This window comes from Paenibacillus polysaccharolyticus (assembly GCF_900102085.1).
GTDB classification, from domain to species: domain Bacteria; phylum Bacillota; class Bacilli; order Paenibacillales; family Paenibacillaceae; genus Paenibacillus; species Paenibacillus polysaccharolyticus.
The window spans coordinates 1-461,373 of sequence record NZ_FMVM01000001.1 but is presented as its reverse complement, the minus strand read 5'-3'; the positions used below and the strand labels follow the sequence as shown (position 1 = coordinate 461,373).

Here is a 461,373-nt window from a genome sequence, read left to right as displayed (position 1 = left end):
CCTGTGGACGCGCCAATGACGAGCACATTGCGGGGGCCTTGAATCTCTGGCTTGGATTTTACATAATTAATCTGCTCCTGCACTTGTGCCGCACAGCCGACAGGATGAGAAGTTGTACAAATAAAACCACGTGTTCTTGGTTTAATAATCATTGTTGTGGCACCCTTTCGTGTTCAATTCATGTGTAACATTGGATCGATTCATTATGCTTTTTTCGTACATTGTACGTTTACATCCTCCCTATTGTAAAACAATTACGTTCGAAACGGAAACCGTTTTGTCAATTTTACTGGAAGGATAGCACGGGGGTGGCAATTCGGCTTTCATTTTGGGATGATGAGATGATAGACTCGCTATAGAGAAAGAGTAGACTGTCATAATGAAAGGATAGACCTGTTATGCTGAAAGAACGGATCGAGTTTTTGAGCAAACGAAAACAAATCTCACGTAAGGACCTCGTAGAAGGTCTGGTTACGCAGGCGCATTTTGCAAACATCCTGGCAGAGCGTTATCCACTGCCCGAAGATTTGGCCGAGAGTATTGCTGAGCGCTTGGGTGTAAGCTCCTCCTATCTTTTGCGAACAGCAGTGCAGGATGAACAGACACTTGCGAGAGCAGAAGCGATCTTTGTACAGATGTCGGTTCCAGCCTCGGCGATCCCGGAGGAAACGGTACATGCTCTGGATGATCGGGATGATTCGCTTACGGTGGAACTGACGACTGCTCTAATGAAGGCAGTGTATTACCAGCAGTTAAATGACGCCGCTGCGCATGAATATATACATATATCGTATCTGAATTTTTATTTGGAGAAGTATGGCCGCCCGGATGACATACAGCTACCTAGGCCGCTTACGAAGGCTTTGTTATTTTACAAAATCCAATATTACCGATCCAAGCAGGCGTATGTGGACGTGCTCACTCATGTGACAAGACTGAGCGCCCTGACGGAGCCAGGAAGCGAGCTATGGCTGTCGATCCAAAATATCCAGATAGAGGCATACATTCATACCCGGCAGTATGAGGATGCGAAGCGCACATTTGAGCAGACGATGAAACATGTGTATGACCAGCGGTTGTTTCATCGTTTGTCTGGTCTGTATGTGGCATACAGCGGGTATTGCTTTACGATGGGACTGTTGCAGGAAGCTTTGTCCGCATTGTCGATGGCTGAGGCGAATCTGGTTTACGCCGGAAATCAGGGAGACTTGGTAACGGCCATTGCGAACAATCGAATTGTCATGTTGACGATGTCAGGGGAATTAGATCAGGCACAGGCTGAGATTGAGCGTTTTGAAAGCTTGCTTCAGGGAGAAACGAATGAGACGCAGCAGGCGATGAAGCCGTTGCTTTTGGTGTATCGCTGTGAGGTTGCCTCCGCTAGGAAAAGCTGGGGCATGCTGGCGCAAAGTGTGGATCAACTGTTAAGTTGTGCTGTCACAGAGGATCAGCGAATGAACGCGATTTTTTATCAAAGTCAGCTGGCGCTCGCACACGGAGAACAGGACACCTTTATAACTCAAGCCCTGGCTTGTCTGTCGTATTTTGAGTCTGTGCAGCAACCGCTACGCCTAGAATCCCTATATGAAGGATTGGCTGTGGTGAGTGAGGATCAGCGGCGGTACAAAGAGGCGGCAGGTTATTATCGCAAGCTGGTGTATTTGCTTCGGAGAACGAAGTAAAGGTTAAGTTTTAAGGCCGGTTGGGGCAGGTAAGGTAAGGTAAGGTAAGGTAAGGTAAATCGATTGAAGTTTGGAAGAAGGGAAAGCAGTGCAGGCATAAGGTGATCGGTTAAGGGAAATTAGGAAGTAGAAGGATAAGATAGAACAGATAGAGTAGGTCTGGAACGTATTGTGTATCGTAAGGATCGGACCGCTTGGCTAGATGCAGTAATGTAAAGGGATATAGATTGTAGCAGGGTAAGGTAAGGCAATGAGACAGGACAAGCAAAAGGTGAATTAAGAGTAGAGTAGATTAAGACAAGCCAGGATAGGACAATACAAGGAGGTTTATTTTCTAACGATCACCAGCGACGCTATTTCTGCGAATTTCAGGCGTTTGGTATCCTAACGATCACAGTGGAGCTTATTTTAGGAAAATCAGTGCCAAATTGGACTTTTTCTTTGTTTTTCAGTGAAATAAGCTCTCTGGTGATCGTTACAATTTCAGAAAGGCCTATTTTGCTCAAATAAGCTTATCTGAGATCGTTAGAATAAATAATTGGGTTGCAAAGCTTCAACTTCTCAGTAGAATATTTTAAATCTTGAAGATATAAGTGTGTGAATTTTGTGCGGTAGATGGTAGATGTATGCTGTAATTTTGTCTTTATTGCTGAATGTTTGCTATAAGCGTGTCTTAAATGGAGTTGTACGCTGTAAGTGCATCATGAGTGTGCATTGTTTGCTAGATAAGCATCTTTAATAGAGCTAAGGTGCCGAGTGTGCATTCGTCTAAAAATAGGAATTTGACTACTCTGAGTAACTGTAATCAGAGCCAAGTAACGGACAAATTCACAAAAATAAATGGCTTACTCCTCATTGAGTCGGTTAGAACAACGTTTTTATTGGGAAAAAGCAAGCATAGCTACAAATAAATTGATGGAAAGCCGTCTCTAGCAGGACATTTCTTCGGTTCTTTTGTATGTGTCCAGATCGGTATTCATACGGGCTATGTTGTGTTTATAATTAATCATACCCAATAAAAAACAAATGAGGTGTTCGATATGATGGGATGGTTTACACGTAAAAACAAACAGGAAGATGCGGTTGCCAAAGCGGATCGCGTAATGAACAAAGGGCTTACGGGCATGATGATGAAAGGGTTTGTACCAAAGGAACATCGGGATGCCATCAACCAGAGTTTGGACTCGGCTAAGCAGGCACAACTCGCTGCAAGCGGATCGTTGCCTCTGACAGCAACTGGAACCGTGATCAGTGTAACGGATACGGGAAAATTAATTAATTTTGATCCCATTGTGGTGCTTGTACTTGAAGTTACTGAAACGGGTGGTCACACGTATCAACGCACAATGGAAACACTTGTATCCAAGCTGCAGATTCCGCGTGTGGGTGATCGTGTCGGTTTGGGACAGCATCCGGCGAATCCTTCTGAACTGATCTATATGGGACTTCTTTCGGTTTAGGTGGATTCATAGCGATAGATATTCATGCGACTATTCCGAATATAGGAAAAAAATTGAATTATTAGTTTGCGTGTTACAGATAACAACGCAAAGGAAACATACGCACCGAAGATATAACAAAAGATATAACAAAAGATATAACAAAAGATATCAAATAGTAAAAAGTAAAAAGATTTATACAGCATAAATTAGATAGATAGGGTGATAGAGATGAGTCGTTTTTTTAGAGTAATTGGCTTACTGATGGTATTTGGGACAGGATTTTCCCCGTTCATAGCTCAGTGGCTGTGGGATGATCCGTTTATGGTCATGCAGGCGTGGTGGTTTAAACCGATACTTTTTGGAGGAATTGGCTTACTGGTCATTTCGTCTATATTCGGTACAAGTTTGGGTCAGCGCAAGATCAAATCAGGATTGCCGGCAGTGGGTGTGATCCAAAGCATTCAGCAGACGGGTACCTATATTAATGAGCAGCCGGAAGTGAAAATGATGCTGAAGGTGTCTCGTCAAGGCCGGGAAACATATGATACAGAATTAAGAACCATTGTTCCTCTGACTTCGCTGTCTCAGTTTCAGCCGGGAGCTATCATTCCGATTGTCGTTTCCGAGAAAGATGAGCGCAAAGTCGGGCTGGATCAGCATGGAACCGTGTCGCAAGAGCATATGCAGCAACTGTTGAATGAAAAGATGATGCAACAAGGTATAGCACCGGAAATGGTAGATATCGCACGTACAGGAGAGAAGGGATTGGCTAAAATTCTGGACGTTACCCCTATGGGAAGTGGACAGAATGGCAACATCAAGTTACAGCTTAAACTTAGTATTACGAAGCCAAATGGTGAAACCTTTGAGGTGATTACGCAAAAAGAAATCCTGCCCTCTGCTATGTCACAGGTTCAGCAGGGACATATCATTAACGTATTTTATTCGCCGCAGGACCCTTCCAAAGTGGCCCTTGCTCTTCAAGTGCAGGAACAACAGTTGAATCATCTTTTCTCGTCTTAATATTCTCATCTTGATCTGCTTATCCTTAGCATCACTTTAAAAAAGCTGTACAAAATGGAACTGTAGCATTCTCGCGGTTCATTTCAGGAAATTAAAGTTATAATATTCGAGCGCCCTCCCCAAGTCAAAGCGGACGATGAACGGGAACGGCGCTCTTTATTTATATCCCTACAATTAAATTAAGAACGAGTGCTTGAAGAAGAGCGCATCAGCATTTCCCGGAAAGAGTGAAAAAGAGGCTGTGCGTAGTGTTCAAGCTGCTCCCGGCTGGGCTGTCCCTCTTCTGTTAATATATCGTGATCGAACCACACGACAGCATAATCATTGTCATCATTTGGTTTACTCGAATCCCAACAGACAGGCCCCGCATGATCTTCATAGGAGGCAAATGGAATATATCCCGCCTTAACCAGTAATTCCGATGATGACCAGAGGTTTCGTAATTCCCGCAGGGGGTAGTCAGAAGGTAGATTCGGTAATTCGATCGTAAATCCTTCATAGCGAAGATACACATTCAGAACATATCGGCTACTTAGATAGGCCGTATAGAGCGGCGGCAGAGAGAAAGAAGAGCTATGCGTATCCGAACCAGACTTAACATAACTAGCAACTAATTCGTTGATCTGATCTACCGTAACCTTCGAGTCTAGCATTTTCCAGCGAACCCATTCTTCTTCATCAACCTCACCATCCTGCATATCCGAAGGCACGCCATAGTCCTCTTCTTCCATTTTGGCCGGATGAGACATTAGAATATCGCGGTGAGGAGAATCGAAATATGCGTCCAGCCAGCTTTTGATGAAAAGTCGATCTTGTTCCAGCACCTCTTTGTTAATCAAAGTGGTCACAACCCTTCAAGATTCATAATCTTATATTTTTATATTCTTATTCTTATATCCTCGTATGCTTTTATTTTAAACGATACCGATTCGCATGCGATAGGAGAACAGCACTTCTTTTGATTTTCCGTCAAAAACAAGCTCTGCCCGGCGTCTGAAATCGTCCGCCATGTCATTCAATTCTGTGGCGCCCAGCTTCAAAGCTGTCTGGAGTCCGCCTTGGCTAAGAGCCAGGTTGGCATAACGCTCAGCTGTGAATGGCTCCTGATGATGGAACATAATTTCCCGGCTGTAACGGAACAGCCCGGATTGCTGGATCTGCTGTAAATGGCCTTCTTTGCTCCATTTATATGCTTGTTGCTCTGTACTCGATAGACGTGAGGCGAGTTCATCCGCTGTACTCACCAGTTGCCGGTATGCTACTTCAAGTTGCCAGTCTAATACAGGCGGCCAGTCACAGTCGTAGGCAGCAAAAATACCGCCTGGACGCAGTACCCGTGCGAACTCGCGTAAGGTGGATTCCGGCTCCATCCAGTGAAACGACTGGGAGCAGGTCAAAATATCTACACTATCATCAGGAAGGCCGAGGTCATGAGACATTCCCGCCGCAAAGCGAAGTTGATCCGGTTTGCCTGCAGCTTCCCATTTCGCAATGCCAACGGAGCGCATATCCTCGCTAGGTTCCACGCCGATTACTCGCTCGGCATAATCCAGCCAGATCCAGGTGGATAAACCTGTACCACAACCGACATCAGCCACGAAGCGTGGCCTTTTGCCCAGATAATGAGTCAAAATATCGACGACTTCGCGGGGAGCAGCGGGTCTGTTTTGATCATACAGTGTGCCAAATCCTTTAAAGCGTTCTACGTTATTGTATCTGATCTGCTGATTCATGTATGTCCTCCCAACATCGCTAAATTCCTGTCGATCCTAATTTAAAATGAAATGGTATAGATGCATACTATATTGTACCATCATCCTCGGTTTTGTGCCCATCATCTTCCAGTAAAAGCGCGACGGCCTCTTGATGTCTGCGAAGTAACTCTTTGCGCACCGTCAAAGGTGAGATCACCTTTATTTTTGAGCCAAAGGAGAGTAAGAATGAATAAAGCTGTTCACCCTCATCAATTGGAATAGAAACCCTTAGTTTCCCATCCGCTTCTTGCTGAATAATGGCGGGATCCAGCAGATCGTAAACACGATAAGCGATCGTTTGTTCAAACAGAAGTTCGATCAGAGTCTGTTTCTCAGACGGCTGGTTAGACTGTATCTTGATGTCTTGGTTTTCTCCGTTATAAGGTTCTTCTTTGACTCTATCTCCCTCCCCTGTCGATGGCCGAGTATGCTCATATGCGCCGGGCACAAAGCGAAGTTTCGTGATCCGTTTGATTTTGTACGTGACGAAGGTGTCGGGCGAATCGGATGTCACAGGGGGGGCTTGTTTTAAACCCTTGAAGTACCATGTATTGTTTTTAAAAATAAGCTTCACCGGCAACGCCGTCTCCTCACTCGCTTCTCCATTGGAATCGATATAGTGAAATGCGAGCAACTGACTTGCGAATATCGCCTGTTTCACCTGATTAAACAGGTGCATCTCTTGCTCGGGAATACTGCCCCACGGAGAATACTCAAATTCAATCCAGTCCAGTTTATGATCAAATAGGGTCGTTAACCTGCCCAGCATCCGGGCGCTGTTCAGATGAGGAATGGCGCTGACGCTGTACAAGCCCAGCAAAATTTCATTCTGTTCATCCTCGCTCAGCAGCGACTTGTCCATGACATAGTGATCCATCAGATGAATGCCGCCGTGCTTGCCCGTTGTTGTATAGACGGGGATGCCTGCCGCACTCAGACGGTCAATGTCCCGGTAAACGGTGCGAACCGAGATTTCGAACAGGCGCGCAAGCTCCGGGGCGGTTGTTTTCTTTTTTTCCAGCAACAGCAACAACATTCGGAATAATCGGTTATGTTCCATAACCAAATTATATCATGACAACCCTTGTCAGGGTATGGGTGCTACACTTGGACTATAACGTTATAGTTCTCAGCGTATTTCAGTGGATTGAAGATCACAGACGTGCTCTAGTAGCCGTCAACATTTAGAGGAGGAAACGCATCATGAAAATGAAAGACGGATTCTTTTGGGGCGGCGCAACGGCTGCCAATCAATTTGAAGGCGGATGGAATAAGGACGGCAAAGGGCCAAGCACATCGGATATGATGACAGGCGGAACGCATACCACGCCGCGCCGAATTACACCTGTTCTTGAAGAGGGCACGTATTATCCGAGCCATGAAGCGGTTGATTTTTATGGACATTATAAAGAAGACATTGCGATGATGGCCGAGATGGGTTTCAAAATGTTCCGCATGTCGATCAACTGGTCTCGCATCTACCCGAACGGTGACGATCTGGAGCCAAACGAAGAGGGTTTGAAGTTCTATGATAACGTCTTTGCCGAGTTGAAAAAACACAATATCGAGCCATTGGTGACGATCTCCCACTACGAGACACCGTTTGGCCTGACACAAAAATATAACGGCTGGGCTTCTCGTGAAGTGATCGAGTTTTACATCCGTTATTGTACAACCCTCTTCAATCGTTATAAGAACCAGGTGAAATACTGGCTAACCTTTAACGAAATTAACTGTCTGACAATGCCGCTTGGTGCATATATGGCAGGTGGATTGTTGTTTGAAGGTAAAGAAACATTGACGGACGGCGTAGATCAGCCACAGACTCGGTTCCAAGCGCTGCATCATCAATTCGTGGCCAGTGCCAAAGCGGTGAAGCTGGGACACCAGATCAACCCGGATTTCAAAATCGGCTGTATGGTTGCTTTCATGACAACGTATCCGAACACGTGTAATCCTGACGATATTTTGCTTGCGCAGAAGAAAGATCAACTGTCCAACATGATCTGTGGCGATGTACAGGTTCGGGGAGCATACCCAGGATTCGCAAAACGTTTCTTCGCAGAAGAAGGCATTGAAATTCAAATGCAACCGGAAGATGAGCAGACGCTGCGCGAAGGCTGTGTAGATTTCTATTCCTTCAGTTATTACATGTCTCTCGTGGAAAGTGCGGATGCATCGCTGGATCGAGCGGAAGGAAATCTACTGGGTGGTATCAAAAACCCATATCTTGAGGCCTCCGATTGGGGCTGGCAGATCGATCCGAAAGGACTACGCTATACGCTGAACCACCTCTATGATCGTTATCAGGTGCCATTAATGGTTGTGGAAAATGGTCTGGGTGCGGTTGATGTAATTGAAGAAGACGGCTCCATTCAGGATGACTACCGGATTGATTATCTGAAAGGTCACATTGAGCAGATGAAAGAAGCAGTTGCAGACGGCGTTGATCTCATTGCCTATACGATGTGGGGCTGTATTGACCTTGTAAGTGCATCGACTGGTGAGATGAAGAAACGTTATGGTTTCATTCATGTCAACAAAGATAATGATGGCAACGGTGACTTGAGCCGTACACCGAAGAAAAGCTTCTACTGGTACAAAGATGTAATTGCTTCTAATGGAGAGAAGTTGTAATTCAACAGCTGTAATCAAAAGATAACAAACCCCCAACGATCTTTCGGTCGTTGGGGTTTTTAGCGATGAAGCATGTAACATGCGACTAGGCGAAGCTTCTGGCTTGTAATTCAGACAGCCGCTGCAAATGACGTCTGTAGAACCAGATACAGGTGAATAACCAGCACCCGCTCAGAAAGTAACCGCCAACGACGTCACTAGGATAATGTACGCCCAGATAAATCCGGCTAATGCCGATCATCAGGATAAAGGCAGCACTGGCTGCAATCATACATACACGCCCGGTAAAGGTCGGGATATGCTTCCAGATCAGAAAGGCAAGTCCACCATAAAGGCTGAACGCCGCCATGGAATGTCCGCTGGGGAAGCTGTACCCGCTTACTTCGATAATGCGGTTAATAGTTGGGCGAGCTCGTTGAAACAGCAGCTTGATCACGGCATTCAATAGCGTAGAGCCTGCAAGCACGATGGCAAGAAAGAGCAGTTCGCGTTTGTGGCGTAGGAAAACATAGAGGATCAGCATGACAATGACCGTAATGACAACGACCTGAAGTTCGCTGCCGATCCAGGTGAAAAATTGCATAAATTGAGTCATGCCAGGCGACTCCATGCCTTGGATCAAGTCGATGAGTACAGCATCAAAGCGATGAATCTGGTTATCGCTAATGGACAGCGCAATGCTGATAAAAGCGGACAGGCATAACGCTGCAACGAGCAGCGGAATGGAGATTTTTTTCGTCAAATTGGGCTTCAAATGTTAAGTTCCTCCGTCATCCATGATGTTTTTGATTATAGTTATCGTTGTTGAACGAAAGTATTGTTCGCTCGAAACATAGTGTTAACATTCTACAATAAAACAAACAAAAACGAAAATGGAGACGTTAGTAAGATAAGAGGGGCTTCAAGATAATTCAAAGGGGGAGAATGTAAGGATGAGGAGAGTGGGGGCGGCCGTTTTAGTTCTGTTGTTTTTTGTAGCAAATGTGATGGTTTGGCCAGGGGAGCGGGCATACGCGTGCAGTTGTGTCGAATCCAGTGTTAAGGAGAAGTTGGAAACGTATAGCGCTGTATTTACGGGGAAAGTAGTCGAGATCGGAGGCGACTCCATAATCAGTAGTAGGGAATATAAGAAATATACGCTGGATGTAGACACGACCTGGAAAGGCGTAGATACAAAAAAGACAACCATATTGATTAATAATATGGGCGAAGGTGCCTGTGGAATAACATTGGCAAAAGATCAGTCTTATCTTATTTTTGCTAATCAGGATGATAAGGATGGCAAATTATACAGCAGCCTATGTAGCGGTAATCTTCAGATTGAACAGGCTGGAGAAGCAATTAATATGTTGGGCAAAGGCACTCCTGTAAGCTCTGATGATTTCACGGACAGCAGCAGTGGATATAGCAATCCGTGGATGATTTCGCTATATGCTGGGGGTGCAGTTGTCATACTTGCGCTGGTAGGTGGCTCGCTGTGGAGAAAGAAACAGCGGAGAGCATAATATGAGAGCGGCCATATGAAGGACAAGAGCTGCAGTGAACGCAGCGTGCAGTGGAATTTACCTGACCAAACATCCCCTTATGGACCTATATACACTCCGTAAGGGGATGTTGATTTTTCAGCTGTGTTTTTGATTCCGGTGGGTGATGAGCATACGGTCCGAGTGCTGTAACTCTATATTAACGCTGGAGCTGTACCATATAATCATGCGCGGTCACACCGAATACTCGCTTGAAATGTCTGTTCAGATGGGTCAGATCGACAAAGCCGCAGTCAGCCACGGCGGTATAGATGTCTCTATGTTTCTCAAGCGATTGACGGGCATGTTCGACCTTGCAGTTCAGGAAAAATTGATAGGGTGAAAAGCCAGTATGGGCTTTGAATTCACGGATAAACTGAAACTTCGACAGGCCGAATTCAGCTGATAGATCTTCCAGTTTCAGCACGTCTGCGGTGCTGCAAAACATAATCTCTTTTGCTTTGCGAACAAGACTGTCCTGAGGTTTCCAGAGCCTTGCAGGCTGTTCCTCCTGAGCGAGCATATGCACGAGTTCAAACAACCGGGTGCTACACTCGGCTTCGTCCTGTCTGTGCTGCACGGCATCGTTCAGCATGAGAATGCTTCGGGCAAGCTTTGGATCATAGACGATGGGAGTGGAGAAGCGAAGTTCCTTTCTACCCATAATTTCTTCAACTAATTCAGCCTTCAGGTAAAGCATCACATAATCAATACCCTCTTTATCATAGGAACTTCCATCATGTAATTGCTCGCGGTTAAACAGCATGACGCCGTTCGGATGTGAGGCCTGATAGTGACCTTCCAGATGATATTGCTGAATGCCGCGCAGCGTTACACCTACGGCATATTCCTCATGGCAATGCTTTTTATAGGTGAAATCGGTGAAGCTGGCGGATAGAGCCAGCACGTCTTCTGATCTTTTGTAGCTAAACTGTTCCATACCGCACACCTCCTCAGATGAAATAAGTCGTTAGATCACACCTGATACAATAATGGCTGAGTATATCAAAAAAAGAGCCATCAGCATACTACATGTTCGCTGGTAACGATTCAGCAAGGATCGAAAGATCGTGCCGAACACCACCCAGCTGGAGTAAGCCAGAAAACCAATACACGTAATCAGCATAACATAGAAGAACGCAGACCATGATTCTGCAGCGACGTAAGGAAGTACATAAGCTGGAATGACGGTGAAGGTAAACAGCACAACCTTGGGATTCACGAATTGCATCATTACACCGTTCCAAAAGCCTAATATAGCCTGGGGAGCGGCTTCAGTAGAGCCCATTCGATAGACCTGATAAGCGAGGTATAGCATGTAAATGCCGCCGATGATCTGCATGACTTGCAAGATGCCTGGCAAGATGTCAGCGAGAAGCTGATTTAACAAAGCAGACGCGGTCAGCAACAGACCGAAAGCTAAGGTAGCTCCCCAGACATAAGGCATGGTGCGGCGTGCGCCTACTTTTTGCGTGGAGGAGAGAATGACAATATTGCTGGGGCCGGGTGTGAAAGTGACAACGATACAGTAGATTAAAAAGGTTAGTATATTCATGTTAAGCTCCTTCTTCGATGATAGATTCAAATTTCACGTTCATTGTTGTAATCATACGGCGGAGCAGACCAGAGCTATAGTACATTATTGCGTAGCGGAGCTTGAGATCATTAGGCGTGGTTCCCCTAATCATTACGCTCTCTATAAAAGTTGTGCGTATTTTATTTACACGTTAACGGAGTGCACTGTGTAAATCTTTAGTCAACTTATATAGAGAGGTTCCCTTTTTGAATGATTGCGTTTACAATCGATAACGGAGTGAGGATGTACAGACTGACATAGACCACTTGAGGAAGTGAACAAAAATGAAAAAAATGCTGCTGATCTATATTGTGCTGATTGCGGCGTTTGCATTGTATGTATTGAGATTTGAATATACCAGTCAGGTAAACAGCTCGTGGGAAAACCGCGGACTTCGCGGTGATCTGGGTGAGACGTACATGATGATTACGTTTCAGTCCGGACTGGAATATTGGAAGAGTCCGCTGAAAGGTTTTGAGGATGCCGCGGATGCGCTGGGCGTGACCGTCGAATATCGCGGGGCTACACGGTATGATGCCAAAGAGCAGATCACGGTGATTGAACAGGCCATTGCGCGCAAACCTGCAGGCATTGCTATATCCGCAATTGATCCAAAATCGTTAATTCCAGCGATCAATAAAGCTGTAGAAGCGGATATTCCTGTAATCCTGTTCGATGCCGATGCACCGGGGAGTCAGGCGTATTCTTTTTTGGGGACGGATAATTACAAGGCAGGCGTAACGGCAGCGGATAAAATGGCCGAGCTACTCGGTCGTGAAGGAGAAGTCGCTGTATTAACGTTGCCGGGACAGCAGAATCATGAGGAACGCACCAACGGATTCCGCGAAACGATTCAGCAGCGATACCCCAATATGCAGGTCGTCGAAATTGCGGATGGACATGGAGATACGTTGAAATCCCGGGATGAAACGATCCGGATGATGAAGGCACATCCGAAGCTGGCGGGTATATTTGTCACCGAGGCAACGGGAGGCGCCGGAGCTGGAGAAGCAGTGCAAAATACAGATCCGGGCAATGGCCAGAAGCTACGCATCATCTCGTTTGACACAAATAAAGCGACACTTGATCTGATCCAAAATGGTACGATATCGGCTACGATTGCACAAGGGACCTGGAACATGGGGTACTGGTCACTCCAATATCTGTTCCATCTGCACCATCACTTGACCGTGCCTGCGCCTTCGCCTTCAGGGGAAAATGCACCGCTGCCTGTAACGGTAGATACGGGGATCTCGGTCGTGACACGTTCAAATGTGGATGATTATTATGCCAAATAAACAGAGAACATGGCGCTCTGAGCTTGTGAACGGTGTACGCCGCCTGCGTCTGCGTAACATGCCATTACGATACCAATTGATGCTGTTATTTCTGCTTTTTGCCATCGTGCCGTCCGTCGGTTTGGGTCTGCTCGTGAATTGGACGGTAGAACGAGTCGTGGAGCGACAGGTAGAGGGACATACGATGCAGCTGATTGGCAAGGTCAATGAAGCGTTGAATACCAAGATGGAGAATTTGCAAAATATGACCTACCTGATTGCATTCGAACCAGACGTCAATGCTTTCATGGACGAGAAGATCGGTGGAGACGGGAACACACGTGAACATGAACGCGTCGAAAGACAAGCCAGCCAAGCGTATACGGAATCTGAACAGAACCGTTTGTATGGCATCAAACAGACTTTGCAAGGATTCACCACATTGTACCCGGAAATTGCGGGCATCGTGCTTGTGAACGGCAACGGTGACTATATAAGCAATGAGATGTATCCTCGAACGGAGCAACGTCTGACCGAGGAAGAGTGGTATCGGAAGGCTGCAATGCAACCAGGGATTTTCACGGTACTGGGTCAGCCGCGAGAGCGCAACATGACCACCCATGTCCGGTATAAGGATGATGAGATTGTATCGGTCGCCCGCTCTGTCACGGATGAAACGACCGGGCTCGTGAAGGGGGCTGTACTAATTGACCTCAAGCTGAGGTCCGTTTCACAGGCGGCTCGTAATGTAACCCTTGGCAAATCCGGTTATGTCATGGTCACGGATGCCGAAGGACAAAGTGTATACAGACCCGAACATCCGCTCATTGAACATATTCCGGCGAGCTGGTTTGCTTCGGGAGAGGGCGGAACGTTTACGAAAGATGTGGATGGCGAAGCGTTATTATTCATGTATCAGTCATCTACCTTTACGGGCTGGAGAACGGTGGGGGTGTTTCCAACCAAAGAGTCGATCTCCGAGGTGCGACAGATTCAGTTTTATGTGGTTAGTTTTGTCTTTGTCGTGTGTTTGTTTGGTCTGAGTGCATCTTTGTGGTTTTCCCGCTCCATTGCGCAGCCGATCTTCCGGTTGATGTCTTATATGCGCAGAGCCGAAACGGGCAATCTCAACGCAGGCCGGTGGAGTGATCGTGCCGATGAGATCGGTATGCTGGGAAATAGTTTTAACCGAATGCTGAGCCAGATTCGTCAGCTGATTACGCTGAATGAACTGAGGGAACGGCAGAAACGGGATGCAGAGATGCGCAGTTTACAAGAGCATATCAAGCCTCATTTTTTATATAATACGCTGGATACGATTCACTGGATGGCTCGAAAAGAAGGCGCTGACGGTGTGTCTAATATGGTTGGGGCACTGTCCCGTTTGTTTCGAATCGGACTCAGCAAGGGACAGGATTATATTCCCCTACACTCTGAGCTGGAACATATCAGCAGTTATCTGCAGATTCAGCAGACCAGATATCGGGATCGTCTTGGGTACACCATCCATGTCCCGGAAGAATTGCACAACTTGTATGTGCTGAAGCTGTTACTCCAGCCTTTGGTAGAAAATGCGATATACCATGGGATCAAGGGCAGACGAGGCCCAGGCCACATTGTCATAGAAGGGAATGTGGAGCAGGGGCGGCTACATCTGACAATTAAGGACGACGGAGCCGGAATGAGCGAAGAACGACTGGCGGAGATGCTGCAGCTGCTGGATATGCCGATGGAGAGTCTGGAATCGACTTCACCGGAGTGGACGGGTAAAAGTTACGGGATGCTGAATGTACAGGCACGATTAAGATTATCATTTGGCAGTGACTATGGGATTTGGCTGGACAGCAGGCAGGGTGAGGGAACCCGCGTTACGATTGTTCATCCACTGATGCGGGAAATGCCTGTAACAATACCTTCCCGGGTTGAGCCCCGAGATAATCAAGATCGACGAGAGAAGGAGTGAAGAGGGTCGTGGACTATACAGTGCAACCTGTCAATGTCAATGCAACGGATAACCTGTATCGAGTGCTGATTGCCGACGATGAACCGATTATTCGAGAAGGAATCCGCGAGGCTATGGATTGGGCTACACTTGGCATGGAGGTTGTCGGTGAAGCCGAGGACGGTGAAGAAGCGCTCGAACGGGCAGTTGAGTTGAATGTACATGTCGTGCTGGTCGATATGAATATGCCGTTCCTGAATGGGATTGAACTGATTCGTGCTTTACAGGAACAGTGCCCCGGGGTTCGGTATCTGATCATATCGGGGCACGATGAATTCGCTTATGCGCAAGAAGCGGTTCGTCTCGGGGTGGAGGATTACATCCTGAAGCCTGTACAAGCAGACCAATTGAGAGCTGCACTGGAGCGGTTACGTCAGCGTCTGGATGAGGAGCATCAGCGGACAGCCTATGTCAGACAGGCGGCAGAGCAGATTGAACGCAATATTCCGCTCCTTCGTCAGCGATTTTGTCAGGAGTGGATGAAAGGACAGGTAGATGGTAATAGTCTGATGGAGCAACTTGCTTTTCTACATCTGCCGTCTGTATCGCCTGTACAAGTTGGAGTGGTGCGTTGGCCTGCTGCCGAGGCGCGTCAGACCATACTGAGGGAGAATGATCGTCAGCTGTTTCTGTATGCCATGGAAAATATCATAGCAGAACTGCTCGGAGATCATCCGCACGTGCTCTTTCGTGATGCTAGTAGTGTTATCGGGATCTGCCTGTGGCAGGAGACCCCTGAGGAGATTGCACTCCTGCTGGAGCAGCAGATTAGTGCTTGCCTGAACATCGCTGTTCATGCCCATGTTGAACCTCATAGGGGGACGCTGGAAGAGGTGCCGGGTACGTATCGGCATTGCCGTGAACAGGTATACGAAGAAGTGAAGCTCTCTCCGCTCGTTCGCAGAGCAAGGCAGCTGATTCAGGAGGAGTACGCAGAACGGGAGTTGACGCTGGAATCACTGGCATCCCGTTTGCAGGTGTCGGCAGTATATCTCAGTCGTGTGTTGAAAAAAGAGTTAAACGACTCGTTCGTTACTCTTGTCACTCATGCCCGTATTCGTAAAGCCGCACAGCTACTGGACTCCACGTCACTCCCGATCCATACCATCGCTGAACGCGTAGGGTATGATACACAGCACTATTTCAGCACAGCGTTCAAAAAAACGATGGGTATCTCGCCTGCCCAATATCGTAAAAATGGCGGAACAGACAGTTCCAGCGCAGGTTCTGTGTAGATTTCGAAGCTTCATCGGAAGTATGGATATCAATAGGCTACAAACAAACCCACCTTTAAAGGTTAACCACCTGTGGTGGGTTTTTCGTTTGCCCTTTTCCATCAAAAGTTAAATTTTTATAAAAAAGGTTCAAAACCTGCAAAGACCTTGCTCGCTGCGAAATGCTACCATGGGATGCAGAGAGGAACAATAAGCAACTGCAAGATACTCCGTGTGTTGTAAGCGTTATCTTACGAATCATACCGAACGCGATGACGTGAGGAAAGGGGAACTTCATATGAAAAAAGGAGTAATACTCATCTGGCTTCTGGTAATGTCCGTCATGCTCTCAGCCTGTAATCTGGCTGAAAGTGATGTGGGAAGCAAGGAGAAAGGATATGTCGGCATATCCATGCCTACCAAATCATCGGAACGCTGGGTGGGCGACGGAGAGAATATGGTTCGTCTGTTTCAGGAGCAAGGTTACAAAACAGATCTTCAGTACGCCGAAGACGTGGTTGAGAATCAAATCTCCCAGATTGAGAACATGATTACCAAAGGTGTTGATGTCATGGTCATTGCATCTGTAGACGGAAATACGCTGACCGATGTCATCAAGAAGGCACATGACGAAGGCATTCAGGTCATCTCGTATGACCGACTTATTCGTAACACGCCATATCTGACTTACTATGCTACATTTGACAACTTTAAAGTCGGGGTGCTACAAGCCTCCTATATTGAACAGAAGCTGGGGCTTAAGGATGGCAAGGGGCCGTTTAACATTGAGTTGTTTGGTGGATCACCGGATGATAACAATGCATACTTTTTCTTCGACGGTGCGATGTCGGTGCTCAAACCGTATATTGACTCTGGCAAACTGGTCGTCCGAAGCAAACAGATGACGATGGCGCAAATTGCCACACTGCGCTGGGACGGGGCTTTGGCCCAATCAAGGATGGATAACCTGCTGAGTGCTTACTATTCAGGCGATAATCTGGATGCGGTATTATCTCCGTATGACGGAATCAGTATCGGGATTATCTCATCTCTGAAGGGCATTGGCTACGGCAAGCCGAACAAACCGCTTCCGGTTATTACGGGGCAGGATGCGGAACTGGCATCCATCAAGTCCATTGTGGCTGGAGAACAGACGCAGACGGTCTTCAAGGACACACGTAAGCTCGCCGAGAAAACAGTGGAGATGGCTAACAGCATTTTGCAAGGAAAACAAGCAGAGGTGAATGACACAAAGTCATATAACAACGGATTAATGGTTGTTCCTGCGTATCTGCTCGACCCGATCTCTGTAGATCGTACCAATGTGGAAAAAGATATTGTAGGCAGCAAGTATTACACCAAAGAAGAAATAGGCCTACCGTAAAGTGTGATGAAATAGGTAGGGCGCTCATAAATACGTTGCAAAAGATCGGTGTGCCATAATGCATCATCCAAGGAAAGGAGCACATGCCATGACGGACATTATTCTTGAAATGAAGAACATTACCAAAACGTTTCCGGGCGTCAAAGCGCTGGAGAACGTCAACCTGAAAATTCGGGAAGGCGAGATTCATTCCATCTGCGGCGAGAATGGCGCAGGCAAGTCTACGCTGATGAAGGTGCTTAGCGGAGTATACCCGCATGGAAGCTATGAAGGGGACATTTTGTTCCGCGGTAAGACGTGTGAGTTCAAAGATATCAAACAGAGCGAGGATCTGGGCATTGTCATTATTCATCAGGAGCTCGCGCTGATCCCGTATCTCTCCATTGCGGAAAATATATATCTGGGCAATGAGCGTGCAAGCAGAGGCATCGTGAATTGGAAGGAAACCTTTATCGGGACACGTGAACTACTTGGCAAAGTAGGTCTGAATGAAAACCCGAACACGCTGGTATCCAGCATCGGGGTAGGTAAGCAGCAACTGGTTGAAATTGCGAAAGCGCTCTCCAAAAAAGTACGTCTGCTTATTCTGGATGAGCCTACGGCAGCGTTGAATGAAGACGACAGTGAAAATCTGCTGCAACTGATGCTGGAATTCAAAAAGCAGGGCATCGCCTGTATCCTCATCTCTCACAAGCTGAACGAGGTGTCCAAGGTCTCGGATGCGGTGACGATCCTGAGGGATGGCAAGACGATTGAAACGCTCGATATGAAAAAGGATAACGTCACCGAGGATCGCATCATCAGCGGCATGGTTGGACGGGACCTGACGAGCCGCTACCCTGAACGTCATGCCACCATTGGTGACGTGGTGCTGGAAGTGAAAGACTGGACGGTGTACCACGAGCATCAGGCCGAGCGCAAGGTGCTGGATCAGATCAACATGAACATCAGACGCGGCGAGATCGTAGGGATCGCGGGACTGATGGGCGCAGGACGTACAGAGCTTGCAATGAGTATTTTCGGCAAATCATATGGCCGTAACATCTCGGGGCAGCTGATCAAGGATGGCAAGCCGATTCAGAATAACAGTGTGACCGAGGCGATTCAGAATGGTTTTGCTTATGTGACGGAGGATCGCAAGGAATATGGCCTTATTTTGATGGATGATATCAAACGCAATATTTCCCTCACCGGACTTGGTAAACTGACCCGTAATGCCGTTGTGAACGAGCAGGAGGAAGTGCTGGTTGCGGAAGAGATGAAGAAAAGCATGAACATCAAGGCTCCTAATATCCTGCAGAAAACCGGGAATCTGAGCGGAGGTAACCAGCAGAAGGTGGTACTGAGCAAATGGATTTTTGCCGGGCCGGATATTCTCATTCTGGATGAGCCGACACGCGGGATCGACGTGGGTGCCAAGTTTGAAATTTATACGATTATCCACCGGCTTGCTGCCGAAGGTAAGGGTGTGCTGGTGATTTCATCGGAGCTGCCGGAAGTGCTGGGTTTGTGTGACCGGATCTATGTGATGAATGCCGGACGAATTACGGGTGAAGTCAGCAGGGAGCAGGCATCGCAGGAAACACTGATGAGATATATGACCAAGTCTGGAGGCGGTAAGCATGGAAACGGTAACTAAACTGTTCAAAAATAATATACGTCAATATGGCATGATCATTGCCCTTGTTGTCATTATGCTTCTATTTGAGGTGTTAACTAGTGGGCTGTTGCTCAAACCAATTAATATTACAAACCTGATTTTGCAAAATAGCTACATTCTAGTCCTGGCCATTGGTATGGTGCTGGTCATTATCACAGGGCATATCGACTTGTCCGTCGGTTCCATTGCGGCCTTTGTCGGTGCTGTAGCCGCCATTATGATGGTGGATTGGCAGTTGCCAGCTTGGCTCGCAGTCATTGCTTCCCTGCTGGTCGGTGCACTCATTGGTGCATGGCAGGGCTTCTGGATTGCGTATGTGCGGATTCCCGCCTTCATTGTTACGCTTGCCGGCATGTTGCTCTTCCGTGGTCTGACGATGATTGTACTGGAAGGGCAGTCGATATCCCCTTTCCCTGCCGGATTTCAAAAGATCAGCTCCGGTTTCCTGCCGGATGTACAATTCTCAGGCATGGGTCTGGTGTCCATTATTGTGGGGATTGCGCTCACGATTTGGTACATTGTGAATGAACTGCGGGAACGTGCTTCCCAGCGCAAGTATGGCTTTGAGGTGGTATCGCAAGGGCTGTTCCTGCTTAAGCTGATTGTAGTGGCAGCGGTAACGAACCTCTTCACGTTTGTACTGGCAAGTTATGCGGGTATTCCGAACATTCTGGTGCTTCTGTTTGTTCTGATCGTGGTGTATTCCTTTGTCATGAATCGTACCGTGATGGGACGTCATGTGTACGCACTCGGCGGCAATGAGAAGGCTGCAGGACTGTCTGGCGTTAAAACGAAAAAAGTAACGTTCTGGGTGTTCGTAAACATGGGTACACTTGCGGCTGTATCGGGTCTGATCTTCGCCGCACGTCTGAATGCGGCTACGCCAAGAGCGGGTACGAACTTTGAGCTGGATGCCATTGCAGCCTGCTTCATCGGCGGAGCGTCAGCTTCGGGCGGAATCGGTACCGTATTCGGTGCAATCATCGGTGGTCTGGTTATGGGTGTGCTGAACAACGGGATGTCCCTGATCGGCCTGGGTATTGACTGGCAGCAAGGAATCAAAGGATTGGTGTTGCTGCTGGCAGTGGCATTTGATATCTATAACAAAAATAAACGAGCTGCTTAAGAGTAGTGAGAGCTAAAGAAAGGACCCTGATCTAATGATCAGGGTCCTTTTGGTGCATAAGAACCATAAGTCGTCCACCATATGCCGTCCGTTATACTGCACAAGAAGCTACATCAGTGCTCCTATGAAACGTGTAGCAATCCCAAAGTAGATAAACAGGGATAGAATATCATTTAGCGTTGTAATTAACGGGCCGGATGCCACTGCGGGATCAACCTTGAAACGGCTGAGCAGGAGCGGGATGCATGTGCCTGTCAGTGTACCGATGATTAGCGTGAGAAACAGGGATACACCGATAATCATCCCGAGCAACCAGTCTCCTTGCCAGAAATAAGCAATGACCGTAATGAGCAGACCGCAGACAAGACCGATCATCGTACCGACTTTAATCTCTCGTCCAATCAGAGCGAGTACCGTTGACTTGTCCAGCTTGCGTCCAATAAGTCCGCGTACGACGACAGCAAGGGATTGCGTCCCTGTATTTCCCGTCATACCCGCAATCATAGGCATGAAAAACGCAAGAGCCACAACCTGATTCAGTGTATCTTCAAAAAAATCCACAATGCTTCCCGAGATCAAGCCAATCAATAACAGCAAAATAAGCCAAGGTAACCTGCGTTTGACCGCAACGAGCGGTTTGGTATCAAAATCAATATCTTTACCACCACCGCCCATTTTGGCGAGGTCTTCGCTGGCCTCATCCATAATGATGTCAATGACGTCATCCATCTGGATGATCCCGCACAGCCTATTATTCTCATCGACGACCGGAACGGCGATGAATTCGTAACGCTGGAGCAACTGGGCAGCCTCTTCCTGATCCATATCTACGGTGGCGTGAATGACACGTCTGGTCATCAGTTGTTCCACTTTGGTTTTGTCATCGGCCAGAGCAAGCGAGCGGTAACTAACGACACCAGCCAGCTTGCCTTCATCGTCAATGACATAAAGGTAACTGGACGGGGAGAGGTGCAGCGTACCTTGTGATTGCTTCAGTGCTTCCTTCGCTGTGTCGTGGGTGGACAACGTACGATAGCGGTCGGTCATGATCCGTCCGGCAGTTTCTGGTGGATAGCTGAGTACAGAGCGAATGATGGCGGAGTGATCCAGATTCATGCTGGATAACAATTCTTCCCTGCGTTTTGCGGGCAGGTCGTGCATGAAGCGAATGAGATCACTTTTGTCCATCTGCTGCATGACTTCCAGCGTACGCTCTGGTCCGAGTCGTTCAAACAGTTCAGCCTGCTCGTGCAGCTTTAAGTTTTCGGCCAGATCGGCAAGTGTATCCGGTTTAAATAGAAGAAGAAAACGATTCTTTTCGTCTTCAGGGAATTTTTTATAGATGAGTGAAAGATCATAGGGACGCAGTTCCTTCACCAGTTTATAGAATTCCGGCAGATTCTGGGATTGTACATGCTGTGTCAGTTGCTGGGTGATCTCCTCAACGGAGAGCTCTTTATTGGTTTGAGAACCGTTCATAATGACACTCCTTTCCTGAATGGTGCGCTTCATATTTTTAAACGGAATGCATTCGTTGTTAAACAATATTGAAATCTTGCTCAAACATTCGAGATGGGCTTACAAAAGAAAGCACTCAGGATATACTTGTTTTACAGTAATCAACGAGGAGGTCCAGTGCCCTTGGAAACCGATATTCGAACACAACTGCTCAGCGTGGCTGAGCCAGAATACCAGAAATTCGCTGCTTCCCTTATACCGAATATTTCAAACGTGATGGGTGTGCGCTTGCCGACGATCCGCAAAATAGCCAAACAGATTGCCGTTGCAGACTGGCGTACGTACCTGGATACGGCGCAGGATGAATATTTTGAAGAAGTAATGTTGCAAGCAATGGTCATTGGTCACGTCCAAGCAGATCTGGACGAATTGTTAAAACGTATTGCGGCTTTTGTACCCAAAATGGATAACTGGTCGGTATGTGACAGCTTCTGTGCCGGACTGAAATATACGAAAGTGCATATGGATGCGATGTGGGACTTCATTCAGCCTTATATCAAGTCGGATCAGGAATATGAAATCCGGTTTGGCGTGGTCATGCTGTTGAACTTTTATCTGGAGCCGCCTTATATTCATCAGGTGTTGCCGTTACTTGATCAGATTAAACATGAGGCCTATTATGTGAAAATGGCAGTGGCCTGGGCGATCTCGATCGCGTATGTGAAGCAACCTGAGGTGACCATGCCGTATTTGCAAAACAATACGCTTGATGATTTTACGTACAACAAAGCACTCCAGAAGATTACGGAATCGTACCGCGTGACACCGGAGGACAAACAAGTGATCCGCAGCATGAAACGCAAGGTGAACAAACAGACAAGTGCCCCCAAACAGACAAGCTCCTGACTCAGATATATATAAAGAAAGGTCGAATATGAAATGAGACAAAAGATGATGTATGCCACGATGTTGCTGGACAGTCGTCCCTGGAGTCTGCTTGCGACCGAAAAGGGACTGTGCCGGATCGTTATGCCGAACGAAACGCTGGAAGACTGGCACGGCTGGATTAGTAAAATTGCCCCGGGTGTTAAACTTGAAGAGAATGAGCAGGCATTAAGACAGACGGGCATGATGGACTGGCTGGAGTCCTATTTTGCAGGGGAAAAGACAGCTTACACAGAGGACATCCCGCTGGACCTGATCGGTACCGAATTTCAGCAACAGGTATGGAAAGCGCTCGGGCGTGTGCCATACGGTGAGACACGTACCTATGGCGATATCGCTGCCGTGATCGGACGACCTTCGGCTGTGCGGGCTGTAGGTGCGGCGAACGGGGCGAACCCCATTCCAGTGTTACTGCCATGCCACCGGATTATTGGTGCCAATCGCAAGCTGACGGGTTTTCGTGGTGGTCTCGAGATGAAGCGCAGATTACTCGATATTGAACAAATTGAGGGCGTGACAGATGGCGGACATGCACGGTTTAATTTTTAATTAAAGAGAAAAGAGAAGAGAGAAATGAGGGAAAGACAATGCAACAGCAACAGGTATTCTGGCTGACCAATGTAAGATTGGAACAAGGATATATTCATGAAGGAGCAGAGGTGACGGGCACACAAACGGGTCTTGCTCATCTGCGGATTGAGAACGGAGTTATTGCTGCCATTGTGGACGCAAAGGCGCAATGGACAGAAGAATTGCCGCGAGTGGATGGCAAAGGTTTGTTATTGTTGCCTTCGTTTGAAGAAGCACATATTCATCTGGACAAAACCTATTATGACGGGCCATGGAAAGCGGTCAGACGCAGCTCCAGCATCTTTGATCGTATTGAAGAGGAGAAGGTATTACTACCCAAATTGTTACCCGATGCAAAACGGCAGGCGGAAAGCATCCTTGCACTAATACAGGGTTACGGCTCTACACACGTTCGCGCGCACTGCAATATTGAGCCAGTCAGTGGATTAAAACGTTTGGAAGCAACCAAGCAAGCCCTGGAAAATTACACGGGTAAAATATCTTCAGAGATTGTCGCGTTCCCTCAGCATGGGCTGTTGCGATCCAGCTCGGTCGAACTCATGGGACAAGCCATGACAGAGGGGGCAACACATGTAGGCGGACTTGATCCGTATACCGTAGATGAGAACATCGAAAAATCGCTGCATACCATGGTGGAACTGGCAGTCAAACATCAGGCAGGGATCGATATGCATCTGCATGATGGTGGCGAAGCTGGCAAGCAAACGTTACTGGAACTTGTAAGGCTGACTGAAGAAGCAGGGCTACAGGGTCAGGTGACGGTTAGCCACGCGTTCTGGTTTGCAGGAGCGGAGAAACAGGAAGCCGAGGAGATGGCGAGCCGCATGGCATCGCTGGGAATGAGTGTGGCTTCAACCGTGCCGATTGGCAGAACGATGATGCCGCTTCCGATGTTGCAACGTGTGGGTGTAAACGTGAAACTGGCGACAGACAGTCTGACGGATCACTGGTCTCCTTTTGGTAGTGGAGATATGCTTGAAAAGGCTGGACGCTTCGCCGAGCTGTATGGATATAGCGACGAGTTATCGTTGTCCCAGTCAATAGCTACGATTACGGGCGGAGTGACTTCGCTGAATGCAGCAGGAGAGAGCGTATGGCCAAAGGCAGGCGATGTAGCAAGCTTTGTTCTGGTGCAGGCGAGTTGTGCAGCCGAAGCGGTGGCAAGGCGATCTGGAAGGCTGGCTGTGTGGTATCAAGGACACTTGGTAAGTGGATCGCTAGCGTAACAGGCATCCCCTTAAGATGTAATGAACAGAATAAAGGTTAAAGATTAAGCTACGGATACCGTGGCTTTTTTTGCATGAATAGGCATGAACCGTGTGGAACTATTTTAGTTCAACATATATAGCCCATATAGAGGAAGAATTTATACGCATAACCCACATTCTGGGTTATGATAGATTATGATTTTACTATTGAAGCAGTCATAGTTGAAGGAGAATGAGATATGCGTGATAACATGATGGAGAAACAAGTCACTTTGCAACCGATTACACAGGAAAATAAAAGTGAGTGCATCCTTCTGCAACCGAAGGAAGATCAGCTCACACTGGTAGCGAGCAATGCGGATTCCTTAATCCATGCGACCAAGGAAGTAACTTCAAGACCTTACGGGATCTATGCAGGGAATGAGATGGTCGGGTTTATTTTATTTGATAACGAGATCTATACAGATGGGCATTATTGGATTCTTCGTTTTATGATTGATGGGAAACATCAGGGTCAAGGTTATGGGAAACGTGCCATCCAGGAAGTTATTCACATGTTGCAGGAGCGAAGGGATTGTCGGCAAATCAGGGTATCTCATATCCCGCATAATGTTGCGGCTAATGCACTGTACAAGCGTTGTGGGTTCCAGGAAACGGGTGAGTTGGAGGATAACGGCGATATTATTTTAGGTTATCAAGTTAGAGAGTAGAGGTGGCAAAAAATGATCAGAGAAGCCGAAGCCAGGGATGCAGCAACTATTGACAAATTGTACAGGGAGCTGTTGCCCAACCACGCGCATACTGAGGTGCTGGCTGAACGAATTGAAGAGATCAGGCTTCATGAACACAGCTTCCTTTTTGTGTACGAAGTCCGGGAGCAGGTGGTAGGTACGGCACATTTACATATCTGCCTAGATGCTCTGGCAGGAAATCGGCCATTTGGTTTGGTTGAAAGGGTCGTTATGTCTAGCGAGGTGCAAGGCAACGGATACGGAACAGAATTAATGGAACATGTGGAACAGGTATGTTTGCAGATGAATGCATCCAAGATCCTCCTCGCTAGCGGAGCTTCCAGGCAAGGGGCCCATCAATTTTATCAAAAGCTAGGATACGATGGCGAGTCCAGCAAAGCCTTTAAAAAATATCTATAAATTTATTTCCAGAAGAAGGACTAATCCAACAAGATGATAGATAAACATGATCGAATTTTGAACAAAAGATTTATTGCCTTAGCATTCACATTGCTGCTTATGACGTTATGCTGTCTTGGCATTGCGGTGTATCTGCGTGCAAAGTCAGGCTCGAGTATGTATGCCTTCCTAGACTGGGATATGTTTCTGGCATGGGTTCCGTTTCTCATTTCAACGATGATTGCTCTTATCTTTCGACGTAAGGCTGTGAGACCCGGATGGCTGGGCATGACGTTGACAGGTTTGCTCGGTCTGATCTGGCTGTTCTTTCTGCCTAACGCGGCCTATCTGTTTACAGAAATGTTGCATGCATTCCGGTATTTTAGTGCTCAGCCGGAGAGTGCTTTTTGGTTCGAGATGGATTTCTGGTACAGTCTGACCCTTACGTTTGGTATAGCTATTTTAGGGTTGATGCTCTCCACATGTTCTATAAGGCAAATAGAACATGTGCTGCAATTGTTCGTACACAGGTTCGTTTGCTGGATTATTGTCGGATTCATTTTATTTCTAAGTGGTCTGGGCGTATATATCGGGAGATTTAATCGCTGGAATTCATGGGATATCGTGTCCAGACCTGGGCAGGTTGTTATGGATTTGATGAATGATTTTATTTCAGAAAGCGGTCTTCCGGTGGCGTTTGTTACGCTGATGTTTGTGATCCAGGCATTTGCATATGTCATTATTTCATTGATAAGTTCAAGAAAGGATATGCCGAGATAGAGTTTATTTCCTAATAGCAAGGAGTAGCCTCAATGAGAGTGATCATAAACCGCTTTCGTTTAATGGAACAGTTAACCAAAATCGTCCGTTTTGTTTCGTCTAATGAGCATGTTAAAGTGCTTGAGTGTGTATATATGGAGGCGGTTACAGATCGGATCAATCTAATTGGTGGTAATGGCACCACTTTTTTGATGACGAAGATCCTTGATGAACATATCCAAATTCAGCAAGTGGGTAAAGTTGCAGTTCACGCGAAACTTCTGGCTGACATTGTGCGCAAGATGGACGAGGATGAGATCATGTTATCCGCCGAGACTATGGGGAGTAATCGCTTAAGGGTCACCACCCTTTCGAACAGATCAACCTTTATTCTCAAGCTGTTGCAGACCGATGAATATCCATTTCCAGAACAGATGCAGGATCATACGTTGTTTACTATCCATGGAACAAATTTCAGAGATGCCATTCGTCAAACCTTGTTTGCGGTTCAGAAAAAAGAACATATGCCTACACTTACAGGAGTGAAGATGGAGGTCAAGGATCATACATTAATCATGATTGGCTGTGACCGATATCGGTTGGGCAAGGTAGAGCAAACGTTAGCCTCCGAGGTGACCGCCACAAGTGAAGTAGTTATCGTTCCCGGTCGAACCCTTAATGAACTTGAGAAACTTATCGGGGATGACCTTATTCATGTGAGATGGTGCAGAACAAAAATCAAGTTTATCGGTAACGATTTTGAGCTTATTACTCATTCCATCACAGGAAACTATCCAAACGTTGATATAAGTGAGGATTCGGCTTATGTCGCTCGTTTCGTCGTGCATACATCTGCTCTTGTTTCAGCATTGAATCGGGTTGCGATCATTGCATCTCAGGAGAAAACCAATCTGATACAAATGAACGTGCAAGCGGAACAAGTTGTATTCGATGCCTCAAGTCAAGTGAATCAAGCCTTGGAGTCTCTGGATATTCAGAATTATCTAGGGACGGAATGTAAAGTATCGCTGAATGTGGGTTATGCATTGGAAGCTTTGAAGGCTCTGGGTGCAGAGCGGGTACAGATACAGATTAATCAAGGGATGCAGATGATTCTTTTCACGTCAGAAGAAAAAAGCGGAGTATTGCAGTTAATTATGGCGGCTCGAACAGCTGGCTGATTTTGTTAAGTCTGCTCTTAAATAGAACTAGAGAGTTAGGAATCGGAAATATCCATACTACCATTGAGGAGGTACAACATGAAAGATGCTTCTGATTTTATCCATCAATTGCCCAGCATTTCTGAATGTCAGCGAATCTTCAAGGCAGTAGCAATGCTGGATGCGATTCTAATGCCAGAATGGGAGTACAGGTATTATTCGTACAATGCACAGTGGGATGCGAATGAACAGATGGCTTCGATGCGAGACGGGGAAGGAGATCACTATTTCGCGTTATTTGATTCGAGCAATAGTTTAATCATCAAAGGTTACGACAAAGCTTATGCTTCCCTACATCAAGATCAACTTGGTGATGTATTGGAGGGTGTGCCGGCAGATTTCAAAAAGACGTTTCTGGACGAGCCTGCTTTTATGATGAATCAGACCAGCTTCTGCATCTGGAATGAAAAGGGAAATAATGAATGGATTTCGAGTCAACAGCTCGCGGATGAACCCTATGCTCTACTTCAAGTTCTTGTGGGCGGTGCGGAGCACTACCATGCATGGGCCCAGAATTACTACGAGATTGAACTTGATCTAGAGCTGATCCGGCATGTTTTTGACATGAAACCGTTAAACGAACAACTGTTGCAGGCATTAAACCCGGAGATCGAGTTAGATGAGTTGGAAGAGGACATTGCAGAAATCGGATACCCGGCTTAGGAGGAAGGACATATGCATTTAACAGAATGGTCTGCAGATACACTTCAATATGATCTGTCGGATGAATACTCGATTCGCCTTGCGGATGTTACGGAGTGGAGATTATTTTGTACCATCTATTATGATATGGGTTATGTCGGATTTTTCAGGGAAGAAGAGTTCAGTTCCACAAGGTGCAGCGCGTACTGGATCTATCGGGGGGAAAGTAAAATAGGTGGTGTACGAATGGAGCCTAACAAGATGTATCATTTGTTTCTCATTCCGCCATTCCAGCAAGGCTTTGAGATCGTCAAGCTGCTGAAACAGAAATTAATGCAGTGGTCGGATCGGAGTAAACGAATTCTGACATTTGAGATTCTACCAGGTCAAGTGGACTGGTTTGCGAGAGCGGGATTTTGGCCGGCCGAATTCAGATGCCGCTGGATGCAGCGTCCTACGGATCATTTCGAGGTGGATTGGGACAGCAGGGTGACTGTTAAGAGCCCAGAGATTATTGGAAAAGAATCAGGTGGCTTCAAATATGTAAACGAAGAGGAAATCGCCCAGTGTGATCTGGAGAGTTTTGTTGGAAGTTTGGAAGCAACGCGTAGAAAAAAATTCTCTCTTGAAGATTTTGCACCTGACGAAGATCCTAACTATACAAATGAAATCCTGACTCAGGCATCTACATTGGTACACGATCAAGCAACGGGTCAATTGGTCGCCAACTGCCGCTTATGTCTACAGGACAATCAGGCTGCGGTATACAGTATAGGCGTAATCCCCTCGTACAGAGGCAGAGGAATTGCTACCCAAATGTTACAAAGAGCATTAACGATGCTCAAGGGGCACTATCCATTTTTGCGACTGTATGTGATGGAAGGCAATGATGCCGAGTCTGTATATCTGAATTTAGGTTTTGTGCAAGGTGTGCAGGAGATTCAGACGATGTATATTCCTGAGGAGAAAGCGGAATGAAGGTTGCCATTTTAACCGATATTCACGGAAATGCTCCCAGGAGTTCCTTATGACAACAGGTAGCATCTTCAAGCGTATCGAAAAAGAAAATTATTAACGACAGGGGCGATCTGGTGAGATCGCCTTATCTTTGTTGAAGAGGTGAGGGTATGATTCATGATTTAAAAGGGGAGGAAAATATGCCTTCTGTCACGGGGATGCTTTTCGCCGCGGTTAAAGAGAACAGTGATCGTCTGAAATCCATCACGGATTCCATGTCACAGGATGAGGTCGATTACAGAGGACCTGGCAACCTATATAACAGTACAGCTCAGTTACTGAGACATATCACGTTCGTTGACCTGAACTGGGTGTATCGCATCAAAGGAAAAACGTTACCTTACGATATGTTGGAGCAATACGGTCCCATGATTGATGAAAATAACAAACTTCCTTTCATAGCGGGGATATCCAGAGACACACTTATTTCTCAACATCAGTTGATCATGAACATGCTACAGGAAACATGCACAATTCTTACGGATGCGGATATGGATATCGTAGTTACTTTCGGGCATACGAATGAAAAGCAAGCTTCTGTTCGCTGGGGACTTTGGCACATGGCTGACCACAATCGTTATCATCAGGCGCATATAAATCAGTTGCGGAAATGGTTCCACACTCATACATCTGATCGATGAAGGGAGGGCGCAAATGAATAAATGATAAAATAGGTTGTAACTAAAGTTCAATTCAGGTTGTTTTTATTATAAGAATAGTGGGAGCCCGTGGAAACGTGGAACAGAAGATTATTGAAAATCATAATTCGGTGTTGAGCATGTTTGCTCATGTGGTGGACATGGCACACATTACGAGGTGATGAAGAATGAATAACACACGAAATATCAAACGATTTTGGTTGGTTATGGGCACTGTGGTAGCAGCGCTAGCCCTGTACTTCGTGTATATGAACAACCGGTTTGTGGATATTGAAACCCCTTTATCTAGCGCGGAGATTGTCCGTGCAGATACGAGCAAAGCGATATATACCAAGGGTGGCAGCGGAGTACAGATCCGTTTTGATGCAGCTGTTTTAAATGAAGCAGAAACAAGCAGAGTTGTTGATTGGTTGAATGAAGCTCCAGCGTCAGCGAAGACGGCTGTAGATCGCATTGAGGGCAGCATTCATATGGGCATCGCTCTGAGATTGAAACATAACAATCAGGTCATGATACAATACAACGGCAAACAGATTTATGTTACGAAGATTGGCCGTTTCAGCAAAATTTCGAGGTACGCACTGCACCATCAGGCGTTGGAGAGTTACCTGGATCAAGAGCTGGAGGGAACCTATTACGGAGGAAATCTGGCTAAGGAGGAACAGGGGGAGACATAATGAAGATACATAAAAAAATATTCAATTTGTCGGCTTGGCTCGCTGTATTGGCTGTCTTTTTTATTCCGGGAACGCTGAATAATGATAACGAACCTTTACGAACCGAGTATGGATTCCCGCTTCGTTTTTTGACGGACTATCATGTCTCGAATTCAAACGGATCAATCTGGTTTATATCCAATATGCATATTAATTTACTGGTTTATTTCGTGAATGTTCTATTTATTTATGCTGGAATACATGTGATTGTCTATATCAAAAAAAGATTAACTAACAAATCAGTGGAATGAATAATAATTTATTGAATTGATCAAGAAGCTATAATGACCTAAGTACAGCAACATAGGAGGCTACGGTATGGAAACCTTTTTTCGATACAACTGGATCGTACGTGAACAGTGGTATGCATGGTGTGCAGACCTGCCGCCAGAAGAATTACTTCGACCGCGTATAGGTGGTGTGGGAAGTATCCTGAAGACTTTTTTTCATATCATTGATGTCGAGTGGAGCTGGCTTCAACTGCTACAAGGAAAACCGGATACTGCGGAGGATTTTGCAAACTACCAGACGCTCGAAGCTGTTCGTGAGCTGGACCGCAAGCTACATCAAGATGTAGAAGCATTTGTTTTATTGTGGGAGCCGAGCATGGAAAAGAGAACTTACATCGACCGTCGAACCGACGGACACGTGCATATCGATGCTTGGGGCGAAGTTATGCGTCATGTAATTGCACATGAAATTCATCATATAGGGCAGTTATCTGTATGGGCAAGAGAACTTGGCCGAGAGCCCGTATCTGCTAATGTTATAGGCAAAGGATTGATTGAACCTAACCATGGTAAAGGGCCGTGAGGTGAGTACAAGTGATACAACTTAGCAGTATTCGCTGGGTTCAACTGGATGAAGCGATTCGGCAAGGAATAGGTCAGGAGCATCGGATGATCCCGCTTAAGCCTGGATTGGAAGCGGATGTTATGCGTGTTGAACTTCATGATCAGCTGTATGTACTGAAAATCTGGAATAAGGACTCACGCCCGGATATTAGAAAACAATATCAGTTGTTGCACGAGCTGAGTCAAAGCGGGATTCAGGTTTCCAAGCCATATGGCTGGGGAACAGATGAACATCAGAATCAAGTGCTACTAACAAGTTACGATGGTGTGCCGGTTACCCGACTAGATCATGGAATATTAAGACGGCTTGCTCAGACTTTAAATGATATCCACCAGCATACAGTCCGTGTTAAAGAGCCACAAAGGAAAGAAGCAAAACAAGATTACATTCCTCATTACAATTTTATTGACTATTTTTTTCCTCAGGTTGCTAAGCACCAAGATATCCATCACATTGTTCATGACTTGATGAAACGTATAAAGGTCAGACAGGATCACTTCATTCATGGTGACTATAACCTAGGAAATATTCTAGAGATGAATGGAAAATACACCGTTATAGACTGGACCAACGGACAGTACGGAGATCCGAGATATGATGCGGCATGGTCTGTTTTTCTAATTACCATCTATAACGAAAGAGAGTTGGGAATGTTTTATCAGACCGAATTACGAGCTCTTGCCGGCGATACTCTGGATGAGGAGGAGGGGTTTGAAGCATTGGCTTGGTTACGCTGGGTGCTGCTTTCTCGTGAAGGTCATGTTCCTAGAAATTCAGAAGTCATGCGACGTGTGTTGAATATAGCTGTTCGTAACCCTTACCTCCAAGCAGACTTGTTGTAAATGAAACATCCCCTCTATAGAGCATTTCCTTTAAGTTCCAAAAATACGATTTGGTATTCGAAATATCTTTTTAAGGTGGCCTACAAGCCTGTCCTAAACTCGCATTTTCTGCATACCTATGGTAGTAGAGGAGCGTGATGAGTAATGGAACAGAAGGTACAGACTTACTTTGAACTGAAACAGCAGCAGAAAGAGATCGAACAACAGTTATCTGTATTGAGAGATGAGATTGTGGCATACTGTGCGCAGCAAGGCGTATATGAGACCGAAGTAGGCGGATATAAGGTGAAAACGGTGCTCCAGCACCGCAAGGAATATGACGATCAGAAGCTGTACGCATCGTTGCCTGACCCAGAGATCTGGAGGCTGCTGTCCAAGGTGGACAGCCATAAGCTGAAAAGCCTGATCAAGCTTAATGTACTCTCTGAAGAACAAGTCAGCCCGGCATGTACAGTGAAGCAAGTGACTTTGCTACAGATAGACAAGTTATAACGTATATTGCCTGCATTTCTTCTTTTTGTGCTGAAATTGGTAGAATTTCAGGGGGGAGAAGGTTTATTTTGTTCAGGGAAAGCGCATTCATTATCCGTTATGATGAAGAAATAAATCTGCGAGGAGGAACCAGGATGTCTACCGAAATTCCGTCCCTACATACTGCTTATGCCGATGCGTTCAAGATAGGTGCAGCAGTACATACGAGAATGCTACAATCCGAAGGGGAATTTATTGCGAAGCACTATAATAGTGTTACTGCGGAGAATCAGATGAAGTTTGAAGAAGTTCATCCGCGAGAACATGAATATACGTTTGAGGCAGCAGATGAGATCGTTGATTTTGCAGTGGGCCGTGCGATAGGTGTACGTGGTCACACGTTGGTATGGCACAACCAGACGCCGGCATGGGTGTTTGAGGATGCTTCCGGCGGACCGGCTTCGAGGGAACTGATGTTGTCCCGCTTGAAGCAGCATATCGATACCGTTGTTGGCCGTTACAAAGGACAGATCTACGCATGGGATGTGGTAAACGAGGCGATCGAAGACAAGACTGACGTGATCATGCGAGATACAAAATGGTTGCGATTGCTGGGAGAAGATTACCTGGCACAGGCATTCCATATGGCTCATGAAGCTGATCCTGATGCATTGCTGTTTTACAACGATTACAACGAGACTAATCCGGTCAAACGGGAGAAAATATACAATCTAGTAAAATCACTGCTGGATCAAGGGGTTCCGGTTCATGGTATTGGAATGCAGGGTCACTGGAATATTCATGGACCGTCCATAGAAGAGATCCGTGAAGCCATTGAACGTTATGCTTCACTGGATGTACAGCTTCACGTCACTGAATTGGATGTATCTGTGTTTCAACATGATGATACGCGAACTGATCTGACAGAGCCAACGTCTGAGATGATGGAGCTTCAGGAGAAACGGTATGAGGAGATTTTCAAGCTGTTCCGGGAGTATCAATCCAATATTACTTCTGTAACATTCTGGGGTGCGGCTGATCATTATACGTGGTTGGATCATTTCCCGGTACGTGGCCGCAAAAACTGGCCATTTGTGTTCGATACCAAGCAGCAACCGAAGGATTCATTTTGGCGCATTCTCGGGCAAAAGTAAGAAGAAAACTAAGGCAAAATTTCAGGCTCAATTTAGATATACCTTTAAGCTAAGCATACAGCGCTCTGCTGAGTGTTTCGGAATTACAGCCTTACATGCGGACCCCATAAAAAGGGGTAAGCCTGTAAGGCTTTTTTGAAGTATCTTATATATAGAGCAGATTTATTCGAATAATAGCATTGTCACATGGACGGTACGATGCCATACTGGAGAAAAAAAGGGGAAATGGCAGGTGAATCCAATGTACAAGGTCATTGTAGCAGATGATGAGCCGTTTATGCTGGAAGGCTGGAAAACGATGATCGATTGGCAAGGCTGCGGATATGAGTTGTGTGGAACTGCGACCGATGGAGAAGAAGCACTGGAACTGATCAATCATGTAAATCCGGATTTGGTGGTAACCGATATCCAGATGCCTGTGCTTGATGGGCTGGGGTTGATCCGAACCATGCGTGAAGAGTTAAAATATGATTCCCAGATCGTGATCGTAACAGGGTATTCCGAGTTTGGTTATGCACAGCAGGCGATACGATATCGGGTGAATGAATATGTGCTCAAACCTTTGGTGCCAGAAGAAATTCACGAGTTATTACGGAATCTGATCGTACCGCTGGATACCCAGCGGCAGGAAATAGAGATCAAGCTTGCGGAAGAGCAATATCACGCCATGGAGATGCTGGACTCAACTACGGATGACGACGGCATGTTGGATGAGGCGGATCTGGAGAAAATGGCATCGCGGGCACGGCAGTTTATCGCGTTAATCGAGGCAGGAGATGTAACAGGCGTTGCTCGCATTGTTGATGATATGCTACAGGAGATACAAGAATCTCGGGCCGCGATGATCTGGGCTCAAAGCGCAGTCAGATACATCCATGGAGAACTACTACGCAGATATAGCATGATCGGAGCAGATCAGACTCTTCTCCAAGTGCGAACCTGGCATCATACAGAGAGTTGGTTCATGGGGGACTTGAAGAAATTGTTTATTCGGATTACGGAAACGTTTGCTTCAATGGCTCAGGCTGATCCAGGTTCCAGTGGTCTGGTGGCAGAGGCTGTCCAGTATCTGAAGGAGCATTATCGTACCAAAATCAAGCTGCAGCAGCTCGCTAATCACATTCATGTCAACTCGGCTTATCTAGGTCAGCAGTTCAAGCGTGAGATGGGAGTCAGCTTCAGTGAATATGTTCATCGTCTTCGTATTGAAGAGGCACGCAGGATGCTCCGCCGAACCAATATGAAAATCTCAGATATTGCATTTGAATTGGGCTATCATGATGCGGAGTATTTTACAGAAAAATTTAAAGCGCTTACAGGTGAGCTTCCATCTCTATATAAAAACAACAACCAAGGGTGATTATGTGCATAAGAAGAAGAGGACTTTTCATACGGTAAACGACATCCCCCTTCGATATAAATTTCTGCTGATCTATGTGGTCAGTATTCTGCTACCGATTATTGCGATTAATCTGTTTTTCTATCAACGAACATCTGCAGATATCAAAGTACGGGAACAGGAAAATCTGCGCAAATCGATTGATAGAGCCGCAGGAGAATTGGTTGGTATGATTGATGAGAGCGTGGCGCTAAGCCGTATGATTGCCGCCGATGATTCCTTATATGAAGCTCTGGATCGTACCTACGCGTCACCTGTGGATTATTACAACGAATATCATGTTTTCCTGCGTGACAAATTGACACGGTATATGTCGGCCAATATTTTGGAAGTCCGAATTTATACGGATAACGATACCATTCAGACCGGTAGTCACTACATCGTCATGAAGGACAAAACGACGTCGTTGCCGGGCATGGAGCAGTTAAATCAAGCAAACGGCGATATTTTAGTTATTGATTACGAAGAACAGTCTGGATTTAGCCGCGGGAAGCGAATTAGTGTCATTGGAAAAATGAAGACATTTACTTCATATGCTACCTACGCGAAGTATTCCAAAATTGATCTCGAAGTGAATCGAATTTACAGCATCCTTAATCGGGAGACAAACAGCCTGCAGCTCAGACTTGTGGACGGAAATAGCCGTCCGGTCGTTTCCAGTGCACGCTTCCCGGCAGAGGGATGGTCTTCCGATGCGAAGTCCGAATATATCATGGAGAAGTCACTTGGTAATCTGGCTTATCTGGACGGCTGGAAGCTGATCGGTGTTGCGGATACGCGGCATGTGGATCAGTTGTTGGACGAAGCGCGTAATTCCATTTTGTGGCTGGCGATTATCAGTGTCATCGTACCATCGGTGCTCATTTACTTTATTTTGCGTTCGTACCACTACCGTATCCGTAAATTGTCAAGGCATATGGAGAAAGTGCGGAATGAACGTTTTGACCTGATCGAGATCCAGGAAGGTCGGGACGAGATTGGCGGGTTAATTCGCACGTTTAATATGATGATCAGCAAAATCCATTCCCTGATTAACGACGTATACAAACTGGAGATCAGGCACAAGGATCTGGAACTGGATCAAGTCCGAACGGAGTTATCTATGCTCCAGAGCCAGATGAATCCACATTTTCTGTTTAATACACTGAACGCATTACTCGTCGTAAGCACTAAAAACGGCTATACCGAAGTATCTGAGATTATTAAAAGCTTATCTTTACTCATGAGACAGTTGCTCAGCAGATCAGACAACTTGATCCCACTCGAAGAGGAGTTACAATTCACAACACTTTATCTTCAAATTGAGAAGTTCAGATTCGGAGAGTTGTTTGATTATACTCTGGATATTGATCCAAAGGCTGCGGGCAAACGTATTCCGCGTATGAGTATTCAGCCGCTGGTGGAGAATGCGTGCAAACATGGATTGCAAGCACGCAAAAATGGGCGATTAATTCATATTACCGCAAAGCTAGGTGAATCCGGACTGGTTATTCGGGTTATCGATAACGGGATCGGGATGGAGCAGGATAAACTGCGGCAATTAATACAGGACGTACGCTCGGATCAGGCGAAGGACGGTTCACATGTGGGCATTCGTAATGTCTATCGCCGCCTGGAATTATTTTATGAAGGGGATGCAACGTTCACGATTCGCAGTGAGAAGGGCAGCGGTACGGAAGCCGGATTTCATATTCCGACAGATAGACTGTGACTGATGAACAAAGGGGGACAGCAAGATGTATAAAGTTCTATTGGTGGATGATGAGCCGTTTGCGATTGAAGGCCTGCAGTTGTTAATTGATTGGCGAAAATTCGGTTTTGAAATTAACGGTGTGTGTACGAATGGAGAAGAGGCAGTCGAAGCGATCCGTACGAGTAAACCTGATCTGGTTGTCACGGATATTCATATGCCAGCGATGAACGGACTGGAATTGATTGAAGAGGCACGCCGTCTGGGGCACGATTCCACAATGTTTGTCATTACAAGTGGCTACAGCGATTTTAATTACGCGAGGCAGGCTATTCGTCTTGGCGTCAGCAATTACTTAACCAAACCTGTGGATACGATGGAAGCGGACGATATGCTGGAGCGACTGGCGCAGGAGTTGAAGGAGAAGCAAGAGCGTGAAGTTGTTCGTGAACAGGCCAAAGTACAGGAAACACGGCATGTTTTGGCTACACTGGTTACCGGACAGGAAGTTGAGGATGCAGAACAGATGGCTCACGATATCGCTCATTTGTATGAGCAAGCTCAGAAGTGGACGTATGTGAAAGTGAGATTTCAGCGTGCTGATTCTGGTCAGATTCGCTCGGTGATTCATGAGACCGTAAGCCGTGAACCGTGCTGTTATGTGGTGGAAAATGAACAGGATGCCTGCGGTATTGTCTGGGGTGAAGTGTCTTTAGAGTTAGAAACATGGCAAGGAAAAGATCATCGGGATTTTGCGGAAAGGTTGTTGTCTGACTTAAATGAAGTTGTTCCAGACGGAGTTCAGTTTGCCGTAGGTTTGCCTGTGCAGCAACCGGAAGCCTTATCTCTTTCCAGAAGTATGGCTGTCGAGACGGAGCGTTTTTTGTTTCTGCACCAAGGGAATCTGCTATTCGCCGAAGATCTTCAGGAACAACGTCTAAGATTTAATCCCGAATCTCTCCGTGAAGTGGATTTCATTATGGAGCATCTGGAGAACGGTTCGCCAGAACAATTAAGTCTGTCGATTAGAGAAGCATTCCATCAATTTGTAATGAACAAGACTGCACCTGAATTTGTGCACATATTCATGACCCAGATTTTATTCCGCGGTTTTTCTCTATGCAAGGAGCTTGGAGGAGAAACGAAGGATCTTTTGCTGGATACAGCCTTTCATTCCGATGACCGGTATCACTGGAACATCGAAAAATCAGCGAGTATGATGGAAAAGTTTTGCTTGAAGTGTCAAGCTGTGGCATCATCTCTACGTCAAAAACAGCTTGGTGGAACACAGGCGATGGTAGCTGAATACTTGCAAGCGCATTTTAGAGAGACCTTTACCATTAAGGAGCTTGCCGAGAGATTCTTCATGCATCCTGTGCATCTGGGCCAATCTTTTATGCGCAAATATGGCAAGGGTGTTCTGGACATGGTACATGATCTTAGGATAGAGGAAGCGATGAGACTGCTCAGAGATTCAGACGATGCTTCATGTGCGATTGCAGAGCAGGTTGGTTATAAGAGTTACCAGCATTTCCTGAAACAGTTCGAGCGCAGAACAGGGCTGAAGCCGGCTGAGTATCGCCTTAAGCATGCTAAGTAGAGCACATATAAGGAGGGTTGATCCGGTTCAAGACCTCCTGCAATTAAGGGGGGGAGATGCTTAAATCTGTTTATTTTGAAACCGCATACATTTCCTCATAATGAAATCAGTAAGGCAAACCACTTCCAAGGAGGCGCAATACATGGGGGGATTGAAGAAAAAGAAACTTTGGGGTTCCGTTTCTCTTGTTCTGGCACTAACTCTGGCACTGGCAGGATGCAGTGGAGAAGAGGCCAAAACGACGACACCCGATGGTAAGGAAGTATTAAACATCTCGGCATTTATTGGTACACCAAATCAGGCACCTGCAGCGGATAACCGCATCTACAAAAAGATTGAGGATGAGCTGGGTGTCAAACTAAACATGGAGTTTCTGGTCGGTGACTTGCAACAGAAGCTAGGTGTTATGGTTGCGGGTGGAGAATACCCGGATCTGATTACAGCAGATACCAAACTGGTTGCGGCTGGTGCGGTTATTCCACTGGAGGATCTGATTGAGAAGCATGCACCGAACCTCAAAAAGCATTATGCAAAAGATTGGGAACGAATGAAAGATTCCAGTGATGGACATATCTACTGGTTGCCAAACTATGGCGTATACACAGGTGAGTTCATCAGTAACTACTATTCCGGTCCTGCGTTCTGGATTCAAAAACAGGTACTGAAAGAAGCCGGATATCCAACACCGAAAACACTTGATGAGTATATGAAACTGATTCGGGATTATACTGCGAAACATCCAACAACAGCGGATGGACAGCCAACGATTGGTTTCACAACTTTGGCTTCCGACTGGAGAACCTTCCCACTGCTCAATCCGCCAGAGCATTTGACAGGTCATCCAAATGATGGCGGGGTTGTTGTTGATGATAAGGGCGTTGCAAGCGTATTCGCGGATAAAGATATTTCGAAAAGATATTATAAAGAGCTGAACAGTCTCTATAATGAAGGACTGCTTGATAAAGAAGCTTTCGTTCAGAACTATGACCAGTATCTGGCTAAAATCTCATCTGGACGCGTTGTCGGTATGTTTGACCAACACTGGAACTTTCAGCAAGGTGAAGATCCGCTCGTAGCTCAGAACAAAATTGGTGAAACGTATGTTGGTTTCCCACTTGTATATGACACAAGCATTAAGGATCACTACCTGGATCGTCCGGTTATCAACTTGAACAACGGTTTTGGTATCAGTAAAGATGCTAAAGATCCTGTTGCAATCCTGGAATTCCTGGATAAGTTGATGGATGAGAAGTATCAAAAGTTGCTGTCTTGGGGTGAAGAGGGCGTAGACTACATGGTTAACGATAAAGGCAGATTCTATCGTACACCTGAACAACGTCTTCAGCAGGAAGACCCGGCATGGAAACTGGCTAACAAAGCAGAAGGTTTCTACGGTGCAGCACCGAAAATGGAAGGTACTTTCTCGGATGGCAACGCGATTGGTGCTACCAATCAGCCTGAAGAATTCTATGATGGCTTGAAGAAAGAGGATAAAGAATTGTTGGATGCATACGGTTTCAAAACATGGAGTGATTTCTTCTCTCCTGCACCTGAAAACCCAGTGTATTATCCAGCATGGCAAGTGGACTTGAAAGAAGGTTCAGATGCTTCGGTAGCCAACAAACAAATGACCGATACATCGCTGAAGTACTTGCCTAGAGCGATCATGTCCAATTCAGATCAATTTGATTCGATCTGGAGCGAGTATGTGGACGCTTACAAGAAAATCAACGTGAAAGCGTATGAAGACCGAATCAATGAGCAATTACAATGGCGGATTCAGAACTGGACCGTGAAATAAATAAAAGCGGCTGTTGGATTAGCTCGGAAGGTGTCAGGTGCATGGATGTAAATCATGCCTTGTGCCTTCCGAGCAATTCATCCCTAAAATCCGCTGTACGTTGATAGGAGGAGTGAAAGATGGCGAATACGCCGGGAGCCATACAGGAAAAATCTGCTCCAACCGTTGTGACCAAGACGCCTCTGATGAAGCGCCTGCGCAGTCAAAAACAACTGATGTTTATGTCTCTGCCCATCGTCGCTTATATTTTGGTTTTCTCGTATTATCCGATCTGGGGCTGGGTTATGGCGTTCCAGAATTACAGTCCAGCGAAGAAATTCTCGCAACAGGAGTGGGTCGGACTTAAGCACTTCAAGTTTCTGCTTACGGACGACGCGTTTCTGAACGTGCTTCGCAATACGATCGCGATGAGTTTAATTAACATGATTCTTGGCTTTGTAACAGCCATTGTTTTTGCGATTTTGCTGAATGAAATCAAACACAAGCTGTACAAGCGCACGATTCAAACGATCTCATATCTGCCTCACTTCCTGTCATGGATCATCGTTACGGGCATTGTAGCCAGTTCGTTATCGGTTGATGGCGGGATTGTGAACGTGGTGCTGATGAAGCTGGGATTCATTAAAGAACCGATTATGTGGCTCAGCGTTCCAGAGTATTTCTGGGGTATTGTCGGTGCATCACACGTGTGGAAAGAAGTCGGCTGGAATGCAATCATCTATCTGGCTGCGATCACTTCCATTGACCCTTCACTCTATGAAGCGGCTGAGATTGATGGAGCTAACCGGTATAAAAAAATGTTGTATGTTACGTTGCCTGGCATCAAGTCCATCGTCATTATCTTGTTGATTATGAACATGGGATGGATTCTGGAAGCCGGATTCGAAGTCCAGTACTTGCTTGGAAATGGTGTCGTTGTTGACTGGTCTCAGACCATTGACATCTTTGTCTTGAAATACGGGCTACAGATCGGTAACTATTCACTAGCTACCGCAGCCGGTATATTCAAAACGGTCGTCAGTATCACTCTGATATTTGCGGCTAACTCAATATCCAAACGATTCGGCGAAGACCGATTAATATGAGGAGGACACATCGATGGGAATAAACAAATCTCGAGTTGAGCCGATTGTCTTCCACACATTTAACGGCTTGCTGATGATCTTTATTGCAGTAGTGACCTTATATCCATTTTTGAACACACTGGCTATTTCTTTTAATGCGGGTAATGATACGATTCGGGGCGGAATCTATCTGTTGCCGAGGGAATGGACTACCCAAAACTACAAAGCTGTATTTGCGGGTGGCACCATATTCGCGGCTTTTGGGGTCTCGGTTGCCAGAACTGTACTAGGTACTGTTCTCAGCTTGTTCCTCACTTCCATGCTGGCATATACACTGAGCCGCAAAGACTATATTCTGCGCAAACCGATCACGATTATCGTTGTATTGACCATGTATTTTAGTGCAGGTCTCATTCCAACATACTTCCTGATCAAAGATTTGCATTTGCTTAACAACTTCTTGGTATACATCATTCCGGGTCTGATCAGTGCGTTTAATATGATCGTTATTCGGACGTATATTCAGACGTTGCCTGAAGGACTGATTGAGTCAGCCAAGATTGATGGTGCGGGCGATTTCAGAACGTTTATGTCGATCATTTTACCGTTGTGTCAGCCTGTGCTCGCAACTGTCGCGTTGTTCATTGCGGTAGGGCAATGGAACTCTTGGTTTGATACGTTCCTGTACGCTTCATCCAAGCAAAACCTGAGTACGTTGCAGTACGAGTTGATGAAACTGCTATCCTCTTCTATGAACACCAACAGCAGTGCTGCGGTATCCAGCGGGGCAGATATGGGGCAAGCGCGTAACATGGTTACGCCGATATCAATCCGGGCAGCGATCACTATTGTTGCAGCATTGCCAATCCTGGTCGTGTATCCGTTCTTGCAGAAGTACTTTGTACACGGATTGCAACTGGGTAGTGTGAAGGAATAGTAAGAAGCAGCAATGATGAGTTATCATCGTTAGGAAACGAATTATAGTAGGATCTAAAGAAGTCGGCCGAGTGAGGCCGGCTTTTTTTGGTATACGCATGTATAAGCAAAATGAAAAGAAAATGACATCTAATTATTTGTTGTATATGTTATAATTTTCAATAATATAGAGTAGTCTTGTGAGTCAGCGGTTCAATGGAATGAAGATCGAGCCGAAACGATATATCTTGAAGAGTTATAAATCGAATTCAAGATGGAGTTGAATAAGATGGAAAGTATCCGTAATAATGCGTTAACGTTTATCGGGAATTTCGCAATGGCCTATTTTATTTTCGGAGAGGGAAGGATCGGTAAACCTCTAATATTTGCGTTCTGGATGTTTATCTTGATGATGGGGATAGACTGGTATAAACGTAGAGGGAGTCATACGCTGAATTAGTATATGGTACCATGGAGCCGGTCCCGGCAGAGGATTGGCTATTTGGTGTACAATTTTGGAGAGGAGGTGCTGGATTGCTGTCACGACCGTTTTCGCTGGATTCATTCCGATGCTGGATGCAACGTAAACAGGAACAACTGCAGGTGCTCCAGATCTCTACGGAAGAGAGAAAAGGAAATCCTGAAAATGAGAAGGAGTGTACTCCCGATCCTTTCATTGGATATGTTCATGAATCGGAGAGAGCTATAGGGCAGGTTACGATATGGGCCTCTCGGCAGATGGAGTTTGAGGTAATAAACATCGACACAGAAGAACGTTTATTGTGGACGTATGTTGAGCAGATTGAAGAACAAGACGCAAATTTCGAAACGATGTTGAAGCCTTACTTTGGCGCGTTGCAGTCTGGAGTTACAGCCTAACAAAGCTTGTCGGAATTGTGTATTGAAGACAGAATGAGGACACCCATTTACATCCGAGCCGTTGTTCATTACACTTGATAAGTAACGCTTATAAATAGGGTAGATGTAATATCAATTCAGATTATCAGGAGGACGTTATTATGCATCAATCAGCACACATTCAGGAAGCACGCGATTACATATTAAACCGGATCAACTCCAAGCCAGTGGTAGGTATGATTCTGGGTTCAGGACTGGGAGCACTTGCGGACGAGATTGAGAATGCAACAGTGATTCCTTATACAGAGATTCCATATTTTGCTCAATCCGAAGCCATTGGACACGCCAATGAATTGGTGATTGGAGAATTAATGGGGAAGACCGTTGTAGCCATGAAAGGCCGCCTTCACTACTATGAAGGTTTTACCTTAGATGAAGTAACATTCCCGGTTCGCATTATGAAGGCACTTGGCGTTGAACAACTGATCGTCACCAACGCTTGTGGTGCGGTCAACACCGGTTTCGAACCAGGCCAGCTCATGCTGATTACGGATCATATTAATCTGGTTGGCAACAATCCCCTGATTGGACCAAACAATGCTGATCTGGGCGTGCGCTTCCCGGATGTGTCTCAAGTATACAACCGTGAATTGCGTAGTGTCGCTCTACAGGTTGCTGAAGAGCAAAATGTAAGCCTGCAACAAGGGGTATATGCGTGGTGGAGTGGTCCAGCTTATGAAACACCTGCTGAGATTCGCATGATTCGCACGATGGGTGCGGACGCTGTAGGGATGTCTACTGTACCAGAAGCGATTGTTGCCATTCATGGCGGCATGAAGGTATTAGGAATCTCCTGTCTGACAAACATGGCATGTGGTATTCTGGATCAACCGCTCAGCCATGATGAAGTTATTGAGGTAGCCGCGAAAGTGAAAACAACGTTCATTGGCTTGGTTAAAGGTATTTTGCAAAAAATGTAATACAGCATCGCGCTATACTAGTAGAATCCATTCGCAGGCATTGTCTCATCAGAAACTTCTGGTGGGGCAATGTTTTTTTGCAGAGAAGAGGCTGATGCAAGAATATATTCCTGCATCAGCTTGTGTGACTTATAACTTATAAGTTTTTAAAATGCCTGAAATGCGGTCCAGATGGCAAGGAGCATGCACAGGATGCCTCCTATTTTGCACATAACATAATAAAAATCACTAGGCTCCGGATTATTCACCCATACCCATTGGAAAGAAATCCAGAAGAGAGCCCGCTGAAATGATTCGTAATAAAACGTGCACCATCCGTAGATGAATACCGCAATGGCGAGGAATAGAAAAGCAGGCATACCTGGTTTCTCGTGGTACTCTGGGAAGGCGGCCGTTACGAGCATAACCGGTGTATATTGTTCCTCGCCCTCTGCAATGATGCGTTCCCCGTTTAGAACGTCACTTTGCGGGGGAGCCATATGACCTTTTTCATCATAACTCAATAAAGTGCCGTGTTGTTGCTCGACTTCATATTTGTTTCCTTGAGGATAAAATACATTATACGTTGCAATAGGCTTGGAAGCGGTTTGGGTAACCGTATACTTCTGCTCGTCAATCGTAACGATACGTTTGTGCTGTTCGACTTGTACCTGAATGGGGACTGCATCTTGGCTTCGATAGGTGATTGTTGTGCCGTCCTCATGGTCTGAACCATATTTATGTTGATCGATATAGAATACAGGTTGTGTAAAATAAGATTTCGAACTGATCCCGACAATGATGGATAAAACAGCAAGACAAGCTAGCATAATGAGGGTAGGCCCATGTTTTTTAAATAGAGAATTCACAGATGAATATCCAATCCTTTCCTGTAAACGAATGTTCTTTTTAATACGCAATGTTTGGTGAAGGGTTGCGTTTGTTCTGTTGGGGAGTAGGCATTTCGTATACAATGGAATAAGTATCTAAAAGGACTGACAGGAGGCGAAGGGATGATTAAGGGATTGACCAAGGCAGGACTTGGCAAGCTGGAATCCGATGAACAATATATCACGTATGCTGCCAGGTATGGTTTTGGGGCAGTTGATTTGAATCCGCTCTCATTCTTACAGACGTATGGCATAGGACAAGCCCAGCATCTGCTGGAAAGCAATCAGGTTATCATTGGCTCAGCGGATTTTCCAGTAGAATGGCGCTCAGACGATGAACAATTCCGAGAGGGGCTGCCGAATCTCGTCGCGATGGCCGAAGCATCTGCCACACTGAACGTAGACAAATGCTGTACCTACATTCTCCCCTCTACCGATCAGCCTGCAGCGACATTTATGGCTGCAGCGACCAAACGACTAAGACTTTGTGCTGATATTCTGGATGCTTATGGAATCCGGCTCGGACTAGAGTTTGTGGGGTGTCATCACCTGCGCACACAATGGAAGAATCCGTTTCTTTGGCGTGTAGAGGATACATTGGACTGGATCGATACGATACATGCACCCAATGTGGGTCTGCTCGTCGATTCGTATCACTGGCACACGGATGGGATGGAGATGAATGAGCTACTGAAGCTAAAGCAGGAGCAGGTGGTTCATGTGCACATCAATGATGCTTATGACCTGCCTATTGAGGAATTGAAGGACGGAGAACGGCTTTATCCGGGAGAAGGTATCATTAATCTAACAGGTTTTCTGAAAAATCTGCAGGCCATCGGTTATACCGATGTTGTGGCTCAGGAAGTGCTGGCACCTGCATCCGAACTGGGTGTGGAGACACGGTTTGCCAAGTCAAAGGCAGGCTTTGATCGGGTGTTTGCTTCCCTTTAAAAAAATACGATAACCTTTGACCCATGCAATTCGTATGGGTTATTTGTTGTTGCAATCACGGGGCGAGCCGAATTGTAATGAAAATTTTACAATATGAATGTGTTTATATGAAAACATTGACAATACGTTAACAATTCCAAGATTTCCCGTTTACAAATCCCTCCTATAATTACAAACGTGATAGGTCATTTTTACTATGAACGTGGATAGTTTGGGGGGATGAGGCGAACTAGCTCTCATATAGACGATACATGCAAACATACCAAGCAGGGCACAGCAATATCAGGCAAGATTATATGGAGAAAAGAAGGGTGACAAAAGCCAATGTCAATGAAGAAGACGTTAGTAGTGTCCATGGTAGCCACAGTATTAACAACCTCTGTGGCTCACGCAGTATCGGCTGCTCCTGCAACAAAACCTGTAGCTAGTGCGAGTGCAGCTCAGGTGAAAAACTCCACGTTTACCATAAACGGTAACAGTGTCATTGTACGTTCCATTGTGAAAAATGGAGAAACGTTGGTCGCCGTTCGTGATGTAATCCAAGCGATCGGTGCACAAGCTGAAATTGCAAACGGAGCGACGGTGATTCATTTGAATGGTCACACGGTTAGCTTGCAGAACAAGTCCAAGCAGCTTGTCGTGGACGGGGCTAAGGTGAATCTGAATCAGCCGGTTACGATCATTGGAGGAGTAAGCTACGTTGCACTTCGTCCGCTCGTGGCAGGCGTAGGCGGTACCGTTGGATTGAAGAATGGTCAGCTTGAAGTCAGCACGATTGCTCTGATTGAAGGTACAGAGAACCCGCGTTTTGCCGGAGCAAATGAGCTAATTGTCTCCAAAAATGACGATGAGGGCAGAAGTGATTATCTCATCAATACGGCTACTGGAAAATATGAACTGTTGTTAACGACTGAAGGTGGTTCAGATCTCGTTGTATCCCCAAGCGGTAATCAAGCAGCCTATACGAATGCAGAAGGAGCCGTATACGTTATTGACTTGAAAACGAAGGCTTCCAAGCTCATTACGAATGATACAAGCATCAAGCCGGAACTGGTCTGGTCTGCGGACGAGAGTTCGATCTATTTCCTGCAAGGAGATAAAGGATCGGTGATCGCGAACTTGAATCTGGCGGACGGTACCATCAAGAAACTGGTGGAAGATAAAGTCGATTACAAAGAAAACTTGAATGTGTCACTGAGCGGCAAACGATTCGTCTATACGGTAACTACTCTGGGTAAAGTAACCGCAGATTCGACGAATGTAGATGCAGACAATGTGGACATTGATTTCTCGGCGAATCAACAGCAATTATTTTCGTATAACAACGGTGCTGACAAACCATCGGCAGTGAAGTTAACCACTTCAACGGATGATAAAGTATTTATTTATTCTGTAGATGGTCAGAAAGCTTACTACGTAAGTGTACCTTCTGAGGATGGTAATGCTTCACTGATGTCTGTAGATGCATCCCAGAAACCAGTCACCGTGTACAACGAGCATGATGTAGAACAAGCAGTTTTGTCAGGCGGTACCTTATACGTACTTGCTGCGCAGGATGACAAGAACAGCGTGATTCTTTCCATCGATACGGTAACCGGACAACAATCCAAGTTGTACACCGTGTCCTCTGATGTATCTTCTATCGTTGTGAAGGGTTCACAGATTGCTGTCGTTGAGAAGGGACGAGTGCTGGTGCAAGCAGATGGCAGCTGGAAAGCTGTAACGAAGTAAAACTAAAATGTACTGAAAATTAAAATTTAACGCAAAATTCGAGAGGAGCTTTTTACAATGAAAAAATGGATTAAACCTTTCACAGCCATGCTGATGGCTGTATCCCTGGTTGGTGGACTTGGTGGTGCAATGACAGCATCGGCTGCCAAAAGCACGGAGAAAGGCAAAATTGTTATCAATGGATCTTCTGCACTCCTTCCATTGACGCTTCAAGCTGCAAGTGAATTCAAGAAAGACAATCCAAAAGTTAAAATCTCGGCATCTGCTGCGGGTTCCGTGACAGGGCCACAATCCGTTCGTAAAGGCATTGCAGATATCGGCGCGGTAGACTGGGATGCATCCAAAGATGTTCCTGGCTTCAAAAAATTCGACGGACAGGTTGCTCATCCGGTAGCTGTAACTGTGTTTACTGCGGTAGTAAATACAAACGTAGGTGTAACGAGTCTGACTACAAAACAATTGCAAGACATCTTCTCCGGTAAAGTAACCAACTGGAAAGAAGTTGGCGGTTCCGACGGTAAAATCGTTGTGGTTAACCGTAAGTTCGGATCAGGTACACGTGTTAACTTCCAACAAAAAGCACTCGATGGTAAAGACTTCATGAGCAAAGGTGACAACTACAAAGAAGTAGGTTCAAGCGGTGACATGAAAACGACGATCGAAACGACACCTAACGCGATTGGTTATATCGATCTGCCGTACGTAACAAGCAAAATGAAAGCTGTATCCATCAATGGCGTAGCTCCAACAGAGAAAAACGTGCTGAACAAAACATACAAAGTATGGGGTATTGGATACTACATGACGAAAGGTCAACCAACGGGTGCAACGAAGGCATTCATCGAATACATCCAAAGCAACAAATTCCAGAACGGTTCCCTGAAAAAGCTGAAATTCATTCCGCTCGCAGCCGTTAAGTAAAACGTTCAGTCTGATCTGAATCAGACTTCAACATCCTGCACCTGCATTTCATAAGAAAGGGATAGCCAGCTTCCGCGCGTGGTCGCCAAGCTGGCTTCTCTATGTGAAAGGAAGAGTCCTCTATGATGGAAATGAATCCACCGGCGAACACCCCGGCTCCGAATGAGCTGGGTTCAAGCCTTGGCAAAGCGCCCGAGAAGAGACGACGTTTTGACCGTAAAGCCCGGCTCCGGTGGTCTAACCGCATGTTTCGCATCCTCTGCATTAGCAGTGCGGCCTTTGTCTGCCTCGTTCTGTTCTGTATTCTGGTGCTTATGCTTCGTACAGGTGTCCTCACTTTTGCAGACGTCTCGCTGAAGGAGTTCTTTTTCTCCACGAACTGGGACCCGGAAAATGAGCACTATGGTGCGTTGACCTTTATTCTGGGTACGTTTGCTCTCACTGGACTTACGATGCTGATGGCGATTCCTCTATCCGTAATCATTGCTGTATTTCTGGCGGAAATGACACCAAAATGGCTTCGTCGCCTGCTGCGTCCGGTGCTGGATCTGCTGGTGGGTATCCCGTCCGTCGTGTACGGTTATCTTGGTTTGACGGTTCTAATTCCATGGCTTCGGGACTTGAGCGGACGTGATCTGGCAGATGGTCTGCTAGCAGCATCTATTGTACTGACCATCATGGTACTGCCGACGATTAGCCGGATTAGTGATGATGCGATCTCCGCCGTGCCGAACAAATACCGGGATGCGGCGTATGCACTCGGTACGAATCGGTTTCAAACGATTACCCGGGTCGTGCTTCCGGCGGCAAGAGGCGGTATTATGTATGCGGTCATTCTGGGTATGACACGTGCCATTGGTGAGACGATGGCAGTGGTTATGGTTATTGGTAACACGGCGCAGCTGCCGACCAGTCTGTTTACGCCAACTGCCGTGCTGACCAGTAACATTGTGATGCAAATCTCCAGTGTAGAATTCGATTCGATCTGGAATCATGGCTTGTATATGATGGGCTTTATTTTGCTGGCGATTTCCATCCTGATGATCGTTGCCGTGAGAATGCTGCAGAAGAGAGGGGGACGCCACCTGTGAGTGTGAAAAGAGAGGTTAATCCGGCTACTGCGTATTCCTTCGGCAAACGGCGATCGTCCTCGGCATGGATGGATCGGCTGTTTACGGGGACAGTGTGGGGCGTAGGTATCATCGTTATTTTATTTATTGTGGGATTGTTGTTTCTGTTGTTGCAAAAAGGGTTGCCGATGCTCAGCTGGGATTTCCTGTACGGTGTACCGAGTGAGATTGAAGAAGGCGGAGGCATTGGCCCTGCGCTGTTCAACTCTTTCTATGTGCTGATTCTGTCTCTTCTCATCTCGATTCCGATCGGGCTTGCAGCAGGTATTTATCTTGCTGAATTTGCACCAAACAACAAGCTGATCGAGGTTGTGCGTATATGCGTGGAAGGGCTGTCGTCCGTGCCATCGATTATATTTGGTTTGTTTGGGATTGCACTATTTGTCGAGTATTTCGAGATCGGTCTGACAATTCTTGGAGCTGCGGTCAGCCTTGCCTTCCTGAACTTGCCTGTGTTGACCCGGGTGACAGAGGAAGCGGTTCGTGCTGTCCCGACCGAACTTCGTAACGGTTCGTTTGCACTGGGTGCAACGCATCTGCAGACGATTCGGCAAGTGGTTCTTCCTGTTGCGCTGAACGGAATCATGACAGGTATCTGTCTGACCGCAGGCCGTGCTTTTGGCGAAAGTGCCGTTATTATTCTGACCGCGGGTGTATCCACGTCCGGCGAGATGTGGGATTTCAATCTGTTGTCGCCAGGCGGTACGCTGGCGGTGCATCTGTGGTATATCCAGTCCGAAGCCATTGTGCCGGATGCGGAGCAGATTGCCCAGAAATCCACAGCCGTACTGATTTTTGTCGTGCTGCTTATCAATATTTTATTCCGTGTGCCGCTGTGGTTTAATTCTCGTAAAAATCAAATGTAACGTAGAGCCAAAGTCTATGCGGGCAAACCTGTTATGTCTGTTATAAAAATAGTATATTCCAATTCATCGCCAGGAGGGCACATGGTGCAATCGATTATTGAAACGAATAAGCTGAACTTATTTTACGGTACCTTTCAGGCGCTGAAAGAAGTATCCATTGAAATTCCAGAGCGCGCCATTACGGCATTTATCGGTCCATCCGGCTGTGGCAAATCTACCTTGCTACGCACCCTGAATCGTATGAATGACCGGATACCTGGCACACGAATTGAGGGAACGGTGGCTGTTGGTGGAACGGATATTTACAGTGGTGACGTGCATGTGGAGACACTGCGCAAGAAGATCGGTATGGTCTTCCAGTCACCGAATCCTTTTCCGAAATCCATCTATGACAACATTGCATTCGGACCAAGACAGCACGGGATTCATGGCAAAAAAAAGCTCGATGAGATCGTCGAACGCAGTCTGCGTTCCGCCGCTCTCTGGGACGAAGTCAAAGACAACCTGAAGCGCTCAGCGCTTAGTTTGTCAGGTGGACAACAGCAACGTCTGTGCATCGCTCGTGCTCTGGCCGTGGAACCGGATATTCTACTCATGGATGAAGCGACAGCCTCTCTTGATCCGGTCTCCACCTTCAAGATTGAGGAATTGACACATGAGCTGAAGGAACGTTACACCATCGTGATGGTCACCCACAACATGCAGCAAGCCGCGCGTGTCTCCCAGCAGACCGTGTTTTTCCTGAACGGCGAAGTTGTAGAGTATTCGCCTACGAAGAGCATGTTCTCCGAACCTGTCGATGTGCGCACACAGGATTATATCAGCGGCCGATTTGGTTGAGATGGTGCTGCTTAAGCAGTAGACGAGAGCCTTTCAGATGTGGTCTGAAAGGCTCTTTTGTCGTTTACATTTTCCAGGGGAGACGAGGGTACTTGTAACGAAAAACGGTATTATTCTCATATTTAACATAAATCCATGGAGGTGGGACGGGGGTGCCGAACGCTTTGTATAAAGTTGTTCCGTCATCACTTGTTGAATATGGTTCTAGGTTGTCCAGAAAGTCTTCCCCGTGCATCTTTCCTTGATAAGACAGAGTCTGCCCCTGCGTGCTAATATGAGGTGCGCCTGAGATGAATCGGTAGGATGTATTGATCAAGCCAACCTTTTGGGAGGATAACATCATGAATTCGCTCAGGAGTAGTATGCTGATGAAAAGTATGAAAATTGCACTCTTGATCCAGCGTTTTTTCTTCATTTTGCAAACCTCCAGTATCATTTTCGAATTTAAAAATTTGTTTGAGCTAAATACTTGTTGAACACTTAGCTCGTAGATAAAACCAACCGATATATAAACAAGAATCATAATACTTCCGTTGGGGGTTGAAGATCATTAAAATTTGGATGGTTGTGCCTTCACATAAGGCGATGAGAATCGGGCTTGAATCTTATGATCGGGATAGTGACAGGATGGAGGCTTATATCAAGGGAAAGAACGAGCATTGGGAATCGCCAGTCTTTGTAACGCAGCGAAAGGGTAACAAAAGTGATTGCATTAAATACTCGATTACCTTTCTAGTTTTCTCAAGAAAAGCAAAAGATGTTCTCACACCGTTAATCGGAAAGGATGTCGAATTTCTCCCATTAATCCACTCTGAACAAGAGATGTTCGCTGTTAAGGTGAACCGGATACAAGATTTTATTGATATGAGTAATCCTGTTGAGCGAAAGACGGGATACGGTTTTTTCTCAGAATACGTACATATTCTGCCGGAGCGTATTGAAACAGATGCACACTTGTTTTGTTTACCGCAGCATCATCACCTTCAATTTTATGCCACAGATACATTTAAACAAGTGGTGGAAGAGAATAAACTAAAGACTTTTGAATTTATTGAGCTATGGGATACAGAAAACACAGAAGAGATGCGGAAAGAACGTCTAAAGGTTTATGATACATATTATGCAGACATTGCTGCAAGACAGCAGGTGACTTATGAAACGGCGAGAAGCATAGTTGAATCAGGAAATATTTGTCGTCATGATGATCACATTTTAATACAAAAGAGCGGGATGTTTCTGAATGGTAAGATATTGGATAATGAATCGATTCAGTGGATAAGTCCAAAGTATATCCCGCCGATTTATTTAGTGTGGCAATGGTACGTGTACGAGGCTCATGAGCTGGAGAGAGCGAAGCAGGAGTATTTTGCAGAAGTTTCTTACAAGATTAACGGGCCTAGAGGTAACAAGGTCTTGTTTAAGGACGAACACCTGGAACAAGCTATTCGGTCGAAGCTTCAAGTGTTTAAAGAAGATTTGACGGATATTAATCTGCTGGAATTGAAAGATATCATCAGTTATTACTTTAAAGGACCGGTGTATCATCTGGATGGCATTCAGTATGCCAAAAATCTGCGAAGTTACAGCGTGGAAGAAAATCCGGATTTTGATCTTGCAGAGCTCTGTTATCTGCCTGAAAGTATCGAAACATTATGTATCGACAATATGAAATTAAACAGTATATCGGAATTGACGAGGCTGACCCATCTCTCGAATTTGGAAAGTATTCACATCGAAAATAACAAGCTGGTCGATGTATCTCCATTGTTGATGTTTCCTCATCTACACTGGATCAGAGCCGATTATAACCAAATAGAGGATATCACGCCACTTAATCAGCTCAAGAAATTACGTAATCTGATATTGAGTCATAATCCAATCAAGAATATTCATTTGTTAGCTTTACCGGAGCTTCTCAACTTGCGCATTGAGGGAGTGCTTACGGAGGACTGGGGATTTTTGCTGACACAGTTTCCAAAACTGGAGTACTTGGAAATCTCGGAGAGTGGCATGTCAGAGGCTTCGCGTAAAAGTATGAGAGCGGTCATCAAAAGTAAGAAGTTTGAGGTTGAATGGGGATTGGCTGGTGGGGGGAGCCGGAGTTATAACAGGAAGAGATAGAAGTGAAAATTTTGCTGATTACTCAAGTAGCCTTTTTTTTCTTCTAGAGATGTACATAAGGAGTGTATAAGATGAAGTTTTTATTTGAATTGATGTTATCTATGCTCATGTTAACGAATGGTTCTACTGGTGAGCCGATAACCCGAGAGGATATCCAAGCCTATCTTACATTGCATCATTTGAAATATGCAGATGTTAAAATTGTGAATGATCGTTCAGCACTTTTGGTTAGTGTAAAAGGAGAACATGCCAGGGCTTCTATACTTACTAAATCATCAAAGAATAAATTTGTGATGCAACCTAATGAGTATGTGTGGAAAGAAGATGAGGATGGCATCTCTGTGGAGCAACTGGGAGAATACCTATGCATCGTTATCCATGATAAAGCACTTAGCCACGACATGGATTTTGTTAATATTATCTATACGGACGATAACATGGTTGAGAGGAAAGACCGCTATTATTTTAATGGAAAGCAGGCACTCATTATGCCAATTCCCAAACAAAAGGAACACCTTGTTGTAGCCATTTACGGCAATGATGGTTTCATCCATGATATGATTAAACATGTACCGCAAGCATGGAAGTAAACCGTAGGGGACTGTATAGACATGAATAAAACGGAGCGACAGCTCGCCATTACGCTTGAATTACAACGAACAAAACTGATAAGGGCGGAGGATCTGGCCGCTCAGTTTGAGACCAGTGTTCGTACAATATATCGCGATATCCAAGCTTTAAGCGAGGCTGGCGTGCCCATTGCAGGTGCTCCGGGTCATGGGTATTCTCTGATGGAAGGGTACTTCCTGCCCCCGGTTAGTTTTACTGCGGAGGAAGCCGTGTCGCTACTCATGGGAGCGAAGTTTATCGAACAGAGATGGGATACCGCCTATGGTATTCAAGCAAAATCTGCACAGCGCAAGATTGAAGCCATTTTACCAGAAGCCATTCGTAAACAGTCCTCGCGTGTACAAGAAACGATGCGTGTGCTTCATCCGATGGGACCTGATACAACTGGCATGGTGAGAAGCTATCTTAACGATATACGTAACGCGATTCTGGAGCAACGTAAAATCAGCTTGATGTATCTGAAAAAAATGCCGGGATCGGACGGGGAACGCTCGAATCAGCGTGTCGTGTCACCCTACGGACTTACCCTGGTGAGGGAAAACTGGGTGTTGATCGGTAGGTGTGATCTGCGACAAGATATTCGTCATTTTCGTTTGTCCCGCATGTCGGAGCTTTCTGTTCTGGAAGAGAAATTTGGTCTGCCGCCAGATTTTGATCTGAATCGGTATCAGCCACCTGATGATCGAAGCGAGCATGTGCTTGTCCGAGCAAAATCAGAAGTTGCTGACAAAATGATGGAGACCCTTCATTTTTATATCGATCATGTCGAGGAGCACGAGGACGGCATTCATTTCCACTTTCGTGTCCGCTATCCTGAGGAAATCCTGCCTCATCTACTTGGCCTAGGTGGAGATATCGAAGTGATGGAGCCGGAATCACTGCGTGCTGGTATGCGGGAGATGGCGACAAATATCTTGAAGCACTACTGACATACCCTTGTCAGTAGTGCTTTTTTTGTGAAAAGAAAACCATACGCTATGCGTATGGTTCAGGGGAGCTTTCAGCGATGTATCAAAAAAAATTCCTCCTAATGTTACAATAAATTTGGTTCGCCAACCGAATTTATCGACAATAGGAGGAATACAGATGTCATCTGATGTGAACAGTTTAGCACATACAAAATGGAATTGTAAGTATCATATCGTGTTTGCTCCAAAGTACAGAAGACAAGTGATTTACGGAAAATTGAAACAAGACATCGGAAAGATATTGAGACAATTATGTGAGCGAAAAAATGTAGAGATTATTGAAGCGGAAGCGTGTAAAGACCATATTCACATGTTGGTGAGTATCCCACCAAAACTTAGTGTGTCAGCATTTATAGGATATTTAAAGGGAAAGAGCAGCCTAATGATCTTTGACAGACATGCTAGTCTAAAGTATCGATATGGAAATCGGAAGTTCTGGTGTAAAGGATTTTATGTAGATACGGTCGGAAGGAACAAGAAAGTGATACAGGAATATATCCAAAATCAATTGCAGGAAGACATCGTCGCAGAACAAATAACCATGGCGGAGTACATCGATCCATTTACAGGCGAAGAAACAAAGGAGCAACGAAAGAAGAAGAAATAGAGAGAACCCTTTTAAGGGTGGCCGAAAAAGTAGTGCGGTTGGCGAATCCTTCAATGCCCTTTTAGGGCTGGCCAGTAACAAAGGCTTTCAGCCGCAGAGCAAACCACCCGTTATACGGGTGGTTTTGATTATACTGGAATTATTCAAGATGACGAGGAGTTGTTTGCAGGATGAAAAGCACAAAAGAAATATTAAATTCTCTCGAGACTACAGTAGAGAGGTATGTAGCAGAATTAAATCTTTTGAATATGGATGAGTTACTACAAAAAGAGGATGAAGAAGAATGGTCGATCGGGCAAATGTACATGCATTTGATTCAATCGGCACTGTTTATGCAATTGCGTAATATAGAACATTGTTTAGCCAAAAATGAACACACGGTAGATTTTGATAAGAAAAAAACAGAACTGGGCAGTCAGGTATTTAATGCTGAACAATTCCCTCCTGTTCGGGTTAAAGTACCAGCTTCTCCGCAATATACACCATTGCAACCCGAAAGTAAGGAACGAATTGCCCAGGGACTGCGGCAGGTCGTGGATCGGATGCGAAGTACAGCAACTGTTCTTGCGCTAGAAGAATCGGCCACAGGCTCGAAAGTGCCTCACCCTCGTCTTGGAGCGTTAAACGCACAAGAGTGGTTCCACTTGATCGAAATGCACTACAAACATCATTTTTTACAGCTGGATCGCTTGAAAATGATTCTGGGAAAGTAATTAACGTACCTGACGCTTACACATCTACAAATGAGATATATGCCACACAACACGTAAAAGTCTTCTGAACGAGAAGAAGAGTTAATTAAAAGTTCAATAAACAAACTATCGCATTATAGAATCTATAGACCGTTTATAGGTTCTTCTTTTCGTATGAAACAATAAAAGGTCTCACTAGTTATAACCTATTATTGGGGAGAACCGTCCAGGTTAACCCTCTAGGTTTAAATTGAAGGCGAGAAGCTAATACATGTTGGATAAGTGGCTCTATAGTGGTGCTTTATAAACTCTTGAAAAACCGCACAAACAAACCGATAAATAAAGGTAAAATAAGATAAAAGGTAGTCCGCACAAGATGAGATAAATTAGATTGGGTTGAATAAAACATAACTAAATTGGTTGAGAGGAAGATTCCTATGACTACGCACAATACCAATCCCAAAGTAGATGCATATCTAAGCAAAATCAAAACGTGGAAGGAAGAATCGGTAAAGCTGAGAGAGATCATCCTAGACTGTGATCTGACCGAAGATTACAAATGGATGCATCCGTGCTACACGGTAAACGGGAAAAACGTCGTACTGATTCATGGCTTCAAGGAGTACTGTGCGATCATGTTTCTCAAAGGCTCTCTGCTTAAAGACCCGCATGGTATCCTGATTCAGCAAACGAATAATGTGCAAGGAGGTCGCCAGATTCGTTTCACTAACCTGGAGCAGATTATCGAACAGGAAGAGATTCTAAAAGCTTACATTATTGAGTCGATCGAAGTGGAACAAGCGGGTCTAAAAATAGAAAAAAAGGAAATAGAGCAATTCGCGGTTCCCGAGGAACTGCAACAACAATTCGATGCCGATCCCGCATTCCAGGCAGCATTTGAAGCACTAACTCCTGGCCGCCAGCGGGCGTATCTGTATCACTTTTCACAGCCAAAACAATCCAAGACCAAGACAGCTCGCATTGAAAAATGTATACAGCCTATTATGGAGGGAAAAGGGTTGAATGACTGATGCTCCAAGCGCTAACGATCTCCACGGAAGGTTTCAAATCCTGAAAAAGGCCGAATCTCGTCAAAATAACGTCCGTACGGATCGTTAGATTTTAAAACTGCCCGAAACGGGGCAAATAGGCTCTTCTGTGATCGTTAGAATTTTTGAAACACCAAAAGGCTATCTCCTGTCGTCTGCATGACGTGTAGGAATAGCCTTTTGGTGTTTTGTGGATACTTTTGATAGAAACACATGATTATTTTACAGGTTCTACAAACTACACCTTGTTAAGGATAATCATATCCCCCGCCTGTGATATTACATCTCCGAAGACGCCGAATACCCAGTGAAAGGCCCTTGACCGCTCCATACTTTTCAATGGCTTGAATCATATACATCGAACAGCTGGGTTCATAACGACATTTGTCCCGCAACTCTAAAGGAGCAAATCGTTGATAGATGCGGATAATCCAGACTAGAATGGCTCTAGCTCGAATCAGAACGATGAAGAACATACTTGCTGCGAAAACCAATGGGACACTCATTGAAGCATACGCCGGAATGAACGGTTTGGAGCTATAGAAAAAGATTAACGATACCAGTAAAGAAATACATAATGATAGGATAAACTTGCCAATAACATTTAACCAATTCACTTCCGGGATTACATGAGTTCTAACATAAAAATGGCTTCGAGGATCATCTTTCTCATGATGGGTATGTAAGAGGTTTATTAGTTCTTCTTCGGATGGCATGGTATTGTAAATAGGTTCTTCAGATTCTGGGCTTTTCATGAATCTTGCACGCTTATTATACTTCTCTGTAGAATATTAGCATGTAATGGTGTGTGGTTACGGGCTGCTGGAGACAACCTGGTTTTTCGGTAACCGCAAGGGACTCCATGGATTGATAGATCCATCCTGACTCCGCTTTGTGATTAATGATATCCGCAAATAAATTGACAGCGGCTTGGGTATCCCCTCGATTCACTTGAACATTTTTGGGGCCTGGAACGACAGTGTACTCTCTCATCTGAATTCATCCTTTTCTAATATGAAATGTAACAATGGACATTCCATTATTTTACTATGAACACCGGTGAGCTGTCGATTGGAACTTATTCATCCTGTCATAGTAGTCTGTTGATAAAAGGAGATATTCTCTTATGATTCGAACTTACAATTATTACGCCATTTTTAACTTTGCCGACGACGGAATTAACGTCTCGTTCCCTGATCTGCCAGGTTGCCTTACCTACGGCCATACCCTTGAAGAGGCATTAATTATGGCGAGAGATGCACTAGCATTATATTTGGACGGAGAACCCGTGGAAGAACTCCCGCCTCCTCAGACCATGCCTCAGTTATCAAACCCAAATGATAAAGCATATTTAATTAAAGTAAATATTCATTATTAAGGATGTAGACTTTACAGGACGCAGGGGAATAGCTTGATTTTTACCGATTCTACTCTGATTCTGACTTAATTCTTCTTACTAAGTAACGCTGACCTCACCACACGGTATTTGGCTGATTAAATAATAACTTAGCAACTCTAGTAGTTGTGTTTTAATTAATTTTTGTTAGTATCATCAGAAAGGTTTTTTTTGTTCTCATTTAAAGTTCTTTTTAGATCCAAAACCTCATTTTGTAAATGATCAATTTTTGATTTTAAACCTGAATTATTAAGAACAGAGCTAACAACAAGATAGATGATTAGATAGTTGGCGGCCATTATCATTAGAAAAATAATGAGCTCAGGTACTCCTCGTACAACTAGTGGCATATCATTTTCCTTTCTTCAAAATATTATTTTAAATTCCCTCTTTATATGGATAATTGTAACATAATACAATTTTTTATATATAAGTCTTCGATATCATTGAACCGGTGCAAAACTAAACTTCAGTAATATATTAAGAAGCAATTCATCGTTAGAAGATTTATGTTATTGCTAGTTTAGTGAGAGTATATGTTTTGCAGTTAAAGAAGAAAATCTACTCCATTGTTGGCTCACCACACGGCATTAAGAACATCATCTACCTCTTGGATGCGATTAACGGATGGATTCTGGATCAGATTACCTTTGACCATAACCATCGACATGTTGGATAAGGCTTCGATCTGCTCTAGCGGATTGTGATCCACTACAATCAAGTCGGCCTGTTTGCCGATATCCAGAGTACCCGTCACGTCGTCAATCCCTAGGATTTTAGCATTGTTGCGAGTGACCATGTCGATGACCTCTTTATTGGTCAGTTTGGTCTGTCTCATGTAATGATCTATCTCTCTCCACATATCATAGTGGGTGACGTAGGACATGGCTGCATCGTTTCCTATTCCAATAGTGATGCCGTTGTCGATGGCCTGTTTCACCCCTTTGAGCATGGAGTCGTAGACCAGTCTAGCATTTTCTCTGACCGTCGCACTTAACTTGGTCACACTTGGATCGAGCGAAGCGGATGGATAAGCAGCTTGCAGGGTAGGGATCAATGCGGTGTAACCATGAAGGGCCTTGGGGTTCTTTTTATACAAATGAATAATCTCGTCATCCATCTCGGCCCCATGCTCAATCGTATCCACGCCCCCTTGCAGCGCAACGCGCACACCTTCCGTGCTCTCCACATGAGCGGCAACCTTCAATCCAATCTTATGGGCTTCATCGCAGACCGCCGCGACCTCTTCCACCGTCATTTGCAGACGCCCAGCTTCGCCAACCATTTTGGCATCCGTTACACCGCCTGTCACACAGATTTTGATCCAGTCCACACCGTTCTTCACATTAATCCGTGTATTTTTGCGCATTTCCCAAGGCGAGTCACCCTCCAGTGCCAAGTAGGGAGCCCCGTGTCCACCTGTCACACTCAGGAAGAATCCCGAAACAAGCAGATTCGGACCCACCCATTCTCCCCGGTTAATCTCATCTCGCAGCTGCACATCGGTATAAAAGAATTCGCCCACACTGCGCATGGTTGTCACACCCGAATGGAGTGCGGTAAGTGCGTTACGTTTCATGCGTTTCTTCAAAATATGTCGACCGAATCGGGTATTCAAAATCCGATGATAAGCAAAATCCAGCAATCCTTCACTGACGGAGAGGGTGAGCGGTTTACCATCGGCAAAAAGATGCACATGTGCGTTAATCAGCCCTGGCATCACGTATTTTCCGGTAAGGTCGATTGTTGTGTAGTGACTGGAGATATTTAGCTCCTGATCTGGATCGATGTTTTCAATGCGTCCCTGTTCGTTGACGAGAATCGTCATGTTGGGCTGCAGATGGCGGCTTGCGTCGCCGTGGATCAGGTTGACATTTTTCAAAGCGTAAGCGTTGTTCATGGTGTGTTCCTCCTTGGGTGTGGGTGGTGTTACATGATGTTACATGCTGCATCAGTTGAGTGATATGGTTCTGTGCTATTTAGTTTCTCTGTATAAGCTTGTTCTTTCGATTTAAAAATGAATTTATAATTCATTTTTGGGTTAAAAAAATAGAGCGGCTTGCCTATGCTTATTTTTTGGCGTGCAAATCAGAGGAAAGTACAACTGATCTGCACGCTGTGCGACGCGTAGTGATCTATGATAGAAAGTGGGGTTTGGATTGGCTGGCGACCAAGCACTATTCCTTATTCGTTCAAGCTTTTCATACCGTACAGTCGGTATACATACAATGCTTCAAAGATTTGCTTGCGGCTGTCCTCGCTCATGTCCCGTTTCAATAAGTCCAGATTCATGTCAATGACGTTATGTGCCAGAATGTTCAGCAGAATCAGGTTCTCCTCTGAGCCGATCTCATAGTGTTTGTATTGATTTTTGAGATAGGCCTTCTTCGTTTCGATCATCAGCTCAACCAGCTCGTTCTTGGCGTTGGTGTAGATGGTGCCTTTATTCTTTTCAAAAATAATAACGATCTGATTCCGATACTTCCGCAGCACATCCACCTGCTCCTGCATAAGGACGGAGCGCTGCTCGCTGTTCGTTTCCTCAAACGCGGTCTGGTTATCAAAATGAATCGTCTCCACCAGCACCTTTTTCAGATAATCCACCAAATCCGGCGGCACAACGGCGTAGAAAAGCTCCTTTTTATTCTTGAAATAGGTATAGATATTGCCGACCGATATATTGATCTCGTTCGCAATATCGTTCATCTTGGCATCCGCATAATCCTTCTCAAAAAAAACCTTAAGCGCCGCGTATTCAATCTCTTTCCTGACTTCGTCTTTCTTGGCCTGCACCATTGGGAACGACTCCTTAATAGTGAATGAGTGATTCGTTATTAGGATAGACCTTTTTGGAGGGGGTGTCAAATGTGTATTATTATATTATTTAGTATAAAGAAAAGTACTAGAGGATTTCTTGATATCATATATTAGGCAGTATTGATTTTTTAATTGTATTGAAAATTTTTTGTTGATAATAAAGCAAAGAAGGAAAATTATTCATTGTTGTCGAAAGTAGTAATTTTGAAAATATAGTTCTTTAGTCTTTGTTGAATTTGTAAGTTTTGAGTTCTATGATTATTTATTTGAAAGGTATTTGGAGGAACATAAAATGGCCAGACTGTTAGTACTTTCTTTAGCTGAAACAACCAGTGATCCTACAAAGGGTTATGCTGTAATTGCCAGGAACATAGATAATAATAGCTGGGTTATTATACCTACGTTACCTAAAGAATTACTGAGAATAGAAGAAGAGTATGCTTGGGATATTTTTGCTGTAACTGAGGTTGAAATAAGAAGAGTATTAAATTTAAGAAGTGATATTTATGAAGTGGAAGTAGAAAATTATTTACCTAAGATGATAGCCCCGCCAATTAAATCTGTTTTAGAGAGAATAAAAGTATTAAATGAGTTATCTTCTGATACAATTACTGAGCTTTCAGAAAGTACATCATGGGTGGGTATTCTCAAAAATCCAAGAATATCTAATTTAACTTTCTCTCCTAGAAAAGAAAATGAGTTGGGATATGATCGAGAATTAACTTTCTACTGGGAATGTAGGTTAGATTTCAGTGATATCATAGGAAGTAAATGGAAGTATAAAGTTGCCCCTGGAGTTGCTGTAAAAGATATGAGATTTAAAGCATACTGGAGGGATATATTATTAACAAGACAAGAACAGTTTCGGGAGAGCATTTATAAATGGATAGAATATATGATTCTTAATAATACATATTTATTAATTGAATTCTATCCTAATGATTATTATGGGCAAATTGCAGTGATTTCTGGAGTCTTCTCATTAAAGATTGATTAGAAGGAGTAATTCAACATGCTAAAAACAGTATATATAGACGAAGTTAAAGATAGGTTGTTACTTTTTGATACTAATGAATATAAAATGCTATGGACAACTGAAGAAAGTCACAAAACAGATATTCCATCACTTTTAGAGATCAAACAACTCCAACAATTATACGATCAAAAAGGGACTTCTTTTAAGATAGACGTTCCAAATGATATAAGAATACTCAAGGTTGCTCCTAACGCTAAATTAAGCAAAAAGAATGTTAGCACTAAATTGTCACATATTTATTTGGGAGCAAAACAAATAGGGCGTATTTCCACAGATTTATCTAACAAAGATGTAGATTCATTAAATAAAAATGGCGGTGTCCTTGTAATTTATATGGAAGATGTTGAGAGTATAGTTTTCTTCACTCCGTATTTAAAGACATTTGAGAAGAATAATATGTCGAACTCTATGGGTAAGTCAATTGTCCACGATCAACAAAAAATTATAAATACTCTTATTTCTAAGAGTACTAATTATGAAAAGCAAGATGAATATATTAATGCGATTATTAAGATTCCTAAAGAGATATCCTCTTCTAGTAAAGAGCAGTATCAGAGACTACAGGATAGTGTAGATGTTAATCTAAAAATGGTTCAGAACCTTGATTATGAAATAAAGTACAAAATGAATCATATATCACAGCAATTGCACCAACTGCTATCAGAAAAGAAGAATAATGAAAATATAGAAGAAAAATTGAAAATCCTAGAATTAGAGTTAGATAAAAGCTATAAAACAATAAATAATTTGCACAATGATAAGAATCTTCTCGCTGAAGAGAAGGATCATGCTGAACAAATTGCTTTAAATAAATTAAAGTCAAAACTAAATTTATCTAAAGTTGCTATACAAAGACAAGTTGATTTAAATGATGGTGTAAATGCAAGGTTGCTAATAACTGAACTTGTTACAAAAGTTTTATTAAAGTGCAATAAAGATAATAATGAAATAAATATAATTTTAGACGACAAAGATATTTCTTCAGAGTTAACAGAGTTGAGTGATAATTTCGCAACAAAAATCCAATCTTTACTCGACATTAAATCTAATTTAGAGGAATTAAATATTATCGATAAAAAGGTTGGTGAGTAGATGTACTATGGTATAGATTTAGGAACAACAAATTCTGTTATTTCTTTCGGATATGAAATTCCAACTAAGGGTATTTTTGAAGTAAGACCTATTAATAATCAAGATTCAAAACATACGTCTCCTTCAGTTGTATATTTTGAAAAAAAAGGGGAACCGCCAATCGTAGGTGAGAGTGCTCTTAATGCATTTAATTCAGATCCTAGAAATACTGTACGATGGGTTAAAAGAAAGATGGGATTAAATAAGGAGTATGACGTGTTAGATAAATCTTATACTCCCCAAGAGATATCTGCGTTTATTTTAAAAGAGCTAAAAGAATATGCTTCAAAAACTAATTTGAAGGATGAAATTAATAGTGTAGTAATTACAGTTCCAGCAGATTTTGATACTGCTGCTAAGCAAGCTACTAAAGATGCTGGTAGAATAGCAGGTTTCGAGAATGTACATCTAATACCTGAACCGAATGCTGCAATTCTTAACTATATATATAAAAATTATGAATTAAATAAATTAGATGAGTCTTTTTCAAGTACACCTCAGTATCTTTTAGTTTTTGATTTAGGAGGTGGGACTTTTGACGTCTCCTTATCCTCAATACATTTAGACGCTCAAAACAAACCACAAACAAGTGTTATATCTTCTTCAGGGAACAAATACTTAGGTGGATATAATTTTGATAAGGATTTAATGATCTATAGTCTAAAAAAAGCTATAAAAATATACCCAACTGATGTGGAGGCTTTGGAAGAATTACTGGAGCATGCAAAGAACTATCCTGATCTATCAAATAATGTTGAAATTGAAGTGCAAGACGTTCTAGCAAGAATTATAAGTGAGAGTGAAGTTTGTAAAAAAGATTTAAGTAAAAATAATAGAAGAGTATTTAGTTTTTACTCTCACAAAGGTAAATATCATAGAATTGAGATTGACAAAGAAGAGTTTCAAATGATCTTGGAACCCTATTTCGAAATAATAAAAAGTAACATAGATAATGTTTTGAAAGATGCTAGTGAAAAGACCGACAATCAATTTGATGATTGGAATAAACTGTTTGGTGTATTACTTGTTGGTGGTTCGACAGTGATACCTGCCGTTAGGACACTATGTAAAGATATTTTTGGAATTGACCCAATTGAAGATATCGATACATATACTGCGGTTGCTAATGGAGCAGCTATATATGCTTCAATTATAGATGGTGAATCCACAATATTATCCGATTACAACACGGTAGTTCCTCATAATTATGGAATTAAAAGTAATCAAAATTTTATACCTGTTCTAAACAAAGGAGATAGGGATAAAAATTCTAATTTTGAATATGAAATTCCTTTTGCTTTGGATACAAAAGCACCAATTGAGATTGTACAACAATATTATGATGAAAATGGAAATGAAATTTATATATTATTGGAAACCATTAATTATTCCCATCCTTTTATGTTTACTGGTGATCAAATAGGAGTTTCATTTCAGTTGGATGATGATTTAATTTTGTCAGTTTCATTAACTGAAAAGTGTATAGAAGATAAGGTGGAAGCAACCTATCATAACAAAATAAAAATGAGTGATGAAAATATTGATATTAGTAAACAAAAAATTTTAGCGTGAGGTAGAAATTGTGACTGAAAAAGTGATCGAGATATCAATACAAAACAAAATGTCGGATAGAGAGAAGTGTATAGAAAAATATTTTAAGAATGCTACTGAGAAGAAATTTACTATAACATATTTATTTATTGTAGATGAAGCTACAACCCCTACAATGCTTGATAAAATTTTTACAAGAAGTCAAGAAGCACTCTCTGAAATAAGTGCTATTCATCCTCCCTCTAATGATTCTAAAAATGAGTTTGTTATTAGTAATGAAATGGGGAGTTTATTAATTAAAGTAGGTTCAAAAATAATAAAAAAAGAAAGTGTATGGGAGGTATACGTTGAAGGAGAGTTTGAGTTGTTAGAGATATATAGAACCGAATTTTTACTTAAAATAAAAGATAACTGTTTAAAAAGTTATTTAATTGTAGATGAAATATCAGATGAAATAAGTGTTGCAGCGTATCCAATTATCAGGAATATGGAAAATACAATGAGAGAATATCTTATAAGGTTTTTCTCGAAAAAGTTTGGTTCAAGATGGTGGGAGAATAATACAACTCAAACTTTGAAGTCAAAAGCCGCTGAAAGAAAAAAAGAGGGTTTCTCAAAGCTATTAAATATGGAACTATACAATATTGATTTTGATGATTTAATTATTTTATTAAATGGTCAGTTTGGTCAAAAAGATAGCAAAGCTATTCTAGATGCTCTTGATGTGATAGTTGAACATAGAGAAAAAGATACATTTACCGACAAGATATTACTTCTAAAAGAGAGATTTTTGGGTAATTGGGAAAAATTCTTTGTACAGGAGATAAGGATTGATAATTTTTTGCTTGATTGGAAAGCTGCTTATGATGTTAGATGTGAAGTTGCCCATAATTCTTTGTTATCATTAACAAGATTTATTAAATTAGTAGATCTGCATTCGAAACTAGAAAAAAATATCGAAATATTAATCAATGAACAGCGCATTATAAAAACTTCCGAATATGTCATTTTGGATAAGATTAACAGTTTGGATTTGAAATTAACTAAGTATGATGTAGAGAGTTTGATAAAAGAATCTTTTCTCTTCATTTCGTCTATTAATTTTGGAAAAGAAGTAATGACCTCAGAAGAATTCCAGATACAAATTGATCTATTAAGAGAGAGCATGAAACTGTTTGGAGAGGTGAAAATTTCATCAATTCAAATGTCAGATGTAAATGAAGGCGATTCAAATTCAGTGGGTAGGCCGTCAGTTAATGCAAAGTTCTTAGATATTCCGACTGATGTGTTAGGAGCACTTGAACTTGGGTTGAATAATAACATGTTTAATAATAAATTAATTGCACAATGATTGATCAATAATATTACGCTTATCCGTACCACATTCCATTAACATATATGTTAACCTCTCCTTAAAAGGAGTGGTGACATGACAAGTACCCACGGCGAAGATCTGGCTTCGCAGTACGCACAACTCGTAAAGCAAGAAGACGATTACGTTGATCAACTGGTCACGTGTAACAAACTCATCCTGGATGCCATGGACATTATCGCGAAGCGGGCAGGGGTGTTGCATATGGACACGGTGAAACAGGCGGCGTATCATCTTCACGCGATGGAACAGGATTTGAACCGCAAGTTATTTGAAGTCAGGCTGGAGAAAAGCATCTTGGCCCATCACATGAGCCAGTCTACATAACTGTATGAATGAACGAAAAGGACAGTACAGGATCATTCTAGGAATGATCTTGACTGTCCTTTTAATCTTTATAAGCGATCCAAAATCATTCCCCCATATAAGCATCTCAATGGACGTAGGCATGGAGAATTCTATCGCAAACCTGATTATTAACTAATCATTTTTCTTTATTGTATTCATTTTATTTTCCAAGTTAGAAATTCTTTTTGAGAGCCCCGACACCTTACGAAACACATAGTAGATTCCGAATAAGACTACGATAAGACATATAGTTAAAATGATAAATTCCGGCCAATAGAACCAACTCATATAAATCCACCTTCTTGACACTTATGTTAATATTATCATTTAGTAACAATTATGTGAAATATCATACAACGCACTAGCTAATTCTTCTTTCTTACTAGTTAAATCTTGTTAGTAATAAGCATTGACTTTCCACACCAATCCCCCTAAACTTCAATTATTAAAATACTTTTAAAAACTCTTCTCCAATACTTTCTCGAATACGCGATTACCCTTCAATATACAAACGAAAGGAGGCACACAACAAACGATGTTACCCACATCCCACAACACCCAACAGGTCAAACGCATTAACGTTGAAATAGTAAAAAGTACACTCCGGTCGATGGGTGTAGGCACGAAGGCTTCCATTGCAAATCTGACCAAACTCAGTGTGGCGACTTGCGGAACGATACTAAACGAACTGCTCCAGACAGGGGAGATCATTGATCTGGGCCCGGATGAGTCGAGCGGAGGCAGACCGGCGAGTCGATATCAGTTTAATGCGGACTATGCGAGTGTGCTGTGTCTGATTATTCGTACGGAAGGTGGCATTCATTCGATCACACATACATATGCCAACCTGAACGGAGAGATGGCGGACGAACAGACGCTTATTTTAGAAGAGATTAATGTCACGGTGGTGGAGAAACTCATTGCTGGGCTGATCGAGCAGCATCACAATGTGCAGTCCATCGGAATCGGGATACCAGGGGTGGCGCACAATGGTGTGATCGGTATCTGTGACGTACCAGAGTTGGCTAATCAGCCGCTCGGTTTAAGGCTCAAAGAGCAATACGAAGACATCGAAGTGGTCATTGGCAACGATATGAATCTGACGGTGTACGGACTGTACAATGAACAGCAATTTGAGGAAGAGAAGAACTTTGCGGTGGTGACGTTCCCTGAAAATCATTTTCCGGGAGCAGGTTTTATTATCGATGGTCGGCCACTCACCGGGAATACGCAATTTGGGGGAGAGGTGTCCTTTTTGCCGTTTGGCGTGTCAAGGGAAGAGCAGCTGCGCATGTTGCAAACGGCAGACGGATTGCAGGAGCTTGTTGTACAGACACTCGTCTCCATCATAGCTATTATCAACCCGGCGGTCATTGTGGTGACGGGCGACACGATGGACCCGGCCATGCGGGATGGCCTGATCCAAGGCTGCCGGGATCACCATATTCCACAGGAGCATATGCCTGAACTCACGATTCGCCGCGACACCCGGCGTGAGTATGTTACCGGGCTGGTAGCCGTAACACTCGAGAGCCTAACCTACCGCATTCAGGTAGTTGAGAAGCAGTGGTAAAGGATCGGAACGTTGATCAGAAGGATGATCTTTCTTCAGATCAAAGAATTGTAATAACTCTTTTATATAAAATGAACGATTTCATTAAGCAAGTAACGGAGAGGACAGAAAAAACCTGAAGAAGCGAATGCGGTCGCCTTTATCACCGGATTTTCCCTTTAGAAAAGGGAATTCAAAAAAATCTGGGGATAACAGCGATTGGAAGGTTATTCTGTCATCGGAGTGGTCAGGTTAATGACCCTGGTTTCAACTTATATGGACACAATGGAGGAACTTATTTTGAATCAGCAAGCAAGTACACAAGGCAGCAAACGAAAGTTTAACAAGCTGTACGCCATGCAGCTGGCAACGATCTTTCTTGGATTTATCGTATTTGGCATATCGGAAAATATTAAAGGCCCGGCTATTCCACGTATTCAGTTTGACTTCAATCTGGATGAGAAACAGCTCGGGACGTTGTTGTCCCTGAACGCTCTGGGATATCTGATCGCCTGCTCCTTCACGGCTATACTGGTTCGCAAATGGGGCATCAAGGCGGTCAGCATTATTTCATTTGGCTCGATGATTCTGTCGGGTGTGTTCATCTATGTATCGCATACGTATCCGCTCTTTGCGTCATCGTACTTCTTCATGTACATCGGCAACGGGATGCTGGAGATTGCGCTGGCGATTCTCGGGGCGCGGATTTTCGTGAAAAATACAGGCACGATGATGAACCTGTCCCATTTCTTCTACGGACTCAGTTCAACGGTGGCGCCGTTGCTGGCGACAGGCGTGATGTCGTTGACGGTATTTGGGCACCTGCTGGACTGGCGCGGCATGTATCTGGTGATGTTGTCTCTCTGTCTGTTGCCAATCATTGCGGCACTGCGTAGTAAATTTCCAGGGGATGATCTTGCCCATGAAGATCGCACCTCGCTTAAGACGTTAACACGTGATCCGGCCCTGTGGCTGATGGTGCTTATTCTTTCTTTTGGCGTGGTATCGGAACTGGCGGTTGGGGGTTGGCTTGTTAACTTCCTGGAGAAAGCCTACACATGGGACACGGTCAAAGCCTCCGGTCTATTGTCTGCATTCTTCCTTACGTTTTCGCTTGGACGTTTGCTGCTTGGGCCGTTGACGGATCGCATCGGATTTGTACTCTCGTTGATCTTGTTCTCGGCTTTCTCGGCGGTATGTACGTTTGTCGCGCTTGCAGGGGGAGAGAGTCTGGCGATCTTCTTTGCGATATCGGGCGCAGGCATTGCGATGATCTATCCAACGGTGATGGCCTTTATCGCCCGCAGATATCCGAACGGCAGTGATACGGCGATTACGTTCACGGTTACGCTCATGGGGGTGGGCAGTGTCATCGGGAACTATGTGATTGGCTGGGTGATTGAAGGTGTGAAGAACATGTATGGTGCTACCACGGAGCTCGGTCTGCTGCGCGGACTTCAGGCGGGATATGGATTTATTGGCTTATGTGCGGTTATCTGTGCGGCATCTGGCGTGGTGTTGTATGTGTATTTGAAAAGAAGAAGGGAACTGATTTGAAAAAATCGTTATAATGTGCTAAATAATGCAAAGAAAGCTCATGGTAGATTCTATTGTGTGAATATGATGTAGGAACCTTCATATTACACAAATCAAGCCATGAGCTATTTTTATTTATTTAATGATGTATGTCTACTGTGAGAAACATTAATAAGTAACACGATTTAATAAATTTAGTAGAACAGTTTTCAAGAATTAGAGACTGAATTGGACTTAAAACAGCGAAATACACTATTTTTTTATAAGCATGTCATCATATCTTTCTTGAATATTTAAGCATTTCATTTTCTCTAAAAACCGAGGTATGATCGACATTTCTTTAGTAATGATAGAGTTTAATAAATCAATTAATTTATCATTAATTATTAAACTGTCATTGTAATACTTTTTAATACATAACATTCGAATGAGACTAGAGTATTTTTCCAATTCTTCATATTCTGTTGCAAATTTATGTAACTCTAATTCGGGGAGAAGACTGGAAATATAATTGATCCGATTTACCATTATTTTTTTGTGCTCCCAGAGAATGTGTATAGGTACAAAAGAGAAATCATTTTGAATAATATCTTCCTTCAAAGATTCAATACAATTTATGCCAAAAATAAGGTTTTTATCATTTTCGATCATATTAAACTTCTTAGAAGTATTTTTACTGTGGAGATAATCTTCGAAAAGTTCAAAGATCAACTCAAAATTAAATTGATAGTCAAATTTATTTTCTTTGACGATATATACGTAGCCTTCCCAACCGTCAACAACCTCTGTTTTCATATATGCCTCATAAAGTACATGATATGGGATATCATTTACACCAAATTTCCCATTTTTATCAAAACCAAGAACTTTAAATATATTCTCGTCATCATTAAATCCAAAAATTAATACATCTCTGACAATATGGAATTGTTGATGATGTTGAAGAGGTAAGTAGAATTCATCAATATTCAGATAGAAATATTTCCCATCTTTTAAAGTGTCTTTTATTAAGTTGATAAAATTTATATTTAATAAACTGATCGTATCACGTGTTAGCTGCTCGATATGGAAAAACGGATAACGATGCTCCCACATGAAGTATCTAAAAAAGTTTAATTCGGAACTCCCAGATTTCTCGCGATTGCAAGAAATCTGAATGTAATTGTTATAGAACCAAGCGATGTAGCTGTCATTTTTAGACATAATACTTTGAGGTAAAGAATGATGTAACCTTCCAGTTATGAAGGGTTGATAGATCGGAAGAGAATACTGCATAAAACACCGCCTTTACCATAGTTAATAATAAGTGAGGTAACTAACCCAACTTTCATATATAAAGAATGACGCGAGTTGAATTACAATACAATTGTATATTTGGCCTTTTAAATCTAGGCAATGATTTTCAAAGTCATATAAATAAATATGTGTTCAATCTTTCGGGTTAGATAAAAATGTATCGCGCCTGTTGTTATCGATATTTTATAACATAAGTTTTTTTTAGAATAACACTGAATATTCCATTTTTACAAGGGGATTTATGGGAAATTGTTGTAACCTTTAAATAAAAGTAAAGCGCTTAATTTTTTCAGTAATGTGTATTTACAAATTATTAAAGTTGATATAGAATTCACTTAGTTATTATTTTCCAAGGGTAATTTTGAAATTTATTTACTATATTATCCATTTAGTAGGAGGAGAAAAGAATGAGTGTAGCACATGCTGGATTAGAAGAGAAGATTAAAAAGTTAATTGTTAGTCAGTTAGGACTAGATATTTCACACGATAGTATTGATGAGGAAGCTCCTCTTTTTGATATTGATGATAATGGTTCAGGACTAGATTTAGATTCAGTAGATGCTTTGGAACTGGCTGTAGGTATAAAAAGAGATTTTCAAATCGTAATTCAAAACACGGATCTTGCCTCTTGCTACAATGTCAAATCTATTGCCCAATTAATTCGATCGTATTCTGGTGAAGAAAAATGAGTAATGCTGTTGTAACAGGCATAGGTATAATTGCTTCAAATGGAGCTAATAAGGAACATTTTTTTGAAACAATCATCAACGGTCAAACCGGACTTAAAAAAAGTGGAATATTTGATGAGTTACATATTAAAAGCACTTCTATTGCTGGTGAAGTTGATGAAGCCTATCTTACGTACCAGGATCAAATTGGTATAGAAGAAAAATCAATATTGATGGCCTATCAAGCTATCGATGAAGCACTTCATGACAGTAAGATTAATAAAAGTGAAATAGAAAACTTGGGAATGAAATGTGGGTTATCTGTTTCAACTTCAATTTCCGGAAATCTAAATACAATGAAGCATATAAAGAGTAAGCACAATAATACAAATACAAATCCTGAGTGGCTGGTTAATGTTCCCAACTATACAAGGAAAGTGGCAAGATTTTGTAAAGTCAGTGGGGCTACTTATACGACTGTATCTGCTTGTGCGGCAGGCACAGCAGGAGTTGGTATAGCCATAGACCAGATAAGGAACGGTAATTTGGATGTTGTCCTCGTGGTAGGGATGGATATGTTAGCAGATATTTCTGTTGCCGGTTTCCATAGTTTGGAGTCGATGAGCGTTAATGGATGTAGCCCCTTTGATAAAAATAGAGACGGTACGTCTTTGGGAGAGGGTGCGGCAGCATTCATTGTAGAAAGTAAAGAACATGCAATGATGAGAAATGCACATATATATGGAGAACTATTAGGTTATGGTTTAAGTAATGACGCTTATCACATAACTAGTCCTGATCCAGAAGGATCAGGTGCAATAAGAGCTATGAATATGGCACTTAAAGAAGCACAGTTGACCCCTCAAGATATTGATTACATTAATGTTCACGGAACAGCAACTGAATTAAATGATGTTATGGAGGCCAAGGCCATTACTGATTTAATGGAAGTTGCAAGCCCGGATGTGTTGATTTCTTCTACAAAAGCGGTAACGGGCCATTGTTTAGGTGCAGCTGGTAGCGTTGAGATGGCTGTTATTCTGATGGCATTAGACAGAAATATTGTCCCCTTAACTGCAAAATTAGTAAATGTAGCAAATGAATTTGGAGAATTAAAGTTAGTTCACGGAAAAAGTATTGAAAAGGAAATTAAATATGCAATGTCTAACTCATTTGCATTTTCTGGGAACGCAGCCAGTGTTATCGTGGGGAAATTTAATTGAATAGGCGAGGAGAGTTAGATGTAAGTGGTTGAAATAAAATCAATACTGCCACATGAGTATCCTTTTGTTTTGGTTGATAAAATACTAGAGATTGATTATATGAAGAGCTCAAAAGGCTATAAGAATATTTCGCACAATGAACCATGGGTTGCAGGACATTTTCCAGATAATGCGATATACCCAGGCGTTCTGATGATTGAAACCATGGCTCAAATCGGTGGTTTTATCTTTGTAGAACCGGAAGTTAAAACGATAAATTATAGAATGCTTTTGTGTGGTGTGAACAATCTAAAGTTAATACGTCCAGTTGTTCCGGGAGATCAGTTAATTGTGGAGGCCTCCTTAGAGCAAAGTATAGGACATATATTTCAAATAAAGTGTGTTGCTTATGTGAATAACGTAATTGTATCAAAAGGTTTAATTTCTTTGGCACAGACTGAAGTGTAGAATAGAGGGGACTATGGAGAGAGTTTTCATATCATCAATGGGAGTAATTACTTGTGTAGGAGCTAGTTTGGAAGAGTTCTGGGCGGGCATTAATACTAAGAAAGTGGATTATAATTCAATTGAGTTACCTATTATTCTTCCTCAGAATATAAATCCAAAAGTATCGAGACGGATGGATAGATTTTCTAGGATGAGTCTTAGTGTCTCTAAACTAGTATTAGAAAAGCTTCCTCTTTTAAATGCTGATCAAATTGGAACCGTTTTCAATACTGGATTTGGACCCTTGCAATCGAATATTAATTTTCGAGATCAAATCGAAACTTATGGTGTAGATGGCGTAAGTCCAACCTTGTTTACCAATACAGTTTTTAATGCTGGCTTAGGTCATACATGCTTACACTTAGGACTTAAAGGACCGAGCACGATGTTAATGGGAAGCAATGCAGTTGCATATTCATATGAATTGATTAAAAGTAATAAATCCGATCAAATTTTATGTTGTGGTGTGGAAGAATATATCGAAGAGTTAGATCATAGTTTTCAGTTAATTAGCTCTACAACCAAGAATCTTGACTCAATCTGTAAGCCACTTGATGCGAATCGAGATGGAACAAGGGTTACTGAAGGAGCAGGAGGATTGTTTATTGAGAGTGAGAGCTCATTGAGATCTAGATCAGGTAAAGCATTATGTGAAATTCTTGGCTATTCAAATGCCATAACTGATGAATTTCGTGCAATGGATGGTCCGAATTCGGACAGTAATGTGTTTGCACAGGTCATGGAAATGGCATTGGAGAATGCTGGAGTCCGTAAAGATTATATTGACGGGATTTTTATGGCATCTGGCGGGGGTGTTTATGCAGATCGTGCTGAGGCAAAAGCAATACATCAGGTTTTTGGGGAACTAGGTAGTGAAATCCCTGTTACGGCAATAAAGGGGGCAATTGGAGAAAGCATAGGCGCATCATTAATTTTGAATGTTGTAGGTGGGGTTCTTTGCTTGGAAAATCAAACGTTACCATTAACTTCTGGGTGTGAAATTCCGGAAGAGAATCTACATTTAAATGTTATCTATGATCATGCGAAGGCCGGAAGGTACAAATATTTATTAATAAATGGATATGATATTAGTGGATGTTTGTTTAGCATTGTTATAGGCGAGGGAGACTGAAAATGGATTTTCAAAACAAGATAGTTCTGATCACTGGGGGATCGCGTGGTATAGGTAACGAAATTACTAGACAGTTTGCTTTTAAAGGAGCAGTTGTCATTTTTACTTACAGTAGAAGTAAAGATGAAGCGACAAAATTAGAAGCAGAATTGTGTGAGAAGGGTTGCGTTTGTGAGAGTATTTTATTAGATGTGACCAATCATAACAAATGTATGGAAGCAATTGAATATATAACAAAGAAATATAAAAAAATTGATGTATTGATCAATAATGCTGGAGTAACGGATGATAGTTTCTTAATGTTCATGGATGAAATGTCGTGGGATAGTGTTATTAATACAAACTTAAAGGGAACTTATAATTGTAGCAAGGCTGTTATTCCATCCATGTTAAGTGAAAAAGAAGGAGTAATAATAAATATTTCATCAGTATCAGGACAAGTAGGGGGCTCTGGCCAGACTAATTATAGTGCATCGAAGGCTGGGGTAATAGGTTTTACTAAGGCATTGTCCAGAGAACTAGCCAGGAAGAAAATTCGTGTTAATTCGGTAGCTCCAGGATACATAGCTACCGACATGCTTAATAAAGTCCCCGAGAAAATAAAGCATGGTTTCAAAGATAAAATCTCTGTTGGAAGATTTGGGGAAGCTGCAGAAGTAGCAAAAGTAGTATTATTTTTGGCATCCGATGATGCAAGTTATATACATGGACAAGTTATTAATGTCGATGGAGGAATAGTATAACATGATACAGTGGGGATTCGATGGTCTATGTTTTTTTATGTAAATACAATCAGTCCAGGGATTATATCAATGAGTACAATTTAATTCGCTTTCTCTCTAAAGAAAAGCAAGACAAGTTTACAAAAAATATAAATAAGAAAAGCGTTGTACAATCTGTAATCGGTGAACTAGTAACTCGTATTATATTTTGCAAACTATTAAAACTTGATAATAAAAGTTTGGTTTTTAAGAAAGATGACTATAATAAGCCATTTTTAGTTTCAACACAAGGGTGGGAATTTAATATCTCCCATTCAGGTGAATGGATTGTATGTGTTTTTTCAAGACATTGTGTCGGGGTTGATCTCGAACAAGTCAAACAACGTCAATTAGGTATTGCTGAGCAATACTTTAGCGAGGAAGAATATACTTCCATAATTAATCAAGACACTTCTAATCAATTAGTTCATTTTTATCGAATTCTAACTTTGAAAGAAAGTTATATAAAAGCAATAGGAAAGGGCTTGAAAATTCCTTTAAATTCCTTCTGTATCAAAGGGGACAATTATAGATTTTATATGCAAGCTAAAAATAGTCTCCCAAAGGCTTATTTCCAGCATTTCAACGTTGGTAAACATTATGTAATGTCAATCTGTGCCTTTGAAGAGTTTGCCTCACATGTTACTTTTCTTGAAATAAAAGAATTAGTTGATTTGTCAGTCTTATTAAATTTTCCTGAGGAATTAAGCTTGAAAATGGAAAGTCTTAATAAGTCAGTTAGTATATTCTCTGGTGAAGGCAGGTTTTCTATGTGTTGCTAGAAGGAAAACAAATACTTATAACAGGAGTAGCGAATGAGAAAAGCATCGCCTGGGGAATTGCTAAGTCGCTAAACAAACAAGGTGCTAGATTGCTTTTTACATATCGAAAAGAAAAATCTCGTCGTAAACTTCAAAAAATGCTAACGGATGCTGAAATTGAACCTGTATGCATAGTTGCTTGTGATGCGTTAAACGACGATAGCATTTCAGAAGCGTTCAATTTTATAAAACAGCATGTCGGTAGAATAGATGGAGTAGTACATTCTCTAGCCTATGCAAGTATTGAAGCACTCCATGGAGATTGTATTGATATTAGCAGGGAGGATTTTTTAGAGGCATTAAGTGCTAGTACGTATTCATTGATATCTTTTTGTAAACATGTCAGAGAGGTCATGCCAGAGGGAGGAAGCGTTGTAACTCAAACTTATCTTGGCTCGGAAAGAGCTATAGATAATTATAGTGTTATGGGGATCGCAAAAGCAGCATTGGAGGCAGCTGTTCGTTATTTATCTGTGGATTTAGGAAAATTAGGGATTAGAGTTAATGCTGTCTCATCTGGTGTTATTAAAACTTCAGCTTCTTCTGTAATACTAGGTTTAGATGAAAAACTATTAAATGTTGCTGAAAGAGCTCCACTCAAAAAAAATGTAACTTTAGAAGAGATCGGTGATACGAGCATGTTTTTAATGAGTTCCCTTTCGAAGGGAATAACAGGAGAAATTATTTATGTGGATTCAGGCTTTCATGTCCTAGGTTAAGCGCTTAACCCTATGAAAGGAGGTGAAGAAAAATGAAAAAATTAGTTAAACCTAAAAAAGTGAATAACAATGTAGTCCTGTATGGAGAAAGTAATTACAAATGCTCTTAATTTGAATTTTAGTCGTCAAAAACTTGAAAGACTGGGTTGTCGGAATTGGAATCATCTGGCAACCCTTGCTATTAAATAAGATATATGGAGCGATTTCAATGGAGATAGAAAATAAACTAAAATCAATATTTCATAATATGGGAATCTATATAGATCAAGAAGATTATACAGAGGAGCTTGAATTAGAATCTCTACAATTTGTTGCCTTAATTATTGCAATTGAAAAAGAATTTATGGTCAGAATTAATGACGATATTCTTGAAGTAAAGGAACTAGCTAATTTCAAGGATTACGTAAATTTAGTGGAGAAGTTGTATGAATAAAAAGTTATGGGGGATTTAGAATGAACTGGCACAATCTGAAGGGCGATGGAATTAAAATTGCGATTGTTGATAGCGGAACCAATACCAACAGAAGAGAATTCAATGAGATACATGTTGAGAATATTGATTTAATTTCAGATTATGACCTGGATAATGAGCAAATCGACAACATTGGTCATGGAACAGCTACTTCTTATATATTGCATAATCATCTACCTGAGGCCAGGATTTACTCAATAAAAATTTTCGATAAAAATAATGAAACTAATATTGAAGATTTGATACGTGCATTGAAATACATCATTACAACACTCGAGGTTGATATTATTCATCTAAGTAATGGAGTTACATTTTGCGATAAAATAGATGATTTAGAAGAAATATGTAGTTTTATTGAAAATAAAGGAATTATTACTGTTGCAGCTTTTGATAACTTAGGTGCGATATCGTACCCTGCAGCTTTTGACTCTGTTTTAGGTGTTGATTATCATACATTTTGTACAGAGGCTCAAAAGTATTATTATGTTGAGAATAGTATCGTGAATATTATGGGCATAGGTGCCCTGCAGCGATTACCGTGGGATAAAGGATATAAACGTGTGGCTGGTTCAAGTTTTGCAGCTCCTCATATTACAGCTATTGTTGCTAAAATTATGCAATCGGGCATCAGAGACAAAAAAAAGATTTTAATTGAAATGAAAAATAATGCCATTAAGGTAGTTAATTATAATAAAAGAAATATTGAAAAACCTGATTGGATTAATAATATTAATAAGGCCATTATATTCCCTTTTAATAAAGAGATGCATTCTCTATTAAGGTTCCGTGATGAATTAACATTTTCGATTAAAGGTGTTTATGAACCAAGAAAGCATAATAGATGGAGAGATGCAGAAAAATTAAAGGGTATCATGGATCTGAAGATTGAGAGTATCGATGAAATTGACTGGGAATCTGATTTTGATACTGTAATACTAGGTCATACTAGCATGTTAAACTCGGTTTATAATCGAGATTTTTATGAGTATTTCATTCAATCGTGTATAGAACATTCTAAAAATCTCTACTCTTTTGATGATCTTTCAACCTATCAAGTAGACATTGATAGGTTAAAGAAAAAAAACAAAATTTATTATCCAATTATTTCTGAAGAAGATGTTCCAAAAAGTAACATGGATAAATTACATAGAATTCCACAACCGGTTTTGGGGGTTTTTGGAACTAGTCCACGTCAGGGTAAATTTACTTTACAGATGACTTTGAGAAAACTATTGTGTGAGAAAGGTTATCAAGTGGGCCAACTTGGTACAGAAGCTTCGTCTTTATTGTTTGGCATGAATGAAGTTTACCCAATGGGGTACAACTCTTCAGTTAATGTCTCCGGAGGCAATGCTATAAGTACAGTAAATGAATTGATGTATAACATCTCCAGGAATAATCCGGATATCATACTAGTTGGATCTCAATCTCAAACCGTCCCGTATTCAGCAGGTAACATTGGTTTTTATCCCCATCATCAGCATGATTTCTTACTTGGAAGTGAGCCAGACGCTATTATATTATGTGTCAATCCAAATGATGACTTGACTTATATAAACAGAACTATAAATTATTTAGAGAATTATATTGAAACGAAAGTAATAGCAATAAGTATCTTCCCGGTGGAGAAAGATTACAATTTAATATCTCTTATAGGTGATGTGGCCGTTTTGAACGAAAAGCAAATTGAAGAAAAAAAAGAATTCATGAAAGAATATTTCGAAAAACCAACTTTTCTTATAGGTTCAGATAGTGATAATGAGAGGTTGGTAGTAATGATTGAGAATTTTTTTGGTGGATAGAGGATAAGAAAATAGGGGTGTTTGAATGCTTTTAAATAATTCTAATTACACTACTTATCCAGGAAGTTATTGCTTATCAAATTGTATTTTCAACTATCTTCGATTGGTTGTTCCAAACATTAAAGAGTTAGATATCTTAATGTATTGTGACCTAAATATCGTTTTTAAATCTATGAATATCACCAGATCTAGAATATTTATGGCATTTGAACAAGGGATAGCGCATTTTCTAGAAGAAAATCAAATAGTACTCTCTGGTATTAATGAGAACGATAACAAAGAACATTGGGTAAGGAACAAGATCAACTGCAACAGCTTTATTATAGGTCATATAGGCACCAAATTTTTGGAGTACAACAATTTATTTGTTAATAATCAAAATGTTAATACCAAACATTATATTAATTTAATAGGGTGGGATGAAATTAAGGGTTTGTATGTCAGTGACGGGTATATTCCGACATACCCTATAAGAACTTACGATGGTTGGTTGAAATTGGATTATGATGACCCGTTAAATCACTTTATAGAAGTTATATGTGAGGAGACAAGCATCATCGGAAATAATATAAACGATGTAGAAAAATATAAAATTAAACTTGCAGATACGGTGCGTTTTTTCTTGAAGGGGGGAAATGAAGGAGAGAATTTTTATGGGTTTTCAGCTTATGAAGAATTGCACAAGTACTTTGAATATCTTCGAAACAGTGGAGAATATATTGAACAAAAAAAATATTATAATCTCGTTTTTGATATAGCATCAGAAGGAATTATTACTTCCAAGCGTTTATTGAAACAGTTGACAAGTGAAGTTTTCGGTGAAACCTATACGCGTGAGTTTGAGAAATTAGTTAAGAAATTCGAACTTTTTAAGTTGCTTATACTTAAATGTAGTATAGATCCAACAAAGGATAATTTGGAAGATATTGAAAATTCACTAATTGAAATTATGAGTTTTGAAGTAAAGTTGTACAAAAATATATTAATGGCTTTGTAGTATGAAAAAATTGGAAATAAGGAGAGATCATATGAAAAGCTCAATGTATAATGTTTTTTTAGAAAATGAGGGCCGGCATTTCATTTTCAACACGCTCTCATCCAAGCTGATTGAAGTAGATCAAAAGTCTTTTCAATCATTAAAAAACAATGAAGAAGAAATCAATACCTTAGATTTTAGTGAAGAGCTCGAAAAGTATGGTCTAGTAACTTCTGAAAGTATCGATGAAATTAGGCTATTCAAGCATATCGTAGACAAAAGCATCTATGATAATAATTTAAGGATGACAATAGTCATGACGAACAATTGTAATTTTCGTTGTCAATATTGTTATCAGGAAAAAAATAACAAATCTATGTCTGACGAAGTTGAGAAAAGTATCGTTAAATTTCTCTATAAAAATATAAAAAAATATAAGTCGGTATATATTGAATGGTTTGGAGGCGAGCCATTAATTGAAAAAGACAGAATTATAAGAATGGCTAAAAAGATCAAAGAAATTTGTACTGAAAATAGAGTGCCTTTCATTTCTTCAATCACAACTAATGGATATTATTTGGATATGGATACATTTACTCAACTTATAGATAATAACTGTATTTTTTTTCAGATTACTATTGATGGTACGAAAAGTTTACACGATACATTAAGGCCACATGTTAGTGGCAAAGGTACTTTTGATAAGATAACGGAAAATCTCTTAAATATAAAAAATTCGGATATAAATAAAAGATATACAATTGCCATAAGGAATAACATACTCAAAAGTAAAATTAAGGAGTATGAAGAGTTTTTTGACTATTTCAATGAAAATTTTGCCGATGATAATTGTTTTAAGCTTATTCAAAAGCCCATTAAAGATTGGGGGGGCGAGAGTGTAAAAAAACTTACCAATGAGCTAGTAGATAGTGATTATGAATTGATGGATTTTATTAAGAAGAACGAAAAGAAGCTAAACAATAATTACACTGACCTATATGAAAGTATTAATAGTAAAATGTGCTATTCATTTAAAGAGAATGGATTTGCGATTAATTGGGACGGCTCAGTATATAAATGTAATAGAAATATTGAAAATCATAAAATTGTTGATAAAAACTTGATTGGAGAAATTCGAGAAAACGGCACGATTGATGAGAATGATATGATTAATTCGATATGGACGGATAAACCATTGGAGCAAAAATGTAATACTTGCGAACTTTTGCCTGTTTGTTTCACATCAGGTTGTCCAGCAAGTTGGATCATGAAAAAAAGTATGATTTGCATGAAAGAGAATAAGGAAGAACAAAGATTTCTTTATAATATTGAAAGAGAAATAAAAGAAGGCAATGCTATTAAACTGACATAGAGGAAATGGAATATGAACTGTTTATACCTTGCTTCAGAGGAATTATCCCAAACTATATTGCTGCATATAAATAATAATGAATTATTCATTTCTTGCCCAAGCGAAGGTATCTTTAACCGCAAGTGCTTGAAGTTTAATATTACGGAAAATGATTTTTTCTTTTATTTTTTGAATAAAAAATATAATCTTACGAAAACGTCAAAGTCCAGAAAATTTGTTTTTGAGAGAACGGATACTATTCATAAAACAGAATGCCTAGTCTCTTTCATAGCAGTGGAAAAAAAGGAATTTCAAAATCTTAATGTTGAGCGTGTCTCTCTGGAAAATGAGATATATAAACAAGAGGGTGACTATGTAAAATTCAAGTACAGTTTTGAAAATATTACTAATATAAAAGAGTATGTAAAAATGGAAGAATGGTTGGATGATTCTCAAGACGATTTTAATAAAATGTATTCATGCTTAAAATGGGTTAACCAAAGGATCAAGCATAAAAGCTATATAGTATTACCTCCAAAAAGAGACTTGCTATCCTTACTAAACTTTGCCAATGAGCATGGAAATAGATTGAATTGTAGGGGCTTAGCTATTGTTCTTTCAGAACTCTGTCTGGCTGCAGGTCTGTATGCTAGATATATTACTTGCAGCCCAAGAGAAAGAGAAACGGATGATAGCCATGTTGTGGTTATTGTTTATTCCAAGGAATTAAATAAATGGATAATGTTAGATCCTAGTTATTGTTTGTTTTTTCTCAATAATCAAAATGAACCATTGTCGTTACATGAATTTAGAAATTTAATAATGAACGAAAAAAACGAAATACACATTAATGAGAGTGCAAATTATTTTGGAAAAAGATTAAATATTAATACCTATTTGCATAGTATAAAACATAAGCTTTATAGATTCAGCGGTTCACTTGAGATGTCTATTGGTGTGGACTCTTGTTATGAAGACAACGTAGTACACCTAGTACCCCAAATCCAAGACTATGATTTTACAAGGGCGATCAGTAACCCAGATATCTTTTGGCAACTTCCATTTCAGAAAGGAACTATTCATGAATAACATGAAAAAAACAGTAGATTTGGTGATACCAGAAAAATGTTACAGCATGGTAGATTGTTGGGAAGCAATAATGACTATGATTCTTATTCATTTTGAGAAAGAACCTAGCGTAATATATTCTGGTTTAGATTTTTATTACGATGTATCTAAGGAAGAACAAGAATCAATATCTTTAGAAAATATATTTTATAATACTTTTTCATTGACTAATCTAACCATTGTTGAGGAAACTTTGAAATTTTATGAATTGTATTTTTCTCTTGCAATCCAAGTGGAAAAAAGCGAGACAGTAGATGAAATGTACAATTCTATTTTACAAGAGTTACAGGACAACAAACCAGTTGTTGTTTTTGTAGATACTATTCTCTGCAAGTTTAATCGAATGTATCAAAAATTCAGTTACTCCCATGCAATTATAATTTCAGGCGTTGATAATGGAGAGTGTCTAGTCTTAGATCCAACTCAAAACTTAGAACCTTTGAAAATAGGGATTGAAGAAGTGTTTGCTTGTTCAACAGCTTTATTAACATTTAATAACAAGGATAAATATACAGTAGATGGTAAAGAACTTTTGAAGCAAAATTTTGAAAGAAATAATACGAGATCTGCAACACGAAAAACTACCCGAATAGAAAATATAAAAAATTTATTCGATGCTATTTCGAATAATGTAGAGATTGTATCACAAAGTTTTGATAATCAAGAAGAATCATTAAATACGATGTTTGCATGGCTATTCAAAAATACATCTATAAATATAAAAAATTATACATTATTTGTACAAAAAAACTATAGTAATGCTGCGGATACAGTAAGTGTACTCCTTCAGGAATGTCAAGAAAAGTGGATGATACTAGGGAAAACTTTTATGAGAATGTACTATTCTTCAAAAAAAGTTAGGGATGAACAATTTAAGAAAATTAGTCTTCTTTTTGATGATATTTATAGTTTGGAACAGAAAATTACGAAAGAACTCATGATCTTGTTTAACCTAAATTCCAATGAAAGTGGAGAGATTATTTAATGAAAAATTTATATGAATTCTTAGTTCGTTCCGCTACTGATTTTGGGAATAAAGATGCGATAATCTTTGAAAATGAAAGAATAAACTATAATGATTTTCTATTACGTGTTGATGATCTCGCGGAGTCTCTATCCAATAGTGGATTGAGTAACAAAACTATACTTCTTGCTGTACCAAGAAGTATAGAATTGCTTATTTCGATTTTTGCAATCTTGAAAAATAAAAGTACTTATATTCCAATTGATCTATCGTATCCTAAGGATAGAATTAATTATATAATTGCTGATAGTTCGTGTGACTATGTGTTAACAACGGTGGAAAATGCAGGAATGTTTTCAGATAGCAACGTATTTTTTATTGATAACGAACCATCGCATGCTATTAATTCACTGAAACAAGCACTGACTGAGAATCCCGTAAGTTTGAATCCAGCCTATATCATTTATACATCAGGATCTACGGGGAACCCTAAAGGAGTCATGATAGGAGAAGATTCATTAGTTAACTTTGTTGATGTAATGAGTGAGGCTTGTGGTCTAGATGATGGTAAAAAGATCATATGTTTAACAACAGTTTCATTTGATATATTTTTTCTTGAGAGTGTGATGGCTCTTTGTAAAGGGATGACAGTTATACTTGCCAATACCAGAGAGAGCACAAATCCTAAAGCAATTTATGAATTAATTAGTAAATATGAGATTGATGTAGTTCAGATGACACCTTCCAGAGCTAGAATGTTATTGAATTTTAATGAGAAAGCACTTGAAAATGTTCAAGATATTATTATTGGTGGAGAAAGTTTCCCTATAAATTTACTTGAAGATATAAGGGGAAATACAAAAGCCACTATATATAATGTCTATGGCCCAACAGAGGCAACCGTTTGGGCAACAGTATCAAATGTCACGCACGAGAACGAGATAACGATTGGTAAACCATTACGTAATTATGAGATTTTTATATTGGATGATAGTTTACAAAAGGTAGAACCAGGCGAAGTAGGGGAAATCTGCATAGCGGGAGTAGCATTATCTCTTGGATATTATAATAAAGAACAATTAACTTCTGAGAGATTTGTGGTGGTAAACGATCTTCAGAATAGAAAAATATACCGGACAGGTGATTACGGAAAGTACATATCTAACGGTAACATTAAGTATATTGGGCGAATGGATAATCAGGTGAAAATCAGAGGTTACAGGGTAGAAGTCGAAGAAATAGAAAAAGTAATATATGATTCGCAACTTGTGAGTCAAGCCATTGTTATAGTGCATACTGTAAACAGTATCAACAGTTTATGGGTATACTACTGCTCTGATAGCATGCAGAATGCCGATGAGTTGAAACGGTTTCTCAAGGAAAAATTACCGGACTACATGATTCCAAACAAATTCATAGAGATCCAAAGCATGCCTCAAACACCAAATGGAAAAATCGATCGAAATGCGTTGAAGAACATGGAGATTGATATTCTTTCTGAAGATAAAGTAAAAGAAGCTGATTTGGAAAAAGACCTATCGGAAACTAATACCGAAATTATATCTATTATAAAAAAAGTCACAGTATCTGATGATATAACTTTGGAGACCTCTATTGATTTCATTGATTCCATATCCTTTGTAAAAATTTTAGTTGAAATTGAGAACCATTTTGATATTCTTTTGGCCGATGAAACTTTAACTAATTCTTTCTTTAATAACATTGAAGAGTTAATGCAATATGTTGAATCCAATATCGAAAGTAGTAAAGAGGTGTAGGTTTAATGATGAATCCACGGTCACTTCTTCTTGAAAACTTTCTAATCAACAATAAAGGTGTTTTTTATGGATTAGGTATTGAGATGAGTTTTTTTAAAATGTTTTTTTTCTTTTTGTCGTGTTTGATCATTTTAATTTTGTTTTATACTGGCAAGATACTTAAAGAAACAAAACAGAAAAAAAGAGCATTCAAGAAAACAAAAAAAGAAACTATAAAAGAAGTATTACTGATAAGTGCAGTAGTTGGTTATTTCGGAATATGTATATTTTCAAGTACAAATTATTTATTTGGTATTTCAAAATGGGAATTGATTAATGCTACCTATGGAAACTGGATTTTTTTATCTTTTATTGCGTTAATAAGTACTTTATTTGTATATCTATTATTTATACATGCATTGTTCTCATCCGAAAAGGAAGGAGAAAAAAATTATGCAGCTATCATTTCTTTAAGTATTATTAACGGATTAATGAATACAATGATCATATTAACGATCAACGAAACTTTTAATACTGAACTGAAGTATTCAAGTTACTTACTTATGTTCTTTATATTCTTTGTAATATTTTTCGTATTCACTCAAAAAGTTTTACAAGAAAAGTTGATAAAGAATGCTAGTTTACTTATAAATGAAAAAAGAAAGTTAATTGTTGATGGAATAACCGATTCATCATATGAGAAAGTTGAAAAGATAGGTAGTTCTAAAATATACACAGTATTAAATAGTGACACAGAGGCCATATCTAAATCACCAGAATTAGTAGTAACAGGTTTTTCAAGTCTACTGACTATTATCTTTTGTATGGGTTATTTAGGTTACCAGAACTTCTATGGGTTTGTTGGTTCCCTGTCGATTATAGTACTTAATCTAAGTTTTAGTATATTTGTTAATAAAAAAGCTTCTAAATATTGGACGAAAAATAGAGAAATGAAAGATAGATATTTCTCTTATACTACTCACATGTTACACGGTTTCAGAGAACTAATCCTAAACAAACATAAAAAATCAGAGTATGTAGCAGAAATGAAAAATTGTGCTAATGAAACTACAAATTATAATGTAAAAGCGTCTATTAAAATATTAAATTACAATTTGTATAACATTACGATGTACAACATCATCTTTGCAGTTGTAGTATTTATTTTTCCAATACTACTAACAGGTATAAATGTAGCAAACTTACGTGAAACATTATTTATTGTATTTTATATGCTGGGTCCATTCCAAATTTTAATCAATTCAATTTCTCAGTTGGAATCATTGAAAGTAAATATGAAACAAATCAATGATTTGATTTTATTGCTCCAAAAAAGTGAAGATTCAAAAAGTGATATAGATATACAGGAAAATAAACCACGAAGATCCCCAAGCAAAATTGAGTTGGATCTGGAAAATATTGAGTACAGTTATTTTGTAAGTGATAAAAATAACAATAAAACCGAGTTTAAATTAGGTCCTATCAATATGTCAATTAGGTCAGGCGAAATTTTGATGATAATTGGTGGAAATGGGAGTGGAAAATCGACATTATCAAAAATTATGACAGGTTTATACAACCCTCAGGGAGGAGTTGTTAAACTAAATGGTGAAAAAGCATCGATGGAAGAGTTGAATGAATGTTTCTCGGCTATTTTTAGTGACCTTCATCTATTTAATAAATTGTATGGTATAGATATTAATACAAATAAAGGAACTATCAACGATCTGCTTAAATTAATGAAAATGGAGTCTAAAGTGTTTATTGATAGTAACGGAAATATAAATTCTAACGAATTATCTACGGGACAGAAGAAACGATTAGCCTATATTATCTCATGTTTAGAAAATAAACCTTTAATTTTATTGGATGAATGGGCGGCTGAGCAAGATCCAGAATTTAAAGCGTTCTTTTATGAAGAGTTACTTTCAATTCTTAAATCCCAAGGCAAGGGAATTATCGTAGTCACTCACGATGATCAGTACTTCAGTGTAGCTGATCGAGTGATAAAACTAGAGAGTGGCCAAATCAAGCATAATCACTACATGATGGTCTAAAGACTATACTAAATTTGTTAAAAGAAAGGAAGATAGCAGAGTGGGTGTACTATTCTCAGTTATATGTATAACAAGTCTTTCTTTCTCATATGTAGTTGTCAAAAAAATGTTAATTATGTTATATTCTATTTTCAAAATTCACAAATTTTCGGAATCTAATGTGGTTTACATTTGGGGAACTTTAGTGATAATAATTTATTTGTTTTACAACAATAATATCTCCTTGTATTCACCAATTAATTTGAAATCAACACTGTTACTTATTGTTGTTATTTTTGTTGTTAATCTGCTTATCTCAAGGTATTCAGGTTATAATCCAACGGGGAGAAAGGATATAATAAATTTTGTAATTGTGTTTCCGATTGTTGAAGAAATTTTATTTCGAGGTCTACTCATTCCGATTATTAGTGAGAATTTTAATTACGAAACAGCATTTGAAATTGCAGGTCTCCCTTTGACAACCTCCGTTATATTATCTGCTTTATTATTTTCTTTATCGCATTTACAATACTATCAATTCAACAAAAATACTATGAAATATATGCTTTTTGCGTTAGCCGGGGGTTTAGGGTTTGGACTTATTGCATACTACACTAATTCTATTTTAGTAACTATATTATTACACGTTGAGTTTAATTTTTTAGCTTTTTTATCTGCTAAAAAAAGTTCTAAACCCTAGACAGATAGCTAAGACTTATCTCCTAATTATAAGATTTTTTAACTTTCTTCTGTTCATATCCTTGTCCATTAGACTGATTAAAAAGGCGAAACAGGTAGCGTGTGCCGACACTCAATCGGCACACGTTTATTACGTTTTACAATATTGATCGTTAGAGAGCTTACTACAGCAATAATTAAAAGTCTCATGTTTGAAGTAGAATATAAATCTCCTCCAATGGAATATTCAGTGGATGATGGTAAGACATGGACCACATACAACGAAGAGAACCCGCAACAATGTCCTGGGGAGCGAAGAATGATGGGGAATCTCCATTGCTCATCGACCAAACTGATTCGTTCCAAACGGGTGAGGCCGTTCGGGCTACTTCAACAAGCCATTCACTTGTCTAAGTCGGTCTTTTTTTCCAACGTTTCAACAGCATGTATAGTCCAAATCCAATCAGGAAGATCATGCCTGCCGGGATGACATACGGTTTAACAACTTCGCCGACTTCTTCCCATTGTGCTCCCAATTTGTAACCGAGGTAAACGTAGATGGATGTGATCGGAAGCATGGCTAGGAAGGTAAATATACTGAATTTGAATACGTTCATTTTTGCCATACCGCAAGGGATGGAGATAACCGTTCGAATGCCGGGTACGAAGCGTCCATAGAAAGCGACCCCGCTGCCGTATTTTTCGAAAAACTTATCGGAAGCCTCAACATGGTGGGGGCGGATGAGGAAGTATTTGCCGTACTTCTCGACCATCGGTCTGCCACCGTAGCGTCCGAGTGCATATAACGTTAATGGGCCAAATGTGCCGCCAACTGTTCCTGCCAGAATAGCCAACCACAGCTTCATATCCCCGAGATATACCCAATATCCCGCCATGGGCAGAACAAGTTCAGCAGGGACAAATTCAAAGGACAAGGCAATAACCAGTCCTGCGTATGACAAATCCTTAAAAAAAAGTATGAATTGCGTGATCCACTCCGTCATGCTTTCCCTCCATGAATCTATCTATTTTTGATATAAGTAGACACTGCTCTCTTCAGAGTACCAAGGGCGAACAGCGCTTGTCAAAACTCACAGTTAAGGCAATTTATCCTTATCACCACCGTATATGTTAGCCTATACATAAGCTTGAGACAGCCCCTAGTTAGATACGAACAATCGCGGTCTAAGGTTTCTTATTTACTTATAATCGTTCTAGAGCCAATATGAATCTATGAGACGAAGACACTCTGAAAATGTTTCCAAATATAGTATGATAAGACTATCGCTAGATTTGCCACACAGGTCCTGGGTTAGTTTAGTAGCGATCAGACTAAGGCCGGTTAGTGTTCACGAAGACCATCCTATACATATAGAGAAGGAGAACCGAACATGAGTGTACAATCACAAATGATCATCGATCAGATTCGTATTGTTGAATACAACGCTTCTTATGCGGCTAGTTTGGCAGATATGTGGAACCAAAGTAATGAGAGCTGGGGAGGCGGCACAAGGCAGCGGACAGAGGAAACGATTCGTCAGGAGATGGAGAACTCCTCCAATCTGCATGTTTTTCTGGCGGTTCATGATGTAGAGGTCGTCGGTTTTTGCAGCTTTGCCCATTACCGTTTTGACGAGAATGCACTATATGTACCGCTGCTTAACGTACGCCCGGACTACCATGGTTACAAGATTGGTCGCAATCTGATCTTAAAGGCAGTGGAGAAAACGGTCGAGGCCGGATGGCCGCGTCTGGATCTGTTCACATGGCCGGGCAATACGAAGGCGGTGCCGATGTACAAGAAATGTGGTTTCTTTTGGGAGAAAAAAGACGATAGCGTACATCTCATGAACTTTATCCCGACCGTATTGCAGACCGAGGCGCTAACACCTTACTTTGAAACATTGGATTGGTACGCTGACAGCACCCGTGAACTGGTGATCGAGCCGGATGGAAGGCAGGAGCGAGGCTTCGATTTCTTGGATTATACGTGGCAAAAAGGGGATCTTTCCCTGCGGGCATCTTTTGAAAAAACAGGCCGCGGTCTGGCCGCGCTCGAAACGACGGATTACAGCATCCACACCGAAGTAGACCATCATGATCTGGTGTTTGGTTCGAGTTATCCCGTGCGTTATCATATCCAAAATAAATCCAACCTCGATCTTGAGTTCGAGATCAAAGGACAGGACGACAAAAATATCCGTTTTGCTATGGATGTTGTGCGAACGTTGCAACCAGGCGAAACCATCACGGTAGAGGGGGAGTTTTACCTCGATCCGGTGACCGAAGAACAAAACAAGAATAAAACACATCCGGTCATTAGCAGTACTTGGCTTATTGGCGGCAGGAAAGCTCAGTTCCGTCTTGGCCTTCAACCTAAATTCCCTGCGAAGATTACACCGGTTCTCCCCGTGAAGGAACTATATCCGGGTATTCCGGCAGAGTTAATCCTGAACGTGGAAAACAATGTGGATGCGGAAACAGAATTTGTTATGGAACTGCCAGAAGAAGCATTTCTAGACTGGACAGAGCGCACACTGCGATTCACAGTACCTGCGAAGGGCAAACGCTCCGTGTCCGTTCCGTTTACACTGCGTTCATATGGCATCTATGCACAGGATGTGGAGATTACCGCTGTTCCGGCGGGGGGATTGGAGATTTCTTTTAGAAGAAAACTCTCAGTGCTGATGAAGGGCATTGAAGGAAGATATGGCGGTGAGGCGAACGGCCAGTGGATTGCGGTGAACGGGGCCTACTCCCTTCATATGAACAAACATGATAACGTCATGTGGATCGAATACCCTGGGTCGCGTCACTCCTTCTGGTGGAATTATCCGAAGCTGGGGAAACCGTACTCGGAGGAGTTGTCCCTAAAAGAAGCCAAAGAAGTACAGATCGTGGCTGAAGGGAATCATCAGGTTATGGAAGCAGCCTATGAATTGGAAAACTTCCCGGGATTACTGCTGAAGACAGTTGCCAAATTGTCCGCTAACGGAATCGCTACGTTCTCCCATGAGGTTGTGAATACACGTGATACGGCATGGGAAGAAGAACTGTTCCTGATGGATCACTTTGGTTTCTTCGGCAATCGGCTTATTCTGCCCTATCAGGGTCGTTTTGTAGATATGGGGGATGATTATGCCGGGGATCCAAACCATTGGGATACGGGACAGATTACGGAGAACTGGCTATTTTGCAAGGAAGAGTACGGAGCGTGCGGAATCTACTGGGACCCTTCACTGAAGCTGATCAAGCCCGAATATACGCTGGCATTACAGCATGAGCTGGGACGTTTGGAGGCCGGAGCTTCGGTAGCCACGAAGGAAACAGTATTTGCGCTTAACACATTTGCCAAGTGGACGGATTTCCGCGCATTCGCCCGTAAACAACCTAATGGAGTTATTCCGATGCTGGACAGTCATCTGGATGTGACGTTGAATGATGGTAATCCATTTGCTGCGGACGTACTACAGGCTGAATTGGTTGAGCGTAAGCTTGTTCCACTTTCAGGTACATTGGAGCTACACGTACAGCAGGGTAAGGAACCCGAGATTAAAGCTCGTACGATTGAGTTCGATGCGACGGAGCAGTTGAACTCGGATAAGCTGGAGTTTTCGCCTGAGGAAACGGTAGTGGGAGCGCCGAAGGTAACGACAGCGGACCGCCTTGACCCGCAAGGGTCTGACACCCCCGACAGTACCAACCCATATGAGCAACTGAATATATGGAAAGTACGGGGCGTGTATCGTGGAGAAGATCGGATTCAGGAACGAATCTCTCTTTGGTTCCCGCAGACACGGTCTGAAGTGCTACAACGGATTGAAAAGGGAGTAGACGGTTCAGAGACGTTATATACCGTCAACAATGGTGTGTTATCTATTACGGCTGATCCGGCATTCGGGGGGATTGTACACTCTCTGCAAGTTCAAGGCGAGGAATGGCTAGACAGTTCATATCCTGAACCTGCCGCTCGTTCGTGGTGGAATCCGTGGTATGGCGGGATGGCTGTTGATATTCCAGGCATGAACGGCTTTAGCCGTCAATTGGAGCAAACGAGTCTATCGTGGTCGGAGCAGAAGGATCAATTCGGTAACGTGTGGAAAGGCTTGAAGGTGACCACTCGTATCGAGAAACATGAAGCGAACCGGGGAATGACTGTTCATCAGCATTATCTGATGCTGCCTGGCGTTCCCGTACTTTGCACCTTACTTGCGGTGACCAACAAGTCTGGTCTGACACGGGCGAATTATGCTCTTACAGAAGGTCGTTTCTTCAAACCTTCGGAAGTATATACAGAAGGCTGGATCGAGCAACCGGGTCAAGATCGTTTTCCGCTCGGCAAAGTAGACATTGGGCTGCCTTTGAAGCACATATTCCGAATAGGCTCCCTTTCACGTCAAAACATGCTACACGCGGTGAATCGTTACCCGAACCAGAATGCCTGGGCGTTTGCGAACAACCTGGTAACAGGACATAACGTAGCACATGAGCTTACGATACAAGATGGCGAAACCGTCTGGACAGAGCCGACCTATCTTGTTCTGGGGCCGATCTCGCTCAATACGGCAGATGTGCATGATTTGTTAAAACTGAACTTTGTAACATCAACAAGCGAAGAGGAGGCCACCGATGCCCATCATTGATATTCACATTCATCTATCCGATATCGACAGCTTTCACCGTACTGCGATTGATCTGTCCAAAGTAGACTACAGCGCGGCGGGTCTCAAGGCAGAATTTGATCGCAATGATGTTATTCTTGGCATTGGCATGGGGGTGAGCGAGCAAACGAAGGGGGCTTTCCCGGATTCTAGTTCCCCTAACCCGATGGGGCTGGATCTGGAAGAACAGGTTCCATCGTTTCTGATGGAATGTGTAGGCATTAACCCTAACCGACTGGACGGCAAACAAGCTCAAGACGAGCTGGACCGAATCGAAGCCAGATTGCAATCGCCCGAAGTTGCGGGAATCAAGCTGTATGCCGGATACTATCACCACTATGTGTATGACAAAATCTATACCCCGGTCTATGAGCTGGCTGCAAAATACAATCTGCCTGTGGTCATCCATACTGGAGACACCTACTCTATGAACGGGCTGCTCAAATATTCGCATCCGTTAACGGTGGACGAGCTTGCCTTGCAACAGCGCAGCGTAAACTTCATGATCTGCCATCTCGGTGATCCCTGGGTGATGGATGCAGCTGAGGTGGTGGCGAAAAACCCTAACGTGTACGCGGATTTATCTGGGCTTGTAGTCGGGGATCGTCCTCACTTCGAACGCTTTATGAACGAACCGCTGTTTATGGATCATTTCCGCAGGGCTTTGGTCTACTCGGATCATTATGAGAAAATGCTGTTCGGCACCGACTGGCCGCTTGCGCCTATTGATTTGTATGCTGAATTTGTTCGCAGACTTGTGCCAGAGCAGCATCATGAGAAGGTGTTTTACGAAAATGCATTTAGCCTGTTTCCACGTATCGGTCAGCGTATTGCGAAGTTATAGCCCCCCAAAAACAAGCTCTTGCCATTCCACTGGCGTGAGCTTGTTTTCTTATTCAATAAGAGAGATCGCTATTCATTGAGTCGCCACCCTTCATTCCAATTAGTAATAAATTTAGATCATTAAAATTTTTTTTGTGCAAATGCTCCATACACTGTCAGATTATTGGGTCCATGCCGATATTAAAATATCAAATATTATATGGGTTCATACAAAAAGAGGATGGATGGTGGAAGTATTTATGTTTTTTGCAAAAGCAGGACAGCGACTAAGGAATATGTCTTTTCGGGTCAAATTACCATTAATGATCAGTCTTCTCGTGTGTATCGTACTGACCGTAACGGCTGTGCTGTGTTATAAGGTAGCTGAAGGAATTACACAGGATAAAAGTAAGGATGAGATTCATGCCAATTCGGATCGAATTGGAGCAGGGCTGTTCACCTCCCTGCAGTTATCCAAGCAAGCCGCATTTCTAATGACCAAACATAAGGCTTTTGAACAATTGCTGGCGATTCGGAGTGCGAATCAAGGGCAGGAAGCCAGTACCTTTTTCGAGGAAAATCAAAGCTTAATTAGTGAATCCAATGATATATTAGCTCAAAGTTTAGAAGGTATTGAGGGCGCTGTTGTGCTCATGCTGATTGATAAGAATGGCACGGTAGTCGCAGCGAACGACCCTAAGGCCGTGGGCGGAGATCGGGCAGATCGGGCTTATTTTAAGGAAGCAATTCAAGACCGTCAGGTAATCAGTGAAGGCATCATTTCCAAAACGCTGGGTACGCTTGGCACGGTCTTTGCCTCCCCGATGTATGATGAGAATCAGCAAGTCAACGGGGTTCTTATTGCTACGATATCCACCTCATTTTTTGTGAACCAATTGCAGAACGTCAAGATTAACGACGAAGGTAAAGTGATTGTTCTGGATCGGGTGGGTAAGGTGATGTATCACTCGGCAGATGCAGATATGGCAGGGAAACCGCTGGAAACCGGGGAATACAAGTCTCTTGTGGATTTGGCTCCAAGTAATGAATTACAACAGGGCGAGGTAAGCACGGACGAAAAAGTGGTGTTTTATTCCAAAATTCCACAATCCGATTGGACGATAATTGTTGAGGATTCTTATATAGATGTCAATCAACCATTAACAAGCATGGCGAATAAGATGTACATCGTGCTATTCAGCTCCATTGCCTTCTCTATCATTGTTGGTATTCTCCTCTCGCGGGTGATGACAAAGCCGGTTACATCCATTACCGCACTGTTTAAACAGCTTGCTGGTGGAGACTTGACGGTACAGGCGAAGGAGAAATACAGTGGGGAGTTCGGCGAACTCGCGGATAGCTTTAACACGATGGCTGAAGGAAACAGACAACTGATTGCCAGTATGAACGCTTCTATTGGTGTTTTGAATAAAAGTACGGCGGAACTGGATCAGTCTGCACAGCAGACATCTACATCGATTACCGATACCACAGCCACTGCACTTGAAATATCCCGTGCAATGGAGTCGCAGGCTAACGATACAGAGGCGATCGTGGATCAATTTATGAACGTGGGTAGCAAAATTGTAAATGTAAACGAGATGTCCCAGTCTGTCATGGCTCAGGCGGATGAAATTACCGATGCTTTCCGAGATAATCATGACGTGATCGATGCCCTCATCGCCGTTAATGATCGGAACGAAGCAGAGGTGCATAACATCTCCAAGATAACCGTTCAACTCGCAGAGAGTTCATCCGGTATTCAGCAGATCACAAGCACCATTGCCGAGATTGCAAATCAGACCAAACTGCTTGCGCTGAATGCGTCCATTGAAGCGGCACGGGCAGGAGAGCAGGGCCGTGGATTTGCCGTGGTGGCCTCCGAAATACGCAAGCTGGCAGAACAGACAACCGCGCAATCCGAAGATATTCATCGCATCGTTATGCAGACAATTGAACATGTGGAGCAGAATAACCAGAGTGTACAGGCCATTGAGGCCATCGCCGAGCAGCATAAGAGCAGCGTGATGCAAACCAAGGAAACCTTCAATTTTGCGACGCGAAATATGCAAAATATGATGAATCAGGTGCAGGCGATTGCCTCCGAGATCGAGTCGATTGAACGGGATAAGGACGAAGTCCTTGGCGCTGCACAGAACTTGTCTGCTTCGGGCGAGGAAGTGTCCGCATCCATTGAAGAAGTCACCGCCACCATGGAAGAGCAGTCTGGAATGACCGAGCATTTGGCAGAACTCGTGAAGACCATCGATGCTTTGACTAAACAGCTGGCGGAGGAATCGGCAAGATTTAAAACGAGTTCGTAAGGATTGAATGAAGTATACCCAATGATACAACTTCAAAGATTTCATTAAATACATTAAACCTCCTATCCCAAATAGTGGATGGGGAGGTTTTTTATGTGTTGATGCTCGCACGGTAAAAATATTTATTATTGTTAAAGGGAGTATCTTTATTTTTTGCCTGGCTCTGATACCAGCGTGAAGTTATTAATGAACCCTTCTTTTTGCAGAAAAACAGTCTCTATCTCATCCGTTTTCATATCATAATAGTAAATACCTCTCTCGGTATCGCCATTTCCTTTTTCCCCAAGAAAATAAAATCCGTTACCGTCTTTGTCCAGAAATAATTCACTACTGGCCTTGATTGGAAGATGAAGTTCCTTCCTTTGTCCTGTCTTCAGATCCACAAGACTATATCCGATGGGCATTTTATTAATGTGTTTTGCCGTTGCGATGAGAAGCTGGTTTCCTCTTGCGGATAAAGTGAGAATCTGTTCATCTTTGAGTTTGATGATTGCACGAGTTTGATTCGTTACGGGATCAATTTCGATAATGGTATGACTTGGTGGAACCATCGGTTTTTGGGTCTGATTTGATTTCTCCATCTGCTCATATTGTTCTTCCTCAGAGTATTGGATGGCGTATGCTTTTTCTGTTTCTGGATCATATGCGATGTCCCATGTGGTCGTATCTGAATCTTGCTCATTTAATATCGAGATTTTTTGTGTTGCTTTATCCAGAAACATGACCTTTACAGGGCGTTCTCCTTTTTGCACAGCAGCCATCATTAGTGTATTCTCAGTGACATCCGGGATTATTGCATTTATCGCAAATAAATTAGAACTTAATTGCTGCACTTGCTGTGTTCTCATATCATAAGCGAATAGCTCATCCCCTTTATTTTTGCCCTCACCCGAATAATACGTGGTGTCTTCTGCCAACGAAACTACGGTCAAGGGATATTGTGAGTTATATGGCAAGTCAGTCATTTTATTGAGAGCTTTGGACTCTAAGTCGTATGTATACACATTCATTTTCATTCCATCCGTGGAATCTGTCCCATTGACGTATTCGGTGTTCGTAATGGAAAGGTATTCGCGAGTCTGTGCGTCCGTTTTTTTTATGCCGACAGAAGGTTCTCCAACCTTTGTTGCATCGCTACTGCATCCTGAAATTATAATGAGTAAAACAAAAAGGAATAGAAAGAAATTATTTTTGACGAAGAATTCTTGCATAAATGATCACCCTTTTTAGAAATTCGATAAGGAGGCGAAAAATTCCGCCTCCTTTATTTAAAGCAATAAGATCTAGAATGAGTAGAAGTATCTACCTTTGAACGAAAGAGAAGAAGACCATTTTAAATCAAATAGTTCTACACCTGTTTTCCAAATATCTAATGTGGCATCAGGGAGTGCTCCGTTATCTCTTTTGGTGACATTCGCGAATACGTTATTATCCAAATTTCGTGCATCCAGTACTTGTTCATATTTAGGATTATCTATATCTCCTCTCGTTGCAGCATCGCCTTTTTTGAGAGTGTTGCTGTTCTCTCCAGTTGTATCTGTAAAATTAGTAAACCGACCTTCCCCAAGAACAGTACTTGATGTAATTGTAATTTTATTATTATTACTACCGTAAGTATAAGTACCTGCTGCTTTTCTGGTACCTCGAGGTAGGGCTTTATATGCTGCCAAAGCAAAAGTGGAATTCTGAGGGTATATAAATTCCTTTATGTAACCTTCAGCGTCGTATAAAACTCTCAACCCTGGTTGTGGAAGAGGATTTTCTATTGTGTATTCAGGTAGATTTTTAGCTTCTTCTTTAATGCTTTTAACAAATTCTTCCTCTGACTTTAGTTGTTCGGTATCAATATTGGAGGGCTTGAATTGTGTTATTGTGCTTTGATAAACAGAAGGAAGGGTTACAAGTCTACCTTGGTCTATAATAATCATTTGGTTGGAATCGTCATATTCTACTATAGATCCTGGATTCATTTTAGTAGGAATTGTATTTGGAGAATCTAAAGGATCTGCAAAAGATGGAACACTACCTAAAAATAAGGAAGTTGTAAGCAATATAGTTGTAATTACTTTTTTCATTGTTATCTTCCCTTCGAATTTTTAATATATTTGAAAGCTGGCCAGCTATTCAAAACGTTGTTTCACAGAAGTAATAGAAGTTTCATATGTTAAATAATATATTTCAATTCCATTATAAGTCAATATGTGCATATATTATAATTTTTATATGTAAATAATACCCCACTCTTCGATTTTTAGAATGGGGCATTATTCATACTGATTATTCCCTGATTTAAGGAGCAAAGTGATTATTTAATAGACCATTCCGTAGATTCAGACGTTACATTAGCTACATCCCGCAGATCATGCACCTTTACGTTACTTCCGTAAATCATCGAATCACTGCTGAGACGGAAGGAAGGGAAGTTATTTTCGGATTGCAGATGTAAACAGGCTTCAAAGTGAATTTTTTGCTCTTTATTAATCACAAACGGAAGTGAACCAGCCTCAATAGGCACGTCATCACTGTCTCGTTCATTTAAGATCAGAAGTACCGCAATTCCATCAGAACTGCAACCATCGGTATCATAGAACAGCTTGAAAAAACCGGGCCGATCCCCCAATTGCTCCATAAGTCGTGCTTCTGCTTGCGGACTCACTTGAATGATCATGGCGTCGTCACACTCCTTTGTTTCCCAATGAATTCGCTTACAGTTTAATATATGGACCATAATTGCCGATTAGAATGTAAAATAATATATAAGGAAAGGGGAGAGGTAAGTTGAAAATACAGCAACTGAATCATGATCCCATTGAACATTATGCGTATTTGAATGCGATTCCTGGCGGCGAGGTCATTCAGGCTCAGCTTCCGATCTATCATGGTACATTAGATGGCTTGCCTAAAGGTATCGATGCACTGATTGTCACTTCAGATTTGCAGGGAGTTGAACCTGTGATGGAGAAGGAATCGGATGCCGCTTCTGACACGGGAGCTACGGATAAGCTTTTGGGTGAGATGTTGCCTGCCTATATTCGTCTGCTGATGGAGGTGGAGTGGCCTGAGCTCGATCCGCAGAAGACGGGTGTGCTGTTATGTGGAGATATGTATGCCCTGCGCGGGAAAAGGGGAGCGACTGGCAATCCGGTTCCCGTCTGGCTTGCCTTCAGGGCAGCCTTCGGCTGGGTTGCCGGCGTCCACGGCAACCACGATCTAACCGATGATGCAGACGCTCATCGGTTACACCACAGCGAGGGCATCCATTGCATGGATGGCCCAGCTGCGATTATTAGCGCTGGCCACCCACCGGATGGCCTTGCGCCCCACGCCGCCAAGGCGCGTCAGCTACGCATCGCGGGCCTTGGCGGCATCATCGGCAGGCCGGACAAGCCGAACCGGCTGCCGGCAGAGCCGTACCTGCAATCCGTGCGCAAGCTGCTGAAGCAGCAGCCGGATTGCTTGCTTTTGCACCAAAGCCCGGGCATCGCCGAGCTTGGGCTTAGGGGTGAACCGCTCATCCGGCAGGCCTTGGAGGCCGGGCCGGAGACGCTGGTGTTCAGCGGGCATACCCATTGGGATATGCCTTTGGTTCAACTGAGCAACGGCACACAGGTAGTGAATGCCGACAGCAAGCTGTTTATTTTCACACGCTAGGCATCTTGTAGAATGAAATGCATTTCATTCGTGATATCTTATCTGGTATGATAAGCAGGTAAATAGAGAAAAAAGGAAGGTTTCCCCCCTATGACATCGATCACCATATATGATATTGCGAAAGAAGCAAACGTATCTGTATCGACCGTCTCCCGGGTGTTGAATGATACGGCTCCGGTTCGTGCCAGCACGCGAGAGAAGATAATGTCGATTATCGAGAAACATCAGTTTCAACCGAACGCTCAGGCACGCAGCCTGATCAAGAAAGAGACGGGCACCATCGCCATCATTTTGCCGGATATCACCAACCCCTTTTTCCCTGAAGTGTTCTGGGGGGCAGAGAATGAAGCACGTGGACTCGGGTATACGTTCTTCTTATGTAACACAGCAGGGGACTCTAATCGTGAGTCTGAATATCTCTCCATTTTGCGGGAGAAACGGGTGGATGGCATTATCTTTCTCGGCGGACGCATCAACTTACAGGTCTGCCCTGATAACATGGCACAGGAATTGATGGATATGAGCAGGCATATGCCCATTGTGCTTGTCAATGGTAATATTGCCAAGAGCGGACTTCACCGGGTATACACTGACGAGGGAGCCGGTGCGGCTATGGCTGCAGAGCATCTACTTGAGCTGGGGCATCGGGAGATTGCTTTTGTCGGGGGAATGAAGGAGCTATCTACCACGATGGTCAAGGTGAAAGCGGTACAGAAGAAACTACGTGAACATGGGATTGAAATACCAAAAGAACGCCAGCTGTTAGGTGGTTTCTCGATTGACGACGGCAAGCGGGAGATGTCCAAACTTCTGCAGCAGGACAATCCGCCAACGGCAGTGATTTGTGTCAACGACAATAATGCGATTGGTGCAATTAAATCGACCATTGAGTATGGTTTGTCGATCCCGAAAGATATTTCGATCATCGGTTTTGATGATACACCGCTAGCGAGTGCCGTGATCCCTGAACTGACAACGATTTCCCAGAATACGTATCAATTGGGCAAACAGGCCGTGGATATGTTACATGATCTGATCAACCAAGGCAAACCGAAGAAACAGAATGTATTGGAACCTAGGCTGATTATCCGCCAAAGTACAGGACCTGCCGCCCGGTAGTAGGTCTGCTTCTCAATAAAAGAAAGCGTTGACATTTCTTTGAAGCGTGAAATATAATGAGGGCGTAAATGAGACCCTTTTCATCCTGTGGAACGGGTTTTAATTTTCAACTTAATGAAACCGATTTCATGAAATGGGTTTCAAAATGTACACAACACGAGCAACTTCACAAAATGAACTACATCAACTTAGAAGATCTATGGATCACGAAAGAAGGAGTCACGATGGCACATCATGAACAGCGTTTCAGGGGCAGACGAGGTTTGGTATTCGCAGGTACAGCTTTGCTGGCCTTGGTAGCGGTAGGAGGAATGGCTATCAATCATTATATGAATTCAACTCCCAAGGCACTTGTATTCCAGGAAGATCCGGTGCATCTCAAGCTGGAGCAGTCGTATGATCATTTTGAAGGCTGGGGTACGTCGCTGGCTTGGTGGGCGAATGATCTCGGTGGCTGGAAGGATCAGGCGAAGGTGGATGAGGTTATGGATCTGATATTTGATCCGGCCAAAGGCTTGGGACTTAACATCGTTCGTTACAATATAGGCGGTGAAGAAAACCCGGAAATGAACGCGCTTCGTCCAGGTGGTGACGTTCCAGGTTTTCAGCCTGAGCCGGGCAAGTGGGATTGGGAAGCGGATGCGGGTCAGCGTTCCGTAATGCAGGGTGCGATCAAACGTGGAGTCAACATCACGGAGGCCTTCTCCAACTCACCACCGTATTGGATGACGATTAGTGGCTCGGTCACTGGTGCCGAGGATGGCGGTAATAATCTGCGTGAAGATCAGTATGATGCGTTCGCCGACTATTTGACGGAAGTGGTGAAGCATTATCGGGATACGTGGGGCATTACATTTCGCACCCTTGATCCGCTGAATGAACCTTCGGCTAACTGGTGGAAAAAGGGGAATCAGCAGGAGGGCAGTCATTTCAGTACTGAGAAACAGGCCGAGATTATTAAGAAAACGGCCGCTTCTCTCCAAAGCAAAGGACTGGATGGCACGGTAATCAGTGCTGCCGACGATAATAGCATCGATGAGACCGTATTTAATTTCAGCCTGTATGACCAGGATACGATCGATGCGGTGAAGCAGATGAATACCCATTCGTATAACGGTAGCAAAATGGAAGAACTGCGTGCTCTGGCTGATAAACTCGGCAAAAAGCTGTGGATGTCTGAATATGGCACCGGCGGTACCGAGCCGCATAACCATGAGGACATGACCTCGGTACAGGAGCTGGCAGACCGTATCATGTTTGATCTCAAAATCATGCAGCCTTCCGCCTGGGTATACTGGCAGGCTGTTGAAGACGAAGGAGCGAAAAACAACTGGGGATTCATTCATGCGAATTTTAACGGAGATGAACAATATGAGATGACCAAACAATATTATGGTATGGCTCAATTCACGAAGTTCATTCGCCCAGGCGCAGTTATTATTCCGACGGATGAAGGCAGAACACTTGCAGCTTATGATGCCAAGGCACAGCGGCTTGTACTGGTGATTCGGAATGAGTTGTCAGCGGAAAACAAAGCATTTGACCTGACTGGCTGGGATGTTGCCAAAACAGGCTCCGCCCAGGTGTACCAGACATCACCGGAGCTCAATATGCAGAAGCTGGAGGATATCCCGGTGTACACCAACGGCATTGAAGTGCCAACCGCAGATAACTCCATCACTACTGTCGTGCTTGAAGGTGTTCTGCCATCTGCAGAGTAATTGCGGAGAACAGCACCGATCTGTAAGTTATTCTGTGTCATTGAAGTGCGGCGTGTGAACTTGAACGATCTGGTTTGAATGAATGATTTACACATTAACGGAGAGGGCAGAAATAACTGGAGGAAGCGGAGCGTTCGCATTTATCACCGGATTTTTCCCTTGAATAAGGGAATCAAAAAAATCTGGGGATAACAGCGATCTGCAAGTTATTCTGGCATCGGAGTGTTCCGTGTAAATAGGTACTTCAATTGAGAGCGTTCTTTATCTATAAAAAAGAGAAGGAGGGGATCGCGTTGACAGAACCAACATCACTTTTGTTTCAAGAACAAGAGAATAACAAGCTCAGCAGCAAGAATGATGTTCATACGGAGCTGACATATGATGCGCGCAGCTTTTATCTAAACGGTGAACGTATCTTCCTGAACAGTGCGACCATTCATTATTTCCGTATGCCGAAGGAAGAATGGCGTGATGTCTTAATGAAGGCCAAGCTGGCAGGCATGAACTGCATTGATACCTATTTTGCATGGAATGTACACGAACCGGAAGAGGGACAATGGTCCTTCGAAGGCGATAACGACTGCGGTGCATTTCTTGATCTGTGTGCAGAGCTAGGTATGTGGGTTATTGCACGACCGGGTCCGTTTATCTGTGCGGAATGGGATTTCGGTGGATTTCCGTACTGGTTGGGAACGAAAGAGAATGTAAAATTCCGTGAAAATAATGAAACGTACCTTCATTATGTGCAGCTCTACTTTGATCAGATCATCCCTATTATTCGAAAGCGTCAATTGTCTGCCGGAGGTACGGTAATCCTCGTCCAGGTCGAAAATGAGTACGGTTATCTGATGGATGATGAGGCGGCAAGCACACATATGACCACGCTAAGGGATGGGATACTGGAACGAGGGATAGACGTCCCGCTGATTACATGTGTTGGCGGAGCGGAAGGAACGATTGAGGGAGCGAACTTCTGGTCTGGTGCGGATGGACATTATGCGAATTTACGTTCGAAACAGCCAGATACACCAAAGATTGTTACTGAATTCTGGACCGGCTGGTTTGAAAATTGGGGAGGACCTTCGGCAATCCAGAAGACGCCTTCTCTGCTGGACCGAAGAATCATGGAAATTCTGAGAGCCGGATATACCGGAATCAGTTATTACATGTTCTATGGGGGGACTAATTTCGGTGGATATGGTGGAAGAACGCTGGGTGACAGTGATATTTTCATGATCACATCGTATGATTACGATGCTCCGCTAAGTGAATATGGACGCGTGACGCCGAAATATGCCGTGACGAAAAACCTCTCTTATTTTGTGCGTGCGTTTGGATCACTGCTGATGGAATCTGAGGAAATCGCTGCTGAACAGATTCAGGTGCGGCATCCGGGCGGCATATCCGTGCGCGGTAGACAGACGGGGCAAGAAAAAATCTGGTTCGTGGAGAGTCACAAGGATGAGCGTGAGACGGTGAACGTTACGCTTGAGGAAGGCCGTACGTTGCCGATATCGATTCATCCGGGACAGATTGTTCCATTACTGGATCGCGTGCAAATTGCTGAACAGGTGTACCTTACCGCAGGAGCTTTAATGACCGGTAATGAGATGATTAACGGAGAACTGACGTTGTTCATCACAGCTGACAGAGGACAACGCTCGGTAGTTGAGCTGGAACTGGGAACAAGAAGGGAATCGGTCGCAGGAAATATCATTCTGAAAGAAAGCACGATGCAAGTACTGATTGAACAGGATGCGGGGAGAAATGCATATCGTTTTGACCTATTCCATTTTCAGGAGCCGGGAATAATGCGTTTTGAAGCGAGTGGCATCGCCATTCGGTTCATCATTCTGGATCGTGACGCGATGAATCGCACATGGCGAATGGAAACTGCTGATGGCCAAAGCTTGCGTTATGCCATCGGTTTTGACGATGTGGATGTCACGGGGGCCGGGCAAGTGAAAGGCATGATCTCTGATCCCGAACGTACAACGATGTTGCTGGGCGACTGGCTAGATGGTGAACAGACACGGACAGGACGTGAGTTTTTTACTCAAGAAGTGGAGACACAGCCTGAATCGGCATCTATTGCAGTTGAAGATCAGCCTGCTTGGGTGATTCCTCCTGCGCCGCCGGCTCCGGTGTTGCGCAAATCTCCTGAGATCTCCCGTGTTACATTAACGGCAAAGCAACGCTCTGCGAGCGGGCATCCTATCGATTTTTCCGAGTACGGTCAGGACTTTGGCTATCTGTTGTATGAATGCGATTTTGATAGTACGGTGGATGGAATGATGAATCTCGTGCTGCCTAACATACAAGATACCGCGAGAATTATCGTAAACGGTGCTGAGCAAGCGCTAGTGCGCCAGGTTGGTGCGGCGGCTGTTCCCATTCAGGTAACTCAGGGGGAGAATATGTTGCAATTGCTTGTACAGCATATGGGCCGACTGAATTTTTCTCCTTATCTTGGGGAACACAAGGGTGTGACAGGAGCGGTGTACCTTGGTGGGCAAGTACAGGATATTCGCCGCGATTGGCAGATGGAGTCAGAGACAGATACGAGTACAGGAACAGAAATAGGAACTATACATTTGGATGAAGTGAACTCCATTCGGGGAGGAACGGTGCTTCGTCGAAGTTTTACGCTGGATGGTATGGATCGGGCTGTACTTGTGGGTGCTCCGAGCAAAGGTTTGCGTATTAACGGCATTGAAATTCCGATGCCTGCTTATCAGGACTGGTTTGCGTTCCAGACACTGGATATATCCGGCTACGTGAAGCCTGGCGTTGTAAATACGCTTGAGATGCCATATAGTCGGTCACCACTCAATCGACTTGAGCTGATTACTTATCTTCATGAGGGTGAGCTTCAGGATTGGCGAATGGCTGGTACGGATGCGTTACTTCCTGCGTCATGGGAGTCATGTAATCTCTCAGAGGATACACCAGGAGTGATTACACCGGGCGCTTCATACAGTCAGCCGGTATGGTATCGCTGGCGTTTTGCCAAACCTGTCACAGCCGGGCATCACAAAGTAAACTTGATGCTTCGCTTGACGGGCATGAGCAAAGGAACGATTCATGTCAACGGACACCATTTGGGCCGATACTGGCAGATTGGGCCGCAGGAGGACTACAAAATTCCTGTTGCGTGGCTGAGGGAAGAGAATGAACTGCTCATTTTTGACGAGGAAGGCAGAACACCCGAACGGGTAAGATTGCTGCTGGATGAGATGTCACGATATCCGTGGGTCATGGCGGGGAAATAGTAAATAGCAACTAAAGTAGCATGTAAATATAGAAGGGAAATACAGAATTTAAAATAGAAGTAAGAATATAAGTAAGAATAGAACTAGAAATTAGAAATCTTTTAAGAGCCATGCATCTAAGATGTATGCAATAGAGCAAGTATAAATAACATTAGATAGCGATAGTCTTATTAGCTAGCAATAGCTTCAGGCCGCAGACATTTCCCTCATTCTTATATATAAATCTAAATCATAGGAGAGTTTGGTATAGATAGCGACTCTTGGTTCAAACTGATTTATATGAGAGTGAGGGGATTTAAGCGAATTCATAAAGAAAGAAAAGTAGCAGTGCTTCATCTCTATGTTCAAGAGAGGGAGACAAAGATTACATTTTGTAAGCGTATACATAAAGCGTGTATTCCTGTAAAGGGGGTGATGTTTCATGTAAATGGGACGGGAGCAGATACCGTAAGGTACTTCTTGGCAAAAGGAAGTATGTTCAAGCACACGCTTCGTTCAGTCAGAAGGTATTCCAATATGATTCTTATGCAGGATAAGGAGCTGGGTTCATGTTAACCAAAAGGAAACGCAGGGCACAGCGATGGGGCAAACATAGAGCTGTACTCCTACTCACGTTAGGATTGTTGATGATATTCACGATCACATTCCCGATTACGGTGAAAGCAACAACCAGTGTGTATACGATGACGGCTTTTACGAACACAAGCGAGTCCAACATGTATATCTATGAGTCATATAACGCGAAGCACTACGGTTTGCTGAAAGGTCCAGCATATACCCCACCTGCGGCGGACTTAATTCGCGATCCCAGCATCATGAAACACACCGATGGTTTGTATTATGTGGTGTACACCACCAACTGGTCAGGCAATACGGTTGGCATCGCGTCCAGCCCGGACAAGATGAATTGGACGTTTGTCCGCAATATTACGTTGTCTACTACAACCCCGATTGCCCATACCTGGGCACCGGAATGGTTCAAAGACACGAATGGTAGTGTGAACATCATCGTCTCTCTCTCTCCTGGCAACTATGAGGACTTCAAGCCACATGTCATCACCGCATCAGGAAACAATCTGGCATCCACAACGTGGTCTGCACCTGCGGTGCTTACAGGTCTTGCTTCCAACTATATTGACACTTTTGTAGTAAAGACAGGTTCAACCTATCACGCGTTTACGAAGAACGAAACGACTAAATACATTGAATATGCCACGTCCAACTCGCTGAAAGGGCCATACACGTTTAAAGGCACAGGTAATTGGGCGGGCTGGGGTTCCTGGGTAGAAGGACCGGCGTTGATCCAACTCGATAATGGTTCTTGGCGAATTTATTTTGATGGGTATGCAGATCACAAATATTATTACAGCGACTCGGCGGACAACTTTCAGAGTTGGAGTGGCAAACAGGAAATCGCGGGTCTGTCCGGCATGGTACGCCATATGACCGTACTGAAAGAATCCGGTCAGCCGGGTGATATTCGCAAGCTTGAATCGTTTAACGTACCAGGCAGTTTCATTCGTCACTATAACTATCAAGCTCGGATTGATGCCAGCGTGAGTCCAGCAGAGGATGCTCAGTTTCGGATCGTTCCTGGTTTGGCGAATGCGATGGGCATCTCGTTTGAAGCGATGAATTATCCTGGTTATTTCCTGCGCAATAATAATGGCAATGTTGTGCTGGTGAAAAATGACGGAACTGCTGCGTTCCGCAATGATGCGACGTTCAAACGGGTTAACGGGCTGGCGAATGCAAACTGGTCTTCGTATAGCTTATTTAACAATCCGAATCTGTATCTGAGACATTACGATCAAGTGTTACGTTTGCAACCTGTTGTCACGGCTCTGGATAAATCCGATGCAACTTTCCGGGAGATCACTCCATAGCTATTGGTAAGTGTCAAGAATTAGCAGACGATTTCGATTTTAATAGTCAGGATGGTACCCGAATGTTTTTACCCAATGACTTATCTAAAAATGTATAAAATGTATAAGGAGTGAAGTGGATGAAGTGGTTGAAACGAATGAGTGCGGTGCTATTAAGCGGAACACTGCTGGTTGGAAGCTTGGGTTCAGGGTCCGAAGTATCGGCTGCTGGAGCGTATACGGCTGTGGCTGATCCATCGAAACAATACCAAACGGTGGAAGGTTGGGGCACATCATTGGCTTGGTGGGGTAAGGTCGTTGGTGAATATTCAAATCGGGATGAATATGTGGAGAAAATGTTTAATCCTGCGACAGGAATTGGCATGAACATTCTGAGATATAACATCGGAGGCGGGGATGACCCTTCATCCAATGTCCTTGAATACCGTAAAGCGGTTCCTGGTTTTCAACCTTCTCCAGGTGTGTACGATTGGACTGCCGACGCTAATCAGCGCTACATGTTGCAAGCTGCCAAGGCACAGGGAGTCAACATCATTGAAGCTTTTGCTAACTCGGCACCTTACTGGATGACGATCAGTGGCGGTGTCTCGGGAGCGCCGAATGGAGGTAATAACCTCAAGCCGGATTATTATGATGATTTTGCCGATTATTTGACGGAGGTTATGAAGCATTTCCGGGATCATTGGGGCATTACATTTGATACGGTGACCCCACTGAATGAACCAATCTCGAATTGGTGGAAGCAAGGGAATGATCAGGAGGGCATGCACTTCGGCCTTGCTGAGCAGAATGCGATTCTAAGTCAGGTTCAGGCATCTTTGATTGCCAAAGGACTAACCACCAAGCTAAGTGCACCGGAAGAAAACAATCTGGATGATACCAACACTTCCTATAAAAGCTACAGCACTGCCGTTAAATCAGCGATCAGCCAGATTAACACACATACGTATAATGGTAGCAACCGGACAGCAATGCGTAATACGGCAGCATCTGCGGGCAAACATTTATGGACATCCGAATACGGAGATGGAGATGCAAGTGGTCTTACCATGTCACGTATCATTCTGAAGGATATGCGTAACATGGGAGCTACGGCTTGGGTGTACTGGCAGGCCGTAGATAGTGCGGAAGGCTGGGGATTTTTCAAAAACGTGCTGAACAATACAAAAACGACCAGTTATACGGTTAATCAGAAATACTACGTTATGGGGAATTACAGCAAATTTATTCGTCCAGGTTACAAAATCATTGGCATGAGTGATGCGAATACCCTTGCGGCGTATGATGCGGCATCCGGCAAATTGGTACTCGTTACAACAAACTCGGAATCTACCGATACTTCGGTAACCTATGATTTGAGTCGCTTCTCAAGTTTAGGTTCGTCCGTACAAGTGTACCGAACTTCGGCAACGGAGAAATTACAACAGCTTACGAACATACCGGTCCAAAACAAAAAGTTTACAACGACGTCTAAAGCGAATTCGGTAACTACTTATGTGATCTCTGGCGCAGCCTACAGTGGCAGCACAGGGTATGAAGCAGGGGCTATTTACAAGCTTGTTAACCGTAACAGCGGCCTTGTACTGGATGTGAATGGTGCTTCATCAGCCGGAGGCGCGACCATTATTCAATGGAATGATAACGGAGCAGCTAATCAGCAATGGAAGCTGGAGCCGGCAGGCAACGGATATTACAACATCCGGAACGTTGGCAGCGGATTGTTGCTTGATGTCAATTCCGGTTCCACACAGGGCGGAGCATCGCTAATTCAGTGGCAGGCTAACGGAGGTTATAACCAGCAGTGGCTGCCGATTGATGTAGGCGGATATGTCGTTTTGGCGAATCGTAACAGCGGCCTTACTGTCGATATTAATCAAGGATCGATGAGTGCGGGTGCTTCTACGATTCAATGGGAGGATAACGGCGGAGCGAATCAACAATGGAGTCTGGTTAAGGTGAACTAGAGTACAATCTCCGCGGTAGTGGCATGATGCACGAGGAACAGCTTGCTTATAGCAGGCTGTTTTTCATTTGAGAGGATCTACTGGCTTAGCATTTCGGGATTGCAACAAAATGAATCTCCCTTACGTTACAAAGGATATACCATTTTTACTGGGGGTGGGTACAAATGAAGCATAAATTCATATTAAGTAAGATGCCAGTTATGTTAGTAACAACTATGTTAGTAACGACCCTTATTCTCATCGGATGCGAGACTGAAGGTGATCGTGGAGTCATGGCTACCGGTGATGCAGAGATTTCAAATGAATCTGTCCAACAAAAAGTACATGAGGAACCCAATTTCGAAGCTATAGTTCTGCATAAAAATGAATCAACGATAACCGTATCACCTACTAAAAGTACGGAACAACAATACATATTGGGAACGACAGGAGTAGATTATAGTGCTCAGATTGGTGACGTAGTGCGGGTTTGGACAACAGGTCAGTATGAGGATAGTTACCCTAGTCGAGGGGTAGCTACCCAAATAGATCAGGTGAAATGAAGTTATAGTTATAGTGGATACATTTGCCTTTTGATGTCTACTTAACCGGGCTATGACCACGTGCAAGCTGCTCTTTTTTTCTATAATGTGACCCTAATCCCCATACTGTACAGCCATGGCTTGTAACTTGGAGCGAATTTGATCACGGACCTGTGGGGGATGCGTCACATGGGCATCTGTTCCCAAGCCAAGAAAGAAACCGACCACCCAAGGGGTGTAGCTTGTGCCTATATGAGCATGAATTGTACCTGAGCCGTCCTCGTTGACCTTCAAAAATTGTGATAACCACACATCGGATTGACATCTTCGCACGCCTTCTGGCGACAGTGAGACTTTAAGTTCCAGTGGTGTTTCCAGATCCTCACGTATGATCCATTCTTGAATATTTTCTTCGTTCAGGTCGACTTTTTGGCTTTGATCCACTTCACATTGCAGCCCACTAACCCGGTCAACCCGAAATACACGATGATCCATTGCACGAAAACAATAGGCCCTACAATACCATAAACCATTCATCGTATACAGTCCAAGAGGTTGAATCAATCGTTCCTGGACTGAGCTTGCTTCATAGCGAATTTGTACGATTCTCTGTTCCAATGCCGCCTCCAATAGTTCCTTCAAGTAAGGAACATCGAGTTCATGCGGTGGTACCCAGAATATGAGTCTTTGCTGCATCCGTTCAATTTTATGTTTGAGGTCACTGGATAAATAATGGAAAAACTTGCGTAACGCACTTTGTACTTCATTGTTAAAAGGTAGAGATTTATAGTTCTGTAACGATTGAGCGGCAAAAAACAAAGCCATAGCTTCATGCTCGGAAAAACTGATGGGTGGGAGCACCTTTTCTCGTAAAACACGATAACCACCATGAGGACCAACTTCGGAATAAAGGGGGATGCCCAGTTCGCTTAATTCCGCCAAATCTCGAATCATAGTTCGACGTGATACTCCGCATTCATCGGCCAGTTCTTGTACGGTAAACGTTCTGCGTTCATTCACTAACATAATTAACTGAACAAGCCTTTGTGCTTTGTGCATATATACTCCCTAAAATTAATTTATAATCATGCCAGTACTTGTCACTATTATCTATTATGCTTAATTTCGAAGTCAAGACGAGTTGCCTTCGATTCGTGATATAGAAACTTTGGGAGGAATAATAATGAATGAAGTAACGGTTATTGGTTTAGGAGCGATGGGGGGAGCTATAGCTCAAACATTACTGGAAAAGGGATATCAGGTGACCGTATGGAATCGCACAGCTACAAAGGCAGATTCCATCGTTGAAAAAGGAGCAGTACTCACATCTACGGCAGCTGAGGCAATCCGTGCTAGTCAGATATCGATTATCTGTGTGTCTGATTACAAGACTTCATATGAAGTACTGGATGTAGAAGACGTACATGCGGCCTTGTCGGGGCGAGTGCTCATCCAACTTACTACAGGAAGTCCTGAACAGGCTCAAAAGCAGGAAATCTGGGCAAACACCCATGGTGCTGCATATATAGATGGAGCAATAGCGGCTGCCCCAACCCAGATCGGTGGCTCTCATGCAACCATCTTCACTTCTGGATCGATGGAAGCTTTTGATCAAGTAAAGCCGGTTCTCGGTGTACTAGCAGGTCATGTTCCTTATTACGGAGAACAGGTTAGTGCGGCTGCTTCAATTGACCTGGCATTCCTCTCTTATCTGTTTGGATCATATCTTGGATTCTTCCACGCATCACGAATTCTGGAGTCTGATGGTTTGCGTATTGATGATTTTGGTTCTATGATTGCTGGAGTCTCGCCTATGATTGGCTCCATTCTTCAATACGAAGGTGAGGTCATTCAACATTCCAAATACGAAAATCCACAAAGTTCTCTTCAGATGTCCATGGTAACGGTTGGTCTGCTCATGGAACAGGCAAGTGAGAAGAGTATGAATAACGAGTTTCCGTTGTTCTTGCAAAACATGTTTCATAAAGCTATAGAAGCTGGTTATGGTGAGCAAGATATAGCATCACTTGTGAAAACGATGCGTTAACAATTCAATAGAGGGCATTTATCTTGAAGAATGAATGCGCTGATCTATTCAATCGAATATCTAAAATTAGTTATAAATTACTCGCGACCATTCCCGATTAGCCAGGGGGTGGTCTTTTTCACTCCCCTTAACTCATTGTGATCATTCTATTATATGACTTGGTTAGATCTAGTTGACGTAGTAAAATAACACAGGGACTATAACATACATAAATGGAAGAGATTTTGCATGTAAAGGAGATTACGTATGAATACATTATTTACATTTGACACGTTTCCGCAAATAGAAACAGAGCGATTTGTGCTCCGTGCAGCAACAGACAGTGACAGTGGGGATCTGCTGGCACTGTACTCAGATGAGACTGTCGTCGAATATATGCCCTTCACACCCTTCGAATCCGAACAGGATGCATTGGATGAGATGAGCTGGTATAAGAAGATTTTCAATCAACAGACGGGTTTACGCTGGATGATCGAAGATAAGCAGTCTCATCAAGTCATTGGAACGTGCGGATATCTGGGGTATGAAGAGGAACATCATCGCGCAGAGATTGGTTATGATCTGCTTTCATCGTGCTGGGGCAAAGGGGTGATGACTGAGGTTGCTCGAGCTGTGCTGGAATTTGGATTCAACCAGATGCAATTGAACAAAATTGAAGCGAAGGTGGACCCGGGAAATGAGGCGTCCATTCGTCTACTGCATAAGCTGGGGTTCCAGCAGGAAGGTCTGCTGCGGCAGCATGAGTTTGAGAAGGGCAGATACGTTGATCTCGCTGTTTTCTCGAAGCTACAGAGTGACAACTAGCCCCTGTCTTCCATTTCCATGTCCATCACATACTCAACTCCCATCTCAGTCCTTGTCACCATAATGTGATGTCTTGTCCCGTGAATCAGGCTCATGTTATATTGGAGAGATGTGAGGGGATGAGAATATGAAGCTGGTGTCCTGGAATGTGAATGGACTTCGAGCGTGTGTGAATAAAGGATTTATGGATTATTATCAACAAAGCGAGGCCGATATTTTCTGCCTTCAGGAGACGAAATTACAGGCTGGACAGATCGAGATGGATCTGGGCGAAGACGTCTATCAGTACTGGAATTATGCGATCAAAAAAGGATACTCCGGCACGGCTGTATTCAGCCGCATCAAGCCCTTGTCTGTGTATTACGGTATGGAAGAGGACTGCGAGCCGGAAGGCCGGATGATTACGCTGGAGTATGATGCCTTTTATCTGATTAATGTCTATACTCCCAATGCCAAACGTGATCTGACCCGGCTGCCTTACCGTCTGGAGTGGGAAGACCGCTTCCGGTCCTATGTCCTGCAACTGGAGCAGACGAAACCTGTAATCATCTGTGGGGATCTGAACGTGGCTCATCAAGAGATTGACTTGAAGAACCCGAAGCCAAACATGGGCAACTCTGGATTTACGGATGAGGAGCGCGGCAAGATGACTGACCTGCTTGCATCAGGATATGTGGACAGTTTCCGTCATCTGCATCCAGATCAAACCGATGTGTACAGCTGGTGGTCGTATATGCCTAAGGTCAGAGAGCGGAACGTGGGCTGGCGCATTGATTATTTTCTTGTGTCCAATCAGCTTGCACCAAGTGTAGCCGAAGCCTATATCGACTGTCATGTCATGGGCAGTGATCATTGCCCGGTAGGCGTTAAGCTGAAACTGTGAGAACACACACTTAGCAAACAGAACCTGACAACCGTTTGTATCCCGATAAAGGGATGCAGACGGTTTTTTACGTTATCCTGCGCCTCAGAGGTAGGGGAGAGGAACTGGACTTTGGTTGGGGAAAGGACTGGACTCCGGATTGTTTCAATCCCGCCATTTCTTGGGTACGATTGAATCATACATATATTATAAATTGAATTGTTCAATGATACAGAAGGAGGAGGGGTGGTTGAAAAAGTTCAAAGTCATCACCCGATTCCTATCGATCCTTGCAATAAGCTGTCTGATATCTTTGACGGTGTTATCGTTGTCAGTCATCTGGATTGACATACCGTAGATGCGTACACGTTATTCAGCAGACAATGGAGTTCGACTAAACGAAGGGGGGATTTTCAAGCTGCATATAGAAGCGTACTTCTGAGGAACGAATGTGATTTGGAAGAATAAAACAACTAGAAGGAGTGATTTTAATGGCGAAAAAGAAAAAAGTTTTGCTGGCCTGCGCTGCGCTGGCTATGATGGTGGCTTTAAGTGCGTGCAGCAGTGCTGCTGACGAGCCCAAAGGTGAATCTGAGAAGGTAAATAGTGAAGCAACATCTGGAACCGCTGAGCCAGCTGTCACAGAAAACACAAGCGAAGCAGCGACAGGTACAGATATAGGAGCCGCATCCACGCCGGCCACTTCGGAATCCTCCGCAAGTAAAGATGAAAGTAGTGCGGCGGAAGGCATGCCGGAATACTTGCCTAAAGATTTCCCGTTACCGGACGATGCCAAGATTACGACAGCGACTTCCGGAGAGACTGAAGGGAAGAAATCGGCAATGATGATTTTTACTACGGAACAGGACATGAAGACGGTATCGAAGCTGTACAAGGATTATTTTACAGAGAAGAAACTGACAGACTCCGGACAGCTGATTGATGAGAAAAATATTGTTATTCAAGGGACTGACCCGGATACGAAGCAGGAATGGTCTATGATCGGTGGAGCACTGGCGAGTCAGGAAGGTGTCGTTGAACTCACGTTAACCTGGTCTGAGTCGTAAAATCAAAATAGAATCTTTATTCATGAACTTGTTTATTTACCCACACCTTGTGGTGGTACAGCGTTAAAGCTGTCCCTCTGCAAGGTATTTTTGATTTACATCTGGAAACCTGACAAGTTACATGTTATGTTATATCCTTAGATAGACTTATAGACAAAAGATTCAGACAGGGAGAGGATTAAACATGATTAAAGTTGGTATCGTAGGTTACGGTAACTTGGGTAAAGGTGTCGAAAAAGCAATTACCCAGAATGATGATCTAGAGCTGGTTGCTGTATTTACACGTCGTAATCCAGAGCAAATGGTGGCTGAAGGTACAGAAGTTCGCTTTGAGCATATCTCTGCGGCTGAGCAGTACATAGGCAAAATCGATGTCATGATCTTGTGCGGTGGTTCTGCGACGGATTTGCCGGAGCAGACACCTGTAATCGCTAAGCTGTTTAATACGGTAGATAGCTTTGATACTCACGCAAAGATTCCTGAGTTCTTTGAAGCTGTAAATGCGGCGGCTGAGCAAGGTGGACATGTAAGCGTGATCTCAACAGGCTGGGACCCAGGCTTGTTCTCGATGAATCGTCTTCTCGCGCAATCTATTCTGCCGGAAGGGAAAGAGTATACATTCTGGGGCAAAGGGGTTAGTCAGGGTCACTCCGATGCTATTCGTCGTGTACCTGGCGTGAAAGCGGGCGTGCAGTATACGGTTCCTGTAGAAGAAGTGATTGACCGCATTCGTTCAGGTGAAACACCAGAATTGTCCACACGTGAGAAACATCTGCGTCAGTGTTATGTGGTAGCAGAAGAGGGTGCGAACCAGGATGAGATTCGTGAAACAATTGTGAATATGCCTAACTATTTCTCGGACTACGATACGACAGTTACCTTCATCAGTGAAGAAGAATTGAAATCCGAGCATGCAGGTATGCCACATGGTGGCTTCGTTATTCGCAGTGGAATTACAGGTAACGGACAAAAACAAATTATCGAATTTGGTCTGAAGCTCGACAGCAATCCAGAGTTCACCGCAAGTGTACTTGTGGCATATGCACGTGCGGCGCAGCGTTTGAGCAAAGAAGGACACAAAGGCGCGAAGACGGTATTTGATATCCCGCTGGGTCACCTTTCTCCAAAATCCGCTGCGGATCTCCGTCGTGATCTGCTGTAATCTTAGTTAGTTCGGTAAAATAGTCTTAGAAAAATAGCTAGTCCTTCGGTGGAAGGACTAGCTATTTTTCATTGTGCGCGTTTTTTAGCGCCAATGGGAGGGTTTACTCAAATGGTCAGGTAGCAAGGTATCCGCACTTCCCATAGCAGCGTTCAGCTGAGACTGTGTCAGGAAAATTCCGCCGCGTAGATCGGCTCCCCCAAGATCTGTATCCCGCAAGTCTGCACCAATCCAATCGGCGTTTCGTACATCGGCGTTACGCAGGTTCGCCGCAATCATAAGCGCGCCCCGGAAGCTTGTACCTCTTAGGTCTACTCCTTGCAAGTTAGCCCCCAGAAAATCCATTCCACTGCGTTTCTTGCCTTTGGGTTTTCCTTTTGCTTTTGTTGTTGCTGGAGCACTGCTACGTACGATCTCACTAGCCTGAATCAGCAGGGTATTCACATTTGCTCGATGGCTCGTGATGTCCAACTGTAGCAGAGCTGCCGGTTCGAGATCACTCAGACGCGCTACATCAGGATAGGCCTTTTCCAGTGAGGCATGCAGCGAAGACGTATCGGGCCGCATCATAACCTCTCTCATATAACTGATCAGCTCATGAATTTGACGTAGTACAGGCAGGCAATCATACATTTCACGTGCCGTTTCGGGATGGGTACGCCAGCTTCTGTCCTCATACGTCACTTGTGATAGCTTCTGACCTGCACCAAAACAGTCATACACGGTGCAACCTTTGAAGCCCTTCTGTCGGAGCTGGGTGTGGATACCACATCGGTAGTCCTCCCGCAGATTGGGACAAGGTGTACCGCTGGACTTGTCAAAAGCAAAGTCAGAGGATTTGCCATAAGGCAAGGCCACGCAACATAATCCGTAACACTGCTCGCAGTCTGCTTGCAGATGAGGATGTTCAATGTGGTTTAAAGAATGGTTAGACAACATACACACTTCCTTATCATAATAAGAACCTGCTGATCTCAATTGTAACGATAAAATCATGTCATTTTCACTTTACCATTGTAAGGAAGTCACTTCAATGAAATGCATTATGTTAAAATATGAAAAGAGTATTATGAGTAAGAGAACATGGGATTGACCACGAATGGAGGTAGCAGAACATGGATGAATTCAAGATACGTCAAGCTACCCAGGAAGATCAGGAGCAGCTGGCTAATTTACGGGCCTTGGTGCTGTATGATGATTTGACGCGTTTAGGGCGCTATGATGAGATTCGGGTGAGGGAGCGTTTCCGCAATACGTTCCAGCCGGAACATACACAAGTGTTGGAACTGGAAGATACGTTAATTGGATGTGTGTCATTAAAACCGGGAGATGGAGAGTTTTTGCTAGAGCACTTCTACATTGATCCAGACTATCAGGGCAGGAAACTAGGCACAAAGGTGCTTAACATGTTGCTCGAACAGGAATCAGTCAAGGGCAGACGTGTGACGTTAAACGTGTTGCAAGGAAGTCCAGCGAAGCGTTTATACGAACGATTTGGGTTTACAGTGGATGATGAAGATGAAGTAGATGTGTTCATGTCTAGAGATTATCAAGGGATCGGGATCTCCAATAGTTAAGTATATTGCACGATAAAAAAAGAAGCCTCTTCTCTACAAGGCCGCTAGGCGACCGTGCATGAGAAGGTAAGGCTTCTTTTTGTATGAATCATTTAAAAATGCGGTGAAAAAAATTACACGACGCCTTGGGCAATCATCGAATCGGCTACTTTGAGGAAACCAGCAATGTTTGCTCCAGCAAGCAAGTTGCCTTCGCAGCCGTATTCTTCAGCTGCTTCTACGCAGCTTTTATAAATATTTTTCATAATGTCATGCAGTTTGGCATCGACTTCTTCAAATGTCCAGGACAACCGCATGCTGTTCTGTGACATTTCAAGAGCGGACACGGCTACACCGCCGGCGTTCGCAGCTTTTGCAGGGCCAAACAGCACGTTAGCACCAAGGAATACATCAATGGCAGCCAGAGTGGACGGCATATTCGCTCCTTCACCAATGGCTTTGACACCGCCTTGAACCAGAAGGTTTGCCGCTTGCTCGTCGATTTCGTTCTGTGTTGCACACGGCAGCGCGATATCACACGGAATAGACCAGATACCCTCAAAACCTTCGGTGTACGTTGCATGCGGGTGTTCTTTGACGTATTCGCTGATCCGCAGACGCTCAACCTCTTTCAGACGTTTTACCGTATCCAGGTTAATGCCTTGCGGATCATGTATGTAACCGCCGGAGTCGCTGCATGCTACAACGCGAGCACCAAGCTCCTGCGCCTTCTCGATAGCATAGATGGATACATTGCCGGAACCGGAGACAACAACGGTGCTGTCCTTGAAGCTAAGTCCTTTGGATGCAAGCATTTCATTAACGAAGTATACGCAGCCATATCCCGTTGCTTCTTTACGTGCGAGACTTCCACCATACAACAGACCTTTGCCAGTCAGTACACCTGCTTCATGTCCGCCACGAATTCGTTTGTACTGACCAAACATGTAACCGATCTCCCGAGCGCCTACACCAATATCACCCGCAGGTACGTCAGCGTCCGGACCGATGTATTTGTACAGCTCTGTCATGAAACTTTGCGTGAAACGCATGATTTCCTGATCCGATTTTCCTTTTGGATCAAAGTCAGAACCGCCTTTACCGCCGCCGATTGGCAGGCCAGTCAGTGCATTTTTGAAAATTTGCTCAAAGCCCAAAAATTTGATGATGCCCGAGTATACCGATGGGTGGAAACGAAGTCCGCCTTTGTAGGGGCCAATCGCGCTGTTGAATTGTACACGGAAACCGCGATTCACCTGAACTTTACCTTGATCATCGACCCAAGGCACACGGAACGTGATAACCCGTTCCGGCTCAACAAGTTGCTCTAGCAGACTGTGGTTTCTGTATTTGGGATGTGCTTCGATGACGGGGATCAGTGAATCCAGGATTTCCTTAACAGCCTGATGGAATTCATTCTCGTTCGGGTTTCTTGCGATAACTGATTCATAGACGGAATGAACATATGCTGCGGCAGTAGTAACTTGAGATGACGTTGAACTTTCTTTAGTAATCGTGGACACTTTTTCAATGCACTCCTTTATCGTGTTAAAGTCTGTAGATACCTATTTGTACAATTTGCATAAAAGTTTGTAGTTAAATATACAGGAAAGGAAATAAAAATACGAGACAAAAATCCATAAAATGTTTTTTATGAGGCAATTAAAATGTTCTATAGATCTATCATTAAATGTAAAGAATATCGTGAAATGTTGGATAATATACCCAAAGTATAGAATTAAAACCCAAGTTAGCGGAATTGATTGGATTAATAATTTCATTTTGGTAAGATGGTAAAAAGGGCTCGTAATTCGGGCTCTTTTATTATAAGAAGGAGGACAACAGGATGATGATGGGTAACAACAAGCGAATCAACGTGGAGAACAAGGCATGTATAGGAGGTGAGATCTACTATGAACCGTAGGACTCCACTTGACAATTGCAGAGAAATGCTGGTGAGTCAGCTGTTGACCCTGGGCGAAGAGAAAAGAACTTTTCTTGACGCTTATTTTGACGTGCGTAATCCCGAGCGTATACTGCTGGATAAACAATTAACAGCCTATACAGACCGAGTAGAGCGATTACTTGCTGGTCCGGATGAGCTGTTAAGTTCCGTTGTGCTGATTGGTAGTCAGATCGAACTGGAATATGTCGATTTTCATACATCGGATAAGTTAACGATTGTTATGCCAGAGGAAGCAGACCCGGACGAAGGACAGATTTCATTCCTTTCTCCTGTGGGACGTCAACTGCTTCTGGGGAACAAAGGCGAAATGAGAGCCATCTCTACCCCTTCGGGTGACATGAAAATACGTATAGCAGACATTCAATGGGCTTTTGAACAAAGCTCAGAGCTGGTGCAGGAGCTTGAGCAGGCTGATGAGGCGAAACCAAATCCGCTGCAAGGCTTGACTCAGGGAGGTGCAAATCATGCACTTTAAAGAAACGGATCTGCCAGGCATTGGACGTAAATACTGGCTGCATACTCGCAGCGGGGAGCATCTTGTCATCGTGGTTCATAATGATGAGCGGCGTGATTTATTCCATATGGAATCTGGAGATCAAGCGGAAGATCTTGGAGATATGGTCTCTCTTGTAACCCTTGACGATGATGAGGCAAGAGCCGTAGCTGCTATAGTCGGTGGCATGACGTATAAACCTCAGTTCCAGAACGAACGGGAAGTTATGCTGGAAGGGTTGCTGATTGAGTGGCTACGCATCGAACCCCATGCGGCGTGCATCGGGAAGACGATTGGAGAGATGAACATCCGTCAGGTTACCGGTGTGGCGATCCTGGCGGCTGTTGACAAAGAGAAACAGAAACAATTCAACCCCGGGCCAGAGTATGTGTTCACCAGTGGGGCGACAATTGTTGTTGCTGGTGAACGTGACCAGCTTAAGCAGCTCAAACAATGGTTGACCGATGGGCGGATGTAGCGTATGGATATGCTCATATTTGAAGTGGGGGTTGCCATTGCGCTGATTACACTTACGGGATTAATATCTGCACGACTACGATTTTCGGTTATTCCATTTTACATTCTGGTCGGTATGGCCGTTGGACCGCATGCACCACAGTTTGGCATTGTGGATTTACGATTTATCGAAAGCTCGTCTTTTATTGAATTTATGGGCAGGCTGGGTATTTTATTTTTATTGTTTTATCTGGGATTGGAATTTTCGGTCTCCCGGTTATTAAAATCGGGGAAAGCCATCCTCACCGGTGGCATATTCTATGTGGCTCTCAATTTTGTCTCAGGTTTGCTGCTGGGCTGGTTCATGAATCTGCCACTACAGGAAACGATGGTCGTATGCGGGATCATGACCAGTTCGTCGACGGCTATCGTTGCCAAAGTGCTCGTGGATTTGAAACGTACCGCGAATCCAGAGACAGAAATTATTATGGGCATGATTATGTTTGATGACTTGTTTATTGCCATTCATATTTCGATTTTGACTGGACTTGTGCTTAGCGGAGCAACTTCATTTGGAAGTGTCCTGCTGGTATCTCTCTCGGCTTTGCTGTTTATTGTACTGTTCCTGATTATTGGCAGGAAGAGTATTAAATATATTGATAAAGCATTGAACATTAAGTCCTCGGAGTTATTCCTGCTTACGATTATGACATTGCTCTTCCTCGTAGCAGGATTCTCGGAAACCTTACATGTGGCAGAGGCTATCGGTGCGTTGATGATCGGCCTTGTGCTTGGGGAATCCAGACATGTTGGCCGAATTGAGCAGCAGATTATGCCGTTCAAAGACTTTTTTGGTGCCCTGTTTTTCTTCAGCTTTGGCCTGACCATTGAGCCATCCTCCCTCGGTGGAGCTGTAGGGATGACACTGATTGCCGTCGTGCTGACGATTCTGAGTAACTTCGGTGCAGGCATGATTGCAGGAAAAATGGCTGGAGTATCGAACAAGGCCTCGTTAAATGTGGGCTTTACCCTGGTATCTCGGGGCGAGTTCTCGATCATCATGGCGAACATCGGCAAGGCTGGAGGTCTGATGGCATCCATTCAATCCTTCGCTGTGTTATACGTGTTGATTCTGGCTGTCCTTGGGCCTATTCTGACGAAAGAATCTCCTCGCCTCTATGCGAGGTATGAACGATTCCGAAATCGGGAGAAACGCAAGGAAACTGGATAAGGGTTAGAGAAGCGCGTCGCACGTTGCTGGAGAATGAATGTTCTCCCAAGTGCGGCGCTTTTTTATGCGATATAAAGCAGGACTTTAGATGTGATTTTTCGAAAATATATTTAAATATTTTAAAAATTATGTAAAATAATGTTATTCGTTGTCTGTGACAAGGAAGAGCTATATTTTAGAATCACAGCCAAAATGATAGGGAGGGAATAACACAATGAGCAAGAAAAGTAGATTCCAGCGTTTCAGAAGGTCTGCCACAGGTATACTGCTCGGTCTTATTTTGTTCGCTTTACCTGCATCTGCTGCTTGGAATGATACATATCAAGGGTATGCAACATACACGGGCTCGGGATACTCGGGCGGTGCTGTATTGCTGGATCCGATTCCAGCAGACATGAAGATTACCGCGCTCAATCCATACCAGCTTAATTATAATGGTGTCAAAGCTGCTTTAGCCGGAGCCTATCTGGAAGTACAGGGGCCCAAAGGGAAAACCGTGGTATATGTAACCGATTTATATCCGGAAGGAGCTAGTGGAGCTCTAGATCTCTCACCGAATGCGTTCAACCAGATTGGAGATCCCAAAGCAGGGAAGATCAATATCAGCTGGAAAGTGGTCAAAGCTCCGATCAAAGGGAACGTATCTTATCGGATCAAGGAAGGTAGCAGTCAGTGGTGGGCAGCCATTCAAGTCCGTCATCATAAATATCCGGTGCTGAAGTTTGAAGTGAAGCAGAAGAACGGCTCATGGCTTAATCTCGAAAAACAGGATTATAACCATTTCCTTGGCACGGGATTAGGTAAGGAACAATTAAGTATTCGGATCACCGATATCCGTGGTAAAGTGGTGTATGATTCCATTCCGGCTCTGCCAAACGATGGATCAGGCGGTGCATATATCGTACCGGGTAACGTGCAGTTCCCGGATTAAATGAAGTGTGGCATCAAAATAAGTATGATCGTGGATGAGTCTTAAAGTCGTACATCGTACGGCTTTTTTGATGTAGAAAAAGGAGCGTACATATGCGAAAAAGCTTGCCTTCTTATAGAACAACACATTTATATTGGAAGCAATATCAGTCATTTTTTCCCGAAGGAGTCAGGTTGGATGTAAACAACTGCCCGGAGGAGGAGTGGTGGGAAAGCCATGGAATCCATCTTCACATTGACCGTTTACTCGTGCCAGAATCACCTATCAAAATAATGTTTATTCATGGTGCCGGGGGGAATGGCAGGTTACTCGCTCCCTATGCACGAATGCTACAGCAACATGGATACGAGGTGATATCACCTGATCTGCCGCCGTACGGTCTAAGCTACGCACTGCACGGCACGCGGATGAACTATGAGTTATGGATTACGCTGTTAGATGCCCTTATGGAGAGGGAGTATGAAAAAGATGGCAAACCTTTCGTTGTATTGGGGAGTAGCATTGGAGGCATGTTGGCCTATCATGTCAGTGCAAGGAACAAACAAGTGAAGGGATTAATTGCAACAACCTTTGTAGATACGAGTGATCCACATATGCGTGATCAGATTGCTCCGAATCAGTTCGTCAGTCGTGCAGGTAAACGTATGATGGATCTTTTCCCTGGTGTATTAGATGCTGTACGAATCTCGGTTAAACGGGTTTCTCGAATGGATCTGATTACGAACAACAAGGACCTGACCCGTCTCATTATGAATGATCCACAGGCGGCGGCCACGTCTGTTCCTCTGGAATTATTAAGAACTTTCCTGAATAAAACGCCAGAAGTGAGCCCTGATCAATTCAGTCAGTGCCCGGTTTTGCTAGTTCATCCTGAGATAGACCCGATGACTCCCTTACACTTCAGTCAACCCTTTTTTGATCGTCTGACCGTGGAGAAGGAGTGTGTAATTTTGGAGGGAGCAGGTCATTTTCCGATAGAGCAACCGGGTTTGAGGCAATTGGAAGAAGCGGTTTTAAGATTTTTGCGAAAAATTCATTAGCTTTCATAACGTGCCCTGATTTATGGAATGAAGGATATGATATTGCATGAAATACATAGTTCACTATGCTTATTACGGATAACACCTCCCTTTAAGGGAGGTGAATGATAATGTTTTTGATATGAATTGCGCTACCGCCAACCTGAATCTGAGTAATTTTATTGAAGCTGTCCAAAGTTAATCTGGCTCGGATCTCGGAGGGACAGTTCATAGTGTACCCCTGTCTAATTGTGTACGTGTGATGAAGAGGAGCTGTGAGCTGGTTGTAAAGATACAAATAACAGAGCATGGCGCCATTGGATGTGCCCGTTGCGCTCTCTTCCGGTATATCATACAGTGGTGCAAAATTACGACATTCTGTCAAAACGTCCATAACATTTGATTCGAGTGTAAATACGTGATAACCGATGGCATGATGAGCCCTGCTTATTTCTGTGATACGCTGGAAGTCAGGATCAATTTTGGTTAGAACATCAATATCTTTAACGGCTATCATGATATCTGGTAGTCCGGTGGACACAATCTGTACAGGCAGTTCAGAATGCAATTCTTCTGTAGAAATACGTAACGAATCGGCAATCTGCTGTCGATCGACAATCTCCCCAAACTCCGGCAACGTCTGAGACAGATAGACTTCTCCATTGACTTCAATAACGACTTTAAGAATTCCGGCTAGTGTCTCCAGTGTATATGTACCAACATCAACGAGATGCTGTGTCTTCATTAGATAAAATAAAGCAATCGTGGCATGCCCGCAGAGATCAACTTCGTCACTTGGAGTGAAGAAACGCACTTTGAAATCAGCCTGATCCGATGGCATAACAAACGCAGTCTCGGAAAATCCGACTTGTCTGGCAACCTCCTGCATCTGGGATTCAGACAAATGCGCTGCTTGTAAAACAACCCCTGCGGGATTTCCACCAAGAGCTTTGTCCGAAAATGCATGTAATGTATTCACTTCAACCTCCATATGGTTACCTCGCTTCTTCAATTTTTGGATTAAGTAATGGACTAAGGTTTAACATAATCGATAATCGACATTATATCACGATTGTTGAACTGTATAGGAATCCCGGATTGTTATGAATTTTGAATGAATAGGTCAAGTGACCAATGGGAAGGGGTAATGAATGGAGAGATAGCATAATGATAATCTAATGGAAAGGCTGGGATCTTTAATGAAAGCTATTGTCATTGAAGCATTTGGCGGACCCGAACAATTGAAGGAACAAGAAGTAGCCAAGCCATCATGTGGAGTCAATCAGGTGCTTATCCGAACACATGCCACATCAGTCAATCCGGTGGATTTCAAAATCAGACAAGGTCACTTGAAAGAAGCTGCGGATCAGTTGCCGATGATTCTGGGCGGCGATGTTGCAGGAACTGTGGCTGAAGTAGGTTCGAATGTCACGCGGTTCAGAGAAGGTGATCGGGTATTCGCCCGCCCACGTCAATTCGGAACCTACGCGGAATATGTTGCTGTAGATGCAGATATCGTTGCTCGCATTCCCGAGCAACTCAGCTTTGAGGAAGCAGCAGCGATTCCACTCGCCGCGATGACAGCTTGGCAGGCGCTGGTCGATCATGGTCGTTTGGGCAAAGGGCAAAAGGTGCTCATACATGCCGGTGCTGGTGGAGTAGGCACATATGCCATTCAAATTGCCAAATCGTTGGGCGCTGAAGTGGCTTCCACGGCGAGTGCAGCAAACGAAGAACTGCTCCGCTCGTTGGGTGTGGATCATTTCATTAATTATAAAGAACAGGATTTCTCACAGATCCTCTCAGACTACGATGTTGTCCTGGATACGATGGGTGGTGACATCCAGCGAGACAGCTTCAAGGTGTTAAAATCTGGAGGACGTCTCGTATCTCTTGTACAACAGCCGGATGAACAACTGGCGAAGGAAGCTGGCGTGACGGGTAACGTGTTCATGATGGAGCCGAAGGGAGATCAACTGGAACAGTTGGCCGAACTTGCGGCTGCGGGAAAACTGAAATCAATCATTGATGAGACGTATCCGCTCACGGAGCAAGGTTTGCGCGATGCTCATGAAAAAAGTGAATCCCACCATACACGGGGCAAACTGATCATTATTGCGGATTAGTCTGGAAAGGGTGATTGTAACTTGAGAGGTCGAGGATGTGGGCCCGATTGATTGAACAAATCAATCGATTTAATGAATGACTTTTGTTGACCTACCCTAAAATTCAATCAGAAAATTAAACGCCGTTCTCCAAAAAGGAGAGCGGCTTTTTTGTCTTTCTTGTTTGGTTATATGCAGTTTGCGGAGTTTGACAAAGATCAATGTAATATGGTGGGTAAATATTCTTCAGCGAAGATGGACACTCGGACTGTGAATAAGAGTATTTCTGAAAAAACAGGCTGTATTAATCATGCCAAATGAATTGTTTGATAAAATTGGTTAGGTAACAATGGTATTTGCACACGGCATGTGGTCACAAAAATGAGATCGAGACCAGAGCTGCTCGTAGAACTGAGAGTTACATTGAGCTAATATGACGACATCTATGAGGATTGGGACGAGAGGGCGAATGATTGTCTTAAGCCAGAGCGGCTCAACCCCTTAATATTGTTCTGAGATGTGATTAAAAGGCGATGCCATTAGGAGACGGAAATTGAACCCTTTCTTCTTAATAATGGTACTGAGCTTGAGGCTTGAAGTTTTTTTGTTAATCCTCTTTGTAAGATATGGTTTTCTAACTTTAGATCATGAATCCAAGGGATATCATCTTTAATAAAGTGCTATATTTTAGTCGTAAATAGATAATTAGTAGGGGTGAGAGGGATGTCACCCACAATTAGATCTTATGCAGCAATTTTTCTATATTGCTTATCAACGAAGCTATGTAATAAGATTAATGATGTGTTTAAATCTCAAATTTGAAGGAGATAGGAATCATGTTAGTTATTGTCATTCTATTATTTCTTTTTTTTGCACCAACTCTAGGTATATTTATCGCCTATGGTTTTGGTTCTTTACTCCTATTGAGTATTCCTATTATGCTTCTTTTATGCGGTGTAGCTGGCCTTATACTATGGCCAATCAATAAGTATTTTGATAATCCTAACAATGAGCGTAAATATCGAGCGTGGGTTGATTCTTTATTCGCGAAAAGCGATGCGAAGAGAAGACGAGAAACAGGTGATGTTACAACTGAAGAAACTAATGCTGTCATTCAATACTTTGATGAACACCGCTCATTTAAAGCCTGCCCTACATATTTGTCACTCTCACCTCCGCAGAAGCAGACCATGCTTAAGCATATGTATTCGTATAATTCTTATAGTGTCATGGTTATAGCTAAAGATTCAGAGCGAGTATCTCAGCCTAGATAAAGGTTTGAGACGATCATGGTTCAGATTCAACCGTTTTATAATGAAGTGATCCCGTAAAGTTAGACAGATTACATTTTTAAGCAACTTGTTGGGCATGAATCCCGTACCGTACCGGACTCATGCCTTTTAGTTTTGCCTTAATGCGTTTGTTGTTGTAATAATCGATTTATTTGGATAGTTCTTGTTTAAAATGCGAGATATTTTCAAATGGCTTTAAATACAAAAACTCGGATTTCATGATGCCAAAGAAGTTCTCCATGACGGCGTTATCGCAGCAGTTCCCTTTACGAGATATACTTAGCGTAATGCCACGTTTTTCAAGGGCATGACGATAAGGTCTCATCTGGTAGTGCCAGCCTTGATCTGAATGGATAAGGAGTTTATCTTCTTTTGTTAAACTGCAAAATGCTTGATCTAACATCGTGGAAATAAGCGAGTAGACCGGTCTTGAACCCATCGTATATGTAATAATTTCTCCGTTATACAGATCAAGTATGGGAGATAAATATAGTTTTCCTCCGAACAATTTAAACTCTGTAATGTCCGTAACCCACTTCTCGTTTGGCCTCTCAGCGTAGAAATTGCGTTCTAATAGGTTCTGGGCAATCTTGCCAATTGTCCCTTTATACGAACGATATTTCTTCACACGTACCAAACATTTTAATCCCAATACTTTCATCAAACGCTGTACCTTTTTATGATTCACACGGTGTCCACGATTGGTTAACTCATCGCGAATACGACGATAACCATAGCGCCCCTAATGCTCCTTATAAATCGCTTGTATCATGTCTTTTAGCTCTAAATCCTTGTCTACCGTACCAAACGCTTTTATGACGTAATAATACGTGCTACGAGGGATATCTGCTAGCTGTAGAAATGCTTTCACTGAAAATTCATTCCTTAGTTCATAGACTACTTGAGCTTTGTCTTGTTTGGTGAACTTGTGCAGGAGAAATTGTCTTGAATAATCGCTGCAAAGATGTAATCAATATTGTACCGTTGATCTTGCGACAATTGTACCTTCTAACAAATTAAATCAGCTTCTTCACCAATGTGCAGCGTTGAGATATAATAGTGGGAAATTGTTTCCATTCTGTATATGAGGTGAAACGGATGAACAATGAACTTATGCAAGCCATTCAGCTGTTGAAAGAAAAGAAATGGGTAGATCTGACTCATACCTTCGGTCCGGCATCGCCGCATTTCTCTGCCTTTGATGCTGCGGAGTTTGATACCCTGTTTAACCACGATCAAGGTTTCTTCGCTCAAAGCTTCAAGTTCCCGGGCCAGTACGGCACCCATCTGGATGCACCGATTCATTTTGTTCGTGATACACGTTACTTGGATGAACTAGGACTTAAAGAACTAGTGTTACCGCTCGTTGTAATCGATCAGTCTGTTGAAGTGAAGAACAATCCCGATTTTACCTTGGAAGTGGAGCATATCCTCGAATTCGAGCGGGAGCATGGCAAGATTGAAGCAGGCAGCTTCGTAGCTCTGCGAACCGATTGGAGTAAACGCTGGCCGAATCATGAAGACTTTGACAATAAGGATGCCGATGAGAACAGCCATGCACCCGGATGGTCTGTTGCGGCCCTGACGTTCCTGTTCGAAGAACGCAATATTCAAGCGATCGGTCACGAAACGTTTGATACAGATGCCGCGGTAGATTATCAGAAGAACGGTGCCTTGTTAGCGGAGTATTATGTGCTCGCACAGGACACATATCAGGTAGAATTGTTAACAAATCTGGATCAGGTTCCCGCTAAAGGAGCCGTCATCTTCAATATCGTTCCGAAAGCGGAGAAAGCATCAGGATTCCCGGTGCGCTCGTTTGCTATTCTGCCTTAAAGTTCTACAGACCAAAACGTAAGTGCAAGCGGCTATAACATTGAAAAATATGTAGTGAATCAAAGGAGGCTTAACAAGCCTCCTTCTTTGGTTGAATTCTATCTATTTATGACTTGAAGAGGTATCAGAGCTAAATCGCTCAGAGATGTTTTTTTTCGTCTTTCGCCGCCGCATCCATCGCTTTAGCAAACCTTCCTCTTTGCGTTCCTGTAATGTTTCCTTCATGCCCTGAATCATGAACTCGGAGCGGCGTCTGTCGTCGCGGCTGATCTTACGTAATTCCTTGATAAATTTGTCGTCCATCGTATTATGCCTCGCTCATTCAGTGTATAAAACCATTATACCGAACATACGTTCTTTTATCAAGTTTTACCATATAATGAATTGCATTAACCCTACCCGTGAAAATAAGCACAGGTTTATTCGTCTATTTGTGAGAAGATGGCACAGTAAGTCCATTTATTTCAGTGGCCTGTGCAAATTGAGAATACGAAGGGAGCGGTTCGCAATGACAGATCGATCAGAAAACTCAGGAAATTCAGGAAACTCAAACAACTCAGATAAATCATATCTTCTTGCAGCGATGCATGGCTTGCTGGGGCTTGGAGCAGTGATTGGGGGGTTCATGCTGATCTTAGATCCGTCGGGGAAAATGTTGAATATGCCTGTTTCTCTACTGGAACGCTCTCCTTTTTCCGATTTTTTAATTCCTGGAATGATCTTGTTACTGGTCCTTGGTTTATTCCCTATCGTTATTTGCATTGCTCTCCTGAGAAGAATTCATTGGACATTAGTGGAAAAGTTAAATCTTTACCCTAAACGCTACTGGGCGTGGACGTTTTCCTTGTATACGAGTTATGCTCTGCTCATCTGGATCATCGTGCAACTGTACATTATTCAAACTGTTTCCCTCATTCATTTGTTCTATTTTGCCTGGGGACTGGGTATTCAGATGGTTACTTTACTGCCTGACATACAACGAAGATACAGCATATAATCAGAGGATAAGGCGGTGCTTTGTCTAAATGATGAGGTTTATTTTTCATATTGACAAGGAGATGTGATGTCTGCATACTTACAATATACACTTTATAAAGTATATTTATTAAGTTATGAAAAGTATTCGCATCTTGAGAGGAGGAATGCCGTTGGCAACCTGGTTTTTATTGATCATCTATTTGGCATTTATCAGTTTGGGACTCCCGGATTCTTTGCTCGGTTCTGCATGGCCGGTCATATGGCCAGAGATTGGCTCCTCGGTTGGAGCAGCAGGTCTTGTATCCATGATTGTTGCAGCTGGAACGATCGTCTCCAGTCTCGCAAGCGGTTGGATGATCCGCAAGCTGGGTACAGGAAACATTACATTACTTAGTTGTTTGCTCACTGCCGTTTCTCTGCTTGGATTTTCCATGGCTCCCTCCCTGGTCTGGTTTATTATGCTGGCTATTCCGCTGGGACTGGGTGCGGGTGCGGTAGATGCGGCGTTGAATCATTATGTGGCAGAACATTACGGGGCTCACCATATGAACTGGCTGCATTGCTTCTGGGGTGTAGGTGCAACAACGGGACCGTTCATCATGGCTGCTTCTATTGCAGGTCAGCACTCCTGGAGAGGTGGGTACGCAGCCGTTGCCGTTATTCAATTTAGTCTGGTCATTGTGCTCCTACTTACTTTGCCATTGTGGAAACGAGTGGCGGCGACCCGCCAGACTCCGAATCTGCTGGACAGCAGAGCGGTGGATGAAGCGGACGAGACCTTAACGACAAAGCTCCTGAATATAAAAGGGGTTAAACCTACACTTTTGGCTTTTCTGTTCTATTGTGGGGTTGAAATGACTGTTGGACTCTGGGGGGCTAGTTATCTTGTCGGTACAAGAAATGTTTCGGCAGAAGTGGCTGCAGGATGGGTTTCGCTCTATTATGCGGGGATCACATTCGGAAGGCTCATTACAGGCTTTATTACCTTAAAGGTATCTAACCTGCTGCTCATCCGCTACGGTCAATGGACCACCATTATCGGTGGAATTGTCCTATTGCTGCCCTTGTCTTCCGGGTTTGCTGCTGGCGGTTTGGTACTGATCGGCCTCGGATTGGCTCCAATCTATCCTGGACTTTTGCATGAAACCCCCACCCGTTTCGGTAAAGGAAGTGCAGCTAGACTGATGGGTTATCAGATGGCAGTTGCTTATACAGGCACCACATTGCTTCCGCCGCTTTTTGGATTGCTGGCATCGAAAGCAGGAACGGCTTCTTTTCCGATTGTTGTGCTTGTACTACTTGTTCTTATGCTGGTTTGTGCAGAAATTGTCAATCGATTAGTCGTGAGACCACAACAATTACACAAGAATTAAGGAGGAGAGAAAGATGGCTTATTTAATTATGGCTGTTGTCATCTGGGCAGGTGTTTACGCGAACATGGCTTTGTCCAAACAGTCGATGGACGTACAACCTGTACGATCTATAGATGACCTGTTTGAATGAGCATTATGTGCAAAGCAATGTATAATGTTATGATATGGAGTACGATAACATGAATACGATTGCTTTGGTCTTTTGAACCAGAGTGGAAACGAGAGGGTTATGAAAAAGGCAAACGCTACAATGATGAAACACATCAATATGAATAATGTGCGTGAAGTCATGCAGCAACAGGAAACCGCAACGAAACCGCAGCTTGCTTCATTAACGAATCTTAGTGTAGTTACCATTAACGCTCTAATTCAGGAGTTATGTGATGGCGGAGAGCTGATTCAAGATCAAATCGTTCCCTCGAACGGTGGTCGCCCTGCTCAAGCATACCGATACAATTACAATTATAGACTTGCGTTGGTTTTATCCATGAAAGAAATGAAAGGTCAGGGGTTAATCTCGGCCACGGTAATCAATCTCGAGAATGAGATTGTGCTGAAGGAAGAGAACATGCTACCTGTTTTTGATAAACAGCATGTGCTGCAACTTATAGCACGTTTCATTGCGGCACATCCTTCCATCCATATGATCGGAATAGGTATCCCGGGTCAGGCTGTCGACGGGGATATCACGGTAAGTAGCCATGACGAGCTTATTCATTCCCATCTGATTCGGGAGATTGAGCGTGAATTCCAGTTACCTGTAATTGTCGAGAATGATGTCAATGCAGCGGTTAGCGGCTACTACACACAACATATGCATACAAAGGGGCAGGATGTAGCGGGCATTTATTTTCCAAATCGTTACCCGCCTGGTATGGGCATGGTGCTGAACGGACAAATCATCCGTGGTAAAAACGGGATGTTCGGTGAGATCAAGTATCTTCCATACTCACCCGACTGGAAACAGGAGATGAGCAACGAAGACTATACGGGTCATGTGTGCCGGATTCTACAAACGGTTAATGCGGTTGTTGCCCCTCATCAGATTGTCATCTATCAGGAGCGAGTGGAGACAGAGGTGCTCGACTCGGCGTGGAGACAATATGTAAAGGAGCATATGATGCCGACACTGCCTGAGATTGTATACCAGAACTCGTTCCAGGATGACTTTGATGCAGGGTTGAGAGGTGTGGTTCTTCAAGCTTTGAAATACTCCATATTATCTGAAGTCTTATGATCCGCAGGACGAGTTCTGTGGATTTTTTTGCTGACATGAGTACACGACTTTCTTCGGAAATTTCTTCTTGACATGGAACCAGTTACACGGGATACGATTCTATTATGGCAAAGAGAACTTTCTGCACACTTTATAAATATTGTTTATAAACATCTCTTATCAATCAACTGGAGGGACACATCATGATTAAACTGGTTGTAACCGATTTGGACGGAACTTTTCTAAACAGTAAAGGATCATTTGATATGGAGTTATTCAACGAAGTTCATGAGGGGATGAAACGTAAAGGCATTACTTTTGTAGCTTGTACCGGGAAGCAGTGCGAACGCGTGGAGAAATTATTCGGCCAACATGGCAGAGGTGTTTGGATTCTTGGAGACAGTGCGGCCAGAATCAAGAAGGATGGGCAGGTGGTTCGGGAGTTTAGCATGGAGCCTGCACTAGCATTGCAAGCTATTCAGGAAATTCAGTTATTTGATTCCCAAATGACCATCATCGTTTGTGCAAGTGATGCCGCTTATGTGCATTCTTCCATATCGGATGAGATGTATGACGTTGTGAAAGGCTCGTATGAGCAGGTCATCAAAACGGACTCTTTTGCAGGTATCAGCACTTCTTTTATTAAAATTACGGTATTCGATACCCAAGGTCGTTGCACAGCATTACGAAAACATGTGGAGCACACGATGGAAGGACAAATCTATATTGTTGATTCTGAGCCAAGGTGGCTTGATATTACGGCACTGCACACACACAAAGGTGAAACGGTCAAAACATTGCAGGAGATGCTGGGCGTAACTTCACGTGAAACGATGTCCTTCGGTGATGGAGAAAATGATGTGGAACTGATGGCTGTAGCGAATTACAGTTTTGCCGTGAGTAATGCATGCGAGAATACCAAACGTGCCGCGCAATTCATAACGAAATCCAATGATGAAAATGGTGTATTGCGAACGATACAGGCGATCATGGATTTGCAGGAATAATCTATAGATGAGGGGGAATCGCGATGCGTGAAGAAGAGAGAATTATGAAGGGCATGTTATTCAGTCCGGCTGATCCGGAACTGAAGGACATAAAAAGAAAAGCTCATCATCTCAGTCAGCGTTATAGCCAAACCTTTGAAGAACAAACGGAGGAAAGACAGCAAATCGTACAACAGTTACTGGGGGAAATAGGGGAAGGCGGATTTATGCAGGGCCCGATTTTCTTTCACTATGGGGTGCATACCCGGATCGGCCATCACTTTTTTGCGAATTACAATCTGACCATACAGGATGATACACAAGTGACGATTGGAGACTACACCAGCTTTGGTCCCAATGTTACGATCGTTACGCCTGTTCACCCTTTGATTGCGAGTGAACGGAGGCAGATGCTGAATCAACATGGTGAGCTGAAATCACTCTGTTATGCCAAACCGGTTACCATCGGTAATGATGTGTGGTTGTCCGCGAATGTGACAGTATGCGGCGGCGTCACGATTGGAGACGGATGTGTCATTGGGGCAGGGAGCGTGGTTACACGTGACATTCCACCGCATTCGCTTGCAGCTGGTGTACCGTGTAGAGTGATCCGCAGCATTACAGAAGCGGATAGCATGAGGCATTATCCAGACATTTTGGCCGATTGCCAAGTGCCGGAATGATAAGGAAAAAGGCTGTCACCGATGGATCTGCATGATCCTGGTGACAGCCTTTTGTGTTCAGGTGGTTTATTTTGACGCGTTATACTTGCTCAGGAAATCTTTCACTTTGGCTGGATCAGCCTTAAGTTCATTCCCGGTTTGTACAAGTGGGCTTACGGTGGAGTAAGCTTTCAGTTTGTTGTTTTTGTAGAATTGCAGAATCTCATCCTGATTGATGGAGTACAGCACTGCTTTTCTCAGATCACTGCTCTTGGCCACTTCACGATTGGCTGTGTTAAACAGCAGATAGGATACGGCATTACTTGGAATGCTTTGCAAGTGCAATTTGCTGTCATTCTGGATAATGTCGTATTTCGTCTCAGGTACACCGTAATACAGGTGGATTTCACTGCTGCGAAGCGCAGAGAGAGCACTGTCAGCATCGGCAATGAAGCGTACGTTTACCTGATCAATCTTGCCTGCGAAGTCGGAACCTTTGCGGTATCCCGGGTTTTTCAGGAAGACGCCTTCGTAGTCATTTTTATAAGAGAGGATATAAGGGCCGCTTGTATAAAGTGTGTTGTTATAGTTGGCACCCTCGGTCACGGTGTTCTGATCGCCATAAGGGATATCCTTGTTCACATCGAAGGATGCGACATCATACGTATTGATGCTTTCGACTTGTTTCTTGGATACGATCCCGGCCGATTGGTGTGCTAGATAGTTCAGCACTTGCGGGAACGGTTCAGTTGTCGTTACTTTAACCACTTGGTATTTGCCTGCACCGTTATTAGCCTGTTTTTTGTCGCTAACCAGTTCCTTGATATCGCTGTCGAGTCCTTGATTCAGAGCTTCCAGCACGGTTCCGCTACCCCCGGATTGTTTCACTGACTCCAGTGCGCTCAGGTCTGTAACGAGCTCCGCTTGTTTGATATGTTCATGCAGACTGTACGTGCGGTGATCCGGAACGGAATCTTTATTTTTGGCACGGTCGAGGGAGAAGATGACATCATCTGCACCTACACGCTCTCCGGTATCGACAGCCTTTTTGTTTTCGATTTTAGCAAAGTTGATATCATCACGAAGGACAAAATAATACTCGGAATTGCCATCTGCAATCGTGAAATTACGTGAAAGCGATCCATCCGCTGTCAGCTGATCGTCATCCGTCAGATTCACCAAACGCACATACATATTGGTATTGAGTTGGTTGATGGAACCGTCGTTTCCTTTGATCGGATCAAGGGAAGTCAGTACAGATGCTGTTTGTGTCAGAATCAACGGATCTTTACTGTTTTTGGAGCTGTCCTTGAACTCAATCGGTTCCCACGCCATGGCACGGGATTTGGACAGACGAACGGTATCGACATTCAGAATGTCCTTGTTCACCGCCTGACTTTTCAGAGAAATATACAGCGGAGCGATGTACGCCTGATCTGTAACCAAACGGTCTTCCAACTTTTTATACGTTTCTTTGTACTCATCAGGTGTCTGCGTAGCGGCCTGATCGATTAATTTATCGATCTCTTGATCCGCCAGAATGCTGTAATCCCCGCCTGTTTTGAAAAGAGAGCGAACCGCATAGTCCGGATTGCCCGTTACCGTTGTCCAGCTGGACAATGCGATATCATAGTTGCCAGCGTCCTGCTGGGACTTAAAGCTTCCGTAATCCGGTTGCAGATTCAGCTTTACATTGAAGCCGTTTTTGGTCAGCTGATCACGGATGATGTTGACATCATTCTCGGAAGAACTCATGGCAAGCAATTCAATGTCAACCGCTTTTGATGTGGTCTCTGTTGTATCGGAAGGTTGGTTCTGCTCCTGCGATTCGGTTTTGGTTTTCACATTGCAGCCGGAGATCACCAGCACGAGAATCAGCAGCAAGGCGACAAGTGTACGTTTTTTCATGAGAATACCTCCATTTTGTTAATAGATGTGATGTATCGATTTTTTTTTTTTTTGAACTATTTCATTTACACAAAAACGGAGAGGACAGAAAAAACCTGGAAAAACGGAGTGCTCGCCTAAAAGCTTTCTGTAAGAAAGCTACTTCGGAAGCATACGCTTATCACCGGATTTTTCCCTTTAAAAAAGGGAATCAAAAAATCTGGGGATAACAGCGATTGGAAGGTTATTCTGTCATCGGAGTGCTCCGTGTAAACCTTTAGTTCAACTTAATAAATCCATCGTCACGCCTTCTCAAGCTTGGGATCAAGCGCATCCCGCAGTCCGTCACCGAGAAAGTTAAACGAAAGAACAAGCAAAATAATCGCCAGCCCCGGATAAATCGCTAGATACGAATGAGTCTCCAGATAGGTGCTTCCCAGCTTCAGAATGTTGCCCCATTCCGGAATATGTGGTTCTACACCCAGCCCGAGATAACTCAAACTGCTGGTTGCAATGACAGCTCCACCAATCGTCAGCGTGGATTTGATAATCATCGGTGCGAGCGAGTTGGGAATGATGTGTTTGAAAATAATCGTACGATTGGTGTATCCCAAGGCACGCGCCGCCTCGACAAACTCAAAGGTAGATACATAAAGTACACTGGCCCGCATCGTTCGGGCATACGTTGGAATGGAGCCCAGGCTTAATGCGATGATCAAATTCACGGTGTTGGCACCAAAAGCTGCAATGATCGCGATGGCGAGCAAGATTCCCGGAATGGCGTACAGAATATCCAGCAGTCGCATGATGATGTTATCCGTATGTCTTCCGTAGAAACCCGAGAAGGCACCCAGCACACCGCCAATCACAACCGGAATCAGAGTTGACATAAAACCGACGATCAAGGAAATCCGTGCACCAAACACGATTCGGGAAAATAGACATCGACCGAAATCATCCGTTCCTAGCGGATAGGCCAGAGAAGGTGACTTAAGCAGGGCCGAATAATTATTTTCCACCGCCATGCTGTAGTCGAAGGTGAAGAAACTGCAGATGGAGATCGAGAACAGGAAGATGATGAAAAAGAGTCCGGACATCGCGGTCATATTGGGAGCAAGGCGCTCCCACAGATCATTCCAGAAATTCGTTCCATGTTTCCCTTGTCTGCTGAGCCGGCGAAGGATCGAGATCCCCAGCAGCAACGCGAAAACGTTGCCCGTAATTACGCTAACGATCATCACTGCACCTACAACCATCATCCAGCGAGGCAGAGGAGAAGTTGCATCATACCTTGATACAATGATCAATACGATCAAATCAATGACGAGAATACATAACAACGCCGCCATCGAAGGCAAAAAGGTATCCGCAACATAAGGCTTGAACACATTCAGAGCCGATACACCGATCACAAATAACTGGATTAACAGTGCGTATACAGCAAATGTATATTCAATACTTTTTCGTTTTCGAATCAGGTGGAAGGCAGCCGTTACAATGAAAATATTACCTGTCAAAGCAGCCAGCAACTGTACCCATGCGAGTCTACGTGTCAGAACACGTATAACCCCGCGCTGTATTAAATCCTGTCTGATCCGAATAAGAAGCAGACTCTGAATGAGGGTGAAGAATAGATAAATGCCGGCCACTCCAGCTATAAATGGCTTGAACGCCTGCCCGCTCCAGTCATAACTGTTCAACAACAATAACAGAGTCAGCAGAACCGAAGTGATCCATGCGAAGCTGGCTTGACTGTATTCTTGCGAAGACTTGAGCCGAAAACGCATTTCCTGTGTAAGGGAGCTTGATTTTGTCATAGTACACCTGCTTTAATATTGTTTCATTTTGGAGCGAACCCTTGGATCGATAAATGCGTAAAACAGATCAACCACAACATTCACAATGGAAATCGTGATCGCTGTGTAGATTACTCCGCCCATAATACTCGGAATATCGGGTATGAATTGCTTATCCACGATGTAACTTCCCAGTCCGCTGATATTAAATACCTTCTCTGTTACAGCGGCCCCGCCAAGCATAGCTCCGAATTGAAGACCCACGACAGTAATGATAGGAATCAGCGCGTTACGCACCGCGTGCTTCAGCATCACTTGTCGCTCACTTAGCCCCTTGGCCCGGGCAGTCATGACATAATCCTCGTGAATGACCTCCAGTGTGGATGAACGGGTCATCCGTGCAACCGCAGCCGTAAGTCCTGTCCCCAGCACGATGACCGGCATAATCATGGACAGCCAGTTCTGAGGATTAAAGGTAGCTGGAAGCCACTGCATTTTAATCGAGAAATTCAGAATGAAGATCAGACCTTGCCAGAAGTTCGGAATAGACAGTCCAATGAGAGCGATGAACATAAATGTGTAGTCAAACCAGGAGTTAGGCTTGAGCGCCGAGATAATGCCAATAGGTAAAGCAATGACAATAGCTAACAGCAGGGAAATCACGGCAAGGGTTAGCGTAATGGGAAACTTTCGAGCGATTGTATCCGTCACGATCTCGTTTCCTGCAAACGACTTGCCAAGATCAAACAAGGCAACACCCTTGATATTGTTCCAAAGCTGTGTCAGATAAGGCTGATCCAGGCCGTACACATGATTAAAGGCTGCAATCTGTTCTTGTGTTGCGGTTACGCCGAGAATGTTGGCCGCCGGGTTGAACGGAGACAAGTACAGAATCGTAAATACTAGCGTTGCTACACCCAGAATGACAAAGATGGTCATGAGTAGTCTTTCAAATATGTACTTTAGATAAGCATTACCATATACCAGAAGAGTCAGATACATTAGACAGCCCGGGATGATCGATAAGGCTAGAAACCAAGGTTTCGCTAGTAAGATACCGAATGTATCCTGAATTCCGAGACGATGTTTTCCCTTTTGTTCTAACTTGTGGGACGTTCGTTCCAGCAGTTCCTTCTGAAAAGTTTCCTCAAGCCAGCTCTCAGCCTCTTGTCTGAATGCTGCCTCGCTGACCTCTTGCTTGAAGAAGCGATGCTTGCGCCTCAGTTGTTCTTCCAGTTCCAATCGTTTGGTGTCACGGTAGGATGAGGTATGCATCTCCTGTTCAGCCTGTTGTTTTACAGCTGACCAGTCATCTTGTTTACGCTTGGAAAGCCAGACCATATAAACGATCAGGTTGATCGGTAATCCGAGAACGATCAATACATAGCGATAGACGGGATGAAGCAGCATTTTACCATAAATAAAACGTAGATGATTCACCAGACGGGAGGTGTGATGATTTTCCGCTTCAGCTGTCAAACGGTAACTCTCCTTTCACTGAAGTATAAATTGCATTATTCCGATCAATATAGTATATATTATGTAGGGTATGTTTAATTGTCAAGGTATGGAATTGATTACATATGAGAAGATAGAGCAGATATGAAAGGAATGGTGCACGTCGTGGAACCTTTGCTGAGAGTAAATGATTTGTCCGTCTCTTTTTACACGGGTGATAGTGAGTTTCAGGCGGTCAAGCAGGTCAGCTTTGAACTGCGGAAAGGGGAAACGCTGGGCATTGTTGGAGAATCAGGCAGTGGTAAAAGCGTAACCGCACGCTCTATTATGAGGCTGCTTGCCTCTCCCCCTTCACAGATGAAATCGGGTGAAATTCTATTTAAAGGTGTAGATCTTGCTGGGAAATCACAAAAAGAGATGGAGCATATTCGTGGCCGGGACATCGGTATGATTTTCCAAGACCCCATGAGTTCGCTTAATCCAACGATCAAGATTGGTCAGCAAATCTCGGAAAGTTTGATCAAACACCAGAAGTTATCGAGAAGGGAAGCGAAAAAACAAGCCATCGCCATGATGGAACGAATAGGCATCAAACAAAGCGCTATCCGTTATAATCAGTATCCGCATGAATTTTCCGGTGGCATGCGTCAGCGGGTGATGATTGGTATCGCCCTTGCTTGTCGTCCTGAACTATTAATCGCCGATGAGCCGACTACGGCTCTGGATGTAACGATTCAGGCACAGATTTTGAACCTGATGAAGGATATGCAAGAGCAGATGGGTACGTCGATTATTCTGATTACACATGATTTGGGTGTGGTTGCCGGCATGTGTGACCGGGTGGTTGTAATGAAAGAGGGAGAGATCGTGGAGACGGGCACCACGGCGGAGATTTTTGCGAGTCCTAAACATCCGTATACCATCCGTCTGTTGAACGCACTGCCTAGGTTGGATGAGAAGAAGAAGCCGAAGCTAGTCTCGCAGGTATCCAAAGATATGGAGGACGATCAGCCGTTGCTGGAGGTCAAATCTCTCAAACAGTATTTTAACCTCGGCAAGGGCAATACGTTAAAAGCCGTGAACGATATCAGCTTTCATATCCGTCAAGGGGAAACACTTGGCGTTGTAGGAGAGTCAGGTAGCGGAAAATCTACCACGGGACGAGCGATTCTGCGTCTGCATGAGCCAACGGGGGGTGATGTGCTGTTCAAAGGCATTCCGTTGCAGCGACTCTCGACTGGTGAGATGAAAACGATGCGACGACATATGCAGATCATTTTCCAAGATCCGTATGCTTCTCTAAATCCCAAAATGAGAATTATGGACATCATTGGCGAGGCACTGGATATTCATCAGCTTGCAGGTAATGCCGCTCAGCGACAGAAGCGAGTGGAAGAACTGCTGGAGATGGTGGGACTTGAACCGTCACATGCACAGCGATATCCCCATGAGTTCTCAGGAGGACAACGTCAGCGAATAGGCATTGCAAGAGCGCTGGCGGTAGAGCCGGAGTTTATCGTTTGTGATGAGCCGTTGTCGGCACTCGATGTCTCTATTCAGGCGCAGATTGTGCAGTTGCTTGAAGAGCTGCAACAGCGCTTGGGTCTAACGTATTTGTTCATCGCGCATGATCTGTCGATGGTCAAACATATCAGTGATCGGGTAGCTGTCATGTATAACGGCAAAATTGTGGAGCTGGCTGAAAGTGAAGAACTGTATGCCAATCCGCAGCACCCGTATACGAAGGCGTTACTATCGGCCATTCCGGTTCCTGATCCGGTGGTGGAGAGGAATAAGCCACGTATCGCTTTGGTAGATCAGGAGAAGGAAACCAGTGGCACGGGAGACCGATATAATCTGGAGCATTCGCGCTGGGTCGAAGTGAAAGAAGGACATTGGGTTGCCCTGTCTGGTTAAAAAAAGAACAAAGAACCCCGGCATGATCTGTTCAGATCGCAACCGGGGTTTTGGTTTTTATTTGAATTGAACCGACTTCTTAATGTTGTCGATCTCGGCTTTGCTGTCTGCATCGAGATATGTGAAGATGAAGTTGAACGCATAACCTTCAATAATCGTGCTGTAGTATTCCTGAGTGATTTTGCTTCCGTCCCCTGCATCCGTCGTGATCTGCATTAGGTCCATTTCTTTGCCACCGATGGTTTCTTTTGTGAAGTCCTTGTATTCATAAGGGAAGTTGCTGTCTTCCATGAACTTCTTGGTAGCTTTCAGATAGTCCTCTCCTGTACGAATGCCTTGCAGCAAGCTAACCTTCTCGGCGATGGCCATTGCAGAAGGGCCGATCTGGCCGCCATCGAGCGGATATTGGGATGCCATAAGCAGGTTCAATGTCTTGGTTTGAGATAGTTCCATCTGTTTTTTCTTCTTTTCATCGTCACCGGCAATGGCCTCAGAGGAAGCACTCGTCAGTTGGTTCATGCCCTCGGCATCCTGATATTCCCATGCTTCAGGGAATTTCAGGGATACGCCAAAATAGTCATTAGTGTAAGAACCCTTTTGCGTTGTCCCCAGTTCTACTTTGGATGAGTTGTCAGATTCTTTGTTATCTTCGCTGGACGCTCCTGATTTGTCGGTATCGTCGGTTTTGGCTGTGCCGGCATCTGCGCCTGTAGTTGTTTTGGTTGCGGCAGGATCGTTTGATTTCGCATTGTTATCTGCTTTGTCTCCGCAAGCAGCGACTACGATCATCATCATGATGAGCATAGCGAATAAAGATGTTTTTTTCGTAATAGACATAATACCCTCCTGAGATGTGTGAGTTATTCTCTCTTTGTTGTGCTTACTAAAATTGTAGCACATGCGTTCTCTATTTCCACCTATAGGAAACTATAGGGGTCTCCTATAAATAAGACAATTGACTCGCCATTGAAACAGCTTCTGTGCTGGATTGAACGCCTAACTTGTTAAAAATGACTTTTTTATGATAATTGACCGTACATTCCTTGATCTTAAGTTGCAATGCAATCGCCTTCACAGTCCATCCGCGGGATATCATCTCTAGAATCGTTAGTTGCCGCTCTGTGAATTCGACTTGGAGCTGTTTCTCCTGGTGTGCCATGCTTTGGCTCTGGTAACGGTTCTGCATATTTGCCGGGATCAACTTGGCTATGGCCATGAGTTCACGCTGCATATCCGCGTTAATTGTAGACACATCGAGATAACCGAAATGCTGTGACCCCATGTATAGAGGAACGGCATAACAGTGCCAGCTTTGAAAAAATGGACTTTCATGCTGCTCTGGTAGCAAAAATACGGGCGCATTATCCTCCATCGTTCTGGAGATGGCATTAACGCCACAGCTCTGGGCTGAAAAACTCAGTCCCGGTCGAATAGGAGATTGCTTTACGTGCGGTTCCAAATTAGAGCTGTAATCCATGGACAGCAGCACGCCGTTAACATCTGTTAGCAGGAACAGATAAGTACCTGTCAAATTCTCTTTGATATCCAAAATACTGCGGCGGAACGCTTGAATTAGAAAATGATTGATTTTGCATAGTCGGTCTATTCCGCTTTGAGCTAAATAGTGAAAGGAAGCAGGAGTTCCAGTATGAACTCCCGTACCGTATTCCAATGGCCTTGAGACCGATGTATGAGCAGACATGTCATTCCTCCTTGATGCAATTGCGTTGATTAGCCGATCGTTTTGATCACATTCCCTTCCTGATCTTTAATCTGCGTGGGCACAATCTCAATAAGGAGCTTGTCCAGTGAAGGGATCTGAAAGGAGCTGGCTTGTGGACGAAGTTGCTCTACAATTTCGTTCAGTGCTTGCTGATTCACAGTCAATCTGACCTCTCGCTCCGTTTCCATCAGAGAGGGAAGATCCCCAGCTTCAAAGACAATATTGATATCCGGCCCGATTAGGGACAACGTTGCTTTTTTGGCGATTCGGCTCCCCAGGATGCTACCCAGAAGAGTTGCCTGTTGGGCACCTAGCTGAAGCTTGGCAGGGATGTTTTTCTGTAACAGTTTTTTGCGTGGTGACTCCCAGCTCAATTGTTGGATGAACAAAAAGGCGGTGCTTGATCCGTCTTCCTCAATGCCACGCTCCGTAGCTTGGATAACCGAAGGGATATCTGCGTAGGAATTCCTCATCAGATCCGTTACATATTTAGGCATATAGCTTTCACAGGCAGCCAGGAAACCGCGGGTATTCCAGCTCTGAATCATCTCCAGTTCACGGCAGGTCATACCGACCATTTGGATAAATTGAACAGAACCATTCGGTGTATTCAGTTCAGGTAAATCTGGATCTTCTATGAATGCAAGTGCAGTCAAGAGTGTATCGGAGTTCAGGCAGATCGGGCCGTTGGCATCCAGATAATCTCCGGGCTGAAACAGGTTACCGCTGTTGAAGACATATCGCCCCATATTTTGGAGTAGATTGAGTGCCCAGGCCGGCGGTTCTGATTCATTTTCACAGCGTGTAAGGCGAAAAGTAAGTTCGAAACCATATCCACTTCTCGATGCATCATCGCCCTCTTTGCCGTAGAGCTCCGAGAAACCATAAGTTACAAAATGCCAATGAGGCATCGGTGTATCTACCGCATAGGCACTTATTCCGTCCAGTGGGTCGGGTCCGCCAAGCATATATGGAATGGCTGTGCCATAATGTTTAGGTTCCTGTTCTCCGTACAATTGCTGTATAGCGTGGTCGATGGCGTCCCAGCCAGATGTGTTTTCTTCTTCGGTCATGATGTGTTCCTCCTTGATTGTTCTCTCCCTGAAAATCATTTAAAATTAAGTCTACTAGTTATAACAGCGACTACAAGCGGCTTAAGGATGAATTCTCTGAGATAGGACCAGGGGGTTACATATCTTAATGAGAAGGAGAAATGTTACATGAGTATGCAAGATATGTATTTGTCCGCATTTAAACAGGAGCATTGGGATACCTTCGTTGAACTATTTGATGAATGGTACGCTACATTACCCACTGAATGGAAAGAAGAGGCACGATTAAGAGGTATTCCAGAAGATATAGGCCGGGTACTTTTATGTGAAATGAAAGATTCCGCATTGAAATGGATAGAGAAAAAGGTTCCAGCTCTGGGGGACCAAAGTCCTGCAAGTTATCTGGAAACGGAGGAAGGAACCAATGCCCTACGGGCAGCAATTTTGCGAATGCCACGTTAGAAATAGTTTTAGAAATGATGTTAGAAATAAGATAATAATTATTATAAATACGTTGTTAGGTGATCTTATTGTGGCCGAAGGTCGCATAGTTTTGGTGAATTTGATTTTACAAAATAAATATGTTACGCTTACATCACAAGAGCAAAACAACAGAATACGTTATAACATCTTTTGATGGATTGTAACTGTGCAGACAGGCAAAACCTAAACTGATGGTGAAATGAAAGCCCCTTTTTTTGGTGCTATTTTACCCTGAGTTTAGGTTTTTCTTGTTTTCTGCTCTGTTTTGGAGTTGCTCTTACGTATGGAAAACCAAAAATTATTTCGAAAAGAGGTTGTTATGATGACCACGGCAAAAAAAGGATTCCCTGAAAACTTCCTGTGGGGCGGCGCTACAGCTGCGAACCAACTGGAAGGCGCATTCGATAAGGACGGAAAAGGTCTCTCCACAGCGGACATGATCGCTCATGTGCCAAAAGAAAAGCGCACGGGTGGACATGCCATGGAAATTTCCTCTTCCCGAATCGAAGAGATTCTTGCTGGCAAAATTGAAGAACGTTTCCCGAAACGTTTCGGTATTGATTTCTACCACCGTTTTAGAGAAGATATCGCACTATTCGCAGAAATGGGCTTCAAAGTATTCCGTTTGTCCATTCACTGGGCACGTATTTTCCCGAACGGTTATGACCAAGAGCCAAATGAAGCAGGTTTGAAATTCTATGATGAAGTATTTGATGAATTGCATAAATACGGCATTGAACCGCTCGTAACACTGTCTCACTATGAGACTCCGCTTGGTTTGACGCAAAAATACAATGGCTGGGCAAGCCGTGAAGTGATCGGACATTATGTTCGTTACGCTGAAACGGTATTCAACCGTTATAAAAACAAAGTGAAATACTGGCTGACATTTAACGAGATTAATGTGATGGTGTTCAGTCCGTACACTGGCGGCGGTATTCTAATTGATAAAGTGGACAATAAGCTGCAAACAACGTATCAAGCATTGCATCATCAATTTGTAGCAAGTGCTATGGTGACGAAGCTTGCACATGAGATCATTCCTGGCTCCCAAGTGGGCTGTATGCTTGCACGTATGGAAACTTATCCAGCGACTTGTAATCCGGTAGATGTTCAACTGGCTCAGCATGAGAATCAGCTTAACCTCTTCTTCACGGACATGCACGCTCGAGGTAAATACCCGAATTACATGGCGCGTTATTTTGATGAGAATAACATTGTAATTCAAAAAGAAGCAGGCGATGATGAGATTTTGCTGAACAACACGGTAGATTTCATCTCCTTCAGTTATTACATGTCTGTGACCAAGTCGGCTTCTGCGGATGCGGCTGAGACAGCAGGTAACCTGACAGGCGGCGTGAAAAACCCTTATCTGGAAGCATCCGACTGGGGCTGGGAGATCGACCCGATCGGTCTGCGCGTAACGTTGAACAACTTCTGGGATCGTTATCAAAAACCACTCTTTATTGTAGAGAATGGTCTGGGTGCGTATGACAAAGTGGAAGAGGATGGATCTATCCATGACTCGTACCGCGTCGATTACCTCAAAAAGCACATCGAACAGATGAAAGAGGCCATCAAAGATGGGGTTGAGCTGATTGGTTTTACTGCATGGGGCCCGATTGACCTCGTGAGTATGTCGACATCCGAGATGTCCAAACGTTATGGCTTTATCTACGTGGATCTCGATGATGAAGGTAACGGAACACTTGCACGCTCCAAAAAAGATTCATTTGATTGGTACAAAAATGTGATTGCCAGCAATGGTGAGCAACTGTAAACACCTGAAACAAAGATCTGATATTCAGCGATGACATTCTTAGGATTGTTACCGCACAGGGGCGGGCAAAACCTGACTTAAAAGTGTGATATGAGCTTTCGCTTCATACAACCCTTTTGGTTGGTGCTTGTCCGCTTTTTACTTTGCAATCAAACATCACATGAGCTGGAGGGGTTCTTTTGAAGAAGTGGAACAAAGGCATCAAACACGTTTCCTGTATGTTAGCACTAACGCTGAGTCTAAGTGTGATCTGGCCTGGGACAACAGGTGCAGCAAGCGCACAAGTGACGCAAATTCAGGCGAATACGTTTGTTGGTGATCCGGGTGAGATGGTCGAATCTTTTGACATTACGGTTTCAGACGTGGAAAAATACAAAAATCTGAAGGCATCTGACTTTGATATTACAGGGAATTATGACGGTTATCCGTTAAATGCTGCTGGAGAAATTGTGCAAGACAACTATGAAGATGATGGCATCACGTTATCCATGAAGGATCATACGATCCACATGACCGTGAAGCCTTTCAAATATCCTGGAGGCCTGAAATCCGAGTTTGCGGTAACCAGCAAAACGTATCCAGAACTTTCTTTTGATAAAAAAAGTGTTACTCAGGTGAAAACACGTACCGTGGATGAGTTTGAAAAAGCACAATTCACAGCTAGCAATGGTGTAACGCTATCTTATAACCTGAAACGCAGTCCTTCCAAGGAAGCGAAGCCGCTTATGGTATGGCTTCACGGCGGTGGTGAAGTTGGAACGGACGGACGCAATCATTTAACCGCTAATCGCGGTGCAGTAGTCTGGACGGAATCAGGGTATGATACTTCTGTACTGGCGGTGCAATATCCTGAGAATTACAGCTTCAAAATTTACAACAATGCAGAGCAACTACCAATAATGAAGGCATATTTTGAAGCTCAGGTTGAGTTGATTCAAAAGCTTGTTGCCGAAGGTGAAGTAGACCCTGACCGGATTTATCTGTCTGGTGTATCCAGTGGTGGTGGTGGTGCATTTCGCTTCCTGATGCAGTATCCTGACTTGTTTGCTGGAGCAATTATCGTTGCTGCCAAAGATACCATTGCGGACTATACGGGTTCCGTTGATGCATTCAAGCAAGAACTGAAAGGCATTGTGGATGTGCCGATGTGGATTATGCACGCTCAAAATGATCCAACAACAGATAGTCGTACTAGTTCACTTGCTTATCAGGCATTGACGGAAATGGGTGCTAAACAAGTGCATTTAACTTTATACGATGATGCATACATGGATAGTCACAGATTCTATGGAGGTTTGAAACATTGGTCATGGGTACCTGCTTTTAACAATAAAGAGGTTATCTCGAGTCTGTTCAAACTTGATAAAGGTACAGCTGGAGAGCAGACAGGTTCCTCATCAGAGCATGCTGTACAACCCTCTGAACCTGTAACACGCGCGCAGATTGCAATGGTTCTGGCTGATGCTCTTCAACTTTCGGAAGGAACTGAGGAATATCCTTATGTGGACAGCGCTCCCGACTGGACTGCTCAAGCCATTACGAAGGTGACTAAGGCGGGACTGATGAAAGGTATCGGCAATCAAATGTTTGCTCCAGAGAGCGAAGTAACACGAGCGCAGATGGCAGTTATTGTAGACCAGATCCTGACTAATAAGGATTGGAAGCCTGCTACAGATTCAGTGGAGCTGATGTTTGGCGATGTCGACAGTAAGCATTGGGCATATGCGGCGATTCAGAATAGTGCTCGTGCTGGTGTAATGACGGGTGTGAGCAAAGGCAAGTTTGATATGAAGCAAATCGTAACAGGTGCACAGCTTGAGCAAATCATGCAGCGACTTGAGCAAGTGGGCACAAAATAAAGTTTGGAACGGATATAAAATAAATTTTATATAAGTTGAACTATTTATTTACACTTGAACGGAGAGGACAGAAAAAACCTGGAAAAGCGGAGCGGTCGCCTTTATCACCGGATTTTCCCCTTTGGAAAAGGGAATCGAAAAAATCTGGGGGTAACAGCGATTAGAAGGTTATTCTGTCATCGGAGTGGAATGTGTAAAATCTTTAGTTCAATTTATATAGACATTCAATGTTGAGAGGATGAAGCCAAATGACTACACCATTTCCGAAGGATTTTCTGTGGGGCGGCGCGGTAGCGGCCAACCAGCTTGAGGGAGCTTATAATGCGGATGGCAAAGGTCTGTCTGTACAGGACGTTATGCCACATGGCATTACAACACCAAGAACAGAAGGCCCTACTGAAGATAACTTGAAATTGATCGGGATTGATTTCTACAACCGCTACAAAGAGGATGTCAAACTGTTTGCTGAGATGGGCTTTAAGGTGTTCCGTACATCCATTGCGTGGTCTCGCATTTTTCCAAAAGGGGACGAACTGGAGCCGAACGAGAAAGGTCTGCAATTCTATGATGACCTGTTCGATGAGTGTCACAAATATGGCATTGAACCGCTCGTAACGATCTCTCACTACGAGACGCCGCTACATTTGTCTAAAACCTATGATGGATGGGTTAACCGTAAAATGATCGAGTTTTACGAACGTTATGTCACTGTGCTGTTTAACCGTTTCAAAGGCAAAGTGAAATACTGGTTGACGTTTAATGAGATCAACTCCATTCTGGAAGAACCATTCATGAGTGGTGGTATCTATACACCGAAATCCGAATTGTCCAAGCAGGATCTGTACCAAGCGATCCATCATGAATTGGTAGCCAGTGCGCTTGCTGTCAAACTGGGCCATGAGATTATGCCGGAAGCGAAAATCGGGTGCATGGTGCTGAGCATGCCGACATATCCGCTCACACCGAATCCAGACGACGTTGTTGCAGCGATGCACGCAGAGCAACGTAATGATATTTTCGCCGATATCCATGCACGTGGTTATTATCCGAAATACATTAATCGTTATTTCAAAGCGAATAACATCAACATTAAGTTCGAAGACGGGGATGCGGAAATTCTTAAGCACACCGTAGATTTCATCTCCTTCAGCTATTATGTAAGTATCTGTGAGACCGGTGATCCGGAGAAACGTAAAGAGGGCAAAGGAAACCTGTTTGCAGGAGTTCAGAACCCTTACTTGAAAGCAAGCGAATGGGGATGGCAGATTGATCCTCAGGGCTTGCGTGTAACCCTCAATAAATACTGGGACCGTTATCAGAAACCATTGTTTATTGTCGAAAATGGTTTGGGTGCCGTCGATGAATTGATTACGGATGAGAACGGCAATAAAACAGTCCATGATGACTACCGCATTCAATACTTGAATGATCATCTGGTGCAAGTTGGAGAAGCGCTTGAAGATGGTGTCGAAGTCATGGGATACACGTCATGGGGCTGCATTGACTTGGTAAGTGCATCTACAGCAGAGATGAAGAAACGTTATGGTTTCATTTATGTAGACCGTAATAATGATGGTTCTGGTACACTGGACCGTTATAAGAAAAAATCGTTCCACTGGTACAAAGAAGTTATTAGTACAAATGGCGCAAGTCTTGTTGATAATAATGCAAAAGCATAATTCCAAAGTCATTGTTGTATGAGTGCCTTTTATGTCGCATTAACGCACATTAACCGCTTTCAGAAAAACGTTGTCACATGCGATTTAATATGGTAAGATAGGCCCAAGGCTAAAGAATACTGGATTGTTACTGTTCAATCAGGCAAAACCAGAGGCAGGCATACTTCATGACCTGTTTTGGTTTTGCCTTTTACTACTTTGACGGTGCAAGGTGATGTGAAGAAATGAAAATTGAGAAGGTGCTCAACAACAATGTAGTCACTGTAATTGATCCGGGAGGTAACGAACTGGTCGTTATGGGGCGTGGAATTGCCTTCAAAAAGCATACTGGTGAATTCATCGACGAGAGTCTCGTCGAAAAAATATTTTCGCTCGAAAGTAAAGAAGTATCTCAGAAATTGAAGACGCTTCTGTCTGATATTCCGGTGGAATATGTGGAATGCTCGGATGAGATTATTCGTTACGCTGAGACGGTACTGGGTGAGAAGCTTCATGAAAGCATCTACATTTCACTGACGGATCATATTCATTTTGCTATTGACCGACATCGTCAAGGATTGCAGATCCGCAATGCATTATTTTGGGAAATCAAGCGTATGTACCGGAAGGAATATGCGATCGGTCTCAAGGCATTGCAGATTATTGAAGAAACGCTAGGTGTTCTTCTTCCCGAGGACGAATGTGCATTCATCGCGATGCATCTGGTTAACGCCCAGATGAATGGTGAGATGAGAGAAACGATCAGCATTACGAATATCGTGAAGGATATTCTCAACATCGTTCGGCGCAGTTTCGTGATCGAGCTCGACGAAGATTCACTAAGTTATTACCGATTCCTGACCCATTTGAAGTTCTTCGCTCAACGGGTACTGCAAGGTACAGCGATTGAAGACAAGGAAGAGGATAATCCGCTTCATGATCTGGTGAGTAAACAATATCCGGAAGCACATGCTTGTGCAGTCAAGATTAACGATTATACACGTAAAATCTATAATCGGGTCTTGTCGAAGGAAGAAGTGTTGTATCTCACGATCCACATCGAACGTATTGTCCGAAATGAACAAACAATCGAATAATTTGGGATTGTTACTGCAAAAAAGGCAAAACCTAAACGTTGAAACATGATAAGCTGTTATGCTTTGTCATGGATCGGTGTTTAGGTTTTTTTTAAACCTTCAATACACATAAAAGGAGCAAAACACAATGGATAAACAACAATTGTCCAAAGATATTCTGAAGCTTGTTGGTGGCGAAGAAAACGTGGATCAAGTGACCCACTGTATGACAAGACTCAGATTTAACTTGAATGACAACAAAAAAGCTGACAAAGAAACATTAAAAAACACACCTGGAGTTATGGGTGTTATGGAGAATGGCGGACAGTTCCAGGTCATCATCGGTAACGATGTACCGAAGGTATACAACGCGCTGGTAGGCAACATGTCCAAAGGTGCAAATGCCGGATCTTCTACGGCTTCTACAGGCCCGAAACAAAAGAGAAATCCAATAAGTGCCCTGTTTGACTTCATCTCAGGCGTATTTACTCCAATCCTCCCGGCGATTACCGGCGCAGGTATGATCAAAGGGATCGTGGCGATCCTTGTAGCGTTTGGCTGGCTGTCCGATAAGAGTTCAACTTATGTTATCTTATCTGCGATTGGTGACGGTGCTTTCTACTTCTTGCCAATCATTCTTGCCATCAGTGCTGCTAAGAAATTGGGAAGTAATATGTATATCGGTGCAGCGCTTGCAGCCGGAATTATGCATCCAACCATAACAGCTTTGCTGGCAGAAGGAAACTCATCGTTCGCGGGGATTAAAGTCGTCGCAGCAACCTATTCTTCAACGGTTATTCCGATTGTTATTGCGATCTGGATTGCTTCTTACGTGGAAAAAGCGGTTGACCGCATTACCCATTCATCAGTAAAACTCATCGTCGTACCAACGGTTACCTTGCTGATCATGGTTCCACTTACATTGATTGCGATTGGACCACTGGGTTCCATTATCGGTAATGGTATGTCTGGCGGTATTGCTTGGTTGTTCGATAATGCGTCTATCCTCGCAAGTATTCTGATTGGTGGTACAATGTCACTGCTAATTATTACAGGAATGCACTATGCGTTGCTACCGATCGTTGTTGGTTCCATGACAACATTAGGTTATGACTTTATTATTCCTTTGATGCTTGCAGCGAACTGGGCTCAAGCGGGTGGAGCGATTGGTGTAGGACTCCGTTCCAAAAATGGACAAACGAAATCTATGGCTTATTCCACAGGTCTGACAGCATTTATGGGGATTACTGAACCAGCGATGTATGGTGTTAATATGAGATACAAAAAACCGTTTATTGCTGCGCTCATCGGTGGGGCAATTGGCGGTGGCTTTATGGGTATTGTCAAGGTAAAAGCATTTGTACTAACAGGTCTTGTAGGTTTGCCAGGACTTGCAGCATTTATCAGTCCGTCCATCAGTACATTGATTTATGGTATACTGGGCGGTGTCATTGCGATTGTCTCTGCAGCATTGATTACGTACATCTTGGGATTCCAGGAAAATAATGCTCCGCAAGCAGCTGCAACTTCAGCTTCTACAGAAACTGTAACGTCAGCAACAACGACTGCTCCAGCAGTAACGGAAGAAACACAAGCACAAGATGAGCAAGTATTTAGCCCGATCACGGGTGAAGTGAAACCGCTTAGTGAAGTTCCTGACCCTGCGTTTTCTGAAGAAATTATGGGTAAAGGTTTTGCAATTCAACCGACAGAAGGCCGCGTTGTTTCTCCAATCAACGGAACGGTATTCTCATTATCGAAGAGCGGACATGCCATTGGTCTCGTAAGTGATACAGGTGCGGAAATGCTGATTCACATCGGGATTGATACGGTGAAGTTGAAAGGCCAGTTCTTCTCTCCTAAAGTTCAGGCAGGCACCAAGGTTTCTGTGGGTGATGTCTTGATGGAATTCGACCGGGAAGAGATTGAAAAAGCGGGTTATACAACGATTACACCGGTAATCATAACCAATATGCATCAATATGCTTCTATTGAGTCTGCTGGTCGTATAACCGTTAAGGAACAAGAACTGTTGTTCACGGCAAAAGCATAATTCAATATAACAAAAGCAGTTGCTTCCTGGAATATATCCAGAGAAGCAACTGCTTTTTTCATTTTAATTATGCAGATTTCTCTATGTACATTGTAGAGAGGCCTGTGCAATCTGAATCAGTTTTATTTTAAAGGAAACATAGTTAGATGGTTATTTGACGATAATTTTACCTTGTCCTGCGAGCATGCGCATTTCCCGGGACAGGCGATCCTGATCTTCAACTGCGATTTCAAGTTGCACACCGTAACGCCATACCATGTTATATTCCATCCCCCAGCGAAGTGTGCCCTCAATATATAATAAGTCTTCAAACAGCTTCAAGTTGATGCCGATGCGAATATCGTTATCTTCTACAGGGAGGGACAGTGGAAAAGCAAGCTGACAGCCCGAACGACTGATATCACGTAATTCGGCCTGAATAGGCTTGGAAGGACCGTCCATGCCATTAATGCTCAGGATATAGATTTCGAAGTGCATAGGTTCTTTCAGAGTATAACGAAAAGGTTCTTTCCTATTATTAATTGGCATAGATTCCTCCATCAAGTTCAAAAAAATTCCGTTATGGATATATCGTCAGTTGTTAACCAGAAATGAAGAGTAACGTTACAGAGATGGTTCGGGAGTTCGATTTTATGTGTGGGGCTGGCTTGTTATAATAAAAAAATGAAGGAGAGGATGAACATGCAAGGAACATTTCAGATGGATACGGATACAGCCACATTATGTTGTTATGATCTGGCGTCATTAGAGCATCGTCTCCAGGATACACCTGACTGGTGGTCGATCCCGGATGATGAACTGGAGGAGGTCAACGCAGGTCATTGTCTGTTCCTGAATCTGGGTGAGGACGGAACGTATGAAGTGCACTGGAATGTGCAAGAAACGGTTTTGGAAACCGGGAGTGAAGCGGAGCCGAGACAGAGATATTATTTTCAGGTTCCTTCGGGCACAGTTTACTTAGGGGCAGCAGATGATGTCAGTGGCGGTGAACTGGAACCGGATGAATTATCCCAAGGGGTTTTCTTACAGCTAAACTCTGGAAATTATGCGTGTACTGTGTTTAAAAAGGAAAATCAGATATCGGTTACGATCCAACCTAGTGACTAAGGGAAGAACAAGCTACAGGATTTGATCCGACTATAGCATGGTCTTGCATGGATTAATTTAATTACACTACATACTTATATAGTCATTTTTAGGAGAGATGGATATGCATCATTGGAGCGGGACACCGATCATGAATGCTTCTATTTTGCACCAGCGGATAAGAGCGCTTGCGGCACTTGATATCATTCTGTCAGAGGAGGAATGGCTCCGCGTACATCGTTATCACCATAACATTCTTCAGCCAGATACAGCATGGGGAAGTGTAGATAACGGGGCAGGGGACCATCTGCATGCTATGTTTACGAATACGGGCACGTTACTCAAAGGGTTTGATCATGAATGTCCGCTTAGTCCGCATAACCGTGAGGATGGTGAAATCTATCCGGGAATGTACGATGAGGTACCGGAGGAGTTCATACGTCTGTTAGATCAATACGAGGAAACGCTGGCTCGAGAGGATGTGACCTTCTGTATTTGGCAGGAAGTGCACAGTCCTGAGTGGAAAACAGGCAGTTGGATTGGACTTGCTATGGCTCAGGAGGGCGAATCGGATGCTGAGGGTGGGGTAGCATTTCTGCTCGGTTATATCGAGGAAACACCGGAATCATACATCGATTGGGCAAAAGATTACTACGATATACAGGATATGTCTTTGACTGCTGTGACTGAAATATATACGATGCACCGATTAGTGCTGACCTGATCCGAGAATTGAATCCAAAGCGTGATGTGTTCGTTGCAATGGATGAACTACAGCAATCTGGATACGCAGTGCAGCGAAGTGAAGCCCGGTAAACGATGTTTGAGGGAGGAATCACGTTATGGGTTGGGAGTATGGGATCAGAACGAAGGAGCAGGAGCACGGCAGGTTGACTGAGATCTTGACGCGACTGGCGGCTTCGCTGACACATAACAGGATGTACAGCGTAGAACAACATATGGATGGTTTTGTTCTTTTGCGTGACGATGCATCCTGGCCCAAAGCTTTGGAAGTATGGCTAGAGGAAGCGAACAATTTGGATGAAGTAGCGGAGGGTGAAAAATACATCTACTGCCTGTTCCATATCTGGGGGGAGGAAGGACGAACCTGGAAGGAGCAGATGGAGGGTGTGACGAATCAGTATCCAGAAGTATTTGAATGGTTCGAATTGTGAGTGCCTGAAGTGGTGTTCCGGGAAAGGAGTGAATGTTGTGCAAAGACAAGCCAAAAGTAAAATTCCGGTGCTCCTTTATCAGTATGAAGGCCCGGAGAGGAACATCGGGTTTACCTTATCTCCCTTATACCTGAACGAAGAGATGCATGAGATCAGACAGGAGGATAGGCTGTTCATCTATGATGAGGATTTCAAGCATATTCGTCCGGCAATCCATCGTGTGTTCCCTTTAACGGACCCGCAAAGTGGAGAAGAGCTGCAGGTGTTTGATCCCTGTTGGGATAATCCGATGGTGAAAGAGGTATGGCCGGGCATTTTAGCTGAGTTGGAGCAGGTGGAAGTTGTTGAACCGGAACTGCGGGTGTTCCTGGATTCGTTGACAACCTGGATTCGGAACGTGCTGGCTTCAGCTGACGGGATTGAAGTTACAGGTAATCTGTAAGTAGATGTAATTCGATTACGAGTGCAGGAATAGCAGCTCCTATCTATGGATGGGGAGCTTTTTTTCGTATGGAAAATAATGAAAACGGTTTGGTCGGTTCGTCCGTCTTATACCACAGAGAGAGAGAAGGAGGGGAACAGGATGGATAGCGAGACAGGGATGAAGCAGATAAACTGGATACATGTGCACGATGAATCAGCGTTTATTAATTCCGTTACGGAGCATCAGGATACGTTATTATCCATTGCCTATAGCTATTTAAGGAATCGGCAGGATTCACTGGAAGCTATACAAGAGATGACCTGCAGAGCCTGGATTAAACGTCGTACGCTAAAAAACGAGAAGGCATTTAAATCATGGATCATTCGAATTTTAATTTATGTCTGTATTGATGAGCAGCGTCGCCGCAAGCGAACTATACCTCAGCCGGATGAGAGCATGGAGAATAATATCCCGGCTTCGTGGATGATTAGTGCCCAAGATAATCGTATAGCCATGCAGTCTCTTTTGCTGAAATTACAACCGAAGTATCGGCATGTAATATTGCTCAAGTACTACAACGATATGACACTTACAGATATTGCTTCAATTCTTGGCAAACCGGAAGGCACGATTAAGACATGGCAGCATAAGGGTCTTGAACAATTACGGAAGCTGATGAAGAATAGGAGGGATTGGCATGACCACTAGCCCGGAGGAAAAAGCATTGCTGGCAGATGCATATGAGGTTAACAAAGAGCGTAGAGAATTAGATTCGGCGAATACGGCTGCTGCCATACAACGCGGCTTGGCGGAAGCCAGAACGAGTAGATCGAGTAAAAGAAGACGAGGACAATGGATCGCAGTGTTATGCGCTGTATCACTTGCTGTGGCGGGTATTATGTTCGCATCACTTGGAGACCTCGGTCAACAACGGTTGACCTCTTCCGAACCTGAAGTTCATTGGGGGGGATTGGAGCCTTTTCGTGGATTGCTGCGCACAGATCAGGAGAGTGCTACCCTTACCTCAGCTCTTAACCATAATTATGTTCAACGTGTTGATCAGACGGTGACGATGGGAAAATACACGTTTACGCTGGATGCGTTGATGGCGGATGAGAATCGAGTTATCCTCTTATACTCAGCAAGGACGGATACTCCGAGTGGTGTATATTCCATGGCGAACACAAAATTGACGGATGCCTCGACAGGACATGTGATTGATAACGGCAGCATTAGCAGCATTCATTTCTCAGATCAGAATAATGTCCTCCGAGGTCGTACAACATTTGACCGAAGTCGCAGCACGGCGCTTCCGGAAAAATTAAATTTTGAATTTCAGCTTTCCTCTGTCGTTCCTGATCGCCTTGATGATGACAAGGGCGAGGGAAATGGAATAGAACGGGAGAAGCAGAGGGAGAATTCGCAGGAACGTAAGTACGAATTTTCTAAAAAAATGAACGTTATGATTGCATTAGACCCGAAATTTTCAATCCCAAAAACGGAAACGATCCCTGTGAATCAAACGTTCAAGTTCGGGGAGTACGACGTGCTGATCTCGGACGTGGAAATTTCGCCACTGGTTACACAGGTAAGAGTTGATTATGATCCCAAACAAAAGCTTGACTATGAGAAGGAGTCGTTCATTAGCGATATCGTTCAGCCGTTTGAGATTGTTACGATCTCCAAAAAAGGGGAGAAAACAACCTTATCTAGGAATGGAGGCAGAGGAACGGGGAATGGCATGGTTTATACGTTCAATAGCAATTCTCTTGATGAACCCCGATCGATTATATTGAAGATGCAAGGAAAGCCTGGAAAGGTCTATGAAAATATACAAGATGTTGCGAAAGATCAATTCGAAATCAAAATTAAATAGATGCTTCAGGATAGATGGGATGTGTTCATGAGTCAGGCGTGACATGGTCTCATCTTTCTGTTTTTTCACGATATCTGACCTGCTGTTGCAAAAAAGATAAAATAATTGTCTTTTTGCAATGATGGTATTGTCACAATGCAGGTTACAAGCTATAATCGAGTTGTTTAAGGGACAAATTACAAAGGATGGTGATATTTTGAAGAAGTTTTCATTGCTTTTACTCGCAGTCACTTTATTGTTGTTAACGGTTTCAACAGCCCCTGCTACATATGGTGCGGCTAACTTTCCCAACACGGGCACAAATGGTTTGACTGGTTTTGCAGGTAATGCGAAGAATGAGAACGGTGTATCCAAGGCGGCGACGACAGGAGGCAGGAACGGTCAGGTCGTGTATGTCAGTAATCTGAATGATCTGAGAACACACATGGCAGGCTCTACAGCTAAGATTGTCGTTGTGGAACAGAATATTTCTTCATCCAGCTTGCAAAAAGTTGAATTTGGTTCCAACAAAACATTGGTAGGTTCTTTTGACAGACATACATTAACGAACATTCACTTCAGATCCACTTCGGGATCAAGCAATGTGATCTTTCAAAATCTGACGTTTAATCACTCTGCGAACATCAATGCCAACGATGATATCCAAATGTATATTACTTCCGGCTCCAACTATTGGATCGACCATGTTACCTTCTCGGGCCACAACTACAGTTCTGGCGGCAGTGACCTGGATAAGCTTTTGTATATCGGCGACCGCGCAGACTATATCACGATTAGTAACTCCAAATTTGCGAATCACAAATACGGCATTATTCTAGGACACCCGAACGACGGTAATAGCAGTTATAATGGTGTGCCACATGTGACCATGTCCAATAACTATTTCGAAAACTTGTATGTACGTGGCCCTGGACTTATGCGTTATGGTTTCTTCCACATCAAAAACAATTACGCCAATAACTTCAATCAAGCGATCACCATCGGAGAAAAAGCCCGTATTTATTCCGAAAACAACTACTTTGGTGCAGGAGCTGAAAAAGGCGGCATTCTGGACGACAAAGGTAAAGGAGAATTCACGGATAAAGGTAGCACACCTGCTCTGAACAGCCCGGTTTCTCCAAAAACCAACTGGAGACCAAGCAATAACTACAGCTATCAGGTTGAAAGCGCAGCCTATGCACGTGAGTTTGTTACGAAATATGCCGGATCATCGAATACAACACTGGTATTTGGCAAGTAACAGCCGAAAGGCATATGAGATCACTATAAAAGATAAAGATGGAGTAAAGAGTCTGCTTTTATGCGTACCTACGCATGAGCAGGCTCTTTTCTTTTGGTGCACATTCAGGGAATTTTATTTTGTTAACATATATTTATTAAGACATATTAATTTTAGACATAAATTGCCGATATACATAAAGTGGCGCTGACTGCACGTTTATGAAGTTAATATGTACTATGCTAAAGGCGCAGGAGTTACGGAACTACGTATAAGCAGGACTATGGACTGAGAATAAACTTACAGTGGCCTACATGTGTTAATTTTTTTAACTTACATAAAGGACGGGGTAAGCATGAATCGTATTGATGAGATCACTTGGCAGAGAAACAAACTAGTAAGTTACATGATGTGGGCCATAACGGCCATCAGCGCGGGGATTACGATTATTGTTCCCGATCTATGGCTGTCCACGCTACTCTCCGTTGTAGTTACTCTAGCAGTTACTGTATGCAATTTCATGAAAAAAGGTATACATATCATTCCATGGTTTGTGACCGTAGCGGTGATCGCCAGTGGAATTTACGTAAGTCGTGACGCGATGAATGCCGTGCAAGGCATTCTAATTGTTTCACCGCTCCTGCTGTATCCGAATAGCAAGCACTATAACACTGCTTTTTCGGTGATGCTTGCCTTTTTCACGGTTCAGTTGGTTCTAGTGTCATCTGCAAGTATCGAGCAACTCTTTGCCGATTTGATTAATTTCAGTATGTATATCGTAACCGGAATTATTATGATCACCGTGTCAAGGGTAAACAAACGATTGTTCATGGACAGTGAAGCACGGGGAGCGCAGGTGGAAGAGTCACGCACCCGCGTGGAAATCATGTTGCAACGGGTGAAAGAAGCTGTTGCAGGGTTGTCCCGCTATACGGAGCAATTGAAACAAAAAGTGGATGAGACCGGTGCCATCACCAACGAAGTTACGGTCGGATTCAGCGAAGTTGCAAGAGGTGTCGAGTTTCAGGCGACCAGTATTGCCGAAATCTCCGAATCGTTATCTCAGTCTGACCGTCATATTAAGGACGTAGCGTCATATTCTGAGCAGATGAAAGAGCTGTCCGCAAGTATGGCCTCAAGTACACAGACGGGTAGTGCTCAGATGGGTCACCTGAACGAACAGATGCATGAATTGTACGAGACAATAAACACGACAGCTGATGATATGAAGAAATTCAATGATCAGAGTGAATCGATGACGTTAATGCTGAACAGTATCTCGGATATCGCCACTCAAACTAATCTGCTTGCGCTGAATGCAGCTATTGAAGCAGCACGGGCAGGTGAGCATGGACGCGGATTTGCCGTCGTTTCGGAGGAAGTTCGCAAGCTGGCTGAAAGCTCAGGGCAGTCGGCGAGTGAGATTACCTCGATCCTCACCAGTCTGAGAACACAGACACAAGCATTGACAAGCCGGTTTGAAGGGGTTCGTCAGTTGTTGCAAGTTGGAGCAGAAAGTGTTCTGACAACGGAGCGGGTATTCCAGTCCATTAACAACAATTCACAGAATGTATTGACTCAGGCCACAGAAATTGAAACAAGTTCAGCAACGATGAAGGAATCCTCGACTCGGGTGGTTAATGAAGTATCCGAAATTTCCAGTGTAACGCAACAATCCAGTGCTGCAACGGAAGAGATTCTGGCGAGTATGGAAGAGCAACGTAATCTGACACAAAATATGGTGGCAAGCTTTACCGAACTGGAGAAGCTTATTGTTAATCTAGGTGATCTCGTGTCCGATCATCAAGCTTCGAGACCAGATAACAAATCCGAGATAGATTCATCCCTTGCGGCAAAGGTTGTTCCAATCCCTACGATATCAGCCTAAGTCTGACTTTTGTCTTGCAAGAGATGGTTAACTGATCATATTAGGTTTATGCCAATAGGCCCGTCCATGCGTAATTACTCGCTTTGCGGGCTTTTTTGGCGTTCAAAGGTCTCTTGTAGCGATCTATATTTTTAGATAGAGTAGGTGTAGAAATAGAAAAGTAGTGAAGGAGAGATCATTTTGAATTGGACAGATATTAGTAAAATCAAAGATATAGAGCATCTTTGTGAAGTTATAGCTTCATCCTCATTGGATGTCAATGAACGGGATGAACGCGGACGAACACCCCTTATGCTCTTCTTGACTAATCGTGCGCCTCTTGAGGGCATTCGCTGTCTGCTGCAAGCCAATCCTGAGCTGGAATTGGAGGACAAACTCGGAGATACCGCTCTGAAAAAAGCTGTAAGGTTCAACCAGCCTGAAGCGATTCGTTTATTGCTTGAACATGGGGCGAGACTGGATTCTCCCAACGGCATTCTAGCTACAGCCTGGAACCTGGCAAGAGGGCGCAATCCAAACATGGCAGAGATGCTGTTAGATACACCTGGAGCCATACGTTTGATTTTGACGGCTGAAGAACAACAGATTGTGGATGACATTGTTTACGAGGAGTCTTCCGATGCAGCTTGTGAGAAAATTCGGATGCTGGACTCAGAAGTATTGATACATGCCGTGGTGAATGGCTTTAATTGGGATGATAGTCCCGGACCGATGGTTGTAGCAGCTGAGCATCCAAAATGTGCCGAGATCACAAAGCTTGATATGGCTGAATTGATGGAGGCAGATTACTGGCTGGAGATGGATCTGGAAGAAGTGAACAGAAGAGTAGATGGGCCTACATATCGACACCTCGCGGCATTTTTGACTAGAAAGGGTTGATTCAAAAATGGGGCATGACTCTTTCCATGAGCAGAACAAAAAGCTAGAGCAGTTGCAACAGGAACTGAAGGAAGGTAACATCGAGCATTTTTACATTACAGAGCCTATGCAGCATCAGAGCCAGCAGTTGGTGCTGGCAGGCAGTTTTGACTTTTCGTATTATCACAATGTGGAGATCACCTTTCATGAGGTAGAGTTCATTCTGTGTCCGGCGACGATATTTATCGTGGAAAGGTTTCGACTGGCCATGGAAGAAGAGATCGTTCAGTTAAATTCGGTGATGCATGGTTTTGAAAGGAATGGTACAGTCTTCTGCCTGGAAAATGAATTTGAAGAACAACGATTTTATATCGTGGCGAAGCAGATGACCTATCAGTTCGGCATGGTTTATTACTATGATCGGCCGAATCTGGAACCGGGAGAACGGATTGCTACATTTGTGACCAAATCGGAGAACGTTCATGAGTAAAGCTAATGAGGAGACTCGCGTTCGATTATACGATCGGCATTCGCTTCATACCATGGATTGGCCCGATACGGAGGATGCGAGGTACGCAAGGGCGTATTTAGAACCGATGATGATGCAAGGAACTACAGAATACATGACTAACGTAAACACCACGTTGCTCCTTGCCCGGATAGATAATCTTGTGCTGCCGGTGACCGTGAATGATGAGGAATATGATAATGCTTATGTCTGTTCCCCGTATACTCACTATGTGCGGTACGCCAAACAGGAACTAATCATGTTACAGAAACCGATGCTGGAAAAAGGACTCTCCATGCTACTCAGTTTAATAGGCTGGGGCATGAAGAAATCCCGGATCAACAAGGTTGTACATGTGAACAACTGGCTGTTATCTACTAATCTGTATCCTGCAATGACAGCTGAGCAGGCCACGTATTTGCTTGAGACGGTAAAGGAGCGCTATCCGGGTCATACGGTGATCTTTCGTTCTTTGAGTTCCGAACTGCACGCGAACCTGATAAAAGGGCTTCAGGAAGCGGGATGCCGCTGTATACCGAGCAGGCAGATTTATCTGTATCAGGCATATGATCCGAATTTCGGCAATGCCAAGTCGCGCTGGTTGCTGAAACGGGATCAGGCATTGCTGAACAAACATGGCTATGAATTGGTTTCTGGTGCAGATATGACGGAATCAGATATCCCGCGAATTGTGGAGCTGTACCGGATGCTTTATTTGGAAAAGTACTCCTATGACAACCCACAATTCAGCGAGCGTTTTATTGCTGGAGCTATGGCGAACGGAACATTGAGTCTACACGGCTTGCGTAAGGAAGGGCGCTTGGATGCAGTGATGGGTTATTTTTCCCGCAACGGTGTGATGACCACGCCACTGTTCGGCTATGATACCACCATTCCCCAATCTGTCGGTTTGTACCGCATGTTGTCCGCTTGTCTCATTGGACAAGCCCAAAACAACAGAGTGTTACTACATGAGAGTGCTGGTGCAGCGCAGTTTAAACGTAATCGCGGCGCGATAGCGGATTTTGAATATTCCGCAGTATACGACCGGCATCTCTCATTCCGCAGACGGTGGTGCTGGGCATTACTAGATCGATTGTTGAACAGCATAGGTGTGCCGTTGATGCGCCGCATGAAGCTATAAGCAAGCTGTGCTACTCCAGTCATTTGAGTGAGCTCATATGTATGCCCTATTTCAGGTGCTCGGCCAGCTGTACCTCGAACCCATCCGGGTCTGCAATGTAGATAAAACGTAGACGTGGGTTCGGCTCTACAGGTCCGCGCAGGATGGGGATGTGCATGTTTTCAAGATGCTTCATGGTTTCATCCAGTGACGTTACTTCGTAACCGATTGAGATGCCAGCGTCCGGCTTCAATACCTGTTCACTACCTTCAATTAACTCTAGTGAAGTTTCACTCGTCTCACCCAGACCAAGCATGGCAATTTGCCGCCCACGGCTTTCAAATCTGCGCTGAACGGTAAGTCCTAGTAAATTGTGATAGAAGTGAATCGATGCTTCCAGATTACGCACACGTAGTGTAATCCAGTTGAGTTTGATTAACATGTTGGTTCTCTCCTTCGGAGTTGCGTAGTGTCGGTTCTTGTTTATTATACAAGAAGAAAGGCAGTTCATCTGAATTTATTGAAAAAATTTACAAAAATATATATGTAAGCGTTATTTTAAAGTGTATAATACAAGTTAATATTGAGAGGAGGAATGAAATGAAGACGAAGGTGTTTAAAAAAATGAGTTCAACCCTGCTGGCAACGATGCTGGTGATGACGACGCTTCCTTTTCAGCAGGCTGCTTTTGCGCAAGAACAACAGATTGAACAGGGAGCAAGTTCTGGGGCTGCGGCGGTTTCTGGGCAGAACCTCAAGGTGCTTCAAACCGATTTTGAGGATGGGACACTTCAAGGCTGGCTTCAGCGTGTTGGCAGCGAAAGTTTGACCGTTTCAGAGCAGGCAGCGCATCGAGGTACTCGGAGTATGCTTGTCTCGAACCGTCAGCGCTCCTTTCATGGGCCGATGCTGAAAATGAAAGGTCTGTTGAAGCCGAATTCTACTTATAACATTTCATTCTATGTCAGGCTTACGGAGAAACCAGCTTCAGATCAGACGATTCAGCTAACGGCGTACAAGAAGAATGGGGCAGAGAGCTGGAACATGCTGGACAAGGTCACGATTCCCAAAGACGACTGGCAGCAATGGCATAAGGTTACGGCCACGTACCAATACAGCGATAATCCCGAGGAGTTGAATTTCTTTATTGAAACACCTTATGTTTCCGACGACACGGTAGATACATTGTCATTTTATGTGGATGATTTCACAATTGAGGAAGCCGCACCACTCGCTATTGAGACCGATATTCCTTCCTTGCAAGATCTGTACCAGACTGAATTTCCGATTGGAGCCGCGGTATATCGCTGGCAGCTTGAAGGAGCTTACGGTCAATTGTTAACCAAACACTTTAACAGTTTAACCGCAACGTATGAGATGAAACCGAAGTTTGTGTCCCCTTCCAAAGGCGTGTATGACTTCCAAGCCTCGGATGAATATGTGGACTTTGCAGAGAAAAATCAAATGGGTTTACGTGGACATGCCTTGCTCTGGCATATTGATGCCGCAGAGTGGATGTTCAAGGATGACCAGGGCAACCCTGCGAGCAGGGAGCTGCTACTCAGTCGGGTTCAGAACTACGTAGATACGGTCATGAAACGATATAAAGGCAAAATTTACGCCTGGGACGTTGTGAATGAAGCGATTGCAGATAGTAACGGGGATGCAAACGGAATGCGCAAAAGCCCGTTCTACGAGCTGATTGGTCCGGATTATGTTGAGAAAACGTTTGAGTTTGCACGTGCCGCCGACCCGGATGCGAAATTATACTACAACGAGTATTTCACCGAAATTCCTGAAAAAAGAGAGCATATGTATCAACTGGTGAAAAAGTTGAAAGAAAAAGGGCTGATTGATGGCGTGGGTCTGCAATCCCACTATAATCTTGAATCTCCGCCGATTGACGAGATTGAGAAAACAATCAATCTGTTTGCTGGTCTTGGACTGGATATCCAAATCACAGAACTGGATGTCGATAGCGGAATTCCTTATGGTGAGACATTACCTCAGGACGTTGCTGTGAAACAGGCATATCGTTATAAAGAGCTGTTTGACCTGTATGAAAAACATAGCGATGTCATCTCATCGGTGACCTTATGGGGATTACAGGATGAGAAATCGTATAACAATCAAGCCTTTTTATTCGATAGTGCTCTGCAATCCAAACCGGCCTATTGGGGGTTGGCAGATGAATCAAGCCTGCCTATTTTGACGAACAGGGCTGTTACGTTGTCTGGTACACCAAATACGAAGGCAGCCAAACAAGATCCACTCTGGAACAAGGCTGTTTCCACAGCTTTGAAAGGCAATTCGGGTTCAGCGGCGTTCCGTACGTTGTGGGATAAAAATAATTTGTATGTTCTGGTTGACGTAAAGGATACGACCAAACATGCCAAAGATAAAGTGGAGCTGTTCGTTGATCTGAACAATGGCAAAACTCCTGTGTATGAGGCAGATGATCGACATATCACCATAAGCCGTGAAGGCAAAGTGACAGGAGCTAAGCCAAATACGTATCGCGTTCGTGAAGCGGCGGACGGTTATCAGGTTGAATTATCCATCCCATTGACTAATGCACAAGGGGCACTTGCACGTGAAGTTGGCCTGGATGTACGGGTGACCGATGGTGGAAACAACAGTTCAGGAGGACAGCAGGTTCTGTACTGGAATGACCGCACACTATCCCAGGATCAAGACACCAGCAAATATGGCGTTATTCAGTTTGCGAGTATGCCTAAGTCTGCGAAAGCCTTGCAAGGAACAGTAACGATAGATGGTGAGAAGGATGCAAAATGGAATAAGGTTACGCCATTCCATATTACACCACTGAATCAGAGCGGAGGAGCATCCGCTGAGGCCCGTGCGATGTGGTCTGGTCAGGATTTATATCTGTTTATCGATGTCACTGATCCACAAATTATAACCAACGCTCCTGATCCATGGGATCAGGATTCGGTTGAGATTTTCCTGGATGAAAATCATCAGCGTACACCGTTCTATCAATACGATGATGCCCAGTTCCGGATCAGTGCAGATAATGTAGGTACGTTTGCTGGCAGTGCCTCTCCAGGACGGCTCCAAAGTGCTGTGAAGAAAACGTCCAGGGGATATCAGGTGGAGGCTAGGATCAGATTACAGTCCCTCCTGCCGAAGGAAGGCCAAGTCATGGGATTTGAACTTCAAATTAATGATAACCAAGGAAACAATAACAAAAGTACGGCAAAATGGAATGATCTCACCAATGACAGCTGGAAGAACACTTCCCAGTATGGCATTCTGACGTTTTCAAAATAAACCAATGAATGATGATAAATAAGTAGGCAAGAAGATTGGCTTATTCATTCAATCATGTATTAATCATCTAATTATCAGAAAAACACCCAAACACGGCGAGGCGTCTCGCTAAGTTTGGGTGTTCTGTTTATTCGGTAATGTCGTTATTATTGGATCAGATCTACAGCGCCCTGCGGTACAAAAGCTTCTACACCGTTATACACGATCACACCTTCAAGAGCTGTCTTTTTGCCATTCACGAGTGCAATGTTTTTGTAGATTTGCAACTCCAGTTTGGTGTTGTCTTTTGTTACGAGAATCTTCGGATTTTTGACATCCGTCAGATCCAGTTTGTATGTGGCCCCTTTGGCTGTAAACGCCTGTTTGGCAGGTACGAACAGTTGCTTGCTTACACTGTCCAGATCCAGATTGAGGACACGTGCCATGTATTTGGCTACACCTGTATTATCAATGACACCAAATGGACGATCATTATTTGGAGCATACGTGTACAGTACAACGTCTCCGCCCGTGTGTCCGCCAGTTGTCCAGCCGATACCGGCACGTTTGCTGATCATTGGGCCTACGACATAGTTCAGGCTACCTGGCTCGGCGGCTTTAATGGCAGCAACCTCTTCGGAAGTCAGATCGGAGATGCCGTAGTATTGTTTCATGACTGCTTTGATGTTGGTGCGTTTCGCATCCAGTTTCGCTTCTACACCTTCACCTGTCAATTTAGCCTTTTTCAAAGGTCCGATAAAAGTGGACAACGGCTCTTTGTCATACGTGCCTGTTGTAGATGCATTACCAATCGTAAGTCCACCGTTCTGATGGTCAGATACGGCTACAACAGCAGTTTGCCCATCGGCTTTGGCGAAGTTCATCGCTACTTTTACAGCATCATCAAAAGCGAGCACGTCACTGATAATCCCAATCGGATCATTGGCATGAGCAGCCCAGTCTACTTTACTGCCTTCGACCATCAGGAAGAAACCGTCCTCGTTTTTGGAGAGAACTTCAATTGCTTTGGATGTCATCTGCGCCAGACTTGGTTGCTTGGCTGGATCACGATCCATGTTGTATGACATGCCTGCAGGAGAGAACATACCCCACAGTTTGTTGGAAGTTGATGCTTTCATCGCCGCAGGTGTAGTTACATAATCGTAGCCGAGTGCTTTAATGGAGGCAACGAGATTGTTACCGTCTTTGCGTCCAGCTGGTTCCAGATACTTACTGCCGCCGCCCAGTACAACATCGATGCCATTGAAGACTTGTTGTTTGCTGAGTGCATCGTAGTTTTTACGATCAGGATAATGGGCAGAGAAGTCTGCCGGTGTTGCATGCATAATTTCGGAGGTAGCTACAATACCCGTTGATTTACCCGCAAGTTTGGAAGCTTCTAATACGGAAGCAACAGGTTTCCTTTCGTCGCCTTTTGCAATCGGTTTTTGTCCAGGCATGGTAGCCTTGTCCGGCAAAACACCGACAAAACCGGTATGAGATTTATGTCCTGTCGCAAAGGCTGTTCCTGCAGGAGCCGAGTCCGCAATCGGCGCATCCGCGGAGTGTGTACGAACCATGCCGCTTGCCATGGAATCAATGGTCAGGGATGAACCTTTATACCAACGAGCCAGTGCAGTAGCATCATTAGCCATACCGTCAGGAATAAGAATGATTACATTTTTGATAGGTGATGCAGAAGTTGTTGCAGTACCGTCTTCCGCAGCCCAAGCTGCACTACTGCCTCCCAGCGTAGCTGTAACAATGGTGGTGACCGCGAGCATCATTTTGGCTGCACGGGTATTGAAGCGATTTAACATGAACATCCTCCTAATAAATATGTATAGTTAGTCCCAGAACCCAGTGTATAGGGCAATTGCTAAACGAGCGTTAGCTTTAGGTTAATTAATTGTAAAAATTACGATTATAAGTCAAAGCTTACATAATAGACAAACTGGACAAAACGTTGAGCACTCTAGTATGGTAAGGATGAAATCGGACATGCAGGAACCAAAGTCCAATGATCATTTTGAGGTGGTTCAACATGAAAGAATGGTCAGAAGCCATTCGGTGGTGGAATAACAATCAAGTGAAACTGATCGATATCCGCCATAACGTATTGCATTCAGAACAAGAGTTATCGACAACCATTTTACCGGCTCCAGCTTTTTTGATCCTAAGTAAAGGCGAAGCAGACATTCAATTCGGGATAAACCGATTTACATCGGATCAGACACTCATTCTGCATGGTGAAAAAGGTACGTCATTGCGGATTTGTTGTATGAAGCAACCGTTAGATTATTATTTACTGCTATATAAACCGCAATCAGCCCCGTTACCTCTTGAATCATCGGAAGATGGAAGTATACGAGGCGTGAATGCGTTTCAGGGAGGAGAACCCTATTATTTTGCAGCATCATACCCATTAACGCTTCTTACGATTGTGGAAAAAATGGCGGAGTCTTGGACTTCTAGTGATGAACTGGATCGGTTACAGGTGACAGGATTGTTCTATCAATTGGTGTATGAGCACTTTCGCCAGTGGAAGATGGCGCGTCAGCGGCAGGTCGAATCGCTGGAGCTGGCGGAGCAGATCGAAGCCTACATTCAGGAGCACTACGCTCATTCTATCTCCATGGAAAATATGGCTACGCATTTTCATTACAGCACGCATTATCTGGCCAGGGTATTCAAACGCAAGTACGGATGCAGTCCCATGGACTATGTCATTCAGACTCGAATCAAGCGAGCGAAACGTTTGCTGACCGAGACGGAAGCACAGATCCGGGAGGTGGCTGAAAGTGTTGGTTACAAGGATTTGTACTACTTTAGCCGTATTTTCAAACGTATAACAGGTGAGACGCCAGCACAGTATAAAATGCACAGTCATCGAATCAAAGGTTCAAATCGTACGAATAAGAAGTCTGAATCGTTCATTGATGACAGGATCATCGATAGTTATATTGGTAATAACGATAATCATTATCAATACAACACATGGAGCGTGGACGAGTTGAACCTTCGTTTTAAGCCAACATTGGCGGTTAGTTTATTATTTAGTTTATCGCTGCTGCTCGCAGCATGCGGGGCGGGAACTGAACAGTCACAGCCTGCAACGAGTTCAGAACCGGTACAGGAATCTACTCGAACGTATACAGATGCTACAGGAAGAAAGGTTGAGATTCCGGCGCAGCCTTCCAAACCTGTGGTCATTACATATGGTGGATATTTATTACCTTTGGGTGTGAAACCGGCTGGAGTCAATACGGAGACACTTGAACTGTATCCAGAAGAAATGGCTGGTGTACCGGATATCGGATCAGGCAACGGCAACGTTGAAATGATCTCAGGTCTGGAACCGGATGTGATCATTGTACCGGACTACACAAGCAAGGAAATTGTAGATACGTATGCCAAAATTGCACCAACCATTACGGTGGCCTGGGGCGGCGATCCTGATGTCATTAATACGCTGAGAACGATGGGCGATATTATGGATCGTAAGGATGAAGCCGAGCAATGGATTGCGAAGTTTGAAGCGAAACTGAAGAGCATTCGCAGTGAACTGAACATTAATATTAAACCGGGCACAACAGCCATGTCGTTTGTGATCTACAATAAAGAGGTATTGCTTGGCGGCGAGGGCGGTACGTTGGGCAAGCTGATCTATGAGGATTTTGGTTTCTCCATGCCTGAGCAGTATAAAATCTATTCGGATGGCGGCACAGTGCTGTCCTTGGAAAAACTGGCAGACAAGCCTGCCGACTACTTCTTCACTCAGATGGAAGATGAAGAGATGGATCAGATGATGGAACTGTTCGAGGAACCGGTATATCAGAGCATTCCCGCGATCAAACATAATCGAATTATCAACGTGTCCAGAAACTACTGGAACTATGGGCCGTATCTGGCGGATAAGGGTCTGGACAGTTTGATTGAACAAGTGAAAAAGCTCCAATAGCTGTAATTGCTGTACTAGCAATAACTGAGAGGTTAGCTAATACTGCCTGATCGTAACAGAATACCATGCACGTAACACCATGAATGTATCCATCCGGATTTGTTCATGGTTTTTTTATAGCATGAGCCGAGAACTGTAAGCAGTGATACTTTTTTAAAAAGATATTGCTAGCGCTTTCATTCTGTGCTAATATCACGGTAATAACAGGATTGTAACCGATCTCAGGGCAAGACCTGTTCCAGTTCATTCGTTGGATGGTTGATCGGACGATTGATTGCGTTTTTACTATAGTAAACTAATTCAATAACACACCTCATTATTCTCAGGGTTGTTACGTATTGCAGGCAAAACCTGAATTGAGGGCAATAGACGATGTGATCCAACGTCTGTGTGCCTTTGATTCAGGTTTTTTTATATATGATCCGCCTGAATGTCATAACCGAAGGGTTGCAACAGTTCATGTCAGCAGAAAGGAGGGCCGCTCTTCCGTTCATCCAAGATCAAGAAATAGAATGATCTAGACCTTGGAATACTGTACCGAGCGGTGCAATATTTCGAAACTATTTTTCCATCATACACGACTAGACAGCGAGGAGAATAACCAATGAAAAAAATGAAACGTTCTATTGCAGTAGCAGCGATTCTGAGCATGTGTGTATCGGGTCTACCCGCTTATGCAGCAGGGAATACAGCTCCATCCTTGTCCCCGGCTATGGACAAACTGGTAAAAGCCGAGCTTATTCGCGGGAATGGGCAAGGCGTGAACGCGGCTTACCTGAGTAAACATGCCACACGTATTCAAGCCGCGGTGCTTTACTTGCGTTTATCAGGTCTGGAAAAAGAGGCTCTGGCCTATCAAGGAACCGAAACGTATACGGATGCCGCTCAGGCAGGCAAGGTGTTGCAACCCGTCGTTGGATACTTGAAGCAGCATCCTTATTTAGCTGGTGTGGTCACGGATACGGAACATTTTGCGCCTAATGCTCCACTGACAGCAGAGGAATATGCAGATTTGCTACTCAAGGCTCTTGGTTATGAAGCAGGCACGGATTACACTTCAGGAGAAGCTTCCGCATTCGCGGCAAGCCATGGTATCCAATCCCTTCAAGGAAAAGGAACGACACAACTGACCAACCGTTTAATGGCTGAAGCCACGGCACAGGCTTTGCAGGCTCAGCTCAAAAATGGTACAGGTACGCTCGAACAAATCTGGTCCAAACATAAACAGGCGGGAGCGTTTAAACCTCAAACGCTGCAACAAACAAAATACGGTGCCATTGATGGTAAAGCCTATGATCAATACGGCACGCTTGGCTGGCTTGGCGTTCCATATGCGGCGCCTCCGGTAGGCGAACTACGCTGGAAAGCACCACAAGAACCGAAGGCTTGGACAGGCACAAGAGAAGCCAAAGAGTTCGCGGCAAACAGCTTGCAAATTTCCGGTAAAACTACAGTGGGTAGTGAGGATTCCTTATATTTGAACATCTGGCGTCCGAATACAACCAGCACCAAACTGCCGGTTATGGTATTCCTGCACGGCGGCGGTAATATGACTGGATCAGGAAAGGACTTCCAGGGAGAACAGCTTGCACGCAATACAAACAGTATCGTTATATCGGTGAACTACCGTTTGGGAGCACTAGGTTTCTTCCAGAATGCTGCGCTGAAAACAGGCAATGCTCTGGATGATTCCGGCAACTATGGCTTGTTGGATGCGTTCCGTGCATTAGCTTGGGTGCAGGATAATATTGCAGGTTTTGGCGGCGATACAGGAAACGTGACACTTGCGGGTCAATCTGCTGGGGCGCGTGATGTTCTAGCGACGCTTATCTCACCGCTTAGCAAGGGATTGTATCAAAAAGCGATCGCGTTCAGCGGTGGTTTGACGACGGCTTCACCTGAAGAAGGACAGCAGAAATCCGAGGATGCGATCGTGAAGTTGCTTGTGCAAGAAGGCAAAGCTGCAAATGAAGGCGAAGCCAAAGCTTGGATCAGCAAGCAAACACCTGCGCAACTGGAAACATACCTACGTGCATTGCCTGCGGATAAACTGGTGACGGTATTTGGCGCAACGGCCATCCGTATGCAGCCATTCCCGCATTTATTCCGTGATGGTACGGTCATTCCAAAAGAAGGTTTTGATGCGATCAACAGTGGCAAATATACGAAAGTGCCTGTATTGCTCGGTAGCTTGGAAACGGAATTCTCTGCTTTTGCCTTCGGTGATCCGAACTTTGCTCCATCGATCAATGATGGTACATTGTTTACGGATCAAACGAAAGCAGATCAATATGCGGCTGCAATCAAATATGGCAGCGAGGCATACGCAGGCTTTAATGCGGAGCGAGTTGCTGAAAAGTTAACCAGTGCGGCGAGTCAGCCGCCAGTATATGCATATCGTTTTGCATGGGGAACCCAGCCTGGCGTCATCTCTGAACGTTTGCGTACCTTGTTAGGGGCTCCGCATGGTGCCGATATGGACTTCTATACAGGAAAAGCAGCAGGTATTGCGGCTTACTTCCCTGAAGGTTATTTCAGTGATGCCAACAAGCCTGGACGTGAGCAACTGTCTGCTGCGATGGCAGCTTACCTGAAGCAGTTCCTGTATACGGGCAAGCCAGGTACGGGCGGAACGTCTGAACTTGCTAAATGGACGCCATGGACGAAAAACGCCAAAGCACCGATCATGCGCCTGGATGCGAATAACACAACTGCCGAGATCGGCATGTCCTCCCAGTACAATCAAGGCAAAGAAGCTGTGAACGCGAAGATGAAGCAAGAGCTGCCTGAAGAGACGTACAAACTGTTGAACGAAAAAGTGCTTGCTGGCCGTTTCTTCTGGGAGTAATGAAAAATGACAGCAATTAACTTAAAATGAGAAGGAAGGACAGGGGAACATTGCTCCTGTCCTTTTTCTGCTGCCTTTAGAATCGATTACATAACTCTGACTTTTTGTTCTACCATACTACCCTTGACTTTCCCCTGCACGGGAGACTGTATACTCACGTTAAGCTAATGGATTGGAGATGATATATTGTTCAAAATCAGTACGTTTGCCAAGCTCAGCAAGCTTTCTTTAAAAACGCTGCGCTATTACGACCAGATCGGTATCCTCAAGCCGCGTAAAGTAGATGAGGACACAGGCTACCGATACTATTCTGCAGACCAGTTGCTCGAACTTAACCGGATTCTGATCTACAAGGAATTGGGCTTTACACTGCCGCAGATCACGCAGCTACTCAAGGAAGACATTTCGCATGAGCAGATTCAGGGCATGTTGAGACTGAAGCGAAGCGAGATTCAACAAATGATTGATATGGAACAAGCCAGGCTTGTCCGCATTGAGGAACGTATCCAGCTTATGGAGAGCGAAGGACAATGGGAGACAGGCCAGGAGATCCGAATTAAAGCCGAGGTTGCTCAGACCTTTATGTTCTTTACTGCAAACGGGGGTGAAGAGCGTATCCCAGAGCTGCTTCGTCATCTGGATTCACTGCTAACCAAAGACCTGCGCCAATGGATTCAGGGCCCACAGGTGGTGTTGTGGCGAGAGGTGGATGGAAAAGAGGATGAATTCGAGTATGAAGTCGGTTACTTCTTGACGGGTGAGCCTCCTGCCGTTTCTGAGCCGTTTCAGCTCCGGAATCTGCCGCCGGAACCGATGGTCGCCTCTATGGCGTTTCATTCGCATTCTACATTTGATGGGGCAGCCTGTGTGCATTTAGCACGATGGATCGAGAAAAACAACTACCAGATCAAAGAGAATGAGCCGGGCAGAGAATACTATTTGCCTCTATCCCCTGAACAGGATGCACAGTACATCGAGATTCAGATTCCTATCACGTGCAGGTAACTAGAAGGCTTAAGTGAAAATGAACATATAGAAGATGGAGTGAGAAGGGTTGAAAAATAAAGGCACGATTTATATTCTGGCACTGGCTGTGTTTCTAATCGGCACCATTGAATACATTATCACCGGAATTATTGAGATGATGGCCGCCGATCTTGGCGTATCTACGGCGGAAGCGGGCATGCTTGTCACGGTATTTGCTCTTGCAGCAGCTATCGTTGCACCTATTCTGATCGCCGTAACCATCAATGCTGACCGAAGGAAACTATTGCTCCTAACCTTTGGGGTATTTATTGCCAGCAATGGCATCATGATGTTGAATCTCTCGTATGAGGCGATGATCTGGATACGTATCATTCAGGGAGCAAGCGGTGGCATGACAACGGTCGTTGCGATGGCGGCAGCAACAAGGCTTGTGGAGAATGAAAAGCGAGGTAATGCGATTGGAATTATTCTGATGGGATTAAGCAGCTCACTTGTGCTTGGTGTGCCGATCGGTACATTTTTCAGTGAAATGTTTGGCTGGAGGATGTTATTTATTGTCATAGGTCTGCTCAGTGTTATTCCATTTCTGATTATCTATCAAAAGGTTCCTTCCATCCGCGAGCAAGAGAAGGTAACCGTGAACATGCAGCTCTCGTTGCTGAAAAATAAATCGATTATAATCGCATTGATGATGTCACTGTTATATGTGGGCGGTTACGCAACTTTGTTCACGTATATCACGCCGTTTTTGCAAACGACTTCGTCACTTACCATGACCGAAATTAGCCTGATCTTGTTTTTGGCAGGGATCTGTAGTTTTATGGGTTCCAAATTGGGCGGACAACTGGCGGATGCCAGAGGATCGAAGTTCACCATTTTTCTTGGGTTAGTGTTGCAAGGTCTGACGCTTCTGTTATTTGCTGTGACGGGTGCACATCTGATCTTGCTGATTCTGGTTCTGATGATATTTATGTTGGCTACATGGAGCATCTCTCCTGCCCAGCAATTATATCTGGTGACGTTAGCCCCTCGTAGTCCGGACATTGCGCTAAGTTTGAATACATCATTTATCCAATTCGGCTTTGCACTGGGTTCCGGGTTGGGCGGGTTTGTGATCAGCCGTTCATCGGTTCTGGCATTGAATTGGGCAGGCTTTGTTGCGGTAGGTTTAGCCGTTTTATTAGCAGTATTACAGTTTGGGGGAGCGAGCAAGAGGAAAAGATTAGCGACTTCTGGACAGGAGATCAATACGCAGTGAGTTGCGGTGAAGTATCAAAAATTGGTCAGACAAAGTCAGAAGGTCAGATTTGGTCAAAATAAATGATACAACGATCTATGTTAATGTATTTAACCAAAATCGCAGATTATTGCCTTAAATCGCATTTTATCAGCTTTGAACCATCGTAGCATCATGAATACAATAATAGATGTAAGCAACAACATACCCAACCACATTTAAGGAGATGATGTTCATGTTTGATCTGATTCCATTTCGCAGAAGAAATGATGACCCGTTCGGACAGATGCTGAAATCCTTCCATGACATGGTTGACACTTCATTCCTCTCTTCGTTTGGAAGCAGTATGCAACCATTCCGTACCGACATTCGCGAGGAAGATGGCAAATATTTGGTCGAAGCCGAATTGCCTGGCTTTGCCAAAGAAGACATCGATATTCAGGTGCAAGACAATGAACTCGTCATTCGCGCCAAACGTAATGAACTGGTTGAGCAAAAGGACGACGATAATCGAATGATTCGTCAAGAACGTCGTGCCGGGGAATTTGTCCGCCGTTTCTATGTGGATCATATTGATGAAGAGAATATCAAGGCACGGCTGGAAAATGGAGTGCTGAAGCTGGACATTCCGAAACGTCCAGATGATGAACAGACACGCAGACGTATTCAGATTGACTGATGAAGGCATAAGCATAGTCAGTCATAGGATTGCAAGGTAGGATTTAAGACGTAAAATGAAATGCAAAAGGTATGCAAAAGGACTTAACATCAGAGAACTGATGTTAAGTCCTTATTTTGTGTAATACTTGTTCCGCAGGCAGGAACGAATTCCCTGAGAGGATTGGTGGAGCCACTACATGGAAGGAGTCCGTTCCTGAACAGGAATGCTGGTTTTATTTTTCAGCAGCGGCTTGCATAAGTGCATAAATTTTACGCGTCGTATTAACGTTTCTAACAGTCATGTACGAATAGATCTTCGAGCTTGCAAGTTTATTCATGCCGCTCCGTGTTGCTTCCTCTCGACTAACCGAATACAGGAGCGCACCAGGCACATAAATAAGCTCGCCTACACCGGGTTTCAGGGGTAGCTTCTCCAGAATATCGACATCATTAATTTCGTCCCACAGAAAGAGAACATCACTTTTGGCCTGATCATCATTGGTCCAATCGGAAGGCAGTGCTTGTATGACAGATGTGATCTCATCCATGTCCCGCACGAGCACTTTAATCTGTAAGTCAAAATCCGTAGCAATGGCCTGTTCCAAAATGGCAGATAATTCGGCATGGGCATTGCTTCGTGCCCGATCGTCGGCAAAGATGATATTGCCAGAATTGATGTACGTTACCACCTTGTGCATCCCTGCTTGCTCAAAGGTTTCTTTAAGCTGCTTCATGCCGATTTTGTTATTGCCGCCCACATTAATACCCCGTAGCAAAGCAACGTAGATCATGCATACATCCTCCTCACCGCTTGAAAAATTTTTAAAAATGAAAAACGCTACTGACATACTGTTGGCAAGAGAGGGTCTTTATAATCAAGATACACATCAAGAAAGCGAGGTTATTTATAAGATTTTAGTCATCTTTGATTAACCCAATATAAAGGAGGACTTTATTAATATGTCAGTCGTTGGACCCGATTTCATTTCACTTCAGGTGAGCAATCTTGCCAGCTCTGCACAATTTTATCAAAATCATCTTGGTCTGGGCCGTTCACAAGCTGGACCGCCTCATGCAGTCGTTTTTGAAACAAAGCCCATCGCATTTGCTCTTCGTGATCTTATGCCAGGAGTAAAACTCGGTCAAGATACTCAGCCTGGGCTTGGTGTCGCTCTGTGGCTGCATGCCCCTGATGCACAAGCCATCCACGACAAGCTTCTCGCAGCAGGTGTAGAGATTACATCTGCACCAATCGATGGACCCTTCGGGCGCACCTTTACATTTGCTGACCCCGATGGTTATTTAATCACTCTTCACAGTAAAGCCTGATATACGACTCTCCAAGTGGTACACAGCTAAAATGTAAATGCTGTTACTGTGAGGGGAGTTTTTTAGTCCCTTATTGTTTATTCAAACCTCCCAAATTACCTTCCTCATTCTCATATATTTCATAAAGATAGATACTCGATAAGATGTTTTGTGTGTGCTTCTCCAAGCAGTTCCTCTAATTTAGGCTGAACCTGGACAAGGTATTCGGGTTTGGTTTCGTAAGTTTCTTCGTCCTTCACTTCTCCTGAAAATGAACACGCGCTTTCAATCAGGATGGCAAGCGCGGTAAAAAAGTCGGCTAGGGAATCCGCAACTCGTTGTGGTTCTCCACCCTCAAATGCAGCATAGACAGGAGAAGCGGGAGCTTGTGCGTCAACGATGATCGGATCATCATTCACATTGGCGATGACAACATGATTGGGTGACCAAGAGGTGGATTCTTCGTAAGGTTCCTGCATACCGACCCAGCGAAATCCCAGCTGTTGACGATGCAGATGCTCGGGAGCGACGAAAAAGAGCAGAGCGGCATCGCCGATTTCTACAGCTGCGTTTTTCATTTTCAGTGTTCCTTCGGCTTGAGCGTCTACCATCTCATAGTGACTATAGAAGTATTGGAGTTCCGGCGAAAGGGAAATACGCTTGTCCACTTCCAGCTGAACCGGAAGCACCCGAGGCCGAAGATCGTGATGTTGAAAAAGTCCGTAGGCTTCATTATATAAGTCTTGTTGTTCAACGAGACGAGTTAAAGCTAGCTTCAGTTGTTGCATAGTTTCGTTCCTCCCGGGCAAGTTATAACTATTATTTTATATCAAATGTGCAATGGCTTACACCCTAAAAATGCCCAGATGGATATCATTGAAGGATATAGTGAGACATCAAGAAAGAGAAGTTGTTTTCGGAATGAATACGTTTACAAAACGGATGTAAGTTGATATTATGTTATTTAATACGGATTGTTACTGTTGCGAACAGGCAAAACCTGAGTATCGATATGTTAAGACCCAGTCGGGTCTGAGTCATATGGATATTTGGGTTTTTTTTCGTTGTACAGAAGACTAATATCCAGGGAAGAAGTGCAACGTACAATACGTGTACATGAACAGCATGTTGTCCAATAGGAAGGGGATGTCGTATGTATGAGTAAACGAAAATGGTCGATCAGATTTGCCACAGGGTGCCTTTGTCTGATGCTTGTCCTTAGCGGTTGTACAGCACAAACACCTCAAACTGCCATAGAGAAGCCGAAACAGGAAACAGAGCAGAACACAGAAGAAAAGTCGGGAGACGACAATAGTCAGATAAGCAAAGGCAGAACCGTTATAACTACAGATGGTGAAGTAGATGATATGAATTCTGTGATTCGTTTCTTGTTGTACGCCAATGAGATGGATTTGGCTGGAATTGTACTCACCAGTTCGGTCTATCATTATGCAGGAGACCAGGAAGCAGGAATCCAACCGTTCCGCTGGACGGGTACGCAATGGATTTATGACATGATTGATGCCTACGGAGAGATCTATCCCAACTTGTCCAAACATGCGGAGGGCTATCCGGAACCGGAACAGCTGCGAACCATGACCAAAATCGGAAATATTACCGACAAGGGTGAGATGGAGAAGGAAACCGAAGGTTCCGTATTTCTCGAAACCCTTTTTCTCGACAACGATCCGAGGGATCTGATCGTTCAGACATGGGGCGGTACCAACACGACGGCCAGAGCGCTGAAGTCTATTGAAGAGAAGTACAAAGGTACGGCCAATTGGGAGACGATTCGTAAAAAGGTAAATGACAAGCTGGTCCTCTATATCATTCTGGATCAGGATGATAGCTACACCAACTATATTGCCAAGAATTGGCCGGAGATTCGGATTCTGAATGACCAGTCTAACTTCTGGCATTTTGCATATGCCTGGAAGTTCCATGCGGAAGAAGTGAACAGTAAGTTACACGGCGATTGGATGGTCAAACATATTTTGAATGGACATGGCAAGTTGCTGGATATGTATGCCACGATGGGGGATGGCAAAATGATTGAGGGAGAACTGGCTGAAGAACAGCGTGGCAGTGCCGAGTACCTCAAAAATAATCCGCAATACGACAAGTATGATTTCATCTCAGAGGGAGATTCTCCATCCTTCTTTTACCTGATTGATAACGGGCTACGCAGTATGGAAGATCCATCGTATGGTGGATGGGGAGGACGCTTCGGTGTTGTCAACGACAAGCTGTTCCGAAACAACGTCCTTGATTATGATCCTTACACTAAAAGGTACGAAGCCGAATATTCCTTGATGCGATGGTTCGATGACATCCAGAATGATTTTGCAGCACGGGCGGACTGGGCGGTCGCAGATACCTTCGAAGGTGCCAATCACAATCCAAGGTTAACGATTAAGGAGGGACTGGATCTGAGTGTCGGGCCGGGTGAACAAGTAACGCTTCACGCTGAAGGTAAAGACCCGGACGGTGATCAGCTGACGTATAACTGGTGGAGATATTTTGAAGCAGACACGTATGGGGATTCCAACGTAAAACAGGAAAAAGTCCAGTCTGAAATGGCAGGTGATCTTCAACTTGGCTTGCATCGTGAACTGGCTAAAGGAGAGAAGATCGATACAATCCCGTTAAAAGGAAGTCAAACCGATACCGTAACATTCATGGTGCCAGAGGACGCCAAATCGGGGGATACGATTCATATCGTTGCTGAAGTTCAGGACGATGGAGAACATCAATTGAAGCATTATCAGCGTGTAATTCTGACTGTAAAATAATACATCAAGGTATGCTAGGGGCATCGCTTGTCATGTAATCGTTGACGAGGGATGCCCTTTCGTGATCATGCGCTCCTAACGAGGGATCAATGAACAGAGAGAATAGTTAGCAGGCTATGAAAACAAATAGGTTAATATTACTTATTTAAATCCCAACATTTTCCGTTATAATAATTGAATAGATGACATGTGAAAATTTTTTAGCAGAGGTGAGTGAGATGACGGTTGATGTCCTTGTACGCAACAATGTAAATGTACTTGGTACAGGCAGTCAGACGATTATGTTTGCGCACGGCTTTGGGTGTGATCAGGATATGTGGCGACATATTGTGCCTGCTTTTTTTGAACAGTACCGGGTTGTTCTCTTTGATTATGTAGGTTCCGGGAAGTCCCAAATTAACTATTATGATGCGCTTAAATATAATGATCTTCATGGCTATGCCCAGGATGTACTTGAGATTATGGAAGTGCTGGAACTTCGGGATGTCATCTTTGTCGGGCATTCCGTCAGCAGTATGATTGGTATGCTTGCCTCCATTCAGGCACCGCATCTTTTCAAAAATATCGTTATGCTGGGGCCTTCTCCGCGTTATTTGAATGATCTGCCCCATTATTATGGTGGATTTGAGCGGCGGGATATAGATGAACTGCTGGAGATGATGCAATTAAACTTTATCGGCTGGGCAAGTTATCTGGCCCCTATTGTGATGCAGAACCCGGAACGCAAGCATTTAACGGAAGAGTTGGAAAAGAGCTTTTGCTCCCGTGATCCGCACATCGCCCGGCAATTTGCCGAAGTTACATTCCTGTCTGATTGCCGGATCGAACTGGATCTGGTGTCGGTGCCTACCTTGATTCTGCAGTGCTCAGATGATAGTATCGCTCCTGTAGAAGTGGGAGATTATTTGCATTCCCATCTGAAGAACAGCAGGCTCACTCAGATGAATGCCAGAGGACATTACCCTCATCTGAGTGAACCCGGCGAGACGATTCGATTAATTAAAGATTATCTGGCTAGTGCATAACGTATAGAGGAAAGGCTGTTTTTATGGACATTCAATTAGATACTGCACCTTGTGGATATTTTTCAATATCGGATTCGGGCGTCATTATGTCGGTAAATCAAACGTTGCTGGACATGATTGGGCGTGAACGGGATGAATTGATGGGCAAACATATTGAATCCGTGATGTCCGTCACCAATAAAGTGTTTTTTCATACGTATTTCTATCCGTATATTCAGTTGTATGGTCATGTGGACGAGATGTACTTTTCCTTTCGCAATCGCGAGCAGGAAGACGTCCCGGTGTTGCTCAACGGGGTGCGTCAGATGCGGGACGGGCAACATATAGTGGACTGCGTAGTCGTCATTATGCGTAAACGCATTGAGCATGAAAAGGACATTTTAAATACCAAGACCAAGCTGCAGGAGTTATATCAGGCAACACAAGAGGCGAACCAAGAGCTGGAGCGTCTGCATGAAGAATACAAAATCAAAGAGCAGGCGCTGATTAAAGTCAATGAACAATTGGAATTGATGGCGTCTACGGACTTGCTGACAGGTCTCAAAAACCGTCGGTTTTTCCAGGAAAAAATGGCTCATCATCTATCTCTTTATCATGAGGAACAGCGTGAATTCTCCCTGCTTGTGATGGATATTGACCACTTCAAAAGCATTAACGACACCTACGGACATCCCATCGGTGATCTGGTACTGGGTAACTTGGCTACGCTATTACTATCCATTTCGCGTGAGGTCGATGTGGTGGCACGTTACGGTGGTGAGGAGTTTGTGATCATTCTGGCAAATTGCGGAGAGGAACAAGCCATCAGCATCGCAGAACGATACCGGTCACAAGTAGCTTCTGCGGATTGGGGGGAATATCACGTTACGGTGAGCATTGGCGCGGCAACGATCTCGGCAGCAGATACGGAGCTGTCTGTGTTTCAAAAGGCAGATGATGCACTCTATGCATCCAAGACGGGCGGGCGAAATAGGGTAACCCATGCCGCTAGTTTGGTCCGGCGTTAAGCCGGGCTAAGCATCATAAAAACGGATCAGCAGGCAGAGAATCTTTGCTTACTTGATCCGTTTGTTTATTAGTATAGACGATGGTCAGAAAAGTAAGACAACGTCTATCTCGGGGCCAGATAGCCGTAAGCTTTGGCTGGAGAGCCTGTTCGCAGGCGATAATCTCCTTTTGAGCTGTTCACAAACGCTGGATTGACGTAGCGTGAGTGTGTGTCATTGCCTGTTCCTTGTTGGTACGCTGTAAAACCGGAATAGCCTTTATTTTTCCAAACCCAAAGGGCATCCTGCGCCTCGCCGTTAACGTAATAAAGGTTGTGGTCGAACACATTGCCTGTATTGCTTGTGTACTCGTTGTAGATCAACACGTCTGAGCTGCCAGCGGCAACAATATTACGGGTGAAGGTGTTATTTTGGGTATGTGACTTGACTGGATCAGGAGCTGTCCGTTGCCTGCGTTTAACGTATCATTGTGTGCGAGTGTATTGTACATGATCTGGCTGTTTTCCGTTGCGCCCCGCTCTTCGTCATAACCTCCTATAGCAATACCGGTTAGTCGATTGGCATAGATCAGGTTATCACGAACGGTGATGTTGCTGGTGGAACGACCGGCGTGCTCCGAAGCTATCTCGATTCCGATATCATTCCGGTATACTTTGTTGCGATCGATGATGTGATGGGTGCCGCCGTCTACATAGATCGCTCCGGCCGAATTACTTTTATTCGGAAGTGGAAGCCCGTAAGATGGATTGCGGGTTGATGTGATGTTGTAGATGGTGTTGCCGCGAACGATGCCGTTTCTCGCCCGATCATACGTGTCATCCTCTGAAATGCCCTCATATCCAATCAGATCAATACCGATGTTGTCCGTATCATGGATGGTATTGTTTATAATGGCGAAGGTGTCAACATTGCCGTTAACCGCAAGTGATTCGCTGGAACCTAACACGAGGTCATATAATTTGTTATCTTTAATGATGATATCGCGTAAGGCCTGTGGATGCTCCGTGCCATAGATGGCGATTCCGTGTGCATCTCTGCCTTGCAGTTCATCGCCTTTTGGCGTTGCTCGGCTAGCTATGGCATGAATTTGGTTGCCGAGAAGCTGCACGTTTTCCCCTGCTCCATGTACATAAATGCCGACAGAGACTTGTCCCGTCTGAGTGGTGGAGAAGCCACGAATCTCCAGATTGGAGATCGTAACATGGCTGACATTGTCCAGTTCGACCATGCCTTCGACGCCGCGTACAGATAATTTCTTACCATCGAGAATCGCTTTCTCTCCAGGATAACTTGAGATTAGCGTAGGTTTGCTTGAAGAAAGCCCGCTACGGGTTATTTTGACTTTCTGGGGGTAGACGCCTTGGCGCAGATAGATCGTACTACCGGGAGAAGCATGATCCGCTGCATACTGAATCGTCTTCCACGGAGAATGGATGGTTCCAGGATTCTTATCGTTTCCCTGTGGTGAAATATAATAGATGGTCTGATCATTCGTTTCGGTTTGGACATCTGGTTGTTGAGGAATAGAGAAGGCTCGATCCTGGCAGCCCGAAGATGTGAACAACGTGAGGATTAGAGCAGGGAGCAGGATGAAACGAAACAAGGATATTCCTCCTTTAATTACAATCTGAAAGCTAATTATATCAGATTTGAATGGTAGAATAAGCCATGATATGCTTGGAAAAGTCATGAAATGGAGAGGAGTTGTGGAATGATGAATAATCTGTCTGCTGATGAATTAATTGATCAGGAAAATCATGCCTGGCCGGAGCTTAAAGCGCTTATGGATCAGGGGGGAAATACATATACCTATGTTCCGGCAAAGCCGGAGACGGGAAAGAATGCGTTGCACCAGCTCCAAGTGAGTACGCGTTCCTATCTGGGAGCTGTCGCCTATGAGACGGAGGGCATGGTGGTGGATCATGGATGGATTACGTTGCTGGGTGCAGGCGGTGAGAGTGTATATGGCAGTCTGGCCAGCTGGAATGGCTTGAGTGCTGAACCTGCTGTAGAGGCATTGCCGGGTATGATGGTCGTGGCCTATGATGTGGCTGGAGGCTTTTTTGCTCTGGATACCGGGAAGTTCGATGGCTCGGGACAGATTTATTATTTTGCACCGGATGCCTTGGAGTGGGAATCAACAGAGCTCTCGTTCTCCGAGTTTATGACTTGGCTGGCTGAGGGTGATCTGCAATTATTTTACGAAACGTTTCGCTGGAAAGGCTGGCAGGAAGATATGGCGCAACTGGACAAAGGCCAAGTGTTTGCTTATTTTCCTCCGCTCTGGACGAAGGAAGGTAGCGGAAAGAAAAGCAGCAAAGCGCCAGTTGATATTGCTGAAGCTTGGAAAGCGGCACTTGAAGCGAAAAACTGATCAAGCTTAGAGAGGGCGAATAGGGATGAATGACCAGAATGATCGTGCAAGTGTGACGCGTATTCAGTCTCATTATGGTATTGTTTTTCCACAGGACTATCTGGACTTTATTCAGCTACACGGCGATGCTTCCTTTGATCTGATCCAGGGCACAGAGACGGAAGATTGGGACATTCGTTTTCATGTACTGGATGATCAGTTTATCGTCAATAATGCTGCGTTGGTGGATGAAGTCAATCCTGATCCGCGGCGTATTATTCCGATTGCGTGGAGTGTCAGCAGCGGCAACAACTACTTGCTCGATTATCGGGAGAACAAAGTGTTCCCTTCTGTATTGGTGATGGAGCATGAACTGGCGATGGTGCGTGAAGATGCGGAGAGTGAAGCCGAGACGATGGAAGAGGCACAGCAGTTGATGGAGGAAAATGTGAAGCTGCTTGCTGCTCATTTCCAGTCATTTGCGGCCCTTCTCCAGGTACGGTCATCACAAGCGTAGGGTTTGTATTGGAGAAAGCAAAAGAAGCAAAAGGCTCGCAAACAGGTGCGAGCCTTTTTTACATAAGTTGAACTTGTAATTTTAGCGGTACACTCCGCCGACAGGAGCACGCTTCATTAGCGACCCGAGGGTACATAGGTTAAATCACGGTTCGAAACTGAAGTAGCTTTACTATGCCATAACGTCAGTCCAAGCGAAATGAGACATACGACCAGCAGGCAGCCGTATACTACATGATAAGCTTCTTGTAGCGTTACTCCGGGTATGGCGTGCAGAAGCAAACCACACACGGCTACAGACACTGAACCACCAAAGAACTGGATCAGCTGCAGCAAGCCCATGCCAGAACCAATCTGGTTTCTAGGCAGTACACGTGAAGCTTCGTTATTCAGGGAGGCCATGGAGGCTGATAGTGCTGGCGAGAAGAACACGTAACCGCCTGTAATGATCAGGGCAGACTGGTCAAGTCCAAGCATAAACAACACCAGAACTGCCGCCAGCATACACTGCCCGATCAGCATAAACCGCATATTGCCATACCGATCTATCCAGCGACCGACATAACGGGTACAAAATGCCGAGATAATCGCTCCGGGGGCAATGAGCAAACCGATGGCAAGGGCAGAGCGATGGTACAGATCCGCAAGCACTAACGGCATAAGGAACAGATTTCCGAGATTAACCACGAGTACGCAGAACCCAATGATAATAAGCCTGGTGAAACCCGGTGTCCGAAATACCTGTGGGTTCACAAAAGGCAACCTTGCTTTGCGAATATACAGAATATGAGTAGCCAGAGAGACTATGCCGATGACAAGCCATATCCATGACCGCTGTGTGATGGCTACCAGCAAGGTGGTTGCATTAACAATGGTGAGTAGTGCGCCTGTAAGGTCAAATGGCTGTTCTTTGTTCACGGTCTCCCGTGGTAAAAAATAGAGCAATACCGGCAGGGCCAGTAGCACCAGCACCGTAATCGCAAACAATCCGTTCCAGCCCATGTACTCGCTGATCAGTCCGCCAACAATGGGACCAAGACCAAAGGCCATTGCGCTACCTGATGAGATGAGAGCCAGAGCTGCACCGCGTCGTTCCACCGGAATGTATCGGCTTGCAATGACCAGACCGAGTCCAGCCATAACTCCGGCCCCTGCAGATTGCAGAATACGCGTCGTCAGCAACAAGGCAAAGTTATGTGCGAACAAACCAAGCACGGACGAGCAACCGAGAATCAAGAGCCCAACGGTGACCAGCTTACGTACCGGAATTCGGTCAGACAAGCGGCTGTAAATTACGGTAGACAAGGCATATCCAATAGAATAACTGGAGATAACCCAGGAGCCCAGGTCAGAAGTGATCTGAAGATCACGGATAATGACAGGCAACGAAACATTAAACATGGTTGTGTTCATGACCACGATGAACAGACAACATGTCCAGAGTGGCATTACAATTTTTTCTTTCACGTAACCATTCCTGTCTTGTATGAAGTTATTGTATGATATGAACAGACTTTGACATTAGTATTACATACGATGGAGACAAAACAATATTCTATTTTACACCTCCAATGTTAATATGGCAATAGTGTCATAGTTATTCGAGTGACTACATAACAGGCGTAATCAGGTTTAAGAACAATTAGGATGAAGGAGATTAGTATTATGAAGCCAGAATTATTAGAGTCTCACAGTGTGTTCCCAACCCTTGATATGAGGAGAACGGCTGCATTTTATGAAGAAAAATTAAAATTTCGTGTCGTTGAATACTTGGATGTTGCAGAGCCGCATGTCTGTCTGTACCGTGATTCTACCGAGATTATTTTAACCCAAAGTAATGGACAAAAGGTGATTCCGAATAGAGAACTGTATGGCTACGGATACGATGCCTATTTCATTACGAAACAGCAGGAAGAGCTCGAACAAGAGTTGATCGATGCGGGTGTAACGATTGTTCGTTCCTGCCATCATTCTGATTATAATAACAAAGAATTTGTGATCGAGGATATCGATGGACGATGGATTGCCTTTGGCATCAAGCAGGGTTAGTAGAAGGTACTGGAATAGAAGCAAAAAGCACTAAACAATCTATCTATGGTATGAAAAAATAACCCGGATAAACAAACAGGCGCCCTTCCAAAAAGGGGCGCTGTTTGTTTATCCAATCTATAAAAGCTTACAACGATGTACATCGGTACATCGTGTATCAACTAAGCCGCCGCGGTTTGTTTGCCGCGATTGCGAATCCATTTGATGATATCCATCAGGATAACCGCGCCGAGCGCAAGCCCACCTGCGATCAGGAGCTCATCCCAGCCGAAGGTGTCAGGAATGGCAAAGATGCTGCGAACACCCGGAATCAGTGTAATGCCATAGAGGCAGAGACAGACCACAATCGAACCAAGCACGAGCTTGTTGGTCAGGAAGCCAACCTGGAAGATGGTCTGGGTGTTGGAACGTGCCGCGAAGGTTTGCAGACTGCGCGCCAGAATCAGTGTAGTAAACGCCATCGCAACACTCATCTCTTCCGAGATACCGAGACCGATATATTGCGACACAATTACGGCAACGCCGATGAGCAACCCGCGGGTGATAACAGCCTGCAACGTTCCGCCTGCAAAAATGCCCTCGTTAATGTCACGCGGCTTGCGTCGCATCACATCCGGTTCGGCTTTCTCCGTGCCGAGCGCAATAGCCGGCAAGGAGTCGTTGACCAGGTTGATAAACAGCAGCTGTAGCGCTGTGAATGGATTGACCCAGCCGACAACCAGTGCGAAGAGGATGGCGATAATGGCGCCGAGATTACCGGCGAACAGATAGGCGATAGCCTTTTTAATATTATCAAATACCATCCGTCCAACGCTGACCGCATTCACAATGGATACAAAATTATCGTCAGTCAGGATCATCGCCGCCGCATCTTTGGCGACATCCGTTCCACTTCCCATGGCTACGCCGATATCGGCCTGTTTCAGTGCAGGAGCATCGTTGACGCCATCTCCGGTCATGGCTGCAACTTTACCTTTGCGCTGCCATGCACGCACGATCCGAATTTTATTTTCGGGGGACACCCGTGCATAGACGGAGATATGCTCCAGCTGCCCATCCAGTTCTTCATCCGTCATCTTATCCAGCTCGGCACCGGTGATCGCGAGATCATCTTTGTTTGCCAGTCCGATATCAATACCGATAGCCTGCGCTGTAGTTTTGTGGTCACCCGTGATCATAATGGTGCGAATGCCTGCTTTTTTTGACTCCTCAATCGAGCCATAAACCGCTTCACGCGGTGGATCAATCATGGCTGTCAGGCCGACTAATGTAAGATCGGATTCGTCTTCGGGAGTGACCTCTTTTTTGTCATCGAAACGTTTGTAAGCGTAGGCTAGCACCCGGAAAGCACGTTTGGAGAACGCTTCGTTCTTCTCTTCGAATTGAGCACGAATCTCAGGAGTCAACGGTTGTACTTCACCATGTATAAATACATGACTGCAGCGGCTGAACAACACATCCGGGCCGCCTTTGGTCAGCAAAGCAGTCTGTCCCTCAAAGGTATGCACCGTGCTCATCAGCTTGCGATCCGAGTCAAACGGAAGCTCGGCTTCCCGTGGAAACTGATCCCGGATTTCGTTGTAATCCTTGTTCACGCTGTTGCTAAACGCAATGAGTGCAACTTCGGTGGGGTCACCAAGTTCCTTGCCCTCCTGGTTGATGTTCGAATCATTGCAGAGTACGGCAATATGTAACAACCGACGTTCTTCTTCCGACCATTCGGCAGGATCATCGGGGAACTCGTCTTTTGTACCATGGGGAATGTAATAATCCACAACAGTCATTTTATTCTGAGTGAGTGTACCGGTTTTATCCGTGCAAATAATGCTGGCTGATCCCAACGCTTCCACCGCGGGCAATCTGCGAATAATTGCATGTTGCTTGGCCATCTTGCTGGTACCGAGAGAGAGTACGATGGTGACGATGGACGAGAGAGCTTCAGGTATGGCGGCCACAGCGACGGCTACAGCAAACATCAGCGCGTTGATCAGAGATGGTCCGATATTTTCGGTGCCTTCTGTCAGCCACACCCGTCCTGCTTCAATGGCAAAAATAAGAATCGACAGACCCAGGATGAAAAAGCCCAGCTTTTTGCTGAATGATTCCAGTTTGCGTTGCAGCGGTGTTTCCTTCGCCTCCGCATTTTCAATCAATTCAGCGATTTTACCGATTTCGGTTTTTAGTGCCGTACCTGTAATGACAATCGTGCCGCGACCATATACAACTAGCGATCCACTGAATGCCATATTGCGCCGATCCCCAATTCCAGCCTCTTCCGGAATCACCTCCGCATGTTTTTCTGCAGCTTCGGATTCACCAGTCAGCATGCCTTCGTTGATTTTGAGACTGCCGGATTCCAGAATACGCCCGTCTGCCGGTACGTAATCCCCTGCATCAAGCAATATGATGTCGCCGGGAACGAGCTCCCGCGCAGGAAGCGTCTGCTTCTGACCATCTCGAATGACCTTGGCCTCGGGGGCTGACATCTGGCGAAGGGCATCTAGTGAGCTTTCCGCTTTCTTGGTCTGCACCACGCTAATGATAGCGTTAAGCAGAATGACGAGAAAGATGATCAAGGATTCGATCAGATGCCCAAGCACAACTTGTACAGCAGCTGCGATGAGTAGCACGATGACCATCGGATCTTTAAAATTTTCAAGGAACAGTTTCCAGATCGGTGTTGCATCTTTTCCTTTTAACTCGTTATATCCTACGGATTCTAATCTCTTCGTTGCTTCGGATGTGGAAAGACCTCTCTCGGAACTTTGTAACTCCTGCAATACTTCGTCTGCACTGCGCCTGTAATGTTGCAATCGACCAGCTCCTCGGCATGTGATTTATATGTGTATTACCCGATTGGACAAAAACTAGAATCGCCAATGGATGTAGTTTTTTTCAGCATTGGATATGTAGGATGACGATAGGATTCGGCAGCATCCGTTATCTATGTCATTATTCATAATTCCAGTGATACTTATGCGTAGAGACAGCATCACTGGAATGAAAGTTTTCATTTTACAGCAGGAGCATCAGTACTCTTTAAATCAAACGATAGCCCGGAGGCAGTTGGCCTGTACGCTGAATTCTTCGAACATGGGCTGCCGTTAACCGCTGGTTAGATGCGATCAAGGATTCAACATCCCCTCTTCTAAGAAAATCATCCAGTTCACGGATACTGCGATTTCCCCGCAGAATTACAAAATTGTCACGGAAACGATTGAATAGGAGTAATGGATTGGATAATCGTCTGTTAAAAGTTCGAAAAGGGAGAATATGGGTGTTAGTTTGAAAAACTGTGTGTAATATCACAATTGTCTGCCTCCAGCTCTGTTACGCTATTTCATAACAAGGAGTTAAATTGGTTTGGAGGGAATTAATATGTTTTGTTATCAATGTGAACAGACACCGAGTGGTGGATGTAAAGTAATTGGGGTATGTGGTAAAAATGAAACGATTGCCAGCTTGCAGGATACGATGATCTTTGCACTGAAAGGGATTGCGGCTTACGCAACACACGCACGGCAGCTTGGTTATACCGATCCTGAGGTGGATCGGATCACACACGAAGCTTTATATATGACACTTACGAACTCAAACTTTAATCAGCAGGAACATTTAGAGATGGCGATGAAAGTCGGTAATGCTGCTATTCGAATCATGGATGTATTGGATCGTGCGCATACCGATCGATTTGGTATTCCACAGCCAATCACGGTGAGTCAGAATCAGATTGAAGGTCATTGTATCGTCGTGACGGGTCACAATCTGTACGCCCTCGAAGAATTACTGCGTCAGACAGAAGGCAAAGGCATCAACATCTACACGCATTCCGAAATGCTGCCTGCGCATGGTTATCCGGCATTAAAGAAATATGCTCATCTTAAAGGGAATATCGGTAAAGCCTGGTACGATCAGCGCAGACTGTTTGAGGAATTTCCGGGTGCGATTCTGGCGACAACCAACTGCGTTATGCCGATCAAAGGCACATATGCCGATCGATTCTTCTCTTATGAAGTCGCTGGTCTCGAAGGAGTAACGAAGATCGAAGGCGAGAATTTCTCACCTCTTATTGAGCGAGCATTGTCACTGCCAGTAGCGAACATCCAATCCGAGCAAGTATTAACGACAGGTTATCACCATGAGACCGTGATCGGGCTCGCACCTGAGATTATTCAGGCCGTCAAAGACGGACATATCCGTCGCTTCTTTGTCATTGCAGGCTGTGACGCACCGGGTAAGGGCGGTAACTATTACCGTGAACTCGCTACGTCGCTACCGAATGATACGGTTATTCTCACCACCTCTTGCGGTAAGTTCCGCTTCAATGATGTGGATTACGGTACGGTGGGAGACACGGGCATTCCGCGGTATATCGACTTGGGTCAATGCAACAACTCCGGTTCAACTGTGAAAATCGCAATGGCTTTGGCCGATGCTTTTGGCTGCACGGTGAACGAGCTTCCTGTAAGCATCGTGCTGTCATGGTTTGAGCAAAAAGCGGTAGCAATTCTGCTTGGCCTGTTCAGTCTTGGCATTCAGGATATCCGGATCGGGCCTAAACCGCCTGAATTTATTTCAGAAGGTGTACTGGATGTGCTCGTAGACATGTTTGGTCTGAAACTGATCACGACAGCAGAAGAAGATATGAACGCAATGCTGGCTTTGTCTTAAGCAAGTGTAGTTATATGAGTAGATTAGATAAAAGAGTCGTGCTTCCTGCACGGCTTTTTTTGACGTTGTGAACCAATTCCGGCATAGGATTGCACAGCGATTGCGATTCAGGTAGGATGAGTTCAAACGTTGGATGTGTGTATGGGGAGCATGACGAATAGAATAGTTGGATCAGGAATGGGCCTGCATGCGTGTAGGCTTTTTTCAGGAGTATGATCGTGAAAGGATAAGAATATGCCTCAGAATATGGAATGGATTGCTCAGTGGAGGTCAACCAAGGCATTAAACAATACATGGATATCCACCGGGGAGCGGCATTACTTTGCCAGTCACAGCCTGATATTTATTCTGGATGGCAAAGCGACATGGAGTATTAATGGCCAACGTGTTCACGCCTCCTTTGGAGAATTAATTGCGCTTGAAGAGAAATCGGTTCTGGAGGTCATTGACGGAGGCGATATGGATCTGGCAGGATGGCATGTTCAGTTCGATACTTACGCTGTATTTGAGGAAGGAAGAGAAGTAGAGAAGTACGATTGGCATGTACCTTCGGGGGAAGCCTATAAGAAAGTGCAACTTCCAGGGGGAAGTCTGGCTAGCATTATTCAGCATATGAGTGAAGCAAACACGGGTGAGGGGAGGGCGCTATGGATTGGAAATCAGCACTTGTTATATGAGCTGTTGAATAATCTCTATCAGCAAAAGCGGGATAACGAACTGAGACCGGAAGATGGTATACTCCGTTCCATCGATTATATGCGGGAGCATTATGATCAGGTGATTACGAGGGGACAGTTGGCGCAGATCGCAGGCATTACGCCGTGGCACTATTCCCGAAAATTCAATGAACAATATGGTAAGCCGCCTTTAGATTATCTGGCTCATTATCGCATCTATCGTGCTCAGGAAGAACTATTATTAACTTCAGCCACCTCACAGGATATTGCTAAAAAGTCCGGGTTTGAGGATGCTCATTATTTCAGTCGTCGCTTCAAGCAACTGACAGGGGAATCACCGAAACAATATAGACAACATTTGAAGCATCGTAGAATAGTAGTGCTTTCCCCAATCTGTGCAGAGATGATGATTCATCTGGGTGTTATTCCATATGCCGTTATGGTCACTGAGATCCTGTTGTCTCCACATCAACGTGAGCAATTTATCGTGCATGGGGTGAGACTGCTTGAGGTTACGCAATATGGTATGGATCTGGAACTTGTAAGGCAAGTCCAACCAGAGATTATTGTGGGCAATAGTATGACAGAAGAGATTAAAAGAAAACTGCGCACAATTGCACCACTTTTGACAGGACTTCATCAGAACATAGAGCCTTTGCTCTATCAATTGGCAGCCTGGTTTCATAAGGAAGAAGCAGCCCAAGGAATCCAGTTACAATTGAAACAACAAGTTAGCGTAGCACAACAGAAGTTGCAACCCATCATTCAATCCGCCTCGACAGTTATGCTGCTAAGGGTAGAAGCTTTTGGTTACCGTTATTTGGGTGGGCACTCATACGGAATATCACAGTTGATATATGATCAGCTTGGATTAGCAATTCCGCAAGCACTGGAACAAGGTACAGCCTGGTTCAATCCTTGCTCACTTGACTTGTTGGTACAGGCCAATCCGGATTATCTGTTTGTTGAGAAACGAATGATGCAACATTTCAGTGCCGACGAGAATATGAGAAAACTGGTGCAGAGTTCTCAATGGAATGAACTGAAAGCGGTAAAAAACAAGCGGGTATTCTACATCGATACTCATCTATGGGTCGACGGTCATGGCATCACTGGCCAAAATTTGATTCTAAATCAGATGATCAGCAATCTGGTAGATACCGCATCAGAATAAGCACAATAATCCATCTGAATAAGCACGATAAGCTATGGATGCAACACTTCTTATTTGATAATATTTGATAATAATTATCATTATCAATACATATAAGGGGCGAAGCATATCATGTTACGAAGTTTTAGAGGATTGGGTATCATGCTGGTGGTGATCTGCATTTTGCTGGCGGCATGTTCCAGCGGAACCAAAGAGGAGACAACAGCGGGTATATCAGGAACTCAGAGTGAGGAAGCAACAAGTACAACAAAAGTTGAACCGAATAACAGTGAAACCAAAGTGGTGAAGGATCAGTTTGGAGAGGTGACCATCCCTGCCCATCCTCAAAATCTGGTTGTGTTTGATTCGATCTATGCCGAGTATTTAATTGAGATGGGAGTTACACCACAGATCGTATTGTACACGCCAGAAGTCGAAGCGGAATATCGACCCGCCTATTTTAAAGAACACGGTGTTCAGACGATAGAAGTAGAACAATATCAATACAATTATGAGCAGTTGCTTGCATTATCTCCGGATATGATTCTTACAGCCGGCGAGGGTATGGAACAGGGCGTATACGACGAATTATCCAAAATCGCTCCGACTGTGGCACTGGATGCCAATAGTGAAATGGAGCGGGCGATGCCCAAATTAGCGGCCATCTTCGACAAGACTGAGGAATCTGCTAAGGTACTGGCCGAATTTGAAGAGAAGGCTGCACAGGCCAAAGATAAGATTGCAACTGCTCTGGGGGACAAGACGGTATTAGTCCTGCGTGTGGAGCACAATCGTTACCGTTTCATGGGTCCCAAAGGGGGAAGCAGCAGTGTCTTTTTCTATGAAACCCTCGGTTTAAACAGTCCGGAGGCCATTAAAGACTCTACAGATTGGTTCAGTCAGTTCTCTTTGGAATTTTTGCCTGAGTTGAATCCGGATTATATCTTCTTGGAAGACAGAACCCTCGTAGGTTATGACACGAAGAAATCCATGGAAGATCTGAAATCAAGCCAGGTGTGGGCGAATCTGAAGGCAGTAAAGAATGATCATGTTTTCCCACTGAAAACCAGTGAATTTGTATCCGGTGTGGGTCCGATAGGTTCAGTTAAATTAATGGACTATGTTGTTGGAAAGTTGGTGCCTTAATGAATACTGAGAAGCAACTGGACATTTATGATATTACGATCGTAGGCGGTGGGCCTGCTGGAATGTACTCTGCATTCTACAGCGGAATGAGAGCCATGCGTACTAAAATCATTGAAGCAAAACAGGAACTCGGCGGATTTATGCGTACCTATCCAGAGAAGTTAATCTGGGATGTGGGGGGAATCGAGCCTGTACGTTGTGAGAAATTGATTGAATCTTTGGAGGTACAAGCGAGAACATTCGACCCCACTATTGTATTCGGCCAACAGATTGATCAGATGCATCGGCGTGAAGATGGTGTATTCGTGCTGACAACCAAGACGGGAGAGCAACATTACACACGCACCATCCTGTTATGTGCAGGTCGGGGAATGACACAGGTTCAAAAGCTGGACATTGAGGGTGCGAACCGTTATGAACTAACCAATCTGCATTACACGGTTACAGACGTTTCCCGTTTTATCGGCAAACGGGTTCTGATCTCGGGAGGTGGCGATTCTGCCATTGATTGGGCCAATGAAATAGCCAAAATTGCGAATGAAGTGATTGTGGTACACCGGCGGCATGAGTTCACTGCGCATGAAACGCCAGTCGCCCAGATGAAAGCTCATGCTCAGGTCTTTACGCCCTATGGGATATCTCATTTATACGGTGCGGGTGACCGGATAAACCGTGTTGAACTCAAACATATGGAGACTGGGGAATTGAAACAGCTGGGCATGGATGAAGTTATCGTGAGTCATGGGTATGATCGCGACTTCGGCAATCTGGTACAGTGGGGACTCGAACGTGAAGATTATGGGGTGAGCGTTGATGCGCGCATGCGTACCAGCATTCCAGGTGTGTTTGGAGCCGGTGACTTTATCACTTATGGAAGCAAAGTGCGACTGATCGCAGGAGCCTTTAACGATGCAGTGCTTGCAGTTAACAGTGCAAAGATGTATCTGGAACCTGCAGCATCCGATATGGCGGGTGTGTCTTCTCATAATGCCCGGTTCTTTGAGAAAAACAAAGCTATTACCAACAGATAGACAAGCCAATGTATCTGTCAGGAATAGGAAAGAGTGCGAGATTCATAGGATGAAAGTCAATATCCTTGCCAGCCACCCGAGAAGTTCTTGGTGTGGTTGGCAAGGTTTTTTTTGTTGTGTTTCAAGTTATATTGGCAAGTTAAATGCGGGATTGCAAGATTAGGCGAATCGCCTGTTTTATTGATTGGAATCAAGGAAAGGGAAATATTTTTCTGTCATTATGGAATTATAAATCATCCATGGGAGGTCGCAACGATGTTGGAATATACATTTGAGGATATGAGAAAGATGAATCGTGATAAGTTGGGAAATATGGTGCCGCTGGAACTGTTTCGCACGATTCGGTTAATTGGATTAAATCAGGGTTTGCCGATGGGCGGCAAAGGCACCACACTTACCATTGGACGTAAAATTGGAGAGAATCTGCCTGTACATACGGTCGAGGAATTATTGCAAATGTTTGAAGAACTGCGGATTGGTATTCCCCGGGTAATAGAAAGAAATGAGCATAAGATCATTGTTGCTGTGGATGACTGTTTCTGTAAAGGACTGCCTACACTTGAAGATGAGAAAATGGTATGTGATCTGGAGGGGGCAATTCTCGAAGGGGCACTGACTAAGATGATGAAACGAAGAGTGACAGTAAAAGAAACCAAGTGTAACGTAAGCGGTCATGAACATTGCGAATATGAGATCAAGCTGTAATTACATGATATAATTATTATAAGATGGCTCAATCAAAGAACCAAAAATGTGAATATATGGTGAAATGATCTATTGAATTCGTCCGGGATATCTCCTTTTCTTATATAATTAAAGCAATAAGAAAGGGGTTGCCAAATGAAAAAATCGTTATGGATTATTGCCAGTGTGGCACTTGTAATCGTACTCGGAACATACTTGATCGCCAATACGGCAGGCCAAAAGAAGACCGAACAGGCGGATGCACCGGATATCCGAAAGCTGGTTGAAGATATCAGTACAGGCCGAGAAACACCGCAGTCTGCTTCAATCAGTGCGACAACGTTAACCGTGACAGATTCAGGAAACCAGGAAACGTCCTACGATTTGCCCGAAGATGAGTTTTTTCTCTCCATTGCTCCTTATGTAGAACAGACACATCCCTGTGAGATTCATAGTTTAACGGGTTGCCAAGGAGAGATGGCGAATGAACCATTCCGTGTGACGATACATGATTCCAAAGGCAACACCTTGATGAAAGATGAAGTGTTGAAGTCCGGTGCCAATGGATTTATGGATTTGTGGGTACCACGTGATAGAACGTATTCAGTCCGTATTGTTCACGGCGGAAAGGTGGCTGAAACACAATTATCTACATACAAAACGGATCAGACCTGCATTACGACAATGCAGTTAATCTAAGCTGAGGTTCAACCCGAACAAGTATCAAGCCAAGAATAGGCAGATCAACATACGAACTAATGTTATAAAGATACGATAAAGACAAGGAAAGGCTGGCCTACAGGGCATGTCTTTCCTTTTTCTGATGTCATTAAAGAATGTGAAAATTATGAGGCAACGTTGACAAAAAAGAATAGCATGGGTGATAATGATAATTGTTATCATATAAATACATACAAACATAGAGGAGATTAGAGATATGAAAAAAGGGTTACATGCACTACTCATCATGATGGCATTTGTTTTAGTTCTGGCGGGATGTGGTAAAAATGCCACAACAACAGAACCAACTAAAAATACGGTTTCGGGCGGTGCTCCTGCTGAGGAGTCTGCTGGACCGGTTACTGTCCAAGATAATCGTGGGGAATTTACATTGGACAAGCCGGCTAAACGTGTCGTGACATTGGAATGGACATATACGGAGGATGTTGTTGCTCTAGGAGTTCAGCCTGTCGGTAATGCAGATAATGCCAACTATAAAGTGTACGTAACGGACCAAGCTGCTCTGGATGACAGTGTTACGGATATCGGAACACGTAGCGAGCCGAATATGGAGGCTATTGCAGCACTCAAGCCGGATCTCATCATCGCCAACGCAGACAACAATTCGAATGTGTATGAACAGTTGAAAGCTATTGCTCCAACACTGGAGTTTGATCCATATAACGGTGATGGTTATAACTATGACAAGATGACGACCATTTTTAATACGATTGCAACTGCTTTGGGCAAAGAAGATAAAGCAAAAGAAGTGCTCAGCAACTTGGATCAGCATTATGCAGAAGCCAAAGAAAAGCTGGCTGCAGCAGGTAAAGAAAACTTTCATTTTGCACTAACACAGGCATTTACGTATCAAAATGCAGCTTCCCTGCGCATGTTCAGTGACAACTCGGTTGTAGTGGGTACGTTGAACAAAATTGGCATGGTGAATGACTGGCAGCCGGATAAACTTGAAAACTACGGTTTCTCTACAGTCGGGATTGAATCTTTATCGACAGTGCAAGATAGCAATTTTATCTATATTACACAGCCAGACGATGATGTATTTGGTACAGCGATGAAAGATAATTCCGTTTGGAAAGGTCTGAACTTTGTGAAGGAAAAGCGCATCTATCAACTGGGAAGTACGACATGGACATTTGGCGGCCCGATCTCTTCCAAGGTATTGGTAGACGGCGTGGTTGAGGCGATTACCAAATGAGTCTGACTCAACAAGGAACGAAGCCAGCCACGAACTGGCGAATGATAAGCATCTATGGGGGCGGTCTAACCGCCCTTATCGTGCTTTTTTTTGTAAGTCTGTGTTATGGTGAGGCAGCAATTTCGTTGCATGACGTTTGGGGCGCGCTTACAAACAGACAAGACACACTCGAACATAACATGGTATGGGATCTGCGTATGCCGCGCACCGTAATTGGTATTCTTGCAGGAGGTGCACTGGCAGTTGCCGGTGCATTGCTACAGACGATCACTCGTAACCCGCTTGCGGCTTCGGATACACTCGGGATTAATGCCGGAGCGTATTTTGTTGTAGTGCTTGGGGTTATTCTATTTCCAAATATACTCAGCCAGTCCCCGTTTCTTTTTGCCGCCATGGGAGGTCTGCTTGCAGCATTCGCAGCTTATTTTATGGGCGGTGTACGTACGTCAACGCCGGTACGACTAGCGTTATCGGGTATGATCGTGTCCATGGTGCTAGGTTCATTTACAAGTGCCTTGCATATTTTTTTCTCAATGGAAACTCAGGGCTTATTTCTATGGGGTTCAGGGACCCTAGTCCAGAATGATTGGACAGGTGTGAACTATGTCTGGCCTTGGGTTACGGGAGTAACTCTGCTTGCGCTTATTCTGTCCAAACAGTGGGATATGTTGGAGTTGGATGAATCAACCGCCTCTTCTTTGGGTCAGAGAGTTGGACTTGCTCGAACAGGTGGGCTGATCATTGCCGTTATTCTGGCTGCCGTAATCGTCAGTGTAATTGGGCCTATCGGCTTTGTAGGTCTGGTTGCTCCACATTTGGTTCGTCTGAGTGGAGTTCGCTCCAATCGGCTTTTAATTCCGGGTGTGTTCATCTGGGGGGCAGCATTGCTGGTGGGCGCAGATGTCCTTGCCAAGATGATACATAACTCCAGTATGGAATTGCCAACCGGTGCTGTGATGGCGATTATTGGTGCACCATGGCTGATCTGGCTCGTGCTAACTCGCATGAAAGCAGGAAATGGTGCTGGCATGACGACATCGATGAGTACGGGTGGGCGAGTACGGCGTTTTGCCTTTACACCTATCGCTATTCTGTTTTCTGCCATTACGATTATATTGCTGCTGCTCAGTACGATGTTCGGTGGAATGCGTATTCCACTAGCCGACCTGCTACCGAGTTTATTTCAGTCGGATGGGTTATTCTCTGGAATTGTACAGCTTCGAATCCCTCGTACCTTGGTGGCTGCAGGAGCAGGGGCGGCTCTCGCCATCAGCGGGGTGTTGATCCAGATGGCTGTACGTAATCCACTTGCTGATGCATCGATTGTAGGTGTATCTTCCGGCGCGGGACTTGGTGCCATGATGGTGTTCATTCTATGGCCTGGACTGCCAATGTACGTGTTGCCTCTTGCAGCCATTGCAGGTGCCGCTATTGCCGCTGCGGTTGTATTCTCGCTTTCTTGGAAAAAAGGATTGAATCCTTCCGCCGTTGTATTGCTGGGCATTGCCATGTCGGCTATTGCTGGCGCAGGTATACAGATTCTAATTGTACGCGGTGCCGTGTACGGTAGCAGTGGTTATATCTGGCTGACAGGCAGCACATATGCCCGTACATGGGACCAGGTCAAAGTAATCGGTATATTCCTGCTCATTTTGGTGCCAGTGGCCTGGTGGCTTGCTCGCAAGTTTGAACTGCTGGTCTTTGACGACAATAGTGCTTCCGGGCTTGGGATGAATGTACGTCGTACTCGCTTACTGGCAATGACTGTAGGAGTACTGCTCGCGGCTGGTGCGGTTGCTTGTGTTGGAACGGTTGGATTTATCGGTCTGATTGCACCACATATGGTTCGGCTACTGACAGGACATAAACTGAGACAGTCGATGTTTCTGTCCGCGCTGGCTGGAGCCGTGATGTTGGTGCTCGCAGATACGATTGGCAGAACGGTGATGGCGCCAACGGAAATACCGTCAGGCATTCTCATTGCGATCATCGGTACACCTTACTTCCTGTATCTGATGTACCGATCGAACTGGCGCAAAGCAGTGAAGTGAAGGTAGAAGTAAAAAAGCACCAAACCCGAATCAGAAGGGTTTGGTGCTTTTACTTTTGTTTCAAAAAAATCGGTATCACATGCCGCACTACATCCTAAAAACTACAATCTACCTGCTTAACTTTTCAGGAATGAGCATACCGCTCGCTTCAACATAGTGAAGGGCTTGTTGCAGTTGCTCTAAATCCTGTACCAGCGCAAACCGGACGTATCCTTCACCTGAAGGCCCGAAGGCACTACCTGGTGTAACAATAACTCCTGCCCGTTTAACGAGATCTGTAGCGAATTGCTCTGATGAGTCATAATGCGCGGGAATCCGTGTCCAGATGAACATCGTAGCTTCCGGTTTGCTGATTGGCCAGCCCAGTTTGGCGAAGCCTTCGCACAGCATGTCCCGCCGTTCCTCATAGATGGATCTTACTCGCGCTACATCACTTTGGTCACCCGAAATGGCCGCTATTGCTGCCTTCTGAATCGGGATAAACATGCCGTAATCCATATTGGATTTCAGCTTTTTAAGCATGGAAACAACTGCCGAATTCCCCATACAAAAACCGATTCGTGCTCCAGCTAGCCCATACGTTTTGGACAGGGAGTTGAATTCAATGCCTACATCCATGGCACCGGGAAAGGCCAGAAAACTACCACATGTTTGTTGGTCAAACACAAGCTCGCTATACGCGTTATCATGCAATACGATAATATCGTATTTCTTGGCAAAAGCGATCAAATCCTCATAAAAAGAATCTGGAGCCATCGCTGTTGTTGGATTGTTCGGATACGATACAAGCATGAACTTAGCCCGTTCGGCTATTGCCTCAGGGATGTCTTGCAATTGGATAACATAGTTGTGTTCCTCTTTTTGCGGCATATAATATAACTCAGCCCCAGCCAGAAGGGGGCCATCTGCAAACACCGGATAACAAGGATCAGGTACAAGAACCAGATCACCTTCATCGACAATCGAGAGAGAGATGTGCGCAAGTCCTTCCTGCGAGCCGAGTAGCGAGCAGATTTCTGTCTCCGGGTTCAACTCGACTTGATATCGCTGCCTGTACCAGTCACTTGCCGCCTGAAGAAGTTCCTTCTGGTCGTTTACAGCATAGATGTAATTGGCCGGATCAGCGGCGGCTTCACCGAGTGCTTTCATAATGTGCGGAGCCGGCGGGATATTGGGTGTTCCGACGCTAAGATCGATGACAGGTTGCCCGTTGTCCAGCCGGCGGCGCTTTATGTCCAGCAATTTGGTGAAGATGCCTTCACTAAAGTGATCCATTCGTTTTGCAAATCTCATGATAAGTCCATCAGCCTCCAGTGCTCTTCGTACGCATGTATTTAATAATAAATGGATCGCGTACAAAAGAGAAGAGCAGGAGGGGAGTACAGCTTATTCCACTTTAAAATGACTCAATTCTTCCTGCAGTTTAGCAGATAGTTGATTCAACTGATTGGACAGATCCGCCACTTGTTGAATACTTTCCAGTTGTTCCTGTGTGCTCGCGCTGACTTCTTCCGTTGAGGCAGAGTTCTCTTCAGTAGTGGAAGAGATGATCTCCAGCGCCTGAAAAATCTCATCTTTGTGCTGATGCACACTAGAGGTGCTGTTCGTGATCTGTGCCATACGCAGCTTCAGTTCTTCCAAATCTTTATTGATGTTGTAGAACACCTGCTTGGTGTCTTCTACAGACTTGGTATTCTCTTCGGCAATTTTCATTCCTCGCATCGTGTGTTCTACAGACAAGGATGTTTTCTCTTCAATGACACTTACTTTTTTGTTAATCTCCTCTGTAGCTTGAGCCGTTTGTTCTGCCAGTTTGCGAACTTCTTCTGCAACGACAGCGAATCCTCGGCCATGTTCCCCGGCGCGTGCAGCTTCAATAGAAGCATTAAGCGCAAGCAAATTGGTCTGAGAAGCAATTTGTTTTACCGTATCTACAAAACTGGAAATCTCATTCCGGCTCTGATCGATCTCTTGAATAATGGAAGAGATGGATTGAGTGGAACTGTGGTTCTCCGCAGACCATTTGGACAGTTGCTCCACAACCGCAAGTCCTTGGCCGCTTTGATCAACAGAGGTTTGCACCATAGACCCCATCGCTTGTGCATCAGCGGCAATTTCATCAATTTGGCTTGATAATGAGCCTGTTTTACGTAAGATGTTCTCCGTTTCAATCGACTGATAATTGGTTGCATTCGCGATCTCATTGATCGCCGTAGATGTATCGTTCATGGTTGCAGCAGTTCTGGAGGATATCGACTGCAAGTCATTGGATGAATGATTCAGCACTTGAGCAGAATTGCCAACAATCTTCAACATGTCTTGAATCTTCTTCACCATGGAGTTCAGGCCAGTCGCAATTTGCCCAATCTCATTATTGGATTTGATATCCAGTGTAACTGTCAAATCACCTTGTTCAATCTGCTTGATTTTACCCAATAGCTGCGGGATGGTGCGCAACAGACGACGCAGAGTAATGTAGCTGATAATAACCAGAAGAATTGCAGCTGCAGCAAACCCGCCAAGGGTAAGCCATGTGAATGTCCTAAGTTCTGATAAAACTTCTTTCTCCGAAATGGTGAGACCTACGGACCAGCCTGTATCCTTGCTTGTAGCATATCCGATGTAACGACGTTCCCCATTGTCGTTCATCAGCTGAATACCGGATTCACCAGCAATCATTTTCTTGCCGACTTCTCCCATATCACCTGTAGCGTTTTTGATATTTTCCTTTAACACTTTGTTCTTGTCCGGATGGTACAGGATTTCACCGCTCTTGGATAACAAAATGGAATACCCAGTGCTGCCTAGAGAGTAACTCTCCATTATGCTCGGAATATCTTCAAAGGCAATATCCGCTGCAGCAAACCCGATCATGTTGTTGTTATCATCCTTGATTGGATAAAAAATACCCATGAGTACTTTGCCTGCAGATACATCAATGTACGGATCAGAATAGTAAAGTCCGTCAGCATCTTTCACTGGCTGGTAGTAAGGACGTGCCTGAATATCAAAATCCGGTGCAGAAACGACACCATCGTTTTGTAGCCAGAAGCCTTTTCCATCCATACCCGCAATCCATGCATCAGCGAATGAAGGTTCTGCTTCCACAATTTTAGCAAGTGTATCTCTTGTTTCAGCAGCATAAGTAGAAGTGGCTGCTTCTGAAGATGATTTCGTTGTTTCTATGTATTGCCTGAATAATTTGTTAGTGGACATTTGTTTGACCAGTGAGCCTTTTTCTTTAAACAGTGCATCGAACTCACTGACAATCGCTTGTGTTTTGGTCTGGAGCATGGATTCCTGCTGTTTAACCAGAATGTTTCTTGTGCTTGTGAACATGAATGTTCCCAGTACAGCGAATACGACAACAATGATAATGAGCAGTACAGCAGCCAGAGTGTTGGCCATACTGGATGTACGAGTTCCTGTTTTCCCCCGCCTTTTTAAAGTCTTTAACATATTCCATCTCCCCAGATTCTTAATAAGAAGTTCCCAACTCCTGAGTTATATGTCGGCATATAATATAGATTTATGTATATTTTTGTCGAATGAAAAAAAATTTAATGAAAAGCCAGAACATCGTTGGGTGGTTCGTTTAGGGAAGGTTGTTTATAATGGAATGAAAAAAAATGAACCAGGCGGTGCAGCATTTGCGCCGTAGGGCAACGGTTCATTATCGTGTTGGCGTGGATACGTATGAGGATTTGACCGAATTGGATATGAACGTTTTTGCAGCCAGGCCTGATCTGATTCTTCATATTTCGAATGCGGATCCTAAAGCGGAGTATCCATCGAGCTTTCTTGGGCGATTAGCGCAGTTGAAACATGTATCCGCTTTACAGCTGGACTGTGCACAGGTGCAGGATCTGACAATTCTCGGAGCGTTGAAGCAACTGGTATTTCTGAGAGTGAATTCACCCGCCAAAGCGATCGATCTGAGTTTTATCGAGCACTATCAACAGTTAACGTATCTTGAACTGCACGGTAAATGTAAAGGCATGACCGCGATAAGAAAATGTCAAAGTCTAGAGACCGTCATCCTGAACTGCCCGGTGGACTGTCTCGAGATTTTAACAGAATTGCGGAAACTACAGTATGTGTCCCTTGATCATTGTGAGTTAAAGAGTGAGCTTGATGTACTGGCACAGTCCACCATTCGGATGCTCAAGCTTAGCTCGGTGCGGAAACTGATGAGTATCCAGGGACTAGAGCAGATGCACGGACTTGAGTATTTGCATGTATCCTTGCCGAAGCTGGAACAATGTTGTGATTTCTCGCAGATGCTCCGGCTCAGACAGCTTGAACTGGTTTACATGAAATCGCTTCAAGATGTCGAGTGTTTATGGACAGCCCGTGCACTGGAAGTCTTGGAGCTGAAAGAGATCAATACAGCCATCAAAGCCGCTTCATTTGTTAGACTGGCAGAGCTTGAGCGGCTTCGGCAGGTGGATTTCCGCTTTATTGACTTTAATAAAGGGCGCATTGCAGCCATACGGGAACAGCTGATCCAACAGGGGAAGTCACATATTATCTATGAACATATTCCTGAACAACAAAGAGTACAATCGATGGCGATCGAACATTTATCTCAATATTTAATGTGAAGAAACGCGAATATAATACAATAGATCAATCCTGTTTACTACGTATTGATATCCGTAAGGGCAGGAACGTTAATCTCTTTCACACAGGCTGCATTGGACAGGCTGACGATACACCGGACGATCGAAACCATGTCTTGAAGCGGAATGCGCGTTCCGCCATACTCGGATAGTGCGCGTTCCATTCCTTCTTCATAGGGGATCTCTGCTGCCAGTTCTCCCGGATTAATGCAGGTTACGGCGATGTGATCCCGCCGGGTATGTTCTCTCAATGCTTCTGTAATTCCACGGATCGCAAATTTGGAGGCAACAAAAGAAACCTGAGTATTCCCCGCATTGCTTAGGCCTGCTGTAGAGCCGATGAGAATGATCTTGCCTGCGGCAGACTTGCGAAGCTGAGGCAGTAGAGCTTGGATGCATACAATGGTGGACGTTATATTCACATGGATCAGCTCTTGAATATCAGAAGGCTCATCCTGATCAAAGGTGTAGTGTTCCTCAAATCCTTCCTTTTCCCAAATACCTACGTTATAAATAAGCACATCCAACGTTTCGTTGCGTAGCTGCTCTGCAATCTGTTTGGCAGCCTGAAGCTCCGAGAGATCGGCCTGAATCCATACGCGCTGTACACCGTCCTCCAGTTGCAGACTTTCTGGTTTACTGCGGGATACAACCCACACTTTATCTCCTGCCTGCGGCACTCCGCGGACAAATGCGTCTCCCAATCCTTTACTGGCGCCAAATACAATATATTTTTTCATACGTAAAAACCTCCTGATGGCACAGATGGGATTCATTACTCCAGCGTCCTGTTTGCTATGGCAAAGGCGTTACTTCAAATGAGTGTGGTATAAGAGGAATCCAACCTACATCAAAATTAATAATTATAATGATATTTTACTATATAAGAGGGATATGGGAGATGAAGGTTACATGAGAGATGCTTCATTCGTAGAGCTCCGTTTGTTCATCAGATAACAAAACAATGTCTTCTCCTCGTTGCTGCCTGAGCGCAATATTATCTCTTCCCCAGGTACACATCACATCCACAATCGTATTTGCTGTCACACCATATTCCGTAAGACTGTACTCCACCTTGGGCGGCATTTGCTGATAAACATGTCTTGTGACAAGACTATCGCGTTCTAGTTCGCGTAATTGTTGAATCAGTACTTTTTGAGAAATGCCGGGCATGCTGCGCTCTAATTCTCCTGTTCTTTTGACACCGGACATTAATAAACAGATGATGATGGCTTTCCATTTGCCGCCAATGATTTCGAGTGTGGCTTCAATGCCCAAACGATATTCCTTCATTCATATCACCTCGTTGTATTTATACGTATTTACAGGGATAACTATTTATTTTCTCACAGTTACAAAACAGAAGTCCATACACACCTTGAGGTAAGTATCTTACTTCATTGTGTGTATTTTCTTTTGGGGTGACGGGGTGGATAATGATCCGTAATCAAGGAAAGAAATCAAATTGTTTTGGAGAGAGGAAGGCATGCAATGAAAACACTGGTTATTCTGGCACATCCGAATATGACAACTTCAAGAGTGAATCGCCGCTGGAAAAAAGAGCTGGAGCAGCACCCAGATGAGGTGAATATCCACGAATTATATAAAGCTTATCCTGACTGGAACATCGACATTGCTCACGAACAGGAGCTACTGGAGGCACATGATCATATTATCTTGCAGTTTCCGTTCTATTGGTACAGTTACCCGCCGCTACTCAAAAAATGGCTGGATGAAGTATTCACGCATGGATGGGCTTATGGATCAAAGGGCAACCGATTGCATGGAAAGCGGATGGGGCTGGCAATAACAATCGGGGATCAGCGGGAGAATTACGGAAAAGGACAGCCGGTAGGTTTTAGTGTAGAAGAACTGATTGCACCGTTCAAGGCAAGCATGAATCATGTGGGCGTTACTGCACTGCCGCATTATGCTGTCTTTGGAGCGTCATTCCAGGCAAGTGATGAAGAGATTAACCACAGTGCTGAAGCGTATATCCAATATATTAAAGCGTTCAAGTGAGATGTTTCCGTAAAAATAATGAAAATGACCTGGCTCCGCATATAGCGGAATTCCAGGTCACAGTTGTACTTCAAGTGTACTTCAATTTGCAGTACTGATCCTAAAGATCAGCAGTACGTTCATCACGCTTACTCCACACGGAAGAAGTCAAAATCAGCGTAGCCTCCGGTAGATTTGGTTGCGTAGTTAAACAATGCAAAGCGATAACCCATAAAGTGTGGCAACGTATAGGACATCTGTAGCGTATTGCCAATGGTTGTCCAGTTCGTTCCATTCAGACTATAAGCAAAATAGGCTTTATCTGTCTGATTGGTGAAGTCACAGATGACCCGCAGATAAATTTTATTCTGGTTCAGGGGCACACTTGCCACCTCTGTCATCGTGCCGGAACTGGCATTTGTCATTACGATTGACTTGGTATTGCCTGTCATCTTGACGCCTACAAAGCCATATTTGGCCTGAAAAGCGGCTAGGCCGGCATAATCGCCATCCTTCATACCTGCCGTTTCCAAGGCGGTAATGCCTGTACTTTTCGGCCCAAACGTGCGTTGTGTCAACGTATTGCGAGCCTCCAATATATTTTTGCTGAGCTTGCCTGTGGTCAGCCGCATGAAACCTGGACGCTGGCTCAAGGACCATTTTGACGGGTCAGGATTATGATTCCACTGCCAGAACTTTGGTAGAGTAGATGTGCCCGAAGGCGCATTAAACTCATCTGAACCGAAGATTTTAGCGGCTGGCTGTCCTTCCACAGGCATGTTCATCGTTAATGGAACTTTGCCATTCACCCCGAATACAGGCCAGTTATCCGACCAGGTTACCGGTACCAGATATGGAATGCGTCCAACGGCTCCACGATCGCGAAACAGGAAACCATACCATGCACCAGAGGCGGTATCCACGATACCTCCTTGCGCGATGCCCGAATCTCTGAGCACCACTTTGCCCGTATAGGGCCCTGTTAATGAGTTTGCGCAATAGGCGAGCTGAATTCGTCCATCACCGGAAGGCCAAGCAATCAGGAAGACGTAATACATGCCATTAATCTTCTGAATGTGTGCGCCTTCTGCTTTTACGATCATATTGGAGCCAGCGATATTACTGGCGTTCGGGATCAACACCTGATTCAGACCGCCGGATTTCACAGCTTTGGCATCAGGTGTTAACTCAACGATGCTGATGTTATCACTGCCGTGGACAAGAAACGTACGGTTTCCGTCAAAGAGCAGGGAGGGATCATGGTAATAACTGTTCAACGTGTAAGGCGTCCATGGTCCAGTTTCGATGTTACTAGTCTGATAGATGTACGTTCTTCCTGTGGAAAGCGAACCGAATGCGACGTAATAGGTGCCATTGTTGTAACGAAGGCTACTGGCCCAAGATCCGCGCCCATATTCGTTCTGACCGTTGTTCAGGTTCTGTACATCACCGTTGCCAAGTGTGTCATATACATAGTTCACAATGCTCCAGTTCACCAGATCGGTTGACTTCATGACAGGAACGCCCGGGTTCATGTGCATGGTGGTGCTGGTCATATAAAAGGTGTTGCCTACGCGGATGACATCGCTGTCCGGCACATCTGCATAAATGACCGGATTGTTAAACGTTGCCGCAGAGGCAGACTGCGGGGTCAAAGGCAACGATGTTAACAGCAGAGGAAGTGTGAGCAGGAGCAACCCGATTTTTTTCCACATAACTAAACCTCCTGGAATGTCAAAATCGACAGATCATTATGAATGATTACGAAATTTCAAGATAATCGATGTAAGCATCCCAGGTACCATTATCCGTGGTCACAACCAGTTTGATTTCCTGATTCCCTGTGGCATGTGTGATGTTCGGCAAAGTTTGTACCGTTGGCTGTGTTCCGGTAAAAAAGAACGAACCAGCGGTTACCCCGCCAATAATGAGATCAACACGGGCTGTACTATTGTTGTTAGAAGCCCCGCGAAGAGAGAACTGATGTGTAGGGTTAGCAAAGAATTGATTGTAAGACGCAGAATCATTGTTAGCATAGAGCGCCACACCGTTAAAAGGAGAATTAATCAACCCGGCATATTGACCGGCAAGGGTCATGTTTTCCGTTTCAACGCGAGTCACGTTTGGATTGGGATTTGGATTCGGATTTGGGTTAGGGTTACCACCGGAACCGGAAGTAAACTGCCAGTAATCCAGATTGAACAGATTTCCGTTACCTGAGCCTGTAAATACCAGATACAGATGATGACGTCCTGTTGTGTTGGTGATATTGGTTTCGAGCTCACGCCAGTTCTGCATGCCACCTGTTGAAGTAACGTTAAGCGTGCCGATCAGAGTACCTGTCGGGCTGCCAAGGCGGAGTTCAATGTTACCATTTCCGGTAGAAGCTACGTTGGCCTTGAATTTCGATGCACCTGTTGAACCAAAATCCACATTACTAACAGCGACCCAGTCCCCATTATTGATATTCGTCACATTTTGGTTGGCGGTTGGTCCACCGCTTGCTTGAGTCGGCTGTGTATTGATGCCAGCTTGCCAAGCAATGGTCTCGGCTTCCACTCTGTTATACGGATTAAGGTTAGCTGTCTGAGGCACACCGGTCATGTTCCCCTGCACTTCCTGAATCGATCCGTCTGCGTTATGTGTCAGTCTGTTGATGTGGGTAGAACGGTATCCTTTGCCATCACCGAGGAAGGCTTTACTCACGGTTTGTGCATGATATGCGACATACCATTGGTTATTAAACTGGAACACGGCATGGTGGTTGTTACCGCCTACACCGAAGAATGCCCCCGGATTTTTGAGGAAATGTCCTTTGTATGTGAAAGGCCCCATCGGGCTGTCACTTACCATATATCCGATTTCACCTTTTGGGTAGGCTGCCGGATGGTTTCCAGCAAAGTTGATGCAATATGAATAGTAATATTTGCCGTTGTACTTATGAATACCTGAATCTTCGAACAGATAAGGTGCATCAATGGTCGTGGCACTACCAACTACACTGGTCATATCGGCGCCAAGACGAATGACACGCGCTGTTTTTGGATTTGCAATAGAAGCTGCATTATTTTCGTTCGGAATACCGCCGCCTGCATACAGATAAGCGGAGCCGTCGTCATCAACAAGTACAGCCGGGTCAAAGAGCCAAGTTACACCCGACATGCCAGGCGTTCCATGTGTGACAAGTGCACGTCCGAGTGGATCAGACCAAGGGCCGATTGGAGAATCAGCAGTCAGAACACCGATACCTGCACCCGAGTTGGCGAAATACAGGAAAAACTTATCTTTGCCCGCGATGGTTTTCTTGGCCATCGCTGGTGCCCAAGACTGGCTTGCCCATCTGGCAATGCCTTGTCCATTGTTGGCATTGTTTGCACCGGCTACCGGAATGTAGCCGTGGTCGGTCCAGTTCACCATGTCAGCCGAGGAGATCACGCTGATTCTGCCGATGGTGCCGTAGTTGTTTTCGCGAACAGATCCGTCGTTGTTGTAGAGGTAGGTATCCCCTGTCATATATACGTAGACCCGATTGTTGTGAACGAGTACGTAAGGATCAGCTCCCAATTTGTGATCGACGAGCGGATTGGCATTCACAGGCGTTTTGGCAACAGCATTATTTGCTGCATAGCTTGACTCGGCAGGTAGAGTGGAAAAAATCAAAATTAGTGACATCAGCAGAGCTAATGGTTTACGGATCTTCATACGTTCGCCTCCATTGAATTAGTATGGAATAGTGTTATTGAGTGTTACGCTGAATGGTTGAACAGAGCTGTTTGATGAGGGAGCTACAGTGAGAAGAAAAAGAAGAATGATGAGTAAATGTTCTTTATCACACCTCCTTTCAAAGAAGAGATCGATTGAATCGTACATGTTTGTGATCTATGGCTTAAGCCATACAACCTGTACAGAGAATAGCTATCTACTGTAGCAAGTTGACAGCGGTAACCCAGGAATAGGGTGGGAGAAGTACGAACTTGTGTGTGAAAAAGTATATAATTTGTCCTGTTGTTTAATGTAATCGCTTTCAATAGAATAGTTTTAAAAAGAAAAAACAGAGTTGCGACTCGTTTTATGTAATTATTTTTCATTTTTGTTTAAAAATGTTTTTTTGTATTTGACGATATCATATCACATTTCTGCCACAATACAATCATTTTCTATCAAAATTTGTAAGAAAAAGTTGGGTGGAGGTTTATTCATTTGTAAGAGTGACATCAATAAGATGTATCCAATGGTGGCCGTAGCTCCTTCATTTCATGAGGAACGGTCATTTTTGGGTTGAAATAAACACGGATTATACATATTTGCAAGCTCTGTATGGATGAAGTTTTAGGTGTTAATGGCACTTATGGCTTGATAATGGTGAACTGTCCCCTGTCTATGGTCCACACCGCTTATCTAGTGAATGAATATGACTAATATGTGATCCATGATGTCAAGTAATGCTAGAGTAAGAGGTTCACAAAAGGTGGGATGGGAAAATGGCTATATTATCAACTGGACCGATCGAAAATAATGCCGTTTCCGGGGTCAGACCGACACAACAGGTAACGATCAGATTGGTGAGTCGGGCTGCTGTAGATGCGGTAAGTGTATCCGTTCAGGGTTATGTGCTGAGTACAACAAGAACGCTGTATGTAAGTGAAGTGATCAGTATTGCACCTAATGAAGCAGTGACCCGAAATTATTTTGCAAATCTAGATGCTTTTGAATTTGTGTTTGGATTAAGCGATGAACGAGTGGGAGACGTCGGAATTTCAGTGTGGGGCAAAGATGGGTCAGGTCAATTGGTGGATGCACACCGGGTAGTGGAGCACGAACAAACAGTTAAAGATCTGTAGAAAATACTTTTTTCGAAAGAAGGGAATGTAGCGATGAGCTTTTTATCGACAGGGCCGATCGAAAATAACGCTGTTAGTGGTGTTAGACCAACTCAATCCGTAACGGTTAGAATTGATAACCGCAGTGAAGTTACATCCTCAACTGTACAGATACAAGGGTATTATATGAGTGGCGGATTGAGAGTTTTGTATGTCAGTGAATCTTTGGACATCGCACCAAATCAAGTGATAACGAACAACTATTTTGCCAATCTGGATGCCTTTGAATTCACGTTTACTACTACAGCGACGGTTAATGATCCTCTTCAAGTCTCCGTATGGGGAAAAAGCAGCACAGGCTCTTTGGTAACAGCACATCGTTTAGTTTCTTCTGAGTTGCTGGGGGAAACTCCGAGTATGACAGGAGTCACAGGCGCAACCGGTGCTACGGGAGCGACGGGTGTGACTGGAGCTCAGGGAGTAACCGGGGCGACAGGTCCGACTGGTGCAACGGGGGTAACCGGGGCGACGGGGCCAGCAGGAGCAACCGGGGGAGCTACGGGAGCAACAGGAACAACGGGTGCAACAGGAGCGACAGGTCTGGCAGGAGTAACGGGCGCGACCGGAGCAACAGGTCTGGCAGGAGTGACGGGTGAGACCGGAGCAACAGGTCTGGCAGGAGTGACGGGTGCGACCGGAGCAACGGGGCTGGCAGGAGTGACTGGCGCAACCGGAGCAACGGGTCTGGCGGGAGTGACGGGTGCGACCGGAGCAACAGGTCTGGCGGGAGTGACGGGCGCGACCGGAGCAACAGGTCTGGCAGGAGTGACGGGCGCGACCGGAGCAACAGGCCTAGCGGGAGTAACGGGTGCGACTGGAGCAACAGGTCTGGCAGGAGTGACAGGTGCGACCGGAGCGACAGGTCTGGCAGGAGTAACGGGTGCGACTGGAGCAACAGGTCTGGCAGGAGTGACGGGTGAGACCGGAGCGACAGGTCTGGCAGGAGTGACGGGTGCGACTGGAGCAACAGGTCTAGCAGGTGTAACGGGCGCGACCGGAGCGACAGGTCTGGCAGGAGTGACTGGCGCAACCGGAGCAACAGGTCTGGCAGGAGTGACGGGTGCGACCGGAGCGACAGGTTCTGGAGCGATTATCCCTTATGCATCTGGGTTACCAGCTTCGTTGACTACGGTGCTGGGCGGACTTTTGAATACCTCCAGCTTGGTTGGCTTTGGTAATAATGCGTCTGGAGTGACGATTAATGGAGGAATCATTGATCTCACAGGAGCTGCCGGAACCTTGCTGAACTTTGCTTTCTCTGCTCCGCGTGCAGGGACGATAACTTCATTGGCTGCTTATTTCAGTACGACAGCTGGACTTAGCTTGGTTGGATCTACAATAACGATAACTGCACAATTATTCCGTTCAACTACACCGAACAATACGTTTACGGCTGTACCGGGAGCCCTTGTAACTTTGGCACCAGCACTGACAGGCGTGTTGTCATTAGGCACGATCGCCAACGGTTTGACTACAGGATTGAGTATCCCGGTAGCCGCCGGTGACCGTCTGCTTATGGTCTTCTCTGCATCAGTAACCGCCGGAGTTGATGTGGCTTCAACGATTGCGGGATATGCAAGCGGTGGCCTCACCATCACTTAATGAAATCTTTTTCAGTACAATTTAACAATTCCAGAACACACAAAAAGAACCCTTCGCCATATGGCGAGAGGTTCTTTCATCTGAGTTTACTTATAATTATGCTCACTTCATTTACATGCCGGTCTGTAGTTATTTCATAACGGAGAGGATGCCAGAATGTAGAGTAAAAGGATTGTTCTATTTTTAAATTCAACTTACAATAGCTAATGTAGAAAAATACATAATTTAGGGAGAAAAGAATGAGAAGAAAATGGCTGATAGCGTTATTAAGTGTAATCATGTTGTTAGGTGTAGTACCTGTATATGGGGCTGAGGATTCCGCTAAAACTTTAGTATGGGAAGGTTATGAAGATGACGGAGATTTGATGGGCATCAACGTTACAACATTCACAGGTAATAGAAGCAAAACAGAGTCTATATTCCCTAAGCGAGTTTCAGATGTAAAATGGGTTGGAGAGTGGATCTATTTTCTGATTGAAAATGAGCAAGACCCTTGGAATCGTCAGATGGCTAAAATTAAGAAAGATGGATCGGCATTAACCTCACTTAACAAAGAGGATAATTTTGCAAGATTTACTGCTGTAGGAGATACGATTTATTTTGTTAAAGATGAAAGGACTGCGGAAACGCCAGATGCGTTGTCTTTCGGCTCAATGAAAACAGATGGTTCAAACGAACAAACGATATTGTCTAAATCTCCTTTTTATAATTTTAAAATAAACAACGGACATATCTATTATACAAACAGGGATAATGACAAGTTTTATCGTATGAATTTAGATGGTACAGGGTTGAAGAGCTTATCTTCTAAAGGTGTGGAGTTATACGAATTTTATGGGAATGTTATGTTTTTTTTGGAGATCGTAGATGGAGGTTATAGCTACAAAGGTCATTTTTCCGATTTAAATGCAAATATAAAAAAAACATTTGCCTCTAAAGAGTATATTGATCCCGTAGCATATATAAATAATAAGTTTTATTATCGAAGTTTTTCAGTAGACAAGAATGGCAAAAATAAGAGTGACTTGTATATTTATAATCGTTATACAGGCAAGAAGAGCAAGCTACGTTCTTTAGACGCAAATGATCGATTTATAGGTACAGTAGGCGATGGTCTTGCATTCCTTTCTTTTGAGAAAGGCACGATTTATAAGCTTGGATATGATGGTAAAATCAAAAAGTAATTAATTGCAGAAAAAGGGATCTCTCGCTAAAAAGGCTTGAGATCCCTATTTATGTGTCCGTAAAATTGAGCCATTATTTTATGATTCGATCAGAAGGTTAAAATCGGCAATAGAGCTTCCTGGGTTTCACTTCGAATTTGTTAAGCTGTCTACGACAAATTGAAGCTGGGCTTCCAGTGAAATGGGATCACTGAATACGAATCCTCGGCTATTTTCACGATAAACACGATTGTTCTTGACAGCAGGAAGGTTCTCCCACACCTTGCCTTCAAATATCGGAGCAACATTTTCTTCACCAGTCCAGCCACTAATAAAAATGTAATCCCCTGCGTATTGAGGTAACAATTCCAGAGAGAGCTTGGCCCAGCCTTTTCCACTGTCAATAGCCTCTTTTTGAATTATAGGGGGTGCTTTCAGATCAAACTCTCCATAGATAATATCTCCACCTCGGCCAAAGCTGCCATAGGCATAAAACTCTTTGGCACTTCCTGAATCAAAGATTGATACAGAACGATCACCAACAGCTTGTCTCACCAGCGGTTTGTATTTAGCAATTTTGGTATCCCAGTCTGCAATCCACGCTTGTGCCTGTTCTTCTCTGCCTGTCATTTTGCCAAATTCAATCAATTGCTTGCGCAAAGGAACTCCGTATTCCACGGCAACGGTCGGTGCAATTTTGGACAATTTTTCAATCGTTTCTGCATCATTCCAGACCACGATTAAATCCGGCTGCAGCTCCATTATTTTCTCGTAAGGTACGTCATTTCCAATATTTACGACATCATCAAGCTTTCCTTCAGTATAACTGTTGAAAGATTCGTCCCCAGCTCCAACGGGTTTAAGCCCAAGGGCTAACAAGTGCCCTGTGAATGCCCCAGCCACCATAACTACACGTTGAGGATTTTTGGGAATCTGCACGTCGCCGTTAATTGCAGTGTAAGTTACTAACTCCGAATTGTTACTTTTTGCCTTGCTAGATGTCGTATTTGTGCCAACCGCCGGACTTGATTTGTTGCCACTCGTTGAAGCTGTGCTTGCTGGTTTGGCGCATGCGGTAACTAAAAGAGTCAGGCACAACAGCAAAGTAATGCCGACGGGTAATTTTCGTTTATACATCCGTAAATCTCCTTTTTCGTCTTTTTGATAATGATTATCATTACTGTTATCAATATAACGACGAAGTTTACGGGGAGCAATGGATGATCCAAGCTTTATAATAGGATGATTGGCGTTTTTTGCCGGGGAAAATCCCTCGCTTTTAAATTGTTTTGGCGTAATACCGATTTGTTTTTTGAACATTCGAATAAAGTAGGATACATCTGGATATCCGACGGTTGCCGCAATTTCATGTAGAGACAAGTTTGTTCTGAGCAGAAGTTCTTCTGCTTTCATAATCCGAACACGTATCAAATAGTCAATAATACTTGTGCCGGTTTCACGCTTGAAGCATTTTGAAAGGTAGGGCCCGCTATAGTGAAAGGTTTTTGCGAGTGTTTCCCTGGTCAAGGGTTCAGCATAGTATTCCTGGATGTAATGTATGAGCTGAGATGTCAAGTTGGGGGATGTTGTTGTAACTTGCTGCTGATCCAGTTGTTTGAGCAAATCATATACGAATTGATAAAACAGTGCTTTGACATGAAGATGCTCTAAACGCTTTGAAGTATGCCATTCGCTCAGCATTTGTTCGGCCAGTTTGTAAAGGATGGCGGGGTGAAGAGGAACAAAGCCGTATTGAAGACGGAATGGCACCTGTTGCTCCATCTGTCGGAGGACATGCCGTTCAGCAGATTTTGGCAAGAAAGCTTTATACAGAATCAGATAATAACGAAAGGTGTCATCGGTGAGGGTAATATCCAAACGTGCGCCTTTGCCTCCATGTAATATATAAAAAGGTTTTGAGACATGCTCAGTTCCGTCTAAAGCTACAGTTGCACTACCGTGTGTTACGTACAGAAAAGCGCTCGCTGGAAAGAAATAAGGAGCAACACGATCACCGGCTTCAATAGTAATATACCGCACATCCATAAGGTTTAACGCCGCCCAATTCCAGACTAAAAGCTGTTCTTGCATATCTATGCTTACTTTCAATGGAGAGAGTCTCCCTTCCTTAAACTAACTATAAATTCTGTTATGACAGAATTATCGTAATGTATCTAAACTATTTTCAACGGTTACGCATGATTTGAACAGGATATTTTCTCCACCTAATAAAAAGAACGGGGGAGCTTACACTCACGAAAGGAGTCTTCTGCTAGATTTAGAAGCGGGTTAATATCAAAAAACCACCTCTGTCCCGCAAAATGAAGGGAGAGAGGTGGTGACATGGAACGATATTTATATCTCTAAATTACTTTCATTGGTCAAGCGAATCAGTGGTACAGCTTTAATTCAGCAATAGACCACCACCACTTAGCATTGTCCGTAGTCAAAGCAATTTTAACATATCGTGCCTTCTGGTTCGTGAACATCACAGAGATCAAAGGATCTGTTCCCGCAGCTTCTGAAACCGAATCCCATTGCTCGCCATTTGTTGAAGTGACGATTGTAAAATTGCGGGCATAGTCATTGGTGCTGCTACCTGAGTCCATAGTTAACCGGCTGAAATTCTGGATGCTTCCCAGATCAATCTGAATCCATTGGTCTGGTTGTTGTGCAGCTGCAGAGGTCCAGCGTGAGTTCAGATCATCATCCAGCAGTGCGCTAACGTCTTCGGACGTGGAAGCAGTAACTGTCCAAGACGTCCGATCCAGTTCAGTAGGCAACAAATGATCCTGTTCCCCGGGTGTCCATGGCGTCTGATCAGCGGTATAAACTGCGATTTCAGCTACAGACCACCAGTGGGAATCCGTTCCGGTCTGAACTATTTTGATATAGCGAGCCTCACGGGGAGCAAAAGCAATAGAGAGCACAGCATTTTGCCCTTCACCCGCTACCACAGCTTTACCCCAATCCGTGCCATCCAGAGAGGTGTATACTTCGTAACCACGAGCATAATCGTCACTGCTGTGAGCACTATCCAGTACAATCCGGTTCACAATCTGTGAGTCACCCAGATCCAGCTGAATCCACTCGCCGCCTGTTTGTGTCTGGCCCGAAGTCCAGCGTGTTTGGTCCGAGCCATCCAGTAACGCCGTTGCAGCCTCCTCATTGGAAGACGCTGTAACGGACCATGCATCTGGCAGGAGACGTTTTTGTTTTCCTGTTCCATAGTGCTGAACGAACAACTCAGAGATCGACCACCATTGGTCGGATTCACCCGTCTGCATGATCTTCACATAACGAGCCTGTTGCTCAGGGAAGGAGATAGAAAGACGTCCTGACGCTCCTTCGCCTCCAGCAATGGATGTTCCCCAGTTTTGCCCGTCATCGGAAACGAAAATGCGATATTGCCGTGGATAGTCATCCTTGGCGTTCCCAGAGTCCAACTCGACTGCATCAAAAGCACTTGTTTGTCCAAGATCAATCGTGATCCATTGTCCCTCCGCTTGCTTTCGCCCGTTCGTCCATAATGTCTCTTTTTTTCCATCCAGCATATGAGCCGTGATATCGGTTCCTTTTGTGGAGGAAGCGGTCACGATCCAAGTTGACCGATCGGGCAACGGAGATGGAGATGGATTTGGATGCTCAGGTGTTTGGGCCAATTTCCCAAATCGGGCGAGCTTAAGTTCCGAGATGGACCACCAACTGTCTGCTGGAGCAGTTAATACAATTTTGATATAACGCACAGTCTGCATCCCCAAATCAACGGACAAGCTCGGCGATGTTCCTGTTCCCTGTGCAATTGGCTTACTCCAGTTCTCATCGTCTTTCGAAACGTAAACCTCGTACCCGCGGGCATAATCACCCCAGTTATTGCCGGAGTTCATAAAGAGAGTATCCATCATCTGCTCGCTGCCCAGATCAATATGGAGCCAGTCTCCAGGCTGTTGCGTTTGTCCAGATGACCAGCGAGTAGCCAAATCTCCATCAATCATGCGTTCCACTGCTTCCGAACTGGAAGAGGCGGTAATTGTCCATGAGCTGCGATCCAGATAAGTGACGCCTTGTGAAGCATCCGGCTGTTTGACTACCGTATTTTCTAATGGATTGACCTTTACTTGAGCCTTGGCATAGACGGTAGCTGAACCCAAAGCTCCGCTGGCATTATAAAATTGAACCGTTTTGGCGGCATCGGACGGATTCCAGATTTGCGCTGTGTAGACGCCGTCCTTTTCGTAGACGGTTACTGCCGGAGAATCAGCCCAAATATCCATTGTACGTGTTCCCGTGGATGCCATACTGTGAATGAACCAGTATGCGTTAAAGACTTCGTTTTGCTGCATGTCTTTCGTATTCCACTTTGCAAGAGCGGCCTCCGGGTCCCCGATGGATTGGAAAGGCCAGATGATGTGCTGCCATGTGCGCTCCTGCTGACCACCCAGATCCTTGATCAGACCGTTGTATAGTGCGGAGGTATTCTTCGGATCACGGCCATAATAGGTCATCCACTCCGCCGGCGGCAGCCAGTGAATGCCGTAAATATGCTCTGCGTCGTTGGAGAAGTACGTGCCATACAGGTAAGCACTGCCGTATACATGCCCTACGGTAGCGTGTTTGTATCCTTCCAGCCAGTTATCTCCATCGTAGTTGAACCAATATTGCTCGGCCGCTTTTTCTTCGGTGACAAAGCCCCAGATGCCTGTATCGCGATAGGCTTTATTGCCTGTGACCTCGCCCCACATATATTGCCCAACCCAACTGAACAGGGCTTCGCCCGCAGCTTCCTGATTGTTTCCGCTGCGATTGTCGGCATAACCGCCCGCCCAGGAATGGCCTGAATAGGGATCAAAATTACGCATCCATGGGAATTGATCATCTGTACGCGAAGGGTTGGCATAATCCCGGATCAACAGTTCAACCATATCTCCATAATCTTCTACAAATGTTGGATCATACATAGCCAGCACCGCAGATGCAAAGACGTAATAGCCATACGTAAAATGATGATCCGTCAGCCCGGTGTTGACGCCGAACCCGCTTCCGTAAGGGAAGATCGTTCCCCATTGCTCCGAGTAATAAAAATAATAGGAGTGCAGACGTTCATCCGGTGAGTAAGTGTACCAGTCTGTCAAAATGTTTCTTAACAGGGACAGGTAGTGGTCCCGACGTTCGTGATCCCCAAGCTGGTCGCTAATGAGCACACCCAGTGCAAGCGGATGAAGCTTTTTCCCCTGCCAGTAGGGATCTTCGCTCATTAAATTGCCTGACGTATCTGCATCAAGCTGATCCAGATAGCTGATTAATTGCGCGCGTGAGTATGTCGGATCATCCGGCTCCACGAATTGCGGAATAATGCCGTAGAAACGATCCTGTGTCGTAAAGCTGTTGCCTTCGCTTACTTTCATCATCCCGCGAATGGAAGGATAAGTGAGCTCCGTAAGTGGAGTTGTTGCAATTTTCCACTGGTGCGGGAACAAAGCCATTAATGTGCTGGTGGAAAAGTTGGCACGCTTCGTTTGTGTAACGGAGCTGAAGGTCGTTGTAACTTGGGAAGTGCTCTCGTTGTAGTTGTAATCAACCTTCGTATCCGTCACAAAAGCATAGGCATGCTGATAATAGTATGCTAATTCTGATGCAGACGGCAGGGTAGCCAACGACAAATAATTTTCGTTTGATCCCAGCTTGATCTTAAGTGTATTGCCAAGCTTTATAAGTGTGGTACCCTCTGGTGCATAAAGGCCGTAGTTTCTTTTAAAGGTTTGGGGCGAAGGAGCCCTGTCTTGATTGGTGACTTCTATACCGATATGATCTCCAGTCCATGATTCCCCGTCCTTGAGCATAATCTCACGGTTTTGATCATCAAAAAGACGTGTGATGTTCGGTGAACGGAGCAGGATCGTGTCCGGGTTCTCGAACGTGTTGTACAGGAAAGGGGAGCCTTTGACAAAGGTTGTATTGACCTTCGCCGTATCATCATCACTCATGATGATGTTTGCGGAGTAATCTCCGTATCCGGCTACCTTGGTATTCACCTTGGCCGGATTCATAGTGCTTGTAGTCAGGATAAGGTCTGCTTCACCATCTGCATCCATCGAATTGCCGTCAGCAGAGAGGTATCCTGCACCAGGATTCAAAATATGAAGTCCCTGCTTGGTGTATCGATTTTTGAACGGAAGTGTAACGAGACTATTTCCATCGCCTAAATCCGAAACAAGAATTGACTGCCACCAGTCATTAGATGGAATCGGAGCGGTAATGTCGGCTGTGCGATTTTTCGGGTTTTTCGGTTGTAGCATCGTGATGTCATTAATGGCATAACTGCCGGCCCCAACCTGTACTGAGCTCATTTCCGGGATAGCCGGAATGGTGTAGACCGGTTGTTCATCACCTTGAATATACTCATATACATCAAAGGCATAGAGCGAATATCCGTTGGTTGTACCTCGGCCAAGTCCTGCGAACTTTACATATCTGGCTTCTGCATATACAGGAATGTCATCTCGTCCACCATTACTGTGTAACTCCCGAAACAACGTAGTCCATTGCTTTGCGTCGTTGGATACCTGAATGTCATAAGCGCGTCCAAACGCATTTTCCCATTGTAGTGAAATTCCTCCGATTTCATGACGCTCGCCAAGGTCCACCACAATCCATTCCTGATCCTTGTAGATGGAAGACCAGCGTGTACCCGGGTCACCATCTGTCACATTGCGCGCTTCGTAATTGCGCTTTTCCATCTTGGCCTTATCTTCGGCGGAGCGGCTAGGTTCGTCAATCTCTTCCGATGACGCCATGACCGTTTTACCAAGGGCAAGGTTGGTAGCAACCGGTTTCGGAGGTGGATTTGCTCCGCCCGTTCCATACACATTGAACGCGTACAGAGATACACCGTAGGCTTGCTGTGCTCGTTCATGACTGAACAAACGTACGTATCGTGCATTGGCGGAAACCTCAACTTCCGTCATACCGCCTTGACCCTTCGTTGTGGAGTATACTTGCGTCCAGTTCACCTCGTCATCCGACACTTCAAGGTCGAAGGCGGAAGCATAAGCATTTTCCCACTCAATCGAGATGTTCGAGATGGAAGCCACTGCACCCAAGTCAACATAAATCCACTGAGGGTCTTGTTGCCAGACACTTTCCCACCGGGTATTTTTGTTGCCATCCACGGCATGATCGGCTGTATTACCGCCGAGCGATGAGGAACTATACACCGGTCTGTTCAGGGATAAAAGATATGACCCTTCTGCTGCAGCGTTTGCTGCCTTGCTTGGCCATAGCGGCACACTGCTGATCAACAATAGCATAGATAACAGCAGGTTCACGCAGATACTGCGTTTGTTTCGTTTGTGACTCGTTCGTCCCTTCACATCTTCGTCTCCTTTGTTAGCTCTTGTCTTTCCATTAGACAGAACTTTCTCTTTTTCCTAACAACCTGTTATATGTATGATTCTGTTCTCCCGTGCCGCATTCCTGAGATCGATTTCAGGTTGCAATCATGGGATATGCGGGTGTTCATTTGTTGTATATCGATCATTTGGAGTGGATTATAAAGTTTTTTTAATCGTTTTCGTAGAAAAAGAGACATATGTCCTACAGGAGGCAAGCGTGGTGTGTAACTATGAAATGCCGAATTAGGATTACGGTCGGATAGCAATATAATGTTTTCTTTTTACTTTTATCTAAGCGAGATACTATCCTTCCTCAGGCACCTCTGATCGAGGTAAGTTGTTACAGGCAAGTCAAAAAGCTCGCTATTCGCGAGCTTCATGAATTTCTATAGGGAAGATTGAAACCCCGATACATAAGTTATTGCTCTAGCATAGAGATGATTGCTTGTTGCACAAGCTCAGGTTTTTCAAGGTATACATAGTGTCCTGAGTTTGGCGCAGTGACATGAGTAGCCTGATTAGACAAGGATGCTAAATCTTGTTGCATTTCAGCCCATTTGATTTCTATTTCTGGACCCATGCCGTGTTCTGTTGCGGAGATTACAGTTTTCGTAACGATGTGGCTTACTAGTGCATGTGAACAGTCTGATCGTAGCAAGGGCAAAGGGGGACATGGAGATTCTGCTTCTCTGATAGGGAGGGGCACGACCAACAATCCAAGTTTATCTACTTTGGATACGGAGAAGACTTATGAACTCTGTGCAGAGGTTTTATCTGGATATTACAAAGCCATATGGAACGGTCTGGAATTTGACGTTAGTAGATATATTGATAACCCGAACCTCAAACTATATACGGAAAAGAAGATCAGATCACAATATAATCTGTTTCGCAAGAACAATTTAACGTATAACCAAGTGAGAGAGGTCAAGATGGAAGCTGAAAAAGTGGATTATATTGAAGGAGAGCAAAGTTTTTATTATCTAAAAATGAATGCACGTATTATAAAGGATGTAGGTGAATATGCGGAGTCTACTGAATTCTTGGTACAAGATCTGAAAGGAAAGGTAGTTATTGTGGACTGGTATACATCTGGAAAGGATAGTTACGATTCTATTATGCGTGGGGAGAGTCAGGTAATTAATAATCCTGCCATCTGGGAGAATAGTGAACGGGTGGATAAATTGAAATAGTGGATCAGGTATTGTAGAGCCGTGATACTTGTTACTTAGTACACTCTGGCTTCAAAGCCCGAAGTCTGTGTTAATGCCCTTCAGGCTGTTGGTAGAGTATCGACAAGTGTTAGTGTCTCCGAATGCAGGCTCTATTGTTTCATCTGCTTGGCCCTGCAGCATGTTGCACAGTCAGTGATTCGGCGTCAATGGTCACCGTAAGATCGAAAAAGCGGTCACTGTATCCCTCTCTCCAGTCCTCCGGTACATCTTCGGAATAAAACCAGAAGCGAAGCAGTCGCCGCTCAGGGTTTTGCAGGAGTTCAACAGCGCAGTCAATTGAGCATATGGACAGATCAAGGATAAGCGGCGGTGACCATCGCTGCACTGCTTCAGTCCATTCTGATACTAGTTGCTTAGCAGCTTCTACAGCAAGGAGTAAATGAAGTGCATACTCCGAACCAGTCAGTTTTTCCGCAATGGTCTCCTGGTGCTTGACGTTCGTAGCTTCCAGAAGTGCTGGAACATCCTTGCGGTCGATATTAAAGATGCTACTTGGAAATTGCAAATTCGAATGTATTCCATGATATGACTCCGTCATCGTTGTTCACCTCTTCTTGATGGATTGAGGAGGTACCCCTCAATAAGTTTAGCAGGTCTAAATCCTATTTTAGCACGTTTAATAGATAACAAAATTAGGAGCGATTTTTATTATTAAAATGAAGTCTATGAATAAATACGGGCACCCACCGCATTCCCCTCATAACTGATATCTGAAGAATGTTCATCAAGTTTAGGAAACATATTTAAGTTTTACACGCCTTTCATATGTTAGATATATTAACATTTGTTTATGATTTAATAAGTTTTTCTCGGGTTATAGCCCTTTTTTGTTACTTTTGTTAACAAGAAAATATTGTTTTAAATAGATTTATATGTTATCGTTTATACGTGTCATATAATATTACATAATGTTGCATAACCTAGGGGGGCGTGATGTTTATTAACCGAACGATTAGGAAAATTGGTGTTTCAGTAGGGATTGTGGGCATGTTTACATTTGCTCTACCTTCAGTGGGATTTAGTATGCCGTTGCAACCAACAACATTTGATAAGGTAGAAGGTGATTATTATGTAACGTCTGCGATTGAAAACGTTCGCTGGGGATCACTGCCTAATCGAGATAGCTCTCCGATTCTCACAGTACCATCAGGAAGTGCTGTAACATTTGATACGGTATCGCATGAGGGACTGATTGAAGATCAGGGGAGAAATCCAGTGGAGTACTTCGGCAAATTCGGTATCTCCCCCGATGGCGTGTTGGATGATGCCAAGGCAATTGCGGCTTCTCCAATTAAGCATGATTATGTAAAAGACGGACCTCATATTATCACTGGGCCAGTAGCCGTTGAGGGAGCAATGCCAGGAGATGTTCTTAAAGTAGAAGTCCTTTCGTTGCAAACTCGAGTTCCCTATGGTGTCATTTCTAACCGTCATGGTAAAGGTGCTCTTCCTGACGAGTTTCCAGAAAATACAGGCCCACAAGAGGGGGCTAGCGCAACAAAACCTGAACTATATAATAATGTATCTATATTTACACCTATTGAAGAGATCAACGGTAATTGGTATGGTTTGTTACCAACAAAAGCTGGGAGAAATGTACGTTTCCCCATTAACCCGTTTCTAGGTGTTATGGGGGTTGCACCGAATACCAGTGAAGTAGTGAGTTCGATCCCGCCTATTGAAACGGGAGGGAATATGGATATTAATGAGCTGGGTGTTGGTGCAACTATTTATTATCCGATTCAAGTTAAAGGCGGGCTATTCTATACAGGAGATCCACACTTTGCTCAAGGAGATGGAGAAGTAGCGTTAACTGCATTGGAAGCTTCCTTAAGGGGGACTGTTCGGTTAACGGTGTTAAAGAAAGGTGATCCATCGATCCCGCATCGTGGAGAATTCACACAACCCTTTGCTGAAACAGAGGATTATTGGATTCCCATTGGACTTGATCCTGATTTGGATGAAGCAATGAAAGAGTCAGTACGTGAATCGATTCAATTCTTATCCGATAAGCTTGATATGGATAGAAGTGTAGCTTATGCGTACCTATCGGCGGCAACGGATTATGAAGTATCCCAGGTCGTAGACCGAACGAAAGGGGTTCATGGGCTCATCCGAAAGACCGATTTCCTTGAATATGTTGACGTTGCAATGAATGTAGGGGGTACGACCATCAAACCGGTTGTTCATAACGATGAATTTTACGTACCGATTCGAACCATTTCGGAGCTATTGGGCGGTACAGTCGTGTGGGATAATAAGTCGCGTACAACGCAAATCAAATTACGCACGAAAAATATAAGTGCTCAGATTGGTTCAGATGTGTATTCAATTAACGATAAACTAGTGTTCAATAGTAAAGTGCCAAAGCTTTTAAATGGCGAAACTGTAGTTCCGGTTTCTGTTATTAATGAAATACTAGGTGCTTATGTAAACTGGACGACGATCGACAAGACGTTAACAGCAAACGTATCGTTAAGTAAAAAGCAATAATTGATTTCAGTATTTAATCGTGGTGGACGAATGTCCATCGCGTTTTTTTTCTATTATCGTGAATGAAGAAAAGGACTAACGGGGAGTGTGTTAACTCTCAGATTAGTCCAGAAAGCCTCTTCTTGGAATATCATCAAAATATTTATTTTTCTCATAACTCGCTTGCGATTGCAATCGAAGATATGCCTACATCAGTTTAGGCATTTCCACCTAGACCACTGAATCTTATACACTAAGTCCACCGTCCGCAGGCAAAACGACTCCAGTAACAAAAGATGAATAATCACTAAGCAACCAAGCGGCTGCATTAGCAATCTCAATAGGCTCAGCAGGACGCCTCAGAGGTGTCTTCGCACGAATCTGTTCAATGATATCGGGGTTGATAGAAACCCACTGCTGAATCATATCCGTCATTGTGGTCCCTGGAGCAATTGCATTGACACGGATACCCACTGGACCATATTCGACTGCAGCTGTTTGAGTCAGACTGTTTACCGCTCGTTTAGATGCCCCGTAAGCTCCCAAGCCCGGATTTCCCTTCAGACTACCCACGCTGCTGGTGTTAACAATAGAACCTGACCCTGAAGTCTCCATCATAACTTTAATCTGGGCTTTCATGCACATCCAGACTGCTTTATAATTTACGGACTGGATCAGGTCGAAGTCTTCTTCTCTTTCATCCACCAGCGATGATACCGTGACTCCAATACCTGCGTTATTAAAAGCGGCATCAAGACGGCCATATCGTTCCACTGTAGCTTTAACAGCTTGTTCAACATTGCGTGAATCGGACAGATCGGCTGTGAAATATGCAGCATCTCCACCCGAAGTCACAATTTCATCCCTGACTTTACGCAACTCAGACTCTGTCCTCGCGACGAGCATCACAGAAGCCCCTTGCTGTACAAACAGTCTTGCTGCCTCAGCTCCAATGCCTCGCCCCGCACCTGTAATCATTACTACCTTGTTTGCCAACATTTGTCCTGCAATGGTTGTCATATTCATTCTCCTTGCCTGGAATTGTTGATCTCATCAACTGCCTTCAGTATAATTTGACTACTAAATGGTCACGAGAACCTGCTTAATGGTAGGTTTGTGAGTGATAGGATAAGGGGGAGGTTTTAGTTGAATGACAGTGAGCGCCGGTTAGCGCTAGGTAATTTCTTAAGAGATTTACGCTCCTCCGTTTCTCCTGGTGAAGTTGGTCTTTTGCCTGGAAATCGCCGTCGAACACGAGGTTTGCGGCGAGAGGAAGTTGCCGGGATCGCTAATATAGGACTCTCATGGTACACGCGCCTTGAACAAGGACGTGATATTCGTCCGTCGGTAGGTGTACTGGAAAGTTTGGCTTCAGCACTCAAGCTGACACCCAATGAGCGAAGACATCTCTTTTTGCTTGCTGGAGAATCACTGCCTCCTCAATCAACGATCATTGAAGAGAAACTGAGCCCATCCATTCAGCACATGCTGAATGAATTGCATCCTAATCCGGCCTATGTCATCGGGAAAAAGTGGGATTTTTTAGCTTGGAATGAAGCGGCAGCTGCTGTATTTATGATTCATAGGGTGTCACCCCCGCATGATTATAATTTGATGTGGCGCCAATTTACGGATTCTATTTGGAAAGAAGGATCGGAGGATTGGGAGAGTGTCTCACGAAGAATGATTGCTGAGTTCAGAACGGCAAGAGCACGGTATCTGAATGATGATTCATTCGACAAGTTAATTGAAGATCTGAAGAGGACAAGCGATGATTTTACAAGAATGTGGCAGTATCATGAGGTGCCAGGCTCCCTTGACGGCTACAAGAAGCTTTTGCACCCCACGTTTGGAGTTATTGAATTCGAGCATGTCACGCTTCAATTTCCCAATGAACCCGATCAGCGAATGATGATTTATATGCCTCATCCGGCAACCAAATCTCGTTTAGAGCATTACTTCACCGGCGCGAGTGGGCCATCGTAAAAGTTGAAAATCACTAGCCATCCCGTGCAACGATGCTTTTACCACTCCTGTATTCCCGGCTCGCGCTCAGGAACGGAAAATACACCGCCCCAGGCATCGGCCTGCAAGGCGGTGTATTTGTCATTGAGAAACTGTAGACTTGTGCTCCGATCTTACTCTTCCCCTGTCGCCACCGCGTTCTCCTCATAACTGATCCAGTCGCTCCAGCTCCCGGAATACAGCTTCACATTCGTATATCCCGCTTCTTCCAGCGCAATGACGTTCGGACAGGCGGATATGCCTGAGCCGTAGTATACAATAATTGCATCATTTTTCCCCAGCTTCACGAAGCGCTTCTCCAATGCATCAACACTAGACCAGCGACCATCCGCATTAAGCACGTCTTTCCAAAAATAATTCACTGCCCCCGGAATATGTCCGGCCTTCGCATCGATCGGTTCCTCCAGCCCCGCATAACGGCGGACATCACGGGAGTCGATGAGCACGGCGCTGCCGCTTGCCGAAGCTTGTTGCACATCCTCTACACTTGCCAGCATCTGCGGCTGCAACTTCACGTCAAATGAAGACGGAATCTGTACCGGCACGTCCGTTGTCACCGGGAACTTGGCATTCTGCCAAGCCGAGAAACCTTCGTCCATGACATAGACTTGCTTATGTCCCAAGTAGCGAAGCAACCACCATAAACGTGATGCGTTCATGCCGCCTTGATCATCATAGGCAATAATGCGACTATTGGAGCCGATGCCAGCTTTGGCAAGGCGGCTTGCGAGTGCAGCCGGATCAGGGAGTGGATGGCGTCCGCCGTGCTCAGTGACCGGAGCGGAAAGATCCTTTTCCAAATCAAGATAGACAGCCCCCGGAATATGTCCGGCTTCATAAGCTTCACGTCCGGCATCGGGTTGACCGAGCAGGAAACGGCAATCTACGATAGCAACATCGGATTCGTACATTCTGGCGAGCAGCCAGCGCATGGATACTATATTTTTCATAACAACACACCGCCTTCATATGTAATGAGTTCAGGTTATACAACCGGGTATGAGACTAACAAAAAAATCAATAATATGAGATTATATAACTTTAATTATATATTTCGACATTAGATTCATAATAATGAAATTAATTATAGTAAATAACTACTATTCCTTTTATTAATATTAAATGGTATAAATATCTAAGGGAAAATTTCCCTTAATTATTTACATATAAAGAGGTGAGGAGACTATGAAAATCAACGTGAAGAAAGTAGAAGTATTGGTACCACTAATCAACCACCACAACTAATTTAATTAGCAGCAAAGAGTGGGAGGTGAATGACTATGAAAATCAACGTGAAGAAAGTAGAAGTATTGGTACCACTGATCAACCACCACAACTAATAAGCAATGTATTACTAATAACAGGGCCGCTGCATTGCAGCGGCCCTGTTGATAAAGGAGAAATAATTTTATGCGTCCAAAATTCAAAAATGTAATGAATCCAATAGTAAGATCAGGCGATAATATTAGATTAGGATTTGAGAGAGAAGTATTTGAAATTGAAGATAAGGATGGAGTTATTCTCCAATTTATAATGATGTTAAATGGAGAAAATACTCTAGAAGATCTGATATCAAAATGTGGTCTTACAACAAGAGAGATAATGGATGGGCTTGAGGCACTTGATAGTATCGGAGTTATTGAGGATTTTGATGCCAATGTAGAAGGACTAACATTATCTGAATTAGACAGATACAGAGCTAATTTAACCTTTTTTTCTAACTTCAGTGATTTAAAACAAGGGAAATATAGTTACCAATCTAGGTTAAAACATTCAAAAGTAGTAGTTTTAGGGTTAGGGGGTGCAAGTCTCACCGCTGCTTCATTAGTCGGTTTAGGTGTTGGCCAAGTAATAGGGGTAGATTATGATACAGTGGAACTAAGTAATTTAAACCGGCAATTTCTTTACACGGAGGACAGTGTAGGAAGTTTCAAATCCCATGAAACAGAGAAGAGACTTAAACAAATAAATAAAGATATTATAGTAAATGTTCACAACTTAAAAGTAACCTCTCCAGATGATATATTAGATATTATTAGTGGAAGTGATTTGGTTATAAACGGAATAGATTCACCGGGGATTGTTGCAAGTAGGTGGGTAAATGCAGCGTGTGTTTATCATAAAGTCCCGATTGTTCAAGGAGGAATAAGTAATACAAAAATTATTTGGGAAACTATACTACCCGATTGTGGGTGCTACGATTGTTTTCTAATAAGAAGTTTGAGGGTAGACAAGCACTTTGAACATCAATTGAGGGCTCTGTACGAAACTAGATATGAAGACACTAACTCTGCAGTAGCACCTCATGTTGCATTACTATCGGGTTTTTTGTCGGCTGAAGTATTGAAATTGCTAACAAATTATACACAAAGTATGCTTCCGTCGACAACTCATGTGTACGATACAGCTATAATGGATATCCTGAAATCCGAAAGTTGGTCAAAACTTGATGAATGTCCAACCTGTGGTATTGATGGAAACTGTAATGAGCCGATTAGTCTTGAAAGATTGATTGATATTGCAAATAATGAGGTACATATATGATTTCTGTCAATTTAACATCGAAGGTCTTTGCTAATCACTTGACGGTACAAAAAGATGGAGAGGAGTATACAATTGGTGACCCTGAACAAAGTATTTATATTCGAATTCCCATCGAAGGTGTTCTAGCTATAGAACTAATGGATGGGATAAATACACTGGATGAAATATCGAATTTATTGAAAAAGAATCACGATGTTGAGGTAGATATTATTGATTTTGTGGAAACTTTATTAGAGTTAAACCTGATTCATAAATTTAATGATGAAGTCTTGGTTGTTCATAGGGCAAGTAATAATGAAGGCGGGATTAGAGAAAAGGTTGGTAGATTCTTCTTTAACAAATTTGCAGTTCTCATTTATTTAACTTCTTTTATTGCATCTGTAATTATTTTTACGTACAACCCTGAATTTCTTCCGTCTTATCAAGATTATTTTATTTTTAATGAGTCGGTTGGTTTAAGTTTGCTTATTCTATTTTTAATATCATGGAGTTTAACGATTTTGCATGAATCTGCCCATTATTTTGCTGCAGTATCACTCGGGGTACCAGTCAATTTTAAAATAAGTATAAGATGGTTTTGGATGGTTATTGAAGCCAACATGAACTCTTTGTGGTCGATTGAAAGGAAAAAAAGATATTTGCCATTTCTAGCGGGTATGGCATGGGACTCAGTGATTCTTTTGCTTGCACTCGTGCTCCAGTACATCTATCAACAGGATTCAATAATTGTAGGATACATGAGACTGATAGTCCTCATACAAATATATAAGTTTTTATGGCATCTTCTCATTTTCTTCAGAACCGATCTTTATTATGTTTTAATCACTATTACAAATTCTTCAAATCTGTTGGGAGAAGCAGTTCTTTATTTGAAAAAAATCTATAGTAAAAGTGCTCGTATAGAATGGAGTAAATTAAAACAGAATGAACAAGCTATCTCAAGAGTATTTTCATTTATTTATTTAGTAGGGATATTTTCGGCAGTATTGCTATTTTCATTCTTTTCTATTCCAGGTTTTTTGACAGCGGTATCTAAAGCTATTACTAATCTAGCAAATAATTCTTGGCAGTCCTTATACTTTTGGGATGGGACAATTGTGATAGTTTTGGCCATCTTCAATCTGGCTCTATGGATTGTGGGTGCTTACAACCGTTCCAAAGAGTTAAAAAAAGCAACTTGAACTAAAAATAAATGAAAGCAGGTGTAAACATTAATACTCATGTCTTAATCTACGACGGCTTTGTAAATTTTGAAATAATGCTGGCAACTTATTTAATGAAAACTCAGGGGGAAATTATAACAGTGGGTTTAAATTCCGAAATGGTCAATTCTTATGAGGGCTTTATTGTTAAACCCCATAAAGATATAAAAGAAATTGATTGTGACGAAGTAGAAATACTGCTTATTCCGGGAGGAGATATTGGCCCAATAGAAGGGAATCATCAGCTAACATCACTTATCAAGAGGCTAGACATTAACGGGAAATATATTGGTGCCATTTGCTCAGGAGTTGATCTTGTTAAACAAGCAGGGGTTTTAGAAGGAAAAGGATTTACTGGTAATGGAATAAACAATGACGAGACATATACAGTTAGTCAGAACATAATAACTGCAAAAGCTAACGGATATGTAGATTTTGCGATTGAGCTAGGCAAAATGTTAAATATTTATTCCGACGAAGATGATTATAATGAAACAATCAGATTTTTTAAATATTTTGAGAATAATTAGTTATAATGAGTTCAAACGTTTTTATCTATGTAATGACCACCCTGAACTCTCAACTCACTTATCAATGGAGTTTCACCATATACAATTAATTGGTGTGGGTCTGCAACAAAAACAAAAAGTAAATCTACTTCATCACTCTCATCAAGTTGCGAACAAAGGTGTAGCAGACTGATCACTTCAAAGTCGCACAAATTTGGATTCAGCCCGTTGTTTAACATCAATAAAAGTGTATGTACATCTCCAAGAGCCACACATTCAAAGATGAATGGTGGCTCTTGGAGAATTTCGTTTTTATAGCTACTAATGAGCATAGCACATTTTAACATATCATTGTTTTGGCAAGCTTCAAGAAAACTTTGTTGTATTGACAACTCAATCAGTCCTTTTATTTTCATTGAAAATCGGACGAGATATCGGTGTCAATTATTTAACTGTGCTAAGAGAAATATTGTACTTTCTGATCAAGTCCTATATCCTTTGGGGCTTGTTAATTCATTGCCATGAATAACGATAATTTGCTTGCAAGAACCACAGCGGATGCTTGTAGTTGTTCTTTTAATATGGAATTCCACAAAACGGGCATAAACCTTAGAATTTACCGAACAACATAGTATGGAAAAAACCATTAGTAAGTATACTCGTCAAGATCATCCCTTTGTGTGTGATTTCAAGGCTACTTACAATAAATAATAATACAATATAAAACACAGCTGTTTTTGCTGCGTGTGCCCAGTCCTTGCGATACATGTACTTATCTTTTCCGCCTTTGATTTCATTTAAAATAAATCTCCAGTGCCTATTATTCAATGGATCAATGCGAAGTTTCCTAAGGATAATAAAGAAGATCAAGTACAACACGACACCGAATAAAATATCCGATTCTTTTTGTTGTATATCTGAAAAAAATAAAGAAATTAATGACAATAAAATAAATAAAGGAAGAAAAATGAGTGTGTACTTAAAGTTGATTTTAGACAAGTACGTATCTCTACGTAAAAAACAAATTAAGGCTTGTATAGCGGAAGCCAAACCTCCAAAAAGACTAAAATATAAAAGTACATACAAAAGAATCTGTCCATAATTCCTTTCTATATTTGTTGAATATAACAGAATGTAGTTGCTAAAGATTAGGTGAGGCCTGAAAGTTAGAGATTTCAGGCCCTAAAAAGTTATTTCGATAAGAGTGGATTCACTATGGAAGGGTATGAGTATCCGGAGATGTTAATGAACTCTATCTCTAATTTTAGGATGCCATTTACAGGAACTGATGCCGACTGGATGGGAACACCTTGTACAGCTGTGCTGCTCCAAATCTCTTTGCCATCGCCATATGAAACGCTTTGATCAATGCTTGTAACACTACTAAAAGTGCATGTATCTTTTTCATGTCTGGTTGACACCCTTTCAGTTGCTGTATCACCGGTACCCCTACATACAAACATATCATTTATTTTTTATATATGTAAAATTTATGTGGTTAAATCCTCTTAGTCGCTGAAAGGCTACAATATGGGGTGCGACAAGCGTAATGACACCTTGCAAATAGGCAGAATCATATGTGACAAAAGCATACGAGAAGAGTTCCTGAGATCACTATGTGACCTCTTGCCAGATACAAGGGGGTGTATCAGTTGTGCTGGTTCATCTTATATTCTGGAATGTAATTGTCAAAAATGACTTCTTCATGTTTTAATAAAAATACAGAAAGACCCCGTGCATCAACACGGAGTCAAGTATTTAATCTTCTATATAGAATTACTATTTATTTTGTTGTTCTTTAACAAATACTTTTGCGTATCAGGCAAATTACTTTGTTCAACGTACTCAACATGTTCAAAATAAAAGTTGTATATCTCCGATAGTAAATTAACAGGAACTTCATTAATTGTTTTTGTTGTTTGTGGTAATAATTTATTACCATCAAACTGCATTGACAAAAAACGATTAGGATTGAAACCGTTACTCAAAAGTAGGTCGAATAATACTTCACCACGGTAGTTCTCCTTGGCTAATTCACTCGAAATAAACAAGACACTACTCAGAGGGCTGGCGTAAGAGGTGGATAAAACTAACTTACGCTGATCACTCTGAAAAGCAATTAGTTCATAATTCTTCACTCGCCAGCACCTCCAAGTTAAAAATATTTTATGCAGTAGATCCTAATTGCAACACTAAAGATTCCTCAATTAATTTACATGAACCAGAGATAATAGCATATGCTTCCTCAGGTGTGGAAACGAGCTTGGTACCTTCTACAATTTGAGTTGTATGGAACATCTCATGGCGATTAGCCTTTAAGTATTGATAACATCTTACTAAAATATCAATGGTATCACTGTCGAAATTACTTTGCAAGTTCGTATTTATAAAGGTGTTTCTGTGATTGGAATTAAAAACATAATCAGTCTCGTTGCTTACACCTGGATTAACATAATATTTGAATCCTTGTTTATCAGATAAGTATACATTATTATCTAAGCACAATTGTTTTATACGATGTTCAAGAACCCTTATTGTCGGCATTGCCCAAGCTGCATAGTCTCGTAGAGGAGGAGACGCTACTACTAAAGTGAAACTATCAGTTATAAAATTGGCCATCAAAGGATCTAAAAGACTAAATCCTCTTGGAAGATTTTCATTAGTATGTTTTGTGACCTTGTCATCGGATGATTCATTACCAGAATCTGATATTTTTGTGGATATTACATTACCTGTATACGTAGCTAGAAAGGTTTTGATAACAACATATAAATTCATTAGCAAACCTTGATAAAACAACTTTTGAGTAGAATTATAATAAGTTAAAGTAACTGAGTCCCCGAAATCAGTGCTATATTTTAGTATAAGTCCATTCTGTCCTTTATCTTCTTTAGTGTATTTTAAGCCCGGTAAACTCTCCATATAATCAGTTAATTCTGTAAACTTATCGGAAGGCAGTAAGGTGGAAAAAGTACCACTTACAACGTTCTTATATTCCACACCGTCTCTAATTAAACCATGTAATTCTGTAGCAAGCTCAGGTGAATTTCCTTTAGGTAACGGTGTAACAGTAATTGTATTATCTATTATGAAAAATACATCTATGTAGAATTCACTCCCGTTTTTCTCCAAAGAATATCTAGTTTGTTGGTTGGTGGGATTCAAGCATTCTGAACTCTTAATAGCACAGAAATTATTTATTATTACTTCTAGACCAACTCTATTAAGATAATAACCTTTTTTCTTAGCCATTTAGTTCCATGTCCCCTTTATCTAATTCAATCAATTCCCATTCTTGTTTGTTATTTAAAATTTTTAATATAACAATTTGTTTTTCGGTATCGAAGGCTGCTTTAATTTCTAAGTATTCATTTAGTTTTCTATTTTGATTTCTCCACTTTGTCTTAAATACTTCAAATAAATGTTCAGAAGAAAATATTTTATTTCCCATTATTAAACCTAAACTAATATTTTTTTGGTTGATTTTATAATTCGAATTCAGTCTCATAGTCTGAGTATTTTGCAGAATGGTCTAAAAGTTTAGTATAAGTATTCTCTGTGTCTAGCTCATCAATTTCTTCTATTTTATTATTTAGATTCTGTAAAGCTGCTTTGGCCAGCAAGTCAACCTCATCGTTGTACTTATCACCGGAGTGGGACTTCACTTTTGAAAAAAAATATCTTTATTTGTGGACTTACTTTTTTTGTGAAAGCTACATAATTTTGCGTGAAGGGATTTTTAGCTTTCAACTCATTTTTAGCCCATTTTTCTATTCCGGCGTAGTCATAGAAAATTTCAATTGATTTAGCCTTATTATCCAATGCATACTCGATCACTTGAATAGCTGCCTTAATTTCACCAGCCACATTTCTTTGGTCTAGAATTTCTTTGTCGTTTTCTGCCCCTGCAAACTTTAGTTTTTGGTTTTTGTGGAAGATTATACTAGCATAGCTGTAATATTTTTGTTTATCGTTATAGCTACCATCAATATAAGCAATAATTTCTGCTTTAGGTTCTGAAGGAGTCTTTAATTTTTTTGGACTATCTACATTGTTAAATGCAAAGGATTTAGCTTCTTCGTAACTTGTAAATGATTTGTATGTAGCTCCAGGAAACCCATTAACTTGTTTCTTACATTCGGCCCATGTCCTAAATACACCTACCTTTCCTACCCTTTTTTGCAGCATAAAATTTTTCCATGGAGTCACCTTCGCTTTCGTATTTTCGTGAAATAAATATATGCTATTTTTGATGGATTATTTCTCTATTAAGAAGATTACATTATAAGCTAAAGAAAAAAAGCTACGAAGAGAGAATGTTGTTGATATAGTAATAAAGCTAACACAAATAAAAAATGGATTTATGAAACATCATTTAAATCATATATTACAATAAATTCCAAAATAATACAAGATAAAATAGAGAACGTTTGTTCGTTATAATTTTCGAATTTGTTTTAAGTTATATTGATATCAGCATTTTGTGTGGTATCAATTTTGTTGACTGTCCGTTGAACCAGCTAAATGGCTTTGTTGATCTTGAAAACTAGAGTGAAATGAACGGAACTCTAGCTTCTTTCTGAATAGAGCTTAGGGTAATTTTAGAGTCCATTCTCCCATTGAAAACACGAGTCCTGCTGTGACAGCAAAATACTTTCTGTGAATCAATGTTGATTTCTTGTTGACTTTGATAAACAAAAATACACCGCTTCAGACACCAGTCTGCATGGCGGTGTATTTGTTTTTGAGATATTGTAAAGTTGCTACGTACCTATTCTTCCTCCGTCGCCACGGCATTCCCCTCATAACTAATCCAGTCACTCCAGCTCCCGGAATACAACTTCACATTCGAGAATCCCGCTTCTTCCAGTGCAATCACGTTCGGGCAGGCGGAGACACCGGAACCACAATACACGATAATCGCATCATCTTTCCCCAGTTTCACGAACCGCTCCTCCAATGCTTCAACACCAGACCAGCGCCCATCTGCACCAAGCACGTCTTTCCAAAAATAGTTCACTGCCCCCGGAATATGTCCGGCCTTCGCATCAATCGGTTCCTCCAGCCCCGCATAACGGCGGGCATCACGGGAGTCAATCAGCATGGCGCTGCCGCTGGCTGAAGCGTGCTGCGCCTCCTCTACACTTGCCAGCATCTGTGGCTGTAGGTTCCACTCAAACGAAGATGGAATCTGTACCGGCACATCCGTTGCCATCGGGAACTTGGCATTCTTCCAAGCCGAGAAACCTTCGTCCATGACATAGACTTGCTCATGTCCCAAGTAGCGAAGCAGCCACCATAAACGTGATGCGTTCATGCCGCCTTGATCATCATAGGCAATGATGCGACTATTGGAGCCGATGCCTGCTTTAGCGAGGCGGCTTGCGAGTGTAGTCGGATCAGGGAGTGGATGGCGTCCGCCGTGCTCAGTGACCGGAGCGGAAAGGTCCTTTTCCAGATCAAGATAGACAGCCCCCGGAATATGTCCGGCTTCATAAGCTTCACGTCCGGCATCGGGTTGACCGAGCAGGAAACGGCAATCTACGATGGCAACATCGGATTCGTACATTCTGGCGAGCAGCCAGCGCATGGATACTATATTTTTCATAACAACACACCGCCTTCATATGTAATGAATTTTTTTACACCGTCTTCGGTTCAACAGGAACTGGAGCGGCGATGGGCGCATCAGCTGGAATGGGCTGGGGTTTGGTTTTGCCATACCGAATGAAGATCCACACCCCGAACAGGATCACGACACCTGCCGACATTTGAAGTGTACTTAGTGCTTCACCCAGCAGTACCCAGGCCAGCAAGGATGAGAACACAGGCTCTCCGAGAACGCCCATAGATACCGTGGTCGCGTTCATATATTGCAACAACCAGTTGAAGAGGTAATGTCCAAAGATAGTAGGCACGATGGCAAGCAGCAGGAAGATTCCCCACTCCGAAGCCGCGTAACCGCCGAACGGATGCCCCATGAACAGATTGTACACCGCGAACGTACAGGCAGCGACAAGAAACACCCAGAAATTATACGAGAATGCACTGAGACCTGTTCGCAAAAACTGACCCAGCAACATATGCACAGCTACTGCCATCGTGCCAAGTAATGATAAAATATCTCCCTGTAGCGCGGTGCCTGCCACCTGAAAATCTCCTGCACCGATAATGATCGACCCGAACAGCGCGATACCCATGCCAATGAGCATCATACGGTTGATTTTGGCTTTGAACAGCCACACCGATCCGGCCAGAATCAGAATCGGCTCGAGAGCAAGGATGACGGTGGAACTGGCGACACTGGTTAATCTCAGTGATCCCATCCAGAGCAGGAAGTGTAGCGCAAGCATCACACCGGAAGCAAGTAACAAAACCCACTGACGAACATTCAGACGAAGCATCTCATGCCTGTGTGGCCAAACGAAAGGCAGCATGAGCACATTAGTTAAAAACAGGCGATACATGGCAATGACCGCAACATCTGCGTCAGACCAGCGTACAAAAATAGAAGAGAAAGAAATGGCAATAATACCGACAAAAAATAACAAATAGATGGATCTGCCGGCACGGTTCATGCTTGTCATAGGTGTAGCTCCTTCTTGTAAATAGATAACCTAAATCACCTCATTATACAGGAGAAGGTCAGTGCAGGGAAGACATCAGCAGGTAAAGATACTTCACCACGCAGCAGATGTCTTGATATATATATATGTTGTATGGACGCTGAAAAAATTGGAAGCAGCATCTCGGCCATGATACACGTTTTACTTTTAACAACGAATAAATTCAGTTGCACATCTGTGGATAGAGAAACATGGAAAAGAGATAAGTAGATTGTAACCGAGCTTGTAACTATTCTGTCATTCACAGGGACGGTTTTTCTATTAATCTTCTATATAGAGACGTGAATCGATATAATATTCCATTCATCGGGAAAAAAAGACAGTTGGGAAGTGGCTAGGTCGTGAGAGTACAACAAGAAACAACGCGAGACTATGGAAATGCGATTCGCAGTGTCAGTCGAAAACAAACTCATAAAAAAAGGAAAATCCGCTACGGCAGATTGAGCGTGGCGATCATGCTCTTGCTTGTGTTTGTTGCGGGCTTGACATATGTGTTTATCGGTATGACCCATTGGATGAAAACGGTAATGGCACCACCGCCAATTGCTGTTATTGAGCAACCCGCCAAGCTGGGGATGATTCAGGTTACACCGGAGTCGAAAGAGGAGCCGGCACGATTTATGGGTCAGGTTCGAAAAGTGGTGTACATAACATTTGACGATGGACCAAGTCAATATACAGATCAATTGCTGGATATTTTAAAGCAACATGAAGCGAAAGCGACGTTTTTCATGATTGGACGGCAGTTGAATGAGCATCCGGATGCGGTGAAACGTTTGCTGAAGGAAGGTAGTTATCCTGGGTTACACAGCATGACACATAACTATAAGAAACTCTATAAGAGCGGAAGTTCGGCGAACTTTGTGAATGAGTTCAAAAAGGAACAGAAAATGGTCGAGAAACTGATTGGATACACACCACATCTCATCCGTGCTCCTTACGGTAGCAGTCCGCAGATTGGTGAAGCATTCAGGGGAGACATTGCAGCGGCAGGTTTCAAAATGTGGGACTGGACGACAGATTCCTTGGATTGGAATCTTCCCGGTCAGCCGGATAAAATCGTAGCCCGAGTGAGCAATAGTGTGCACAGGGATAAGGAAGTTATTTTGATGCATGAACGGGAACAGACTGTGCAGGCTTTGCCGCGCATTATGAAACTGCTGGAAGATCGGGGCTACGAATTCGAAGTGTATGATCCGAGCGCGCACTGGGTTGCCAATTTTAGCGGGGATACTCGTCTGTAGACGTTATGGCAAGAGAGGGAGAACACATGTTATTTACGAGCAAAAAAATTACGCTAGCAGCATGCAGTTTATTGCTGATGCTTTTACTTAGCGGGTGTGGAGAGCCGCAGGAGCCTGCGGCCAATCAGGTGAATCGTTTGGTGCAGAGCGGTCAGGAGATCGACAAAAGTCTGAAGGATCTGACACGGTATGAAGCAGAGGATATGGAACTATACAAGAGTATTTTGAGCAATGGAAAGAAAAAGAACAGCAATATCGAAGCGCTGCTGGATCAAGCAGAGGCTGATATTCAGCAACGTCGAGCGTTGCTTGAACAGACGGGGAAGGTTATGCAGGAGACAGGAGAGAAGATTGAAGCACTACGCGGTTCTCTCAAGGAGCTTACCATTGAGAAGGAAGAGACGCTTGCTCACGCAGGTAAAGTGCTGGATCAATATGAGGCAAGAGCCAAAACCTATGAGCTATTTGTAGTTTCATATGAACATAGCCTGAATGCTGAAGAACAACTGTACGGGCTTATGCGAGCAAGTGCTAAGCCGAATCTTGTTAAAATTAAACGTGCCATCCGCACACGTAATGAAGAATACGCCAAGCTTGCGGAAGTACGTAAACAATTCAACTTGCAGACGCAAGCTTTCAACGCGGCGCATGCGCAATTGGTCAAGCTTGATCAGGCGGGCTAGGCTGGAGAGTTGGCCTTTGAATACCGTTTATGCGTGATTGAGCTGTCTGATTCCCGTGTAAGTAAATATTATACGAAGCTATATAAATAGAACAAACAGTCTTTGCACAAAAAGCGATTGCAAGGTTCCGCCGCTACCCGGAGTGATCGTGTGAAGCATCGTTGGTTCAATGGATGTAGCAACATGGACAAGCAGCATTGCGTTTAAGCTAACGGAGGTGTTCATATGCGAAAAAGGAATAGGGCAAAGGTCAGCACTACATTAGTGGTTCTACTTATGGGATTCTCACTCGTGGCTTGTGGGAGCAGTGCACCTGCACTTCAACCATCTGTGAACAATACAAAGGAAACGTCACCAGCGCCGGAACAGAAGCCGGAGGAAAGAGATGTCATTGAAGCAGAGGGCATTCTGACGGGTTGGGCTGACCCACATACGGTTGAGATTCGTGTAAAGGATAAAGCGATGTCTTTCCAGGTGGGGGAGGATATGCAGAAATTACTGGACGATATCGATGATGAGGATTCGGTTCGTTTCAAATATGTAGAAAAAGCAGTGGATGCATCAACCAAACAACTGGTACTCACCGGGATTACCAAAATTGCATCTGAGGATGGCGATAAAACGGGTACTGGGGCAGGAAATATCGTTACATCTGATCGCGCCAAAACGTCAGAACTGGAAGTGACAGTGGAAGGGATCACGGAGAAGCGGCCAGTAACTCTGGCGCAGGCCAAAGGGTATTCGCTATATATCTTTGAGCCGATGGCTTTTGATGCAAAAGACCATGAGTTAACGATGAAGATTGATCCTAGGTACAAGGTAGAGATCGAAAAGTTGCCTTCGGACTTTAATCTGGATTATTTGAAGATGGACGCGAAGGAAGAGTTGTCCGAGGTGGGGGAAGTCAAAGAATTAACTCCTGAACAGCTTAGTAATGGGCCGATGAAAGATGCAAGACTGTTTATGATGTCTCAGAATGGGAAGAAAACGCAATATTTCATCGTCAAGGAACTGGACGGGAATGGATTCATTTTCCACATTGATGCGCCGGTTGGTGAACCTTCCGAAGGTTTCCTTCCTATGGTGTATGCATCAGTGAACTCGATTATGAATGAATAAAGCGATAACCGTGGGCAGCGTGTCTCCTGAAAAGAGGGGATACGCTGTTTTGTTGAGCCGGAAGGAACAAGAGCAAGCACACGTTCCTCCCGGCTGTTTGCCTTGTTCATGATGTTGCTGTTGGTCAACGGACATGGTTGATCTACAGGCTGAACTCAAGTTCAGGTAAGTACCTTCGGTACCTTATGCTCTTGAAGCTCTTCATAACAGGTGATAATGTGCTGGTGAAGGACATGTTCTTCGGGAATGCCCATGCGTTCGCGGATAAAAGGAGAGAGTCCATCTTCATGAATAAAATGTTGCAGCTTCATGGCTTCCTCATCGCGTTTGTCATCAAACAGCATTGCGGCCGCCATCGCAGAGGTTAAGTGAGGAATCTCGATTCCGAATTCACTGGCCTGCATCGCTGGGCGAACAAGCCGATCATGAGGTGAAAGCTTGCGAAGTGGAGAACGTGCAACCCGAGTCACTTGGTCGGTGAGATTGGGATTAGCGAATCGTCCCAATATAGTATCGATATATTTTTGGTGTGTTTCCGCGTTGAAACCGTGTTTACGGATCAGCATGGCTCCCGTCTCTTCCATGACATGACGCACCTTGGCGCGAAGAGCCGTATTGCTCATGACCTGCCGGATGGTCTTCAAGCCTGCGAGATAACCGAAGTATGCGGCGACACAATGACCCGTGTTGACCGTAAACATTTTGCGCTCAATATAAGGTTCCAGTGAATCAACATAGTGAACGCCTTCGATTTCTTTAAACCCATCCAGCAGTGCCGGGCGGTGAACAACCCATTCATAAAATGGTTCAACCGTGACCTGCAGCGGGTCTTCGTGGTTCTGAGCCGGAACAATCCGGTCCACAGCTGCATTGGGGAATGAAATATAACGTTCGGCTTTGGCCCGGGTGGGCTCATCCAGAAAAGGATAGATACGCTTTTTCAGCCGGGTGCTACCGCCGATCGCATTTTCACAAGCGATAATGTGCAGAGGATTGTAATTATTAGCTTTCATGCGCAGATAGATGCCTTTTGCAATCGGTTCGGCGATATCCCCGAGGGCAGATACACCTACCGCTGTCGTAATGAGATCAGCGGATGCAATCTCTTCCGCGACACGATGTTGCTCGTTTACGTTAATCGCGGTTACGTTATTCACAATGGTTGTGTCCTGTTCGTTATTGGCAAGGGTGATCGGATACTCTTGCCTCTTCTGAAGCAATGATATTTTCTTTGGGTTACGTGCGACAAAGCAGACGTCATAGTCGGAAGCGGACAACATATGACCAATAAACCCACGGCCTATATTGCCCGCACCAAAATGTACAGCTTTCATGTGTGAACTCCCCCTTTAAGATTGGATGACGAAATTCGTGCAGACCTTAGGCGGTGGTGACGAGTGGCTTCGAGATCAAATCGTTAAATGGCAGCTCGGTCAGGCAGGATAGTCGCTGGTGAGGCATATCGAATGCCAACGTTCCGGTGATGGTATTTGAGATGACAACGCAATGCATACCAGCAGCGGCTGCTGCACGCGCGCCGTTAGGTGAATCCTCAATGGCTACGGCCTCGTCTGCAGTTACTCCAAGGGCTTCGAGTGCTTGATTGTACAGTTCCGGATCAGGCTTTACATTGGCAACATCATCTGCCGTGCGGATCACTTCGAAATAGTCTTTTAATTTCAGTTGCTCCAGGTGCTGCTCTACCCATTCACGTTTGGAACTGGAAGCTACAGCGAGCTTTATGCCGGATTTGCTTGCTTGTTCCAAATATTCCTGTATACCTGGGCGAACCTTTTCTTTGTTCATCAATGCAGCATGCTGCAATTGGACCGATTCCCTGAACGCATCCCGATCAATCGGAAGGTTCAAATCTGTGATGAGGTACTCATACGGATTGAAGGTTTTGAGACTGGTACCAATGCACTTGGAATACATCTCCAGTGTTAGATCAACACCATGTTCTTTGTACGCATCCCGAAATGCGATATACCACGCTGTCTCTGTGTCAATAATCGTTCCGTCGAAGTCAAAAATCAGTGCCTTAATCATCAATTTGTTCCTCCTGTTTTCAGAATTTGTTTTTGGGTTGGAGAATAAAACATTAACTTTCGTAAATTTTCTGCAAATTAATTCCCGTACATTCATTAACCGGCGGAATGTTAGTTGACGCGAAAAGCGGGATATGGATATTAATTTGGGAAAAAATATGCGTTGAATCTAATAAAACCGTACCACAGGACAAAGAATAGGGTCAAGTATGTCATGAATGTTTACATTGAAAATTTTCACATGCGTGACTTATTTTCAGAAAATGAGAAACCTTGCAAACCGTTAAGCCCTTTGCATGTAAGCGGTGTAATGGATGAACGGTTTTTTCAACACGAAAAAAATAAAAAAAATTGTTGAAAATGAATCGTATTGGACCATTCAACAGCTTTCGACACGTTTATAATAGAAGAAATGAATTGGCAACTTTAGTTTAATTTGCTTTACGTCAGATCAGCGCATGTGGGACAATAAGGCCACGAGTTGCCTGTTGGATAAGTGATGTGAAGGAGGAAGAGAACATGCTGCAAAGAGATCGTTTTGAGGGCAGTTTGATTGGGCTCGCAGTAGGAGATGCGCTAGGAACAACTGTTGAATTCAGTAGTCCAGGTACTTTCGAACCTGTCACAGATATGATAGGCGGCGGAGTGTTTGGATTAAAAGCCGGAGAATGGACTGACGATACCTCTATGGCTCTGTGTCTGGCGGAAAGTCTGGTGCGTCAGGGAAATTTTGATCCCGCTGATCAGATGCGCCGCTATACAAATTGGTATAAGATCGGTTATATGAGCAGTACCGGAGATTGTTTTGATATTGGTGGAGCTACGCGAAGCGCGCTGGAACGATTTGCTCGAACCGGTGAAGCCTACAGTGGATCAACTGACCCCATGACTGCCGGGAATGGCTCCATCATGAGGCTTGCTCCAGTTGCCATGGCTTATGCGCTTCAACCGTCGGAGGCGGTTCGTTACGCAGTGCTGAGTTCGCGGACAACACATGCAGCGACGGAAAGTGTAGAGGCCTGCGAAGTGCTGGCAGCCATTCTTGTGGCGGGATTCCATGGAGCAGACAAGGCCGCAATGTTATCTCCAGAGACGATGAAGCGCTGGCGGACGGAGAAAGGGAGTTCTTTTTCACCTGCCATCGAAGAAGTGGTTATGGGGTCATACGAGCGTAAAGAACCGCCCGAAATCCAAGGCAGTGGGTATGTGGTTCGTTCTCTGGAAGCAGCGCTTTGGGCGTTCAACAAGTCATCCAGTTTTTCGGATGGGGTGTTGCTTGCCGTTAATCTGGGAGATGATGCAGATACAACCGGCGCTGTCTATGGACAGATTGCGGGTGCGTATTACGGGCGAAGCGGGATTCCATCCCATTGGCAGGACAAGCTGGCAATGAGAGATACGTTTGCTCAATTAAATGAGGCATTATGGTTAAAAGCATCGGGCAATGCCGCGCAGGATAAGTAAGAAGTTCAGACTTACGGATCGTATGTTAGGGATAACAAGAGATGAGATGAAATGAAGAGAAGCTCATAGAACATGGGGAGAAAGAGTTTAGCGTAAAACGATAGATATATGAAGGACAGGAGAAGAGAAAACATCATGAGTAATACAGAACATTCATTAGACGATTCCACAGGTGAACGGGGTGAATCGGCAGCATCCACGAGTACGTCGCAGACTTCAAAGTCCGGCAAACGAAAACCGTTTCCCTTGTCGCTGTTATGCTTGACGATTGGGGCATTCGCCATTGGCATGACTGAATTTATCATTATGGGTTTGCTACCTAATGTGGCAACGGATCTGAACGTTAGCATTCCACAGGCGGGACAACTAATTACGGGATATGCACTCGGCGTAGCCGTAGGCGCTCCCATTCTAACCGTTTTCACGCACAAGATTCCGCAGAAAAAACTATTGGTGCTGCTGATGTGCATTTTCATAATAGGTAACGCCTTGTCTGTCATTGCGCCTACGTATGGGCTGCTCATCTCGGCACGTATCCTGACGGCATTTGCTCACGGCACGTTCCTTGGTGTAGGTTCAATCATGGCTACCAAGCTTGTAACGCCAGATCGGAGAGCTGGTGCGGTGTCGGTAGTGCTTGCGGGACTGACCATTGCTAATATTATCGGTGTTCCGTTTGGTACATTTATCGGTCAACAGCTTGGCTGGCGTTCCTCTTTTGGGGCGATTACCATTCTTGGCATTGTTTCACTGCTTGGTATTATTCGTTTTATCCCGGTTATTCCGCAAGGTGCACCAGCTAACCTGGGACAGCAGTTCCGTAACCTGATCCGCCCACAGGTATTGCTTGTGTTGCTTATCGGAGCAATGGGTTGCGGAAGTTTGTTTGCAGTTTTCACCTACATTACGCCGATGCTGGTTGATATTAGCGGCTTTGCAGAGAAGAGTGTAACCTGGATTCTGGTGCTCTTTGGCTTCGGTGTCACACTGGGGAATATGGTTGGTGGTCGTCTGGCGGACTGGAAGCTTATGCCTTCACTGATTGTGAACTTCGGTATTCTTGCTGTACTACTCGCTGCATTAACGCTGACACTACACAATCCGGTGTTGGCGGTAATCACGATCTTCTTCTGGGGTGTCGCAGCTTTTGGCATTATGCCGGGGCTTCAGCTTCGCATTATGAATATGACGCGTGAAGCTCCGCTGTTGGCGACGACATCCAGCCACTCTGCATTTAATCTGGGGAATGCGGCGGGGGCTTATCTCGGCGGATTTGCCATTACACACACAGGACTGATATCAGTGCCAATCTACGCCGCAGTCATTGCAGCACTTGGCTTGCTTGGATTGTTACTCAGTTTGTTTAAGCAGGATAAGGAATCTTCGCCTGAAGGTGCAGATGGTATTCATCCCGTATCGGTGCATTAAATTACAAATTATAGACTAATGATAATGAAGAAAACCTCAGCCTCTTGTTATAAACAAGAAAACTGAGGTTTTTTCTGCTGTATTTTAATAGATTTCAAGCTCGTTAATTCGAACATAGGTTGGCTGATGTGAAGGCCCTCTGCTAGCAACGACACGTACCTTGGAGGTGTTTACTGCTGCAAAAGTATGTGATCGTGTCGTCTCCTGGTTGCCTGTGACTTGAACCAGGTTTATCCAGCTTGAACCATTCCAGTATTGCAGGTCGTAGTTGGCAAGGACATAACCCTTGGTTGTATATAGATCGATCCGCTGAATGGAACTGGATGCAGGCAGATCAAGAGTGACATATTGCGGTAATGAGGAATTACGATTATTTGCCCAGCTATAACTTTCCCCAAGTGCCGTGTTACGGTCGCCGTCATTGATTCGGACTGTTGAGTACCCCGGATAGGTGGAGGATGCGGTTATGGTGGCATTTCTCGCCAGGTTCTGCCCAGTTCCCGGATTGGTAGGATTTTTCACCAATCTTACGAGATTCCAGCGTAGCTCAAAGAGTTTGAAGGATTTATTAAATACAGCACCTTCCCCCTTCACGAGCGCATCAATGGTAAGGGACATGGTGCTTGGCACACTGTTGCTACTTGTCCACTTCCCTGTGGCCTCAATGCCTGCGAACACACTGACCTCTAATATTTTCTTGCCTGCAATTTTCAAACTCACTTCAGCTTTGGCTCCTGCCCAAGCCGTAACTTGTCCTTCAATTTTATGTGTGACGGTAAGATAACGGCTCACATTGCTGTAAGGCTTGATTTGTACAGGAATATAGGCCCGTGTTTTACCTTTTACACCTAGAGTGACGGTATACCCCTGATCCACTTGGAATTCAAATGTGACATTGCCATCAATACCGATGACAAGGAATACCCCAACGGATACGGAGCCCAGGCTACCTGCACCAATATTGAAGCCCATAATCGGCACTTTAACTTCTTTTTTGAATTTGGCGTCGCCTTTAATGTAGACGTTCGCTTTCTCACCTGCTGTGAATTTAAGATCGTATTTTCCCCAGAAACCGTATTTTCCCGTTACCTTGGGTGCGATCAATGTAAGTTTGCCGCCCGCTTCAACGTAAACTTTGTTGCCGTTTGCATTTTGTTGATTCACAAGCACTTTTTTGAAGTCACAGACAAACTCGTTGCCCGATTTTTTACAAGTAGCAAAATCCCCTGCCCCGGCAGTGCGAATTAGCTCATTCATATCTATGGCGTTTGCCTCAGTGATGTCTGCGGAGTTTGCCTGATTCAAATCAACGGAAGCATCTTCACTCTGATGGATCGTAGTTTCGTCACCCTGTTGAATCAAGGTTTCGTTACTGAGACCCATAGGATCGATAGATGTGAAGGCTTGCTCGTCAGGATGATCTGGATTTGAGATATTAGCGTCTTGCTGGAGCGTGTTGTCGATGTTGAAATGTTTTATTTCTTGATCCGCATTGATCTGCTCATCGGATACAGACAAAGCGCCAAGCCGTTCATTGCTTTCCAGCACCATGTCCAGATCAGGCATGACGATATTTCGCTCTTCCAAAGAAACTTCCTGCTCAGGAATATCATAGTAATCAAACAGTTCATCTACACCAGGTGTGGTGTAATCCACCAGTAATCCATCTTTACTTTTGCTGGTGCTAGCAACTTTTATTGCCCTGGCGGAAGACTCATCCAGAAAAATCTGACCAGGGGAAAGCAGGTTTCCAATCTGAGCAGCTTCTCGGGAATTCAGTTCGATTGAACCTTTATCTTCCACCGTTTCGAAGACGGAATTAACGACGGGTAGTTTTTGCACGATGGAAGATGGCATAGGTTGTGTCGGTTTTAATTGATAATCCACCTGCTCAAACTGGCCGGAGGATGTAATCGGATTACTGACCCCCAGGCCGTCTTCCGAAATGGTAAACGTAATGCGGAAATAAGCTTCCGCAATTGGGGCATCCACATTTGTTTTCCCTGCCCAGATCCAACGTGCACTCGTCTCTTCCGGCATGCCTTGGATTTGTTTCCATGGATCACTGCCGTAACGTCCAAAATCTGAAGCGCGCGCCCAGGATGTATCATCGAATCTTGGTTGTTCCCAACCCTCAACGTATCGTTCAGATACTTTCCAGTTGAAGTCAGTAACCAGATTTTCATCTTCATAACTGAGATCTGCCAGCAGTCCGGCATACGAACCCCAGTCCTTGGCTTGAACCGCAATAACATTGGTGCCAGGTTGAATGGGGACAGGGAACGTATAGGCTTTGGTCCAGTCATCCCCTTTACCTGCTTGTTTACCGTTAACAAAAAGCGAGAATTCATTGTCGGCTGTTATGTATAGTTTTCCCTCGTTGTTAGAAGCAGAGTAGGCATTGGTAGGCCAAAGACCGACAAGTAAAGGCAGCAATAACGTGAAAACCAAAAATGAGGCCCATGTCTTTTGAATAGATGAGCGAAGTTTGTTCACAATCATTTCCCTCCCAAGAAATAGTTGATTTGCAGAACAATCAATCATGCCGCCTGACTTGGTGAATTAAATGCCTGTAGACAAGAAAAAACGAGAAAATATTGTAATTTGGTATAGACACCTCCTTGTTTGAGATTATAATAAGGTAAAATATTCAATTTAACAACAGTATTTTACATTTTTTATAGTGGGATTTCATAGTAAAGTGAAATGTGAATTCTTTGTTTTTATATAAAAGTAGAATGATTGTAGATAAGAAGTGTCGAATATAGTTGCAAAAAATGGATAAATAAGTTTAAATATACTATATAAGTAATTTAGAGAGAGGATTCAAGTCAAATCTACAAATTTCAACGTATTCTATCCTCAGTGCGTGTGACGGAAGGGAGGTGGTGGATTTATTTGTAAGGGCTTTCATGACAGAAGTGTTGCTTGTGATTAACCCAATTGAGAGGAGAAAAGTGAATGAAGAAACGTGTTTCTATCCTTTTAAGTCTTTCTATGGTTGTTGCTATGCTTGCTCCAACGATGGCGTCTGCCACGGAATCTAGCGAAATTTCTGCTCAGAACACTGCATATGAATCCACCAATGCTTCCACCAATGAGATTAACAATACTCTAAATTCTACGCCGGTTGTACCGGCACCAGCAGGGTATGATGGCTATCGCAATAACATTCCACATGGGAATATGAACCTCATTACCTATAATTCTACGACAGTTGGCAATGCACGGAAAGCGATGGTGTACACGCCGCCTGGATATTCACCTAATAAAAAGTATAGCGTGCTGTACCTGCTGCATGGGATTGGCGGGGATGAGCACGAGTGGGCTAACGCGATGAAACCGAAGAACATTCTGGACAACCTGTATTCGGAAGGAAAACTGTCCCAGATGATCGTGGTTATGCCGAATGGTCGTGCGATGAAGGATGACCGCCCGGTAGGTGATATTTACGCACCGGATAAGGTTGCCGCCTTTGAACGGTTCGAGCAAGATCTGCTCAAGGATCTCATTCCGCATATTGAGAGAACTTATCCCGTGTATAAGGATAAAAACAATCGTGCACTTGCTGGCCTGTCCATGGGTGGCGGACAATCTCTCAACTTTGGATTGAAGAATCTGGATACGTTCGCTTATGTAGGTGCCTTCTCGGCAGCTCCGAATACGAAGCCTGTGAACCAGTTGATCACGAATCCTGGACAGGCGGCCAGCAAACTGAAATTGCTCTGGATTTCCTGTGGAGGAAGTGATGGCCTGTTGTGGGTGAGCCAGAACTTTAAAAATGGTCTCAGCAGTATGAACGTTCCACACATTTGGTATCAGGATGTAGGTGGCCATGAACCAAAAGTTTGGAATAGTGGCCTGTATCAGTTCTCGCAACGCATTTTTAAATAGTACACCAGCTTCCATCCAAAAGTAATCATCTGAACGTTCCATCCACACTATTCTCTAAGAAGAGGGTAGCGTTAAGAGGGAGTATTGGGATGAGCATCAGCCTCAGGCTTGTATTATACAGCGCCTGAGGCTTTATGTATTTTCTCGGTGAAGCAGATTCAAATCAGAAGGGTAAATAGTATAGTATAAGATGAGGCGTACATAGGTATTTTCGTGAAAGTGAGGGACTGGATGACGATGTTTTATTATAAAGGGGCATTTCGGGAAACGGATAACGTTATCTATTTTAAAAGCGAAGTTCCGCTGGTACAGCATGATGTGATTTTGTTTGGGGAGAGAACATACTTTATTGAAAGTGTGGAGAAAGAGTTTTTGTTGCTGGAGAGAGTGGGTTCCATTGTTACGGTGAGTGTGTAACGTGTTTATTTTGATGCGGATTTATTGGTACGTGCACTTCTAGGCCTCTGCCCACATACAATAGATCGACCCTGTTCCCTTATGTGCTCAGGCCAGATCGTTGTAAAACTGCAGGAGGTGTCATCTGTGCCCGGATTGTTTACCGCAATAGCTCTGTTCATCAAAGAATTAACGTTACTCGTTTCATATGTCAAAAACAATGCGTTTCCTCAGCCGCTTGCTGAGGATGACGAAGCCAAACACCTGCGCCTCATGGCTGAAGGCAATGCCCACTCGCGCAATCTGCTCATTGAACACAATCTGCGTCTTGTGGCGCATATCGTCAAGAAGTTTGACAATACCGGCGAAGATCAGGAAGACCTGATTTCCATTGGAACGATTGGATTGATCAAAGCGATCGAAAGCTTCCAGCAAGGCAAAGGCACAAAGCTGGCGACATTTGCAGCGAGATGTATTGAAAACGAAATCTTAATGCATCTCAGATCCCTGAAAAAAACACGTAAAGACGTATCCCTGCATGACCCCATTGGTACGGATAAAGAAGGAAATGAAATTACACTTATTGATATCCTCGGCACCGAAGCCGATGATGTGGTAGATCGTGTGCAGCTTAAAATTGAAAAAAGCAAAATTTATCGCAATCTCGACATTTTGGATGATCGGGAGAAAGAAGTGGTCATTGGCCGCTTTGGCCTGGAAGCCGGGGGAGAAGAGCGCACGCAGCGCGAGATTGCCAAGGAGCTTGGCATTTCACGCAGTTATGTTTCGCGAATTGAGAAGCGGGCGTTGATGAAGCTTTACCATGAGTTCTATAAGCAAAAATAGATGTGAACTAAACATGTATGTGTTTATGTTTCAGGAGGGCTGCCTTTCGTTGTGAGGGGCGGCCCTTTTATGGTGGATGTACAATTCTTCTGAGCACGAGATGTATTGAAAATGAAATTTTGATGCATCTACGTGCTCTAACGTATTTCTACATAGTGAACTATATACGGATAAAGAAGGAAATGAGATTACATGAATTGATATTTCATATTCAATTACAATGAAACCCCGTGGAGGGAGGATCTATTTCCCATATCCAATAATGAAAAGTAATGATAGGTATTCAGCGAAGATTATTATATATTAGATGGTATATTATTTTTTGCATCACAGAGAGCATGAGCAGAAAGAGAGTGGTGGTGTACCATGCAGGAAGAAACGTTGACAAGAGGACTCAAGAACAGGCATGTGCAGTTGATGGCGATTGGAGGGGCGATCGGAACAGGATTGTTTCTCGGAGCGGGCAAAACGATTCAACTCACCGGCCCATCGATCCTATTCGCATATATCATTACAGGTATCGTATTATTCCTCATTATGAGAGCACTTGGAGAGTTGTTACTGAGCAATCTACAGTATCACTCCTTTGTGGATTTCGTGCGTGATTACCTGGGAAATATGGCGGCGTTTATTACGGGCTGGACCTATTGGTTCTGCTGGATATCTATCGCGATGGCGGATATTACCGCTGTTGGTTTATACACGCAGTTTTGGTTTCCGAACGTACCTCAATGGATGCCGGGACTGATTGCCTTGGTCATTTTGCTGGGCATGAATCTGGCTACGGTCAAGCTATTTGGAGAGATGGAGTTTTGGTTTGCCTTGATTAAAGTTATCGCTATTTTGGCACTTATCGTGGTCGGTTTGTATATGATCTTTACAGGTTTTACAACAGATCAGGGTGCTGCAAGCTTCACGAACCTCTGGAGCCATGGGGGCTGGTTTCCGAATGGGATGCATGGTTTCATCATATCATTTCAGATGGTCGTGTTTGCGTTTGTAGGCATGGAACTGGTGGGGCTGACCGCAGGAGAAACGGAAAATCCGGAGAAAGTCATTCCGAGAGCTATTAACCAGATTCCCATTCGAGTGTTGCTTTTCTACGTGGGAGCCTTGCTGATTATTATGAGTATCTATCCGTGGAGTGCGATTGTGCCAACCGAAAGTCCGTTTGTACAGGTATTTGCGGCGGTAGGGATTGCGGCGGCAGCCGGAGTGGTTAATTTTGTCGTGCTGACGTCTGCCGCATCGGCATGTAATAGCGCTATTTTCAGTACAAGCCGTATGGTATATTCTATGGCCAAAGACCAAAATGCCCCTGATTCATTTGCACGTGTAAACAAAAGAAAGGTTCCAGCCAATGCGCTTTTTTTCTCCACCATTGTGATCTTTATTGCGATTGTGCTGAACTACATCATGCCCGAAGGAGTTTTCACACTGATTACCAGTGTGTCAACGGTGTGTTTTATATTTGTCTGGGGAATCATGGTGATTTGCCATCTGCGATATAAGCGTACTCAACCCGAACTGGCACGTCAAAGTCGGTTCAGACTGCCGCTATATCCATTTTCCAATGTGTTAATTCTGGCGTTCTTGGCTTTTGTGATCGTTGTGTTGGCGCTCGCAGAGGATACAAGGGTGGCGTTGTTTGTAACACCCGTATGGTTCCTGATCGTTTCAGTTATTTATATGATCAAGAAAAGAGCGAAGCAGTAAGGGGAAATGTTCATTCTAATTGAAGCAGAACACCCGTTGGGGAGTAAGGAACTAAGGAACTAAGGAACTAAGGAACTAAGTAAATAAGTATTAAGAAGTAAGGGAATAAGGAAAGAGAATAGAGAATAGAGAATAGAGAAGAGCAATCTCCAAGGAGGTTGCTCTTCTCTTTCAGCCCGTTTTTTTACCCGAATAATTGGAATCAAGCCACTCCAGAATCACATCTACAGCTTCCTTATATCGCTGACCCACAAGTAGACCTGTATGTGTTGTACCCCAAAGCCCAACATAACTGGCTCCTAGTTGCTTCGCGGTTAATCGGCCTCTTTGTTCCTCGTCCTCAGACAACACAGCTTTGATCACCAGACCGGGACAAGTAATCAGGCTTCCATCAATGGATATCCCTTTTGCCCCGCAGAGTGCGGAGAAGGTTCGAAATGCTTTTGCCGATTCCATTTGCAGATAGTGTCGTTGAAAAGCGATATCCTCTGCGGTTTCATCGATCGTTTCGTTCTCCTCGCGCAGAGGTGCTGGCATAATTATTCCTGGTTCTATTCGATCCGCCAGGGGGTAAGGGAGAGCATCATGGACTTCTCTGCTGATACTGGTGTCAATGATTATTAAACCTGCCAAGTCAGCGGTTTCCGCAACCTTTTGGCTAAGTATGCCGCCCATGCTGAAGCCCACCAATATAGGTGGTTCATTAAACAGAGATAGTACCTCACGAATGTCCTCCAAATAATCCTCCACCGTAATTCGAGTCATGTCCATCACCCGGCTTCTATAATGGCTTCTGAGATTCATTGCATAACAAGTCCATCCATGCTCTACAAAGTGGGGGATATACTTACTCCACATCCAGCTACCTGTGTATGCCCCGTGAACCAATAACAGCGGAGGAGGCGTGCTTATCGATGTTGTGCCTGATCCTTGATTTCGATTTCCCCTGTAAACTTCAACGTGAAGTTCATGTTTACCCATTCGCTCTACCTCATGTACAGGTAAAAATTGTGTGTAATCAATCATAATAAATCCTCCCTGATAATTAGTTTTATATCAAACTATTAATTCAAAAAAAATTAAAAGTTATCGTGTATTTTGATCAAAATGCGAAGCAGTTCATTTTTCTCAACGTCTGTAACGTCCGTATAGAAGGTATCCAGCAATCGCTGTGAAATATCCTCAAAGATCGGTTGTAATGCTTCGCCCTTGGCAGTTAACGCCACATGAACAATACGGGAATCGCCTGTATCTCGTTCTTTGGCAACGTATCCGGTTCTCACCAATTTGTCCACAAGTGCGGTTACTGTCGATTTATCTTTGCGAATTTTCTTGGCAATCTCCGCCATGGTCATGCGCCGATGGTTGTAAAGTGCGTAGATGATATCTCCATGAGAGGTAGCCAGATCGTGAATACCCTGTGCTGTCATTTCGGTCAAAATAAAACGACTTGTTTTCTCTTTAATTTTGGATATAAGTGAAACAGCATCTCTTGTTTTCATACTTGTAATATAATTTGATATCAAACTAATGTCAAGTGACTCATATAAGTGGAAAAAACTCTTGTTTGAGTAATAGAAAAACGGGTTACCAAGGTGGACGATGAAAAGCGCTAATGTTTATAGTAAAAAGTGTATCTATTGAAGTTTGGGACTAACAGGGTGAGTGTGATCTCCTTTGATGACCTCTTCGAAAATGTCCGTTGAACTCGTAATCGTCTCTGTGGGCCTTTGTTTACTGAAATTGTGTTGTAGATCCGTATCAGGTTTAGTTGTAATGGTGTAATTACGCAAAATATCTTCCAGATCGCCAACGGTCACTGGGCGAGCGTGTCGTTTCAGGACATACCCGAGTTGCCCGTTGGGTTCGACCGTCGCAGTCTGCAAATCCTCTACACTTTTAATTCCTGCCTGTCTTAAATGCATCTCTAGCTGATCCATCGTATAACGCATTCGTTTCAGATTCGGAATGATGACTTTACCATCTTCCACAACAACCTTGGAGCGTCCGCTCATGATACGTTCAAAAAAATTATATTTCATCTGTAGCTGCTCTACGATGAGCAAGGTTGCAATAAACACGGCTGCTGAGCCAATGGCTTTCCCTAATTCGTGGTTGGCAATCGGCTGCACAATCGTGGTTCCAATGGAGATCATAATAACGGTTGTTGCAACACTCATCTGTGAGATCGATTTGCGACCTGCGATTCGCAGCAGGATCATGCCAATGAGAACAAGTAAGACGGATTTCCAGATCCAATCCATGCACAGCATCCTTTCTCTTCCGGTGTGTGTACTCTGTTTATTAGAATGTTCTGGAATGAGAGGGAGTATACTTAATTCATCCGTTCTGGTTATACCTCTGTTCTGGCGCTGAGGCGAATAACGAACTTTCATTTCAACCACCTCTTCGTTTACAATAGGGTATTGATGCAGTAAACAAAGGAGCGGTTACGCATGGCAAAACAGAAATATTACGTGGTATGGGAAGGGAAGCAACCCGGCGTATATGATACTTGGGCGGCGTGCAAAGCACAGACAGATCAATATGCCGGAGCCAAATATAAATCATATGAATCCAAGGCAGCTGCCGAAGCAGCATATCGTGCTGGCTGGAAAGGGAACTGGGGTTCAAGTGCAGGTGGCGCTTCCAAGTCCAAGTCAGGCAGCAGCGGCAGAAGTGCCGGGATGGAGACGTCCGAGGAAGTGGACTATGATAGCATCTCTGTTGACGTAGGCACACGAGGCAACCCAGGACCAGTAGAATATAAAGGTGTGGATACCCGCACAGGTGAGGTGCTTTTTTCCGTCGGCCCGATCTCGAAAGGCACCAACAATTTGGGAGAGTTTCTGGCGATTGTGCATGCGCTGGCTTATCTCAAAAAAGAAGGTAGTAATAAAACGGTCTACACCGATTCGGTGAATGCGATGAAATGGCTGAAACAAAAAAAAGTTGCGACAACACTGCCACGTGACAACTCAACGGAAGAAATCTGGTTGATGATTGACCGGGCAGAGCAGTGGCTTCGCACGAATACGTACACGAATAAAGTGCTCAAATGGCAGACGAAACAGTGGGGCGAGATCAAGGCGGATTATGGCCGAAAGTGACACTTCTGCTCGAGTTAAAAAAAGATAAGCATGTCTATTAGAAACGATATTTACAATTTCCAATTTCCATTCTATAATCATCAGCATATGATAAGTCGCACATATGGAGGAGCCTGTCATTTTAACAGGCCCTCTTTATCTTTTTGGGCCGGGATTCCGGCTATTGATCACTGGAACAGGTGAGATGAGTACACATTGCAGGAGGCAGACATGAGTTCCATTTATAGAAGTGAAGAAGGCAAGAGCAGTATTCTGGAAGAATACGAAATTTATTTGAGTGAGCTGGGTGAAGGATTTACAAGAGAGTATGTGGAGACGCGTTTTGGGAAAACACATGTGTTGCTGACTGGGCCGGAAGATGGCAAGCCGTTATTTATTCTTCAGGGTGGCAATTGTGTGAATCCAATGACTCTGTCCTGGTTCTCTTCATTATTTCAATCCTATCGGATTATTGCGCCGGATACGATCGGCCATCCCGGGTACAGCGAGGAAACGAGTATTTCGGCTCGTTTTGACAGCTTGGCGATGTGGGTATCCGATCTGCTGGATCATTACAATATTGAACAAAGTGCGTTCATTGGTCCTTCATTTGGCGGCGGCATCATTCTGAGATTGGCTACTTATATTCCGGAGCGTATTGCATGCTCGGTGCTGGTAGCTCCCGCGGGTCTTGCGGTCAACTCCAGAATGAAAACTGCCCATGATATTACACTTCCACTCGTTAAGTATCGTATGACTTCTTCGCCAGCTTCTTTGCAAAAGATTACGGATAACCTGTCATGTCATTGTATGAAGGAAGCAGATAAAAACTTGATCGGCAAAATATTCAAATATGTCAGTCTGGAGCAGGATTTACCCAAACTCGCAGAGAGAGAAGAACTTGAAAATTATACCTCGCCTACACTACTTCTGGTCGGTGAGAAGGATGTCTTTTTCCCAGGAGATAAGTGCATTGACCGTGCTCAGAAAATTATTCCGAATGTACAGGCGATTAAATATGATACAGGCCACTTCCCTTCTCAGGATGTACTAAGAGAGATGAATGAGGAGATTCAGCAATTTTTAAATAAGCATTATTAAAGGCGATTAACATAGGAACATGGGGCAGTTCGCATTTTTACGAACAGATTAACGAAACTGCCCCTTTTGTCGATACTATGTATAGAAGAGTGCTTGCATCTTCGATATAGAAAACGGAAGCTTGAACGAAAATGCACTTTCCGCGAGAAAAATGTTTCAAACGGTGGTGTATGGTTTATAAAGATGGTTAGCGATGATTTGACTGTCTGGTTGGAGTTATTTCCGATGAGTTCAAGGATCAAATTCGTCGTTATGCGGCAAGTCTTCCGATCGACAAGCTTGAAAAGAGGTTTGGGATGAGAAAAAATAACTGGAATATGGCTTTGCAACGCAATGTCATTTTGAATGATACATATCAGGTAAGACAGGTATTGACTAGTAGTGAATTAGCGATTGTGTATGTTGGGCGGAATCGGCATACAGGTGCCAAAGTCGCTATAAAGGAATTTTTCCCCCATCGGATTGCTGCGCGTCAGACAGACAAGCGCAATGTATTTTGTGCATCCCGAGGATACGGCGGACAATTCCATGAACTGTTATCTGTATTTCTTCAGGAGGGTGAGTTGTTGTCATCTCTTAATCATCCTCACATCATTACATATGTGGATCATTTTGAGGCCAATGATACGGGATATCTGGTCACAGAATATTGCGCCGGCATGATCTTGACCGATTATTTACAGGAGCGTAACCATGCGCTGCAACCCGAGTTTATTACAGATACGCTACTGCCGCTCGTGGATACGCTGGATTACATTCATAAACAAGGCATTCTCCACCGGGATGTCAAACCTTCCAATGTCATGGTGATGGAGGATGGCACGCCCAAATTGCTGGACTTTGGTGCGGCTGTGCGCTGGCCGATGCAGACCGGAGCAAAACAGGCGATTTTTACCTCTAAAGGGTATTCGCCGCTTGAATTTTATTCCGAGAAAGCAGTTCAGGGACCCATGTCAGATATCTATAGTTTGTCTGCCTTGCTTCATTACTGGACTTGTGGTCAGCCGCCTATGGATGTGAAGCAACGTTTGTTCCAAGATGAATTGCCTTCCGTCCGCAAGCACAATGAATATGTCAATCCGTGGCTTGCCCGGGTCATTCATTGGGGACTTATGGTGCGTTCGGAGAAGCGTTGTACCTCTCTGTTTTGGGTGAGAAGATCACTTCGCATTCAGGCCTTGGTGTGGAAGGTTCGCAAACCAGGTATGGTGGAGTGGATGCATGAGGAAAATGAGCATACTCAAGTCTATGAGCCGGAGCCGAAGAACCAACATGAGACGGCCTGACCGTGGTGAGTTTCAATGAAAGTAGAGTATGACTTTGTTGCGTATGTAGCTGTGGTGTTTAAAGTAGACCAAATCGACTCTATCTGCAGAGAAGATTTGGTTTTTTTACTATTTTGGGTTTTACTATAATAAAGGTAGAGTTAATCTAGTATAAGCACGTTGGAGGAAAGAAGGTTGTGAACGAATGGAGTTTGAATTTCATGTTACCCTAAGTGACCTGAGCCAGCAAGAAAAGCAAACTTTTATCCGTATCTGTGAAGAAGAGAACGTAAAACCGGTCCTGATCGAACTCGATCAGGGAGAGCACATCCATCAACCCATGATTACGGGCATTGTCCATAGCGAGGATTTTCAGGATGTACAGCGTATCATTGAAGAGATTTCAATAACATTTAGGAATAACGGGTTCACTGTGGTACGTACAAAAGTAGAGATACCGGCTAAGGAGGAACGGTTTTTCAAGCAACCGATAGTGCCTCATTCCAGACCTTATTTTGAGTGGCATGGTAAGGTTCAAGTCGAAGATGTGAATAGGCTGAAGCATATATGTGCGGGGACAGAGGGGCATATCTCCCGTAATTCGCTCCATAAGAATGGCAGTATAAGGTTTGTAACTGTGCGTGAGTATGAGCATGCAGATCATTTTTATCGTAGCGTCGAGGAAATTCATAACATTTTGCAAAGCAATCAAATTGAACTAATTAAGCAACAATATGAGCTGTGTATATATGATACTCGGGAAGAGTTGGATCGGGGCTGGATCTGATTGAACCAGCTTGATGTGTTTAAGATAAGATTGGAGGAACAGTTGTGACGAGAAACGGGAATGAAATACCCATACATCGCTTCAATGAAGACGAGAGATTAATTATTGTTTTGGAAGCGTTATTGAAACGGGCTACGCTAGTCCATTCATCCTTTATTTTGAAAGGTAGCCTGTTAACGAGACAGTACTTGGAGAATCCGAGTCTGCGCTATGCTGAGGATATCGACTTTTTGTATAAAGGTACGATTGAACATGCGGATCAGGCCAAGCAGATTTTTACGGATTGGATGATTCAGGTGACCGAACTTGATCTGAATGATGGAGTCCATTTTCGCAGCTTTCGGGAGAATGCATTCTGGCGTGAAATTGATTACGCAATGGATGATGACTTTCCAACGGTGAATACCGATATCGCCTATGCGATCCAGAGTGAGTCCAGTGAAGGGAATCGGTACGAAGATGAGCTTTTTCTTGATATTTCATTTAATCTGAAGCTGGATGCAGAGCCTGTGGAGTTAAACTACCAACCGTTAAGAGGTGAGCCTTTTGTAGTTCCCTACACGGTTCCGCTGTCCACTCAAGTCGCTTGGAAGTTGCATCAGACGATTGTGAGACCGAGGTTCAAGGATCTATATGATCTGCAGTATCTCGTATCTCACCCGTCCTATGACAAGCAGGCTGCAGAAGATACGCTGCAGACACTCGTCAATGAATGTAGCATGACGGCCAGGATTACGAATGAAGATATGAAGCAAATATTAGTCGAAGATTTGCATCCACTGTATCAAGGTCTGGAAAACGATTATCTATTGAAGCAGCTTGCAGGGGATCGGGTACCTGAAGTTTATTTCATGGAAGTTGCTACTCGCTTGCGAAAAGCGCTGAATCGTGCGGGTATCCATCAAGAGGCTTTCAAACATCTGCCGTCCCCGATATGGAATAAAGGATAGAACGGAGAATATGGATATGAATGATTTTATGAACAAGGATGATCAGAATGATGTTATTTTGGCAGCAGCAGCCCATGAACTGGAGCAGATGGTGGATCAGGTCTGTGAGTTAATCGGCACACCACTCGCAGAAACGACAGAACTGCAACGTCAAGTGCTCGCCGCTTTTGGTTTTGGTGCGGTGTACAGCATTACTCATCGTGATCGGCTGGCCGAACCCCAGGCTCATGCGCTGAGCATTCGGATGTTGATCAAACCGTTTAATTACAGTGAACAACAGGCAGTTGATTTTGCAGACGATCTGATTCGTGTTGCATCCAATGATGAGGTTCATCCAGTGATGAATACGATTATTCATCGCGGTATTAACGGACATGTTCAATTTGCGCAGGAGGATCACGAGGCGCTGGCAAGTAATATTCAAGAGATTTTGGCGGCAGTACAGCAACAAGGATAGATGTGGGAAGGTGAGAGACATGGACTACATGAAACTGAGCAAAGAGCTTTCCTATGCATTGAGACATGCGCCATGGGAATACGAGCTTGAGCTGGATGAAGAGGGATGGGTCGAGATTTCACAATTGCTCGTCGCTTTGCACGAAAGCCCGGGGTGGCGTAATGTAACAGAAGATGATCTGCAACATATGATTGCGGTCTCCAATAAAAAGCGGCACGAGATCAATGCTGGACGAATTCGTGCACTTTATGGTCATTCTACTCCGCAAAAAATATCCAAAATAGCTACACAGCCTCCCGAATTGTTGTATCACGGTACACCCGTACGTGCTGTGTCCTCCATCATGGAGCACGGTTTGCAGCCACGGCAACGGCAGTATGTGCATCTATCGGCTGATATGGATACGGCACGTCAAGTTGGACAAAGGCGAGATGATCAGCCTGTTATTCTACGCGTTAAGGCAGGGCAGGCCGCACGTGAGGGTGTTCTTTTTTACCATGGCAACGAGAGTATTTGGCTGGCTGATGTGATTCCATCGCGTTATATTGAGCAAGGTTAATCGATTAGTTAGGTTAAAGAATGTGTAAGTTTTGTTCGAAGAGCTCCATAATAATGTATACGAAAAGGGTTGTCCCCCGTCATCATGTGACGTATGGAACAACCCTTTTTCTATATCCTGTATGTTACCGTGAGGGCAACATGACGAATTTAATTACCCAAAATAGCTTTAAAACCTTCGCTTAACGGTTGAGCTGGACGCCCAAGCAATGTCTCCAATGTATCGCTCTCTACAGCCAGTGCGCCTTGGCGAATAGCGCTTTGCATTTCAACCAGCATGGATACAACAAAATCAGGCAAACCTGCACCTTTCATGATGTCCGCATAAGCCGCATCGTCGACATTTTGCACGTTGATCTCCTGCCCCAACACTTCACCAGCAATGGCAGCAAGCTCAGCTTGTGTGCGCAGTTTACCAGACAATTCATAGACCTTGTTCTCATGTCCTTCGCCTGCAAGTACAGCAGCTGCTGCTTCAGCATAATCACGTCGAGTAGCCCAGCCAACCTGGCTGTCATTCGTGGCATGTACCCAAGGAGCACCATGTGTTACGGCTTGTACACTGCCAGCTTCATTTTCAAGGTACCAATTGTTACGCAGGAACGTATAAGGGATGTCAGACTCACGAATCGTTTGTTCTGTCTTGCGGTGTACCTCAGCAAGAGAGAGTGGGTTATGCTTGGCGTTGACCACACTTGTATAAGCGATATGACCGACACCTGCTTTTTTGGCAGCTTGAACAGCAGTCTGGTGCTGACGGATACGTGTCTCGTTATCACCGTCTGTGGAGATCAGTAGCAGGCGGTCTACACCGGCAAAAGCTTTCTCCAACGTTTCCGGTTGATCGAAATCCCCATGACGAACGTCTACACCCTGCGAGCGCAATGCTTCTGCTTTTTCTGGTGAACGAACACTAACAGCTAAGTCTGTTGCAGCGTTTGTCTTCAACAATGCGTCAACAACCAGTGAACCAAGTTTACCTGTAGCGCCTGTAACTAACAATTTCATTTTGTTTCCTCCTAAAATGTGGTTTGCAACATTTGCATCGTTAGCAGCTTCATTGTCATTGTTGAACAATCGTGTATGTACAGCGCACCTATGGAGTATTAAGGCAATACCACCTCCAAGGAATGGCTGTGGATGTGTGAAACGAAAGTGTTTATCTATGTAACTATAATAGTTACATAATAAAGTGTTGTCAAATTTTAATATCTATAAAGACGACTAAAGTAGTCTGAATATATGGGTAAAAGGAATCAACCAATGGTTATTAAATTTTTTCGACTATGGAATAAATGAGAGGTGGTTCTTTTGGAGTGTTAAAAAAGAAACATATATTGGTTGAATATATGTAAAAATGGTATATAAGACCCAAAAATTTCAAGTTATATAGAACTAAGTACGATAGATTCATTGCATATAAGAGAAGGGAAATGGTAAAACCTTCGACAAAATAGAAAATTATGTACGAATTGACAAATGTAAAAGCGATTATATAATGTGGGTATCTACAAATTAATCCATTTAGTTACAAATGATTCCAAAATAACAAATTGGCAGGAGTGAAACAGCGATGTGGTTTTTGGTTTTATGGTTATTTGGGCTTATTTCAGGAACGATCCATCTTTGGATGCTCGGTTTCCCTGGCGAAATGAGCGAGATTAGCAGAGTGTTATTGCTTCATCAGTTTGTGGTTACATTTGGACTTGTAGGTGTTATTGGTTACGTGGTTAACATTGCTAGAGCAGAACAGACAGCCAAAATGCTAGGTTGGCCAGGAGGACCGTTTCAGGTCAAATATGGATTCTCGCAAGTCGGACTTGGCGTTATGGGTATTATGGCGATCTGGTTTCAAGGGAACTTCTGGGTGGGTGTATTGGTTACGATGTACATATATGGTTTGAGTGGTCTGTGGTCACATACTTATGTCATGATCAAGAATCGCAAGGCAGATGGGGACAGTATCGGCAATTTGATAATGGATGTTGTCTATCAAACGTTTATCACCGTTCTTTCCATATGGGCTGGCGGCATCTGGGTAATGAGCTAGACAGAGACTGGATTTATGACAACACAGCTTGAATCTCAATTAATGAATGAGGTGTGGTCGTGATGGTACGTAAAACCGTGGAACTCTCCGAAACACAAAAGGGAATCTATTTCGATTGCCAAGTGAATGATCCATCTTCTTATAACATCTCCGCTTCGATACAAATCGAAAGGCTTCAACTTGAAGCCTTTCGACGTTCCATCGAGTTGCTCATGCATGAACAAGTCGTGCTCCGCACGCATATTGAGATACAGCAGGACAGACCAGTTCTGGCGATCCACGATGATATGGAGTACTCACTGATTTTGCGGGATCTGAGTCAAGCTCATCAGGATGGCAAGGAACAGCAACTGGAGGGATACATTGAAGAATGTATTCAGGCTCCCTTCATATTGGAGCAAGGCCCTTTATTTCGCATCATGCTTGTACATATGGACGAGAACACGCATGTTCTTACTTTATGTATCCACCATTTAATCTGTGACGGTATGTCTCTGGAAATTTTTAAAAATAAACTTCTCCATGCGTACACCTGCATCCTGCAGGATCTACCTTTGGAAATAAAGCAGGATCAGGGCTTTATCTCTTATATCGAATCAGAGAATACGAAAATACAAGAGAACAAGTATAACCGTGAGCGTGAGTTCTGGTTATCCAAAATGAACGGTGCAGAGCCCCTGGCACTGCAGCATGACTATCCGGCTGGCGGTTCACAGACCGGTGTGGGACATGAGCTACGTTTTGATATTCCAGAGGTGTTGATGGCGGATATTACAGAGATGTCAAAGGAACATGAGGTTACGGTATTTATGTTTTTCATGGGGGCATTCAGTATTCTCTTGAATAAATATGCAGGCAAAGAGGATATCACGTTTGCTTCTCCGTATTCCCATCGTCCGGATATCGAATTGGAAGAAACGATTGGCTGTTTTGTACATATGTTGCCGATGCGGTTCCGGATTGACCTTGAATCTAAATTTGGTTCTCTCCTTGAGCAAGTTACTGCAGCCTGGATCGATACGTATAAACACATTGGATATCCTAATAATCTAATTGTCAGAGACAGTATGTTGCAGGTGCAACCAGGCTCACCATCGGTATTTGATATCTCCTTTGTGTATGACTCATATGAGGAGGATGTGCCAGGAAGCCAGCTTGTGGAACAGGATAAGGTTACTTTCCCAGGTGATCTGATGGTTGTATTGAACGGCACACCTCAAGGTACACAGCTGAAGCTGCAATATAAACCGAATGTGTTTCGAGCAGACTCCATTGAACGAATGGGTCAGCGCTTCTTATTCCTCATGCAACAGCTGGTAACTGCACCAGAGAAGAGCATTGGTGAATACAGCCTGCTGATGCAGGAAGAGCAGGAGCAATTGCTGCATCAATTTAACCAAACTTCATATTTTCCCTACACTCCGCAGCATATCATCGATGTTTTTCATACAAAAGTAACAAAGCACCCAGAACGAGTCGCTCTGCTCGAAGGAAAAGAAAAACAAACCTACGCACAAGTTAATGCAAAGGCCAATCAATTGGCAAAACAGATCATCGCACGGAAAAAGACCGAAAACGAGGCAGTCGGCGTACAAATGCTACGTTCTTCCGATCTGGTCATCGCCTTGCTGGCTGTTCTGAAGGCTGGATGTGCTTTTGTTCCCCTAGACCCTTCCTATCCGGTATCCAGAAAAGCCTACATTTTATCCGATGCGAATATATCCACCGTTATTGCCATCCGGCCAGAAGCAGAGGATGACTCGCTTCCGGCTCACTATATCTACACAGAAGATGGGATGGTATACACGGGAGACAGCTCCAATCTCGAAGAGCCTCTAGATCCTTACAGTCTCGCCTACATTATGTACACGTCAGGATCAACGGGCAAACCTAAAGGGGTCATGATTGAAAATCATAGTGTGGTCAATACATTGCTTGATTTGGAACGTCGTTTTCCAGTACAAGCGAGTGATGTGTATATGTTAAAAACGGCGTATACCTTTGATGTATCCTGTACAGAATTGTTTGGTTGGTTTATGGGTGAGGGAGCATTAAGTATTCTGCCGCCAGGCGAGGAGAAGAACCCGGACCAGATATTGACTACAGTAGCTGAACATCAGGTGACTCATATCAACTTTGTGCCGACGCTATTCCGTCTTTTTCTCGAGACGATGGAACTTCGTTCTGATCTCTCAGGACTGGACACGCTGAAATGGGTATTTGTAGGCGGAGAGGCCGTCACACCCGATATCATTAAAAAATTCAACCACCTGAATATCCGGGCAAGCCTGGATAATGTATACGGTCCTACGGAATGTACGATATGGGTCTCCCATTATCCATTGAGTGCCTATGAAGGGCATGGAAACATACCCATTGGTTCCCCATTGAACGAGTCCAGATGGTATGTCGTTGGAAGCCGGGATGAATTACAGCCTTTGGGCATTCCGGGGGAACTATGTCTGAGCGGTGTAGGTCTTGCACGCGGATATTTGAACCTGGAAGAAATGACAAGGGAAAAATTCGTTCCTAACCCTTTCTTTGACGAAGAGAAGGACCCTGAGTATTTCAGAATGATGTACCGCACTGGGGATATGGTTCGCTCCCTGCCAAGCGGAACGATTGAATACCTGGGGCGCATTGATTTTCAGGTCAAAATTCAGGGTGCAAGGTTAGAGACAGGTGAGATCGAAAATACTCTTTCATCCTACTCGGGAGTCATTCAAACCGTCGTTGTGATGAAATCCTCCGATACAGGGTCCGGTTTACTGTATGCCTATTATTTGTCGGAGCAGGAATTGCCTGTGGCTGAGCTGAGAGACCATTTGTCCAAATCTCTGCCAGCCTATATGATTCCATCTGTTTTTGTACATAAATCGGAGTTCCCACTCAATAGTAGCGGGAAAATTGATCGCAATGCGCTAATTGCAGATACCACGCATATTCACACTTCAAGCACGGCTTACGTTGCTCCAGCCACGGAATTAGAGCGGCAGATTGCATCGGTATGGGCAGAAGTGCTCGGTGTCGAGAAAGTCGGGAGAGATGATCATTTCTTTGAACTTGGTGGCAATTCATTTTCCGTTATTCAGGCTCATAACCGATTAAAGCATCGTACTGATGTGGATTTCCCAGTGCCCCGCTTTTTTGAGCGTCCTACACTGCGGCAGTTTGCAGCATTGGGACAGAAACAGGAGACAGCACGGATACCGATGTTGCGAGAAGAACGTTTTGGACGGAAAGCGGGTATTCTACGTGATGATATTGCCATTGTAGGGATGTCCGTGAATGTACCCGGAGCAGAGGATATTCATGAATTCTGGCGTAATCTGATGGCACAAGAGGAGAGCATTCATTTTTACAGTGATGAGGAACTGAGGACACTCGGTGTAGACGAGGCATTGCTGCGTTCTCCTCGTTATGTTAAAGCCAAAGGGCGAGTCAACGGGATTGAGGAGTTTGATGCTGGCTTTTTCGACTATACACCTGGCGAAGTTAAAATGATGTCCCCTCAGTTCAGACTCATGTATCAGGGAATATGGGAAGCATTTGAGGATGCTGGGTGCAGACCTGATGAAGCAGGCAAAGTCGGCGTTTTCCTCGGTGGATCGGATGACTTTGAGTGGTATCGACAAGTGCTGTTCGGGGATGCGGGATACAGCAGCAAATATGAAGCATTTACTCTCAGCACCAATCATTTTTTGGCTACACGCATGGCCTATAAGTTGAACCTTAGAGGTCCTGCTTATACAGCTCTTACGGGATGTTCAACGTCTTTGGTTACTCCACATCTGGCATGCCAGTCTTTAATCGTTGGAGAATGTGATGTCGCTGTGGCTGGTGGAATTACAGTAGAGCTGCCGAATGAAGGTGGCTACGTGTACGAGGATGGCATGATGTTTGCCTCGGATGGCCATTGCCGTCCATTTGATGCAGCTGCAAGCGGCACGGTGTTCTCCAATGGGATGGGGATCGTGGTGTTGAAGCGGTTAAGTGATGCATTGCGAGATACAGATCATATTTATGGTGTCATTAAAGGTTCAGCCATTAATAATGACGGTCAGGAGAAGCTTAGCTTCCTTGCACCAAGTGTAAGCGGTCAGGCAGAGGTCATTCAGGATGCGTATCAGGCAGCCGGAGTTGATCCCGAAACGGTTAGTTACATTGAGGCGCACGGCACAGGCACACTTTTGGGTGATCCGATTGAAGTTGAATCGTTGACACGTGCTTTTGCTTCCGAGAAGAAGCAGTTTTGTTATCTTGGCTCAGTAAAAGGCAACGTGGGACATATGGATACAGCGGCTGGCGTTGTTGGTTTGATTAAGGTTGCACTTAGTCTTGATCAAGGATATATCCCGGGTACCGCCAATTATGAACAACCGAATCCGAAGATTGATTTTGCAAGCACGCCCTTCAAGGTCAACTCGCAGGGGGTGGACTGGAAACCAGGTGAAGCTGGTGTTCTGCGTGCAGGGATTAATTCATTTGGTGTGGGAGGCACGAATGCTCACATGGTATTGGAGGAGGCTCCAAAGATGGACAAGTGCAGTCCGGATGATGATGTCAATGTAATGATTTTTTCAGCCAAAACAGAGTACTCGCTGAGCCGCACCGCTGAACAAATTATGGAGCATCTCGCGCAGCATCCAGAGCTATCCATTTCGGATGCAGCGTGGACATTGCAGACCGGTCGAACGGATTTTGCTTATCGTAAGGCACTGGTCCTGGATAAAAGCTGGAAAGATGATCCCGAGCAATGCATGCGTCAGCTGGAGAAGGCAAAAATGGTTCATTCGCCGCAAGATCGGCGCCCGGTTTATTTTATGTTCCCTGGGCAGGGCAGTCAGTATCAGGGCATGGGTGCAGCATTGTACAAATCGACAGAACAGTCAGGCATTGCGCCGCTGTTCAAGAAGCATGTACAGCAGATTGTGGATCTGCTTCCTGAAGAAGAGCGAGAAGAGATTCTGTCTGTTGTATACGGTGATCAGCATCCAGAGCGAATGAACCAGACGGAGTACAGCCAATTTGCGCTATTCATGACCAGTTATGCCATGGCTCAATCCTTGATTGATCTGGGTATCAGGCCAGATGGCATGATCGGACATAGCATCGGAGAACTGACAGCAGCTGTGGTTGCAGGTGTATTTGATCTTGCAGATGCTGTACAGATCGTAAGGCTACGGGGACGTTTGATGCAGCAACAACAGCCAGGTGTCATGCTCGCCATCATGGAGGACTCTCCGTTGGTAAAATCTCAATTGGAAGAAGGTACGTGGCTGGCTCTGGTCAACACAACAGGTTCCAGTGTCATTGGCGGGACGGCAGAGGCGATTGACCGAATGGAAGAAAAGGCCGGAAGACTCGGCTGGAAATGCGTTCGTGTAAAAACCTCTCATGCCTTCCATACGCCAATGATGAAGGATGCTGCGATGGAGTTCAAACACAGTCTGTCGACTTATTCGCTACACAGCCCGCGGATTCCATTGCTTTCGAATACGAGCGGAACATGGGCATTGCCGGATGAGATCGTAAGTCCAGACTACTGGGCAAGGCATATTTTAGAGCCGGTATTGTTTGAAGCAAATTTGGCTGAAATGTTAAAGGAAGAACAAGCTGTATTCATTGAGGTTGGGGCAGGACGTACATTAAGCTCGTTTGTGAGACAGCACATTCAGTCCAAGGAAACACAAACCGTATTGAATATGTTGCGTCACGTTAGAGAAACAGAACCGGACGTGCTGTATACAAACCGCAGAATCGCCGAGTTATGGTGCGCGGGCCTTCAGCCGGAGTGGAAAGTACTCAAGGGACAGAACGTGCGCCGCAAATGCTCTTTGCCAACCTATCATTTTGATAAGCAGCATTATCCAATTGGCCAGTCGCTTATGGGTGGTTCGACGTTGGAAGGAACAAGCGGTAGTCGACATACATCTCAGTCGAGTGAACAATATAGCAACACGTCTCTTTCCGTTGCGGGAGGTTATGCAGGCAGTCTGGAGGCCATGAAACGGGTTGTTCTGGAGGCGTATGAAACGATTTTTGGCATAAACGACCTAGAAGAGCATGTTAATTTCTTCGCCGTTGGTGGAGACTCGCTCAAAGCAGTCAGTTTGTCCGCATCGATTCGGTCTTCCATCGGGATTCAGGCAGAGGTTGCGGATGTGTTTAACCATGCTACACCAGCCCAACTGGCGGAACATCTCTTTGCAATGGTTGAGCCGCAAGTACAGAAGCAGAACATGATTGAGGCTGCGCCGATAATGGATGCCTATCCGATCTCATCTGCGCAGATGCGTATGTTCACTCAATCCATGCTGGATCCAAATAGCACGGCGTATAATTTGCCTTCGGCTACTCTGATCGAAGGAGATTTGGATCATGCCAGAGTAGAGGCTGCACTGGAAAAGCTGGTGCAATGTCATGAAGCGCTTCGAACGACGTTTGCAATACGCGGAGATCAGGTGGTGCAGATGGTTCATGCATCCGTTCCTTTAGATTTCAGCTTTACCGAGCAGTATTTAGCCGATGAACAAGAGACTGCTGCTTTGATTCAGACGCTGATTCGTCCTTTTGAGCTTCATCAAGCTCCACTCATGCGAGTGAACCTGATTAGAACAGGAGCGCGCAAGCATCTGTTGTTCTTTGATATCCATCATATTATTGCGGACGGTACTTCCGTTGAGTTGATTACACGTGACTTCAATGCACTGTATTTTGGGGAGGAACGCACTGTCCGGTTACATTACAAAGATTATGCGGTCTGGCAACAGCAGCGTCTTACCTCTCAGGCATATCAGCCGCATCAAACATACTGGCTGGAACGGTTGGGTCCAACACCGCCTGTACTGCAGCTTCCGCTTGATCATGATCGTCCAGTACAGCGAGAGATGAAAGGTGAACGAGTTCATTTCACGTTGAGCCACTCGTTAACGGAGCGATTGCACAAGCTGGCTTCATCCACGGAAGTTTCCATGTATATGGTGATGCTCAGTGTATGGAATCTTCTGCTAGCGAGTCGAACAGGTCAGCAGGACATCATAGTCGGGACCCCCGTAGCGGGTAGGTTACAGGAAGAATGGAAAGAAACCGTCGGGATGTTTGTGAATATGATTGCCATGCGGAATTATCCAGCATCAGATCGGACCTATACCGCTTTTTTACAAGAGCTGAAACAGCATACACTCGATGCTTTTGCACATCAGGAGTATCCATTCAATGAGCTTGTAACGCAGCTTGGACTTAAGCGGGAACTGAACCGTAATGCCATCTTTGATGTGTGTTTTGATTATCAGAACATGGAACTGCATGATCTTGAACTTCATGGACTTCAATTCAGTTCTATTCCTGTGGAGACCGGAGTCTCAACCTATGACCTGTTGCTGACATGTCAGGAGAACAGGGAACATCAAGTCATCGAAGGATACATTGAATATGCGTTAGACCTGTTCCGAGGAGAAACTGTTGAGCGTATGATTCAGGACTTCATTGAACTATGTGAGCAGGTTGTAAAGCAGCCGGATGCACCTTTAGGCAAACTGTATGAACGAGTCCAGCATGCTTCGGGAGCTGAGGTTCATCGGTTAGCGGGACCCATTTTGCATTATGATCATACCCTGAGCTTGCATCGTTTGTTTGAACTACAGGCAGAACGTACACCAGACAAAACTGCACTTATTGTATCTTCAGGCAAGGAACTTACCTACCTTGAGCTTAATGAGCGAGCGAATGCGTTGGCTTGGAAGCTAATTGATCGAGGGGTACGTAGAGATGAACCTGTAGGCATATTAACTGGCCGGGATGAAACTCTCATTATTATGTTGATCGCAGTACTCAAAGCGGGTGCAGCTTACCTGCCTATAGATCCAGCATTTCCACCGCAACGTATTCTGGACATGATGCAAGATAGCAAGATGAAGTTGCTACTGTGCACTGCTAATGAGGCCAATGTCGTGGCTTTTGAAGGCGAACGCATCGTTTATGAGCCTGATTTTGCTGACGAACGTTCAACTATTAATCCGAATGTGGACGTTCTATCTTCTGACTTGTCTTGTGTCATCTTCACCTCTGGATCCACCGGAAGGCCTAAAGGGGTAATGATTGCTCACGATGCGATGGTCAATTTTGTGGAAGACATCAGGCAACGAAACATTTTTGAATATGAAACAGATCGAATGATTAGTGTAACAACGGTATCTTTTGATATTTTCGGATTTGAAGTGTGGGCACCATTGTGTACAGGGCATTCTCTATATTTGGCAGACGAGCAGGAACAGCTTGATCCCGTTCTTGCCGCGCGCCAGATAAGGCAGCATGGCGTAACGCATATTCTCAGCACGGTATCCCGGATTAAAGCGTTTGTTGAAAATTCGGAATTTGCGAAGGTACTTTCTCATCTTCGGTGTGTTCTTACCGGAGGAGAAAGTGTTCCGGCAGGACTTCTGATGGATATTAAAAAATATTCGTCTGCCCGTGTCTTTAATATGTATGGCCCTACCGAAACGACGATTTGGTCAACGACCAAAGAGTTGCAACAATCTGGACTCATCACGATTGGCAAACCTATTGCTAATACGGAGCTTTATATCGTGGATGAAGAGGGTGAATTATTGCCTCCCGGAAATTATGGGGAACTCTGCATTGCAGGCCGTGGGGTGTCCAGAGGTTACCTGAATAATCTGACCGAAACGACTGCCAAGTTCATTGACAATGCAAAGGTTCTGGGTGGACGTATGTACCGGACAGGTGACTTGGCTCGTGTGTTGCAGGACGGGGAGGTCGAACTAGCAGGACGTTTGGATCAGCAAGTGAAGATCAGAGGATACAGGATCGAATTAAACGAGATCGAGCAAATGGCTATGAGCTATGAACGTTTGAGAGAAGCCGTCGTGAAGGTCGAAGGAAACCAGCCTGAGCAGTTGCAACTGGTGCTCTACTACAGCTTGAAGCCGGACATAAGTGTATCGAATATGGAAGAGCAGGACACTTTGCTCAGGTCTTGGCTGAAACAGAGGTTGCCACAGTATATGATGCCTTCACGCATCATTCGTCTAGACAAGCTGCCAGTTCTGCCGAATGGCAAATTGAATCGGAATGCCCTTCAATGGACTGACTTTGGAGCGATTGAGGCGATCGAAGCTAATGAGAAGCCAGCTCCATCTTTAATGGCTGGTTCTTCTTCTCCAGTGGGAAGAGAACAGGCTCGCAAAGAGCTGGAACAGATGCTGGTTGAAACATGGAAAGAGATGTTGAACCGGGATCATGTCGGAGTACAAGAGCACTTTTTTGATATTGGCGGTAACTCGCTAGGTCTGATCTTGATTAATAACCGGTTAAACGCTTATCTTGGGAAAAATATTCCGCTTGTGCAGTTGTTTGAACACTCTTCCATTACTTCTCTCGTTGATCATCTGATGTCTGAACAGATGTTAACTTCGGTGGATGTCCCTGTTCAGAATAAACATGAGCAAGAACATGTATCCGGGGAATCCATCGCGAGTACGAGCACTGCGGTCAAACCTGATCCTTCAATGATGCAAGAAAGAGTGATAAACATCAAAACAGATGCCGATGTGACCAGCAGGAACAGAAGCACTTCCCCATCGGATATCGCTGTTATAGGTATGGCCGGTCGTTTTCCAGGATCAAAAAATATCGAGGAGTTCTGGGATAATCTGATGGCAGGTAAGGACGGCATTACCCGACTGACTGAAGAAGAATTGGCAGCAGCAGGGGTGCGGCCTGAAGAGTATAAACATCCTGAATATGTTCGAGCCAAAGGCGTTTTGCAAGATACCGAGTTTTTTGATTCCGGATTTTTCGAATACCCGTATCAGGAGTCCGATATGATGGACCCGCAGATTAGACTGCTTCATCAGTGTTCCTGGGAAGCGCTTGAACATGCGGGCTGTGATCCATACCGGTACTCAGGTTCCATCGGTTTATTTGCCGGAAGCGGATTGAGTTTACCATGGATGGTTCAATTCCTGGGTCGTTCAGGTGATCTGCTGCAAGCTTTTGAAGCGATGACGCTGAATGAGAAGGATTATATTACGACACGTATATCTCACAAGCTGAATCTAAGAGGGCCAAGTATGGCTGTGCAGACGGCATGCTCGACCTCGCTCGTCGCGATTCATCAGGCAGCAGAATCACTGATCCGGGGAGAATGTGACGTGGCTCTCGCAGGGGGAGTGTCTATCTCTTATCCGCTCAAAGAGGGGTATCACTGGCATGAAGGCATGATCTATTCCAAGGACGGGCATTGCAGAGCGTTCGACGAACAGGCCTCAGGTACGGTTTCGGGGAATGGGTGCGGCATGGTTGTGCTGAAGCCGCTTCATGATGCTTTGCGCGATGGGGATCAGGTCTTTGCGGTGATCAAAGGCTCAGCGATTAACAATGATGGATTGGATAAAATCGGATATACTGCGCCAAGTGTTACCGGACAGGTGAAGGTCATTCAAACCGCACTTGACCGCTCGGGGGTGTCTCCACAGGAAATCAATTATGTGGAGGCACATGGGACAGGCACCAAGCTCGGTGATCCCATCGAGATCGAAGCACTTAGACAGTCCTGGGGAACGGATAAACGTAATTATTGCGCCCTCGGTTCGGTCAAAGCAAACATCGGTCATCTGGACGCTGCAGCTGGTGTTGCCGGATTTATCAAAACCGTTCTAACGTTACATCACCGAACAGTTCCGCCGCAGATTTATATGGAAAGAAGCAATCCTATGCTGGAACTGGAACGCAGTCCTTTCTACATTAATCAGGAGCCGCGACACTTCAAAGATCAGCAGGTTCTGCGCGCAGCGGTAAGTTCCTTCGGGATTGGCGGCACGAATGCTCACGTGATTTTGGAGCAACCGCCCGTACGAGAGAGTCAAAGGGTGTATCAGCCTGTACACTTACTCCCGTTCTCGGCCAAGAGCGAATCCGCTCTGGATCGAACGTATCATTCGGTTTTACAAGCACTCGAAAAAATGCCGGAACAGATGCCGAGCGCTGCTTGGACATTGCAAGAGGGAAGAAGCCGATTTAACTATCGTAAAGCTCTTGTCGTTGTGGATGGCTACGTCCCTTCGCAAGATCAGGTGGAGGAACATGAAGCACAAGCGAGTGTGAACCAGGGGGATAAGCCTAAAGTAATGTTCTACATCCTCGGGGATGTTTTATGGAAACCACATGTGATTCGGGAACTTTATGCTTCCAGGTATCGCAGTCTAGTGTCTGAACGATTCAAGCAGCACTTTGAAGAAGTACTGAGCTTTTTTGAAGCCAAGGAACAGTATGCACTTCGTCAAAGTATAGGCAGGCCAATTCGGGATTCAGACCTGAAATTTATGTATTGCTTTGTGGTGCAGTACGCTCTGTTTGCAACGTTGATTGAGTCAGGGGTTAAACCGGATGGAATGTGTGGAGAAGGTGTCGGTGAACTGGTCGGACAGGTCATTAGCAATACGCTTGAGTTGGCTCATGCAGTGCGTCTCTTATATAGCCGTGAAGATTGGCAGACACAAGAAGGTGCCTTGTCTGAGGCAATGAGTACGATCGACACATCAAAGAATTCTTTACTATCTGCGGAAAAGATACTTTGGGTTACAGCCTGTCCGCTACAGAACGGAGAGCTTGTAGACAACGATATATTGAAGGATGCGCAGGTTATCTCTCTTACTGGAGATCGTTCCAGCTCGCTTGAAGCCGATGTCTATTTCATGAAAACAATGGGATATTGCTGGTGCAGAGGCATCGAACTGAATTGGGCACATATTAACGGACAGAGCTCTGGGCATAAGATATCTCTCCCGACTTATTCGTTCGATCCAATCGTTCATAAGCATGATGTTCCGCTGTACCTGCTTACGGGTGTGCCTCAAACTGCGGCTTCTCTGACTTCATCACCAGAACAGGCGAACACAGGTAAGAGTAGAGTCCGTTTGAATGTGGATGAAGTATATGACACCACTGCTCAGCTCTGGCAAGAGTTGCTTGGTTGTGAATCAGTGAACTCCGAGGATGATTTCTTCCAGCTTGGTGGACATTCCCTCAAAGCTATTACTCTGGCATCCCGAGTCAAGGAAACATTCGGAGTTGCTATGGGACTAGAGGATGTGTTCGATCATTCTGTCCTTGCCCGTATGGTGGCATGGATTGATCAGCAACAAGACAATGGGGTGGATTATTCGGGATCAGGAGACAGCATTTTCCCAGCAGCATACAAAGATCGATACAAGACGACTTCTGCGCAACGAAGAATGTTCGTGGTACATGAATGGATGCAAGGCGAGAGCACAGCCTACAATCTTGCAAGTTCGTACCGGTTGAAGGGAGCGCTCGATACGGCACAATTTACAGCGGTGATGGATTCTCTCGTACAGCGGCATGAGGCGTTTCGTACGCGCTTTGAAATGCTTGAAGGTGAACTATACCAGGTCATTGAGGATCAGGTTTCAAGTGTAGTGGAGTTGCTGGAACTTGAAAAAGAAGAGCCGGAGCAGCAATTGATGCAATGGCTGCAACCATTTGATCTGACCCAGGCACCACTGGTTCGTGTAAAACTTGCCCGCCTGTCCGATGACGAACATATTCTGTTCATAGATATGCATCATATTATCTCTGATCAGAGTTCCATCGCGATTCTTATGAAAGAATTTGCCCGGTTATATAGTGGGGAATCTTTAGAACCATTATCGATTCAGTACAAGGACTATGCTGAATGGATTGATCAATCTACATCAGACGGGCATGTTGCCGAAGATGAGGCGTTTTGGCTTGAAGAATTCAAGGATGTGCCTGCGTCTGTCGAATTGCTTACAGATTACCCGAGACGTGGAGAACTTTCTAACCAGGGTGGCCGAATTAGCAGTGAGTTTGGAGAACAGTTAAGTGAACAGATTAATGATTTTTGTGCAAAACAGGGATTGACTCCCTACATGTTATTCATGGCGGCTTTAAATGTGTTGATCTCCAAATACACGGGACAGCATGATCTGGTCGTTGGCACAGCTGTAGCCGGAAGAGAGAAGCCAGAACTGAATAACGTCATGGGTATGTTTGTAAACATGCTCGCCATTCGTACTATGTTAGACAAGGATCAGCCTGTTGAGCTTTATCTGAACGAAGTTCGTAGCAAGCTGTTATCCTGTTATGAACATCAGCAATATCCATATGAAGCGTTGGTTGAGAAGCTTGATCTGATGGGTGATGGGAGCCGTAATCCACTTTTCGATATTGTTCTTAATTACATTAATATGGGTACGGATGAGCTTGAAGCAGGGACATTACAAGTTGAGTCCTGGATGGATGGAAAGGTGGATGCCAAGTTTGATCAGACCTGGACGGTCGTTGAACACCACCAACAGTATACGCTTGAACTGGAATATCGTTCTGAATTGTTCCATGCACGATCCATGGAAATGATGATGGACAAGTTCCGGTATATCTTAACTCAAATGGTCACAGGAGAGGTAGAGCGGGTTCGTCAGATCAAGCTTACTGTGCCTGAAGAGGATGAATGGCTGTTGTTCGGTGTCAACGACAACCACATGGACTATCCGCGGGAAGCAACAATTCCCGAACTATTTGAGGAACAAGTTCAATTACATCCACAGAAGACAGCCTTGGTGTGGGGGAACGAGGAGTGGAGTTATGCTGATGTGTATGCACAGGTTCAGAAGCTTGCATCTCGCATACTCGGACAAGACGTGGCATCAGGCTCAAGTATTGCTTTGATCCTGGACCGCGGACCGATCCAGATGATCAGTATCCTTGCTACACTAACCATAGGTTGTCAATATGTACCAATTGATCCGGCATCACCGCCGGCTCGCATTGAGTTTATTTTACAAGATTGCAATGCGTCTATACTTTTGAGCGAAGAATCGTATGTCTCGGCATGGAAATCAGCGGTTCCACGTGTCATGATTCCGTCCACAGAACTCGAATCGTTTGTTTCAGGAGAGTATGTAGAGCCTATAGTCCAGCAGATAAAGACTGTTGCAGTCGATCCGGCATATATCATCTATACGTCAGGCTCGACCGGAACGCCAAAAGGCACGGTCATGAGTCACCGCAATGTCATTAAAGTGATGAAGCAAAGCAATTTTGTGACAGTAGTGCCTGAGGATCGGGTATTACAAGTTTCCAATTATGCGTTTGACGGTTCGATCTTTGATATTTTTGCTTCCTTAATTAATGGGGCTACCCTGGTACTTATTCCAAAAGAGATCATTCTCGATATGGCACGTCTGGCGGCAGTGATTCGTCAGCAGCAAATATCAGTATTTTTCATTACAACCTCGTTGTTTAATATGCTGGTGGATTGGGATGCAGCATGCCTGAAGCATGTTCGCAGAGTGATGTTTGGGGGCGAAGCGGCATCCGTGAGCCACGCAAATAAAGCAATGGCATGTGTCGGACCAGGCGTACTGTTAAATGGATACGGACCGACGGAAGCGACTTTCTTTGCCTCCTATTATTTACTGGAGCAAACAGAGCCGTATACCGACTCTCTGCCTATAGGTTATCCATTGTCCAATACAGCTCTATATGTTCTGGACGAGGATATGAATCCTGTTCCTGCCAATGTGCCAGGCGAGTTATATATTAGCGGGGATGCGGTAGGTATTGGATATTTGAACCGGGAAGAGCTGACTTTAAAACATTTTATAGCTGATCCTTTCCGCAAAGGCGAACGGATGTACCGGACAGGAGATATCGTCAAGCGTCTACATGATGGCCGTTTGATCTTTATTGAACGATCTGATTTTCAAGTGAAAATCAGGGGGTTCCGAATTGAGTTATCGGAGATCCACAATTGCTTGGAGCAACTTCCGGGAATAAGGGATGCTTTTGTGATGACAGCGACAGATGCATCTGGAAGTTTATATGTCACTGCATTTTATACATGTGAATCCAACATCTCACGAACGGTTGATAATGTTCGAGCAGAGTTGCACAAGCGGCTGCCTGAATACATGGTACCTGCACAGATCTGGCGAATGGATCATCTGCCTATTAATGCTAACGGCAAGGTGGATCGGAAGGCTTTAGCCGATCTGGTAGAAGCGCAGTCCGTTCCTACAGCGACAGATTCTGTCCTGACGGAGATAGAGCAAAAAATCCTTGCAGCCATGAGAAAGGTACTGAGTAATCCGAACTTTGGCGTAACCGATCATTTCTTCCAAAATGGTGGACATTCGCTTAAAGGTATCGCACTCACGCAAATTTTGTCAAAAGAAGGAATTGCCATCAGTGTGAGCGAATTATTCCAATATCCTACAGTTAGAGCGTTAGCGAATTCGCTGGAAATGCTGAATTCTCCATCCAGTTTATTCGAAGAAAGCCTGCAAATTCAGTCCCCTATCGCTGTTCCCCAAGACATATCACTTCATGAGAAACAATTGGACAGCCTGGTATCACATGTCTTGAATAATTGTAATCAGGTTTCAAGTTTCATGGCGGGAACGCCTGTCATTGGTTGCTTCCCACTATCTCCAATTCAACGAGCACATGCTTCTACAACTGCACGAGCAAGCGGTTTTACAACCATATTGGAGGGTAATTTAAATGAATTTACTGTGAAAAGACTGATTCTCGGGGTGATTGCCCGTCATCAGTTGCTACACAGCATTATATATGAGGAAGACACGTTACAGTGGCATCAGTGTGATTTGTCCGAAGCAGCAGATATGTTGCAACAACTCATTCCATATCTTGATGTTCGTCACTACGCCCTTGCTACGCTGGAAAAAATGGAGCACAAACTAATTCAGTCGCTATTACACAAGTCGCATACACTCGATGGATTGCCATGGCGTCTGTGTATTCTGCGAACAGGAGCTAGTAAACACAAACTGATTTGGAGTTTCGATCACCTTGCCTTTGATGGCATGAGCGCTGAGATCATTAAGCAGCAACTTGAGTCGGCAATTGCCCGTAATCAGCGATCTGGAATGATCGCTGCAGAAGGTTCATTGGAGATACGCAAATATGAGGATTATGTAAACATGCTGTCTCGAGGGCCTGTTAACATCACTGAGCATGAACTCGAGGAGCGGTATTCCATTCAGGCTTGGCAACATTGCAATAGTAGCGTTATGAATCAACTGTTAATCACCACAGGCGAGTCAGCGCCTTCAGCGATGACGGTTGAAATACCGCGTACAGATATTACAGACCAAGATCTTAATGAGTCCTGGTGGAACTATTTTAAATCCTTTGCTGGCATTATCGCTTCTTATCTGAATGCGAAAGAGTTGCCTGTTGCGCTTGTGCATTATGGCCGAGAGTATGGACAAGAAACGTATTATGATCACGTAGGTGAATTCCTCGATCTGATTCCGATTCTTGTGCATGCTGATTTTGCTCAGGAAGATTTGGTGGAACGCTTGGACTTCACGAAACGACACAGCATTAACTTTATGGCGCTGACAGATGAATCGGTCATGACGTCTCCGTATTCCAAAATTCAAAGACAATTGGCTACAGCCTACAGACAGACGGGTCAGGAGCCAAGGAAACTTATTTTGTTCAACTTCCAGGGCTTTATCTCCAGCGAGGAGACCATCCCAGAGTTCGAACAGATCGATGACTCCGGGTCTAATCCGAGCCTCGCATACATGGAATGGGTCATTCGATACGATGAAAATTCTGTGTACGTGCACCTGGGGTGTCATACAGGTCTGGATACGGAGCGCTTGAAACAGCAGATTGAGGAGCAACTCGGCAGTTACGTGAATGTAAAAGTGAAAGTTCATAATGAGGCAGCGGAGGTGCAACATGTCCAGTAAATCCATACAACGAGGGCCGGAGTTGATTGTGCCGGAGCATTATGCAACAGTTGCTGAACTTCTTATGTATATCGCTGACAAACATCCGGATAAGGGAATCACTTATATCAGTTCATCCGGGGAAGAACAGTTTGAATCGTATCCTGAGCTGCTGAAGCAAGGACGTCTGTATCTTCAAGGCCTGCTTGAGAGCGGGTTAACTAAGGGACAAGTCGTTATATTGGAGATTGATCATTCACAGCAGTTTTATCGTACATTTTGGGCTTGTATTCTGGGCGGCATTATTGTCGCCCCGGTCAGTCCTCCTGCCTCCTGGGAGCCGGGTTCAGCTGGTCTGGAGAAATTCACGAAAATATGGGGAATCCTCGGGAAACCTGTGGTAGTCGTAGAAGAAGCATTTTTGCCAAAATACGAACAGCTTACTGAGAGTCCAATTTTTGAGGGATTGAACTGCATTAGCGTTAGCAAGCTTCAGACAAGTTATACAGTTGCCGAAATAAGTCTGACTGCTCCTGAAGAGGTCGTATTTCTACAGTTTTCGTCAGGAAGTACAGGTATCCCTAAGGGAGTACAGTTAACGAATCGTAATATTATTGCGAACAGTATTGCATGCAAGACCTTCCTTGGTGCTGAAGAAGGAGATAACGTGTTTACTTGGCTGCCTCATACGCATGACATGGGAATGTTCGGGCAACACCTAACGACTGTACTAAGCGCTGCTAATTTAATGGTTATGTCTCCGTATACCTTTGTACGATCCCCTTACTTGTTCCTACGCAAAATTACGGAACATCAAGGGAAGTGGTTTTGCTGCACAAACTTTGGTTTTGAATGGATGGTTCAAAAGATCCCGGATTCCAAACTGGCTTCGCTTGATTTGTCTTCGCTGCGCATGGCCCTAAACGGTGCCGAGCCCATATCGACCAAAGTTATTGAACGATTTGCTCAAAAATTCAGTTCCTGTGGTTACCGCACGGATATGATGTTTCCTGCTTACGGCATGGCTGAGGCAACTGTGGGTGTGTGTACCTGGAGGTTGAAAGAGGAGCCGCGCATCGAACAAATATCACGTAAATCGCTTGTGCAACAAGGAAAAGCGATTCCGGTGGATGCCGCTGTTCATGACCCGGCAGATCTGATTGAGTTTGTGCATGAAGGTTATCCCATGACGGGAATCCAGATTCGAATAGCCGATGAGTACGGCGAAGTTGTCGATGAGCGCACGGTGGGTGAAATCCAGATTCGCGGGGAATCCGTAACCTCCGGATATTACAATCTGCCAGAAGTCAATCGAGAGCTATTCGTGGACGGATGGCTGAAGACGGGGGATCTCGGTTTTATGGCGGAAGGTTCCCTTGTTGTAAGTGGACGAATCAAGGATATCGTTTTCATCCGTGGTCAAAATCATTACGCACATGATTTGGAAGAAATTTTATATCAAAATGGCAGTATTCCAAGAGGCAATCTGACGGTTGTGGGACATTTCAATAACATTTCCCAAACGGAAGAACTGCTTGTATTTGTAAAATATAAATCGAACACTCCGCAGTTTCTGGAAATAAGGCAGGACTTAATAGATCGGATGAGGGCTGGTCTAGGAATAGAGATTACTCATGTTCTTCCAATTAAGGTTATTCCGAAAACGACTAGCGGCAAAGTTCAGCGTTTTATGCTGAGAAACGAGTATGAGGGCGGTGCATTTAACAAGGATATCGAGGCCATTGAAGCCATGCTTCTTCAAAACCAATCACAGTCCATTGGGGAGAGCGTTCATCCGTTAACCTTGGAGCAGACTGTGCGTGGGGCTTGGGCTGAGGTTCTACAGTTACCTGTGGGGAAAGTAGCGACGGATATTTCGTTTCTGGCACTAGGGGGAAATTCCATTCTTGCCTACCAATTGCTTGACAAGCTGTCTGCACACATGGGACGTGAACTGGGACAGGAAGTACTCGTCTTTGGCAGAACGGTACAGGAAATGGTCGAGTATCTTCAGGAACTTCCCGAAGAGAACAGGTCACTCGAAAATGAAATACGCCCGGATAATCAGTTGAACGTACACCGAGCGATTGCAATAACAGGGTTGTCCCTTCGGCTTCCTGATGCAGATACACAAGAGGAGTTCTGGAGCAATCTCGTTCAAGGATTGGACAGTGTGGATCAGGTGAGTCCGGAACGAGCTGTACGCTCCAAACGGCCGGATTGGACAGATTGGATTGGAGAATTAAAGAACCCGGATACTTTTGACCACGAATTTTTTGAAATGCCGACGGAACAAGCTGCATTTATGGATCCGCAGCACCGCAAATTGCTGGAGGTTGCCTATGAGGCGCTCGAGGATGCAGGCATGATCGTGGATCAGGAGGAAAAACGTGATGTCGGTGTATATGTTGGTATTAACCCCAGCTCCTACTTTGATCTCGTTGTAGATTACATGAATCGTAGCAAGGGATTCGAGGTGCACTCTCATGCGATGGTTGGCAATATGTCCAATATCGCAGCGGCATCGATCTCACACTTATACAATTTCACGGGCCCGGCGCTGGCCATTGATACCGCTTGTTCTTCCTTTCTCGTAGCCTTGACGCAAGCAGTGGCAGCGATTCAGGACAAACGTATCTCTGGCGCAGTTGTAGGCGGAGCAAGCATTTTGGCAACACCTCATGTGCACCAGTTATCACGTAATGCGGGAATATGCTCTTCTACACAACATACCAAGGTGTTTGATCAGGGAGCTGATGGTTCGGTTATTGGTGAGGGTGCAGTAGTTGTATACCTGGAGCCGCTAACAGAGGCAGTTCGCGCGAATAAACATATCTATGGCGTGATCCGTGGTACAGCGGTGAATAACGATGGGTACTCTTTAGGTATTATGGCACCTAATCCTCAGGGGCAATATGAAGTGTTACGAGCTGCATATAACGATGCCAATCTGAATCCAAAAGAAATCTCGTATATCGAGGCGCATGGATCAGGAACAAGAATTGGAGATCCCATTGAAGTGAATGCGTTACTCCGTCTGTTTCAGGAGAAAGGATACGGCGAAGGCACCTCTATCGGTCTAGGCTCGGTCAAAACCAATATAGGACATTTATTCGCAGCATCCAGTGGAGCTAGTCTGGCCAAAGTTTTGCTTAGTATGCAGCACAAGGAACTTCCTCCAAGTCTGCATATGAATAACCCTAATCCAGCTCTTCGCCTGGATCAGTCTCCTTTTTATATCGTTAATGAGCATAAAGATTGGACGGTAACCGGAGGGAAAACGCGTAAAGCTGGTATTAGTTCATTTGGTCTTGGCGGCACGAATGCCCATATTGTGCTGGAGGAGTGGAATGCACCGGCAGTTTGGAGACAGGACACGGAACGGGATCAATTGTTAACCTTCTCTGCCAAGTCAGAGCAGGCGTTGCAGAAGCTGATTCATAGTACGAAAAAGTATCTGGAAGAACATCCGAATCTCCGACTAACGGACGTGTGCTTCACACGGAACAGGTATCGAAAGCATTACCGTTATCGTGCCGCTGTCGCAGTAAAAGAGACCGGGGAGTGGAGTCAGGAAAGCTTGCAATTTGGCTTCAAAAAGAGAAGCCGAGCCGCCCGTGTCAACATCGTTGTTGGAGGAAATAAGTTGGAACTGGCTGATCAGGAGTATTGGGCGAACCTGCTCGAATCCCTCATGCGTGTCGTACCTTCCATCCAGGAGGTTCGTGGCATTGACGGTGGAGAACAAATGCTATCCCAGCTCAAGCTGAACGATAAGGCGGATTCCACCCAGGCTCCAGATAAGCCGACAATCACGCTGAATCGCAGCAAAATAACATCCGGAAGTATTCAGGATAAAAACTGCCCGATGGCGAGTGCAGATATTGTTGTAATGCTGGCTACTTGTGATGGGGTCGAACCTGCGGGAGGTACAGGCAAAGAGAGTTATATCCATTTGTCTGGAGCGACAACGCTTACTATGGAAACACAATTAGCCTTGTTGCTGGGACAGCTCTACGTGCGTGGTGCTTCACTGGATTGGGAACAGTTGCATCCCGATGGAACGGGCCAGATCGTGCATTTACCAGCGCATCCATTCGAGCCACATGTACATTGGGTAGGGGCGAATCAGGGAACGGAGGTCTTGATATGACAAGAGAAGAGATTGAAGGGTTTATTAAAGGGGAAATCGCTGCCGCACTGAAACAGGAACCTGATGAGATTGATGAAGAAACGAATTTCTTGAAAATAGGAGTTTCTTCCGTTCAGGCACTCAAAATTATAAATCGTACACGTAAACATCTGCAGGTGGATATTAGTCCTGTTGCGTTGTTTGAATACAAGACGATTGCAGAATTCGCTTCATATCTTCATGAATCGCTTCTTCAAGGGGAGGCAGTCGAATGATTGAACTGGATTCGAAACAGGAGCAAGAGATTCTCCATGAAGCCGAGTTATTTGCTACCCGTGAGATTCGTCCTTATGCCCGGCAAATTCAGGAGCAGCAGTCTATCCCCCGCTCGTTAATTCGTGCTATGGCCGAAAGAGGGTATTTAGCTGCATCTATTCCACATGAGTATGGGGGAATGGGTCTTGGTCCCAAAGCATACGGACTGTTAACGGAAGTATTTGGTAAAGCACTTCCGGCGGTTCGAAGCTTATTGACGGTACATACTTCACTGGTGAGCGAAACTTTGGTGCGTTTCGGATCGCCAGATCAAAAGTCGTCCTGGCTGCCCAAGTTGGTCCGTGGGGAATGGATCGGAGCGTTTGGACTGACAGAGCCCGAGGTCGGGTCGGATGCCAAAAACGTAAAGACAACTTGGCGGGAAGAAGAGGACTGTTACGTACTTAATGGAAAGAAAAAGTGGATTACCTTTGGAGACGTAGCGGATGTGTTCATTATTGTTGCCTCCCAAGAAGGGAGGAGTACAGCATTCTGGGTTGAACGTCAGTTTGACGGTGTGCAGACGCAAGCCATCGAGGGTGTAATGGTTGGTGGCGAGACAGGAATCGCTGAAATTGATCTTCATGAAGTTCGTGTGCCCAAAAGCCATCTGATTGGGCGGATGCACGAAGGCTTTGAGTACATCGTAAGCGGTGCGCTTGATCAGGGCAGATATAGCATCGCTTGGGCAGGACTCGCTATAGCGCAGGAGGCTTTGGACTCCATGGTGACCTATTCACGCAAGCGAAAGCAATTTGACCAGAAACTCAGTCATTTCCAGCTCATCCGCGGCATGATTGGTGATGCAGTAACGAAAGTCCATGCAGCAAGAGCGCTATGTTTGCGGGCAGCCGAGCTTAGAGAAGCCAAGGACCCGCAGGCTGTCATGGAAACAACGATTGCTAAATATTTCACATCCAAAATTGCAGTAGAAGTGGCAAATGATGCGCTCCAGGTTCATGGAGCCAATGGAATTAGCAGTGAGTATCCGGTATCCAGACTGTACAAGGAGGCTAAAATCCTGGAGATTATTGAAGGCTCCTCCCAGATGCAGCAGGAGATGATCTCACACTATGGGCTGAAAACCTATTACAAGCGTGGCGGTGGGCTATGACGATCTGCGCATTATTTCCAGGGCAAGGTAGCCAATATATCGGGATGTGCAGTGATCTCTTAGAGAGAGAAACGGAAGTCCGGTTGATTTTTGCCGAAGCGAGTGAGGTTATCGGGTTTGATCTCAGAGATTTGATTCTGGCCGGCTCACTGGAGCAACTGACACAATCCGAATATGCTCAGCCCGCTGTACTTACAGCAAGTTATGCGTTGTTTGATTCCTTCGTTCGCCGGACTGGAATTAATCCAGATTATGCGATTGGTCACAGCCTGGGTGAGATCTCTGCTTTGGTGGCTGCTGGTGCATTAAACTTTGCAGATGCAGTCCGCTTTTCGGCTTCACGGGGGGCATTGATGCATCGTGCAATACAGGAACAGAAGGGCAGAGCAGGAATTGTCGTTGATATGAGTCAAGCAGAACTCGAAAACATCGTTGCCAATATTCGAGAGGTTCATTACGTGACTATCTCGGGGTATAACTCACCTAACCAATTCGTTGTTGCAGGTGAGGTGGGAGGTTTGCGTTTGCTGGATGATCTCGTGGATCAAGCTGGAGGGGAATTCATTCCCTTCCGCATGATGCCTATGAAAGCAGATGCGCCATATCATAGCGAACTGATGCAATTTATCCAGCCTGAGATGGACGAAATGGTATCTAAGCTTTCCTTTACCGAGCCTGCATTTGCGATATGTTCCACAGTGAATGGAGAGTTCATCCAAGCAGCAGAGGATATCCCAAGGTTACTGACAGCTCAGCTGTTGCAGCCGATTCACTGGATTCAGGCTTTAGCGCAAATTCGGCGGGTGGGTGCGAGCATTTGGATGGATGTCGGCCCAGGCCAGAGTGTGAGAAATATGATTGCCGAGTACGACACTTCAATCACTGCCTATTCGTTGGATGATTCGCAGGATCAGTCGAAGCTCCTGGCAATGTATGCGGCAGGGATTCAAACATACCGGGGAGGCGAAGCGCGATGATTACTACAAATATGATGGCGTATAACCAGCGAGTGAAACAACACCTTCCTGGCGGTGTGCACTATAATTTCCATCTTCCCTGGGAGGAGACACCGCTACACTTTGCCCATGCATCCCGAAGCAGGGTAACCGATATGAACGGCCGTGAGTATCTGGATCTCTATGCCCGCTTTGGTGCACTTATTGTAGGGCACGGTAACGAGGAATATAACGAATGCCTTAAGGATACGATTGATCGTGTTCTGTCGGTAAGCCATTGTGATCTGGACGCTGAGGCATTGGAGTTAATCCACCAATATGTACCTTCGGCTGAGATGATCCGGTTTGGGTTATCGGGTACAGAAATTGTGCAAAATGCACTGCGCCTTGCCCGCGCCTGGACAGGCAAAAATCGCTTTGTTCGTTTTGAAGGTCATTATCATGGCAATTCAGATAACATTATGGGCGGTAAAACGCCCAGAACAGGTTTGCCCGTACCTTCGGACTATCCTGGTGACATGAAGGGAACACAGGGAAGGGCAAGGGATGTCATGGAATCCCAATCCTATCTGCTACCTTGGAACGATGCTGCCCGTTTGGAAGAATTATTTGTTGAACATGGTGATGACATTGCAGCAGTAATCATGGAGCCGGTTTGTGTTAACGGAGGCGGAGTCATGCCAGCTCCAGGTTATCTGCAAAGAGTGAGACAACTATGTGATCATCATCAGGTTGTACTTATTTTTGATGAGATCATTACAGGGTTTCGTATGGGACTTGGCGGGGCTCAGGAGATGTTTGGTGTTACGCCCGACCTGACTACGCTGGGAAAAGCGATTGCTGGCGGCGGTGTTCCCGTGTCTGCTCTAGTTGGCCGAGCCGATATCATGAAGCTGCTGGTGGACAAAAAAGTAATTCATGCGGGAACGTTTAACGGTTATCCGTTAGGTACAGCCGCGGTGAAAGCAACGCTCGAAATGCTGGGCCGCAATGGAGGAGAAGCCATGAATCGTATGAATCATCACGCCGAGATGATTCATGACATTCTCACAAGGGAAGCGGCGAAGGTGGGTCTCCCCCTTGTTGTTCAAGGCCCAGCGGGATGCGCTTCCTATCATTGTTGCACCGAAGAACTTAGCAGTACAGCCGATTATACATTTGAATTGATGTCCTTTGATATTTTGTTGAATGGCAAGCTCGCGGAGCACGGCATTCTTGTATCGACACTCTCTCGCATGTATCCGAACATTATGCTGGACATGAAAGATGTGGCCTGGTTCAGCGAGCGTGTCCCTGCGGCGATTGCGGAGATGAAAGAGCTCTACGATGAACTTGTCTAATGCCGCCAGATCAACAGGAAGAGAGGTTAGGTATGCATAATCAGCTCATTGCAATCATTGGCGCAGGCGTTATGGGATGTGCTACAGCACTGGATGTTGCCAGAGCGGGGTATCGGGTCATTTTGCAGGATCATTCAGAGTCCGTGATCCTTCAGGCACCTGATGTCATACGTCGCGAATACCGTTCAGCCTGTTTCTTGAAACAAGGATACGGTGAGGTCCCGCTCGATATCATCATGGATCGAATTTCGTTCCAAATACAGGACGAAGGTGTGGAAGAGGCTAACGTCATTATTGAAAATGTGACCGAAAATATAGAGTCCAAAAAGGAAGTTTATGCGCGTTTGAGTCAAAAGGCCCGTCCAGATGCTCTTTACGCGTTGAACACAAGCTGTATTTCAGTAACCAAGCTGGCCTCTTTTTTACCTGATCCAAGACGCGCCATAGGTGTACATCTGATGAATCCGGTTCCGGTTAAATCGATGGTGGAGGTGATCAAAGGGCATCATACAACACCTGAGACAGAGCAAGAGATGGTAGCGTTTCTGGAGTCTCTCGGCAAAAATCCGGTCGTCATCGAGGATCTGCCGGGTTTTGTATCGAACCGACTCTCGCATTTGTTAATGAATGAAGCAGCCTTTATTGTGCAGGATGGTATCGCTACAGCTGAGCAGGTCGATGCCATTATGAAAAAGGGGTTTAGTTATCAGATGGGCCCGCTGGAAACAGCAGATCTGATCGGTCTCGATACCGTTGTGCATTCGCTTAAAGTGCTGTACGACAGTTATCAGGACCCCAAATTCCGCTGTTGTCCGCTATTGCAGAAAATGGTGGATGCTGGACACTGGGGACGCAAGACGGGGCAAGGGTTCTATGCCTATTAACGAAAGGGAGGCATGACCATGGAGAGGTTGAAGGATATCAAATGTGTCGTATGGGATCTGGATCACACGATCTGGGATGGAGTCTTACTTGAATCCGGAGATGTGAAGCTAAGGGCGCGCATAAAGGAGGTGATTGAACAATTAGACCGCCGCGGAATACTGCACTCCATTGCCAGTAAAAATGACGCAGAGCTGGCTTGGGCCAAACTTACCGAATTGGGCATTGCCGAGTATTTTTTATACCCCGAGATTCATTGGGATGCGAAGTCCATATCCATTCAGCGTATTCAGCAGAACATCAATATCGGAATGGATGCCATCTTGTTTGTGGACGACCAGCCTTTTGAACTGGAGGAAGTGAAAAGTGTACATGCGGATGTTCAGGTTCTTCATGCAGATCACTATGAGACGATGCTGAATGATCCGAGACTGATGCCTCGTTTTATTACAGCAGACTCTTCCCGCAGAAGACAGATGTATCAGGCAGATACACTTCGAAAGCAGGCGGAAGAACAGTATGAAGGTCCTTCGGAGAAGTTTCTGGCTTCACTTGGTATGAAGTTTACGATCTATGAAGCGACAGAGGATGATCTTCAGCGAGCGGAAGAGCTCACGGTTCGTACCAATCAGTTGAATGCTACAGGGATCACTTACAGTTATGAGGAACTACATCAGTTGATGACTTCACAGGATTACTTGCTATTGGTGTGTGAACTTGAAGACAAGTACGGAACATATGGAAAGATCGGGCTCGCGCTTATTCATAAGCAGCCGGATATATGGAGACTGAACATGTTGCTGATGTCATGCCGCGTCATGTCAAGGGGGGCAGGAAGTGTATTGCTCACTTATATTATGTGTGAAGCGAGGCAACAGGGTAAGCAGATGCTTGCTGATTTCAGAGAAACCGGGAGAAACCGGATGATGAATATCAGCTATCGTTTTGCTGGTTTTACACAGCTGTCTGCAGATCCTGACGGAAAGATCGTCTTTTCGCATGATCTGAAGCAGGTTGTGGAGTTTCCGGACTATATTGAAGTTTGTGTGCCTGAAAGACAACATCAATAACAAGGGGGAAGAGCAGTGGATTATCGTCAGGAAATTCGAGAGTTTATTGGAAACAATCTTACCATGGAACATGAGGACGCTCAAATTAGCGACAACGACAACTATTTTGAAATGAGATTTGTCAACTCACTCTTTGCGATGCGTTTAGTGGATTTTGTAGAGCGCAGATTCCAGATTGAGATCGGAAATGATGATCTGGACTTGGCCAATTTCAGTACCATTAACCGTTTGCATGATCTCATTGAGAGAAAGCTTGCTGCCAAGGAGGTGGCACGATGATAACAGCCAATCAGTCATCTGTTCGTCCAGTGTCTAGCCCGGCAGCCAGTCCTTCCAATAAGTATATGTACCTGTTTCTGGCGATGTCCTTCGGTACTTGTTATGGTATTGCCAGCTTGTTCATGTTCTTTCCTGATTTTATTGTACCAATCACTGGTGAACTGCATCTGATGCATCCGTTAGCTATCGTTGCTCTGTACTCTCCTTCCATTGCTGGATTGATTACATGTTATTTAATGGGTGGCAAGGACGCGCTGAAAGGCATGTTCTTGAAGCTGGTTCCGCGAAAAAAAGATTTGTTCTGGATTCCTGTAATTATCGGTATTTCCATCGTATTTGCTTCATCGATGCATTTTGGCTCCCTGCTATTCGGCATACCGGTCCCCGATCTGACATATAGTGTACCGGAAATGATCTGGCTTGGCATTTTGAACTTGTTCAAGGAGACGGGGCTCATCGGCGGTTTATTTGGCTGGATTGGATTCTTACTTCCCTTCTTGCAAGGCAAGTTGAAAAACAATGTAACAAGTGGTCTGATTACAGGATTCCTGTTTGGACTATGGGTGCTTCCGGGTTATCTGATTTCATCTTTTGGCACCTCAACCACATACATATACTACGTGGTGCAGCTTATGGCGTTTATCGTATTTCAGAGCTACATCTTCAATGCTACCAGAGGTACGCTGTTATTTTACCTTTTGGCTTTCTGGCTTGTTGCTACAGGAAGTCAGATCGATCTGTATTACTTCAATCCGCAAGTACAGATCATGCAATTTTTCTTTTTCGTAACCTCGGCAATTATCATTCATATCGTCTTTAAACGCAAAAAAGTTGACACAACGCTCCAGACATTTCCTGCATATGTTCTAGACGCGAAATAAGCAATTAACGGTGGTGATGGAGTGATGGCAGAGACTTATCTTGAACGACTGCAGAAGGGCAGGGGGAACAGGCAGGTGATCTGTTTTCCTTATCTGGGTGGACACTCTCGGAGTTTTTATCCTTTAGTATCTCACCTTCCGGATACGGAAATATGGGCATTTACACCTCCCGGTCACGGGATGAATTCGGAAGAGCCTCTGGAACATATGCAACAACTTGTAGAGCTCTATACGAACGAACTGTTGCCTATAATTCAACCTGGTGCAACGTTGTTTGGGCACAGCTTGGGCGGAATTACAGCTTATTATGTTGCTCAGCGGTTACAACAGGAGCTTCCAGATGTAGCTGAGACATTGCGTCTTGTGTTATCCGCCTGCAATACGCCTGCTGAATGTGGATTGAACCGTTATGATCAGATGTCTGATGAGCATCTGATTGATCACCTTTTTTCCTATGACGGTCTACCTAAAGAGCTCATCCACGAAAAAGAACTTTTGCAGTATTTCATGCCTGTAATTCGGGCAGATTTTCGCATGCTGGAATCCGCAGCGACACTTGAATGTCAGCCTCTTTCATTGCCAGTGCTGTTTCTGTGGGGAGAACGGGACAATGCCGTTCCCCTTCAGTCAGCGCTCAAATGGGAACGATATTTTGATGTACCGATGAAGCTTCAGACCATTCGAGAGGGGACACATATGTTCATCATGCACCACCCTTCAACAGTGGCGCATTATCTGACAAGCTTTATGACTCCAGAAGTAGAACGACTGAACATAGTAGATAGATGAGAGGAGCCATGTTAGTTTATGCTGCTGAGAATGCTGAGAAACGACTTAATGAGGAAAAAAGGAATTACGGCTGCGCTGTTTATTTTTGTCCTGCTCGCTGCTTTGCTGGTATCTTCCGGTTCTCGAATGATCATGGAACTGACGAGTTCCATTCAGTATTTGTTCTCTGAATCGAAGACACCTCATTTTGTGCAAATGCACTCTGGAGATCTGGATCAGGCCAAAGTGAACACATGGGCTGAAGGAAATGCAATGGTTGAGCAACATCAGATTGTCGAGATGGTTAACATCAATGGAGCCAACCTTTATCTTGGTACAGAGTCCGAGAAAAATACCGTCATGGATATTGACTTTGTTACACAAAATCAGCAATTCGACTATTTACTGAATCTGAATAGTGAGATTATCCAAGTTCGTGATGGCGAGATTGCTGTGCCCGTGTATTATTTACAGCAAAATAAATTAAATATCGGTGACCAGGTTCGGATCAATAATGGGGCTTTTGAGCGTTCATACACCATTGTTGATTTTGTGCGTGATGCACAGATGAATCCATCTGTTGTGCACTCCAAGCGTTTTATCGTAAGCCCGGATGATCTGGGGCAATTGAAGCAGGGAGTCGGAGAGATGGAATATCTCATTGAGTTCCGACTGCATGATCCTTCCAAAACAAGCGAGTTCACCCAAGCCTATCAAAATGCAGGGCTTCCTAACGCTGGCCCGGTGGTGACCTATGGTTTGTTCCAGATTCTCAATGGGATGACAGACGGAATTATTGCAGCCGTTATTATTTTGGTCAGCCTGGTACTGATTCTGATTGCGATGCTGTGTATTCGTTTTACCATGCTTGCCACTATTGAGGAAGATTACCGCGAGATCAGCGTCATGAAAGCCATTGGTATCTCAGAGAAAGATATCAAGCGGCTCTATTTGGTCAAATATGTGTTTATGGCAGGTTTGGCTTCCATCTTGGGTTACATCGCTTCCCTCGGAGTGAACCAGCTTTTTGTATCTAATATTATGCTGTATATGGGGAAAGCACCGGCTACATTACTGCATTTCGCCGTGCCTCTGCTCGCAGCAGGTTTGATATTCACCATGGTTGTGCTGTTCTGCCGTGCAGTGCTTCGCCGTTTTCGTTCGATCTCTGCTGTGGAAGCCCTTCGCACTGGAAGTTTGGGGGATACACAGATCGTTCGCAACCGTTTAAACCTGTCACGTAATCGCTGGTCTTCCGTGCCTGTTTTCCTTGGGTTAAAAGACGTGATGCAACGTGTCAAAATGTTCCGTTTGTTATTATTCGTATTCATCGTCAGCTCATTTATTATGATCGTACCGCTTAACTTTTTGAACACACTTCAGGCTCCAAGCTTCATATCTTATATGGGTGTAGGGCAAAGTGATATTCGAATCGATCTTAAGCATACGAATGATGTAGAGCAGCGTTATGCTCGTCTGGTGGATCAAATTGAAAACGATGCGGATGTTCAAAAATATTCACCTCTCGTAACAAGCCAGTTCAAGATTCGTAATGCAGAAGGCAGCTACGACAATCTGAGCGTGGAGAGCGGAGATTTCAGTATATTTCCTTTGTCTTATCTAAGTGGAAATGCCCCAGCAACAGATCGTGAGATTGCTCTCTCGGATGCAAACAGCAATGATCTCAAACTTAAAACGGGGGATCAGCTGACCTTGCAAGTGGGCGGTCGAGACCAAGTGATGACGGTCAGCGGCATTTATCAGGATGTGACGAATGGCGGAAAAACAGCAAAGGCGCTTTTGCCATACAACAAAGATAGTGTGCTCTGGTATGTAGTCAGCTTGGATCTGAAAGACCGCGGTGTGATGGCTGCCAAAATTGCAACATACGAGAAAGATTTCTCGCCAGCGCGTGTAACGGATCTTCAAGGATACTTGAATCAAACGCTTGGTGGTACGATTCAGCAATTAAAGCTGGTGACAACACTTGCACTGGCCATCGGAGTGTTCATTTCTATTTTGATTACCTCACTGTTCCTGCAGATGATGGTTGCCAAAGATAACAACGATATTGCTGTATTGCGAAGCATCGGTTTTGCGTTATCCAAGATCAAATTAAAGTATGTTGTGATGTCATTGGTCATCCTCATTGTAGGTGTAGCCGCAGGCACAATCTTATCCAATACACTGGGTCCAATGCTGGTGAGTGGCATTATGTCCTCTTTTGGTGCTTCAAAGATTGTATTTGTAATTGATCCGGTGCAGGCGTATGTACTCTGTCCATTGCTGCTGGCAGGAACGATCATTATTACAGCCTGGATCAGCATTCAGTCGATTCGGGAAACTAGCATTTCGAAAATGATAGTGGAATAGGGAGGCATAACGAAGATGACAACAATACTAGAAGCTAGAGATGTGAATAAATCCGTAGCGATTGGCGAGAATGAAGAACAGCGCATTCTGAAAGATATTAATCTGCAACTCAAAAAAGGAGAGTTTGTCTCCATTATGGGCCCGTCCGGTTCGGGTAAATCGACCCTGCTCTATAACATCAGTGGCATGGATCAAATCAGTGCAGGCAGTGTGTTTTTCAACGGTAAACAAATATCGGCTTTCCCGGAGAAAGATCTGGCGAGTCTACGCTTGACCAAAATGGGTTTTATTTTTCAGAACATTCATCTGCTCAAAAATTTAAATCTGCTCGACAACATCATCCTTTCTGCTTATCTGGCCAAAAACAGCAACCGGGACACGATTAACAACCGTGCAATGTCGCTAATGAAAAAAATGGGAATCGACGAACTGGCTGAGCATAACATTACCCAAGCTTCAGGGGGACAACTTCAACGGATCGCAATATGCCGGGCTTTGATCAACAATCCGGATATTTTGTTCGGGGATGAACCTACTGGAGCGCTGAATTCAAAATCAACACATGAGATCATGGATATTCTTGGTGATATTAATGCCACAGGAACGACGATTTTGCTCGTGACCCATGATGTTAAAGTTGCAGCCCGCTCGGAACGAGTACTGTTTATGATGGACGGCAATCTGGTTGCAGACAAAAACATCGGAAAGTATGACCGGGACAAACAGGATTTGAAGGCGAGAGAAAGTCGGTTAGGACAATGGTTGACGGAAATGGGGTTCTAAACTTAGAGCTTCATGACTAGAATAGACCGACAGTCGGTCGAGAGGTAATGGAGGACAGAACATGAGATTGATGAAAAATCCGGAGGAACGCAGAAATGAAATTTTGGATGCGGCCGAAATTCTGTTCGTGACCAAAGGGTACACCAAAGCAACGATTATGGATATCCTCCAGGCTTGTGATATTGCCAAAGGCACATTCTATTACTACTTCCAGTCCAAAGAGGAGGTTATGCATGCCATCGTTATGCGTTTTATTATGAGCGGCGAAGCGGCGGCGAGGCGTGTCGTGGCAGATCCCGAGCTCAGCGCGCATGATAAAATTTTCCGAATCATTATGACCCAGAATCAGCCTGATGATCGCAAGCTTGGCGTGATCGAGCAATTGCACAGCGTGCAAAATGTAGAAATGCATCAAAAAAGTCTGGTTGAAACGGTTCTTCGTCTCAGCCCCATTCTGGCAGAAGTCGTAGAACAGGGCATTCAGGAGGGGGTATTTCATACCCCTGCTCCTCAGGAGAGCATTGAGTTTTTACTCGTTTCCTCGCAGTTTTTGCTGGATCAGGGCATTTTTCATTGGCAGGAAGAAGAGTTTCAGAAGAAGGTTAGAGCATTCAGTCAGATTATGGAACGGGTTCTGGGTGCTGAACATGGAAGTTTTGCCTATGTCACGGGACTATATTTCCCACATCAAGCTTAACAAGTAAAGGAGTCGTAACCATGGAACAAACTGCTCACAAATCATTTGGTAAATTTCTGATTGTCTGGTTTGGTCAATTGATCTCGATGATTGGTATCGGACTGACAGCGTTCTCTCTGGGGGTATATGCCTTCGAAAAAACAAATACCGCAACCAGCGTTGCGCTGATTACGCTATTTACGTTTTTGCCCAACATCTTGCTTCGCCCGATCGGAGGGGTGATGGCTGACCGATTTGACCGCCGTACGATGATGATTATTGGTGACCTTGGCTCTGCGGCTGGTCTGGTCTTTATTCTGTCGATCATGCTCACGGGCGATATCCAGTTATGGCATATCTATGTGGGTGTGGCGTTCAGCTCGGTGTTCTCGGCGCTGCAAAGCCCGGCATATAAAGCGTCAGCAACTGACTTGCTGGATAAGGATCAGTTCTCCAAGGGCAGTGGCCTAGTGCAACTTGCTGAATCTTCCAAGTTTTTGTTTTCACCGATTATCGCAGGTATTCTGCTTAGCGTGACAACGATTGAAGTTATTATGATCATTAACATTGCGACATTCCTGATTGCCATTCTGGCCGTACTCGTTATTCGCAAGAGCATGAAGGTGGAGCGAGAGGAAAAGGACGATCGCAACTGGATGACCGATATTCAGGAAGGTTGGAGAGAGGTTGTCACCAACAAAGGCGTGTTGCTACTCGTTATTATCATTTCTCTGGTTACCTTCTATCTCGGGTTCCTGGAAACACTCATTGGCCCAATGTTGCTCTCATTCACCGATGCCAAAACACTCGGAACGTTTCAGTCCGTTAGTGCGATCGGTATGCTGATCAGCAGCTTGTGCATCGGTATTTTCACCATGACGAAGAAATATGCGAGTGTGCTGGTTGCAGGTTTGGTCATGTGTGGTCTGGCGTTCTCCTTACTGGGTGTATCGACGAACATTTACTTTATTATCTTTGCGGGTTTTCTGTTCCTGTCCTCCCTGCCATTTGTTAATATGAGTGCAGATGTGTTGGTGCGGAACAATATTGCCAATGAAAAGCAGGGCAGAGTGTGGGGGATTATCGGTATCCTGTCCCAGCTTGGCTTCATTATCGCGTACAGTTTGGCTGGATTTCTGGCGGACCATGTGTTTAACCCACTACTGGTGGAGGGGGGAGCGCTGGCATCCTCCGTGGGTCAGATCATTGGAACCGGACCTGGCAGAGGCATAGCGTTGCTGTTTATCATTGCGGGCCTGTTTGTTATTCTGATTGCGATTATCACGTCACGTTTGAAAATGATCAAATCACTGGAGCAGAGCAGTGATATCGCTTCACCTCCCGATGTGGGCGGTCTTGCGCATGATTAATACATTTATAGTGTTGTAGGAAGCGAGATAGCCCTCCGTCTGATCCGTGTATACCGTTCTTAACCTTAAACGGCGTACAGTTGGTTCAGACGAGGGCTTTTTTTGTATAAAAGCTACAATCCGGTCTAACCTTTCACTGCACCGGAAGTGAGACCTCCTACAATATACTTTTGCCCGATGAGGAATACGATCAGAACTGGCAGCGAGGTGAGTACGATATCGGCGCTGACTAGATTCCATTTGGCGCTGAATTGTCCGAAAAAATTGTAAACCGCCAGCGTCATCGGCCACATCTCTACGGTGTTCAGCATATAGAGCGGCGCCGTGAACTCATTCCAGACACTCAGAAAATTCAGAACAAATACGGTAACCAGCACCGAGGTTAACAAAGGTACAATGATTCGAAGAAACAGCTTGATTCCATTGCAACCATCCATAATTGCAGCTTCATCCAGCTCTTTCGGAATGTTGCCCACAAACGCATACGTGATGAACAGGGAGATGGGAATGCCCATCGCGGTATAGAGCAGAATCATGCCTGCGTGGGAGTTGATCATCCCCAGTGATTTCATCACTTCCATGAGCGGAATATAGTTTAGTGGCAGTGTGATGCCCAGAATCAGAAAAAAGTACAAAAACTTGCTCAGTTTCGAATGATTGCGGGATAACGTGAACGCAGAGAACGCCACGACAAACACCAGCAGCAGAGATGACACGCCCGAGTGCAGCAGACTGTTAAAAAAGGAACCTCCCAAGTGTCCTTGCTCATAGACGATTTTATAATTTTCAAACATAAATTTCTCGGGAAGTGTAAGCCTCAGTACCTTGGCTTCGGCGTCTGACTTGAATGAATTCAACAAGATAACAGCAAATGGAATCAGGACAACCAGACTTAATAGCCAGGCGAGTACATTTAACGTCAGAGAGATAATCTTTTTTCGAAACCGCATATCAGTATTCCACCTTTCGATTCATCAAACGAATGATGAAGAAAGAGATGATTGCCATGATGACAAAGAGGATGGTGGATAGCGCGCTCCCGAGCCCCCAGTACCCTTTGGCAAAAGATGAATAAACGGCCGTATTGATCACATCCGTAGCATTGCCCGGGCCGCCGTTGGTCAGCACATATACCGCATCAAAGACACGCAGACCATACGTAATATTGAGCACGGTGGCAATGGTGATGGTAGGCAACAGCATAGGTATGGTAATACGGAACAGCTTTTGAATAAAACCCGCACCATCGATGGATGCAGCTTCATAATAATCCCGTGGAATGGCGAGCAGCCCCGCGATAAAAAGCACCATGATATACCCCATGCCTTTCCACGTATCGACAGCCATAATCGATGGCATCGCCCAAGTGAGAGAGCCCAGCCAGTTCTGGGCGAGTGCATCCAAACCGATGGAACGCAGTGTAACATTAACGAACCCGTTGTTCGGATCAAGCAGGCTTTTGAACACCAGACCTACAATCAGGAAGGAGAGGACTTGAGGCGAAAAGATAATCATCCGATGCCAATTGGCAGCTTTTACACCGCTGACCAGCAGCAGGGCAAGGAACAAGCCCAGAACGGTTTTGGCGATGGAGGTAACCACCGTAAACAGCACTGTATTTTTAATGAAAAGCAGATAGGTCGGATCACCTGCCAGAATCGTGCGGAAATGCTCCAGACCAACAAAGTTTTTCTCCGAACTGTAGCTGTTCCAATCGGTGAAAGAATAATAGATACCCAGCAGGGCAGGAGCAACAATGAACAACAGATATAGTAAAATCGCTCCGGATGAGAAATACCAAGGGTAGATTTTGTTCGTATTCATAACCCGTAACACCAATCCTTCCTGCCAAACGGGAAGAAGCACCCCAGCGTTTGACCGATGGAGTAACTCCATTCCAGTTATGCATTTGTTTCCGAAATAACCTCCGGCTGTTACTGCCACTTCTCATCCTTCAGCACTTTGGCTTGTTCGGCGCGGCGTTTATCAATATTTTGCAGAATCTGATCAGGGGTCATCGCTCCCGCAAACATACCTGACAAGTCTTTACCGATATCCATCCATTGTGGATCGATATATTTTACGGCAGCCTGCATGACGGTGCCCTTCTCATGATTTTTCTCATAATCAATGTAGTCCTGTGTCAGCTTCGGTTCGATCTCGGGCCAGCAGATCGTCAGATTTCCTTCACCTCCATCAAACACCTGTTGCAGATGATCATGCTCGGTAATCCAGCGGAAAAACTTCAACACTTCTTCGGGATGTTTGCTGTTTTTGTTGCCAAACATGGCCGCTGAACCGCCGGGGTTCACACCAATCGTCTGATTGTCTCCCCAAGGCATCACGAAGAATCCCATATTATCTTTCATCGCCGGATAGGCTTCAGAGACTTCCTTTTCCGTGCCTGGAACACGCAGTAGCATTGCAGCTTTTTCCTGTCCAAATGCTTCAATGCCCGCTTCTACTGTATTGGATAAGAAGTCTTTGCCGAAATAGCCAAGATCAGCAAATTCTTTCAATTGCTCGATAACGGTCTTCAATTGGGTCAAGTCTGCGACCTTCATCTCATTATTGTTCAGCTTTTCATAGGTTCCTGCGGCCTTCTGCTCATAGTTCGGCCCGGTCTCGAACAACGGTAGCACCTGATACCAGCCACTTGCTGGAGCTTGATAGAATGGAATAATATCTTTATCCTTAATTTTCTGGCTAATCGCTTTGAATTCGGCATAGGTCGTAGGAGGCTCAATACCTAGGTCAGCAAAGATACGTTTGTTATAGTACACATACCAGATTTTCGTAGGGGCAAAAGAAACCCCATATACCTTGTCATTATGACTGACGGTAGGCAAGATCTCTTCTGACATCCGTCCCGTAAATTCCTCATTGGTCAGATCAATTGCATTTTCTTCTGGTCTGACATTGGCTGGCATGCTCAGCGGGTCTACATCTACATTGAAAATATCAGGAGCCTCACCGGAAGCCAGTTTTACCTTGATCAGATCACGCCACTGCGCGTCAGGAACCACCTGAAAATCAATTTTGACCCCGGTTTCCTGCTCGTATTCCTTCGCCATCGTCTGCATAATCCCCGTTCGTGGAATACCGGATTGGCTTGTGCCGAAGGTCAGTGTGACCTTGCCTGTGCCTTCCGCGTTTTTGTTCGAGTTGCAGCCAGCAAGCAGCAGGACAGAGAGAAGCAACATACTTGTCATTGAAAAAAGAAATCGTTTTCTCATTTTGAACCTCCCTAAAATTCAATCATTTATGCACTTGCCGAAACGCTTTATGTAAGCGTATTCTTATGTGGATAACTTTACTTTGAATAACGAGTAGGCTCAATAGACAAAAGCGTTCTTCGAGGTGGACATTTTCGAAGTCATCGAAGATACGCAGATGTTGATAATGAAGACGGGGGTATGGAATTGCGGTATCGATTCAGAACATTACAACAGAGTTTGTTTGCGTATTATTCAGCGGTATTTATTACGTTTTCCCTTATTGTGGCTGGCCTGTTATATGTGTATCTCACCAGTGATATTCGTCATCGAAGTGAAGAGCAGCAAAAACAATTGGGGTTGTCCATTGTTAGTCATCTGGATCAGGAAGTTGTGAAAATGAACAATTTCTCCATGAACATCGTATATTCCAATCTGGTCAAGGAGCATTTTAGTCATTACTTGGCTCCGGCAGAGGGGGTTGAACGAACGATGACAAGTGACCCCTCGCTGTATAAGGACACGACTACACTCATTGATGTCATTATGGCGATTATTAGCAGCTCCAATACGGCCAAACAGGCTAACATTTACGATGTGAATGGAAAGATGCTGGGGGCGGGAGTATTCAACGGACAGCTTCCGGTAGATCTGAAGCAGCGCCCCTGGTATAAGGAAACCTGGGAACGGAGTGGCTGGCGTGTCATTCGTCTGTTACAAGGTGGTGCATTGCCCATGCCCACCGGGGAAGGGAGAACGGATCAACCTTATATCTCGCTTACACGGGTTTACAAGGATGGCAATTACGTCAGTCAGGGTGTCGTTGAAATTTTGCAGCTTGCCGAAGACCTATTCCAGTATTTGCACGAACTGCAAGCAGGTAATAAGGAACTTCGAGTTTATGTGCTGGATGAGCAGGATACCTTGTTGTACCCGCTTCCTTCAGCCACGTTAGATGCTGATTACTCTTCAGCTTCAGCTGGCTATTCGGAAGATATGAAACTGATTCAACATCGTACATCTCCGCCTGAAACGATGCAGGAAGTCACCCATTCGCCTACGGGGTCAAGGCAGATGATGACGTATATGACATCGCAGGAAACCGGATGGACTGTTGTTGTCATGCAGTCCAAGCAGTCCCTTTTCGCCAATCTGAACCGGATGGCATTGTTCTTTGCAGGTGCTACGCTAGCTACCCTGTTGATTATTTTGATGTTTTCGTATCTGATCTCGAAAAGGGTTACTTTGCCGCTTCATCGGTTGCAGCGCATTATCCAGAAAACAGGTGAAAACGACCTGATGTCAGGTCAGGAGGCTGGTCAGTTGTTATTCAAGCTGGACCATCCTGCGTCCATCCGGGAATTGGCAGAGCTGAATGATACCTTCATCCGGTTGAATCAGCAGCTTGTGCAGTCTTTTCAGGACCAGATGGCCATCAAATCCCGGGAAACAGAGGCGAGGTTGCTGGCATTGCAGTCGCAGATGAACCCGCATTTTCTATACAACAACATTACCAATATAAGCATCATGGCGGAGGAGGGCATGAATAAACAGATCGTGGTGTTCTGCGATCATATCGCTTCTATGCTTCGTTATATCTCTACTTCTGGCAAAAACGGCGTCCCGTTATCTCACGAACTTGAGTATTGTGAACGGTATCTTGAATGTATGAAAATTCGCTTTGAGGATGATTTGCACTACGAGTTCTCGATCCCTGATGAGATGAAAGATATCCGGGTTCCGATGCTGATCATCCAGCCTTTGCTCGAGAATACGATGAAATACGGTTTGAGTGATACACTGCCATGGAAACTGCATATCACAGGTGAATTGCATATCGATCAGGAGACCTGGCAGATTCACGTTGAAGATAATGGCCCCGGCATGGAGCCTGGAACGCTCGCACAACTTGTGCATTATATCGATGAATCTCAAGAATGGGATCAAATGCCTCAGCTTGAGATTAACGGGATGGGACTCAAAAATATCTGGGCTCGCTTGAAGTTATGGTATGGTCCGGCAGCCAGGATGTGTATCGAAAACAAATCTACCGGCGGTGTCAGCATTCATATAAGAGGTTCCATTCGAAAGGAGTAGGGTCGAACGTATGAATATGACGATGAAATACAGAACCATAATTGTAGAGGATGAGGCTTTAATTCGTCGTAATGTGTCACGAAAGTTCAAAGAGCTGAATACACGGTTTGAAGTTATCGGGGAGGCGAGAAATGGTCAGGAGGCGTTGCAACTTATCGAACAGAGTGTACCTGATCTGGTCATTACCGACATTCAGATGCCCGTGATGAACGGGCTTGAACTAGCGAAATATCTTTATTTTGCTTACCCGCATGTTAAAATTGTTATCCTTAGCGGGTATCATGAGTTCGAATATGCTCGGCAGGCGATCCATTATAAAGTCGAAGATTATTTACTTAAACCGTTGTCGGAAGAACAGCTTCGTGCGCTGCTGGATGCGATGGAGCTGAAGCTGGGAAGCGCTGTGGATTCACTGTCACATGTAAGTGTCGTGCTGGAGGATCAGGTGAAAACGGAAGATATTGCAGCGTCGGTCAAGCTCTATCTCAAACAAAACTACATGCATGAGATTACATTGCAGGATATGGCAGCACAGATGCATTTCAGCGTAGACTATCTGGGGAAATGTTTTAAAAAGGTAACAGGGGAGACACCATTGAAATACCTGACGGGTCTGAGACTAAACGAGGCAAAACGTCTTCTTGCAGCGTATGAGCATATGGATATCAAGACCATTGGCGGAGCAGTAGGGTACGCGGATTCACATTATTTTAGCAGGATTTTCAAAAACAAAACGGGCTTGTATCCGAGCGAGTATCGGCAACAGTGGCAGGAACAAAAAAAAGCTCTGTCCATGGATCAAGACAATCTCGATGGGCTGAGCTGATTATTGGGATAATGCTTCTTCCGTAATTTTGCGGATATCAAACGGGGAACGGTTACCTTCTTCAATGATGTCAGGCAGAATGTGATTGAGGAAATAACGAACACAGTGGAGGTCAATATTTTTGATCTTGATCAATGCGTAGCGGTACATGACAATGAATTCTTTTTCCGTATTGCCGCGTTGTAGCTCCGCAAATGCTTCATACACTTGATCCATTTTATCAGCTACTTCAAGGATAAGCCCTTCAACGGAGTTGTCTTTACCTTCGCGCAGTTGTCTGCGGAAAATATCTTGAAACTCAGGTGGGATATTCTCATTAATAAAATGGGATACCATGCCTTCTTCCACCTGTTGCAACATGGAACGAAGCTCCAGCGAGTAGTGTTTGACCGGTGTTTTGATATCACCAATGAAAATTTCGCCATAATCATGGCTACTGGTGATCTCGTATAGCTTCTTCCAATCGATACTTACACCTTGCTGTTCTTCGATATCGGCGAGTGTTTTGGCGTATTGTACGACTTTCCAGGAGTGAGCGGATACACAATGTTCTTCGAATTTGAATTTGCCAGGGGTACGAATGATACGTTCAAGATCGTTCAGTGATCGGAAGTACGTATGGATTCCCATAAATGTGATCATCCTTTGCTAGTTTGGGTGTTCGATACACCGACTATACTGTGGTTATGTTAACCGAAGATTAACGATCTATACACGCTATGTAAATTTATAAAAGGAAGATCAAAAAGCCATGGGGGATGCTGAATCAGATTCAGTATCTCACATGGCTTTGAGTAAATGTGAAAGTAAGAATATCTTGTATTCATGAAACTATTGATAGTAGTAGTATCAGGAACATAGTCTGCGCGAAGTGTATTATCCTTTTTTGCGTACCGGTGAAGTGTACCAGTAAGCCATACCAACAAACAGGGCGCCACCGATGATGTTACCAAGTGTGACCGGAATCATATTGTGGAACCAACCAGCCAGCGAGATCGTATCCGGGTGGTTAGGCAACAGCCACGCCAGGGACAGGAGGGTCATGTTGGCTACACTGTGCTCATAACCGCTTGCGATAAAGGCATACAGACACCACCAGATGAGAACCAGTTTGGCGATATCTTCTTTGGAGCGGGCAGACATCCAGATGGCCAGACATACGAGCCAATTACAGAGAATGCCGCGGAAGAAAAGCTCAGTTACTGGAGCACTCATTTTTTTGGCAGAAACAACGAACAGAAGATGCTCCGGGGTGGCTGCTTTGAACAGACCGCTCCCTACAATCAGCAGGCTGAGCAGGACGGCACCGATCAAGTTGCCGAGAAAAACAAGTCCCCAGTTTTTTAGCGTATCATTCACTGTGGTTCGTCCGGCGAGTGTGCTCATCGTAAAAAACATGTTGTTCCCTGTGAACAGTTCTGACCCGGCAAAGATTACCAGAGTCAGGGCGAGTCCGAAGGACATGCCCATCAGCATCGTTTGCAGTGGTGAGTGTGCGGCAAGCAGCGGAGCCCCGATACTAAAAATCAGGATAATGCCGAGCCCCACATATGCGCCTGCCATTAAGGCAGCGACCATGTAACGTGGCAAGCTTGCATTCATCTGGTCTCTCTTTTTGACGGCAGCTTCAATAATTCCTTCAACACTTGGTGTATACATCACGGTTTCCCCCATTAGTCAACATCAATCGCAATCCCCTTTGTTACGGTAGAGCAGAGGTTATACAGCTATCCAGACCTGGTCATTCTCTACCCTGACCGGATACATCTGCACTTGACCGTTGTCTGGTGCTTGCACCTGACCTGTTGTCAAATCAATTTTCCAGTCGTACAGCGGATCATAGAGATAGTGTCCAGAGACAATGCCTTCCGCCAGCGGCCCACCCTTAGGGTGGGGGTTATGGTTGTCAGCAGCAAAGATGGTGCCATCCGAAGCACGGAATACCGCAATCTGAAGATCTTCGATCTCGACAACTCTGCCAATGCGTGGCAGGAATTCATCTATAGCTCCAGCCGGGAAATACGTGCCTGTTTGTTTGGTTGTCATCGTAAACCACTCCTTTTGTATCAATTTGTTTCTCTACTTGAATCTCATATAATCTACTTTGGTTTACGGGCGAGCCGTAACTTCAATGCTATGGAACATTTTGCTTTGGCCTTCTTCATCACGAATCGCTTTTTGCCATGGTTCTTCCACCTGTGCAAGGGCAAACTCGATCCGTTCCATCAACGCTTTACGTTCCTCAACGTTATCCACAACAACCGAGCGGATGTGCTCCAGACCCATACGTTCTACCCATTCGGAAGTACGCTCCAAATAGTTACCTGTCTCGCGGTAGTACTGCATGATAGCTCCGCACAATTCGATCAGTTCATCATCGGTTTTGACTTTGCACAGCGAGTCAGCGAGCCTTGCTTTGATTCCGCCGTTACCACCGATGAAGATTTCCCAGCCGCCGTCATTGCCGACGATCCCGATATCCTTCGTACATGCTTCTGCACAGTTCCGAGGACAGCCGTTCACGGCATATTTGAATTTGGCTGGCAGATCGAGACGTTCAAATTTACGTTCGATTCTCGCACCCATGGCCATCGAATCCTGTGTACCGAAGCGGCAGAATTGGGAGCCAACACATGTTTTAACCGTACGAAGCGATTTCGCGTAAGCGTAACCCGAAGGCATATCCAGCTCAGCCCACACTTTAGTCAAATCTTCTTTTTTGACGCCGATGAGATCAAGACGCTGACCGCCTGTCACTTTAACCGCTTTGATATCATATTTAACCGAAACGTCAGCGATCTTTTTCAGATCGGCTGGTGTCGTTACCCCGCCGTACATCCGAGGTACAACGGTGTATGTTCCGTCTTTTTGAATGTTGGCGTTCATACGTTCGTTAACAAACCGGGATTCTTTTTCATCTTCGTGTGTGTCCGGATAGATCATGCCCAGATAGTAGTTGATGGCCGGACGACATTTCGAGCAGCCCTCAGGCTGGCTCCAACCAAGTACATTCATGACTTCCTTGCTCGTTTGCAAGCCTTTTTCCCGGATTTCAGCTACAATCTCATCCCGTCCGAGAGTTGTACAGCTGCAGATTCCCTGTTTGCCACCAGCAGTGAAATTATCTCCAAGCACGTATTGTAAAATCTGTTCAACCACTGGTTTGCATCCTCCGCAAGAGCGGGTTGCACCTGTGCAGGCTTTAATCTCGTCAACTGTAGTTAGACCCTGGTTAGTAATGACATCCACGATGGCGCCTTTGGTTACGCCGTTACATCCACATACGATTTCATCCACCGGCATCGTTTCAACAGACGTCGTTTTTTTATGACCGCCGCAACCTGTACCCATAAGGGAACTGTACAATTCATCTGTCATTTCAGTCTGATTTTTGATCAGTTTCTGCAGTTCAGCGGAATCTGTAATGTCACCAAAGAGTACAGCACCCACCATTTTGTTGTCACGAAGCAGGATTTTTTTGTACGTTCGTTTCCAGTCGTCTTTTTGCGAAATTACGTTATGTTCCGGGCTATCAATGAATTCGCCAGTAGAGAAGACGTCTACACCCGAAATTTTCAATTTGGTGGATACAACCGAGCCTTCATACGGAGCGGTTTCGACTCCGCAAATATGTTTCGCAAGAATCATTCCTTGTTCAAACAGTGGCGCCACAAGTCCGTAACACACACCGCGATGTTCATTACATTCTCCGACAGAGTAAACGTCTTTCAGTGAAGTTTGCATGTAGTCATCCACGATGATACCTCGGTTGACTTCGATCCCACTCTCCCGAGCTACCGCTATATTCGGTTTAATACCAACCGCCATGACCACAAAATCAACATTTAGCACAGATTCGTCGGCAAAACGTATACCTTCAACCCGTTCACCACCCAGTAGTTCGGAAGTTTGAGCGCCCATTTTGAACTTGATTCCCTGACGTTCCAGTTCAGCTTTCAACATGGCAGAAGCCTGAGGATCGAGCTGGCGTTCCATCAGATCATCCATAAGATGCACAACAGTAACGTCCATACCGAGTTGCACAAGTCCTTTGGCAGCTTCCAGGCCTAGCAGTCCGCCCCCGATGACAGCTGCTTTTTTGTATGCTTTTGCAGCTTCCAGCATGATATTGCAATCGGCGATATCGCGGAAACCAACGACACCCTGCTTGTCATGTCCGGGTACAGGGAGGATGAAAGAATTTGACCCTGTTGCAATGATAATTTTGTCATACGGAGCACGGTGCCCATCTTCGGTTACTACTTCACGAGTCTCGGCATCAATGCGGGCAACCGTGGTTCCTGTGTGAAGCGTAATGCCGTAGTCCTCGTACCAGTGGAGATCATTAAGGACAATGTCATCCAGCGTTTTACTACCTTCAAGTACGTAGGACAACATAATACGATTGTAGTTAGGATAAGGTTCTGTACCAAAAACCGTAATATCAAAGCGTGAAGTTAATTTTAGAATTTGTTCCACCGTGCTGATTCCGGCCATACCATTACCGATGACGACTAATTTTTCTTTATTTCCGTTCATGTGTGTAGCCCTCCCTTGGATAAACCTGTACATTTACCAACATTTTTAATGGCTTATATTTAAATTATACATCGACTAACTAAATCATAATGTGATTTATTTCACTAATTACGATAGATCATTCATATTAAAATAAGTGTGATGACCGTCACGAAAACAAAAATATTTTTTAGAAATGAGAAATACGAACTATTGTTCTTATTTTTGGTTCGAGGTATGATCATAGTGGGGTCGGTTACGTTCCCTATTTTCTCGAAAGGACGTTTTTGCATCATGATGGGAAGATCCCACCTGATTATCGGTACAGGCGTTTCACTTTCAGTGTTGCAACTCCTTGGAATGCAGGTTACTGCTCCGGCTGTAACCGTTGCACTAATAGGCTCGTTGTTGCCAGATATTGATGAGCCTAATTCATTGCTGGTATCGAAAGCATTGCCGAGCAGTTTGATTCGACTGTTGCAGACGATTCTTTTGCCTGCGGCTGTGTTTGTGTATTTTTACGTTCCGGCCAAACCGTGGAATCTGCTACTTGCTGTATTCATTGGACTTGTGTCGTTCCTGCCTTCGCGATCACTGCGTAAAGTATTGATGTTTGCCATTGGACTGGGTTTGGTCTTTTATGGTCATGCTTTTGCTCCGTGGAATCTGATTGCAGGCAGCCTGCTTATGTTGTGCACGACACTTACACACAGGGGCTTAACCCATACCTTGTATGGAACAGCTGTTTGGACGGGGTTACTGTACAGTACAACGCAGCAGCAAGGCCCAGAAATTTGGGTCGCTGGAGGTTCCGCTTATGCTCTTCATCTGCTTGCCGATTCCTTGACGAATCGGGGGATTCGTCCATTGCCGCCATTAAAACTGCGTATTCGGGCAAATCTGATGAGTACGGGAACCAAACATGGAGCAGCTGTAGAAAATGTCTGTGTAATCCTGACACTGATTTTGGCATGGTTTGCATTCTCGCCTTTATTCCTGTAGTGGTTGTACAGTTTCTAGTTTACAAATAAACGCCAGTCCAAGTCATTGGAACTGGCGTTTATCATCATGTGATTGCTGTGTATGTTTCTGGTTTTTATCATTCAAGAATAAAGCCTTACCCTTGTGAAGGTGCATCCGTCAACGAGTCAATATCAGACGAACCAAATACAAATAAAACGACCAGGATGACTACAATTAACAGTTCAGCAAATCCGTTTCCGTCGAAGTCAGACATCGCTTGAACCTCATTTCTTTAGCGTTAGGAATTTATTCTTTGCTGGAAAGCTCGTATGACGTCATTCAGTGTCATATCGCCGCCAATCTCATCCAGAAACTGCACCAGTTTGTCTTGATTAGAAGGTGTGACTTTTTGCAATGTTTTATACTGTCCAACAAGTTCCACAACAAGAGTAGCCTCGCGAAATAAAGTCACCGCATCCACTCTCAATTTTCCGCTAACCAGAAGAGCTGCAACAATCAGCTCAAGATTTCTTCCTTTTAAATTGCCATTCAGAAGGGTGTTTGCGGCATTTGTTTTTTTGGAACCTTTATTTGATTTTCCGTTCCTGCCCATAGCCATACAAAGTCCCCCGCTGGTTGATATGTTTAATATCTTATGTAGATAATGCTCGACATGTTCGAACCATTAATCTATATATGAGAACATTAGAAAAAGAGATACCTCCTCGAAGAATATTCGATAGGGTATCTCTGAAAATGGTACTCCGAAACTTGGAGTTTTATTTATATCAAGCGTTATTAATAATGGTTTCCATCGTTGAACGATCGAGACCTTTCACGAGCTTCACAATTAATTCTTTAGCCGCATCGTAATCATCCGTATGAATAATGGAAGAAGAGGTGTGAATATATCGGCCGCAGATGCCAATTACGGTGGAAGGTACACCAATACCGCTCAAGTGAACCTGACCCGCGTCCGTACCGCCCGGCGAGATGAAGTATTGTGTCTTAATCTTATTGGAAGCAGCAGTGTCCTTAACATACTCCACCATTCCACGATGCGTGAACATTCCTGGGTCGAAGATACGGAGCAATGCGCCCTGACCGATATGACCAAAGGACTGTTTGTCACCCGTCATGTCGTTCGCCGCACTACAGTCCAGAGCAAAGAAAATGTCCGGCTGAATGAGATTGGCAGCTGTACGTGCTCCGCGAAGTCCCAATTCTTCCTGAACCGTTGCACCGGAATAGAGGATATTCGGTAGCTTCTCTTTATGTAGTTCTTCCATCAGTTCAAGCGCTAGACCAACACCATAACGGTTATCCCAAGCTTTGGCCATTATTTTCTTAGGGTTTGCCATCGGTGTGAATTCACAGATCGGTACGATCTGCATTCCCGGATGAATCCCCCACGATTCTGCCTCCGCACGATCATCTGCGCCAATATCCAGATACATTGAATTCAAGTCTACCGGCTTGCTGCGCTGGGATTCATCCAGCAAGTGGGTAGGTGTAGAGCCCACAACGCCTGTAATCCTGCGCTCAGGAGTAATAATCTGAAGACGCTGTGAAAGCACAGCTTGACTCCACCATCCACCGAGCGGACGGAATTTGATCATACCTGTTTCCGTTATACCTGTTGTCATAAAGCCGACTTCATCAAAATGTCCGGCCACCATGACTTTAGGGCCAGATTCATCTCCGCGTAGAACACCAAAGAGACTTCCCAGGCGATCTTGTACAAATTCATCGGTATATGCGGACAATTGCTCTTTCATCCAGCCGCGCAGTTCACGTTCGAAGCCGGAGGCGGAAGGGAACTCCGTTAATGTGCGAAACATGTCCAACGTTTTTTCATTCATGTGTTAACAACTCCTCTGTTGATATGTATATCAGGTCACAGTAAAACGGTTGCTGGCCTGGTGTCCTTTTTTTCGTACAAAGGACTCGTTATTAACCACTGGTCACATTATAGTATGAACCTTGCACAAGTGAATGTCCATGTTTATGTTACGTTTTTAAGGCATGATTTTGCGTGTTTAGTCTGGATTTTCCGTTTTTCTGTCCGCTGTTGTCTCAATCTTAGAGTTGCCTTCATGCATATGATTATAAAAGGGAGCCATATTCTTTGTAATCAGGCTGTCCTGTTAAACGACGTTTTAAGCGTAGGAAGGAGCCGGGATACAAGATGAAGCCTCCTGAAGAAGGAAATGAGAAGGTGCTGTTCATTGTACTCTTTATTTTACTCGTCATCATTCTTCTTTATTTATAGACCAAACAGGTTGTGAACTACAATTAAGCGGCGTGATCTATATAACTTCCCCATCTCCTTCATTTTGGAAACATCTGCTGTTTCTCGCCGGATACATAACCTTCCCGATAATAACAAACAATGTATAGAAGTGCTCCACAATCGCCATTCAGCTATAACTGCAAACCATTCACATAAAGGAGGTCCTGTGCTTGCCAGAACAATCTGCAACTGGAAAGAAGAAAACTTCATCGCTGTCGATGGATGAGAAGGAATATAAAAAAGTCGCCAAAAAACATGAACCTTCACGCCCAATTTTCAAAAATTGTATCAAAGCTTTTCTGGTGGGGGGAACCGTCTGTTTGATTGGACAAGCGATCCAGGAAGCGTTTATGGCTGGGTTGGACATGACATCTAAGGAGGCTTCCAGTCCTACTGTCGCGGTCATGATCCTGATCTCCGTGATTCTGACTTGTCTTGGTGTGTACGACAAAATTGCGCAGTGGGCGGGAGCGGGTACGGGTGTCCCAGTCACAGGATTTGCCAATTCCATGTGCTCGGCTGCCTTGGAGCATCGTGCGGAGGGCCTGGTGCTCGGTGTTGGAGCAAATATGTTCAAGCTTGCCGGTTCCGTCATTGTTTTTGGGGTCGTTGCAGCTTTTATTATTGGCATCGTGTATGCCTTTTTGGGCTTCGGAGGTGGACATCTATGAAAAGGCTGGGCCGCCAGACTTGGGAGTATGAACATCAGCCGCGAATTATAGGCAGAGCTACCGTTGTAGGCCCAGATGAAGGTAAGGGGCCGTTATCTTCTGATTTTGATTACGTATATGACAACTTGGAGATCGGTGAAAAAACATGGGAAAAAGCAGAGCGTAAACTGCTGGAACAAGCCTCTCAGCTCGCATTGGTGAACGCCAATATTACGAAGGAAGAACTGCATTATTTTGTCGGCGGGGATCTGATGAACCAGATTATCAGCAGTTCATTTTCGGCAAGGCAATTGGGTGCACCCTATCTTGGTGTATTTGGAGCCTGCTCAACCTCAATGGAGACGTTAGCCCTTGCGTCCATGATTGTCGATTCCGGTGCCGGCGATTACGTACTCGCTGGAACGGTGAGTCATAACTGTACGGTGGAAAAACAGTTTCGATATCCGACGGAGTATGGTTCCCAGAAACCGCCGTATGCACAGTACACCGTCACGGGTTCTGGCTGTGGTGTCGTTTCCCGCACAGGACAAGGCCCATATGTAGCAAAAGCCACGATTGGCCGGATTATGGATCTCGGTATCAAAGATCCTTTTAATATGGGTGCAGCGATGGCACCGGCAGCCGCCGATACGATTATTTCTCATTTTAGAGATACCGGGCTGGAGCCAGGATACTATGATCTCATCGTTACAGGTGATCTGGCTTCCGTCGGTTTGCCTATAACGAAGGAACTTTTGCATAAAGAAGGGATTCCGATGGAGCAGACTGTTTTTAACGATTGCGGACTCATGATCTATGATCGGGAAAATCAGCCTCAAGTCGTTGCCGGAGGAAGCGGCTGCGGGTGTTCTGCTACAGTTACTTATGGTCACATCCTGAACCGGTTGCATAAAGGGGATCTGAAGCGTGTGCTTGTAGTTGCAACAGGAGCGCTCCTGTCTCCACTCTCATACCAGCAGGGTGAAAGTATTCCTTGTATAGCACATGCTGTCGCAATTGAACAGGAGGGGTAAGAGATATGCAATTTCTATGGGCTTTTATCGTAGGTGGTCTGATCTGTGTAATTGGACAGCTGTTGATGGATGGTGCGAAGCTGACACCCGCACATACGATGAGTACGCTAGTGGTGGCTGGAGCGGTAGCTGATGCCTTTGGTTTATATGACCCTCTGGTGAAATTTGCTGGTGCAGGGGCATCGGTTCCCATTACAAGCTTTGGAAATTCTTTGGTGCACGGAGCTTTAACTGAACTGGAAAAAGAGGGATGGATTGGCGTGATTACCGGTATTTTTGACCTCACCGCGGCAGGGATATCGTCGGCGATTATCTTTTCTTTTCTCGCGGCACTGGTTGTTCGTCCAAAAGGTTAAATTTAAAATATATACTGTGATAAGCAAAGGCTTCGGATCTATATGATCCGTGGCTTTTTTTGTCGTACCGATGCGGTAAATGCGGTGAAGCTGACGACTGGAAACAAATTGTGAGTTCCTTCGAGTGTACTCGTGACGTTGGATCATGTACAATAAAAGGAAATCTGTATGCTTTTTTAGGAGGTTAGACCACATGCCTGTGCGCAAAGAGTCGATCCAAATCATCTCTGCAGTTCGTTCAAATCTGGAGTCCTGCATTATGGGGAAGTCCTTTGAAATTCAACTTTTACTTACAGCTTTGCTAGCAGGTGGACACGTTCTGATTGAAGACGTACCGGGAACGGGCAAAACACAGCTGATCAAAGCACTATCGAAATCCATGCGCGGGGAATACCGGCGTATTCAATGTAATCCTGATATCCTGCCAAGTGATATTACAGGAGTTTCTGTTTTCCATCCGAAGGATGAGCGTTTTTATTTCCGACCGGGTCCGGTTATGACCAATATTTTGCTCGCAGACGAGATAAACCGTGCAACGACGAAAACGCAATCTGCATTGCTGGAGGTCATGGAAGAGCGCAGTGTGACCGTAGACGGTGACACGTATGATCTCCCGCATCCTTTTATGCTCTGTGCTACACAGAATCCGATTGACTTTGAGGGGACGTATACGTTACCCGAAGCACAACTCGACCGCTTTATGTTAAAAATCAGTCTCGGTTATCCCGACAAGGATATTGAAAAGACGTTGCTGAAGCAACATCAGTCGGGCCAACCGGTAGATCGGCTTGAATCCGTGACTCACATGGATCAGATCTCGGCTATCCAGCAAGAGATTAAAGAAGTGTTCATCGGAGATCCTGTGATGGACTATCTGCTGGATGTTGTTCGCCACACGCGCACACACCCTTCTGTTTTATTAGGAGCTAGCCCAAGGGCTGCGATTTCATTCATGATGGCCGTAAAAGCTTTTGCCTTCTTGCAAGAAAGAGACTACGTGCTACCGGATGATGTGAAAACGATGGCTCCGTATGTCATCTCTCATCGTATTGTACTTCGTCCCGAATCCAGATTGGACAGCATGAGCTCAGAGGCCGTTCTGAACGCTGTATTACAGCAGGTTCGTGTGCCTGTATCGATGGGGCAATAGTTGATGAGACCGCTTTTGACTACAGTCAATCGAGGCTTACGCCACCCTCGCGTATGGGGCATCGCCGTGGTGTGGATGTGCTGCCTTGCGTACGTTTTATTTCAAGGAGGAAAGACCTCACTTATGCTTTTGTCCATGGTGACGCTACTTTGCCTGTATCTTGCGATTGCTGGATTCAGCGGTGTGAAACGGGCTCAGGGCGTACGGAGGCTCTCTTCCGGACAGGATCATGAAGAACTGCTTCATGCCGGTGATCAGGTCCGCGTGAAGCTGAACTTGACCATTCCGGGATTTCTTCCGCTTCCTTATGTGGTCGTGCGTGAGATGTTACATCGACATAATGGAGAATCATGGTCATTTAAGGAAAGCCTGATCCCGAGTATGCGGGGAACGGGTGAACTTTCCTTTCAAACTCCGCCGCTTGAGCGGGGGAAATATGTTTTTTCGGAAACGGAATGTGCTAGCGAGGATATTTTTGGATTGATCGAACATCGTGGAACATTCAAGGCCAGCGGTGAATTTCGTGTTTTACCTCGTACGGTATTTATTCCTTATTGGCAGCTTTATGATCGCAAGTCACGCTTGTCTGGACCACAAACAGCCTTGACACGTTCACGCAGGGAAACAACCCAGATCAACGGTGTGCGTGACTACGTTTATGGGGACCGTCTTTCTCGCATTCACTGGAATGCCACAGCCAAAACAGGCAACTGGAAATCTAAAGAATTTGAACATGAGTCTGTGCCTAAAACCATCCTTGTACTCGATGCGCTCGCCGGAAGTTATCCGCACGGTGAAGCATTCGAACTGGCCGTTTCTACTACAGCTTCTCTGCTAGACTATGGCAGTAGGGAGCGCATGGGTATGGGGTTGTTAACCTTGGCTGATAAGTCATCCTTCATGCCTCCAAGTGAAAGTTTGATTGAACGGCAGAAGATGATGCATCATCTCGTGGATATCCAGGATAACGGCAAAGATGCTACCTTGTTGCCTGGAGTTGAGAAAATAGCGCGTCAGTTCCCACAAGGAGCTTATTTTGTTGTCGTTTCTCCACAAAAAGATGAGAAGATAATTGAGTTACTTCGTTGGGCAGATACACGTGGCATGACTCCATGTCACATTTTGATTGATTCCAATGAATCCCGCCAAAGTAAGGAATGGAACGCCATGTTGCGTGGCAGGGGCACGAGATCATTCACCGTTGCTCATCTGCAGGAGCTTCCAACGGTTATGGGGGGAGGTTCGGTATGAATGCCATAAGAAATGAAAGTTTGGGATTAAAAAGATCCTGGTATCATGCGGCATCTTTGCTCTGGATATTTCTCATTGCACTGCAATGGATATCGTTCACCCAGGAGTCATGGTATACCGAGACGACTTCGCTGGTTCTGTGGACTCTGGCGGCTGTAAGTATTTTGGAGGTCATTCTTCCCTTTAGAATGCTGTATCGAACGATAATCAAGGCTGTTGTTCTCTTATATATTTTGCATAAAACGTTGATTGATTACATGGTTTACATCCCTTATGGAACGCTGACAGAGCGTGTGGAGCAATTTATCTTGCACATGCCTCCGTATGTCTGGTTTTCTTTGTGTGCATGGGTGATGTTGGAGGCTGCACTTCGCCTTGTAAACTCAACCCGCCGTATCCTGGTGTTCCTGGGAGTTAATATCATATCTCTAGGCATCCTGGATTCATTTACTCAAATTCCGCTCTGGGTTGAGATCGCTTGGGTAATGTTCGCAGGTATGGGGTGGCTCGTATGTCAGCACTTCCGTAATTATCAGCTGCAGTACCCGCAGGGCTGGAAACGAATGATTCGGTATCCTTATAAAATACTGGCGAATATTGCTATCATTTTCTCATTAATTATTGTTGCCAGTGTGAACATGCCGGAAATTCCGCCAACCTTGACCGATCCGTACACCGCTTGGCGGAATTACACGGGAACATCCGCAAATCAATCCGGGAATGGAGTACTGGATATTCCTACAGCGACGGAGTCAGGATACAGCCGCGAGGACAGTCAGCTTGGCGGAGGATTTAACTTTGATTACACCCCAGTCATGTCAATCACGACCAGTGACCGAAGCTACTGGCGAGGGGAAACGCGTTCTGAATATACAGGTACGGGCTGGGATGAGCCAGGACGTGCTTCTATGGAGAATGTGTCAGCCAGTCAAACGCTGGAAAATGAAGAGGCTGGTAAAGTAAAAACGAAAAAAGTCACGCAGAAAGTAACGATGTTGAATGACACGGTATATCCCATTTTGTTTGGTGCGTATTCCATATCAAAAGTAAGCTTGGTGAATGGTGAAGAAAGAGCGGATCGTATGCTTTGGAATACAGAGCGGGCGGAGTTGCACGTGGTCACATCGCGTCAGCAACCGCAATATCCCAAAAACTATACGGTTGTATCCGAAGTGCCGATTATCGTGGAAGACGAGCTTCGTACCAAATCAGCAGATGCTCTGTATACCAGCAATCCGGCAGAGGACAAGTATTTACAATTACCTTCCCGATTCCCCGAAAGGGTAAAGGATCTCGCAGCCGAGGTTACTGCGTCTGCAAAAACACCGTATGAAAAAGTAGCATTACTGCAAGACTATTTACAACAAAACTTCAACTACACCAACAATCCGGATCTGTCCCGGAAAGTGAGCAATGATTTTGTTGAAGGTTTCTTGTTTGATATTCGTGAAGGGTATTGTGATTACTTTTCCACCGCGCTTGTGATGATGGCAAGGGCCGAAGGTATCCCAGCCAGATGGGTAAAAGGTTATGCACCTGGACAGATGTCCCTGAACTCGGACATGCAGGCTCCACGTCAGCCGGGTGCGCCCATTGAAACGACCTACACGGTTACGAATGCGGATGCTCATTCGTGGGCAGAGGTATATTTTGGCGAATACGGATGGATTCCGGTTGAAGCAACCCCGGGATTTGATATGCCATTGCTGACCGAATCACCTGAAGTCCAGCCGGCTGATCAGCCAGAAGACCAACCAGAGGAAGAACCGGTTCAAGAAGAAAAACAAGCACCAACGCCTGAGCAGACTACAAACATGATTCCAACCTTTGTGATCTGGATTGCCGCTGCTATTATCGTACTGTGGGTAGCCTATATGTTCTGGCGCAACCGCCTTTCGTTGCGATTCTTGTTACTTCGCCTGCGGACCGGCAGACCGCTGACACCTGAACAGAAGGTGCTGGCTGAAACAGAACGCTGGATTCGTTATGCGAGAAGACGAGGTCTAACGCGCAGTGGTGACGAAACGCTTCGTGAGTCAGTAACTCGCTGGAGTCAGCTTAGACCATCTGCCCAAATGACTTTTGAAGAGTTATTAATGAAGTTTGAACAGACCCGCTACAGTCCGGCAACGGTAACCGCCGATGATTGGAAGGTTGTCTATCAGGCAGCTCTGAAGCTGCGGAAGGAACTGAAAGCGGAACGGGCATAGAACATGCCCGTCCCGTTTTTCCTTTTTTTAACGTGATAAAGGGTGTTTTCATTTTCAGGAAAGACAGATTTGTGATATAGTGTGTCGTATGAAACTGAGGTGACTTCTTTGTTTAAAATGTTAATGCCCAAGCTGCGTGTAGACACAGTTTTTGATATTGATTTGGATGAACTGTACGCTCAAGGGTATCGTGGAATCATAACTGACCTGGATAATACGCTTGTTGGAGCCAAAGCACCTGATGCTACACCAGAATTGATCGAATGGTTCGCGCGTGTAAAAGAGGTGGGATTCAAGCTGATGATTGTGTCCAATAACAATCTGAATCGGGTGTCCCTGTTTGCCACTCCGCTGGATATCCAGTTTGTGCATAGTGCACGCAAACCATCGAATGTACCGTTTCGTAAAGCAATGAAGATGATGGAGCTTGCTCCCGAAAAAACGATTGTTGTAGGGGATCAGATGCTTACCGACGTTTATGGAGGCAACAGACTTGGACTCTATACGGTTCTGGTGCTGCCCATTTCCATCGGAGATGAGGGCTTTATGACTCGCTTTAATCGGAGAGTAGAACGGATTGCCCTGTCGAATTTGCGTAAGAAAGGCTTATGGCTTGAGGAGGAAAAGAAGAAATGACAGAACCGCATAACGGCAATGTTGCCGTAAGATGCAGTGGATGCGGCGTGAATTTACAAACGGAAAATCCGGATTTGCCCGGATATCTTCCAGAAAAAGCACTTGATCGTGAACCGGTCATCTGCCAGCGCTGTTTCCGTATCAAAAATTATAATGAGTCATCATCTGTAACGGTGGATCAGGACGAGTTCCTGGCTCTGCTCAGCAAAATCGGGGATAAGGATGCACTCGTCATTCATATCGTTGATTTGTTTGATTTTGACGGCAGTATTATCTCTGGCTTGCAACGCTTTGTTGGAAACAATCCGGTACTGCTTGCCGTGAACAAAACGGACTTGTTGCCTAAAGTTACCAACTGGAACAAAGTTCGGAACTGGGTGCAAAAGCAAGCCAAAGAACAAGGCCTGCGGACAGTAGATGTTGTGCTCTGCAGTGCGAAGCAAAACCAAGGCTTTGACCGTCTGCTTGAGCTTGTTGGCACGTATCGTGGAGATCGGGATGTGTACGTTGTCGGTGGAACCAATGTCGGTAAATCGACACTGATTAACCGTTTGATCCGAGACTACAGCGATCTGGAACAGGAACTGACGACCTCGCGTTATCCGGGAACGACACTGGATATGGTGAACATTCCGCTAGACGATGGAAAATATATTATTGATACGCCGGGAATTGTGTATCCTTGGCGCTTCAGTGAAATTGTATCCCGTAAGGATCTGGCTGCAATTATGCCTGAGAAACCGCTTAAACCTGCGGTATATCAATTGAATTCCGGTCAGACACTGTTCTTCGGTGGGATGGCCCGGTTTGATTTTATTGAAGGGGATCGCCAATCGTTCACTTGTTTTATCAGCACTGCGCTGGATATTCATCGGACAAAATTGGAACGGGCAGATGATCTGTACCGTGATCACCTCGGAGAATTGCTTTCTCCGCCAACCCGTGAGAATGCCGCTGAGATGCCGGAATGGACGAGACATGAATTCCGGATTAAACGTGGCAGTCAGTCGGACATATTCATCTCTGGTCTGGGCTGGATCAAGGTTAACGGAGATAAGGGTGCTTTAGTGGCTGTCCATGTTCCAAAAGGCATTCGGGTGCAGATTCGTCCTTCCCTGATCTAGTTTGGATGGCGGGACCTAATTCCAACAACGGATCAGATCGGAGGCGTATCGATGTCAGCAGAAAATAAGTTCAATTCTTCACTTCCCGTACTGCTGGGTGTAATGGGTGACCCGATTGCTCATTCCAAATCTCCGGCCATGCATAATGCTGCATTGCAAGCAGCAGGTGTGCACGGAATGTACATGCCGCTGCATGTGCAGCCTGATCAACTCGAAGCTGCTATTCGTGGCATTGTTGCCTTGGGTTATCGTGGTGTTAATGTCACGATTCCGCATAAGGAGCAGGTGATGCAATACCTCGATGTGATCGATGACAGTGCTCGCTTAATTGGAGCAGTCAATACGATCGTGAACGAAAATGGCAAGCTGACAGGGTACAATACCGACGGAATCGGATATGTGCGCTCGTTGAAAGAAGAGGCTGTTCCTCAGCTTGAAGGGAAACGAATTGCTGTTCTTGGCGCAGGCGGCGCGGCAAGAGGTGTTATCTATGCGCTTGCTCTGGAAAAGCCTGAACAGATCAGCATCCTGAACCGCACAGCTGACAGAGCACTTACTCTTGCTTCGGATCTGCGAAGCCATGGTCTGGGAGACATCTCCGGTAACGGGATGCAGGATGCTCAAGCTGTACTTGCCACGGCAGATATCGTTATTAATACAACAGCAGCGGGCATGCATCCACATGTGGATGATGTTCCAGTTGATCCTGCATGGATTCGCGAAGGGGCAGCTGTTAGCGATCTGATATACAACCCGCTCGAAACCCGTCTGCTCCGTGAGTCCCGTTTGCGTGGATGCACCGTGCATGGCGGACTCGGAATGTTTGTTTATCAAGGGGCCGTTGCATTTGAACACTGGCTTGGCATTCCCGCCCCTGTTGACACGATGAGACGAGCAGTAATGGATAGTTTTGAAAAATAATAATTGAACGGCCAGGCTCTGAATCAGTCTAGGGCTACATGCAGGGCCTGCTCAACATAAGGAGTATGAAGTATTCATGTTAACTGGTAAACAAAAGCGCTTTTTGCGGTCACAAGCACATCATCTGACCCCTGTGTTTCAGATTGGTAAAGGGGGCACGAATGAGCATTTGTTCCGTCACATCGAAGAGGCCATTGAGAAGCGCGAACTGATGAAAGTTCAAGTGCTCAACAATAACCTTGATGATAAAAATGAAATTGCTGCAGAGGTAGCTCGTGAAACAGGCAGTGAGCTCGTACAAGTGATTGGGAGCACCATTATCCTCTACAAAGAATCACGTGACAATAAACAAATCGAACTTCCAAGATAAGGAGCGTGGCGCGGGTGAAGATCGGCATCATGGGCGGTACGTTTGATCCGATCCACATGGGGCATCTGCTGGCAGCAGAAGCGGCAAGGGATTCGCATGCTCTGGATGAAATCTGGTTTATGCCGTCTCATGTCCCGCCTCACAAACCCAGTGCAGGTGCGACGGGGCAACAGCGCCTGGAAATGACTGAGTTGGCTGTGAAGCAAGCTACTCAGTATGAGGTACTAGGTATCGAAATGGAGCTTGGCGGCGTATCTTATACGATTGACACCATGCGTGAATTGTGGCGCCGTTTCCCTGAGCATGAGTTTTATTTTATCATTGGGGCGGATATGGTGAATTACCTTCCCAAATGGGAAGAGATTGAAGAATTGGCGTCCAAAATGACCTTCATCGGTGTTGGACGTCCGGGCTTCCAGCTACATCTGGATGATTTACCGGATGCATTGCAGGGACGGGTTCTGCTGGCCGAGATGCCTCTTGTTGATATTTCATCTACGGCGATACGCAGACGACTGGCGAAGGGGCATTCGGTGCGGTTTATGATCCCCGATGCAGTTCATCAATACATTGTAAGGAGCGGTTTATATGGCACTAAGCCGTGAGGGGTTAATCGAGGCTGTCTCTGCACAGATGCCGGCCAAGCGCTGGAAACATACGCAGGGTGTCATGGAATCAGCCGTTGTCTTGGCTGAAAAGTATGGTGCTGATCCGGTAAAAGCGGATATAGCGGCGATTTTACATGACGTGGCCAAATATTGGCCAGTAGCCGAGATGGAAGCCGTTATTCGTGATAACGGATTAAATATTGAACTTTTACATCATGATAAGCAGCTTTGGCATTCGGAAGTGGGTGCCTTTGTAGCTGAACGGGATTATGGTGTGTCCGATTCAGAGATTATTAACGCCATTCGGTGGCATACTTCTGGTAGGGTAGGGATGAGCCTGCTGGACAAAGTGGTATGCCTTGCCGATTATATTGAGCCGGGACGTGATTTCCCGGGTGTAGAGTACATTCGTGAGCAGGCTCAACGCAGTCTGGAGGAAGGTTTGATTGCCGGTTTTGATTCGACGATCAGCCTATTGCTCTCCCAGCGCCGTGTTATCTACCCGCTTACGGTGCTCTCACGTAATGACTTGATTGTACAATTATAGATTATGGAGGTTGGTTCATGACAGTATCATCGAAAGAACTTATGAACATGGTGGTTACCGCCGCTGACGATAAAAAGGCATCAAACATTGTAGCACTTGACCTGAACAATATTTCACTGGTTGCCGATTATTTTGTGATCTGCCACGGTAACTCCGATACACAGGTACAGGCGATTGCTACAGAGATTCGTAAACAGGCTCACGCAGCTGGTGCGACAATTAAAGGCATTGAAGGCATGGACTCTGCACGCTGGGTGCTGATGGATCTTGGCGATGTCGTGGTTCACGTATTCCACCGCGATGAGCGTGAATATTACAATATCGAGCGTCTCTGGTCTGATGCCAAAGTGGTGGAAACGGTATGAGTTTGATTGCAGGAACAGTCGTCTCGCTACCGGTTTCACGTGAAGTGTCTCCATTTGGCTATTTTTTGACGACAGGATCGGAAGATGTATTGCTTCACTACACCGAGCTGACTCGGGATATCAAGATTGGTGAAACGCTGGAGGTTTTTGTATTCTTTGATACAGAAGACCGCCTTGCTGTTACGATGAAAAAACCTTACCTCACGCTGGGTGAGATGGCTAAACTGGTCGTAGCTGATGTGCATCCGCGCCTTGGCTGCTTCCTGGAAATGGGTCTTGGTCGCCAGTTGTTGCTTCCCATCCGTGAGTTGCCTGAACTTGAAGAACTGCGTCCCCAAGTTGGGGATGAGGTGTTCGTGATCATGGAGCATGACAAGCAAGGACGTCTGCGTGCCAAATTGGCCGGAGAACGTGAACTTGCTCCGCTTGCCTTCCACGCGCCAACTACATGGTTGAATGAGTGGGTGGAAGCTCTGGTGTACAAGCCGCTTCAGATGGGTACATTTGTACTTGTTGATGGTGGTGTGCTTGGTTTTGGAGCGATTGGCATGATCCATTCTTCGGAGCGCAGTCATATGCTTCGTTTGGGTGAAAAGGTGAAATGTCGGGTTACGCTGGTGCGTGAAGACGGTCGTGTAAATTTGGCGATGACACAACGCAAAGAAGTTGGGCGTAACGAAGACGCAGACAAGCTGCTTGCTTTTATGAAAGAGCGCCCTATGGGCGGCATGCCGTATTCCGATGCGACACCGCCAGATATTATCAAGCAACGTTTTGGGATTAGTAAATCCGCGTTCAAACGTGCTCTCGGTAAGCTGATGAAAGATGGATTGGTGGTACAAAAGGAAAACTGGACGTACTTGTCTGATTCTGCGCCAAAATCACAGCAGGAAGAGAAGTAGACACAGGCCAGGCATAGCCGAATACAGCATGGATGTTTCGAGTTAGAGCATTCATTTTGGTTGAAATGTTGCATGTATCATGGAGCCGATGCTTTATGCATCGGTTTAAGTAAAGCAGGGCCAGACTGGGTAAACACCGGAAGCCCTGCTTTTTAGTTTGAATTTTTGATCCAATCCGATGAGGAAAATGAAATTGAAAGTGCGGTGCCGACATGTCTTACCGGAAATTTGCCTACGTTTACGATGAATTAATGGAAGATATGCCTTATCCGGACTGGATAAGGTTTGCAAGAACAGCTTGGGAACAACATGGCATGCCCAAAAGTGTGGCTGAGCTTGGCTGCGGAACGGGATCCATTACGATCCCACTGGTGAACTCTGGCTTTGAAGTGACGGGTATTGATCTCTCCGCAGATATGTTATCTGTTGCGCGTAGCAAAATGGAAGCGACACCTCAGGGACACCGTCTTTACAGGGAAGGCAGTGTACGCTGGGTACAGCAGGATATGCGGGAATGGAGGGTGCCTGAACCTGTAGACTCGGTCATTTCGTTCTGCGATTGCGTGAATTATTTGCTGGAATCCGAAGATGTCATTCGAACATTCGAGCGGACGTATGAAATGCTGAAGCCGGGAGGTACATTCTTGTTTGATGTACACCATCCAAATACCTTGATTCGGTATGATGAGGAACAGCCGTTTGTGTTAGACGAACGCTCGGTCTCATATATCTGGACGTGTGATTTTGATCAGGAGCGGTGTGAGATTGAGCATCATCTGAGCATTTTTTCTAGATTGGATGAGGGCAATAGGGATACGTATCAGCGATTTGAAGAAATTCACATGCAACGGGCTTATGATCCGGATTGGATGAAGCTTGAATTAAGCAAAGCGGGCTTCCGGGATGTGAAGGTGTATGCAGACTTTGAGTGGAAAGAAGCTGGAGATCACGCACAGCGTCTGTTCTACGTGGCTGTAAAATGATTGTTTAAAGAGAAAATTATATTGAGCGACGCTAAACTAATTTATATGAATATGAAACTGTCCTTGTGCAACGTGTAAGTATGTTGCTCGAGGCAGTTTTTTTGAACATATATGATAAAAAGTATTGCCGCTTGAAGCAAAGAGAGACATAATGAATGAAAACAGAAAGCGTTTTCTTAACGTGCAAACTATATTCCAATCACAGGGGGAGTCGTAGAGATGGAAAGTACATATAAAACGAGATTGTCCAAAGAACAGCTGGATCAGATCATTAAGCATCACCTTGCTGTAACGATTCAAGATTACGAGGAAATGATCGATGGCTGGGCAAACCATGCTTATAAAATTTTGCTTGACGATGGACGAAAAGTTGTTCTTAAAATCGCACCTGCGGCTACGACCAATCTGATGCGTTGTGAACAGGACCTGATGACGGCTGAAGTGGAAGCACTCCAGCTTGTTGCGGAGCTTAAAAATGTTCCTGTGCCTCTGGTACTCGCATATGATGCTTCACTACTCATGGCTCCCGCGCAGTATTTCATTATGGAGTTTATGCCCGGGGTTCCATACAACCAGGTGAAAGCACAGTTAACTGCCGAAGATCAGGAAGCGGTTGAACAGCAGTTAGGCTGGTACAACCAGCGAATTAACGAGATTAAGGGAGAGCGGTTTGGTTATTTTTCCGGAAAGGACAGACAACGTGCGACGTGGAGAGAAGCTTTCTTGATGCTCATGCATGATATGCTTGCAGATGGTGAAGATTCAGGAGTTGATATCGGCATCGATTACAATGAGCTGAGACGGTTGATTGATGAGAAATCAGATGCACTGGATGAAGTGACAGAACCTTCCCTGATTAGCTGGGATCTGTGGGATGGCAATGTGCTGGTCCAGGATAAGCAAATTACGACCATTATTGATTTTGAACGCTCATTATGGGGCGATCCGCTCATGGAGCATTATTTCAGTCATTTTAACTATACTCCGGGTTTTCTCAAAGGATATGGACGTGAGGTTGAGACAGAGAACGAGCGGAAGCGCAGAAGTTTATATGATTTGTATTTTGATCTTGCGCTCCGAATTGAATGTGATTACCGTAAGTATGATAACAAGGAGCATATTGAATCTACGATCCGTAATATGCAGGAAGGCATTGAACGGTTTAGAAAAATGTGAGAATGCCAGTTGACATGTGAAGGGCAATAAAGTCTGACTTGTGAGAAAGAGATTGTGACATGTCATATTGACTTTGAGCTTGCATTTTTATATAATGCTTCCTATATTGTATACATATTTCGATGATAAGGATCAGTAGTGGGTGCTGTACATGACAGAGAGTCGGCGGTTGGTGCAAGCCGATTGACAGTATTTTGCGAACTCGCCTTGGAGAAATGCGGTGATTACAAAGTTCTATGCCTTGGGTGCAGGACTGGAAATCCGCATCGGTTAACCGCCGTTACAGGTCTAAAGGGAGTGGATGACGAAGCACGTTCGTCCGCTAACTAGGGTGGTACCACGGGAATTCAACCTCTCGTCCCTAGCGCTGCAAACGCTACGGGATGCTGAGGTTTTTTTTGTTGTTATAAAGCGCGTATAACCTGAAGGAGGAATTATAGATGAGTGAGAATCATCAGCCGAAGCACGGCTATCAGCCGCAAGTGATGGAGAAAAGTTGGCAGCAATATTGGGATGACAACAAAACGTTTAAAACAGGTGAGGACCCGTCCAAACCGAAGTTTTATGCACTGGATATGTTCCCATATCCGTCCGGTTCAGGACTGCACGTAGGTCACCCGGAAGGATATACTGCAACGGATATCGTATCCCGTTACAAACGGATGCGTGGATACAATGTGTTGCACCCAATGGGCTGGGACGCTTTTGGTCTGCCAGCAGAGCAGCACGCACTGGATACGGGGGAGCACCCGCGTCATATCACATTCCGCAACATTGACAATTTCCGTCGTCAGATCAAATCTCTCGGGTTCTCATATGACTGGGATCGTGAGATCAGTACAACAGACCCTGAGTATTACAAATGGACACAGTGGATCTTTATTCAGCTGTACAATAAAGGGTTGGCCTATGTCGATGAAGTGCCGGTGAACTGGTGTGAAGCATTGGGCACGGTTCTGGCGAACGAAGAGGTTATTGACGGTAAGAGTGAACGTGGCGGACACCCGGTTGTACGTAAACCGATGCGTCAATGGGTACTGAAAATTACGGAATACGCAGAGCGTTTGCTGGAAGATCTGGAAGAGCTGGACTGGTCGGAAAGCATCAAGGATATGCAGCGTAACTGGATCGGCAAATCGACCGGGGCTGAAGTGGTTTTTGCCATCGAAGGCCGTGAAGAAGTAATCAAAGTATTCACAACCCGTGCAGATACATTGTTCGGTGCAAGCTTTGCCGTTCTGGCTCCAGAGCACGAATTGGTTGACGCGATTACATCCGAAGAACAGCGTGAGGCAGTGAAAGCTTATCAGGAGCAAGCTGCGCGTAAGAGTGATCTGGAACGTACGGACTTGGCAAAAGACAAAACAGGTGTGTTCACTGGTGCATACGCGATTAATCCGGTTAACGGAGCGAAGCTGCCGATCTGGATTGCTGACTATGTACTTGCTGGCTATGGTACAGGAGCTGTTATGGCTGTTCCAGGCCACGATGCACGTGACTGGGAATTCGCGAAGCAGTTTGACCTGAATATCATTGAAGTCATTGCCGGCGGAGATGTTACAAAAGAGGCGTATACAGGTGACGGCGCACATGTGAACTCCGATTTCCTGAACGGTTTGAACAATGAAGAAGCTGCGGCGAAAATGATCGCTTGGCTCGAAGAGAACGGCAAAGGTCAAGGAAAAACAACGTACCGTCTGCGCGACTGGCTGTTCAGCCGTCAACGTTATTGGGGAGAGCCGATTCCGATTCTGCATCTGGAGGACGGGACGATGAAGACTGTGCCAGAAGATCAATTGCCACTGTTGCTGCCTGACATTGACCAGATCAAACCTTCAGGTACAGGGGAATCCCCGCTGGCAAACGTGACCGATTGGGTAAATACGGTTGATCCGGAAACGGGTATGAAAGCTCGCCGTGAAACTAACACGATGCCACAATGGGCGGGAAGCTGCTGGTATTACCTGCGGTTTATCGATCCGCACAATGACAAGGAACTGATCTCACAGGAGAAACAACAGCAATGGTTGCCAGTTGACCTGTACATCGGTGGGGCAGAACATGCTGTACTACACTTGTTGTATGCTCGTTTCTGGCACAAAGTGCTGTATGATCTGGGTGTCGTACACACGAAAGAGCCGTTCCATAAGCTGGTTAACCAAGGTATGATTCTGGGAACCAACAATGAGAAAATGAGTAAATCTCGCGGTAATGTCATTAACCCGGATGAGATTGTTAACGAATTCGGTGCAGATACACTGCGTCTCTATGAGATGTTTATGGGTCCTCTGGAAGCGACTAAACCGTGGAACGCAAACGGGGTAGAGGGAATGTATCGTTTCCTGTCACGCGTATGGCGTCTGTTCATAAACGAAGATACTGGTGCGATTAATGAGAAAATTACAGCTGACGGTGGAACCGACGAGTTCAAACGCACAGCACACAAAACGATTAAAAAAGTGACGGAAGATCTGGAACATCTGCGCTTCAACACGGCGATCAGCCAATTGATGATCTTCATCAACGACGCGTACAAAGCAGAGACGCTGCCTCGCGAAGCGATGGAGAACTTCGTTCAATTGCTGTCACCTCTGGCGCCGCATATGGCAGAGGAACTGTGGAATCGTCTTGGACACGAGGGTGGAATCTCTTACGTGGCTTGGCCTGCATACGATGAGTCTATGACTGTGGATGCAGAAGTGGAAATCGTAGTTCAAGTGAACGGCAAAATTGTAACTCGTGCGACGATCGCGAAGGATCTGGATGCACAGGGAATGCAGGACTACACGATGGAACTTGCACCTGTGAAACAGGCGCTGGAAGGCAAGACTATTCGCAAAGTCATTGCCGTTCCAGGCAAACTGGTTAATATTGTTGCCGGTTAATCTCGCTGGCACGGAATACCTCATCCAGTTTGACTAAATCTTCATCGTATTTTTCATGTGTTGTATGGATCAGACTATCAAAAACACCATCGAGGTTGTTTCTCAGCAGCGCAAGTGCCTGAGCGGTTATTCCGCCAGGTACGGCGACACGGGCTTGAAGTTCTTGTGGGGTATAACCTCCCTCGGTGAGCAGTTTGCCTGTACCTAGAAGCATCTCACCGGCAAGGGCGCAGGCATCGGCACGTTTGATACCTGTCAAGCGCACAGCACTTTCAATCCATTGCTCCAAAAAGAAGGATATGAATGCAGGGCCACAGCTGGAGAAGTCAGATGTGATTCGAGTGCAGGCTTCATCCACTTGATAAGGTTTGCCGATATGACTCATTAGGCCTTCGAGCAGTGAGCGATCTTCTGCCGTCATACGTTCACCATGGATGAATAGGCTTGCTCCGCTGCCGACCTGATGTGTAACACTGGGGATAACCTTGGAGACTTTGCAAGGAAGCGAAGATTCCAGATGGCGCAGCTGCACGGGGCTGGTGATCGAGACAATTATGTGATTGGAATTCACAACAGGCAGGATATCATCAATGACATGTCTGAATTCCAGCGGTTTCACGCACAGGAAGATGATGTTGCTGCGAATGACTGTTTCCCGATTGCTCTGTGATTCATGCAGCCCTGGATAACGGAGGGAAAGCTGACTTACTTTGGATGGAGTTCGATTGCTTGCTGCAATCTGACGGGGTTCGAGTGCACCGGATTGGATCAGGGCATAGATCAACAGACTGCCCATGCTGCCGGTTCCGATAAATCCAACCTTCATTGGTTTAGGCCTCCTTTCATGCTTTACGGTAATGGCGCAGTTTCTTCCCTCTATTGTATGCATCAGGGTCTGGTCCACATGACATGAAAATATGTATTTTAGATAAGTGAAAGTATGAAACGGTTCGGAAGCACCGCCCGTGTTCGAAATGATCTCTATTTTGAATATGAGGGAGTGTGCGGAAGATGAGATGGAACAAAGCGTTGTCCATTGCTGCAGCAGTGGTTGGATGTGTACTAATATTATGGTCGGGCAAAAGTGAACAGCCACCTAGCGGCTGGGAACCGATGCAGCTCGGCTCCAATCAGCCGACAAGTGAGCAGAATTCTTCTGCGATACAGTCGGCTGCTTTGGTTCCCGAGAATGTAGCTGATGCTGCGCCTAAAGATGGGGTGAGCGGTAGGCAATTGGACGACGCAGCTCCAGCACAGGAGTCGAAGGTTCGGGAGCCTAATGTTGCTCCTGCTGTGTCAGGCAATTCACCAGCTCAACCACAGGCCCAGGTGAATGAAAGCCGTTCATCTGTATCTGAAGCAGAAGCAACATCTCAACCAGCTGACGAAACAACCAGTGAGACGGCAGATCACGGCAAGATCGATGTGAATACGGCACCTATCAACAAACTCACGGAGCTTCCGGGGATTGGACAGAAGAAAGCTCAGGCCATTGTAGAATATCGCAATGCGCATGGTCCTTTTGCCAAAGTTAGCGATCTTACCAAGGTGAAGGGCATAGGCATGAAGATGCTGGAGAAGATGGCTCCCTATGTACAGATTCGTTAAAAGTTCAGCATAATAGTAATAGGTTCAAGGCGAGAGGAGAAAACGGCATGAGTGCAACAGAGCTTCGCAAGGACTGGGATACGTATTTTATGGACATTGCTTATATGGTATCGACACGTTCCCGTTGTCCGCGCCGGCACGTAGGAGCTGTGCTGGTTCAAGGGAAAAAGTTGCTGGGTACTGCCTATAACGGAGCACCGATGGGAGTGGCGGATTGCTCTGAGGCAGGCTGCATGATATCGGAAGAATATGAACTTGTAGTCACGGACGGGCAGGAAGAAATGGTTAAAAAGCAACGCTGTATTCGTACCATCCATGCGGAGCAGAATTTGCTTTTATTCACGGATCGGATTGACCGCGAAGGTTCCTCTGTATATGTAACCGATGAGCCTTGCTGGACATGTGCCAACATGCTGGCGAACAGTGGTGTTACGGAGATTGTATTTCATCGCTCATATCCCAAAGATACGAGTAAAGTGAAAAATATGATGCATCAGAAAGGCATTTCGTTCCGTAGACTGGAGAATTATCAGCCTCCACGGGAGACGATGATGACCGTAAGCAATTAGCAAGAACTTATATAGAACAGGTTAAATGATTCAGATCATGTCAGAACAGATGACACCTGGGATATCTTTTATTTTCAATATTAATTAGTTTCATCCGTATGGGGAAGAACCTCCGGCTAGCCTGAATGGGCTTCGGGGGTTTTTTGTGTATTTATTGCCTTGGAGATGAGCAGAAGGGAGAGGGACAGAATGAAAGGCAGACCATTGCTTCGCTTTACGATCTTTTGGTTGTGCGGTAGTGGCATGGCGTGTTTATTAACGGGGGGATGGACTTTATTTTGGGGAGTAGTCGGGGCGATGGCATGTCTTCCACTCTTACTTCGTTTCATGAATATTCGTGGGTGGTCGATTCTTCTTTTAGTTATTGCTTTTGCAGGTGGTTTAATACAGTGGGAGTGGAATGATTTTCGTAATTATAGTACATTGCCAGCATATTTACATCGATCTACTGACGTAATTGATGGGTTAGATGTTCAAGTTGAAGGGGAACTTGTATCGGGTGTGCAGGTTGATGGGGATCGGGCAGGTTTTGAGATGCAGATTTCTTCTCTTAGGCTGTATGAAGAGACAGATAAGGAAGTCAAGAATCAAGATTCTTCGCCAGATCCTTCCTTGCAATCACTAAAGTCACAAGCGACTTCGGACAAAATGAATGAAAGAGTCATTGTACAAGTCCGATTAATGGAAGAGCAGGAACAGCATACAGCAGCATCTTGGAAGCGAGGGGATAAGCTGAAACTGTCAGGCTCGATAGTTCTTCCTGGTGAAGCCAGAAATTTTGGAGGATTTGACTATCGTAGCTATCTAAGGACGCAGTATATCCATTGGATGGTCAAAGTGAAGGGGGCCAGTTCGGTTCATGCTTCGTCTCCTGAAGGGCTGGGGAAAATAAACATCTTACGGTGGACAGATTCGGCAAGACTACTGCTCGGTTCGGCGGTAGATCGGTTGTTTCCTGAACCGCATGCCGGTTACATGAAAGGTCTGATCATCGGAATGGCGAAGGATATTGATCCAGGTACGTACGGTCAATTCTCACAGCTCGGATTAACTCATATCCTCGCCATCTCGGGTACACATGTTGCAGTGTATGTGGCTTCATTGCTCATGCTGTTATCATGGCTGAGATTAACAAGAGAGACAGCTCTAACGATTGTGCTGGTTCTCGTCCCAGCATATGTACTGCTCTCGGGCGGTTCTCCATCGGTCATTCGGGCAGGTATGATGTCTATGTGTAGGTCACCACACGAAATGATAATAGCTCCACAGTAAATGATAAAATAAACATCGCAAAGCCTTGTAAATCAAGGGCGATTCCCACATGACATGATAAAACGTTTATTCGCGAACTAGTGTTCCTGTTTCTGAGAAGTCATTATCACCATTCATTTTGATAAACGCCGAATTTTGGCGTTTTTGCTACTTATCATTACCATGATAATGATAATGGTCATGGTGTCATGAAGATTCTCACATGTAATGATAAAATTTGCAGAGGAAATGATAATGAGCACTAGGATAAAGCTTGATACATCAGGTTTTTTCTTTACTCAATGATAAACAACGATCTGAAATTCCTTATTTGTTGATAAGTAAACATTACTTTTTAACTGATATATCTTATGTGCGAAGCTAATTATGATTGATATGGGCAGATTACGGGAACGCATTATTCTGATATAATTGACTTGATAGATAATGACGAATGAAATCACCTTTGGGAGAGATTAATAGTGGATAATGTATCTTTGCTCAAACTAGGGTTAACTCAAAACGAGAAAAACTTATATGATAAGAACAAAGTTGAATATAACAAAAGAGTGGGGAACATGCTCAAGGCTAGTAGAGCTAATGCCAAGAACTCTCAGTGTCTTATCTGTGGAAAAGATTGTAGCAGCTTCTGTAATTCACATTCGGTTCCCCAGTTCTGTCTTCAAAACATAGCTGAAGAAGGTAAGTTTTACCATTCTGGTAATTTAGTCGATATGCCTATGGTAGATAAAGAAAAAGGAATAGGTGAGGCTGGTACTTTTAAAATAATTTGTAGAGAGTGTGATAGTTCAGCTTTTAGTGATTATGAAAATCCTGAGGCTTATTATCAAGAACCGACGGACAAGATGCTTTCTCAAATAGCAATGAAAAATTACCTGAAAAGTATTAGTAAAAGACAATTGGAAATTCAAATATACAGAAATATGACAAAAGAATTCGGCGAATTGCAAATGTTAAGTCAAATGGAAGGAGTGGGATCATTAGATTTAGAGGAATACGTTGACGAGTTTAGTTATGCTAAAAAAGCATGTCAATCAAAATGGGATAATAATTATTATTTGTCTTATTTTCACTCCGTTCCTTATGTTGTTCCGATTGCATTTCAGAATAATATTGCCCTAGTTTCTGATCTTGAAGGTGGTACTATTAATGACATCTACAATCCTTTAAGCGAATATGTAATAAAAAATATCCAGATATGCGTCTTTCCGCTTAAAACCCATAGCATAATAATGATGTTTTGTAGAAATGGTGAAAATAGATACTCAAAGTTTTTTAAACAATTTAGAAAACTTTCGACTGAAGAAAAACTAAAGGTCATTAACTACATTATTTTCCTTTACTCCGAGGATTATTATTTCTATAAAGGAATCAATCAAGAAATTATTGGCAATGAAAACCTGAAAGATGTAGCAAAAACGATCCCTGTTTCTATTGCTGATAGTCCGTTCGCAGATTCATTAACAGCGGCAAAGGAATACTATGATTTGAATAAAAGAGATTCCATTCCGAATTTTTTAAGTGAAGCATTTAAGGTAATATGAATTGAAGATTCACCATAAGCGTTCCCAGCCAGTCCGGTGTTGGGAATGCTTGTTTGTTTTGGGATATTAACGTGTTTCCAGTGTATTTTTCTTGAATCATAAGAAATGAGACGGGAAAGACTATTTAACAAAGGGGGCTAAAAATGGGCTGGGTAGAGATCGTCACGGCAATTATGGATGCTTATAAGGAACGTGAAAAGTCGCAAAATGACAAAGAGGCTATTAATTCAATTATCAGAGCGATTTACGATGCAGCTCAGCAAGTGACGAATGACATAACGGCAAAACTAGAACAAATGCGCTTACAAAGAATTGAAGGGATTTATCTGGGTTTGTTTCTTAACTTAAAGGACTATAAACCTGACTCTGAGCACAAGAATTTACTTGAGAAAATTATTTATGACGCTAATATGGCAATAGGAGAAATTCGAGTCGTATTCGAGAGTGCTACAGAATTTCCGATTTTACGCGATGCACTTGATTTACTCACTATTTTGACGTTTCTAAGAGCAACTGCTATGTCTGAAGCGAAATTTACTTTTAATGATAACCATGATGATATGGTGAGAGAAATGTTTACGTATGTACTGGATGGTACTAATCGCGTATTGAGTATACAAGAAGAGAAGTGTAGGAAAAGTTTTGAGAATTGGGACTACTGTGAAAAAAACGCGATAATTGTCCCTGGTGGACCTCTTTGTTTTCCGTTTCCTGATCCACCAGAGTTGCCCCAATATCCACTTCCTGGTTGTAGCCCCTGCGGTGAACAGCGTATAGAAATGAAACGTGACAGAGTTGTACGCGATCAGATAATCAATCAAAAGAAACACGTCGAAGAGGGGTTAGCGAAGGTTCCAATTTCAAACATGAAAAAGGTGTAGTGAAATATTCTGCTACACTTTTTTCATGTTTAAAATCTATTACATAATAAAATAATGGATACATTATAGACATTGAAGTCCGTCACAACATATTATTCGCGTTTGCCATCGTTTATGTTTACAATCGTATTTTATTTTGTAACAATTGAATGAGAGAACTTAGCTTATTCAACTACAAATAATTGGAGGAGCATATGATTGATAAAAAATATCAAGTATTTATTAGTTCTACATACTCTGACCTAGTTAATGCGAGAAAAACCACTTTTGATACCATACTGAGCTTGTATCACTTTCCTGTGGGAATGGAAATGTTCGGTTCAGATGACGATGAGCAATGGAAGTTTATTGAGAAGACGATTAGAGACAGTGATTATTATCTGCTCATCGTAGGACACCGTTATGGTTCATTGAGTCATGAAGGGATAAGCTACACAGAAAAAGAATTCGATTTTGCAAAGGAACAAGGTATTCCTATTATTGCATTTGTAAGAGACCGTGATATGCCAACGTCACCAAAGGAAAGAGATCGTGATATATCTTTGGTTGAAAAATTGGATAAGTTTATTGATAAAGTTCAAACAGGTAGGCTCGTTTCTTACTGGGATACCGAGGATAAGCTGGCGGCTGAAATCGCAAAATCTCTTCCTAAAACTATGGTGAATCACCCGAGAACTGGGTGGGTTCGGGCTGATAAAGTCTTAAGTTCGGAAAGTGTTCAGGAACTTTTCAATCTTAGCACCGAGAATCGAAAATTGAGAGAGGAGTTAGAGGGGTTAAGAAAACTTAACTCTAATTTGCCTGAGATTAAATTACTACTTAACAATTTTAATTCTTTGAATTTTACTCTTAAGAATCCTATTCTCAACAATGAAGTGAAAATCATTAATATGCAAGAAATAGAAAACAGGTTGAAGCCTTACGTAATTGAGAGTGAGATAATTGAATACAATACATTTATTGGTTTAAATACAGAGACAGTTGATCGATATAATAAAGAACTTAGAAGAAGCAAACATATTGAACTAAATAAACAGAATTTAAATTTTACGGTTCATAACGTCGGGAAAAGTCTCGCTAATAACATATACGTTGATATAGAGTTTCCAAATGAAATTCTTATTTTAGAAATTGACTACGAGCATCGAGAGCCTAGAAGTATAGCCGGACTACCTGAAAACCCTCTGATTTCTATGGAGCAGAAGGCTAATAACGCACTTTATGGTAATGATGCACTTTCATTAATGAAAAGATATAATGTAACATCGTTATTGGAATTTAATAATAATAAGAATTACAATGTTCTATTGAAACCAGCTCGTTTCAATACTGAAACATGGTCAAAATTATCGAATCAAAAACTTACATTAAGGCTTAATTCTTTGACTCATACGCGTAGAACTTCATTTGACGATGAATATGTTATTATCCCACTTAAGAAGGGAACTTTTGAAATAATAGCTACAATTATCTGTAATGAATATGCTGAACCTACAACAATAGTGATTCCTGTTAATGTGAATTAAACAAAAGATTCCTCTCGAGTAATAGGGAGGAACCTTTTAAGTTTTCTACATCAACATAGTAAATATTTAATTGAATGACTTTATATCAACTGACATATAATATAGTGGTACCTATAATCATTAGGGGAACGTCACTTTACTATATTGGAGAGATAGAGAATAGACTAATATTAGTCATCTTTAATAAATAAGTATATTTCCAGTTGACGATAGCCTAAATAAGATGGGCTGATGACTACACTTCCTTATCTTTTAAAAGTGTAAACAACCTAAGAATACGGAGGCTTGAACATGAAAGTAGTTTCACCTGAAAACACGTATGCTGTGATTATTGCAGTTGAAGAATATCAATTTGGTATTAAAAAGGTAGAGTATGCAACAAATGATGCAAAGGCATTTAAGTTCTGGCTTAATGAGTATTTGGGTGTGCCAGATGATAATATAAAATTATGGATTAACACTGACGTTACAAAAACAAGGTTGGAACATGAATTAAAATATGAAATACAAATGCTTCAAGAAGATGATCGTTTTATTTTTTATTATGCAGGGCACGGATTTTTTGATAATGGTCAAAATAAGTTTACGGCATGGGATACTCATCCTGAGAATTTAAAGGAAACATCTGTATCGCTGAATAAAGTGTTGATGGAGCCTCTTCGAAATTCGCCCTGTAACAAGAGCTTACTCTTTGTAGATTCATGCTCCTCTTTTATAGAGGGACTAGATTTAGGACGTGATTTTATTGCAGGAATGCGACATGATGAATTCATTGAATTTATCCGATCGAGTAACTACCGTGCGGCTTTTTTCTCGTGTTCTCGTGGTGAAAAATCATATGGTAGCTTAAATCTAAAACATGGGATATGGACCTATCATCTGCTTCAGGCTTTAAAAGGAGAGGTCGATGAGGCAATTGACCGACAGTTTATTACAAGTTCTTCACTCCAGAATTATTTGAGTACGGCGGTACCTAGGTATATTCGCGAACGAACAGAAATAAGAGGGAATCAAAATCCATGGGCAGAAATTTCGAGTAGTAATACCTTCGCTATTTATGAGATACCCGCTGATGATAACAAAGGATTTTCAGTTCCGTTTGCCGGTCTTGGACTAGCACAAGAGGATATGTTTTTTCGTAAGGTAGAGATGCGATTAATTTCAAAACTTCCTGGATATTCCAAGTCGGTCCATTTTGTACCTAATAGATTATCCAGAGAGACAGATCAATTTATTTCTAATAGAATGGATCAAATAATACTGGATGAAATAGAACATATTTATAATAAATGCAAAAGTGTATTAGGACTTCGACGGAAAGATATAACTAGATCGGATAGAAATATTGATACTCGTTATTTTAGGTTTTCAATTGATACACGTCAAAATCCAAATGAACCTTCTGAAGCTCTTATTATACGGAAGTTATATTTAAACAACCAAGTTAACGAAACTCCACCTGAAGGAATAGAGAATGTATTTCCTATTATGCCAAATGAAATTGTTTTTCCAGTGTATGGTGAAATGGACTACAATGAAATTGTTGATAAATTTGAAGATGTTGAGGAACAGATTGGTGGCACTTTAGAAGAAGATGAAAATTCCGGACTTATTGAATACTCAACATCTGATGGAGTGAAATTTATTCTCTCAACAAATGATCAGGAGCTTATAATGAAGCCGAAAGTTTCTCAAAATTTGACAATTATGCTAGCAACGGTTGGGCAAAGTTTTCACAGATTAGCAGATGCTGATCAGAAATTAATTGAATAAATTATTTGTTTGTAGTTTATTTGGCATTAATATTACGATAGTGCCTGGTAGAAAGTGTCCGATGATATTTAAAAATTGTCCAAGAAAAGAATTTAGCACCTTTAAAAAGTCACTGATTCAGTGACTTTTTTTCGTTTGTTTTCATGGGTATTATATACGCCGGAATAAGTTCATAAGTTTTTACAACGCTATATAATTGATTAACAGTAGGTTCGCTTAAATTTTTTTGTTATCCTCTTAATGCTGAGACTTCATACAGTCACATTTGATTGAGACATCCGCATGGGTTGTAATGTTCTTATATGAGGTGACAATACAAGTGAATCTGATAAAATAGTGATGAAGATTTTCCAACACTTAAAGAATAAAGGTGAGGTAAAAATGTCTTGGAGAGAATCATGTAGTAAGTACACGGCTATCGGAAAGGGTTCTTATGGAATGGTCTATGAGTTGTTTAACAATGGGGTCTCGACAGGACAGGTAGTTAAAGAGTTTAACGACGGAGAATTTCGAGATAAACGAAGGTTTCTAAGAGAAATAGATATTTTATTAAAACTCCATTTTCATCCAAACATCATAAATATAATTGAATATTCTAAGTCTGACGATTCTCCATGGTTTAGGATGCCAAAAGCACCATATACACTTCATCATTATGTTAAAAATTCTGTTGAATCGTTAACTGAAGAAGAAGCAATTTATTTAATAGAGCAGATTTTAGAAGCGCTAGAACACGCTCACCAACATGATATTTTACATCGTGATCTGGCTCCATCTAATATTTTATTATTTCCTGATGTAATCTCAGGTCAAGTAACATTGAAAGTTGCTGATTTCAGTTTGGGAAGAGATTTCACTTCTGAGTCAGCGCCTCTTACCAAAACTATAGATATGGGATTAGGTCAGGATGGCTTCGTTGCACCAGAGCAGCATGAACAAACAAGCCAAACAACCGTTCAATCTGATATTTATTCAGTGGGTGCGTTGTTGGCTTTTATGTTGACAAAAAAAGACCCAAGGCTATACAAGCCAACTGGAAGAATTAGAAGTATTATTGATAAATGCATGGATACTGAGTTAACACGAAGACCAAAGGATATCAAAGCTTTAAAAGAAATGGTGATTTACTACAAGAAAATAACAAGTAACAAAGTTAGGCGTAATATAGAAGATATTATAAGTGAGTACAATCGGTATAAGCTTCTCAATTTTGATTATATGAACGATTTGAGTAAACACTTGCTTAACTATGAAGAACATTCACAAGGAGGATGGACCTATAACTTGTATTTTAAGCCTTTGATTAATATTCGTTATGATTTGATTACATATTGGTGTCAGAAAGCAGATATGTACTCAGTACACAAATTTGTTCAGAATTATTGTAAGCAGTTACTAAGAATTAACAAACAAACAGGCTGGGGTTTCAAGGCAATGGAGAAGCTAGGGGGTTTTATTATGGGAGTGTTCAATAATGTTTCTTACATCGACACTAAATTACTCATATTTAGAACGATAATAGAATGTAGATGTGGATTTCCAGAATTGAGCGGGCATTTAAAGGAGCTTATGTCGAAGGAATATGATGTAGATAATTTAACCCATTACTCGATGCTTATTTTAGAAAAAAAAGAAACATTGCTGGAATATCGTGATGACTATGAAAATTCAATAAGACATTACAGTTTCATTGAAGCTCTAGAAATACTGTGATGGCGTATCATCAATGATCCACACGTGAGGAACGTAGATTGAAGTAGCTGCTACGAGAGCAAAGAATAATTTTTATGTATTTTCTCTAAACAATCCAAGTGAGCAGTCTGTTTTTATAAAATAATTAAAAATGCCATTAAAAATTGGGTGAATAAGTTATGGAAATGACATTTGGTAAATATAAAGGTAGATCTGTTGAAGAAGTACATCGCCTCAATCCTAGTTATTTTAAGTGGATGAAAGAGAAGGGACTGACTGAGAAAGATGAATATATTTATTACATAGAAGTAATGCCTCAAGAAGACCCTGAATCCTTTGAATGGGATGTAGAGGTGCGCACAGGGTACAAATGTTGGTCCTGCAAGGGAGAAATGGATATTTTACTATTATTTAATCCTGAAGTTATGAATGAACTAAGAGAGGGCTACCCATTAATCAGTGATTTGGCATATAGTAAACCGAGGACAATGATTGAATTAGCAAATCGTTTTGGTGTGAAGCTACAAGAGCGTTTTAGTAAAATGACTGGAGATAAATATGTCATGCATATTTGTCCACATTGTAACTCACACCAGGGGGATTATCATGTGGTGGAGGATAACCATCAGAATACAACAGTAAGTAAGACTATAAAAATAAATTTTGATGTTTCTAAAAAAATCTGGAGAGAAACATAAGTGTAAGAGGATATTTATTGTATTATTACCCCCAAAAGGGGTACCTAACATGAGGATGGTAATTGAACAAATAACAGATGAGCAGTTATATAAATGTATACTCTCTGCTGAAGTGGATTTTGAATTCAGTTTTTATAGTGGGGGAGAATTTATATTAATGAGTTGGACTAATGTAGATAAGTGCTTAAGAGCAGTGCCGTGGCTGTACGTGTATCTAATTTACATAGTGGAAGAAGATACAGTTACGAGATTTTTAATATCTATTGTTTGTTCATTTTTGTTTACTATATATGTAATTGTTAATAATAAATCCAATGTAAACAGTTCTGTGTGGAGAAAGTATAAATTTGCTCCATTTTGTGTTGTGATATTTTCGTTGGCAATATTAAATTTATATAGTTCTTTTTACTTCCTAATCGGTTTAATTACAATAACTTTCTTCAGTTATAAAATATTTGAGTTTCTTGGTGATAAATTTGAGTCATTTCTACATGAAAAATGTGGGATGCCATTAAATTTAACAATGTTATTAAAATTAGTAGTATGGTTTGTTGGTTTCTTTATGTTTATCATGTTTTTTTTCTTGTTTGTTTTTTGGTATGTGAGTCTTTACCCAAATGACGCATTATCTTTAATGATATTAGATTTGCAGTTGGATTTAGAGTCCAGTTTAATGATTTATATTAGTATTACCGCTTTTTCGATAATAATTGCAATATTTATAATAGATTATCTTATTAAAATGATTTTCTATGACTCTAAAATTACTGATGTGAAAGATATGGGGAGACTTGGAATTCAAAAGCTATTTTTTAAAATTTTTATCACTATCGTATTTGCTGATTTGTGCTATTCGCTAGTATATATAACCTTTTCAAGTATGAAGCCAGCTCAGTTTGACACCACATCAGATATGTGGTTACTATACCGCAATTATGTGAAGGCATTTTATTATGCATTTTGTCTTCATTTTGCAATTCCTATGCCTACAGACTCTTTCTATATCAACATGGACACTTTTGTTAGAAAGACACCTTCGATGCACATCATCCAATTTTTTCATTTTTGTATCAACAAAATTATTGATATAACTATGCTGTCCTACATGGCTGGTATTGTACTATCTTCTCTAAATATCAAAAAAAATAAATAGTATTTGATGTGAAATTAAAGAGCTCGAATTTTATATTAAGTGGGACTAAAGCCTGTATTCCAAGTGAAATGGAACACAGGCTTTTTTTATTATGATTCAGTATAACGTGAAGTGCGACTTATCCTACGTGATAAACAGAAATTTGCCTATATAGACGCTATCTTTAGGATTGATTTCTTGTGCAACTAAGAATTGCCATCATTTATGTTTACAACTATGCTTTATTCTGTAAAAATCAAAAATGAGTACCAAGTCTGTTCGTTGACAATCGCAGAAGTAGAGTAGAAGCAATGTAAATTCAATACACTAAGTTATAGGAGAAATGATATGCCTCTTCAAAAATTACTTAATAAACTTACGGGTAGAGACAAATTAGTGTCGGAGATAGAGACGTTATCTTTAAAAAACCAAAGAATGCACGAAGAAAATTCAGTTTTGCAAAACAAATTAGCAGCTAAAGCCACTAAAATAAAGCAATTACTTAATGACAATAAAAAGTTGCAAGCTTACATTCTAAAGAATGAAAGGGAAATGCAGGAGTTAAGGCTGCTAATCGGAAGAGTGGTTGAAAGTAATGAAATATATAAAAACCAGTACGGAGAAGTAACAAGCTCCACCAATGAGAAGCTAATTGGTGAATGGGATGTAGATAAAAATTTCTTCGACCATATAGAACAGATCAAAGGAAATCCCTTCAATCAACATCAAGTAGAAGCAATTCGATATCCAATGGAGAGAAGTTTAAGAATTATAGCCGGAGCTGGAAGTGGGAAAACCGAAACGATATGTGCAAAAACAGCATATTTGACGACGATGGAAAATGTTGAAGCATCAAAGATATGCATGGTTACGTTCACAAGAAAAGCAGCGGATGAAATGAATGATCGTGTAAATTTATTTTTGGGAACTGATAATTCAAAGGTGATGATTGGAACTTTTCATGGTGTCTTCAGATCATTGTTTGAACAACTTCTCAGGATTATACCAGCGCTTGCATCAGTTGGAGTCACCGGTCAGAAGGAAGATGATAGTGATGAAAAGGCAAGTAAATTATTTCAACAACTTATAGAAAAGTATAATCTTTTCGTTTTTGATAAACAAGAAAATAAAAATATACGCCAAAGGATCGATTATTGGACCAACCTTGGGTACAGTCCTGAAGAAATGATGACTTTTGTTGCTAAACATTACGATAGTTTAGAATCCGAATCAGAATATCCGATTCACAAACGATTTTACGACTTATACATGGAATTTATCCAAATACGGACTGAACAGCAGATTGTTATATTTGATGATTTTCTTCTTAATCTATATCGGGCTTTACAACAATATGAGTCCGCTCGCAAGTTCATTCAAAATAAGTTTGAGTACATATTCGTCGATGAATTTCAAGATATCAACCCACTTCAGATGGACATTTTAAAACTGATTTCACCACCAGATGGCAGTGGGGCTAAACTAATCATTGTAGGAGACGATGACCAAAGCATATATGCATTTCGAGGGTCGGACCCTAAATTCATTAAACAATTCCATGAGTTATATAACACATATACCATTGAATTAATGATGAACTATCGCTCAAAACAGAACATTGTTCAGGCTGGGAATCGAGTGATTATCTCAAACGCTCACGATAGAATTAAAAAATCTATGACACCTTTTCATAATGCTGAGGGCGATGCCTATATTTGGGCAGCGAACAATCCAGTCGATGAGGCAAACTGGATTATTTCAAAAGCTCAGAAGTTAGGTGAAGAGAAACAATTTAAATTTAAAGATAAAGTAGAGATTGTGAACTACACTCTTTCTACCATCCTATATCGTTCCGTTGGTCAATTACAAAGTGTTTATCAGGTACTTGATCATCGAAGTATACCGTATGTCATTGAAAATAATGCTGATGTAATGGGGATATTCAATATCTCTGAATTGAAAAAAGCTTTTGGTATTTGGTCAAATTTAATGAAAGCAAATGCGTTAATTCAATCGAATTGGAGACCTTTGTTAATTAACATAGCCAATGCTTACTACATCAAGAGCCAGGAAGTGGATCATTTTCTGGTACAAAATGATTTTTCGAACGTTCAACATATGCTTCGGAAATTTGTAGAATACGTTAAGAAATACAATAAAGGAAATGATATTGTTTTGCTTGAAAATTATTTGAATGGTATTTTCAAGCTTATTAAAAGGAATCAAGTTGACATTATGGAGTTCATTGAGCCGCTCCTTCTTTTTCCAACAAATAAGAAAAATTTATCGAAAGAAGAGACCGATTGGATAAAAAAAGAGTGTACAATTTACAAGTCCTGGCGTGACTTGAATGGGTATCACCAAAGACTCAAAGAAAAAAGTGAAAATATGAAAAAACATTTGGAACTATACCATAAGGGTGAATACAATGCACTATACTTTTTAACGATCCATAAAAGCAAAGGACTTGCTTTTAATAATGTCTTTGTAATCGGTGTACATGACGGGGCATTACCTTCTAATCGTGCAGTAGCATTGAGCAGCGTGGATATGAATGAATGCAAGGAAAAGGCAGAACCGCCGACCACACATGAGGAAGAACGAAGATTGATGTATGTGGCTGCTACTAGGGCGAAGAATAATCTATATGTTACGTTCCCAAAGACGATTCAAGACAAACCAAGCAAGAGGTCTATTTTTATTAAAGAGTTAAGAATGCCGTTAAAGAACGGTTGAAATCCATCATGAATCTGGTTTTTGCAGTTTTCACTCGTCAGACTATGAGGGGATGAATGAGTATGAATAAAAAAATTAAAGTATCACATGCAGTAATTGTGCTAATTTTAGCCATTGCCGTCGGATACGGCATTTCTGCAAATAAAGAAGAGACATTTTCCCATGTATCCAGCACGTCCGCAGTAACGCCTTTCAAATTTACCGCGAGTGCCATGAAGAAATCATTGATTGATAGCGGTTATGAAGTTCGTAATGAGCGTTTAGAAACGCTTGATGCGTACGTCGGGATCTATCAACAAGATAAGCTTGAAGTTCGATTCGATATATACCATACTCGAGATAATGATCAGATTGATTGGGTAGAAGTTCTTGTAGATGCATCAGGGTATATCGATCTAAACAATCTTGACGCACCGACGAACCCAAAAGTAGTTGAAGCAACAACAAAAGCAGCTGCGGAAGTTTTTAAGTTCCCTTTCTTTAGTAAGGATTCAGAAGAGTTTAAAACCTTGACTGCGTGGGTGGATTCGAATGCTTCAAAACCAACAAAGAAAGGTAAACTTATTGAAACGAAGATAGGGGATTTATATTTTACCATGTACGGACAACCATATATGCGATTTTTAGAAATAACAACTAAGCGGAAAGAATAAGATTTGACGACAAAAACAAAGGAAAGCTCAGAGGTTTGCTCTGGGTTTTTCTTTACGCCATATGTGAAGTATTTCATAGCTTGTTTTTGTCATCGGTTTATAAGGCTAAAATCATTTCAGTGAAGGTAAGAGTTCATTTTCAATCCACGGCTCAATATCCGCTGGATTTTTGAATAATCTCCTTGGCTTATCATTGACGAGCAAATAAAACTCATAATCGTAATCATTCACCTTTATATCAATGACAACTTCAGCAATCAAAAGTCTTATTTGAAACCGATGTAATCTTTGATATTCATATCCATGTTGTTTAGCCCAAAAATTTAGTTGTAAAAAACATGATTCGGCAACTTCAATGGATTCTGACCCAAGCTCGTTAAGTCTGGTACAGAAAGCTTCATAAATAGCAGGATCACCTTGGTTTTTCCACCAAGCGAAATTAAGGCGAACAAGCTCATTAACCATTTTGCTTATATCTCTTTTCTTTTTATCAATTGGTTCTATATTCAGATCCATTTCACGTTCTTCTCCTTCTATGTGTTAGATGGAATTATTTTGACTCGAGAACCATCAATCTAAATCCGATTTATCCTTTAATCATTCTAATAATTGTAGTATGCACTAGTTGTGTGGAATATATTTCAATTTTTATTATAATAGGTTGAACATTGTTCATTATACTTGCAAAAAAGGGAGGGGATTTACACATGGAACCTCTATATAAAGCTTCGCATTTTGAAAAAGCGATTCAGAACAAATGGCATGTTATCGTCTACCAGCAAGAAGAAGTTTTGGATGAAGGGGGGATCATTGAACGTCAGACATTGAAGACGGTTGTTATTGGTGGGAATCATTTCATTAAAGAAAATTGTCAGTTTTTTGCTAGAAGCAGTTAAAACGAACCTCACGAACAATTCCACGAGAACGATATAACATCGATGATAACAAAAAAAAGAGCCGCATCCGCGGCTCAATTACGTTAGAAGTTAAGATGTAGTAAAGGTTTAATGTGCTCAGAAGCTTTACTAAATTGGTCTGAAAACTCCTTCGAATTTTTGTATTCTTTAGGCAAGTTATTCAAGAATAATTTGACTTGTTCAGCCACTTTTATGAGAATTTCTGAATCTGCATGTTTGCCTTTTAATTGATCTCTTACAAGATAACCATACTCATCCCTAAATATTAAAAAGTCATTGATAAGGACATTTAGTTCAGGGGAATTTTTAGAGTTTTCTTTTAAAAGGGTTAATCGATCATTCACTAAAATAATCGACGTATACACATCGAACATTTGCTCAACATCGATATTAGATGATAGTTCACTGGTTTGAGAGAGTGTATTATCTAATTTTTGTACTCTCGCAACAAAACCAGTATAATACTGCGAATTAACTTCAAGTTCTTTCTTACTGATTGAGTTTTCTATGAAAACAAAAGTTGAAGCAGCAATAATCAAGAGAACGACAACAACTATGATGATCTTAGATTGTTTTTTCATCATCGTTAATTCAACGTATGGTTCACGTACGCATAGTTTGACCATATTTTAAGAGGAATTATGGTGTTGGCTGTATATAATCCATACTGTACCCGAGCTTGAGGCGCAACGTTAATTTGATTACCATTCGCCACAGTGAAGTGGAATTCTGCTGCTGCCCCAGAATTCTTTTTGGAGCCTATAACCTGGTTAGCATCTTTCCAACTAATGTTGTTAGACAAACTAGCATTAGTTGGATTTAAGAACGTTAAGGTACCGTTTTTGGGATTGGATAAGTTTTGTTCCGTACCCGAAGTAAAACCATTGGCATAGTTCTCCGCTAACTTACCCACCAAACTTACTCCAGGAATTCGATAATCAATCAAGTCAAAAATAAAGGAATCCACGGAATGCTTCTTCACATTATGACCAGGATTGGTTTGGATTAAATAAAAGTCTCTATCACTACTTGTTGTCGTTGTTTTCATCTTGGTCTCAATGGCAACCACTGTTGGTGCATAGTAAGGGCTGTATTGAGCGTTAAGAGTATCCAGTCTTGCCCAGGCTTGTATCGATGTATACCCTAGACTGCCTTGACTAGCCATTCTTGAGGAAGTAGCCATAACGACCGTACTCCAGCCATTAATGGCTTGATTTCCACTGTCGTAGTAACTGCTATACGCATTTCCTTTGTGGTAGTACTCCCCCATATTTTGAGCTTGTGCAGGTGCGGAGGAGATGGCAGTGAAAATGATCAAAGCTATAACAATTGCGATACTGGATTTGTTCATAGTTTTCATTAGAGAACATCCTCCTCAAAGTTGGCTTGCCCTCTGATGATGTCACGAATTTCTTGCGTCGCAAAGCTATCATCACCAAACATGAGTACAACAGGTCCATCTTCAATGGTACCCATAGTTACGCTGTAAATTCCTTCTCCGGTTTCGACAATACTTGTGAAACTAACTGTGGATGGAACGAGAGTACCATCATCTTGTTGGATTTCAGTTTCGAAACTTCCAGTTAACAGATGAGTGCCATTTTTTAATTCAAAATGAGAGACCAAAGAACTTAAAATGGATAAGTTATGTTTCTGACCATCCATATTAAGGTCAATACTACCACCGCTTCCAACAAGGTAGTCTCCATCACTTGTAAGTTCTTGATTTACCGTAATAGAATCTTTATTGAAAACTGCCCGCAATTTTTTAGTGAAAGTGGTCGCTTCGCTTTGTGCTGATTTCACATCAATGCCTAATTTTTTGCCAGTTTCAATATTTTCTCTCTTATCAAAGCCAGGTGGAATTTTTTTGGCATTAAAGTCTTCCTGAGTAGTAAATGTAATCGGAGTTGAAGCATCAAATGTAACTGGTTTAGAAGCAGCACCCACCCCTGCAAATAAACTTAAGCTAGTGACGAGGAGAAATAGTCCTCCAAGTGATATTAAAACTTTCTTTTTCCGCAATTAAGTAAACCCCCAACAATGTTTTTGTTATGTACACAACATTAGCGATACTATCACAAATAAAGGGAACAGATCCATCAGTACAATTTTCCAGTTGTTGTTTGGGATCAAGCCTCTTGTGATAAAAAACGCGATACTTTCATATAATAGCTCTCATTTAATTGAAAAGAGAGGTAGATATGAAATGAACATTGTACCTAGGATTAAGAAGGATGAAAGTTTGATAAGTTACGTATTACGTTTTATTTACGCGAATGGGTACACAAACATCAGAGGCTTTGCGAAGGATTGGGATGCGAGCGTTTCGGATATTCGAAATAACATTTTTAACCGAAAGGTACTGGGGACGATAACAGCATGGACGGGCATCCCCGTTTCCACATTAGAAAGCCACTCACATAATAAATGGGGAAGAGTCCCTAAACTTATTAACCGAAATTCGGTTAAATATTGCCCATCTTGCGTCAAAGAACGAGGAGTATATCATCAAAGTTTGTGGAATATTGAACCGGTAACTATTTGCCTGGAACATAATGAGCTACTGCTTGATTATTGTGTTCGTTGTAAAGAGAAGATCTCAATGGATCATTTTATAATGGATGTCTGTCCCCACTGTGAAGGCGTATTTTCATATGCTAAAGGACCAGTGATTTCAGATCCGCTAAGTTTGCAGGCGCAGGAATGGATTCAATCTTTGATACGCTCTGAGATAGCCGAATCGGATCAATTGCCCATTTTAAAAGGCATTACGGTGAAGGAGTATCTTACGCTGGCTAACCGGCTGAGTCATCTACTACAAGGGTGTCACAGTGTCGCCAACCATAGCTATGTTTTAAATGCATTTAAAAATACAAAAAAGTATCGCTCTAACAATGAAAGTGCCTATCATCTTCACACAAATGTATATCATTTGCTGGATGCTTTCCCGGTTAACTTCAAAAATACAATGGAACGCATAAGTGATCTATCACCTAAAATAAGAAACATCAAAATCAAGGCATGTCTTCAACTTCAGTATGACGCCGGGCTAAAACCAGTTTTCAAGCTTCTCGCTCCTCTGCTATACATCCCTTCTCACTGTATTCACAAACCGTCTAATCCTCGGAAGGTCCCGGATACATTGCAGAAACATTCCCATGAAGCAACCAAAGTGGCTTGTGCAGCGAATCATTATATTATCTTGGATCAAGAAGTTCCGGCAGAAGGATTTATACGCCGGTCAGAAGCAGCGAATAGATTGGGGGTAAGTGACAAAGTTCAGCTCAATGAATTTATCAATAACAAGTTATTAACCCTGTACCAGTTCAAGAAAAGTCAATATTACATCAATGAAAGGGAGTTTGAACTTTTCCTTAAGAATGTTCGTGGAACGTATCAGGCGGATAGTAAGGGAAGAACCTTGCATGAATTCTTAATGCAATTTAGGTCATATAAATTAAAACTTGTAGAACTCGTAGAAATGATTTTACAAGGAAAAATTAAACCAACGTGCCCGGTGAAAAATGGGAAACTCTCGGACGTAGTCTTCTCACATGAGGAATTACTGTCTTGCCGTACGCTTCTGATCCATCGAAGACGTGATCAAAAAGGGTATACGAAAGAGCAAGTGGAGCGATTGTTAAAAGTGGATTATGCTACTCTCTTAGGTCTCGAACGCTTAGGGATACTTCAGCCGAAAGAGGAATTGTTCTATACATCTGGAAAGCGAAGAATATCGTATTATGATCCCGAGTGTATAGAACGTATACAGGAGCGATATCTGACCATTGATCAAACTTGCTCTTTGTATGGTATATCCAAAACGGTCATTCAAAAGTGTTTCAGAGAGGGAAAGTTACATGATAGTTTTCATGGGCTTACCAAAAAATATATTGTTGATCGCCACGAAATTGAGCGTTGCTTAGAAAATCGAGATCTCTGTTAAGGGGTCTTTTTTTTTGTCATTGAACATATAAAATTTGCAAAAGGTGATAGAGATAAACGTATCACAAATAATTTAATGCATATTCCATTACTGTAAAATGCTATAATACAGATAGAGAAACGAGCATTTAAAGTGCGAAAAGGAGAGAGCTTTTTATGAGTGCAAAGTCCAAAATTATCTTCAAACTAAGTTGTAATAATAATGAATGTTATATTTTCTTTTTGTATGGACAAGCAATTAAATGGCAAAGTGAAATACCTGTTCATATATTGGAAGATGCAATAGAGGAATCTAATCGGTTTATTGATTTCTATTATGTAAAGAAGTCACAGAACAATTCTTCCTTTACACCTTCTCGGAAAGTTGAAGTTCAGAACCGCGCAAATATAAAGTACTTTAAAATTTCTCAGGCAAACCTTTTGAGTGAAAATCACATAATTGAAAATGGTACCTTTAGTCTTGTAATTCATGAGATTGAGTCGAATGAAACGTAAGAAATTTCTGTACATACCCAATGAGTACAGCATATCTTTCAAAAAAGGAATCCTTTTGAAAATTGACTTCTGCTCTTTTTATAGTTGTTCCTTGTAAGCTTTTTAGTTCACAAGTAAAGGTTCTATGGTCTACTGAAATGAAGATAGTTGATTCATCATAATCTTTTTGAAAGTGATAAATTTGTCCTGTTTTCGTGAAACCTTCATTGATCAGAATAGTTTCTATACTAAACTCTCCGTTTTTAGTGATTAAATGAATAAAACTCATGGTCAGTCACCTCGTCTATTATTTTTATTAATATGAATATTGTTCATATTCGGAATTACCTCCTTTGAACTTTTATAATAATGGAGTTACATAAATCACTTTGCTTAAATTAATGGGATTAACCATACTGGAGTGAGACAGATGAAAGAAGAACAAGATTGGAGCATCATTCCTTTCTCCGAATTTAAAAAGGTACTTGAGGAAATAGAAGATGAATTGTATATCATGTACCCTCATTCGCTTCAAGATCATATAACAACAGGACCACAACAATTGAGAGTGTTTCGCCGACATGAGAAAAGACAGCACATCATAGGAGACATGAAAGTATTACTTTCTGCTGTAAACGAAGGGATAAGAAGAAGCAATTCAGAAGTGTTTTCTTTCGGATCGTATCCGGAATTACAGCGGAATGTCGGAAGAAACTTAAAACAACAACTGGCAGACCAGGGCATAACGCAGAAAGAAGCAGCACAAAGATTAGGAATAACAGATTCAGCGATGTCTCAGATTATCAATGGACAAGTCTCTCTAAACATAGAGAGCTTACTAATGATTCAAGCAAAACTGGGTATCTCACTTGAAGATATCACAAAAAACATCAAGTGGGATATGGATAGCTTTGCGGCTTCCAATCCCTTGTCAGTGCCAGCTAATCAATCCGAATTGATGGATTGGTCGCCGTTCAGAAAAATTATGAATGATCTCTTAAAACAATATTCTGAAACTGAACTCAAAAGTTTACTGCGTAAGCTAGCTAAGTTGTCGGATAAAATCGACAAAGAGTACATTTCAAAACCCATTAAAGAGTTAGATACACTTCTAAAGCAAGATGCGCTCCACCAGGAGGACGAAGACAAGGGATTTAAGGTTGATAATACGGTCCTGGAATCGTATCAGCATATTATTGAACAACTCCGAAAAGCACTCGCAAGTTATCCCGCAGGTATAGAAACGACACTGAATGATATTTCAGTGTACCTTGATTTCATCATTAAACGAAATAAAAATCATAAACAAGCAGATTAAGAAATGCTTAACTGAAAACACGAAAAGGCGCTGTTGTAGCGCCTTTTTTTTGTGGTGCTCTAAAAATAAAAAATTTAAAAGCCCGAGAAAGTTGATTTCAAAATTATGATTACCTTGTGGAAGGCGTCTTCAGGACTAGTCATAATTTTTTTTACTCTGAATATAGTAGGAGGGTTACGATGTTGCTTCAATTTTTACCTGCTGTGAATGCGGACGAAAGTTTTATGAGTTTAGCACTGCGTATGGCGAAGGAAAATGGGCATCAGACGTTGCAAACACTTATAAATAGAGGGGAGAGATGGTTTGATTACCGTGCGAACTTGAATTATTTCAAAGAAAATACTCTTTGGAATCAGCCACTTGTCGATCTGTTAAAGGAACACGGGTACTCAAGTTTAGAGAGGCATTTGCTAAACCAATTTGATGCCGTCTTATTTGGTGGGCTGTCACCGACACAACGTCAGTTCATGCAGCATTATCATCAAACAAAAACCAAGTACTGCCCCAGATGTTTAGAGGAAGCTTGGTATCATCGGCTCAGCTGGGATGTTGCCCTTTTCGGCGTTTGTTTAAAGCATAAGGTGCAGCTCGTAGAGCATTGCCCTTGCTGTAGCCGCGTCATTCGCTTGGACAATCTCATTGGAAGAGGATGTAATTGCGGATTTGGTTATGCTGACTTAATCAATACGGAGGTACCGCCTCCTCGAGTTTTGTCGGCGCAAAAGACCATCCAAGATGTTTTACATGGCAAGCTCAGCTCGGTTCCCATTGAAGGTGGACATACTTTGTCGCCACAACAATATTTTGAAGGGCTTCACTTGTTTATGAAAATGCTGGACAACATGCCGGTGCAAGTGCTCCCGTGTCCGGATCTTAATTTAGATGTTCAGCGTCTAAATTACAATTTGGTCAAAGGAGAAAAAATGAGCAATCGAATGTTCACGGTTTTATCTACACTTGCACATGAGCTGCTCACTGCACCCTCCATGTATTTTAAGGAGGTTGTTTATCAAGTGGAACTTGCAAAAGCAGCACAGCGTACAAAATCCACCACACGAGCCAAACGAGAGATCTTTGACAAACTTATTGGCAACGAAAAATTCTATGTACACCGGAAACTTTATCTAGAAGTGCATAACGAACACCACAATGAGTTTGTTCGTATGCTTACCGCGACCAAGGAAGACGAGCGAAAATATTGCTCTCTTCTTTACGCCAGGCAAAAAATCTTACACTGTGATGATATTCGTCTGCATCAGTTTAAAGAACTGGGGCTTCTAACTTTTATAGAAAAACGCTTTGGTGAGAAGAAAATTACACTCGTAGAGCGAGCCGAGGTCGAAGCCCTAGCCCAAAAACGGTCTCAATTACTCACAACCGGAGAGGTAGGAGAACAACTTGGTATTTCCTTGAAAATGGTGGTTAAACTGGCTCAGTCGAAGCTATTGGTCATGGACCATGGTCCTGAAAAGGATGGCTACGGTAGACGAGTATTTATGCCAAAAGCAGTGGAAGATTTTCTGGTACGTTTGAATACGGCTTGTTCTTCAGTGAAGGACAAGACAAAGAAATGGATGCCACTTGCTCAGCGTGACATTACGGCTTTGTATTACCATGCAAGTTTTAGTGATGTGGTACAAGCGGTTTTAAGTGGTCGAATTCAAGGAGCAAAGACAAGTCCCGTTGTTAAGTCGTTTGAAGATGTTGTTATTTCATCTTCAGATCTTGCACATTTTTACAACCTGAAATCAACGAGCCGAAAGAAAGGAGCATAAAACATGCAAACGATTAGTCTCATCAGAGGAACTCGTTTTCAAAAAGAAGACGTAGTCTTTGAAATACAAAAAGAAACACTGCCAGGTCATTTTATTATCAAGAATTTAGCGGAGAACAAGGAGATCACGATGGATCAAAGTGAATTGATTGCTTTATATGGAAAAGGCATCATTCGCTTTGAAGTCACCGGCTCTTCCACGCAACTTATGGAGCTAGGTCTTCGGGAAAATCGGATCATTGATTTTTCCATGCTGCCGGATGATCACAAAGAAATAGCGCGTACACGGTACCATGCAATCCAGCCATTTTTATCGGAGTCACGTAAAAACATTCAGCCTAAACTTGAGCATCGCGTTCAGGAACTCAAATTAGAAGGCGTAAATATCGAGCCTTTAACGCTGCGAAGATGGCTGTACGCTTTCTTAGATAGTGGACAAGATATTACGTCCCTTGTTCCAAACACGCTACAAAGAGGAACTGGGACGAGGCTATCTCCAGAGATCGAAAAGGTTATCGATGATTGCATCGATAAGATGTATGCGAAAAGAGAGCGCATTACAGCCAAGGATTTACATGCAAGAGTTCTTGTGGAGATTGATAAGAAAAACAGGTTTCGAGAAGAGCGAGATAAAATGGATTTACCATCGTATAACACGATCACTAGACGCATTAAAGATAGAGATCCGCACCAGATGATGGAAAAACGAGAGGGAGAGAAATATGCTTTTGACAAGTTGGGCAGTGTAGCCGTTCTGAATAAGCCGAAACAGCCCTATGATGTTCTCGAAATTGACCACACGAAAATGGATCTGTTTGTTGTAGATGACGAGACAGGACTGCCACTCGGAAGACCATGGCTTACCCTTGCCATTGATAAGACGACGGGAGCAATTGCAGGCATCTACGTTGCATTTCATTCTCCATCGTATGTCTCTGTCATGAAATGCTTACTTCATGCCATGACACCGAAGACGTATGTAAAAGAGCTTTATCCCGATATCAAAAACGAGTGGAATATGTTTGGAGTGCCTAAAGTGCTGCGGATGGACAACGGTAAAGAATTTCAAAGTCGTTCGCTCAAAGATACATGTGCGCAGTTAGGGATTATACCAGACTACTGTCCTCCCCGTAAGCCTTGGTACAAAGGAACGGTGGAGCGCACGTTTCGTACGATGAACCAGCAACTCTTTCATAAAACACCAGGTACGACATTTTCGAATGTCATGGACAAAAAGGATTACAACCCAGAAAAAAACGCAGTTGTGGGTTACCATACCTTTTTGAAGCTTATTCATCGGTGGGTCATTGATGAATATCTGCAGCAGCTACACCGCGGCGTGAAAGGTATACCCAATGAACTGTGGCAATCCGGCATTGCCCAGTGGGGATCACCGCCGCTACTATACGCAATCCCTGATTGGCACATTATTTTTGGTAAACTTCGAGAAAATGCAAGCATTCAGCGTACGGGAATTCAGTACAAGCATATGTTCTATAACTCGGCTGAGCTTCAAAACCTGAAATTTCAATTACTTAAAAAAGGAGCTGCCCATGTACGATTTAAATATGACCCGTATGATATGTCTAAAATATTCGTTTATGACGAACGGGTTAAACGGTATCTGGAAGTGCCCAATAGCGATCAGGAATACTCCAATGGTTTAACCGAATTTAGTCATGACTGTATTTTAAAACGGATTCGTCAGGCAAACAGCCATGCCAATCAGCTTGCCCTCGCTCAAGCTAAGGAGCGTTTTATGGAGGAGGTTGCAAAGGAAATGAAGCTGACCAAAGGGGCTCGTGCAGCTGCACATACTCAGCTTTCTTCAGCTCAAATCATTGAGAAGAAGAAAAAAGAGAGCGTGGATAAGGAACACCAAGCTGCAGTGGAGGAGAGAAAGGCGTTTAAGATGCTGGATGAAGCAAATGATTCCGACTGGGAGGTAATCAGCAAATGAAAACTATTGATCATGACAAGCTTAAATTTATAGATAGCATTCGGGTAATTCATCCAAGATTTAAAAAGGCAATGGATGCAATTGAAGAGATTCACCAGGAATCTCTATATTCCGATGCCCCAAGTTCACTTCTTATCCATGGGGATACAGGTAGTGGAAAGACAACGTTACTCAAAACGTATATTGATAGACACATGCATGTGAGCAGCGATGTTGTCGAAGGCATACGTTATTCGACTCAAAATATTCTTCACTTGAGCCTTCCTTCCCCAGTCAAATACACGATACTAACAGAACGTTTGCTTCAGGAACTGAAAGATCCGTATCCCAACAAAGGGACTGTTGCACAAAAAGGAGATCGCTTAGTCAAATTGATCCGAAAAAATCGTGTTGAGTTAATTATGCTCGATGAGTTTCAGCATTTCGTAGATCGTGATCGCCGTAAAGTCATGTTAGGGGTAACGGATTGGTTTAAATCCCTTATGGTTCAAACCCAGATACCGGTTATATTTTTTGGGCTAAGTGAAGCAACAGAAGTCCTTGACCTGAATCCTCAGCTCAACCGCCGGGTGATTCGAGAAGAGATCCGACCGTTCAGTTTGGAAACGGAAGAGGATCGTACCGAGTTTCAGCGTCTGATGTTTGAACTTGATAAAAAGATAACAACGGTATTTGAAACGACCTCGAATTTAGCGGATGAAGAGTGCTGTGAACGATTCATGTATGCGACAAACGGAGCTATGCATTCCATCATGTTATTGCTTCGTCAAGCTGCTAAGAACGCGCTGTCTCGAGCTGCAGATTGTATTGAGCTCGTTGATTTGGCAAGAGCCTATGAACGTATCAGCCACATCAATGATGGTAAAGATTTAAATCCATTCGCGATGAGAGACGTACACTTGCTGAGGAAGCAAGCTGAATAAAACAAGCGCCATTGGCGCTTGTTATACATATTATTCATATCTTCAACATAAGTGAAGATGGCTACTTCGTTTTCGTCTATTTCTGTCTCAATATTCTTCATAGATATATCCGATATTATTTTATTTTTAACTTGTTTAAAATTCAATAATATCGGAAGTGATGGGTTTTGAGGAACTTTGCTTCATTGATATTCTTCACCGTAAGAAGATCGACTTCTAAATCGGTGATGAATTTGCTTTTCACAATACTATAATTATTGTTTTGAAGATTGCGGAGCATGTTCATTTCCATATTTGAGGGGTGATTGAGGCTTTCGAAAAGTTTCTTATACGAATTAACTTAAATTTTTAAATAACTTAACGTTATGAATAAGTATTCCTTTTGTGTATTTTCATATGTAATCAAAGCATAGGAGTATGAATGCCTACGCCCTAATCGAAAATGTAAAATTTAATGTTTTTTTACTTTCCTAAGAATGAAATTGTATCCGTTACTGGCTACAATGCTACCATCAATAGTAGTTCCTCCACTAATCTCCCAGCTGTTTAGCTCACTTGTATCATTTAATAAGCTTTTTATTTTGTCACAATACTTAGGTTCTTCGACTAAAGAAATTACTTTGTGATCTATTTTATTATTATTGAATTTCTTGACAATGTTTGCTATTTTATTTTCTTTAATAAAGTGATGATATTTAACATTTGCTGTTTTCTTGATATCATGAAGTTTTTGAAGCGACTTCGTATCTAATTCCTCTAATAAGATTATGTTAGTGGATTCTATGTGAAAAGTATATTCTCTTTTATCATTAAATTTTGAAAATCTCATCTTGATGTAATTAATCATTTTTGAAATACCACTTGGGTATGGGGTTTTTGTATTTGAATAGCGCATATAAGGAGAAATCAAAGCAAAATTAAGACAACGTTCATCGTCTTTTCCATAGAATACCTCAAAATCTTCATCCTGAAAATTATCGTATAATGTTAGTACATGAAGTGCTAGTAATTTTAATAGATCCTGTTCATTTTGGTAAGAGATGATTGTGTCTCGCATGTCAAACTGACTGATTAACTCACTTTTTTGATAATCTTGATTTATTATTGTTCTTATGGTGTGCTCTTCTTTCGATAAGTTCCAGATAATTTTCTGAAGTGAAACTTGAAATAAATACGATTTTAGGTTGAAGAGATACTCATCAGTATACTGAAGATCTTCTTCAATTTGTTGTATATATACCTCTTGCATGAAAACAAATCCTCTACATAAATATCCTAATTCTATGTCTTCCTTGTTAATCTCCTGAATTAATTTTTCAATCTCATTGAATAAGTGTTGCACATGGATGTCTGATTTTTGGAATAATTCTAAAAATGATGTGACATTGTTCTTTTCGAAATACTCTTTGATGTCATAGGAGTTGAAATAAAGTTTTTTAAATACGCTAATGCGGTGTGAAATGTATTCGATTAGTTTATTTATTACAAAATCGAATTTTTTTCTTGCATTATCATTATGTTTTTGTGTAACAATTATTTCATGTATCTCTTTGAGTTGAATTAAAGACTCTAAGTCGAATAATTGATTATAAACGTCAACTTGCCTCATAGTATATAATATTGTGCTTTCGTTCATAATTTCTATTTCGATATTAAATTCTGCTTCCATTTGAATTTTCCACTCGTCCCACCATTTTAAATCTTTTAATGTAAGATCTTTAGGCACTACTAGTGTCCAAGACTTCATGGAGAATTGAAGATTATTTGCAGCGCGTAAAAAAGACTCTTTTATCTTTTGGCGATTGAGCTTTGTCATGTAAAACTTACATTGATACACATCGATTTTTTTTGTAATGTTCCCTATATAGATATCAATACCTTCATCTCCAGGATGAGCTTTAACTGGGTGAACATTTCTTTTGAACTTTGCTTTCAACATTACAAAACATGCCTCTTCAAATTTAATTCTAGCTCCTGCTTCTCCATATTTATGGATATAATAATTAAAATCCCGTTCTAAATTCATTATAAAGAAAGCCTCCATTAACTGTTTACGTTGTTACTGTATATAAAATATATCGGATACAATTACTAGAACTTTTAACTTTTAATTTAGAGTAACAGAAAATAAAAGGCTCAGCTGCTATTCAACTTGATTTAAAACAAAAGTATCCGATTTTCAGTAGGCTAAGACAACTGAAGTTTTCAGTTTACTGTAGGAGGCGCTTCGTTTACAGGACAGATTAAGAGAGGATTGGAAGGTTTCATAATTATCATCAAGAAGAGATATATTTGCGATATGGTTACTTTTATCATAAAGTAAGAGTTAGAAATCTTATTTATAGAATGTTGTAAAAAAAAAACAAGGAGCTGTTCAACATTAATGGAAATTCTTATTCTCGCAACAAATGATAAAAGCAGGGCAAATTGGAGTAATAATTCAGGTGTGGCAAGCTTTCCAAGTCCTAAAGAACCTTACATAAGTGATAATCAAAAGGTATTTGATCAAGTTAAATCTCTGCTTGATCAAAATCAAGTAGTATATGCTATTGGTCATTATTTTAAAAATGATGAGCTCCAAAATGAGGTCCTAAATTTGTTAGTAATTAAGAGGTCATGGAAAGAGAGGAACACCTTTTACTTTGAGTTCATTAGAACAAGATCCACTTCTGTTAGTTCCAAAGATTTAACAGCAATTAAAAATAGACCATCTTATTTGATTGACACTCTAAATGTAGATCGTTTAAAAAGTTTAAATTTGAGTATCGATGATTGGAAACCTAAGGTATTTATTGGAGGAGCTACTGAATCAAATGATGAAGTAAATAAAATTGCTTCTATAGTTCATAGAAACTCGCTAGTTCCAAAACCGTGGTTTGACCAATTTAATGTCGGTGATACAACTATGCATAGATTATTATCAATAGCAAAAGAAGTTGACGCGGCGATTTTTGTATTTGGGGAAGACGATCGTGTATCTTATCGGGATAAAAATGTAGTTAAAGCTAGAGACAATGTAATTTTTGAATTTGGATTATTTGTGGCTATTCTCGGTCTTGATCGTGTTGCTGTTTGTATTAACAAGAATGTTACCAGTCCCACAGACATTGAAGGAATATTTAAAATTTTCTATTCTGGATCAATAGATTCAGATTATACTGCACAAGCTACAATTATTGATTTTGCTAAAAGACTGAAAACAAACTTCTTGTTTTAGTTCTTTTATAAAAGCAAAAATAGCTTAGGAAATCATCAACTTCAAAATTTCAGTCAACACACAAAACGGATCTTGATTCCAACAATGTTGAGAATCAAGATCCGTTTTAATTTACAGATGATTATTGAATAAATTTAGCTTCCAGAAGTCCTAATTCACTGTCTTCTTGGTTTTGTTTGAATTCCACCTTCAAGTTTAAAACACCAGTTAAGTCCACATTGATGTTAATGGGAGCTTTAAGATCCGAGGCAACAGCGCCACTTGTGTATACGAGCTTATCATCCGCATAAATTTTTAAACTACCGAGGTTATCATTCTTGGCGAGGGTGTTCCATTTAGAGGACGGAGCCAATAAAGCTTCAAAGGTTTTGTAATTGCCATCCAAAAGATATGTACTTACGAGATAGTTCCCTTTACCGTAACCATACCCGGTCGAGTCATTACCGCCGAATGCGGAACCTGTAAGATAAATACCGTGATTAAATTGGGTTCCCAAATTGGTTGTAAAAGTTTCCACAGCTTTCGAACCCTTGTTATCGGAGGCATGGGGTTTCATTTGCTCGAGGTAGGTAATAGTTCCCTCTTTAGGCTTACCCACATATACCGAGTAGGACGGAGCATCGTAGCCCACGCTCTTACCAAGAGATTCCGAAACAAAACGAAGAGGCACGTACGTTGTTCCTTTATACACAAAGCCTTGTTGACCTTCTGGCATACGTTTCTCCACACCGTCTACGAAGAATTTTAGCGGTAAAAAATTGACCCCGATATTGGCTGTTGTAGCTGCGTACGAAACTCCCGTAAATAGCACGCTTCCTAAAATGATACCACTGCACAAATACTTAAGCTTTGTTAATTTGTTTGTTTTCATTTCAATGACCATCTCCCTATGTTATAGATAATGTACTCCTCAATTTACATTATCTATAAGTGTTAAATAATAGTCAAGTAACACTTATAGAGTGTTAATGTAAAACCCTCCCTCTATTAAGCTTGTGATAAAGAGGGCGGTGAAGGATAAATGAATCTGGTTCAAAAACTGGGAGAACGAATTCGTTTTATTCGCAAAGAACAAGGGCTTAGTCAAGAGGTATTAGCGGAGAGGGCTGGTTTACATACTAACTATCTTGGTGCTGTTGAACGGGGAGAAAAAAATGTCACGGTGGAGAGCTTAGAAAAGATATCACATGGTCTAAGCGTTACTTTAGATGAGTTATTCCGTTATATTGATCCAATGGGCGACAAGGACGATATAGCACATATTGTGGAGCTGCTGAGTACACGAACCGATGCGGATCGCAAAATGGCACTGACTCTTTTACTGAGTGTATTTACTTGGGAAGAAAATAAATATCAGCCATGATAAAGATTGAAATTTAATTAGGAGGATTCGGTTATGTATCGTCTGTACGATCCAAAAACGAATGGTTTTGCACTTGCTGAATTTAATCCGAATGCCAGCACCAAACATATGCATATTACAATAAAACCTGGTTCACAATTGGCAGCTAATGAAGTGAAGTCAGGGTTTATTGCTAATCAACGCTCTGTTTTGCTGAAAGAGGGTAAGATTGTTTTGAGAAATAATTTCTACGTAGTGTTGAATGACGTTTCTTTTAGCTCAAGTGGCAGTGCAGCGATGATAATGGGAAGACATCCAGGATCCGGTGCGGATCGTTGGGAGCACATCCAAACTGGGAAATCACTGAGAATGATATCTGATGAACAAGGAATGCAATTTGAAGATGAAGAAGCGGAAATCGAAGGTTAAAATTATAAAAGGAATGGCAGACATTGTCCGCCGTTCCTTATGCATTTTTATAGTATGTTAAAGTTTGAAAAACAGTCGGTAGTGATGTACACAAGTTTAACTATGAACAGAATAAGTAAAAATGGATATACTTAGTCATAATTAATAGAGATTTAGGATGCTAAGAGTAGAATGATTAACACGAATTATTCCATTTTGATTTCCTTTCTTCAAAGAGATTATAAACACAATTTATCCAAGTGAGAAAAACGGAATGGAAATACTCTGATGTTAATCGAGAGATATGGCATAATTATAGAAATGAGTTGAAGGAAAAATAGGAATCGATTGCATTTAAACATATGAAGGAGTGTTTTTTATTATGTGGTTGGAAGTAGTATTGAAGTCATGGAGAGAATTCGAAAAAATAGTTAGCACATTTCCCCGAGGTCAATGGATATATCGTGGACAATCAAATGCAGAGTGGAAAATAGTTACCTCATTATATAGAGAATTCGATAAGGTACATATGTATAATGAATACCTTAACAAGGAAATTGAATTAAACTATAACCTAGCTGAAATGGAAATGACTAGAGATTTTATCTCATCTTATAATCTTTATTCATCTCATACTCTACCTGACCCTAGAGATCAAGAATTAAAAGAGCAAAATCGTTATTATTTAGAGTCTTGGTCCTTGATGCAGCATTATGGTGCACCGACTCGTTTGCTTGATTGGACCTATTCACCCTACATTGGGGCTTTTTTTGCTGTAGATGGTGCTTCATCTGATTTCTGTATCTATGCATTAAGAATCAAAGATTTTTCGAATTATAACCATAGACTTGTCGATGAAAACAACGAACTATTGGTTAAACCGGAATGGCTAGGTTTTACTAGCAGTGCATCGTATTTCAAGGTATACGAGCCTGCTCGGAAAAATGAAAGAATTAGACGGCAACAAGGATTATTTTTAGTATCAAACGAAAATTATGAGCAATTTGATGAAATACTAATTAATTATCAATTAAAAAAAGGGAAAATTAACGGAGAGGGTGAATTAGTAGCTTACAAATTTGTGTTTCCAAAAAAATTCGTATTGGACACTTGGGATAATCTACAGCGAATGAATATAAATCATGAGACTTTATACTCGGGAATGGAGGGATTTGGAAGGTCTATCAAGCTAGGTTTATTAAATATTAATAATATCCTGTTTCTTCAATCCAAGAAATGAAATTATAATAATCCAGATATGAGCAATGCAAATTAAACTCACGAATTAAAATGTATTCATTGACTTATGTTGTTAAGACTACACTACAAATGCCTGCGTAAAATTATCCAACACGAACTCAATAATAGAGAGGTTCCTTCAAGGCAGAGAAATAATTTACTTAACAGTAGCCAGGTTGTTGATATCGTCAAAATTATAACTACACTAAGAATAAAGTAGGAAAGGTGGAGCGATGAGTGAGTATATTGTCCACAATTGGAATCATCTTAGTATTTTTTTGTGTCGTAACAATAATTACAAAGAGACTAATCACTAATTATATAAAGGAAAAAGAGAAGTACAACGTATTTGTATTAGCAGGTGTAGCGGTAATATTACTTGCGATTGCATTTAGTTTTGCTGGAGTTCCTGTTCCTAAGCCCATTACAACAGCTTTTTCTCTAGCAGCTCTATTTTGGTCACTTGGCGAACTGATCATGCTCAGTGAAAATAAAAAGAAGGAATGGTTTCAGACGGGTTTTCAAATATTAGCTGTAATATCTTTTTTTATGATTTGGGCTTTATCGTACATGTATAAAGATTACTTTGAAAACAATGTAGATACTAGCATTCTTGATACAGTTTCATTTGGAGTATTGATTACGATAATTGGAGTCGGCATGAGAAGAAATTAATTAAATGAAATCTTAACACCTCACTGAATCCGTTGAGTGGAGGTGTTAAGGATTTGCAATTTATTAGGCGTTTAATAGATAAAGGCGTAATGGAGAAGAAAATGTTTGAAGGATACTACTATATAATATTAAGTGCTATTGTTAATATGTTTTTCTTGGTGGTAAATGCGATCTTTAATGATGGTTCACTTGGTTTTTGGGTGTGTTCTATCAACTTGGTTTTTACAATACTAATTCATTTTTTTAAAGTTAATCGTTTTTCTACAGCTGCATACATCTCATTTGTATTTGGGGTTTTGGCTTTTGTTAGTGTGCCTCCTGTTCTATACGCATTAAAAGTGGAAGGAACTTATATATACAATCCGTCTAATTCAATATTTTTACTGTTGGGATATGTATTTATTTCCACAATAATTATTCTCGATGCTGATCGAAGATCAGTAATGTATTATGATGATTAAAATTTACAGTAGAAAGCCCTGGTTATTGATACATAGTAACTCTTTATACAATTTATCCATTATACAAGAGTTCTTAAAACAGCTAACTCATTCAATAATTTAAAAGGGTCATCTCTAGTTTTAGAGATAACCCTTTTAAATTATTGAATGTAACCCCTTTTATATGTTACTCCAGATTTTAAGAACATCTTCTGTGATTTGTTTAGTTCGTTCTCGTATTTTAATTTCGTTCCACGAAAGATCCCCTGTTTCGTAATAAGCAATTATATCCAACTTGGTTATTCCAAGTTCAGCATAATGCTTGATCCCGCGCTTTCGTCCTTCACCTTCAATTTTGCGTTTGAACTCATAATTACGGAGTGATGAGTTAAGTGAACTTTTTAACAGAGTCATGTTACCTATACTGTAGATAAGCTTATAACGATATTTCTTGGCTTCTTCCCAATCTGTTATCGATTGTCCATCCTCATCGATGATAGGCACATTTCTCCAGTGCTCTTCCCACTTCTGAGGGAGTAGATGCTCCAAAGTGTAAGTGTATTTTAACTCATCTCTATCATAGCGATTGTCGTTTTTACGTCGGAACAACTCGACCCAGAATAACAATAATGCTGCGTGCTTATTGCTGATGGACATCAGCCCGTTACTTACATCATTATCGGTCACTTCTGCTAATAGAATATCTATTTTAGAGGAATCCGAAATTAATTCTTTACATAGCTTGTTGTAATTTTTCGTTTCTAATTTGCAAACTGTTCTGCGTATAACGAGTGTCTCTAACTTTTTCAGTGACACTGCAAGTTCAGTTTCGTTGCCCTCATACTTGCGATATAGGAAAAGAATATAAGGATGGAACGTAGATACATCACAGACACTAAGAACATGGAAGAGTCGTTTGTTATAATCTGTGAAGCCAAATAAGTCGCTATTTTCAAATACGATAATTTTCTCTCTGTAAAGTTTAGCAAATTCTGAAATGGTTCTTATAAACTTTGTTAACTCATTCTTATCAAGCCTTCTAATATGCTCTTTATATATGTTAGAGAGATCAGACAAGGAGTGTTTCTCGGGATCGAAGAAGCCCTCTATCACAGCAATGGAGTGAAGTAATAATTCAATATTATCACGCATCATACGTCCAGTTGAGCGAGCCGTATCCCAGAATGTAATCGATTGTTCATCGTTTGCAAATACAGATTCCCAAGAATCGTGGTATAAAGTTTCTACATCTTCTTGGTTACCGAGTAGCTCAAACGCCCGCTGGAAGAGGACATTTTTTACAATGTCGGCACTACTTAGACGCATGCCTGCGCTATTAATTGTATCAAAAATAGCTTGTTCATCATCATCTTCTGTTAGGTCAATAACAACCAGAATACTGTTAGTTGAGCTCAGTAAGTCGTTGAAAAGTGTTTGTCGATCTTTGAGTGAGACATTAACAAGTCTATCAACGAAGAATTTATAGCATTTCAGGATATTGCTGTTGCAAGTATGTAAGTCGATAGTATCTGCTACAATCTCGCCTCTAATGACCTGTTGATAATACTTTTTATCAATTTTGGAATGTTCAATCTTAACGAGCAGGTCATCATCAAACATATCTTTTTTGTAGAAAAGACAAGCGTCAAATTTCCCATCTTGCTGACACTTTTCCTGCAATAATGTGTCAAAACTGTCGAATAGCGCTCGAAGAAGAATACTCAAAGTTGTTAGACGTTGTTGCCCGTCAATTACGAGTACTTGCTTTGTACTTCCACTTTGTATTTCTATTTGTTTAAGAACCAGCGATCCCAAGAAGTGACTTTTGCTGCTTTGCAATAGCTCCGAAATGAGTTCTTCCCAATTGTTCTCGTTCCATACATATGCACGTTGGAAGAATGGAATCTTAACCTCCCCTTCATTTGCCAAGAAAGTAAGCGATCGTGCTTCGGCTTTCATGTATTACCTCCTAAGTATTTTATAATATCCAGTATTTGTATGACCTGTGTTTGATGATTTAATCCGATGTTATCATAAAACATGGTGAATTACTCCTATCAAGTCAAGAATTTCTTCTTGCTGATAAATATATACAAGCCAACTGGCAAAGACGATCTGTTTGCTAGCTAAACGTTTCTGTTAATCATATGAAATATATGGGTTTCTGCAGGATATTGTTGGAAAATAGCAGATCTGATATAATTTAAGATATCATATTTGCTTAATATATCAATTCTTTGTAGCATACGAGAAGCCAATTAAAAGGGGAGCATATTAATGGCATATAATGTTGAGGCAGAAGAATATCAATCGTTAGATGAAGAGGAGTTTGAGCATGAAGAAGATGATGGGGCAATTCGGGTATCCCGTAAAGGAACTCTTTCAAAATTTGTTCGTACAAAAACATCATCACGAGTAACTAATGGTGCGAAGGATATGTTAATGGCACAATTAGAACAAATAACAATCATGCTAGTGAAACGAGCTGAAGAGGTATGTGCAAGTCAAGGACGGTCGACAATCTATGATTCTGATTTGCAAACCGCTTATGAAGAATTGATGCAACCACATGAATTCATAGATAAGATCATCCTTGAATTAGATAACCAAAAGGAGCAATTAAAAATTGTAGCTCAATCCTCTTTGGTGCGGCATATGGAGGTTTAAAAATGTCATCCAGAACGTTTTTCTTCCGGTCAGAATATTCCGTGAAAGATATGTATGAACGAATCTATGCTCCAGATTTTATTTCTGTATTTAAAGAATACGCTAATAGTTTAGACGAGGAAGATACTGAAAACGTGGAGGCGAATAAAAGTAATTGCTACACAGGTTTATCTCAGGCATATCAACTAGATATTGATCGCTTACATACCGTTATACGACCGGTGTTTGATGAATACGGACGTAAAGGGGATAGAATGAATATAAAGTTGTATCGATCTAAGGCAGCTCCTTTAACAGTAACAGACGAAATTCGAAGTCGTATTAACAGTTTAATTAACCGAAATATAACTGAAATTGATAGTTTCAATCCAAATTTGAAATATGATTTATTTATTGAAGAAGTAGCATATAGAGAAGCATATCTTGATTTTAAATTTCGTATAGAAGACTCAATAATTGTACACGAACCAGTGCCTATTAGGGAAATTAACGCAGAATATGTTGAAGCACGCTACTATTTCGGCTCTGGAATTATAGCGCTTTTTAATCCAAACGGTACAACCCGGCAGTCTAAGGATTTAGTTAAAGTAATTTATCTACTTTTTATACCATACGATCCAAAAATTGAAGAGATATTATTAGACGAGGCTCAATTGATTATGATTCAATTAAGATTAAAGGGTCTCGTGTCTTCCCCAAGATATCGATCTGATGATGATCTTCGATTTATCATTCACGGGCTTAATGAAATAAATTATGAGAATCCTTTGGTGAAGTCCATACAAAGTAATGACTCACTTACAATTAGTGAACTTAACACAACTTGTGTAGTCGAAGGTCACAGAGTGAATTTAAAAATATCTGAGGATGGTAAGTTAATTATTGATACCTTTGTCTTACCGGATGTACTGGATAGGATTATTCTGGATATTGAATGGGTTGTATTGTCCGAAAAATATTATAAAGATATGTCGACTCAAATAGAAGCTCTATATAAAAAAATTTCTCCCGCAGCATTACCTTCGCATCGCACACGACGAATTACGGCAATAAAAGATGACTTATCGAGAGTTGTGAATGAGTACAGAGGAAAGCCAATGGATCACCGGGAAATTAAGTTGGTTAGCACGGTGATATTTAATATTGGGCATTTATTGAATGATGAGAAGAAGATCCTACCTGATGAACATTTACAATCATCTTCCAGTAATTACTCCAACTTATATGCATACTACACAGACTACTTTACAGTAATCAAAAGAATGAATCGTTCAAAAAGCGAGACTATTGCACGGAAAACTGTTCAGATTTTGCAGTTTTTAGCTGCCCAATCAACCGGAGATGCAGTGGATTTAATTGGTCAATACGAGCATCTTCAGAAGGACGAATAGTATGTTTATTGATGATTTAATATTGTCGGAGTCGGAAATAGAATATCTCGACAATATTTTGAATGAATTTGGAAAACATCAACAGTTTCGAGATATTTCATCGTTGAAAACTCCTTGGACTCAATTGATGGAAATTGAGCCTCGAGATGCTTTAGAACCACTGCGGGTTAAGGGGATTTTGAATGAGCAGGAAATGGAAAAGACTGAAATCATCATAGATGAGAATGAAAATGAAAGTGTGAAACAAACAAAATTGCTCGTAGGAACAATTGATACTAAGGCGCTTGTAATATGTTGGATGGTCACCATCTACCACCGCTCAGGGAAAACATTACAACCGGATGATCTCAACAAAATGGAAAGACAATCTGATTATTATCACTTTCCAATAGATATTGGTATGGACACAGTTAAGATTAACTTGATTGTTAAAGATATAGAAGATTCAGACTACCAGCAAGGTCAATCAGATTCAATATACGTTTCTTTTATTGGAGAACTACCTATTAAAGAGCAAAACTATATAATGTGGTCGGTACCTCTGCAAGAGCAGTCAGCTGCAGTCAGATTTTTTAATTGGTTAAATGAACACAGCAAGCCAATTATATCTAAGTTATATGCATATATAAACATTCCTTCAGACTTAGAGAAAAACTACCGAGAAGAAGTATATAGACTCGTTGGTATGTATTTAGTAGAGCTTGGTTATACCCGAATTAACCAACAAGAGTTATTTCGACCTGAAAGTACAGAATACTTATTCCCTGAAAGTATAATCAAAGACTGTTTCATAAATGAAACTGAAAACAAAAAAGTGTTTCAAGTCATAAATGGAGATCGTATTGAAATGCACTCCTTTCAGAACGGTATAAAATCTTTAGATAGTAAGTTATCCTATCATTTAAATCATTTGCAAATATGGATTGATAAAAAGGCAGCTAAGCACCGCATATTAACTCAAAAAGTTAAAACATCTTTAATTAATGAAGTAATTAAAATCGTGCCTATCATTATTACAGTTATATTGTCTGCTTATGCATCACTTAAGTTAATCTTCATAAATAACTCAGCTATGAAAAATTTTCCTCAAAGTAAGGCTTGGTTTATTACACACATATCAATCAGCGTCTTATCGCTTCTAGTTCTCATATTTTTTGGAGTTTTCCCTCAATTCCGTTTGTGGATTTTTTCTTGGGATCGCAGAATCAAAAAATATGTAAGAAAAAAAAATCAGCAATATGAAGATTGAAGGTATTTGCTAAATAGGTGCCCTTAGCGATGGTTGGTCATGAGATGCGTTTTTTAATAAGTAGTTCAACTACTTATTAGGAAAACAATTAAGGAGGAGTAGCTTTGTCTGAAGCTAGAAAGCTATATAATTTAGTTCATGTAGAACCCAAAGGTTATATATATATTTTAGGTAGTCACCGTTATGGACTAGAGTTTCGCCTTAAAAATAAAAAGAAAAAAAAGAAAAAGAGTGTTGCAGTGATTCAAATGAATGGTTCTTCCACAAATTGGACTGACATTACTAGACAAGGACACTGGAAAGCAGATTCCACAATCGGAAAAGTGCTCTGTTGGTGCGGAAAGCGCGAATATGATGTTGTTCATTGTCTAAATTTGTGGTCATATGTTGATAATAATCCATCTAATTTGGCTGGGAAGTCAAATGATATCTTAAATAAATTAGAGAATGATCTTTGGATTCAAGAGGTTTTAGAGAAAGTGGATATAATTATACTTGCTTATGGTGATTGCCTAGGAGTAGATGAGTCTAATTTCAAAGAGCGTAAAAAGAAACTGAAAGTAATGTTGCTCTCAAAAAAATCAAAAGTTTTTTGTGTTGGGGGATTGAACGAGAGTGGGAATCCGAAACATGGTAGAGTCTGGAATGATGAACCCGAATTGAACAAATTTAATATAAATAATATATGATGGGATGAAATCACAACCAGGAACCAATACTATCATTCCATTGTATTCAAGGTGTTGAGCTATAATCTTTTGAAAGGATGATAATCATGGGGTTCTTTGGAAATCACATAAATGAAATGGTAGTAACAGAAATAATTGAAAGTGAGAGTTTTAAAGATTTTGTTTTATTCGTGCGGAGCGAACTCAACATTGAGGGTACAAGAGATCAATATCCAATTGTTCCAAAAGATTATCAACAAGGTGATGGTGGCTACATAGTACAAGATACTTTTGGAGCGTTACTCTTTACTTCCTTATTCAGTGAAATAATTGGGATTGAAATATATGTTAGTTCAATAGTTACTAGAATAAATGATGTTTTTTCTCATCGTATTCATAGATCCCATGATATGGAATTAATCTCTAGAATTTATGTATTCAATGCAATCGCTCATGAATATGTACATATACAACAATTTGAACAAGGTAAAATAACAGCCGAGATAATGGAAATTCAAAATCAATTGAATTACGCGGAAAGAGAAATTGAAAGAGAAGCGGTTAGAGTAGCTAAAGAACTATTAATTCAATATACTGGGTTGGAAGATTCAAGATTAAATCAAATTATTAATGGGAATGTTGACAATGATTCCGCAAGAGATCTTTCGGATTATCTCTTGGAATGGGAAAATAGGGATAATTATTAATTGTACAAACACTTATTGAGTTAACAAAGAATATCAAAAATTGTTTTAAGAAAACTCCATCACCATAATTATCATTCGAGCAATGGAGATGGAGCTTTCTTAAAAAATATCGTTTGCAATTGATCTAAAAATGTACTTTTCACAAATCTATAGTTTAGTGTTTATATTTTGTCAAACCTATAATACAACGATAATTAGCATAAAAGCATTCTGATTGTTTCTATACGCTTATATTCCCTGGATCCAAGGTTCAACAAATTTGTTTTCTTGTAACAAGATTGAATAAATAAAAGTAATGCAAATATAAGCGAAATTTTGTGCTTCTTTTTTTGTGATAGAAATGTGTTTTTCGTGGCTGTTAGCATTCCTCTTTTTTTTGATTGTTAGATATTTATCTATTTGTTTTCTATAAATTTCATCACTGGATGACTTATTTTCAACTTTTTCCCATTCAGAAGATTTCATTAGCAAATCTTCTTTCGTTAGTTTGCTCGTTACCATTGCTTTTGACCATCGTTTATGGAAATCGAGTTTACCTTGAATTTGGGTTTTTAAAAACAACTCAAAACAAGTATGTATGTTTTTTAGCATACCATCATAGTTCTTTTCTCTGTAGTCATTGAAGGCAAGAAGCATTTTAATTTTCCAATCCTGGTGTGTGCAGACATCTTTATTACTTAGACCAGTAATTACGATATTTGCCTTGCATTCATATTGGTTTGAAATAGAAATGTCATGATATGAGCCAATTAATTTTCCAGATAGCTTAATATTAGGCGGAGAAAAGCGAATATTTTTTTGTTTTATTTCCAGATTAAGAGAGGAATCGTTAATTTGAGTTGTATAATCTTCTTCTGAATCGTGTACGTTGCTAAATCCGTATTCATCAATACTTGCAGTAAATATGTACATAAATTTATCTAAATCCTTTTTATCCAAAGTACTAGATAATTTAAAATCTGTAGTTCTATCTTTGTCTTTATCGTAATTTCCATCATAAATTATGTCCAAAGAAAAAGTTTCTTCGTATCGTTTTAATATCTTTAGTCCATCAAGTAGAACTAAAGAGGGGTACTTTGTAAATATCTTAATAATTTTTTTTTTGGGTTCTAACTCATCAAGATCATCAATAAAAGAAGATGGAAAACGTTCGGAAATGTAATCATAATTTATCTCGCTAACAATATTCATATATTAATCATCCCCCGTGAATTTAATTCTTTAGATTAAATTATATGATAAAGAGATTAGTAAGACCATAATAGAATTGATGTGTGACTTTTCAGTAAGATATAGCCGGTTGATTCCCCTGAACAAACTGTGTATTTGGCTTAAATACAAATCTCATAATTACCATCAGGGTAGTTCTTCATAACTTTATAAGATATATCCAACGAGTTTTTTAGAAAATCAAGTAAAAAAGCTCGCTACCCTTTCATATTCTTTTTATATATGCCTTAGTGTGGAGGCGACATTATTTTTTTTAATATATAGTCATAAAATTGACCTAAAATTCGAATGACAGGCGGTTTGTAATGAGTCGAGATGAAGAAAAACGAATTATTAACGTCGAATTATATAACGTGAGAGAAGAAATAGATGATCTAGTGCAGCAACTTCATGGTGCAATAGATGAAGAGCATTATGAAGAGCCTATCCAGGAGGAAGGTTCTACAGCACATCTCAATGAACTAAGCCGAAAAGCTGAAAATTTAAAATCGAAATTAAGAATAATTGAGGTACAAGAAGAGAATGAAAACAAAATCTCTAATTTTTCCAGTAAGTTAGAGCTGGAAGCAGCACTTATAGACAAAGAAAGTGATGTGGATTTGTTAGATAGGAACGCCAAAGCCAATGCCCTTGCTCGTCTTATAGCTAATAAACAGACTATAGCTCCTTTGACTATCGGAATTTATGGAAAGTGGGGGCGGGGAAAATCCACATTTGCTGGTCTTATTGAAAAGAACTTAGATAAAATTAATCAGAAAATAAAACAAAATGATCCTATTGATAGAGAAAGATATAAAAAATCGTATATTGTTAGATTTAATCCAACTGAATATGACGATCATAAAATGATTTGGTTTTCTATATTAAAGGAATTGTATTTGAAATATGATGCTGAAACAAAGTTACGTGGGCGAATTAAGTTTGCTTGGAACAGTCTGGTTCCATCATTTAGAAGCAATAAGGCAATGTATTTATTTAGTGGCTTGTTAGTAATATCATGTATTTTAGCTTACTCATTATGGTTTAGAAAATATGATTCTTTAGATGATACTATAAAAAACACAGAACTCTACGTGTATCTTGTTTCAGCTACGTTACTTGTGAGTAGCATTTATCAATTCATTGTTCCATTTGTTAAGAAGCTCGTGTTTGTAATTAAACCATTATCCAATAAATTGCTTCATCAAATCCTTATACCTGATTTTAAAGCAAAGTTAGGGTCTCGAGAAGAAGTAAAACATTCTCTTGATAAGTTGATAAAAATCTGGTTGAAAAAAGATGAAAATATTGTCCTTATTGTTGACGAGCTTGATCGTTGTTCTGAAAAAACAATCGTTGAATTTTTTTCTGCACTTCAACTCTTCATTTCGTCAGAGTCTATTATCAAAGTCATTTCAATGAATGAAGAGTTAGTTGCATTAGCATTGGCGAACAACAACCAATTTTTCCTGAAAGACCAAGCAACACGAGATGATAAATTAAGCTTTGGGCATGATTATCTCCAGAAATACATTTCAATTCCAGTTTATTTAAATGAACATTCAGATTATAGTACATTTTTAGAAAAACTTCTTAAGCAGACGAATTTTTTTGATTCAGAAGAGAAAGTTACTATTATATCTATAATTAATGATATCACAAAAATTAAAGACATTACCCCTAGAGAAGTTAAGCGGATACTAAACTTGTTGGTGTTATCAAAGGAGAGCGTTATATCTCATTTTGAAGCAATGAAACACAAAGTAACCTTTAATGAATATATAAGATGGTTCTTTGTATTTTATTTTAACCCTGATGAATCTAACTTTTTTGTCGCAAGTATGAAAAAGGTTAAAAATCAAAAGAAGTATAAGTACATGAGGTTCGAGAGTATGTATGGTTCGTTTATGTCTTCAGTTAAAGAAGATTCTCATAAAAGAATCCGATATTTAAATAAATACGTAAGTGATATGAGAATTGAAGTTATTGTTGCAGCTGACTCACTTATTGATAAAAGTTTAATTCGCTGAGAAACAGCATGACTTAAGAAGTCATGCTGTTTTTTTGCATAATACAGGGAGACCATTTTAAGATGATCTCCCGATTGGGGCTTAATCACTAAGATTATTCTGTTAAAATAGATGTTCACCAAAAGATTTTTGGTTTTAATTATATTTGCTATATGCTATGTACTAGCAACAAAATTATCTCAGCGCTAAAATATGATTCTCAAGATATACAAAAAATGGTGAGTAACTATTGAATTACTCATGTGCCACAACAATTAAAAGCAATATTTTGCTAGTCCATATGTGAGTTCTATTCTATTATTTGGAACTGGGGAAAGAATAGACTGTAGTTATTAAACTTGATGATTGATTTATTGAATTGAAAAAATTAGGCAATCTTGATCTGCTACAGGATTACGAGGGATGCGGGCTTTCCTTAGAATAGTATGCCAGTGTGAGAGGACATCTCCCTGATAAGTTATTGGTTGAACTATTGATTTGTAATTTCCTAATTTATTCTGTGATTTCTTGCTTGATGAATGAAACTCCCAGAAGGCTGATGCTACTAAAAAAGCATCCCAAAGATGCTCCTCTGGTGGCTTAAAATCATGTATGCTTAAACTCTTCGTATCTTTATGTAATTTTCGTTTTTGTGTCCATTGAATCGACTCTATTTTGTATTGACCATATACGAAGCCTTCAAATAAAAGAATGTTACATTGATTGCTAGATAACCACTGATTAATATCGGTAGTTGAACGAAGCGAGCCCTTTTTAACCAATGCCCCTAGACCACTAAATATTTGTACACCAATATTTATAGCATTAATTGTTGCTGAAGAGGCAGCCGGATTCCACCAATGAGCACCATTTCCTTCTTCCAGAAATCTTATAGTTAAACTTGTTGTACACCACATTGGGGCTTCAATACCAACAGCCACTTTCTTTAAGTCTTGCAGATCTGCGAGGATTAAATTTATTAATGTTGGAGTATCATCAATGAATGTAGTTTGATTTTTTCCTGCTACACTATACTTTTCTGAATATTTCCTTCCCGCTTGGAAGTGACTTCCATCCATTGTGTTTGTTAATCGGTCTGTACTACTTATTGCGTTTTTTCGTTTACAGATACATTTTGTAATGCATCGCGGTTTATGACATTTTATCTCCGGTATATAGTTATCAAGATCTCCAGGGTGGGACTCCAAACGAACCCAACCATAATTTGCGCCAGCGTCTATACCATAGACTACGATATCCTCCAAAATAATTGCTCCTTCACATATAAATAGTAAAGATATCTTTTGACACTTTACTTTGGATCATGGTACTTAAATTAGGATTGGGAACAGGTATTCTCTTGTAAGACTGATAATTTTTCTTATCAATTTCCCTAAATATCATTAAGTCTATCGGAAATCCAATAGGGTTAACTCCGAATGAATTAGATCTTGAAGCGGTATGGTTTACTAGGGTATTCATAATTGACTGCGCCCAAAAATCTAATTGATATCCTCCTGCAAGTGTTTTAGATTTTTTTAGCAATGAATCGGCTGATTTGATTGTATCGGAGGGTAAAATCCCATCCGCAACAATGGAACCAGAAGAATAATTAAAAATATTGAAGTTACTAGAAACGGAATTCCAATCTAAGTGGCTTATGAACCCTGTTCCTTTTTCATGACCAAAAATCAACAAGTTAGTGTCGGCTATGTTATTCTTTAGCAAAAAAGGTCTATATGAATTAATCGCCGTGTTAACAATTTTTTGAACACCATCGGTTGAACGTATCTGGGAATGTAAAGCTAATCGAGCTTCATCTATAGGAGTACCGCAAGTAGCTAGACCGATTTTATCCGTTTGAACATGAGCCCAATAATTTGAAGTGTTCGGATGATTTACAATTCTTGTTGTATCAGCAACTAAAAAAGCTCCACCGTCAAAACAGTATCCGATTAAAGCTGTCATATTCCACTCACCTTTTTCCTTTTATTTTATAATGGTTTTTATTAGAAATAAAGAAGAATTATAGTTCTACAGGAGAACTTCGTAAAAGGGGTGATTGGGTTGCGCGATATTGACGAAGTGTTTTTAAATGAAGTAGAAAAATATAAAAAATTATTAATTCATGAGGCACTTCTGATTGAATTATCTAAAAGAGGTTATCAGGATGCAAAATCTAATCTAGGCAAGGCAAAACAAGTATTTTTAATAGATGTTTGCCTCAACTATCTTGGCTTGGGGATAGATTTTATGGATTTGATCAACGAAGCAGGTGCGGGTTTATATGAAGGAATTGAACATATTACTGATTATCAAGGTGATGATATTAATGAGTTTCTAAAACCTTATATTGAAAAAGCAATTCAAAGAGCAATCGATAATGATGCCCACTCGGTAAACAACCAATGAAGCAATATGCTTCATTGGTTGTTTACCGTTAAAATGTAATGCCGTTATCATTCTCACTGTAATGATAACGGCATTATCACGTTTTATGGACACAAAAAACGCTCTTTATCATTAATTCTGCCAATTGTCGCTATTTATCAAAGTGACTGGTAATTTATACGGTACTTATCATTAGGAGTGGTGACAGCTTATCATTTTCTGTGGAAACGGTGTTGATTTGTCGCGGTTTTTCGATATGCGTTTTATCATTTAATCTGGTGGCTTACACTATGATCGGTCTGTATATGGCGAAACGCGGATTGGCCAGAGATGGTATTCAGATCATCAGTGCAGCGGCTTTGCTCATGCTCTGGTGGAATCCTTATTTTTTATTAAATGTGAGTTTTCAACTCTCTTTTCTGGTGACGGCGGGACTGATGATTTATATGCCGCTTATTAACAGGTTGTTCAGCAAATGGCCCAAATCGCTGGCAGCGACAGCTTCGGTTACGGTAACAGCGCAACTGATTTCTTTTCCAGTGACGATTCTGTACTTCAATCAGTTCTCGTTGCTGTCTTTTGCAGCCAATTTTTTGCTGGTGTCTTTGATTAGTGCTGTAGTGCTTCCCTTAGGTACGGTTGCGATGATTCTATCATTTGTGTGGCTTCCGCTTGCGAAACTTCTGGCATGGATTGCGATTCAGTTGAATCAACTTACCTTTCTCAGTGTGGAATGGATGAACAGTTTGCCAGGTTTTGTGATGATCTGGCCTACACCTTCCTTATTATGGATTGCAACCTATTATGTGATTTTATATGTGTTGCTTTATTTGCTCTATCAGCGGAGCGGCGGTGAGATACCCCAAAATATTCATGTTGCAGAAGAGGATACAGCGCCACTTGATATGTCTTCACGAGGTGCTACACAAAGGGGCTCTACACTAGCATTAGGCTTCAATTCTTCACGGTCTGCTGACACTCAATCACTTTACACAGCGAAAGCGAACGATCGCTTGCAACTTTCAGCGCGCGATCCCTTGCCTACTCGAAGAGCAACATCAGATCATGGTTCACTCTCTACTCTTGGCGCAAGTATCGCCTGGCCTGAGTATGCAAGTGCATTTACATCCAGAGGTGCGGCCTTCTATAGCGAAGTACGCATGAGCCAAGCGAAGCGATGGTTATGTGGTGTGCTTGCCGTCAGTTTTGTAGCAGGATTATGGTGGGCATATCAGACGCCACGTCCTGCGGGAACAGGTGTAGTTCAATTTCTGGACATTGGTCAGGGAGACAGTACATTGATTACAACACCAGAAGGCAAACATATCCTTGTAGATGGCGGAGGCACGGTTAACTTTGGGGGGAGCGAACACTCGTGGAAAACAAGGCGTGATCCGTATGAGGTGGGAGCTAAAGTTGTTGTTCCTTTATTAAAAAAGAGAGGCATTCACCAGCTTGATGCTGTCATTGTGACTCATGCGGATCAGGATCATGCCGGTGGCCTTCAGGCCGTACTGGAGCAAATTCCAGTGAAACGCTTCATTTTTAACGGAACGACGAGTGGAAAGGAGAAATTCGATCAGTTGCTGGACACAGCGGTGCAACGCCAAATCCCACTATTCGCTACACATCAGGGCATGACCTATAAGCCCGATTCAGAAACGGCTTTATATTTTATCTCACCAGAGCGGAGTGGACCTAATCCAACAGGAGATCTGCCTGTTCTTGAGAATCAGAACGGTGGGTCGGTTGTTTTTTTGCTGGAGATGGCGGGCACGTCTATGCTATTCACCGGAGATATGGAAGCGGCAACGGAACAGGATGTGCTGTATGACATTCAGGATGGTTCGCTGGCGACCTCTTTTCAGCAGGACGTTCAAAAATCGGGGAGAACTGTTGCGGACAGCGAGACGAATATAGTTGTGCCTGAATGGATGGGGAGTCTAGCGGAAAATGGCAGAGATCATCGTTCTTCAACGGTAGTTACCGTACCGCGACTACAATCACATCTATCTATAGATGTACTCAAAGTTGCCCACCATGGTAGCAAAACATCCTCTACAGAAGCATGGCTTCAATATTGGAATGCTAAATCTGCATTGATCTCTGCAGGTGTAAACAATACCTATGGTCATCCGAATCCGGGAGTGATGAAACGTCTGGAAGCGATGGGTTCCGAAATTTATCGAACGGACCAGATGGGTGAGGTGCAGATGAGCGTGAAAGATGGAGAGATAAGTGTGCGGTATAAGCTGGCTCCGAGATAAGAGTGGAATCATAAAGTCTGAAGGATACCTTGAAGGATATTTGGTTATTTTTGCCGAATAGTATTAGGCTTGGCTTAGGAGGGGTCAAATGAAAAATTTAGTTTACTAGATACATAGAGAGAAGGGAACGTATAGGAATGCTACTATTCAAAAAAGCACGAGTTAGAACGTTTACATTGTGGATCGGGATTCTGGTTCTTAGTGTTCTGATGGGGATACCTGGAGCATTTGCTTCGTCTGAGTCGAATCGTTCTATTCATTCTGTTCTTGACCGTAATAACTATCTGCTAAATGATGGAACCTTGTGGTCAAAAGGAAGTATTGCTGGAGTGTGGACACAAAATCGTAATTTAATCGGAATCTCAGGATCATATAATGGAGTTGTTTTTGGTTGGACTGCGGATGATCAAGTTATCATGTGGGATATGGATAATCCTCATTTGCCAACAACCAAACAATTCAAAGGAGTTAATAAGGTATATGGTAATGGATGGGTTCAGCTTCAGGATGGGAGCCTGTATAAGTTTAGAGATCAGGAGAAAGTTCTGGATTCTGCTCTAGATGTAAGTTCCTATTCATATGGAAGTGACATCACTGACACCATTTTGTCTTCATCAGGTGATATATATTATTCAAAATATAGTAAAATTCGAAAAGCTGGAAATGTAGCTAACGCTACCGCAATTGCAGCAAATAATGTTTTTGCAGCAGTATTAAAAGATGACAACTCGGTAGTTATTGTCAATATGTTGTATCAGGAAGAGCAAATTACGATTGCCAATGATGTCCAATCTTTGATCTGGTGGGGAAACGAGTATAAACTACTCGCGGTGAAAAAGGATGGAACAGTCTGGAATTATGACAGAAATGACAATTACAAGGGTGAGCAGTTACCGGGACTAAACAATGTATCCAGAATGGTGTATTCACTTGATCTGGACGAATTATATGCACAGTTACAGGATGGCTCGTGGGCTGTATATCATAGTGGGAAGTTAACTTCTCTATCGGCACCGACTCTGAATCAAGTAACGCTTACGGCATCAACCAAGGAAGCTAATATCGGAGACATAGTCACACTTACTGTTCAGGAGAATTATAGTAACGGGTTCAAAACAAAACGTGCGCCTCTGCCTGGTGAAATTACGTTGGAACAGTCGCAAGTAGCTCTGATTCTGCCAGATGGCAAGCTGAAAGCAACAGGCATGGGAACTACAAAAGTGATGCTGAAAATAGGGGATAAGTCTTCCGATACACAACTGACCGTTAACTCTCAACAGAATTTGACAGGAGCTGAATTATTAAACGGAAATGTGTATTTACCTGTACAATCTGTCTTCAAAATGCTAGGAGCCAAAATCGATGTTCAGGGAGTTCGTTTCAAGATACAGATGGGAAATGACCTTATCACACTGACAAAGGGAAGTGCAGTAGCAGAGTTCAACGATAAAGCGATCACAATGAAAGGTAAGGTGCAGACCATTAACGGGCAAACCGTATTTCCTGCGGAACTTTTAAAACAAGTGGCACGCATACAGGTAAATTGGGATACTGAGTTGAAACAAGCCAAAGTGTTCGTTGGAAATGCTGCTTTTGTGGTGGAGTCGAAGGATACGCTTGCTTTGATTAAGAAAAAAGAGTTGGGAAATCTGAGCCGGTTCATTGGCAAGTCCTATTGGATTAATAGTGATACAAGCCTAGGGCAACGCTTTAGTAAATTGACTATCACCGATATTAAAATTGAAAAAGGGAAGTATGATGAACGAAGCTACTCCATTGTTTTCCGTAATACCAAGGGTAAAAGCGTTATTGCTTATGCAGGCGGGTTTCCATCGAGTGTAACGGAGATGTTGGCAGATTCAGATCAATTCTTTTCTTACGATCCCTATAAAAAATACAACTGGTCTTCATCTACATGGAAGAAAATCATTGCGGGTGAAGTAGCTCTAGGGATGAATACTACACAAGCGCGTCTGGCATGGGGAGATCCAAACAGTATTACGCAAGAAGCAAGTTCAAAAGGAAAAATTGAAGTTTGGGTTTATGCAAGTTCTTCAGGAGTCAGAGCTTTAGGATTCCTCAGTGGAAAGTTGATAGCCATTTATTAATTTTTTTAAAGTCTAGTTCTTTTTGTATAACTACTACAATATAACACAAGAAAAAGCCCTGTTCTCCATAACTCTCTTCAAAAGAGAATTAAGAGAAAGGGCTTTTTTCATATTTGTTCTGATTACTGAATATAAATGGGAATATTGAATTATTCCACGCCGTCCTTGAAATGTTTATCCCAATGTTTATCACCTTTGTGCAAAATGTCTTCAACGGTTTTTTCGAGTGTCGCCAGTAGTTGTGCTCTGACATCCAGTACCGTTTCTCTGTACAAGCGTTCTTCCGATCCGACGATTTTATCGCCGTATAACGCCTGCGCAGCTACATATTTCCGATGTTCCTCAACCAGGGTGTCGATTGATTCCAAAGCGTGCTCCACAAAGTGGGAAATGCTTTGATATTCCTTTGGCATTTGTTCTTTTAATTGTTGAATTTTCGCTAGAGCTGGCATGCTCATCACCTCGTCTTATGAATGTAAATTTACAATACACCATTTTCATGAAAAATGCATTAAAAAAAGCTTAAATTTGGACAAATTTCGACTTTTTTTATTTTTAGGCCTTTAAAAGTACTTAACCATAATGTATGCCGTTGCATTTATTTTGAGTCGTGTAAGTACTGGAATTCGTGATGTCAGACGTTTGATGACTACGTTTGCATTTTCTGTTATTCTAAGATAAGATTCGGCGGCCCTTATACATATGCCGTTATTTTGTGATGGAAAATTAAAATATACTTAACTTTGCAACAATTTTATCGATGATTACGTCAGTAAGGTTGCAGGGAGAGGGGGATCCTTTGTGGTAGAGCCGGAACTCATCAGAGCCGCTCAATCGGGCGATCGCGACGCTCTAATTACCCTATTGCGGGAGATTGAACAGCACGTCTATCGGACCGCATATTACATTCTAAATAATGAACAGGACGCCTTGGATGCTGCGCAGGAAGCGTTGATCCGCATTTACACCAAGATTAATTCTTATGAAGAAAAAGCCCAGTTCAAAACCTGGGTGCAACGCATCGTAACGAATATCTGCATTGACAAGTTCAGAAGAACCAAGCCATCGGTGTCTATAGATGAGCATGAAATGGTTTTTCAGGATAAGCAGGATGTAGAATTTGAAGTGATGTCTACTTATGTAGCCAAGGACATTCAAGATGCGATCAACAAGTTGCCAGAGCATCATCGGACCGTCATTGTTCTAAGATATTTGCAAGATTTATCCTATAACGAAATTGCGGATTGTCTCGATCTTCCGCTAAATACGGTAAAGTCTTACTTATTTAGAGCCAGACAACAGTTACAAAATCTACTACAGGAGTATCAGAAAGGTGGTGTGACAGGATGAAATGCGAAGAGGTGGTGGAATGGATGCACCGGTATCTGGATCATGATCTGGGCGAGGCGGAAACGACGCAGATGCTACAGCATGTGGCCAAGTGTCCGGAGTGCGCCGAAAATTTTAGTATGCTCAGAGCTCTGTCCAGGGAACTGGAAGATTTGCCGCAAGTAAGCCCGAAGTTCAGTCTGGTTGATGCGATTATGCCTCAATTGGATGCGATTGACGAAGCGCGAAAAGAACAAAGCAGTACCGTGCAAGAAATGAGTCCTGTCCCTGCGGCATTTGAGAGTCTAAAGCGCTCAAGTTCTAGTGAGCAGAAAGCGAAAACCAAATGGCTTAATTCGATGGTGGGACGGATGTCTGTGGGTGCAGCGGCCGCGGCTGTTGTATTGGGATTTGCCATCTGGGGATATCAGCCAGAGCAGATTGAGAATGCAGATTCGATGCTGATGAGCTCGGGGGCACCGCAAGATAGCAACAGTGAAGAGCAGTCTGCACAGAGGATGTATCTGAGAAGCGATCAAGGAGACATAACGAACCAAGCAGAAGGCAGTGCGATTGCGCCTGACTCGTCAAATGATCCGGTTACGGAAGGTTCAATGCAACCGAATGCGGATCAACCTGACGAGAGCAACGGAACAGAACTTAAAACTCCAGAAGCTCCAGGTGATCAAGAGTCAGTAAAACCTTCCGCAGAAGGGCCGTCATCTCAAGACAAAGGCAAGCAAGAGGTAAATTCAAGTCCTTCTTCTGACTCTGGTAATACTCAGAAGAGCATGGATTCAGGTCAGGGAACGGAGCAGAAAAAGCCGGATACAAGTGAAGGTAGTGCTTCCACTCCTAATGACAAGGATGGAAGAAGTGCGTCCGAATCAAACGATGAGCTCGACGAGACATTTTCGGCTCAAACGATCATTCCAAACCAGGATACCCCGGCTCAAGGCAGTGAAACTGACAATGCAGGAACTGGAACGGAATCGGGTGCCACTGGAGGTCAGCAGGGACTAATGGCTCCTGAACAGGGAATCGCTGCACCGACAGGGACAAAAGAATGGAAATCACCGGATGGTTCTTATGTTGTTATGCTACTCGGTGACCAGTTAAGTATTTATGCGAAATCTGCGAATGATCCGGATGTTCTGAATCTGATTGAGCAACGGAGTGTAGAAGGTACGTTAAAGTCGGGAAGTTGGTCCAAAGACAGCCAGCAGTTCAATTATGAAATGGACAAAGACGGAGCGACTACAAAGGATATCTTCAAAGTCAGTACCTCATCTAATGTATCACCTGCGAAATAGCTCCATTATAAAGTTCCTGCAGGGCAATTAGAGAGAACCTTTTCTAATGAACAAGCATATACTGGATCTAACTAAAGAACGTCCTATCTCTGATCCAACAACTGACGTCGTATGACCGCACGCCAGCTATTTCTAGAATGGCTGTGCCTGCGTTTATATAGATGCAGAACAGTGGGCCTTTATCCATACATGGATGAAGGTCCCTTTGTTGTCTTGTGTATTTTCTGGTAGGATAAAAGGGATAAGGAGGCACGGTGGATGGATGTAAAAAGCGCAACAAAGGCAATACGCAGCGGAGAAACTGCGCCAATCTATGTGCTGTATGGAACGGAGAAGTACCAGATACAGCAGTTCACAGAGATGTTAAAAACGCATGTTATTGAAGAGGAGCATCAGGATTTTGCGGTTATTCCCTATGATCTCTCCGAAACACCGATCGAGGTTGTTGTGGAAGAAGCAGAGACGGTTCCCTTTCTCGTTCCGCGCAAATTGATTATTGTAAGGGACACCAGTTTGTTTACCGCGGGAAAGGAATCCAAAATAGAGCATCAGGTGGATCGCTTGATTACATATATGGATAATCCCGCTGATTACAGCACGATCGTTTTTTTGGCGCAAGGAGATAAGCTGGATGAGCGGAAGAAACTAGTAAAAGCAGCCAAGAAACAAGCAGTTGTGTTGGCCTTTGCACCGCTAAGTGGAGAAGAATTGATCCAATGGATTGTGAAACTCGCGAAACAGAGAGAGGTAACCTTTGAAGCTGGGGCAGCAGATACGCTAATCAGTTATGCTGGAACGGGACTGCAAGGGTTATCTGCCGAAGTGGATAAGCTTTGTTTGTTTGCAGGAAACGGAGGAACGATTCGCCGCGCAGATATCGAGTCACTGGTGGCTCGTAGCACGGAGCAGAACGTATTTGCACTTGTGGAGGAACTGGCTAATCTGAGGTTAGAAAAAGCACTTGCACTCTTTTATGAGCTTTTGAAGCAACGTGAAGAACCGATCAAGATTGCAGCGCTGATTGCGCGGCAGTTCCGTATTATGATTCAGGTCAAGGAACTTGGGCAACAAAGTTACTCACAGCAGCAGATCGCCAGTCAACTTGGCTTGCATCCGTACGCTATCAAAATTGCCGGGGAACAGGCTCGGAAATTCGATGCTGACCGGTTGCGAAAGATATTGAGTCACTTGAGTGAGCTGGATTATCAGATGAAAACAGGAGCCGTGGATAAGGTTCTTGGCCTGGAGTTATTTTTGTTAAGACTTGGAGCATAGCCGTAGGCAAAAACAAAAAAACAACCTGAGAGTTCTCCATCTGTTGTTATTTCAACAGATGATCAGAGATGTTCAGGTTGTTTTTTTATGGTATGTTCTTTTACTTGGCGGAACAGATGCTAAAAAATCCTGAAAGCCCATGCTGTTCAGGATTTTTCCATTGGTTCGTATAAGTAACGCTTCTTACGCTTGTGCGGAAAGAGCGTTCAGTTTTTTCGCCAAGCGAGACTTTTTGCGTGCAGCTGCATTTTTGTGAACCAGACCTTTAGTTACAGCCTTGTCCAGCTTTTTGGAAGCAGCTTGAATCGCAGCTTTAGCAGTTTCAACTTCGTTGCTTACCAGAGCAGCATCAGCAGCTTTAACAGCTGTGCGGAGTGCAGACTTCTGAGAAGCGTTGAGTGCGCGGCGCTTGTCGCTCGTTTTTACGCGTTTAACAGCGGATTTGATGTTTGGCATTACATTCACCTCCTGTAAGGCATTCGCATGAATACAAACGTTTCACAACTTAAAATATTCTATCACGCTAGCATGTAAATTGCAACAGATTTTGCATCGTTGTTTGGTATGTTGCATAAAGCCCGCCTTTTTCCCACACAATATGCTCAAATGGAATAAGGGAGGCAGGGACACAGATGACACTGGATTTGCAAAATTATACCGTACGTACCGATTTGGCTATCGACTCCAAAGAAATGGCACAAGGCAGCCAGAAACAGACGATCCCCGGATTACGTGAGGATGTAGATAAGAAAGATGGCATTACGATTACACGGATTGATGTGTTGAATGATGAAGCAGCGAAAGCCATAGGGCGTGTAAAAGGCCATTATGTCACACTTGAGGTGCCCTCCCTTCGCAACGGAGATACTGAACTGCAGGAACGGGTAGCCGCCGAATTCACACGAGAAATGGAAGCGTTTATGACCAAGGCGGGCATCGGCAAGGATTCCAAGGTACTGATCGTAGGTCTCGGCAACCTGAATGTAACGCCAGATTCTCTTGGTCCGTTGGTTGTAGAGAATTTGATGGTTACCCGGCAGTATTTTGAATTGGTACCGGATCAGGTGGCGCCTGGATATCGTGAGGTCAGTGCTATTGCTCCGGGTGTTCTTGGTACAACAGGAATCGAGTCAAGTGACATTGTGCAGGGCATTGTTGAGCGTACCCGTCCTGATGCCATTATCGCCATTGATGCGCTCGCTTCCCGCTCACTTGAACGAGTGAATACAACGATTCAGGTGGCTGATATCGGGATTCATCCTGGTTCTGGTATTGGTAACAAACGTCGTGGATTAACGAAGGAAATTCTGGGTGTTCCCTGCATTGCCATTGGTGTGCCAACGGTATGTTATGCTTCGACCATCGTGAACAACGTCATCGAAATGATGCGTTCTCACTTTCGTCAGGAAACCGATCAGACAAAACAAATCATGGGTATGCTCGATGACATAGGTGAAGAGGATCGTTTGAGTCTGGTAAAAGAAGTGCTTGAACCGCTCGGACATGACCTGATCGTAACTCCGAAAGAAATTGATGAGTTCATTGAAGGCATAGCCAATGTCATTGCAACCGGACTTAATGCGGCTCTTCACGAAGCAGTAAACCCTGATAACGTTGCGGCTTACACACACTAGATCGAATCCCCTAATATGGAACGGAGAAGAAGGTCCGAATCTATCGGACTTTCTTTTTTTGTTCACTTTATCTTTCTACTTCCTGTTCTATCAAATTGAATACTCTCATAGAGTTGAAGTATAAGAGTTGTTCTGCAAGGGAAGGAGACATAAGAATGAACAAGATATTGGCATGGAACATTGGTAAGTGGAAAAAAAGATGTCTGCATGTGCTGGCCATGGGCCGTACACTGTTGCTGCTTATGATCATATCTGCCCTCTTTTTTGTTGCACTCGGGCTCGGAGGCATGGCGGAAAAAAGGTTGAATAGTTCCCCAGTTTCTTCCATGAAGGGATTTGCAGGTTCAGTCTCAAGCCGCTTTTTTGTGGACATGTTGGGTATGGAAGTACCTCATCTCACTCAGAAGGAACAGAACACTGCAATTTCCGGTGAAAATCTAACTTCTTTTGTGTTTCAATTGCTCACGAATGTGAATCCTCAAGATCCCAAAAGTTTAATTGCACGTGAAATGCCAGGCATGGGTGCAAATCAGCCTGTTCTGCTCAGACCAGGCTCTGGCAATACCAAGGCAGAAGCACCTGAAGATTATCAGCCAGGTCCAGGCCTGACAGAAACAGCCTCATCAGGTGAAGGTAAGCCAGGAAGTGAACTGCATGTTCCTCCGGGTAAGGATGATCCAGACGTTTCCAGTGAGGATGATCCGGGAAAGGGTACAGTCGATGAAGATCCACCAGCAAAAGGGAATGGGCAAGACAAGGGGAATCCGGCCATTACGAGAAAATCCGTCCTTATCTATCACTCGCATCCGCGTGAAGGATATAATCCACTGCTAGGCACGGATAGCGATAATCCATCTTCCGGTAAAGCGACAGGTAATGTTTTTCAAGTGGGAACCTACCTATCGGATAGCTTGGAGAAGCTGGGCGTCGGAGTAGAGCATGCGAAGGAAGATTATCAAACGAAAATCAAAGATTACAATTGGAACTTTTCCTATAAATATTCCAGACAGACTGTCAAAGCGGCGCTTGCTCAGAATGACGATCTGACCTATCTAATTGATATTCACCGCGATTCCCAGCGACATAAAAAAACGACAACCACTATCGGTGATCAGAGTTATGCCAAGGTATATTTTATTATCGGACATGAGAATCCAAATTGGCGTAAAAATGAAGCCTTTGCTGCGAAAATCCACAAAAAGCTGGAAGCGAAGTATCCGGGGGTATCCCGAGGGGTGTGGGGGAAGAATGGCGGAGGAGGCAACAATGGAGAATATAACCAAACGCTTTCCCCGAACAGCATTCTCATCGAAATCGGTGGTATTGACAATACGGCAGCTGAGCTGAAACAAACCTCCAAAATTCTGGCAGATATGATCGCGGAAGTATATTGGGACGAGCAGAACGTAGATAAAGCAAGCGCAAAACCGGTATCCAAGGGCGGATAAATTATAGAAGAAGGGAGATCTGCGAGATGTCCAGATTTGGCAAAAAAATGCTGTCTGTCAGTGTGCTTATGTTACTTGGTGTATTGCTTGGCATGCAGCTGGCAGGCAGTGGTTTTCAGCATAACAACCCTGTGGAAAGTGTCCCCGTAGTGGCGACCACAGAAACCGCACCTGAGAAAAATACAACTGTATCCACTGAGCCTGTGCAGACCGAGGTTAAAAAACCGTTTGTTCCTGTCCAGACCCCGAGCCAGGTGCTTGGGGCAGACCAGCACAAGGCCCCGGTGGATGTACTGGCGGAAAAAACGGCTGGATTGCTGCAAAACTTGTCAAACAGCGGCATCAAGTGGGTGGTCTCTCTTTTTGGCGGAGTAGATGAATAGAAGCAGACGGATTAAAGGAAAACTAAACCTTCGGGGCACTCTTCAAGTAACTTTATTATAAAAGTTAAATCATCATGGGATTGATGCACCTTGAAGCAACTGTTATAATGAAGTGATTGACACTAGGCTGTTTCTGGGGGTAAGGAATGACTGACATTCGGGAAAGACAACGTAAAATTCGTAACTTTTCAATTATTGCACATATAGATCACGGTAAATCAACACTTGCGGACCGGATCTTGGAGTACACAGGTGCGCTGACATCACGTGAAATGCAGGAACAAGTACTGGATCAGATGGATCTGGAACGCGAACGCGGAATCACCATTAAACTGCAAGCAGTTGCCCTGAATTACAAAGCGGACGACGGTGAAGAGTATCTACTGAATCTCATTGATACGCCGGGACACGTAGACTTTACGTACGAGGTATCACGTAGTCTTGCTGCATGCGAAGGGGCGTTGCTTGTCGTTGACGCGGCTCAAGGGATCGAAGCGCAGACGCTGGCTAACGTATATCTTGCGCTGGATAACAATCTGGAGATTTTGCCGGTTATCAACAAAATTGACTTGCCAAGTGCTGACCCTGAACGGGTGAAGCAGGAAGTTGAAGATGTTATCGGACTGGATACCAGCAACGCTGTATTGGCTTCGGCCAAAGCCGGCATCGGGATCAAAGAGATTTTGGAGCAAGTGGTACAGAGTGTGCCTGCACCTGTAGGCGATCCGGATCAACCGCTTAAAGCGCTGATTTTTGACTCGCACTATGACCCTTACAAAGGGGTTATCGTGTATGTGCGTGTTATTGACGGTAAAATCAAGGCGGGTTCCAAAATCAAAATGATGGCAACAAACAAATCGTTTGAAGTCATCGAAGTAGGAGCGTTCAAGCCGCGCATGACCATTGTGGACGAGCTGAACGTCGGGGATGTAGGATTTATCGTTGCGGGTATCCGTCACGTCGGCGATACTCAAGTCGGGGACACGGTTACTGACGCGAAAAATCCGACACTTGAACCACTGCCCGGTTATCGTAAAATCAATCCAATGGTATATTGCGGTCTGTATCCGATTGAGACATCGGACTATGTGGATCTGCGTGAGGCATTGGAGAAGCTGCAGTTGAACGACGCATCGCTCAGCTTTGAGCCGGAGACTTCCAGCGCGCTGGGCTTTGGATTCCGTTGTGGATTCCTGGGATTGTTGCACATGGACGTTATTCAGGAACGGATTGAGCGCGAGTTCAACATTCCGTTGATCACGACAGCACCGAGCGTAATTTACCACGTAACGCTGACTAACGGCGAGCAGATTCAAATTGATAATCCATCCAACTACCCTGAGGTAGGACGGATTGATTACGTTGAAGAGCCTTATGTGAAGGCTTCAATCATTGTACCGAATGATTACGTGGGAACCATTATGGAATTGTGCCAAAATAAACGTGGCGAATTTATCAATATGGAATATATGGACACAACACGGGTTACGATTACCTATGAGATCCCGTTGTCCGAGATTGTATATGACTTCTTCGACCAGTTGAAATCAAGCACCAAAGGTTATGCTTCGTTTGACTATGAGCTGTCCGGTTACCGCCAGTCGAATCTGGTGAAAATGGACATCCTGCTTAACGGCGAACAAGTCGATGCCTTGTCCTTTATCGTTCACCGAGATCGTGCATACAATCGGGGCCGTATCATCTGTGAGAAACTGCGCGAACTGATTCCGCGGCAAATGTTTGAAGTACCGATTCAGGCGTCTGTGGGCACCAAGGTTGTGGCTCGTGAAACAGTTAAAGCGATGCGTAAAAACGTACTTGCCAAGTGTTACGGCGGTGACATCTCGCGGAAACGGAAACTGCTGGAGAAGCAGAAGGAAGGTAAGAAGCGGATGAAGCAGGTTGGTAACGTTGAGGTGCCACAAGAGGCATTTATGGCGGTACTGAAAATTGATGATTAATAATTTGATTTTGGGTACAGCACAGATTGTGCGTATCAAAATTAAATTCTAAAATGCAATCTCTGGGTACATCAAGATCTTGCGTATCAGAGAATGCATTAATAATGCATTTTTAGGTACATCACAGATTGTGTCTATTAAAAATGCATTCTAATAATTTAAGTACAGCACAGATTGTGCGTATCGAATTACTGGTAATCAAACTATATAAAGTGAATTATTTTTACACATTAACGGAGAGGACAGAAAAAACCTGAAAAAGCGGAGCGTTCGCCTTTATCACCGGATTTTTCCCTTTTGGGAAAGGGAATCAAAAAAATCTGGGGATAACAGCGATTGGAAGGTTATTCTGTCATTGGAGTGGAATGTGTAAATTGTTAGATCACTTTATATAAATCAACATTTTAGCTGAAAGGGAAGCCAACTGGCTTTCCTTTTTTCAAATCAAGGGGGACTTACCGTGACACTTGCAGCACACAACCAGAAAACAGGTGCGCCCCAAGCGGTGTACCTTCACATTCCATTTTGTACAAATAAATGTTTTTACTGTGACTTTAATTCTTATGTTCTGAAAGATCAGCCTGTGATGCAATACTTGGAGGCGCTGGAACGGGAGATGGAGCATACCGTCAAGGCGAATCCGCCAGGCGAAATTAAAACGATCTTTGTCGGTGGCGGAACGCCAACCGCGTTGAAACCGGACGAGATGGCTTATTTCCTGCGTTCGGTCAAAACCTATTTCCCGAATTGGGCAGACGATATTGAATTTTCAATGGAAGCTAACCCGGGAACGACGGATGCCGAAAAGCTGGCCGCGATGAAAGAAGGCGGTGTGAACCGTGTCAGCTTTGGCGTACAGGCTTTTCAGAATGATCTGCTGACGGGCATTGGCCGGATTCATAATACAGATGATGTATACCGGAGCTTGGATAATGCACGTAAGGCGGGACTGGATAACCTGTCGATTGACCTGATGTTTGGATTGCCAAACCAGACGGTGGAGATGTTGAATGAAAGTATCGATAAAGCGCTGGAACTGGATCTGAAACACTATTCGATCTATAGCCTGAAGGTAGAAGAAAATACACTTTTCCATACCCTGTACCAAAAAAATCAATTACCTCTTCCACACGAAGATGATGAGTTGCAGATGTATCTTCTATTAATGAAGCGCATGAAAGAAGCAGGTTATGAACAGTATGAGATCAGTAACTTTGCCAAACCTGGCTTCGAGAGCCGTCATAATATCACCTATTGGCGTAATGAGGATTATTACGGACTTGGTGCAGGTGCACATGGTTACGTGGGCCGTGAACGCCATATGAACATTAAAGGGATTAATCCTTATGTGGAAGCATCACGTGCGGGACTGCCTCGTTTGGATCATTTCGAGATTGGCCGTGCGGAAGCGATGGAGGATTACTTAATGGTAGGACTCCGTATGTTGGAGGGCGCTTCATCTTCAAGATTCCATAATCAGTTCGGGGAATCCATGGAGGATGTATTTGCGAAACCGCTGGGCAAAATGTTGCATGCAGGATTGCTTGAGCGGACAGCAGACGGCTTTAAACTGAGTGAACAAGGTATTCTGTTCGGCAATGACGTTTTTGCGGAGTTTATCGGCTCTATATCGCTAAATTCGTAGCTTGAAATTCTATACGCTCTGTTGTATATTTATTCATATTGTTTTACAGGGCGTGTTAATTTAAACAACTACGAAGCTAGCTTTCCTCGGAAAGCGTCGTTATAGGAGGAGAGCTGGATGTCGGTTATATGCAGGAAAGCTGTACCGGAAGATGTTGAACCACTGTTTGAAATGATTAAGGGATATGCAGAGCGTGGGATCATGCTTCCGCGTTCACGGGAAGTACTGCATCGACAGCTGGAGCATTTTATTGTGGCTGAGGTGGATGGAGTTGTCGTAGGCTGCGGCTCATTATGTCGTCTGGGCAATGACCTGGTGGAAGTAAGATCACTGGGCATTTCAGAGGGGTATAAAGGGCTTGGCATCGGGTCCCGTCTACTTGACCGGCTTGTAGAAGAGGCGGAGAGACAACAGATTCCAAAGGTGATGGCTCTCACGTATGAAGTTTCCTTTTTTCTGAAAAATGGTTTTGCTGTTGTGGAAAAAGAAATCTTCCCTGAGAAAGTGTGGACGGACTGCGTTCATTGCAGCAAGCAGGATTGCTGTGACGAGATTGCGGTTCTGAAAGAACTGAATGTGTCAGCGTAGTTATACGCTTATATGAATAAAAAGATAAAGATCACAACCCAAGGAACCTAAGGTTTCAAAGGGCTTGTGGTCTTTTTTTGGTGCTCGTTTTTTTCATATACTTTTCACACACTTATTCCATTATTCTCACACATCCTCTTGTTAAGATGAACTTACATAAGCGATCTGCAAAAAAACTTCACAGTGGAACAGTTGAAGAACACGGATAAAAACAAGGTTTTCAACGTACGAAGCAGGGAGTATGCAGATAGCTCAATCTTAAGAATGAGGTGACCGATCATGAAAAAATGGACAAAACATGTAGCAGCTTTGGTAACAGCGATGAGTGTAATTGGTGGAGCAGGTAGTGCTTTTGCCGCAACGCCTGTTGTGAATTCCGTAAAACCGTCTGAAACACAAAAAGCTGGAGCATCGGCTAGCTCAACGAGCAAATCTACAACAACAAAATCAACAACCACTCCAGCAGCCAAATCCACTGTAGCGCCGACAAAAACGACAGGAGCTAAAGTGGCCCCTTCCAAAACAACAGCTACAACCAAGAAGGAAACAACAACTCACAAAGCGAGCGCAGTAACGCATAAAGCCAAAAAGACTGCTCATAAAGCAAAAGTGGCGAAGCATAAAGCGAAAAAAGCTGTGCACAAATCAAAAGTGACTCACAAAGCAAAAAGGGCTTCTCATAAAACAACAGCAATGCATCACAAGGGCAGAAAAACTGCTCATAAAGCAAAAACAGTAACACATAAAGCAAAAACAACGACACATAATGCCAAAGCTGCGGCTCATAACGCCAAACAGGCTTCACACAAAGCTTCAGCAACAGCAAAGGCTACTGCGCATCAAGCAAAACAAACGGCACACAAAGCGAAAAAAGCCGCTCACAAAATCGCAGCCCACAAAGCAACAGCTAAAAAAACGGTAGGCACTAAAACGCCAGTAGCTAAGACGACTGTAAACAAAACAACTACGCCAAAAACTGGAGTGAAAACAACAACTCCAAAAACAGCTACCGTGACAACTCATAAAGCTGCAACATCTGCTACGAAAGCACCAGCCAAAACAAATGTTACAAACAAAAACGAGGCAGCAAAATCAAGCTCATCCCATAAATAAGAAGTTGTGCTCTGATGCCCTCACTGTACCAGATCCAGTCCATAATTTAACGCATCAGTGACATTATGATATACGGCGTACACAGGCGGAGCTCTCTTAGGGGGGAACTCCGTCTTTTTCATGTTGAATCGGGTGTTTGTAACGTTATATTTAGGCCATTCATGGAAGTTTGGAATCTGAGTACAGACTCTGTTACATTAGTAGTAATATATTTAATAAAAAACATATCAGAAGTGTTATATTCATGCCGAGGTGAACGCCGATGCCGCATATTTTTGTAGTGGATGATGATCCGTATATTTTGCAACTTATTGCAGGTTATTTGAAGAAGGAACAATATGAAGTGACCTCCTTTGCACACGGCAGAGAGCTGGTCGGGGAAGTGCGCTTGAGAAAGCCGGACTGTTTGATTCTCGACATTATGATGCCAGGGGTTGATGGGCTTACACTCTTGACGGAACTGAGAACCTTCACTGAAATTCCCATTATTATGGTCTCGGCTCGAGGAGAGGAAATTGATCGTTTAAATGGGCTTGAACTGGGATGTAACGATTTTCTGAGCAAACCTTTCAATCCTCGTGAGCTGGTTGCGAGGGTAAAAGGTATGCTTCGTTTGATACACAGCAGTCGTTTATCACAAGGGATTGAACCAAAAGAAACGGAGCGGCATCAGCCTAAGGAAGGGTCGTATTTTAGTATAGGGAACGTGCAGATTTCAGAAGAATTCCGACGTGTCAATGTTAGTGGAGAAGAATTGGGGCTAACCGGAAGGGAATACGAGCTTTTGTTATTTCTATCCCAACACCTGGATCGTCCATTCAGCCGCGAACAGTTGATCCAGCAGGTCTGGAATTATGATTTTTACGGTGAAGTGCGTGTAGTGGATGATCTTGTGAAACGGATTCGTAAAAAGCTTGCACAGGTTCAAGCTACACTTACCATTGATACCGTATGGGGGTTCGGCTACAAAGCAGCTGTACATACACGATGAAGACAATACGCAGCAAAATGCTGCTCGCCTTGTTTGCAAGTATGCTGGTTACTGTGGCGTTTACGGTACTGTTTTTTATACACCTCTTTGATGATATTTTGCTCAATCAGGTCAAAGAGCAATTAAATGGACAAACGAAGAAGGCTGTCAAGATCATTCGTGTAGATGATCTGGAGGATCTGGACAATGACAGTTTTCGTTTTTTTATTAAAGATATTCTCTTTTATGCGGACTATTTTGTAATTGATGGGCAGGATAAAATTGTCGCCTCAAGCAGTGCGGGACGTGTGGGGATGAAATTGGAAGGATTCCCAGGTACACACGAAGGTTATATGATTTTAAATGGAAAAAAGGTCCTATACAGTGAGGCTGAGTTGTCACATAAACAGTTTCGAGTGATCTTGTATTCTCCGCTATCGTCACTCAGGGCAATGTACATTCCGTTGTTTCGAACAACCCTTCTGTCGATTGCCGCAAGTTTTGTTGTCATTCTGTTGATAGGATTATTCGCCGTGTGGCGAACGGTACAGCCACTCAATCGCTTGAAAGAGGCTGTAAACAAATATGAGCCAAACATGCCTGACAGAGATCAATTCCTTCAGGCTGACCATACAGAAATCGGCGAATTGATCCAGACCTTTCAATTAATGAGTAACAGAATTGATGACCATCACCGGCATCAGCTGGAGTTTTTGCAAAATGTATCCCATGAACTTAAGACACCATTGATGTCCATTCAAGGTTACGTATATGCCATTCAGGATCAGGTCGTATCCACGGATCAGGGACTTGATATTATTGCTACCCAGTCGCAACGCCTCATTGACATGGTTGGCAAACTGATTCAGCTCTCCAGACTGGAAACTGTGGATGAGGAATGGCCTGTGGCAGTCATTGATCTGAAAAACATGGCCGAAGAAGCAGTGTATCTGCTTATGCCAACTGCGCTTCAGCGAGGAATACATTTGACAGCGGAAGCCAATTCGTTCATCGTGGAAACAGCAGGTGAGCAATTGTTTCAGATTCTGCTAAACTTGCTGCAAAATGCTGTGCGTCATACCGAAACGCAAGTGAAATTAACATTGGAACTCTCTGCCGATGATCACGCGGACTGGATTTTTCATGTCGATGATGATGGGCCAGGCTTGAATGAGCATGATGGACAGCGTATTTTCCGTCGTTTTTACACAGGAAATAATGGTGTGACAGGATTGGGGCTGACCATTAGCAAGCAACTGGCAACGCGTCTCCATGCAGATTTGGTGTATAGTGACTCACCGCTAGGTGGGGCACGTTTCAGTCTGAGACATTATCCTGCGGAGCGAGAAATCCAGCATCAAGGTGCATAATATACGTTATAAGTGAAGGTTATTGGCCTATACTATAAATAGATGATCCCATTCCGCAAACTGACTTGACAATGATCATGTCAGTTTGGTATTTTTGTATTACCGATTAGCACTCATCTAACTGGAGTGCTAACGACATGGGACAGTACAGTCAGAAGGAGGGAATACTCACCATGTTAACAGAGCGTCAACGAATGATTCTGAACGCTATAGTGGATGACTATATCCGTTCAGCTGAGCCCGTAGGGTCCCGAAGCATCTCCAAAAGAGGAGATGTTGGATACAGTCCGGCAACGATTCGTAATGAAATGGCCGACCTTGAAGAGATGGGTTTTCTCGAACAGCCGCATACTTCGGCTGGACGTATACCTTCTCATAAGGGTTATCGATATTATGTCGACCATTTGGTTCCCTGGAATCAAGTGGAGCCACAGGAACTGGATGATCTAAAGTCATTTTTTGCAGAGAAGCTAAATGTTATGGAACAGGTTATTCAGCATGCTTCCAACATTTTGTCTCATATGACCAATTATACTTCGATTCTGCTTGGACCTGAGGTGTTCCACACCTCACTGCGTCACTTCCAGTTGCTCCCGCTGAATGAGAATGAAGCTGTAGCTATTATTGTGACGAACACCGGTCAGGTGGAAAACAAGACAGTTCAGATCCCACCCGAGATTTCGGTTGCTGAGATGGAGAATGTGGTTCGTCTGTTAAACAGCAAATTGGTAGGCGTACCAATCTACAAGCTGAAGTCACGTCTTTATACCGAGCTGGGCCAAGAGATGGAGCGTCACATTACACGTTATGAGGAAGTTATGCAGGTACTTAATAGCGCGTTTGACAATGAGCATGACAATCGTCTATTCCTCAGCGGCGCTACCAATATGTTGACACAACCTGAGTTCAGAGATGTAGAAAAGGTTAAAGACATTCTAGACTTGTTAGATGAGACACCAACATTAATGAAATTGATGATGCCAGTGCCCGGCGGGTCTGGGATTCAGGTGCGAATTGGCACAGAGAATGATCATGAGGCCTTTGCGAACTGTAGCTTGATTACAGCGTCATATTCGTTGGACGGCGAAGCACTTGGCTCCATTGGAATTCTGGGACCAACCCGCATGGATTATGCACGTGTCATCCATATTCTAAATACATTATCCCGTGATCTTACAACGATGCTGACGACTCGCTTCAAATAAGCAACGGGAATTACGATTCATCGATTCATTCTTATAAGGAGGTGAACATCTTGAAAGAGGAGCAATCATTCACAGAAGAGCAAGAAGTAACAGCCGCTGAGCAGGAACCGGTCAATGAGGCTGCAGCTGCAGAAGCACAGGCTGAGGAGATAACGGATCAGGAGCAAAATGAGTTGTCACGTTTGAAAGCAGAGGCTGAGGAAACGCAGCAACGTTTTGTACGTGCGCAAGCTGATTTTGATAACTTCCGTCGTCGCACCCAGAAGGAAAAAGAAGAGCTTGCCAAATACGCTTCGATGAAGCTGGTCACCGAACTGGTTCCAGTTATGGATAATTTCGAGCGCGCTATGGCTACTGTACCGGAAGGTACGGAGACTGAATCTTTTGCCAAAGGATTTCAAATGATCTTGCGTCAATTGGAAACCGTGCTGACGAACGAAGGACTGACTCCAATGGAAACCGTTGGACAACCGTTTAATCCTGAATTCCACCAAGCGATTATGCAAGTGGAGAGCGATGAGCATGAAGAAGGCATCGTTGTGGAAGAAGTTCAAAAAGGCTACATGCTGAAAGATAAAGTGCTTCGTCCGGCTATGGTTAAGGTTAGTTCTTAATCTAAGTGTACTAAATGGCGAAGTTTAATATACAGGTTTTATACACATAGAGTAGTTAACTGACTAACACAATAAGGCTGACAAGTGCCTATTCATTTTAGATTGTCGAGGAGGAAATTTTCGGATGAGCAAAGTAATTGGTATTGACTTAGGAACAACCAACTCATGCGTAGCCGTTATGGAAGGCGGCGAGGCTGTAGTTATTCCAAACCCGGAGGGTGCGCGTACTACTCCTTCCGTTGTAGGTTTCAAAAAAGATGGAGAGCGTGTCGTTGGTGAAACAGCGAAACGTCAAGCGATCACGAACCCGGATCGTACGATCATTTCCATTAAGCGTCACATGGGTACATCCCACAAAGAAACGATCGATAGCAAAGATTATTCTCCACAAGAGATCTCTGCAATCATCCTGCAAAAATTGAAAGCTGATGCTGAAGCATACTTAGGCCAAACGGTAACTCAAGCGGTTATTACCGTTCCAGCTTATTTCAATGACAGTCAGCGTCAAGCGACGAAAGATGCAGGTAAAATCGCAGGTCTGGAAGTACTTCGTATCGTCAATGAGCCAACAGCAGCAGCTTTGGCTTACGGTATGGAAAAATCCGAAGATCAAACGATTCTCGTGTATGACTTGGGTGGCGGTACGTTCGACGTATCCATCTTGGAACTGGGCGATGGTTTCTTCGAAGTTAAAGCGACTAGTGGCGACAACCAACTGGGCGGTGACGACTTCGACCAAGTAATTATCGACTATCTCGTAAATGAATTCAAAAAAGATCAAGGTATTGATCTGAGCAAAGATAAAGCAGCGGTACAACGTTTGAAAGATGCAGCGGAAAAAGCGAAAAAAGAGCTTTCCGGCGTATTGACTACAACGATTTCCCTGCCGTTCATCACGGTTGCTGATGGCGTTCCTCAGCACTTGGAATTAAACCTGAGCCGTGCGAAATTCGAAGAGCTTTCTGCTGGTCTGGTTGAACGTACGCTTGAACCAACTCGCCGTGCATTGAGCGATGCGGGCATGACACCTAACGATATCGATAAAATCGTATTGGTTGGTGGTTCCACTCGTATTCCTGCTGTACAGGAAGCGATCAAAAAACTGACAGGTAAAGAGCCGCACAAAGGTGTTAACCCGGACGAAGTTGTTGCCTTGGGTGCAGCTGTACAAGCGGGCGTACTGACAGGTGACGTGAAAGACGTAGTATTGCTGGACGTAACTCCGCTGTCCCTGGGTATTGAAACTGCAGGTGGCGTATTTACGAAAATGATCGAGCGTAACACGACGATCCCTACAAGCAAATCTCAAGTGTTCTCCACTTATGCAGATAATCAACCTAGCGTTGAGATTCACGTCCTGCAAGGTGAGCGCGAGATGGCAGCTGGCAACAAAACGCTTGGTCGCTTCATGTTGGGAGATATCCCTCCAGCACCACGCGGTGTACCGCAAATCGAAGTTAGCTTCGATATCGATGCTAACGGTATCGTTAACGTGTCTGCAACAGACAAAGGTACAAACAAAACACAAAAAATTACAATCACTTCTTCCAGCGGTCTGAGCGATGCTGAAGTTGAGCAAATGATGAAAGATGCTGAACTTCATGCTGAGGAAGACAGAAAACGTAAAGAGCTTGTAGAAGCGAAAAACAGTGCAGACCAATTGATCTACTCTGTAGACAAAACAATTAAAGATCTTGGTGAAAAGGCAGATGCAGGCGAAGTAGAAAAAGCAAATGCTGCCAAAGAAAAATTGCAAGGCGTACTGGCTTCCGACAATCTGGAAGACATCAAAGCCGCTACAGAAGAACTGACTGAGATTGTTCAACAGTTGTCTGTTAAATTGTATGAGCAAGCTCAAGCTGATGCACAAGCGACTCAAGGTGCTGAAGAGCAACAAGGTTCTGCTAAACGTGACAACGTTGTAGACGCTGATTACGAAGTTGTAGACGAAGATAAAAAATAATTAATTCGCGATAGCCTGCGAGTTAAAACATCGGTGACGTTCGGATTAAAGGGAAAGTCATAGCCGGGGCTCCCGTGCTTTGACTTTCCTTTTGTCACGATGTGCGATAAGGTGAATGTTATGGGGGTGGAAGAGTGGCTGAAAAACGTGATTATTATGAGGTACTCGGACTAAGCAAAAATGCAAGCGACGAGGAAATCAAAAAGGCTTACCGCAAGCTCGCCCGTCAGTATCACCCTGACGTAAACAAGGCAGCAGATGCAGAGGCCAAATTTAAAGAAGTAAAAGAAGCTTATGATGTCGTAAGTGACAGCCAGAAGCGTGCTCAGTACGACCAGTATGGTCACATCGATCCGAACCAAGGTGGTTTTGGCGGTGGAGACTTTGGTGGCGGCGGATTTGGCGACATCTTTGATATGTTCTTTGGCGGTGGTGGCGGGCGCCGTGACCCGAATGCTCCGCAACGGGGGAACGATCTGCAATACACCATGACCATTGAGTTCAAGGAAGCTGTATTTGGCAAGGAAACGGATATTACGATTCCGCGTACAGAAGGCTGTGACACTTGTCACGGTTCAGGTGCCAAACCAGGAACGAAGCCGGAAACATGTACGGTCTGCAAGGGTAGTGGACAACAGGAAGTCGTTCAGAATACACCATTTGGTCGTATGGTCAATCGCCGCGCTTGTTCGAACTGTAGCGGTACTGGACAGATTATCAAAGAAAAATGTACAACGTGTAGCGGTAGCGGCAAAGTTCGCAAACAGCGCAAAATCAATGTTCGCATTCCAGCTGGTGTGGATGACGGTGCACAGTTACGTATGACAGGTGAGGGTGAAGGCGGTCTGCGCGGTGGTCCTGCAGGCGACCTGTACATTGTTATTCGTGTGAAGTCTCATGACTTCTTTGAGCGCGAAGGCGATGACATCTACTGTGAAATTCCGTTGACGTTTGCTCAAGCTGCGCTTGGAGACGAGATTGAAATCCCGACACTGACCGAAAAAGTGAAGCTGAAAATTCCGGCGGGTACACAAACCGGAACGTATTTCCGTCTCAAAGGTAAAGGCGTGCCACGCCTGCGCGGTATGGGACAAGGAGATCAGCATGTGAAGGTTGTTGTGGTTACACCAAGTAAGCTGAATGACGAACAGAAAGATCTGCTTCGTCAAATTGCTGCACTGGATGGAGAACAAACTCATGAGCATGAGCAATCGTTCTTTGATCGAGTAAAACGCGCCTTTCGCGGCGACTGATTCATATATGAAGTAGTTATGAGGACACCATCGATGATCTTTGATGATCGATGGTGTCTTTTTGTATGTAAATTAGTTTGCTTCGAAGTGTTCCCAAGTGTTCCCAAGTGTTCCCACATGTCAGAAATTCGGTATATTCTGGACTCGGTTGCGGAAAGATAGCATGGCGGGATACAGATTGACAGAATTACAGGAAGCAGGTGAAGCGAATGACGGAGAAAAATATTTTGGCCTATTTTCATAGCCCTGAGCAGGCACAGGGAGCGGTCAAAAAATTGGAGGCGCTGCGAGTGGAAGACTTGTCTATTAATCGTTTTAGCCGTTATGCGGGTATTGGGCCAAGCGGAGCCTCCTATAAACCAGGTATCTCCGGCAGTTACTCATCATGGATACCTGATGCGATGCAAATGAGTGGCAGCTCAGGCATTATGGCTGCGGCAGACCCTGCTGCAAGCGGAATGAGCGATGGCGGACAAGGCGGCCCTACAGGCAGGGACATCCTATTAACTGTCGTTGTAGATGAAGAGGTGCATCACCGAGCAATGTCGATTATTGAACAAGCCGGTGGAATGATCTGATTTGAGCAATAAGATCATTTACACAGCAACGGAGAGGACAGAAAAAACCTGAAAAAGCGGAGCGTTCGCCTTTATCACCGGATTTTACCCTTGAAAAAGGGAATCAAAAAAATCTGGGGATAACAGCGATTGGAAGGTTATTCTGTCATCGGAGTGTATGTGTAAATACTAAGGGAGGAAGAACAACATGGCTAATCGACAACGACCAGGTGAAATTTTAACAAAAACGGAAAAGATGAAGCGTCTGCAGTCTGCGAAAAATGAGGATGTGGAGTTCAGCGCAGAATTGGCCGATCACGAGGATATTGAAGCTTTGCGCCGCAGTGAGGCAGCGGATCGTCGTCAAGGAAGGGAAATCAATGACTGAAGATCGCTCTGCGGTCACACTAGAGGCTGTATTCACGAGTTGGTCTGAAGCTGAATCTGCTCGCAGAGCTCTGGAGTTGCTGCATCCGAACCAGTTACGTATCGAGAGTCTGCGTGAGCATGAAGGAACAGGTGGCTCAACTGATATTAAGGAAGAAGAGCATTCACCAACAGCGGTTGTTGGCGGCTTCAGCGGCGAGCTAAATGTACTCGCTCTAATCAGTGATGAGACCGAGATGTTATCGGGAGGACAGGTGTATGAACATACACCAGAAGATGCAACGCGAAGTGTGAAGCAGGGCATTTTGCTGACGGTATCTGTTTCTCACGATTCTTTACCGCAAGCGGCAGAGATGATCACACAGAACGGCGGACGTTTTTATTAGTTGTGTTCATGAGAAAGATCGACAGCACCGAAAAATGGGACAGGATATTCGAGCGGTTTCACTGCGGATATCCTGTTTTGTTTTCTTTTACGAGTATGCTTTGTGCTTCGGCTTGCAAGTGTAGTACAATAGTTGGGATGTTTGAATAATGAGGAGGCAAAACCACGTATGTTATGGCATGAACTAACAATACATACCACAGAAGAAGCTGTGGAGATGATTTCGAATTTTTTGCATGAAGCGGGTGCTGGAGGGGTGTCGATTGAAGAGTCCGGTACTTTAAATAAAAAACGGGATACGACGTATGGCGAGTTATATGACGTTCCTTTGAATGATATTCCCGAAGGTTTTGCGGTCATCAAAGGTTATTTCTCCGAAGGTACAGACATGACTGCCTTGCAGGCAGAAGTAAATCCGAGAATTGAAGAATTGCCCGACTTTGGAATTAATGTCGGAGAGATTCGTTACGAAACACGTACGGTGGATGAAAATGACTGGGCAACGGCTTGGAAACAATACTTCAAACCGGTGCGCATATCCGAGCGTCTGACGATCAAGCCAACGTGGGAGGAATATACACCGGAGAGCCCAGATGAAAAAATTATTGAACTTGATCCAGGAATGGCTTTTGGTACCGGGACGCATCCAACGACAACGCTCTGTTTACGTACACTGGAAAAGGTCATTCAGGGTGGCGAGGAAATAATTGATGTGGGTACAGGTTCCGGTATCTTGGCCATCGGCGCGGTACATCTAGGTGCTAAGCATGTGCTGGCACTTGATCTTGATCCGGTTGCGGTAACAAGTGCGATGGAAAACGTGGAGCTGAACAAGATGCAGCAGCAGATCACGGTCAAAGAAAGTGATCTATTGTCTGTGCTTGGAAGTCAAGACCCCGCTCTAGGTGTCAAGCTGCCAGTCAAAATTATTGTAGCCAACATCTTGGCTGAAATTATTTTGCTATTCGTTGATGATGTGTATAATGCACTGGAGTCTGGTGGGATCTATATCGTTTCGGGCATTTGGAAGAACAAGGAGCAGGTTGTACATGATGCACTGGTGGCATCAGGATTTGAAGTTCGTGCGATCGAGCGTGAAGAGGACTGGCTAGCCTTTGAAGCCAGAAAGAGGTAGTCTATGGACTTCTTAGATCGGATTTTCCGCCTTCCGCTGGATCAATTGCCGTTTTTCCTGGTGACCATTTTGATTGCATTTACGATTCATGAATTTTCGCATGCGTATTTTGCTAATAAATTCGGTGATCCAACAGCCAAGTTGCTTGGAAGGGTCACCTTGAATCCGGTGGCGCACTTTGACCTGCTTGGGGTGCTTTTGCTTGTGATTGCAGGTTTTGGATGGGCACGCCCTGTACCTGTAAACCGTGCGAACTTTGACAAACCGAGACTCATGGGAACGATTGTTTCTGTAGTAGGTCCACTCAGCAATCTGTTACTGGCTATTATCGGGGCAGTAATTTATGGAATATTGTTTGGATCAGGTGTGCTGGGGAACATTGAAAATGAGCGGGTAGTCACAGCTGTGATGACATTTTTGCCGATGTTCAGTGTTACGAACTTTTTCCTGTTTATGTTTAATCTCATCCCGTTACCACCACTGGACGGTTATCGTATTCTTGAAGATGTGTTGCCGCCTTCAATCAGCCGCAAGCTGCAAGGTGTGGAACAATGGTCCATCATTGTCTTTCTATTGATCTTAATTATTCCGCCATTACAGGCAGTCACAATTCAACCCCTATATTTGTTTGCTAATGACATGTACCGGGATTTAGTTGGTCTCGTTATTGAATTATATCTTTAATATAAGCTCTTAAATGGTCAGTAATCGAACCGTAGTGCTGGTCATAAGCACATAAAAGTTGTATGATCATCTGTGGCGACTGGATTCTTGCCTGCTTCCAGCAGGAAGAATTCCAGTCATAACAGGAAAGAATGGGTGGACAACATATGCAGCGATATTTTGTATCTGCAGAGCAGTTCAGTGGACATGCAGTGGTGATAACTGGCGACGATGCCCGTCATATCGGCAAAGTCATGCGTGGCAAACCCGGAGACAAGCTGATTGTCAGCGACGGGAGCTCCAGAGAAGCCTTGGTCGCCATCGATAGTATTGAGGCAGGGGAAGTAAAAGCGACTATCCTGGAACCGCTGGTTATGGATCGCGAAGCAAGGTTGAATGTAACGGTAGCACAAAGCTTGCCCAAAGGGGACAAGATGGAGACGGTCATTCAGAGATGTACGGAGATCGGCGCCGTATCCTTTGTGCCTTTTCTATCCGAACGCACGATTGTGCAATACGACGCTAAGAAAGAAGGCAAACGTCTGGAGCGTTGGCGGAAAATCGCCAAGGAAGCTGCTGAACAGAGCCATCGTAACCGCATTCCAACTGTTGAGCAGCCGCTTTCCTGGAAAGGGCTGTTATCTTCTTTTGGGGACTACGATCTTGTATGTTATTGTTATGAAAAAGAGGACGGCAAACAGCTTAGAGATGTTCTGAAGCCGTTCGTGGAGCAGCTTGCTTCTGACACAGGAGCAAACGTGCTGGTTGTTGTTGGCCCTGAGGGTGGGTTTTCCGAGAAGGAAACGGCTCAGGCCGATGAGGCAGGTGCGATATCTGTTGGACTGGGCAAACGCATTTTGCGAGCCGAGACGGCTGGTATGGCTGCACTAACTTGTGTTTTATATGAATCTGGAGAAATGGGGGGAATGTAATTATGCCATCCGTGGCGTTTTACACCTTGGGCTGCAAAGTTAACTTTTATGATACAGAGGCGATTTGGCAATTGTTCAAAAACGAGGGCTACGAACAGGTAGACTTCGACGAACAGACAGCCGATGTCTATTTGATTAATACGTGTACCGTAACGAATACAGGTGATAAAAAGAGTCGTCAAATTATCCGCCGTGCCATCCGTCGCAATCCGGATGCGATTGTAGCGGTAACCGGATGTTATGCACAGACATCTCCTGCCGAGATTCTGGATATCCCTGGCGTGGACCTGGTCATCGGAACCCAGGATCGGGATAAAATTTTGCCATATGTAAATGAAATTCAGGAATCCCGTCAGCCCGTCAATGCGGTCCGTAACATTATGAAAACACGTGTATTTGAAGAAATGGATGTACCGGATTTCGCGGACCGTACGCGTGCGTTCCTCAAAATTCAGGATGGTTGCAACAACTTCTGTACCTTCTGCATCATTCCGTGGTCCCGTGGTCTTTCGCGTAGCCGTGAGGCAAACAGCATTGTTCAGCAGGCACATCAGCTCGTACAAGCGGGTTACAAAGAGATTGTCCTGACAGGTATTCATACAGGCGGATACGGAGATGACATGGATAACTATGATCTGACCGACTTGCTGTGGGATCTAGACAAAGTGGAAGGTCTGGAACGTATCCGGATCAGTTCGATTGAAGCAAGCCAGATTGATGACCGGATGCTGGATGTTATTAAACGTTCGGATAAATTGGTCCGTCATTTCCACATTCCGTTGCAAGCAGGAGATGACACTGTTCTGAAACGTATGCGCCGCAAATATACAACCGAAGAATTCTATAACAAAATGTTGCGTATACGTGAGGCTATGCCGGATGTTGCGATCACGACCGATGTTATCGTTGGTTTCCCTGGCGAAACAGATGAGATGTATCGTAACGGTTACGAGTTGATGCGTAAAATCGGTTTCTCGGAAATGCATGTATTCCCATACTCTAAACGTACAGGTACTCCGGCAGCACGCATGGAGGACCAAGTGGATGACGAAATCAAAAATGCACGTGTGCATGAGCTGATTGAACTGTCTGAGCAGATGCAACTGGAGTATGCTGAGAAATTCGTTGGGCAAGTGCTCGAGGTTATTCCTGAAGGTGAAGCAAAAGGCCGCGAAGGCAGTGGCAAGTTGCACGGATACAGTGACAACTACATTCAACTGGTGTTCGATGGAACGCCGGATATGGTAGGCAAGGTTTGCCGCGTGAAGTTGACTGAAGCCGGTGCCAATGAAAGCCAAGGTACGCTGGTTCGTGTACTGGAAGAGAATGTGAAACCCGCCGCGATGTAATTCAGGCGCTATGTACAAGGATTTCATTTCCTTGGGGAAAATACCCGAGGAGATGAGGTCCTTCTTTGCCAAGAAAAGAAATTGAAGTCAGATGGGGGAAAACATGATGAACAAAAAAGAAATTTCAGCAGGCGGCGTTGTATACAGAACAGCTGAGGATGGCCAGATTCAAATCCAGCTCATCGTAGACCGTTATGGTAAAACGACACTTGCCAAGGGCAAAATGGAAGATGGAGAAACGATCGAACAGACGGCGCTCCGAGAAATTTTGGAAGAAACGGGTATGGTGGGCCGCATTGTGGAGCCTATTAATATCATTGCCTATACGTACCAGCATGCTGAGTTTGGTCCAGTGGACAAAGAAGTGCACTATTACCTCGTGGCAGCAGAAAGTGGTGACTTGCAGCCCCAGATCGAAGAGATTAAAGGTGTGGATTGGTATGCTCCGGAAGAGGCATGGTCCAAACAGCGGCAGGATGGATACGATAATAACGATGACATTTTGCGCATTGGCCTGAACAAACTGGGCATTAACGTATAAAACAGCACGACATTACGTTTGAATGATGGTCTACTGACCTACACATTCTGTCGCCAATAATGCGGATATCGTGAGGACTTATTAAGCGACAGGTTTCTTTGCCGACGGGGCAAGCACAGGTGTTTTTTTGTGCCAGATGGGCAAGTAACAGAACGGTAAAGCCAGCAATGAACTGATGATGTTAAAAAGGGTCTGGGCATGCGCAATCTGTGCCCCGTGGTCCGCCGACAGCCAGGCTGACGCTGCATGCAGCTGGCCAATCAGCGGCATAAACAGCAGTGCTCCCGCAATGTTGAGTACAACATGGGAGGCTGCTACAAATTTGCCTGCGGAAGCTCCGCCCGCGGCTGCAATAACAGCGGTGATACAGGTCCCTACGTTAGACCCGATCACAATGGCGATGCCGATCTCTACAGGCAGTACGCCTGTCGCTGCTAGTGTAATCGCCATGCTGATAACGGCGGCACTGCTGTGAATCAGCGCAGTCAGGCACGCACCGGCAAGAAAACCCCACCATAGGCTATCGGTCGAACGCTCCAGAAACCATTGGAATACACCCATGCTCCGAAGTGGAACGGCGATGGATTGCATGACTTGAATGCCCGTCATGACGAGAGCAAAACCTGCTGCTGCAAGAAAGCTGCATTGGATCGTCGCTAAAGTACGGCGAGTGCGTTCAGGAGCAATCTGGTTGCGTTCACCTAGGACAACAAAAACAGCCCAGCCTGTTAGAGATATAAGCAACAACGGCAGTGAGGCACGTCCGATCTGCAGACCGACAAGCTCTGTCGTTAAGCAAGTTCCAATATTGGTTCCCAAGATAATGCCGAGTGTGCGTCCGTAGGTAATTAAGCGCGCATTAGCTAGTCCTATGGTGAGTACCGTTACCGCGGTGCTGCTCTGTAGTAGAGCGGTCGCGCCTGCACTGAATGCCATGCCCTTCCATGGGGCAGAAGTGGCTCGGTTTAACCAGCCTGCCAGCATCGGTCCCGCCATGCGCTGTAGCGCTGTCTCCATCAGCTTCATACCGCCAAAAAAGATTATAAGTCCATATAACAGAGGCAGAATTACTTCTCTGAACATTCCGAATCATTCCTCCCGTCCCATTCCTTATCACTTATCCTATGAGGAAGCAGAGACAAGCATGACAAGCACAAGAGGAATTGAAACTGCCATCCCCCATACAAAAGATACGGTGATTCGGCAAACGTAGCGGAGGGGACGAAATTGAATTCGAAGAAGCGAAGCGCTCGCCTGAGAGCTTTCTGAAAGAAAGCTACATCGGAAGCATAGGCTTGACATCGGATTTTCCCTTTGAAGAAAGGGAATCCAAAAAATCCGAGGACAACAGCGATCATAGGATCAATTCGCCCCCGGAGCGGTCTGCTAAAACCTATCTTTTCGACTATTAAACTAAAGGAAGTGGATCAATCTTGCCATCCGTAACACTGGAACGAAGCCGCAAAAAGCGGCTGGAACATGCGCATCCCTGGATTTTTAATAATGAAATTGCATCCGTAGACGGCAACCCGGAACCGGGCGATATCGTCAATGTACTGAATCATCAAGGTCGCTACTTGGCGACAGGGTATTACAATCCGGCTTCCCAGATTACCGTTCGTGTAGTCTCGTACCAGCCTTTGGAGTTTGAACAGATGGATACCGCCTTTTTTGCGGCTCGTTTCCATGATTGTCTGCGTCACCGGGAACGCTTCATTCAGGATGGCGAAGCCTACCGTCTTGTTTATGGTGAAGCTGATTTCCTACCTGGATTGATCGTTGATCGTTTTGGTAGCATTTTAGTTGTGCAGATTCTTACACTGGGTATGGATCGTTGTCGTGAAGCCATTGTGCAGGCTCTTATTGAAGTGATGCAGCCGGAAGGTATCTTTGAGCGCAGTGATGTATCGATCCGTGAACTCGAAGGCCTGGAGCAGATCAAAGGACCACTCTATGGGGAATGCCCGCGTCATGTGACTGTGACTGAAAATGGGCTACTTATCAAGGTGGATATCGTGGAAGGACAGAAAACAGGTTACTTCTTCGACCAGCGTGAAAACCGGGCTGCCATTGAACCATTGATGAAAGGCTGGGGGTACAAAAGCGGCATCACCGTGCAACAGGTCGAGCATGAAGGAACAGAACAGCTGTTGCCTGTGAACAAGGGTGGCAAAGTGGTTACTTTTCCGTATTGGGACGGTGCCACTGTGCTTGAATGTTTCTCTCATACCGGCAGCTTTACGCTGAATGCGTGCAAATATGGAGCGAAAAAAGTAACCTGCCTCGATATTTCCGAGCATGCGATCGAGAGTGCGCGAACGAATGTGGAGCTAAATGGATTCACAGATCGGGTCGAATTCGTGGTAGCCGACGCCTTTCAATATCTGCGTGAGCAAGTCAAAGGACTTGATGAGCGCAATGCGCGAGCACGAGCATCTGAGCAAAAGGTAGATACTTCCAAAGCGTTGTCCAGTGCTGGAAAAACGTTTGATGTCGTTATCCTGGATCCACCTGCCTTTGCCAAAACAAAATCAGCTGTCAAAGGGGCATGCCGCGGCTACAAGGATATCAACTTGCAGGGCATGAAACTGGTCAATGAGGGTGGATATTTGGTAACCGCAAGCTGTTCCTACCACATGCGTCCTGACCTCTTCCTGGAAACGATTGCGGATGCAGCTGAAGATGCAGGTAAGGTATTACGTTTAATCGACTGGAAAGCAGCCGGTAAAGATCACCCGCAAATTTTGGGCGTAGATGAAGGTCATTACCTAAAATTCGCTATTTTTGAAGTGAGAAGCAAAAAAAATTAAGAATACTCTATTTATAGAATGACACATGTACCCTGTGAGATAGACACTTTAAAAAGTCCATCTTATAGGGTATTTTATTTATGAGGAAGAGCTTGCTCTTGGCGAACAGCTTATATTATTGATTGAAAAGGATACAGTGTTCAGTCTTCATCCCGACTCATTTATATCTAGGTTGGCAACCGCAGGATTTAGTTTGAAAAAAGGAGGAGGTCTGCTCGCTATGGTTACGGGTATGTTATTTGAAACGCGTAATGTTAGACGTGGCAGGCGTACATTGACATGCGTAATCTAAAAGAGGGAATTCGAAAACAGTTTTATACTGAATTAGGGAAATTCATTGCACCAGAGGGGTATGTGGAATATAGAGAGCCTGATTCTAGCCCGACGGACTATGCGTTCAAGAAAAATGTCAAGCCGGGTATTGTTTGGAGCTTACATAGTCATCTGACTCATTCAAAACCTCCGTATGCTGTGTTTACAGTCATGGCCTGCCGTTATGAAGCTGCCACTGAATGTTTACGTACTTTTCTTGAAAAGCATCAAATAACGTTGATCTCAAATGCTCCAGTCGGCTTCGGCAATAGTGTTGAAAGGTATACACAGCAAAAACATTCTGTTCTTGTTTCCTCTGAAAATATACAAGAAGCTGTTCAGCAAACAGCAGACAGGTTCAAGGAAGCTGAAAGCAAGTATTTGCTGCCGCGCATAGATCAAGCTGTTGCTGTTGATGAATATTTGACCAAACGACCGCATCACTGGCCTACGGGTGATCTTTTTAACTGCTGTGTAACGATTTTAAGCTACGGATTGCTAACCAATGATCAGGCATTAGTGCAAAAGGGGATCGAACGTACATTTGAGATTTTGAATAAGCCTGGATATAGCCAGAGAAACCGGGATTTTTTCGTGGCCTTGCAGAAGGCTGTAGAGCATGAATTCATTTAACGAAATTGTAAACTTGAAAACAACTACTAGGCGTATCTGTGACCGAGTTTGGTAATAAACGTCAATCCATAGGGAGCTGCTGGCTGTATTGAACAGGCGGCGGCTTTTTTTAATAGCCATATTGTGTTCTTATTAGGTGGATCATGGCAAACGTATGTTCCGAACCGGAGAAGGTATGGTATACTGGAAATTAAAATCTTGTACGTGCAGTTTGGAGGATGACACATGTCCGTACGCTTTGTTATTGGCCGGGCAGGCAGTGGTAAGAGCACACTGATTACCCGAGAAATCACATCTCTGCTTAGGCAGGAGCCCCGAGGAAAACCGTTGATTTTACTCGTTCCCGAACAAAGCTCGTTCCGGACAGAGCAGGCGCTGGTATCTTCGGGAGATATCAAAGGTACGATGCGTGCCGAAGTTCTTGGATTTCGTCGTCTGGCTTATCGCGTTATGCAGGAGGCTGGCGGTTCTGCTCGCGTTCCGATCGGAGCCGAGGGCAAAAAGATGCTTTTATATAAAGTCATCCAGCGTAGGAAAGAAGAACTGAGACTGTTTGCTGCTTCGGGAAGCCAGCTTGGCTTTATCGGGGAATTGACTAATTTATATAGTGAGTTTAAACGTTATGAAGTTCATGCTTCGGCGCTCGAAGAAGGGCTTGCAACATGGAGCATCGCATCGGCTTCACCTATTTTGGAAGATAAGCTCCATGATTTGAATCTGATCTACCATGATTATGAGAAGGAATTGGCGGATTTATATATAGATGATGAAGATACACTGAATGAACTGACAGGTCGTTTGCCAGAAAGTACATGGTTGCAGGGAGCCGAGGTCTGGATTGACGGATTTCATGGATTCACCCCGCAGGAGATGAGTGTAATAGGACAGCTCATGTTACAAGCTTCGTCTGTAACGATTTCCCTGACGCTTGATCGCAGGTACGAACAAGGTGTGCTCCCTGGGGAACTTGAATTATTTTATCCAACGGCAAGTGCTTACGTGCGTCTCAAAGGAATGGCTGAACATTTGGATGTGTCTGCCGAGACAACTGTTCTTCATGATGAAGTCTTGCCGAGATTCAAGGAGCGGCCGGGACTTGCCCATCTGGAGGCCGGTTTTGATCGGCGTATTCGCTGGAGAAGTCAGGGTGAGGATTCAGGTATACGCTTGATGGCTGCGGAGAATCGCCGGGCAGAGCTGGAGGGTGCACTACGGGAGATGCGTCGCCTAACCCAAGAAGAAGGAGCAAGATATCGTGATATGGCGGTATTGGTTCGCGGATTGGAGACCTATGCTGATATTGCGGAACCGTTATTCAGGGATTATGATGTTCCGGTCTTTCTGGACCGAAGACGAAGTGAGTTACATCATCCATTATCCGAATTTATTCGTGCTGCATTAGATATCGTCCGCCGTAACTGGCGTTATGAGGATGTTTTTCGCTGTGTCAAGACGGATCTGTTGCTTCCGCTCGATGGTTCCATCACGCGTGAGGATATGGATCAGCTGGAGAACTATGTGCTTGCTTGCGGTATTCATGGATATCGGTGGAACGATGGAAAGCCGTGGAAATATGTGCCGAGTCTCTCACTGGAGGATAATGCACAGGAAGAACGAAGCCGAGGACGAGATGCGGTGTTATCGCTGATGGAAAGCTGCAGAACCTTGATTACGTCGGCACTCGGCACGTTTGAGAAACGAATGAAAAAAGCAAAAACGGCTGCCGCTCAGTGCGAGGCATTATTCAGACTGTTAGAGGATGCAGACATTGCGCATAAGCTGGATCAGATGTCTGCAGAGGCCAAGACACAGGGAGACCCGGAGCGTTCTAGAGAGCATCGTCAAATGTGGGGGGCCGTGTTGGATCTTCTTGACCAGATGGTCGATATGATGGGCAATGAACGCCTGGACATCACTTTGTTTGCGGGCATGATGGAGACAGGACTGACTGAGCTCAAGCTGGGACTTGTTCCCCCGGCCCTTGACCAGGTGCTGTTTGGTTCGATGGATCGTACTCGTCTGCGTGATATGAAATATGTATTTATTCTTGGGGCGGTTGATGGGGAGTTGCCAGCGATCCCTCAGGACAACGGAGTACTGACGGAGCAGGAAAGATTGTTGCTGACAGAGAGAGGCATGGGGCTGGGACCTGGTGCAACGAGACTCATGCTGGATGAACGTTTTCTCATCTATACCGCTCTGACCGCTGCCAGCAAGCAGTTATGGCTCAGCTATCCTGTCGCAGATGATGAGGGTAAGTCAATACTCCCTTCCGAGATTGTGCGCCATGTACGCAAAATGTTTGGATTGCAAGAGCAACCTTTGCTTGCTCAGCCGCCCGTCTCGGATCTGGAATCCGTGCACCTCTCTTACGCGATTCATCCAGAACAAAGCCTCTCCATGCTGATTGGACAATTGCGCAGATGGCGTAGAGGAGAAGACATTCCTGAAATATGGTGGGCCGTCTACAATTGGCATGTGAACCGGGAAGCGAGTCGTCCTCAGCTGGAGCGGTTGCTGGGTTCTGTCTTTTATCGTAACCGTGCGCGGCGACTGGATACTTCGACCAGCCGCAGGCTGTACGGTACGGAGGTGAGAACGAGTGTTTCACGGATGGAGCGGTTTGTAGCCTGTCCATTCTCTCATTTTGCATCACATGGACTGAAGCTGAAGGATCGGCAATTATATCGCCTCCAAGCTCCGGATATCGGGCAACTATTCCATGCTGCACTGAGTCAACTGGCGATGCGCCTGCGTGAGGAAAATCGGAGCTGGGGCAGTCTGACACCCGAACAATGTCGCCAGGAAGCCGAGCAGACGGTGGAGCAGATCGCTCCGCAACTCCAAGGAGAAATTTTGCTTAGCACAAAGCGTTATGGATACATCTTCCGCAAATTAAAAGATATCGTCAGCCGGGCATCCGTTATTTTGGGCGAACAGTCCAGACGCGGTAGTTTTGAACCGATTGGATTGGAGCTGGATTTTGGTCCAGGGAAACCTTTGCCGCCGTTGCGTTTTGAACTGGAGAATGGGTGTGTACTGGAGATTGTCGGCCGGATCGACCGCGTGGATGTCGCTGAAGGAGAGAACGGTCTGTTGTTAAGAGTAATTGACTACAAATCAAGTCAGACCGATCTCAAGCTTCATGAAGTTTACTACGGGCTATCGTTGCAAATGCTCACCTATCTGGAGGTGTTGCTTAGCGCTGCTGAAGAGTGGTTAGGGGAAACGGCGATGCCAGGAGGAACCCTCTATTTCCATGTGCATAATCCACTATTGCAATCCGCAAACGGCATGACATCGGAACAGGCAGAACAAGAACTTCTGAAACGTTTTAAAATGAAGGGTTTGCTGCTCGCTGACCGTGATGCTGTTGCTCAAATGGATAATACCCTTGATAAAGGACATTCCGCCATTATTCCGGTGGCATTAAAAGCAGATGGCAGCTTTTATAGCAGTGCTGCTGTCGCGACGCCAGAACAATGGGATACGCTGCTTACTGCTGTTCGCGGCAATATTCGTGAGATTGGAACTCGTATTACAGATGGAGATACAGCCATTGAACCCTATCGGATACAGCAGGAGATCGCCTGTACGTTCTGTTCATACAAATCACTCTGTCAGTTTGATGAAAATATTGAGGGGAACGACTATAAACTGCTGTCCAAACCGGGCAAACAGCAAGTTTGGGACATGTTGTCTCACAGCAAGGAAGGGGAAACGTTATGATGCATATGCCTAAACCGGAAGGCAGCTTCTGGAGTGATGATCAGTGGAGCGCCATTGCTGAACATGGAGAAGATATTCTGGTCGCCGCGGCTGCAGGATCGGGAAAAACGGCTGTTCTGGTGGAGCGGATTATTCGCAAAATCGCAGACCCTTCCCAAGGATTCAGCGTGGACCGCTTGCTGGTAGCCACGTTCACGAAGGCGGCGGCGGCCGAGATGAAACAGCGTATTCGCGAAGCGCTGGAGCGTGCGCTTGAGGAGCAACCGGAGGAGGAGCATTTGCGCAGGCAGTTGTCGTTGCTTGGACGAGCATCCATTACAACGCTACATTCCTTTTGTATGGAAGTCATTCGCAGGTATTATCAGCAGATTCCGCTAAATCCGGCTTTTCGAATTCTGAATGAAAATGAGGCTGAGATGCTTCGTCAGGAATTGCTGGAGGAATTGTTTGAAGAAAAGTATGGCGAAGAAGACGAGGGCAGTACATTCCGCGAACTGGTGGACTGGTTCAGTGGAGAGCGAAATGATGATGCGATGCACCGGCTAGTGCAGCGTTTATACGATTTCTCGCGAAGCCATTCCTGGCCAGATCACTGGCTGATGGAGATGGCTGAAGCTTTTCAGGTGGAAAGTGTAGAGGCACTGGGGCAATCGGCATGGGTACAGAGCATTTTACGGGATGCGGCTCTCGCTTTGAGCGGGGCGGCGGGTTTGTTGCGGCAAGGGGTTCAGATTTCGTTGCAACCGGAGGGTCCTGCACCTTATGCGGAGACACTCAAAGAGGATTTGGCGATGGTTGAAGAGCTTTTATCCGCTGTTGAGGTCATGCCTTGGGATAGGTTGCCTGAGGTGTTCCAGCCAGCTGCATTTGGCAAATTGAAGCCTTGTAAAAAAGATCAGACCGATGCTGGGCTGCAGGAACAGGTGAAGGAGTTGCGGGAAACGGCCAAAAAGGCTGTTGCCGATCTGAAAGGTTCACTTTTTGGCAGGAGTGCATTCTCCTTTTGGCAGGAGTTGGAACAAGCTGCGCCGCTGATGCAGGAGCTTTCCCGTCTGGTTAGCGCCTTTGGCGAACGGTATCTTCAGGCGAAGCAGGAACGCGGACAAGTGGATTTTAACGATCTGGAGCACTATTGTCTGCACATTTTGCGCCATGAGGATTCGACCCCTGAACATTCAATGCCGTCAGATGCAGCGATGGAATATCGTGCACGTTTTGATGAAGTGTTGCTCGACGAATACCAGGATACCAACACGGTTCAGGAGGATATCGTTAGGCTAATCTCCAGAGAAAATCCAGGTAATCGATTTATGGTTGGTGATGTTAAACAGAGCATATACCGTTTCCGCTTGGCTGAACCGGGTCTGTTCATGAACAAATATCGTAACTACACTCCGAGTGTTCATGTGGATACAGGTGATAACGAAGAGAGTGGTACAAGAACGGGTATAGCAACGGGAACGGGGAAACGAATCGACCTTGCCCGCAATTTCCGTAGTCGTGCTGAGGTGGTGCATTCCGTCAACGTCATATTCAGACAGTTGATGAATGAAGGGGTCGCTGAGATCGCTTATGATGAACGGGCTCAGCTGGCTTACGGGGCTTCCTTTCCAACAGATACACTTGGAAGTGAGGCCTACACACCTGAGCTTGTGTTAATTGATCGCCAAGGCAGCGGAATCGATGGTTCGGAAGGTACGGAAGACGGTGTGGATGCAACCGCAGTTGCAGAACTGGAGAGTGCCGAACTCGAAACGGCTCAATTGGAAGCGCGCGCCATCGCCGGGCGTATTCGAGAGATGGTCGGAGAGACAGACAAGCCTGCGTTGAGTGTGTATGACAAGGCTTTGCAAACGATGCGTCCGGCACGTTATGGAGACATTGTTATTTTGTTGCGTTCCACGCTGATGTGGGCACCGCTGATGATTGAGGAATTCAGACAGCAGGGCATCCCTGCAGGTGGAGAGCAGAGCAAGGGATATTTTCAAGCTACGGAAGTGGAAGTGATGTTATCTCTGTTGCAGCTTGTGGACAATCCAAGACAGGATATTCCTCTGGCCTCCGTACTTCGTTCTCCCATGGTTGGGTTAGATGAAGAAGAGCTTGCTCAGATTCGTCTGGGGGATAAAAGACAGTCTTTCTATGATGCCGTTGTTTCGGCTACAGGAGAGTGGAGAAATACCCACGATGTGACTGGTCAACGTTCTGAGCCGGGAAGGGATTCGTATGTTGACGATTTGGTTCAGATGCAGTGGCCAGAAGGCTGGTCAGAAATCGAACAGGCTCAGCGCCAATCAGCCGTTACTGCGGAGATGAATGTTGATTCGGGAGTTGATCTGCACACGGAAGCGAGTGAACAAGAGGCAGGCTTTACGGATGGAAAAGAAGGAAAAAAACTCGAGCACTCGCAGTTGCAACAGAAACTCATTCATTTCATGCATCAGTTGGAACAGTGGAGACTCGAGGCAAGACAAGGCAGTTTAAGTGAGCTAATCTGGCGTATTTATCGGGAAACCGGATATTTGGACTGGGTTGGCGGGCTTCCTGGTGGTCAGCAGCGCCAAAGTAATCTGAAGGCTCTGTATGATCGGGCGCGTCAGTATGAGGAAGCAACTGCAAACCGCGGGCTGTTCCGGTTCCTGACATATGTCTCACGACTAAGGGAAAATGGCGGAGACTTAGGCACCGTAGCCAGCGGTTCAGGGGAACAGGATAATGCGGTTCGAATTATGACGATCCATCGAAGCAAAGGGTTGGAGTTCCCGATTGTGTTTGTTGGCGGTATCTCCAAAATGTTTAATCAACAAGATCTGCATGCACCGTTTCTGATGCACAAGGAACTTGGCTTTGGGCCGAGGTTTGTGGATCGTGACAACAGGGTGGCCTATCCTACATTAGCCAATCTGGCTATTCGTCGCCGTGCTCAGTTTGAACTGCTGGCGGAAGAAATGCGAGTGCTGTATGTGGCTTTAACCCGTCCAAAAGAAAAGATGGTGCTGGTAGGCACCGTGAAGGACGCTGCCAAAAAGGCACAAACCTGGTCACAGGTTAAAGACAGTCCAGAGCTTGCGCTACCCGATTATCTGCTTGCTGCGGGACGAAATTATCTGGATTGGATCGGGCCAGCGCTGATCAGACACCGGGACGCCGCGGTGTTGCGTGAGCTTGCAGGTGATCGTGATTCTTATGCGGCTTGCCTTGCGAGTGATGAATCACGCTGGAGCATATCCGTGGTTGCTGCGGATAGGGTATCTCTCCAGCAACACGCCGACCTTCTGGAGCGTGAAGAAGATGAATTAACTGAATTGCGGAGAGAACGATTGGATGCTCTGCATGCGGCGAAACCCGTCAGATTAAACCCATCGACAGAAGTGATCGATCATACAGAGGGCGTACAAGCCAATCCGGTTTCAGAGATTGAATCGGTAACGGCAGATCAGAAGACGGATGAACTAGTGGATCTAAAAGCGGACAGTGAAGAGGTTCTGGATGTTAATGCTCAACATGCGCTTGTACATGAGATAGATAAGCGGCTTTCCTGGACGTATCCATATGAATCAGCTTCACAAGTGGCGGCGAGCACTTCGGTAACCGAAATCAAGAGTCTGTTATCGACGCAGGAGGATACTTCATACCCCGTTATGGAAGAACTGCAGGAGCAAGCTTGGACTGGAGGCAGTGATAGTAAGTGGAATGGAAGCAATGATGGTAAGACGAGTCCAGCGACACAAGCTTCGTTCAAACTATACTTGCGTCGTCCCAAATTCATGGGAGAGCGGCAACTGACAGGAACAGAACGGGGAACGGTGTACCACACGCTCATGCAGCATCTCCCTGTAGACGGATCTGTTGTGGATGAAGCGATTGTTGATGAGACGATTTCGCGCCTGCTGGCGATTCAAATATTGCTTCCTTATCAAGCAGAGGCGATTGAACGAAGTGAATTGATTGCTTTTTTTGATACACAACCAGGAATGGAGATGTTGCGTGCGGCGTGGATTCGAAGGGAAATCCCGTTCACGTATGGTCTCCCGGCAAATCAATCTCCTGAGGAATGGATTCGTGGGTTACGGCCAAACGAGGAGCAGGAGATACACAGTGAAAACGATAGAGTACAGGCTGTGCTGCAGGATGAAACAGTGCTCGTCAGGGGGATTATTGACTGTCTCTATGAGGTTGATGGTGAACTTGTTCTGCTAGATTACAAGACGGATCAAGTGCTTGAACATCGCGGAGGAGTGGAACCTCTGGTTGAAAACTATCGTTTCCAGCTACGGCTGTATAAACGGGCAATTGAAGATATATTGGGTCGCCAAGTCGACCACATGTGGCTTTATTTTTTCGATGGCGGCCATGCGGTTAAATTATAAAAGGTTTAGAGAGTTTTTGCGTTTTGAATACCTCTTGTTCAATGAGCGACGGACGAGAGATGGAATGATAGAAGATGTAGTGGAAAGAGGTGGAGCGGACGATGCGTATCTTGCATACGGGAGACTGGCATCTGGGGAAAACGCTGGAGGGACGAAGCCGGCTTCGTGAACAGGAGGAGTTCGTCGATGAACTCGTCAAACTAGCCGACGATCAGCAGGCTGATGCCATATTGATGGCTGGAGATGTGTACGATTCGGTAAATCCGCCTGCGTCGGCGGAACAGCTGTTTTATGAGGCGGCAGCACGTTTGACTGAAAACGGCAGGCCACTTGTTGTCATTGCAGGCAACCACGATCAACCCGAACGTGTAGCCTCGGTAACTCCGCTTGTGAACAGACAAGGAATTACGTTAGTAGGTACACCAGTGTCAGAGGCTGTGACTATTCATACTCGTCGAACCGGGGAGACAGCACATATTGCGGCTTTGCCCTATCCATCAGAAGCGAGATTAAATGAGCTGTTAACTACAGATGGTGACGAAAATGTACTACGTCAAGCATACAGCCGCAGAGTAGGGATGTTAATGCAACGTTTGGCTTCTTCCTTTCGTCCGGATACAGTGAATCTCGCTATGAGTCATATATATGTACTAGGCGGAGTAGAGAGCGATTCTGAACGGCCTATCCAGGTGGGGGGAGCGTACACCGTAGACCCTTCTTCCCTGTCTACTGGTGCTCAATACACGGCTCTGGGACATCTCCATCGTGCGCAAGCCGTCAAAGGAGACGGTGTGATTCGGTATAGTGGTTCTCCCCTGGCGTACAGCTTCTCGGAAGCAGGGCAGAGCAAATCCGTTACAATGGTTGATCTTACGCCAGGCGGATTTGCACAAGTAGAAGAAGTATTGCTTACCTCAGGCAACCCGCTTGTTCGTTGGAAGGCGAGAGGTGGTCTGGCAGAAGTGTACCGTTGGCTGGATGAGGGGCGTGACTCACAGGCATACATTGATATGGAGGTCTGGTTGGAGGATGCAATGTCTCTAAAAGAGATTCAGCAGTTGCGTAAAGCTCATGAGGGCATTATCCATATTCGTCCAGTATATCCGGAGATGGAGGCCGCAGGGTTCATAGAACAGCGTTCAGAACTGCCTGTGCATGAACTTTTTCGCAAGTTTTACCAGCGCCAAACGGGTGGAGCCCTACCAGAAGACAGTCTGGTACAGCTTTTCCTGGAGCTGGTCGATGAAGATGAGCCAGGCGTGCGTGAGGAGGTCGAAGGCCGATGAGACCGATTTTATTGAAAGTCGCCGGGCTACAAAGTTATCGTGAGATGCAGGAGATTGATTTTACGGTACTGACCGAAACAGGTTTGTTTGGTATTTTCGGGCCTACCGGTAGCGGAAAATCTTCTTTGCTTGATGCGATCACCCTTGCCATGTATGGCAAGGTGGAACGGGCAGTCAATGGTACACAAGGCATTATGAACCATGCTGAAGATTCGCTATCGGTTGCTTTTACATTTGAGCTTGCTTCGGCAGCGGGAACTCGTAGATTTCGGGTCGAACGGCGTTTTAAGCGTAACAATGAAGTGTCCGTTAGTAATACGGTCAGCAAGTTTATTGAAACGATTGATGGGGAAGATCAAGTGCTTGCTGATAAGCTGGCAGAAGTCAATCGGTGCGTTGAAGACGTCATTGGTCTGAAAATGGATGATTTTACGAGAGCCGTAGTATTACCGCAAGGGAAATTTGCCGAGTTCCTTTCCCTGAAAGGCAGTGAGCGGAGGCAGATGCTGCAACGTCTCTTTCATCTGGAGAAGTATGGGGATCAACTCGCCATTAAGTTAAGTCGGCGGGTCAAAGATAATGATATGGCTCATCAATCCCTTGCTGCGGAGCAGCAGGGACTTGGCAATGCCAGTAAAGAAATGCTTGAAGAAACAAAACATTTGCTTAAGGCAGCGGTTCAGCACGCCGAATCCTCACGGAAAGAGCTGGATTCAGCGGTGAAGGAAGCAGAACAATTCGGCCGGATTCGTGAGCTGAGTAAGGAACAACAAGTGCGATTGCAAGAACAGCAACAACTCCAGGCTAAGGCGGAACAGATTGAAGCGGATGAGGAGCGTTTGAAACGGTCGGGAGCAGCCGAGAAGATGCTACCTGCGCTTCAGTCAGCTCGGGACGCGTCAGAAGCCCACCAGCAGCGACTGTTGGAGGCAGAAACTGCTGGGAAACAGGCGGCGGAGCATGAACGTTTGGCTGTGCAGGAAGCTGAAAAGGCAGAAGAGGCACGGCAGCAGCTTGCAGCAGAAGAGCCCAAACTGCTCCTGCGTCTGGATCAATTGGAACAGGCCAAAGAGCTGCAACGGGAACGTGATGTTTTGCAGGCGGATTGTTCACGGCTTGCGCAGTTGATGGAGAAAGGGCAGACCGAACAGACAACGCTGAGACAACAGCTGGATAAAGAGCAGGAACTGCAAATGCGTGGACGGAAACGGCGTGAGGAATTGCAGGAAAGTCTCAAACCGAATGAAGTGAAATCTGATGAACGTAGACGGCTGCAAACAGCACTTGAGCTGAAACATCGGATCGATACAGCATTCGAGCAGGTGAAACAGCACAAAGTGGACATGCAGACCTATCAACAGTCTGCAGAACAAGGGGCCGCCAAACTGGAGGCTGCGGCTGCGGAAGAGGGACGCCTGACCGAACAGCGCCAGCAATTGGTGGAACAGGCGTCAGCAGGTCTTGAGGCCTTGCTTGCCTGTGAGCAGGATATTAACAGCGAACAGCGCTTGCTGGCCCGTGCGGAGGAGCAGCTACGCCGTTCGATGCGTGAGCAGGAGATGCACCGGCTGTCCGCTGCCTTGCGCGCCGAATTACGGGACGGCGAGCCATGCCCGGTGTGCGGCTCCGCACACCACCCGCTCCCGGCTGCGCCGCCGGGAGAAGGTCCGCACGCAGACGATGCGGACCTGGAACTGCTGCGCAGCCTGCACGCGGAGCTGCAGGAGCTGCGCTTTGGGCTGCGCCAGCAGCTGCACGAACGTCGCAGCCTGCTGACGCAGCTTGGCGCCGCGGCCGGCGATGCCACGGCCGCAGCCGAGGCCGCGCCTGCGGCAGCGGAGCCCGAGCCTGCCGGATCGCCCGAGGATGGGCGATCTCCGGCGGGCTGGGCAGCGCGTGCCGCTGGGCTGCGCGAGGCCGCGCAGGCGCTGGCTGCCGCAGCAGCGCCGCTGCAGAGCGAAGCCGCAGCGTTGCAGCAGGCGGCTTCGGGCGCGCAGCAGCGCCGCATGGAAGCGGCAGCTGCGCAAGAGGCCGGCCGTGCCGGGCTCGCCCAGGCGGAGCGCAAGCTGGCCGAGAGCGAAGCCGCGGCGGCTGCATTGCAGGGCCGCTGGGCCGCGGAACTGCCTGACATCGCACAGGAGGAGGCCGCAGGCCTCTATCAAGCGATGCAGGAGCGCGATGCACGCGCCGAAGACATCAAGGAACGTCTGGCCAAAAGCGTGACGTTCCTTGAGGAGAAAGAGCAGCTTGTCCAGTCATTGCAGCAGAAGCTGGTGGAACTCGACAAGCAGCTGATCCAGTGGCAGACCGAATGGCAAGGCGGCAGCAAACAACTGGCCGAGAAAGAGGAGCGTTTGCGCCAGTGGGTAGGAGAGCAACGGGTAGAAGATCTGATCCGCGAGACACAGGCTCGCCTGGATGGACTGCGCAAGACTGCTGAGCTAGCTGCACAGCGATTCAAACAAGCGGATGCACAGAAGCAGGAATCGGTGAAACGTGACGTAATGGCTGGGCAGGCCGCCGCATCAGCTGCAGAACATCTGGAGCTTGCACAGGAGCGCTGGCGGCTGCTCTTGGAGCAATCCGCGTTCGAGACAGATATCGCTGTCACTCAGGCGGCGCTGGCTGCCGAGGAAGCAGAACGGCTACAGAAAGAAATTCAGCATCATCGTGAACGAGAACGTGAACTTGCTTCTCAGTTACGTGAACTGGAGCGGAAACTGGATGGTGCGGTTGTGACGGAGGAACAGTGGATCGCTTGCACAGAACGTTTGAAACAGGCCAGATATGAGGATGAAACTGCCTTGCAGGTGAAAGCACGGGCCGAACGGGATCTGGAGGATGTGCAGCAACGTCATGTTCGCTGGACGGAGCTGGAGACGAAACGGCTGGAGATCAGTCACCAGGGCGAGTTGCTTAGCAAGTTGCAGACCGCGTTCCGGGGGAATACATTTGTGGAGTACATTGCCGAAGAGCAGTTGATGCAGGTAAGTCATGCGGCTTCCCAGCGTCTGCGCTTCCTTACCAAGCAGAGGTATTCCCTTGAAGTGGATTCGGGCGGCGGCTTTGTGATCTGTGACGATGCCAACGGTGGTGTGAAACGTCCAGTATCAACCTTGTCTGGTGGAGAAACGTTCCTGACCTCGTTGTCGCTGGCGCTGGCACTATCCGCCCAGATTCAGTTGCGTGGGCAGTATCCGCTACAATTTTTCTTCCTGGATGAAGGGTTCGGCACATTGGACCCGGAACTGCTGGATACGGTCATTACTTCACTGGAAAAATTGCATGACGATCGATTGGCTGTGGGCATCATCAGTCACGTTCCTGAACTGCGTGCGCGTTTGCAACGCAAACTGGTCGTAATTCCGGCTGGTGATGCGGGGACAGGCTCCAGGGTTGTAATGGAAAACTTATGAGTCCAGGAAGTTAATAAATAATTCATTTGTAAAAATATTTCTTTTTTTGATATCTCACGATAACAAGTGAGTTTCATCACAGATACAGGTTCAACCTGCTGTTATACTACAGCTAAGCCGACAAACTTGTTTTAAGCCCCCCGACGGACATCTGTTCAGGAAGCTTCCTGTATAGATGTCCGCGTAGCCGGACTTCTTCGGAAGGCCGCTCACGAGGGGCTTCTTTTTTCATTCTTTTTCAAATCGTCTTTAACACAGTGTCAATCCGCCCAGAGTTGAATAGGATGAAGGGTGAAGAAGAGCTGAACTGGGAGGCGATTAGGCATGGATAAAGGTACGGCAAAGAAACTGTGTAAGGATCATATCCATCGTTACGTATGTATTCAGATGAATGATGGTTCACATTATGATGGCATTGTAGAGAATGTGGATGATGAGATGATTTATTTGGCTGTTCCGGTTGGCAATGAAGTCATGGCAGGCCATGCAAACGGAGCTCCAAATATGATGCCGATGGTTCAGTATCCGGCGACAACTGCTCGTGGATTTTATCCTGGATACGGGTACCCTGCTCCTTACCCTTATTACGGATATGGCCGCAGACGCTTTAACAGGCTGGTTCTGCCTTTATTTGCCCTGACGGCATTAACCTTACTGCCTTATTATTAAAATGGTTTAAATTCTTTTTTAATCCGTATCAAAGAAATCATAATACAATCACGGTCATACCTCGGCAATGGGATAGCCCTGCCTTCACAGGTGTGGCTTTTTCTTTTACAGATGATTACAGAGAGGAAAGGAGTTGTCTGCCAGGCATTGGACGTACGATTTTACTTTTAGTATGATATAGGAGTATACATAATTCGAACTCATAGGAAGGAGGGATTGTACGATGGATTGCTTATTTTGCAAAATTGTAGAGGGCACCATTCCCTCCAACAAAGTACTGGAAAACGATCATGTAGTCGTATTTCACGATATTCATCCTGCGGCACCGACCCATGTGTTGATTGTTCCGAAGAAACATATCGCTTCCATGAATGATGTAACCGCAGAGGATATGCTCTTGATCGGAGAAATCCATATGGCTGCACAGGAGGCTGCCAATGGGCTCGGCGTGCAACAATCGGGATACCGCCTGATTAACAATTGCGGCCAAGATGGCGAGCAGACGGTGCACCATTTGCACTACCATTTGCTGGGCGGAACCAGACTTGGGGCACTCACAAGTTTGTCTGATTCACACCAATAAGATCACGATATGATGCACTCAGGTTGCAATATTGTTTTTGCACTTGATAAATTGCTGTAGCTCAGCTAATATTAAGGGATCACGTTAAGGTTGACACTTTTATTGCCTTTCGCCTATAATGAAAGATGATGAACCGTGTTATTGCTCTTGGACGGTCTGGTCGGAGGGAGGGAAAACTGGTGTCTGAAACTAAAGTTCGCAAAAACGAGACTATTGATGCTGCACTTCGCCGTTTTAAACGTTCCATCGCTAAAGATGGCGTCTTGGCTGAGGTGAAGAAACGTAAGCATTATGAGAAGCCAAGCGTAAAGCGCAAGAAAAAGTCCGAGGCTGCTCGTAAGAGAAAGTTTTAGGAGGATTTTAACTACATGAATCTTAGCGAACGATTGAACGAAGATATGAAGCAAGCGATGAAGAGTAAGGACAAGTTCAGACTCTCCACCATTCGGTTGATTCGTTCGACGATCAAGAATCTTGAAATAGATTTGAAAAGAGATTTGGATGACAACGAAGTGCTTGATATCCTGAGTCGTGAAATCAAACAGCGCAAAGATGCCCTCCAAGAATTTGGCAAAGCAGGTCGCGAAGAACTCGCGGCAAATGCCGAAGCGGAAATTGAAATACTTATCCAGTATCTTCCTGCACAGCTTACCGAAGAAGAAATTAAAGTTATTGTACAGCAGACCATCCAGGAAACCGGTGCTTCTTCGAAAGCCGAGATGGGGAAAGTGATGGCGGCCCTTATGCCGAAAGTTAAAGGCAAAGCGGACGGCAAACTGGTTAATCAAGCAGTTCAACAATTTCTGCAATAAAGCAAATTCAATAAACACCTCCTGACTTGTCAGGGGGTGTTTTTTCATGCTCCATTTTATCTCGTCCTATCCCATCTCAGTTCATTACCTGTTCATCGACACGTGAGACTGCGGAATAGCTCTTTTGAGAGCGCGGTTTTAAAAAGATGGCAGATAAATAGTCATATAAGATTCTAAATAGGAGGCACTTTTATTTAGGTTGCTCTTGTCCTTTTCTCATCGAATGTACATGAAGATTATAAATATTGGTTATAAAACATGATTTTGGATATATATTTCTTGCATTTGCTGGAGTATTCAAATATAATTTTAAGTTTTTGAAACGTAATGTTGCATTGTACGTAATAAATACCATAAGCTGGACAGTATAACATTATTGGAAAAGGGGGGACTAATGTGAGGGGAAAGCGCCGGAAGAAGCTTACGGGGTCAATGATGCTCTTGATGCTGCTGACGCTTTTACTTCCTGTCTGGATTGGAATACCGTCAGCACATGCAGCTGAGAAAAACGGCGCCGTATACGTAATTCCGGTGGATAAACCAATCGAGCAGGGATTAGGCAAATTCATGGAGCGCGGGTTCAAGGAAGCAGAGGAAATGAATGCTGGTTTGATCATTCTTGATATCAATACGCCTGGAGGCCGTGTGGATACTGCAGATGCGCTAGGCACGATGATTAAAAACAGCCCTATCGAAACGTTGGCTTTTGTCCGTGGTGATGCTGCATCCGCAGGAAGTTTTCTTGCGCTGAATGCAGATAAGATCGTAATGTCACCAGGCAGCATGATTGGTGCTGCGGCTATGGTGGATAGCACAGGCAAACATGTTGACGATCCCAAGCTGGTAGCATACTGGACGAGTAAAATGGAGGGCGCAGCCCAAAAAAGCGGCCGGGATGGTGATATTGCGGCAGGTATGGCCGACGTCAATATAGTGGTAGAAATGCCTGAGATCAATAAAACCAAACAAAAAGGCGAAATTATTGCTCTTTCCGCGGAGGATGCGCTTAAAGTGGGTTATGCGGACCACATCAGCAACACACCTGAGGAAGCAGCGGCATGGCTTGGTTACAATCAAGAAAATGTGTTCAAGCTAGAACGCACTGCTGCAGAGAATATTTCTACCTTTTTAACCAATCCGATTGTGATGACTGTACTGCTATTCATTGGTATTGCCGGTGTCATTATTGAACTGATTGTGCCTGGGTTTGGGGTTCCGGGAATCGTCGGAATTGTATGTTTTGTGCTTTATTTCTCTGGAAACTACATTGCGGGGTTTGCAGGGGCTGAGACATGGGTATTATTTACGGTCGGGCTTGTCATGATGATTCTGGAGATGTTTATTCCGAGCTTCGGTATTCTGGGCATTTTGGGATCCATTGCGCTGGTGGCCGGGGTTGTCAGGGCGGCTTACGATACAAGTGATGCGTTTGTGTCCCTGGGAATTGCTTTTGGGGCTGCACTGGTCGTAATCGCGATTATCGCTGTGGTCTTCAAGGATCGAGGAATATGGAATCGATTCATCTTAAGCGATAAGTTATCAGCAGATCGTGGATACTCCTCGGCGTCAGAGCGTAAAGAACTGATCGGCTTGCAAGGCATCAGTCTGACACCTCTTCGTCCAGCAGGAACGGCGATGTTTGATGGTGAACGTGTCGATGTGGTCACAGATGGTGCATTTATTCCTGTGGATACACCCGTAATTGTCATCAAAGCAGAAGGTTCCCGGATTGTCGTACAACAGGCTTTGCCGGTGTAAATCTGCGCTTGCCGAAGTGATGGTGCCGCTTCGGCGAAGTACATAACCTGTTGCCAAGCTGCGGGCAATGTGGTGGAGTGATGTTTCAGCAGCGGATTAATCAGCGTCAGTTCTGATGCTCTTTTTACCAAAAACATATTGCAAACGGAGGAATTAAATCTATGGATCCAATGATCACGATTTTGCTCATCGCGGTACTCGCTATTATCGTACTGAGCGTATTTTTCAGCTTTTTCCCGGTTATGCTCTGGATCTCGGCCATCGCGTCAGGGGTAAGAATTGGTATTATTACATTGGTGGCGATGAGATTGAGACGTGTAACACCAAGCCGAATCGTTAACCCGTTGATCAAAGCAACGAAAGCGGGACTTGGCTTGAACATTAACCAGCTGGAGAGTCACTTCCTAGCTGGTGGTAACGTTGACCGCGTTGTTAATGCTTTGATTGCTGCGCAACGTGCAAACATTCCACTCGAATTCGAACGTGCTGCAGCGATTGACCTGGCAGGTCGTGACGTATTGCAAGCCGTGCAAATGAGTGTAAACCCACGTGTTATCGAAACACCAATCGTATCTGCCGTTGCCAAAGACGGTATCGAAGTTAAAGTTAGAGCACGAGTTACGGTTCGTGCCAACATTGATCGCCTCGTCGGTGGTGCTGGTGAAGAAACGATTATTGCCCGCGTCGGCGAAGGTATTGTAAGTACGAACGGTTCTTCGAACTCCCACAAAGATGTCTTGGAAAATCCGGATTTGATCTCTCGTACTGTATTGTCCAAAGGCTTGGATGCAGGTACTGCGTTCGAAATCCTGTCTATTGATATCGCGGACGTAGACGTAGGTAAAAACATTGGTGCCTTCTTGCAAACCGAGCAGGCTGAAGCAGATAAACGTATTGCGCAAGCAAAAGCGGAAGAGCGCCGTGCGATGGCCGTAGCGCAAGAACAAGAGATGAAAGCGCGCGTTGTTGAGATGAGAGCGCGTGTCGTTGAGTCCGAGTCCCAAGTACCACTTGCCATGTCCGAAGCGCTTCGTAGTGGCAAAATTGGCGTAATGGACTATATGAACCTGAAAAACATTGAAGCGGATACTCAGATGCGTAACACTTTGGGAAAACCTGCTGAAGGTTCGAATTCCAATGATCAGGGTGATTCCAAAAACGGAAGATAGGCGGTGAATGTAAATGAGCCTATTCGAATGGATATTTAACAACCTCTATGTTGTAGCGGTTATTGCTTTTGCCCTCTTTTCAGTTCTTGGAAAGCTCGGGAAGTCAGCAAACCCCAATCAGAAGCGTCCCGGAAACGGGATGCCGACATTTGGCGGTGGCGAAGATGCGAATCGACGCTCAGGAAATGACTCTTCGCAGCAGCAGTCAGCCGGACACGATGACCGCCGTTATGAGGAGCAATATGATGAGCGTTATGACGATGGACGATATGATGATGAGCGTTACGACGAACGGTATGACCAGCCGTACTCTGAACCAGCAACATCCTCTAGTTCAGGAGATGAGTTTAGAGGTGACCAATCACTGGATAGCATGCGGAGTTCGGTAGATGAGCAGATGAGATTGATGGAAGAGCAGCAACGTATGATACAGGACAGACTGAATCGTATTTCTTCAGCGACTTCTCCATCTGTATCGAATTCAAGTATGGAAGATGTAGATACAACGGATTCAGTGCCCTCTCGTCTTCGTCAAGAGGATATTCGTACGGGAGTACTTTGGGCTGAGGTACTGGGTTCTCCTCGTTCGAAGCAACCTTTTGGAACGAGAGGGAAGTTGTAAAAGTAAGTGAGAATAAAGACGATAAGCGATTCGCCCGTTTTAAAATAGAACGAAGCCTTTTCTGGGAGCATAAAGCCTCCAGAGAAGGCTTTTTTCGTATGCCTGTATTTTCAGCAAAATATGTACGTAACCTCTCACCAATTCTTCATAATTTCCTGAATTTGCGCATAAGTTGAACTGTAGAGGAAGGGGGAAGACCTTCGAATGACCCGGATCAGCCGCAAGCTGCGCAGATGGACCAGTGAGGTGCTGGACCTGCCGCAGGATGTGCTTTATGATATGCCACGGTTAACCCTGATCGGCAGTAAGCAACTGTATATAGAGAATCATCGCGGTGTCATCCATTTCACGCCGGATCGCATCGTACTGGCTCTTTCACAAGGTCAATTGGAGATTAGTGGTAACGCTTTGGTCATACGTAACATTTTGCCAGATGAAGTAGCTATAGAAGGTACGATTCTGGATATTCATATGAATGGAGTGGAGGGGAACGGATGAAGCAGCCTAGTCTGTATAAATTGCGTGGAGCCGTGCGGATCAAAGTAACAGGCGGAGATATCGAGACATTAATTAATACGATAACGGAGCAGAGACTGAGTGTATGGGATCTACGTGCACAGGATGGACGCCAGGCGGATATGAGCATTTTGCTTCCGCATTTTTTCAGACTGCGTCCTATTGTAAAAGGGACAGGCTGCAGAGTGAAAATTATGCACCGTAGCGGTTTTCCTTTTTTTCTGGCTCGTCTGTTTCGCAGAAAGTTTTTTGTAGGGGGCATGCTGTTCTTTGTAGCGGCATTATTTGCGCTATCGTCTATGATCTGGAATGTAGAAGTGAAAGGGAATGTAACGATTCCGACAGACGAAGTGCTGGCCGCGGCTAAAAAAGAAGGCATCTACCCCTTTCAATGGGGGTTTCGAATGAAAAGTCAGGACAAGCTCTCCAGACAGCTGGCGCTGGCATTGCCCGATGTGACCTGGATTGGCGTAACGAAAGAGGGGACAAGGGTTACGATTCAGGTCGTTGAGTCAGCACAGCCTAAGCGCGAGCCTCTACTGAATCCAAGACATCTCATCAGTAAATCAGATGCGGTGGTCACTCAGATCTATGCTGAACAGGGACGTCCCGTAGTACAGAAGAACGCGCGTGTAAAGAAAGGACAAGTGCTGATCTCAGGCATTCTGGGTGATGAGGAAAATACAAAAACGATTGTTGCCAAAGGCGAAGTCCGGGGCATGGTCTGGCGGGAATATGATATACAGGTTCCCTTGATTCAGAAACATCAGACGATGACTGGAGAAAGCAAAGAGCGGTTTTACGTGGTGCTGGGAGATTGGGCAATTCAATTATGGGGGTACGGAAAAACTCCTTTTAGTTCATATGACACGGATACGTATCACAAACCTCTGACATGGCGTTCATTTACCTTGCCGATGGGATGGATGACGGAAAAGGATATGGAAACGAATTTCCATCAGGAAGAGCAAGGTGTGGATTGGGCTAAAACGAAGGGATTGGAAGGGGCAAGAAATGATATTTTAGCCAAAAACGGTAAAGGCACAAAAATTTTAAGTGAAAAAATTTTGCATGAGAAGAAAGAGAATGGTAAAGTTTATATGAAAGTATTATTTGAAGTGGAAGAAAGCATCGCGGAAGAACTTCCGTTAGTCCATAGTCAAGGAGAATGAGGATATTTGTCAGAGCAAACACGCAGTATACAAATCTCGCTCCAAAGTGCGGGAGAGGGGCAATCTCTGTTTGGACCCCAAGATATTTTTCTGAAACTGATTGAATCCGAGATTCCAGCCCAGATCGCTTCACGCGAAGCAGAGATTAATATCTTTGGTACTGTGCAACAGGTGGAATCACTTGAACAACTATTTGATGTATTACTGCAATTGATACGAAATGGGTATGTGTTGACTGAAAGAGATGTCCAATATGCGATAGAGCTTGCTAAAGATTTGCGTGCGGATCAGCTGCTGGATCTGTTTAAAGGTGAAATTACGACGACATACCGTGGTAAACCAATTCGTGTAAAAACGATTGGACAGAAACATTACGTAACCACGATTAAAAAACGGGATATTGTATTCGGGATTGGTCCTGCCGGAACCGGTAAAACGTATCTGGCTGTTGTGCTGGCTGTAGCCGCTCTCAAAGAGGGTAGTGCCAAACGCATTGTGCTTACACGGCCTGCGGTCGAAGCGGGCGAAAGTCTGGGTTTCCTGCCAGGTGATCTGCAGGAGAAAGTAGATCCGTACCTAAGACCACTGTATGACGCTCTATACGACGTTATGGGACAAGAACAGACGGCTAAGGCTCTAGAACGCGGATTAATTGAAATCGCTCCCTTGGCCTATATGCGTGGGCGTACGCTCGATGATTCCTTTATCATTCTGGATGAGGCACAGAACACAACGCCTGAACAGATGAAAATGTTTTTAACCCGTCTTGGGTTTGGTTCCAAGATGGTCATCACCGGAGATGTGACACAGATTGATTTACCGCGTGGCAAAAAATCAGGACTTGTGGAAGCGAGTACGATCCTGGGTGAAGTTCAGGAAATTGGATTCGTGCATTTCGCCGAACAGGATGTCGTGCGTCACTCCCTCGTCCAGAAAATCATTGTGGCTTACAACCACGCCGCAGAAAATCAAGCATAGAAAGGGATTGTCTAAAGTGACCTCGAAAGAAATGTCAAAAGGCAAATCTTTTCAAAATAGAGCGACAGGATGGAAGTATAGCGTGTGGGCGCGCTATCTTCTCTTTTTGTTTTTAGTGATCCTCTTTTACGTGAGTCTTTCTTCCAAACTGTTGCCTGAGCGCTACGACATTCAGGAAGGTACTCGCAGTGAGGTAGACATTGTTGCGCCAATGCAGATTCCGAATAACAAGGCTACACTGAAAGCACAGGAAGAAGCGGCCGAACGTGTGCAGCCGATATATCAGATCGTGCAGATGCGTAACGAAAACCTGATGACAACGCTACTGGATCGCATTGACCGTTTGAATCAGGACGACCAGATCTCAAGCCAGGATAAGATTGATATCTATCGGGATGAGATTCCGCAACGTCAGAAAGACTTTGTGTCTAACTATATTAATAACAATCGGAAAACAGGTACATACTCCGACACTTTACTGGAAGAGATCCGAAACGTCGTACAGGAACAAAGTTACCGTATTCCTGAAGAAACGTATATCAAAATCTCACGTCTGACTTCAGATGATATTCAGGAAATGAAACCTGTTGCACGAGACATTGTGGCGAGATTGATGACAGACCAGGTTAGCGAGGCTACAACTGCACGAGCGAAAGTGGCGGAGATGGTCAGCGCAAGCTCGCTTAGCAAACGTACGCAGCGTGAAGTGGTACAGGAACTTACGCGGCTGGTGGTAACGGCTAACCGTTTTTATGATGAAGAGGGTACCAAGGAAGCGAAGGTCCAAGCTCGTGAGAATACACCGACGGTGTTTATCAAGCAAGGGGACGCGCTTGTATCTAAAGGGGAGATGATTACCCCGGAAATGTATGCGCTGCTTAATGAAAATGATTTGCTGAAAAACGAAGTCAACTACTGGCCACAGCTGGGATTGCTTTTGTTCTCCTGTATGCTGTCGGCAGCGATTTTAATGTTTATTCAGCAAGGCAGTGGAACACATTTCAAATATAATAATGCCCAACTGCTTATGCTTGTTCTCATCTTTATTATTTCGATTGTTGTCATGCATGTGACAGCCTTAATTCAGACCAATGAACGTCCATTTATTGGGTTTCTAGCACCGGTGGCTGTTGGAGCGATGCTGATCGCGCTATTACTGGATACATCCCTTGCATTTGTGTGCTCGATTCTTATCGGTATGCTGTCCAGCATTATTTTGAATACACACCAGGGTCAGCTTTTTGACTTTGAACTTGGCTTCTTTGCAGTTGTCGTTTCGTTTGTGGCCATTTTTGCAACGCACCGAGCGAGCCAGCGGTCAACCATCTTAAAAGGAGCTATCATGGTCTGTCTGTTCGGATCTCTGGCTGTCTTTACACTGGCTTTAATTGATACAGGGGACTGGAACAGAACAACAACGCTGTACGGCATTGGATACGCATTTGCAGGCGGGGTACTGACAGCTATTCTGGTTATCGGGCTGATGCCGTTTTTTGAAACGTCGTTTGGCATTCTATCCGCACTTAAACTGGTTGAGCTTTCGAATCCGAATCATCCATTACTTCGCAAGCTGCTTACAGAGACACCGGGTACGTATCACCATAGCGTTATGGTTGGCAATCTATCCGAAGCGGCTGCCGAGGCTATAGGTGCCAATGGATTGCTCTGTCGCGTAGGGTCGTATTATCATGATATCGGGAAGACCAAGCGGCCTATCTATTTTATTGAGAACCAAAACAACATGGAGAATCCGCATGATTCGATTGATCCCAAACTAAGTAAGTCCATTATCGTAGCGCATGCGCGGGATGGCGTTGAGATGCAGAAGGACTACAAGCTACCGAAGCCGATACGTGATATTGCCGAACAACATCACGGTACTACATTCCTCCATTACTTCTACCACAAGGCGCTACGTCAGGCGGAAGAAGCGGGGATTGAACCGGATTTCACGGAAGAAGATTTTCGTTATCCGGGACCGAAAGCACAATCGAAGGAGTCTGCTATTGTAGGGATTGCCGACAGTGTTGAAGCGGCCGTTCGTTCGTTACGCAAGCCTACGGTGGAGCAGGTAGAGTCTATGATTGAAAAAATTATCAAAGGTCGCCTGGATGATCATCAGTTTAACGATTGTGACCTTACGATGCGTGAGCTGGATATCGTGGCCAAAACATTAAAGGAAACGGTCATGGGCATTTTCCACTCCAGAATCGAGTATCCGGAAGAGATCAAGAAACCTAAACCGACGGCACCTGAAGCCGGTTAATCAATATTACGAGCAGACAGGAGTTATGAAAGAATGAGTCTTAACCTCGCATGGAATAATGAACAACAGGATAAAGAAATTACAGAACCGATGATCGCGATGCTGGAGCAATTGTTGACTCTCGCAGGTGGAGCTGAAGGAATCACGGAAGGAGAAGTTGCGCTCACGTTTGTTGATGATGAGCAGATTCACGAACTGAACCGTGATTATCGTGGTATCGACCGTCCTACAGACGTATTGTCTTTTGCGATGAACGAATCGGTGGATGAAGAGCTCGACATTATTTACGAGCTTGATGAGGACGAGGAAATGGAAGAAATGCCAGATGTCCTTGGAGACATCATCATTTCTGTTCCACGGACGATATTGCAGAGTGAAGAATATGGACACTCATTTGAGCGTGAGCTTGGTTTCCTGTTTGTTCATGGTTTCTTGCATCTCCTTGGTTATGACCATCAGGATGAAGCAAGTGAGGCAGAGATGATGGGCAAACAGGAAGCTGTTCTTGCTCAAGCCGGGTTGACACGATAATGAAGAGGCGCTCCTGGGGTCTTGTATTTCTCAACGCTCTGGAAGGAATTGCTTACGGCTTGCGTACGCAGCGGAATGTTAGAGTTCACACAGGAGTAGCTATTTTGATGTGCGCAGCCGGATTTTTTTTCCACATCTCCAGAACGGACTGGATGTTTGTGTTGACAGCTGTATTTATGGTGCTGGTGACTGAATTGATGAACACAGCCGTAGAAGCCGCGGTTGATTTGGCCCAGCCTGATATTCATCCGCTCGCAAAAGCGGCAAAAGACACCGCGGCTGGAGCAGTTTTACTGGCTGCGGTGTTCGCCGTCATCATAGGATGTATTGTTTTTCTCAAACCAGTGCTTGCTTGGTTGAGAGTTTTGTTGGGATAACAGCGATCGGAAGGTTATTCTGTCATCGAAGTGACCCACTGTAATCAAATGGTTTAAGGTTTAATTGCACACCACCAATAAAGTGTGCCTCTGCCTTTAAGTTGGTTTCCCAGAGATTACACGATAACGGAGAGGACAGAAAAAACCTGAAGAAGCGAAGCGTTCGCCTTTATCATCGGATTTTCACTTTGGAAAAAGTGATCGAAAAAATCCGAGGATAACAGCGATCGGAAGGTTATTCTGTCATCGGAGTGCCCAGTGTAATCCAAAGGTTCCAATGTTTTAATTGCACACCACCAATAAAAGTGTGCCTCTGTTTTTAGTTGGTTTCCCAGAGATTACACGAGAACGGAGAGGACAGAAAAAACCTGAAGAAGCGAAGCGCTCGCCTTTATCATCGGATTTTCACTTTGGAAAAAGTGATTGAAGAAATCCGAGGATAACAGCGATCGGAAGGTTATTCTGTCATCGAAGTGACCCACTGTAATCAAATGGTTTAAGGTTTAATTGCACACCACCAATAAAGTGTGCCTCTGCCTTTAAGTTGGTTTCCCAGAGATTACACGATAACGGAGAGGACAGAAAAAACCTGAAGAAGCGAAGCGTTCGCCTTTATCATCGGATTTTCACTTTGGAAAAAGTGATCGAAAAAATCCGAGGATAACAGCGATCGAAAGGTTATTCTGTCATCGGAGTGACCCACTGTAATCAAATGGTTTTAATCAACTTAACTCAAGAGCGCACCTTTACACACACCCTAAGGGAGAGAAAAAATAAATGGATAATGGTTTGTTAATGCAGGAAGCAATAAAGGCACGTACAAAGGCGTACACGCCATATTCCCATTTTGGGGTAGGCGCAGCATTGCTGGATAGCGAAGGACATGTGCACCATGGTTGCAACATTGAAAATGCGGCATATACACCGGGTAATTGTGCTGAGCGTACTGCGATGTTCAGTGCTATTGCCGGAGGGCATAAGCCACGCAGTTTCAAAGCGATGGCTATCGTGGGAGATACCGAAGGGCCGATTGCCCCTTGTGGTGTATGTCGTCAAGTGATGTATGAATTGTGTGAACCAGACATGAAAGTCATTTTGGGTAATTTAAAAGGTGACTTGTTAGAAACAACAGTTGCTGAATTGCTACCATGGGCGTTTGGTCCCTCAGATCTGAACTCTGCCAAAAAATAAAATTCCAGGCCTAGGCGCCTGAGGAGGAACATATGAAAAAACAAGCATTTAAATCCGGATTCGTTGCAATTATTGGACGTCCTAACGTGGGTAAGTCTACTTTGATGAATCAGGTGATTGGCCAGAAAATTGCAATTATGTCTGACAAGCCGCAAACCACGCGTAACAAAATTCATGGGGTTTACACATCCGAAGAACAACAAATCGTATTCCTGGACACGCCGGGTATTCACAAACGTCAATCCAAGCTCGGGGATTACATGAATGAAACAGCATTGAACACACTTGGTGAGGTTGAAGCTGCCTTATTCCTGATCGATGCATCTGAAGGTATGGGGGGCGGGGATCGATACATTGCGGAACAACTGAAAAGTGTGCGGACACCTGTCATTTTGGTCATGAATAAAATTGACAAAATTGCACCGGAGGCGTTGCTACCACTGATTGAGGAATATCGCAAACTGCATGATTTTGCAGAAATTGTGCCTGTCTCAGCTATGCTTGGTAGCAATGTGAGCACGCTACTGGAGCAAATCGGTAAGTATTTGCCGGAAGGGCCTCAGTACTACCCTGAAGACCAAGTGACGGATCATCCTGAGCAGTTTGTCTGTGCAGAGCTTATTCGTGAGAAAATTTTGCAAATGACACGTGAAGAAGTGCCTCACTCCATTGCCGTGACGATAGAAGATATGAAAGTTCAGGATAATGGTGTCGTTTATATATCCGCAGTTATCTTTGTAGAACGTGATTCACAAAAAGGGATCATTATCGGCAAGCAAGGGGCGTTGCTTAAAGAAGTAGGTAAGCGTGCTCGTCAAGATATCCAAAATCTGCTTGGCTCCAGAATTTTTATGGATCTGTGGGTTAAAGTGAAAAAAGACTGGAGAAATCAAGACCGCGTTTTGCGTGATCTTGGTTTCGGACGAGAGTAGTCGTTACTACGTAATGTAATATCAGCTTAATGTTTATCCATTAATTGCAACACATAGTTTTCCTTTCAGGACTCCATCCTATCGGGTATAACCAGACGTCATTTCCGAAGAGAGGATGAATTTCCGATGCGGGATTTTTCATGGAAGGTATTTTCAATGACAGGGGATGTAGAATCCTATTTGTTATATACCGAGACGTGTAACTCGTCAGGACAGGAGTCAGACACTGCAAGGGAAGTGAGTGAAGATGAAGAAGCGAAAGAATAGAGAGCTGATTCAGGAATGGTTAGGTGACGAGGCATGTTATACAGAGTGGAAGGCATTGTCATCCGCAGCATGGACTATGGTGAGGGAAATAAGATTGTAACGCTTTGCACTGAAAGTGGTGGAAAAGCAGGTGTACTCGTTCGGGGTGCCAAAAAGCCCAAAAGTCGGCATGCTGCACTAGTGCAGCCCTTTACTTATGGTCAATATGTTTATTTTCGCAACACAGGTCTCGGTACACTGAATGCTGGAGAAATTATCGAATCCAATCATGAGCTCAGGGAAGATTTGGTGAAGGCGGCTTATGCTTCCTATGCATGTGAACTGCTCGATCGAGTGCTTCAGGATGAAGAGACGGGAGCGTTTTGGTTCAAGCAACTAAAAGCCTGTTTGCAGGCTTTGAAAGAAGATAAAGATCCGTTAGTCATTATAAGTCTGTATGAGATGAAAATATTACAGGCAGCTGGTTACGGACCACAGCTGGATGAGTGTATCTCGTGCAACCAAGAGCGGCCGGATGAGCAGTTATTTATCAGCCCCAGACTTGGTGGTGTCTTATGCAGGGCATGTAAACATTTTGATCCGCCAGCGATGTCCGTTAGTCCAAAGACTTTAAAGTTGCTTCGGTTGTTTGTACAGCTGGATCTACAGCGGTTGGGAAATATATCGGTAAGTGACTCTACCCGTAATGAAATTAAAAAAATAATGCGTGCCTTTATGGATCACCAGTTAGGTTTGCATCTCAAGTCCCGTTCTTTCCTGGATCAAATGGAAAAGTACGGGATTTGAACTGTGGTCACACTTGAAAATAGTTATTGACTTCATCTTTAAATTTATATATTATGAAATATAAATTCTCTTTTTGGAGACATGCATTGAACGAGAAAGTAGGAAACTCGATTTAAAATATGATTGATACACGTATGAGCTGATAATTTGCTTGTGTATCAATGATAAGCGAGTCAGGGACGGTGAGAGCCTGATTGAATCGGTTTGTGAACAGGGCACTCGGGAGCATGAATGGACACGGAAAAGTGGGCCGGGATCAGACAAGGATTTGTTTGACTCAGGCCAAGTAGGGTGGAACCGCGGGAATAGCTCTCGTCCCTACGTCTGTACATCAGGCGTAGTGGGGCGAGGGCTATTTATTATTGCCTGCACACCTCCTATGCTTGCTAACAAACTACCCGAAAAGGAGCATGATTATGAATTTTCAGCAGATGATCTTGACGCTGCAACAATTCTGGGCCGAGCATAACTGTATTATCGTTCAGCCATATGATACGGAAAAAGGGGCAGGCACGATGAACCCGATGACCTTTTTACGTTCACTTGGACCAGAGCCTTGGAAAGTGGCTTATGTTGAGCCCTCCCGCCGTCCATCCGATGGACGTTATGGCGAGAACCCTAACCGGTTGTATCAGCATCACCAGTTCCAGGTCATTATCAAGCCTTCTCCGGATAATATCCAGGAAATCTACTTGGAAAGTTTGAATCGTCTGGGAATTGATCCGCTCAAGCATGATATCCGGTTTGTTGAAGACAACTGGGAGAACCCTTCGCTTGGTTGTGCAGGTCTTGGTTGGGAAGTGTGGCTTGACGGGATGGAGATTACGCAATTTACGTATTTCCAGCAGGTCGGTGGAATCGAAACGAATCCAGTAGCAGTGGAGATCACGTATGGTATGGAGCGTCTTGCTTCTTACATACAGGAAAAAGAAAATGTATTTGATCTTGAATGGGTTGAAGGTATTGCCTATGGCGACGTATTCCGTCAACCTGAATATGAGCATTCCAAGTATACATTTGAAATCTCTGACGTAAAAATGCTATTTACCCTTTTTAATATGTATGAAGAAGAAGCGAACAAAGCGATGGCACAGCACTTGGTATTCCCGGCATATGACTATGTGTTGAAGTGTTCCCATACGTTCAACTTGCTCGATGCGCGCGGGGCGATCAGTGTTACAGAACGCACAGGTTACATTACCCGTGTCCGCAACCTTGCTCGTCAAGTGGCAGCAACATATGTGGAAGAGCGTGAGAAGCTGGGCTTCCCGCTGATCAAGAAAGGGGGAGCCGAGAATGTCTAAGGATCTGTTGTTTGAGATTGGTCTGGAAGAAGTGCCTGCTCGTTTTATGCGCGCAGCTATCGCACAACTTCAGGAACGCATTGTGAAATGGCTTGATTCATCCCGTATTGCCTATGGTGAAGTGCAGGCTTACGCGACACCACGCCGTCTAGCCATTCTGATTCAGAACGTAGCCGACAAACAGGAAGATGTGGAAGAAGAGGTAAAAGGGCCTTCCCGCAAAATAGCGCTGGATGACAGCGGTAACTGGAGCAAAGCAGCACTCGGATTTGCACGCAGTCAAGGTGTTGAGCCTGATCAATTTACCTTCAAAGAACTGAACGGTGTTGAATACATTTATGCAACGAAAAGTAGCAAAGGTGTAGAGACAGCATCCGTTATTGGTGAAGGTTTGTTATCCGTATTACACGCAATGACTTTCCCGAAATTTATGCGCTGGGCGTCCTACGATTTCAAATTTGTTCGTCCTATTCGCTGGATTGTTGCATTGTTTGGCACGGAAGTGATTGATCTTGAAGTAACGGGTGTAAAAGCGGGTAACGTAACGCGTGGGCATCGTTTCCTGGGCAATGAAGCTGTGGTATCTGAGCCTTCGGTGTACGTAGATGTGCTTCGTGCTCAGCATGTCATTGCAGATATTTCTGAACGTGAGCAGATGATTGTATCCCAGATTGAGGCGCTGGCTGCCGAGAAAAACTGGAATATAGCAATCAAAGAAGATTTGCTCGAAGAGGTACTATTCCTTGTCGAAACACCAACCGTACTGTTTGGTACATTTGATTCCTCGTTCTTGAACATTCCGCAGGAAGTTTTGATTACTTCAATGCGTGAGCATCAACGTTACTTCCCTGTGTTGAATCAGGAAGGTCAGCTGTTGCCTTACTTTGTTACGGTTCGTAACGGGGGCGCTGATTCCCTTGATGTTATCGCCAAAGGAAACGAGAAAGTGTTGCGTGCCCGTCTGTCAGATGCAAAATTCTTTTATGAGGAAGACCAGAAGCTGGAGATTAAGGACGCATTGTCCAAACTTGAAAGCATCGTATTCCAAGAAGAACTTGGCACAGTGGGAGATAAGGTTCGCCGCATTCGCAAAATTGCTGACAGCCTGGCTACGAAATTGCAAGTATCTGGTGATGTGGCTGAATCGGTTAGCCGTTCCGCAGATATCTGCAAGTTCGATCTGGTTACGCTGATGGTTGGTGAATTCCCTGAGTTGCAAGGTGTGATGGGTGAGGATTACGCTCATAAAGCTGGTGAAAAAGAAGAAGTTGCTAAGGCTGTATTCGAGCATTATCAACCTCGTTTTGCTGGTGATCAATCTCCTGCATCTCTTGTGGGTGCGATTGTTAGTGCGGCAGATAAAATGGATACAATTGTAGGATGTTTCTCTATTAATATTATTCCTACAGGTTCTCAGGATCCGTACGCACTTCGACGCCAGGCAGCAGGTATTGTACAAATTTTGCTGGATCATCAACTTCCGCTGACCTTGTCTGATGTCTTCGGCGCAGCACTTGAAGTTCACGCTCAGATGAATCTGTTGAAACGTGCAGATGCAGAGGTGCGTAAAGATTTACAGGACTTCTTCGCATTGCGTGTGAAAAAATTGCTGTCGGAAACGGTTCGTTATGACGTTGTTGATGCAGTGATTGCTTCCGGATTCGATGATATTAGTGCAATCGTTCCTAAAGGTGAAGCGTTGATGAAAGCCGTACTGGAAGCGGAAGAATTCAAAACAACACTGGAATCGTTCAACCGTGTAGGAAACTTGGCTAGCAAAGCATCGAACGCTTCGGTACATCCTGAACTGTTTGTAGAAGATGGAGAGCGTCAGCTATTTGATGCCTGGAATCAAACGAACGAAACCTATCGCGATGCATTGTCCAAACATAACGCTTCAGAAGCTTTGGCTATCGCTTCAGCATGGAAGGAAGCCATCACGGTGTTCTTTGATTCTGTTATGGTCATGGCCGAAGATGAAGCGGTACGTGCGAATCGACTGGCTCTTCTTGCTGCCATAGATCAAGATTTGAAAGGCTTTGCTGATTTCTCCAAACTGGTTGGATAAGTACTGCAGTTCAATGATTATCTTTGTACAATTCAGCAAAACATAAATACAGTATTAAAGAACGAAATATGAGGGTATAAATATACGGAACGGGTTGCTCAATGATTTGGACAACCGCTCCGTATTTTTAGCCTCTGTTTTTTCTCCATTAGACTCAGAAGGATTTTCAATGACTGAGGTCGTATATTACAATATGCAGATATTTTATGAAACCGGGTGGTATAGGTTTGAGTGAATTGAATATACGTCACATCGTAGTTGATGGAGATGCTTGCCCGGTCAAGACGGAGATCGCTAACACTGCACGTCTCTTTCAGGTTCCTGTATTACTTGTTTCTTCCTTTGATCATTTGTTGCAAGGGGGGGAAGGTGTACGAACCGTGCAAGTGGATCGTAGTGATCAGAGCGCAGATCTGTACATCGCGAATCATATTAAGCCATATGATGTGGTTATTACGCAGGATTATGGACTCGCGGCGCTGGCTCTTGGCAAACGTTGTTATGTTTTATCTTTTAGAGGCCGAGAATTTAACGATCGAGATATTGATTTTATGCTCGATTCCCGCCATACTGCGGCCAAAGCTAGGCGCAGAGGGCATTATGGGAAAGGCCCAAAACCCTTTACAGAGCAGGATCGAGAAATTTTTCAACATAAACTGACAAAACTTTTGAAAGATTTGCAGGAGAATGTGTAAGTTTATCGAATTATATTTACGTGTTAGAAGAGATGAAGGTGGCCGAGATGAGTACCGGACAAGGCGGAATACCCGAAAGTATTATTGAATCGGTATTGCAACAGCATGATATCGTCGATACGGTAAGCCGATTTGTGCATCTGACCAAGCAGGGGAAATATATGAAAGGCCTCTGCCCTTTTCATTCCGAGAAGACGCCTTCGTTCACCGTTACACCTGAGAAACAGATTTTCTATTGCTACGGTTGCGGCACGGGCGGAAATGCCATCAAATTTAGGATGGAAATCGAAGGGTTATCCTTTCCCGAGGCTGTCAAAACGATGGCAGAAGAAAGTCATATCTCCATGGGTGACTGGCAGGGTCGTGAATCTGCTCATGTAAATCCGGAGACGGCACGTCTGCTGGAAGCTTATGAGCTTACCTCGAAGCTGTATCATTTTCTGTTGAAAAATACAGAGCATGGCAAAGTGGCCATGGAATATTTACGCTCGCGAGGTATTGGTGACAAATTGATTGATCAGTTCCAGATTGGTTATGCGCCAAATCGTTGGGACACGCTCGTACAATTTCTGGAGAAGCGCACTTATCCACTCGATGAGATGGAACGAGGCGGACTTTTGTCAGAACGAAGTGAAGGTCACGGATATGTGGACAAGTTCAGAGATCGAATCATGTTTCCGATCCATGGTAGAAGTGGCAAGCCGATTGCATTTGCAGGGCGGATCTTGGGGGATGGACAGCCGAAATATTTGAACTCGCCAGAAACCAGGTTGTTCAACAAAGGCCGTGTTCTCTACAATCTGCACCAAGCTAAAAATGCAATACGGAAACAGAGACAGGTCATTTTGTTTGAAGGCTACGGTGATGTGATCTCCGCGTGGGATCAGGACGTTCAGAATGGTGTCGCAGCCATGGGAACGGCGCTTACGGAGAATCAGGCTTTAATGATCAAGGGCATGTGTGATGAGGTTATCCTCTGTTATGACGGCGACCGAGCCGGACAGGCTGCCGCAATGAAAAACTTCCCTATTTTGGAGGAGGCTGGATTGCAGGTTAAGGTGGCACTCATTCCTGAGGGACTTGATCCAGATGATTTTATTCGCAAGCACGGCGGTGAACGATTCCGTAACCAGATTGTTGATGGCGCCGTAACAACTACAAAATTTAAGCTTATAAACCTCAAGAAAAACCATATACTGCTAGAAGGCGGCGGACAAATCGCTTATTCCAAAGAAGCAGTGAAATTGATTGCTCCCTTGTCCTCACCAACAGAGCGTGAAGTGTATCTTCGTGAACTTGCTGCTGAAGTCGATGTTTCTTTCGAAACATTGAAGCAAGAATGTAACGAGGAACGGGAAGCGATGAAAAATAACGAGGATTATGGGGATAATAACCCGAAAAGGTGGAATAATGGTAGGCAACAAAATAGGCAGGTGCCTACACCCAATCTGTTGCCGGCATACCATGCTGCTGAGCGCAAACTGATTGCCTGGATGTTACAGGATGATGAAGCGGCTCAGTATGTAAATGAACATCTTGGCGAAGCTTTTAACTTGGATGATCATGCAGCAATTGCTGCTTATCTATATGCCTATTATGCACAGGGCAAACCGCCGGATACAAGTCGTTTTATGTCTTCGTTGCATGATGATCGTCTGGAAAAGACGGTCAGTTCAATCTCGATGATGGATGGCCCGGGTGAATGGAGCGTCCAAGTGCTCGATGATTGCATCAGGGAAGTGTTGAAGTATCCGCGCAAAAAACAGTACGATTTAAAAAAGGAAGAAATGATTGCTGCAGAGCGGGCAGGTGATTCTGTACGCGCGGCACAAATTGCACTTGAGATGATTGCCCTAGAGAGACAGTGAACGTCTGGATGACTTGGATGTTTCTAGGGAGGAGGGAGTCGAGTTATGGCGAATGATCAGCATACTGAACTAGAAACAGAATTGACACTGGATCAGGTTAAAGATCAATTGATTGAATCAGGCAAGAAAAGAGCTTCACTCAACTATAAGGAAATTATTGAGAAACTTTCTCCGTTTGAGCAGGATGCAGAACAAATGGATGAGTTTTACGAACAACTCAGTGACCTCGGTATTGATGTTGTTAACGAAAATGATGAAGAGGTAACCCTTCGTCCTAGCGAGGATTCCGAAAATGGCGGCAGAGATGGCGACGATGAGTTCCACTTTGACGATGATCTGAGCTTGCCACCTGGAATCAAAATTAATGACCCTGTACGGATGTACCTGAAGGAGATCGGACGTGTACCTTTGTTGTCAGCTGATGACGAGGTGCAACTCGCAAAACGGATCGAAAACGGGGATGAAGAAGCGAAGCGCCGTCTGGCTGAAGCGAACCTTCGTCTCGTTGTAAGTATTGCGAAACGTTATGTAGGACGCGGAATGCTGTTCCTTGATCTGATTCAGGAAGGTAACATGGGTCTGATTAAAGCGGTAGAGAAGTTTGACCATAAAAAGGGTTATAAGTTCAGTACGTATGCGACATGGTGGATTCGTCAGGCGATTACACGTGCAATTGCTGACCAAGCACGTACGATCCGTATCCCTGTGCACATGGTAGAAACAATTAATAAGCTGATTCGGGTATCCCGTCAACTATTGCAAGAACTTGGACGCGAACCGACTCCTGAAGAAATCGCTGCGGAGATGGATCTAAGCGTAGAAAAAGTGCGTGAGATTACAAAAATTGCTCAAGAACCGGTTTCCTTGGAAACACCAATTGGTGAAGAAGACGATTCCCATCTGGGTGATTTCATCGAGGACCAGGAAGCATTGGCTCCAGCAGATGCTGCTGCCTATGAGCTTTTGAAAGAGCAACTAGAAGATGTTCTGGACACATTGACGGAGCGTGAAGAAAATGTTCTTCGTCTGCGTTTTGGTCTGGACGATGGACGTACGAGAACACTTGAAGAAGTTGGTAAAGTTTTTGGTGTTACTCGTGAGCGTATTCGTCAGATTGAAGCCAAGGCTCTTCGTAAATTGCGTCACCCGAGTCGAAGCAAACGACTTAAGGATTTCCTCGAATAATTAAACTGTGGGAGACTTTCTGCGAGACGCTTTGGCGGCGGCGGGGTCTCCTTTCGTTTTAATTTGAACGGTTAGATTTCTTTCTTTTGGAAATTCATCCTTGAAATGTTTGATTGGATTTTATTTTATCGCTTTTCTTTACGCAATGCAAATCAATAAATTAAATGAATGGTGTAGGTGCCCCATGAAACTTTCGAATCGATTACAACAAATACATGACCAAATTCCTGAAGGTAGTCGGCTGGCGGATATTGGATCAGACCATGCTTTACTACCCGTCGCTGCAATCCGTAGTGGACAAGCGGTGAGTGCAATAGCTGGGGAAGTCAATCCGGGTCCTTATGATGCGGCTTCTAAACAGGTCAGTGATGCCGGACTTCAATCGCAAATCACGGTACGTCGTGGAGATGGTCTCGATGTCATTACTTCTGGAGAGGTTGATGTAATTACCATTGCTGGCATGGGCGGCGCACTGATCGCCTCCATTTTAGACCGGGGAATCTCCAAACTGGAAGGTGTGCAGCTTCTGATTCTGCAACCCAATGTAGGCGAGGATATTTTGCGACGCTGGCTACTTCAGCATCATTGGGTTGTCGTGGCTGAGCAACTTCTTGAAGAGGATGGCAAGATTTATGAAATTATTACCGCAATGCCGCAAGGGAGCAGCCCAATCACGAATGAAGAGGTATATCGTGCTCGCCCGTTACAGGGTGACGTGGAGTTAACTGAAGATTTGCTACTGCGTATGGGGCCGTACTTGGTGGACCGTGCAACAGACGTATTTTTTGCCAAATGGGAAAGTGAGATACTTAAATTACAGAGTGTGGTACAGTCCATCTCCAAGTCCGATCAGGATTCTTCCAGGGACAAAGCAGCAGAGGTGGAACAGCTTATCATGAGTTTGAAGGAGGTATTGGCATGTTTGCCAAAGGTCAAACCGTAATTCAATTTATGGAGCAACTTGCTCCTAAACATCTGGCAGTACCCGACGACCGTATTGGCTTGCAGCTGGGAAGTCTGCAAAAGGACATTACCCATGTGCTTGTAGCGCTGGATGTCACGAATGAGGTTGTGGATGAAGCGATTCGGATCGGAGCCAATCTGATTATTGCCCATCATGCGATTATTTTCCGTCCCGTAAAATCACTCAGCACCGATACGCCTATGGGCAAATTGTATGAAAAGCTGATCAAGCATGATATCGCGGTTTACATCAGTCACACGAATCTCGACGTGGCTGAAGGTGGTATCAATGACTGGATGGCTGAGGCGCTTGGCATTGAGAGCAAGGAAGCACTCGAGGATGTGCACACAGATCAGTTGTACAAGCTGGCGGTATTTGTGCCTAGGACGCATCATGAGCAGGTACTGCAGGCGATTTTGGAAGCTGGAGCAGGTAGTATCGGTCAATATAATAAATGCAGTTTTAGCACCGAAGGAACAGGCACATTTGTACCTGGTGAAGGGAGTCAGCCTTTTATCGGATCACAGGGACAGATGGAACGTGTGGAAGAAATGCGGATTGAAACGGTTGTACCTCAAAGTTTGCGCGGTAAGGTCATTCAGGCGATGTTAAAAGCGCATCCCTATGAAGAAGTGGCATATGACCTTTATGCAATGGATTTAAAAGGGCGTACACTTGGCCTAGGACGTCTTGGTCCTCTTCGGGAATCTAAAACACTTGGCGAGCTGGTAGAGGTCGTGAAAGCCCAATTAAATGTGCCTCATGTGCGCGTTGTCGGCGATTTGAACAAAAGAATCAAGAAAGCGGCTGTGCTAGGCGGCTCGGGTAGCCGTTATGTGCTCACTGCACGTTTCAAGGGTGCGGATGTCATTGTAACCGGAGATATTGATTACCACACGGCACATGACGCGTTAATGGCAGGGATATGCATTATTGATCCGGGTCATAACACGGAGAAGATCATGAAACCGAAAACAGCAGATTGGCTTCGTGGCCGACTAGCGGATCAGCGATACGAGACACAGGTCACTGCATCTGAGGTGGATACTGAAGTATTTCGTTTCTTGTAAAAGAGAGCATGTAGCCTGATTTCCATTAATATTTAGCTTGTGTGGGACAGCAAATGCCTGTATACTATGTAATGTTGTTCGGAAAGCTTGACAGACAATCGCTGGTGGCCTTTGTTGCCACGAGAGGAAAGTCCGGGCTCCACAGGGCAGGATGCTGGATAACGTCCAGTCAGCGCGAGTTGAAGGATAGTGCCACAGAAATGGACCGCCGATGGCCGGGTTTCCCGGCACAGGCAAGGATGGAACCGAGGTGTAAGAGACCCCGAGGAACGCTGGTGACTTCGTTCCTGGTAAACCCCATCTGGAGCAAGACCTAATGGGACACGGTCGCCTCTTTGGAGGAGACAGCCTTAGCCCGAGGTGTGTCTAGGTTGGTCGCTTGAGCTGTGTAGCAATGCATGGCCTAGATAGATGATTGTCGCTTCTGGTGGGAGGGTAGTTCCCGTTTGAACCACGAAGAGCACAGAACCCGGCTTACGGTAAGCTTTCCTAACTGCAACAACAACTTTTAAAATGAAATGTTCTGTTCACGACGGGACAGGTTATATAAAATAAGGCAGCAGATTCGGATTAACGAATTTGCCGCCTTATTTTTTTGTTTTTAAGAAAACCGCCTATCCCATACATGGAATAAGCGGTCAACTGTTATGGTGATCAATTACAGATGATTACAGTTTTCATGTTTTACCGATCAGTTACATGGTAACGACATGGTCTGATTGATTGGAAGCATGCCAGCGCTGAATCGCGCGATCCATTCGCTCCACGGCCTCAGGAAGAAGTTCAGGGTCAGTATGAGTAAAGTTGATACGCATCCGGTTAAGCTCTGGCGTGCCGGCATAGAAGGAATCTCCAGGCACGATGCACACTTTTTCCTGAATGCCATAAGTAAATAGATTGCTGGCGAGCATACCTTCAGGTAATTGTAGCCATAGGAACATTCCGCCTTGTGGGGAGTTCCATGTAATGCCATCCCAGGATTTAGAAGCCATGAGTGTGGTTAGTTTTTTCATGCGCTCTTCATAGTCCTGAGAGATGTGGCGAATGTGGCCATCCAAATCAAAGGTCTCAAGCAAGGCATGGAGTGCCCGCTGATCAATGCTACTCGAATGCAAATCTGCGCCTTGCTTGGCCCGAGCAGCGATTTTGACAATGTCGGGTGCAGCCAGAATCCAGCCTGTACGAAGACCTGGGGCTACTGTTTTGGAAAAGGTACTGGTGTAAATCACGTTAGATGGTCCTTCATAGGAAGCGGCATCGAGTGCAGCTAGAGCGGGTACGTCCAGCTGTTCCGGGTTAAAGCGGATTTCGCCGTAAGGGTCATCTTCCAGAATAAGTACACTATATTTACGGCACAAATCTACGGCTTGTTGTCTTCTTTCCCGTGACCAAACTTTTCCTGTCGGATTGGAGAACGTAGGGTTAATGTAGACGAGTTTAGGACGATGCAACTGAAGCTGTTCCTCGAGTGATTCAGGCAACATGCCGTGATCATCACAAGCGACTCCATGAGATACTCCTTGATAGGATTGAATGACTTGCAAGGCGGCTAGATAAGTGGGTGATTCCACGAGCACGCGATCACCGGGATCTAAAAGGATTCGGCAGATGAGATCAATTGATTGCTGTGATCCAGTAGTCAAAAGCATATGATCAGGTGAGGCCGGAAGTCCTTTCGATTCCAGACGCTCGGCGATTTTGACACGAAGAGGACGGTAACCTTCCGTTTCAGCATATTGAAGAGCGGCTGATCCGCTCATAAATACTTTTTCATACGCCAGGCGTATAGCTTCCAGTGGAAATGAAGTCTGTGCTGGCAATCCACCAGCAAGTGATATCATTCCAGGTGCCTGAGCAGCCTGCAACATGTCGCGAACGACAGAGGACGGGGTGTTTTGTGCCATTTTAGACCAAGGTGTACTCATATTATTCTCATCTCCTGTTATTCACTGTTATACTGATATTATAAACTATATTAGACGTAGCGCACTATAACAGTAAAACAACGATCATAACAGTTAGGGGGATGAGCAGACATGCATATTGAGCTTAAAAGGGGAAGCAGTACCAAATTATATATGCAGATTGCTCTGACCATTGCAGATCGTATCCGCTCAGGTTTGATTGAACCGGGAACGAGGTTGCCATCTGTTCGTAAGATGACCGCTGATTTAGGCGTTAGTTTGGTAACTGTAACTAAAGCATATGCGGAACTGGAGGCTATACAACTCGTTCGTTGCTCTCAGGGAAAAGGCTGTTATGTAAGGGGAACAGAGCCTTCCGATCAAATGTCCAGAGAAGCAGCTGCCCATAGCAAAATGAGCACCAGCGACTCCGGTGTTTCGTTAAACTGGCAGATGACACTGGTAGATTATTTACCCAGAGCACAACTGTGGAGACATTTTGACGCATCCCCTCAAGTCCGATATGAACTGCATATGTCAGCGATTCAGCCTGAGTTATTACCTACGCGTGATATTATCAATAGCGCCTATCACTTGTCCTCAGATCATGCAGAGCGCATGGCGGCCTATGGATCATTTCAGGGGGATTGGGAACTAAGACAGACTTTTGCAACACATTTTGCTTCTCGCGGACTGCAAGTTACGCCCGAAAGAATGTTAATTACAAGCGGAGCACAGCAGGGGATTGATCTGGTAGCTCGTACATTTATCGGTCCTGGAGATGTCGTATATATGGAGGCACCAACGTATACAGGGGCTATAGATGTGTTCACGAGTCGAGGAGCCAAAATCATTACCGTTCCTATGGACAATGAAGGTATGCGTATCGATCTGCTTACCCGCTTGTGTGATACATATCCGCCCAAGTTAATCTATACGATCCCTACATATCACAATCCGACAGGTGTGACGATGAGTACTCAAAGACGGGCCCAATTGCTAAATATCGCACAAAGTTATCACTGCCTCATTCTGGAAGATGATCCGTTTGCAGATTTATACTTTCGTGAGCCGCCACCGGCTTCGATTAAGTCCATGGATAGTGCGGGGCATGTGGTTTACATTAAAAGTTTCAGCAAAGTACTCTCCCCCGGTTGCCGTGTAGCTTGTGCTATAGCCGATGGAAGTGTGCTTACCCGCCTTGTGGCCGCGAAGTCTACGGCCGATCTGGGGAGTCCGTTATTAACACAGAAAGCACTTCAGGCTTATATTCAGGAACAGTATGACACTTACGTTCATCAGCTTCGAGAAGAACTCTACTCGCGCTTATGTGTCGCCTCAGAGGTGCTCGAGCAGTATGCAACGAACGAGATGCAGTGGCGTCTTCCTGAGGGAGGGCTTAATTTATGGCTCGAATTGCAGGGGAATATGGATATGCATGAACTGCATCGGCAGTCCCTCGCTGCTGGCGTGTCTTTTCTGCCTGGTTCAGCCTGTTATGTTGCGGAAAGTGACACAACGAGTTTACGAATATGTTTCACTGTGACGAGTAGTGAAGCGCTGAAGCAAGGGCTTCGAATTCTGTGTACTGTCATTGAGAGGGTCTCATCACAACAAGCTGGGGCAACGGCGGACAGGCTACCGCTCATTTAATTTTTAAGAATATGGACATCCATCCATACCACATCGGGTTCACTGCAATAGGTTATAGTATCACTTGAAAGGGAGTTGGTTTGAAATGATGAACCATTGTTGTCCAGAGGTTTCACCGATTGTATGTGACCCGATTCAGGTTGTTCAGGATTATTACATTCCACAGATCGTACCTGTAATCCACCCGATTGAAGTTGTGAAGCAACACCACTGTGTTCCAATACCTCATCATATGTACCCCGTTGTTATCAGAGAAGAAGGTCCAATGTATGTATCCAGCCATAAGAAAAAATCCGTGAAAAAATCTAGCAAAGCCCGCTCGACTTCTCGCAAGCGCTAATCGCAGTTAACGCCCCGGGAAAAAGAATCAAACCAAAGAGCAGCATACGCCCCGGGGCGCAGCTGCTTTTGTTTTGGTATAATCGACCAGAAAAACGTACACAGTCCACTCTGATGTCCGAATAACCTGGAGATTAACGCTTATCCCAGAAGTTAAGGTTATTCAATAAGATATTATTGGATATATTTTTTCATCGTGTTATCCATCTGCTGTCTGACATGCTGAGGCCAGAACTGTAACGGAGCACTGCTTCCCGATGCGGCTTGCAACGCTTTGTATACATCGATCTGACCATAACCGTAGTACTTATCATGGCCGGGTTCCCCTAGATCAATTACACTTTGCCGCATCAGATCCATAACCTCCGTATTGGTCAGATCCGGGTTCAACGAGCGAATTAATCCTGCAAGTGCTGCGACGTGCGGACTAGCCATGGATGTGCCTGACAGAGCAGCGTACTGATTGTCCGGGTACGTACTGGCAATACTTGATCCGGGAGCCATGACATCCACATAGTCTCCATAGTTGGAATAAGAGGCTTTATTCATATCCGGGTCTGTAGCAGAGACCGCAAAAACTTCGGGATAAGCAGCAGGATATCCTGGACGCTCGGTATTATCGTTGCCGGTTGCAGCGATAAGTACGATATCCCGGTCAAAAGCGTATTTAATAGCATCATGGAGAAATTGAGCGTCCGCATAGTTACCAAGACTCATATTAATGACTTTGGCGCCATGATCGGCTGCCCAAATGATGCCCTCAGCAACCGCATACGTTGTACCTGATCCCGAGTTGTCCAGTACTTTGACAGGGAGCACCTTATTGTACCAACTCATGCCAGCTACACCTTCGTTATTGTTTACAATCGCTCCGATGATACCGGCAACATGGGTACCATGACCCACATCATCGAGCGGTTTGTTGCCCGGATTCACGACATTGTATCCCTCGAGCAATTTTCCTTTGAGATCCGGGTGATTCACATCAACACCTGTATCTACCACGGCTACGATAACATCTTTGTTGCCCTTCGTAATATTCCACCCGCGATTTGTCTCAATGGCAGGCAGATTCCACTGATAGTCCGAGAACAGTACATCGTTAGGGATGGGTACATCCGGTTGTTCAGCGGCCGTTTCATTGGTTAAGTACATATAGTGGGGTTCCATATACAGCGGATTCCATTTACTTCCGAAATAATCTCGCAATTGTTTATAATTCATCGTTTCAGACCGAAAAACATACGTATAACCGAGCTTGCGAGCAGACTGCGTCTTCACGTCAGAACGAATGATGCGCATATCTCGTTCACTCGGATCTTGCCGGAAACGAATGACGATTTCATTTTCGTAAAAATGGCTTGCATTGGCGTTGTCATGCCCGGTTTTTACCGTGATTTCGTTTAATGTGTCGGGATGAACCGATTCGATTTTGAATTTCCCTTCACGTGGATAAGGAATCATCCGCAAATTTTTACGCTGATGCTCTTCCACGGCATTTAATACACTTTGACTAAATAGAGCGATGATGGCTCGTTTGCCATCCTTGGAGGGTTGTGCCATGACAAAGTATTTTTCTTTTCCAAGGGGAAACGAAGAGGACTCGAAGCTTTGACGCTTGTGTACCGCTTTTTTTGCCAAATTCATTGCATGAGATAATTTTTGTTGCTCCAGTTTACTGCCTTCTTTGAACGCACGATCAAATCGTTTACTCGATGAGTCATCCATATTCATTAATTGAATAGACCGCATGTGCCCGTGTGAATCTTGAAGATCTTTCATATAACGGGTAACCTGTGCATCTGTCATCGTGTTCGTTTTATCCAGTATGACACCGAGGTGCTGTTTGGCATCTACACGGGTCAGCAGATCGGTGGCTTTGATATCCTGAACTTTCAGACGCTGCTTGCTTGCATGTTCCTTCTGAGGATTCTCCTGCATAGCGCTTGGCTTGGGTACGGTACGGTTGGATGTTGGAAGCAGTAAGGTCAGCGCTAAGGCGCCCGCACCTGCTGCGAGAGCCCAGTTGATCCACCTTGGTCTGGACATAAGACAGAACCTCCTCGTTCATTTTGGACAATGACTTATACGGCGTGCTTGAACGCATCGTCGTTGTCACGGATGTAGTTATCGTTAGGAGAAGCACATATTTTTATACAAAAGAGTTTCGAGTCATTGCATGTTCCGAAGCATATATCATGACAGGAATGGAAAGCACGATTAAGGGATACCGCTCGTCAACTTTTTATGGTAGGATTATATCTGAGTATTCAAAAGGTCAGGAAACAAACATGGTTTGGCCTACCTAGATGTAAAAATGTAAGGACTTATTTAAGGGGGAGCTACCTTTATGTCAGCAGCCAATGTACAAAAAACATGTGAGTCAACCAGAGAAAAGTTAAAACCGGCGATCGATCGGATCGAAAAGTTTTTGAATGAAAATGCTTTGCCTGAACTGGATCAGAACCAGACGGAGGAGTCAACCGCCTTCTACAAAGGTTTCCTTTCAGATCTCCGTCATTTGCTCGTTTTTTCTGAAGTTTCTTACGAAAAACTTGGCGTTGTGCTGCGTCGTGCCAACTTTGATGTCGAATTTGCCGAAAAGGCTCTTTATAATACGTATCACCAAAGTGTGAACAGCTTTTTCTATCCGAAAAATGAGTGCTACTCTGAGGACGGAAGATATGCTTATACAGGTCAGGATGCCATCCGTTTCCGTGATAAGCCGATTCGGGCTGTACGCGACGTCATTTTGGAAATTTCCAAGACTTATGAAGAACTTCGTGACGACTTGGCCTATTACGAGAGTGATTATCTGACCCAGCGTCGTATGCAAAGCCAACGTAACCACGCCTAATATTTCGTAACAGACAGACCGCCCTTGTGGCGGTTTTTTTTGTTTGGATGTAAGGATGGAACGTTCGTTTCGACCTGAATGGCTTTAGACAAAAACGTATCCTGATACATGTTATCATCTGGCATTTTGCCGAAGAATATCGGATTTGGCGCGTGGGAACATTAGATGTCGAGGTGATAAAAAATGAGCCATGACAAACCAATTGTCAAATGCAGCGTTTCCAACTGTCATTTCTGGGGAGAAAACAACTTTTGCCAGGCTGATGCTATCATGATTGACATTGACCAGCACGCTACCCGTCGTCTGCATGAGGAATTTGCCGGAGAGACTTTTGACTCCGATCATCATGATCATGCGCGTACCTCTTCAGCAACATGCTGTCACACATTCAGACCCAAGTAAGCAGTCATCCAATCCACTAACGGAGGTGCTTTCACGTGAAGAATGATGATTTCAATGACGAACATTTGGATCGTTACAACACAGAATCGCAGAGCCAACAACAGCGCCAGCGTGTGGATTATCCAAGAAAAGCATATCGTGAGGAATACGGTGCGGAGATTACGCCGCGAGCAACCGTAAGAACCAGGGAGAGCGACCGCGTGCATTCAGATGCAGTACCGCAGAAACATGAGGCAGACCGTGTAATGGAATCTTCAGGCCGTGTTGCGGGTTATATGGGTCTTGCCTTTGGTATCGCATCATTGTTCATGTGGTCGATTGTACTTGGTCCGGCAGCGGCCGTGCTTGGCTATTTCGCTTATGTGAATGGCCGTAAAACAGCAGGAGCCTGGTCGATCGGATTGGGTATCGTTGCAACGTTGAGTTACTTTTTTATGATTCCTTTTGCTCGATAAAAAGTGGACATTTGTTCATGGGAAGAGAGAGTTATCCTCAGATCTCAGGACAATAGAAAAGCCTTCTGTATTCACTTCCTTATGGTGAATCAGAAGGTTTTTTCACATTTGCGCATATTTTTAACGCCTAATCAGCTATTTTTTATGAAAATGATGGAACCTGTCTGTAAAACCATGTAGAATAAAGTCATATAGCTTGAATGAAACGGGAGTGGAGTTAACTCATGCAAATTGATCCACGCAATTCGCGGCAATTATTGGAGTTGCAATTGTCCAATATCAATAATCAAACGAACGGATCAGCTGTGCCAACTGGTTCGACGACTGACTTTTCAAATATGATGGATGGACTGTTAAATGCGGATAATCGTAGTCTGAGCGATGCGGAAAATCAAATTTCGACCTCTAAGCGATCCAATGACGGTTTGTTGTGGTTGCAACTTGGCAGTACTTACAGTCCAGATTTGAATACAGTAAGTTCTTCGCGAGCGGGCAGTCTGGAGTCGTTACTTGCTTCGAATAATGCAGGACAAGCTGATTCCGGCAAATCCTTGCCTACGGATTTCGAATCACTGATCTCACAGGCCAGTGCGAAGTACGGCGTACCTGAATCTTTAATCAAAGCGGTCATCGATACAGAATCGGGTTTTAATCCGAATGTTGTCTCTTCGGCAGGTGCGAAGGGGCTGATGCAATTAATGGATGGTACGGCAGCCGGACTTGGTGTGAGTGACTCTTTCGACCCGGGTCAAAATATCGATGCAGGCACCAAATATTTATCCCTTCAGCTTCAGCGTTTTGGCGGGCAGGAGAAAATGGCTTTGGCAGCCTATAATGCTGGCCCAGGTCGGTTGTCCAGACTGGGTGTTACCAATGATAATGAACTGATGAGCATGCTCCATTTGTTGCCTGTGGAAACGCAAAATTATATTACCAAAGTTGAACGGGCTCGTTCCAAATATTCGATCTAAAATGGACATCTTCTGAGCATGTCCCAAACAAAGAGATCCAGCTTAAAAGGCAGGCCTTCATTGCCTACTTTCAGTTGGTCTTTTTTTTGTGTTGTACGGAGATCGTGGTACAATGCTCACTATAGGTTAATGAACGAACGAATAAGGAAGGTGCACCTTGTTTTGAAATATTTTGATTATGCGGCTACGACTCCTCCATATCCAGATGTGGTTCGCACAATGGCGGAAATTATGGAAACACAGTTCGGAAATGCGTCGTCGATTCATGGATACGGTGAACGTGCAGATCAATTACTACGCCGAGCGCGGACAGGTTGTGCTGCTGCAATCGGTGTAAAAGCAGATGAAATCGTATTTACATCCGGAGCAACGGAGAGTAATAATCTTGCGATCAAGGGGGCTGCACTTCGGTATAGTTCACGGGGAAAACATATTATAACTACGGCAACGGAGCACGCGTCTGTGTATGAGAGTGTGTTGCAGTTACAGCAATGGGGATGGGATGTAACCTTTATCCCTGTAGATTCAAGAGGTGTCGTTACTGCTGAGCAGGTACTAAAAGCTGTTCGTTCGGACACCGTGCTTGTTAGTCTGATGCATGTGAACAATGAGACGGGTGCGATTCATCCGGTAGAAGAGATTGGTAATCTGCTCAAAAAAAACGCGCCACGGGTCCTTTTTCATGTAGATGGCGTACAAGGTTTCGGAAAAGTGCACGTTGCACCAGCCAAATGGAAAGCGGATCTGTACAGTTTGTCCGCTCATAAAATCCGTGGGCCGAAAGGTGCCGGGCTCCTCTATGTGAGAAGTGGCGTAGAGCTTATACCACTGCTATCCGGTGGCTCACAGGAGCATGGGCTCAGGGCAGGCACAGAGAATACGGCTCTGATTGTGGGTATGGCCAAGGCAATGCGGATCGCCACAGAAAGGCAGATTGATTTTTCGAGTCGAATTCGCATACTTCGAGACCGAGTGATGAAGACGATTGCTGCTATCCCGGAGCTCGAGCTCAACAGTACGCACGACGGAGCGCCACATATTGTACATTTTTCCTATCCTTCTATGAAAGCAGAAGTAGCCTTGCATACCCTGGAGCAACTTGGCTGTACGGTGTCTACCCAGTCGGCATGCTCCTCGCGTTCGGCTGAGCCAAGCCGGGTGCTGCTTGCCATGGGAAGAGATGTTGCCTGTGCCGCTGGGGGATTGCGAATTAGTTTCGGTGACGAACATACAGAAGAGGATGCAGCCATGCTGGAAAAGGCACTGCATCAGATGGTGGCACAATTACGGCCACTCGAAAGGCGGATGTAAATTAAATGTTGAATTATGATATGCTACTTCTCCGTTTTGGAGAGTTTATGTTAAAAGGAAAAAATCGTGCGCGATTTGAGAAAACGATCATCACTCAAGTCAAGGCACTTCTTAAGCCTTATCCAGGGGCAAGTCTGCGTAAAGAATATGGCCGAGTCTACGTGGATCTTGGTGGTGAATCCCACATACAGCTTATTCCCGTGCTCAAACGTGTATTTGGTGTAGCGTCCATCAGTCCTGTGAAAGTAACCCCTTCCGATATTGACGAAATTGTTCAAACTGCGGTTGCATTTATGGATGAACGAGCTGAAGAATTCGGTGAAGTCACGACCTTCAAGGTAAACGCGCGTCGAGTGTGGAAGGCCTTCCCGCATTCTTCTCATGAAACAAATCATTTGGTCGGTTCACCGATTCTGCGCAAATTTCAACAGTTAAAGGTCGATGTTCGTGACCCTGGTATCGAGTTACGTGTAGAAATTCGCGAACAAGGCACGTATATTTTCAGTGAAGTCATTCCTGCCGCAGGTGGATTCCCGCTTGGAACAAATGGCAAGGCGATGGTTCTTTTATCGGGGGGGATAGACAGTCCCGTAGCTGCATGGTCATCTATGCGCCGGGGACTCGAAGTCGAGTGTGTGCATTTTTATAGTTATCCTTTTACCAGTCAGCGGGCCAAAGAAAAAGTGATTGATCTTGCCCGCGCGCTTGCAGATCACGCGGGTTCGATCAAATTACACCTGGTTCCATTTACAGAGATTCAGACCGCATTCACCCAGTTGGGTCAAGATAATCTGATTATTACCTTAATGCGGCGTTCCATGCTACGAATTGCCACCAAGCTGGCAGAACGTGAACGTGCTCTCGCGCTGATTACTGGTGATAGTCTGGGTCAGGTGGCAAGCCAAACTCTTCCGAGCATGAATGTCATCGGCCGCGCTACGGACCTGCCTCTGCTGAGACCGCTGGTCATGATGGACAAGCAGGAGATTATTTCACTTTCCAAACAGATTGGAACGTATGATATCTCGATTCTGCCTTATGAAGATTGCTGTACATTGTTTGTTCCAAAATCACCATCCACCAATCCGAATCTGCGGATTGTGGATAAAATCGAAGCAACGATGAGCCATCTGCCGGAATGGCTGGATCAAGCGGTAGAACAGACAGAAACGATAACTTTGTATGCCGGGGAAGCTTCAGTATTGACGGGGCAGCCAGAGAACAGTGAAATGAAGGATGACTGGTTTTAAATGTGGTGGTTATTTGGGGCATGCCGAATTAGAGGTAGACATAACAAATGAAATGTAAATAGAACGCAAAAAGAACAGGACTAACCTATGTGAGAAGGGGTTAGTCCTGTTCTTTTTGTGAGACGTTATTTCGTAAATGTATTGCTTGTATTGCCTCTATTTCCTTGGCTCGTCTATGAGTAGGAACGTTGCTGTTTAGCTTGGGCTTTCTTACTTGTAGTTCGTTTACGGTAACCAAGAAAAACAACACCTCCAATCACTACAGCGATGAACAGGATGCGGATTGCCGGATGCTCCGTGAAAAAAGGCATAATCCGTTTCTCTTCAGTAATCATATTTGCAGCAGTATAACCTAGTACCATAGCGCCAACATAGATAATCCAGGGAAAGTGGTTCATCAGTTTGATGAACAAGGTGCTACCCCAAACGATAATCGGGACACTGATCAGCAATCCGAGGATAACAAGTACCAGATGTTGTTGCGCAGCCCCCGCTACGGCAATCACATTGTCTAGTCCCATGGCTGCATCCGCAATGATGATTGTACGAACAGCGGCCCAGAGGGAAGTATCGGCTTGAATGTCATTGTGCTCCTCTCCCTGATCTGCCAGCAGTTTATAGGCAATCCAGACCAGGAGTAGGCCTCCTGCGAGTAAGAGCCAAGGCACTTTGAGCAACCATAATACAACGACGGTGGCTGCAATCCGAATGAGAAGTGCACCGCCTGTGCCGAACAGGATCGCCTTTTTTTGCACGGAAGGATGGAGATTTCTGGCTGCAAGACCAATGACGATGGCATTATCGCCAGCCAGGATCAGATCAATAAAGACAACATTCAACAAGGACAGCCAGAATGTTGGACTAAGTAGCTCCATTTGATATGTCACTCCTTATATATTCTTCAAACACTAAGAATAGCATGTACATCTTTCACATACAAGTTAGAGTGGGGGGATGAGGAGATGGATACGCTATGGCTGTTAACACAAATTTTAATGATCAATCTGGTATTGAGTGGAGATAACGCGGTTGTCATTGCAATGGCGAGCAAAGATTTACCTCCAGCTCAACGTAAAAAAGCAGTATGGTGGGGAGCACTTGGTGCAGTACTTCTACGTTGCATACTTACTTTCGCGGCTGTACTGTTGCTGGGGATTCCTTTTATTCAGGCGGCAGGCGGGTTGTTATTGTTCTGGATTGCGCTGAAGCTGCTGCTTCAAAACAATGATGAGGTACATATCCGTAACGCATCCACAACCTGGAAAGCGATTCAGACAATATTGGTAGCTGATTTTGTGATGAGTCTGGATAATGTATTAGCGATTGCTGCATTGGCGGATGGAGACCTCGCTCTAATTGTTATCGGGATTGCTATTAGTATTCCTATTGTAGTATGGGGTAGTGGTGTCATTGTGGAACTGCTCAAACGCTTTCCGATTCTGGTGTATGCGGGATCAGGAATACTTGCGTTTACCGCAGGAGAAATGTTGATGAGAGACCCGAAGCTAGGGGAGTGGCTGGGCGGAATGGCAGCACAGGCTCATGCAATGTTACCAGCAGCGTTAGCTTGTCTGGTTATAGCGGCGGGAGGGGCACATAGATTCGTTCGCCGAAATGCCTAGATGTCAACATGAGTTGGAATTTGCTTTTTGTTTGAGGGGGCTGTCCCATAAGTCGTAAAAAAACTTGGGATAGTCCCATTCTCCAAAATTATGCAACAAAAAGAAACCGTTCCTTGGTAAAATGGAAGTGCGACCCACCATTTACAAAAGGAGACGGTTTCTTTGTACATTCAATATACCATGGATCAACTTTTCTTGCCAATGGATTTAGAGACAGATATCCCCGAAAATCACCTCGTGCGTGTCGTAAACGAGGCAGTTCATCGCCTTAGCGACTCCATTTTCTCCGCCGCATACCCTGGTGGTGGCCGTCATAGCTATCATCCTAAAATGCTTACTAAAATCATCATCTACGCCTACACCCAGCGCATCTATTCTTCCCGGCAAATCGCCAAGGCGGTTCGCGAAAATATCATGTTCATGTGGCTCGCCGGGCGACAGCAGCCAGACTTCCGTACCATCAATCGCTTTCGTTCCGAGCGGATGAAAGAGGTTCTGGAAACCGTGTTTACCCGTGTTTTGGAGTTGCTGGTTCAAGAACAATATGTGTCATTAGATCACTATTTTCTGGACGGAACCAAGCTTGAAGCGAGTGCGAATCGCTACACCTTTGTATGGAAAAAAGCTGTCGTCAAGCATCAGGCCAAGCTGCAAGAAAAAGTAAATACCCTGTTTCAAGCCATCGAAGAGGCAGAACACGAAGAGGATACCGCTCATACTGGGGCCGACCTGCCTGAACTTGGTGAAGCCTCGGCGCTCACGGCGGAAAAGCTGGAGCAAGCCGTAAAGCACTTAGAAGAAAAACTCAGCGAGAAACCCAAGGACAAAACGCTGAAGAAAGCGGTGTGCCAGTTGCGGAAGGACTTGCTGCCTCGGCTGCAAAAATATGAGCATCAGCTTCAAACTGCGGGTGAGCGGAACAGCTACAGCAAAACTGACCCGGATGCGACGTTTATGCGAATGAAAGAAGATCACATGCAGAATGGTCAATTGAAGCCTGGATACAATGTACAGATCGGAACAGAAAATCAGTTTGTTTTGGGCTACAGCGTACACCAGCGGCCCACGGATACCAAATGCCTGAAACCCCATCTGGATCATCTGGAAAAAATGCTAGGCCGAAGACCGGAGACCGTCATTGCCGATGCGGGGTATGGTAGTGAGGAAAATTACAGTTATCTGGAGGAAAAAAACATTCAGGGTATCGTGAAGTACGGGACATATCACAAGGAAAAAACAAGGGCTTTTCAGCGAGCTATGGATAAAGTAGACAACTGGAGTTACAACGAAACGTCAGATACGTGGACCTGTGCGGCTGGACAGACATTACATTTTCGCGTGGAACGTCGGACAGTGACGGAGAGCGGCTACCCGATTCGCACCCGTCATTACCTGAGCGAAGATTGTAGCCAGTGCCCCATGAAATTGACATGCACCAAGGCGCAAGGAGATCGGGAAATTGCTATAAGCCTGACCTACCTGCGGCAAAAAAATGAGATGCGAGAACGCCTGCGCAGCGAGGAAGGATATCGTCTTTCCGTTCAGCGCATGATCGAGCCTGAAAGCGTGTTTGGACACATGAAAAACAATCGGGGATTCCGAAGATTCCTGCTTCGCGGCTTGCAAAAAGTAAGCTTGGAGGTCGGGTGGCTTTGCCTTGCCCATAATCTGCTCAAAAAAGCGACAATGGCGGAAAAACGTAAACGAGACCAAGCAGGATGAACCCCTGCTTGGTCTCGTTCGGACGTATCGGTGTTCATTCTCTTCACCGATGTTCGTTTTAAAGGCTTTTGAGACAGCCCCTTT

The 461,373-nt window shown here is 44.1% G+C and carries 394 protein-coding genes, 1 other RNA gene, 1 pseudogene and 1 other annotated feature (1 of these 397 only partly in view); of the genes and pseudogenes, 302 read left to right on the top strand and 94 right to left on the bottom strand.

Going from position 1 to position 461,373, the window contains the following annotated elements:
• Positions 1–152: the beginning of an enoyl-ACP reductase FabV gene (gene fabV / locus BLQ13_RS01980; RefSeq protein WP_090915423.1), read on the bottom strand. 1,045 nt of this gene lie to the left of the window's left edge; the window shows 152 of its 1,197 coding nt (coding positions 1–152); its start codon is at positions 150–152; its stop codon lies beyond the left edge, outside the window.
• 246 nt (positions 153–398) lie between these two features.
• Here fabV and BLQ13_RS01975 point away from each other — a divergent pair, with 246 nt between their 5' ends.
• The 3 genes from BLQ13_RS01975 to BLQ13_RS01965 all read left to right on the top strand — a co-directional run bounded on the left by BLQ13_RS01975 (position 399) and on the right by BLQ13_RS01965 (position 4,147).
• Complete coding sequence (locus tag BLQ13_RS01975) at positions 399–1,682, top strand: transcriptional regulator (protein ID WP_090915421.1); 1,284 nt, start codon at positions 399–401, stop codon at positions 1,680–1,682.
• 1,040 nt (positions 1,683–2,722) lie between these two features.
• Positions 2,723–3,142, top strand: coding sequence for a hypothetical protein (locus tag BLQ13_RS01970; RefSeq protein WP_186809599.1), 420 nt, complete (start codon positions 2,723–2,725; stop codon positions 3,140–3,142).
• Between the two features lie 210 nt (positions 3,143–3,352).
• On the top strand, positions 3,353–4,147 hold the full coding sequence (locus BLQ13_RS01965; RefSeq protein ID WP_090915418.1) for a hypothetical protein: 795 nt from the start codon (positions 3,353–3,355) through the stop codon (positions 4,145–4,147).
• Positions 4,148–4,326: 179 nt separating this feature from the next.
• Here BLQ13_RS01965 and BLQ13_RS01960 read toward each other — a convergent pair whose 3' ends face one another.
• From BLQ13_RS01960 to BLQ13_RS01950, 3 genes are all read right to left on the bottom strand, one after another.
• Positions 4,327–4,986, bottom strand: coding sequence for a hypothetical protein (locus tag BLQ13_RS01960; protein WP_090915416.1), 660 nt, complete (start codon positions 4,984–4,986; stop codon positions 4,327–4,329).
• A 75-nt stretch (positions 4,987–5,061) separates the two neighbouring features.
• Positions 5,062–5,880, bottom strand: a complete 819-nt coding sequence (locus BLQ13_RS01955; protein ID WP_090915413.1) for a class I SAM-dependent methyltransferase — start codon at positions 5,878–5,880, stop codon at positions 5,062–5,064.
• 67 nt (positions 5,881–5,947) lie between these two features.
• A complete protein-coding gene (locus BLQ13_RS01950; protein ID WP_244159178.1) occupies positions 5,948–6,961 on the bottom strand; it encodes a helix-turn-helix transcriptional regulator in 1,014 nt (337 codons plus the stop codon).
• Between the two features lie 143 nt (positions 6,962–7,104).
• Between BLQ13_RS01950 and BLQ13_RS01945 the strand changes: the two genes are divergently transcribed.
• Complete coding sequence (locus BLQ13_RS01945) at positions 7,105–8,538, top strand: glycoside hydrolase family 1 protein (RefSeq protein ID WP_090915411.1); 1,434 nt, start codon at positions 7,105–7,107, stop codon at positions 8,536–8,538.
• 85 nt (positions 8,539–8,623) lie between these two features.
• Here the strand turns inward: BLQ13_RS01945 and BLQ13_RS01940 are convergent, their stop codons facing one another.
• A complete protein-coding gene (locus tag BLQ13_RS01940; protein ID WP_090915409.1) occupies positions 8,624–9,292 on the bottom strand; it encodes a phosphatase PAP2 family protein in 669 nt (222 codons plus the stop codon).
• Between the two features lie 178 nt (positions 9,293–9,470).
• Here BLQ13_RS01940 and BLQ13_RS01935 point away from each other — a divergent pair, with 178 nt between their 5' ends.
• Positions 9,471–10,043: a hypothetical protein gene (locus tag BLQ13_RS01935; protein ID WP_090915406.1), complete on the top strand. Its 573-nt coding sequence runs from the start codon at positions 9,471–9,473 to the stop codon at positions 10,041–10,043.
• Between the two features lie 178 nt (positions 10,044–10,221).
• On the opposite strand, the gene BLQ13_RS01930 is transcribed toward BLQ13_RS01935, so the two are convergent.
• Complete coding sequence (locus tag BLQ13_RS01930) at positions 10,222–11,001, bottom strand: AraC family transcriptional regulator (RefSeq protein WP_090915404.1); 780 nt, start codon at positions 10,999–11,001, stop codon at positions 10,222–10,224.
• Positions 11,002–11,031: 30 nt separating this feature from the next.
• Positions 11,032–11,616, bottom strand: a complete 585-nt coding sequence (locus BLQ13_RS01925) for a LysE family translocator (RefSeq protein ID WP_090915401.1) — start codon at positions 11,614–11,616, stop codon at positions 11,032–11,034.
• A 305-nt stretch (positions 11,617–11,921) separates the two neighbouring features.
• Here BLQ13_RS01925 and BLQ13_RS01920 point away from each other — a divergent pair, with 305 nt between their 5' ends.
• From BLQ13_RS01920 to mmsB, 6 genes are all read left to right on the top strand, one after another.
• Positions 11,922–12,935 (top strand): substrate-binding domain-containing protein, encoded by a 1,014-nt coding sequence (locus BLQ13_RS01920; protein WP_090915399.1) that lies wholly within the window; start codon positions 11,922–11,924, stop codon positions 12,933–12,935.
• Positions 12,916–14,877: a cache domain-containing sensor histidine kinase gene (locus BLQ13_RS01915; protein ID WP_090915396.1), complete on the top strand. Its 1,962-nt coding sequence runs from the start codon at positions 12,916–12,918 to the stop codon at positions 14,875–14,877. The genes BLQ13_RS01920 and BLQ13_RS01915 overlap by 20 nt, the downstream gene beginning before the upstream one ends.
• Before the next feature lie 8 nt (positions 14,878–14,885).
• Complete coding sequence (locus tag BLQ13_RS01910) at positions 14,886–16,151, top strand: response regulator (RefSeq protein WP_244159177.1); 1,266 nt, start codon at positions 14,886–14,888, stop codon at positions 16,149–16,151.
• A 277-nt stretch (positions 16,152–16,428) separates the two neighbouring features.
• Complete coding sequence (gene chvE, locus BLQ13_RS01905; RefSeq protein WP_090915392.1) at positions 16,429–17,514, top strand: multiple monosaccharide ABC transporter substrate-binding protein; 1,086 nt, start codon at positions 16,429–16,431, stop codon at positions 17,512–17,514.
• A gap of 88 nt (positions 17,515–17,602) precedes the next feature.
• Positions 17,603–19,153, top strand: coding sequence for a multiple monosaccharide ABC transporter ATP-binding protein (gene mmsA, locus BLQ13_RS01900; RefSeq protein WP_090915390.1), 1,551 nt, complete (start codon positions 17,603–17,605; stop codon positions 19,151–19,153).
• Positions 19,137–20,300: a multiple monosaccharide ABC transporter permease gene (gene mmsB, locus BLQ13_RS01895; RefSeq protein WP_090915387.1), complete on the top strand. Its 1,164-nt coding sequence runs from the start codon at positions 19,137–19,139 to the stop codon at positions 20,298–20,300. Before mmsA ends, mmsB begins: the two co-directional genes overlap by 17 nt.
• A gap of 108 nt (positions 20,301–20,408) precedes the next feature.
• On the opposite strand, the gene mgtE is transcribed toward mmsB, so the two are convergent.
• Complete coding sequence (gene mgtE, locus BLQ13_RS01890) at positions 20,409–21,779, bottom strand: magnesium transporter (RefSeq protein ID WP_090915385.1); 1,371 nt, start codon at positions 21,777–21,779, stop codon at positions 20,409–20,411.
• A 162-nt stretch (positions 21,780–21,941) separates the two neighbouring features.
• On the opposite strand from mgtE, the gene BLQ13_RS01885 reads away from it, so the two are divergent.
• The 25 genes from BLQ13_RS01885 (at position 21,942) to BLQ13_RS01770 (ending at position 44,274) form a co-directional block, all read left to right on the top strand.
• Positions 21,942–22,664, top strand: a complete 723-nt coding sequence (locus BLQ13_RS01885; RefSeq protein WP_090915383.1) for a DNA alkylation repair protein — start codon at positions 21,942–21,944, stop codon at positions 22,662–22,664.
• A gap of 33 nt (positions 22,665–22,697) precedes the next feature.
• Positions 22,698–23,252: a methylated-DNA--[protein]-cysteine S-methyltransferase gene (locus tag BLQ13_RS01880; RefSeq protein WP_090915381.1), complete on the top strand. Its 555-nt coding sequence runs from the start codon at positions 22,698–22,700 to the stop codon at positions 23,250–23,252.
• 38 nt (positions 23,253–23,290) lie between these two features.
• Positions 23,291–24,520 (top strand): amidohydrolase, encoded by a 1,230-nt coding sequence (locus BLQ13_RS01875; RefSeq protein WP_090915379.1) that lies wholly within the window; start codon positions 23,291–23,293, stop codon positions 24,518–24,520.
• Between the two features lie 221 nt (positions 24,521–24,741).
• Positions 24,742–25,212, top strand: a complete 471-nt coding sequence (locus tag BLQ13_RS01870) for a GNAT family N-acetyltransferase (protein ID WP_090915376.1) — start codon at positions 24,742–24,744, stop codon at positions 25,210–25,212.
• A 12-nt stretch (positions 25,213–25,224) separates the two neighbouring features.
• Positions 25,225–25,653: a GNAT family N-acetyltransferase gene (locus BLQ13_RS01865; protein WP_090915374.1), complete on the top strand. Its 429-nt coding sequence runs from the start codon at positions 25,225–25,227 to the stop codon at positions 25,651–25,653.
• A 33-nt stretch (positions 25,654–25,686) separates the two neighbouring features.
• Entirely contained in the window at positions 25,687–26,412 is a 726-nt protein-coding gene (locus BLQ13_RS01860) for a DUF1361 domain-containing protein (RefSeq protein ID WP_090915372.1), read from the top strand.
• Positions 26,413–26,444: 32 nt separating this feature from the next.
• Positions 26,445–27,572: a DNA polymerase III subunit beta gene (dnaN, locus tag BLQ13_RS01855; protein WP_090915370.1), complete on the top strand. Its 1,128-nt coding sequence runs from the start codon at positions 26,445–26,447 to the stop codon at positions 27,570–27,572.
• Positions 27,573–27,650: 78 nt separating this feature from the next.
• A complete protein-coding gene (locus BLQ13_RS01850) occupies positions 27,651–28,274 on the top strand; it encodes a hypothetical protein (protein WP_090915368.1) in 624 nt (207 codons plus the stop codon).
• A gap of 12 nt (positions 28,275–28,286) precedes the next feature.
• Positions 28,287–29,231, top strand: coding sequence for a GNAT family N-acetyltransferase (locus tag BLQ13_RS01845; protein ID WP_090915366.1), 945 nt, complete (start codon positions 28,287–28,289; stop codon positions 29,229–29,231).
• A 149-nt stretch (positions 29,232–29,380) separates the two neighbouring features.
• Entirely contained in the window at positions 29,381–29,911 is a 531-nt protein-coding gene (locus tag BLQ13_RS01840; RefSeq protein WP_090915365.1) for a DinB family protein, read from the top strand.
• Between the two features lie 185 nt (positions 29,912–30,096).
• On the top strand, positions 30,097–30,606 hold the full coding sequence (locus BLQ13_RS01835; protein ID WP_090915363.1) for a hypothetical protein: 510 nt from the start codon (positions 30,097–30,099) through the stop codon (positions 30,604–30,606).
• Positions 30,606–30,896, top strand: a complete 291-nt coding sequence (locus BLQ13_RS01830; RefSeq protein ID WP_090915361.1) for a hypothetical protein — start codon at positions 30,606–30,608, stop codon at positions 30,894–30,896. Before BLQ13_RS01835 ends, BLQ13_RS01830 begins: the two co-directional genes overlap by 1 nt.
• A 67-nt stretch (positions 30,897–30,963) precedes the next feature.
• Positions 30,964–31,458, top strand: coding sequence for a DinB family protein (locus BLQ13_RS01825; protein WP_090915359.1), 495 nt, complete (start codon positions 30,964–30,966; stop codon positions 31,456–31,458).
• Between the two features lie 11 nt (positions 31,459–31,469).
• Positions 31,470–32,342, top strand: coding sequence for an aminoglycoside phosphotransferase family protein (locus BLQ13_RS01820; protein WP_090915357.1), 873 nt, complete (start codon positions 31,470–31,472; stop codon positions 32,340–32,342).
• A 144-nt stretch (positions 32,343–32,486) separates the two neighbouring features.
• A complete protein-coding gene (locus BLQ13_RS01815; RefSeq protein ID WP_090915355.1) occupies positions 32,487–32,834 on the top strand; it encodes a hypothetical protein in 348 nt (115 codons plus the stop codon).
• A 134-nt stretch (positions 32,835–32,968) separates the two neighbouring features.
• Positions 32,969–33,967: an endo-1,4-beta-xylanase gene (locus BLQ13_RS01810; RefSeq protein WP_090915353.1), complete on the top strand. Its 999-nt coding sequence runs from the start codon at positions 32,969–32,971 to the stop codon at positions 33,965–33,967.
• Between the two features lie 241 nt (positions 33,968–34,208).
• Positions 34,209–35,327, top strand: coding sequence for a response regulator transcription factor (locus tag BLQ13_RS01805; RefSeq protein WP_090915695.1), 1,119 nt, complete (start codon positions 34,209–34,211; stop codon positions 35,325–35,327).
• Between the two features lie 4 nt (positions 35,328–35,331).
• A complete protein-coding gene (locus BLQ13_RS01800; protein WP_244159176.1) occupies positions 35,332–37,077 on the top strand; it encodes a sensor histidine kinase in 1,746 nt (581 codons plus the stop codon).
• Between the two features lie 25 nt (positions 37,078–37,102).
• Positions 37,103–38,656: a response regulator transcription factor gene (locus BLQ13_RS01795; protein WP_090915348.1), complete on the top strand. Its 1,554-nt coding sequence runs from the start codon at positions 37,103–37,105 to the stop codon at positions 38,654–38,656.
• 142 nt (positions 38,657–38,798) lie between these two features.
• Complete coding sequence (locus BLQ13_RS01790; protein ID WP_090915346.1) at positions 38,799–40,457, top strand: ABC transporter substrate-binding protein; 1,659 nt, start codon at positions 38,799–38,801, stop codon at positions 40,455–40,457.
• Positions 40,458–40,642: 185 nt separating this feature from the next.
• Positions 40,643–41,542, top strand: a complete 900-nt coding sequence (locus BLQ13_RS01785) for an ABC transporter permease (protein ID WP_090915693.1) — start codon at positions 40,643–40,645, stop codon at positions 41,540–41,542.
• Between the two features lie 13 nt (positions 41,543–41,555).
• Positions 41,556–42,458, top strand: coding sequence for a carbohydrate ABC transporter permease (locus tag BLQ13_RS01780; RefSeq protein WP_090915344.1), 903 nt, complete (start codon positions 41,556–41,558; stop codon positions 42,456–42,458).
• A gap of 267 nt (positions 42,459–42,725) precedes the next feature.
• A complete protein-coding gene (locus BLQ13_RS28400) occupies positions 42,726–42,896 on the top strand; it encodes a hypothetical protein (protein WP_167375614.1) in 171 nt (56 codons plus the stop codon).
• 74 nt (positions 42,897–42,970) lie between these two features.
• On the top strand, positions 42,971–43,315 hold the full coding sequence (locus BLQ13_RS01775) for a hypothetical protein (protein WP_139168841.1): 345 nt from the start codon (positions 42,971–42,973) through the stop codon (positions 43,313–43,315).
• Positions 43,316–43,455: 140 nt separating this feature from the next.
• Positions 43,456–44,274 carry a purine-nucleoside phosphorylase gene (locus BLQ13_RS01770; RefSeq protein WP_090915340.1) on the top strand — a complete coding sequence of 273 codons (819 nt, stop codon included), beginning with the start codon at positions 43,456–43,458 and terminating at the stop codon, positions 44,272–44,274.
• 146 nt (positions 44,275–44,420) lie between these two features.
• On the opposite strand, the gene BLQ13_RS01765 is transcribed toward BLQ13_RS01770, so the two are convergent.
• Positions 44,421–45,122, bottom strand: a complete 702-nt coding sequence (locus tag BLQ13_RS01765; RefSeq protein WP_139168840.1) for a DUF6199 family natural product biosynthesis protein — start codon at positions 45,120–45,122, stop codon at positions 44,421–44,423.
• 144 nt (positions 45,123–45,266) lie between these two features.
• Between BLQ13_RS01765 and BLQ13_RS01760 the strand changes: the two genes are divergently transcribed.
• From BLQ13_RS01760 to pstB, 6 genes are all read left to right on the top strand, one after another.
• Complete coding sequence (locus BLQ13_RS01760; protein ID WP_090915335.1) at positions 45,267–46,094, top strand: sugar phosphate isomerase/epimerase family protein; 828 nt, start codon at positions 45,267–45,269, stop codon at positions 46,092–46,094.
• Between the two features lie 324 nt (positions 46,095–46,418).
• Positions 46,419–47,825, top strand: coding sequence for a stalk domain-containing protein (locus BLQ13_RS01755; RefSeq protein WP_244159175.1), 1,407 nt, complete (start codon positions 46,419–46,421; stop codon positions 47,823–47,825).
• A 57-nt stretch (positions 47,826–47,882) separates the two neighbouring features.
• On the top strand, positions 47,883–48,746 hold the full coding sequence (locus BLQ13_RS01750) for a phosphate ABC transporter substrate-binding protein (RefSeq protein WP_090915333.1): 864 nt from the start codon (positions 47,883–47,885) through the stop codon (positions 48,744–48,746).
• Positions 48,747–48,868: 122 nt separating this feature from the next.
• Positions 48,869–49,837, top strand: a complete 969-nt coding sequence (gene pstC, locus BLQ13_RS01745) for a phosphate ABC transporter permease subunit PstC (RefSeq protein ID WP_090915331.1) — start codon at positions 48,869–48,871, stop codon at positions 49,835–49,837.
• Positions 49,834–50,742, top strand: coding sequence for a phosphate ABC transporter permease PstA (gene pstA, locus BLQ13_RS01740; protein WP_090915329.1), 909 nt, complete (start codon positions 49,834–49,836; stop codon positions 50,740–50,742). Before pstC ends, pstA begins: the two co-directional genes overlap by 4 nt.
• Positions 50,743–50,823: 81 nt before the next feature.
• The gene (gene pstB, locus BLQ13_RS01735) at positions 50,824–51,582 is read left to right on the top strand and encodes a phosphate ABC transporter ATP-binding protein PstB (RefSeq protein ID WP_090915327.1); all 759 of its coding nucleotides are present in this window, start codon (positions 50,824–50,826) and stop codon (positions 51,580–51,582) included.
• 64 nt (positions 51,583–51,646) lie between these two features.
• Here the strand turns inward: pstB and BLQ13_RS01730 are convergent, their stop codons facing one another.
• Entirely contained in the window at positions 51,647–51,997 is a 351-nt protein-coding gene (locus BLQ13_RS01730) for a hypothetical protein (protein ID WP_090915325.1), read from the bottom strand.
• A 449-nt stretch (positions 51,998–52,446) separates the two neighbouring features.
• Here BLQ13_RS01730 and BLQ13_RS01725 point away from each other — a divergent pair, with 449 nt between their 5' ends.
• The 6 genes from BLQ13_RS01725 (at position 52,447) to BLQ13_RS01700 (ending at position 57,631) form a co-directional block, all read left to right on the top strand.
• The gene (locus BLQ13_RS01725; RefSeq protein WP_139168839.1) at positions 52,447–53,703 is read left to right on the top strand and encodes a leucine-rich repeat domain-containing protein; all 1,257 of its coding nucleotides are present in this window, start codon (positions 52,447–52,449) and stop codon (positions 53,701–53,703) included.
• Positions 53,704–53,774: 71 nt separating this feature from the next.
• Entirely contained in the window at positions 53,775–54,293 is a 519-nt protein-coding gene (locus BLQ13_RS01720) for a hypothetical protein (protein ID WP_090915321.1), read from the top strand.
• A gap of 21 nt (positions 54,294–54,314) precedes the next feature.
• A complete protein-coding gene (locus BLQ13_RS01715) occupies positions 54,315–55,262 on the top strand; it encodes a helix-turn-helix transcriptional regulator (protein WP_090915319.1) in 948 nt (315 codons plus the stop codon).
• Positions 55,263–55,419: 157 nt separating this feature from the next.
• The gene (gene tnpA, locus BLQ13_RS01710) at positions 55,420–55,908 is read left to right on the top strand and encodes an IS200/IS605 family transposase (protein ID WP_090915317.1); all 489 of its coding nucleotides are present in this window, start codon (positions 55,420–55,422) and stop codon (positions 55,906–55,908) included.
• Positions 55,909–56,078: 170 nt separating this feature from the next.
• Positions 56,079–56,621 (top strand): DinB family protein, encoded by a 543-nt coding sequence (locus tag BLQ13_RS01705; RefSeq protein WP_090915315.1) that lies wholly within the window; start codon positions 56,079–56,081, stop codon positions 56,619–56,621.
• 416 nt (positions 56,622–57,037) lie between these two features.
• Positions 57,038–57,631 (top strand): YdeI/OmpD-associated family protein, encoded by a 594-nt coding sequence (locus BLQ13_RS01700; protein ID WP_090915313.1) that lies wholly within the window; start codon positions 57,038–57,040, stop codon positions 57,629–57,631.
• Between the two features lie 266 nt (positions 57,632–57,897).
• Here the strand turns inward: BLQ13_RS01700 and yidD are convergent, their stop codons facing one another.
• Entirely contained in the window at positions 57,898–58,155 is a 258-nt protein-coding gene (gene yidD, locus BLQ13_RS01695; RefSeq protein ID WP_208606740.1) for a membrane protein insertion efficiency factor YidD, read from the bottom strand.
• Between the two features lie 265 nt (positions 58,156–58,420).
• Positions 58,421–58,642 (bottom strand): hypothetical protein, encoded by a 222-nt coding sequence (locus BLQ13_RS01690; protein ID WP_090915311.1) that lies wholly within the window; start codon positions 58,640–58,642, stop codon positions 58,421–58,423.
• A 133-nt stretch (positions 58,643–58,775) separates the two neighbouring features.
• On the opposite strand from BLQ13_RS01690, the gene BLQ13_RS01685 reads away from it, so the two are divergent.
• Positions 58,776–59,027 (top strand): type II toxin-antitoxin system HicB family antitoxin, encoded by a 252-nt coding sequence (locus tag BLQ13_RS01685; protein WP_090915309.1) that lies wholly within the window; start codon positions 58,776–58,778, stop codon positions 59,025–59,027.
• A gap of 595 nt (positions 59,028–59,622) precedes the next feature.
• Here BLQ13_RS01685 and BLQ13_RS01675 read toward each other — a convergent pair.
• Both BLQ13_RS01675 and BLQ13_RS01670 read right to left on the bottom strand, forming a co-directional pair.
• Entirely contained in the window at positions 59,623–60,945 is a 1,323-nt protein-coding gene (locus BLQ13_RS01675) for an amidohydrolase family protein (protein ID WP_090915305.1), read from the bottom strand.
• A gap of 284 nt (positions 60,946–61,229) precedes the next feature.
• Positions 61,230–61,841 (bottom strand): TetR/AcrR family transcriptional regulator, encoded by a 612-nt coding sequence (locus tag BLQ13_RS01670; protein WP_090915303.1) that lies wholly within the window; start codon positions 61,839–61,841, stop codon positions 61,230–61,232.
• Between the two features lie 313 nt (positions 61,842–62,154).
• Here BLQ13_RS01670 and BLQ13_RS01665 point away from each other — a divergent pair, with 313 nt between their 5' ends.
• The 7 genes from BLQ13_RS01665 (at position 62,155) to BLQ13_RS01635 (ending at position 70,409) form a co-directional block, all read left to right on the top strand.
• Positions 62,155–62,859: a hypothetical protein gene (locus tag BLQ13_RS01665; RefSeq protein WP_090915301.1), complete on the top strand. Its 705-nt coding sequence runs from the start codon at positions 62,155–62,157 to the stop codon at positions 62,857–62,859.
• 15 nt (positions 62,860–62,874) lie between these two features.
• Positions 62,875–63,990, top strand: coding sequence for a hypothetical protein (locus tag BLQ13_RS01660; RefSeq protein WP_090915299.1), 1,116 nt, complete (start codon positions 62,875–62,877; stop codon positions 63,988–63,990).
• A complete protein-coding gene (locus BLQ13_RS01655; protein WP_090915297.1) occupies positions 63,991–65,601 on the top strand; it encodes an Hsp70 family protein in 1,611 nt (536 codons plus the stop codon). It begins immediately after the preceding gene.
• A 10-nt stretch (positions 65,602–65,611) separates the two neighbouring features.
• A complete protein-coding gene (locus BLQ13_RS01650) occupies positions 65,612–66,931 on the top strand; it encodes a hypothetical protein (RefSeq protein ID WP_090915296.1) in 1,320 nt (439 codons plus the stop codon).
• 78 nt (positions 66,932–67,009) lie between these two features.
• Positions 67,010–67,279: a hypothetical protein gene (locus BLQ13_RS01645; RefSeq protein ID WP_090915294.1), complete on the top strand. Its 270-nt coding sequence runs from the start codon at positions 67,010–67,012 to the stop codon at positions 67,277–67,279.
• A gap of 556 nt (positions 67,280–67,835) precedes the next feature.
• Positions 67,836–68,873 (top strand): ROK family protein, encoded by a 1,038-nt coding sequence (locus BLQ13_RS01640; protein WP_090915290.1) that lies wholly within the window; start codon positions 67,836–67,838, stop codon positions 68,871–68,873.
• Positions 68,874–69,209: 336 nt separating this feature from the next.
• The gene (locus tag BLQ13_RS01635) at positions 69,210–70,409 is read left to right on the top strand and encodes an MFS transporter (RefSeq protein WP_090915686.1); all 1,200 of its coding nucleotides are present in this window, start codon (positions 69,210–69,212) and stop codon (positions 70,407–70,409) included.
• A 231-nt stretch (positions 70,410–70,640) separates the two neighbouring features.
• Here BLQ13_RS01635 and BLQ13_RS01630 read toward each other — a convergent pair whose 3' ends face one another.
• Entirely contained in the window at positions 70,641–71,663 is a 1,023-nt protein-coding gene (locus BLQ13_RS01630; protein WP_090915288.1) for a hypothetical protein, read from the bottom strand.
• Positions 71,664–72,091: 428 nt separating this feature from the next.
• Between BLQ13_RS01630 and BLQ13_RS01625 the strand changes: the two genes are divergently transcribed.
• From BLQ13_RS01625 to BLQ13_RS28395, 17 genes are all read left to right on the top strand, one after another.
• Entirely contained in the window at positions 72,092–72,373 is a 282-nt protein-coding gene (locus BLQ13_RS01625; protein WP_090915286.1) for an acyl carrier protein, read from the top strand.
• Complete coding sequence (locus BLQ13_RS01620) at positions 72,370–73,575, top strand: beta-ketoacyl-[acyl-carrier-protein] synthase family protein (RefSeq protein ID WP_090915283.1); 1,206 nt, start codon at positions 72,370–72,372, stop codon at positions 73,573–73,575. The genes BLQ13_RS01625 and BLQ13_RS01620 overlap by 4 nt, the downstream gene beginning before the upstream one ends.
• 24 nt (positions 73,576–73,599) lie before the next feature.
• The gene (gene fabZ, locus BLQ13_RS01615; RefSeq protein ID WP_090915281.1) at positions 73,600–74,022 is read left to right on the top strand and encodes a 3-hydroxyacyl-ACP dehydratase FabZ; all 423 of its coding nucleotides are present in this window, start codon (positions 73,600–73,602) and stop codon (positions 74,020–74,022) included.
• Positions 74,023–74,089: 67 nt separating this feature from the next.
• Entirely contained in the window at positions 74,090–75,193 is a 1,104-nt protein-coding gene (locus BLQ13_RS01610; RefSeq protein WP_167375613.1) for a beta-ketoacyl synthase N-terminal-like domain-containing protein, read from the top strand.
• Positions 75,194–75,195: 2 nt separating this feature from the next.
• The gene (gene fabG / locus BLQ13_RS01605) at positions 75,196–75,936 is read left to right on the top strand and encodes a 3-oxoacyl-[acyl-carrier-protein] reductase (RefSeq protein WP_090915277.1); all 741 of its coding nucleotides are present in this window, start codon (positions 75,196–75,198) and stop codon (positions 75,934–75,936) included.
• Between the two features lie 20 nt (positions 75,937–75,956).
• Entirely contained in the window at positions 75,957–76,736 is a 780-nt protein-coding gene (locus tag BLQ13_RS01600) for a 4'-phosphopantetheinyl transferase family protein (RefSeq protein WP_090915275.1), read from the top strand.
• On the top strand, positions 76,727–77,494 hold the full coding sequence (locus BLQ13_RS01595) for an enoyl-ACP reductase FabI (RefSeq protein ID WP_090915273.1): 768 nt from the start codon (positions 76,727–76,729) through the stop codon (positions 77,492–77,494). Before BLQ13_RS01600 ends, BLQ13_RS01595 begins: the two co-directional genes overlap by 10 nt.
• A 208-nt stretch (positions 77,495–77,702) precedes the next feature.
• Positions 77,703–77,927, top strand: coding sequence for a phosphopantetheine-binding protein (locus tag BLQ13_RS01590; protein ID WP_090915271.1), 225 nt, complete (start codon positions 77,703–77,705; stop codon positions 77,925–77,927).
• 20 nt (positions 77,928–77,947) lie between these two features.
• Entirely contained in the window at positions 77,948–79,768 is a 1,821-nt protein-coding gene (locus tag BLQ13_RS01585; RefSeq protein WP_090915269.1) for a S8 family serine peptidase, read from the top strand.
• 25 nt (positions 79,769–79,793) lie between these two features.
• Entirely contained in the window at positions 79,794–80,765 is a 972-nt protein-coding gene (locus BLQ13_RS01580; RefSeq protein WP_139168837.1) for a hypothetical protein, read from the top strand.
• Between the two features lie 31 nt (positions 80,766–80,796).
• A complete protein-coding gene (locus BLQ13_RS01575) occupies positions 80,797–82,116 on the top strand; it encodes a radical SAM/SPASM domain-containing protein (RefSeq protein ID WP_167375612.1) in 1,320 nt (439 codons plus the stop codon).
• Between the two features lie 12 nt (positions 82,117–82,128).
• Positions 82,129–83,184, top strand: coding sequence for a transglutaminase-like domain-containing protein (locus tag BLQ13_RS01570; RefSeq protein ID WP_090915263.1), 1,056 nt, complete (start codon positions 82,129–82,131; stop codon positions 83,182–83,184).
• Positions 83,177–84,208, top strand: coding sequence for a C39 family peptidase (locus BLQ13_RS01565; RefSeq protein ID WP_090915261.1), 1,032 nt, complete (start codon positions 83,177–83,179; stop codon positions 84,206–84,208). The genes BLQ13_RS01570 and BLQ13_RS01565 overlap by 8 nt, the downstream gene beginning before the upstream one ends.
• On the top strand, positions 84,208–85,965 hold the full coding sequence (locus BLQ13_RS01560) for a non-ribosomal peptide synthetase (RefSeq protein WP_090915259.1): 1,758 nt from the start codon (positions 84,208–84,210) through the stop codon (positions 85,963–85,965). The genes BLQ13_RS01565 and BLQ13_RS01560 overlap by 1 nt, the downstream gene beginning before the upstream one ends.
• Positions 85,966–85,970: 5 nt before the next feature.
• Positions 85,971–88,001: a cyclic peptide export ABC transporter gene (locus tag BLQ13_RS01555; protein WP_090915257.1), complete on the top strand. Its 2,031-nt coding sequence runs from the start codon at positions 85,971–85,973 to the stop codon at positions 87,999–88,001.
• Between the two features lie 40 nt (positions 88,002–88,041).
• Positions 88,042–88,680 carry a CPBP family intramembrane glutamic endopeptidase gene (locus BLQ13_RS01550; protein WP_090915255.1) on the top strand — a complete coding sequence of 213 codons (639 nt, stop codon included), beginning with the start codon at positions 88,042–88,044 and terminating at the stop codon, positions 88,678–88,680.
• A gap of 245 nt (positions 88,681–88,925) precedes the next feature.
• Positions 88,926–89,072 (top strand): hypothetical protein, encoded by a 147-nt coding sequence (locus BLQ13_RS28395; protein WP_167375611.1) that lies wholly within the window; start codon positions 88,926–88,928, stop codon positions 89,070–89,072.
• On the opposite strand, the gene BLQ13_RS01545 is transcribed toward BLQ13_RS28395, so the two are convergent.
• Positions 89,069–89,662, bottom strand: coding sequence for a DedA family protein (locus tag BLQ13_RS01545; RefSeq protein WP_090915253.1), 594 nt, complete (start codon positions 89,660–89,662; stop codon positions 89,069–89,071). The two genes, BLQ13_RS28395 and BLQ13_RS01545, sit on opposite strands and share 4 nt — an antisense overlap.
• A gap of 387 nt (positions 89,663–90,049) precedes the next feature.
• Between BLQ13_RS01545 and BLQ13_RS01540 the strand changes: the two genes are divergently transcribed.
• From BLQ13_RS01540 to BLQ13_RS01530, 3 genes are all read left to right on the top strand, one after another.
• On the top strand, positions 90,050–93,301 hold the full coding sequence (locus BLQ13_RS01540) for a GNAT family N-acetyltransferase (RefSeq protein ID WP_090915251.1): 3,252 nt from the start codon (positions 90,050–90,052) through the stop codon (positions 93,299–93,301).
• A complete protein-coding gene (locus BLQ13_RS01535) occupies positions 93,288–94,163 on the top strand; it encodes an amidohydrolase family protein (protein ID WP_090915249.1) in 876 nt (291 codons plus the stop codon). Before BLQ13_RS01540 ends, BLQ13_RS01535 begins: the two co-directional genes overlap by 14 nt.
• Before the next feature lie 238 nt (positions 94,164–94,401).
• Entirely contained in the window at positions 94,402–96,465 is a 2,064-nt protein-coding gene (locus BLQ13_RS01530) for a methyl-accepting chemotaxis protein (RefSeq protein WP_167375610.1), read from the top strand.
• 146 nt (positions 96,466–96,611) lie between these two features.
• Here BLQ13_RS01530 and BLQ13_RS28735 read toward each other — a convergent pair whose 3' ends face one another.
• From BLQ13_RS28735 to BLQ13_RS01515, 3 genes are all read right to left on the bottom strand, one after another.
• Positions 96,612–97,676: a hypothetical protein gene (locus BLQ13_RS28735; protein ID WP_244159174.1), complete on the bottom strand. Its 1,065-nt coding sequence runs from the start codon at positions 97,674–97,676 to the stop codon at positions 96,612–96,614.
• Positions 97,677–97,748: 72 nt separating this feature from the next.
• Positions 97,749–98,540, bottom strand: a complete 792-nt coding sequence (locus BLQ13_RS01520) for a hypothetical protein (protein WP_090915245.1) — start codon at positions 98,538–98,540, stop codon at positions 97,749–97,751.
• A gap of 230 nt (positions 98,541–98,770) precedes the next feature.
• Positions 98,771–99,133 (bottom strand): iron-sulfur cluster biosynthesis family protein, encoded by a 363-nt coding sequence (locus BLQ13_RS01515; RefSeq protein ID WP_090915243.1) that lies wholly within the window; start codon positions 99,131–99,133, stop codon positions 98,771–98,773.
• 110 nt (positions 99,134–99,243) lie between these two features.
• Between BLQ13_RS01515 and BLQ13_RS01510 the strand changes: the two genes are divergently transcribed.
• From BLQ13_RS01510 to BLQ13_RS01480, 7 genes are all read left to right on the top strand, one after another.
• Complete coding sequence (locus BLQ13_RS01510) at positions 99,244–100,116, top strand: metallophosphoesterase family protein (RefSeq protein ID WP_090915241.1); 873 nt, start codon at positions 99,244–99,246, stop codon at positions 100,114–100,116.
• A 90-nt stretch (positions 100,117–100,206) separates the two neighbouring features.
• On the top strand, positions 100,207–101,235 hold the full coding sequence (locus tag BLQ13_RS01505; RefSeq protein WP_090915238.1) for a LacI family DNA-binding transcriptional regulator: 1,029 nt from the start codon (positions 100,207–100,209) through the stop codon (positions 101,233–101,235).
• A gap of 224 nt (positions 101,236–101,459) precedes the next feature.
• On the top strand, positions 101,460–102,956 hold the full coding sequence (locus BLQ13_RS01500) for a glycoside hydrolase family 30 protein (protein ID WP_090915682.1): 1,497 nt from the start codon (positions 101,460–101,462) through the stop codon (positions 102,954–102,956).
• Positions 102,957–103,249: 293 nt separating this feature from the next.
• Positions 103,250–106,228, top strand: a complete 2,979-nt coding sequence (locus BLQ13_RS01495) for a beta-galactosidase (protein ID WP_090915236.1) — start codon at positions 103,250–103,252, stop codon at positions 106,226–106,228.
• A 548-nt stretch (positions 106,229–106,776) separates the two neighbouring features.
• Positions 106,777–108,114, top strand: a complete 1,338-nt coding sequence (locus BLQ13_RS01490; RefSeq protein WP_090915234.1) for a glycoside hydrolase family 43 protein — start codon at positions 106,777–106,779, stop codon at positions 108,112–108,114.
• A 119-nt stretch (positions 108,115–108,233) separates the two neighbouring features.
• Positions 108,234–110,078, top strand: coding sequence for a glycoside hydrolase (locus tag BLQ13_RS01485; RefSeq protein ID WP_090915232.1), 1,845 nt, complete (start codon positions 108,234–108,236; stop codon positions 110,076–110,078).
• A 200-nt stretch (positions 110,079–110,278) separates the two neighbouring features.
• The gene (locus BLQ13_RS01480; protein ID WP_139168834.1) at positions 110,279–110,620 is read left to right on the top strand and encodes a DUF3221 domain-containing protein; all 342 of its coding nucleotides are present in this window, start codon (positions 110,279–110,281) and stop codon (positions 110,618–110,620) included.
• A gap of 93 nt (positions 110,621–110,713) precedes the next feature.
• On the opposite strand, the gene BLQ13_RS01475 is transcribed toward BLQ13_RS01480, so the two are convergent.
• A complete protein-coding gene (locus BLQ13_RS01475; RefSeq protein ID WP_090915228.1) occupies positions 110,714–111,658 on the bottom strand; it encodes a helix-turn-helix transcriptional regulator in 945 nt (314 codons plus the stop codon).
• 124 nt (positions 111,659–111,782) lie between these two features.
• On the opposite strand from BLQ13_RS01475, the gene BLQ13_RS01470 reads away from it, so the two are divergent.
• The 5 genes from BLQ13_RS01470 (at position 111,783) to BLQ13_RS01450 (ending at position 116,541) form a co-directional block, all read left to right on the top strand.
• A complete protein-coding gene (locus BLQ13_RS01470; protein WP_090915226.1) occupies positions 111,783–112,646 on the top strand; it encodes an NAD(P)-dependent oxidoreductase in 864 nt (287 codons plus the stop codon).
• A 246-nt stretch (positions 112,647–112,892) separates the two neighbouring features.
• Positions 112,893–113,450, top strand: a complete 558-nt coding sequence (locus tag BLQ13_RS01465) for a GNAT family N-acetyltransferase (protein WP_090915224.1) — start codon at positions 112,893–112,895, stop codon at positions 113,448–113,450.
• Positions 113,451–113,577: 127 nt separating this feature from the next.
• Positions 113,578–114,333 (top strand): exodeoxyribonuclease III, encoded by a 756-nt coding sequence (locus BLQ13_RS01460; RefSeq protein ID WP_090915222.1) that lies wholly within the window; start codon positions 113,578–113,580, stop codon positions 114,331–114,333.
• 470 nt (positions 114,334–114,803) lie between these two features.
• Positions 114,804–115,379, top strand: a complete 576-nt coding sequence (locus tag BLQ13_RS01455; RefSeq protein ID WP_090915220.1) for a hypothetical protein — start codon at positions 114,804–114,806, stop codon at positions 115,377–115,379.
• 184 nt (positions 115,380–115,563) lie between these two features.
• On the top strand, positions 115,564–116,541 hold the full coding sequence (locus BLQ13_RS01450; RefSeq protein WP_090915217.1) for a diaminopimelate dehydrogenase: 978 nt from the start codon (positions 115,564–115,566) through the stop codon (positions 116,539–116,541).
• Between the two features lie 84 nt (positions 116,542–116,625).
• Here the strand turns inward: BLQ13_RS01450 and BLQ13_RS01445 are convergent, their stop codons facing one another.
• On the bottom strand, positions 116,626–117,480 hold the full coding sequence (locus BLQ13_RS01445; protein ID WP_090915215.1) for a pentapeptide repeat-containing protein: 855 nt from the start codon (positions 117,478–117,480) through the stop codon (positions 116,626–116,628).
• 176 nt (positions 117,481–117,656) lie between these two features.
• Here BLQ13_RS01445 and BLQ13_RS01440 point away from each other — a divergent pair, with 176 nt between their 5' ends.
• Positions 117,657–118,118, top strand: a complete 462-nt coding sequence (locus BLQ13_RS01440) for a GNAT family N-acetyltransferase (protein WP_090915213.1) — start codon at positions 117,657–117,659, stop codon at positions 118,116–118,118.
• A 113-nt stretch (positions 118,119–118,231) separates the two neighbouring features.
• Here the strand turns inward: BLQ13_RS01440 and gdhA are convergent, their stop codons facing one another.
• Positions 118,232–119,620: an NADP-specific glutamate dehydrogenase gene (gene gdhA / locus BLQ13_RS01435; RefSeq protein ID WP_418792660.1), complete on the bottom strand. Its 1,389-nt coding sequence runs from the start codon at positions 119,618–119,620 to the stop codon at positions 118,232–118,234.
• A 390-nt stretch (positions 119,621–120,010) separates the two neighbouring features.
• On the opposite strand from gdhA, the gene BLQ13_RS01430 reads away from it, so the two are divergent.
• The 5 genes from BLQ13_RS01430 (at position 120,011) to BLQ13_RS01410 (ending at position 124,214) form a co-directional block, all read left to right on the top strand.
• Positions 120,011–120,538, top strand: coding sequence for a GreA/GreB family elongation factor (locus tag BLQ13_RS01430; RefSeq protein WP_090915211.1), 528 nt, complete (start codon positions 120,011–120,013; stop codon positions 120,536–120,538).
• Positions 120,528–121,034 carry a cation:proton antiporter regulatory subunit gene (locus BLQ13_RS01425; RefSeq protein ID WP_186809605.1) on the top strand — a complete coding sequence of 169 codons (507 nt, stop codon included), beginning with the start codon at positions 120,528–120,530 and terminating at the stop codon, positions 121,032–121,034. Before BLQ13_RS01430 ends, BLQ13_RS01425 begins: the two co-directional genes overlap by 11 nt.
• Before the next feature lie 3 nt (positions 121,035–121,037).
• Complete coding sequence (locus tag BLQ13_RS01420; RefSeq protein ID WP_090915209.1) at positions 121,038–122,243, top strand: cation:proton antiporter; 1,206 nt, start codon at positions 121,038–121,040, stop codon at positions 122,241–122,243.
• 214 nt (positions 122,244–122,457) lie between these two features.
• A complete protein-coding gene (exlX, locus tag BLQ13_RS01415) occupies positions 122,458–123,174 on the top strand; it encodes an expansin ExlX (RefSeq protein WP_090915207.1) in 717 nt (238 codons plus the stop codon).
• 173 nt (positions 123,175–123,347) lie between these two features.
• The gene (locus BLQ13_RS01410) at positions 123,348–124,214 is read left to right on the top strand and encodes an alpha/beta hydrolase (protein ID WP_244159173.1); all 867 of its coding nucleotides are present in this window, start codon (positions 123,348–123,350) and stop codon (positions 124,212–124,214) included.
• Between the two features lie 91 nt (positions 124,215–124,305).
• Here BLQ13_RS01410 and BLQ13_RS01405 read toward each other — a convergent pair whose 3' ends face one another.
• The gene (locus BLQ13_RS01405) at positions 124,306–125,172 is read right to left on the bottom strand and encodes a PhzF family phenazine biosynthesis protein (RefSeq protein ID WP_420848888.1); all 867 of its coding nucleotides are present in this window, start codon (positions 125,170–125,172) and stop codon (positions 124,306–124,308) included.
• Between the two features lie 220 nt (positions 125,173–125,392).
• Between BLQ13_RS01405 and BLQ13_RS01400 the strand changes: the two genes are divergently transcribed.
• A complete protein-coding gene (locus tag BLQ13_RS01400) occupies positions 125,393–126,319 on the top strand; it encodes an NADP-dependent oxidoreductase (RefSeq protein ID WP_167375609.1) in 927 nt (308 codons plus the stop codon).
• An 815-nt stretch (positions 126,320–127,134) separates the two neighbouring features.
• Positions 127,135–127,572 (top strand): hypothetical protein, encoded by a 438-nt coding sequence (locus BLQ13_RS01395; protein WP_090915201.1) that lies wholly within the window; start codon positions 127,135–127,137, stop codon positions 127,570–127,572.
• A gap of 76 nt (positions 127,573–127,648) precedes the next feature.
• Here the strand turns inward: BLQ13_RS01395 and BLQ13_RS01390 are convergent.
• Positions 127,649–128,518 (bottom strand): annotated as a pseudogene (locus BLQ13_RS01390) (IS3 family transposase); the annotation flags it as partial.
• Positions 128,519–128,688: 170 nt separating this feature from the next.
• Here BLQ13_RS01390 and BLQ13_RS01385 point away from each other — a divergent pair.
• Entirely contained in the window at positions 128,689–129,426 is a 738-nt protein-coding gene (locus BLQ13_RS01385) for a cyclase family protein (RefSeq protein ID WP_090915199.1), read from the top strand.
• A gap of 102 nt (positions 129,427–129,528) precedes the next feature.
• Here the strand turns inward: BLQ13_RS01385 and BLQ13_RS01380 are convergent, their stop codons facing one another.
• The gene (locus BLQ13_RS01380; protein ID WP_090915197.1) at positions 129,529–129,729 is read right to left on the bottom strand and encodes a hypothetical protein; all 201 of its coding nucleotides are present in this window, start codon (positions 129,727–129,729) and stop codon (positions 129,529–129,531) included.
• 205 nt (positions 129,730–129,934) lie between these two features.
• Here BLQ13_RS01380 and BLQ13_RS01375 point away from each other — a divergent pair, with 205 nt between their 5' ends.
• The 5 genes from BLQ13_RS01375 to BLQ13_RS01355 all read left to right on the top strand — a co-directional run bounded on the left by BLQ13_RS01375 (position 129,935) and on the right by BLQ13_RS01355 (position 134,662).
• Entirely contained in the window at positions 129,935–130,423 is a 489-nt protein-coding gene (locus BLQ13_RS01375) for a hypothetical protein (RefSeq protein ID WP_090915194.1), read from the top strand.
• Positions 130,424–130,574: 151 nt separating this feature from the next.
• Complete coding sequence (locus BLQ13_RS01370) at positions 130,575–131,777, top strand: MFS transporter (protein WP_208606739.1); 1,203 nt, start codon at positions 130,575–130,577, stop codon at positions 131,775–131,777.
• A 229-nt stretch (positions 131,778–132,006) separates the two neighbouring features.
• Positions 132,007–133,014, top strand: a complete 1,008-nt coding sequence (locus BLQ13_RS01365) for an ROK family protein (RefSeq protein ID WP_090915190.1) — start codon at positions 132,007–132,009, stop codon at positions 133,012–133,014.
• Between the two features lie 182 nt (positions 133,015–133,196).
• Positions 133,197–134,000, top strand: a complete 804-nt coding sequence (locus BLQ13_RS01360; RefSeq protein WP_090915188.1) for an HAD-IIB family hydrolase — start codon at positions 133,197–133,199, stop codon at positions 133,998–134,000.
• 23 nt (positions 134,001–134,023) lie between these two features.
• On the top strand, positions 134,024–134,662 hold the full coding sequence (locus tag BLQ13_RS01355) for a sugar O-acetyltransferase (protein WP_090915186.1): 639 nt from the start codon (positions 134,024–134,026) through the stop codon (positions 134,660–134,662).
• 66 nt (positions 134,663–134,728) lie between these two features.
• Here BLQ13_RS01355 and BLQ13_RS01350 read toward each other — a convergent pair whose 3' ends face one another.
• The 3 genes from BLQ13_RS01350 to BLQ13_RS01340 form a co-directional block, all read right to left on the bottom strand.
• Entirely contained in the window at positions 134,729–136,549 is a 1,821-nt protein-coding gene (locus BLQ13_RS01350) for an ABC transporter substrate-binding protein (RefSeq protein ID WP_090915184.1), read from the bottom strand.
• A 281-nt stretch (positions 136,550–136,830) separates the two neighbouring features.
• A complete protein-coding gene (locus BLQ13_RS01345; protein ID WP_090915182.1) occupies positions 136,831–138,345 on the bottom strand; it encodes an ABC transporter permease in 1,515 nt (504 codons plus the stop codon).
• Between the two features lie 12 nt (positions 138,346–138,357).
• Positions 138,358–139,734, bottom strand: coding sequence for an ABC transporter permease (locus BLQ13_RS01340; RefSeq protein ID WP_090915675.1), 1,377 nt, complete (start codon positions 139,732–139,734; stop codon positions 138,358–138,360).
• Positions 139,735–139,947: 213 nt separating this feature from the next.
• Here BLQ13_RS01340 and BLQ13_RS01335 point away from each other — a divergent pair, with 213 nt between their 5' ends.
• On the top strand, positions 139,948–141,699 hold the full coding sequence (locus tag BLQ13_RS01335; RefSeq protein WP_090915673.1) for an ABC transporter ATP-binding protein: 1,752 nt from the start codon (positions 139,948–139,950) through the stop codon (positions 141,697–141,699).
• A gap of 57 nt (positions 141,700–141,756) precedes the next feature.
• On the opposite strand, the gene BLQ13_RS01330 is transcribed toward BLQ13_RS01335, so the two are convergent.
• The 3 genes from BLQ13_RS01330 to BLQ13_RS01320 form a co-directional block, all read right to left on the bottom strand.
• A complete protein-coding gene (locus tag BLQ13_RS01330; protein WP_090915180.1) occupies positions 141,757–142,536 on the bottom strand; it encodes a hypothetical protein in 780 nt (259 codons plus the stop codon).
• A gap of 103 nt (positions 142,537–142,639) precedes the next feature.
• Complete coding sequence (locus BLQ13_RS01325) at positions 142,640–143,401, bottom strand: LuxR C-terminal-related transcriptional regulator (RefSeq protein ID WP_090915179.1); 762 nt, start codon at positions 143,399–143,401, stop codon at positions 142,640–142,642.
• A 29-nt stretch (positions 143,402–143,430) separates the two neighbouring features.
• Complete coding sequence (locus tag BLQ13_RS01320) at positions 143,431–144,495, bottom strand: suppressor of fused domain protein (protein WP_090915176.1); 1,065 nt, start codon at positions 144,493–144,495, stop codon at positions 143,431–143,433.
• Positions 144,496–144,642: 147 nt separating this feature from the next.
• On the opposite strand from BLQ13_RS01320, the gene BLQ13_RS01315 reads away from it, so the two are divergent.
• The 6 genes from BLQ13_RS01315 to BLQ13_RS01290 all read left to right on the top strand — a co-directional run bounded on the left by BLQ13_RS01315 (position 144,643) and on the right by BLQ13_RS01290 (position 153,383).
• Positions 144,643–144,936 carry an antitoxin Xre/MbcA/ParS toxin-binding domain-containing protein gene (locus tag BLQ13_RS01315; protein ID WP_090915174.1) on the top strand — a complete coding sequence of 98 codons (294 nt, stop codon included), beginning with the start codon at positions 144,643–144,645 and terminating at the stop codon, positions 144,934–144,936.
• 343 nt (positions 144,937–145,279) lie between these two features.
• On the top strand, positions 145,280–146,737 hold the full coding sequence (locus tag BLQ13_RS01310; protein WP_090915671.1) for a glycoside hydrolase family 1 protein: 1,458 nt from the start codon (positions 145,280–145,282) through the stop codon (positions 146,735–146,737).
• A 179-nt stretch (positions 146,738–146,916) separates the two neighbouring features.
• A complete protein-coding gene (locus BLQ13_RS01305) occupies positions 146,917–148,596 on the top strand; it encodes an S-layer homology domain-containing protein (RefSeq protein ID WP_090915171.1) in 1,680 nt (559 codons plus the stop codon).
• A 248-nt stretch (positions 148,597–148,844) separates the two neighbouring features.
• Complete coding sequence (locus BLQ13_RS01300; RefSeq protein ID WP_090915169.1) at positions 148,845–150,275, top strand: glycoside hydrolase family 1 protein; 1,431 nt, start codon at positions 148,845–148,847, stop codon at positions 150,273–150,275.
• A gap of 224 nt (positions 150,276–150,499) precedes the next feature.
• Complete coding sequence (gene licT, locus BLQ13_RS01295) at positions 150,500–151,351, top strand: BglG family transcription antiterminator LicT (RefSeq protein ID WP_090915167.1); 852 nt, start codon at positions 150,500–150,502, stop codon at positions 151,349–151,351.
• Positions 151,352–151,478: 127 nt separating this feature from the next.
• On the top strand, positions 151,479–153,383 hold the full coding sequence (locus tag BLQ13_RS01290) for a beta-glucoside-specific PTS transporter subunit IIABC (RefSeq protein WP_090915165.1): 1,905 nt from the start codon (positions 151,479–151,481) through the stop codon (positions 153,381–153,383).
• Positions 153,384–153,533: 150 nt separating this feature from the next.
• On the opposite strand, the gene BLQ13_RS01285 is transcribed toward BLQ13_RS01290, so the two are convergent.
• Positions 153,534–153,911 carry a PilZ domain-containing protein gene (locus BLQ13_RS01285; RefSeq protein ID WP_090915162.1) on the bottom strand — a complete coding sequence of 126 codons (378 nt, stop codon included), beginning with the start codon at positions 153,909–153,911 and terminating at the stop codon, positions 153,534–153,536.
• A 153-nt stretch (positions 153,912–154,064) separates the two neighbouring features.
• Between BLQ13_RS01285 and BLQ13_RS01280 the strand changes: the two genes are divergently transcribed.
• From BLQ13_RS01280 to BLQ13_RS01230, 11 genes are all read left to right on the top strand, one after another.
• The gene (locus tag BLQ13_RS01280; protein ID WP_244159172.1) at positions 154,065–154,490 is read left to right on the top strand and encodes a DUF6386 family protein; all 426 of its coding nucleotides are present in this window, start codon (positions 154,065–154,067) and stop codon (positions 154,488–154,490) included.
• Between the two features lie 103 nt (positions 154,491–154,593).
• Positions 154,594–155,193 (top strand): hypothetical protein, encoded by a 600-nt coding sequence (locus tag BLQ13_RS01275; RefSeq protein ID WP_090915158.1) that lies wholly within the window; start codon positions 154,594–154,596, stop codon positions 155,191–155,193.
• A gap of 118 nt (positions 155,194–155,311) precedes the next feature.
• Positions 155,312–155,644, top strand: coding sequence for a hypothetical protein (locus BLQ13_RS01270; protein WP_090915156.1), 333 nt, complete (start codon positions 155,312–155,314; stop codon positions 155,642–155,644).
• 37 nt (positions 155,645–155,681) lie between these two features.
• Positions 155,682–156,086, top strand: coding sequence for a hypothetical protein (locus BLQ13_RS01265; RefSeq protein WP_090915153.1), 405 nt, complete (start codon positions 155,682–155,684; stop codon positions 156,084–156,086).
• A 141-nt stretch (positions 156,087–156,227) separates the two neighbouring features.
• Positions 156,228–156,776, top strand: coding sequence for a sigma-70 family RNA polymerase sigma factor (locus BLQ13_RS01260; protein ID WP_244159171.1), 549 nt, complete (start codon positions 156,228–156,230; stop codon positions 156,774–156,776).
• Complete coding sequence (locus tag BLQ13_RS01255; protein WP_090915151.1) at positions 156,766–157,944, top strand: DUF4179 domain-containing protein; 1,179 nt, start codon at positions 156,766–156,768, stop codon at positions 157,942–157,944. The genes BLQ13_RS01260 and BLQ13_RS01255 overlap by 11 nt, the downstream gene beginning before the upstream one ends.
• Before the next feature lie 196 nt (positions 157,945–158,140).
• Positions 158,141–159,184, top strand: coding sequence for a pectate lyase family protein (locus tag BLQ13_RS01250; RefSeq protein WP_090915149.1), 1,044 nt, complete (start codon positions 158,141–158,143; stop codon positions 159,182–159,184).
• 334 nt (positions 159,185–159,518) lie between these two features.
• On the top strand, positions 159,519–161,051 hold the full coding sequence (locus BLQ13_RS01245) for a methyl-accepting chemotaxis protein (protein WP_090915147.1): 1,533 nt from the start codon (positions 159,519–159,521) through the stop codon (positions 161,049–161,051).
• Between the two features lie 180 nt (positions 161,052–161,231).
• Positions 161,232–161,930 carry a DUF4274 domain-containing protein gene (locus BLQ13_RS01240; RefSeq protein WP_244159170.1) on the top strand — a complete coding sequence of 233 codons (699 nt, stop codon included), beginning with the start codon at positions 161,232–161,234 and terminating at the stop codon, positions 161,928–161,930.
• A gap of 7 nt (positions 161,931–161,937) precedes the next feature.
• Entirely contained in the window at positions 161,938–162,399 is a 462-nt protein-coding gene (locus BLQ13_RS01235; protein ID WP_090915145.1) for a hypothetical protein, read from the top strand.
• Positions 162,392–163,561 carry a GNAT family N-acetyltransferase gene (locus tag BLQ13_RS01230; RefSeq protein ID WP_090915142.1) on the top strand — a complete coding sequence of 390 codons (1,170 nt, stop codon included), beginning with the start codon at positions 162,392–162,394 and terminating at the stop codon, positions 163,559–163,561. The genes BLQ13_RS01235 and BLQ13_RS01230 overlap by 8 nt, the downstream gene beginning before the upstream one ends.
• Before the next feature lie 46 nt (positions 163,562–163,607).
• On the opposite strand, the gene BLQ13_RS01225 is transcribed toward BLQ13_RS01230, so the two are convergent.
• Positions 163,608–163,982 carry a VOC family protein gene (locus BLQ13_RS01225; RefSeq protein ID WP_090915140.1) on the bottom strand — a complete coding sequence of 125 codons (375 nt, stop codon included), beginning with the start codon at positions 163,980–163,982 and terminating at the stop codon, positions 163,608–163,610.
• Positions 163,983–164,140: 158 nt separating this feature from the next.
• Here BLQ13_RS01225 and BLQ13_RS01220 point away from each other — a divergent pair, with 158 nt between their 5' ends.
• Positions 164,141–166,834: an endo-1,4-beta-xylanase gene (locus BLQ13_RS01220; RefSeq protein ID WP_090915138.1), complete on the top strand. Its 2,694-nt coding sequence runs from the start codon at positions 164,141–164,143 to the stop codon at positions 166,832–166,834.
• 146 nt (positions 166,835–166,980) lie between these two features.
• Here BLQ13_RS01220 and BLQ13_RS01215 read toward each other — a convergent pair whose 3' ends face one another.
• On the bottom strand, positions 166,981–168,633 hold the full coding sequence (locus BLQ13_RS01215; RefSeq protein ID WP_244159169.1) for an alkaline phosphatase: 1,653 nt from the start codon (positions 168,631–168,633) through the stop codon (positions 166,981–166,983).
• 224 nt (positions 168,634–168,857) lie between these two features.
• On the opposite strand from BLQ13_RS01215, the gene BLQ13_RS01210 reads away from it, so the two are divergent.
• The 5 genes from BLQ13_RS01210 to BLQ13_RS01190 all read left to right on the top strand — a co-directional run bounded on the left by BLQ13_RS01210 (position 168,858) and on the right by BLQ13_RS01190 (position 176,525).
• A complete protein-coding gene (locus tag BLQ13_RS01210; protein WP_090915136.1) occupies positions 168,858–170,774 on the top strand; it encodes an AraC family transcriptional regulator in 1,917 nt (638 codons plus the stop codon).
• A gap of 604 nt (positions 170,775–171,378) precedes the next feature.
• On the top strand, positions 171,379–173,622 hold the full coding sequence (locus BLQ13_RS01205) for a carboxylesterase/lipase family protein (RefSeq protein ID WP_090915134.1): 2,244 nt from the start codon (positions 171,379–171,381) through the stop codon (positions 173,620–173,622).
• Positions 173,623–173,808: 186 nt separating this feature from the next.
• On the top strand, positions 173,809–174,627 hold the full coding sequence (locus BLQ13_RS01200; protein ID WP_090915132.1) for a MerR family transcriptional regulator: 819 nt from the start codon (positions 173,809–173,811) through the stop codon (positions 174,625–174,627).
• A gap of 49 nt (positions 174,628–174,676) precedes the next feature.
• A complete protein-coding gene (locus BLQ13_RS01195) occupies positions 174,677–175,867 on the top strand; it encodes an MFS transporter (protein ID WP_090915130.1) in 1,191 nt (396 codons plus the stop codon).
• 214 nt (positions 175,868–176,081) lie between these two features.
• Positions 176,082–176,525, top strand: coding sequence for an Hsp20/alpha crystallin family protein (locus BLQ13_RS01190; protein WP_090915128.1), 444 nt, complete (start codon positions 176,082–176,084; stop codon positions 176,523–176,525).
• A gap of 214 nt (positions 176,526–176,739) precedes the next feature.
• Here the strand turns inward: BLQ13_RS01190 and BLQ13_RS01185 are convergent, their stop codons facing one another.
• Positions 176,740–177,297 carry a DUF1697 domain-containing protein gene (locus tag BLQ13_RS01185; protein ID WP_090915126.1) on the bottom strand — a complete coding sequence of 186 codons (558 nt, stop codon included), beginning with the start codon at positions 177,295–177,297 and terminating at the stop codon, positions 176,740–176,742.
• A 169-nt stretch (positions 177,298–177,466) separates the two neighbouring features.
• Here BLQ13_RS01185 and BLQ13_RS01180 point away from each other — a divergent pair, with 169 nt between their 5' ends.
• Positions 177,467–177,835, top strand: coding sequence for a VOC family protein (locus BLQ13_RS01180; RefSeq protein WP_090915124.1), 369 nt, complete (start codon positions 177,467–177,469; stop codon positions 177,833–177,835).
• 119 nt (positions 177,836–177,954) lie between these two features.
• Here BLQ13_RS01180 and BLQ13_RS01175 read toward each other — a convergent pair whose 3' ends face one another.
• Complete coding sequence (locus BLQ13_RS01175; RefSeq protein WP_090915122.1) at positions 177,955–178,602, bottom strand: hypothetical protein; 648 nt, start codon at positions 178,600–178,602, stop codon at positions 177,955–177,957.
• Positions 178,603–178,971: 369 nt separating this feature from the next.
• Between BLQ13_RS01175 and BLQ13_RS01170 the strand changes: the two genes are divergently transcribed.
• The 3 genes from BLQ13_RS01170 to BLQ13_RS01160 all read left to right on the top strand — a co-directional run bounded on the left by BLQ13_RS01170 (position 178,972) and on the right by BLQ13_RS01160 (position 182,638).
• Positions 178,972–180,606: a DUF1593 domain-containing protein gene (locus BLQ13_RS01170; RefSeq protein WP_090915121.1), complete on the top strand. Its 1,635-nt coding sequence runs from the start codon at positions 178,972–178,974 to the stop codon at positions 180,604–180,606.
• Positions 180,607–180,824: 218 nt separating this feature from the next.
• The gene (locus BLQ13_RS01165) at positions 180,825–181,631 is read left to right on the top strand and encodes an alpha/beta fold hydrolase (protein WP_090915120.1); all 807 of its coding nucleotides are present in this window, start codon (positions 180,825–180,827) and stop codon (positions 181,629–181,631) included.
• A gap of 23 nt (positions 181,632–181,654) precedes the next feature.
• Positions 181,655–182,638 (top strand): sensor domain-containing diguanylate cyclase, encoded by a 984-nt coding sequence (locus BLQ13_RS01160; protein WP_090915118.1) that lies wholly within the window; start codon positions 181,655–181,657, stop codon positions 182,636–182,638.
• Between the two features lie 104 nt (positions 182,639–182,742).
• Here the strand turns inward: BLQ13_RS01160 and BLQ13_RS01155 are convergent, their stop codons facing one another.
• The gene (locus BLQ13_RS01155) at positions 182,743–183,003 is read right to left on the bottom strand and encodes a hypothetical protein (protein ID WP_090915116.1); all 261 of its coding nucleotides are present in this window, start codon (positions 183,001–183,003) and stop codon (positions 182,743–182,745) included.
• Entirely contained in the window at positions 182,997–184,241 is a 1,245-nt protein-coding gene (locus BLQ13_RS01150; RefSeq protein WP_167375608.1) for a right-handed parallel beta-helix repeat-containing protein, read from the bottom strand. The genes BLQ13_RS01155 and BLQ13_RS01150 overlap by 7 nt, the downstream gene beginning before the upstream one ends.
• Before the next feature lie 111 nt (positions 184,242–184,352).
• On the opposite strand from BLQ13_RS01150, the gene BLQ13_RS01145 reads away from it, so the two are divergent.
• Positions 184,353–185,012 carry a DUF2625 domain-containing protein gene (locus tag BLQ13_RS01145; protein ID WP_090915664.1) on the top strand — a complete coding sequence of 220 codons (660 nt, stop codon included), beginning with the start codon at positions 184,353–184,355 and terminating at the stop codon, positions 185,010–185,012.
• 25 nt (positions 185,013–185,037) lie between these two features.
• Positions 185,038–185,508, top strand: coding sequence for an SMI1/KNR4 family protein (locus BLQ13_RS01140; RefSeq protein ID WP_090915113.1), 471 nt, complete (start codon positions 185,038–185,040; stop codon positions 185,506–185,508).
• 116 nt (positions 185,509–185,624) lie between these two features.
• Here the strand turns inward: BLQ13_RS01140 and BLQ13_RS01135 are convergent, their stop codons facing one another.
• Positions 185,625–186,974 (bottom strand): MFS transporter, encoded by a 1,350-nt coding sequence (locus BLQ13_RS01135; protein WP_090915111.1) that lies wholly within the window; start codon positions 186,972–186,974, stop codon positions 185,625–185,627.
• 198 nt (positions 186,975–187,172) lie between these two features.
• Between BLQ13_RS01135 and BLQ13_RS01130 the strand changes: the two genes are divergently transcribed.
• The gene (locus BLQ13_RS01130; protein WP_090915109.1) at positions 187,173–187,556 is read left to right on the top strand and encodes a VOC family protein; all 384 of its coding nucleotides are present in this window, start codon (positions 187,173–187,175) and stop codon (positions 187,554–187,556) included.
• Positions 187,557–187,717: 161 nt separating this feature from the next.
• Here BLQ13_RS01130 and BLQ13_RS01125 read toward each other — a convergent pair whose 3' ends face one another.
• Positions 187,718–190,369 carry a cation-translocating P-type ATPase gene (locus BLQ13_RS01125; protein ID WP_090915107.1) on the bottom strand — a complete coding sequence of 884 codons (2,652 nt, stop codon included), beginning with the start codon at positions 190,367–190,369 and terminating at the stop codon, positions 187,718–187,720.
• Positions 190,370–190,934: 565 nt separating this feature from the next.
• Here BLQ13_RS01125 and hcp point away from each other — a divergent pair.
• From hcp to BLQ13_RS01080, 8 genes are all read left to right on the top strand, one after another.
• Positions 190,935–192,227 carry a hydroxylamine reductase gene (hcp, locus tag BLQ13_RS01115; protein ID WP_090915103.1) on the top strand — a complete coding sequence of 431 codons (1,293 nt, stop codon included), beginning with the start codon at positions 190,935–190,937 and terminating at the stop codon, positions 192,225–192,227.
• Positions 192,228–192,461: 234 nt separating this feature from the next.
• Entirely contained in the window at positions 192,462–194,078 is a 1,617-nt protein-coding gene (locus BLQ13_RS01110; protein ID WP_090915101.1) for a helix-turn-helix domain-containing protein, read from the top strand.
• A 111-nt stretch (positions 194,079–194,189) separates the two neighbouring features.
• A complete protein-coding gene (locus BLQ13_RS01105) occupies positions 194,190–195,203 on the top strand; it encodes an ABC transporter substrate-binding protein (protein ID WP_090915098.1) in 1,014 nt (337 codons plus the stop codon).
• A complete protein-coding gene (locus BLQ13_RS01100) occupies positions 195,203–196,234 on the top strand; it encodes an NAD(P)/FAD-dependent oxidoreductase (RefSeq protein ID WP_090915095.1) in 1,032 nt (343 codons plus the stop codon). The genes BLQ13_RS01105 and BLQ13_RS01100 overlap by 1 nt, the downstream gene beginning before the upstream one ends.
• Before the next feature lie 255 nt (positions 196,235–196,489).
• Entirely contained in the window at positions 196,490–196,939 is a 450-nt protein-coding gene (locus BLQ13_RS01095) for a V4R domain-containing protein (RefSeq protein ID WP_090915093.1), read from the top strand.
• 135 nt (positions 196,940–197,074) lie between these two features.
• Positions 197,075–197,617, top strand: a complete 543-nt coding sequence (locus tag BLQ13_RS01090; protein WP_090915091.1) for a CueP family metal-binding protein — start codon at positions 197,075–197,077, stop codon at positions 197,615–197,617.
• A gap of 238 nt (positions 197,618–197,855) precedes the next feature.
• Complete coding sequence (locus BLQ13_RS01085; RefSeq protein WP_090915089.1) at positions 197,856–198,857, top strand: ABC transporter substrate-binding protein; 1,002 nt, start codon at positions 197,856–197,858, stop codon at positions 198,855–198,857.
• Positions 198,858–198,859: 2 nt separating this feature from the next.
• A complete protein-coding gene (locus BLQ13_RS01080; RefSeq protein ID WP_420848891.1) occupies positions 198,860–200,908 on the top strand; it encodes an iron ABC transporter permease in 2,049 nt (682 codons plus the stop codon).
• Between the two features lie 108 nt (positions 200,909–201,016).
• Here the strand turns inward: BLQ13_RS01080 and BLQ13_RS01075 are convergent, their stop codons facing one another.
• Positions 201,017–202,201 (bottom strand): aminotransferase class I/II-fold pyridoxal phosphate-dependent enzyme, encoded by a 1,185-nt coding sequence (locus tag BLQ13_RS01075; protein ID WP_090915085.1) that lies wholly within the window; start codon positions 202,199–202,201, stop codon positions 201,017–201,019.
• A gap of 93 nt (positions 202,202–202,294) precedes the next feature.
• Entirely contained in the window at positions 202,295–204,367 is a 2,073-nt protein-coding gene (locus BLQ13_RS01070; protein WP_090915083.1) for a methyl-accepting chemotaxis protein, read from the bottom strand.
• Between the two features lie 170 nt (positions 204,368–204,537).
• Between BLQ13_RS01070 and BLQ13_RS01065 the strand changes: the two genes are divergently transcribed.
• On the top strand, positions 204,538–205,512 hold the full coding sequence (locus tag BLQ13_RS01065) for a leucine-rich repeat domain-containing protein (protein ID WP_090915081.1): 975 nt from the start codon (positions 204,538–204,540) through the stop codon (positions 205,510–205,512).
• A 38-nt stretch (positions 205,513–205,550) separates the two neighbouring features.
• On the opposite strand, the gene BLQ13_RS01060 is transcribed toward BLQ13_RS01065, so the two are convergent.
• On the bottom strand, positions 205,551–206,270 hold the full coding sequence (locus BLQ13_RS01060) for an SDR family NAD(P)-dependent oxidoreductase (RefSeq protein WP_090915079.1): 720 nt from the start codon (positions 206,268–206,270) through the stop codon (positions 205,551–205,553).
• A gap of 184 nt (positions 206,271–206,454) precedes the next feature.
• Complete coding sequence (locus BLQ13_RS01055; RefSeq protein WP_090915077.1) at positions 206,455–206,823, bottom strand: winged helix-turn-helix transcriptional regulator; 369 nt, start codon at positions 206,821–206,823, stop codon at positions 206,455–206,457.
• Positions 206,824–207,021: 198 nt separating this feature from the next.
• Between BLQ13_RS01055 and BLQ13_RS01050 the strand changes: the two genes are divergently transcribed.
• Positions 207,022–207,552 (top strand): NAD(P)H-dependent oxidoreductase, encoded by a 531-nt coding sequence (locus BLQ13_RS01050; protein ID WP_090915075.1) that lies wholly within the window; start codon positions 207,022–207,024, stop codon positions 207,550–207,552.
• Positions 207,553–207,680: 128 nt separating this feature from the next.
• Here BLQ13_RS01050 and BLQ13_RS01045 read toward each other — a convergent pair whose 3' ends face one another.
• Together BLQ13_RS01045 and BLQ13_RS01040 are read right to left on the bottom strand one after the other, a co-directional pair.
• The gene (locus BLQ13_RS01045) at positions 207,681–209,246 is read right to left on the bottom strand and encodes a glycoside hydrolase family 43 protein (protein WP_090915073.1); all 1,566 of its coding nucleotides are present in this window, start codon (positions 209,244–209,246) and stop codon (positions 207,681–207,683) included.
• Between the two features lie 46 nt (positions 209,247–209,292).
• Positions 209,293–211,233: a carbohydrate-binding protein gene (locus BLQ13_RS01040; RefSeq protein WP_090915071.1), complete on the bottom strand. Its 1,941-nt coding sequence runs from the start codon at positions 211,231–211,233 to the stop codon at positions 209,293–209,295.
• A gap of 779 nt (positions 211,234–212,012) precedes the next feature.
• Between BLQ13_RS01040 and BLQ13_RS01035 the strand changes: the two genes are divergently transcribed.
• From BLQ13_RS01035 to BLQ13_RS01025, 3 genes are all read left to right on the top strand, one after another.
• On the top strand, positions 212,013–212,372 hold the full coding sequence (locus BLQ13_RS01035; RefSeq protein WP_090915069.1) for a hypothetical protein: 360 nt from the start codon (positions 212,013–212,015) through the stop codon (positions 212,370–212,372).
• A 33-nt stretch (positions 212,373–212,405) separates the two neighbouring features.
• A complete protein-coding gene (locus tag BLQ13_RS01030) occupies positions 212,406–214,013 on the top strand; it encodes an exosporium glycoprotein BclB-related protein (RefSeq protein ID WP_090915067.1) in 1,608 nt (535 codons plus the stop codon).
• Positions 214,014–214,252: 239 nt separating this feature from the next.
• A complete protein-coding gene (locus tag BLQ13_RS01025) occupies positions 214,253–215,197 on the top strand; it encodes a DUF5050 domain-containing protein (RefSeq protein ID WP_090915065.1) in 945 nt (314 codons plus the stop codon).
• A 126-nt stretch (positions 215,198–215,323) separates the two neighbouring features.
• Here the strand turns inward: BLQ13_RS01025 and BLQ13_RS01020 are convergent, their stop codons facing one another.
• Positions 215,324–217,285 (bottom strand): AraC family transcriptional regulator, encoded by a 1,962-nt coding sequence (locus BLQ13_RS01020; RefSeq protein ID WP_090915063.1) that lies wholly within the window; start codon positions 217,283–217,285, stop codon positions 215,324–215,326.
• A gap of 281 nt (positions 217,286–217,566) precedes the next feature.
• Positions 217,567–222,546: a discoidin domain-containing protein gene (locus BLQ13_RS01015; protein WP_244159168.1), complete on the bottom strand. Its 4,980-nt coding sequence runs from the start codon at positions 222,544–222,546 to the stop codon at positions 217,567–217,569.
• 953 nt (positions 222,547–223,499) lie between these two features.
• Here BLQ13_RS01015 and BLQ13_RS28195 point away from each other — a divergent pair.
• Complete coding sequence (locus tag BLQ13_RS28195) at positions 223,500–223,760, top strand: hypothetical protein (protein WP_139168832.1); 261 nt, start codon at positions 223,500–223,502, stop codon at positions 223,758–223,760.
• A 139-nt stretch (positions 223,761–223,899) separates the two neighbouring features.
• On the opposite strand, the gene BLQ13_RS01005 is transcribed toward BLQ13_RS28195, so the two are convergent.
• Positions 223,900–224,340 carry a hypothetical protein gene (locus BLQ13_RS01005; RefSeq protein WP_090915058.1) on the bottom strand — a complete coding sequence of 147 codons (441 nt, stop codon included), beginning with the start codon at positions 224,338–224,340 and terminating at the stop codon, positions 223,900–223,902.
• A gap of 395 nt (positions 224,341–224,735) precedes the next feature.
• Here BLQ13_RS01005 and BLQ13_RS01000 point away from each other — a divergent pair, with 395 nt between their 5' ends.
• A complete protein-coding gene (locus tag BLQ13_RS01000) occupies positions 224,736–226,295 on the top strand; it encodes an acetamidase/formamidase family protein (protein WP_090915056.1) in 1,560 nt (519 codons plus the stop codon).
• Between the two features lie 225 nt (positions 226,296–226,520).
• On the opposite strand, the gene BLQ13_RS00995 is transcribed toward BLQ13_RS01000, so the two are convergent.
• Complete coding sequence (locus BLQ13_RS00995; RefSeq protein ID WP_090915054.1) at positions 226,521–227,294, bottom strand: SDR family NAD(P)-dependent oxidoreductase; 774 nt, start codon at positions 227,292–227,294, stop codon at positions 226,521–226,523.
• Between the two features lie 126 nt (positions 227,295–227,420).
• Between BLQ13_RS00995 and BLQ13_RS00990 the strand changes: the two genes are divergently transcribed.
• Positions 227,421–228,260 carry a helix-turn-helix transcriptional regulator gene (locus tag BLQ13_RS00990; protein ID WP_090915051.1) on the top strand — a complete coding sequence of 280 codons (840 nt, stop codon included), beginning with the start codon at positions 227,421–227,423 and terminating at the stop codon, positions 228,258–228,260.
• Positions 228,261–228,412: 152 nt separating this feature from the next.
• On the opposite strand, the gene BLQ13_RS00985 is transcribed toward BLQ13_RS00990, so the two are convergent.
• Positions 228,413–229,249: a sulfurtransferase gene (locus BLQ13_RS00985; RefSeq protein WP_090915049.1), complete on the bottom strand. Its 837-nt coding sequence runs from the start codon at positions 229,247–229,249 to the stop codon at positions 228,413–228,415.
• 460 nt (positions 229,250–229,709) lie between these two features.
• Here BLQ13_RS00985 and BLQ13_RS00980 point away from each other — a divergent pair, with 460 nt between their 5' ends.
• The 3 genes from BLQ13_RS00980 to BLQ13_RS00970 are packed head-to-tail and all read left to right on the top strand — an operon-like array spanning position 229,710 to position 232,575.
• Complete coding sequence (locus tag BLQ13_RS00980) at positions 229,710–230,843, top strand: HesA/MoeB/ThiF family protein (protein WP_090915048.1); 1,134 nt, start codon at positions 229,710–229,712, stop codon at positions 230,841–230,843.
• Complete coding sequence (locus tag BLQ13_RS00975) at positions 230,840–232,024, top strand: hypothetical protein (RefSeq protein ID WP_090915046.1); 1,185 nt, start codon at positions 230,840–230,842, stop codon at positions 232,022–232,024. Before BLQ13_RS00980 ends, BLQ13_RS00975 begins: the two co-directional genes overlap by 4 nt.
• Before the next feature lie 11 nt (positions 232,025–232,035).
• Positions 232,036–232,575, top strand: coding sequence for a DJ-1/PfpI family protein (locus BLQ13_RS00970; RefSeq protein ID WP_244159167.1), 540 nt, complete (start codon positions 232,036–232,038; stop codon positions 232,573–232,575).
• Positions 232,576–232,586: 11 nt separating this feature from the next.
• Here BLQ13_RS00970 and BLQ13_RS00965 read toward each other — a convergent pair whose 3' ends face one another.
• From BLQ13_RS00965 to BLQ13_RS00930, 9 genes are all read right to left on the bottom strand, one after another.
• Positions 232,587–232,946, bottom strand: coding sequence for a hypothetical protein (locus BLQ13_RS00965; protein ID WP_090915044.1), 360 nt, complete (start codon positions 232,944–232,946; stop codon positions 232,587–232,589).
• Positions 232,947–233,163: 217 nt separating this feature from the next.
• Positions 233,164–233,553, bottom strand: a complete 390-nt coding sequence (locus BLQ13_RS00960; RefSeq protein ID WP_139168831.1) for a hypothetical protein — start codon at positions 233,551–233,553, stop codon at positions 233,164–233,166.
• 277 nt (positions 233,554–233,830) lie between these two features.
• The gene (locus BLQ13_RS28985; protein ID WP_276326709.1) at positions 233,831–233,962 is read right to left on the bottom strand and encodes a hypothetical protein; all 132 of its coding nucleotides are present in this window, start codon (positions 233,960–233,962) and stop codon (positions 233,831–233,833) included.
• 358 nt (positions 233,963–234,320) lie between these two features.
• On the bottom strand, positions 234,321–234,692 hold the full coding sequence (locus BLQ13_RS00955; RefSeq protein ID WP_167375607.1) for a type II toxin-antitoxin system RnlB family antitoxin: 372 nt from the start codon (positions 234,690–234,692) through the stop codon (positions 234,321–234,323).
• 28 nt (positions 234,693–234,720) lie between these two features.
• Entirely contained in the window at positions 234,721–235,806 is a 1,086-nt protein-coding gene (locus BLQ13_RS00950; RefSeq protein ID WP_090915039.1) for a type II toxin-antitoxin system RnlA family toxin, read from the bottom strand.
• Positions 235,799–236,005 (bottom strand): hypothetical protein, encoded by a 207-nt coding sequence (locus BLQ13_RS00945; RefSeq protein WP_139168830.1) that lies wholly within the window; start codon positions 236,003–236,005, stop codon positions 235,799–235,801. Before BLQ13_RS00945 ends, BLQ13_RS00950 begins: the two co-directional genes overlap by 8 nt.
• Before the next feature lie 194 nt (positions 236,006–236,199).
• Positions 236,200–236,763, bottom strand: a complete 564-nt coding sequence (locus BLQ13_RS00940) for a ribonuclease H1 domain-containing protein (protein WP_208606738.1) — start codon at positions 236,761–236,763, stop codon at positions 236,200–236,202.
• 562 nt (positions 236,764–237,325) lie between these two features.
• On the bottom strand, positions 237,326–238,162 hold the full coding sequence (locus BLQ13_RS00935) for a sulfurtransferase (RefSeq protein ID WP_090915034.1): 837 nt from the start codon (positions 238,160–238,162) through the stop codon (positions 237,326–237,328).
• Between the two features lie 34 nt (positions 238,163–238,196).
• Complete coding sequence (locus BLQ13_RS00930) at positions 238,197–239,141, bottom strand: DMT family transporter (protein WP_090915032.1); 945 nt, start codon at positions 239,139–239,141, stop codon at positions 238,197–238,199.
• Positions 239,142–239,521: 380 nt separating this feature from the next.
• On the opposite strand from BLQ13_RS00930, the gene BLQ13_RS00925 reads away from it, so the two are divergent.
• The 3 genes from BLQ13_RS00925 to BLQ13_RS00915 all read left to right on the top strand — a co-directional run bounded on the left by BLQ13_RS00925 (position 239,522) and on the right by BLQ13_RS00915 (position 242,226).
• Positions 239,522–240,424, top strand: a complete 903-nt coding sequence (locus BLQ13_RS00925; protein WP_244159166.1) for a polysaccharide deacetylase family protein — start codon at positions 239,522–239,524, stop codon at positions 240,422–240,424.
• Positions 240,425–240,450: 26 nt separating this feature from the next.
• On the top strand, positions 240,451–241,107 hold the full coding sequence (locus tag BLQ13_RS00920) for a YkyA family protein (protein ID WP_167375606.1): 657 nt from the start codon (positions 240,451–240,453) through the stop codon (positions 241,105–241,107).
• Positions 241,108–241,332: 225 nt separating this feature from the next.
• A complete protein-coding gene (locus tag BLQ13_RS00915) occupies positions 241,333–242,226 on the top strand; it encodes a bromodomain-containing protein (RefSeq protein ID WP_139168829.1) in 894 nt (297 codons plus the stop codon).
• A gap of 161 nt (positions 242,227–242,387) precedes the next feature.
• Here the strand turns inward: BLQ13_RS00915 and BLQ13_RS00910 are convergent, their stop codons facing one another.
• Together BLQ13_RS00910 and BLQ13_RS00905 are read right to left on the bottom strand one after the other, a co-directional pair.
• Positions 242,388–243,560 (bottom strand): mannitol-1-phosphate 5-dehydrogenase, encoded by a 1,173-nt coding sequence (locus BLQ13_RS00910; protein ID WP_090915027.1) that lies wholly within the window; start codon positions 243,558–243,560, stop codon positions 242,388–242,390.
• Between the two features lie 46 nt (positions 243,561–243,606).
• Positions 243,607–244,275 carry an HAD family hydrolase gene (locus tag BLQ13_RS00905; RefSeq protein ID WP_090915025.1) on the bottom strand — a complete coding sequence of 223 codons (669 nt, stop codon included), beginning with the start codon at positions 244,273–244,275 and terminating at the stop codon, positions 243,607–243,609.
• A 518-nt stretch (positions 244,276–244,793) separates the two neighbouring features.
• Between BLQ13_RS00905 and BLQ13_RS00900 the strand changes: the two genes are divergently transcribed.
• Together BLQ13_RS00900 and BLQ13_RS00895 are read left to right on the top strand one after the other, a co-directional pair.
• Entirely contained in the window at positions 244,794–245,738 is a 945-nt protein-coding gene (locus BLQ13_RS00900; RefSeq protein ID WP_090915023.1) for an ADP-ribosylglycohydrolase family protein, read from the top strand.
• Positions 245,739–245,873: 135 nt separating this feature from the next.
• Complete coding sequence (locus BLQ13_RS00895) at positions 245,874–247,166, top strand: MFS transporter (protein WP_244159165.1); 1,293 nt, start codon at positions 245,874–245,876, stop codon at positions 247,164–247,166.
• Between the two features lie 84 nt (positions 247,167–247,250).
• On the opposite strand, the gene BLQ13_RS00890 is transcribed toward BLQ13_RS00895, so the two are convergent.
• On the bottom strand, positions 247,251–249,662 hold the full coding sequence (locus BLQ13_RS00890; protein WP_139168828.1) for a galactose-binding domain-containing protein: 2,412 nt from the start codon (positions 249,660–249,662) through the stop codon (positions 247,251–247,253).
• Between the two features lie 465 nt (positions 249,663–250,127).
• On the opposite strand from BLQ13_RS00890, the gene BLQ13_RS00885 reads away from it, so the two are divergent.
• From BLQ13_RS00885 to BLQ13_RS00870, 4 genes are all read left to right on the top strand, one after another.
• A complete protein-coding gene (locus BLQ13_RS00885; RefSeq protein WP_090915019.1) occupies positions 250,128–251,060 on the top strand; it encodes an alpha/beta hydrolase in 933 nt (310 codons plus the stop codon).
• Between the two features lie 231 nt (positions 251,061–251,291).
• Positions 251,292–251,477 (top strand): hypothetical protein, encoded by a 186-nt coding sequence (locus BLQ13_RS00880; protein ID WP_244159164.1) that lies wholly within the window; start codon positions 251,292–251,294, stop codon positions 251,475–251,477.
• Positions 251,478–251,603: 126 nt separating this feature from the next.
• On the top strand, positions 251,604–252,302 hold the full coding sequence (gene sigK / locus BLQ13_RS00875) for an RNA polymerase sporulation sigma factor SigK (protein ID WP_090915017.1): 699 nt from the start codon (positions 251,604–251,606) through the stop codon (positions 252,300–252,302).
• A gap of 366 nt (positions 252,303–252,668) precedes the next feature.
• Positions 252,669–254,018, top strand: a complete 1,350-nt coding sequence (locus BLQ13_RS00870) for an amino acid permease (protein ID WP_090915014.1) — start codon at positions 252,669–252,671, stop codon at positions 254,016–254,018.
• 171 nt (positions 254,019–254,189) lie between these two features.
• Here BLQ13_RS00870 and BLQ13_RS00865 read toward each other — a convergent pair whose 3' ends face one another.
• The 3 genes from BLQ13_RS00865 to BLQ13_RS00855 all read right to left on the bottom strand — a co-directional run bounded on the left by BLQ13_RS00865 (position 254,190) and on the right by BLQ13_RS00855 (position 256,282).
• Positions 254,190–255,044 (bottom strand): alpha/beta hydrolase family protein, encoded by an 855-nt coding sequence (locus BLQ13_RS00865; RefSeq protein ID WP_090915012.1) that lies wholly within the window; start codon positions 255,042–255,044, stop codon positions 254,190–254,192.
• Between the two features lie 53 nt (positions 255,045–255,097).
• Entirely contained in the window at positions 255,098–255,544 is a 447-nt protein-coding gene (locus BLQ13_RS00860; RefSeq protein ID WP_244159163.1) for a MarR family winged helix-turn-helix transcriptional regulator, read from the bottom strand.
• Positions 255,545–255,655: 111 nt separating this feature from the next.
• Complete coding sequence (locus BLQ13_RS00855; protein ID WP_244159162.1) at positions 255,656–256,282, bottom strand: DUF421 domain-containing protein; 627 nt, start codon at positions 256,280–256,282, stop codon at positions 255,656–255,658.
• Between the two features lie 192 nt (positions 256,283–256,474).
• Between BLQ13_RS00855 and rnhA the strand changes: the two genes are divergently transcribed.
• The 7 genes from rnhA (at position 256,475) to BLQ13_RS00820 (ending at position 262,226) form a co-directional block, all read left to right on the top strand.
• Positions 256,475–257,128, top strand: coding sequence for a ribonuclease H (gene rnhA, locus BLQ13_RS00850; protein ID WP_090915011.1), 654 nt, complete (start codon positions 256,475–256,477; stop codon positions 257,126–257,128).
• A gap of 210 nt (positions 257,129–257,338) precedes the next feature.
• On the top strand, positions 257,339–258,208 hold the full coding sequence (locus tag BLQ13_RS00845) for an alpha/beta fold hydrolase (protein WP_090915009.1): 870 nt from the start codon (positions 257,339–257,341) through the stop codon (positions 258,206–258,208).
• Between the two features lie 296 nt (positions 258,209–258,504).
• Positions 258,505–259,494 (top strand): serine/threonine protein kinase, encoded by a 990-nt coding sequence (locus BLQ13_RS00840; RefSeq protein WP_090915007.1) that lies wholly within the window; start codon positions 258,505–258,507, stop codon positions 259,492–259,494.
• 184 nt (positions 259,495–259,678) lie between these two features.
• Positions 259,679–260,260, top strand: a complete 582-nt coding sequence (locus BLQ13_RS00835; RefSeq protein WP_090915005.1) for a hypothetical protein — start codon at positions 259,679–259,681, stop codon at positions 260,258–260,260.
• Between the two features lie 44 nt (positions 260,261–260,304).
• The gene (locus BLQ13_RS00830; protein ID WP_244159161.1) at positions 260,305–261,210 is read left to right on the top strand and encodes a nucleotidyl transferase AbiEii/AbiGii toxin family protein; all 906 of its coding nucleotides are present in this window, start codon (positions 260,305–260,307) and stop codon (positions 261,208–261,210) included.
• Positions 261,211–261,226: 16 nt separating this feature from the next.
• Positions 261,227–261,667, top strand: a complete 441-nt coding sequence (gene imm48, locus BLQ13_RS00825) for an Imm48 family immunity protein (RefSeq protein ID WP_090915003.1) — start codon at positions 261,227–261,229, stop codon at positions 261,665–261,667.
• Between the two features lie 19 nt (positions 261,668–261,686).
• Entirely contained in the window at positions 261,687–262,226 is a 540-nt protein-coding gene (locus BLQ13_RS00820; RefSeq protein ID WP_090915001.1) for an RNA 2'-phosphotransferase, read from the top strand.
• Positions 262,227–262,375: 149 nt separating this feature from the next.
• Here BLQ13_RS00820 and BLQ13_RS00815 read toward each other — a convergent pair whose 3' ends face one another.
• Positions 262,376–263,233 carry an SDR family oxidoreductase gene (locus BLQ13_RS00815; RefSeq protein WP_090914999.1) on the bottom strand — a complete coding sequence of 286 codons (858 nt, stop codon included), beginning with the start codon at positions 263,231–263,233 and terminating at the stop codon, positions 262,376–262,378.
• A 565-nt stretch (positions 263,234–263,798) separates the two neighbouring features.
• Here BLQ13_RS00815 and BLQ13_RS00810 point away from each other — a divergent pair.
• The 16 genes from BLQ13_RS00810 to BLQ13_RS00735 all read left to right on the top strand — a co-directional run bounded on the left by BLQ13_RS00810 (position 263,799) and on the right by BLQ13_RS00735 (position 297,986).
• Positions 263,799–264,275, top strand: coding sequence for a DUF6790 family protein (locus tag BLQ13_RS00810; RefSeq protein WP_167375605.1), 477 nt, complete (start codon positions 263,799–263,801; stop codon positions 264,273–264,275).
• A gap of 62 nt (positions 264,276–264,337) precedes the next feature.
• Positions 264,338–281,068 carry a hybrid non-ribosomal peptide synthetase/type I polyketide synthase gene (locus BLQ13_RS00805; protein ID WP_090914997.1) on the top strand — a complete coding sequence of 5,577 codons (16,731 nt, stop codon included), beginning with the start codon at positions 264,338–264,340 and terminating at the stop codon, positions 281,066–281,068.
• Positions 281,058–285,200 carry a beta-ketoacyl synthase N-terminal-like domain-containing protein gene (locus BLQ13_RS00800; RefSeq protein ID WP_167375604.1) on the top strand — a complete coding sequence of 1,381 codons (4,143 nt, stop codon included), beginning with the start codon at positions 281,058–281,060 and terminating at the stop codon, positions 285,198–285,200. Before BLQ13_RS00805 ends, BLQ13_RS00800 begins: the two co-directional genes overlap by 11 nt.
• Entirely contained in the window at positions 285,197–285,454 is a 258-nt protein-coding gene (locus tag BLQ13_RS00795; protein ID WP_090914993.1) for an acyl carrier protein, read from the top strand. Before BLQ13_RS00800 ends, BLQ13_RS00795 begins: the two co-directional genes overlap by 4 nt.
• Positions 285,451–286,608: an acyl-CoA dehydrogenase family protein gene (locus tag BLQ13_RS00790; protein ID WP_090914991.1), complete on the top strand. Its 1,158-nt coding sequence runs from the start codon at positions 285,451–285,453 to the stop codon at positions 286,606–286,608. The genes BLQ13_RS00795 and BLQ13_RS00790 overlap by 4 nt, the downstream gene beginning before the upstream one ends.
• Entirely contained in the window at positions 286,605–287,585 is a 981-nt protein-coding gene (locus BLQ13_RS00785; RefSeq protein ID WP_090914989.1) for an ACP S-malonyltransferase, read from the top strand. Before BLQ13_RS00790 ends, BLQ13_RS00785 begins: the two co-directional genes overlap by 4 nt.
• Complete coding sequence (locus tag BLQ13_RS00780) at positions 287,582–288,904, top strand: aspartate aminotransferase family protein (RefSeq protein WP_167375603.1); 1,323 nt, start codon at positions 287,582–287,584, stop codon at positions 288,902–288,904. The genes BLQ13_RS00785 and BLQ13_RS00780 overlap by 4 nt, the downstream gene beginning before the upstream one ends.
• A 32-nt stretch (positions 288,905–288,936) precedes the next feature.
• Positions 288,937–289,788 carry a 3-hydroxyacyl-CoA dehydrogenase family protein gene (locus BLQ13_RS00775; RefSeq protein ID WP_090914987.1) on the top strand — a complete coding sequence of 284 codons (852 nt, stop codon included), beginning with the start codon at positions 288,937–288,939 and terminating at the stop codon, positions 289,786–289,788.
• Between the two features lie 18 nt (positions 289,789–289,806).
• Entirely contained in the window at positions 289,807–290,856 is a 1,050-nt protein-coding gene (locus BLQ13_RS00770) for an HAD-IIIC family phosphatase (RefSeq protein WP_090914985.1), read from the top strand.
• Positions 290,857–290,871: 15 nt separating this feature from the next.
• Positions 290,872–291,135, top strand: coding sequence for an acyl carrier protein (locus BLQ13_RS00765; RefSeq protein ID WP_090914983.1), 264 nt, complete (start codon positions 290,872–290,874; stop codon positions 291,133–291,135).
• Positions 291,132–292,016, top strand: coding sequence for a hypothetical protein (locus BLQ13_RS28645; RefSeq protein WP_186811628.1), 885 nt, complete (start codon positions 291,132–291,134; stop codon positions 292,014–292,016). Before BLQ13_RS00765 ends, BLQ13_RS28645 begins: the two co-directional genes overlap by 4 nt.
• A 24-nt stretch (positions 292,017–292,040) precedes the next feature.
• Positions 292,041–292,805: a thioesterase II family protein gene (locus BLQ13_RS00755; protein ID WP_090914981.1), complete on the top strand. Its 765-nt coding sequence runs from the start codon at positions 292,041–292,043 to the stop codon at positions 292,803–292,805.
• An 18-nt stretch (positions 292,806–292,823) separates the two neighbouring features.
• A complete protein-coding gene (locus BLQ13_RS00750; protein WP_090914979.1) occupies positions 292,824–295,157 on the top strand; it encodes an ABC transporter permease in 2,334 nt (777 codons plus the stop codon).
• A 15-nt stretch (positions 295,158–295,172) separates the two neighbouring features.
• Complete coding sequence (locus BLQ13_RS00745; protein ID WP_090914977.1) at positions 295,173–295,940, top strand: ABC transporter ATP-binding protein; 768 nt, start codon at positions 295,173–295,175, stop codon at positions 295,938–295,940.
• Between the two features lie 61 nt (positions 295,941–296,001).
• Positions 296,002–296,637: a TetR/AcrR family transcriptional regulator gene (locus BLQ13_RS00740; protein WP_090914975.1), complete on the top strand. Its 636-nt coding sequence runs from the start codon at positions 296,002–296,004 to the stop codon at positions 296,635–296,637.
• A gap of 20 nt (positions 296,638–296,657) precedes the next feature.
• Complete coding sequence (locus tag BLQ13_RS00735) at positions 296,658–297,986, top strand: MFS transporter (RefSeq protein ID WP_090914973.1); 1,329 nt, start codon at positions 296,658–296,660, stop codon at positions 297,984–297,986.
• A gap of 125 nt (positions 297,987–298,111) precedes the next feature.
• Here the strand turns inward: BLQ13_RS00735 and BLQ13_RS00730 are convergent, their stop codons facing one another.
• The 3 genes from BLQ13_RS00730 to BLQ13_RS00720 form a co-directional block, all read right to left on the bottom strand.
• On the bottom strand, positions 298,112–298,936 hold the full coding sequence (locus BLQ13_RS00730) for a carbohydrate ABC transporter permease (RefSeq protein WP_090914971.1): 825 nt from the start codon (positions 298,934–298,936) through the stop codon (positions 298,112–298,114).
• Between the two features lies 1 nt (position 298,937).
• Positions 298,938–299,810, bottom strand: a complete 873-nt coding sequence (locus BLQ13_RS00725) for a carbohydrate ABC transporter permease (RefSeq protein WP_090915640.1) — start codon at positions 299,808–299,810, stop codon at positions 298,938–298,940.
• Positions 299,811–299,920: 110 nt separating this feature from the next.
• Positions 299,921–301,222: an ABC transporter substrate-binding protein gene (locus BLQ13_RS00720; RefSeq protein WP_090914969.1), complete on the bottom strand. Its 1,302-nt coding sequence runs from the start codon at positions 301,220–301,222 to the stop codon at positions 299,921–299,923.
• Between the two features lie 180 nt (positions 301,223–301,402).
• Between BLQ13_RS00720 and BLQ13_RS00715 the strand changes: the two genes are divergently transcribed.
• Together BLQ13_RS00715 and BLQ13_RS00710 are read left to right on the top strand one after the other, a co-directional pair.
• A complete protein-coding gene (locus BLQ13_RS00715; protein WP_244159160.1) occupies positions 301,403–303,298 on the top strand; it encodes a cache domain-containing sensor histidine kinase in 1,896 nt (631 codons plus the stop codon).
• Positions 303,299–303,308: 10 nt separating this feature from the next.
• Positions 303,309–304,124 (top strand): response regulator transcription factor, encoded by an 816-nt coding sequence (locus tag BLQ13_RS00710; RefSeq protein ID WP_244159159.1) that lies wholly within the window; start codon positions 303,309–303,311, stop codon positions 304,122–304,124.
• Here the strand turns inward: BLQ13_RS00710 and BLQ13_RS00705 are convergent, their stop codons facing one another.
• The 4 genes from BLQ13_RS00705 to nirB form a co-directional block, all read right to left on the bottom strand.
• Positions 304,125–304,754, bottom strand: coding sequence for a YfbR-like 5'-deoxynucleotidase (locus BLQ13_RS00705; protein ID WP_090914967.1), 630 nt, complete (start codon positions 304,752–304,754; stop codon positions 304,125–304,127). It abuts the gene before it with no gap.
• A gap of 246 nt (positions 304,755–305,000) precedes the next feature.
• On the bottom strand, positions 305,001–305,783 hold the full coding sequence (locus BLQ13_RS00700) for a formate/nitrite transporter family protein (protein ID WP_090914964.1): 783 nt from the start codon (positions 305,781–305,783) through the stop codon (positions 305,001–305,003).
• 60 nt (positions 305,784–305,843) lie between these two features.
• Entirely contained in the window at positions 305,844–306,170 is a 327-nt protein-coding gene (gene nirD / locus BLQ13_RS00695) for a nitrite reductase small subunit NirD (protein ID WP_090914962.1), read from the bottom strand.
• Positions 306,171–306,233: 63 nt separating this feature from the next.
• A complete protein-coding gene (gene nirB, locus BLQ13_RS00690; protein ID WP_090914960.1) occupies positions 306,234–308,663 on the bottom strand; it encodes a nitrite reductase large subunit NirB in 2,430 nt (809 codons plus the stop codon).
• Between the two features lie 273 nt (positions 308,664–308,936).
• Here nirB and BLQ13_RS00685 point away from each other — a divergent pair, with 273 nt between their 5' ends.
• Positions 308,937–309,644, top strand: a complete 708-nt coding sequence (locus tag BLQ13_RS00685) for a metal-dependent hydrolase (protein ID WP_090914958.1) — start codon at positions 308,937–308,939, stop codon at positions 309,642–309,644.
• 259 nt (positions 309,645–309,903) lie between these two features.
• On the opposite strand, the gene BLQ13_RS00680 is transcribed toward BLQ13_RS00685, so the two are convergent.
• Positions 309,904–310,224, bottom strand: a complete 321-nt coding sequence (locus tag BLQ13_RS00680) for a hypothetical protein (RefSeq protein ID WP_090914956.1) — start codon at positions 310,222–310,224, stop codon at positions 309,904–309,906.
• A gap of 169 nt (positions 310,225–310,393) precedes the next feature.
• Positions 310,394–311,467, bottom strand: coding sequence for a M42 family metallopeptidase (locus BLQ13_RS00675; protein ID WP_090914954.1), 1,074 nt, complete (start codon positions 311,465–311,467; stop codon positions 310,394–310,396).
• Between the two features lie 649 nt (positions 311,468–312,116).
• Here BLQ13_RS00675 and spoVAC point away from each other — a divergent pair.
• The 17 genes from spoVAC (at position 312,117) to leuS (ending at position 329,066) form a co-directional block, all read left to right on the top strand.
• A complete protein-coding gene (spoVAC, locus tag BLQ13_RS00670; protein WP_090915634.1) occupies positions 312,117–312,569 on the top strand; it encodes a stage V sporulation protein AC in 453 nt (150 codons plus the stop codon).
• Entirely contained in the window at positions 312,566–313,582 is a 1,017-nt protein-coding gene (gene spoVAD, locus BLQ13_RS00665; RefSeq protein WP_090914952.1) for a stage V sporulation protein AD, read from the top strand. Before spoVAC ends, spoVAD begins: the two co-directional genes overlap by 4 nt.
• A gap of 5 nt (positions 313,583–313,587) precedes the next feature.
• Entirely contained in the window at positions 313,588–313,938 is a 351-nt protein-coding gene (spoVAE, locus tag BLQ13_RS00660) for a stage V sporulation protein AE (RefSeq protein WP_090914950.1), read from the top strand.
• 193 nt (positions 313,939–314,131) lie between these two features.
• Positions 314,132–315,088 carry an AAA family ATPase gene (locus BLQ13_RS00655; RefSeq protein ID WP_090914948.1) on the top strand — a complete coding sequence of 319 codons (957 nt, stop codon included), beginning with the start codon at positions 314,132–314,134 and terminating at the stop codon, positions 315,086–315,088.
• A gap of 3 nt (positions 315,089–315,091) precedes the next feature.
• Positions 315,092–316,339 carry a DUF58 domain-containing protein gene (locus BLQ13_RS00650; RefSeq protein WP_090914946.1) on the top strand — a complete coding sequence of 416 codons (1,248 nt, stop codon included), beginning with the start codon at positions 315,092–315,094 and terminating at the stop codon, positions 316,337–316,339.
• On the top strand, positions 316,336–318,549 hold the full coding sequence (locus BLQ13_RS00645) for a DUF4129 domain-containing transglutaminase family protein (protein WP_090914944.1): 2,214 nt from the start codon (positions 316,336–316,338) through the stop codon (positions 318,547–318,549). The genes BLQ13_RS00650 and BLQ13_RS00645 overlap by 4 nt, the downstream gene beginning before the upstream one ends.
• A 108-nt stretch (positions 318,550–318,657) precedes the next feature.
• Positions 318,658–319,185, top strand: a complete 528-nt coding sequence (locus BLQ13_RS00640; protein WP_090914942.1) for a YqeG family HAD IIIA-type phosphatase — start codon at positions 318,658–318,660, stop codon at positions 319,183–319,185.
• Entirely contained in the window at positions 319,182–320,309 is a 1,128-nt protein-coding gene (yqeH, locus tag BLQ13_RS00635) for a ribosome biogenesis GTPase YqeH (RefSeq protein ID WP_090914940.1), read from the top strand. Before BLQ13_RS00640 ends, yqeH begins: the two co-directional genes overlap by 4 nt.
• A gap of 51 nt (positions 320,310–320,360) precedes the next feature.
• Positions 320,361–321,230 carry a shikimate dehydrogenase gene (aroE, locus tag BLQ13_RS00630; RefSeq protein WP_090914938.1) on the top strand — a complete coding sequence of 290 codons (870 nt, stop codon included), beginning with the start codon at positions 320,361–320,363 and terminating at the stop codon, positions 321,228–321,230.
• Between the two features lie 76 nt (positions 321,231–321,306).
• Positions 321,307–321,600: a ribosome assembly RNA-binding protein YhbY gene (yhbY, locus tag BLQ13_RS00625; RefSeq protein ID WP_090914936.1), complete on the top strand. Its 294-nt coding sequence runs from the start codon at positions 321,307–321,309 to the stop codon at positions 321,598–321,600.
• A gap of 14 nt (positions 321,601–321,614) precedes the next feature.
• Positions 321,615–322,205 carry a nicotinate-nucleotide adenylyltransferase gene (locus tag BLQ13_RS00620; protein WP_090914933.1) on the top strand — a complete coding sequence of 197 codons (591 nt, stop codon included), beginning with the start codon at positions 321,615–321,617 and terminating at the stop codon, positions 322,203–322,205.
• The gene (yqeK, locus tag BLQ13_RS00615; RefSeq protein ID WP_090914930.1) at positions 322,189–322,755 is read left to right on the top strand and encodes a bis(5'-nucleosyl)-tetraphosphatase (symmetrical) YqeK; all 567 of its coding nucleotides are present in this window, start codon (positions 322,189–322,191) and stop codon (positions 322,753–322,755) included. Before BLQ13_RS00620 ends, yqeK begins: the two co-directional genes overlap by 17 nt.
• 17 nt (positions 322,756–322,772) lie before the next feature.
• Positions 322,773–323,120, top strand: coding sequence for a ribosome silencing factor (rsfS, locus tag BLQ13_RS00610; protein WP_090914928.1), 348 nt, complete (start codon positions 322,773–322,775; stop codon positions 323,118–323,120).
• Positions 323,117–324,022: a CvfB family protein gene (locus tag BLQ13_RS00605; RefSeq protein WP_090914926.1), complete on the top strand. Its 906-nt coding sequence runs from the start codon at positions 323,117–323,119 to the stop codon at positions 324,020–324,022. Before rsfS ends, BLQ13_RS00605 begins: the two co-directional genes overlap by 4 nt.
• 212 nt (positions 324,023–324,234) lie before the next feature.
• Positions 324,235–325,005: a class I SAM-dependent DNA methyltransferase gene (locus BLQ13_RS00600; protein ID WP_090914924.1), complete on the top strand. Its 771-nt coding sequence runs from the start codon at positions 324,235–324,237 to the stop codon at positions 325,003–325,005.
• A 219-nt stretch (positions 325,006–325,224) separates the two neighbouring features.
• Entirely contained in the window at positions 325,225–326,181 is a 957-nt protein-coding gene (locus BLQ13_RS00595; protein ID WP_090914922.1) for a phosphotransferase family protein, read from the top strand.
• Between the two features lie 113 nt (positions 326,182–326,294).
• Positions 326,295–326,547: a binding site (T-box leader), on the top strand.
• 74 nt (positions 326,548–326,621) lie between these two features.
• A complete protein-coding gene (gene leuS, locus BLQ13_RS00590) occupies positions 326,622–329,066 on the top strand; it encodes a leucine--tRNA ligase (protein ID WP_090914920.1) in 2,445 nt (814 codons plus the stop codon).
• On the opposite strand, the gene comER is transcribed toward leuS, so the two are convergent.
• A complete protein-coding gene (gene comER / locus BLQ13_RS00585; protein WP_090914917.1) occupies positions 329,047–329,892 on the bottom strand; it encodes a late competence protein ComER in 846 nt (281 codons plus the stop codon). The genes leuS and comER overlap by 20 nt on opposite strands.
• A 185-nt stretch (positions 329,893–330,077) precedes the next feature.
• Between comER and BLQ13_RS00580 the strand changes: the two genes are divergently transcribed.
• The 12 genes from BLQ13_RS00580 to BLQ13_RS00525 all read left to right on the top strand — a co-directional run bounded on the left by BLQ13_RS00580 (position 330,078) and on the right by BLQ13_RS00525 (position 345,150).
• Entirely contained in the window at positions 330,078–330,674 is a 597-nt protein-coding gene (locus BLQ13_RS00580; RefSeq protein ID WP_090914915.1) for a ComEA family DNA-binding protein, read from the top strand.
• A gap of 47 nt (positions 330,675–330,721) precedes the next feature.
• Entirely contained in the window at positions 330,722–331,243 is a 522-nt protein-coding gene (locus BLQ13_RS00575; protein WP_090914912.1) for a deoxycytidylate deaminase, read from the top strand.
• A gap of 189 nt (positions 331,244–331,432) precedes the next feature.
• Positions 331,433–332,515 (top strand): ComEC/Rec2 family competence protein, encoded by a 1,083-nt coding sequence (locus tag BLQ13_RS00570; protein WP_167375602.1) that lies wholly within the window; start codon positions 331,433–331,435, stop codon positions 332,513–332,515.
• 461 nt (positions 332,516–332,976) lie between these two features.
• Positions 332,977–334,059 (top strand): hypothetical protein, encoded by a 1,083-nt coding sequence (locus BLQ13_RS00565; protein WP_090914908.1) that lies wholly within the window; start codon positions 332,977–332,979, stop codon positions 334,057–334,059.
• 143 nt (positions 334,060–334,202) lie between these two features.
• Complete coding sequence (locus BLQ13_RS00560; RefSeq protein WP_090914906.1) at positions 334,203–334,940, top strand: hypothetical protein; 738 nt, start codon at positions 334,203–334,205, stop codon at positions 334,938–334,940.
• Between the two features lie 194 nt (positions 334,941–335,134).
• Positions 335,135–336,466 (top strand): DUF4062 domain-containing protein, encoded by a 1,332-nt coding sequence (locus BLQ13_RS00555; RefSeq protein WP_090914904.1) that lies wholly within the window; start codon positions 335,135–335,137, stop codon positions 336,464–336,466.
• A 291-nt stretch (positions 336,467–336,757) separates the two neighbouring features.
• A complete protein-coding gene (locus tag BLQ13_RS00550) occupies positions 336,758–338,239 on the top strand; it encodes a caspase family protein (protein ID WP_090914902.1) in 1,482 nt (493 codons plus the stop codon).
• A 381-nt stretch (positions 338,240–338,620) separates the two neighbouring features.
• Positions 338,621–339,952 (top strand): serine/threonine-protein kinase, encoded by a 1,332-nt coding sequence (locus tag BLQ13_RS00545; protein WP_167375601.1) that lies wholly within the window; start codon positions 338,621–338,623, stop codon positions 339,950–339,952.
• 158 nt (positions 339,953–340,110) lie between these two features.
• Entirely contained in the window at positions 340,111–340,629 is a 519-nt protein-coding gene (locus tag BLQ13_RS00540) for an exodeoxyribonuclease X C-terminal domain-containing protein (RefSeq protein WP_090914897.1), read from the top strand.
• 49 nt (positions 340,630–340,678) lie between these two features.
• Positions 340,679–341,782, top strand: coding sequence for a hypothetical protein (locus BLQ13_RS00535; RefSeq protein ID WP_090914896.1), 1,104 nt, complete (start codon positions 340,679–340,681; stop codon positions 341,780–341,782).
• A 327-nt stretch (positions 341,783–342,109) separates the two neighbouring features.
• Entirely contained in the window at positions 342,110–344,497 is a 2,388-nt protein-coding gene (locus tag BLQ13_RS00530; RefSeq protein WP_090914893.1) for an ATP-dependent helicase, read from the top strand.
• 62 nt (positions 344,498–344,559) lie between these two features.
• The gene (locus BLQ13_RS00525; RefSeq protein ID WP_090914891.1) at positions 344,560–345,150 is read left to right on the top strand and encodes a hypothetical protein; all 591 of its coding nucleotides are present in this window, start codon (positions 344,560–344,562) and stop codon (positions 345,148–345,150) included.
• Between the two features lie 111 nt (positions 345,151–345,261).
• On the opposite strand, the gene BLQ13_RS00520 is transcribed toward BLQ13_RS00525, so the two are convergent.
• Positions 345,262–345,666: a hypothetical protein gene (locus BLQ13_RS00520; protein WP_090914889.1), complete on the bottom strand. Its 405-nt coding sequence runs from the start codon at positions 345,664–345,666 to the stop codon at positions 345,262–345,264.
• A gap of 191 nt (positions 345,667–345,857) precedes the next feature.
• Between BLQ13_RS00520 and BLQ13_RS00515 the strand changes: the two genes are divergently transcribed.
• Positions 345,858–346,046 carry a hypothetical protein gene (locus BLQ13_RS00515; RefSeq protein ID WP_090914888.1) on the top strand — a complete coding sequence of 63 codons (189 nt, stop codon included), beginning with the start codon at positions 345,858–345,860 and terminating at the stop codon, positions 346,044–346,046.
• Positions 346,047–346,129: 83 nt separating this feature from the next.
• Here the strand turns inward: BLQ13_RS00515 and BLQ13_RS00510 are convergent, their stop codons facing one another.
• The 3 genes from BLQ13_RS00510 to BLQ13_RS00500 are packed head-to-tail and all read right to left on the bottom strand — an operon-like array spanning position 346,130 to position 348,092.
• Positions 346,130–346,651, bottom strand: a complete 522-nt coding sequence (locus BLQ13_RS00510) for a hypothetical protein (RefSeq protein WP_090914885.1) — start codon at positions 346,649–346,651, stop codon at positions 346,130–346,132.
• Positions 346,652–346,653: 2 nt separating this feature from the next.
• On the bottom strand, positions 346,654–347,427 hold the full coding sequence (locus BLQ13_RS00505) for a hypothetical protein (protein WP_090914882.1): 774 nt from the start codon (positions 347,425–347,427) through the stop codon (positions 346,654–346,656).
• Positions 347,427–348,092 carry a hypothetical protein gene (locus BLQ13_RS00500; RefSeq protein ID WP_090914880.1) on the bottom strand — a complete coding sequence of 222 codons (666 nt, stop codon included), beginning with the start codon at positions 348,090–348,092 and terminating at the stop codon, positions 347,427–347,429. Before BLQ13_RS00500 ends, BLQ13_RS00505 begins: the two co-directional genes overlap by 1 nt.
• 184 nt (positions 348,093–348,276) lie before the next feature.
• On the opposite strand from BLQ13_RS00500, the gene BLQ13_RS00495 reads away from it, so the two are divergent.
• A complete protein-coding gene (locus BLQ13_RS00495) occupies positions 348,277–350,016 on the top strand; it encodes a TniQ family protein (RefSeq protein WP_090914878.1) in 1,740 nt (579 codons plus the stop codon).
• A 453-nt stretch (positions 350,017–350,469) separates the two neighbouring features.
• Here the strand turns inward: BLQ13_RS00495 and BLQ13_RS28190 are convergent, their stop codons facing one another.
• Positions 350,470–350,778 carry a hypothetical protein gene (locus BLQ13_RS28190; RefSeq protein ID WP_139168824.1) on the bottom strand — a complete coding sequence of 103 codons (309 nt, stop codon included), beginning with the start codon at positions 350,776–350,778 and terminating at the stop codon, positions 350,470–350,472.
• Between the two features lie 141 nt (positions 350,779–350,919).
• Between BLQ13_RS28190 and BLQ13_RS00485 the strand changes: the two genes are divergently transcribed.
• From BLQ13_RS00485 to BLQ13_RS00470, 4 genes are all read left to right on the top strand, one after another.
• Positions 350,920–351,807, top strand: coding sequence for a helix-turn-helix domain-containing protein (locus tag BLQ13_RS00485; RefSeq protein ID WP_090914873.1), 888 nt, complete (start codon positions 350,920–350,922; stop codon positions 351,805–351,807).
• A 179-nt stretch (positions 351,808–351,986) separates the two neighbouring features.
• On the top strand, positions 351,987–353,582 hold the full coding sequence (locus tag BLQ13_RS00480) for a TniQ family protein (RefSeq protein WP_090914871.1): 1,596 nt from the start codon (positions 351,987–351,989) through the stop codon (positions 353,580–353,582).
• Positions 353,583–353,585: 3 nt separating this feature from the next.
• Positions 353,586–355,541 (top strand): DDE-type integrase/transposase/recombinase, encoded by a 1,956-nt coding sequence (locus tag BLQ13_RS00475; protein WP_090914869.1) that lies wholly within the window; start codon positions 353,586–353,588, stop codon positions 355,539–355,541.
• Complete coding sequence (locus tag BLQ13_RS00470; RefSeq protein WP_090914867.1) at positions 355,538–356,464, top strand: TniB family NTP-binding protein; 927 nt, start codon at positions 355,538–355,540, stop codon at positions 356,462–356,464. The genes BLQ13_RS00475 and BLQ13_RS00470 overlap by 4 nt, the downstream gene beginning before the upstream one ends.
• 451 nt (positions 356,465–356,915) lie before the next feature.
• Here BLQ13_RS00470 and BLQ13_RS00465 read toward each other — a convergent pair whose 3' ends face one another.
• Positions 356,916–358,490, bottom strand: coding sequence for a hypothetical protein (locus BLQ13_RS00465; RefSeq protein WP_090914865.1), 1,575 nt, complete (start codon positions 358,488–358,490; stop codon positions 356,916–356,918).
• A gap of 357 nt (positions 358,491–358,847) precedes the next feature.
• Between BLQ13_RS00465 and BLQ13_RS00460 the strand changes: the two genes are divergently transcribed.
• Positions 358,848–359,681 carry a TIR domain-containing protein gene (locus BLQ13_RS00460; protein WP_090914863.1) on the top strand — a complete coding sequence of 278 codons (834 nt, stop codon included), beginning with the start codon at positions 358,848–358,850 and terminating at the stop codon, positions 359,679–359,681.
• A gap of 121 nt (positions 359,682–359,802) precedes the next feature.
• On the opposite strand, the gene BLQ13_RS00455 is transcribed toward BLQ13_RS00460, so the two are convergent.
• Positions 359,803–360,552, bottom strand: a complete 750-nt coding sequence (locus tag BLQ13_RS00455) for a stalk domain-containing protein (protein WP_167375600.1) — start codon at positions 360,550–360,552, stop codon at positions 359,803–359,805.
• A 150-nt stretch (positions 360,553–360,702) separates the two neighbouring features.
• Here BLQ13_RS00455 and BLQ13_RS00450 point away from each other — a divergent pair, with 150 nt between their 5' ends.
• From BLQ13_RS00450 to BLQ13_RS00430, 5 genes are all read left to right on the top strand, one after another.
• Positions 360,703–361,044: a helix-turn-helix domain-containing protein gene (locus BLQ13_RS00450; protein WP_090914859.1), complete on the top strand. Its 342-nt coding sequence runs from the start codon at positions 360,703–360,705 to the stop codon at positions 361,042–361,044.
• Positions 361,045–361,077: 33 nt separating this feature from the next.
• On the top strand, positions 361,078–361,452 hold the full coding sequence (locus BLQ13_RS00445) for a DUF4357 domain-containing protein (RefSeq protein ID WP_090914857.1): 375 nt from the start codon (positions 361,078–361,080) through the stop codon (positions 361,450–361,452).
• A gap of 361 nt (positions 361,453–361,813) precedes the next feature.
• The gene (locus tag BLQ13_RS00440; protein WP_090914855.1) at positions 361,814–362,671 is read left to right on the top strand and encodes an FRG domain-containing protein; all 858 of its coding nucleotides are present in this window, start codon (positions 361,814–361,816) and stop codon (positions 362,669–362,671) included.
• A 236-nt stretch (positions 362,672–362,907) separates the two neighbouring features.
• A complete protein-coding gene (locus BLQ13_RS00435) occupies positions 362,908–363,345 on the top strand; it encodes a hypothetical protein (RefSeq protein ID WP_090914853.1) in 438 nt (145 codons plus the stop codon).
• Positions 363,346–363,398: 53 nt separating this feature from the next.
• Complete coding sequence (locus tag BLQ13_RS00430; protein WP_090914851.1) at positions 363,399–363,806, top strand: hypothetical protein; 408 nt, start codon at positions 363,399–363,401, stop codon at positions 363,804–363,806.
• A gap of 159 nt (positions 363,807–363,965) precedes the next feature.
• Here the strand turns inward: BLQ13_RS00430 and BLQ13_RS00425 are convergent, their stop codons facing one another.
• Positions 363,966–365,744, bottom strand: coding sequence for a DUF262 domain-containing protein (locus BLQ13_RS00425; protein WP_090914849.1), 1,779 nt, complete (start codon positions 365,742–365,744; stop codon positions 363,966–363,968).
• Between the two features lie 318 nt (positions 365,745–366,062).
• On the opposite strand from BLQ13_RS00425, the gene BLQ13_RS00420 reads away from it, so the two are divergent.
• From BLQ13_RS00420 to BLQ13_RS00400, 5 genes are all read left to right on the top strand, one after another.
• A complete protein-coding gene (locus tag BLQ13_RS00420; RefSeq protein ID WP_090914847.1) occupies positions 366,063–366,452 on the top strand; it encodes a histone-like protein in 390 nt (129 codons plus the stop codon).
• Between the two features lie 2 nt (positions 366,453–366,454).
• The gene (locus BLQ13_RS00415; protein WP_090914845.1) at positions 366,455–367,843 is read left to right on the top strand and encodes a hypothetical protein; all 1,389 of its coding nucleotides are present in this window, start codon (positions 366,455–366,457) and stop codon (positions 367,841–367,843) included.
• Between the two features lies 1 nt (position 367,844).
• Positions 367,845–369,092, top strand: a complete 1,248-nt coding sequence (locus BLQ13_RS00410) for a hypothetical protein (protein WP_090914843.1) — start codon at positions 367,845–367,847, stop codon at positions 369,090–369,092.
• 104 nt (positions 369,093–369,196) lie between these two features.
• Positions 369,197–369,781, top strand: a complete 585-nt coding sequence (locus tag BLQ13_RS00405) for a DUF1643 domain-containing protein (protein ID WP_090914841.1) — start codon at positions 369,197–369,199, stop codon at positions 369,779–369,781.
• Positions 369,782–369,867: 86 nt separating this feature from the next.
• On the top strand, positions 369,868–370,467 hold the full coding sequence (locus tag BLQ13_RS00400) for a hypothetical protein (protein ID WP_090914839.1): 600 nt from the start codon (positions 369,868–369,870) through the stop codon (positions 370,465–370,467).
• A gap of 228 nt (positions 370,468–370,695) precedes the next feature.
• Here the strand turns inward: BLQ13_RS00400 and BLQ13_RS00395 are convergent, their stop codons facing one another.
• Entirely contained in the window at positions 370,696–371,658 is a 963-nt protein-coding gene (locus tag BLQ13_RS00395; RefSeq protein ID WP_090914837.1) for a hypothetical protein, read from the bottom strand.
• Positions 371,659–372,002: 344 nt separating this feature from the next.
• Between BLQ13_RS00395 and BLQ13_RS00390 the strand changes: the two genes are divergently transcribed.
• Positions 372,003–373,706: a KAP family P-loop NTPase fold protein gene (locus tag BLQ13_RS00390; RefSeq protein WP_090914829.1), complete on the top strand. Its 1,704-nt coding sequence runs from the start codon at positions 372,003–372,005 to the stop codon at positions 373,704–373,706.
• Positions 373,707–374,056: 350 nt separating this feature from the next.
• Here the strand turns inward: BLQ13_RS00390 and BLQ13_RS00385 are convergent, their stop codons facing one another.
• Positions 374,057–374,950, bottom strand: a complete 894-nt coding sequence (locus BLQ13_RS00385) for a hypothetical protein (protein ID WP_090914828.1) — start codon at positions 374,948–374,950, stop codon at positions 374,057–374,059.
• Between the two features lie 13 nt (positions 374,951–374,963).
• Entirely contained in the window at positions 374,964–375,653 is a 690-nt protein-coding gene (locus BLQ13_RS00380; protein ID WP_090914827.1) for a hypothetical protein, read from the bottom strand.
• Between the two features lie 99 nt (positions 375,654–375,752).
• Between BLQ13_RS00380 and BLQ13_RS00375 the strand changes: the two genes are divergently transcribed.
• From BLQ13_RS00375 to BLQ13_RS00365, 3 genes are all read left to right on the top strand, one after another.
• Positions 375,753–376,097 carry an RNA polymerase sigma factor RpoD gene (locus BLQ13_RS00375; protein ID WP_139168823.1) on the top strand — a complete coding sequence of 115 codons (345 nt, stop codon included), beginning with the start codon at positions 375,753–375,755 and terminating at the stop codon, positions 376,095–376,097.
• A 200-nt stretch (positions 376,098–376,297) separates the two neighbouring features.
• The gene (locus BLQ13_RS00370) at positions 376,298–378,343 is read left to right on the top strand and encodes a ComEC/Rec2 family competence protein (RefSeq protein WP_338060856.1); all 2,046 of its coding nucleotides are present in this window, start codon (positions 376,298–376,300) and stop codon (positions 378,341–378,343) included.
• Positions 378,344–378,552: 209 nt separating this feature from the next.
• Positions 378,553–380,451: a copper amine oxidase N-terminal domain-containing protein gene (locus BLQ13_RS00365; protein WP_167375599.1), complete on the top strand. Its 1,899-nt coding sequence runs from the start codon at positions 378,553–378,555 to the stop codon at positions 380,449–380,451.
• A gap of 149 nt (positions 380,452–380,600) precedes the next feature.
• Here the strand turns inward: BLQ13_RS00365 and BLQ13_RS00360 are convergent, their stop codons facing one another.
• The gene (locus BLQ13_RS00360; RefSeq protein WP_090914824.1) at positions 380,601–380,903 is read right to left on the bottom strand and encodes a hypothetical protein; all 303 of its coding nucleotides are present in this window, start codon (positions 380,901–380,903) and stop codon (positions 380,601–380,603) included.
• Between the two features lie 349 nt (positions 380,904–381,252).
• Here BLQ13_RS00360 and BLQ13_RS00355 point away from each other — a divergent pair, with 349 nt between their 5' ends.
• From BLQ13_RS00355 to holA, 3 genes are all read left to right on the top strand, one after another.
• Entirely contained in the window at positions 381,253–381,801 is a 549-nt protein-coding gene (locus BLQ13_RS00355) for an RNA polymerase sigma factor (protein WP_090914823.1), read from the top strand.
• Positions 381,798–383,093, top strand: a complete 1,296-nt coding sequence (locus BLQ13_RS00350; protein WP_090914821.1) for a zf-HC2 domain-containing protein — start codon at positions 381,798–381,800, stop codon at positions 383,091–383,093. The genes BLQ13_RS00355 and BLQ13_RS00350 overlap by 4 nt, the downstream gene beginning before the upstream one ends.
• A 258-nt stretch (positions 383,094–383,351) precedes the next feature.
• Positions 383,352–384,368: a DNA polymerase III subunit delta gene (gene holA / locus BLQ13_RS00345; protein ID WP_090914819.1), complete on the top strand. Its 1,017-nt coding sequence runs from the start codon at positions 383,352–383,354 to the stop codon at positions 384,366–384,368.
• A 183-nt stretch (positions 384,369–384,551) separates the two neighbouring features.
• Here the strand turns inward: holA and rpsT are convergent, their stop codons facing one another.
• Positions 384,552–384,824 carry a 30S ribosomal protein S20 gene (gene rpsT, locus BLQ13_RS00340; protein WP_090914815.1) on the bottom strand — a complete coding sequence of 91 codons (273 nt, stop codon included), beginning with the start codon at positions 384,822–384,824 and terminating at the stop codon, positions 384,552–384,554.
• Between the two features lie 176 nt (positions 384,825–385,000).
• Between rpsT and gpr the strand changes: the two genes are divergently transcribed.
• The 21 genes from gpr to BLQ13_RS00235 all read left to right on the top strand — a co-directional run bounded on the left by gpr (position 385,001) and on the right by BLQ13_RS00235 (position 406,464).
• Positions 385,001–386,002 (top strand): GPR endopeptidase, encoded by a 1,002-nt coding sequence (gene gpr / locus BLQ13_RS00335; RefSeq protein ID WP_090914813.1) that lies wholly within the window; start codon positions 385,001–385,003, stop codon positions 386,000–386,002.
• 155 nt (positions 386,003–386,157) lie between these two features.
• Complete coding sequence (locus BLQ13_RS00330; RefSeq protein ID WP_090914811.1) at positions 386,158–387,450, top strand: stage II sporulation protein P; 1,293 nt, start codon at positions 386,158–386,160, stop codon at positions 387,448–387,450.
• Between the two features lie 26 nt (positions 387,451–387,476).
• The gene (locus BLQ13_RS00325; RefSeq protein WP_090914809.1) at positions 387,477–387,833 is read left to right on the top strand and encodes a DUF3679 domain-containing protein; all 357 of its coding nucleotides are present in this window, start codon (positions 387,477–387,479) and stop codon (positions 387,831–387,833) included.
• Between the two features lie 146 nt (positions 387,834–387,979).
• A complete protein-coding gene (gene lepA / locus BLQ13_RS00320; protein ID WP_090914807.1) occupies positions 387,980–389,794 on the top strand; it encodes a translation elongation factor 4 in 1,815 nt (604 codons plus the stop codon).
• 460 nt (positions 389,795–390,254) lie between these two features.
• Positions 390,255–391,439: a radical SAM family heme chaperone HemW gene (gene hemW, locus BLQ13_RS00315; RefSeq protein WP_090914805.1), complete on the top strand. Its 1,185-nt coding sequence runs from the start codon at positions 390,255–390,257 to the stop codon at positions 391,437–391,439.
• A 117-nt stretch (positions 391,440–391,556) separates the two neighbouring features.
• Complete coding sequence (locus tag BLQ13_RS00310) at positions 391,557–392,027, top strand: N-acetyltransferase (RefSeq protein WP_090914803.1); 471 nt, start codon at positions 391,557–391,559, stop codon at positions 392,025–392,027.
• A gap of 279 nt (positions 392,028–392,306) precedes the next feature.
• The gene (locus BLQ13_RS00305; protein ID WP_090914801.1) at positions 392,307–393,140 is read left to right on the top strand and encodes a hypothetical protein; all 834 of its coding nucleotides are present in this window, start codon (positions 392,307–392,309) and stop codon (positions 393,138–393,140) included.
• A 262-nt stretch (positions 393,141–393,402) separates the two neighbouring features.
• Positions 393,403–394,131 carry a response regulator transcription factor gene (locus BLQ13_RS00300; protein ID WP_090914799.1) on the top strand — a complete coding sequence of 243 codons (729 nt, stop codon included), beginning with the start codon at positions 393,403–393,405 and terminating at the stop codon, positions 394,129–394,131.
• Positions 394,128–395,480, top strand: a complete 1,353-nt coding sequence (locus tag BLQ13_RS00295; protein WP_090914797.1) for a sensor histidine kinase — start codon at positions 394,128–394,130, stop codon at positions 395,478–395,480. Before BLQ13_RS00300 ends, BLQ13_RS00295 begins: the two co-directional genes overlap by 4 nt.
• Positions 395,481–395,653: 173 nt before the next feature.
• The gene (hrcA, locus tag BLQ13_RS00290; protein ID WP_090914795.1) at positions 395,654–396,685 is read left to right on the top strand and encodes a heat-inducible transcriptional repressor HrcA; all 1,032 of its coding nucleotides are present in this window, start codon (positions 395,654–395,656) and stop codon (positions 396,683–396,685) included.
• Positions 396,686–396,708: 23 nt separating this feature from the next.
• Positions 396,709–397,299 (top strand): nucleotide exchange factor GrpE, encoded by a 591-nt coding sequence (gene grpE / locus BLQ13_RS00285; RefSeq protein WP_139168822.1) that lies wholly within the window; start codon positions 396,709–396,711, stop codon positions 397,297–397,299.
• A 124-nt stretch (positions 397,300–397,423) separates the two neighbouring features.
• Entirely contained in the window at positions 397,424–399,262 is a 1,839-nt protein-coding gene (gene dnaK / locus BLQ13_RS00280; protein ID WP_090914791.1) for a molecular chaperone DnaK, read from the top strand.
• Between the two features lie 134 nt (positions 399,263–399,396).
• Positions 399,397–400,515 carry a molecular chaperone DnaJ gene (dnaJ, locus tag BLQ13_RS00275; protein WP_090914789.1) on the top strand — a complete coding sequence of 373 codons (1,119 nt, stop codon included), beginning with the start codon at positions 399,397–399,399 and terminating at the stop codon, positions 400,513–400,515.
• 209 nt (positions 400,516–400,724) lie between these two features.
• Positions 400,725–401,093, top strand: coding sequence for a hypothetical protein (locus BLQ13_RS00270; protein ID WP_090914787.1), 369 nt, complete (start codon positions 400,725–400,727; stop codon positions 401,091–401,093).
• A 187-nt stretch (positions 401,094–401,280) separates the two neighbouring features.
• Positions 401,281–401,460, top strand: coding sequence for a YfhD family protein (locus BLQ13_RS00265; protein WP_090914785.1), 180 nt, complete (start codon positions 401,281–401,283; stop codon positions 401,458–401,460).
• Positions 401,453–401,845: a hypothetical protein gene (locus BLQ13_RS00260; RefSeq protein WP_090914783.1), complete on the top strand. Its 393-nt coding sequence runs from the start codon at positions 401,453–401,455 to the stop codon at positions 401,843–401,845. The genes BLQ13_RS00265 and BLQ13_RS00260 overlap by 8 nt, the downstream gene beginning before the upstream one ends.
• Before the next feature lie 168 nt (positions 401,846–402,013).
• Positions 402,014–402,979, top strand: coding sequence for a 50S ribosomal protein L11 methyltransferase (prmA, locus tag BLQ13_RS00255; protein WP_090914781.1), 966 nt, complete (start codon positions 402,014–402,016; stop codon positions 402,977–402,979).
• A gap of 3 nt (positions 402,980–402,982) precedes the next feature.
• Positions 402,983–403,663 (top strand): site-2 protease family protein, encoded by a 681-nt coding sequence (locus BLQ13_RS00250; RefSeq protein WP_090914779.1) that lies wholly within the window; start codon positions 402,983–402,985, stop codon positions 403,661–403,663.
• A 146-nt stretch (positions 403,664–403,809) separates the two neighbouring features.
• Entirely contained in the window at positions 403,810–404,574 is a 765-nt protein-coding gene (locus BLQ13_RS00245; protein ID WP_090914777.1) for an RsmE family RNA methyltransferase, read from the top strand.
• 2 nt (positions 404,575–404,576) lie between these two features.
• Positions 404,577–405,923, top strand: a complete 1,347-nt coding sequence (gene mtaB / locus BLQ13_RS00240; RefSeq protein WP_090914775.1) for a tRNA (N(6)-L-threonylcarbamoyladenosine(37)-C(2))-methylthiotransferase MtaB — start codon at positions 404,577–404,579, stop codon at positions 405,921–405,923.
• A gap of 103 nt (positions 405,924–406,026) precedes the next feature.
• Entirely contained in the window at positions 406,027–406,464 is a 438-nt protein-coding gene (locus BLQ13_RS00235) for an NUDIX hydrolase (RefSeq protein ID WP_090914773.1), read from the top strand.
• An 81-nt stretch (positions 406,465–406,545) separates the two neighbouring features.
• Here the strand turns inward: BLQ13_RS00235 and BLQ13_RS00230 are convergent, their stop codons facing one another.
• The gene (locus BLQ13_RS00230) at positions 406,546–407,547 is read right to left on the bottom strand and encodes a Na/Pi cotransporter family protein (protein ID WP_090914771.1); all 1,002 of its coding nucleotides are present in this window, start codon (positions 407,545–407,547) and stop codon (positions 406,546–406,548) included.
• A gap of 350 nt (positions 407,548–407,897) precedes the next feature.
• On the opposite strand from BLQ13_RS00230, the gene BLQ13_RS00220 reads away from it, so the two are divergent.
• The 31 genes from BLQ13_RS00220 to rnpB all read left to right on the top strand — a co-directional run bounded on the left by BLQ13_RS00220 (position 407,898) and on the right by rnpB (position 447,295).
• Positions 407,898–409,274: a class I SAM-dependent rRNA methyltransferase gene (locus BLQ13_RS00220; protein WP_090914767.1), complete on the top strand. Its 1,377-nt coding sequence runs from the start codon at positions 407,898–407,900 to the stop codon at positions 409,272–409,274.
• A 279-nt stretch (positions 409,275–409,553) separates the two neighbouring features.
• On the top strand, positions 409,554–410,219 hold the full coding sequence (locus tag BLQ13_RS00215; protein ID WP_090914765.1) for a hypothetical protein: 666 nt from the start codon (positions 409,554–409,556) through the stop codon (positions 410,217–410,219).
• Positions 410,220–410,444: 225 nt separating this feature from the next.
• Entirely contained in the window at positions 410,445–413,948 is a 3,504-nt protein-coding gene (gene addB, locus BLQ13_RS00210) for a helicase-exonuclease AddAB subunit AddB (RefSeq protein ID WP_090914763.1), read from the top strand.
• On the top strand, positions 413,945–418,318 hold the full coding sequence (gene addA / locus BLQ13_RS00205) for a helicase-exonuclease AddAB subunit AddA (protein WP_090914761.1): 4,374 nt from the start codon (positions 413,945–413,947) through the stop codon (positions 418,316–418,318). Before addB ends, addA begins: the two co-directional genes overlap by 4 nt.
• A 101-nt stretch (positions 418,319–418,419) precedes the next feature.
• On the top strand, positions 418,420–419,604 hold the full coding sequence (locus BLQ13_RS00200) for an exonuclease SbcCD subunit D (protein ID WP_090914759.1): 1,185 nt from the start codon (positions 418,420–418,422) through the stop codon (positions 419,602–419,604).
• Positions 419,601–423,020, top strand: coding sequence for an AAA family ATPase (locus tag BLQ13_RS00195; protein WP_090914757.1), 3,420 nt, complete (start codon positions 419,601–419,603; stop codon positions 423,018–423,020). The genes BLQ13_RS00200 and BLQ13_RS00195 overlap by 4 nt, the downstream gene beginning before the upstream one ends.
• Positions 423,021–423,344: 324 nt before the next feature.
• Positions 423,345–423,689, top strand: a complete 345-nt coding sequence (locus BLQ13_RS00190; protein ID WP_090914755.1) for a hypothetical protein — start codon at positions 423,345–423,347, stop codon at positions 423,687–423,689.
• 223 nt (positions 423,690–423,912) lie between these two features.
• A complete protein-coding gene (locus BLQ13_RS00185; RefSeq protein ID WP_090914753.1) occupies positions 423,913–424,272 on the top strand; it encodes a histidine triad nucleotide-binding protein in 360 nt (119 codons plus the stop codon).
• 179 nt (positions 424,273–424,451) lie between these two features.
• Positions 424,452–424,625 carry a 30S ribosomal protein S21 gene (gene rpsU, locus BLQ13_RS00180; protein WP_005547957.1) on the top strand — a complete coding sequence of 58 codons (174 nt, stop codon included), beginning with the start codon at positions 424,452–424,454 and terminating at the stop codon, positions 424,623–424,625.
• Between the two features lie 15 nt (positions 424,626–424,640).
• The gene (locus BLQ13_RS00175) at positions 424,641–425,084 is read left to right on the top strand and encodes a GatB/YqeY domain-containing protein (protein ID WP_090914751.1); all 444 of its coding nucleotides are present in this window, start codon (positions 424,641–424,643) and stop codon (positions 425,082–425,084) included.
• Between the two features lie 432 nt (positions 425,085–425,516).
• Entirely contained in the window at positions 425,517–426,842 is a 1,326-nt protein-coding gene (locus tag BLQ13_RS00170) for an NfeD family protein (protein ID WP_090915628.1), read from the top strand.
• Positions 426,843–427,003: 161 nt separating this feature from the next.
• A complete protein-coding gene (gene floA, locus BLQ13_RS00165) occupies positions 427,004–428,011 on the top strand; it encodes a flotillin-like protein FloA (protein WP_090914749.1) in 1,008 nt (335 codons plus the stop codon).
• Between the two features lie 13 nt (positions 428,012–428,024).
• Positions 428,025–428,633 carry a hypothetical protein gene (locus BLQ13_RS00160; protein WP_090914747.1) on the top strand — a complete coding sequence of 203 codons (609 nt, stop codon included), beginning with the start codon at positions 428,025–428,027 and terminating at the stop codon, positions 428,631–428,633.
• Positions 428,634–428,837: 204 nt separating this feature from the next.
• Positions 428,838–429,131 (top strand): sporulation protein YqfC, encoded by a 294-nt coding sequence (gene yqfC / locus BLQ13_RS00155; protein WP_090914745.1) that lies wholly within the window; start codon positions 428,838–428,840, stop codon positions 429,129–429,131.
• Positions 429,128–430,321, top strand: coding sequence for a sporulation protein YqfD (gene yqfD / locus BLQ13_RS00150; protein WP_090914742.1), 1,194 nt, complete (start codon positions 429,128–429,130; stop codon positions 430,319–430,321). Before yqfC ends, yqfD begins: the two co-directional genes overlap by 4 nt.
• Before the next feature lie 6 nt (positions 430,322–430,327).
• Complete coding sequence (locus tag BLQ13_RS00145) at positions 430,328–431,299, top strand: PhoH family protein (RefSeq protein ID WP_090914740.1); 972 nt, start codon at positions 430,328–430,330, stop codon at positions 431,297–431,299.
• A 16-nt stretch (positions 431,300–431,315) separates the two neighbouring features.
• Positions 431,316–433,565: an HD family phosphohydrolase gene (locus tag BLQ13_RS00140; protein WP_090914738.1), complete on the top strand. Its 2,250-nt coding sequence runs from the start codon at positions 431,316–431,318 to the stop codon at positions 433,563–433,565.
• 33 nt (positions 433,566–433,598) lie between these two features.
• Positions 433,599–434,096, top strand: coding sequence for an rRNA maturation RNase YbeY (ybeY, locus tag BLQ13_RS00135; protein WP_090914736.1), 498 nt, complete (start codon positions 433,599–433,601; stop codon positions 434,094–434,096).
• Positions 434,096–434,473 carry a diacylglycerol kinase family protein gene (locus BLQ13_RS00130; RefSeq protein WP_090914734.1) on the top strand — a complete coding sequence of 126 codons (378 nt, stop codon included), beginning with the start codon at positions 434,096–434,098 and terminating at the stop codon, positions 434,471–434,473. The genes ybeY and BLQ13_RS00130 overlap by 1 nt, the downstream gene beginning before the upstream one ends.
• Before the next feature lie 777 nt (positions 434,474–435,250).
• Entirely contained in the window at positions 435,251–435,664 is a 414-nt protein-coding gene (locus BLQ13_RS00125) for a cytidine deaminase (protein ID WP_090914732.1), read from the top strand.
• A gap of 32 nt (positions 435,665–435,696) precedes the next feature.
• Positions 435,697–436,596, top strand: coding sequence for a GTPase Era (era, locus tag BLQ13_RS00120; RefSeq protein WP_090914730.1), 900 nt, complete (start codon positions 435,697–435,699; stop codon positions 436,594–436,596).
• A 126-nt stretch (positions 436,597–436,722) separates the two neighbouring features.
• Positions 436,723–436,863 carry a YqzL family protein gene (locus BLQ13_RS00115; protein ID WP_090914728.1) on the top strand — a complete coding sequence of 47 codons (141 nt, stop codon included), beginning with the start codon at positions 436,723–436,725 and terminating at the stop codon, positions 436,861–436,863.
• A 33-nt stretch (positions 436,864–436,896) separates the two neighbouring features.
• Positions 436,897–437,649: a DNA repair protein RecO gene (recO, locus tag BLQ13_RS00110; protein ID WP_090914726.1), complete on the top strand. Its 753-nt coding sequence runs from the start codon at positions 436,897–436,899 to the stop codon at positions 437,647–437,649.
• 416 nt (positions 437,650–438,065) lie between these two features.
• A complete protein-coding gene (gene glyQ / locus BLQ13_RS00105) occupies positions 438,066–438,953 on the top strand; it encodes a glycine--tRNA ligase subunit alpha (protein WP_090914724.1) in 888 nt (295 codons plus the stop codon).
• Positions 438,946–441,021, top strand: a complete 2,076-nt coding sequence (gene glyS / locus BLQ13_RS00100) for a glycine--tRNA ligase subunit beta (RefSeq protein ID WP_090914722.1) — start codon at positions 438,946–438,948, stop codon at positions 441,019–441,021. The genes glyQ and glyS overlap by 8 nt, the downstream gene beginning before the upstream one ends.
• Before the next feature lie 227 nt (positions 441,022–441,248).
• On the top strand, positions 441,249–441,716 hold the full coding sequence (locus tag BLQ13_RS00095) for a YaiI/YqxD family protein (protein WP_373323246.1): 468 nt from the start codon (positions 441,249–441,251) through the stop codon (positions 441,714–441,716).
• A gap of 47 nt (positions 441,717–441,763) precedes the next feature.
• Positions 441,764–443,584: a DNA primase gene (dnaG, locus tag BLQ13_RS00090; RefSeq protein ID WP_090915624.1), complete on the top strand. Its 1,821-nt coding sequence runs from the start codon at positions 441,764–441,766 to the stop codon at positions 443,582–443,584.
• Positions 443,585–443,629: 45 nt separating this feature from the next.
• Entirely contained in the window at positions 443,630–444,769 is a 1,140-nt protein-coding gene (gene rpoD, locus BLQ13_RS00085; RefSeq protein WP_090914720.1) for an RNA polymerase sigma factor RpoD, read from the top strand.
• A gap of 184 nt (positions 444,770–444,953) precedes the next feature.
• Positions 444,954–445,712 carry a tRNA (adenine(22)-N(1))-methyltransferase gene (locus BLQ13_RS00080; RefSeq protein ID WP_090914718.1) on the top strand — a complete coding sequence of 253 codons (759 nt, stop codon included), beginning with the start codon at positions 444,954–444,956 and terminating at the stop codon, positions 445,710–445,712.
• Positions 445,688–446,803: a Nif3-like dinuclear metal center hexameric protein gene (locus BLQ13_RS00075; protein ID WP_090914717.1), complete on the top strand. Its 1,116-nt coding sequence runs from the start codon at positions 445,688–445,690 to the stop codon at positions 446,801–446,803. The genes BLQ13_RS00080 and BLQ13_RS00075 overlap by 25 nt, the downstream gene beginning before the upstream one ends.
• A gap of 82 nt (positions 446,804–446,885) precedes the next feature.
• Positions 446,886–447,295, top strand: an RNA gene (gene rnpB, locus BLQ13_RS00070) — RNase P RNA component class A.
• Between the two features lie 203 nt (positions 447,296–447,498).
• Here the strand turns inward: rnpB and BLQ13_RS00065 are convergent.
• The gene (locus BLQ13_RS00065; protein ID WP_090914714.1) at positions 447,499–448,728 is read right to left on the bottom strand and encodes an aminotransferase-like domain-containing protein; all 1,230 of its coding nucleotides are present in this window, start codon (positions 448,726–448,728) and stop codon (positions 447,499–447,501) included.
• Positions 448,729–448,839: 111 nt separating this feature from the next.
• On the opposite strand from BLQ13_RS00065, the gene pdxR reads away from it, so the two are divergent.
• A complete protein-coding gene (gene pdxR, locus BLQ13_RS00060; RefSeq protein WP_090914712.1) occupies positions 448,840–450,360 on the top strand; it encodes a MocR-like pyridoxine biosynthesis transcription factor PdxR in 1,521 nt (506 codons plus the stop codon).
• An 85-nt stretch (positions 450,361–450,445) separates the two neighbouring features.
• On the top strand, positions 450,446–450,700 hold the full coding sequence (locus BLQ13_RS00055; RefSeq protein ID WP_244159157.1) for a hypothetical protein: 255 nt from the start codon (positions 450,446–450,448) through the stop codon (positions 450,698–450,700).
• A gap of 173 nt (positions 450,701–450,873) precedes the next feature.
• Here BLQ13_RS00055 and BLQ13_RS00050 read toward each other — a convergent pair whose 3' ends face one another.
• Positions 450,874–452,748 (bottom strand): S8 family peptidase, encoded by a 1,875-nt coding sequence (locus BLQ13_RS00050; protein ID WP_090914710.1) that lies wholly within the window; start codon positions 452,746–452,748, stop codon positions 450,874–450,876.
• A 301-nt stretch (positions 452,749–453,049) separates the two neighbouring features.
• Between BLQ13_RS00050 and BLQ13_RS00045 the strand changes: the two genes are divergently transcribed.
• From BLQ13_RS00045 to thiI, 6 genes are all read left to right on the top strand, one after another.
• Positions 453,050–453,556: a YpuI family protein gene (locus BLQ13_RS00045; protein WP_090914707.1), complete on the top strand. Its 507-nt coding sequence runs from the start codon at positions 453,050–453,052 to the stop codon at positions 453,554–453,556.
• Between the two features lie 183 nt (positions 453,557–453,739).
• Positions 453,740–453,958, top strand: coding sequence for a DUF1540 domain-containing protein (locus BLQ13_RS00040; protein WP_090914705.1), 219 nt, complete (start codon positions 453,740–453,742; stop codon positions 453,956–453,958).
• A gap of 35 nt (positions 453,959–453,993) precedes the next feature.
• Positions 453,994–454,413 carry a hypothetical protein gene (locus BLQ13_RS00035; RefSeq protein WP_420848873.1) on the top strand — a complete coding sequence of 140 codons (420 nt, stop codon included), beginning with the start codon at positions 453,994–453,996 and terminating at the stop codon, positions 454,411–454,413.
• 224 nt (positions 454,414–454,637) lie between these two features.
• Positions 454,638–455,384, top strand: a complete 747-nt coding sequence (locus BLQ13_RS00030; RefSeq protein WP_090914703.1) for a lytic transglycosylase domain-containing protein — start codon at positions 454,638–454,640, stop codon at positions 455,382–455,384.
• Between the two features lie 162 nt (positions 455,385–455,546).
• Entirely contained in the window at positions 455,547–456,695 is a 1,149-nt protein-coding gene (locus BLQ13_RS00025) for a cysteine desulfurase family protein (protein ID WP_090914701.1), read from the top strand.
• 8 nt (positions 456,696–456,703) lie between these two features.
• On the top strand, positions 456,704–457,945 hold the full coding sequence (thiI, locus tag BLQ13_RS00020) for a tRNA uracil 4-sulfurtransferase ThiI (RefSeq protein WP_090915618.1): 1,242 nt from the start codon (positions 456,704–456,706) through the stop codon (positions 457,943–457,945).
• Positions 457,946–458,118: 173 nt separating this feature from the next.
• Here the strand turns inward: thiI and BLQ13_RS00015 are convergent, their stop codons facing one another.
• Positions 458,119–458,820, bottom strand: a complete 702-nt coding sequence (locus tag BLQ13_RS00015) for a TerC family protein (protein ID WP_090914699.1) — start codon at positions 458,818–458,820, stop codon at positions 458,119–458,121.
• 87 nt (positions 458,821–458,907) lie between these two features.
• Here BLQ13_RS00015 and BLQ13_RS00010 point away from each other — a divergent pair, with 87 nt between their 5' ends.
• On the top strand, positions 458,908–459,567 hold the full coding sequence (locus tag BLQ13_RS00010) for a TerC family protein (RefSeq protein ID WP_090914697.1): 660 nt from the start codon (positions 458,908–458,910) through the stop codon (positions 459,565–459,567).
• A gap of 162 nt (positions 459,568–459,729) precedes the next feature.
• Positions 459,730–461,289 carry an IS1182 family transposase gene (locus tag BLQ13_RS00005; protein WP_090914695.1) on the top strand — a complete coding sequence of 520 codons (1,560 nt, stop codon included), beginning with the start codon at positions 459,730–459,732 and terminating at the stop codon, positions 461,287–461,289.
• Positions 461,290–461,373: the final 84 nt, after the last annotated feature.

Excerpts from the sequence above, each read along its gene's own strand:
- BLQ13_RS01975 (WP_090915421.1), top strand. The coding sequence starts at position 399 with ATGCTGAAAGAACGGATCGAGTTTTTGAGCAAACGAAAACAAATCTCA.
- BLQ13_RS01970 (WP_186809599.1), top strand. The coding sequence starts at position 2,723 with ATGATGGGATGGTTTACACGTAAAAACAAACAGGAAGATGCGGTTGCC.
- BLQ13_RS01965 (WP_090915418.1), top strand. The coding sequence starts at position 3,353 with ATGAGTCGTTTTTTTAGAGTAATTGGCTTACTGATGGTATTTGGGACA.
- BLQ13_RS01955 (WP_090915413.1), bottom strand. The coding sequence starts at position 5,880 with ATGAATCAGCAGATCAGATACAATAACGTAGAACGCTTTAAAGGATTT.
- BLQ13_RS01950 (WP_244159178.1), bottom strand. The coding sequence starts at position 6,961 with ATGGAACATAACCGATTATTCCGAATGTTGTTGCTGTTGCTGGAAAAA.
- BLQ13_RS01945 (WP_090915411.1), top strand. The coding sequence starts at position 7,105 with ATGAAAATGAAAGACGGATTCTTTTGGGGCGGCGCAACGGCTGCCAAT.
- BLQ13_RS01935 (WP_090915406.1), top strand. The coding sequence starts at position 9,471 with ATGAGGAGAGTGGGGGCGGCCGTTTTAGTTCTGTTGTTTTTTGTAGCA.
- BLQ13_RS01930 (WP_090915404.1), bottom strand. The coding sequence starts at position 11,001 with ATGGAACAGTTTAGCTACAAAAGATCAGAAGACGTGCTGGCTCTATCC.
- BLQ13_RS01925 (WP_090915401.1), bottom strand. The coding sequence starts at position 11,616 with ATGAATATACTAACCTTTTTAATCTACTGTATCGTTGTCACTTTCACA.
- BLQ13_RS01920 (WP_090915399.1), top strand. The coding sequence starts at position 11,922 with ATGAAAAAAATGCTGCTGATCTATATTGTGCTGATTGCGGCGTTTGCA.
- BLQ13_RS01915 (WP_090915396.1), top strand. The coding sequence starts at position 12,916 with ATGATTATTATGCCAAATAAACAGAGAACATGGCGCTCTGAGCTTGTG.
- chvE (WP_090915392.1), top strand. The coding sequence starts at position 16,429 with ATGAAAAAAGGAGTAATACTCATCTGGCTTCTGGTAATGTCCGTCATG.
- mmsA (WP_090915390.1), top strand. The coding sequence starts at position 17,603 with ATGACGGACATTATTCTTGAAATGAAGAACATTACCAAAACGTTTCCG.
- mmsB (WP_090915387.1), top strand. The coding sequence starts at position 19,137 with ATGGAAACGGTAACTAAACTGTTCAAAAATAATATACGTCAATATGGC.
- mgtE (WP_090915385.1), bottom strand. The coding sequence starts at position 21,779 with ATGAACGGTTCTCAAACCAATAAAGAGCTCTCCGTTGAGGAGATCACC.
- BLQ13_RS01880 (WP_090915381.1), top strand. The coding sequence starts at position 22,698 with ATGAGACAAAAGATGATGTATGCCACGATGTTGCTGGACAGTCGTCCC.
- BLQ13_RS01875 (WP_090915379.1), top strand. The coding sequence starts at position 23,291 with ATGCAACAGCAACAGGTATTCTGGCTGACCAATGTAAGATTGGAACAA.
- BLQ13_RS01870 (WP_090915376.1), top strand. The coding sequence starts at position 24,742 with ATGCGTGATAACATGATGGAGAAACAAGTCACTTTGCAACCGATTACA.
- BLQ13_RS01865 (WP_090915374.1), top strand. The coding sequence starts at position 25,225 with ATGATCAGAGAAGCCGAAGCCAGGGATGCAGCAACTATTGACAAATTG.
- BLQ13_RS01860 (WP_090915372.1), top strand. The coding sequence starts at position 25,687 with ATGATAGATAAACATGATCGAATTTTGAACAAAAGATTTATTGCCTTA.
- dnaN (WP_090915370.1), top strand. The coding sequence starts at position 26,445 with ATGAGAGTGATCATAAACCGCTTTCGTTTAATGGAACAGTTAACCAAA.
- BLQ13_RS01850 (WP_090915368.1), top strand. The coding sequence starts at position 27,651 with ATGAAAGATGCTTCTGATTTTATCCATCAATTGCCCAGCATTTCTGAA.
- BLQ13_RS01845 (WP_090915366.1), top strand. The coding sequence starts at position 28,287 with ATGCATTTAACAGAATGGTCTGCAGATACACTTCAATATGATCTGTCG.
- BLQ13_RS01840 (WP_090915365.1), top strand. The coding sequence starts at position 29,381 with ATGATTCATGATTTAAAAGGGGAGGAAAATATGCCTTCTGTCACGGGG.
- BLQ13_RS01835 (WP_090915363.1), top strand. The coding sequence starts at position 30,097 with ATGAATAACACACGAAATATCAAACGATTTTGGTTGGTTATGGGCACT.
- BLQ13_RS01830 (WP_090915361.1), top strand. The coding sequence starts at position 30,606 with ATGAAGATACATAAAAAAATATTCAATTTGTCGGCTTGGCTCGCTGTA.
- BLQ13_RS01825 (WP_090915359.1), top strand. The coding sequence starts at position 30,964 with ATGGAAACCTTTTTTCGATACAACTGGATCGTACGTGAACAGTGGTAT.
- BLQ13_RS01815 (WP_090915355.1), top strand. The coding sequence starts at position 32,487 with ATGGAACAGAAGGTACAGACTTACTTTGAACTGAAACAGCAGCAGAAA.
- BLQ13_RS01810 (WP_090915353.1), top strand. The coding sequence starts at position 32,969 with ATGTCTACCGAAATTCCGTCCCTACATACTGCTTATGCCGATGCGTTC.
- BLQ13_RS01805 (WP_090915695.1), top strand. The coding sequence starts at position 34,209 with ATGTACAAGGTCATTGTAGCAGATGATGAGCCGTTTATGCTGGAAGGC.
- BLQ13_RS01795 (WP_090915348.1), top strand. The coding sequence starts at position 37,103 with ATGTATAAAGTTCTATTGGTGGATGATGAGCCGTTTGCGATTGAAGGC.
- BLQ13_RS01790 (WP_090915346.1), top strand. The coding sequence starts at position 38,799 with ATGGGGGGATTGAAGAAAAAGAAACTTTGGGGTTCCGTTTCTCTTGTT.
- BLQ13_RS01785 (WP_090915693.1), top strand. The coding sequence starts at position 40,643 with ATGAAGCGCCTGCGCAGTCAAAAACAACTGATGTTTATGTCTCTGCCC.
- BLQ13_RS01780 (WP_090915344.1), top strand. The coding sequence starts at position 41,556 with ATGGGAATAAACAAATCTCGAGTTGAGCCGATTGTCTTCCACACATTT.
- BLQ13_RS28400 (WP_167375614.1), top strand. The coding sequence starts at position 42,726 with ATGGAAAGTATCCGTAATAATGCGTTAACGTTTATCGGGAATTTCGCA.
- BLQ13_RS01770 (WP_090915340.1), top strand. The coding sequence starts at position 43,456 with ATGCATCAATCAGCACACATTCAGGAAGCACGCGATTACATATTAAAC.
- BLQ13_RS01760 (WP_090915335.1), top strand. The coding sequence starts at position 45,267 with ATGATTAAGGGATTGACCAAGGCAGGACTTGGCAAGCTGGAATCCGAT.
- BLQ13_RS01755 (WP_244159175.1), top strand. The coding sequence starts at position 46,419 with ATGTCAATGAAGAAGACGTTAGTAGTGTCCATGGTAGCCACAGTATTA.
- BLQ13_RS01750 (WP_090915333.1), top strand. The coding sequence starts at position 47,883 with ATGAAAAAATGGATTAAACCTTTCACAGCCATGCTGATGGCTGTATCC.
- pstC (WP_090915331.1), top strand. The coding sequence starts at position 48,869 with ATGATGGAAATGAATCCACCGGCGAACACCCCGGCTCCGAATGAGCTG.
- pstB (WP_090915327.1), top strand. The coding sequence starts at position 50,824 with ATGGTGCAATCGATTATTGAAACGAATAAGCTGAACTTATTTTACGGT.
- BLQ13_RS01730 (WP_090915325.1), bottom strand. The coding sequence starts at position 51,997 with ATGAAGAAAAAACGCTGGATCAAGAGTGCAATTTTCATACTTTTCATC.
- BLQ13_RS01725 (WP_139168839.1), top strand. The coding sequence starts at position 52,447 with ATGAGTAATCCTGTTGAGCGAAAGACGGGATACGGTTTTTTCTCAGAA.
- BLQ13_RS01720 (WP_090915321.1), top strand. The coding sequence starts at position 53,775 with ATGAAGTTTTTATTTGAATTGATGTTATCTATGCTCATGTTAACGAAT.
- BLQ13_RS01715 (WP_090915319.1), top strand. The coding sequence starts at position 54,315 with ATGAATAAAACGGAGCGACAGCTCGCCATTACGCTTGAATTACAACGA.
- tnpA (WP_090915317.1), top strand. The coding sequence starts at position 55,420 with ATGTCATCTGATGTGAACAGTTTAGCACATACAAAATGGAATTGTAAG.
- BLQ13_RS01705 (WP_090915315.1), top strand. The coding sequence starts at position 56,079 with ATGAAAAGCACAAAAGAAATATTAAATTCTCTCGAGACTACAGTAGAG.
- BLQ13_RS01700 (WP_090915313.1), top strand. The coding sequence starts at position 57,038 with ATGACTACGCACAATACCAATCCCAAAGTAGATGCATATCTAAGCAAA.
- yidD (WP_208606740.1), bottom strand. The coding sequence starts at position 58,155 with ATGAGTGTCCCATTGGTTTTCGCAGCAAGTATGTTCTTCATCGTTCTG.
- BLQ13_RS01690 (WP_090915311.1), bottom strand. The coding sequence starts at position 58,642 with ATGAGAGAGTACACTGTCGTTCCAGGCCCCAAAAATGTTCAAGTGAAT.
- BLQ13_RS01685 (WP_090915309.1), top strand. The coding sequence starts at position 58,776 with ATGATTCGAACTTACAATTATTACGCCATTTTTAACTTTGCCGACGAC.
- BLQ13_RS01675 (WP_090915305.1), bottom strand. The coding sequence starts at position 60,945 with ATGAACAACGCTTACGCTTTGAAAAATGTCAACCTGATCCACGGCGAC.
- BLQ13_RS01670 (WP_090915303.1), bottom strand. The coding sequence starts at position 61,841 with ATGGTGCAGGCCAAGAAAGACGAAGTCAGGAAAGAGATTGAATACGCG.
- BLQ13_RS01665 (WP_090915301.1), top strand. The coding sequence starts at position 62,155 with ATGGCCAGACTGTTAGTACTTTCTTTAGCTGAAACAACCAGTGATCCT.
- BLQ13_RS01660 (WP_090915299.1), top strand. The coding sequence starts at position 62,875 with ATGCTAAAAACAGTATATATAGACGAAGTTAAAGATAGGTTGTTACTT.
- BLQ13_RS01655 (WP_090915297.1), top strand. The coding sequence starts at position 63,991 with ATGTACTATGGTATAGATTTAGGAACAACAAATTCTGTTATTTCTTTC.
- BLQ13_RS01645 (WP_090915294.1), top strand. The coding sequence starts at position 67,010 with ATGACAAGTACCCACGGCGAAGATCTGGCTTCGCAGTACGCACAACTC.
- BLQ13_RS01640 (WP_090915290.1), top strand. The coding sequence starts at position 67,836 with ATGTTACCCACATCCCACAACACCCAACAGGTCAAACGCATTAACGTT.
- BLQ13_RS01635 (WP_090915686.1), top strand. The coding sequence starts at position 69,210 with ATGCAGCTGGCAACGATCTTTCTTGGATTTATCGTATTTGGCATATCG.
- BLQ13_RS01630 (WP_090915288.1), bottom strand. The coding sequence starts at position 71,663 with ATGCAGTATTCTCTTCCGATCTATCAACCCTTCATAACTGGAAGGTTA.
- BLQ13_RS01625 (WP_090915286.1), top strand. The coding sequence starts at position 72,092 with ATGAGTGTAGCACATGCTGGATTAGAAGAGAAGATTAAAAAGTTAATT.
- BLQ13_RS01620 (WP_090915283.1), top strand. The coding sequence starts at position 72,370 with ATGAGTAATGCTGTTGTAACAGGCATAGGTATAATTGCTTCAAATGGA.
- fabG (WP_090915277.1), top strand. The coding sequence starts at position 75,196 with ATGGATTTTCAAAACAAGATAGTTCTGATCACTGGGGGATCGCGTGGT.
- BLQ13_RS01600 (WP_090915275.1), top strand. The coding sequence starts at position 75,957 with ATGGTCTATGTTTTTTTATGTAAATACAATCAGTCCAGGGATTATATC.
- BLQ13_RS01590 (WP_090915271.1), top strand. The coding sequence starts at position 77,703 with ATGGAGATAGAAAATAAACTAAAATCAATATTTCATAATATGGGAATC.
- BLQ13_RS01585 (WP_090915269.1), top strand. The coding sequence starts at position 77,948 with ATGAACTGGCACAATCTGAAGGGCGATGGAATTAAAATTGCGATTGTT.
- BLQ13_RS01580 (WP_139168837.1), top strand. The coding sequence starts at position 79,794 with ATGCTTTTAAATAATTCTAATTACACTACTTATCCAGGAAGTTATTGC.
- BLQ13_RS01575 (WP_167375612.1), top strand. The coding sequence starts at position 80,797 with ATGAAAAGCTCAATGTATAATGTTTTTTTAGAAAATGAGGGCCGGCAT.
- BLQ13_RS01570 (WP_090915263.1), top strand. The coding sequence starts at position 82,129 with ATGAACTGTTTATACCTTGCTTCAGAGGAATTATCCCAAACTATATTG.
- BLQ13_RS01565 (WP_090915261.1), top strand. The coding sequence starts at position 83,177 with ATGAATAACATGAAAAAAACAGTAGATTTGGTGATACCAGAAAAATGT.
- BLQ13_RS01560 (WP_090915259.1), top strand. The coding sequence starts at position 84,208 with ATGAAAAATTTATATGAATTCTTAGTTCGTTCCGCTACTGATTTTGGG.
- BLQ13_RS01555 (WP_090915257.1), top strand. The coding sequence starts at position 85,971 with ATGATGAATCCACGGTCACTTCTTCTTGAAAACTTTCTAATCAACAAT.
- BLQ13_RS28395 (WP_167375611.1), top strand. The coding sequence starts at position 88,926 with ATGGACCACATACAACGAAGAGAACCCGCAACAATGTCCTGGGGAGCG.
- BLQ13_RS01545 (WP_090915253.1), bottom strand. The coding sequence starts at position 89,662 with ATGACGGAGTGGATCACGCAATTCATACTTTTTTTTAAGGATTTGTCA.
- BLQ13_RS01540 (WP_090915251.1), top strand. The coding sequence starts at position 90,050 with ATGAGTGTACAATCACAAATGATCATCGATCAGATTCGTATTGTTGAA.
- BLQ13_RS01535 (WP_090915249.1), top strand. The coding sequence starts at position 93,288 with ATGCCCATCATTGATATTCACATTCATCTATCCGATATCGACAGCTTT.
- BLQ13_RS01530 (WP_167375610.1), top strand. The coding sequence starts at position 94,402 with ATGTTTTTTGCAAAAGCAGGACAGCGACTAAGGAATATGTCTTTTCGG.
- BLQ13_RS28735 (WP_244159174.1), bottom strand. The coding sequence starts at position 97,676 with ATGCAAGAATTCTTCGTCAAAAATAATTTCTTTCTATTCCTTTTTGTT.
- BLQ13_RS01520 (WP_090915245.1), bottom strand. The coding sequence starts at position 98,540 with ATGAAAAAAGTAATTACAACTATATTGCTTACAACTTCCTTATTTTTA.
- BLQ13_RS01515 (WP_090915243.1), bottom strand. The coding sequence starts at position 99,133 with ATGATCATTCAAGTGAGTCCGCAAGCAGAAGCACGACTTATGGAGCAA.
- BLQ13_RS01505 (WP_090915238.1), top strand. The coding sequence starts at position 100,207 with ATGACATCGATCACCATATATGATATTGCGAAAGAAGCAAACGTATCT.
- BLQ13_RS01500 (WP_090915682.1), top strand. The coding sequence starts at position 101,460 with ATGGCACATCATGAACAGCGTTTCAGGGGCAGACGAGGTTTGGTATTC.
- BLQ13_RS01490 (WP_090915234.1), top strand. The coding sequence starts at position 106,777 with ATGTTAACCAAAAGGAAACGCAGGGCACAGCGATGGGGCAAACATAGA.
- BLQ13_RS01485 (WP_090915232.1), top strand. The coding sequence starts at position 108,234 with ATGAAGTGGTTGAAACGAATGAGTGCGGTGCTATTAAGCGGAACACTG.
- BLQ13_RS01480 (WP_139168834.1), top strand. The coding sequence starts at position 110,279 with ATGTTAGTAACAACTATGTTAGTAACGACCCTTATTCTCATCGGATGC.
- BLQ13_RS01475 (WP_090915228.1), bottom strand. The coding sequence starts at position 111,658 with ATGCACAAAGCACAAAGGCTTGTTCAGTTAATTATGTTAGTGAATGAA.
- BLQ13_RS01470 (WP_090915226.1), top strand. The coding sequence starts at position 111,783 with ATGAATGAAGTAACGGTTATTGGTTTAGGAGCGATGGGGGGAGCTATA.
- BLQ13_RS01465 (WP_090915224.1), top strand. The coding sequence starts at position 112,893 with ATGAATACATTATTTACATTTGACACGTTTCCGCAAATAGAAACAGAG.
- BLQ13_RS01460 (WP_090915222.1), top strand. The coding sequence starts at position 113,578 with ATGAAGCTGGTGTCCTGGAATGTGAATGGACTTCGAGCGTGTGTGAAT.
- BLQ13_RS01455 (WP_090915220.1), top strand. The coding sequence starts at position 114,804 with ATGGCGAAAAAGAAAAAAGTTTTGCTGGCCTGCGCTGCGCTGGCTATG.
- BLQ13_RS01450 (WP_090915217.1), top strand. The coding sequence starts at position 115,564 with ATGATTAAAGTTGGTATCGTAGGTTACGGTAACTTGGGTAAAGGTGTC.
- BLQ13_RS01445 (WP_090915215.1), bottom strand. The coding sequence starts at position 117,480 with ATGTTGTCTAACCATTCTTTAAACCACATTGAACATCCTCATCTGCAA.
- BLQ13_RS01440 (WP_090915213.1), top strand. The coding sequence starts at position 117,657 with ATGGATGAATTCAAGATACGTCAAGCTACCCAGGAAGATCAGGAGCAG.
- BLQ13_RS01430 (WP_090915211.1), top strand. The coding sequence starts at position 120,011 with ATGAACCGTAGGACTCCACTTGACAATTGCAGAGAAATGCTGGTGAGT.
- BLQ13_RS01425 (WP_186809605.1), top strand. The coding sequence starts at position 120,528 with ATGCACTTTAAAGAAACGGATCTGCCAGGCATTGGACGTAAATACTGG.
- BLQ13_RS01420 (WP_090915209.1), top strand. The coding sequence starts at position 121,038 with ATGGATATGCTCATATTTGAAGTGGGGGTTGCCATTGCGCTGATTACA.
- exlX (WP_090915207.1), top strand. The coding sequence starts at position 122,458 with ATGAGCAAGAAAAGTAGATTCCAGCGTTTCAGAAGGTCTGCCACAGGT.
- BLQ13_RS01400 (WP_167375609.1), top strand. The coding sequence starts at position 125,393 with ATGAAAGCTATTGTCATTGAAGCATTTGGCGGACCCGAACAATTGAAG.
- BLQ13_RS01395 (WP_090915201.1), top strand. The coding sequence starts at position 127,135 with ATGTTAGTTATTGTCATTCTATTATTTCTTTTTTTTGCACCAACTCTA.
- BLQ13_RS01385 (WP_090915199.1), top strand. The coding sequence starts at position 128,689 with ATGAACAATGAACTTATGCAAGCCATTCAGCTGTTGAAAGAAAAGAAA.
- BLQ13_RS01380 (WP_090915197.1), bottom strand. The coding sequence starts at position 129,729 with ATGGACGACAAATTTATCAAGGAATTACGTAAGATCAGCCGCGACGAC.
- BLQ13_RS01375 (WP_090915194.1), top strand. The coding sequence starts at position 129,935 with ATGACAGATCGATCAGAAAACTCAGGAAATTCAGGAAACTCAAACAAC.
- BLQ13_RS01365 (WP_090915190.1), top strand. The coding sequence starts at position 132,007 with ATGAAAAAGGCAAACGCTACAATGATGAAACACATCAATATGAATAAT.
- BLQ13_RS01360 (WP_090915188.1), top strand. The coding sequence starts at position 133,197 with ATGATTAAACTGGTTGTAACCGATTTGGACGGAACTTTTCTAAACAGT.
- BLQ13_RS01355 (WP_090915186.1), top strand. The coding sequence starts at position 134,024 with ATGCGTGAAGAAGAGAGAATTATGAAGGGCATGTTATTCAGTCCGGCT.
- BLQ13_RS01350 (WP_090915184.1), bottom strand. The coding sequence starts at position 136,549 with ATGAAAAAACGTACACTTGTCGCCTTGCTGCTGATTCTCGTGCTGGTG.
- BLQ13_RS01345 (WP_090915182.1), bottom strand. The coding sequence starts at position 138,345 with ATGACAAAATCAAGCTCCCTTACACAGGAAATGCGTTTTCGGCTCAAG.
- BLQ13_RS01340 (WP_090915675.1), bottom strand. The coding sequence starts at position 139,734 with ATGCTGCTTCATCCCGTCTATCGCTATGTATTGATCGTTCTCGGATTA.
- BLQ13_RS01330 (WP_090915180.1), bottom strand. The coding sequence starts at position 142,536 with ATGTCTATTACGAAAAAAACATCTTTATTCGCTATGCTCATCATGATG.
- BLQ13_RS01325 (WP_090915179.1), bottom strand. The coding sequence starts at position 143,401 with ATGTCTGCTCATACATCGGTCTCAAGGCCATTGGAATACGGTACGGGA.
- BLQ13_RS01320 (WP_090915176.1), bottom strand. The coding sequence starts at position 144,495 with ATGACCGAAGAAGAAAACACATCTGGCTGGGACGCCATCGACCACGCT.
- BLQ13_RS01315 (WP_090915174.1), top strand. The coding sequence starts at position 144,643 with ATGAGTATGCAAGATATGTATTTGTCCGCATTTAAACAGGAGCATTGG.
- BLQ13_RS01310 (WP_090915671.1), top strand. The coding sequence starts at position 145,280 with ATGACCACGGCAAAAAAAGGATTCCCTGAAAACTTCCTGTGGGGCGGC.
- BLQ13_RS01300 (WP_090915169.1), top strand. The coding sequence starts at position 148,845 with ATGACTACACCATTTCCGAAGGATTTTCTGTGGGGCGGCGCGGTAGCG.
- licT (WP_090915167.1), top strand. The coding sequence starts at position 150,500 with ATGAAAATTGAGAAGGTGCTCAACAACAATGTAGTCACTGTAATTGAT.
- BLQ13_RS01290 (WP_090915165.1), top strand. The coding sequence starts at position 151,479 with ATGGATAAACAACAATTGTCCAAAGATATTCTGAAGCTTGTTGGTGGC.
- BLQ13_RS01285 (WP_090915162.1), bottom strand. The coding sequence starts at position 153,911 with ATGCCAATTAATAATAGGAAAGAACCTTTTCGTTATACTCTGAAAGAA.
- BLQ13_RS01280 (WP_244159172.1), top strand. The coding sequence starts at position 154,065 with ATGCAAGGAACATTTCAGATGGATACGGATACAGCCACATTATGTTGT.
- BLQ13_RS01275 (WP_090915158.1), top strand. The coding sequence starts at position 154,594 with ATGCATCATTGGAGCGGGACACCGATCATGAATGCTTCTATTTTGCAC.
- BLQ13_RS01270 (WP_090915156.1), top strand. The coding sequence starts at position 155,312 with ATGGGTTGGGAGTATGGGATCAGAACGAAGGAGCAGGAGCACGGCAGG.
- BLQ13_RS01260 (WP_244159171.1), top strand. The coding sequence starts at position 156,228 with ATGGATAGCGAGACAGGGATGAAGCAGATAAACTGGATACATGTGCAC.
- BLQ13_RS01255 (WP_090915151.1), top strand. The coding sequence starts at position 156,766 with ATGACCACTAGCCCGGAGGAAAAAGCATTGCTGGCAGATGCATATGAG.
- BLQ13_RS01245 (WP_090915147.1), top strand. The coding sequence starts at position 159,519 with ATGAATCGTATTGATGAGATCACTTGGCAGAGAAACAAACTAGTAAGT.
- BLQ13_RS01235 (WP_090915145.1), top strand. The coding sequence starts at position 161,938 with ATGGGGCATGACTCTTTCCATGAGCAGAACAAAAAGCTAGAGCAGTTG.
- BLQ13_RS01230 (WP_090915142.1), top strand. The coding sequence starts at position 162,392 with ATGAGTAAAGCTAATGAGGAGACTCGCGTTCGATTATACGATCGGCAT.
- BLQ13_RS01225 (WP_090915140.1), bottom strand. The coding sequence starts at position 163,982 with ATGTTAATCAAACTCAACTGGATTACACTACGTGTGCGTAATCTGGAA.
- BLQ13_RS01220 (WP_090915138.1), top strand. The coding sequence starts at position 164,141 with ATGAAGACGAAGGTGTTTAAAAAAATGAGTTCAACCCTGCTGGCAACG.
- BLQ13_RS01215 (WP_244159169.1), bottom strand. The coding sequence starts at position 168,633 with ATGTTAAATCGCTTCAATACCCGTGCAGCCAAAATGATGCTCGCGGTC.
- BLQ13_RS01210 (WP_090915136.1), top strand. The coding sequence starts at position 168,858 with ATGAAAGAATGGTCAGAAGCCATTCGGTGGTGGAATAACAATCAAGTG.
- BLQ13_RS01205 (WP_090915134.1), top strand. The coding sequence starts at position 171,379 with ATGAAAAAAATGAAACGTTCTATTGCAGTAGCAGCGATTCTGAGCATG.
- BLQ13_RS01190 (WP_090915128.1), top strand. The coding sequence starts at position 176,082 with ATGTTTGATCTGATTCCATTTCGCAGAAGAAATGATGACCCGTTCGGA.
- BLQ13_RS01185 (WP_090915126.1), bottom strand. The coding sequence starts at position 177,297 with ATGATCTACGTTGCTTTGCTACGGGGTATTAATGTGGGCGGCAATAAC.
- BLQ13_RS01180 (WP_090915124.1), top strand. The coding sequence starts at position 177,467 with ATGTCAGTCGTTGGACCCGATTTCATTTCACTTCAGGTGAGCAATCTT.
- BLQ13_RS01175 (WP_090915122.1), bottom strand. The coding sequence starts at position 178,602 with ATGCAACAACTGAAGCTAGCTTTAACTCGTCTCGTTGAACAACAAGAC.
- BLQ13_RS01170 (WP_090915121.1), top strand. The coding sequence starts at position 178,972 with ATGAGTAAACGAAAATGGTCGATCAGATTTGCCACAGGGTGCCTTTGT.
- BLQ13_RS01165 (WP_090915120.1), top strand. The coding sequence starts at position 180,825 with ATGACGGTTGATGTCCTTGTACGCAACAATGTAAATGTACTTGGTACA.
- BLQ13_RS01160 (WP_090915118.1), top strand. The coding sequence starts at position 181,655 with ATGGACATTCAATTAGATACTGCACCTTGTGGATATTTTTCAATATCG.
- BLQ13_RS01145 (WP_090915664.1), top strand. The coding sequence starts at position 184,353 with ATGAATAATCTGTCTGCTGATGAATTAATTGATCAGGAAAATCATGCC.
- BLQ13_RS01140 (WP_090915113.1), top strand. The coding sequence starts at position 185,038 with ATGAATGACCAGAATGATCGTGCAAGTGTGACGCGTATTCAGTCTCAT.
- BLQ13_RS01130 (WP_090915109.1), top strand. The coding sequence starts at position 187,173 with ATGAAGCCAGAATTATTAGAGTCTCACAGTGTGTTCCCAACCCTTGAT.
- hcp (WP_090915103.1), top strand. The coding sequence starts at position 190,935 with ATGTTTTGTTATCAATGTGAACAGACACCGAGTGGTGGATGTAAAGTA.
- BLQ13_RS01110 (WP_090915101.1), top strand. The coding sequence starts at position 192,462 with ATGCCTCAGAATATGGAATGGATTGCTCAGTGGAGGTCAACCAAGGCA.
- BLQ13_RS01105 (WP_090915098.1), top strand. The coding sequence starts at position 194,190 with ATGTTACGAAGTTTTAGAGGATTGGGTATCATGCTGGTGGTGATCTGC.
- BLQ13_RS01100 (WP_090915095.1), top strand. The coding sequence starts at position 195,203 with ATGAATACTGAGAAGCAACTGGACATTTATGATATTACGATCGTAGGC.
- BLQ13_RS01095 (WP_090915093.1), top strand. The coding sequence starts at position 196,490 with ATGTTGGAATATACATTTGAGGATATGAGAAAGATGAATCGTGATAAG.
- BLQ13_RS01090 (WP_090915091.1), top strand. The coding sequence starts at position 197,075 with ATGAAAAAATCGTTATGGATTATTGCCAGTGTGGCACTTGTAATCGTA.
- BLQ13_RS01085 (WP_090915089.1), top strand. The coding sequence starts at position 197,856 with ATGAAAAAAGGGTTACATGCACTACTCATCATGATGGCATTTGTTTTA.
- BLQ13_RS01075 (WP_090915085.1), bottom strand. The coding sequence starts at position 202,201 with ATGAGATTTGCAAAACGAATGGATCACTTTAGTGAAGGCATCTTCACC.
- BLQ13_RS01070 (WP_090915083.1), bottom strand. The coding sequence starts at position 204,367 with ATGTTAAAGACTTTAAAAAGGCGGGGGAAAACAGGAACTCGTACATCC.
- BLQ13_RS01065 (WP_090915081.1), top strand. The coding sequence starts at position 204,538 with ATGAACCAGGCGGTGCAGCATTTGCGCCGTAGGGCAACGGTTCATTAT.
- BLQ13_RS01060 (WP_090915079.1), bottom strand. The coding sequence starts at position 206,270 with ATGAAAAAATATATTGTATTTGGCGCCAGTAAAGGATTGGGAGACGCA.
- BLQ13_RS01055 (WP_090915077.1), bottom strand. The coding sequence starts at position 206,823 with ATGAAGGAATATCGTTTGGGCATTGAAGCCACACTCGAAATCATTGGC.
- BLQ13_RS01050 (WP_090915075.1), top strand. The coding sequence starts at position 207,022 with ATGAAAACACTGGTTATTCTGGCACATCCGAATATGACAACTTCAAGA.
- BLQ13_RS01045 (WP_090915073.1), bottom strand. The coding sequence starts at position 209,246 with ATGTGGAAAAAAATCGGGTTGCTCCTGCTCACACTTCCTCTGCTGTTA.
- BLQ13_RS01040 (WP_090915071.1), bottom strand. The coding sequence starts at position 211,233 with ATGAAGATCCGTAAACCATTAGCTCTGCTGATGTCACTAATTTTGATT.
- BLQ13_RS01035 (WP_090915069.1), top strand. The coding sequence starts at position 212,013 with ATGGCTATATTATCAACTGGACCGATCGAAAATAATGCCGTTTCCGGG.
- BLQ13_RS01030 (WP_090915067.1), top strand. The coding sequence starts at position 212,406 with ATGAGCTTTTTATCGACAGGGCCGATCGAAAATAACGCTGTTAGTGGT.
- BLQ13_RS01025 (WP_090915065.1), top strand. The coding sequence starts at position 214,253 with ATGAGAAGAAAATGGCTGATAGCGTTATTAAGTGTAATCATGTTGTTA.
- BLQ13_RS28195 (WP_139168832.1), top strand. The coding sequence starts at position 223,500 with ATGGAAGCTGAAAAAGTGGATTATATTGAAGGAGAGCAAAGTTTTTAT.
- BLQ13_RS01005 (WP_090915058.1), bottom strand. The coding sequence starts at position 224,340 with ATGACGGAGTCATATCATGGAATACATTCGAATTTGCAATTTCCAAGT.
- BLQ13_RS01000 (WP_090915056.1), top strand. The coding sequence starts at position 224,736 with ATGTTTATTAACCGAACGATTAGGAAAATTGGTGTTTCAGTAGGGATT.
- BLQ13_RS00995 (WP_090915054.1), bottom strand. The coding sequence starts at position 227,294 with ATGACAACCATTGCAGGACAAATGTTGGCAAACAAGGTAGTAATGATT.
- BLQ13_RS00985 (WP_090915049.1), bottom strand. The coding sequence starts at position 229,249 with ATGAAAAATATAGTATCCATGCGCTGGCTGCTCGCCAGAATGTACGAA.
- BLQ13_RS00980 (WP_090915048.1), top strand. The coding sequence starts at position 229,710 with ATGCGTCCAAAATTCAAAAATGTAATGAATCCAATAGTAAGATCAGGC.
- BLQ13_RS00975 (WP_090915046.1), top strand. The coding sequence starts at position 230,840 with ATGATTTCTGTCAATTTAACATCGAAGGTCTTTGCTAATCACTTGACG.
- BLQ13_RS00970 (WP_244159167.1), top strand. The coding sequence starts at position 232,036 with ATGAAAGCAGGTGTAAACATTAATACTCATGTCTTAATCTACGACGGC.
- BLQ13_RS28985 (WP_276326709.1), bottom strand. The coding sequence starts at position 233,962 with ATGAAAAAGATACATGCACTTTTAGTAGTGTTACAAGCATTGATCAAA.
- BLQ13_RS00950 (WP_090915039.1), bottom strand. The coding sequence starts at position 235,806 with ATGGCTAAGAAAAAAGGTTATTATCTTAATAGAGTTGGTCTAGAAGTA.
- BLQ13_RS00945 (WP_139168830.1), bottom strand. The coding sequence starts at position 236,005 with ATGGGAAATAAAATATTTTCTTCTGAACATTTATTTGAAGTATTTAAG.
- BLQ13_RS00935 (WP_090915034.1), bottom strand. The coding sequence starts at position 238,162 with ATGAAAAATATAGTATCCATGCGCTGGCTGCTCGCCAGAATGTACGAA.
- BLQ13_RS00930 (WP_090915032.1), bottom strand. The coding sequence starts at position 239,141 with ATGACAAGCATGAACCGTGCCGGCAGATCCATCTATTTGTTATTTTTT.
- BLQ13_RS00920 (WP_167375606.1), top strand. The coding sequence starts at position 240,451 with ATGTTATTTACGAGCAAAAAAATTACGCTAGCAGCATGCAGTTTATTG.
- BLQ13_RS00915 (WP_139168829.1), top strand. The coding sequence starts at position 241,333 with ATGCGAAAAAGGAATAGGGCAAAGGTCAGCACTACATTAGTGGTTCTA.
- BLQ13_RS00910 (WP_090915027.1), bottom strand. The coding sequence starts at position 243,560 with ATGAAAGCTGTACATTTTGGTGCGGGCAATATAGGCCGTGGGTTTATT.
- BLQ13_RS00905 (WP_090915025.1), bottom strand. The coding sequence starts at position 244,275 with ATGATTAAGGCACTGATTTTTGACTTCGACGGAACGATTATTGACACA.
- BLQ13_RS00900 (WP_090915023.1), top strand. The coding sequence starts at position 244,794 with ATGCTGCAAAGAGATCGTTTTGAGGGCAGTTTGATTGGGCTCGCAGTA.
- BLQ13_RS00895 (WP_244159165.1), top strand. The coding sequence starts at position 245,874 with ATGAGTAATACAGAACATTCATTAGACGATTCCACAGGTGAACGGGGT.
- BLQ13_RS00885 (WP_090915019.1), top strand. The coding sequence starts at position 250,128 with ATGAAGAAACGTGTTTCTATCCTTTTAAGTCTTTCTATGGTTGTTGCT.
- BLQ13_RS00880 (WP_244159164.1), top strand. The coding sequence starts at position 251,292 with ATGACGATGTTTTATTATAAAGGGGCATTTCGGGAAACGGATAACGTT.
- BLQ13_RS00870 (WP_090915014.1), top strand. The coding sequence starts at position 252,669 with ATGCAGGAAGAAACGTTGACAAGAGGACTCAAGAACAGGCATGTGCAG.
- BLQ13_RS00865 (WP_090915012.1), bottom strand. The coding sequence starts at position 255,044 with ATGATTGATTACACACAATTTTTACCTGTACATGAGGTAGAGCGAATG.
- BLQ13_RS00855 (WP_244159162.1), bottom strand. The coding sequence starts at position 256,282 with ATGGATTGGATCTGGAAATCCGTCTTACTTGTTCTCATTGGCATGATC.
- rnhA (WP_090915011.1), top strand. The coding sequence starts at position 256,475 with ATGGCAAAACAGAAATATTACGTGGTATGGGAAGGGAAGCAACCCGGC.
- BLQ13_RS00845 (WP_090915009.1), top strand. The coding sequence starts at position 257,339 with ATGAGTTCCATTTATAGAAGTGAAGAAGGCAAGAGCAGTATTCTGGAA.
- BLQ13_RS00840 (WP_090915007.1), top strand. The coding sequence starts at position 258,505 with ATGAGAAAAAATAACTGGAATATGGCTTTGCAACGCAATGTCATTTTG.
- BLQ13_RS00835 (WP_090915005.1), top strand. The coding sequence starts at position 259,679 with ATGGAGTTTGAATTTCATGTTACCCTAAGTGACCTGAGCCAGCAAGAA.
- imm48 (WP_090915003.1), top strand. The coding sequence starts at position 261,227 with ATGAATGATTTTATGAACAAGGATGATCAGAATGATGTTATTTTGGCA.
- BLQ13_RS00820 (WP_090915001.1), top strand. The coding sequence starts at position 261,687 with ATGGACTACATGAAACTGAGCAAAGAGCTTTCCTATGCATTGAGACAT.
- BLQ13_RS00815 (WP_090914999.1), bottom strand. The coding sequence starts at position 263,233 with ATGAAATTGTTAGTTACAGGCGCTACAGGTAAACTTGGTTCACTGGTT.
- BLQ13_RS00810 (WP_167375605.1), top strand. The coding sequence starts at position 263,799 with ATGTGGTTTTTGGTTTTATGGTTATTTGGGCTTATTTCAGGAACGATC.
- BLQ13_RS00805 (WP_090914997.1), top strand. The coding sequence starts at position 264,338 with ATGGTACGTAAAACCGTGGAACTCTCCGAAACACAAAAGGGAATCTAT.
- BLQ13_RS00800 (WP_167375604.1), top strand. The coding sequence starts at position 281,058 with ATGTCCAGTAAATCCATACAACGAGGGCCGGAGTTGATTGTGCCGGAG.
- BLQ13_RS00795 (WP_090914993.1), top strand. The coding sequence starts at position 285,197 with ATGACAAGAGAAGAGATTGAAGGGTTTATTAAAGGGGAAATCGCTGCC.
- BLQ13_RS00790 (WP_090914991.1), top strand. The coding sequence starts at position 285,451 with ATGATTGAACTGGATTCGAAACAGGAGCAAGAGATTCTCCATGAAGCC.
- BLQ13_RS00785 (WP_090914989.1), top strand. The coding sequence starts at position 286,605 with ATGACGATCTGCGCATTATTTCCAGGGCAAGGTAGCCAATATATCGGG.
- BLQ13_RS00780 (WP_167375603.1), top strand. The coding sequence starts at position 287,582 with ATGATTACTACAAATATGATGGCGTATAACCAGCGAGTGAAACAACAC.
- BLQ13_RS00775 (WP_090914987.1), top strand. The coding sequence starts at position 288,937 with ATGCATAATCAGCTCATTGCAATCATTGGCGCAGGCGTTATGGGATGT.
- BLQ13_RS00770 (WP_090914985.1), top strand. The coding sequence starts at position 289,807 with ATGGAGAGGTTGAAGGATATCAAATGTGTCGTATGGGATCTGGATCAC.
- BLQ13_RS28645 (WP_186811628.1), top strand. The coding sequence starts at position 291,132 with ATGATAACAGCCAATCAGTCATCTGTTCGTCCAGTGTCTAGCCCGGCA.
- BLQ13_RS00755 (WP_090914981.1), top strand. The coding sequence starts at position 292,041 with ATGGCAGAGACTTATCTTGAACGACTGCAGAAGGGCAGGGGGAACAGG.
- BLQ13_RS00750 (WP_090914979.1), top strand. The coding sequence starts at position 292,824 with ATGCTGCTGAGAATGCTGAGAAACGACTTAATGAGGAAAAAAGGAATT.
- BLQ13_RS00745 (WP_090914977.1), top strand. The coding sequence starts at position 295,173 with ATGACAACAATACTAGAAGCTAGAGATGTGAATAAATCCGTAGCGATT.
- BLQ13_RS00740 (WP_090914975.1), top strand. The coding sequence starts at position 296,002 with ATGAGATTGATGAAAAATCCGGAGGAACGCAGAAATGAAATTTTGGAT.
- BLQ13_RS00735 (WP_090914973.1), top strand. The coding sequence starts at position 296,658 with ATGGAACAAACTGCTCACAAATCATTTGGTAAATTTCTGATTGTCTGG.
- BLQ13_RS00730 (WP_090914971.1), bottom strand. The coding sequence starts at position 298,936 with ATGCGGTTTCGAAAAAAGATTATCTCTCTGACGTTAAATGTACTCGCC.
- BLQ13_RS00725 (WP_090915640.1), bottom strand. The coding sequence starts at position 299,810 with ATGAATACGAACAAAATCTACCCTTGGTATTTCTCATCCGGAGCGATT.
- BLQ13_RS00720 (WP_090914969.1), bottom strand. The coding sequence starts at position 301,222 with ATGAGAAAACGATTTCTTTTTTCAATGACAAGTATGTTGCTTCTCTCT.
- BLQ13_RS00715 (WP_244159160.1), top strand. The coding sequence starts at position 301,403 with ATGGAATTGCGGTATCGATTCAGAACATTACAACAGAGTTTGTTTGCG.
- BLQ13_RS00710 (WP_244159159.1), top strand. The coding sequence starts at position 303,309 with ATGAATATGACGATGAAATACAGAACCATAATTGTAGAGGATGAGGCT.
- BLQ13_RS00705 (WP_090914967.1), bottom strand. The coding sequence starts at position 304,754 with ATGGGAATCCATACGTACTTCCGATCACTGAACGATCTTGAACGTATC.
- BLQ13_RS00700 (WP_090914964.1), bottom strand. The coding sequence starts at position 305,783 with ATGTATACACCAAGTGTTGAAGGAATTATTGAAGCTGCCGTCAAAAAG.
- nirD (WP_090914962.1), bottom strand. The coding sequence starts at position 306,170 with ATGACAACCAAACAAACAGGCACGTATTTCCCGGCTGGAGCTATAGAT.
- nirB (WP_090914960.1), bottom strand. The coding sequence starts at position 308,663 with ATGAACGGAAATAAAGAAAAATTAGTCGTCATCGGTAATGGTATGGCC.
- BLQ13_RS00685 (WP_090914958.1), top strand. The coding sequence starts at position 308,937 with ATGATGGGAAGATCCCACCTGATTATCGGTACAGGCGTTTCACTTTCA.
- BLQ13_RS00680 (WP_090914956.1), bottom strand. The coding sequence starts at position 310,224 with ATGGCTATGGGCAGGAACGGAAAATCAAATAAAGGTTCCAAAAAAACA.
- BLQ13_RS00675 (WP_090914954.1), bottom strand. The coding sequence starts at position 311,467 with ATGAATGAAAAAACGTTGGACATGTTTCGCACATTAACGGAGTTCCCT.
- spoVAC (WP_090915634.1), top strand. The coding sequence starts at position 312,117 with ATGGATGAGAAGGAATATAAAAAAGTCGCCAAAAAACATGAACCTTCA.
- spoVAD (WP_090914952.1), top strand. The coding sequence starts at position 312,566 with ATGAAAAGGCTGGGCCGCCAGACTTGGGAGTATGAACATCAGCCGCGA.
- spoVAE (WP_090914950.1), top strand. The coding sequence starts at position 313,588 with ATGCAATTTCTATGGGCTTTTATCGTAGGTGGTCTGATCTGTGTAATT.
- BLQ13_RS00655 (WP_090914948.1), top strand. The coding sequence starts at position 314,132 with ATGCCTGTGCGCAAAGAGTCGATCCAAATCATCTCTGCAGTTCGTTCA.
- BLQ13_RS00650 (WP_090914946.1), top strand. The coding sequence starts at position 315,092 with ATGAGACCGCTTTTGACTACAGTCAATCGAGGCTTACGCCACCCTCGC.
- BLQ13_RS00645 (WP_090914944.1), top strand. The coding sequence starts at position 316,336 with ATGAATGCCATAAGAAATGAAAGTTTGGGATTAAAAAGATCCTGGTAT.
- yqeH (WP_090914940.1), top strand. The coding sequence starts at position 319,182 with ATGACAGAACCGCATAACGGCAATGTTGCCGTAAGATGCAGTGGATGC.
- aroE (WP_090914938.1), top strand. The coding sequence starts at position 320,361 with ATGTCAGCAGAAAATAAGTTCAATTCTTCACTTCCCGTACTGCTGGGT.
- yhbY (WP_090914936.1), top strand. The coding sequence starts at position 321,307 with ATGTTAACTGGTAAACAAAAGCGCTTTTTGCGGTCACAAGCACATCAT.
- yqeK (WP_090914930.1), top strand. The coding sequence starts at position 322,189 with ATGGCACTAAGCCGTGAGGGGTTAATCGAGGCTGTCTCTGCACAGATG.
- rsfS (WP_090914928.1), top strand. The coding sequence starts at position 322,773 with ATGACAGTATCATCGAAAGAACTTATGAACATGGTGGTTACCGCCGCT.
- BLQ13_RS00605 (WP_090914926.1), top strand. The coding sequence starts at position 323,117 with ATGAGTTTGATTGCAGGAACAGTCGTCTCGCTACCGGTTTCACGTGAA.
- BLQ13_RS00600 (WP_090914924.1), top strand. The coding sequence starts at position 324,235 with ATGTCTTACCGGAAATTTGCCTACGTTTACGATGAATTAATGGAAGAT.
- BLQ13_RS00595 (WP_090914922.1), top strand. The coding sequence starts at position 325,225 with ATGGAAAGTACATATAAAACGAGATTGTCCAAAGAACAGCTGGATCAG.
- leuS (WP_090914920.1), top strand. The coding sequence starts at position 326,622 with ATGAGTGAGAATCATCAGCCGAAGCACGGCTATCAGCCGCAAGTGATG.
- comER (WP_090914917.1), bottom strand. The coding sequence starts at position 329,892 with ATGAAGGTTGGATTTATCGGAACCGGCAGCATGGGCAGTCTGTTGATC.
- BLQ13_RS00580 (WP_090914915.1), top strand. The coding sequence starts at position 330,078 with ATGAGATGGAACAAAGCGTTGTCCATTGCTGCAGCAGTGGTTGGATGT.
- BLQ13_RS00575 (WP_090914912.1), top strand. The coding sequence starts at position 330,722 with ATGAGTGCAACAGAGCTTCGCAAGGACTGGGATACGTATTTTATGGAC.
- BLQ13_RS00570 (WP_167375602.1), top strand. The coding sequence starts at position 331,433 with ATGAAAGGCAGACCATTGCTTCGCTTTACGATCTTTTGGTTGTGCGGT.
- BLQ13_RS00560 (WP_090914906.1), top strand. The coding sequence starts at position 334,203 with ATGGGCTGGGTAGAGATCGTCACGGCAATTATGGATGCTTATAAGGAA.
- BLQ13_RS00555 (WP_090914904.1), top strand. The coding sequence starts at position 335,135 with ATGATTGATAAAAAATATCAAGTATTTATTAGTTCTACATACTCTGAC.
- BLQ13_RS00550 (WP_090914902.1), top strand. The coding sequence starts at position 336,758 with ATGAAAGTAGTTTCACCTGAAAACACGTATGCTGTGATTATTGCAGTT.
- BLQ13_RS00545 (WP_167375601.1), top strand. The coding sequence starts at position 338,621 with ATGTCTTGGAGAGAATCATGTAGTAAGTACACGGCTATCGGAAAGGGT.
- BLQ13_RS00540 (WP_090914897.1), top strand. The coding sequence starts at position 340,111 with ATGGAAATGACATTTGGTAAATATAAAGGTAGATCTGTTGAAGAAGTA.
- BLQ13_RS00535 (WP_090914896.1), top strand. The coding sequence starts at position 340,679 with ATGAGGATGGTAATTGAACAAATAACAGATGAGCAGTTATATAAATGT.
- BLQ13_RS00530 (WP_090914893.1), top strand. The coding sequence starts at position 342,110 with ATGCCTCTTCAAAAATTACTTAATAAACTTACGGGTAGAGACAAATTA.
- BLQ13_RS00525 (WP_090914891.1), top strand. The coding sequence starts at position 344,560 with ATGAATAAAAAAATTAAAGTATCACATGCAGTAATTGTGCTAATTTTA.
- BLQ13_RS00520 (WP_090914889.1), bottom strand. The coding sequence starts at position 345,666 with ATGGATCTGAATATAGAACCAATTGATAAAAAGAAAAGAGATATAAGC.
- BLQ13_RS00515 (WP_090914888.1), top strand. The coding sequence starts at position 345,858 with ATGGAACCTCTATATAAAGCTTCGCATTTTGAAAAAGCGATTCAGAAC.
- BLQ13_RS00510 (WP_090914885.1), bottom strand. The coding sequence starts at position 346,651 with ATGATGAAAAAACAATCTAAGATCATCATAGTTGTTGTCGTTCTCTTG.
- BLQ13_RS00505 (WP_090914882.1), bottom strand. The coding sequence starts at position 347,427 with ATGAAAACTATGAACAAATCCAGTATCGCAATTGTTATAGCTTTGATC.
- BLQ13_RS00495 (WP_090914878.1), top strand. The coding sequence starts at position 348,277 with ATGAACATTGTACCTAGGATTAAGAAGGATGAAAGTTTGATAAGTTAC.
- BLQ13_RS28190 (WP_139168824.1), bottom strand. The coding sequence starts at position 350,778 with ATGAGTTTTATTCATTTAATCACTAAAAACGGAGAGTTTAGTATAGAA.
- BLQ13_RS00485 (WP_090914873.1), top strand. The coding sequence starts at position 350,920 with ATGAAAGAAGAACAAGATTGGAGCATCATTCCTTTCTCCGAATTTAAA.
- BLQ13_RS00480 (WP_090914871.1), top strand. The coding sequence starts at position 351,987 with ATGTTGCTTCAATTTTTACCTGCTGTGAATGCGGACGAAAGTTTTATG.
- BLQ13_RS00475 (WP_090914869.1), top strand. The coding sequence starts at position 353,586 with ATGCAAACGATTAGTCTCATCAGAGGAACTCGTTTTCAAAAAGAAGAC.
- BLQ13_RS00470 (WP_090914867.1), top strand. The coding sequence starts at position 355,538 with ATGAAAACTATTGATCATGACAAGCTTAAATTTATAGATAGCATTCGG.
- BLQ13_RS00465 (WP_090914865.1), bottom strand. The coding sequence starts at position 358,490 with ATGAATTTAGAACGGGATTTTAATTATTATATCCATAAATATGGAGAA.
- BLQ13_RS00460 (WP_090914863.1), top strand. The coding sequence starts at position 358,848 with ATGGAAATTCTTATTCTCGCAACAAATGATAAAAGCAGGGCAAATTGG.
- BLQ13_RS00455 (WP_167375600.1), bottom strand. The coding sequence starts at position 360,552 with ATGAAAACAAACAAATTAACAAAGCTTAAGTATTTGTGCAGTGGTATC.
- BLQ13_RS00450 (WP_090914859.1), top strand. The coding sequence starts at position 360,703 with ATGAATCTGGTTCAAAAACTGGGAGAACGAATTCGTTTTATTCGCAAA.
- BLQ13_RS00445 (WP_090914857.1), top strand. The coding sequence starts at position 361,078 with ATGTATCGTCTGTACGATCCAAAAACGAATGGTTTTGCACTTGCTGAA.
- BLQ13_RS00440 (WP_090914855.1), top strand. The coding sequence starts at position 361,814 with ATGTGGTTGGAAGTAGTATTGAAGTCATGGAGAGAATTCGAAAAAATA.
- BLQ13_RS00425 (WP_090914849.1), bottom strand. The coding sequence starts at position 365,744 with ATGAAAGCCGAAGCACGATCGCTTACTTTCTTGGCAAATGAAGGGGAG.
- BLQ13_RS00420 (WP_090914847.1), top strand. The coding sequence starts at position 366,063 with ATGGCATATAATGTTGAGGCAGAAGAATATCAATCGTTAGATGAAGAG.
- BLQ13_RS00415 (WP_090914845.1), top strand. The coding sequence starts at position 366,455 with ATGTCATCCAGAACGTTTTTCTTCCGGTCAGAATATTCCGTGAAAGAT.
- BLQ13_RS00410 (WP_090914843.1), top strand. The coding sequence starts at position 367,845 with ATGTTTATTGATGATTTAATATTGTCGGAGTCGGAAATAGAATATCTC.
- BLQ13_RS00400 (WP_090914839.1), top strand. The coding sequence starts at position 369,868 with ATGGGGTTCTTTGGAAATCACATAAATGAAATGGTAGTAACAGAAATA.
- BLQ13_RS00395 (WP_090914837.1), bottom strand. The coding sequence starts at position 371,658 with ATGAATATTGTTAGCGAGATAAATTATGATTACATTTCCGAACGTTTT.
- BLQ13_RS00390 (WP_090914829.1), top strand. The coding sequence starts at position 372,003 with ATGAGTCGAGATGAAGAAAAACGAATTATTAACGTCGAATTATATAAC.
- BLQ13_RS00380 (WP_090914827.1), bottom strand. The coding sequence starts at position 375,653 with ATGACAGCTTTAATCGGATACTGTTTTGACGGTGGAGCTTTTTTAGTT.
- BLQ13_RS00365 (WP_167375599.1), top strand. The coding sequence starts at position 378,553 with ATGGGGATACCTGGAGCATTTGCTTCGTCTGAGTCGAATCGTTCTATT.
- BLQ13_RS00360 (WP_090914824.1), bottom strand. The coding sequence starts at position 380,903 with ATGCCAGCTCTAGCGAAAATTCAACAATTAAAAGAACAAATGCCAAAG.
- BLQ13_RS00350 (WP_090914821.1), top strand. The coding sequence starts at position 381,798 with ATGAAATGCGAAGAGGTGGTGGAATGGATGCACCGGTATCTGGATCAT.
- holA (WP_090914819.1), top strand. The coding sequence starts at position 383,352 with ATGGATGTAAAAAGCGCAACAAAGGCAATACGCAGCGGAGAAACTGCG.
- rpsT (WP_090914815.1), bottom strand. The coding sequence starts at position 384,824 with ATGCCAAACATCAAATCCGCTGTTAAACGCGTAAAAACGAGCGACAAG.
- gpr (WP_090914813.1), top strand. The coding sequence starts at position 385,001 with ATGACACTGGATTTGCAAAATTATACCGTACGTACCGATTTGGCTATC.
- BLQ13_RS00330 (WP_090914811.1), top strand. The coding sequence starts at position 386,158 with ATGAACAAGATATTGGCATGGAACATTGGTAAGTGGAAAAAAAGATGT.
- BLQ13_RS00325 (WP_090914809.1), top strand. The coding sequence starts at position 387,477 with ATGTCCAGATTTGGCAAAAAAATGCTGTCTGTCAGTGTGCTTATGTTA.
- lepA (WP_090914807.1), top strand. The coding sequence starts at position 387,980 with ATGACTGACATTCGGGAAAGACAACGTAAAATTCGTAACTTTTCAATT.
- BLQ13_RS00310 (WP_090914803.1), top strand. The coding sequence starts at position 391,557 with ATGTCGGTTATATGCAGGAAAGCTGTACCGGAAGATGTTGAACCACTG.
- BLQ13_RS00305 (WP_090914801.1), top strand. The coding sequence starts at position 392,307 with ATGAAAAAATGGACAAAACATGTAGCAGCTTTGGTAACAGCGATGAGT.
- BLQ13_RS00300 (WP_090914799.1), top strand. The coding sequence starts at position 393,403 with ATGCCGCATATTTTTGTAGTGGATGATGATCCGTATATTTTGCAACTT.
- BLQ13_RS00295 (WP_090914797.1), top strand. The coding sequence starts at position 394,128 with ATGAAGACAATACGCAGCAAAATGCTGCTCGCCTTGTTTGCAAGTATG.
- hrcA (WP_090914795.1), top strand. The coding sequence starts at position 395,654 with ATGTTAACAGAGCGTCAACGAATGATTCTGAACGCTATAGTGGATGAC.
- dnaK (WP_090914791.1), top strand. The coding sequence starts at position 397,424 with ATGAGCAAAGTAATTGGTATTGACTTAGGAACAACCAACTCATGCGTA.
- BLQ13_RS00270 (WP_090914787.1), top strand. The coding sequence starts at position 400,725 with ATGACGGAGAAAAATATTTTGGCCTATTTTCATAGCCCTGAGCAGGCA.
- BLQ13_RS00265 (WP_090914785.1), top strand. The coding sequence starts at position 401,281 with ATGGCTAATCGACAACGACCAGGTGAAATTTTAACAAAAACGGAAAAG.
- BLQ13_RS00260 (WP_090914783.1), top strand. The coding sequence starts at position 401,453 with ATGACTGAAGATCGCTCTGCGGTCACACTAGAGGCTGTATTCACGAGT.
- prmA (WP_090914781.1), top strand. The coding sequence starts at position 402,014 with ATGTTATGGCATGAACTAACAATACATACCACAGAAGAAGCTGTGGAG.
- BLQ13_RS00250 (WP_090914779.1), top strand. The coding sequence starts at position 402,983 with ATGGACTTCTTAGATCGGATTTTCCGCCTTCCGCTGGATCAATTGCCG.
- BLQ13_RS00245 (WP_090914777.1), top strand. The coding sequence starts at position 403,810 with ATGCAGCGATATTTTGTATCTGCAGAGCAGTTCAGTGGACATGCAGTG.
- mtaB (WP_090914775.1), top strand. The coding sequence starts at position 404,577 with ATGCCATCCGTGGCGTTTTACACCTTGGGCTGCAAAGTTAACTTTTAT.
- BLQ13_RS00235 (WP_090914773.1), top strand. The coding sequence starts at position 406,027 with ATGATGAACAAAAAAGAAATTTCAGCAGGCGGCGTTGTATACAGAACA.
- BLQ13_RS00230 (WP_090914771.1), bottom strand. The coding sequence starts at position 407,547 with ATGTTCAGAGAAGTAATTCTGCCTCTGTTATATGGACTTATAATCTTT.
- BLQ13_RS00215 (WP_090914765.1), top strand. The coding sequence starts at position 409,554 with ATGCGTAATCTAAAAGAGGGAATTCGAAAACAGTTTTATACTGAATTA.
- addB (WP_090914763.1), top strand. The coding sequence starts at position 410,445 with ATGTCCGTACGCTTTGTTATTGGCCGGGCAGGCAGTGGTAAGAGCACA.
- addA (WP_090914761.1), top strand. The coding sequence starts at position 413,945 with ATGATGCATATGCCTAAACCGGAAGGCAGCTTCTGGAGTGATGATCAG.
- BLQ13_RS00200 (WP_090914759.1), top strand. The coding sequence starts at position 418,420 with ATGCGTATCTTGCATACGGGAGACTGGCATCTGGGGAAAACGCTGGAG.
- BLQ13_RS00195 (WP_090914757.1), top strand. The coding sequence starts at position 419,601 with ATGAGACCGATTTTATTGAAAGTCGCCGGGCTACAAAGTTATCGTGAG.
- BLQ13_RS00190 (WP_090914755.1), top strand. The coding sequence starts at position 423,345 with ATGGATAAAGGTACGGCAAAGAAACTGTGTAAGGATCATATCCATCGT.
- BLQ13_RS00185 (WP_090914753.1), top strand. The coding sequence starts at position 423,913 with ATGGATTGCTTATTTTGCAAAATTGTAGAGGGCACCATTCCCTCCAAC.
- BLQ13_RS00175 (WP_090914751.1), top strand. The coding sequence starts at position 424,641 with ATGAATCTTAGCGAACGATTGAACGAAGATATGAAGCAAGCGATGAAG.
- BLQ13_RS00170 (WP_090915628.1), top strand. The coding sequence starts at position 425,517 with ATGATGCTCTTGATGCTGCTGACGCTTTTACTTCCTGTCTGGATTGGA.
- floA (WP_090914749.1), top strand. The coding sequence starts at position 427,004 with ATGGATCCAATGATCACGATTTTGCTCATCGCGGTACTCGCTATTATC.
- BLQ13_RS00160 (WP_090914747.1), top strand. The coding sequence starts at position 428,025 with ATGAGCCTATTCGAATGGATATTTAACAACCTCTATGTTGTAGCGGTT.
- yqfC (WP_090914745.1), top strand. The coding sequence starts at position 428,838 with ATGACCCGGATCAGCCGCAAGCTGCGCAGATGGACCAGTGAGGTGCTG.
- yqfD (WP_090914742.1), top strand. The coding sequence starts at position 429,128 with ATGAAGCAGCCTAGTCTGTATAAATTGCGTGGAGCCGTGCGGATCAAA.
- ybeY (WP_090914736.1), top strand. The coding sequence starts at position 433,599 with ATGAGTCTTAACCTCGCATGGAATAATGAACAACAGGATAAAGAAATT.
- BLQ13_RS00130 (WP_090914734.1), top strand. The coding sequence starts at position 434,096 with ATGAAGAGGCGCTCCTGGGGTCTTGTATTTCTCAACGCTCTGGAAGGA.
- BLQ13_RS00125 (WP_090914732.1), top strand. The coding sequence starts at position 435,251 with ATGGATAATGGTTTGTTAATGCAGGAAGCAATAAAGGCACGTACAAAG.
- era (WP_090914730.1), top strand. The coding sequence starts at position 435,697 with ATGAAAAAACAAGCATTTAAATCCGGATTCGTTGCAATTATTGGACGT.
- BLQ13_RS00115 (WP_090914728.1), top strand. The coding sequence starts at position 436,723 with ATGCGGGATTTTTCATGGAAGGTATTTTCAATGACAGGGGATGTAGAA.
- recO (WP_090914726.1), top strand. The coding sequence starts at position 436,897 with ATGTTATACAGAGTGGAAGGCATTGTCATCCGCAGCATGGACTATGGT.
- glyQ (WP_090914724.1), top strand. The coding sequence starts at position 438,066 with ATGAATTTTCAGCAGATGATCTTGACGCTGCAACAATTCTGGGCCGAG.
- glyS (WP_090914722.1), top strand. The coding sequence starts at position 438,946 with ATGTCTAAGGATCTGTTGTTTGAGATTGGTCTGGAAGAAGTGCCTGCT.
- dnaG (WP_090915624.1), top strand. The coding sequence starts at position 441,764 with ATGAGTACCGGACAAGGCGGAATACCCGAAAGTATTATTGAATCGGTA.
- rpoD (WP_090914720.1), top strand. The coding sequence starts at position 443,630 with ATGGCGAATGATCAGCATACTGAACTAGAAACAGAATTGACACTGGAT.
- BLQ13_RS00080 (WP_090914718.1), top strand. The coding sequence starts at position 444,954 with ATGAAACTTTCGAATCGATTACAACAAATACATGACCAAATTCCTGAA.
- BLQ13_RS00075 (WP_090914717.1), top strand. The coding sequence starts at position 445,688 with ATGTTTGCCAAAGGTCAAACCGTAATTCAATTTATGGAGCAACTTGCT.
- BLQ13_RS00065 (WP_090914714.1), bottom strand. The coding sequence starts at position 448,728 with ATGAGTACACCTTGGTCTAAAATGGCACAAAACACCCCGTCCTCTGTC.
- pdxR (WP_090914712.1), top strand. The coding sequence starts at position 448,840 with ATGCATATTGAGCTTAAAAGGGGAAGCAGTACCAAATTATATATGCAG.
- BLQ13_RS00055 (WP_244159157.1), top strand. The coding sequence starts at position 450,446 with ATGATGAACCATTGTTGTCCAGAGGTTTCACCGATTGTATGTGACCCG.
- BLQ13_RS00050 (WP_090914710.1), bottom strand. The coding sequence starts at position 452,748 with ATGTCCAGACCAAGGTGGATCAACTGGGCTCTCGCAGCAGGTGCGGGC.
- BLQ13_RS00045 (WP_090914707.1), top strand. The coding sequence starts at position 453,050 with ATGTCAGCAGCCAATGTACAAAAAACATGTGAGTCAACCAGAGAAAAG.
- BLQ13_RS00040 (WP_090914705.1), top strand. The coding sequence starts at position 453,740 with ATGAGCCATGACAAACCAATTGTCAAATGCAGCGTTTCCAACTGTCAT.
- BLQ13_RS00030 (WP_090914703.1), top strand. The coding sequence starts at position 454,638 with ATGCAAATTGATCCACGCAATTCGCGGCAATTATTGGAGTTGCAATTG.
- BLQ13_RS00015 (WP_090914699.1), bottom strand. The coding sequence starts at position 458,820 with ATGGAGCTACTTAGTCCAACATTCTGGCTGTCCTTGTTGAATGTTGTC.
- BLQ13_RS00010 (WP_090914697.1), top strand. The coding sequence starts at position 458,908 with ATGGATACGCTATGGCTGTTAACACAAATTTTAATGATCAATCTGGTA.